This is a genomic window from Mycobacterium sp. NGS48 (assembly GCF_059812585.1).
On the sequence record NZ_JCALCY010000004.1, the window covers coordinates 1 to 459,107 of the forward strand.

Consider the following 459,107-nt stretch of genomic DNA (forward strand, 5'->3'; position numbering starts at 1 on the left):
GCACGCGGATGAAACCGCACCGTCGACGGGCTACAGCCCGAACTGTGCCTTGATGTTCCGGGTCTGGAAGTGCTCGACGATGATGCCCAGCAGCGGGATGGTGCCCGACAGCAGCACCCCGATCGTCTTGGCGATCGGCCAACGGACCTTAACTGCGAGGTTGGCAGTGAAGATCAGATACGTGAAGTACACCCAGCCGTGCACCACACCGATCCAGGTCGGCGGGTTCTCCACCTTGACGACGTAGCGCACCACGATCTCGTAACACAGCGCGATGAGCCAAACGCCAGTCGTCCACGCCATGATGCGATAGCCCAGCAGCGCGGTGCGGATCTTCGCTATCGGGAAAATCTGCTGCGCTTCGGGGGTTTCGGACGTGCTCATGCGGTGGTCCTTCGTTGTCTGTGCGTCTCGTTCTTCGCCAATTCGGCCAGGTAGGCGTTGTACTCCCGCAGTGCGGGGTCGTCGGGCGGCCGCGATTCGGGCTGGGGTCGCTCCGGCAACAGGCCGTCAGGTATCTCCGTCACAGCGTTGTCTTTCGACGGCTCGGGCGGGATCTCTTCGTAGCGGACGAACTTGCGGTAGGCGTAGACACAGAACCCGGCGAAGAGCGGCCATTGCAAGGCGTAGCCGAGGTTCTGGAAAGTGCCAGACGTCGACTGGAATCTGGTCCACTGCCACCAGCCCAGAGCCAGGCAACCGCAGGCAGCGATGATGACGAGCGCGACGAGCGCCCATCTCCGACGGCGTGTAGTGGACACCCCTTGACCGTACCGCTCACGCCTTGGGCCCGACGAACTCGTCGAGGCACGCTGTTGCCGATTTGCGATAGATGGCGACCTGGTACTTGCCCGGCCGGGTCCACGGAATTCCGAGGTCGTCGAGTGCCGCGCAGAACAGGTCCCGCATATCGTCGGATCGGTTCGAGAAGTGGTAGCGGACGCTCTTCACGCCACGATCGTTGGCGACGACACGACACCCGTCGCTATCGATCAGGCCACGAACGAATTCTTCCGTGGCCTGCTTGACGAGCAGTTCCTGCGATGGCTCCAGTCGAATCGGCCTCAAGTGCTTCCTGCCGGGGCCGTGCTGAGGAAACAGACACGGCCAGTGTTTCGAGTAGAGCGATACGACAACCCATCGCTTCGGGTGCTGCGGCTCGACCGATGCGTGCTGCCTTGGAAACAGCGTGTCGATAGCCACGCGGCAGCGGTCGACGATTCCTGGGTATTTGGCGTCGAGGGTGATCCGGAGACGCCATGCTCGGGGGTGTCGGGAAATGCACCCGTCACCGAGGTAGAGGCCGAGCAGGCAGCAGTATGCAGCCACCGGCAGGGAAGCGAAGTCATGCGCACAACAACCCGATTCACACGATTGTCTCGATAGCCTTTGTGGTCGACACCGCCAGTCGCGCACTGTAGGCCGGGGGATACCTGTCCGTCGCGCGATCGCACAATCGTTCATTCCGGTTGCAACAAGTTGTTGCACCGCTTCGAATTCCTCCGCGGATCGCATCCCTCGATCCCTGCCGCCGCTGTGATGAACCCAAGTTATGAGGAACCACCGACAAATTCGTCGGCGAGCGCAGCGGTACGATCGGCAAGCTGCGGGCGTGGCGGAACGGAATACGCACCGGCTTTAGGTGCCGGCGCTCGAAAGAGCATGAGGGTTCGAATCCCTCCGCCCGCACCAGTCTTTGCGCAACTCAGAGGGTGTTTTTACGTTCGCGTAAGCGCTCGGTAAGCTCATTTTGAGCACACTTTTCTGGCGAATATTTCGCCTGCAGGCTGGCAGCCACCACATCAAGATCAGTGTCAAATAAGTCGGCATAGACCCGCAGCGTCACACTCGGGTCTTTGTGCCCGAGCATCCGCGCCAGCGCCAGCATGTTCACACCAGCGCTCACCGCCAGCGATGCACAGGGTGCCGGAGATCGTGCGGAGTGACGCTCTGCACCCCAGCCGTGGTGACCGCACGCGGAAAACCACCCGTTGGACGAGCTCGGTCGCGGCAGATACCCACCGCTGCGACCACCGAACATCGGTCGCAGCCTTGCCTTTGCACTGCATCGATAGCCATTCAAAACGAACTCAGGCACCGACACCGAGCGGGCCTCACGTCCTTTGGTGGGTCCGAACGGCAAACCCTCAGCGATTAGGGCCGCCTCGCTGCGTGAGCCAGATGGTTAACGCGACAGAGGCGACCACGGCGGCGATGAGCAGGATGGTCTGGGTTGTCATCGCACTAATCTATCGGTGAGCGAGAGCAAGCTGTCATATGCGGCGGAAGGGCTGGGGCTTAGTTGGAAGACCGATTGACTAAGCGGGTCAGATTCGCGTCAACGCATTGCGTTGGTTTAGCGGCATCGACGGTAATGCCCCCGGTCTGTTTGGCGGCACGCCTGACAAAGATCAGCCAGCAGCGCAAGCTCAGCATCGATGGTTTCCAGTTGCATCGATAGTTCGGCGCACGCCTATTCAGTTGATCTCTCTTACAAGTGCCTATCTCATGCCCCGCACACAGACTGGTGCGCTGAAGCTTTGTCACAGAACGGAACCGGATCGCCCAACTGATGCCCCTCGTTCATCGCACCGACGTGGTCGCCGTTGATCGAGACGGTGAGCACTCGCCCTGGTGCGGTGTGGTCAACTGGGCTGCCAAGGTAGCTGTAATCGCTTGCCTTCATCACATCGACTTCGACAGGTACGCCTACAGGGACCACACGGGTATCCGAGCTGTCCTTGACGTAGCCGAAGAACTTCCCGCTGCTGTCAGGCGTACCGTCTGGGCCGCTGTCGTAGGAAGTCAAGCCGATGTGGATGGTGGCATCGGGCATCGAGGCCATACTGCACGTAGGGCACGCTGGAAAGTCGGGGATGTCCATCTCGATAGTCCCGTCGGCGGAGACGCTCAGCTCCCGCTCATGTCCTTCCCCCTTGCCCGCCAGGGTGGCGAAGGGGGTAGCCGAAGCCACAGACGGTGCCGGAGGAGCTGCCGTCACAATCGGTGGTGCTGGCGCTGCTGCCACAGTCGAAGACGCCGGCGGCGGCGGTGGGATCGGTTGCGGCTCAGCTGTATCCGAACGGTGCCGACCGAAAAGCGTTGATACCAGCAGGACCAACGCAGCCGTTATGGCGACGACAAGGACGGCAAGAGCGGCCCACACGAGTCGACCGTGCCGGTTGGTCGACACCTCATCGGTATCGTCATCGACTGACCAGGCCAGCTCTGGTTCGTCGCCTGGCGGCGACGGCACTTGGGTTGTCTCGGCATCTGCGCCGTGCTCGGACGCGGCGGTGTCATCCGTGCTCATGCAGGTGACGCTAGGACCGCTGACAGGCCGGTGCAAGCTGACGCACTAACGCCCGCTGCGGATGGCTTATCGCTCGGGGGACGTTGCCATCGACGCATATTGCGGTCGGGTTCTGGCACGGCGCTGAGCCCTTGTTGGGATACGGCACGCATTCAGCGGATGGGGCTCAACGACGCTCTGGGATCCGCAGCGGCTCGGTGCGCAGCAGATGGACGGTCTGCCACGGCAGCGAATGTGTCTGCCGCACAGGTAGCGGCACTACCGGCGGCACCGAGACAGCCGCGAGCGCCTGGTGCTCGTAGTCAGCGCGAGCGGCCAACGCCGCGCGGCGCCGATGTTCACGGTCAACGACGTACGCCACAGCGGCCAAGGCGAGCAGTGGCACGAACAGCCATGGATAGGCGGCGATCGAACCGAGCCCAATGATGGTTATCGGCACCGCGAACACAACAGCGGCCGCTGAGTGACGGTCGGGCCAACTGCCGTGTGAGCAACGAGTTTCGAGTCCGCATCGCAGACAACTGTGTCTAGTCATGGTTCCTCTCCTGATGCAGCAGATGTTACGAGCAGCTACCGACATCACGGGTTGACCTTTAGTAAGGAGACCCTTAGTTTGTGGGGGTAACTTACCAAGCTGAGGTGGTGTGCCAGGTGCGAACCGTTGCGTCGCGTGTTGGAGGGCGACCGCCGCTCATCGCGATCGACGACGTCGTGCGGGCGGGCCGCGAGCTGGGGATGCAACGGCTAAGCGTCAATGCGGTCGCGGCGCGCCTCGGGGTGTCGGCAACCGCGCTGTATCGGCATGTCGACGGGCGATGGGAGCTCGAGCGTCTGGTCGGTGAAAGCGTGCTCGCCGAGCTCGAGTTGCGCGACGATCTGAGCGCCGCCATCGAACAACACCTGCTGTCCTTCGGGATGCAATTGCTGGACTTCACCGCCGAACACCCAGGGCTGGCGTCCTATCTGCAGGTCCTGTTCCCACGCGGCGACGCCGGTACGCGGTTGTTGGCCAACGAGATGGAGGCGTTGAGCCGACGAGGCTACGCCGCCGACGCGGCGATGGTGCTGAGCAGCGCCGTGGCCACGCTGGCGATCAGCCTTGCTGCTCGAGAAGAGAGCAACGCCAACGCAACCGGCGGGAACCAGGCCAGTGGATTCGAGTTGGAGCGCGACGCCGTTGCCCACCGGTTGGCCGGTGATGCGCAGCTTGGTCCGGCCCACGTCTCGTTGCCGGAGCTGTCGAGTACAGAGTTCGTGCGGCTTTTGCTGGCCGCTTCGATCCGGGGTCTGATCGCGTCGATTCCACCGGGGCGTCCGATCGCCGAAGTCGTGGCGGAATCCGCCGCGGGAAAGGACCGCTGATGGCACGCGGGTTCCAGGGTGTAGTCTTGCGGAGCTTCGGCGCGCACGATCACATGGCAACGGTGCTCGAAACCGTCCGGATTGCACCACATTTCGTACGGGTACGCATGGCCTCACCCACTTTGTTCGATGAGGTGATGGCTGAACCCGCAGCGTGGCTGCGGTTTTGGTTTCCCGATCCGGACGGGTCCAACACTGAGTTCCAACGCGCCTACACCATCTCCGAGGCCGACCCCGACGCTGGCCGTTTCGCGGTCGACGTCGTGCTGCATGACCCCGCCGGTCCGGCGTCGACTTGGGCACGCACCGTCGAACCGGGCGCCACGATCGCGGTGATGTCGCTGATGGGCTCGTCGCGGTTCGACATACCCGGCGAGCAGCCGGCAGGCTATCTGTTGATCGGCGACGCTGCATCAATTCCTGGGATCAACGGAATCATCGGAACTGTCCCAGAGGATATTCCGATCGAACTGTACCTCGAGCAACACGACGACAACGACACGCTGATCCCGCTCGCGCAGCATCCTCGGCTGCGCGTGCACTGGGCCGCACGACGTAACGAGCAATCGCTGGCCGCGCTATTCGAGAGCCGAGACTGGTCGAACTGGTATGCCTGGACGACACCGGAGGCCACGACACTCAAGCATGTCCGCAAACGACTGCGTGACGAATTCGGTTTCCCCAAGTCCGAGATACACGCTCAGGCCTACTGGAGCGCGGGGCGGGAGATGGGCGCCCGCCGCGGCGACGAGCCGCCGACGTCGGCGGAAAGCCAGCCGGAAGGCATTGCAGTACAGCAGGTGCCGACAAAACCGGTACCCGATGCCGCCGCCACGGGATCACGTGGCAGCTGGCGCGCCCAGGCGGCCGGCCGGATGCTTGCGCCGTTGCGCCCGGCGCTGATTCTCTCCGGTGTACTGCAGGCAGTGCTAACGCTGCTGCAGCTCGCGCCCTTCGTGCTGCTGGTCGAATTGGCACGGCTTTTGGTGTCGGGCGCCGAGGCGTCCCGGTTGTGGACGCTCGGCATCGCGGCTGTCACGTTGCTCGGGGTGAGTACCATTCTGGGCGCCGCGCTGACGTTATGGCTGCACGTTGTCGACGCACGATTCACCAGCGACTTGCGCTCGCGACTGCTGAGCAAGCTGTCCCGGCTGCCGCTGGGCTGGTTCACAGCACGAGGGTCGGGCTCAATCAAACAACTGGTGCAAGACGATACCCTGTCGCTGCATTACCTGGTGACGCATGCTATTCCGGACGCGGTCGCCGCAGTCATCGCGCCGGTCGCCGTGCTGGTCTACCTATTCGTGGTCGACTGGCGGATAGCCCTCGTCTTATTTGGGCCTGTTCTGGTCTACATGGTGCTGACCTCAGTGATCACGGTTCAGTCCGGTCCGCGCATCGTTCAATCCCAGCGATGGGCCGAGAAGATGAGCGGCGAAGCCGCTGCGTACCTCGAGGGTCAGCCGGTGATTCGGGTCTTCGGCGGTGCCGCCGCCTCGAATTTCCGCGGCCGGTTGGAGGAGTACATCGAATTCCTGGTCACCTGGCAGCGTCCCCTCGTCGGCAAGAAAACCTTGATGGATCTGGCCACCCGCCCGTCGACATTCCTGTGGCTGATCGCGGTGACCGGCACCCCGCTGGTCGTCGCGGGCAAGATGGATCCGGTAAACCTGTTGCCGTTCTTGTTGTTGGGAACCACATTCGGTGCCCGACTGCTCGGGATCGCATATGGGATCGGCGGCATCGGCGCCGGGCTCTCGGCCGCTCGCCGGCTCCAGATCGCCCTGGACGAGCCCGACCTCAGCGTGCTAGATCAAGCGCGCGACGCCTCGGACGGTGAGTCGGCCGGGACGGTGGTGATCGACCGGGTCAGCTTCGGCTACCGGCCAGGCGTTCCGGTCCTCAAGGACGTATCGCTGACGTTGCGGCCCGGCACGGTTACCGCTCTTGTCGGCCCATCTGGGTCTGGGAAGTCGACGCTGGCCGCCCTGGTGGCCAGGTTCCACGATATCGATCGCGGTGCGATCTACATTGGTGGGCAGGATATTCGGTCATTGAGCGCCGACGAGCTCTACACCCGAGTCGGGTTTGTATTGCAGGAAACTCAGCTCGTGCATGGCACCGTCGCCGAGAACATCGCGCTGGCCGTTCCCGACGCCACCGCCCCACAGGTGGAGGCCGCGGCTCGTGAGGCGCAAATTCACGAGCGGATCCTGCAATTGCCGGACGGCTACGACACCGTGCTCGGCGCGGGCTGCGAGCTGTCGGGGGGCGAACGGCAGCGGCTCAGCATTGCCCGCGCGATACTCGCGGATACTCCTATCCTGATCCTCGACGAGGCTACGGCATTCGCCGACCCGGAATCGGAATACCTTGTCCAGCAAGCGCTCAACCGGCTGACCCGGGAACGCACCGTTCTAGTGATCGCCCATCGACTACACACCGTCACCGCAGCCGACCAGATCGTCGTGCTCGACCAGGGCCGGGTCGCTGAACGCGGCACCCATGACGAGTTGCTCGCCACGGACGGCCGCTACCGCCGACTTTGGGATAGCGGTCGCCGCGACCCGATCGCTGACACAGCCGTTCAGGAGGTAGCGCGATGATCCGCACGTGGATACGCCTCGTTCCGGAAGATCGGCGTGCCAACGTGATCACCTACACGGTGCTGGCGCTGGTCTCCGTCGCGGTACGGGCAGCGGGAACGGTGTTGTTGGTCCCGCTGGTGGGCGCATTATTCAGCGACGCCCCGCAACGCGCGCTGGTGTGGCTGGGCTGGCTCAGCGCCGCGACGGTGGCCGGATGGTTGGTTGACACCGCGACCGCGCGGATCGGTTTCGATCTGGGTTTCGCGGTGCTTGATCACACCCAGCATGATGTGGCGGAGCGGCTTCCAGATGTCCGGCTGGATTGGTTCACCGCCGAGAACACCGCGACGGCGCGCCAGGCGATCGCCGCAACCGGTCCGGAACTCGTCGGTCTGGTTGTCAATCTGCTGACGCCACTGGTCACCGCGATCCTGCTGCCCGCCGTTATCGCCGTTGCCCTGCTGCCGATTTCGTGGCAGCTGGCGGTGGCCGCCCTGGGCGGCGTGCCGTTGCTGCTGGGCGCATTGGGTGCCTCAGCACGCCTCGCCCGTCGCGCCGATACCGCCGCCGGCGAGGCCAACACCGCGCTGACCGAGCGAATCATCGAGTTCGCCCGAACCCAGCAGGCACTGCGAGCCGCGCGACGCGTCGAGCCGGCGCGAAGCCTGGTCGGCGACGCGCTGGCTGCCCAGCACGGAACGGCAATGCGGTTGCTGCTGATGCAGATTCCAGGGCAGCTGCTGTTCAGTCTGGCCAGCCAATTGGCGCTGCTCCTGCTGGCGAGCGCGACCACGGCGCTCACGGTGACCGGCACGCTGTCCGTGCCCGAGTCCATCGCCCTGATCGTCGTGATCGCGCGCTACCTGGAGCCGTTCACCACCATCAGCGAGTTGGCGCCAGCCCTTGAGAGCACCCGCTTTACTCTCGACCGCATCCGTGCGGTGCTCACCGCACCGGTCATGGGTGCCGGAACCGAAACGCTGTCCGGCAGGGCGGCGCCGCGCATCGAGTTCGACAACGTCACCTTCGGCTACGGCAGTGGCGGGGGAGCGGTGATCGACGGGGTCAGCTTTGTACTCGAGCCGGGGACCACGACCGCGATTGTCGGGCCCTCCGGATCGGGCAAGAGCACGATCTTGGCGCTGATCGCCGGCTTGCACGAGCCGGTACGAGGTCGGGTCCTCATCGACGGCGTCGACGCCCTGACGCTGGATGCCGAAGCGCGGCGCGCGACAACCAGTGTGGTGTTTCAGCATCCGTATCTGTTCCACGGCACGATCCGCGAAAACGTCCTTGCCGGAAACCCTGTTGCCCCCGACGAAGCGTATGCGCGGGCGGTAGAGCTGGCGCGCGTCGACGAGCTCAACGGCAGGTTGCCCGATGGCGCTGAAACGGTCGTGGGGGAGGCCGGTTCGGCGCTGTCCGGCGGCGAGCGCCAGCGGGTCAGCATCGCACGGGCTCTGCTGAAATCCGCCCCTGTCCTGCTGGTCGACGAGGCGACCAGTGCTCTGGACACCGAGAACGAGGCAGCGGTGGTCGACGCCCTCACCGTCGATCCGCTTGCGCGCACCGGGGTGATCGTGGCCCACCGGTTGGCGAGCGTTTGTCATGCCGACCGGGTGCTGTTTCTGGAAAACGGTCGAGTGGTGGAGGATGGCAGCATCGACGAATTGCGTTCCGCGGACGGACGTTTCAGTGAGTTTTGGCAACAGCAGCACGATGCTGCCGAGTGGCGGGTCACAGCCGGTTAGTCAACAGCTCACTTCGATCTTGAAGTCAGCGGTTGCCGGCGTATCGGGATTGTCGGGGTCGGTGCCTTGAGCGGTGCCGGTGATGGTGTACGTATCACGGGAGAAAACGGCCTTCGCCTTGCCGATGCCGGCGTCGGCGACCCCGGTAAAGCCCTCGAAGTTATCGATGTGGACGGACTCGGGCGTGGGATTTTTCTGACCCAAATCGATGACCGCCTGTACGCGGGCGGGCGCAGCGCCGATGTCAGCGGTCAACAACCATTGCACCTGGCTACAGGAGACAGCATGCGAGGTACGGGTATGGCCGTTGATCGTCACCCGAGCGGTCTTCTGGTGCACCGATTCGGAATGGGGCGTGCATCCCGCAGCGCCCGCCGCCAGTACTGAAGCTGCCAGCACGGTGGCGACGAAACAGATTCTCACCGGCCACCTTCCTTCCCCCATCCGCGACAAATCGCTGCGGTCGAAAATTGAAGCTTACTGCGACGGGCTCCTCTCAAGGTTCGAAACGAAATCCCGCGTCCCCGCAGCGCACTTTCGATGGGAACAAACATTAGGTTATAGTCTGCGTGGTTTACGGGCTCCGTGGACCAAACCTGGAGGAGTGGATGCTTGACGCAGCATCGGTCCGAGAAGCGGCATTGATGTTCACGCTGAGATTCGATATGCGGGCACCGGATATCGGGGCATCGACGAGCGACCTCTATGCCACGGCAATCGAGATGTGTTCGTGGGCGGAAACCCGCGGGGCGATCGCGGCAGTCCTGTCCGAGCATCATGGCGCCGACGACGGCCATCTGCCCGCTCCGCTGATCCTCGCATCGGCGATTGCCGCCCGCACTACGCGGCTGGTCATAATGCTTGCGGCAGTAGTCATTCCATTCTGGGATCCGGTCCGGCTGGCCGAAGAAATGTGCGTGTTGGACATCATCAGCAACGGACGCGTCTCCTACGCCTTCGGTATCGGCCACCGTAGCCAGGAATACGAGCACTTCGGCGTCGACATGCGGGAGCGCGGACGGCTGGCCGACGAGCGGCTCGCGCTGCTGCTGGAACTACTTCGCGGCGGCGCCGTCACCCGCGGAGGTCGGCGCATTCACGTCACGCCGCCGTGCGCGACAAGCGGCGGCCCGCTCATCATGATCGCCGGTGGCAGCCGGGCGGCGGCCCAGCGGGCGGCCAGGCACGGGTTGGGTTTTATCGCGCAGACAAACCCGCCGGGCCTCAAAGAGTTCTACGAGTCGGCGTGCCGCGCTCATGGGAACGAACCAGGGTTGTCGCAGTTTCCCGACGGCAGCGTGCCCACAACGGTGTTCGTCGCAGACGACCCCGAGCGGGCATGGAACGAGCTCGGCCCCCATCTGTTGCACGATGCGATGACCGCAGCAGCCTACCGGCACGGCGACGTAACGGTGGCCAGCATTTCGCGCGCGACAAACGTCGCTCAATTGCGTGAAGCACCGGGCCCGTATCGCGTTTTCACCTCGGACGAGGCGACCGACTACGTCCGCGGCGGTCGGAGTTTGCCGCTACTGCCGCTATGCGCCGGGCTGCCGCCAGACCTCGCCTGGCCCTACCTCGAGCGCGCCGTCGCAGCCGCCGCGGACGCGCACGCGAATACCGATACTGACTGAGGAGAATCATGGCCGCGAAACCAATTCGAGTCGTCGTGTGGGCGACGGGCGGCGTCGGTACGATCGCCATCGATGCCATTCGACGACGCTCCGACCTCGAACTCGTTGGCGTCTGGGTACATTCGCCCGACAAGGACGGCCGCGATGCGGGTCAGCTCGCCGGTGGCGCTCCCATCGGCTTGGCGGCAACCCATGACGCCGATGCGCTTATCGCGCTGCGCCCGGACTGTGTCGTATACACCGCCAACGGCCCACAGCGCGACGCCGGAGCGGTCCCCGACTACCTGAGATTGCTCGAGGCCGGAATCAACGTAGTCTCCACGACATCCACCAGCCTGGTCTACCCGCCCGCCTACTTCCACGGCGAGTGGCGGCATCAGCTCGCGTCGGCCGCCAAATCGGGAAGTGTCTCGTTCTACGCGTCGGGCATCTTTCCCGGGTTCGGTTCGGATCAACTCGCGCTGGTGCTCTCGACCCAATCGAAAACGATTCGCCAATTGAGGGTCACCGAGGTTGCGCTCAACGACCATTACCCGGTGGCCAGCGTCATGATGGACGGGATGGGATTTGGCCGTCCGCTCGACTTCGAGCCGATGCTGAGCACTCCGGGATTCATCGAGATGGCTTGGAACGCACCGATTCACCTAATAGCAGAGGGCTTGGGGGTCGAAGTGCGAGAGATCCGTGGCACACTCGACCGTCGGCTGACCGACCGCGACATCGAGGTCGCGTTCGGGACGATTGCAGCCGGAACTTGCGGCGCGGTGAGCACCCGTGCCGCTGGTGTCGTCGATGGCCGCGAAGCGATCGTGGTCGAGCACATCATCCGGATGGCCCGCGACGTGGCCCCGGATTGGCTGCACTCCGACTGCGACGCCACCTACCGCGTCGACATCGAGGGCGACCCCGACATCCACTGCTCGATGACGCTCGGCGAGGCTGAGGGACACGGCGCCGGTCGAGGCGCGATGGCGGCCACCGCAATGCGGGTCGTCAATGCCATCCCCTATGTCGTGGATGCGCCGGCAGGGCTGCTGAGTTCGCTTGATCTGCCGATCACCCTGCCGCGCCACGCGCTCTAGGCGAGCGTCACCCGGCCCATGATCAAGTCCATGATGGGCTTGCCCGGCGGAAATGCACCGGTCAGCGACGACATCACGTGTCCGTTGTCGACGAGCAGAGTTATGCCGCTGATACCGCAGGCTGCGTCGCTATTGAGAAAAGCCATCGCGTTGGCCATTTGATCTGGCGTGTGGACTTGGCAACCGGTTTCGTCTCGGTAATCCTGGGCGAACGTCAGCCACAGATCGGCGTTGGCGCGGGCCAGCGGCGTATCCGTCGGGCCCGGACAGATCGCGTTGATGCGCACACCCTTCTTCAACAGCGAGTAGGCCTGCGTCGCCACGTAGGCATTGATGGCTTTTTTGCTGAAGCCGTAGTGGATGATGCCTTCGGCTTCGTGCGCCGAGACCCACGCATCGGCAGTCTCGTAATCGGGAGTTGCCAAGAACTCCTGGAGGAGGGGCAAGTCGTTCTCCCATCCCATACCGGCTACCGAAGAGATGAAACAGATCGCCGAGCCCCGGCGTAACCGGTCACCGTCTAGCAGCCGTTGGATCAGATGACGATGCCCAATAAAGTTGACCCGCATCAGTTTTGGCCCGTCAGCAATACCCGCGGCTGAAAAGATGGCATCGACCGGTCCGCTCATCTCGTCGAGTGCGCGGTCAATCGAGGCCCGGTCGGTCAGGTCGACTGTTACTGTTTGTGCCGCCTGGTAAGTCACCGGCACACAGTCCATGACTACTACTTCGGCGCCAAGCGCCGCCGCGGTCTTAGCTGTCGCAGCGCCCATGCCAGTGGCGCCGCCGACGACCAGTACCCGCTTGCCGTCGTATCGGAACTGCTCGATACCGGACATTGTTCTCCTTCCGGGGGAACTGCAACCTGCAAGCACTCTACGGAGAACATATATTTGGTTCAATAGTTGAGCGCGCCTACGCCGGCCGCCGGATGACGCTAGTTACTGGCGTCGCGGTGGGCAACACCGCGCACCACTGTGTCACGGGCGTTGATCAACGCCGCGCCCGTCCCTTTAGCGCGCACGATGTTTTCCGGCATCCACAGGACATCCATCACGCACCGCGCCAGCATCTCGATGGAGGGCGTGTCGATGCGGATGTCTCCTGACCGCATCCCCTCGGAAAGCAGTGATTTCAGTTGCCGCATCCGCATGGTGAACAACAACCCGGGATTGGGCGTATCGGGTGGGGACTGCCGCATCCATGCCAGCTGAATCTTCCACTCGTCGGGAAACTGGTCCAACGCGTTGATATTGATCCAGGTCAGGGCATCCAGCTTCTCCGTGGGCGTGGCGTCCGACCGGAGAACGGCGGCAAAACCGCCGCCGGCTTTCTTGCCAAACGACTCCATGATCGACCCGAGGAGTTCATCCTTCGAGCCGATCAGTCGATAGACCGTGCCGGTCCCCAGGCCTGCTGCCGATGCGATATCCCGGATAGTGGTGACCTCGTATCCCTTGCGGCCGAACTCGGCTCGAGCCACCGCACGGACATGCGCCGCCTTGTCGTTGATCCCAGAATCAGGGTCGTCGGCCCACGTTTTGATCGCGGCCTCGGCAGCGACGAAGGCGCCGGAACGATCCAATTCTTCGTCACTGCGCGGTTGATCGGCCAGCCCGTCCAACATGATCCGGCACAACAGTGCAGCAGCCTGATCGGCTGCGGCGGTATGCCGGATGACATCGAGGCCGACGTGCATCATGGACTGACAGATCCGGTCCGCCAACGTAGATAGATCGATATCCGCCCGGATGTAACCGCTCCACCTGCCTGCACGCAGTGTCTGCAGCATCGCCTGTTGGACCGCGTCGGGCGGATGTTGGAGCAATTCGACCAGCTCCGCATTCGCGCTCGGCGCCTCGTAGAACGACATCTGCAGTGCGGCACGATGCGCCACGGCGCACCGCGCGATGGCCGATCCCAGGTCGATGATCGCCGCAGCGGCCGGCCGCGAGCTGTCGTCCAATTTTTCGTGGCCAATCTCGCCGATGCGTTCCAGATCGGCGTAATACCGCCGGACAAGCTCGACGAGAATCGCTTCCTTGGATTCGAAATGGTGGTACAAGCTTCCCGGGAGAATGCCGGCAGCATCGGCAATCTCTTGCAGCGAGGTGCGCAGGCCGGAGGAGGCGATCAACGATTCCGCGGTCTGCAGGATCTCGGTTCGGCGCGTCCCGTCCTCGTAGGCGCCACCGGTGGTCTGGCTGGAAGCTCCCGGCTGGGTCTGGCGCAGCTTTGGTGTCATGGGCGAGCCCACCATGACACCTCCACGGGTCTCAGCTCCTATCCCGGGTCTGCCCCGGCAGTCCACAGTGGTTGCCCCAACGCCGGTCGGGCCAAGCCGAGCGACCGAATGTTTGGTAAAACGCTACCAGAAGGTAGCCCCGTCACCGGGCAGTGTGAAACTGCTGAATGCGGCGGTAGTCCGGCCGACGAAGAACTCCGTCCGGGTGGCGACGAGCGGCCTGATCGGAGTCGGCCGCCACTAGCTTGTTGCAGCGCAACAAGACCTAGGTGATTCCGGCCCGTAGCCCGCCACGACGATTGACGATGAACAGGCGGCACGTTAGGGTCTGAACAAATTTTAGGTCGCACGGTAAGCGGGTGGTGAGGTGTCCTACGAGAGCGCCGCGGAACCGATCAAAATCGGCTATCCGGTGGCCCGCCAACTCGACGCCGACGGCGTCAACTCACATCTTTTCGACCGTTTCGGAGAGGAATAACCGATGACCGCAGAAAAAACAACGCCGACCACGGGAACGCCGCCCCCCGCACAGCGACAGGGATCGCCGTGGATCTGGGTATGGGTGACCGCCGCGGTCGGCGTGCTCGTCTTCTTCCTCGCCAATGCCCGCACCGGCCTGACGTCCGACCGGGTCCGCAACCCGGAGGTCACCGCGTCGCCGCCGCCGCGGCCGGTGCCGGTTTTGTTCGGGTTCGAGCATTGGCTCGGCATCCTGGAGGCCTTCACGATCGTCGTGATGGTCCTCATCACGGTCACCTATGTGGTGGTGTGGCGCCGGCACCCGTATCACCCGGTGTTGTTGATGGGAATCGTCACGACGTTGATCGTCTGGCAGGACCCGATCATGAACTGGGCGCCGTTCGCGGTCTACAACCCGGAGTTACATCACCTGCCCGAGGACTGGCCCCTGGTATCGCTCTCGCCAACAGTCGAGCCGTTTGTGGTCCTGGGCTACATCATGTTCTATCTCGCTCCGTATTTCCCGGGCATCTGGTTGCTGCGCCGGATCCAGGCGCGCCGGCCTGCCGACTCCTTCGTGTGGCGCCACCCGCTGATCAGCCTGTCGATCTGCATCCTTCCGTTCGGCATGCTCCTGGACGCGGCACTGGAGATCACGCTGGTTCAAACCGGGATGTACATCTATTCCCAGGTCCCGATCGGGTCGATCTTCGTCGGCCAGACGCACCAGTTCCCGTTCATCTTCGAGATATTGGCGGTCAACTTCGTGATGGTGCCGGCCGGGGTGCTGCTGTACCGCGACGACACCGGCCGCACGGTGGCCGAGAAGCTGGCGCAACGGGCGAAGATCTTCGCCAGCCGTCCTACCCTCGGCATGTTCGCGGTGATGCTGGTTCTGATCAACCTCGGCTACTTCTGCTATGGCGGGACGTTCGCCTTGGTCAAAATGACCCACCTGTCACGCACGGTCGCCTGCGCGTGGCCGTACCCGGAAGCCAAAATCTATGATCCCCAGGGCTTTTACGAGAAGGAGGGCCAGCCTGGCCCGTATTCGGTGGGGATCTGGTCGACCTGGCTGAGCGGTCAGCCGAACGGGCGGCCGGAGGTCCAACCACCGGCCGACGACGGACGGTGCGGGCCGGGCAATGGGTGAGCCGCGCGGCGTCGTCATCACCGGTGCGTCACGCGGACTCGGGTTTGCCTCCGCGGTCCATCTGTATCGGCGGGGATGGCGCGTCGTGGCCGCAATGCGTAACCCCGAGCCGGGATTGTTGCGGCTACGTGAAGCCACCGGTGCGCGCGACGACGACTCGCGGATGATCGGGATCCCACTGGACCTGACCGACTCCGCATCGGTCGCTGCCGCCGCCAAGATGATCCAAGGAGCCGTTGGCGCGCCCTACGCGGTGGTGCACAATGCCGGGATCTCTGCCGCCGGGATGGCTGAGGAAACGCCGAGTACCCTGTGGGAGCGGATGTTTCAGACCACCATTTTTGGGCCGGTAGCTTTGACGAACGCGCTGCTACCGGCAATGCGTGCCGCCGGCCGAGGGCGAATCGTCATGGTTTCGAGCCAGGGCGGGGTGCGAGGCATGCCGTCGACGGCCGCATATTCCGCAGCCAAGGGGGCCCTGGAGCGGTGGGGCGAGTCCCTTTCCGGTGAGATCGCGCCATTCGGCCTGGGGGTGACAATCCTGGTCACCGGGACCTACGACACTGAGATCATCACCGACGCAGGCACGACGGATTGCCGTGACCTCGAGGGGCCCTATGCGCGTCAACACGCCACCATCGACCGGCGGGGCCGATTGGCGATGAAGCTCGCCGCGCGACCGCCGGAGCGCTTCGCGGCAGGGCTGGCCAAAGCTCTCGAAGCGCGTGCGCCGTTCGTCCGGCGCTCAGTGGGGCCCGATGCACGGATGCTGTTGCTCGCCAACCGGCTACTACCTGCCGCTGGACTTCATCACATGACCCGTTTGATGATGGGACAACCCCGGTTCGGCGCCCTGACAACCCAGGAGACGGAGAAAAATGGCTGAGACCCCCACGATTCGTTTCGAATCGAAGATGATGATTGACGGCAAGCTGGTCGAGGGTAGCGCGGGCACGTTCGCCAATATCAACCCCGCGACCGAAGAGGTCATCGGCGAGGTTGCCGACGCGTCGAAGGAAGATATGCACCGGGCGATCGACGCCGCCCGGCGGGCGTTCGATGAAACCGATTGGTCCACCGACCACAAGTTGCGGCAGCGTTGCCTGTTGCAGCTTCACGACGCGATCGACGCCGAGCGGGAAGAGCTGCGCGAGGAGCTCATTCTCGAGGTCGGTTCGCCGCGGGCAATAACCTTCGGTCCGCAGCTGGACGCCCCGCTGGAAGACGGGCTGCGCTATCCCGCGAAGTTGATCGACGAATACCCGTGGGAAACCGACCTCGGCGACAAGACGATCAGCCTCACCGGCACGTTGACGTCGCGCAAAGTATGGCGGGAGCCGGTAGGCGTGGTCGGCGCAATTGTGCCGTGGAACTTCCCCTTCGAGGTCACGATCAACAAGCTTGGCCAGGCGCTGGCTACCGGCAACACCGTGGTGCTCAAGCCGGCGCCGAACACGCCGTTCAACGCGACCCGGTTGGGCCGGCTGATCGCCGAAAAGACCGATATTCCCGCCGGTGTGGTCAACGTCGTCACCGCGTCGGATCACTTTGTGGGCGAGGAGCTCACGCTATCGCCGAAGGTCGACCTGATCTCGTTCACCGGCTCGACGGTGGTCGGCAAGCGGATCATGGAGAAGGGCGCCGCCACGATGAAGCGGCTGTTCCTCGAGCTCGGCGGCAAGTCGGCCACCATCGTCTTGGAGGACGCCGACTTCGGTATGGCATGCGCGATCGGTATTGCGCCGTGTATGCACGCCGGGCAGGGCTGTGCGAACCCGACCCGGATGCTGCTGCCGCGGTCTCGCTACGACGAGGGCGTGGCGATCCTGAAGAGCATCTACGAGAACGTCACGTGCGGCGACCCGCAGGACCCCGGGACCCTGTGCGGTCCGGTGATCTCGGAGGTGCAGCGCGATCGGGTGATGGGTTACATCAAGAAGGGCGTCGAAGAGGGTGCCACCGCACTGGTCGGTGGACCGGATGCGCCCACCGGCTTCGATAGGGGATTCTTTGTTCGGCCAACACTTTTCACTGACGTGGACAACTCGATGACGATCGCGCAGGAGGAGATTTTCGGCCCGGTGCTGGCCGTCATACCGTTCGACGACGAGGAGGACGCGATCCGAATCGCCAATGACAGTGCATACGGATTGGCGGGCAATGTGATGTCGGGCTCGCTGGAGCATTCGCTGGCGGTGGCCCGGCGGATCCGGGCCGGCTTCATGGGCGTCAACGGTGGCGCCCCCTACGGAGCCGATACACCGTTCGGCGGATACAAGTACAGCGGGGTGGGCCGCCAGAACGGTGTGGCCGGATTCGACCAGTACACCGAAGTCAAGTCGGTGGGGTATCCCGCGGGCTGAGGGAGGCCACCAGTGCAGCGGTTTGACGATCTCGATGACGTCGATGCCCTCGGTGATGTGGTGACGGAGTTGCGCTTTGACGACCGCGTGGTCGTCGTGACCGGAGCCGGTCGCGGGATAGGGCGAAGTCACGCGTTACTGCTGGCCGCCAAGGGTGCTCGCGTCGTGGTCGCCGATTACGGCGTCGGGATTGGCGGCGGCGGGGCGTCGCCGGCACCGGCCGAGGACGTCGTTGACGCGATCAACGACCACGGTGGACGCGCGGTGGCATGCCATGCATCGGTGGCCGAGGAGCGCGGCGCACAGCGCATCGTCGATACCGCGATCGACGCATTTGGACGCCTCGATGCGGTCATCAACAACGCGGGCATCCACGACCCCGGCGCCTTCGACGAACTCTCCATCGAGCAACACCGCGCCATGCTCGACGTGCACTATTTTGGCACACTGTTCGTCAGCCGGGCCGCATGGCCGCACTTCGTCGGCGCGGGATACGGCCGCATCGTCAACACCGTCTCCGAGGCCATGCTGGGCGGCATTCCCGAGCTGACCAGTTACGGCGCGGCCAAGGGAGCGGTGTTCGGCCTCACCCGCAATCTGGCCACCGAGGGCCTTGCCCACGGAATCCGAGTCAATGCCGTTGCGCCGCGGGCCTATACCCGGATGTCGGCCTCACACTCCGAGCGGTTGTCGGCCGTTCTGGACATGCCCAAAGAGGTCATGGAGGAAATCAACGCCAGCATGCCTCCAGAAATGTGCGCCCCGGCGGCTGCCTTCTTGGCGCACGAGTCGTGCCCCCTCAACGGCGAGGTCCTGCAGGCGGGCATGGGCTCGGTCGCTCGTATCGCCGTGGTGCACACGCAGGGGCTGACCAAGTCGTGGCTCACGGCCGAAGATATCGCGCACAACCTGGACACCATCATGGATCCCACCAACGCGCGGGTAGCCGACACCACGACGGTCGTGCAGTAGCGAACCAGTTGGACACCGCCGCACGACTTGACCTAATATTTGTTCCAACATAGAGTGCGACTGTGGGGTCACCGCGTGTGCGGTGCCATACGAGTCTGTGGAGGCCACCGTGCGCGACTTCGAAACACTCGATTACTTCTCCGACCCATCGTTGATCCCGGACCCTTACCCATATTTCGACTTTCTTCGCGCGCAGTGCCCGGTGCGGCGGGATTCACAACACGACGTGGTGGCCGTGACCGGACATGCCGATGCCCTCTCGGTGTACAAGGACCCGGCATTCTCGGCATGTGTGTCGGTCGCCGGGCCCTTTTCCGGCCTGCCCTTCGAACCTGAGGGCGACGACATCAGTGCGCTCATCGAGCAACACCGTTCGCAAATCCCGATGAGCGAACACATCGTCACCCAAGACCCACCGCATCACACGCGGACCCGCGGACTGCTCAGCCGTCTGTTAACTCCGAAGCGGCTCAAGGAAAACGAAGACTTCATGTGGCGGCTTGCCGACGAGCAGCTTGACGAATTCGTGTTCCGCGGCAAGTGCGAGTTCCTCGACGACTACGCCAGGCCGTTCTCGGGGCTGGTCATTGCCGATCTACTCGGAGTCCCGGCAGAAGACCACGAAGAATTCCGAGCCGTGTTTTCCGGCCAGTTTTCCGGTGGCATCGAGGACGATTCGGTGACACGTGCCCACAATCCGTTGGAGTGGCTCGACGATAAGTTCTCTGCCCACATCACCGAACGACGGCGCGAGCCACGTGAGGACGTGCTGACGCAGCTGGCCCTCGCGAAATATCCGGACGGCTCAACCCCCGACATCATCGACGTGGTTCGGCTCGCCACGTTCCTGTTTGCGGCCGGACAGGAAACAACGACGAAATTACTCAGCTTCGGGATGAAGACGATCGCTGAACATCCCGAGCTCCAAACGCAGCTGCGGACCGAACGCGATCGCATTCCGGCCTTCATCGAGGAGACACTGCGGATGGAAAGCCCGGTCAAGTCTCACTTCCGCATGGCACGCACCTCGACGACGATCGGTGATGTTCCCATTCCTGCCGGTTGCACCGTGATGTTGCTGCCTGGGGCCAGCAACCGCGACGCGCGGAAGTTCGAGGAACCCGACCGCTTCCGGCTCGACCGCCCCAACGTGCGCGAGCACGTGGCCTTCGGGCGCGGCAACCACTCTTGTCCCGGCGCACCGCTGGCCCGCGCCGAGGGACAGATTTCGCTCAACCGCATCCTCGACCGGATGTCCGATATCACCATCTGCGAGGCGTCGCACGGCCCGTCGGACGCCCGCCGCTACAGCTACGAGCCAACCTGGCAAATGCGGGGACTGACCGAACTGCACCTCGAATTCGATCCGGTCCGGTGAGCGCAGATCACTCGAACAGTTACGAGTTCCTCAGGTGGGACCGTGGCTTCACCCAGCGGTTCGTCAATGCCACGGGAACCATAGCCAAGTATTGGTTTCGCCCAAACGTACGCGGCCTAGAATCGTTGCCGCCCAACGGCGGTGCGCTAGTGGTATCCAACCACTCGGGTGGCATGCTGACACCTGATGTACTGATCTTCGCCTCAGCCTTCTACAACAAGTTGGGTTATGGTCGTCCGCTCTATACGCTCGGTCACGACGGATTGTTCGTCGGACCTCTGGGGGATTGCCTGGCGCGCCTGGGCGTTATTCGTGCCGACAGGCAAACCGCGGTCAGGGCGCTACGGTCGGGTGGGATAGTACTGACTTTCCCCGGCGGCGTATACGACGCTTACCGGCCGACGTTGACTGCGAATGTCATAGACTTCAACGGCCGTACCGGATACCTCAAGACCGCGATCGAAGCCGGGGCGCCGGTCGTACCGGTTGTGTCGATTGGCGGCCAGGAAAGCCAGTTGTTCTTGACCCGTGGAACGTGGCTAGCCAAAAAGTTTGGTCTCACCCGTTTTCGGTCGGATATTTTGCCAGTCACCCTGGGTTTCCCGTTCGGGCTTAGTGCGCTGCTTCCGGTGAATATTCCGTTGCCGACCAAGATAACGGCTCAAATATCCGAGCCGATCGACGTCGCTGCGCTGCAAGCCGAAGGCTCCGCGGTCGACGTGATCGATACCCATGTTCGTTCGGTGATGCAGACTGCACTGGACCAACTGGCTCGCGAACGTCGGCTTCCGGTGCTGGGCTGAAGACAATCGGTTGACGGTGATGCCGAGCCCCGACGAGTGCTAAAGGGCGGTGACTTGCGGCATGGCGGTACAGACCTCGGTTAGCTCGCTCGGAAGCCCGGCCGCACTGCGTATTTCGGAGAAAGCGTGGATCATTGCATCCGTCGCCTCATGAGTATCGGCGAGGGTGTGGTCGTCGGCGATGACCGAGATGTTGAGCTGGTCGACGTAGCTCCACACCGTCACGTTGATACCGCAGCCCGGCGGCAACGGACCAGCAGAATAAATCTCGCTGACCGGAGCCCGGGCGAAGCGGCCGCGTTCGCGCGGTCCCGGCACGTTGGAGATCGGAAAGTTGAAAAGCTTGTTTCGGACATCCCGCCTCGCCAACCATCTGAACGCCGGCGTTGCAGCGGCGGGCGGCAGGTACGTCACCATCCGGCCGAACAAATCCGGACCGAGCAGTTCGTAATTTTCTTTGGCGATGGCGGCGGCAGAGGACGCCAGTCGCAATCGCTCCAGCGGCTCGTCGATATGCACGGGCAGCGATACCGGCATACCACTCAGTTCGTTTCCGGTTATCCGGTCCACTGATTTGTCGGTGCTCGCCAGCACCGAGACGATCAGTGGGTCGTCGGCCCTGCCGTCGTAGCGCAACAATAGTTCCCGCAGTGCTCCGGCTGCCATCGCCAGGACAATGGCATTGATAGTGATTCCCAGGTGTTTGCTGGTCTCCCTCACCTGGGCGAGCGAGAGTGTCCCGGTGGCGAAAGTGCGCGCGGGCGACACCACATGATTGACGAAGGTGGGCGGCGCCTGTAGCGGTTTGGCCAGGTCCTTTTGCTCGCCTCGTTCTCGTGAACGACGGCGCACTCGCCGAAAGCCGGAAAACGCGTCCTTGATCAGTGCCGGCAGTTCGGCTGCTTGCTGTACATGGTCGCGGGCAGCCGCCCGCAGAAGCTCCAGCTTTGACGGCGGCAGACAGACATCGTATCTATTGCGCTTGTCCTCAACGGGCCCTTCCAGATCCATCGTTTGGGCGAGCAAATTCGCCGATGCCACCCCGTCCGCCAAGGCATGATGAATCTTTCCGATCAGAGCGATTCGGTGATCGGCCATGCCCTCCGCGAAGTGGAACTCCCACAACGGACGGCGGCGGTCCAGCGGAGCGCTGGCGATCTCACCGACGACGCGGTCGAGTTCGCGGCGACCGCCCGGGCTGGGCACTGCCACCCGTCGCAGGTGATAGTCGATGTCGACGTCACAATTTTCCAGCCACATCGGATGATGTAGCCGCCCCGGAATGTCAACCAGCTTGTAGCGCAACGGTTCCAGGCGATGCAATCGGCTGCGCAGCGTCTCACGGACTAGCTCGAAGCTGAACTTGCCGCCGTAGTCCGCGGTATTCACAACGGCGACCTTCAAGGTATGCGTGTGTAGGTTCGGCGTTTCGCTGTAAAGGAGCATTGCGTCCATGCCGTTGAGCCGCTTCACACCCATACCCCGCTTGTTCGGTACCCGCCCGCTTTCGCACCATTATGGCAACGTGGAGCGGATGCCAGACAAAGTTTTGGTTCTTTGGTAGGTGGGCGATCGGCGCAACGATGTGCCTCGGATGCAGGTCCGGCAGCGTGGTCGCATCCGATGCCGTATGGCTTACAGTTGGCAGGTCAGTCGGACGGGATCGTCCGGTTACCGCCGTCGTTGGGAGGCACATTGCCAGAGTTTGCGGCTGAACGCGCACCGATGCCGCGTTACCCGGCCGACGTCACCCGCGAATGGCTCTCGGGAGTCCTCAGCGATCGCGGCTCGGCCGTCGCAGTGTCCACGGTCGAGGTCACGGCGATCGGCACCGGGCAAACCGGGGCGACATACCGGGTGGCCGCCGGCTACACGGCCAATCCGGACGGTTTGCCGGCCACCTTTGTGATCAAACTGCCCGCCCAGGACGACACCGTGCGTGATCGGGTGACGATCGGCTACCGCAGCGAATGCGCGTTCTACGCCGGGGTGGCTGACCGGGTCGAGGTGCCGGTACCGCAGTGCTTCTACTGCGCGATCACCGAGGACGCGATGGAGTATGCGCTGCTGCTCGCCGACCAGGCGCCGGCGGTACAGGGTGACCAAATCGCCGGCTGTGAGGAGCAGGAAGCACGGCTTGCCGTCAGAGCGTTGGCCGGTCTGCACGGCCCCAGCTGGTGTGATCCGGTCTGGCTGGATTTCCCCGGCATTGCGTTCGCCCGGCCCGACGAAGCCTCGGCCAACGGCCTGGGCGAAGTCGCGCGGATGAGCGCTGAGATCACGCTGGACAAGCTCGGCGACCGGATGAGCATGGCCGACCGGGAAACCTTCATAACCACCATGGGTTTGGTGACGCCCTGGCTGCTCGCTGAACAACACCGCTTCTCCCTGCTGCACGGCGACTACCGACTCGACAACATGCTGTTCAACTACGACGCCGAAACCATCACGGTGGTCGATTGGCAGACACTGGGCGTCGGCCTCCCGGCGCGAGATCTGGCCTACTTCACCGCCACCAGCCTCAAGCCCGAACTACGTTCGGCGATCGAAACAGACCTTGTTGACGCATACCATCGAACGCTCACCGGTCACGGCGTCACCGGTTATGACCGCGAAACATGCTGGCGCGACTACCGACTCGGCATGCCGCAAGCCCTGCTGATCTCCGCATTGGGCTTCGCGTTCGCCACGGCCACCGACCGCGGCGACGAGATGGTACTGACCATGCTGAGCCGCGGCTGCCAGGCGATCCGCGATCTCGGCACGCTGGACCTGATCGGCGGCTAGGACCTTTACCGTCCTTCAGCGCGAGCGTGCACAGAATGCCGGCGTTGCCGGCGTGTCGGCGTACAAACACGCACGTTCGCCGAAGGGGTGGTGGGGGTCAGTACTGCGTAGAGCCCTGGTCGACGGCGATCTGAGCTGCCGTCACGTTGCGTGACTCATCGCTGGCCAGCCAGCACACCGCGTCGGCAATGTCTTCCGGCTCGGCCACCCAACTCGGCAGGAACGGGGTCAACATATTGGTCAGCTGTGGATTGGTTTCGGCGGTACTGGCGATCGCGGCGACCATGTCGCCGCTGCCCATCGGGGTGTTCACCGGTCCCGGATGTACGCTGTTGACCCGGATCGAATGCTTGCCCAGCTCGGCGGCGAACGCGCGGGCCATCCCGGTCACGGCATGCTTGCTGGCCGTGTAGTGCACCATGAACGGCTGTATCTTCATCCCGGCCGCGGAACTGATCAAGATGATCGACCCACCGCGGCCACCGTCAATAATCGATTGCGCGCCCGCCATCACTGTGTTCCAGGTGCCGGTGACGTTGACGTCCATGACATCCCGAAACGATTCGGGGGTGATGTCGTTCCAGGCCTGCGGGGCCGAAATACCGGCGTTGGCGACGATGATATCCAGTCGTCCCAACGTCATCACGCCGTCGCGGACTGCCTCGCGCAGTCCGTCGAAGTCACGAATGTCGATGCTGGAGGCAATGATTCGCCGGTCAACGGCTTCCACCAGGCGCACCGTTTCGGCGAGATCTTCCGGAGTGGCCGAATCGTAGGGCACACACGACGGCAGCTTGCCCGCGACATCGACGGCGATGATGTCGGCGCCCTCGCGGGCCATCCGGACGGCGTGCGCGCGACCTTGGCCCCGCGCCGCTCCGGTAATGAAGGCCACCTTGCCCGTCAGCCGACGGCTCATGTTCGTTGTCCTTTCGATGCCGCCCTGACCAGATTCGACCCAACGATCAGCCGTTGAATCTCGCTGGTCCCCTCATAGAGTCGCAGCAGCCGAACGTCGCGGTAGATCCGTTCCACCGGAACTTCGCGCATGTAGCCACTGCCGCCGTGGACTTGCACCGCTAAATCCGCAACCTTGCCGGCCATTTCGGTGCAGAACAGCTTTGCCGCCGACGGTGCGATCCGGCGGTCCTGGTCGGTGATCCACAGCCGGGCAGCCTCACGGACCATCGCGCGCCCGGCCATCACCCCGGTCTGCTGGTCGGCCAGCATCGCTTGCACCAGTTGAAAATTGCCGATCGGGGTGCCGCCCTGGGTGGCGGTGGCCGCATAGGTCACCGATTCATCCAGTGCCCGCTGCGCGGCTCCCACCGCCAGCGCGGCGATGTGGATCCGGCCGCGCGCCAATGAGGTCATGGCCGCCCGGTAGCCGACATCCTCACTACCGCCGACCAGCGCGTCGCTGGGTACCCGGACGTCGGTGAAGCGGACGTCGGACGTCCACGCCCCTTCCTGGCCCATCTTCGCGTCCTTGGCGCCGACCTCGACGCCCGCGGCATCCGCGGGAACCAAGAACACTGCGATTCCCGGACCCGCGTCGTCCGCGGCCCGGGTGCGGGCGAACACCACGAACAGATCGGCCACTGGTGCATTGGTGATGAAGCGTTTCTCGCCGGAGATCACCCAATCATCGTCCTCGCGAACGGCTTTGGTGCGCAGTCCGGCCGGGTTGGACCCGGCGCCGGCCTCGGTCAGCGCGAACGAGGCGACGACGTCGCCGGAGGCCATCGCGGCCAGCCAGCGCGACTTCTGCTCGTCGGTGCCAAAGCCGACCAAGACCTGGCCGGCGATGCCGTTGTTGGTGCCGAACATCGAGCGCAGCGCCAGCGAGGTATAGCCCAACTCCATCGCCAGTTCGACGTCCTGGGCGAGGTCCAAACCGAGTCCACCCCACTCCTGCGGGATGGCATATCCGAACAGCCCCATCTTCTTGGTCTGCTCGCGCAGGTCGTCGGGCACCCGGTCCGTAGTCAGGATGTCCTGCTCGCGCGGGATGACGGCGGTGCGGACGAATTGGCGAGTCTGCGCAAGGATCTGCTGAAAATCGTCGTCGTCGACGGCGGCAGCGGCCATGAAGTCCGCACTCCCTTCTGGGCGACGGCAGACGCCCAAACCATGGCGATCATATATGAAATATGATGTGCGAAGATGTCAGGGTCGAGCACGCAGAGGATGGTGATCAGGTGTCATTGCTGACCGGTCAAACCGCGATCGTTACCGGTGGTGCCCAGGGACTGGGATTCGCGATCGCCGAGCGGTTCGCCGCCGAGGGTGCGCGCATCGTGCTTGGCGACGTGAACCTCGAGGCAACGCAGGCGGCGGCCCAGCAGCTCGGCGGCGATGATGTCGCGCTCGCGGTGCGCTGCGATGTCACGCTCGCAGCCGACGTCGACACGCTGCTCGCCGCCGCCGTCGACCGGTTCGGCGGCTTGGACATCATGGTCAACAACGCCGGGATCACCCGCGATGCGACGATGCGCAAGATGGCCGAGGAACAGTTCGACCAAGTCATCGCAGTGCATCTGAAGGGAACCTGGAACGGCGTCCGGAAGGCCGCGGCGATCATGCGAGAGAACAAGCGCGGCGCGATCGTGAATATGTCGTCGCTGTCGGGCAAGGTCGGGATGGTCGGGCAGACGAACTACTCGGCGGCCAAGGCCGGAATCGTGGGAATGACCAAGGCCGCCGCCAAGGAACTCGCCCACCTCGGTGTGCGGGTAAACGCGATTGCGCCCGGTTTGATCCGCTCTGCGATGACCGAAGCGATGCCGCAACGTATTTGGGATGCAAAGGTATCTGAAGTCCCGATGGGCCGCGCCGGTGAGCCGGCCGAAGTCGCCAACGTCGCGCTGTTTTTGGCATCCGACCTGTCGTCGTACATGACAGGCACCGTGCTGGACGTAACCGGCGGGCGATTCATGTGACCACGCCGAGAGAAGCGGTGATTTGTGACCCCGTCCGGACACCGATCGGCCGCTACGGCGGCATGTTCACATCGCTGACCGCCGTCGACCTCGGTGTCGCCGCGCTGACAGGGCTGCTGGAGCGAACCGGTATCCCAGTCGAAGCCGTCAACGACGTCATCCTTGGGCACTGCTATCCCAGTAGCGAGGCACCGGCGATCGGGCGGGTGGTGGCACTCGACGCCGGGCTGCCGGTGACGGTGCCGGGCATGCAGGTCGACCGCCGCTGCGGCTCAGGGCTGCAAGCGGTCATCCAGGCATGCCTGCAAGTCGCCAGCGGTGACAACGATCTCGTAATCGCCGGTGGCGCAGAGAGCATGAGCAATGTGGTGTTCTACTCCACCGACATGCGCTGGGGCGGCGCCCGCGGCGGTGTGCGGGTGCATGACGGGCTCGCTCGCGGGCGGACGACCGCCGGCGGCCGTCACCACCCAGTGCCCGGCGGCATGTTGGAGACCGCCGAGAACTTGCGCCGGCAATACAGCATTTCCCGCGCCGAGCAAGACGAACTCGCGGTGACCTCACACCGGCGAGCGTTGGCCGCGCAGAAGGACGGCATCCTGGCCGAGGAAATCATCCCGGTCGCGGTGCGCACGCGCCAGGGTGAGGAACTCATCGACACCGACGAACATCCGCGTGCCGACACGTCGGTCACGTCGCTGAGCAAGCTCAAACCGGTTCTGCTGGCAGATGATCCGGACGCGACGGTGACCGCCGGGAACTCCAGCGGACAAAACGACGCGGCGTCGATGTGCGTGGTGACCACTCCACAGAAGGCTGCCGAGCTGGGGCTCACGCCGCTGGTCCGGCTGGTGTCGTGGGGGGCTGCGGCCGTGGCGCCCAACGTCATGGGTATCGGTCCGGTGCCCGCCACCGAGGTTGCACTGGCCAAAGCGGGGCTGCAATTCAGCGACATCGAGCTCATCGAGCTCAACGAGGCGTTCGCGGCCCAAGCGCTCGCGGTGATGCAGGAGTGGGGATTCACCGCATCGGATCGGGAGCGCACCAACGTGCACGGATCGGGGATCTCGCTCGGCCACCCGGTCGGCGCGACCGGCGGCAGGATGCTGGCCACGCTGGCGCGCGAACTGCAACGACGTCAGGCGCGCTACGGCCTGGAAACCATGTGCATCGGTGGCGGCCAGGGACTGGCCGCGGTGTTCGAACGGGTTTCGTCGTGAATATGCCGCTAGACGATGTCACCGTCGTCGAGGTGTCGAGCTTCGTCGCCGCTCCGTTGTGCGGTATGACACTGAATCAACTGGGCGCACAAGTGATTCGAGTCGACCCAATTGGCGGCGCTTCCGACGTCAACCGCTGGCCGTTGGCAGCCAGTGGCACCTCGATCTACTGGACCGGACTGAACAGAGGCAAGCGGTCCGTCACTATCGATTTGCGCTCATCCGACGGACAGGAGTTGATCCAGCGGCTGATCGTCGAAGGGGACGGCGTCGTGGTGACCAACGCCGCGGGCCTGTCGTGGCTGTCCTACGAGCGGTTGGCGGCGCTGCGCTCCGACATCATCCACGTCCAGTTACTCGGCCGCGGCGACGGTTCTACTGCCGTGGATTACACGGTCAACGCGGCGACGGGCTACCCCCTTGTCACCGGCCCGGCTGAACACGGCGGTCCGATCAACCATGTGCTGCCGGCCTGGGATGTGTGCTGCGGGTTGTACGCCGCACTGGCAGTGACTGCCGCGTTGCGCCGTCGCGACCATTCCGGTGAGGGCGCCAAAGTCACTCTCGCACTGGAAGATGTCGCACTTGCGACCGCCGGCAACCTGGGCTTGTTGACCGAGCCGCAAGTCAACGGCACCCAACGTCCACGAGTGGGCAATGCCATCTACGGTCAGTACGGTCAGGACTTCACCAGCCGCGACGGCGCCGCATTCATGGTTGTCACGTTGACCAAGCGGCACTTCCGCGACCTGGTCGAGGTCACCGGCACCGGCGCCGCGATGTCTGCGCTTGCCGAGGCCCTCGGTGCCGACTTCAGCACCGAGGGCGACCGCTACCGCTACCGAGACGTGCTGAGCGGCTTGTTCGCAACCTGGTTCAGCGAGCACACCGCCGACGAGATCACCGCAGCATTGTCGGCCACCACGGTCTTGTTCGAGCGCTACCGGAGCTTCGCACAGGTTGCCGAAGACCAACGGGTGACGGACAACCCGCTGTTTTCCCGGCTGCGGCAAGACGGGCTGGGTGACTATCTTGCACCGGGCATGCCGATGGCCGTCGACGGCACCCACCCGGCGAGCGGGCCGGCCCCCGCACTCGGCGTCGATACCGTAGACGTTCTCACCAGCCGATTGGGCTTGAACACCGCCGAAGTCGAGCGGCTGGCCACCGCGAAAACGATCGCCTGCTAATCAGAGGAGAGTTGCATGACCAGACTTGCCCAGACGGTTGGCCTTAACGACTTTCAGACCGAGATCATCGCCACCGTCCGGCAGTTCGTCGAGAAGGAAGTCATTCCCAACGCGCCTGAGTTCGAACGAACGGACACCTACCCGCAGGCCATCGTCGACCAGATGCGTGACATGGGCCTGTTCGGCATGATGATCCCCGCCGAGTACGGCGGACTGGGGGAGTCACTGCTGACTTATGCGCTGTGCGTGGAGGAGTTGGCGCGCGGTTGGATGAGCATCTCCGGTGTGCTCAACACCCACTTCATCGTCGCCTACATGTTGCGCCAACACGGCACCGAAGCTCAGAAGCAACGACTGCTGCCGAGAATGTCAACGGGCGAAGTCCGGGGTGCGTTCTCAATGTCCGAGCCGGAGTTGGGCTCTGACGTCGCGGCGATCCGCACCCGCGCGGCACGCAATCCCGACGGCACCTACACCATCGACGGCCAGAAGATGTGGCTCACCAACGGCGGCAGTTCCACTTTGGTGGCGGCGTTGGTGCGCACCGATGAGGGAGCAGAGTCGCCGCACCGCAACCTGACGGCCTTCCTCATCGAGAAGCCGGTCGGGTTCGGCGAGGTCGCACCGGGACTGGTGATACCGGGCAAGATCGACAAGTTGGGCTACAAAGGCATTGACACCACCGAGCTGATCTTCGACGGGTACGTGGCCGGTGCCGACGACGTACTGGGTGGCGTACCGGGGCAGGGCTTCTATCAGATGATGGACGGCATCGAGGTCGGGCGCGTCAATGTCTCGGCGCGGGCCTGCGGGGTCGCTGTGCGGGCCTTCGAACTCGCAGTGCGCTACGCCCAGCAGCGACACACATTCGGCAAGCCGATCGCAGAGCACCAGGCCATTGCATTCCAAATCGCCGAAATGGCAACCAAGGTCGAAGCTGCCCATCTGATGATGGTCAACGCCGCGCGACTCAAAGACTCCGGTGAGCGTAACGATGTTGCGGCTGGCATGGCGAAGTACCTTGCCAGCGAATACTGCTCGGAGGTCACCCAACAGAGCTTCCGCATCCACGGCGGTTACGGCTACTCCAAGGAATACGAAATCGAGCGACTGATGCGCGATGCGCCGTTTTTGCTCATCGGCGAGGGAACCAGCGAGATCCAGAAGCAGATCATCAGCAGGCGGCTGCTTGCCGACTATCGGATTTGACCGTGAACGCCCCGGATTTCGCTGTACGGCCGCAGCTGTCGGAAGACGTTGCGCGCTATGTGCGTAAGCGAATCTTCGACGGCACCTACTCTGCGGGAGAGTACGTGCGGCTGGATCAGCTGGCCGCGGAATTGGGCATCAGCGTGACTCCTGTTCGTGAGGCATTGTTCGAACTGCGCGCCGAAGGGCTGTTGGCCCAGCAGCCGCGCCGCGGCTTCGTGGTCTTGCCGGTGACGGGACGAGATCTCGCCGACGTCGCCAATGTTCAGGCACATGTCGGCGGCGAGCTTGCCGCGCGGGCCGCGCTCAATATCGACGACGACCAACTGCGCGAGCTCAAGGAAATCCAGGCCCAGCTGGAAGTTGCCTATGCCGGCGGCGATGACGAGCTGACCGTGCGGCTCAATCACGACTTTCACCGTGCGATCAACGTTGCCGCCGACTCGCCGAAACTTGCCCAATTGATGTCGCAAATCACCCGCTACGCACCGGAATCGGTGTTCCCTGCCATCGCCGGCTGGCCCGATCAGTCGATCAAAGACCATCGCCGGGTGTTGGCCGCGCTCGAAACACACGACGATGGCGCTGCCCGGAAAGCCATGTCGGAGCACCTGGCCGCCGGCGCGGCTCCGTTGATCGACCATCTCATCGAGCACGGTGTCGTCGACGGCACGAACGGCCCGAACCACCCTGCTCGCTGATAGGGGATAAACTCCCCGCGATGTGGTACCAAATCTTTGTGCCGCGAACTATTGTTTTAACCGGATCCATCTCATAGGTTCGGTGATGATTCGCGCGTGGCGCCGGCCACGCGTCAACGATCAGCGGAGGACGAATGCCCGGAAAGTTAGTAGGCAAGGTCGCTTTCATTACCGGCGCGGCGCGCGGCCAGGGACGTGCCCACGCCCTTGCCATGGCCAAAGAGGGTGCTGACATCATCGCCGTCGACATCTGTCGTCAGATCGAGTCGAATCCCTATCCGCTGGCGACCCCCGACGACCTCGCTGAAACGGAGCGGTCGGTCAAGGAACTCGGACGCCGGGTCATTGCCAGGATCGGGGACGTGCGGGAACGCCATGAGTTGCGCGACGCGGTTGAGGCCGGGCTTGCCGACCTGGGCCGAATCGACATCGTCGTCGCCAACGCCGGCATCCTGCCGATGGCGATGGGCAAGCCCGATCCGATGCAGTTTGTCGACGCATCCGACGTCGACTTACTCGGCGTGATGAACACCGTCGCCGTCACTATTCCGCATCTGGCCGATGGCTCGTCGATCATCGTCACGGGTTCGACCGCGGGCATGATCCGCGGCACCACGGACAACCCGAACATGGGACCTGGCGGTGCGGGCTACGGGTGGAGTAAGCGCATCGTGATGGAGTACGTCGAGGAGATGAGTCTGCATCTGGCCCCCCGGATGATCCGGGTCAATGCGATTCATCCGACTAACTGCAACACGCACCTATTGCAGAACGACGGCATGTACAGCATGTTCCGGCCCGACCTCACCGCCGAGGGCAAGCAGGCCACCCGTGCGGACGCCGAACCACTGTTCACTATCTTTCAGGCCATGCCCATCCCGTACGTCGAACCAGAGGACATGGCCAATCTTGGGGTCTTCCTCGCCAGCAACGAAAGTCGCTACATCACCGGGCAACAGATCCGTGTCGACGCCGGCTCGCTGCTGAAGTGGCCCAACGGACCTGGGGGATAGTCCAGGGCATTACTTTTTCGTGGTGAGCCGTTGCCGAAGCACGGCCACGCCAGGCCCCTCGAGTTGGGGTAGGACGACGTCGCGGCCGGTTGCCGCCAACAGCAATGCCACCGCGGGACCGCAGATCTTTGCGCCGTCGCCCCAGGTGCGGTCGATATCTGTGGCGTGCAGGCGAATTCCCCGTAGCCGCCGTCGGGGGATGAATCCCAACTGCCGAGGCCCGGTCACGAAATCCAGTGCGAGCGCCACCCGCTGACGGTTTGGGTCGAACTCCACGCCCAGCGGGATTCGGATGTCCCCGCCGTGAACCAGCACATCGGTCAGTCCGGATACGGGACCGGTGACCGGCGGACTGAGCTGATGGTCGGCTCGTTCGCGCAGGGTCGCCGCGAGCTCGGCGGCCGGTGCGGCGGCACGACGCCAGGCCAGCTCGTCAATCGCCCGGTGCAACCCGCCGCGGCGAAGGGCGGTGTACTGAAACGTCCAAAAGCTGTCGGCCAACACACTGACCAGATGCGCCGCCACCGTCTTGACGTTCCAGCCCGCGCACAGGCTCGGTGTCGAGAGCGCAGCATCGTCCAGGCAGTCGACCAAGTCAGCGAGTCGACGCCGCTCGTCGGCGACGGCCGCAAAGACGAAGTTTCGATCCATGTCGCGACGCTCCCATGCCCGATGACTTACGCCGGTCCCAAACCGGCGCCGCGGCCTTCCCATCCATTGATCGCGACGACCTCGGCAAGTGGTCGCCTTGGGGCCGGCCTCACGTTGCTGCGGGCCCCAAGGCGAGCGACGGGTAGCAAACATCCCTGCACGTAGGACTCGGGGACGCCCAACAAGTCGCGCACCGCGTCCTCACGGTTCAGATGCAATGTGGTGATGCATGTTCCGTAACCATACGTGTGCAACGCAAGCTGAAAGTTCCACACGGCCGGAAAAATCGACCCGTAAAGTGTTGCCTGATAGAATGATTCGTCGCCGGCGGTCCGCGGCATACTGGGCTCGTAGCAGGGGATGACCAACGCCGGAACCTCCGACAGGTGTTCGACCAGCCACTCGGTGGAGGTCATCAGCCGGCCTTCCGGGGTGCGCGGCGGCATGAAGCCGGCGACGAACTGCCCACCCACCTTGCTCAGATATGCATCGCGGTAGAGGGCGGCAATCTTTTGCCGCAATGCCGGATCGGTGACAATCAGCCACCGCCACGACTGCTGGTTCGAACCGTTGGGCGCCTGCAGGCGCATTCGCAGGCACCCCCAGATCTCGTCGATGTCGACGGTTGCATGCAGATCGAGTGACCTACGGGCGGACCTGGTGCAGGTGAGCACCTCGTTGACGTTCATGAGCGCCGCTCTGGTTCGGGAAAGGCGACGTCCGCGTTATCGGGCATGGCGCTGATGCCCCGTTTGTCGCACACGTCGAGCACCTCGTCGACGATCGAGGCGGGCACGACGAACGTCTCGGTGGATGACATCTGGTCGAGGTGCGCCTCGATATCCTCCGCAGTCGGTGCGCTGTCGGCGTCGGCCAACCACCCGTCGCTGAGCCCGACGAATACCCGTGCGTAGCGTCCGGCGCAGGCGGAGTAGTTGCGATGGGTGAACGTGCAGGCCTTGCTGGCCAGGAAGGTCACCAGCGGCACCACGAGCTCGGGACGAATCGCGCGCATGAAGCCGGACTCGCGGTGGAACTTCTCGTCGCCGACGGTCTCGGTGACCATGCGCGAGAAGCCGGTCGGCATAACGGAATTAGCAAGGACGCCATGGGCCTCCCCTTCGATCGCGATCACATTCGTCAAACCGACCAGCCCGGCCTTGGCCGCGGCGTAATGGGCTTCCATGGGCTGGCCGAAGATCCCCGCCGATGAGGAGATGAACACGAACCTTCCGCCACCGTTGGCTTTCATCACGCGATAGGCGGGTTGCGAAAGGTAGAAGCCGCCATCGAGATGTACGCGCAGCATCCGGTTCCAGTCGTCGAGCGAGAGATCTTCGAATGGCACGCTTCCGAAGATCCCTGCGTTGCTGACCACGGCGTCGAGTCTGCCGAACGTTTCGACGGCAGCATCGACGATCGCCTTTGCGCCCTCGGCCGCATCGACCGAATCGTAGGAGGCGACCGCGTTTCCGCCGGCCTGCGTGATCTCACGGACCACCGCATCGGCCACGCTGGCATCGGCGCCGTCGCCCCGCATGCTTCCGCCGAGGTCGTTGACCACCACCGCCGCACCGCGACGCGCCAGGTCGAGTGCGTACAACCGACCGAGGCCACGGCCGGCGCCGGTGACCACAGCCACTTGCTCGGTGAAATCAATCATTGTGCGATTTCTTCTGTTTCGTTGGCTCGCGGACGTCCAATTGACTCCAGTCCGGTGCGACTTTACGGTGGAACAGATATTTGGTCAACTAGACCGAAGCGCGGAGGTGGCTGCGTGGGCGACGACGCTGAGAGCGACCGTCTGCAGGTACTGGGCATCCTGGGCTCGGCACTTGCGGGCCGGCCGGTCGCGGTGGCGCCGCTCAAGTCAGGTGAGCCCGCGTGGACCGACGGTCAAACCATTTTCATCGACCCCACTGCCACCATCCGCACGAAGGTGGAGTCGGTGGCCGTGCACGCATCATTGATCGCGGCCGGCAGTCTCGACCCCGAGATCGTGCGTTCGCTGTCTCGGCCTCGCTTGGCGTCGCGCTACCTGGCCATCGAAGGGCATCGCGCCCTGGCGGCCAACGCCGATCTGCTCCCGAGTCCGTTGGTCGCGCTGGTCGACCCTGACCGCGCATGCCACAGTGATTCGGCAACCACGTCATTGGCCATTGCATCGGGCCGGACCGCACTCGATGAGACGCCGGCAAGCTTCGGCGTCATCCGGCCCAAGAAGGTGTTGTCCGCGGTCAAACGGGCCGGCAATCAGGTCGACCACGACAGCCCGGAACACGTACCTCGGCGCGACAACACAGCACAGGAACTCGAGGAGCTCGACGACGGCGAGGTCATGAACGCCGACGATCCCGAATTCTTCACCAGTCCCGTCGGCGGAGGCGGCTTCATCGGCAAATGGTTGAAGAAGTTGCTGTCTTCGGCGCGTCGTTCTGGCGGCAGTGGTGGCGGGCCGCCGGGCGCCGACACTCCGACCCACCGCACCAACTCGGCCAACCGCGGCGCCTACGCCGTAGCGTCAACCGCGTCCGTGCCTGCCGAGGACGTCGCCGATGTGGCGTCCGACGGCGTGAAATACCCGGAATGGGACGTCAATCGCAAGAGTTATCGACCCGACTGGTGCACGGTGCACGAGACCCCGCCGCGCGTGAAGGCGTCTGCTGCTGCGGCCGTCGAGGAAACCATCGGGCTGCGACGGCCCCTCGCGCGCCTGGGGATGGGCCTTCATCGCCGCCACCGCCAATCACAGGGCGACGACATCGACATCGACGCCGCCGTGGAGGCACGGGTGGAGATCCTGGCCGGTTCGGTGCCCGATGAGGCGGTCTACCTGGATAGCCTGCGTCGACGGCGGGACCTGTCGGTCCTGCTCCTGCTCGACGTGTCGGGCTCGACGGCCGAAGCCGGCACTATCGGCCGAACCGTGCACCAGCAGCAGCGCACTGCGGCTGCCAATCTCACTGTCGCACTGCATGATCTGGGTGACCGGGTGTCACTGTATGCCTACTATTCGCAGGGCCGTGGCGCGGTGCACATGGTCCCGTTGAAGCGATTCAACGACCATCTCGACACCCGGGTCTTCAGGAGGTTGAACAGCCTGGAGCCGGGCGCCTACTCGCGCCTGGGCGCCGCGATCCGGCACGGGTCGGCAGTGCTGGAGGCCCGCGGCGGAACCTCTCGACGGTTGTTGGTGGTGCTCTCCGACGGACTGGCCTATGACCACGGCTATGAGCGGGCCTACGGCGCCGCCGACGCCCGCCGCGCGTTGACGGAGGCTCGCCGCCGTGGGACCGGGTGTGTGTGCTTGACCGTCGGCGCAAGCACGGACGTGGCGTCGCTGCGCACCGTTTTCGGCAGCGCCGCACATGCCAGCATCGGCCGGCCTGACCAGCTCACCGGCGTGATCGGGCCGCTGTTTCGCTCGGCTTTGCACTCCGCGGAGGTTCGCCGGCGTGTGTCATGACCCGCCCCGCCCACGGCTTGAAACAAACATCTGTTCCAGGCTAGGCTCGAACGCAGCGCAACGCAGCGGGCGATGGAAGGGAAGCCATGAGTTGTCCACCGGCCAGGCGAGGACCGTTGACCGCGAGGGGTTTTGACAATGGTTAACGAGTCCGGGCTCACGGCCTACAACGGCACGGTGGCGCAGGGCGAAGCGCCGCGTCCGTACTACAAGCCGGTAGGCAACGAGGAAGCCGTCTTCAAGGCCGCGTATCGACAAGGCCTGTCGATAGTTCTGAAAGGTCCGACCGGCTGCGGCAAGACCCGGTTCGTCGAAGCGATGGCCCACGACCTCGGCCGTCCGCTGATTACCGTCGCCTGCCACGACGACCTCACCACCGCGGACCTCGTCGGTAGATACCTTTTGCGCGGTGACGAGACGGTGTGGGTTGACGGGCCACTGACCCGCGCTGTGCGCGAAGGCGCGATCTGCTACCTCGACGAGGTGGTGGAAGCGCGTCAGGACACGACCGTCGTACTACATCCGTTGGCCGATTACCGACGCCAGCTCCCCATCGAACGCCTGGGCGTGACGCTGGATGCCGCACCAGGTTTCGGCCTGGTGGTGTCGTACAACCCCGGCTACCAGAGTGTGTTGAAGGATCTTAAAGACTCCACCCGCCAACGCATGACCGCCATCGAGTTCGGCTTCCCCAGCCCCGAAGTCGAGGAGGCGATCGTCGCCCATGAAGCCGGCGTGAACGGCGTCACAGCCGCCGAACTGGTTCGCCTGGGGCAGGCAATCCGGCGGCTGGAGACCGGCGGGCTGCGCGAGGTCGCGTCGACCCGGGTTCTCATTGCGGCGGGCCGGCTGATCACTGAGGGCTTGACCATGGTGGAGGCGGCTAACGCGGCGATCGCAGGTCCGCTGACCGATGAGGCGTCGGTAAGTCGCGCGCTCAATGAAATGATCGAGCTATATCTGGGTGCTTCGGCCCGAACAGGTGATTGACGGGTACACCCAGCCGTCGCTAATGTCTGAACAAATATTAGGTCGTCAGAATAACTGCGTTCAATCCGTCCCGTGGAGGCCGCATGTCCTACGAAAGCAGTGCTGAGCCGATCAAGGTCGGATATCTGATGGACTTCACGCTCCCTCCCGGCTTCCCGGAGGAACTGTTGGCCTCGTTCACACAGTGCTTCGACCTCGTCTTCGAGGAGGCGGTTGAACAGGGCTTGATGGACCGACCGGTGCAGATGATCTACCGCGAAGTGGAGGGCTTGCCCAAGGGATCGGTGAAGGCGGTGATCGACGCGTACGGGGACCTCGTAGACGAAGGCTGCCTGGTGGTGTTCGGTCCGAACATCACCGACAACTGTGTGCCCGTGCGCGAGGCCATCGAAGAGCGGTTCAAGGTGCCGGCGATCAGTGTCACCGGAACCGACGACTGGCTTGGCGAGTGGACGTTCTCCTTCCCGCAGGGATCGATGACCGACGAACCGATCTTCCTTGTTGATCTGGTCGCCAAGCGAGGGTTAACCGAAATCGGTGTGCTGGTCGAGCAGAGCCTGATCGGCGAGTCATATTTGAAGAATCTACGAAGTGCGTGTGCTCGCAAGGGTATTCGCATTGTGGCGGAGGTGACCATTGCGCAGACGGCGCAGGATATCAACGACGCCGTGCTGAGCCTGCACGAGGCCAAAGCTCAGGCAATTGTGCACCTCGGATTCGGTTTCGGGATTGTCTTCATCAACCCCGCGCTCGAGGCGGTCGGCTGGGACCCGCCGCGGTTCACCACCACCGCGTTCCAAAACGCCTGGGTCAACCCGATCATGTGGAATGCGTTCATGGGCTGGATCGGAGTCGACCAGTACGACGAGAACAACCGAATCGGCCAAGCCTGGCTGGACCGGTACGCCAAGAAGTACAACGGCAGTCGCCCCGAGTACTGCGTATCGGTAGTCAACCACGACGTCGCGGCAACCTTGGTCCGGGCGTTCACAGATGCGCACCCGCTGAGTCCGCGCGGAGTCAAGGAAGCGCTGGAACGGGTGAAGATGATGCCCGCAGCCTCAGGCGCACCGGGTACGCGAGTTTCGTTCGGCAAGTGGACCCGTCGAGCCTGGATGGGCGCCGGCTACTTGGTGGCGCGCACCCTTGAGCCCGACGGCGTCAACTCGCAGCTGGTCGATCGCTTCGGCGCGGAAGATTGATGCGATGACCACAGAAGAGTCCACGTCCTCCGTCGCCGAAAAGAAGCTGCCAACTCAGCGCGGCAGCGACAAACCCAACTGGGGCCGTTGGCTTTCCGGCTTCGCGCTGGCGGCGTTCGTGTTGTTCTTCGTCGCCGTCTGCCGCACCAGCCTCGATCCGCGCGTCGCCAACCCGAATGTGCAAGGTCGGCCACGCCCAGTGAAGTTCATCTTCGCCTTGGACTACATCGCTTTCCTACAGATCTCCACGGTTGTGATGTTGGTCGTGCTGGTCGTCGTCTTTATCGTCGGCTGGCGCCGCAATCCCGGCAGCCCGGCCATGCTGATGTTCCTGTGCACCACGTTGATCGTGTGGCAGGACCCGATCATGAACTGGGCGCCGTTCGCGGTCTACAACCCCGACCTCATCCACTGGCCGGAATCGTGGCCGCTGGTGTCGCTTTCGCCGACCGTCGAGCCATTCCTCGTGTTCGGTTACGTGACCTTTTATTTCGGGCCCTATTTCCCGGGGATCTGGATTCTGCGCAAACTGCAGGCAAAATACGGGCCTGCAGCTTTCGTGTCACGACACCCGCTGATCAGCCTTGGACTGTTGGTTCTGGTGATTGGCTTCATCTTCGACGCGTGGCTGGAGATACAGCTGGTGCACACCGGCATGTACATCTACTCGCAGGTGATTCCGTGGGGATCGGTGTTCACCGGCACGACCTTCCAGTTCCCGCTGATCTGGGAGTCGTTTGCGGTCACTTTCGTGATGGTCCCGGCAGCGATCCTGTGTTATCGCGACGACACCGGAAAGTCGGTGGCCGAGAAGCTTGCCGCGAGAGTAAAGGTTCTGCCCACTCGGCCGGTCCTCGGCACATTCCTGGTGATGCTCGCCATCATCAACGTGGCCTACTTCGCCTACGGCGCATGGTTCGCCGTCATCAAGGCCAGTGGAGCAGCGGCCTCCGTTGCCTGCCCATGGCCGTATCCAGAGGCCAAAGTGTATGACCCGCAAGGCTATTACGAGAAGAATGGCGCGACGGAGCCATACTCGGTCGGCATCTGGTCGACATGGATGAGCGGGCAACCGAACGGCAGGCCAGAAGTCCAGCCACCACCGCCCGGCGAAGGAGCCTGCGCGACCCCGACCTCTTAGGAGCAGCAATGGAACAGCTTTTCGACGACCTCGACGACTTCGGCGCCTTCGATGCCGCGGTCTCCGGTGACGTACGCGATCCCTATACGGAGCTTGCGCGGCTGCGCCGCGAGGAGCCGGTTCAGCGCCTGGACACCTCCGGGATGCCGCATGAGGAATCCAAGCCAGTCTTCATCGTGTACCGGTACGAGGAAGCCCAACAGCTGCTGCGCGACAACGAAACGTTCTCGTCGTCAGGCGTCATCGCCGCTTTCGGGCCGGTCCTCGGCGAACGGGTGATGCTCGGCATGGACGAGCCCGTGCACGGCCGGCTGCGCTCGTTGGTATCGAAGGCGTTCTCCCAAAAGGCAATGGCCCGTTGGGAAGATGAGCTCATCGGACGCGTCGCCAATAGTCTGATCGATAAGTTCGCGGACAGCGGCAAGGCCGATCTGGTCAAGGAATTCACCTTCGACTATCCGAGTCAGATCATTGCGGGCCTGTTGGGCCTACCCGAAGAGGATTACCCGCAGTTTCAGCGATGGTCGATTTCGCTGCTGAGCTGGATCCTGAATCCAGAACGGGGCCTTGCCGCGTCAGCGGCGCTGTGCGACTACTTCGCCCCGATCCTTGCCGCCCGCCGCGCCGAGCCGACGGATGATCTGATCAGCGGCCTCGCCCAGGCCGAAATCGACGGACAGAAGCTCGAAGACGAGGAAATCTACTCGTTCTGTCGGCTGCTGCTGCCCGCCGGCGTCGAGACGACGTACCGGGCCCTGGGAAACCTGCTACTTGCGTTGTTGTCCGATCCTGCCCAGCTGGACGCGATCCGCGCCGATCGGTCCCTGCTGCCGCAGACCATCGAAGAGGGCGTGCGGTGGGAGCCCCCATTATTGACGATCACGCGGGTCGCCACCCGCGACACCGAACTTGGCGGAGTGCCCATCCCGGCCGGCTCGTCGGTCATGCCGATGCTGGGGGCGGCCAACCGTCAGGAAGACCGCTATCCCGAGCCCGATCAATTCGACATCTCCCGCCAGGCAAAAAGCCACCTGGGTTGGGGTCACGGTGTACACGTCTGTCTTGGCATGCATTTGGCCCGCATGGAGATGCGGACGGCGATCAATCTGCTGCTCGACCGGCTGCCCAACCTGCGTCTGGACCCCGACGGCGACGATCCGCATATCCGCGGACAGGTATTCCGCTCACCGACATCGCTGCCGGTCCTCTTCGATGTCATGTAGGCCTCGGCGCACTACCGACGGTGTGACTTGTGGTAGCCGAGGGGGCTTGGGCTGCCAGCATCTCCCGCAGCCGACCGACATCGGCTTTGCCAGTAGGCCCGCGCGGTATGTCGTCGTCAGATTCGACCAGCAGCCACGCCGTCGGCACTTTGAATGAGCTGAGCAGGCTGCGCGCGGAGCCCTGCAATTGTTCGGCAGTCGTTGGCGAGTCGCACACCACCGCGGCGCCCACCAGATCGCCGGCAACGCCAACCACGTTGGTGACAAAGGCATTAGCGACACCGTCGATGGTCCGCAGCGCCGCCTCCACCTCGCTGGGGTAAACGGTGGCGCCGCTGACCTTGAACATGTCGTCGAATCTGCCGTGATAGAACAGGAAACCGTCTCCGTCGAGGCGGCCGAGGTCGCCGGTGGGGTAGAAGCCGTCGACGGTGAACACCTCCTCTCGGCTGCGCCGGCAGATGCCCCGCAGCGTGTGGGGCCCCCGGATCTCAATCATGCCGACGGTTCCCGACGCGACAGGTTCACCGGTATCCGGATCGGTGATCCGTACCTCCATCCCAGGGAATGGCCTACCGCAGCTGCCCCAAGCGGATTCGGGCATATCGGTGTCAGCGGGATAGCCGCAATACGGGCCGAAAGCCTCGGTCATGCCGAACAGGTTGGCACGCGCCCCCGGCTCGCTGCGCTGCTCGGGCGGGAGTAGTGCCTCCAGGCTGCCCGGGCGCAGAGCTGACAGGTCGGCGGTGCCGGCGTGGCGCGCCAGCGCTTCAGCCTGATCAGGCCAGCCGCGAAACAACGTGACTTGCTCACGCGCCAACAGCCGCAGCGTGGTCTCCGGGTGGGGGATTTCTTCGGTCACCAAGGTCGCACCGGCCAGCAACACCGACAGCACACCACTGCCGAATCCACCAACCCAGAAGAACGGCATTGGCAGATATAACCGGGTGTTCGAGTCGATGCAGCGACTGGCGAGGCCGGCCTGCACAGCGCCCAGCGCACTGCCGTGCGAGTGCACCACCCCTTTCGGCGGCCCGCTGCTGCCGGAGGTGAACATGATGACCATCGGGTCGCTGGGTGCGACTGTCTCGGCCAACGCGTCGACGATGCGTCCGGCGGACCCGGCGGCGTGAGGCAGTAGATCGGTACGCCAAACCTGGCACAGTGCCGGAAGTTTGGCGTCCGACAAGCCATCAAGGTACCGATGCCCACGAAATTCCTCGACGCTGATCAGGAACTGCACCGACGCGACCCGCAGCTGGGCCGTCAATTCCGGCGGCTTCAACAGCGTGCTCAGCGGAACCAGCACGACGCCGATCCGTGTCAGTGCAATGGCGATCCGCACCCAACCGACACTGTTGGGCATGATCAACCCGACGCGGCTCCCTTTCCCCACACCGGCTTCGATGAACGCCGCCGCCAACTCGCGTGTGGTGGCATCGAGTTCGTGATAGGTGAGCCGGTAGTTGGAGTCGATCACCATCGGCTTGGCACCGTGTTGCGCGGCGTGCACGCGCACCACGTGGTCGATGGTGGTGTCAGACATCGAACATCGTCTTCAGTTGCTGCATGTCGACCTTGCCGCTGGACAGCAGCGGGACGTCGGCGTGCTGCAGGACGGCAAACCTAGTCGGAATCTTGTACGCAGAGAGTTCAGCCTTCAGTCGCCGCCGGACCGCGGTTTCGTCGAACTGCGCGCCGGTCTCCAGCGCGACCACCGCGGCCACCGCCTGCCCGCGCTCGAGATCGGGGATGCCGAAAACATGGGCCACCGCACCCCCGGTGACTTTGGTGATGGCCTTCTCCACCTCCGCGGGTGAGACGTTGGCGCCGGCGGTCTTGATCGTCGAATCGCGGCGCCGCACGAAGTACACGAACCCGTCACGGTCGGCGGCAACCAGATCACCGGTGTGAAACCAGCCATCGACGCCGAACGATTCTTCGCGGCTGCGCTTGTAGTACCGCTGCATCAGATAGCCGCCGCGGATACACAGTTCACCGAGTTCGCCGTCTTCGACTAGGGCGCCGCTGGCGGGATCGACGATCCTGATTTCGAAGCCGGGGGCCGCTTTGCCGAACGAACCACGACGATGTTCGGGCTGGTCGGTTTCGTCGTCGCTGATCAATACGACGCTGCCGGCTTCGGTCAGGCCGAGCATGTTGTGGCGCAATTCTGGATCGGCCGGTCGCGCATCCGCCGCCATGATCGGATACAAATTGCCGCGCCGCATCGATGTCAGGTTCCGGCGACTGAAGCTCGGGTGCTGCGCCAGGCCGGAGACTGCGGCGGCGAAACCGTTGGTGACGGTCGGTTGTTGGGCCTCCAGCAAATCCAGCGTCGCGGCGGGCTCAGAAGCGTTGGAGCACAGCAGCGTCGATCCGGCGACCAGGCTGGCAAGCAACGCGAATGCGAATCCGCCGATCCAGAAGAACGGGGAATTGCAGAACAGCGTGTCGCTGGCCGTCAAGCCCCGGATGACGTTGAGGTTCCGCTGATGGTGCAGTAGTGCGGCATGGGTGTGCACCACGCCCTTAGGTGTGCTCGTCGTGCCCGATGTGTAGATGATGGCCAGCGGATCCGACCCGTCGACATCATCTTCGAGCGCGCTCAATAGCGGCTCGTCAACGGTCTCGGCGAGCCGGTGGACGCGGTCGACGTCGATGATCACCTGACGCAACACTGGGGCGTGGATGCTGAATAGGCGTTCGCCGGAATCGATGTCGGCATCCGACACCACGTCGGCAAGGCGCTGCGTGTAGTCGTGGGAGCGGTAGGACGCGGCGGCGAGCAGGATCTCGACGTCGCTGTCGACCAGTTGTTGGCGCAGTTCGCCGGCGGTGGCGAGGGTGGAGAACGGGACAACCACGGCGCCGAGCCGCGCTGCGGCCAGCATCCCGACGAGGAATGCCGGACCATTGGGATAGAGCAGGCCGACATGGGTGCCTTTGCCGGCACCAAGCGCGACCAGCCCGCGAGCCAGCAGTGCCGAGCACCGCTCGGCCTCGCCGTAGCTGATCCGTTCGTCGTCGCAAATCAACAGTGGGTGGTCTGCCCAGGATGCCGCCTGGGAACGTATGACTGTCGCGACCGTAGCCGAGTCACCCGCCATGGTCACCCTGCGTAGCAGGCACGGCTTCGCCGAAGAAGTGACGGATCGCGCCCAGATCCGGCTTACCCGACGGGGTCCTCGGAATTTCACGGACAATGGCGATCTCAGCAGGAACCTCGTAGCGCGCCAGCCGGTTCCGAAGATAGTCCGCGAGCGTATCGGCGTCCGCGGTACACGCTTGCCGCAGTTCGACCATCGCGACGGGTGTTTCGCCGAGGCGCTCGTCGCGCCGCCCGACCACCGCAGCTCCCGCAACGCAGGGGTGGCTCTCCAAAGCGATGCGGACGTCGTCCGGCATGACCTTGAAGCCGCCGCGGATGATGGCCTGATCGACGCGGCCGACGATCCATAAGAACCCGTCGGCATCGATGCGGGCCAAATCCGTGGTGCGCATCCACTCGGCTGATGGCCCACGCTGTCCCGGTTTGACCTCGAGCAGCCCAACCTGGTCCGGGCCGAGTGGTGCGCCGTCGCCGTCGACCACCCGCAATTGCGCACCCAGGCTGGCGCGCCCCACGCTGCCGCGTTTGTCAACCCAGTACTGCTGATGGTCGGCCAATGTCCAGCCCGCAACGCCGCCCCCGAATTCGGTTGCCGCATAAGATGTCAGCACGGGAATTCCGTACTTGGCGGTGAACGCCTCGGCGTCGTCGGCCGACAGCGGCGCAGTGCCGGACGTGACTGCGCGGATACTCTGCAGGTCCTCGCGCGTCAGGTCGGAATGCAGGACCATACGCAACGCTGCGGGCACCAGCGACACCGCCCGCGGCTTGTGCTTGCGCACCGCGTCTGCCCAGCGGTCGAGCTCGAATCGCTCCAGCAGCACGAAAGGCCGCGCCTCGGCGACACACTGCAGTATGCGGAAGACTCCGCCGATGTGGACCAGCGGCGAGTTGACGATCGCGACGCCGTGCCGCAAGCCCGTCGGCGACGGGGACCGGTCGAACTCCGGGCCCATCACGCTGTGCGCCAGCATGTCGTAGGTCAGATCAACTCGCTTGGGCGGCCCGGTTGTTCCGCTGGTCAACATGCGCACCGCAACGCCGGGCCGTAGATCAGCGTCGTCACCACGGTCAGCTACCGTCGGCATCGTCGGCGCGCTCACGAGATCGAAAAGCGAGACCATCGATGTGCCAGGCGCCAAAACAGGCAAGTCGTCGGATTCGCCGACGATCAGTGGAAGCCGCAGTTGGTCGATGTCGGCGACCGTGCGCTCATCGCCACGGGAAGGGTTGATGACCACGACGGTGCCGCCGCCCAGCAGGACGCCCAACAGCGCCGCGACGTGGGAGGGCTTGTTGCGCAGCAGGAGTCCGACCTGTCGGCTCCCGGCGAGGGAACGGACTTTGCCGGTGATGTCAGCGAGCTGGCCCCACGACATCCAGCGGCCCTCATGTTCCAGAGCCGGTGCATCGGGCCGCAGAGCCAGGACGTCGGCAATGCGCTGACTAAGCGGGTGAGGCGTCACCGAATTCTCGGCTCCACGGTTGTTCGCTCCGCGTGCGCCGCCAACTGTGCTGTCCCGATCGGGTTGCCCAGTCGCGTGTAGATGAGATTTTGCTCCATGGCCGCGCGGTATGGTTTGTCCAGCGATTCCCAGATCGCTTTGACAGTGCCCTGAGTCGCCGACGGTGGTTTGGCCGCGATCGTCGCGGCGATCTCGTGTGCCCGCCCCCACAGCCGGTCACGTGACACCACCTCAGACACCAAGCCGATCCGCAGCGCGGTGTCGGCGCTGACGCGTTCGTCGTTGCCCAACAGCGCGATTCGCAGCGTCTCACTCAGACCGATGCGACGCATCAGGCCGATGGGCTCCAGCGCGCTCACCAAACCTGCGGAGACGTGGGAGTCGAAAAACGTCGCGTCGTCCGAGCAGATGACCACATCGGATTCGTTGACGAAGTAGAACGCGCCCGCGGTGCACATCCCCTGCACGGCGCATACCACGGGCTTCCACAGCTTCTGCCACTTCGGGCTGAGCGCTTCGCCGGGGTCCTCGTGATTCCAGATGTTGTCTGGCTGCCCGTACGGCGATTTGATGTCGAGGCCGGCGCTGAACGCACGTTCACCGGCTGCGCGGAGCACCACCGCGTTGACCGAGTCGTCCGCCTTGACGATCCGCCAGGCCTGGGCCATCTCTTGACACATGGTGCGGTTGAACGCGTTGAGTTGGCCGGGGCGGTTCAACGTGATGGTGGCAAGCCGGTCGAGGGGATCCACCTCGAGCAGGATGGTGTCAAAGCTCATCGGCACTGCCATTCCGGAGACCGCTTTTCGACGAACGCCTTAGGGCCCTCCAGGGAATCCGCGGTATGCAGGTTGCGCTCCCGGAATGATTCGGCCAGCATCTCGGCTTCGTGCAGCGGCAGATCCAGACCCTTGAGGATCGCCAATCGGGTACCCCGGACGGCCAACGGCGCGTTGGAGTTCACGGTGTCGGCAATCTCGTGGGCGCGCTCCAACAGGCGGTCGTGCTCGACGACCTCGCTGATCATTCCGAGGTCGTAGGCGCGTTGCGCGCTCATCCGCTCGTGCTTGCCCATCAACGCCATCCGCAGCGCGATCGAGCGCGGCAGTACCCGGGCCACCCGCACCACCTCGCGGCCGGCCACCAGCCCGATGCTGACGTGCGGATCGAAGAACGTCGCTTTGTCCGATGCGATCACGATGTCACAAGTGGTGACCCAATCGAGCCCGGCTCCACAGCACAGACCGTTGATAGCGGCGAGCACCGGTTTGGCCATCGTGCGAAACGGCGGCGTGCCCTCCTGCGGCGCTTCCCACTGGTCGTAGGTGGACAGGTACGGCCGTTCGTTGACCACCTTGCCATCACCGGGGATCGCCTTGACGTCGGCACCGGTGCAGAACGCCCGGCCCCTTCCGGTCACTATGAGCAGCCAGATGTTGTCGTCGTTTTCGGCTTCCTGGTATGCGGCCCGCAACTCGGTGATCATGTGCGGACTCAGTGCATTGAGAGCGTCCGGGCGATTCAAGGTGATCGTGGCCTTGGGCCCGTCGACCTCATATTTGATGGTGTCGTACGGCATGCTGTTCCCTTCGCGTCGGCGCGCCGTCACCGGCCGTGAAATTTCGGCGGGCGGCGTTCCCGAAACGCCGCCAAGCCTTCTTTGAAATCTGTAGTCCGGCATGCCAGTTCGAGACCCTGGAGTTCCTGTGTCATACCTTGGCTCAACGTCACATGCTGGCCATAGTGAATGGCCTGCTTGGCCAGCCCGATCGCCACGGTGGGGCCGGAGGCCAGCCGGCTGAGCAGTTCTCCGGCGGCGTCATCGAGGTCTGAGGCGCTGACGGCACGATGGATCAAGCCCCAGTCCGCCGCGTCGGTCCCACTGATCTTTTCGCCCAGCAGCAGCATTTGTTTGGCCCGCGTCAACCCAACCAGCCTGGGCAGCAACCACGTGGAACCCGAGTCCGGACTGAAGCCCCGCGCCACAAACGGCTCCCAGAACACGGCGTCGGAGGCGGCCACCGTGAAATCGGAGGCCAGCGCCAGATTGCACCCGAGGCCGACGGCCCAGCCGCGCACAGCACAGACCACCGGCAGCTGGACAGTGTGGATCAGCTCGATCACGCGGTGCGCGGCGTGGGGGATACGGCGGACGAGGTGTCCGGCACGCGGACGGGGTTGACCGGCGTCGTTGGTGGCGACCCAGTCCGCGCCGGCGCAGAAGTCGTCGCCGGCGCCGCGAATGTAGATCGCGCGCAGCGAGTCGTCGGTGGCGGCCTCGGTCAACGCGGCGACGAACGCCTCAATCATGGACTGGCTCAACGAGTTGCGCCGCGGCGGCCGGTTCAGCGTCAGCCGCAGGACACCGCCGTCTCGGTCTGCGGTCAGCGAGCCCGCGTCGGGCTCGGGGTCGAGCTGTTGACTCACCGTTGAATCCGCCCTTCCCCGCCGCTACGGTTACCCCTACAGTAGGCAATACAATTGCTACTCTGTATAACTTAGCAAGGAAAGCCTGTCGGCGGAACAGCCGCTTCACCGGAAGAGGACGCGATGGCGCAGGACAGCGGCCCCGAGGGTGCCGGGTTCGGCGAACAGCCGCTGGCCCAGACTGTCGCTGCTGCGGGCGCTATCCGCCGCCTTGGCTCATTGCTGCTGTCGTTGGAGAACTCCCACCCGACGGTCGACGTCCTGATTGCGCAATGCGCCGAATGGGAACGTGAGCTCTCGGCAGTCGCTTCGCCGGATAGCGCACCGCGGATCGGGGACGACGACGACACCCGCCGGGTGTATCTCGATCACGCCACCGACATCGGCGCGTTCAACCCGTGCTTCCCCGAGTACTGCTTCGATCGGCTCGAGCCCGAGACAGCGTCGGGTCGGGTCACCTTTCCACTGGTGTACGAGGGCCCACCGGGGTTGGTGCATGGCGGTTTTCTCGGTGTCTTCTTCGACTGCGTGATCCAGCACCAGAACTGTGTTACGGGCTTGTCGGGCAAGACGCGATCACTCAACGTGACGTTTCGCCGGCCGACACCGATCCTCACCGAACTGCGCTTCGAGATCACTAGGTCCCAGATTGATCGGGGCCTGACGTCGACGGCCCGGCTGCTGCTGGACGACGAGGTGCTGTGCATCGGCGAGGCGAACACGCTGGCAACGACCCCGGACAAGTTGACCGGGCACCGATTCGGCAAGCGGCAAGCTGAGCAGGCCTGACGTGGTGGTGCAGCGGATTCGCCAACCACGCATCGCGGAAATCGTGGCGTCGCGGCTGCGCGACGACATCCTGTCCGGGCGTCTTAAGGAAGGCGACGTCTTGCCGTCGCAGGAGAGCCTGTTCGGTGAGTTCGGCGTGAGCCCGCCGGCGTTGCGTGAGGCGATCCACATTCTCGAGACCGACGGGCTGATCTCGGTGCGTCGCGGCAATGTCGGCGGAGCCCTCGTTCATGCGCCGACGGCCGAACGGACCGCGCACATGATCAGCATGGTTCTTCAGGCGCGGGCCGCCACGCCGTCCGACGTCAGTGAGGCGCTGATGCATCTCGAGCCGATCTGCGCCGGGATGTGCGCCGCCCGCGAAGATCGAATGACGGAAGTAGTGCCTTACCTACAGGCCGAAGTCGACAGCCAGACAACGCAGTTCGATGACGTCGGCCAGTACGTGCCGAATGCCCGGCGGTTCCATGAAACGTTGGTCTCTCGATGCGGCAACCAATCGATGATTCTGCTGATCGGCTCGTTGGAGCTGGTCTGGTCGGCGCACGAGTCATCGGTGTGGAGCGACGATGGCGACCCGGCGCCGATGGTGGGTAAAACTCGGCGTGCCGCACTGCGCGATCATCAGCGCCTGCTCGACGCCATCCGCGACGGCAACGTCGCACGTGCGGTCCGGCTCGCACAAGATCACCTGGCGGCGGCGCGGCACAACACACTTGCCTTCGGCAGCGACAAAACCATTGAGGCGAAGCGTATGTCGAGGTCCGGCGACAACGGGTGGCCATCACGCAGGAAGGAGTCCGACCGATGACAGACTCGGACGATCGGGTCCTCTTCGACATCGATCCGGAAAAGCGAATCGCGACCATCACGTTGAACAACCCCGCGCAACGCAACTCCTACGACGCCGCCATGCGTGCGGCCGTGGCCCGATATCTGGACCGGGTCGCCGACGACGACGATCTCACGGTGGTGCTGCTGCGTGGCGCAGACGGAGTCTTCAGCACCGGCGCGGATATGAACAATGCCTACGGCTGGTACGGCGAGCAAGGATCCAAGAGTCGGCCCAGTCAGCGTCGTCGTCTCACCGTGGACCGCAGATCATTCGGCTTCTACCACAACCTGATGGGCTTTCCGAAGGTCACGGTCGGAGAGATCAGCGGTTATGCACTCGGCGGCGGGTTCGAGATGGCTCTGATGACCGACATTTCGGTCATCGCGCGCAACACTAAGATCGGCATGCCGGCCACCCGCTTTTTGGGCCCGGCGCTCGGTAGCCTGCACATGTTCTTTCATCGGTTGGGCCCGGTGCTGGCCCGCCGGCTGTTGCTGACCGGCGACATCATCGAAGCCGGGGCCGTTGAGCATCTCGGAATCTTCACCGATACTTGCGATCCCGGCATGGTCACCGCGCGGGCCCGGTACTGGGCGGAGAAGGCGGCGAAAATGCCGGCCGACGGTGTCGTCATCGCCAAGGAAGCGTTTCGGCTCGTCGAACAGAGCCAGGCCTACCAAGGTGAGGAAGTCGCGAGCTACCTGTTCCACGCATTCGGGACGAACCTCCAGTTCGCGCCCGGCGAATTCAACTTCGTCAAAACCCGCGCCCAGCACGGGACGAAGGAGGCGTTCCGGCTCCGCGACGAACATTTCGACGTACCGGAACCCGAAGCGCCGTAGAGCGTTCCGCGCTAGCGAGCGGCCTTCGCCCGCCCTCGGGTCTTTGCCGACTTGGTTGCCTTCTGCTGGCGAGGCGTCGACTTAGCGCCCTGCTCCATCAACCGGCCGGCATGATCCAGGATGCAGTCCAGGCCGTACTCAAAATTGCTGTCGTCGGGTGTCCCGATGTGATGGCCCTTGGCCGTCATTTGAGCAAGCAACGGCGTCGTTTCGGCGTCGATGATCATCGAATCCTCGATCGTGCGCGCTCCGTTTTCGGTCGTCGCATTCTTCTCGTGCAGTCGATGCAGCACCACCGATCCCCGGACATGAACCGACACCGCCGAGTAGGTGTCGAAGGCGTCCTCCGGCGATAAGCCGGCCTCCACCAGACCCGCGATCGCCTTCTCGATCTGCTGAACACCCATTCGCGCCGCTTTCGGACTGAGCGCCGATCTGATCAGGATCAAGTCGCACAGTATCGGGTTGCCCATGAACGCTTCCCGCATCGAAAGCGCGTGATTACGCAATGACTCGCGCCAGTCGCTGGCTTGAACGTACGGCGTGGCGAACACGTACTTGCGCAAGGCGCGGTCGGTCATCGCGTTGAGCAGATCGTCTTTCTTACGGAAGTACCAGTAGATGCTGGTGACTCCCACGCCGAGGTGCTTGCCGAGCAACGGCATGCTCAGGTTGTCGATCGACACCTCCTCAGCGAGCTCAAACGCGCCGCTGATGATGTCATCGGGATTGATGGACCCGCGTTCACGTCGCTGACGCTTCACGGCGGTCGCTTGCTTTGCCACTACGGGCACCTCCATCAAGTTCGCTGCTGCGCATGCTGTCCCGGTCTGCGCGGCCGTCAGGATCGAATTTACCGGCAGTTTGCTCACCGAACTGCATCGTTGCAGCCGCGCCGCCGTTACGATCTACTACTGTAATACCTATCGTAGGGGTTTTGATACGCGATGGATCTGGGGCTGCGCAACGGACTTCACCTGACAGAGGAGTGAATCGTGGCAACGGCTGGCGCGGCACGCGTATGGGCGCGCGGTGCATTGCGCGGAATCGGCGACTCGCTCTACACACCGTTTTGCGGCACCGACGGCGACGATATCGACTGGACTGCGTATCGGACATTGGTCCGGTATTGCGTGGACGATCTCGGGCATCCGCTGTTGTGGTGCACCAGCGGTATCGCCGAGTTCTGGTCGCTGACGCTCGACGAGCGTAAGCGGTTGCTGGAGGTGGCGATCGAAGAAGCCAGGGCCGTCAACCCGGACGTCGTTGTACAGGCCTGCACCGCAGCCATGTCGGCCAAGGATTGTCTGGACCTGACGCTGCACGCCCAGCTCGCCGGCGCCGACATCGCCTACATCCAGACCCCGATGATGGAGGCACACGGCGGCGAAGGAGTACTGCGGTTCTTCACGTACATGGGTGAGCGCACCGACATTGCGCTGGGCATGTTCAATTCGCCGTCCTCGGGCTATGTGTTGAGTCCGGCCGAGAGCGCGCGCATTTACCACGAAGTCCCCGCGGTATGCGCGACGAAGGAGGGAGCCTTTCGGCCCGCCGCCAGCCGACTGCTGCACGAGCTGGCGCCCGGTCTGGTGCTGTGGGAATGCGACAAAACGGTGTACCGGGCCGGCTGGCTGCGCGACGGGATCGTCTGCCCGGCGCAATTGGGCACCGCCGGCTACTTGTTCGAGACGCCGCAGCGGCGGTTGCTGTCCGAGTATTGGGAGTTGATCGTCAACGACAAGCTGGTGGAGGCGATGGACTACGGGCGTGATTCGGGTCTGGACCAGTTCGACATCGACATGGGTTCCTGGTTTACCTGCTATCCGGGCCGATCCGATTACTTCACCCATTGGGGCGGTGCGTTCAAGTACGCCGCGTCGCTGCTCGGGCTTCCGGTGGGCAGCTATCCGCATTCGCGTCCGCCGCAAGCCCAGTTGCCGCCCGAGGGCAAGACCCAGATCGAAAGCGCTTACCGCCGACTGGGACTCATTCAGGCATAAGCCGACTCAGCCCTGGTCGGCGATGAGGCCTTCGAGAAGTTCGACGATGTGCTGCTGGCCGGCGGCCGCCGCGTCAAGCTTGCCGCGAATCCCGATGAATCCGTTGTCGACCTGGTTGAATCGCTCGTCGACTTGGCCGAACCGGGTGTCGATGTGGCCGAACCGGGTGTCGATCTGGCCGAACCGCGTGTCGACATACTCGCGCAGGTCGGTGAGGTCTTCCCGTACAGCGTTGAAGCTGGCAGTGGTGGCTCGCCGGAAGTCGCGCAGTTCGTCGCGGAACTCTGTGACATCGCGGTTGGCTGCGCCTGCGAGGACTCGTGCAGCGGCGGCATCTTGTTCGCTTGCCCCGACCCGCGTCGCGAGCTGGTGCACCTGCGACTCCAACTTGCTCACACGGGCTTCCAGATTGTCGGGCGACATGTTGGTGAGCTTACCGAGTTTGACCGGCGCTGCTAGTCACTCGGACGCCGGTTCACCCGGAACTTCCGGTGCTGACCCAAAACTAATCTCTGACCAGCAACGGTCGGCTTATCGGGGTCCGCCGCAACTTGCGAGATCCCGATATCGAAAGGTATACAGTATGAGTAATAGCTTCATCAGACAGCCGCGAGCGGCCACTTAGAACACGCCGTCGGTGATTTCGTGTGTCATAGCTGGACACTGGGCGACAGGAGCGTCAAATGAGTACGGCCGACGACGTGGCCACCGGCGCCGACGCGGTGCTGTACGAGGCGACCCCGAGTGGCGTCGCGGTCGTGACGTTGAATCGCCCGAAACGGCTCAACGCCTGGGGGCCCGACATCTCGTCGTGCTTCTACGCATGCATGGACCGCGCCGAAGCCGATCCCGCGGTGCGGGTGATCGTGCTGACGGGCAACGGCAAGGGATTTTGTGCCGGTGCGGATCTGGGCGGTACCGGGTCCATCGACGAAAAGCTGGGCGAGCGCGACGTCGACATCACCCAGTTGGTCGGCGAACGCTCCCCGCACTTCCTCACCGCCCTGCGCAAGCCCGTCATCGCTGCGGTCAACGGCGCGTGCGTGGGGATCGGCCTGACCCATGCCCTGATGTGTGACATCCGGTTCGCGGCTGCCGGCGCCAAGTTCGCTACGGCGTTCACCCGCCGCGGACTGATCGGCGAATACGGCATCACCTGGATCCTGCCGCGGCTCGCGGGCTGGGGCGTGACAATGGATCTGCTGCTGAGCGGACGGACGTTTTACGCTGAAGAGGCCCACGAACTCGGATTGGTCAAGGAAGTGGTCGCACCCGAACAGTTGATGGCACGCGTCATGGAGTACGCCGAAGACATCGCGCGCAACTGTTCGCCGGCGTCGTTGGCGGTGATCAAGCAGCAGGCCTACGGCGACGCGCTGCGCGACGTGGCCGACGTCAGTGCGCGCGCGGAAACGCTGATGCACGAGTCGCTGCTACGGCCCGACGTCATCGAAGGCATCACCAGTTTTCTGGAGAAGCGGCCGCCGAAATTCCCGCCGCTGGCGACCTGAGCTGAGAGGATCATCATGACTGCGTTGAGCTACCAGGCCATTGACGTCGACAACCACTACTACGAGCCGCTCGACTCGTTCACCCGCCACCTGGACAAGGAGTTCAGGCGCCGGGGTGTGCAAATGGTCAGCGACGGTAAGCGCACCTGGGCGTTGATGGGTGAGCGCATCAACCAGTTTATTCCCAACGTCACGTTCGACCCGATCATCGTGCCCGGCTGTCTGGACCTGTTGTTCCGCGGCGAGATTCCGGAGGGTGTGGACCCGGCGTCGCTGATGAAGGTCGAGCGGTTGGCCGAGCACCCGGAGTACCAGAAGCGCGACGCGCGTATCGCGGTGATGGACACCCAGGGCATCGAAACGGTCTTCATGCTGCCCACTTTCGCGTGCGGTGTCGAAGAAGCGCTCAAACACGACATCGAAGCGACGATGGCCTCGGTCCACGCGTTCAACCTGTGGCTCGACGAGGACTGGGGATTCGACCGGCCCGATCACCGCATCGTCTCGGCCCCGATCATCTCGCTGGCCGATCCGGGCAAGGCCGTCGAGGAAGTCGAGTTCGTGCTGGCGCGCGGCGCCAAGATGGTGCTGGTGCGGCCGGCGCCGGTGCCCGGAGTGGTCAGGCCGCGATCGCTGGGTGATCGCAGCCACGATCCGGTGTGGGCCCGGTTGGCGGAGGCCGGCGTGCCGGTGGGCTTTCACCTGAGCGACAGCGGCTATCTGGCGATCGCCGCGCTGTGGGGCGGCAAGGCGACGTTCGAGGGGTTCGGCGCCAAGGATCCGCTGGACCAGGTGCTGCTCGACGACCGCGCAATCCACGACACCATGGCCTCGATGATCGTGCACGGGGTGTTCACCCGGCACCCGCAGCTGAAGGCGGTCAGCATCGAGAACGGCTCGTACTTCGTCTACCGACTGATCAAGCGGCTCAAGAAGGCCGCCAACAACCAGCCGCGGTATTTCCCTGAGGACCCGGTGGAGCAGTTGCGCAACAACGTGTGGATTGCTCCTTACTACGAGGACGATGTGCCGCTGTTGGCCGACACCATCGGGGTGGACAAGATCCTGTTCGGCAGCGACTGGCCGCACGGGGAAGGCCTGGAATCACCGCTGTCGTTCACCGACGAATTGGCCGGCTTCAGCGACGGTGATATCCGAAAGATCATGCGGGACAACGCCTTGGATCTGCTCGGAATAAAGGTCGGGTCGGCAGCTTAGCCGATCACGCGCATGAGTGAATGGACCATAGGCGCGGTTCTCGACGCCATCGCCGACGTCATTGGCGACCGGACGATGACAGTATGTGGAGGCCGCCGCAGCACTTTCGCCGAGTCGGCGGACCGCACTCGTCGGCTCGCGAACTTCCTTGCCGGTCGAGGCCTTGGCGCCCACCGGGAACGGGCCAGCCTGCGAAACTGGGAATGTGGGCAAGACCGGGTTGCGCTGGTCATGCACAACGACCTCTACACCGACATGGTGATCGGGTGCCTGAAGGCCCGCACCGTTCCGGTGAACGTCAACTACAACTACACGCCGCGCGAGGTCCAAGAGCTGCTGGAATACCTGCGGCCCAGCGCGGTCATCTACCACCGCTCACTCGGCGCCAAGCTCGCCGCAGTGCTGCCACCGGACGGCGCAAAGGTGCTGGTGTCGGTCGACGACGGCAGCCTGGCGCCGCAACTGCCCGGTGCGGTCTCACTGGATGATGCACTGGCACAAGGCGACACCGATCAGAACGTGACGGCGTCGCCGGATGATCTGCTGATGATCTGCACCGGCGGCACCACCGGCCGCCCCAAGGGCGTGCTCTGGCGACAGTCCGACATTTACGTGTCGTCGATGGTGGGCGCCGATCACGACTCCGTCCAGGAGATCCACGACAAAGTGCGCGGCCCGGCCGGGGCGCCATGGTTCGCCGTCTCACCGCTGATGCACGCGGCCGGGATGTGGACGGCCTTCTCGGCGATCATGGCCGGCACCACTGTGGTGCTCTACGACACCGGCAAGAAACTCGACCCGCGATCGGTCTGGCAGACCGCCGAACGCGAGAAGGTCGGTCTGATGACCATGGTCGGCGACGCCTATGCCGCGCCGTTGGTCGACGAGCTACGGCGCGGCTGTTACGACTTGTCGTCGCTGTATGCGATCGGAACCGGCGGCGCGGCAACCAATCCGCAATACCAACGAGCGTTGCTGGAATTGCTGCCCCACATCACGCTCATCAACGGATACGGCTCGTCGGAAACCGGGAACATGGGGTTCGGGCACAGTCGGCGCGACACCCGAACCGACACCTTCGTCCTGCGCGAGGGTGGGCTGGTGCTGTCCGACGACTACAGCCACTTCGTTGCGGCCGGTGAGCCCGGGGTGGGATGGGTGGCCCGGGAGGGGCGAATTCCGTTGGGCTACTTTGATGATCCCGACGCCACCCAGCAGACGTTCCCCGAGGTCGACGGTAGGCGGGTGGTGATATCGGGTGATCGTGCCGCCCTGGAGCCCGACGGCACGTTGCGGTTGTTCGGCCGCGACTCGCTGGTGGTCAACACCGGCGGCGAGAAAGTCTTCGTCGAGGAGATCGAAGAAGTGCTGCGTGCGCACCCCGCGATCGCCGACGCGCTGGTGGTGGGTCGCCCCAGCGACCGCTGGGGCGAAGAACTCGTCGCCCTGGTGCAACTCCGGGCCAGCGCCGAGGCGGTCCATGAGACGCTGCACAGCCATTGCACGTCGCAGCTGGCGCGGTTCAAAGCGCCCAAGGAGTTTATCTTCGTCGAGCGCGTCCAGCGGCTGGGCAACGGAAAGGCCGATTACCGTTGGGCGAAAAGTCGGGCGACTGAGCCGGCTGTAGAAAGGGCTGGGTTGCCGACATGAAAGCGATCGATTGCCTTGTCAACGTTCACTTCGGGGAGACCGAGAAGCAGCCGACGTGGATGCTCAAGGTCCGCGACGACTACTTCAAGGGCCCGGAGTCGATGTTCGCGCCGGTCGAGCTGTCGGAGTTGCTCGATGAAATGGACGAGCAGGGCGTGGCCAAAGCCATCCTGATGGACAACCTGGCCAAGCCATCGACTACCGCGCGCAAGTTCGTCGAGGACAAGCCGGATCGGTTCGCGTTGGCGATCGGCGGCGTCAACCTGCTGCGGCCGATTCCGTCGTTGCGTGAGCTCAGTGCCATCGTCACCGACCTGCCGGTCGCATATACTGCTGTGGGACCCAGCTTTTGGGGCGATGGGCAGTATCCGCCCAGCGATGCCGTCTACTATCCGCTGTACACGAAATGCGCTGAGCTGGAGCTACCGCTGTGCATCAACACCGGCATCCCGGGGCCGCCGATTCCCGGGGAGGTGCAGAACCCGATGCATCTCGACCGGGTGTGCGTACGCTTCCCCGAGCTCAAGCTGTGCATGATTCACGGCGCTGATCCGTGGTGGGACATCGCGATCCGGTTGCTGATCAAATACGCGAATCTGCGGCTGATGACGTCGGCGTGGTCGCCGAAGCGGCTGCCTGAGAGCCTGTTGCACTACATGCGCACTCGCGGACAGGGCAAGGTGATCTTCGGCTCGGACTGGCCGGTGCTCAAGATGCGCCGGGTCGTCCCCGAAGCTCTCGCGTTGGATCTGCCGCGCGACGTGCTCGAAAACTACCTCTACAACAACGCACACGAGTTTTTCTTCAGTGGCCAGGAGGAGCGCTGACATGGACCGCTACGAACTGCGCAGGTTCGACTACAGCCTGACCGAGGATCATCAGGCCTTGCAGGCCGCCTATAAGGACTTTTTCGCCACACACTGCTCGATCGAAACGGTGCGCGCCGCCGAGGAAACCGGATTCGACAAGAGCCTGTGGGAGCGACTGTGCGCCACGGGTGCAACGACTATGGCGCTACCGGAAGCCGTCGGCGGCGACGGGGCGACACTGGTCGATCTGACGTTGGTGGCCGAGGAGATCGGCCGCTCGCTGGCGCCGGTGCCGTGGATCGATCAAGTCTGCGCGGCCCGGCTGCTGGCCCGATTGGATGCGGCCGAACCCGATGTCGTCAACGGCAGGCAACTAGCGGCGTTGGTCCCACAACACGACAGCCGTTCCGGAGTGCGGCTCATCCCGACCGGGTCGATCGCCGACCAGATCATCGTGCGGGAGGGGCAAGACGTCGTACGGCTGACGTTCGCCACCCGCCCGACAAAGGTGGACAACATCGGGAGGCTGCCGATGGCGTGGGTCGACCCGGGTGCCGCCGATAGCCGCACCGTGCTTGCCAGCGGACGGGCCGGGTTGGCCGAATACCAGCGGGCCCTTGATGAGTGGCGGCTTTTGACGGCTGCCGCGCTGGTCGGTCTGGTCGAGGCGACGATGAACATCGCAGCAGAATTCGCCAAGACCCGCTATACGCTCGGTGTGCCGATCTCGACTCTGCAGGGCATCTCACATCCGCTGGCCAACATCGCCATCACCGTGCAGGCCGGCCGCAATCTGGCACGGCGCGCAGCATGGTTCTTGGACAACGAGCCCGACGAGCGTCCCGAGTTGGCACCGTCGGTGTTGGTGTTCATGGCCGAGGAGGCGGCGAAGGCCGCGACGATGGCGGTGCACATTCAAGGCGGCCTCGGGGTTTCTGCGGAGGCGGCGGCGAGCGCCTATCTGGTGCGTGCCCGGGGGTGGGCGCTAGCCGGCGGGGACCCCGGCGCCAGCGCCACCTACGTCGGTGAGCTCGTCGCCGCACGCGAAAGCCGTTCCGGGAAGGACTTATAAGTGGACTTCTCTCGAGTCGCGCTGACCGACGATGACCAGGCCTTCCTCGACGAGGCCCGCGATTTCCTGCGCACCCATGTGACCGAAGACGTCAAACGCCGCGACCGTGAAACTGGTGACAACTTCGACGAAGGTGTGCACCTGGCTCTCGGCGCCGCCGGCTACCTCGAACGCGAATGGAAGCCGCATGCCGAGGGCGGTTTCAGCAGGGTGCAGCGCCGGATCTGGGAGCTGGAGAAGCGACGTGCCCACGTGCCGTGGGTGACCTGGGGCACCACGTCCATGGTGGCTCGTTCGGTGGCGACGTTCGCGTCTGCGGAACTGCGCGACGAGGTGTTGCCCGGGGTGTTCAGCGGGCATGTCCGGCTATGCCTGGGCTACACCGAACCTGAAGGTGGTTCCGACGTGGCCACCTGCAAGACCCGCGCGGTGCGCGATGGCGATGCCTGGATCATTAACGGCTCCAAGATGTTCACCACCGGTGCGCACAACTGCCAGTACGTGTTCCTCATCACCAACACCGATCCCGAAGCGCCGAAACACAAAAGCCTGACGATGTTTCTGGTGCCGCTGAATTCGCCGGGCATCGAAATCCAGGGCATCCGCACCGTCGACGGCGACCGCACCAACATCGTCTACTACAGCGATGTGCGCGTCGACGACAAGTACCGGCTCGGCGATGTCAATGGCGGGTGGACGGTGCTGCGGGAACCACTGAACGTCGAGCACGGCGCGGTGGCGGCGGCGCCCGACGGATTGCAGGACGTGTCGATCATGATGCACCAGGCCGGTTTCATGGCCGATGCGCTCGACAAGGCTGCGGGCAAGGTCGGCCAACAGGATCCCAACGGGCGCCGTCTGATCGAAGATCGTTCGGTGGCATACCGGTTGGGCCGTAGCGCCGCGCGCATGGAGGCGGCGCTGAGCGCGCCGAGCATCTTCGGGCGTGTGGCACTCGCACAGACCATGCGCGACATCTCGCCTGACCTGATGGACATCCTGGGTACGGCAGCGTCGCTGCCGATCGGTACTGACCGGGCCGCCGACGACGGCGCTGCCGAATACGTGTACCGGTTCGCGCCGCTGGTGGGTATCTACGGCGGCACGCTGGAGGTATTCCGCAACATGATCGCCCAGCACGTCCTGGGTCTGGGCCGGCCAACCTACGGAACGTCGTAGCCCCCTCCCTGGCGCGAGCGTGCGTGTCCCCGGTCGACACGCCGAGCTAATTGCCGGGTTTACGCACGGTCACCGCGGAACGTGGTCACGCGATCGCGCCGGACTCCTTGAGTTCGGCGATGCGCTCCCAATCCATCCCGAGCTCCATCAGCACAATCTCGGTGTGCTCCGACGCTTGCGGGGCCCGCGTCGTCACCAGCGGCTCATGGTTGAACTGCACCGGCCCGCGAACGACTTTGAACGGTTTTCCACCGCTGGCCAACTCGATGTCGGCGAACATGTCGTTGGCGATCGCCTGCTCGTCGGCGGCAAGATCAATGAGGCTTTGGAATGGTGCCCATTGGCCTTTCATTGTTTTCAAGTGCTGTCGCCAGTAGTCAAAAGTCTTGCCGGCAATGGCGTTCGCTATGAGTTCGGTAGCCGCATCGGCGTTTTGTATCAATGGAAGCACATCGGCGAAGCGGGGATCATCAGCCGCCTCCGGGATGCCCAGGTGTTCGAAAGTGTCGCGGATCAAGCCGGTTGGACTGATGATGCACAGGTTGATCGTGCCGCCGTCAGACGTCAAGTAGTTGCCCATGAAGGGATTCACCGACGGTGCGGCAGATCCCGGCATGGGGCTGCGCATCACCTCTCCGGTTTCCATACCCTGCGTCACACTCGCGCCGGCGGCCCACCACGCGGTGCTCAGCAACGACACGTCCAATTCCAGGGCTTCGCCGGTCCGCTCACGATGCAGCAACGCGGCTGAGATACCGCCGGCAATGAACATGCCGCCGATGGAATCGCCAAAGGCCGGAATACCCTGTCCCAGTGCGCCGCCCAGTTCCTCCGGCGTCAGTGCGTATCCCACCCCGCTACGTGTCCAGAATGCCGTCCCGTCATAGCCGCCGATGTCACGCTCGGGCCCCTTGTCGCCGTATGCCGAACCGCGGGCGTACACAATGTTGGGGTTCGCCGCGCGAATGTGCGCCACATCGAACTTGTGCTTCTCCCGCTGCGCGGGCATGTAGTTCGTCAGGAAAACGTCGGAGATCGTTGCCAGTTCATAGAGCACTTCCTGGCCGCCCGGTGTCGAGATGTCGATTCCGACGCTGCGCTTGCCCCGATTGGGATGTTCCATCAATGGATGCCGGTCCGGGTCGATTTGGATACCACCCATATTCAGGAAGCCGCGCTGGGTGTCGCCGCGCACCGGGTGCTCGACCTTGATGACGTCGGCGCCCCAGTCGGCGAGGACGGCGCCGGCCGCCGGCACGAACGTGAACTGCGCAACTTCCAGGACCCGGAATCCCTCCATGACCTTGACCATTTTCGGCACGTTACTTGGCATCGAAGGTCACCGGAAGAGCGGTCGGCGAACGGAACGGCTGGCCGTGGATGTGCGGATCGTCGTCGACGACGAGCGTGATGTCGGCCGCCCGGTTCAGCAGGCACTCCAATGCAACTCGCGTTTCCATCCGTGCCAGGTGCAGACCCAGGCAGGTATGTTCACCGGCGGCGAAAGAGATGTGCGGCATGTGTGGGCGAAAAATGTCGAACTCTTCGGGGCGCTCCCAGCGGTGTTCGTCCCGGTTCGCCGAACCGATGCACACGTCGACGACCGATCGCGCGGGTATTCTGACCCCTTCCAGTTCGGTGTCTTCGCTGGTAAACCGCTGCACGGTGGTCAGCGGTGTTTCGAAGCGAAGTCCCTCCTCGATCGCCTTCGGGATCAACTCCTGGTCCGCCTGCACCGCGGCGAACTGCTCTGGGTGGGTGAGCAACAGGAACAGCAGATTTCCCGAGGAGCGATACGTGGTTTCCAGCCCAGCCGGCAGCAGCAACCTCAGAAACGAGTAGATGGCTTCGTCGCTGAGCTTTTCGCCGTCGATCTCCGCGGTGACCAAGTCGCCGATGATGTCTTCGGTCGGCTTGGCTTTGCGTTGTTCGATCTGCTCGAGGAAGTAATCCTTCAACGCCGTCGATGCCTCAAAAGCGCGTTCGTAGTTGACCGTATAGCTGATCAATTCCACCGCGTGTCGGTGAAACATCGGCAGGTCTGCCTCCGGCAGGCCCAGAAGCTTGGCGATGACTCGGGTGGGAAACTCGAACGTGAACTGCCGGACGAGGTCGGCTTCGCCGGCGTCGACGAATTCATCGATGAGCGCATCGCAGATCGGCCGCACAACCGTCGGCTCCCAGCGTGCGAGGTTCTTGGACTTGAACGCCGCCGAAACCAGATTCCGGTGGTCGCGGTGCTTCTTGCCCTCCATCGCCAGGATGGTCGGACCCATGAATAAGCCAATGGTCGTGTCGTACATTGCCGAACTGAACACCTGGCCGTTGCGGAATGCCTTGTTCACCGCATCGAAGGACATCGCTGCGAAGGACCGCTTTGGCCGTAGCGAATCGGGAGTCCTCGAGTAATCCATCACCGTCCCGGCGAACACCCCGGCCTCTTGGCGCTGCTGGTGGAAGTACGGGTATGGGTCACGGAGATAACCGGCAGGCTTGTCGACGGCGACCGCCTCGTGAAGTTGACTTTCCACAGCTGCTCTCCGGCTCGGCCAAACGCACGTACTGTAAATATTACAGTAGACTACGTCAGAGCGGGCGGCTGTCGTAAGCTCTGAAGCCATGAGCTCAGTCGACGAACAGATCGGCAACTCCGTAGCGCAGCCTCCGCCCGCCCTTCAGGCGATCCTGGAACGCCAACGGCGAGCGTTCCTGGCCGAAGGACCACCCAGCGCCGCCGTGCGGCGTAACCGGATCGATCGGCTGATGGCGTTGCTGCTGGACAACAGCGACGCGTTCATCGACGCGATGGCCGCCGATTATGGCACCCGGTCCAAGGCAGCATCGTTGTTCACCGAAATCGTCGGCATCATCTCGGTCGTCGAGCACACCAGAAGCCATGTGGCGCAATGGATGCGCCCGGCCAAACTGATCCGGGCCGCACGGATATCCGGATTACGGGCGGAGGTGCAGCCCACCCCACTGGGTGTTGTCGGCATCATCGGACCATGGAACTTCCCGGTCAACCTGGTGGTGCTGCCGGCTTCGGCGGCGTTCGCAGCCGGTAACCGGGTGATGATCAAGATGTCGGAGATCACCGCGCGCACCGCGGAGTTGATGAAGGCCACCGCACCGAGTTACTTCGACGCGGCCGAACTCGACGTGGTGACCGGCGGCCCAGACGTTGCGGCCGCATTCTCCGCGTTGCCGTTCGACCACCTGTTCTTCACCGGTTCGCCGTCAGTGGGCGCGCTGGTGCAGCAAGCGGCCGCGCAGAACCTGGTGCCGGTGACGCTGGAACTCGGCGGCAAGAATCCGGTGGTCGTCGCACCGGGCGCCGATGTCCGGCGCTCGGCGGCCCGCATCGCGCGGGGCCGGATGGTCAACGGCGGACAGGTCTGCGTCTGCCCTGATTACGTGTTGGTGCCCGACGACCGGATTGCGGCATTCGTCGATACCGCGCGCGAGACGCTGCGCGGCATGTTCCCGAGCATCGTCACCAATGACGACTACTGCTCGAGCGTCAACCAAGCCAATTTCGACAGGGTTGTGGGACTCATCGAGGATGCGCGAGCCCACGGGGCGCATGTGGAAACGATTGCGCCCGAGGGTGAGTCATTACCCGACCGCCCGGCGCGCAAGATCGGACCCACCATCGTGCGCGGCATCGACGATCGCATGAAGATCGCGCACGAGGAGATTTTCGGACCGGTGTTGGCGGTCCAAGGATATTCGCGACTCGACGGTGCCATTGACTACATCAACCAACGGCCGGCGCCGCTGGTCGCCTACTGGTACGGTGCCGACGACGATGATTTCCGAACCTTCGTCCGCAACACCCGCAGCGGCGGGGTTGCGCGCAACGACTTTGCCGCGCAGATGATTCCGTCAGCGGCACCGTTCGGGGGAGTCGGCCGCAGCGGGATGGGTGCTTACCACGGCAAAGCCGGTTTCGACACGTTCAGTCACTACCGCACCGTGGTGGGCAACGATCTGCCGTTCAGCATCACCGGAACCGCGGCCCCGCCGTTCGGCATGCCGTTGCGGCTCGGCGCCAATGCGGCGATGCGGATCGCGCGGATGCGCACGCACCGCCGGCTCAAGCGCCGTGACGCACGGAAGCTCATTAACGCCAGGGTCGTTGGCCTGAGCTAGCCGGCCACCGCCTGCTCGCGCGCCCACCGGTAGTCGGCCTTACCCGACGGACTGCGCTCAATCACCGGCCGGAAGACGATCGCTTTGGGAAGCTTGTAGCGGGCCAACGAGTTTGCGGCATGGGCGATCAATTCCTCGGCGTCGGCATCGCCGCCCTCGGCGAGCGCGACCACCGCGACGACTTCCTGGCCCCACCGCTCGCTCGGCCGCCCGGCGACCACAACATCGGCCACCGCGGGATGTGACGCGACCGCTGTCTCGACCTCCTCGACGAAGATCTTCTCGCCGCCCGAGTTGATGCACACCGAGTCGCGGCCCAGTAGCTCGACGATGCCGTCGGCGCGGTGGCGGGCGCGGTCGCCCGGCACCGCATAGCGCACGCCGTCGATGACCGGGAACGTCTTGGCGGTCTTGGCGGCGTCGCCCTTATAGCCGAGTGGGACAAAACCACGCTGCGCGAGCCAGCCCATGTTGTCGTCACCCGGTTGCAGGAGCGAGCCGAAATCTTCGGCCATCACGTAGGTATCCGGGCCGGGGTTGAACGTGCCGGTCGATACCGCCCCGCTCATCGACAGGTGGCTCATCTGCGCACCGGTCTCCGAGGATCCGACGCCGTCGATGACCATGGCGTTGGGCAGGGCCTCGATCAAGCGTTGCTTGACATACGGGGTTAGCAGTGCACCGCCATTGGCCACCACCGCCAACGACGACACGTCGGCGATCCCCTTTTCGATTGCGGCCAGCAGCGGTCGTGCCATCGCGTCCCCGACCACCGTTACCACTGAGACCTTCTCCCGCTCGATGGTTCGGACGACGTCGTTGGCGTCCAGATGGTCAACCACAGTAGGGAAGACCAACGTCTGTCCGGTAGTGATTGCGGTCATCACGCTCCACTGGGCGGCGCCGTGGATCAGCGGCGGCAGGATCAGCAGTTTGGTGCCCGGGCCCTCGCCCAGTCGCCCGACAATCTCGTCGATGGAACCGACCGTCTCGCCGGTCACCAGATTTCGACCGCCGAAGGATGTCATGAAGATGTCATGCTGGCGCCATAAAACGCCTTTGGGCATCCCGGTGGTGCCGCCGGTGTAGAGCACGTACAGATCGTCGGGCGAAGGCTGCGCCGGCGACGGCGTCGATGAACCGGATCCGACGATCGTTTCGTAATCGACTGCGCCGTAGACCAGGTCGTTGCCCGAATCGTCGGCGATCTGGATGAGCACACGCAGCTGAGGAAGATCCGGCAGCACCTCGGCGACCCGCGGCGCAAACGCGGCGTGGTAAATCAACGCAGTCGCGCCGGAGTCCGCGAGCAGGTACTGCAGTTCGCTCTTGACGTAGCGGAAGTTGACGTTGAATGGGGCGACCCGCGCTTGGAACGCGCCCAGTAAGCCTTCGACGAATTCGTTTCCGTTGTAGGCGTACAGCCCGACGAGGTCCTGTCCCACCTCGTGGCCGGCGAGCGCGGATCGCTCGGTGTGGCATCCCAGTCCGCGGGAGTGCATGAATGACGCCAGCCGGTGGGATCGCTCGAGAATTTGCGCGTACGTGAAACGACGATCGCCCTGGATGACCAGTTCGCGGTCGCCGATCGTTGCCGTGACGGCGGCTGCGACCGCCGGCACCGTGAATTGCGCTGCAGTGTCGGACATCGTGCCTCTTACGGTTGGTGGGGAAGCAGGCGGACCATCAGGCCGGTGAGCAGGGCACCGTCGGCGCTTGTCATCGTAGCGGTTCGGGGAATCCGGCGCGGGTTTCGGGGACGGTGTCGGTCATCGGCTGTTCCACGCGCCGAGCAGGTCGTCGGTCGTGGTGATCGTCGCCAGCAACGAGAGCGTGTTGTCGATGACCGCGTCGCCGTACTCGGCCGGTACGCCCGCGACCGCATCACGCGGCACGACGACGCGGTAGGCCGCGTTGACCGCGTCCATCACGATGTTGGGAATGGCGATGTTGAGCGAGACGCCCACCACGACGACGGTGGACACACCAAGGTTGCGCAGGGTCGCATCGAGGTCGGTACCGCCCATCGGCCCGACACCGTGCCAGCGGCTGAGCACCAGATCGGTTGGCTCAGGACCTAACTCTTGTAGCAGGGTGGCGCCGGGGGAGCCTGGAGCGATTTCCACTCCGCCGCGGCCGATCGCGAAGATCTTGGCGTTGTGGTTGGCGCCGAGCCCATCGGGTCGGCGCTGCACCAGACAGTGCACCACGCGCACACCGGCGGCCCGTGCCGCCGGCAGCAGCCGCACGATGTTGGGCAAGGCGACGCGGCGTGCTTCGTCGGCAAGTGCGGCCAGTCCGGCGTCGGGTCCGATGACCGCGCCCTGACACTCCTGAGTGACGATCGCGGTGTGTGCCGCGTCTACGAGCTCGGCGAGGGCTGTCATGCCGGCACGTCGTAGAACTGCGTCGCCCACTTCCGGAGCGCCATATATCCTTTCGCGTCGACCTTGGACAGCGGCGGATGTTCCACGTACTTCTGGTAGCGCCAGATTTGCAGATCGTCGAAGACGGTGGACAGGAACTGCTTTTCGATGACGTCGCGCAGCTTGCCGGATGGCACGTCGGCAGTGTCACCGGGGGTGCGTGGCCACCAGATGGAGTAAAACAGGTCGGAGCATTCATCGTCGACCGGCGTGCAGGTGAAGATCAGCCGATGGTTTTGCGCACCCGCAAAGACGCTGATCGCCCCGCCAAGACCGAACAAGTGACTGTGAAACCGCAACGCCAGGTCGTCGGGGTTGTCGCTGCTGGCATCCGGCCAGCCCGCGACGAATTGCCATTCGTGGTCCACGATTTTCCAGTCCAGCACCTTGGGAGTCACCGTGGCATGGTGCACATACTCGAAATGCGCACTGTCGGGAGCGTTCTCGGCCACGATCTGCGGATGCACCGGTTCGTATTCGGCACGCCGGGAAAACTCGGGATACGCCCGGTAGTAGGCCGCCGGATCAATCTCGAATTGCGGAAACTTGCGGAAGATATCCGGCATCTCCCACTGCGGCTCCTTGCCGTCCGGCTGGTGCCACATGAACACACAGTCGTACTGCTCCATGACCGGATAAACCCGCAACCGCAATCCCCGGTTCGGCCGGTCGGGTTGATAGGGGATGTATTTATTACAACCGTCGGGTCCCCAGCGCCAACCGTGGAACGGGCACTCCACACAGTCGCCGACTACCTTGCCGCCGTGCCCGATGTGAGCGCCGAGGTGCTTGCAGTGCGCTTCGAGTACATGCAGTTCGCCGGACTCGTCTCGGTAGACGACCAGGTCCTCACCGAAGTAGCGCAGCGGTCGAACTTCGCCGACCGGGAACTCCGGCGACCATCCGATCATGAACCAGCCGGTGACTTTCCAGGTGAACGGGACTTTCACGCCGGGCGCCCTCCTGCTTTCGTCCACTGATACTAAAGACGTTACAGTATAGCTTTCAGGCAAGGAGGTGGTGCCCGGGTGGCAGACGAACTCGAGGCGATCCGACAGTTGAAAGCACGCTACTGCCGATTCCTCGACACCAAGGACCTCGACTCGTGGCGCAGTGTGTTCGCGACCGACGTGGTGGTCACGTTGGATATGGCGGTGTCCACCGGCGGTGCCGACCCGATGACGGCCCCGCCGATCGAGGGTGTCGACAACTTCGCTCCCACGGTCATGGGTGGCCTCGAGGGCGTGGCGACCATGCATCACTGCCATACCCCGGAGATCACGCTCACCTCGGCCACCACGGCCACCGGCATCTGGGCGATGGAAGACCTTCTCGTCTTCGGCGACGGCCGCGAGTTGCACGGCGCCGGTCACTACCACGAGACGTACGAGAAAACGGACGGCGCGTGGCGAATCAAGACCCTGCACCTAACCCGAACGATGTTGAAGGTGATCGGGGGCTGACCTAGCCGGCCGGCGCGATGACCGCATCACCAAAGGCCCTGCTGAACGCGAATCACCTCTGGCGGCAGGAACTCGTCGGGTGAGGTGAGCAGCTCACTGGGCTGCCAACTGCTGCGGGTTGAGTGGTCGGTGGTTGTCGGTGGCGTGCTGTAGGAACAGACGTATGGATCTGGCGGTGTGGGCAGAGTGCAACGGTGTTGCGCGGGTGGCCGCGTACCGCTGGTTTCGCGCGCGGCTGTTGGCGGTACCTGCCCGCAAGGTGGGGCGACGGATGTGGGCCACCGCCCGGCAGATCCCGGTCGACAGAGTCGTCAGCGAGGTCGGGTCGGCGATAACCGGGCACCGCGGTAAGTTCCTTGTTCTGCTGCGTGGCCCGGTGGTGGGGCGGATCGTGGTCGAGCATCGGGATCGGTTCTTCCGGTTCGGCTCTGAGTGTGTGCAGGCCGCCCCCGTTGCGCAGGGCCGCGAATTGGTGGTGGTGGATTCGGCCGAGGTTGATGACGCCCTGATGCGGGATATGACTGAGATCTTGACCTCGGTCTGTGTGCGCTTGTACGGCCAACGTGGCGGGCAGAACCGAGCCAAACGCGCGATCACCGCCGCTGCCGACGATTGCGAGGCGGCGTGATGGCGCAGTTCGAGGTGCCTGAGGGCTGGTGTGTGCAGGCGTTCCGGTTCACTTTGGATCCGAGCGAGGATCAAGCCCGCTCGCTGGCACGGCATTTCGGGGCTCGGCGCAAGGCGTACAACTGGGCTGTCGCCACCTTGAAGGGCGATATCGCCGCGTGGCATGCGACGGGTGTTGCGACGGCGAAGCCATCGCTTCAGGTGTTGCGGAAGCGGTGGAACACCGTCAAAAGCGACGTTTGTGTGAACGCCGAGACAGGCGGTTTGGTGGTCGGAGTGTTCGAAAGAAGCCTATGCCGATGGAATCCGGGGTGCGGTGGACGCGTACTGGAACTGGCAGCGCGCCCGTGCCGGCACGCGTGCCGGCAAGCGGGTCGGGTTTCCGCGGTTCAAACGCAAAGGTCGTGATCCTGACCGGGTGTGTTTCACCACCGGGGCGATGCGCGTCGAACCTGACCGCCGCCACCTCACACTGCCGGTCATCGGCACCGTCCGCACGCACGAGAACACCCGCCGTATCGAACGACTCATCCGTGCCGGGCGGGCGCGGGTCTTGGCGATTTCGGTGCGCCGCAACGGTACACGCCTCGATGCCAGCGTGCGGGTGCTGGTCCAGCGCCCGCAGCAACCCAGCGTCGCGCTACCCGGTTCGCGGGTAGGCGTCGATGTCGGGGTACGTCGTCTGGCGACGGCACGGTGATCGAACGGGTCACCAACCCACGACCGCTGCACACCGCGTTGTGTGGGTTGCGGCATGTGAGCCGGGCACGGTCACGCTGCACCAAGGGTTCGCGGCGCTACCGTGAACGCACCACCCAGATATCCCGGCTGCACCGCCGGGTCAACGATGTCCGCACTCACCATCTGCATGTCCTGACGACACGGTTGGCCAAAACCCACGGCCGCATCGTTGTCGAAGGGCTGGACGCAGCAGGGATGTTGCGGCAAAAGGGCCTCTCGGGTGCCCGCGCTCGTCGGCGCGGACTCTCGGATGCAGCCCTGGCCACACCGCGCCGGCACCTGTCGTACAAGACAGGCTGGTACGGCTCGCAGCTAGTGGTCGCTGACCGCTGGTTTGCGTCGTCGAAAACCTGCCACCTTTGTGGGCATGTGCAGGACATCGGATGGAACGAACACTGGCAATGTGATCGTTGCTCAGCGTCGCATCAACGTGATGACAACACATCCATCAACCTCGCACGCTACGAGGAACCGATTAGCGTCGTCGGCCCAGTCGGGGCCGCCGTCAAGCGTGGAGCCGACCCTAAGACCCGGCCTGGCCGGGCAGGTGGCCGTGAAGCGCGGAAGGGAACCAGCCACCCAGCTGGCGAACAACCCCGAGACGGGGTGCGAGTCGCGTGACCACTAAAGATCACTCACTCGCAACGGAGTTGGCACACAGTTCGGGCGAGATACTGTAATTGTTACAGTACAGGCTGGGAGATGTGTCCGGTCGTGGGCGTGGGAGCAGCGATGGAAAGCCATACCGGAATCGGACGGCGTGCACTGGTCATGGGCGCGAGCGGCTTTGTGGGTTCGCATGTCACCCGCCAACTCGTCGAGCGGGGCGATGAGGTGCGGGTGCTGCTCCGGAAAACCAGCTCGACACGAGGAATCGACGACCTCGACGTCGAATTGCACTACGGCGACCTCATCGACGAGCAGACCGTGCGCCGGGCGATGGACAACCGCGACGTCGTCTACTACTGCGTCGTGGATGCCCGGGCATGGTTGCATGATCCCGCTCCGCTGTTCGCGACCAACGTCGAGGGCCTGCGGCACGTGCTCGACGTCGCGGCCGAGGCCAATCTGCACCGCTTCGTGTTCCTGAGCACGATCGGGACCGTTGCGGTTGGCTCCGGCGACAGGCCGGCCAGCGAGGAAACACCGTTTAATTGGCACGGCCAGGGCGGTCCGTATATCGAGTCTCGGCTACAGGCCGAGCAGCTGGTCATGCGATACGCCGAAGAACGCGGACTCCCGGCTGTGGCGATGTGCGTCTCCAATACGTATGGCCCCCGTGACTGGCAGCCAACCCCGCATGGCTCTCTGGTCGCGGCGGCCGCCCTGGGAAAGATGCCGGTCTACGTGAAGGATGTGGCAGCAGAAGTGGTCGGCATCGAAGATGCCGCTGCGGCAATGCTGTTGGCGGGGGAGCACGGCCGCATCGGCGAACGCTACATCATCTCCGAAAGCTTCATGACCACACGCGAAGTCCTGGAAACCGCCGCCCATGCCGTCGAGGTCGCCCCGCCGCGCTTCGGTGTTCCGCTACAACTGGTGACGATGTTGGGACATGCGGTCAGCCTGCTGCGTCTTGGCTTCCCGGTGAACGCCACCACCGTGCGATTGATGCGGCTGACGTCGCCACTTGATCACAGCAAGGCCGTCCGGGAGTTGGGCTGGAATCCCAATCCGACATCGGACTCGATACGACGTGCGGCGCATTTCTATGTCGAACGGGCACAGCGCAGACCGGAGGCGGTCAAGCCATGACGGCTGCGAACTCCTATGACGCGCTAGTCATCGGCGCCGGCTTCTCCGGCTTGTATGCGCTGCATAGGCTCCGCGAGCTCGGAATCCGGACCCGGGTGCTCGAAGCAGCTGAAAATGTCGGTGGCACCTGGCTTTTCAACCGATATCCGGGTGCGCGTTGCGACATCGAAAGCATCGAATACTCCTACAGCTTCTCCGACGAAATTCAGCAGGAATGGACCTGGACCGAGACGATGCCGGCCCAGCCCGAGGTAGAGGCCTACCTGAACTTCGTCGCCGATCGACTCGACCTTCGCAGCGATATCCAGTTCGGCACCAGGGTCGTCGCGATGGCGTTCGACGAGGATGCTGCCGAATGGGTCGTGCGGACAGAGGCCGGCCAAGCCTTCACCGCGCCATTCGTGGTCGCGGCTACCGGCATCCTGTCGATACCGCTCGAACCCGACATTGCCGGGATGGACAGTTTCACGGGCACGTCGCTGTTCACCAGCCGCTGGCCCCGCGACGGCTGCGATCTCACCGGCAAACGGGTCGGCGTCATTGGCACCGGTTCGACCGGTGTGCAGCTTATCCCGGTGGCGGCCCGGGAAGCAGCGCAACTGTGCGTGTTCCAGCGTTCCCCGGCCTACACCCTGCCGTGGCAGGTACGACCATTCGAATCCGGCGAGCTCGACGAACTGAAGGCCCGCTACAGCGAAATCCGCGCCGCGCAACGCGAACACCCGGTCGGCGCGGCGCGACTGAGCGCGTTCTCGGTGCTACTCGACATGCTCGGCAGTCCACCGTTGAAGACCGCCCCGCGCGACGAGCAACTGCGCGCCATCGACGAACATGGTGTGATGGGCGCACTGAACTGGGGCGACGTTTTCTTCGACATCGATGCCAACCGGATGGCTGCCCGGTTGTACGGAGAAGCGGTGGCCCGGATCGTCAAGGACCCGCGGACCGCCGCCGCGTTGGTGCCCAGTCATCCCTTTGCGTGTAAGCGCCCGATCATCGACCAGGGCTACTACGAGACGTTCAACCGGGACAACGTCACCCTTATCGACCTGCGTGCAAACCCGATCCGCGAGGTGACGCCCACCGGTATCCGCACCAATGATGGTTTGTATGAGCTCGATGTGATCATCTACGCCACCGGATTCGACGCGATGACCGGTGCGCTCAACCGCATCGATGTGCGTGGTCGCGACGGGTCGTCGCTGCGCGACTTCTGGGCCGGCCAGGGGCCGCTGTCGTATCTGGGGTTGGCCGTCGCCGGCTTTCCCAACCTGTTCACGGTCCAGGGTCCCGGCAGCCCGAGCGCAGCAACCAACTTCGTCGCCGCCCTCGAACAGCACGTGGAGTGGATCGGCGACTGCATTGCCTATCTGCGCGCCAACGGGATCCGCACGATCGAAGCGCTTGCTGCCGCGCAACAGGAGTGGATTGACCACGCTACCGCGCTCGTCGCGCCGACGGTACTTGTCCACCCCAGCTGCAACTCCTGGTACAACGGCGGCAATGTCCCCGGAAAGAAACGGATGTATATGGGCTACACCGGTGGAATCCCCGAATACCGGCGTCGCTGCGACGAGATCGCTGCCGGCGGATACACCGGATTCAAGCTGGCGTAGATGGCGAACCGCGCACTGGATGCTGGCCGAGAACTCGCCATGGTGCTGCCGCGGACGGTGTCCGGGCTCACCGAATCGACCGGCTGGACCGCATCGCCACGCGGTGTGCGCCAGTTCGGCGAGGTCATGATGGACGAGCTGGTTCTCACCGGCTTCTCGCTGTTCAGCGGAGATCTCACCGGGGGAGTTCGGCCATTGAACGAGTGCACCGCCGCGGCCCAGGAGCTGTCCGCCCTGGGCGTCGACAGCGCGCACGCCGACCCGCAACCGTTGCACGTCAAGGCGATCCGCCGCCGTCGCCTTGGCATGCTCGCCTACGAGCGAGTGACCTTCGAGCACGACCCATTGCTGCCTACCACGCTGACGGCCGCGGGGCTGGGTGGGCCCGCGACCGCGGTGGTGCACGTGTGCCGGTATCGCGACAAGCCCCGGCCGTGGCTGGTGTGGGTTCACGGCGCCGGTCAGGGCCGCGCGGAGGACCTGTTGGTATCCCGGGCCAGACGATTGCAACACGCGCTGGGTTTCAACGTTGCGGTGCCGGTGCAGCCGGGACACGGCAGCCGTCGCCGCCAGTGGCCGCCGTATCCGAACATGGATCCGCTGACCAATGTCGCGGGCATGATGCGCGCCGTATCGGAGGTTCGCGCCGTCGTGCAATGGGTCCAGCCGCAGTCGACCGCCGTTGTGGTGTCCGGAATTTCGATGGGCAGCGCGGTCGCGGCCCTGGTAGCGCATTTCGAGAAGCAGGTCGACGCCGTCGCTCTGTACACACCGATCCTCGGACTCAATGCGATGATCGCCCGCCACCTGACGCGTTGGGATGCCTCGCGCGGCCCGGTTCGAGAGCTGCTGGGGTCACCGCTAGTGACGGCGCTGACCTCGGTGATCGATCCGCTCTCGGTCGAGCCCGCGCCGCCGCCGCATCGCCGGCTGATCGTCGGCGCATGGCATGATCGAATGGCCATGCGCGGGCCCGCCGTGGCGTTACAGGAAAGCTGGGGCGGCCAGTTCTACTGGTACGACGGCAGTCACGTCGGCCACATCTTTTCCCGGCGCGTGCAGGCGGTATCGGAGCGCTTTCTGCGGGAGGTGGTCGGTTGAGCCGTACTGCCCGTGAGGTGGTGGAGTTGTACAACCTGGCGTTGTGGAATGAGCGCAACGTCGAGTTGGCCGACGAACTGATTGCCGAGACCATGGTTCGCCATGAGGTCGGGGAGGCGCGCACGCTGACCCGCGCAGAGGCGCGCAAACGGGTTGAGGACATCTGGGAGATGTTCGACTCGCTGCGTTTCGATCTGAATGTCGTGATCGCCGGCGACGACGGCGAGCACGTCGCGATCGTGTACGACTCGACGATGACCAATACTGATGGCGCCGAAGTCAATATCGCCAGCATCGAGGTTTTCCGCGTCGTCGACGGCCAGATCACCGAGGTGTGGAATTGCGGCTACAAGCAAGGGGTGTGGAATTGAGCAGTCGAGTGCTCGGCGAACTTGGCTACTATCTGCTGGCCGGGGCCGGCGGTGAGGGGCCGGCCACCTTGATGGACGAAGCCCGTCGCGGCGAAGAATTCGGCTTCGGGACCGCTTTCATCTCCGAGCGCTGGAACGTCAAAGAGGCGTCGTCGCTCGTCGGCGCCGCCTGCGCCGTCACGTCACGTATGCAGATCGCCACCGCCGCAACCAATCACAACACCCGGCATCCGTTGATTACCGCATCGTGGGCCACCACCATGCACCGGCTTTCCGGCGGGCGGTTCACGTTGGGCATCGGCCGCGGCGTGGCCGCGATGTACGCGGCGTTCGGCATCCCGGCCGTAACCACCGCTGCGATGGAGGACTGGGCCCAGGTCATGCGCCGGCTGTGGCGCGGTGAGGTGGTCTTCAACCACGACGGCCCGATGGGCAAGTACCAAGTGTTGTTCCTCGACCCCGATTTCAACGAGGACATCCGGCTGGCGCTGGTGGCTTTCGGGCCACAGTCCCTCGCCCTGGGCGGCCGTGTCTTCGACGATGTCATTCTGCACACTTATTTCACGCCGGAGACTGTGCAGCGCTGCGTCAGAACCGTCAAGGATGCGGCGGAGAAAGCCGACCGCGACCCCGACAGTGTGCGGGTGTGGTCGTGCTTCGCCACCGTCGGCGATCACCTTCCCGAACAGCTGCGCCTGAAGAAGACCGTCGCACGGCTGGCTACCTACCTTCAGGGCTACGGGGACCTTCTGGTGCAGACCAATAACTGGGACCCCGCAGTGCTGCAGCGCTTTCGGGAGGATCCGGTGGTGACGTCGATCGCCGGCGGCATCGACCACAAGGCCACCCCCGAGCAGATCGAGCACATCGCGGGCTTGATCCCCGAGGAGTGGCTGGAACCGTCGGCCACCGGATCAGCCGGCCAATGCGTGCAGCGCATCCGCAAGGAGTTCGACTACGGCGCCGACGCGGTGATCATGCACGGCGCCACGCCCGACGAGTTGAAGCCGATCGTCGCCGAGTATCGAGACGTGCAACCATAGGCGGTATGTCGAAGTACTTGACGGGCAAGGTCATTATCGTCACCGGAGCCGCGAGCGGCTTCGGAAGGCTGATCTCGGAGAAATGTGCTGCCGGCGGCGCAAAGGTGGTCGGCGTGGATGTCAACGCCGAGAGCCTGAACGAGGTCCTCGACGGAATCCGCGCCGCCGGCTTCGAAGGCAGCGCCCATGTCGCCGATGTCACCGACATGGGCCAGGTCAAAGCGGCGGCCCAACACGCCGTCGACACCTACGGTGCCATCGACGTCATCGTGAACAACGCAGGCGTGATGCCGCTGGCATTCTTCGCCGATCACGAACGCGCGTGGGAGAAATGGCACAAAGCGATCGACATCAACATCAAAGGCGTCGTGAACGGAATCGCGGCTGTCTACGACACGATGATCCAACAGGGCCGGGGACATGTCGTCAACATCTCGTCCATTTACGGCAACGCTGGAACTGAGGGCTCCGGGGTCTACAGCGCGACGAAGGCGGCGGTCGATGCGCTCTCGGAGTCGTTACGCGTTGAGGCCCAAGGCAAGATTAAGGTGACCACGGTCAAGCCGACCGGCGTGCTGGGAACCAATCTCGCCAGCTGGGTTGTCAACGAAGCGGCGGTCGTGGGGATCGTCGGACACAAAGCTGCCCACTTCTTGGAGAATGTCGACGATTTGGCGAAGGGGTCCCTTCGACCCGAGCAGATGGACATTGAGTCGATGCAATACTGGTTGATCACGCCCGACGACCTGGCGAACGCTGTGCTGCATGTCATCGACCAACCGTGGGGGATCAACCTCAGCGACGTCACGGTGCGGGCCAGTGGCGAGAATTACGTCTACTGACCCCTAGCGCGAGGGTGCGCAGAACCGGTCATTACACCGGCGTGTCGGCCGGGGACACGCTCGCTCGCGCCAAGAAGGCGCCGTAAATTCGGGTAGGCGGATACTCTAGCGTTGCTCTGAGCCCTCAGCGCATGCTTCGTGACATGCCCACGGATCCGCGGATAATCGTTACCGGCTTCGACGGAGAACTGGATTTGTTCCCGATCATCACCTATCAGACCGATGAGCACTCGTGTAAGGGGGTGTGGTCGCATCCGACGGTTCCGGCGCTGATCTTCGCCGACAACTCACATGACGGGTCACCGGTGACATTCCACCACGGTGCGATCGGCGGTGCGCAGACCCCGGTGCAGCTGATCTTCTGGGGCGACTGGTGGGCCGGCGCGGGTTCTGCCCAACGTGGTCTCATCGAGTCCCGTACGCAGTCGTTGCTGGCGAGTCGCTACTTTGCCGAGCTGTCGCAGTATTACATCGCTGGCGCTCCGGCATGGAGAGGCTCGACCATAGTTAGCACGCCTCGACCGCCGTTGGGTGGAGTAACCTCCCAGGTGGCGATGCAGCGCGTTCTGGAGTTGATTGAGAAATGCATCGACGACGGGATATTCCCCGACCCAGATGACGGCCCGCGCTTCGCATTCATTGTGCTTATGCCACAAGGGTTCAGCGTGACGGGAGGCACGGTCTTAGGTGCGCACTCAACGGACTACACCTTCGATTTCCCGTTCGATACAGATCGGTACTGGGCGGGGTGGGTTCGGTTCTTCGACCCGGCTACCGAGGATGTCGAACTCACCATGTCGACGCTGGGGCACGAATTGGTGGAGCTGCTGACCGACCCTGAGGGCGACGGCTGGCGGCGTGAGCCGTTGGACTCGAACTGCGAGATCGCCGATTGGAGCAATTCGGCCGTCGCCGGCGGCGCTGTGCGGCAACGGGCGTGGGTCAACGATGTCCGCGTTCAGTCGTACTGGTCGATCAGGCATGGCGCCACCGTCATCCCGATCGACAATGATTACGCCGCGCAACTCGAGGCGAAAGTTTCGGAGACGAGCCGCCGGGAGGTGTCGCGCGGAACGATAGTGCCCGACCCCGCGATTCGCCGCGCGTGCAGCAAGTTCCCGGCGTGTTGCATCAATGATGACGACTACGGGTTCGTCGTGTATTCGGTGTCGGAGACCGCGCGGATACGATTGAACACCGTTCGCTATCGCACGCCTAAGGCAAGTTGGCGCATCGAGAATATCGCGGTATCCGGTTCGGGCACCGTGCAACTCGATATTCCGGTCGACGGGTACAACGGACAGAATCCGGTGTCGTCGGTGCAACGAGTGGCGATCGGCTACACGGCGTCGGATACGGTGCTGGATCTGACCGTCGCCGATCCCGGTGGAAACTTTGACCTGTCGGTTAGTTGCAGCGTCGTCGACGCGTCGATTGCGGGGAATGTGGCAACGAACGTGATCGCGTCTCCCAGCGTCGTGGTTGGATTCGTCGGCGCCGAACTGGTGGCCGATCCGGCCTACATCGACGCAGTTGGGCAATGCCATCACGCCATGCTGAAAAAGTACATGGATGATTACAGTCCGATGGGTCGACCGGGCCCGGGCGATCCGATCAAGTTCGACCCGACGGTACTCAACATCGGATTACCCGCATATGCGAGGCTGGCGGGACATCAGCAACTGCAGGAAACGGGCAAGCTGATCCGCGCTGCGGCCTATGTGCTCGACCCCGGTGATGCGCACGCTTTTGTCGGTTACCTGCTGCGGTCCCAGTCCGCTCTTGTTCGCACGCTGCAGACCCGTGGCCTTGCGGACCTGACGACGACGCTGCTGTCGGGAATTTCGGACGTCACCCTGATAGGCGCGAGGGTGCGCAAACCCGGAGATTAGTTCGGCGTGTCGACCGGGGACACGCACGCTCGCGCAAGGGTGGTCACGGCAGTATCGCCGTCCGCGTCACTGGTTTTGGGGCGGCTTGGCGGCTGTGAAGACCGCGTTGCAGCGTGGCCAACAGCGCGTCGCGGGTTTCGCGCGGATCGATGAGCTCATCGAAACCCATGTGCTCAGCCGACCGATACGACGCCTGCAGCTCGGCGTTGCGCAGTTTGACCGAAAGGTCCTCTCCGGCATGCGATGCGCGGCTGAGCGCCGCCGCGCTCATCGCACCCATCGTCGCGCCTGGATACGCGAACGTCGCGGCCTGTGAATCAAAGCCCAGCAGCGACATCACCATCGACCCGAACCCATAGGCTTTGCGCAACGTGACATGCAGCTTGATCGTCGTGGCCGCGGTCTGCGCGGCGAACATCCGCCCGCCGGCGCGCAGCACGCCCTGACGCTCCGACCGGCTGCCCGGCAGCATCCCCGGGTTGTCGGCCAGAAACACGATCGGCAGGTGAAATGAGTCGGCCACCATGATGAAATGCGCTGCCTTGTCGGCGGCATCGGCGTCGATCGAACCGGCCAGCACCTGCGGCTGGTTGGCCACCACCGCCACCGGGTGACCACCCAGGTTTGCAAGCGCGCAGATGATCGCCCGCCCGAACTGCGGCTGCACCTCGAACCAGTCGGGGCGGTCGAAGATGACATCGAGCACCGCGCGCATGTCGTAGACCCGCCGGTTGTCGCGCGAGACGATCTCGAGTAGCTCCGGCGTCGGCCGCGGCTCGGCGGTCTCATCGGGCGACAGCGATGGGGGATAGGACCAGGCGCTCGACGGAAAGTAGGACAGGTAGCGCCGGACGTCGTCGAGCGTGGCCTCGTCGTCCTCGGCGACGTTGTGAATCACGCCGCTGGGCAACGCGACATCCGGGCCGCCCAGGTCCTCCTTGGAAATGTCTTCGCCCGTCGACTCTTTGACGACGGGCGGCCCGGCGGTGAAGATCGCGCCCTGTCGGCTCATGATACGAAAGTCGCACACTGGCGCCACCAACGCGCCGTGTCCGGCCGACGGGCCGAGCACCGCGGCGACGGTAGGCACCCGCCCCGAGCACTGCGCCTGCGCAAGCAGGTCGGTCGGGGTGCGGCCGTAATGCCCTCCGGTGGGCCGGAAGCCGGCGCCCTCAAGCAGCATGACCAACGGAATTTTGTCGCGCAGCGCCAATTCGGCGATCCGGTACCGCTTGGAATTCCCGCCGGGCCCGATACTGCCGGCCAACGTGGTGAAGTCCTCGGCGCCGACCATCACCGGCGAACCGTTGACCAATCCGGATCCCACCACAATCGCGTCGGCGGCTGCGTCACCGCCGACAAGCGTGCCCAGTTCGCGAAACGTGCCCGGGTCCAGCAGCCGCTCCACCCGGGCGCGCGCGTCGAGTTTGCCCTTGCCGCGGTGCTTGGCGAGCCGCTCCGGCCCGCCCATGCCCCACGCATGCTCACGGCGGCGACCGAGATCGTCGAGCGTCTCCTCCCAATCCGGGGGCTTGGTCATCCGCATGTCCTCACTCGTCGACGGGTCGCTTAGAGCCTAACCTCCGTTGACCGTACTGAAGTGCTTACTGTAGCGTCGGCGAGATGGGTGTCGGGCTGGCGCCGCGATGAAGGTTGACGGCGGCCTCTTCAGCGACCTCGCTCGGGTGCCGGAGTTGGCGGGCACACTGGAAAAACGGGGCTACGACGGCTGCTGGACCGGTGAGATCAACCATGATCCTTTTCTGCCGCTGCTGCTGGCCGCCGAACACACTTCGCACTTGGAGTTGGGCACCAGTATTGCGGTGGCGTTCGCGCGCAACCCGATGACCGTCGCCAACCTCGGCTGGGACTTGCAGACCTACTCGCAGGGCCGGTTCATCCTCGGGCTGGGCACCCAGATCAAGCCGCACATCGAAAAGCGATTCAGCATGCCGTGGAGTCATCCGGTGCGCCGGATGCGTGAATTCGTGCTGGCGCTGCACGCGATCTGGTCGGCGTGGAAGGACGGCACCAGGCTGCAGTTCGAAGGTGAGTTCTATACGCACAAGCTGATGACGCCGATGTTCACCCCGGAGCCGCAGCCATATCCGGCACCGAAGGTCTTCATCGCCGCGGTGGGCGAAGCGATGACCGAGATGTCCGGCGAAGTCGCCGACGGATTACTGGTTCACGCGTTCACCACCAGGCGCTACCTGCACGAGGTGACGATTCCGGCGCTCGAGCGCGGCATGCGACGGTCCGGCCGTGAACGCAGCGGATTTCAGGTGGCGTGCCCGGTATTCACGGTGACCGGCAGTGACGATGCCGACTGGGCCGGCGCCGCGGCCCGAGTCCGCAAACAGATTGCCTTCTATGGATCGACGCCGGCTTATCGCAAGGTTCTCGAGCTGCATGGGTGGGGAGAGCTGGCAACGGAGCTGCATCGCCTTTCGCTGCAAGGCGAATGGGATGCGATGAGCGCGTTGATCGACGACGAGATACTCGAGGCGTTCGCGGTTGTTGCGCCGGTCGAAAAGTTGGCCGCCGCGCTTGCGAGCCGCTGCGACGGCGTGATCGAGCGGGTGATGCCGTCGCTTCCAGCCAGCCTTTCGGAGGCCACAACCACCGCTGTACTGCAAGAGTTGCGTCAGTAAGGAGTCGCCATGACCACACCGACGATGGACGAGGCCGCCAAGCTGCTGGCCGATCCGCTGGCCTATACCGACGAGCCGAAATTGCATGCGGCGCTGGCCCATCTTCGCGCCAACGCTCCGGTGGCGCGGGTCGACGTGCCGAACTATCGCCCGTTCTGGGCTATCACCAAACACGTCGACATCATGGATATCGAGCGGGAAAACGAGGTGTTCACCAACTCTCCGCGCCCCGTACTGGTGACTTCGGGGGCCGACGAGATGCAAGCCGCTGTCGGAGTGCGCACACTGATCCACCTCGACGACCCCGAGCATCGTGACATGCGGGCAATCGGCGCCGATTGGTTTCGGCCAAAGGCCATGCGGGCATTGAAGGTCCGCGTCGATGAACTCGCCAAGTCCTACGTCGACAAGATGGCGGCGATCGGCCCGGAATGCGACTTCGTGCAACAGGTCGCGGTGAACTATCCGCTGTATGTCATCATGTCGCTCCTGGGTCTGCCCGAATCCGACTTTCCGCTGATGCTCAAGCTGACTCAAGAACTGTTCGGCAGCGACGACGACGAGTACAAGCGCGGCGCCACAGTGGAGGACCAATCCACCGCACTGCTGGAAATGTTTCAGTACTTCACCGCGCTGACCGCAGCACGGCGCGCAAGCCCCACCGAGGACCTGGCTTCAGCCATCGCCAACGCCCGTATCGACGGTGAGCCGTTGTCGGATATCGACACCGTTTCGTACTACGCGATCGTGGCCGCGGCCGGCCACGACACCACCAGCGCAACGATTTCCGGTGGTCTGCACGCTTTGATCGACAATCCCGACCAACAGCACCGGCTGCGCAGCGACCTCGGCCTGATGCCGTTCGCCACCGAGGAAATGATCCGCTGGGTCACTCCGGTCAAGGCGTTCATGCGCACCGCCGCCGAGGACACCGCCGTGCGGGGGGTGCCGATCTCCGCGGGGGAGTCGGTACTGCTGTCATATGTCTCCGCTAACCGAGACGAGGATGTCTTTGACGATCCATTCGACTTCGATGTCGGTCGCGACCCGAACAAGCATGTGTCCTTTGGGTACGGCGTCCACTTTTGTCTGGGTGCCGCGCTGGCCCGCATGGAGGTCAACAGCTTCTTCACCGAGCTGCTGCCGCGATTAAAATCCATTGATTTGACCGCAGACCCGCAATACGTCGCCACGACCTTCGTCGGTGGCCCCAAGCACCTCCCGGTGCGGTATTCGTTCCGGTAATCGACCGTTACGGCACTACGCCCCGAAATCGATGACGCCCCGGATGATTTCACCGTTGAGCAGGTCCGCGTACGCCTCGTTGATGTCGTCGAGCCGGTAGCGCCTGGTGATCATCTCGTCAAGCTGTAGCTGGCCGGTCTGATAGAGCCGGGCCAGCCGGAAAACGTCGGCCTTCGGGTTACATGATCCGAAAACCGTGCCCGCCAACGTTTTGTTCATCAGGATGAAGTCTTGCAGGTCGAGATTGACCGAGCGGGTCAGCTGCGAGGTCATGCCGGTGAGCACGCAGGTGCCGCCCTTGCGGGTGAGTTGTAGTGCGTCGCGCACATCGTCGGGCGTGATCAGTGAGGGCGAAACCACCACCGCGTCGGCCATCACCCCATAGGTCAGCGCCCGCACCAGATCCAGCGCCTCGGCGGCGGAAGCCGCCGTGTGGGTTGCGCCGAACTGCAGCGCCGATTTTTGTTTGAACTCAACCGGGTCGACGGCGATGATGTGCGCGGCGCCGTTGATGCGGGCACCCTGGACTGCGCCGGTGCCGATGCCCCCGACACCGATGACGACGACCGTGTCACCGCCCCGCATTCCGCCGCGGTTGGCGACCGATCCGTATCCGGTCGGGATAGCGCAGGCCAGCAGCGCAGCAGCCGCCAGCGGTATCTGCGGCTCGATCTTGACCAGCGAATCAGCCGCCACCACAGTGTGTTCGGCAAAAGCACCGATCTTGGAAATGTGGCCCAACGGCTTGCCGTCGAGTGTGTGGTGACGAAACGTCCCGTCGGTGGGCATACCGGGAGTCAACGTGCCGATGCCGGTGTCGCAGAGGTACTCCATCCCCGTTGCGCACCAGCGGCATTGACCGCAAACCGCGACAAACGAGGTCACCACATGATCACCCGGTGCCAATTCGGTGACGCCTGCACCGACTTCGACCACCCTGCCGGACCCTTCGTGACCGCCGATAGTGGGGAACATCGTCGGCAGCCCTAGTGACCGAAGTACCTCGTTGGGTGCGGACATGTCGCCTTTGAGGATGTGGTCGTCGGAGTGGCACAGCCCGGCGGCGGCCATCTCGACGAGAACCTCGCCGTCGCGAGGGGTGTCGAGCTCGAATTCCTCGACAGACCAGGGTCCGCCCACGTCATGCAGGATCGCCGCCCGGCTCTTCATGACGCCGCGGTGAACGTGACCGGAAGCTTGTTGGGGGAACGGAAGGTGAGCCCCACGATCTTGGCCTCGTCGTCGGGTTCCAGCGTCAGGTTTCCCACCCGGTCGAAGAGGCTGTTGAGCATGACCCGGGTCTCCAGCCGGGCCAAATGCATTCCCAGGCACATGTGAATACCACCGGCGAAGGACAGATTCGCTTGGCGCGGTCGGAGGATGTCGAACGTGTTGGGATCGGTCCAGCGGTTTTGGTCGCGGTTGGCCGAGCCCATGCACAGGTCGACCTGTGCGCCCGAGGGGATTGTCCGCCCGCCCATTTCGACGGATTCGATGGTAGTTCGGGGAACCGTGGTCAGCGGTGTCTCATACCGCAGGCCTTCTTCGAACGCGGCTGGGATCAGCGACCGGTCCTGGTAGACCATCGCCAGTTGGTCGGGATGAGTCAGCAGCAGGTAGAGCAAATTGCCCGAAGAACGGTAAGTGGTTTCCAGACCGGCCGGCAGCAGCAGCCGCAGAAACGAGATGATGGCCTCGTCGGTCAGCTTCTCGCCGTCGATCTCGGCGGCAACAAGATCGCCGATGATGTCGTCGGTGATCTTGCGGCGGCGTTGCTCGACCTGCGCGAGGAAGTAGTCGTGCAATTCGATCGAAGCTCTCAGTCCCGCTTCGATGTCGACTGGGATCGAGATGAGGTCGAAAGACAATCGCCGGAACACGTCAAGGTCCTCGCGGGGCAGCCCAAGCAGCGTCGCGGCGACCCGGGTGGGGAACTCGAACGTCAGGGCCTTGACCAGATCGGCTGTGCCGTCGTTCTTGATCTCGTCGACCAACTGATCGCAGACCGGCCCGATGACCGACGGTTCCCAGCGTTCCAGCGCGGTGGCGCGGAAAGCTTTGGCTACCAGGTTGCGATGGTCGTGATGTTCTTTGCCGCCCATCGCCAAGATGGTGTGTCCGATCACCAGCCCGATGGTCTGGTCGTAGGCGTGCGAGCTGAAGATCTGGTCGTCGCGGAAGGCCCGGAATACGTCGTCGTAGCCGAACAGCACCCACTCGTCGTCGGGCACCAGCTCTGGCGGCAATTGTGACTGGTCGCTGAGCGTGCCGTGCCAGACCGACTCGGTGCGCCGCATGTATTCAAAGAACGGGTATGGGCTGGTTTCCCCGGTGATATCGAGCGTGACAGGTTGGCCGTGCGGGTCGGTGCTGATCGACACCAGCATCCCTCCTGAGCAACCGGTAGGGCCTGCCCCGGACCAGCCGTCCCGGGCGAACTTCGCTATCATAATATAAATAGCAACGAAGCCCAACGGCGAAGCTCGCCCATCCGAGAGCCGACGAGTCGGCCGGCTATACCGGCTCGAATTTCGTGATCAGCCACGTGCCGTCGGCTTTGGTCAACGACACCAGCACGCTGCTGGCCCACATCGCCGGATCGGGCCGGTCTTTGCTCACGGTGGTCAGGTCGATGAAGACCAGCACGGCCGCCGAGTCCGGGTGCAGTTCGGACACCGCGGCGCCCATGACCTGAGCGGTCGTCGTCACATCCTTTCCCTTGACCGCCGGCACGACGACTTCGCGGACTCGCGCCTCGTAGTCGTTCAGGAAATCCCCGCTGAGGTGGGATTTGGCCGCCGTGAGGTCTTGGTCGAGGGTTTTGGACTTGTAGGACAATAACGCAACCATGCCTTCCCCCGCGGCGGTGGCCGCCGCTGTGGCCGAAGCGTCGCCCGTCTGCGTGTCTGGGCGGTATTGGCTGAAATACAGCCAAGCCGCAAGCCCGCTGGAGACCAACAGAAGCAGCACCAGGATGGCGGAAGTGAGTTTGATGTGCACCGCCGCATTCCGCCGGGTAGCCGGCTTGCGTTGCGGTGATGCGAGGGGTGGCGCTACAGCCTTATCGTCGGACTCAGCGTCGACGCGTTCGGTTGTGTCGTCCGCGTTCACAGTACGAACTCAACTTTCGATAGCTTGATCTGATCGCCGTCCCGTGCGACCGACACCCGCAACCGGAACGTGCGCGGCTCGTCTTGGGCACCAGCGGAATTGGTGACGCGTTCAGTGGCGGACATCAGCACGACGGCAGAATCCGTGTCCGCTGACTCGACCGCCGTGGCCACTACCCCTCCTTCGGTAACGACCTTGGACTTCTCAACCACCGACGTGAAATCGGCGGCCCGCTGCTGAAAGTCGTCCAAGAATTCGCCGGTGGAACTATCGATCACCCGCTGGACGTCATGCTTGGCGCTTTTGTAGTCCAGCGACAGCATGTTGACGATGCCTTGTTTGGCCGCGGCGACGAACGCTGCGGATCGCTGCTGTTGCGCCACTACGCCGCGGTGATGCCAGATCAGATACCCGCTGGCGCTAAGCAGAGCGCAAATGGCGACGATCGCCGCAGCGGTGAGCGCCATACCTATCGCCGGTATCCGTCGGCGTCGCAGGACCGGGTCGCTCGACGCGGACGGCTCGGTCGACTCGGGGGATGCGGCGGTGGTGGTCGTTATCTCACTAGCGGTGCTCTCCGCGTCATCGCCGTGTTCGGCCGCTTCCGCTGCCTCGCGGCGCAATCGGATCGCCCGCGCACGGGCCCGTGCTGCCGCAGCCAGCGCTTCGGCTTCAGCGGCTTCGGCTTCGGCTTCCTCGGCCAGCGCAAGGGCATCCGCGTCCGCCTTAGCATCTTTCGGGCGCTCGTCAGCCATGCTGGCCCCAGCTTGTCAAGCTCATTATCGACTGAACTCCGGAATCTCTTACTGTATGGGTCATTGCTACCATCGGATGATCAGGACGCGCCAACCTTCATCCGCAGCGTTCGCAGGAAAGGCCCAGGAGGCTTGGCCAACATCATGACTGCCGTCGACTCTCCCGAAAAGATACTCTTTGCCTCCACCACCCAAGCATTTCTGCAAAAAGAGGTCCCGCTCAGCCGGGTGCGCAAGCTACACGCGGCGGGCATCTCCTTCGATCGGGCATGGTGGCGGCGCGCCGCCGAACTGGGTTGGACGGGCCTGCTGGTTCCCGAGGAATTCGGCGGAGGAACCGTTTCCGACAGCGGCGTTGCGGACCTGGCTATGGTCGCCGAGCAACTCGGAAAGACCGTGGCGCCAGGGCCGTTGTATCCGGTCAGCACCGTGCTCGTCGGACTGGCGGGCTGCGGCGAGCCCGAAACCCATGCTGACGCGATCGAATCGCTGATTTCCGGAGAGACGGTGGCATCCTGGGCCGTCTGCGAACCGGGTCAGGGCTGGACGCCGCACCACCCGTCAGTTACCGCCACGTCGACCGATTCCGGCTTCCGCATTGACGGTGTCAAAGACCGCGTCGAGGCGGGCGCCCAAAGTGACCTGCTGTTGGTGGTGGCGCGCTGCGACGACGGCGTGCGCCAATTCCTGGTGCCGGCGAATGCGGCGGGAGTGCGGATCGAACCGCAACAATCGATCGATCTGGTCAAGCAGTACGCCCGTGTGCATTTCGACGGTGTGGACATCCAACACGACACAGCTGTCGGTAGCGCCGCCGAGACCACCGCGCTGATCGACCGGCAGAGTCAGATTGCCCAAGTGCTGCAGTGCGCCGAAGTGGTCGGCATCCTGCAAACGGTGTTCGACTTCACCGTGCAATGGGCGTTGGATCGCCATACATTTGGGCGACCGCTGGCGTCCTATCAAGCGCTCAAACACCGTTTCGCCGATATGAAAATGTGGTTGGAGGCATGCCGGGCGACGACGGGTGCAGCGGTCTCCGCCATCGCCGCCGGCTCGCCGGAGGCCGGGTTGTCGGCCAGCATCGCCAAGTCCTACGTCGGGGAGATGGCCAGCGAGATCGTGCAGGGCTGCGTCCAGATGCACGGCGGCATCGGCGTCACCTGGGAACACGACCTGCACCTGTACCTGCGGCGAGTTGCGCTGTACCGCTCCATGTTCGGCACTCCGGAGGAACATAACCTGCGGGTGTACGCATGGCAGGAAGCCGGAAAACAAGCACCGCGGTCGGCTTGATGACGCAGGCCGGGGCGACAGCTGCCGTCGAGTCGGTCGAGCAGTTCCGCGCCCGGGCCCGGGCCTGGTTGGCCGACAGCATGCCGCGCATCGATCCGGCGGCGCCGCCGGCCGCCCACCGGGACGCCGAAGACTGCTGGCAACGGGCCCGTGAACTGCAAAAGTTGTTGTACGAGGGCGGGTTCGCCGGCATCTGCTTTCCACCGGAGTACGGCGGACTGGGACTGGATTACGAGTATCAGAAGGCGTTCGACGCGGAGAGCCTCGCCTACGAGATGCCGCTGATCCTCAACACACCGACGTTCACGATCTGCTGTGCGACGCTGCTCGACACCGGCAGCGAGGAACAGAAACGACAGCACATAGCTGCGGCGTTGCGCGGCGACGAAGTGCTGGTGCAACTGCTGTCTGAGCCGAGCGGCGGATCGGATCTGGCCGGCGTGCTCACCCGGGCCGACCGCGACGGCGACCGTTGGGTGATCAACGGTGCAAAGACGTGGAGTACCAGTGCATTTGCCGCCGACTACGGGTTGTGCCTGGCTCGCACCAACTGGGCGGTCCCCAAGCATGATGGGCTGACCATGTTCTTGGTGCCGATCGCCCATCCTGGAATCACGTTGCGGCGCATCACCCAACTCAACGGCTCGACGGAATTCTGCGAGGAGTTCCTCGACAACGTCGATGTCGGTCCCGACGCAGTCGTCGGCGAGGTGGACAACGGCTGGGCGGTCGCGTCGCGTCAGCTTTACCATGAGCGTCGCGCGGTGGGCCAAAGCTCCGAATTCGCCAGTGGCACAGGCAGTGAAGGGGGCCGGTCGACGCCGGTGGACTATGTGGCGCTGGTCGACAACACCGGCCAGACCGACAATGAACGGGTGCGCGAGATGGCCGGACGGGCGTTGGTGCACCGCGCGGTCAGCGATCAGCTATCCGGCCACGTGTACCGCAGCGTGCGGGATGGCACCCTGCCACCGGCCGGCGGCACGCTCATCCGGCTCTTCCACGCCGAGACCGTGACGTTGGACATGGATACCGCGTTGGCGATCGGGGCCTCGGCCGGCGTGGTCGGGAAGCACGGCGAGGGACTGGAGACCGGGTTGCGGTATCTGGCCCGCCAGACCGTGTGCATGGGCGGCGGAACCACTGAGATGGCCCGCAACGTCATCGGCGAGCGGGTGTTGGACTTCCCCCGCGAGTACGCTGCCGACCGCGGCGTGCCGTTCAACCAAGTGCGGCACGGCAAATCCCAGTAGCGCAGAGCTTAGGCGCTGACTGGTTTGGCGACCTTCATCAGCTTCATCAGGTTGCCGCCCATGATCTTTGCGACGTCCTCTTCATCGAAGTCAGTGAGCTCGTCGACGAAGGAGATGGGATCCTTCAGGCCCTCGGGATGCGGCCAGTCGGATCCGAACAGCACCCGGTCGGTGCCCACCATGTTGACGATCTCGGTGAACCGGTCCTCCCAGAACGGGGTGATGTAGACGCAGCGCTTGAACGCCTCGATGGGGTCCTCGATGAACGCGTTCGGCATCTTCTTGTAGACGCCCTTGAGACCCTTGAACAGGTCCGGTACCCAATCGGCGCCGTTTTCGATCGACAGGATCCGCAGTTCCGGGTTGCGCGACAGCGCACCGTGACACACCAGTGCACCCATGGCGTCCAGGATCGGTCGATGGCCCATCGCGAAGCTGCGGAAGGCGGTTGGCTTGAACGGCAGGAACTCGTCGCCGGGCTCCCACACGTTGGCGAATTCGGAGTAACCACTGTCCGAAGCGTGCATCGAGACCGGTAACTCGGCTTTGATGCAGGCCTGCCAGAACGGGTCGAACTCCTCGAGGCCGAACGACCGGCTACCTTTGTAGCCGGGCACGGGTGCCGGGCGGACCAGGACGGTGCGAGCGCCCCGCTCCAGACACCACTCGAGTTCTTCGAGCGCGCGCTCGACGATCGGCAGGGTGATTACCGGAGTGGCGAAGATGCGGTCCTTGTAGTTGAACGACCACTGTTCGTACATCCACTCGTTGAGCGCGTGGATGACGTCGTGGGTCATCTCTGGGTCGTCCTTTATGCGTTCCTCGACCAGGCTGGCCAGAGTCGGGAACATCAAGGCGTAGTCGATGCCGAGTTCGTCCATGACCTCCAGCCGCGCGCCCGGTTCACGAAACGCGGGAATGGCCTTCATCGGCTCGCCCAGAATCTCTCGGTAGCTCTTGCCTTGGGCGCCGTGACGGAAGTAGTCCTCCTGAGCACCCGGCCGGGCCACCACCTCGAAGGTCGGGTTGGGGATGTACTCACTGATATGGCCGCGGACCACGATTTTGGTGCGACCGCGGACCTGCACATAGTCGATGACACGCTTGCGGTTCTCCGGCAGGAACTTGGTCAGCGCCTCCTGCGGCTCGTACATGTGGTTGTCGGCGTCGAATACCGGGAAGGACAGTTCGCGAGACGGCATGGCGACTCCTGATTGTGGTTGTTCCGGAGCAAGCGGTAATGACGTTACCACCCCGATGGGCGGATGCGGAATACTCCCCGGCACTCAGCGCCGGCCGGATTCAGTGTCGTTCCGGGGCGTTGACGATGGCGAAATTCACCGTCGCGGTCGCGGCGAGTTCGTCGTCGTCGCTGCGGTATACGTCCACTTGGGTGACGACGGCGCGCCGGCCGGCCCGCAGGACCCGGGCGACCGCCCGCGCGGAACCGGCGGTAATCGGGCGCAGATAACGGATGAACAGATCAGCGGTGGTCAAGCCTGCTCCCGCCGGCAAATAATGCAGTCCAAGTTGTCCGCCGGCCACGTCGGCGAGCGTGGCAAGCAGTCCGCCTTGAACCGCGCCCGACGTGTTGACCACCTGAGGGCTGACCGGCAACTCCATCGTGTACTCGTCGTCGCGGTCGCTTTCGCGTAGACCGATCTGAGCGAACAATTCGCCCAGCGTCGGTGCGGTCGCCTCACGCTCGTCGTCGGCACCGAGCGCATGGATGCAGAAGTCGTACAACTGTCCCGAGTCGATCGGCGCGCCGGTCAATTCGGTGCCCAGCCAATGCAATCGCTGCGCACCCAATACGGTCTGCATGATGATCGCTGCGGCGGACCCGACGTCGAGCCTGGGACCGAACACGCCTTCGGTGACGCCGCGCTGCACGATGTCGCGAATCAGTTGATGCAAAGGCGAGAGCACCCGGGCGTAGTCGCGCGGCCGGGTTTCGGCGAGGTGCTGGTTGTAGAGGCTCAACGCCCGGTTGAGGCTGTCTTGGGTGCTGGATTCGGGTTGTGCGCTGATCCGGTCGATCACCAACTTCATCGCCGCGGTGCTGTCCAGCCCGGCGGTCTCCGCGCGCCAACCCCGCGCCGTCTGCGCCATGGTTTTGTCGAACAGGGCGAGCAGCAACTCGTCCTTGCTGGAAAAGTGCTGATAGAAGGCCCGCAGCGACGTCTTGGAACGGGCGACCACTTCTTGCACCGTGAAATCGGTGCGGCCGGTCTCGCCGAGGATTTCCACCGCCGTCTTGATGAAGCGTTCACCGCGCGTGACGTCGGCTTCGCCGTCCAGGATGGGCATGGGCGCATCTCCTCTTCCGCCGCGCCTGATCGCACTTCGAGAATGAGATTACCGCAGGTAGTGGCCCGACCGCCCGCATAGCTGATGAGTTAGCCGCGGTGGCGGGCCCTTGGTGAGCAGGTCAGCGGGTATGGCCAGGTCTTCGGTCATCCGTCTGTTGCCGAGAAATGCTGTGCCACAACGGGGTTCGCTGGCCTCATCGGGAATCGGCAAGTATGGTCTGCCGCAAAGTGGCGGCGATCCGTTTGGATTTCGCACGCGGTACGAGGAGGTTCCAGTACGGTGGCCAGCTATGGGGGCTCGTGATGATGCGCAACAGGCGCTACCTCAGTCGATGACGGAATCCGCTGAACAAGCGACGCCAACGACTGTCGAATCCACCACGGCGGTCCAGACCAGTGACGATTCGCCGGCTTGGCGGCCGTCTCGTTGGTTCCTCGCCGCGATTGTCGCAATCGGCGGCATGCAGCTGATGGTGGGCATGGATAACACCATCGCGGTGATCGCGCTTCCTAAGATCCAGGACGACCTGGGCCTCTCGGATGCCGGGCGGAGTTGGGTGATCACCGCCGCCTTGCTGACTTATGGCGGCCTGATGCTGCTGGGCGGCCGCCTCGGCGACACCATCGGGCGTAAGCGCGCCTTCGTCATCGGGGTGGTGGTGTTCACCACGGCCCTGGGCCTGTGCGGCATTGCTTGGAACGAGGGCGTTCTCGTCGTGGGTCGGCTGCTGCAGGGGGTGGGAGGCGCGATCGTCGCACCGACCAGCTTGGCGCTGGTGGCGACCACGTTCCCAAAAGGGCCCGCGCGCAACACCGCGGTAGCGGTGCTAGGCGCAATGGCAGGTATCGGGTCAGTGTTCGGCCTGGTTGTGGGCGGAATGCTCACCGAGGTGTCGTGGCGGCTCGTGTTTTTGGTCAACGTGCCGATCGGGGTGCTGGTGCTCTGTCTGGCCCAGGCCGCGCTGCGAGAAACCCAGAAGGAGCGGATGAAGCTCGACGCCGCCGGCGCCGTGCTGGCCACCTTGATCGGCACAGCGGCGGTTTTCGGCTTCTCGATCGGGCCGGAGAAGGGCTGGATTTCGGCGCCGACCATCGGGTTGGCAGTGGTGGCTTTGGCCGCTTCCGTGGCGTTCGTGGTGGTGGAGCGCAGGGCCGAGAACCCGATCGTGCCGTTCGATTTATTCTTCGACCGCAACCGGCTGGCCACGTTGGCGGCCATGTTTCTTGCTGGCGGGCTGATGTTCACCTTGGTCCTGCTGGTCGCCGTATACGTGCAGGACATGATGGGCTACAGCCCGCTGCGGGCCGGCATCAGCTTCATCCCGTTCACCATCGCGATGGCCCTCGGGGTGGGCGTATCGTCACGCCTGGTGATGTGGTTCTCGCCGCGGGCGGTGGTGATCGCCGGCAGTGTCCTGGTGCTGGTTGCGATGCTGTACGGCTCGACGTTCAATCACGACATGCCGTACTTCCCGAACCTGGTTGTCCCAATCGTCGTCGGTGGCATCGGCATCGGGGCGATCGGCGTCCCGCTGACATTGTCGTTGATCGCCAGCGTCGGCTCAGATCGTATCGGGCCCGCGTCAGCGATCGCTGTGATCCTGCAGACCCTCGGCGGACCGGTGATATTGGCCGTCGTCCAGGTTGCAGTCACATCGCGCACACTGCAGCTGGGCGGCATCGTCGGACCGGTGAAAGCCATGAATCCCGCGCAGCTGCATGCGCTGGACCGCGGCTACACCTACGGTCTGCTGTGGCTGGCCGGGTTGGTCATCGTGGTCGCCGGGGTGGCGCTGCTCATCGGCTACACCGCGCAGCAGGTGGCGCGCGCGCAGGAAGTCAAGAGGGCCGTCGACGCCGGGGAACTGTAAACAACCTTGGACCGAGCCGGGGCCCCATCGCCATATCGCCGCATGTAAGCCGTAATCCAGCAACCGTCAGCAATTATCGCGCGCATCTGTTGCCGACCCATCGACTTGTGATCGCCCGCTGTCCTGATTTTGACTTTTACGACACGACGCCGCAGGTCGGCGCTGTCAGTTTTGACGCCAAAGCTCGGCCACGCGTATCGCGTCGTGGGCAGGCGCACTCGTTAAGAAACCATCCTTCAGCTACTTCAGATGCCGACCGCTTTGGGGGCCTCACTTTCTCGAAACCTCGGACGGCCGCTGTTGGACTCCCGTAAAGTTTGCGGCGGTATGTCAATAGACACCCTGGGGGAACTGGTGAGTATCAATCCGTTTGATGACGACAATGGCAGCTTTTTCGTCTTGGTCAACGACGAGGAGCAACACAGCCTGTGGCCGACCTTCGCCGACGTTCCAGCTGGCTGGCAGGTGGTTTACGGCGAAGCGGACCGCGCGGCATGTTTGGACTACATCGAACAGAACTGGGCCGATATACGACCGAAGAGTTTGCGCGACAGGCTGGCAACGAGCTGACAGCTCTTAAGATTTCAATTGTGGGCTGGGGAGTCTTTGGGGACGATGAATGGAGCTTGATGTCCGGTCACTTCTGCTGACGCACGGACAGGCAATGGAGTGCGGCGCAGGACTTCCGCTGACGCGCGGACAGTTGGACATTTGGCTCGCGCAGGAGACGGGCCAATCCGGCACGGAGTGGCAACTCGGCCTATTCGTGAGAATAGCGGGTGCCGTAGAACGTGATCCGCTCGAGTGGACGATCCGCCGAGTGATACAAGAGGCCGAACCGGTCAGGGCCGCAGTCTTCGAGGTCGATGGGCAAGTTTTTCAAAAAGCAGTCGATTATCCGGATGTCCAGCTGGAATTCTGGGACCTGACCGTCTCCCGCGAGCCGGTGCAGGAAGCCCAGCGGCTAGCAGCATCGATCCAACGCACGCCAATGCCGCTCAGCGGCCCCCTGTTCAAATTCGCGTTATTTCAGACGCGGCTCGATGAGTTCTATTTATTCGGGTGCGGCCACCATATAGTCCTCGATGGCTCGGGCATTGCGTTGGTCGGTCATCGGATTGCGACCGTATATTCTGCAATTGTTTCCGGCTCGCCCATCCCCCCTGCCGTCTTCGGCTCATTGCAGGATTTAGTTGATTCTGAATTTGAATACGAAGCGTCAAACGATTATCTCAAAGATCAGGAGTATTGGAATAGGAATTTGCCGGCCGAGCGGGGACCGTATTATCGGTCCCCGGAGGGCGCGGCTGACGGCGATTCGTATTGGCCGTCTGCGCCGGTTCGATTGGACCCGGTAGTCCTTCGCCGAGTCGAAGAGTTATCTCGCATCTGGAATGTGCCTCGGTCATCGGTCATCACCGCGGCGTGCGCACTGTTGGTGCGGGCGTGGAGTTCCGAGGGTTCGGAGGTGGCGCTCGACTTTCCGGTGACCAGGCGAGTTCATCCGGAGTCAAAAACTCTTCCCGGGATGGTTGCCGGGGTCGTGCCGTTGGTGTTGACGGTGTCGCCTGGAACCACAGTGACCGAATTTTGTGCCCATGTTGACGCCCGAATACGAGAAGCGCTGCAACATCAGCGGTTTCCCGTGCACGCTCTTGAGCGCAAGGCCCGCTCGCGCGGCGCAGCGCAGCCACCCGATCGGGTAAGCGTCAATTTCCTGCCGGCCGCATTCACTCTCGATTTCGGTGGTGTCGCGGCATCGGCATCGTTGACGAACGCCGGTCTCGTGGACGGCTTTGGGCTGATCTTCTCTGGCAGCGGCGACGATCTTTTTCTCAGCACACTGGGTGCTGGGCATCCATTGTCGAATTTCGGTGTCGGCGATTTAGCGAAGCAGTTGGAGTCGGTGTGGGCGACGATGACCGCCGACCCGGGATACCAGTTGTCATCGCTGGATGTGTTGGATGCCGGTGAGCATGCCCGACTGGACGACTGGGGCAACCGGGCGGTATTGACTGCGCCGGCACCTGCCTCGGCGTCGATTCCGGCGCTGTGGGCTGCGCAGGTGGCCCGCACCCCGAAGGCGCTGGCGCTGACCTTCGACGGCCGCTCCATGACTTACCTCGAAGTCGAGGAAGCCGCGAATCGGCTGGCGCATCTGCTGACTGCGCACGGCGCGGGCCCGGGCGAGCATGTGGCGCTGCTGTTTTCCCGATCGGCTGAGGCGATCGTCGCGATCTTGGCGGTGCTCAAGACTGGGGCGGCGTATGTGCCGATGGATTCGACGCTGCCGGCGGCCCGCATTGAGTTCATACTCGCCGATGCCGCGCCGATCGCCGCAATCACCGCGACGGGCCTGCGGCCTCAGTTGGACGGGTGCGATCTGCTGCTCATCGATGCCGATGACGCCCGCATTGGCGCCCAGCCCAGCACGGCTCTCCCGGAACCGAGCCCTGATGACGTCGCCTACCTCATCTACACCTCCGGCACTACCGGTGTTCCCAAGGGTGTCGCCGTCACGCACCACAACGTGACCCAGCTGGTGGAGTCACTGCAGGCCGACCTAAAACCGGTCGGTGACGTGTGGACGCAGTGGCATTCGTTGGCCTTTGACGTTTCGGTGTGGGAGATCTGGGGTGCGCTGCTGCACGGTGGGCGGCTGGTGGTGGTGCCCGACTTGGCAGTGGGTGCGCCGGACGACTTCCACGCCTTACTGGTCGCTGAAAAAGTCGGCGTTCTGAGCCAAACCCCTTCTGCCGTAGGGATGTTGTCGCCGCATGGCTTGGACTCGATGGCGTTGGTGGTGGCTGGCGAGGATTGCCCGGCCGAGGTGGTGGACCGGTGGGCGCCTGGGCGGGTGATGATCAACGCCTATGGCCCGACCGAGGCCACGGTGTATGCAGCGATGACCGCGCCGTTGACGGCCGGGTCGGGTGTGGTGCCGATTGGCTCGCCGGTGAGCGGCGCGGCATTGTTTGTGCTGGACGTGTGGTTGCGCCCGGTGCCGGCCGGTGTGGTCGCCGAGTTGTATGTTGCCGGCGCCGGGGTGGGTTGCGGTTATTGGCGTCGCCCCAGTTTGACGGCATCGCGATTTGTGGCTTGCCCGTTTGGGATTCCGGGGGCGCGGATGTACCGCACCGGGGATCTGGTGTATTGGGACACCGGGGGGCAACTGCAGTACCTCGGGCGCGCCGATGAGCAGGTCAAGATCCGGGGGTATCGCATCGAGCTCGGTGAGGTGCGCGCGGCGCTGGCCGAGTTGGACGGGGTAGAGCAGGCGGTGGTGATCGCCCGGGAGGACCGCCCCGGCGACAAGCGTCTGGTGGGCTATGTCATCGGCACAGCGGATGCCGCGGAGCTGCGGGTCGCACTGGCCGAGCGGCTTCCGTCATACATGGTGCCTTCCGCGGTAGTAGCGCTGGAGGCGCTGCCGTTAACACCGAATGGCAAGCTCGACAAGCGCGCTCTGCCCGCACCGGAGTATGGGGACGTTGATCATTACCGCCCCCCGGCCAACGCGGTTGAGGAAATTCTGGCCGGCATCTTCGCCCGGGTGCTCGATGTGCCGCGCGTCGGTGTGGATGACTCGTTTTTCGACCTGGGCGGGGATTCGCTTCTCGCGATGCGGGTGGTCGCAGCGGTCAACACCGGCCTGAATGCCGCTCTTTCGGCGCGCGCCTTATTTGAGGCCCCCACGGTTGCCCAGTTGGCGCCCCGCATCACTGAGGGGCCGGGCGGGCTGCCGCGGCTGACACCGGTTGAGCGGCCCGAAGTGGTGCCATTGTCGTTTGCTCAGCAGCGGTTGTGGTTCCTCGACCGGTTCGAGGGCGGGGCCGCGACCTACAACATGCCGGCCGCTTTTCGGATCAGCGGGCCAGTGGCCGTCGACGCGCTGCGTGCGGCGCTGGCCGATGTGGTGGGCCGCCATGAGACCCTGCGCACCGTCTTCCCGGCGGTTGACGGGACACCCCGGCAAGTTGTGATTCCCGCCGAACGCGCCGATTTCGGTTGGGACGTTGTCGATGCGACCGGATGGTCGGAAAGCCGACTGGATGAGGCGGTTAGCACCGCGGTACGTTACAGCTTCGACTTGGCGACCGAGATTCCCTTGCGGGCATGGCTTTTCCGTGTCGGCGATGACGAGCACGTACTGGTGGCCGTGGTGCACCATATCGCCGGCGACGGTTGGTCGATTAGCCCTCTGGTGCGTGATCTGAGTACGGCCTATACCAGCCGGTGTGCCGGGCAAGCCCCCGGTTGGACGCCGTTACCTGTCCAGTATGCCGATTACACACTGTGGCAGCGTGCGCAGTTCGGTGATCTGGCCGATAGCGAGAGTCCGATTGCTGCTCAGCTGGCCTACTGGGAGCAGACCCTGGCCGGGCTGCCCGAGCACCTACGATTGCCCACCGACCGGCCCTACCCGCCGATTGCTGACTACCACGGCGCCAGCGTGGTCGTGGACTGGCCCGCCGAGCTACAGCAGCGGGTCGCAGCGGTGGCCCGCCAACACAACACGACTGGCTTCATGGTGATACAGGCCGCTCTGGCGGCGCTGCTGGGCAAGCTCAGCGGGAGCCCTGATGTGGCGGTGGGGTTCCCGGTTGCAGGGCGTCGTGACCCTGCGCTGGACGAGCTGGTGGGGTTCTTCGTCAATACGTTGGTCTTACGTGTCGATCTGGCTGGGGACCCCACCGTCACGCAGCTGCTGGCCCAAGTGCGGGCGCGCAGTTTGGAGGCGTTCGAGCACCAGGATGTGCCGTTCGAGGTCCTGGTTGATCGGCTCAACCCCACCCGAAGCCTGACTCATCACCCATTGGTTCAGGTGGTATTTGCTTGGCAGAACTTCCCTGGGCAAGACACCGACCCCTTGCGCCGGGTGAGTTTTGAGGATCTGCAGGTCGCACCGATGGCGGTGGACACCCAAGCCGCCCGTACGGATTTGGTGTTGTTCCTCGGCGAACGTTGGGGCGAAACCGGTGAACCTGTCGGGATTTACGGGGTGGTGGAATTTCGGACCGACGTTTTCGACGCGGGCAGAATCGAAGCGTTGATTGAGCGGCTGCGGCGGATGTTGGTGGGGATGACCGCCGATCCCGGTCGACGGCTCTCGTCGATAGACCTGCTCGATGCCGATGAGCGCGCCCGGCTGGATGAGTGGGGCAACCGGGCGGTCTTGACCCGGCGCGCTTCACCGCCGGTGTCGATTCCGGCGTTGTTCGCCGCGCAGACGGCGCGCGCCCCGGAGGCAGTTGCGCTGGTTTTCGAGGGCCAGTCGATGACTTATCGCGGGTTGGATGAGGCCTCCAACCGGTTGGCGCACCTGTTGGCGGGCCACGGAGTGGGTCCGGGACAGTCTGTGGCGCTTCTGTTTTCGCGTTCCGCCCAGGCGATCGTGGCGATGTTGGCGGTTTTGAAGACCGGGGCGGCCTATGTGCCAATGGACCCGGCGCATCCCGAAGCCAGGATCACATTCATCATCGAGGACGCCGCGGCGATGGCCGCGGTCACCACAACCGCACTGGCCGAACGGTTGCATGGGTATGACCTGACGGTCATCGACATTGATGACCCCGCGGTCAGCAATCAGCGCAGCACCGCGTTGCCGGCACCGGCGGCCGATGACATCGCTTACGTGATCTACACCTCGGGTACTACCGGCCTGCCCAAGGGGGTGGCGGTCACTCACCACAACGCGACCCAAATGCTGGCGTCGCCGGATCTCGTCGTGCCCCAAGCGGGAGTGCGGCCGCAGTGCCACACCTTGGCCTTCGACACCTCGGTGTGGGAGATCTTCGGTTCCCTGGTGCAGGGTGGACGACTGGTGGTGGTGCCCGAGTCGGTCGCGCGTTCGCCAGAAGACTTGCATGCGTTGCTGGTTAGCGAAGGCGTCAGCATGTTCGCCCAGACGCCGTCTGCGGTGGCGGCGTTGTCGCCAGAGGGGTTGGAGTCGGCGACGTTGTTCGTTGCCGGTGAGCCCTGCCCGGCCGAGGTGGTCAATCGGTGGGCGCCGGGCCGGGTGATGCGCAATGCCTACGGCCCGACCGAGACGACGATGGTGGTGGCGATCAGTGCGCCGTTGCGGCCGGGTCCAGGTGTCGTGCCGATCGGGTCGCCCATACCCGGGGCGGCGTTGTTTGTGCTCGATCAATGGTTGCGTCCGGTGCCCGCTGGTGTGGCGGGTGAATTATATGTGGCCGGCGCAGGGGTGGCCTGTGGGTATGTACGCCGCAGTGTGCTGACGGCGTCGCGGTTTGTGGCGTGCCCGTTCGGGGGCGCGGAGGCGCCCGGAAGACGTATGTATCGCACCGGGGATCTGGTGTGTTGGCGCTCCGACGGGCAGTTGGACTACTTCGGGCGTGCCGACGAACAGGTCAAGATCCGCGGCTACCGCATCGAACTCGGCGAGATCGAGGCCGCGTTGGCGGCGCATCCTCGCGTGGGGCAGGCGGTGGTCGTCGCTCAGACGGACACGCGAACAGCGGGTGGCGGCGAGGAGCCGAGCAACAAACAGTTGGTGGGCTATGTGGTGCTGGATCAGGAGATGATCCTGGTCCGCGAGCCCGGGCGAGAAACGAAGCTCGTTCAGCAGTGGCAGGAACTTTATGGGGGCCTCTATTCGGGGTTGGCGTCGACGACGGACGCCCCGGTTGCGTTGGGAGACGAGTTCGCAGGCTGGGACAGCAGTTATACCGGCAGCCCGATTCCGCTTGAGGAGATGCGGGAATGGCGCGCTGCTGCGGTGGATCGAATTCGTGGGTTGCGTGGGGCGCGGGTGCTCGAGATCGGCGTCGGTTCCGGGCTGTTGCTTGCGCGGTTGGCACCCGAGTGCGTCGAGTATTGGGGCACGGATTTCGCCGCGCCGACAATCCAGACGTTGCAGGCGGCGCTGGCCGGGCAGTCGTGGGGTGATCGGGTGCGGTTGCGGGTGCAGCCGGCCGACGTGGCCGACGGCTTACCGGAAGGGCATTTCGATGTCGTGGTCCTCAACTCGGTAGCCCAGTACTTCCCGAGCGCGGGGTATCTGCTTGATGTGCTGGCAGTAGCGATGCGATTGCTGGCACCGGGCGGGGCGTTGTTCATCGGCGATGTGCGCAACCTGTCGTTGTTGCGAGCGTTTACCACCGGTGTGGTGTGCGCTGATCCGATCGATGGCGAGGACAGTGCCGCTGTCGTGGCCGAGCGGGTGCGCCGGGAAATGCATGCCGAGCAGGAACTGCTATTGGCGCCGGAATTTTTCGCGGCTTTGCCGCAGCGCCTTCCCGACATCGGCGCGGTCGAAGTCCAGCTCAAGCAGATGCAGGCGGTCAACGAACTCAGCGGTTACCGATACGACGTGGTGCTGCGTAAGGCGCCGGTACCGGTGCGTTCCCTTAGAGACCTACCGTCGCAACCGTGGCAACAGTTTGGAAGCTTGGCCGGGCTGGCCGAGTATCTGCAGTCACAGGAGCTGCCGGAATTGCGCGTAACCGGGGTGCCGCACAGCGGGATCTGGTCTGAGGTGGCGCTGGCGCGAGCGCTGGCTCCATCCAGCGGCCGCGTGCCGATCAGCGAATTGCGCGCGGGCCTGTCCGCACCCGATGGGGTATTGCCGCACGAATGTCATGGACTGGGCCAAGAACTCGGATATGCGACGGCGGTGACATGGTCGCCGACTCCTGGCCTGGTGGATCTGATCTTCACCCACCCCGCTGCACCAACCAACGGCTCGGGGCCGACGGCACTGTCGGATCTGTACCTGCCCGCCACGCCGGTCGGTTCACTGGCCGGGTATGTCAACGACCCGGCGGCGATCGAGCGAGTCACCGAACTGCGTCGCTTTGTGGCCGAAAGGTTGCCGGAGTTCATGGTGCCAGCGGCGGTCATGGTGCTGGAGTCGCTGCCGTTGACGGTCAACGGCAAACTTGATCGCCGAGCCTTGCCGGCACCGGAGTTCGTCAGCGGGGTGGCCTATCGGGCGCCGCGTGATCACCGCGAGCGGACGTTAACCGCACTGTTCGGCGAGGTTCTCGGAGTGACGCGGGTCGGCATCGATGAGTCGTTTTTCGACTTGGGCGGTCATTCACTGTCTGCGACACGGCTGCAAGCGCGGGTGCGGGCTGAACTGGGTGTGGAGGTCCCGATCCGAGCGTTGTTCGACACGCCCACCGTGGCCGGGTTGGCCGCATGGATGAGCGCGCATGACGAGGGACGGGCCGGGACAGCCTTGACAGCGCAGCATCGACCTGCGGCGGTTCCGTTGTCGTATGCGCAGCAGCGGTTGTGGTTTTTGGAGCAGTTGCACGGCCCCTCACCGATTTACAACATGGCTACCGCTTATCGAATCACCGGGACGCTGGATGTCGCGGCATTGGGTGCGGCGTTGGTTGATGTGGTGGGCCGCCACGAGAGTCTGCGCACGCTGTTTGCCGCAGTCGATGGGGTACCTCAACAGGTCGTGGTCCCGGTTGAGCGGGCCGAGGTGGGCTGGGACATCGTTGATGTCAGCGGTTGGTCCGGGGACCGGCTGGGTGAGGCCATCGATGCGGCGGTGCGGTACTCGTTTGACCTGTCGGCCGAGATCCCTTTGCGGGCATGGCTTTTCCGGGTTGGCGACGATGAGCATGTGTTGGTGGCGGTGGCCCACCATATTGCTGCCGATGGCTGGTCGGTGAGCCCGTTGGTGCGGGATCTGGGCGTGGCTTATGCCAGCCGGTGTGTCGGGCAGGCTCCGGGCTGGGCGCCGCTGGCGGTGCAGTATGTCGATTACACGTTGTGGCAGCGTGAGGAACTGGGTGATCTGGCTGATAGCGAGAGCCGCATCACCGCACAGTTGACTTACTGGCAGCAGGCGTTGGCGGGGTTGCCCGAGCGGCTGCAGTTGCCCACCGATCGGCCTTACCCGCCGGTGGCTGATTACCGCGGTGCCAGTGTGGCCGTGGATTGGCCGGCGCAGCTGCAGCAGCAGATTGCCCGGATCGCTGGTGAGCACCAGGCGACCAGTTTCATGGTGGTGCAGGCCGCGTTGGCGGTGTTGTTGTCCAAGCTGAGCGCCAGTTGCGATGTGGCGGTGGGGTTCCCGATCGCCGGGCGGCGCGATCCGGCGCTGGACGAGTTGGTCGGGTTTTTCGTCAACACCTTGGTGTTGCGGGTTGATCTAGCCGATGATCCCACCGTCGCCGAACTGCTGGCCCAGGTGCGCACGCGCAGTCTGGCCGCCTACGAGCATCAAGACGTGCCCTTTGAGGTGCTGGTGGAGCGACTCAACCCCACCCGCAGCCTGACCCATCACCCGTTGGTGCAGGTGTTGTTGGCCTGGCAGAACCTTCCCGCGCAGAGCGCCGATCCTGCCAGCTTCGCCTTGGGTGACCTGGAGCTCGCTCCGCTGTCGCCGGACACCCACACCGCCCGCGTGGACCTGACATTTTCGCTCGCCGAAAACTGGGACGAGGCTGGCAGCCCGACCGGGATTAACGGGACCGTGGAATTTCGTACCGACGTATTTGATGCCGCGAGCATCGAGGTGCTCGTCGGGCGACTGCAGCAGGTGCTGGCGGCGATCACTGCCGAGCCGACTCGGCGGCTGTCGTCGATCGGGCTGCTTGATGCGGTTGAGCAGGCCCGGCTTGATGGGTGGGGCAACCGGGCCGTGTTGACTGCACCGGCGCCCGCCGGGAGGTCAATTCCGGAATTGTTCGCCATCCAAGTGGCGCGCGCCCCGGAGGCGGTGGCGCTGGTCTGCGGCGATTGCACCTGGACCTACCAGGAGCTGGATGAGGCCTCTAACCGGTTGGGGCACTTGCTGCTTGGTCTCGGTGCGGGCCCGGGACAGTGTGTGGCGCTGCTGTTTTCGCGGTCGGCTGAGGCGATCGCGGCGATTCTGGCGGTGCTCAAGACGGGGGCGGGGTATCTGCCGATCGATCCGGCGGTGCCCGCGGCGCGGATGCAGTTCATGGTTGCCGATGCCGCGCCGACCGTCGCGATCAGCACAGCCGGGCTGGCCGGCCGGCTGCACGGGTGCGAGTTGGCCGTCATTGATGTCGACGACCCTCGCATCGATACCCAACCCAGCACGGCGTTGCCGGCGCCGGCCGCCGATGACATCGCCCACATCATCTACACCTCGGGCACGACGGGGATACCCAAGGGGGTGGCCGTCACCCACCGCAACGTGACCCGGCTGTTCGATTCACTGGACGCTGGCTTGGAGCTGGCGCCGGGACAGGTGTGGACACAGTGTCATTCGTTGGCTTTCGACTATTCGGTGTGGGAGATGTGGGGGGCGCTGCTGCACGGTGGGCGCCTGGTGGTGGTGCCCGACGACGTGACGCGCGCCCCAGACGAGTTCCACGCCTTGCTGGTTGCTGAAAAGGTCAGTGTGTTAAGCCAAACCCCTTCTGCGGTGGGTGTGCTTTCCCCGGAAAGGCTGGAATCGGCGGCGTTGGTGGTGGCCGCTGAGCCGTGTCCGGTCGAGGTGGTGGAGCGGTGGGCGCCGGGCCGGGCGATGGTCAACGCTTATGGGCCGACGGAGACCACGGTGTACGCGACGATCAGTGCGCCGCTGACACCAGGGTCGGGGGTGGTGCCGATCGGGTCGCCGGTGCCGGGGGCGGCGTTGTTCGTGCTCGATGCCTGGTTGCGTGCGGTGCCGGCTGGGGTGGCCGGTGAGTTGTATGTGGCCGGGTCGGGGGTCGGTGTCGGGTATGTGCGTCGGCCCGGGTTGACGGCCTCGCGGTTTGTCGCTTGCCCGCTCGGCGGGACCGGGTCGCGGATGTATCGCACCGGGGATCTGGTGTGTTGGCGCGCTGATGGACAGTTGGAGTATTTGGGGCGTGCTGATGAGCAGGTTAAGATCCGCGGCTATCGCATCGAATTGGGCGAAGTGCAAGCGGCGCTCAATGCCCTAGATGGGGTGGTGCAGGCGGTGGTGGTTGCCCGCGAGGACCGCCCCGGCGACAAACGCCTGGTGGGCTACATCACCGGCACCGCCGATCCGGTCGAGTCGCGCGCAGCATTGGCTGAGCGGCTGCCGGCCTACATGATCCCCGCAGCGGTAGTGGCCCTGGACACCTGGCCGTTGACCCCCAACGGCAAACTGGACACCCGCGCGCTGCCGGCGCCGGAGTATCACGAGACCGGCTATCGCGTCCCGGCCACCGCCATCGAGGAGATTCTGGCCGGCATCTATGCGCGGGTGCTGGGGTTGGAGCGGGTCGGGCTCGACGACTCATTCTTCGATCTGGGTGGGGACAGCATTTCGGCGATGCGGCTGGTCGCCGCGGCCAATACCGCTCTGGAGGCGGATCTTTCGGTGCGGTCGGTGTTTGAGGCGCCCACGGTGGCCCAGTTGGCCCCCCGGGTCGGTGGAAGTGAGAGTCGGCGTAAGCCATTGGTGGCCGTCGAGCGGCCGGCGAGAGTTCCGTTGTCGCTTGCCCAGAACCGGTTGTGGTTCCTCGACCAATTGCAGGGCCCCTCACCGGTCTACAACATGCCGGTGGCGTTGCGGTTGAGCGGGGCGCTGGATACCGACGCGTTGGCTGCGGCGCTGGCCGATGTGGTGGGCCGGCACGAGAGTCTGCGCACGTTGTTTCCGGTAGTCGACGGGACACCCCAGCAAGTGGTAATGGCGGCCGACGAGGCCGACTTCGGCTGGCGGGTCGTTGACGCCACTAGTTGGTCGGCAGAGCGGCTGGCTGAGGCGATCAGCATGGCGGTGCGGTACTCGTTCGACTTGACTGCTGAGATCCCGTTGCGGGCAACGCTTTTGCACCTCGGTGACGATGAGCATGTGTTGGTGGCGGTGGCCCACCATATCGCTGCCGATGGCTGGTCGGTCACCCCGTTGGTGCGTGATCTGGGCGTGGCTTACGCCAGCCGGTGTGTCGGGCAGGCGCCTGGCTGGGCGGCGCTACCGGTGCAGTATGTCGATTACACGTTGTGGCAGCGCGAGCAGTTGGGGGATCTCGATGATCCCGGTAGTCCGATCGCCGCGCAGCTGGCCTACTGGCAGCAGGCGTTGGGCGGGGTGCCCGATCGCTTGGTGCTGCCGACCGATCGGCCCTACCCGCCGGTGGCTGATCAGCGCGGCGCCAGTGTGGCCGTGGAGTGGCCGGCGCAGCTGCAGCAGCGGATTGCCCGGGTGGCTGGTGAGCACCAGGCGACCAGTTTCATGGTGGTGCAGGCCGCATTGGCGGTGTTGTTGTCGAAGCTGAGCGCCAGTTCAGATGTGGCGGTGGGGATTGCGATCGCCGGACGTGGTGACCCGGCACTGGATGAGTTGGTGGGATTTTTTGTCAACACCTTGGTGTTGCGGGTTGATCTGTCCGGTGATCCCACCGTCGCTGAGCTGTTGGCCCAGGTGCGCGCGCGCAGCCTGGCCGCTTACGAGCATCAAGACGTGCCCTTCGAGGTTCTGGTGGAGCGGCTCAACCCCAGTAGGTCTCGGAAGCATCACCCGCTGATCCAGGTGATGCTGGGTTGGCAGAACCTTCCCGAGCAACGCGAACCTGCAGCAGGGCTGAGGTTGGGTGATGTCCAGGTCAGCCCGCTGACAGTGGACACCCAAACGGCGCGAATGGATTTGGTAATTTCTTTGGCCGAACGTTTCACCGAGGCCGGGGAGCCTGGCGGGATTGGAGGGGCGGTGGAATTTCGCACCGACATTTTCGACGCACCGAGAATTGAGGCGCTAATCGAGCGGTGGCGGCGGGTGCTGGTGGCGTTGACCGCCGACGCGAAGCGGCGGTCATGACCGCCGACACGGGGCCGCGGCTGTCGTCGATCGATCTGCTCGATGAGGACGAGCAGGCCCAGTTAGATGAGTGGGGCAACCGGGCGGTGTTGGCTGCGCCGGCCACTAGGCGGGTGTCGATTCCGGAGTTGTTCGCTGCGCAGGTGGAGCGCACACCCGACGCGAGGGCGGTGGTCTGCGGCGAGAGTTCGTGGACGTATCGCGAACTGGATGTGGCTGCAAACCGGTTGGCGCACTTGCTGGTTGCACATGGTGTGGGTGCGGGACAGTGTGTCGGGTTGTTGTTGTCGCGGTCGACTGAGGCGATCGTGGCGATTTTGGCGGTTGTGAAGACCGGGGCGGCGTATCTGCCGATCGACCCGGCCGCGCCGGCTGCACGGATGCGGTTCATGCTCGCCGATGCCGCGCCGGTCGTGGTGATCACCACCACCGGGCTGGTCGACCGGCTCGACGGGCATGACGTGTTGGTCATCGACGTGAGCGATCCCACTGCGGCCACGCAACCCAGTACCGCATTGCCGGCGCCGGCGCCCGACGATATTGCCTACCTGATCTACACCTCGGGCACCACCGGGGTGCCCAAGGGGGTGGGCATCACCCACTACAACGTGGTCCAGCTGATAGAGGCGCTGGACGCGGAGCTGTCAGGTCAGGTGTGGACGCAGTGCCATTCGTTGGCCTTCGACTTTTCGGTGTGGGAGATCTGGGGTGCGTTGCTGCGCGGTGGGCGGCTGGTGGTGGTGCCCGAAGCGGTAACGGGCTCCCCGGACGATTTCCACGACCTGCTCGTCGCCGAAAAGGTCAGCGTGCTCACGCAAACCCCGTCTGCCGCGGGAATGCTCTCGCCCGACGGTTTGGGATCGGTGACATTGCTGGTCGGCGGTGAGGCGTGTCCGGTGGCGGTGGTGGATCGGTGGGCGCCGGGGCGGGTGATGATCAACGCCTACGGCCCGACGGAGACCACGGTCTATGCGGCGATCAGTGCGCCGCTGGTAGCGGGGTCCGGAGTGGTGCCGATCGGTGCGCCGGTGGCCGGGGCGGCGTTGTTCGTGCTGGACGAATCGTTGCAGGCGGTGCCGGCCGGTGTTGTCGGCGAGTTGTATGTAGCCGGCACCGGTGTGGGGGTTGGGTATTGGCGCCGCGCGGGGCTGACGTCGTCGCGGTTTGTCGCGTGTCCCTTTGCAGGGTCAGGGGCGCCCGGAACACGCATGTATCGCACCGGCGATTTGGTCTGGTGGCGAGCTGACGGACAGCTGGAGTATTTGGGGCGCGCCGATGAGCAGGTGAAGATCCGCGGGTACCGCATTGAGCTCGGTGAGGTTCAGGCGGCGTTAAGCGCGCTGGATGGAGTGGCCCAGGCGGTGGTCGTTGATCGTGAAGACCGCCCTGGTGATAAACGTCTGGTGGGTTATGTCACCGGCGCAGCAGATCCCGCGCAGATCCGCGCGCGGCTGGCTGAGCGGTTACCGGCCTACATGATTCCGGCGGCGGTGGTGGTGCTAGATAGCCTGCCGTTGACCGTAAATGGCAAACTCGACAAGCGAGCTTTGCCGGTACCGCAGTACCAGGATGCCGATGCTTACCGTGCGCCGGCCACCCCTACCGAGGAGATTCTGGCCGGTATTTATGCCCGGGTGCTGGGGCTGGACCGGGTCGGGGTCGACGACTCATTCTTCGACCTGGGTGGGGATTCACTGTCGGCGATGCGCGTGGTTGTTGCCGCAAACGCCGGCTTGGGTGCCAGCCTTGCGGTGCGCACGCTGTTTGAGGCGCCGACGGTGGCCGAGTTGGCGCCGCGTATCGGCGAAGACGGGGATCGCCGTGCGCCGTTGGTGGCCGGCCCGCGACCGGCGAGGGTCCCGTTGTCGTTTGCTCAGAGCCGGTTGTGGTTTTTGGACCGGTTCGAGGGCGGGGCGGCGACCTACAACATGCCGACGGCGTTTCGGATCAATGGGCCCTTGGATGCCGACGCACTGGACGCGGCGCTCGATGATGTGATCGCTCGCCATGAAGCGCTGCGCACGGTATTTCCCGATGTGGACGGTGTGGCGGTGCAGCAGGTGTTGCCGGCTCAGCCGGGGATGTGGCGGCGCGGCGATGCTGCCGTGGTGGCGGTGGCTGAGCAAGATGTCGCCGGCGAGTTGGTGCGGCTGGCCGGGTATCGGTTTGATCTGGCGAGCGAGATCCCCATTCGTGCCCAGATCTATGCGGTAGGTCCCGAGCAGTATGTGGTGGGGATTGTGGTGCACCACATCGCTTTTGACGGCTGGTCACTGGCTCCGATGGTCCGGGATGTGGGACAGGCGTATGGGGCGCGGCGGCGCAGCCGGGCGCCGGGGTGGCCCGATTTGGCAGTGCAATATGCGGATTACACGCTGTGGCAACAGGATTGGCTTGGGGACGAGTCTGATCCCGCCAGCGTGATTGCTTCGCAGTTGGCCTATTGGCGCCAGGAGTTGGCTGACCTGCCTGAGGTGGTGTCGCTGCCGACCGATCGGGTCCGTCCGGCGGTGCCCAGTTACCGCGGTGATGTGGTGGAGGTTCGCATCGACCCGCAAGTGTGGGCGGGGGTCAAGGCGTTGGCGGGGGCGCATAACGCGACTGCGTCGATGGTGTTGCAGGCGGTGTTGGCGGTGGTGTTGCACCGGGCCGGGGCCGGTGAGGATATTGCGTTGGGCACCCCGATCGCCGGGCGGGTCGATGAGGCGCTGGATGATCTGGTCGGGTTTTTCGTCAACACGTGGGTGCTGCGTGTCGGGCTGACTTCCGCGGACCGGTTTTCCGACGTGCTGGAGCGGGTGCGGGATAAGGCGCTGGATGCCTACAGCAATCAGGATGTGCCGTTCGAGCGCCTCGTTGAACAGCTCAATCCGGTGCGCTCCACGGCGCACCACCCGCTGTTTCAGGTGGGCATGGCCTTCCAGAACAATGCGCGCCCCGAAGTGGCGCTCGGCGGAGTCGGCGTCGAACCGCTGGCCGTTTTCACCCACACATCAAAGTTTGACCTTGATATCCAGCTGAGTGAGGCGCCCGGCGAGGATCCGGGCGCGCCGATGGCTGCCGGGGTGGTGTTGTATGCCACGGATTTGTTTGACCGGTCCAGCATTGAGCGGGTGGTCGGCTGGTTTGGCCGGGTGATCGAGGCGGTAGTCGCTGATGCCTCGGTGGTAGTGGGCCAGGTGTCGTTGCTGAATCGCGGCGAACGAGATCTGTTGCTATCGCGGTGGTCTGGGGTGGACGTGGCGGCGCCGGTGGGGGTGGCGCCGCAGATATTGGCGGCGGCGGTGGCCGCCGATGCGCAGGCGGTGGCTGTGGTCGACGGTGCGCGCAGCGTGTCGTATGGCGAGCTTGATGTGTGGTCGTCGCGGTTGGCGCGGGTGCTGATTGAGGCGGGGGTGGGGCCTGAGCGCGCGGTGGGCGTGGCGATGGATCGGTGTGTGGAGTTGGTGGTGGCCTGGTGGGCCATCGTCAAGGCCGGCGGGATTTATGTGCCGGTGGATGCGGCTCATCCGGTGGAGCGCATCGCCGCGGTGTTGGATGCCGCGGGTGCAGTGTGTGTATTGGCGTGCACTGCAGACACGGTGGCCGGGACCGGGAGTCGCCCGGTGTTTCGCATCGACGAGCTGGATGTCTCGGGGCGCAGTGGTGATCCGATTGCCGATGCGGATCGACTCGCGCCGTTGGGGGTTGACAACGGCGCGTATGTGATTTTCACGTCCGGGTCGACGGGGGTGCCCAAGGGGGTGGCGGTCAGCCATGCCGGGCTGCTGGGGGTGGCTGCGGCGCAACGCGAGCTGCTTGGCCTGGGTGACGATGCGCGGGTGTTGATGGTGGCCGCGCCGACCTTTGATGCCTCGGTGTTTGAAATGTTGTGGGCGGCGGGGGCGGGCGCGGCGGTGGTGGTGGCGCCGCCGGGGGTGTATGCCGGGCAGGCGTTGACCGCGCTGTTGGCGGAGCAACACGTCGGTGCGGCGGTGGTGACGCCGACGGTGTTGGCGTCGCTGGATCGGACCCGGCTCGAAAACCTCGGCACGCTGCTGACGATGGGGGAGGCCTGCCCGGGTGAGTTAATGGCCGCTTGGGCACCGGGCCGGGTGATGATCAATGCTTACGGGCCAACCGAGACCACCATCTGGGCGACCGGTAGTGCGCCGTTGGTGGCGGGGCAGCCGATCGACATTGGTGGCCCGATCGCGGGGGTGCGCCCATGGGTGCTTGATGGGCAGTTGGGCCCGGCGCCGGTGGGGGTGGTCGGTGAGTTGTATGTGGGTGGGCCGGCGGTGGCGCGTGGCTATGTGGGCCGGGCGGGGTTGACCGCGGAACGGTTTGTGGCCAACCCCTTTGGCGGTCTCGGGGCGCGGATGTATCGCACCGGGGACCTGGTGCGCTGGACTGCCGGTGGCCGCCTGCAGTATGTGGGTCGCGCTGATGCGCAGGTCAAGTTGCGCGGGCAGCGCATCGAATTGGGCGAGATCGAAAACACCTTGTTGGCCTGCCCGCAGGTCGCTGGCGCTGCTGCCAGCGTGCACCACAGCGCTACCGGCGCGCAGTTGGTCGCCTACGTAACGCTTGAGGACATCGCCAGCGCCGAGGACGACACCCAGACCGTTGAGGGGTGGCAGCACCTCTATGACGAGTTGTACGGCGCTGAGGCCGCGGCGCCGGGATTCGGCATGGATTTTCGGGGCTGGAACAGCAGCTACACCGAAATGCCGATTCCACTGGAGGAGATGGCCGAGTGGCGCGCGGCCACCGTGGAGCGGATCCGTGCGTTGCATCCGGCGCGGGTGCTGGAGATCGGGGTCGGTTCGGGGTTGGTGCTCTCGCAAGTCGCCCCGCAGTGTGAGCACTATGTCGGCACCGACATGTCGGCGGCGGCGATCACGAGCCTGCAGGCCGCGGCGGCCGCTCAGCCCTGGGGTGAGCGTGTCGAATTGCTTTGCCAGGCCGCCGATGTCATCGAAGCGCTGCCCCACAGTTATTTCGACACAGTCATTATCAACTCGGTCATCCAATATTTCCCTAACGCCACCTATCTGCGCCAAGTCATCGACAACGCCTTGCAGTTGTTGGCCCCGGGTGGCGCGTTGTTCATCGGTGATGTGCGCAACCACAGCCTGCAGAGTGCGTTGCAGACCGGGATCGCGCTCGCCCAAGACGCTAAAGCTGATGCCGACGAGATCCGCCAACGAGCCCAGCGCGCGCTGCTCACTGAGACCGAATTGCTGCTGTCCCCGGAATATTTCACCACGTGGGCCGCCGAGAATTCATCGGTGGCCGGGCTTGAGATGCAAGTCAAACGCGGGGTGGCCGACAACGAACTGACCCGGTACCGCTACGACGTCATCATCTACACCACCCCCACACCGGTGCGCTCACTGGCCGATGCACCGGTCTGGGCATGGACCGATGGCCCGAGCCTGGAGGGGTTGGCGGAGCGGTTGCTAGCCGAACGTCCGGGGGTTGTTCGCGTGACGGGAATTCCGCGTGCTGGGCTGATCGGTGAGGTCTGCACCGACCATGCCCTCGAGGCTGGGCTGGCGCTGGACGACGCGCTTGCCGACGCTGCCGCCGCGACCGCCGGTTCTGTTGTGCCCGAAGACTTGTATCGCATTGGGGACAGCACCGGATATCGGGTCGCAGTGAGCTGGGGTAGCCGGCCAGGCATGTTGGATGCGGTTTTCCTGGCCGCCAACGATGCGGGCCCTCGCATCGCGCTGACTGACTTGTATTTGCCGGTGGTCGAGCACCACGTCATTTACGCCAACGATCCGCAGACCAACTCCAAACTGGGTGCGGTGCGACAGCGGCTGGGCGCGTGGTTGCCTGACTACATGGTGCCGGCTCAGATCGTGGTGCTCGAGGAGTTCCCGCTGACTTCCTCGGGCAAGATCGACCGAAAAGCGCTGCCCGCCCCGATCTTTGCAGCCACGACGTTTCGGGCGCCGCAGAGCCCTACCGAGAAGCTGGTGGCCGAGGTGTTCGCCGAGGTGTTGGGGACGGCCCGGGTCGGTCTTGATGACGACTTCTTCGCCCTGGGCGGGGACTCGCTGATCGCCGCGCGGGTCAGTGGGCGGCTGCAACTGGCGTTGGGCCGCCAAGTGCCGGTGCGGTACCTGTTCGACGCGCCCACTGTCGGGGGTCTGGCCGAGTATCTGCATCGTCATCGTGGCGGTCCCGCCCGCCCGCCGCTGCAGCCGATGCCTCGCCCACAACGGATTCCGTTGTCGTATGCCCAAAACCGGTTGTGGTTCTTGGATCAGTTGCAGGGGCCGTCGCCGATTTACAACATGCCCGTGGCATTGCGGATCAGCGGACCGCTGGATGTTGAGGCGTTAGGTACGGCGTTGGGCGATGTGGTGGCCCGCCATGAGAGTCTGCGCACTCTGATTGCCGCAGTCGATGGGGTACCTCAACAGGTCGTGGTCCCGGTTGAGCGGGCCGAGGTGGGTTGGCAGGTCGTTGATGCCGCTGATTGGCCGTCGGAGCGGCTGGGTGAGGCCATTGACGCGGCTGTGCGCTACTCGTTTGTTTTGTCGGCCGAGATCCCTTTGCGGGTACGGCTTTTCCGCCTCGCCGACGACGAGCATGTGTTGGTGGCGGTAGTGCATCATATCGCCGCCGATGGCTGGTCGGTCACCCCTTTGGTGCGGGATCTGGGGGTGGCCTATGGCAGCCGGTGTGTCGGTCAGGCCCCCGACTGGGCGCCGCTACCGGCGCAATATGTCGACTACACGCTGTGGCAGCGTGAACACCTCGGTGACCTGGCCGCCAGCGACAGCCCGATCGCCGCCCAGGTGGCCTACTGGCAGCAGGCGTTGGCCGGGCTGCCCGAGCGCTTGCAGTTGCCCACCGATCGGCCCTACCCGCCGGTGGCGGATTACCGCGGTGCCAGTGTGGCCGTGGATTGGCCAGCACAGGTGCAGCAGCAGGTCGGCCGAGTCGCCGGTGAGTACAACTCCACCAGCTTCATGGTGATCCAGGCCGCGCTAACTGTGCTGTTGTCCAAGCTCAGCGCCAGTTCTGATGTGGCACTAGGCATCGCAATCGCCGGGCGCGGCGACCCCGCGCTCGACGACCTTGTGGGCTTCTTCGTCAACACCCTGGTGCTGCGGGTTGATCTATCCGGTGACCCCACCGTCGCTGAGCTGCTGGCCCAGATACGATCGCGCAGCCTCACCGCCTACGAACACCAAGACGTGCCCTTCGAGATCCTCGTCGAGCGCCTGAACCCCACCCGAAGCCTGAGCCACCATCCGCTGATCCAAGTGCTGCTTGCCTGGCAGAACTCCGACTGGCAGGACAGTAACGCCGCCGGGATGGCCCTGGGTGGCCTCCAGGTGTCTCCGTTGGGGACTGATACCTCCACGGCCCGTATGGATTTGGCGTTTTCGCTGGGTGAACGCTTTACCGATGCGGGTGAGCCTGCTGGGATCGGTGGGACGGTCGAGTTCCGAACCGACGTGTTTGACGCCGACAGCATCCAGACACTGATCGGGCGGCTGCAGCGGGTGTTGCTGGCGATCACCGCTGAGCCGACTCGGCGGTTGTCGTCGGTCGATCTGCTTGATGCGGTTGAGCAGGCCCGGCTTGATGGGTGGGGCAACCGGGCGGTGCTGACTGCGCCGGCACCCACCGAGGCGTCGATTCCGGAGTTGTTTGCGATCCAAGTGGCGCGCGCCCCGGAGGCGGTGGCTCTAGTCTGCGGCGACTGCATCTGGACCTACCATGAACTGGATGAGGCCTCTAACCGCTTGGCGCACTTGCTGATTGGTCTCGGTGTTGGTCCAGGACAATATGTGGCGCTGCTGTTTTCGCGGTCGGCTGAGGCGATCGCGGCGATTCTGGCGGTGCTCAAGACCGGGGCGGGGTATCTGCCGATCGATCCGGCGGTGCCCGCGGCGCGGATGCAGTTCATGGTTGATGATGCCGCGCCGACCGCGGTGATCACCACTGCCGGTCTAAAGTCACGGCTCGACGAGTGCGAGTTGGCCGTCATTGATGTCGACGATCCTCGCATCGATGCCCAATCCAGCACGGCGTTGCCGGCGCCGGCTGCCGATGACATCGCCTACATCATCTACACCTCGGGCACGACGGGCACCCCTAAGGGGGTGGCGGTCACCCACCGCAACGTGAGCCGGCTATTTGACTCACTGGATGTGGGTTGGGAGTTGGCCCCAGAACAGGTGTGGTCGCAGTGTCATTCGTTGGCTTTCGACTATTCGGTGTGGGAGATGTGGGGGGCGCTGCTGCACGGTGGGCGCCTGGTGGTGGTGCCCGACGAGGTGACGCGCTCCCCGAAGGACTTTCAGGACCTGTTGGTTGCTGAAAAAGTCAGCGTATTAAGCCAAACACCCTCGGCGGTGGGTGTGCTTTCCCCGGAAACGTTGGAATTGGCGGCGTTGGTGGTGGCCGCTGAGCCGTGTCCGGTCGAGGTGGTGGAGCGGTGGGCGCCGGGCCGGGTGATGGTTAATGGTTACGGTCCGACGGAGACCACGGTGTACGCGGCGATCAGTGCGCCGCTGACACCAGGGTCGGGGGTGGTGCCGATCGGGTCGCCGAGGCCGGGGGCGGCGTTGTTCGTGCTCGATGCCTGGTTGCGTGCGGTGCCGGCTGGGGTGGCCGGTGAGTTGTATGTGGCCGGGTCGGGGGTCGGTGTCGGGTATGTGCGTCGGCCCGGGTTGACGGCCTCGCGGTTTGTCGCTTGCCCGCTCGGCGGGACCGGGTCGCGGATGTATCGCACCGGGGATCTGGTGTGTTGGCGCGCTGATGGACAGTTGGAGTATTTGGGGCGTGCTGATGAGCAGGTTAAGATCCGCGGCTATCGCATCGAATTGGGCGAAGTGCAAGCGGCGCTCAATGCCCTAGATGGGGTGGCGCAGGCGGTGGTGGTTGCCCGCGAGGACCGCCCCGGCGACAAACGCCTGGTGGGCTACATCACCGGCACCGCCGATCCGGTCGAGTCGCGCGCAGCATTGGCTGAGCGGCTGCCGGCCTACATGATCCCCGCAGCGGTGGTGGCCCTTGACGCGGTGCCGTTGACGGTCAACGGCAAGGTCGATACCCGCGCGCTGCCGGCACCGGAATACATCGCGACGCAGTATCGCGCGCCGGAGACCCCCACTGAAGAAACCCTGGCCGACATCTACGCCCAGATCCTGGGATTGGAGCGGGTTGGGCTCGACGACTCATTCTTCGATCTGGGTGGGGACAGCATTTCGGCGATGCGGTTGATCGCCGCGGCCAATACCGCTCTGGAGGCGGATCTTTCGGTGCGGTCGGTGTTTGAGGCGCCCACGGTGGCCCAGTTGGCCCCCCGGGTCGGTGGAAGTGAGGGTCGGCGTAAGCCGTTGGTGGCCGTCGAGCGGCCGGCAACGGTTCCATTGTCGTTTGCCCAGAACCGGTTGTGGTTCCTCGACCAGTTGCACGGGCCGTCGCCGGTCTACAACCTGGCGGTGGCGTTGCGGTTGAGCGGGGCGCTGGATACCGACGCGTTGGCTGCGGCGCTGGCCGATGTGGTGGGTCGCCAGGAGAGCCTGCGCACTCGGTTTGTCGCGGCCGATGGCGTACCTCAGCAGGTGGTGGTTCCCGTTGAGCGGGCCGACTTCGGTTGGCGGGTCATCGATACCAGCGGCTGGCCGGCAGAGTCGCTCGGTGCGGCCATCGAAGCGACGGTGCGCTACACGTTTGACTTGTCAGCCGAGATCCCCTTGCGGACAACGCTTTACCGCCTCGGCGATGATGAGCATGTGTTGGTGGCGGTGGCCCATCATATCGCCGCTGATGGCTGGTCGATCACCCCGTTGGTGCGTGATCTGGGCGTGGCCTATGCCAGCCGTTGCGTCGGTCAGGCGCCTGGCTGGGCGCCGCTTCCGGTGCAGTATGTCGATTACACGTTGTGGCAGCGCGAACAGCTAGGGGACCTTGAGGATCCCGACAGTCGCATCGCTGCGCAGCTGGCCTACTGGGAGCAGGCGTTGGCGGGGTTGCCCGAGCGGCTGCAGTTGCCCACCGATCGGCCCTACCCGCCGATAGCTGATTACCGCGGTGCCAGTGTGGCCGTGGATTGGCCGGCGCAGCTGCAGCAGCAGATTGCCCGGATCGCTGGTGAGCACCAGGCGACCAGTTTCATGGTGGTGCAGGCCGCGTTGGCGGTGTTGTTGTCCAAGCTGAGCGCCAGTTGCGATGTGGCGGTGGGGTTCCCGATCGCCGGGCGCGGCGACGCGGCACTGGATGGGTTGGTGGGGTATTTCGTCAACACCTTGGTGTTGCGGGTTGAATTAGCCGGTGATCCCACCATCGCCGAACTGCTGGCCCAGATACGATCGCGCAGCCTGGCCGCCTACGAGCATCAAGACGTGCCCTTTGAAGCGTTGGTGGAGCGGCTCAACCCCACCCGAAGCCTGACTCACCACCCGCTGATCCAGGTGTTGTTGGCCTGGCAGAACTTCGCCGGACAAGACACCGGCCCCGCCGCCAACCCAAGCCTGGGCGATGTCCACGTCAGCCCTTTGACGGTGGACACCCAAACGGCGCGCATGGATCTGACATTTTCGCTGGCCGAACATTTCACCGCCGCCGGTGAGCCCGCCGGGATTCGGGGAGCAGTGGAGTTTCGTACCGACGTGTTCGATGCGACGAGCATCGATGCGCTCATCGAACGGCTACTGCGGGTGCTGGTGGCGATCACCGCCGCGCCCATCCGGCGGCTGTCGTCGATCGATCTGCTCGATGAGGGCGAGCACACCCGGCTAGACGAATGGGGCAACCGGGCGGCATTGACCCAGCCGACCACCGCGATTTCAGTACCAGCGTTGTTCTCGGCGCAGGTCGCGCGTGTCCCAGAGGCGACTGCGCTGACGTTTGAAGGCCGCTCCGTCAGTTACCGGGAGCTGGACGATGCCGCCAACCGGTTGGCGCACTTGCTGGTTGGTCATGGTGTGGGCCCCGGCCAGTATGTCGCACTGCTGTTTTCACGGTCGGTCGAGGCGATCACCGCAATACTGGCCGTCCTCAAAACCGGGGCGGCTTATCTGCCGATCGACCCGGTGGTACCGGCAGCGCGAATGCAGTTCATGCTCGCAGATTCTGCGCCGATCGCGGCGATCACCACCGCGGGTCTGCGGTCGCGGCTCGACGGGTGTGACCTGCCGATCATCGATGTCGACGACACCCACATTGACACCCAACCCAGCACAGCACTACCTGCGCCACGCCCCGACGATGTCGCCTACATCATCTACACCTCAGGCACTACCGGTGTCCCCAAAGGGGTGGCCGTTACCCATCGCAATGTGACTCAGCTGCTGGAGTCAGTGAACGCCGACTTGGCATCGGAACAGGTGTGGACGCAATGGCACTCGTTGGCTTTCGACGTTTCAGTCTGGGAAATGTGGGGTGCGTTGCTGCGCGGCGGCCGGCTAGTGATTGTGCCCGAGTCGGTGGCCCGTTCGCCGGAAGAGTTTTATGCGTTGCTGGCTGCCGAACAAGTCAGCATCTTAAGCCAGACCCCCTCTGCGTTTTATGCGCTGCAAACCGCCGACGGGCTGACGCCGGAGCTGAGAGAACAGCTCAAGCTTCGGACCGTGGTCTTCGCCGGCGAAGCGCTGGAGCCACAGCGCCTTGGGATGTGGGTGCACCATCACCCGAAATCCCCCCGCCTCATCAACATGTACGGCACGACCGAGACGACGGTGCATGCTTCGTTCCGGGAGATCGTCGAGTCGGATATCGACAGCCATGCCAGTCCCATCGGAGTGCCGTTGGCGCATCTTGCCTTTTTTGTGCTGGATGGCTGGCTGCGCCCAACTCCGGTTGGAGTGGTCGGTGAGTTGTATGTGGCCGGTTCTGGGGTGGGATATGGATATGTGCGCCGCGGTCCGTTGACGTCGTCGCGCTTTGTGGCCTGCCCCTTCGGCGGGCCGGGCGCGCAGATGTATCGCACCGGAGACCTGGTGTGGTGGGGCGTCGATGGCCAGCTTCGGTATGTCGGGCGTGCTGACCAGCAGGTGAAGATCCGCGGGTATCGAATCGAACTCGGTGAGGTTCAGGCAGCGCTGGCAGGCGTGGACGGCGTGGAGCACGCGGTAGTGATCGCCCGCGAGGATCGCCACGGTGACAAGCGCCTGGTGGGCTATGTCACCGGGACAGCCGATCCCGCCGGGCTGCGTAGCAGGCTGGCCGAACGGCTACCGGCCTATATGGTCCCGGCCGCGGTAGTGGCGCTGGAAGCGCTGCCGCTGACCCCCAACGGCAAACTCGACAAGCGGGCTTTGCCCGCACCGGACTACCAAGATGGCGATCGCTATCGAGCTCCTGCCAACGCCATCGAAGAGATCCTGGCCGGCATCTACGCCCAGGTCCTCGGGCTCGCGCGGGTGGGGGTCGACGACTCATTCTTCGAACTGGGCGGGGATTCGCTGTCCGCCATGCGTCTGATCGCGGCGGTCAATGCCGGCCTGAATGCCGGCCTTGTCGTTCGGACCGTGTTCGAGGCGCCCACGATTGCCCAGTTGGCGCTCCGTGTCGGCGGTGGTACGGGTCGACGTGAGCCGTTAGTCGCTGGCCCGCGGCCCGCGGTGGTCCCATTGTCGTTCGCCCAAAACCGGTTGTGGTTCTTGGAGCAGTTGCAGGGGCCGTCACCGATTTACAACATGCCCGTCGCGTTGCGGATCAGCGGGGCGTTGGATGTCGAGGCCTTGGCTGCGGCGCTGGGTGATGTGGTGGGCCGCCATGAGAGTCTGCGCACACTGTTCGTCGCGGTTGAGGGCCTCCCTCAGCAGATGGTGGTCCCGGTTGAGCGGGCCGAGGTGGGTTGGGACGTCGTTGATGCCAGCGGTTGGTCGGCGGAGCGGCTGGCTGAGGCCGTCGACGCCGCGGTCCGTTATACTTTCGACCTGGCCACCGAGATCCCGTTGCGCGCATGGCTTTTCCGGGTTGCCGATGATGAGTGCGTGTTGGTAGCGGTGGCCCATCACATCGCCGCGGACGGCTGGTCGACCACCCCGTTGGTGCGTGATCTGGGAGTGGCGTACGCCAGCCGATCTGTCGGGCAGGCCCCGGGCTGGGTGCCGCTACCGGTGCAGTATGCCGATTACACGCTGTGGCAGCGCGAACAGCTGGGGGACTTCAACGATCCCGACAGCCCCGTCGCCGCGCAGTTGGCCTACTGGCAAGAGAACTTGGCGGGGCTGCCCGAGCGGCTGCAGTTGCCCACCGATCGGCCCTACCCTCCGGTGGCTGATCAGCGGGGCGCCAGTGTGGCCGTGGATTGGCCGGCGCAGCTGCAGCAGCAGATCGCCCGGGTAGCCGGTGAGCACAACGCGACCAGTTTCATGGTGGTGCAGGCCGCGCTAGCGGTGTTGTTGTCCAAGCTGAGCGCCAGTTCTGATGTGGCGGTTGGCTTCCCGATCGCCGGGCGTGGCGACCCCGCGCTCGATGACCTGGTGGGCTTTTTCGTCAACACATTGGTGTTGCGGGTCGATCTATCCGGTGATCCCACCGTCGGTGAGCTACTTACCCAAATTCGATCGCGCAGCCTGGCCGCCTACGAACACCAAGATGTGCCCTTCGAGGTGCTCGTCGAGCGGCTCAACCCCGTCCGAAGCCTGGCCCATCACCCGTTGGTGCAAGTGTTGTTGGCCTGGCAGAATCTGCCTGCGCAGAACGCCGAGCCGGCCGTCAAGTCGAGTTTTGGCGATCTGCAGGTCGCCCCGCTGTCGGCTGATACCCACACTGCGCGAATGGATCTGGCGATTTCTCTGGCTGAGCGCTGGGATGATACCGGTGAGCCCACCGGGATCCGAGGGGGCGTGGAATTTCGGACCGACGTGTTCGATCCCGCCAGCATCGAGGCGCTGATCGAGCGGTTAGAGCGGGTTTTGGTGGCAATCACCGTCGACCCGGCGCGAGCACTTTCGTCGGTAGATCTGCTTGATCACGACGAGCGTGCCCATTTGGATCGGTGGGGCAACCGGGCGGTGTTGAGCCGGCCGGCGACGCCGGTGTCGATACCGGAATTGTTCGCCGGGCAGGTAGCCCGCGCTGCCGATGCGATGGCGATCAGCTGCGGTGAGGTGTCGTGGACCTATCGTGAACTTGACGAGACCTCAAACCAGTTGGCGCACTTGCTGTCTGGCCAAGGCGTCGGGCCGGGGGAGTGCGTTGCGCTGCTATTGCCGCGGTCGGCTGAGGCCATCGTGGCGATTCTGGCGGTGCTGAAAAGCGGGGCAGCCTATTTGCCGATCGACCCGACAGTGCCGACAGCCAGGATTGGGTTCGTGCTCGACGATGCCGCGCCGATCGTCGCGATCAGCACGGCGGCGCTGCGGTCGCTGCTGGACGGACACAACGTGCTCGTCATCGACGTCGATGACCTTGCTGTTCAGGGCCAACCGAGCACGGCACTGCCGACACCGAAACCCGATGACATCGCCCACATCATCTACACCTCGGGGACCACCGGTGTGCCGAAGGGGGTGGGAATTACCCACCACAACGTGACCCAGTTGTCGGACTCGCTCAATGCCGGCCTGCCGCCCGGACAGGTATGGACGCAGTGTCACTCCTTCGCCTTTGACTTTTCGGTGTGGGAGATCTGGGGTGCGTTGCTGCACGGTGGGCGGCTAGTGGTGGTCCCTGAGTCGGTGGCCGGCTCACCAGATGACTTCCAGGACCTACTGATCGGCGAAGGGGTCAGCGTGTTGACCCAAACCCCGTCGGCGGTGGGGGTGCTCTCGCCGGAGAGGTTGGAGTCAGTGGCCTTGCTGGTTGGCGGTGAGGCTTGTCCTACTGACGTGGTGGATCGGTGGGCGCCGGGCCGCGTGATGATCAACGCCTACGGTCCGACCGAGATCACGGTGTACGCGGCGATGAGTGCGCCATTGAGGCCGGGGTCGGATGTGGTGCCGATCGGCGCGCCGGCGGCGGGGGCGGCGCTGTTTGTGCTCGACGGCTGGTTGCATCAGGTACCTGCCGGTGTGGTCGGCGAGTTGTATGTGGCGGGCTCCGGAGTGGGCTGCGGATATATGGGTCGGTCCGGGTTGACTGCCTCGCGGTTCGTGGCCTGCCCGTTCGAAGGTTTCGGGACGCGGATGTATCGCACCGGGGACCTGGCGCGGTGGGGTGCCGACGGGCAGTTGCAATATTTCGGGCGCGCTGACGAACAGGTCAAGATACGCGGGTATCGCATCGAACTCGGTGAGATCGAGGAGGTGCTGGCGACCCAACCCGGAGTGGAGCAGGCGGTGGTGGTTGCCCGCGAGGACCGCCCCGGTGATATGCGCCTGGTGGGTTATGTCACCGGCACAGCAGACCCCATTGAGTTACGTGCACGATTGGCTGAGCGGCTGCCGGCCTACATGATTCCTGCGGCGATGGTGGCACTGGACACTCTGCCGTTGACCTCCAATGGCAAATTGGACATCCGCGCGCTGCCGGTACCGGAATACACCGCGACGCAGTATCGCGCTCCGGAGACCCCCACCGAAGAAGTCTTGGCCGACATCTACGCCGAGATCCTCGGACTCGAACGAGTCGGGGTTGATGACTCATTCTTCGACCTGGGCGGGAACTCGCTGTCGGCAATGCGCCTGGTGGCGGCGGTTAATGCTGCTCTGGAAGCCGGACTTTCGGTGCGGGCGGTGTTTGAGGCGCCCACGGTTGCCCAGTTGGCCCCGCGGGTGGCCGGGGGTGGGGTTCGGCGTATGCCGTTGGTGGCCGTTGAGCGGCCGGCGAGGGTTCCGTTGTCGTTTGCTCAAAACCGGTTGTGGTTCCTCGACCAGTTGGAGGGGCCTTCGCCGGTCTACAACATGCCGGTGGCGTTGCGGTTGAGCGGGGCGCTGAACGTTGAGGCGTTGGCTGCGGCGCTAGCCGATGTGGTGGGCCGACACGAGAGCTTGCGCACCTTGTATGGGGCGGTCGAGGGGATACCGCAGCAGATGGTGGTGCCGGCCGAGCTCGCCCACTTTGGTTGGGACGTCGTCGATGCCAGCGGTTGGCCGGCAGAGCGGCTGGGTGAGGTGGTCGCGGCAGCAGTGCGATACACCTTCGACCTCGCTACCGAGATCCCTTTGCGGGCAACGCTTTTCCGAATCAGCGATGATGAGCATGTGTGGGTGGCGGTGGCTCACCATATCGCTGCCGACGGCTGGTCGGTGAGCCCGCTGGTGCGTGATCTGGGTGTGGCTTATGCCAGTCGGTGTGCCGGTCAGGCGCCTGGCTGGGCGCCGCTTCCGGTGCAGTATGTCGATTACACGTTGTGGCAGCGCGAGCAGTTGGGGGATCTTGAGGATCCCGACAGCCCGATCGCTGCGCAGTTGGCCTACTGGCAGCAGGCGTTGGCGGGGTTGCCCGAGCGGCTGCAGTTGCCCACCGATCGGCCTTACCCGCCGGTGGCTGATTACCGGGGTGCCAGTGTGGTCGTGGATTGGCCGGCGCAGCTGCAGCAGCAGATTGCCCGGATCGCTGGTGAGCACCAGGCGACCAGTTTCATGGTGGTGCAGGCCGCGTTGGCGGTGTTGTTGTCCAAGCTGAGCGCCAGTTCTGATGTGGCGGTAGGGTTCCCGATCGCCGGGCGCAGTGACCCGGCACTAGATGAATTGGTGGGTTTTTTCGTCAACACCTTGGTTTTGAGGATTGACCTATCCGGTGATCCCACCGCCGTTGAGCTGCTGGCCCAGGTGCGCACGCGCAGTCTGGCCGCTTACGAGCATCAAGACGTGCCCTTTGAGGTGCTGGTGGAGCGGCTCAACCCCACCCGAAGCCTGACTCATCACCCGCTGATCCAGGTGTTGTTGGCCTGGCAGAACCTTCCCGGGCGTGACAATAACGCCGCCGCCCAGCCGGGCTTGGGTGACGTGCAGGTTAGCCCCCTGACAGCGGACACCCAGACCGCCCGCATGGACCTGACATTCTCGTTGGCCGAGCGATGGACCGAGGCCGGTGAACCCGCCGGGATTGGCGGTGTAGTCGAGTTCCGCACCGACGTGTTCGACACCGTCAGCATCCAGACGCTCATCCACCGACTGGAGCGGTTGTTATCAGCGATCACCGTCGAGCCCATGCGGCGGCTGTCGTCGATCGATCTGCTCGATGAGGGTGACCATGCCCGGCTCGATGAGTGGGGCAACCGGGCGGTCCTGGCTGCACCGCCGGTCGCGGCAGTGTCGATTCCGGTGTTGTTCGCCGCACAGGTGGCGCGCACACCCAACGCGATGGCGGTGACATTCGAGGACCGGTCAATGACGTACCGGGAACTCGATGAGGCCGCAAACCGGTTGGCGCGCGTTCTGGTCGCTCACGGGGTGGGGGCAGGCGAGGTTGTGGCGCTGCTGGTTCCCCGGTCGGCTCGGGCGATCGTCGCGATTTTGGCGGTGCTCAAGACGGGGGCGGCTTATCTGCCGATCGAGCCGACGCTGCCGACGGCGCGGATCGAGTTCATGCTCGCCGACGCCGCGCCTATCGCCGCGATCACCACTGTTGACTTGGCCGATCGACTGGACGGCCATGAGCTGTTGATTATCGATGTCGACGATTCCGCGGTGGACAGTCAACCCGGCACCGCGGTGCCGCCGCCGGCGCCCGAGGACATCGCCTACCTCATCTACACCTCGGGTACGACGGGCGTACCCAAAGGGGTTGCCGTCAGCCACCACAACGTCATCCAGTTGTTGGAGTCACTGGGTGCATATCTGCCGACGGCGGGCGTGTGGACGCAGTGCCACACCTATGGGTTCGACTCGTCGGTCTGGGAGATCTGGAGCCCGCTATTACACGGTGGGCGAGTGGTGGTGGTGTCCGACTCCGTGACACGCTCGCCGGAAGCCTTCCACGCCTTGCTAATCGCTGAACGTGTCAGCGTGCTTACCCAGACGCCCTCGGCGGTGGCAATGCTCTCCGCTGAGGGTTTGGATTCGTTGGCGTTGGTGGTGGCGGGTGAGAGCTGCCCGGCTGAAGTGGTGGATCGGTGGGCTCCCGAGCGGGTGATGGTCAACGCCTATGGCCCGACCGAGACGACGATGGTTGTGATGCTGAGTGCGCCGTTGACGGCCGGGTCGGGGGCACCGCCGATCGGCTCGCCGGTGCCCGGCGCGGCGTTGTTTGTGCTGGATGGGTGGTTCCGTCCAGCGCCGGATGGGGTGGTCGGTGAGCTGTATGTGGCCGGTGCCGGGCTGACATATGGGTATGTGGGCCGGACCGGGTTGACGGCGTCGCGGTTTGTGGCGTGCCCATTCGGGGGGTCTGGAACACGGATGTATCGCACCGGGGACTTGGTGTGGTGGGGTGCTGATGGGCAGCTGCGGTATGCGGGCCGCGCCGATGAGCAGGTCAAGATCCGCGGGTATCGCATCGAACTCGGCGAAATCCAGACGGTGTTGGCCGGACTCGACGGGGTGGGCCAGGCGGCGGTAATCGCCCGCGAAGACCGCCCCGGTGACAAGCGGCTGGTGGGTTATGTCACCGGCACAACGGATCCGGCCGAGGTGCGTACGCGACTGGCCGAGCGGCTTCCGGCGTATATGGTCCCGGCCGCGGTAGTGGCAATCGACACCTTGCCGTTGACTCCCAACGGCAAACTCGACACGCGGGCCTTGCCGGCACCGGATTATCAGGACGCCGACGCTTACCGCGGCCCGACCAACCCCACCGAGGAGATTTTAGCCAGCATCTATGCCCGGGTGTTGGGGCTGGAGCGGGTCGGGGTCGACGACTCGTTCTTCGACTTGGGCGGGGATTCACTGTCCGCAATGCGCCTGATCGCGGCGATCAACACCGACCTGGATGCCGGGATTGCGGTGCGCAGCGTGTTCGAGGCGCCCACGGTTGCCCAGTTGGCGCCGCGTATCGCTGCGGGCGGTAGCCGGCGCAAGCCGTTGGTGGCAGGCCCACGGCCGACGAGGGTGCCGTTGTCGTTCGCGCAGAGCCGGTTGTGGTTCCTCAACCGGTTCGAGGGCGGGGTGGCGACCTACAACATGCCGAGTGCTTTACGGATCAGTGGGCCGTTGGATGTGGAGGCGCTAGGGGCGGCGCTCGATGATGTGATCGCGCGCCACGAATCGCTGCGCACCGTGTTTCCCGACGTTGACGGTGTGCCGTTCCAGCAGGTGTTGCCGTCTCAGGCAGACATGTGGTGGCACGCCGACGCGGCGGTGGTGTCGGTGCCCGAGCAGGATGTGGTCGGCGAGTTGGTGGCGTTGGCGGGGTATCGGTTTGATCTGTCGAACGAGATCCCGATGCGCGCGCAGATCTATGCGCTGGGTCCTGAGCAGCATGTGGTGGGGATTGTGGTGCACCACATCGCGTTTGACGGCTGGTCACTGGCGCCGATGGTCAGGGATATCGCCGAGGCGTATCGGGCGCGGCTACAGGGCCGGGCACCGGATTGGGCGCCGTTGGCGGTGCAGTATGCCGATTACACACTGTGGCAACAGGACTGGCTTGGTTCGGAGTCTGATCCCGACAGTGTGATCGCTGCGCAGTTGGCCTACTGGCGACAAGAGTTGGCGGATCTGCCCGAGGTGGTATCGCTGCCGACGGATCGGCCCCGCCCGCCGGTGCCCAGTTACCGCGGTGACGAAATCGAGGTGCGCATCGACCCGCCGGCGTGGGCGGGGGTCAAGGCGCTGGCGGCAGCGCATAATGCGACGGCTTCGATGGTGTTGCAGGCGGTGTTGGCGGTGGTGTTGCACCGGGCCGGGGCCGGTGAAGACGTGGCAATGGGCACGCCGATCGCCGGACGGTTGGATCAGGCGCTCGATGATCTGGTCGGGTTCTTCGTCAACACCTGGGTGCTGCGGGTGGGGGTCACCTCTTCGCAGCGGTTCAGCGAGGTGCTCGAGCAGGTGCGCCTTAAGGCGCTGGATGCCTACAGCAACCAGGATGTGCCGTTCGAGCGGCTGGTCGAGCAACTCAACCCGGTGCGCTCCACCGCGCATAATCCATTGTTTCAAGTGCTCATGGCCTTCCAGAACAATGTGCGCCCAGACGCGGTGGCGCTCGACGGGGTCAGCGCCGAGATGCTGGGGGCGGGGGCCACCACCCGCACCGCAAAGTTCGATCTGGATTTCGAGTTGGGTGAGGTGCCCAGCGAGGATTCGGGCGCGCCGATGGCCATCGGGGTGGTGTCGTATGCCACCGATTTGTTTGACCGGGCCACCGTCGAGCGGGTGGTCAGCTGGTTTGGCCGGGTGATCGAGGCGGTGGTGGCCGACGCCGCGGTGGTGGTGGGCGAGATTTCGTTCCTGGATCACGGTGAGCGTGATTTGGTGCTCTCGGGGTGGTCAGGTGTTGGGGTGCGGGCGCCGGTGGGGACGGCGGCGCAGTTGTTGGCTGCGGCGGTGGCCGCCGACCCGGATGCGGTGGCGGTGCTCGATGGTAGCCGGGCGGTGTCGTATGGCGAGCTTGATGCGTGGTCGACGCGGTTGGCGCGGGTACTGATCGAGGCGGGGGTGGGTCCAGAGCGCGCGGTGGGCGTGGCGATGGATCGGTGTGTGGAGTTGGTGGTGGCCTGGTGGGCGGTGGTCAAGGCCGGTGGGGTGTATGTGCCGCTGGATCGGTCCCATCCGGTCGAGCGGATCGCCGCGGTGTTGGACGCGGTGGCGGCGGTGTGTGTGTTGAGTTGCGGCGCCGACACGGTGGCCGGGGCCGGGGCGCGCCCGGTGCTGCGCATCGACGGCCTGGATGTGTCGGGGCGTTGCGCGGATCCGATCACCGACGCTGATCGGCTGGCGCCGCTGGGGGCGGACAACACTGCCTATGTGGTCTTCACCTCGGGGTCTACCGGGGTGCCCAAAGGGGTGGCGGTCAGCCACGCCGGTCTGCTGGCGGTGGCCGCGCAACACGCAGCGTTCGGGTTGGGCGCCGGTGCACGGACGTTGATGGTGGCCGCGCCGACCTTTGATGTGTCGATCGGCGAGCTGTTGTTGGCAATCGGCGCGGGGGCGGCGTTGGTGGTGGTGCCGCCCCAGGCGTACGCCGGGGAGGCGTTGACCGCGTTACTGCAGAACCAGCAGGTCAGCGCGGCCGTATTGACCCCGACGGTGCTGGCGACGCTGGATCGGACCCGGCTAGACGGGATGGACACGCTGATCGTCACAGGGGAAGCCTGCGCCGGAGAGTTGGTGGCCGCCTGGGCGCCGGGTCGGCGGATGTTCAATGGCTACGGTCCTTCCGAGACCACGATCTGGGTTACCTGTGCGCCGCTGGTGGCAGGGCAGCCGGTCATGATCGGTGCCCCCATCTCGGGAGTGTGCGCGCTGGTGCTCGACGCGCGGCTGCACCCGGCGCCGATCGGAGTGGTCGGCGAGCTGTATCTAGGAGGGCCGGCGCTGGCGCACGGCTATGTGGGCCGGCCGGAGTTGACCGCGGACCGGTTCGTGGCCAACCCCACCGGAGGTGCTGGGGCGCGGATGTATCGCACCGGGGATCTGGTGCGCTGGCGTGCTGATGGGCAGCTGGAGTATTTGGGCCGCGCCGATGCGCAGGTCAAGCTGCGCGGGCAACGTATCGAGTTGGGTGAAATCGAGAATACCTTGCTGGCGTGCCCACAAGTCATCCAGGCCGCCGCCGCCATGCACCGGAGCGCCACTGGCTCACATCTGGTTGCCTACATCACTCTGGCGCAGACCGCTACCACCGACCATGACGCCGAAGCGGTCGGACAATGGCAACACCTCTATGACGAGTTGTATGGCGCCGAGGTGGAGGCGCCGGGATTCGGCATGGATTTCCGGGGCTGGAACAGCAGCTACACCGGCGATCCGATTCCGCTCGAGGAGATGGTCGAGTGGCGAGCGACCACGGTTGATCGGATCCTGTGCCTGCAACCGGCACGGGTGTTGGAGATCGGCGCGGGTTCGGGGCTGGTGTTGTCTCAGGTCGCCCCACACTGCGAGCACTATGTCGGCACCGATATGTCGGCGCCGGCGATCGAGGGCTTGCAGGCAGCGGTGGCCGCACAGTCGTGGGGTGAGCGGGTGGAATTGCTGTGCCGTCCCGCGCACGTCGTCGACGCGCTGCCGCAGGGTTATTTCGACACCATCATTTTGAACTCGGTTATCCAGTACTTTCCCAACGCCGCATATCTGGTCGACGTCATTGATAACGCCATCGAGCTGTTGGCTCCGGGCGGGACGTTGTTCCTCGGTGATGTGCGTAACCACGCTTTGCATGGCGCGTTGCAGACCGGGGTGGCGTTGGCACGCACTGACAATGACGATGCCGACGGGATTCGCCAACGCGCCCAGCGCGCTATGCTCGGTGAGACCGAATTGCTGCTAGCCCCGGAGTTTTTCACCACCTGGGCCGGCCAGCATGCTTCGGTGGCCGGAGTTGACCTCGAAGTCAAACGCGGGGTGGCCGACAACGAGCTGACCTGGCATCGCTACGACGTCGTCATCCACACAGCTCCCACGCCGGTGCGTTCCCTGGCCGGCGCAGTTACCTGGGCATGGAATGATTGCGTCGGGTTGGGCGGATTGCAGGACCGGTTGGCATCCCAACAACCGGACGCGGTTCGCGTCACCGGTATTCCGCGCGCCGGGCTGATCGGCGAGGCCTGCATCGAAGCCGGTTTGGCCGCCGGGGTGTCGCTGGCCGACGCGCTCACCGAGGCCGCGACGACCGCCGATGGCGTTGTGCCCGAAGCGTTGTACCGCCTCGGTGAGACCACCGGATACCGCGTGGCCGTCACTTGGGGCACACGCCCGGGCATGCTGGATGCGGTTTTCATCACGCTCACCGACGCTGAGCAGCACATCGCACTGACCGACCTCTACGTGCCGGTAGCCGAGGCCCAGCAGCGCGCCACCTACGCCAACGATCCGCAGACCGATACCAAGATCGGCGAGGTGCGTCAGCAATTGGGTGCGTGGTTGCCCGACTACATGGTGCCATCGCAGATTGTGGTGCTCGACGAGTTCCCGTTGACCTCCTCAGGCAAGATCGACCGTAAAGCGCTGCGGGCGCCGGTGTTTGCAGCCGCTGTCTTTAGGGCGCCGCAGACCCAGACCGAAAAGATCATCGCCGAGGTCTTCGCCGAGGTGTTAGGCACGGCCCGCGTCGGACTCGACGACGATTTCTTCGCCCTGGGTGGAGATTCGCTCAGGGCTACCCGAGTCAGCTCGCGGCTGCAACTAGCACTTGGCCGGGAAGTGCCGGTGCGGTATGTGTTTGACGCTTCGACCGTCGCCGAGCTGGCCGAGTATCTGCACCACTATCGTGGCGGCCCCGCCCGCCCGCCTCTGCAAGCGGTGGAGCGCCCACCCCGAATCCCGTTGTCTTATGCGCAAAGCCGGTTGTGGTTCCTCGACCAATTGCAGGGGCCCACACCGATCTACAACATGCCCGTAGCGTTACGGCTGCGTGGGCCGCTGGATGCCGAAGCATTGGGTGCGGCGCTGGCCGATGTGCTTGTCCGACACGAGAGCCTGCGCTCGCTTTTCCCAGCGGTCGACGGTATACCCCAGCAGGTGGTGGTGCCCGCGGAGCAAGCCGACTTCGGGTGGGACATCGTCGATGCCACCGGTTGGCCGCCGGACCGGCTGGGCCAGACTATCGCCGCGGCCGTCGGCCACACCTTCGACCTGGCGAGCGAGATCCCATTGCGGGCAACCCTTTTCCGGGTCGGCGAGGACGAGCATGTGCTGGTGGCGGTGGCGCACCACATCGCCGCCGACGGCTGGTCGGTCGCCCCGCTGGTACGTGATCTGGGCGTAGCCTACGCCAGCCGAAGTGCGGGGCAAGCCCCCGGATGGGCGCCGTTAACGGCGCAATACGTCGACTACACACTGTGGCAACGTGATCACCTCGGTGAGCTCGACGATCCCGACAGCCCCATCGCCGCGCAGCTGGCCTACTGGCAGCAAGCGCTGGCCGGTGTGCCCGAGCGTCTGCAATTGCCCACCGATCGGCCCTACCCACCGGTGGCGGATTACCGGGGCGCCAGTGTGGCGATCGATTGGCCGGCCGAGCTGCAGCAGCAGGTTGCCCGAGTGGCCGACCAGTACCACGCGTCCAGTTTTATGGTGATCCAGGCCGCCCTGATGGCGCTGCTCGCTAAGCTCTGCGCCAGCAGTGATGTGGCCGTCGGCATCGCGATCGCCGGACGTGGCGACCCCGCACTCGACGAACTCGTGGGTTTTTTCGTCAACACCTTGGTACTAAGGGTCGATCTGGCCGGTGATCCCACCGTCGGCGAGCTGCTGGCCCAGGTGCGAGCCCGCAGTCTGGCCGCCTACGAGCACCAAGACGTGCCCTTCGAGGTGCTCGTCGAGCGGCTAAACCCCACCCGAAGCCTGACCCATCAGCCGCTGGTTCAGGTGATGATGGCGTGGCAGAACCTGGCCGGCCATGCCAACAACCTCGGCGCCGAGCAGACCTTGGGGGATCTGCAGGTCGCCCCGCTGTCGGCGGAAACCCACACTGCCCGCATGGATCTGACGTTTTCGTTGGGGGAGCGGTGGAGCGAAGCTGGTGAGCCCGCCGGGATCGGCGGGATGGTCGAATTTCGTACCGACGTGTTCGACGCGGCCAGCATCCAAGCGCTCATCGAGCGCTGGCAGCGGATGTTGGTGGCCATCACCGCAGACCCGACCCGGCCGTTGTCATCGGTCGATCTGCTCGATGCTGGTGAGCACCTCCGCTTGGATGGATGGGGTAATCGAGCGGTGTTGAGCGCGCCTCCGGTGTCTGGGGTGTCGATTCCGGTGTTGTTTGGTGCGCAGGTGGCTCGTGCGCCGGAGGCGGTAGCGCTCAGCTTTGCGGACCGTTCGATGACGTATCGGCAGCTCGATGAGGCGTCTAATCAGTTGGCGCATTTGTTGGCTGGCCATGGTGCGAGTCCGGGCCAGCATGTGGCGCTGCTGTTTTCGCGGTCGGCCGAGGCGGTCGTGGCGATTTTGGCGGTGCTTAAAACCGGAGCGGCATATTTGCCGATCGATCCGATGCATCCTGACGCGCGCATCGAGTTCTTGCTCAACGACGCTGCGCCCGTCGCGGCGCTCACCACTAGTGGGTTGGCCGAACGGCTCGAGGGCCGCGGGCTGCTGGTCATCGATATCAACGACACGCGCATCGGCACCCAACCCAGTACGGGCGTACCGGCGCCGGCGGCCGACGACATCGCCTACATCCTCTACACCTCGGGCACCACCGGTGCGCCCAAAGGAGTGGCTGTCCCCCACAGCAATGTCACCCAACTGCTGGAGTCGCTGGACACCGATCTGGAGCTGTCGGGGCAGGTGTGGACGCAGAGTCATTCCTTGGCCTTCGACTACTCGGTGTGGGAGATCTGGGGTGCGCTGTTGTACGGTGGGCGGCTGGTCGTGGTGCCCGAAGAGGTGTCCCGCTCGCCAGAAGACTTGCATGCGTTGCTGATTCGTGAACAGGTCAGCGTATTAAGCCAGACACCATCTGCGTTTTATGCATTGCAGATTGTCGATGCGCAATCGCCAGAGCTGGCAGATCAGCTCAAGCTTGAGACGGTGGTGTTTGGCGGTGAAGCGCTCGACCCGCAACGTCTTGGCATGTGGCTGGGCCAGCACCCGGGATCCCCGCGGCTGATCAACATGTATGGCATTACCGAGACGACGGTGCATGCCTCGTTTAGGCCGATTGTTGACGCCGACGTCGAGCGCAGTGTCAGTCCCATTGGGAGGCCGTTGGCCCATCTTGGCTTTTTCGTGCTGGACAGTTGGTTACAGCCAGTGCCGGTCGGGGTGGTTGGTGAGTTGTATGTGGCCGGTGGCGGGCTGGCGTGTGGGTATGTGGGCCGGGCGGGCTTGACATCGTCGCGGTTTGCGGCATCTCCGTTTGGCGGGCCCGGAACACGGATGTATCGCACCGGAGATTTGGTGCGTTGGCGTGCCGATGGGCAACTGGACTATGTGGGGCGTGCTGACGAGCAGGTCAAGATCCGCGGGTACCGCATCGAACTTGGTGAAGTCCAGGCGGCGCTGGCCGGGCTGGACGGGGTGGGTCAGGCGGTGGTGATCGCCCGCGAGGACCGTCCCGGTGATAAGCGGTTGGTGGGTTATGTCGCCGGCACAGCTGATCCGGTCATGGTGCGCAGCGCGCTGGCCGAGCGGCTGCCGGCGTATATGGTTCCCGCCGCGGTGGTGGCCTTGGAGGAGCTGCCGCTGACCCCCAACGGCAAACTCGACATTCGCGCGCTACCGGCACCGGAATACCAAGACCGCGGCCGTTATCGCGCCCCCGCCACCCCCACCGAGGAGATCCTGGCCGGCATTTACGCGGAGGTACTCGGCCTCGAGCGCGTCGGCGTCGACGACTCATTCTTCGACTTGGGGGGGGATTCACTTTCGGCGATGCGGGTGATCGCCGCCATCAAGTCACGCCTCGACGCCCACGTCGCAGTGCGCACCTTGTTCCACGCTCCGTCCGTGACAAGTCTGAGCCAGCATTTGGCTAGCCACGCTGACGACGCGGAGATAGTTCCTGTTGAGGTCCTCAAGGAGGGCACCGGTGTTCCGCTGTTCTGCATTCACCCCGGGGGCGGGGTGAGTTGGCCATATCAGACGCTGGGTAACTACGTGGACTGTGCCCTCATCGGAATTCAACGAATCCTGCAACCCGAAGAAGCTGAACCCCGCTCAATTCGCGATATGGCGAGAAACTATGCCGACAGAATCCAGACGGCTTACCCCAACGGACCCTACAACGTTCTCGGCTGGTCTTTTGGAGGTGTCGTCGCTCACGAACTTGCAATCGAGCTTCAGCGACGCGGATGCGCAATCAGCAACATTATTCTTCTCGACGCTCAGCCCTGTGTCGACATCAGCGACACCCAGAAGAACCAAACCATCGACGAAGCGCAGATACTGGAAGAAGCCTTGCGGTTCAACGGCATAGACATCCCAGAACAGGATGGTCCGCTTACCTACGAACGGATAGAAGAACTGCTTCGCGAGCTGGGAGTCGTAGAATTCCCTCGTTACAAAAAACTTCTGGATTTCCTTATTCAAAACATGAACAGCAGCATGGCGCTGCAACGAGCTCACGAGCCGGGCGTTTTCGACGGCGATATAACTATATTTTCTGCTCAGTGGGATGAGGGCGACCGCAGTCTGTCTCTGCGGCAAAGTTGGCGCCCTTACGTCACTGGCGACATCACGACGTATCCGGTCGACTGCTCTCATGAAGTCATGTTGACTGCCGAATCGCTGAGCCTGTATGGCCAACAACTCAAATTTTCATTGGAAACGTGAGTGAAAGGCTGGAATCGCGATGATATTTGTGCTGGCATGCTACGGAACCCGTGGCGATGTCGAGCCCGGTGTCGCTGTTGGCCGTGAGCTGCTGCGCCGAGGGCACGAAGTACGCATGGCGGTCCCGCCCGACCTGGTTGGCTTCGCCGAAGCGGCGGGGCTTCCGGCGGTCGGCTATGCGCTGGACACGCAGACGTGGATGGACGTGCACCGCGACTTGTGGACGCGTCTCTTCCGCCGCTTCTGGAGGATCCAGGAGCTGAACAGATTGCGGCGCGAACTTTGGGAACTGGTTAGCCAGTGCTGGGGAGAGGCGAGCACGACACTGACGTCGCTGGCCGACGGTGCCGACCTACTAGTCACCGGCCAGAGTTTGGAGGAGCCCGCGGCGAACGTCGCGGAGTATCACGGCATTCCGTTAACGTCGCTGCATTACGCCCCGTCGAGGGCCCACGGGCAGCTCACTCCAATGCTGCCGTCATTGGGACGCTCGGTAATGGCTTTGAACCTGCGGCTGTTTTGGCGCATGACGAAGAAGGTCGAGGACGCCCAGCGCAACGAATTGGGCCTCCCGAAGACACGGAGATCCACATCGCAGCGGATCGCCGAGCGCGGGTCGCTGGAAATCCAAGCCTACGACGAGGTTTGCTTTCCCGGGTTGGCGGCCGAATGGGCGAAATGGAACGGGCAACGGCCGCATGTCGGTGCGTTGACAATGGAGTTGCCGACGGATGGCGACGACGAGGTCGCGTCGTGGATTGCGGCGGGAACGCCGCCGATTTACTTCGGGTTTGGCAGCGTACCGGTCGAATCCGCCGCAGACACGGTCGCCATGATCGGCGCGGCCTGTGCGCAACTAGGCGAGCGGGCCTTGGTTTGCTCTGGCGGGTCTGACGTTGGCGACATCCCCCATTCCGAACACGTCAAAATTGTGGGGGCGATGAACCATGCAGCCGCCTTCCCGGCATGCCGCGCGGTCGTGCACCACGGCGGCGCGGGCACCACGGCCGCGGGCCTGCGCGCTGGAGTCCCCACGTTGATCCTCTGGACGGCGGCCGATCAGCCGCAATGGGGAATGCAGATCAAACGACTGAAGCTGGGCACCGCCCGGCGCTTTTCGAGCACTACCCCGCAAACGCTGGCCGAGGACCTGCGCACCATCCTCGCCCCGCAATACGCGGCCCGCGCCCGTGAGTTCGCCACCCGGATGACGAAGCCCGCCGAAAGCGTTGCAGCCGCCGCTGATCTTATGGAAAACGGCGCCCGCCTCAGGAGCGTTGGCTGATGGGCGAAAGCAGGCCGTCGAGACGGCCACGCTCGGATTGGGAGCCTGCTCGATGAACTCCGAAACATACGGCGTCGATGAGAGTCTAAACTCATCGCCCACAGCACTGGCATACGGGATTGGGGACAGTCTTGACGGTGACCGATAGCGACGTGCGATCTCTGTACCTCGACTTGATTCGACGCAACCTCACCAGATACGGGATGCTCGAGCAAATGCCTGGGGGCTGGCCACTGTGGGGACGCTTCCTGTTCAAAACGGGCAACTTCATTCAACCCATGACCATGGGTATAAGCCCGTTCGGTCAGCGCAAGCGCGACTTGGGCCTAGACTGTCCGGCCGAAGCCGAGACGATGATTGGAATGCAGAGACTCACCAGCCTGCAGCACTGCGTTGAGACGGTACTGGCTGACGAGATACCGGGCGACCTGGTCGAATGTGGGGTATGGCGCGGCGGTGCCAGCATTTTGATGCGGGCGGTCCTGGCAGCCTATGGGGATAAGTCGCGATGCGTGTGGTTGGCCGATTCCTTCGAGGGCATGCCGTCCCCGAATCCCGCCAAGTACAAAGCAGATAAGCGGATGAAGTTCGACCGCATGAAGTTCGTACTGGCAGTGCCGGAAACGGAAGTCAGGGCGAATTTCCAGCGCTACAGGCTGTTAGATGACCAGGTCCGCTTTCTTCCTGGTTGGTTCAAAGACACGCTGCACGACGCTCCGATCGATCGCATCGCGGTATTGCGGCTTGATGGCGACCTCTACGAATCCACGATACAAGCGCTCGACGCGCTTTACCCGCGACTGTCGCCCGGTGGTTTCTGCATCATCGATGACTACGTGCTTAAACCGTGTCGGGAAGCTGTCACCGACTACCGCGCGAATCATGGGGTATCCGCAGAGATCATTGACATAGACGGGTGTGGTGCGCTGTGGCGCAAGTAGTTAAGAGATTGGGAGGGCGTAGCGGGCCGGCCTAGGATGTTGCCGAGTCTTGCGGTGGGCAGCGTCGTCACCGGAAGTCAGGAAGTTCTCGAGGAAGATCTCGATTCTCTGCCGTTGTCAAGCCTCTCTGCGATCTAATGGTGTGTGGCTGTCAAAACCGCGAAGAACCAACTCAGCTCGGACACGGCCCAGGGTCGGGTTGAGGATGGAAACGCTATGCCGTTGGGCCACCGGCGATCACCCGGTTTGTCACCGTACCCGGGTATTCGAACTGGGGACACCGAGATAGCCGTTTCGACAGTGCTCTTCTGCGCGTGTGGGACGGGCAATTTCGGTCCGCCGTCGGCGCGTACCGATTTCACGCGTATTGGTCTCTGGAGGGGTGGGCCGGGGAGATGTTCGAGGCGCTGATCCTGCCGCTGTGGCGGCGGTACATGCGATTTCTACAGACCGATAAGGAACACGTCGGTGTCGCCGAGCGTTGGGCGCGAGCGCTGTTGGTGATAGTGCCGTACCTCGCAGTGGCTGTGCCGCTGTGGGTCCGGACCGCTTTTCGGGGACCGCTGACCGTCGACAGCACCAGCGCGGATGGCGTCCATTTTCGATGCCGGGTCCCAGATTTAATCCCGACGTATATCTACCTGTTCGGCACGTGGGAACCTGATCTCTCGGCGTTTCTGCGCCGCCGGCTGCATCCGGGTGACACGTTCGTCGACGTCGGTGCCAATATCGGGTGCATGACCGCACTGGCCGGCAAAATGGTCGGACCGCGCGGCACCGTGGTGGCGATCGAACCGTTACCCGCAGTGATCTCCGAACTGGAGGAGATCGTGGCGAGGAACGACCTGACGAATGTCCGCTTGGTCGCCGCTGCGGCGTCAGATCGCGATCACGAACTCCCGCTTTATGTGGGACCAAGCTACAACATCGGCCTGACCTCGACGGTGGCCCGGCGCGGCCTCCACGAGCAGGGCCGCGCCCGGGCGGCGCCGCTCGGCTCGCTGTTAACCAGCGAGGAGCTTGCGACCGCACGCGTGATCAAGATCGATGTGGAGGGCGCCGAGGACCGCGTGCTCGCCGGCACGCTGGCATCTGTCGATGCCCTTGACGCCGACGTGGAATTGGTGGTTGAACTGTCACCAACATGCTGGGGCGATCCGCAGCTGCGGCCGATTGACGTGCTGCGACCTTTCCTTGAGCGCGGTTTCCATGTCTATCTGCTGCCAAACGATTACGCGCCGTGGCGCTATCTGTGGCCTAGGGATGTCGGCGCTCCGCAGCGGCTCCGCGACCTCGCCACACTGGAGCGGCGCGTATCGCGGCTCGACATCGTGCTGTCACGTCGCGACGCCGATGCGCTGTGACGGCCGTCGATCGCATAAGCCGACGCGTTTGATGTCACACGGCTTCGGCGGGCGCCAGCTTTTCGCAAAGCAGTTCTGCTAAACCGCGAATCGTGCCGATAGTGGTGAGATCCGTCGGATTGAGTCGGATTCCGGTCTCCGTCTCGATACGGGTACGCAACTCGAGCGCGCTGAGCGAGTCAAGCCCGTACTCGGCGAGCGACCGGTCGGGATCGACGCTGCGGCGCAGGATCAGGGCAATTTGATCGGAGATCAGACGCCGTAGCCGGGTTGGCCATTCATCCGCAGACAGTTCGTTGAGTTCGGCACGCAGTTTGCTGGTGGCCGTAGAGCTTTGCCCTACTGAACGGAACGCTTCGGCGAATGGGGTGGATTGGGCGAAGGCGCTCAACCATGGGGCTCCGGTCAACGGCGTATAGCCGGTGTAGGCGCGGTCATGGCGCAGCAGCGCTTCCAATGCGTACGCGCCCTCGTCGGGAGCGATAGCAATGTCGGCTCCCTCCGCCAGGGCGGTGGCGCGCCCGATCTGCGCCCAAGGGCCCCAGGCGATCGCAGTGGCCGGCAGGCCCTGGGCCCGCCGCCATCGGGTGAAGGCGTCCAGCCAGGTGTTGGCCGCGGCGTATGCACCCTGACCGGGTGAGCCCACCAGCGCGGCGGCCGATGAGAACGAACAGAACCAGTCCAACGGTTGGTCGGCGGTCGCGGTGTGCAAGTTCCATGCACCGTAAACCTTTGGCGCCCAGTCACGCTCGACGAGGTCATCAGTGATGTTGGGTAGTGTGGCGTCCTCGATCACGGCTGCCAGATGCAGCACGCCACGGACCGGAAGCCCGGTGGCAGTCGCGGTGGCGACCAATTGCTGCGCGATACCGGGTTCGGCGATATCGGCGCATTCGACCACGACGTCTGCACCAATCGCGCGGATGCATTCGATGGTCTCCAGCACTTCCAGCGTTGGCTGCGAGCGAGCGCACAACACGATACGTCCGCAGCCGGCTGCTGCCATCTTCTCGGCCAAGAACAATCCAAGGCCGCCCAGGCCGCCCGTGATGATGTAAGCGCTGTCGCGGCGGAAGACCTGGGCGTGTGCCGGCGGCACCACAACCCGGCCAGACCCGCTGCGCGGAATGTCGAGCACCAGTTTGCCCGTGTGCTGCGCACCGCTCATCAGCCGAATGGCGGTGGCGGCGTCCGCCAGTGGGTAGTGCGTGCTCTCCGGCATCGGCAAGACACCGTCGGCAGTGAGCTGGTACACCTTTGTCAACAGCTCTCGCATCCGGTCTGGATGGCTATACGACAGCAAACCCAGGTCGAGACCGTAAAACGCGAGGTTGCGCCGGAAGGGGAAAAGCCCTAAACGGCTGTCGCCATAGATGTCTCGCTTGCCGATCTCGACGAATCGTCCGCCCAGCGCAAGTATTTCGATGCCTGCGCGCTGTGCGGCGCCGATCGCCGAGTTCAGCACGATATCGACGCCGTAGCCCTCGGTGTCGCGGCGGATTCCCTCGGCGAAGTCTAGGCTCCGGGAATCGTAGACATGCTCAATACCCATGTCGCGCAGCAATTGCCGTCGCTGCTCGCTACCGGCGGTGGCGAAGATCTCGGCTCCCGCGGCACGGGCGATGGCGATGGCCGCCTGCCCCACCCCCCCGGTTGCCGAATGGATCAAGACCTTGTCGCCGCTTCTGATGTGGGCCAGATCATGTAGGCCGTACCAAGCGGTGGCGTGGGCAGTAGTCACTGAGGCCGCGGACGCATCGGACAGACCGGTCGGCAGGGTAACGGCCAGACGCGAATCACACGTGAGGAAGGTTCCCCAGCAGCCGTTGGCGCTTAGGCCTCCGACATGATCGCCTACTTTATGGTCCGTCACCTCTGGCCCGACCGCGGTCACCACGCCGGCGAAGTCAGTACCGAGTTGCGGCAGCCGCCCTTCGAAGGCAGGGTACCGGCCGAACGCCACGAGTACGTCGGCGAAGTTGATGCTCGAGGCGCTGATCGCGACTTCGATCTCTCCTGGGTTGGGCGGGATACGTTCACAGGCAACGAGTTCCATCGACTCCAAGTCACCCGGTGTACGGATCTGTAGACGGTTGGCGTCGCGCTCATGGTTGGCGACGATGGTTCGCCGCTCTTCGGGGAGCAGCGGGGTGAGAGACAACCGCGCGACGTACCATTGGCCGTTGCGCCAGGCGGTCTCGTCTTCTTCGGACCCGCTGAGCAGTTGCTGCGCCAGTTCCTCGGCGCTGGTGTCGGTATCGACATCGATCTGGGTTGCGCGCAAGTGCGGGTGCTCGGTGCCCATTACCCGCATGAATCCCCGTAGCCCGGCCTGCTCCAGATTGGGTACGTCACGGGCAACCACCGACTGGGCGCTGCGTGTCACGACGTACAGGCGGGGCGGCTGGCCAGGGACCTCAGGCAATTCGCGGGTGATACGCGCTAGATGCTGCACATACTCGCGGCCCCGCAGCGGAGAGTCACGGGCATCGTCGCTGTTTGTCGGTCCGGTGAGGACCACCGCACCGCTGAATCCTCCGGTACGCAACTGGCTGCGCAGCTCATCGCGGTTCGAGGTGTGGTCGGCCTGCAGCGGCCAGCACATGGTGGAGCACTGTGCGCCATAACTTTTCATGACATCGCTCAAGGTGGCGGCTGCCACGTCCGCGGTGGAGCCGGTGCTGATCAGCAGCCAGGACGCGACATCGTCGTGTTCGGCCTCCGGCGATTCTCGTTGCTGCCATTCGATCGTCAGCAGTCGCTCGGTCAGCACACGCTCTTTGTAGGTGCTGTCCGAGACGCCCGTACCCAATTGCAGCCCATGCACGGCGAGCAACACGGCGCCGTGCTCGTCGAGCACGTCGATGTCGGCCTCGATGCCGGACGTGTCGGCTTTGGTCACCCGGGTGTAGCAGTAGTAAGCGTTGCGAGCAGCGCGGTAGGCACGTAGCCGCCGGACGCCCAACGGCAACGCCGCCACGTCCCCGCCAATAGCCTCGACGTCCGGGTGAGCAGCCACGGACTGGAAGCAGGCGTCCAGCAGCGCTGGATGCACGCCGTAAGCGTCTTGCTGCGAGCGGATTTGGCGGGGCAGCGCGACCTCGGCCACCACGGCGCCGTCTCCCGCCTCACCGGAGTGCACGGCAGTAAGGCCGGTGAAGGCCGGACCATATTGAAGACCACGCTCGTCGAGCCGCTTGCGCACCTCGGCGCCTTCTTGGCGATGCGGGAGGGCGGCCAGCAACACGGATGGGTCATGCGCAGGTGACTGGTCATCTGTTGCGGTGTGGAGCAATGCGGCGGCATGGCGCGTTTGTTCACCGCCCCGATTTGTTTCCACCGTGAAGTCGAGGGTGCCTGGTGATGACAATGACGCCGATGCACCGACGGTGGTCTGCTCATCCAGCAGCAGCACCTGCTCGAAGCGGATATCACGAACCTCAGCCCGCTCGCCCAGCACAACGTGGGCGGCCGCCAATGCCATCTCGCAGTAGGCCGCCCCGGGAAGAACAGCCACATTGCGGATTTGGTGATCGCCCAGCCACGGCTGCGCGGCGGTGCCGATTTCGGCCTGCCACACATGGCGTTCCGGTTCCTCCTGCAAACGCACATGCGGACCTAACAGCGGATGTACCGACACGGTGCAGCCACCGTGTACTGGTGATTCCTGAGTCTCGCGGCTCAACAGCAATTGACGGTGCGTCCATGTCGGCAGCGGCACGTCCACGAGTCGCCCGCTCGGGTAGAGCACCGAGAAGTCGACCTCGGCGCCGGTACTGTGCAAATCCGCGAAGAAGTCGCGCAGCCCGTTCGGCAGCGGTTGTTCACGGCGCATGCTAGCCAGCGCGGCCAGCGGCACGTCGAGACCTCGGGCCGTCTGTTCCAGAGCGCTGGTGAGCAGTGGGTGCGGTGCCAACTCTGCGAATACCCGGTAGCCGTCTTCCAACGCGGCCCGCACCGCTGCGGAGAACCGCACCATCTTTCGCATATTGTCCGCCCAATAACCGGCAGTACACACCGGTCGCTCGCGCGGGTCATACAAAGTTGTCGAGTAGAAGGGAACTTGCGGCGTCATTGGTGTGAGTTCGGCGAGCACCTCGGTGAGCTCACCGATGATGGGGTCGACCTGGGGTGAATGGAAGGCGACGTCGGCGGGTACCTCGCGGGCCATCACGCCACGCTGTTCCCAGGCGGCCACCAGGTCGCGAACCGGCTGCGCTGCACCGGAAATCACCGTGGACTCCGGTGAAGCCACTACTGCCAAAACAACATCGTTGATACCGCGGACCGTGAGTTCCGAAAGTACCTGCTGGGCAGGAAGTTGCACCGATGCCGTGGCACCGTTGCCCGCGATGCGAGACATCAAGCGAGACCGGCGGCAGACCACGCGAAGCCCGTCTTCAAGCGAGAGCGCTCCCGCGACGACGGCGGCCGCCGCCTCGCCCAGCGAGTGCCCGATGACCGCGCCGGGGCGTGCCCCGTATGCCTTCATGGTGGCCGCGAGTGCAACCTGAGTGGCGAACAGCGTTGGCTGGATCCGGTCTTGACCGGTGACGATCTGTGGCGCCGACATCGCGTCGGTCACCGAGAACCCGCACTCGTCGGCGATCAGCGGCTCGATCTGGGCGACAGTTGCGGCGAACACCGGTTCGGTCGCCAACAACTCAGCGCCCATCCGAGGCCATTGTGAACCCTGCCCGGAGAACACCCATACCGGGCCTCGATCGTCCTGACCGACCGCGGCCCGATACGGAGTATCGCCGTCGGCAACTTCCCGCAACACTTCGATGAGTTGCGGTCGGCTGCTGGCGATGACGGCAGTACGCACCGGGCGGTGCGCGCGCCGACGCGCCAGGGTGTAGGCCAGATCTGGCAACGCCACATCGTCACGCGCGTCTGCCCAGTCGGCCAACCGGCCGGCGGTCCGGCGCAGTTCGTCGGCCGAGGTGGACGACAGCGGAAACAGCAGGGACGCCGTCGTGGCCTCTGCTGCCTTCCCGTTGTGTTGCGCATGGGTATCGGAAGCTGCGGGAGCTTGCTCCACAATGGCGTGGGCGTTGGTTCCGGAGAACCCGTACGCCGAGACAGCCGCCCGCCGGGGTGTGTGACCGTTAGTGGGCCACGGTGTATTCTCCTGCGGAACAAAGAGACTGGTTTTGATCTCGGCGAGCGCATCGGGTAGCCGGGTGAAATGCAGATTCTGTGGAATCACGCCATGCTGCAGGGCCAGCGCAGCCTTCATCAAGCCCAATGTCCCAGAGGTCGATTGGTTGTGCCCGAAATTGGTCTTTGCGGCCGCCAGCCCGCAGGGCCCGTCGAGGCCGTAGACCTCGGCCAGGCCGGCATATTCAATCGGGTCCCCGGTAGGCGTTCCGGTACCGTGTGTCTCCACCATGCCGACGGTGCTCGCGTCCACACCGGCTTCAGCCAGTGCGGCCCGGTAGGCGGCGACCTGCGCGGGCCGCGATGGTGTGGTGATGGTGACGGTGCGGCCGTCGTTGTTCAGTGCCGTACCGCGCACCACCGCCAAGACTCGGTCACCATCGCGCAGCGCATCCGGTAAGCGCTTGAACAGCATCACCACGCAACCCTCGCCAGGCACGAACCCGTCCGCGGCCACGTCGAATGCATGACAGCGTCCGGTCGGAGACAGCATGCCTCCGGCCGAACCCGAGGCAAACTTCCGCGGGTCCAACGCCACGGCGACGCCGCCGGCCAGCGCAAGGTCGCATTCACCTTCGCGCAGGCTGCGACATGCCATATGCACAGTGACCAGCCCGGACGAACATGCGGCATCCACCGTTACCGCTGGGCCGCGCAAGTCCATCGCGTAGGCGATCCGGCCGGACGCCATGCTGAAGTTGTTCCCAAGGAAGCCGTAGGGCCCCTCCAAGGAATGGGCGTCGGCCGCCAGGAGTTGGTAGTCGCCGTGCGTTAAGCCCACGTACACGCCGGTACGAGATCCGGCGAGGCTCGTCGGGCTGATTCCAGCGTGTTCCGCTGCCTCCCAAGAGGTTTCGAGTAGCAGTCGCTGCTGCGGATCGATCGCGATCGCCTCTGAATCGTTGATGCCGAAGAACTCGGAGTCGAAGCCGGCAATGTCATCGAGGAACGCGCCCCATCTGGACACCGAACGACCTGGCACCCCCGGTTCGGGGTCGTAATACTCGTCGGCGTCCCAGCGGTCCGGCGGAATGTCGGTGACCAGGTCATCGCCGCGCAGCAAAGCTTCCCATAACTGATTCGGCGATTCGATGCCGCCCGGAAGCCGACATGCCATACCGATGACGGCGACGGGAGTAGCAGGTGTGGTGCCCATTGCCGGCGGCTCATCGGCCGACGGTGAACGATGGCCACGATCATCGGTCGCGCCGAATGAATCCATTCCACCTCCCCAGCAAACGCGTGGTGCCCCAGGCCGCCGCTTGACTCAAGGCGCGGGACCCCTCAAATTACCAAGGAAAGCACCTTTGTTTAGGACGAGATGCCGTGCCCGTGTCCTGACGTTCGTGCACGTCAGCGACCTGGGCGGCCGGTTAGAGGCTAGTGTGTGCCGGAAATGCGCAGAGGCGCGTTAGCAGAAACCGTTACCGAAACGTGACCTCTGACGAGCTAACGCGATAATGCGCGCGGACGCGACCTGGTACCGCGTTCCGACGGCGCTACGGCATGCGCGCCGGACTTCGCTATTTCGGGCGTGCCGCCCGGAGGGCACGGTAACCTCTTGTGGGTGGTGGGGGCTTCTGTCTTGACTTTGCTCTGCGAGCGTGCCAGCTTGCAGCCCGATGACGCGGCGTTCACATATGTTGATTACGAACAGGACTGGGCTGGGATTCCGCAGACGCTGACTTGGGCGCGACTGTATCGCAGGTCGCAGAATGTCGCAGACGTGCTGCGATGCTCTGGCTCGATAGGCGACCGCGCTGTGATTATGGCGCCGCAGGGTCTTGACTACATCGTTGCGTTTTTCGGCGCGCTGCAGGCGGGACGGGTCGCCGTTCCGCTTTCGGTTCCGTTAGGCGGCGTCAGCGACGAGCGCGTCAGCTCGGTGCTGCGTGACGCATCGCCGTCAGTCGTTCTCACAACGTCTGCTGCCGCAGGCACGGTAGCCGAGCACATCAAGTCGCAGTCGGACGCATCCGGGCCATCGGTCGTCGAGGTCGACTTGCTAGATCTCGATGCCGCGACCAGATCCGGTGGTAGCGGGGAGAATCATCCGGATACGGCCTATCTGCAGTACACGTCGGGGTCGACGCGGCAGCCGGCCGGGGTCATGATGTCGCATAGAAACGTGGTGGCCAATTTCGGCCAACTCATGTCCAGCTACTTCGCGGATTACGGAGGGCTGCCGCCAGCGGACGGCAGGCTCGTGTCGTGGCTGCCCTTCTACCACGACATGGGTCTATTTATGGGAGTCTGCGCACCGATTCTGGCGGGAGTCCACGCTGTGCTCACCAGCCCGGTGGCGTTTCTGCAGCGGCCGGCCCGGTGGATGCATTTGATGGCAAGCGATTGCCCGTCATTTTCGGCGGGACCGAACTTCGCGTTCGAATTAGCGGTGCGAAAAACATCGGACGAAGACATGGCCGGGCATGACCTCGGGAATGTGCTGGGCATCCTCAATGGAGCCGAACGGGTACACCCGGCCACGCTGCGGCGCTTCACCCAACGGTTCGCCCGCTTCAATCTCAGCGAGGCGGCGATCCGACCGTCATATGGACTGGCGGAAGCGACAGTGTATGTGGCGAACCGCGCAAGTGCCGAACCGCCGACCATCGTGCGCTTCGAATCCGAGAAGCTGACCGCCAGCAAGGCGGAGCGCTGCGAAAGTCGCGGTAGCACAGCGCTGATCAGCTACGGGAGGCCGCAGTCTCCGGTGGTCCGCATCGTCGACCCCGAGACGCGAATCGAGTGCCCGGCTGGAGCGGTCGGAGAGATCTGGGTCCACGGTGACAATGTCGCGGCGGGCTATTGGCAGAAACCGCGCGAGACCGAAGAGACCTTCGCTGGACGGCTTGTCGCTCCTTCGGCCGGTACACCGGAAGGTCCTTGGCTGCGAACCGGCGACCTGGGTTTTTTCTCTGACGATGAGCTGTTCATCATCGGCCGCATCAAGGATCTATTGATCATCTACGGGCGCAACCATTCGCCCGACGACATCGAAGCAACGGTCCAGGAGATCAGTGGGGGCAGGTGCGCGGCGATAGCTGTTCCGGACACAGGCACGGAGAAGCTTGTCGTGATCATTGAAGTCAAAAAGCGGGCCGAGACTGGCGAGGAAGCGCTGGACAAGATCGCCCACATCAAACGTGAAGTCACTTCGGCGATTTCGAACTCGCACGGCGTCAGTGTGTCCGATCTGGTTGTGGTGTCGCCAGGGGCGTTACCGATCACCACAAGCGGCAAGGTCAGGCGAGCGACGTGTGTCGAGCAGTACCGGAACGGAGAGTTCACCCGCATCGACACGTAGTCCCGCGATCACCCGCCCCGAGCTTCGATCATTGCCGACCGGTTGACCTTGGTTGCCGCGGTGCGGGGGATCTGGTCGACGAATTCGACCGTCTTGGGCACTTTGTACGCCGCCAGCCGACTTTTGGCGTAGGTGATCACCTGCTGTTCGGTTAGTGGCGCCCCGAGTTGCACGACGGCGTGTACTCGCCGGCCCCACTGCGGGTCAGCGAGCCCGATGACCACGACGTCGGCGATCGCGTCATGTTCGGCCAGCGCCGATTCGACTTCCGCCGGAAAGACATTGGCACCACCGGTGATGATCATGTCGGCCCGGCGGTCGGCGACGTAGAGATAGCCGTCGGCGTCCAGGTGACCGATATCCCCGGCTGAACGAAACCCGTCCGGCGTCGACGGCAGCGCCGGCGCCCCGCCCAGGTAGCGATAGCCCGCGCTCATCGGCGCGCGCAGATAGATGTCGCCGCGTTCGTCCGGCCCCAATGGATTGCCCTGTGGGTCCAGAATGCGAATCTCGGTGTCACGGAAGCCACGACCGACGCTGCCGGGATGGGTCAGCCACTCGTCGCCGCGCAACGCGGTCAGCCCGAGGTTCTCGGTCATCCCGTAGGCCATCACGACCTGTTCGGGGGACAGCAGCTCGAACCAGGTCAGCAGCAACGCGGGCGGCATGACCGCGGCACCCTGCAGGATCCACACCACACTGGACAAGTCGCGACGGCGGATGTCCGGCAGCGCGGCTATGCGGGCCAGCATCGTCGGCGTGGCAGTGAAATTGGTAATCCGATATTGTTCGATTGCGTCGACAACTATGGGCGCGTCGAACTTTTCGAGAATCACCAATCGGTCTGCGCCCAGCATGTTGTTCAGCGGGGCGAAGCCGTTGGTGTGATACATCGGCCCAGGGACCAGAATTGTTTGCGGCGTATCCACCGACGTCCAGGCCGCCAGAAACGGGGTAGACAACAGCGGTGTCCAGGTTGCCGGCGCCAGGTTGAGGATCACCTTCGGCAAGCCGGTCGACCCGCTACTGCAGATCCCGTTGACCGTTGGCGAGACCACGATCGGCAGCGGCGCGTCGGATTGACCGGCGGCTGACGCGGCCAGCTGTGCCCGGTTGTGCTCGTCGAGCAGAACGGCGGGCTTGATCACGTCGAGTACCCGGGATCGCTCCCAATCAGGCAGGTCCCATCGCATCGGAACGGGAACGGCGCCGATTTTCCAGCATCCCAATGCCGCCAGAACCAGGTGCTCGGAATTGGGGATCCCCAGTGCGACAAGCGAACCGGCCTCGGCACCGGACGCGGTAAGTGCCCGCCCCCATTGGTTGGCGCGTGTGTCCAGTTCGGCGAAGCTCAGCGAGCGCGCAGCACCGTCGGGCGCCAGTGTGATCAAGGCCTGTCCATCGCCGAGTTGCTCGGCGAGTTGCTGGAGCCGCATCCCGAACGGGATACCGTCGTCGGCGCCGCTCATGCCGGCTGCACCACCGAAAACAGGGTCTCCAGATGACCGCTGCGCACATCCGGCATCAACCGGAGCGCGAGCATCTCGCTGCTCGCCGGCAACCGAATCAGCGGTTGAGTGTGGCGATCGAGCACGCTGACATCGGACTCGTCGCAGAACCCCAACGCGCCGAGCAGCTGGTGCGCGGTCCGGAACACCTGCCGGGCGGTGTCAGCAGCCTTGACCCGCAGAACCAGCGCGTCGGACGCACAGAATTGCGTCGATGCCGAGTCAAGTCGCCAGATGGTGTACTTGGCGAGTTCGTCAAGCCCGCGCGCTGCGACCGACGCGTCGGCGATAGTGAAACGGACGGCCTGAAAGTCGGCCAGCGGCTTGCCGAATTGGCTCCGGGCACGAACATGTTCTGCCGCGATCGCCAGCACCTGTTGCACGGCGCCCAGTATTCGCCACGATCCCAGCACCAGATGCAGGACGACGTCGAGGGCGGGCAAGGGGCCGTCGGATCCGGTTACGGTGGCCGGCACCAGAAACGGCCCGAGCTTGGCGTCGGTTCGCGACGACAGCTGCGGACGGTAGCGTCTGCCGTCGAGGTCGCCGGCGATCCACTCGCCGGGCAGATCTCCGTGATCGATCCGCGGCGCGGCCGGATTGACCAGGGCCAGTCGTGCGCCGTCGACGGCCAGCAGCTCCTCGACGAGCGGGTAGGGCAGTGCTGCGGCGCCGGCGGCCCGGCACAGCACCGCGGCCGCCAGCAGGTCGTCCGGCTCTGAACGCACGTCGAGGTCGAACGCACCGACGTCGGTCAATGCGCGTCGGGCTTCCTCGCGGATGGTGTCGTCGGTTTCGGCGCGCAACGCCGCCTGCGGGCCGCCGAGTCGGGCGAAGCGTTTGGCCGCGACCGTGGCGAATTCTTGAATGTCTTCCGGCAGAGCGGTGTTCACCGATGTTCTCCCAAGACCTCTCGTGCCACGAGCATGCGTTGTACCTCGATGGTTCCGGACGCCACGGTTGCGGCCTGAGCGTAGCGCCAATGGTCTTCGGCCGCCCCGTGCAGCCGGGCCGCAGCACCGCTGTCCAGAGCTGACGGCCCTAAGACGTCGAACAACAATTCGGCCACCTGCTGATCGCACGTGGTGGTGGCGATGCGCGCGGCGCTGGCAGCGGCGCCCGCCGACGGATCGTCCTGCAGCGATACCGCCCGGTAGGCCAGCAGCCGGGCCACCCGCAAGTCGATGAGCGCTCGCACCCAGCGGGCGCGGATGGATTCGGGCAACCGGTCCCAGTCGTCGCCGAGTTCGGCCTGGAGCCGGTCGAGTAGCGATTCGCAACGGGCATACCGGGCGATCCCGACCCGCTCGAATGCCAGCGCCTCGCGCATTACCCGCCAGCCGGCACCGACTTCGCCCAGGACCTCGCCGGGAAACACCCGCACATCGTCGAGGAAAACCTCGTTGAGGTGGTGCGGCCCCAGCATCGACCGGATCGGGCGCACCGTGATGCCCGGCCGGTCCATCGGTAGGAGGAACAGCGTCAGGCGTTGGGGCTTCGGTGCATCGGGGTCGGTGCAGGCCGCCAGTACGCACCACGACGCCATCTGCGCGTAGGACGTCCAGACCTTCTGGCCGGTGATGCGCCAGCCGTCGCCGTCGGGGACGGCGCGGGTGCGCAGCGACGCAAGGTCCGTTCCGGCTTCCGGTTCGGAAAAGCCCTGGCACCAGATGACTTCCCCGGCAGCGATCGCGGACAAATGACGGGCCTTCTGCTCGGGCGTCCCGTAACGCATCACTGCGGGGCCGACCCAGTTGATACCCATGTACTGCGCACCACGGGGTTCGTGGTGCGCCCACATCTCCTCGCGCAGCACGGTCTGCTGCCAGGTCGAACCGCCGCCGCCGCCATGTTCTTTCGGCCAGGCCAATGCCAGCAGCCCGCTGGAAGCCAGAAGTTTGCAAAACGACTCGGTAGTCGCCAGGTCGCGGGGATCGTCGGTGCAGGCTCCCAGGAAGCCGTTGGGGATATGCGCGGAAATCAATTCCCGCAGGCGCTGTCTGAGGTCGGCGGCGCCCACGCCAAGGTCGTAATCCATCCTCATCCCTTCGGCAGCCCGAGCAGCCGCTCGGCGATGATGTTGCGCTGGACCTCGGATGTTCCCCCGTAAATGGTGGCGGCCAGGGCGTCTTGTCGTTCGAACAGCAGGTCCGGATCGCCGATCGACTCCGGTCCGCCTGCCGCTGCGCTCAATTCCCAAACACGTTGCAACGTCACCGATCCGAGCAGTTTGAGAATGCCGGCTTCCGGGGACGCCCGGTTGGCCAGTTCATTCTGGAGCGCCCGGTATCCGGTGGCGCGCAGCGCCTCGGCGTCGGCGAGCAATGAGCCGAGTTCGCTGAAGATGTCGTCGCCTTCGGCGCCCCGGATGGACGCCAGACCGCGGTGGATCTCGACCCAGTTCATGATCCAGATCATTTGTCGCTCGTGCTGCAGCGACGCCAATGCGACCTGCCAGCCGCCGTTGCACGGGCCCAACAGATCGGCCACCGGCACTTCGACGTCGTCGAGGAAGACCTCACAGAACGTCTCGTCAGAGATCGACGCCATGCGGATGGGCTCGATTCGTACGCCGGGCGAGTGCAGATCCAAAATCAGGCAGGAGATCCCACGGTGTTTGGGTGCTGCCGGGTCGGTGCGCGCGTACAGCGTGCACCACCGCGACAGGTGCGCCTGGGTGGTCCAGATCTTGTGACCGTTGACCCGGAACACGTCGCCGACACGTTCGGCGCGAGTGCGCAGCCCGGCGAAGTCGGATCCGGCTTCCGGCTCGGACATGCCCAGCGCCCACCACTCGTCGCCGCGCAACAGCGGTACCAGCAGCCGGTCGATCTGCTCGGGTGTGCCGAACTGGCGGATCGCCGGTGCGGCGACGTTGGGGCCGGCGATGTTGGGCAGCTTGGGTGCAGAGCGCATTGCTGCCTCGAGCCGGATTTCCATCGCATCGCGCAGCCCCAGCGAGCGTCCGCCGTGTTCGCGCGGCCAGGTCGGCTGCAGCCAGCCGGCCTCGAACGCGGCCCGCTGATAGTCGCGGCGCAGCGTCAAGTCCCAGCGGTATTCGCGATAGCGCTCGGTATAGTCGTCCGGCAGGAAATCGGTTAGCCAGCAGGCGAATTCCGTGACAACATCGCTCGGCGTCGTCATGCGGCGTCTCCGGCGAAATGGCGGCCGACGGCGTGGTAGAGCGCACGGGAGTCGCCCAGCGCGGCGGCACCCTGCCACGCGTGCCGCAGATACAAATGAATGTCGTGCTCCCAGGTCTGCGCGATCGCGCCGTGCACCTGAACCGCCGTCCGCGAGCAGTTGACAGCAGCGTCACCGGCGGCCGCTTTGGCCAGCGCCGCGGCGGTCCAGCCGGCGGCCGGCGTGACGTCGGGATCGTCGAGGCGGGCGGCCGCGGCATAGGTGAGGCTGCGTGCGCGCTCCAGGCTGACGTAGTTGTCGGCCAGCGCATGCTTGACACCCTGAAAGGCACCGATCGGCTTGCCGAATTGCCGCCGGGCCTTGGCATGCTCGACGGATCGGGCCAGCACGGCGCTGGCCACGCCGACCAAGTCGGCGGCGGCAGCCAGCAGCGGCAGCGCCAGCGCAGATTCGACGTTTACCGGTGCGACGGCCACCGGTGTCGTGTCGATCTCGACGTCGGCGACCGGTTGGGCGGCGTTGACGCAATCGAGCGGTTTCGCCGTGACGCCAACGCCGGTGCGCGCGACCGCGGCGACGACTCCGTCTGCTGAGGTGGCCAAAGTGACCACCAGTTCCGCGCGGGGCAGGTCGGCGACGGCGACCGCCCGTCCCTGCAACCGGCCCTGCTGCAGTGTCATCGGCACACCGGGCAGCCGCTTCCCGGGCTCGTGAACGGCCAGCGCGGCGACGACGCCGCCGCTGATGTCACGCAGCACGTCGTCGATTGCCGAGCCGGCGGCACGCAACACCCCCGCGGCGAATCCGACGCTGGACAGCAACGGAATCGGCGCGATAGCGGCCCCGCACTCTTCCAGCACCACCGCCAAGTCGAGACTGCCGTAGTCGCCTGCATCCGATGCAGCCAGTTCCGTCCAACCCAGGTCGACGACGGTTTTCCACAAAGTGCGCCAGCGTTCCGGGTCGGTCATTGCCTGGCGGACGACGGCGGTGGGGCACTCGGTCTGCAGGACGTCATGCACGGTGTCGCGCAGCGCTAGCTGCCCGGGATTCAGCCCGACGTCCATGATGCCTAACATAGCAAAGATAGCAAACTAGCTGAATACCGTTGCTCGTACGACGGGCAACGGAACGTCGTATGGTGGTCAGCCATGGTCGAGTGGTTTTTGTTCCTGCCGCAACTGCGGTTGCCGATTGCCGACATTGTGGATCGCGCCCGCCGCGCCGAGGCCAGCGGGTTCGACGGCATCGCATTCATCGACCACCTCGAGGCGCCCGGGTTGCCCAACGAAAGCATTTGGGAGGCAATGACTGTCGCAACGTGGGTAGCTGCCGCAACCGAGCGGCTGCGGATCGGTCACCTCGTGCTCTGTGACGCCTTTCGGCATCCGGCGGTACTGGCCAAGCAAGCCGTCACGCTCTCAGCCGCCTCGAACGGGCGATTTGAGCTTGGCCTCGGCTCAGGGTCTTGGCCCGCCGAGTTCGCCAGGTTCGATGTCGGCCAGCAAGATCCGGTCGCCCGAGTCGAGCAACTCGGGCGCCACCTCGAGTTGATCACGCAGTACTGGGGACGTGGCGATGACGCCGACCGTAGCCAGCAGCCACGGCCTGAACATCCCATCCCGTTGGTTCTCGGCGGCACGGGACGACGTACGATGAAACTCGTTCGCCAATACGCGGATTGGTGGAACGTGCCCGCCAGCCACATTGATCGGTTGCCGCAGCTGGCGCCCGACGCGTCACCGGCACGGGTGTCGGCACAGCAGATGGTGGGTTTCGTGCGCGACGGCACCGACGCGGCCGCGGTGCGCGAGGTGAGCACTCGGCGGTTCGGCTACCTGGGCCCGGGCCTGGTCTGCGGCGACGCCGGTGAGCTGATCGGGCATTTCGCCGGCCTCGCCGCCCTGGGCGTCGAGCGCTTCTACGTGTGGTTCGCCGACTTCGCCGCTCCCGAATCGCTGCACGAATTCGGCGAATCGGTGATCAGCGCCCTTCCTGCGCGGCGCGCCGGCGAGCCTCGGTAGGCACCACCGGATCGCGGGCGAACGGACCTCGACGTACGGCGTTCAGCCGTATCTCCGGTACATCCACCGACGGGTCCACGGTGTCGAGCCAGGCGACAGTTTCGGCGACGTCGGCGACCTGGATGGCGTACATCTCGAACGGAACATCCTGCAGCATCTCGGTTTCCACCGGCCCCGGCGTCACGATATGAACACAGACGCCGTCCCGGTCGACTTCGAGTGCCAGCGCCCGGGCGAACGCGTTCATCCCGGCTTTGGATGCCGAGTAGGCGGTACGGGCCATCATCGGCTCGTGTGCGGCGGACGAGGAAATGAACACCAGTCGCGAGCCGGCTCGCATCCGCGGCAGGACGGCGGCGGTCACCACGAAACAGGAGTCCAGGTTCGCTGACATGATCGCCCGCCACTGCTCGAATGTCTGCTTGCGCGCGTAGGTGCCACCGAGCGTTCCGGCCGCGTGCACGACCAGATCGATCCGCCCCAGGGGAGCTATCGCTTGCTCGAACCCAACCGGATCGGCGGCGTCGGCAGCGATGTAGCGTGCTCCGATCTCGTCGGCTGCGGCCCGTAACGGGGCTTCGCGGCGCGCAGTGAGCACCACGTCGTAGCCGTCCTCGGAAAGCTTGCGAGCGCAGGCTTTGCCGATTCCGCCGCTACCGCCGGTGACCAGTGCGGTGCGCATGGGCGCCTCAGAGATGGCGACTCTCCCGCGGCCGGGACAGAGCCTGCGGCGACAACGCATAGATCCGGTGGTCGTCGCGACCGGTCAGCACATAGGTCTGGGTGTCAACGACATGCCGGGCGGCGATACGACGGGCCCGGTCGACATCGCCCGTTTCGATCGAATCGGTCAATTTGATATGCGTGTTGAGCACCGCGCGGCGTTTGGTCAGCGACGGATAAGTGCCCATGGCAGTACTTTCCTCGGCCCACTGTTGTTCGTGGCTGGTCCACAACGTCTCGAGGCTGCCGACCACCGCGAGCATGGTGTGGTTCCCGCAGCCGCGAACGAGAAGGTTGTGAAACTGGCGGCCGATTTCGGTGAATTGGCCGCCGTCGTCGAGGTGGGCGGCCATCGCGTCGTTGACCTTTTTGAGTTCGGGCACCACGGTGTCGGCGCGGTCGGGCCGTTGGGCGGCCAGTGCCGCGCAGACCGGTTCGAGCTCACGTAGCGCCGCGCCCAGGTCGGCGAGACCGACGTTCTCGCTTTGCAGCAAGAGCCCGAGCATGTAGGCGGCACTGGTTTTCGCCGGTGCATGCACGACGGCGCCGCCCCGGTTGCCGCGGCGCACCGACACCAACCCCTCGGTCTCCAGAATGCGCAGCGCCTCACGCAGCGAGACCAAGCTGACGTTGAACTGCTCGACGAGCACTTCCTGGCGCGGCAGCAGGTCACCGTCGGCCAATTCACCGTCGATGATCTGGCGTCGCAACTCGTCGGCGACGATCTCGGCGATCCTCGGCGCCGACAACCGGCGTCGGGCCTCAGGGCCAATTCCGAGTGCTGTCATACGATTCCAGCAGCGAATGATCCGACGAAGCGCACGGCCGCCACCCCGCGAACTCCATTGGGTGCAATCTTAGCAGTAATGGCACAATAGCCAGGTGGACGAGAGGCCGGACCGTCGTCCGACACCGTTGGCCGACCTGCGCGTTGTCGAAATCAGTGATCGGATTGCCGGCAGTTATTGCGGGAAGCTGTTGATCGACGCCGGCGCGGATGTCCGCAAAATCGAGGCGCCGCAGGGAGATCCGATCCGGCGGTTCAGTGCCAGCCATTCGCCGTTGCCGGACGGGACCGACGCACCGCTGTTCGGCTACCTCAACGCAGGCAAGCGCAGTCTGACGCTGCCGCCTGGCGACAGCCGAATTCATGCTGAACTCGCCGGCGCCGACATTGTGGTACTGGCGATTGCCCGGTCGAAGGCGTACGAGTTAGGCGTCGATCCGCAGAATTTGCTGGCCGAGTGTCCGCACGCCGTGCTGGTCACCATCACCGACTTCGGATGGAGCGGCCCCTACGCTGAGCGCGCCGCCAGCGAATTCACCCTGCAGGCGTGGGCCGGCTCGCCCGGCTTCCGGGGTGACCCAGCCGGGCCGCCGATCGCGATCGGCGGCGACGTGGGGGAGTACATGGGCGGGGTGTTCGCCGCGTTCGGCGCGCTGGCGGTGCGCCGCCGGGTCGAGCGCGGCGGAGCCGGTGAGCACCTTGACCTTTCGATGCTCGAAGCGATGACGCTGATGCAGAGCGGTGAATGGCTGCACTCGCAGTTGCTGCAGGTGCCACCGGTCAAGCGTACCGTCGAGGTCCCGTCGATCGAACCGGCCAAAGACGGCTACGTGGGAATCACCATGGTCACCGGCCAGCAGTGGCTCGATTTCGCTGCGATGGTGGACAGCCCGGAGTTGACCGAGATCCCGCAACTGCGGTTCCAGATCGGTCGGTGGGAATACCGTGATCTGATCCGCGAACGGATCCGTCCGTGGTTTGCCGAACGCAGCGTCGACGAGATCGTCGAACTCGGGCAGCTGTTCCGGCTGCCGATCGCCGAATTGGGCAATGGCTCGACCATCCGCGACCTGGCCTACGTGACCGCCCGTGAAGTGTTCGTACGCAATCCGGCCGGGTTTCACCAGCCGCGCCCGCCTTGGTTGATGTCGCGGTGCCAGCCGGCACCGGTGCGCGGCATACCTGGACTCGGCGAAGCGAACGACCAACCACCTTGGCCCAAGCGCGAACCCGGTGCGCGGCAGGCGGATCACCGGTTGCCACTCGACGGTGTCCGGGTGGTTGACCTGACCGCGTTCTGGGCCGGGCCCGCCGCGACGCATCTGCTAGCCGCATTCGGCGCCGACGTCATCAAGGTGGAGTCGATCCAGCGGCCGGACGGCATCCGGTACTCGGGCGGGATGCGCACCGACGTCGAGGACTGGTGGGAATACGGCTGGGTGTTTCACGCGATGAACACCAACAAGCGCTCGGTGACCCTCGATCTCGAATCGGACGAGGGCCGTCGCCTGTTCACGACGCTGGTGGCGGGCGCCGACGTCGTGATCGAGAACTTCTCCCCCCGGGTGATGGACCACTTCGGGCTCACCGCCGAGGCACTGCTGGCCGTCAACCCGAAGCTGGTCGTTGCCCGGATGCCGGCGTTCGGCCTTGACGGACCGTGGCGCGACCGGGTCGGTTTCGCGCCCACCATGGAGCAGATCGGCGGCTTGGCGTGGGTGACCGGACTGCCCGACGGCCCGCCGGTCCCGCCGCGCGGCGCCTGCGATCCGCTGGCCGGTATCCACGCCGCCTTCGCCGTGCTGGCGGCTCTGGCATTCGCCGAAGGTACCGGGGCCGGCCAACTCGTAGAGCTGCCGATGGTGGAAACGGTGTTGAACACCACCGCGATTCAGCCGATGGAAGCCGAGGTCTTCGGCGTGACGCTGAGCCGCCAGGGCAACCGCGGTCATAGCTGGGCCATCCAAAACCTCTACCGTTGCCTCGGGGACGACGACTGGATTGCGGTCACCGTGAGCACTGATGAGCAGTGGCGGGCGCTGGTCGAGCTGATGGGTCGACCGGCCTGGTCCGACGAGCCGAGCCTGGCCACTGTCGGCGACCGCAGGGAGCGGTGCGACGACATCGATCGCCGGCTGGCCGACTGGTTCGCCGACCAGGAGTTACGCTCCGCGGTCGAACAATTGGCGGGGGCGGGCATTCCTGCCGCACCGGTCGTGTCGCCATCGTTGGTGACCGAGAACCCGCAATTGATCGAGCGGGGATTCTTCGAGGCGCTAGATCACCGGCGCACCGGCACCGGCTGGTATCCGCGTCCGCCGTTCGCCCCGCTTACCGGGGAACGCCGCTGGCTGTTGAGCGCTCCGCCGACCCTCGGCGAGCACAACGAAGAAATATTGCGCGACCGGTGTGGACTCACCGACGCTGACCTCGCCCGTCTGAGGTCGGCCGGAGTGATCGGGACCAGGCCCAAAGGATTATGACGCGGGCGAGTTGAACGTTGGTTTGGCCGTCAACATCACCGGGATGCGAAGCGTTTTGCCGCCGGCGACCGGGACCCGGATGCCGAAGTACACGACGTGCACATCGAGGTTCAGTTCCAGCCGCATCTCTCGCAAGGGCTGGGTCTGGATTCCCAGGTTCAGTTCCCGCAAGCGCGCCAGTCCACGCCCGGTGGACTCGCTCGGAACCCCCGGATTGGGATCCGTCGGTTTGCCCTTCTTCGCGGTCGGCGTTGTCATGCCGCAACTCTACTCTTTAGGAAAGCTACAGATCGATGCAACCCGCTCTGAGCAGCGGTTATGCACCTGCCCTGCCGCTCATTGTGGGTTCTGCCAATATCCTCGATGATGGTGAAGTGAGCGACGGACCCCAGATTAGGAGCAACTCGATGCGAGTAACCGTCGACGAGTCGTTGTGTGAGGCCAACGGCTTCTGCGAATCTTTGGCGCCTGACGTATTCGAGATCGGCGACGCGGAGGTCGTGCAGATCGCCGACGGCCCGGTGCCGGAGCACTTGGAGATCGACGTCCGTGCCGCCGTCGACCAGTGCCCCAAGGCGGCGCTGCGGATCGTCGACTAACGCACCCTCAGCGAGATCGCCATCTCGTCGTAGATCGACATGTTGGTGGCCAGGCTGGGGTAGGCGACCGTGGCCGGCCCCAACTCGATGTTGTCGCAACGCAACAGCAGTTCGTCGAATACCGCGCGCAACTCGGCGCGCGCCAGCATCGCACCCAGGCAATGGTGCGGGCCGCCGCCGCCGAACGCCACGTGCGGATTGGGTTGGCGGCCGATGTCGAAGCGGAACGGCTCGTCGAAAATCTCCTCGTCGCGATTGGCCGAGCGCAGCATCGCCACGATGCGCTCGCCTGCGGGGATGTGCTGGCCGTCCATGTCGATGTCCACTTTGGTGGTGCGAGTCCAGTACGCCACCGGTGTCGCCCAGCGCAGCACTTCCTCGACGGCGCTCGGCCGCACCGCCTCGTCGTCGCGGTAACGCTGGATCTGCTCGTGGTTGGCGACAAATGCCTGCAGTCCGGCGGCCAACGCGTTCTTGGTGGTGTCGCTGCCGGCGAAAGCCAGCACGAAGAAGAAGATCTCGAGTTCGTTGGCGGGCAACCGGAATTGCTCCCCGTCCTCGCCGGTGATCACCGCTGACGCCAGCGTGCTCCAGATATCGTCGGCGGGATTGCGCCGCTTTTCGTCGGTGAGTTCGAGCGCGTAGCCGAAAATGGTGGCGTAGAGGTCGAGCTCTTCTTGCTGCGACAGTCGCGTGTTGGGCGAGCGGGCGGTCAGAATGCGGTCGAAGGCGTCGAAGATGCGGGGCCGGTCCGCCTCGGGCATGCCGATGATGTCGCCGATCACGGTCATCGGCAGCGCATCGGCGACGTCGGCGATCCAATCACCGCCGCCGCGGCTCAGCAGGTTGTCGATCATCCGCGCGGCCCGGGCCCGGATACCGTCCTCGAGTTTGGCGATCGCGCGCGGCGTGAACGCGCTCGAAATGAGCTTGCGGCGCTTGTTGAGTTCCGGCGGATCCATGTTGATGATCGTCGGATACGACGAGAACGTGTCGAGGGGCTGGATGAGCGGGCCGTCCTTGGCCGTGAACGAGTCGGCGTCGCGATGGATGCGCACGGCGTGGCGATGCTTGGTGGTCATCCAGAACTCGCGCTGGACACCCATCTTGGCGGCGCCGGGCGTGAGATTGTGCCGAAAAAGCGGGCGGCTGCGTCGCAGATCGGTGAACAGCGCGTCCGGAAAGCCGTTATGCCACAACGCGAAATCTGACAGGTCCAGCTCGGTCGTCGTCATGGATCTGAGTCACCCATCTCAGTGCGTCGCGGCCGCCGACACAGCGAGCGCCAAGGCCGCAATCTTTGCTATTTAAAGCATAATAGGGCTCACCGGGCCGCCTGGCCAGCCCGCCGCACCTATTAGTGGGTTGATTTGCTCAACTTTACTGATGCGTGTCCCGCGCATCCCATACGCGCTGGAGCGCTCTTAGTTGTCTATTTCCTCGGTCGTCGGTGCATGAGCAGATACACATGCAGCGACACTATTTTCGCGCGCATTCCCTTCGGTCTGCAGCGGCAGACTGCGGAACCCATTGACAGTTGTGGGCTGTGGGTGTGATAGTTCACTGGTCTCAAGTGAAAACATCGTTTTCGTAGAAGGGCTCCAAGATGTCCGGGGTTGGGCTGCGCGGATGACGGGCGGGCCGCAGAAGCTGTCGTGGTTGCCGTTTTCCATCGCTGAGGCGTCCTATGCAGCTGGCAGCGGCAACGACGACCTCGACGTGGCGCGCGCCTGGGAGCATCTCCTCGATCGGTTGAAAGCAGCGTCACAACTTGTGAAGGGCAGCCCGTTCGCCCGGAACCAGCTCGATCTGGCGTCGGGAATGCGACACCTATTGGTCCTGCTGGCAATGGGGATCGACGAGGCGTTGCGATTCGATCCAGATCCGGTCCTTGGTGTTTCACGGACATCTACCGACGACGTTCTGACGTGGGGCATGGACTGCCCGGACGCCATTTACACCCGCGCGATGCTGCGTGGCGGGGAGACGTACCGCTTATTCGGTAACCGCGGCACGGCCCGTTATGTCGGACTGCAGACCATGAACGGGATCGTCGCAACCACGAACGTCTTGGTCGATGAGCTCGAGGGAGGTCCAGGCGGCGACTTCGAAGTCATCATCTCAGCGGACAAGCACGACGGTAACTGGATGCAGATCGACGGTGACAGCCCCACTTTGGTTGTCCGCCACTTCTTCTATGACTGGAACACCGAGGTGCCGTCGTCGCTGCGGATCGAACGGGTGGGCGCAACCGCACAGAGCAATGCTTCACCGATCAATCATGATGTGGTGGTCTCGCGGCAATTGGTGGCACTGGGCGAGTTCGTGCATGACAACCTGAAGTTTTTCCATGACTGGGGTAGCACACCGACCGCCAACGGGTTTCTGGCACCGATGAACCTTTCTGCGGTCGGCGGGGCGGCGGAGAACCGGCCTGTCATCGGCCGCTGGGAGCTGGCGCCGGATGAGGCGCTGATTCTCGAGGTGGAACCGCCCACGGGCGTCTACTGGAGCTACTCGCTGGGCAATCCCTGGTGGGAGACAATCCATTACGGCCGGCACCAATCCAGCCTCAATGCTCACCAAGCAGTTATCGACTCCGACGGGCTTCTCCGGGTGGTCGTGTGTTCGCGCGACCCTGGGGTTGCGAATTGGCTCGATACCGCCGGGTACAGCAACGGCGCGATGATCTTGCGATGCGTGCGCACCGACACAGCGCCGACGCCGGCCACACGGGTGGTGAAGTTCGACGACCTCGAGTCAGCGCTGCCTGCGGGCACCACAATGGTCACGGCTGAGGAGCGCGCGGCAATCGTCACAGCGCGCCGCCGCGCCGTACATGACAGGTTCGCATGGTGAGCTTTTCGGTTGATGAACTCGAGGATGGCGCTCGTGCTGCAACGGGTCTGGACGACTTCGGTTCGCCCTACTACCGCGAAGGCTTGGATCGCACTGTCGAGGCGTTGAACAACGAGGCCGGTCTCAACGCGCTCGGGCAGGTAATCCAGCACGCGACCATCAGTAATGCCCTCATACAACGTCTAAAGATTGAAGACGTCTACAAGCAGCATCCGGAGATTGACAACGAGGTCGTCGAAGGACCGGTCTTCATCATCGGCTTGCCGCGAACGGGTACAACGGCTTTGAGCCAGCTAGTAGGCGCCGATCCGCAATTTCGTTCACTGCGGATGTGGGAGTCGCAGGCCCCCACACCGCCTCCTGAGGCGACCACCCAGCACAGCGACGCCCGCATTGCAGCGGCCGAGGCTGGGCTCACCATGCTCTATGAGATGTTTCCGCTCATGAAAACTCTGTACAACTCGGAAGCGACTGCGGCGACCGAATGTCAGGACCTCATGGGAATGAGTTTTCGCACGGTGCATTTCGACGGTGTTGTCCGCGTACCGAGATACCTTGAGTGGGTGTTGACGTGTGACATGTGCGAGACCTACACCTATCACCGGCGAGTCCTCAAAGTCCTGCAATGGCACTGTCCGCCCCGCCTGTGGCACCTCAAGACGCCCGTGCACATGTTCTCACTCGACGCGCTCGTCGCGGCATACCCGAACGCCAAATTCATGTGGAGTCATCGCGATCCGGCTAAAGTGTTGGCCTCGGTGTGCAGTCTCATTCGGTACGTCCGCAGCTGGAGTAGTGACCGCGACGACGCTGAGGAACTCGGCGCCGAGCAACTCGAGTGCTGGGCAGAAGGGGTCCGGCGCGCGATGGACTTCCGCAGGCGGTCCGGCGACGACCGCTTTGCCGACGTGTCATTCGCTGAACTGCAGACCGACCCGGTCAACACGCTGAAAAACAGCTACCAGCGGCTCGGTCTGACCTTCACCGACGCTACCCGCCGGTCAGTGCAGCAATGGGCTGCTGAACACGCGCCGGGATCCCGCGGAGCACATGAATACCAGCTTTCTGATTATGGTCTCACGCCCGAGTGCGTTCGGGAGCGCTTCACCGAGTACCTCGCGACCTACGATGCCACCGCCTGATCCGATAGCCTCCGCGGCCGCTGGACCTACCCCAAAACGACGACAGCGGACCCGGAACCCGAACCCGGGCGACCGCATCGCGCTGGTATCCGCCGCTTCGAAAATCATTCGGGAACAAGGAGCCCGCGAACTGACCGTCGCGGAGGTGCTGAGCCGCGCGAAGCTGGGAACCCGCGCCTTTTACCGGCACTTCGACTCGAAAGACCAATTGGTTCAAGTCGTCTTCCTGGAGATGGCTCGTGTCGAACGGCTCCGACTACGCCGCAAGATGCGATCTGCATCGAATCCGGTTGATGCGGTGGCAGCATGGATCGACGGGCGGCTCGATCTTGCTTTTGACGACGATGTCCGGTCCGACCTTCGCACCCTGTCTCTGGAGGCCCAAACGCAGATGTTTGCCGCGCCTGAGGCGGTGAGCCCGGCATACCGGGAGATGCTGGCGCCACTCATCGAGCAACTCGAGCTCGGCAAGCAGCAGGGGATATTTACCGACATCGATCCGGTGACCGATGCGGAGTTGTTGCAGGGCGCCATCTGGGCCTGCCTCGAACGGCAATGGGCTACCGGAAATTGCCATCGCGGCAAAATCCGGAAAGTGGCCCAGCGCTTCTGCTTGAGCGGCCTGGGTGCCCCGCCTGCACTGATCGCGGCGGTTATCGGCCAGAACTGACTCAACCACGGAAAACATCGACTCGAGGAGACTTCATGGATCTGGGTTTGGCCGGCTCGAAAGCTGTTGTCACAGGCGGCAGTAAGGGCATGGGACTGGCCATTGCCGAGACGCTCGCCTCAGAAGGTGCGAGCGTAGCGGTCATGGCAAGAGGGAAAGCGGCGCTAGACGCCGCGGTCGAATCCCTGCAGGAAGCGGGAGCGCCCGACGCCGTCGGAATCAGTGTCGACATGTCCGACGCCGATTCGATCGCCGCCGCATTCGGGGTCGTCGCCCAGCGTTGGGGCGAATTGAACAGTTTGGTCCACACGATCGGCCCGGCGGATGGGTACTTCGAGCAGATGGACGATTCAGATTGGGACGCGGCTTTCGCCCTCGGCACCATGTCGGGCGTTAGATCGGTCCGCGCCGCACTGCCAATGCTGCGCGCCGCCGACTGGGCGCGCATCGTGACATTGTCCGCGCATTCGATCCAACGGCAAAACCCGCGCCTCGTCGCCTATACCGCGTCGAAAGCAGCTTTGAGCAGCGTGACCAAAAACCTGTCGAAAAGCCTGGCCAAGGATGGAATCTTAGTGAACTGCGTGTGCCCGGGGACCATTGTGACTGCGAGCTTCACCGAGGTTCTCAAAGACGTCCTGGCGGCCGACGGACTCGACGCCGCAAATCCGACCGACGTGATGAAGTGGATCGACGACAACTTCCATCAGCCATGTGACCTTGGTCGGGCCGGGCTACCCGAGGAAATCGCCTCCATCACCACCTATCTGGCTTCCCAACGCAACGGATACGTGACGGGCGCGACGGTCAACGTCGATGGGGGCTCAGACTTTGTCTGACGTGCGCTCTGGAGGTCGCTGAGGTGTTGACTAGAATACCTAAAATAGCAAAAATAGTTCACTAGCAAGGCCCATGGATGTGGGCGTTTGTCGTGCGTACGCTCGATGTGAAGCCGCCGGGCGGCCGCGGGGTGGTCTAAGGGCCACCAATTTATCGCCAGGTTGTGTGAGAGCGGAGAGGCAGTGACGCACACGGTTTCGGACGCAGACCCATCTGAACGCGAATTCGGGCCAACCGGTATTGCGCTGTCGAAGTACCGCTTCCCGACCGGGTGGTTCATCGTCGGCTTCGCCTCCGACCTCGCCGCAGGAGACGTCAAGCGGGCGCACTACTTCGGCGAGGAGTTGGTGCTGTTTCGCACCGAATCCGGCGACGTGCATGTGCTGGACGCCTATTGCCAGCACCTGGGCGCGAACATGAGTGTCGGCGGCACCGTGGAGGGCGAGAACATCGTCTGCCCCTGGCACGGTTGGCACTGGCGCGGTGACGGAACTAATGCGCTGATCCCCTACAGCAAGATCGGCTGCAAGCAAAACGTCCGCATTCGCACCTACCCGAGTGTCGAGTGGTACGGCTTCATCCTGGTCTGGCACGAGCGGCATGGCCGGTTGCCGTACTGGCAGCCGCCGGTGCTGGCCGAATTGGAGACCGACGAGTACTACCCTCTGCACCCGCATAGCCGGATGCTCAACCGGGTCAAGGTGCACGCACAGATGATCATCGAGAACGCTGCCGACCCCTACCACGTGCAGTACGTGCACAAGGCCGCCAACCCGGCCAACACTGCCTCGTTCGAGGTGTCCGGCTACCATCTGCACGCCACCGTCAACGCTCACTTCGGCGGCGGCCGTGCCCAGACCTGGCTGACCCCTAACGGCCCGGTCGACGCCAAAATCATTTACGACAACTACTCGCTGGGCCTGGGGGTCGTACGGTTTCCCAGCGAGCTGGTCGCCACCATCCAAGTCACCGGGCAGACGCCGGTCGACGAGGACTACACCGACTACTTCTACACACAGGCATCGGTGCGCGACCCCGGCGACACCGGTGATGCGCCCAGCGGTCGTGCGGCGAGATTCCTTGCGCTGCAACAAGAAGTCATCAAGCAGGACTTCTTCACCTGGGAGAACATGAAGTATCTGGAAAAGCCCAATCTCGCACCCGAAGAAGCGCATGACTATGCCGCGCTGCGTCGTTGGGCACACCGCTTCTATCCGGGCGAACAGCGCGCGCCTGACGACTTCGGGTACACCTCCGACGGTCAGCCCGACCCGGCGGCCGCGGACGCCTGATGCCCGCCGGGCCCGCTGAGTTCGGTGTGGCGGAATTCAGCGTGCCAGCGGTGCTCGATCGTCGCGCCCAGCAGTACCCCGACCGGGTGATGATATCGATCGCCGGCAACCCGGTGACCTTCGAGCAGATGCGGCAGCGGTCCTGCGCGGCAGCGAACCTCCTGCACGACATGGGTATTGGCCCCGAGGATTGCGTCGCACTGTTCACCGCGACCTGCCCGGAATGGATCTACTTCTGGCTGGGCGCCGCACGGATCGGCGCGGTGACCGCCGCAGTGAACGCCGCCAACAAAGGCGAGTTCCTGCTGCACGCACTTCGGCTGTCACAGGCGCAGGCGATCATCACCGATGCCGAAAGACGTGCGTGCGTCGACGAGGTCGCCGACCGGCTGCCGAAGCTGAAAGGAATTCTGGTCCGGGGCGAGACGCTTGATGCCGCGCTGAATCGAACCGGACAACCGACCGATCGCCCGGGCGGATCCGGACAGGTCGGGTCACTGTTTTTCACCTCGGGCACCACTGGCCCATCGAAAGCCGTTGCCACCAGCTGGCACTACTTGTTCACTGCGGCGTCGACGGTTGCATCCGCGTGGAAGTTCAGTGCGGGCGAGGTGTTGTGGAGCGCCATGCCGCTGTTTCATCTCAGCGCGGCCCCGATGGTGCTGGCGCCCATGCTGGTCGGCGGCACCACTGTGCTGGCGTCGGCTTTTCACCCGGCGACGGTATGGGACGAGGTCCGAGCATGCGGTGCCATCGGCTTCGCGGGTGCCGGAGCGATGGTGTCGATGCTGTGGAATCAACCGCCAGATCCGCGTGACGCGCAGTTGCCGTTGCGGTTCATTTCTGCGGCGCCGATCGACGCCGGAATTTATCGCGATATCGAAAAGCGCTACGGTTGCCGTGTTGTCACGATGTACGGCATGACCGAGGCCTTCCCGATCGCGGTCAAAGCTGTCGACGACGACGGGGTGCCCGGTACGTCGGGCCGGCCGAACCCGAGCTTCGACGTCGCGATCCTGAACGCGAACGGCGATCCGCTGCCGCCCGGCGAGGTGGGCGAAATCGCGTGCCGAGGCCGTTTTCCGTACGTGATGAGCGAGGGGTATGTCGACTCTGATGGAACGGTCCAGCCGTACCCTGAGTGGTTCCGCACCGGAGACCTCGGCATGCTGGATGGCGATCAGAACCTGACCTACCTGGACCGGCTGAAGGATTCGCTGCGTCGGCGCGGCGAGAACATCTCGTCGGTCGAAATCGAAACCACGGTCATGGCCCACCCGGCGGTCGCCGAGGCCGCCGCGGTCGGGGTGCCCAGCGACCTGGGCGAGGACGACATCCTGCTGATCGTGAGACTGGATCCACAGTCGTCGTTGGATTACACCGATCTACTGGACTTCTGCTCGGCGCGGATGCCGTACTTCTGCATACCGCGCTACGTCGAGATCGTCGACGACATCCCCAAGACCACCATCGGGCGGGTACGCAAAGACGTACTGCGCGCCCGAGGACTGCGGCCCGGGGTCTGGGACCGCGAAAGCCACGGATACATCGTCAGCCGATGACATTGGAGAAACCACGATGACCATGACTTACCAGCAACAGTATGTACTAGACGGCGTTGCGGGTCGCGCCGCGATACTGGATCTCACCGCACGCCACAACCGGTGTTATTCCGACGGCGACCGCCATGGCTGGATTGCGACGTTCCGGCATTCCGGGGCAAGCTTCACCCGCGGCGGTGAACAGTTCAACGATCTGGGCGCTGGTTTCGACGGCGGTGGCGGGCAGCGACTGATCTGCGTCGACCACGAGATCAATGTCGATGGCGTCCAGGCCACCCAGCGCTGCGTCGCGCTGCTGTTCGCGGTGGGCGACGATGGTGTCAGCACGCTGCAGGCCACTGGAACCTATCGCGACCGACTGGTGTACGAGCGCGGTGGCTGGTACTTCGCTTCCCGTGAGCTGCAATGGGATTCGACGCCCGCCCACGTGTGATGATCCCCCAACTCGCCTTTGGCAGCTACCAGGACGCGCTGCGAATGGTGGGCACGTCAGCCGAGCCACGCACGGCAGACACCGTGATCAGTGCCGCGCGAATCCAGTTGTTCGCCTCGATGGTCCGCGACGGCAATCGGTCGTACTGGGATAGCGACTTCGCCGGCGAGACCTGGGGAGGGCTGTTGGCGCCGCCGGGTCTGCTGATGGGATGGTTGACCCCCCCGCCGTGGGAACCCGTCGACGGACCGCGAGTGTCAGCGATTGCGCTACGGGTGCCGCTGCCGGGCACCACGTTCATCAACGCCGCCAACGAAGCTGAGTTTCTGCTGCCGATCGTCGAGGGGGATCGATTGACCGTCGTCGAGCAGGTGGTATCGGTGTCGCCGGAAAAGCGGACCAGGCTCGGCGTCGGCCATTTCGTCGAGACGCTCGATACTTTCAGCCGCCAGGACGGTGCGGTGGTGGCCCGCAACCGAAACACCTTGTTTCGCTTCACCCCTGATCGGGCGCGATGAGTGTGCAATGGCAGCAACTCAGCGTCCCGCTCGAGCTGCCGGAGGTGGTCGACGAGATCGACTACCAGCGTGTGGTGATGAACGCCGGTGCGACCTGGGATTATTTTCCCGGCCACTTCGACCCTGGCTACGCTAAAAGCCACGGTCACCCAACAATTTTCGTCAACACCATGCACCTCGCCGGCTTTGCCGACCGGATCGCCACCGATTGGGCCGGGCCGCACAGCCGGGTGGTGCGCCGAAAGATGACGCTGGCCGGTTCCATCTACGCGGGGGACAGCATGGTCGGGCGCGGACGCGTCGTCGCCAAGCGCTGCGACACCACCGTAGACCCGCCCCGCCATTTGGTGGATCTGCAGATTGAGGTGCGCAACCAACGCGGTGAGTTGTGCTGTCCTGTCGAACTCACGTTGCAGTTGCCGGGATAACCGAGATGGTCCAGGGCGTAGGAAAACTGCATATAGCGGTATGTCGTAGATTTGGCGAGGCGGTTCGCGCTGCGGACGGAAATTGGGACCGTCGCTCCCCGTGTGTTGCCTGGGATGCCAGAGGAGTGCTCGAGCACGTCATCGGTTTTCACGACGTGCTACTGCTACGGCCACTGGGCCTGAAGCCGGAGCGGCCGCGGAACGACCCGCAGGTTCGGTGGGGCGCTGACCTACGACCACCTAGAGCAGGCGTTTGCTGCCGGCCTGTTCCAACGCGTCGTTGACGTACCCGCGGTGGGCAGCAACCAGGCGACGCGGTTGGATGCACGCGCGCTGGTGCCGAACCTGACCCGTGATGTTTTGGTGCACACCTGGGACCTCGCTCGTGCCGTAGGAGCCGATGACCGGCTCGACCTTCGCTGGTGCGAGCGCTTCTACGCGGAACTGCCGGATGATCCCGAGGCTTTGACCGCATCAGGGATGTTCAATGCACCAGTTGATGTCAACGATCAGGCCGATGCGCAGTCGAGACTTCTTGCTCGGCTCGGCCGTGACCCCGCGTGGCAACCGATGGACTAAGACGCGGACAGCGGCGGCATGGCCCCTTTGCTGACCACCGTCTGCAGCTCCACATACTCGGCCAGTCCCTCGGGTCCGAACTCGCGTCCGATGCCCGATTGCTTGAAACCGCCAAACGGAGCGCCGATGTCGAGCGTGTACATGTTGATGCCATAGGTGCCGGTGCGCACACCTGCGGCGATCTCCAGGCCGTGGGCCACGTCGGCGGTCCACACCGATCCGGCCAGTCCGTAGTCGCTGTCGTTGGCGATACGCAGCGCGTCGTTCTCGTCGCGGTAGGTCAGCACCGTCAGCACCGGACCGAAGATCTCTTCCCGCGCGATGCGCATGTCGTTGGTGGCGTCGGCGAACAGCGTTGGCTGCACATACCAGCCGCGATCGCTTGGGCTGTCCTTGCCGCCGAGCACCGTGCGGGCGCCCTCTTCGATCCCCGAGCGGATGTAGTCTTGCACGCGCTGTTGTTGGCGTTGGGCCACCAGCGGTCCGACATCGGTCGCCTCGTCGGCCGGATCGCCGACCTGCAGACCCGACATCATTTCGGCCAGCGCGTCGACGACGTCGTCGCGGCGCCGCTCGCTCACCAGGATGCGGGTCTGCGCCACGCAGGCCTGCCCGTTGTTCATCAGGCCGGCGGTTTTCAGGCCGGCGACCGTCTTGCCGATGTCGGCGTCGTCGAGAATGATCGCCGCGGACTTGCCGCCCAGCTCCAGGCTGACGCGTTTGAGTTGCTCGCCGCAGATGGCGGCAATGCGACGGCCGACGGCACTGGACCCGGTGAACGCGATCTTGTCCACGCCGGGATGGCGAACCAGCGCCTCGCCGATGTCACGGCCGCCGGTGATCACCGACACCACCCCCTCGGGCAGCTCGACCTGCTCGAGCATCTCGGCCAACCACAGTGCGTCCAACGGGGTTTCCGGTGCCGGTTTGACGACGACGGTGCAGCCCGCGATCAGGGCGGGGATCAGTTTGGGCATGATCAAGAACTGCGGCACATTCCACGGCACGATCGCGCCCACCACCCCGACCGGCGCCCGACGCAGGTGTACTTCGCCGAGCACACCTTGGCGGCGCTCGGCCCAGGGAAAGTCGCGCGCGGCCGCCAGCGCGAGGTGCATCATCGACGCCGCCCCGGCCGCCTGGCCCAACCGGCTAAAGCTGCGCGGCGAACCCATCTCGGCGGTGATCAGATCGGCCATTTCGTCGATGTGGCCGGCATAGATCGCGGCGAGTTGCTCGACTTTGGCCATCCGCTCGCCCGGGTCCAGCCGCGGCCAGGGCCCATGGTCGAAGGCCTGCCTCGCCGAGGTGACCGCCGCGTCGACATCCTCTGGGCCGGCGCACGGAGCCTGGCCGACCGGTTCTTCGGAATGCGGCGAGATGACCGTCAGCCGCTCTCCGGTCGCGGGTTTGCGCCACCGCCCACCGATGAAAAGCTCGTCATACGAACGGTGTTCCGTCATCGGGCACCACCTCGGGGAGGTCAAATCTGCTATTGCTGCTAACATAGCAAAAAAACGACTCCCGCAGCGGGTCGCCGCAAGAACCGAGTGAGGCAGCCGTGAAATCCGACTGGCGTGGCTACCCATTCCAGTTGGTGCCCGACGACAGCATGCTGGAATTCCCCGCCGCCGAAGGGCAGCATACTGATCACGAGTCGGATACCTGGTTCATCGCCGGAGAATTGACCGGGGCAACTGGACGATCATTTGCGTTTCTGACCATCTTCAACAAGAACCGCCCCGGTGGGACAGTGGTCGCCGACTTCTATACCTTGGCGCTATTCGACTGTGACGCAGGCACATACGGCACCTATACCGACTACGACATGCCGCCGGCCAGCGTGAACACGGATGCGCCCCCCAAGTTATCGGCCGCCGCCGGGTATCTCGACATCCAATACCGAAGCAGCGCCGGCACCGCAGAGTGGACGAGCCGCCGCGACGACGACGGCAAACTGCTGCCCTACACCTATCGACTGAATTTGGTCGGCACCGACCAAGCGGGTCAGCCGATGGCGCTGGACTTGACCGTCACACCCACCCGACCGCCGGTGCCGCTGGGCGCGTCAGCATACAACGGCCGCATCGCGTGTTTCGGCCAGCACGACACCTATTCGTATTTCCAGACCCGGATGGCAATGACCGGAAGCCTGCGCTGGGGCGACACCCGCGAACAGGTCAGTGGCAGCGCCGGTCACGTCGATCGACAGTGGTTTCCCCGCTACGCGGGCGGCGGCGGAACCGGCGGAGATCCACGCGCCCGCTCACACGAATGGCGCACGATCAACCTGGACAACGGTGTGGATTTGAGCATCTGGCGACAGTTCGACCGCACCAACAACAATGCCCTGCAACCGTTCTCGGGCGTGACTGTCAGCTCTCCACAAGATCAGCCGCAGTGCGCCGAGGATGTCGAGGTCGTCGTCGAGAGTTATGTGCGCTGGCCGGATTCAGTTCGCCCACTGATACCGCCGCTGGCCGCCGACCGGTTCATGCCTGATCGCCACCGTCTCAGCTGCGCCACGCTGCAACTGGATCTGGTGGGCGAGCCGCTGGTGGCCGCTCCGGCGCATGCCCTGCCGATCGAATACATGGAAGGGCCATACCGTTATCACGGCACCTTCCACGGAGAGTCGGTGACCGGCTTCGGCTTCTACGAGCGCTCGCTGGCGCTCTACCGAGACTGGGAACTGGCCGACGTACACGCCTAGAACGAGGCGAGCGCCCCCGCCCAGCTGAGGTGACGATGTTGCAGGCCGGGCTCGTTGCGGCCGAACAACAACTGATCGCGCACACCGGACTCGAGGTTGGCTTGCAAGCCTTCCACAAGCCGGTAATCCTCGTCCCGCACCGTGGCGTGCGCGTAGTCGAAAACAGCTTGCGCGCCCGCGGCGACGGATTCGTCGGCGAGGTCCAGCGGTGTCGAGTTCTGGTGGACAGTAATCGATCTGCCCGGCTTGTCACCCGGGTAGATGCGAAACAGCTCGCCGTTGGCGACCGTCACCGACAACACGATGTTGGGAAACAGCGCATAGATCACCACCATGTTCTGGAACGGGTCCCACTGGTCTTCGGGAACGTTCTCCAGATCGAGGATCGAGTTGAGCGGAAAAATCAACCGGTGGTGCGGGCCGAACGCATCGAACACCGTGCAGTTGCTGCGTGCGATGGTGGCGAACGTCTGTCGGTGCACGGTGGCGAAATGGTAGTTCTCCGAGAAGGTGTCGACGGCCAGCTTCCAGTTGATCGGGGAGTCGAGCATCTTCTCGCCCAACGGAGACCACCGTCCGATGCCCCACGAGTCGAGTTCCTCGGCCAGCGAACCCAGATGTCCGGCGACATCCAGCGTCGCGCCGGGTTCGAGTGACACCCACAGGAATCCGGCGAACTCGGTGGCCGCCAACTCCGTGAGCCCGTCCGACTTCACATCCACGGTAGGAAAGCCTTCGCGACCGGGCACCGCCACCAGCCGCCCGGCGTTGTCGTAGGTCCATGCGTGGTAGGGACAGGTGAACCGGTTCGCGCTGCCGCAGCCACTCGCCACCTGCGACTGCCGATGTAGGCAAACATTGTTGAACGCCTTGACCGTTCCATCGGAGATCCGCGTCAGCAGGATCGAGCGCCCCATCACGGTCTTGGTGCAGTAGGAGCCCGGAGACGGCAACTCGGAGACATAACCGACCAGCTGCGGGCTGGCCAGCAGCATCGCCACATCGCGCTCGTGACGGTCGCTCGAGGTGTAGTCGAGCGCGTCGACGGTATGTACGGCCGGTGCAAGGTCGGTGGTCTTGTCCCGCGCCACCTTCACCGCGCGTCGGGTCAGGTCGATGAGCTGGTCGCGGTCCATGCTCTTAGTACACACCTTGCGACAGTCCGCCCACCTACTTGAGCTGTAGTCCCGGCTCGTGTGATGGCAGTGGCGTGGGCGTAGCGGTGGAAGCAGGGGCGGGTGTCACCGATGACGGGGGCTGTTGCTCGCCGGGGATGAGCCATGTCATGAAGATGACGGTTGCGGTCACCGCCAGCGTGACGATGACCAAGGTGAGGACGACTGTTCTTCGGACTGGGTGACGTCGACGCAGCTGCCGCCGCTGCCAGGGGGCCGGCATCTCCTGCGTTGGGCGCCAAGAGTCAAGCCAAACCGTATCGCCCGGACGCGATAGATGTCGGGTCGCCCGCGCAGGGACGGCCCCGGCGGCAGGCTGTCGTGCAGTGACAGGGGTGGGTGCGGCGCGCGCCTGTTTGGTGGCCGCAGCAGTGTGCGCTTCTGTGGGAGCAGATGAAGCGACATAGACGGGATAGAGCGCGTTGGCGAAGTCCTGACAACGCGAAAATCTGACGGCAGGGTTCTTGGCGAGCGCGCGGAAAAGGGCGGCGTCGAAGCTGGCCAGCTCCGGCCTGATCTCGCCCAACCGCGGCGGTGGCTCGTTGAGGTGCTTCCCGATCACCACGGCCGGGTTGCTGCTTTGGAACGGTGGCGACCCGGTCAACAGGTGAAACGCTGTCGCGGCCAACGCATATTGGTCGGCCCGCCCATCCACCGGATGGCCCATCAGCTGCTCGGGTGCCGCGTAGCTGACAGTGCCGACAGTGGTGTCCGTCTGCGTCAAACCGCTGATGTCGTCGAGGCGCCGTGCGACACCGAAATCCGCTAGCAGTATTCGTCGTTTCCCGAATTTGGGCCGGCTCAGCAGAATGTTGCCGGGTTTGACGTCCCGGTGGCACAGCCCGTGACTGTGGGCATAGTCGAGAGCCTCGCCGATCGCGTACATGATCTCGACCACCTCGCGAGGCGGCATCCCGGTCGGATAGCTGTCGCGCAACAGTCGAGCGGTATCGGCGCCGTCGACATAGTCCATCGAAATCCATAACCGGCCGTCGGACTCACCCCGGTCATGCAGGCCGACAATGTGCGGGTGCCACAAAGTCGCCACCATGTCGGACTCTCGGTTGAACCGCTCGCGGAACTCGGGGTCAGCCGATACGTCTGGCGCCAGAATCTTGAGTGCTTCCCGGCGCGGCAACCTCGGGTGCTCGGCCAAATAGACCTCACCCATTCCGCCGGTGCCAATCAGCCGGATGATCCGGAATCCAGCAGCCGTTGCGCCATTCGTTAACGCCACGGGCAGATTTTCATCAGTAGGCGTGCTCTCCGTCCGCTGCCTGCAGGTCGGGGACAGCACCATGCGCTGGTATCGGCCGTTGGTGCACGCCTCGTGACTTCGACCCCCAGGAACAGTTCCGAAGCCGTCCAGAAAAGGTTCCTAAGCGCGCGCCGCCCCCGCAACCGCTGTTGTATACCCGTCGCGGGCCGGTTAAACCCACGCCTGTGGCACCCGGGCTGACCAGCCGACACCTAGTTACAGATGTGACTCGTGGCGTCAGTGTGGTAAATGATGCATTTGTCGTACTCTGTGACTCGTGTCAATATCTCGGCGCGACGTGCTCAAACACGCGGCCGCGACGCCGGCTCTGCTCGGTTTGGGAGCCGCCGGCTCCGCACTGTGCGCTGCGTTGGCTTCTGCGAGTCCGCTGGGCATCCTGCTCGACTATGCGGCCGGGGTCATCCCGGCCAGCGACATCAAGGCCGCGGGTGCGGCCGGGTCCATCCGCTACGTCTCGGATCGCCGGCCCGGAGGCGCCTGGATGCTGGGCAAGCCGATTCAGCTGCCCGAGGCACGTGACCTCTATCAGGGCGGTCTCAAGATCGTGTCGTGCTACCAGTACGGCAAGCAGGACACCGCCGACTGGCTGGGTGGCCAAAACGCCGGCGTCGCTCATGCCAAGCGTGGATGGCAGTTGCACACCGCCGCGGGGGGGCCGGTGGGCGCTCCGATCTACGCCTCAATCGACGATGACCCGTCCTATGAGCAGTACAAACAGCAGGTCGCACCGTATCTGCGCGGCTGGGAATCCGTGCTCGGCCACCAGCGCACCGGCGTCTACGCCAACTCCAAAACGATCGACTGGGCGCTGCAGGACGGCCTGGGCTCGTATTTCTGGCAGCACAACTGGGGCTCGCCGAAAGGTTTCACCCATCCGGCCGCCAGCCTGCACCAGGTCGAGATCGACAAGCGCAGCGTCGGTGGCGTCGGGGTGGACATCAACAACATCGTCAAGCCGCAATTCGGGCAGTGGAACTGAGCCTGGTCGCCGGCGTCGCGACATTGTGGGCAAAGCTGACTCGCGGGTAAGTTCCAGCAAACTTCCGGCGCGCTTTCGACTTCTGTCGATCGCCGGGCGGCGAGACAACAGACGCAGTCACACGCCAACGCCGCAGGTCAGATTTTGCGCATAACGATTCAATAACAATACTGCCGTGATCTGCGCTGTTGTGCCTACTCAACCGTAACCACCTGCACGCAGCAGGTTTGGTCCGGACGCTTCCGGGCGCGGTTCGACGGCGTGTTACCCACGTAACCATTACCCGCGCGTAGAACTCGCTAGTAACCGATCGGCACAGGAAAACACACCGGTTCTTATGACACTCTTATTGCAGCCGACGCTCGATTTCGGCGCCCCGGCGATGGGCGAGTCAGTCGAGTAGGGCCGGGGATCCGACGGGGACTCAACGACACCCAGGGCAGCGCCGCTCTGACACCGCAGCGATACGAGCATTACAGGGAGATTGGCAACGTGACGATCCACGAGCATGACCGGGTGTCCGCCGACCGCGACAAGATGACCGCGCAGGCCACGCAGGGCGCCCATGCTCTCGTCGATCGTTTGACCGCCGGCGAGCCCTTTGCCGTCGCGTTCGGCGGCCAGGGCAGCGCCTGGCTGGAGAGCCTCGAAGAGCTGGTGTCCTCGGCTGGTATCGAGTCGGAGTTGACGACGCTGGTCGGCGAAGCGCACCTGCTACTCGAACCAGTCGCCGATGAGCTGGTGGTGGTGCGTCCGATCGGCTTCGAACCGCTGCGTTGGGTCCGCGAGCTGGCCGCCGAAGATCCGATTCCTTCCGCCAAACATCTGACCTCGGCGGCAGTCTCGCTGCCCGGCGTGCTGCTCAGCCAGATTGCCGCGGTACGCACGCTGGCGCGCCAAGGCCTGGACCTGTCCGGCAACCCGCCGGTGGCGCTGGCCGGCCACTCGCAAGGCGTGCTGGCGGTTGAGGCGTTGAAGACCGCGGGTGCACGTGATATCGAAGTGCTGGCTCTGGCGCAGTTGATCGGTGCGGCCGGCACGTTGGTGGCTCGCCGGCGTGGTATCTCGGCGTTGGGGGACCGCTCGCCGATGGTGTCGGTGTCCAACGCCGACCCCGAGCGCATCCAGCAGTTGCTCGAAGAGTTCACCCGAGACGTCCGGACCGTGCTGCCACCGGTGCTGTCCATCCGCAACGGCCGGCGCGCCGTCGTCATCACCGGAACGCCCGAGCAGCTGTCACGATTCGAGCTGTACTGCAAGCAGATCTCGGAGAAAGAGGAAGCCGACCGCAAGAACAAGATTCGCGGCGGCGACGTCTTCGCGCCCGTCTTCGAGCCGGTGCAGGTCGAGGTGGGTTTCCACACGCCGCGGCTGGCTGATGGCATCGACATCGTCGCCGACTGGGCCGAAAAGGTAGGCCTGAATGTCGACTTGGCCCGCGCCATGGCCGAGTCCGTGTTGGTGAAGCCGGTCGACTGGGTGGAGGAGGTCGCCTCGATCCACGACGCCGGGGCTCGCTGGATTCTCGACTTGGGGCCCGGCGACATCTTGACCCGCTTGACCGCACCGGTCATCCGCGGTCTGGGTATCGGGATTGTGCCCGCGGCCACCCGCGGGGGACAGCGCAACCTGTTCACCGTCGGCGCCGTCCCCGAGGTGGCGAAGGCCTGGTCGAGCTACGCGCCTTCGGTGGTCAGCCTGCCCGACGGGCGGGTCAAGCTCTCAACAAAGTTCACCCGGCTGACCGGCCGCTCGCCGATCCTGCTGGCGGGCATGACACCGACCACCGTCGACGCCAAGATCGTCGCTGCTGCCGCCAACGCTGGGCACTGGGCCGAGCTGGCCGGCGGTGGCCAGGTCACCGAACCGATCTTCGACGACCGCATCGAGGAGCTCACCGGCCTCTTAGAGCCGGGCCGCACGTTCCAGTTCAACGCGCTGTTCCTCGACCCGTATCTGTGGAAGCTGCAGGTCGGCGGAAAGCGGTTGGTACAGAAGGCTCGTCAGTCCGGCGCGCCGATCGACGGACTGGTCGTCAGCGCCGGCATTCCCGAACTGGAAGAAGCCGTCGAACTGATCGACGAGCTCAACGACATCGGGATTACTCACGTGGTTTTCAAGCCGGGCACCGTCGAGCAGATCCGCTCCGTGATCCGCATCGCCACCGAGGTGTCGACCAAGCCGGTGATCATGCACATCGAGGGCGGCCGCGCCGGCGGTCACCACTCCTGGGAAGACCTCGACGACCTGCTGCTGACCACATACTCCGAACTGCGATCGCGGCCCAACATCACCGTCTGTGTGGGCGGCGGCATCGGCACCCCCGAGCGGGCAGCCGAATACCTGACCGGACACTGGGCCGAGTCCTACGGCTTCCCGCTGATGCCGGTCGACGGCATCCTGGTCGGTACTGCTGCGATGGCGACCAAGGAGTCGACCACTTCGCCGTCGGTCAAGCGGATGCTGGTTGAAACGCAGGGCACCGACCAGTGGATCAGCGCCGGAAAAGCACAGGGCGGCATGGCTTCCAGCCGTAGCCAGCTCGGCGCGGACATTCACGAGATCGACAACACCGCCTCGCGGTGCGGCCGACTGCTCGACGAGGTCGCCGGAGACGCCGAAGCGGTGGCCGCCCGCCGCCACGAGCTCATCGCCGCGATGGCCAACACCGCCAAGCCGTACTTCGGTGACGTCGCCGAGATGACGTATCTGCAGTGGCTGCAGCGCTATGTCGAATTGGCGATCGGCGAGGGCGATTCGACTGCCGACACCGCCTCGCCGGGCAGTCCGTGGCTGGCCGACACTTGGCGTGACCGTTTTCAACAGATTCTGCAGCGAGCCGAGGCCCGCCTCCACACGCAGGACTACGGCCCAATCGAGACTTTGTTCAACGACGAGCGGCTCCTGGAAAACCCCAACGAGGCCATCGCCGTTCTTCTTTCGAGTTACCCCGATGCCGAGACCGTCCAGCTGCACCCGGCCGACGTGTCGTTCTTCGTCACGTTGTGCAAGACGCTGGGCAAGCCGGTCAACTTCGTACCGGTGATCGACAAGGACGTACGGCGCTGGTGGCGCAGCGATTCGCTGTGGCAGGCGCACGATGCCCGCTACGACGCCGACCAGGTCTGCATCATCCCGGGCACCGCCGCAGTGGCCGGCATCACCCGTTTCGACGAGCCGGTCGGCGAGTTGCTGGACCGCTTCGAGCAGGCCGCCATCGACGAGCTGCTCTCGGCCAACGGGCAACCGGAGTCCGTGACCGCGCGCCGCCAGGGCCGCGCCGATGTGAGTGGGCCGCTGGCTGTTGTCCTCGACGCCCCCGACGTGCTGTGGGCAGGCCGCGCTGCCACCAACCCCGTACACCGCATCGCCGATCCGGGCGAGTGGCAGGTGCACGAAAACCGCACTGCCACGCATTCATCCACCGGAGCGCGGCTGCACACCGACGGTGATCAGGTTGTGCTGAGCGTGCCGTTATCGGGCACCTGGATCGACATCCGGTTCACCTTGCCGGCCGCTACCGTCGACGGCGGCACCCCGGTGGTCGACACCGACGATGCGGCGAGCGCGATGCGGTCGGTGCTGGCCATCGCCGCGGGGGCCGACGGGCCGGACGCACTGCCGCCGGTGCACGACGGGACGGCCACCGTCACCGTGGGCTGGGACCCCGAGCGAGTGGCCGACCACACCGGCGTCACCGCCACCTTCGGCGAGCCGCTGGCGCCCGGGTTGACCACCGTGCCCGACGCACTGGTCGGCAGTTGCTGGCCCGCGGTGTTTTCCACCATCGGCTCGGCCGTCACCGACACCGGGGTGCCGGTGGTGGAGGGTCTGCTGAGTTTGGTGCATTTGGATCATGCCGCGCATTTGGTCGGGCAGCTGCCCACCGTTCCGGCCGAATTAACCGTTACTGCAACGGCTTCAGCGGCCACCGACACCGAGGTCGGTCGGGTGGTTCCGGTCTCCGTGACTGTCGCGAGTTCAGACGGCACGGTGCTGGCGAAACTCGAGGAGCGGTTCGCGATCCGCGGCCGCACCGGAGCGGTCGAGCTGACCGACCCGCAGCGGGCCGGTGGCGCGGTTTCCGACAACGCCACCGACACCCCGCGGCGCCGTCGCCGCGACGTCACGCTGAGTTCACCGGTCGACATGCGGCCATTCGCGGTGGTCTCCGGCGATCACAACCCAATCCACACCGACCGGGCCGCCGCGCTGCTGGCCGGCCTGGAATCGCCGATCGTGCATGGCATATGGCTCTCGGCCGCGGCGCAGCACGCGGTGACCGCTACCGACGGCCAAGCCCGGCCACCGGCCCGGCTGATCGGCTGGACCGCGCGCTTCCTGGGCATGGTGCGCCCGGGTGACGAGGTGGACTTCCGGGTCGACCGGGTCGGGATCGACCAGGGTGCAGAGGTTTTGGAGGTCGCCGCGCGGATCGGTTCGGATCTGGTGATGTCGGCGACGGCCCGGCTGGCCTCGCCCAAGACCGTCTATGCGTTCCCCGGCCAGGGTATTCAGCACAAGGGCATGGGCATGGACGTCCGGGCCCGATCCAAAGCCGCCCGCAAGGTGTGGGACGAGGCCGACAGGTTCACCCGTGACACCCTGGGCTTCTCGGTGCTGCACCTGGTCCGCGACAATCCGACCAGCATCATCGCCAACGCCGTGCACTATCAACACCCCGACGGCGTGCTGTTCCTGACCCAGTTCACTCAGGTGGCGATGGCGACGGTGGCGGCCGCACAGGTTGCCGAGATGCGCGAGCAGGGCGCATTTGTCGAAGACGCCATCGCGTGCGGCCACTCGGTCGGGGAGTACACCGCGCTGGCCTGCGTCAGTGGCGTGTTCGAACTCGACGCGCTGCTGGAGGCCGTGTTCCACCGCGGCTCGAAGATGCACGACATCGTGCCGCGTGACGAGTTGGGCCGCTCCAACTACCGGCTGGCCGCCATCCGCCCGTCGCAGATCGATCTGCCCGACGCCGACGTGCCAGGATTCGTCGCCGAGATCGCGGAACGCACAGGCGAATTTCTGGAGATCGTCAACTTCAACCTGCGCGGCTCGCAGTACGCGATCGCCGGCACCGTGCGTGGCCTCGAAGCGCTGGAAGCCGAAGTGGAGCGGCGCCGCGAGATCACCGGCGGTAAGCGCTCGTTCATTCTGGTGCCGGGTATCGACGTGCCGTTCCACTCGCGTGTGTTGCGAGTTGGTGTGAGCGAATTCCGCCGCTCGTTGGAGCGGCTACTGCCGCGTGATAAGGATCCCGACCTGATCGTCGGGCGTTACATTCCCAACCTGGTGCCGCGGCCGTTTACCCTGGACCGCGATTTCATCCAGGAGATCCGGGATCTGGTGCCCGCCGAACCGCTAGACGAGATCCTCGCCGACTACGACGCCTGGCGGTCCGAGCGGCCCAGCGAGATGATGCGCACGATCTTCATCGAGTTGCTGGCCTGGCAGTTCGCCAGCCCGGTGCGCTGGATCGAGACGCAGGACCTGCTGTTCACCGAAGAGGCGGCCGGCGGTTTGGGCGTGGAGCGGTTCGTCGAAATCGGGGTGAAGTCCTCACCGACCGTCGCCGGATTGGCCACCAATACCCTCAAGCTGCCCGAATATGCCCACAGCACAGTGGAAGTGCTCAATGCCGAGCGCGACGCTCCGGTGCTGTTCGCCACCGACACCGACCCCGAGCCGGAAGAAGCGGACGAGGCGGTTGCGGATTCCGACGTGGCCGCACCGGCGACCGCAGAGGCGACGCCCGTTCCCGCCGCGCCGGCGTCCGCGACGTCAAGTGGCCCGCGGCCCGACGACATCTCGTTCGACGCCGCGGACGCCACACTGACGCTGATCGCGCTGTCAGCCAAGATGCGCATGGATCAGATCGAAGCACTCGACTCCATCGAGTCGATCACCGACGGCGCGTCCTCACGACGTAACCAGCTGCTGGTCGACCTGGGTTCGGAGCTGAACCTGGGCGCTATCGACGGCGCCGCCGACGCCGACCTGGCCGGGCTGCGATCACAGGTTACGAAGCTGGCCCGCACCTACAAGCCTTACGGCCCAGTGCTTTCCGACGCGATCAACGACCAGCTGCGCTCGGCGTTCGGCCCGTCGGGTAAGCGGCCGGCTGCGATCGGCGAGCGGGTGAAGAAGACCTGGGAACTCGGCGACGGCTGGGTCAAGCACGTCACAGTGGAAGTCGCGCTGGGCACCCGCGAGGGGACCAGTGTCCGTGGCGGCGCGCTGGGCAACCTGCATGAGGGCGCGTTGGCTGACGCCGCGTCGGTCGACAAGGTCATCGATGCCGCGGTCGCTGCGGTGGCTGCACGGCAAGGAGTTGCGGTGGCGCTGCCATCCTCCGGAGCCGGCGGTGGCGCGACAGTCGACGCGGCTGCGCTGAGCGAATTCACCGACCAGATCACTGGCCGCGACGGCGTGCTGGCGTCGGCGGCCCGTCTCGTGCTCGGTCAGTTGGGCCTCGACGACCCGGTCAGCGCGCCCGCGGCCGCTACCGACGCCGAACTCATCGATCTGGTCACCGCCGAACTGGGTTCCGACTGGCCGCGGTTGGTGGCGCCGGTATTCGACGCCAAGAAAGCCGTCGTCTTCGACGACCGCTGGGCCAGCGCACGTGAGGATTTGGTCAAGCTGTGGCTGGCCGACGAGGACGAAATCGATGGCGACTGGGCCCGGCTTTCCGAGCGGTTCGAGGGTGCCGGGCATGTCGTGGCGACGCAGGCGACCTGGTGGCAGGGCAAGTCGCTGGCCGCCGGACGTCAGCTGCACGCCACGCTGTACGGGCGGATCGCCGGCGGCGCGGAGAATCCCGATAAGGGTCGCTACAGCGACGAGGTCGCCGTGGTCACTGGCGCCTCGAAGGGCTCGATCGCCGCATCGGTGGCCGGACGGTTGCTCGGCGGCGGCGCTACTGTCATCGCGACCACCTCGCGGCTGGACGACAAACGGCTGGCTTTCTATCGCCAGCTGTATCGCGACCACGCCCGCTACGGCGCTGCCCTGTGGGTGGTGGCCGCCAACATGGCGTCCTACTCCGATATCGACGCACTGGTCGACTGGATCGGCGCCGAGCAAACCGAGAGCCTTGGGCCGCAGTCGATTCACATCAAGGACGCGCAAACTCCGACGCTGCTGTTCCCGTTCGCGGCACCCCGCGTCGCGGGCGACCTGTCCGAGGCCGGGTCGCGCGCCGAGATGGAGATGAAGGTGCTGCTGTGGGCCGTGCAGCGGCTCATCGGTGGCCTGTCGGGCATCGGCGCCGACCGGGACATCGCCTCACGGCTGCACGTGGTGCTGCCCGGCTCGCCGAACCGCGGCATGTTCGGTGGCGACGGCGCGTACGGCGAAGCGAAGTCCGCGCTGGACGCCGTGGTGACCCGCTGGCACGCCGAATCGTCGTGGGCGCAGCGAGTCAGCTTGGCGCATGCGCTGATCGGCTGGACCCGCGGCACCGGTTTGATGGGCCACAACGACGCCATCGTCAGCGCCGTCGAAGAGGCCGGCGTGACAACGTATTCCACCGATGAGATGGCCGGCATGCTGCTGGGGCTCTGCGACATCGAGGCCAAGGCCGCCGCCGCCCAGTCGCCGATGAAAGTGGACCTGACCGGCGGGCTGGGCGATGTCGAACTGGACATGGCCGAACTGGCCGCCAAAGCGCGCGAAGAGACGGTTACCGACGCCACGGCCGACGACACCACGCCCGAGGGCGCCATCGCCGCGCTGCCATCACCACCCCGCGGCTACCGCCCCGCGCCGCCCCCGGAATGGGACGATCTCGACGTCGACCCGGCCGACCTGGTGGTGGTCGTCGGTGGCGCCGAGCTCGGCCCGTACGGTTCATCGCGGACCCGGTTCGAGATGGAGGTCGAGAACGAACTGTCGGCGGCCGGAGTCCTGGAATTGGCCTGGACCACCGGACTGATCCGGTGGGAAGACGACCCGCAACCGGGTTGGTATGACACCGAATCCGGTGATCTCGTCGACGAAGCCGAACTCGTCGAGCGCTACCACGACACCGTGGTGGAACGCGTCGGGATCCGCGAGTTCGTTGACGACGGCGCGATCGACCCTGACCACGCCTCACCGCTGTTGGTGAGTGTGTTCTTGGACAAGGACTTCGCGTTCGTCGTGTCCAGCGAGGCCGACGCCCGCGCGTTCGTCCAGTTCGATCCCGAACACACCGTCATCCGGCCGGTGCCCGACTCCACCGACTGGCAGGTCATCCGCAAGGCGGGCACCGAAATTCGGGTGCCACGCAAGACCAAGTTGTCCCGGACGGTTGGAGCGCAGATCCCGACCGGCTTCGACCCGACGGTGTGGGGCATCAGCCCCGACATGGCGACGTCGATCGACCGGGTGGCGTTGTGGAACATCGTCGCCACGGTCGACGCGTTTCTGTCTGCCGGGTTCAGCCCGGCCGAGCTGATGCGTTACGTGCATCCGACGCTGGTGGCCAGCACTCAGGGCACCGGGATGGGCGGCATGACGTCCATGCAGACGATGTACCACGGTAATCTGTTGGGCCGCAATAAGCCGAATGACATTCTGCAGGAGGTATTGCCGAATGTCGTTGCAGCCCATGTGATCCAGTCGTACGTCGGCAGCTACGGCTCGATGATTCACCCCGTCGGCGCGTGCGCGACCGCGGCGGTGTCGGTTGAGGAGGGTGTCGACAAGATCCGGCTGGGCAAAGCCGAATTGGTCGTCGCCGGCGGGTTCGACGATCTGACGCTGGAAGCAATCATGGGGTTCGGCGACATGGCTGCCACCGCCGACACCGGCATGATGCGCGGCCGGGGCATCAGCGACGCGAAGTTCTCCCGGCCGAACGACCGGCGCCGGCTGGGCTTCGTGGAAGCCCAGGGCGGCGGCACCATCCTGCTGGCGCGTGGCGATCTCGCGGTCAAGATGGGGCTGCCCGTGCTGGCCGTGGTCGGTTACGCGCAATCCTTCGGCGACGGGGTGCACACCTCGATTCCGGCACCAGGGCTCGGTGCGCTGGGCGCCGGACGTGGCGGCAAGGATTCGCTGCTGGCCCGTTCGTTGGCCAAACTGGGCGTCGGCGCCGATGACATCGCGGTGATCTCCAAACACGACACCTCGACACTGGCCAACGACCCCAACGAAACGGAACTGCACGAGCGGCTTGCTGATTCGCTCGGACGTTCCGACGGGGCACCGCTGTTTGTCGTGTCGCAGAAGAGCCTGACCGGACACGCCAAGGGCGGCGCGGCGGTTTTCCAGATGATGGGGCTGTGCCAGATCCTGCGCGATGGGGTCATTCCGCCCAACCGCAGCCTCGATTGCGTCGACGACGAGTTGGCCGGGGCCGCGCACTTCGTGTGGGTGCGAGACACCTTGCGGCTCGGCGAAAAGCTCCCGCTCAAGGCCGGGCTGGTGACCAGCCTCGGATTCGGGCACGTGTCGGGTGTGATTGCGCTGGTGCACCCGCAGGCGTTCCTGGCGACGTTGAGCCCCGAACAGCGGGCGGAGTATCAGCAGCGCGCTGATACTCGGGTATTGGCCGGCCAGCGCCGACTGGCCTCGGCAATCGCCGGTGGCCCGCCGATGTATGAGCGGCCCGCCGACCGTCGCTTCGACCACGCGGTGTCTGAGAAGCGGCAGGAGGCCGCGATGCTGCTCGACGCGGCGGCCCGCCTGGGCGATGACGACATCTACATCCGATAGCCTCGGCGCCTATGAGCATCGTCGGAGTGGGGATCGACGTGGTGTCCATTCCGGAGTTCGCCGACCAGGTCGACCAGCCGGGGACGGTGTTCGCCGAGACCTTCACACCGGGTGAGCGGCGCGACGCCTCCGACAAGAGCTCCTCGGCGGCGCGGCACTTAGCCGCACGCTGGGCCGCCAAAGAGGCGGTGATCAAGGCGTGGTCGGGCTCGCGGTTTTCCCAGCGGCCGGTGCTGCCGGAAGGTATCCACCGCGACATCGAGGTGGTCACCGACATGTGGGGGCGACCGCGAGTGCGGCTGACCGGTGCCATCGCCAAACATTTGGCCGAGGTGACGATCCACGTGTCGCTGACCCACGAAGGCGACACCGCCGCCGCGGTCGCGATCCTCGAGACCTGACCCTTCCGGCGCTCCTCGCGCGAGCGTGCGTGTCCCCGGCCGGCACGCCGAGCGGAATTCCGGGTTCGCGCACGCTCGCCCCGGAAGGCGACCCACTAACCTCGGCACCATGAGCGAACTGGTCGAACAGGTCCGCGCCGTCCTGCCGTCGGTGCGCCGTGACCTGGAGAACCTGATGCGCATCGAATCGGTGTGGGCCGACCCGGCGCGGCGCGGCGAGGTCCACCGCAGCGCGCAAGCTGTCGCGGACTTGCTGTCGCAGGCCGGTATTGGCGATGTGCAGATCGTCAGCGCCGACGGTGCGCCGGCGGTCATCGCCCGGCATCCGGCGCCGCCGGGAGCGCCCACCGTGCTGCTGTACGCGCACCACGACGTCCAGCCTGAGGGTGATCCCGCCCAGTGGGTATCGCCGCCGTTCGAGCCGACCGAACGCGACGGCCGACTTTACGGGCGCGGCAGCGCCGACGACAAAGCAGGCATCGCAACACATTTGGCGGCATTTCGGGCGCACGGCGGCAACCCGCCGGTGGGCGTGACGGTGTTGGTCGAAGGTGAGGAAGAGTCGGGGTCCCCGTCGCTGGGGCGGCTGCTGGCCGACCATCGCGACGTATTGGCCGCCGATGTGATCGTGATCGCCGACTCGGACAACTGGAGCACCGACGTCCCGTCGTTGACGGTGTCGCTGCGCGGGCTGGCCGACTGCGTGGTCGAAGTCGCTACCCTCGACCACGGGCTGCACTCTGGGCTGTGGGGCGGTGTGGTTCCCGACGCGCTGAGCGTGCTGGTGCGGCTGTTGGCCAGCCTGCATGATGACGACGGAAACGTGGCCGTGGCAGGACTGCACGAAAGTACCGCAACCGCAATCGATTATCCCGCCGGGCGGGTCCGCGCCGAAACCGGGTTGCTGGATGGTGTGACCGAAATCGGATCCGGTTCGGTGCCACAACGGCTGTGGGCTAAACCGGCGATCACGGTAATCGGCATCGACACCACAACCGTTGCGGCGTCGTCGAATACCCTGATTCCGCGCGCTCGGGCCAAAGTCAGCATGCGGGTCGCCCCCGGCGGTGACGCCGCCGCGCATCTCGATGCGTTGCGCACTCACCTGGAACAGCATGCGCCGTGGGGCGCCCAGGTGACCGTCGCCCCCGGCGATGTCGGCCAGCCTTATGTCGTCGATGTGGACGGGCCGGTCTATGACGCCGCCCGCGCGGCATTCCGCCAGGCCTGGGGCACCGAACCGGTCGAGATGGGAATGGGCGGCTCGATCCCGTTCATCGCCGAGTTCGCCGCCGCCTTCCCGAAGACGACGATCCTGGTCACCGGCGTCGAAGACCCGGCCACACAGGCGCACAGCGTCAACGAAAGCCTGCACCTCGGGGTGCTGGAGCGGGCCGCGACCACCGAAGCGCTGCTACTGGCCGCACTGGGCGATCTACAGCGATAGGTCGCGCCGCAGCTTGGCTACGTGGCCGGTGGCCTTGACGTTGTACTGCGCGACGGCGATCTTGCCCTTCTCGTCGACGACGAACGTCGAGCGGATGACACCTTGGACGGTCTTGCCGTACATCTTCTTCTCGCCGTAGGCGCCCCAGGCGCTCAAGGCCTCGCGGTCGGGATCGGACAACAACGGAAACGTCAAACCCTCGGCGTCGCGGAACTTGGCCAGCTTGGCTGGCTTGTCGGGGGAGATGCCGACGACGTCGAGTCCCGCGCTGTTGAGCTCCCGCAGGTTGTCGCGGAAGTCGCAGGCCTGTTTGGTGCAGCCGGGGGTCGACGCCGCCGGATAGAAGTAGACGACGACGCGACGGCCCTTGTAATCGGCCAGCGACACAGTGTTGCCATCGGCGTCAGGGAGGCTGAAGGCGGGTGCTTGGTCACCGGGCTGCAGGCGTGCGGTGTCGGTCAACGCGGGTCCCTTTCTTCTCACCGGTGCATCGACGTCGGCGCCGGCTGCTCTAGGGTAGTTCGCAAGCACCCGGGCCAGGCCGGTGGTGCGGGCGGACAGGGAGGACAGCGTGGCGGACCGGGATCCCGACACCATCAAGCAGGAGATCGACCAGGCCCGCGACCAACTGGCCTCAACCGTCGATTCCTTGGCCGAGCGGGCCAATCCCCGCCGCGTCGCCGACGACGTCAAAGCCGGAGTGGTCGCCTTCGTCAAGAAGCCCGCGGTCGCGGTTTCGCTGGCCGGGATCGGGGCACTGGCCGTCGTGCTGGTGGTCCGCAGAATCCGCGATCGCTGACCGGAGCAGAAGCCGCAGCGCTACCGGACGGTCCGCCATATCGCCCGTAGTTGTTAAGCCGACCGCCTCGGCGGAAATTCAGCACGGGTGTGGATGGCATCGAGATAGGCCCGCGCCCGTCCTGGAATCGTTGCCACCACTGCGATGGTGCGACCGCCTCGACCGTATGCCGCGACGAATTCCCATGCGTCGGGATCGCCTTCAACAATCTCGAATGCGTCGTAATCGGTTGTCACGCCCAGCATCTGAAGCTTGACGTCATACTGATCCGACCAGAAATAGGGCACCTCATCGTAGGTCTCGGCGCCGTCGGGTCCTGCCAACAGCGTGCGAGCCGCCGCTGCGCCCTGACGTCGCGCGTCGTCCCAGTGTTCCGTACGCAGGTAGCGGTCATATAGCGGATGCCACCATCGCGCTACGTCACCTGCAGCGACGACGTCTTTGGCATCTTCGACGGCGCCTGTGGCATCGCAGACCACCCCGTCGTCCACCCGCAATCCCGAGCCGCTGAGCCAGTCGGTGGCGGGAGCCACGCCCAGGCCGATGATGACCAGATCGGCCGGGACCTGCGATCCATCGGTGAGCCGAACCGCCTCCACTCTGCCGTCACCGACGATTGCGTCGACGCCGACGCCGACCCGCAGGTCCACGCCCTGTCGGCGGTGCAGTTGGGCCCAGCGAGCTGCCATCTCGTTGCCCAGCGCGGCCAGCAACGGGCCGGCGGCTTTTTCGACGAGCACCACGTCCAGCCCTAACGATCGGCAACTCGCGGCGACCTCGGCACCGATAAATCCGCCTCCGACCACGACTACCCGGGTACGTGAATCCAAGCGTTCCCGAATCGCCAGGCAGTCCTCGACCGTGCGCAGCATCAACACCCCATCAGGAACCGGACCGCCCGGCCATTGGCGCGGGAGCGCGCCGCTGGCGACCACCAGTCCGTCGAATTCCAACGACAAGTCTTGGTTCTCGTCGCGCAAGTGGACGGTGCGGGCGGACATGTCCAACTTGATCGCCGACGCGCCTCTCAACACGCGGGCTTCCAGTTCGAATTGAGGCGCAAGGTCGACGCCCGCCCTATGCACCTTTCCGGTGAGTAGCTTCTTCGAGAGCGGCGGCCGATGGTAGGGAGCGTGGCGCTCGGCACCCACGATTGTCAGGGCGCCGTCGTAGCCATCCTGTCGGAGGGTCTCCGCCGCTCGCGTCCCCGCCACGCCGGAGCCGACAACAACAACCTGCCGCAGCTGGCGATCGGGCATCGGGTCAGTCCTTCACTGTGATCGCTTGGGTGGGGCAGGACACCTCGGCACCAATCAACTGTTGGCGCAACTCCGCGCGCGGTTCCTCTTGGAGGAGATGGAGACCGTCTTCTTGTACGTCGAACACCTCGTGGCAGATGCTCATGCAAACGCCGTTGCCATCGCAGGTGTCGAGATCCACCGAAACCTTCATCGAACCGTGGTCCTTTCCGCCGACTCTTCGGAACCGGTGATGCCCCGCGAGCTGTCGGGTCCCTCTAACTTTCCTTGCGAGCGAGCTCGCTCGCGCGCGGCTTTCGCCGTCGGCGAGTAGTTCAGGTAGTCGACCGCCATCTGGGTGGACGCCTCGTCGTTTGGATGATGGCTGGGCCGCATATACCGCACGGGCGTCGTTACGAGGAGCTTCCATGGCCCCGGCAACCGGTATTCGCGGGCAGCCCAGAGCCAGTCCCGCCAACGCCACTTGCGATCAATGGTCGGGTCCTGCGCCATCAGGTAACGAGCTCCCGCAATCCACCAGCCGATGAATAGCGGCGCGGTGAACAACATCGAGAACGCCCTGATCCAATAGTTCCCGCAGACGTGCTGGTAGACATCGAATACCAGCGAGCGATGCTCCACCTCTTCAGCGCCATGCCAGCGCAGCAAGTCGAGCATCATGGGGTCGGTACGCGCATAGTCCAGACCCCGGTTCGTTAGCACCCACTGGCCCAGCATCGCCGTGAAATGTTCCAGCGCCGCGACGTCGGCCAGGCGCCGGTACAGCCACCATCGCTTCAGCACCGGCGGGAAGAACTTGGGCGGATCACCTAACATCACCGACAACGTCCTGCCCAGCCGATCGGTATACGGCTTGGTTTCGATGCCTTGTTCAGCTAAATGGTCCAGCACGACTTGGTGCGCCCAGGCATGCCAGGACTCCTGCTGGATGAACGGTTTGATGGCCGCCTCCAACTCCGGATCGTCCACCAGCGACGATGCCTCCAAGACCGCCTTGATGAAATGCCGCTCGCCCTCGGGGAGCAACAGATGCAAGACGTTCATCATGTGCGTCGAGAACGGGTCGTCGGGCACCCAATGCAGCGGCGTCTCCGACCAGTCGAAACGGACCATCCGGCGATACTTCGGGTGTCCCTCGTGGTGAAGTTCGACCTCTGGCATCAGAAGCTCCTCCCGCCGGGCCGATGGCAACCCCGGCCCCTTCGTTCTTTGAAGGCACGGTCGAGCTGAGGGAAATGCGCTGAGGCGGATCTCCGAATTGCACCGTCCGCGTTCGGCACGGTGCTGCTGGACCGTTCCACCCGCCGTCTACCCACCCGGGCGGGCGGTTATGCGTACCGGTTGATGCCGGATTCCTGGGAGCTCTCTATTGAGACGGATGACTTGCGACGGATAGCTGTTGATATCGCGATCGACACGGAAGAAGTGCGCCGTCAGGGTTTCGAACCCCGGACCCGCTGATTAAGAGTCAGCTGCTCTACCAACTGAGCTAACGGCGCTTGGATCGTTCTAGACACGCCACAATAACAACTTGCCGCCGTCGGGTGAAATCGCCGACAGTAGGCACTGCGGTCGCGCATGCAGCACTTAGACTACTGGGCAGTAGTACTGGGTCGGTGGGTTACAAGGGGACAAAGCCAGATGTCAGATGATTCGATGACGCGCGCGCGTCGCCGTCGGCGCTGGGTGGCAGCGCTGATGGTGCCGCTGGCGGTGTTCGGCGTCGCTGCCTGCAGCAGCGGCGGCAACACGCCGCCGGCGAATGTCATCTTCGACAAGGGCACGCCTTTTGGTGACCTGCTGGTTCCCAAGCTGACCGCCTCGGTGACCGACGGCGCCGTCGGCGTCGCGGTGGATAACCCGGTGACGGTGAGCGCTGACGACGGCGTGCTGGCTTCGGTGACCATGGTCAACGAGAACGGCAGGTCGATCGGCGGTCAACTGAGCCTGGACGGCGTGCACTGGAAAACCACCGAGCCGCTTGGCTACAACCGGCGCTACACGATCACGGCCAAAGCGCGCGGTCTGGGCGGTGTGACGACACGACAACTGAGTTTCCAGACCCATTCACCGAAGAACCTGACGATGCCCTACGCCGTCCCGCGTGACGGCGAGGTGGTCGGCGTCGGCCAGACGGTGCACATCCGATTCGACGAGAACATCGCCAACCGGGCCGCCGCCGAGAAGGCCATCGCGGTGACGACGGACCCGCCCGTGCAGGGCGCGTTCTACTGGCTGAACAACCGCGAAGTGCGTTGGCGGCCAAAGGAATACTGGAAATCCGGCACCGCAGTCGACGTGGCGGTCAACACCTACGGCGTCGACTTGGGCGACGGCGTGTTCGGCGAGGACAGCATGAGCACGCACTTCACCATCGGCGACGAGGTCATCGCGACCGCCGATGACACCACCAAGATGCTGACCGTGCGGGTCAACGGCGATGTCGTCAAAACGATGCCGATCTCGATGGGCAAAGACAGCACGCCAACGGCGAACGGTGTCTACATCATCGGCGAGCGGTTCGCGCACATGATCATGGACTCATCGACCTACGGCGTTCCAGTCAACTCGCCCAACGGCTATCGCACCGAGGTGGACTTCGCCACCCAGATGTCCTACAGCGGCGTCTACGTCCATTCCGCGCCATGGTCGGTGGGCGCGCAGGGCCACAGCAACACCAGCCACGGCTGCCTCAACGTCAGTCCCAGCAACGCCCGCTGGTTCTACGACCACACCAAGCGCGGCGACATCGTCGAAGTCCTGCACACCGTCGGCCCGACGCTTCCGGGCACCGAAGGACTGGGCGACTGGAACATTCCCTGGGACGAGTGGCACGCCGGGAACGCCAAGACCTGATGGCCGCATGCCCAGTCAGTTACGGTACGGCGGTATCCGGCTCGCCCCCCGTCTGCAATTCGAGATAGGCGGATAGCTCCTCGCGCAACTCGGATGTGATGATCCCGAGCTGCCGCCGTGACGCTCCGGCCCCGGCACGCGCATCGCGCTCGGCAGTCAGCGACTGACCCCACAGACTCGCGCACGCGGTGATCATCGAATCGCGGTCGAGCCCAAGTGCGGCGGCGGTCTGTCCGTCGGCCCGCGCATAGCCGGCAGCCGTGACGACTTCCGCGTCGCTGCGTCCAGCGAGAGCGAAGCGCGGGGGAGTGACCGGGGCGTCGGCGAACAGGCTGGCCGGTGGCACCCCGGCCAAGGCCTGCCGCACGCCATCGCCGTCGATCATCACGCCCTCGGCCAGCGTGATCGGAGTCTCGGCAACGACCAGATCGGCCAGTGTGACGCGGGAGTCGGGCTGCGCGAGTCGGTCGAGCGCTGCGCAAATAATGAGGTAGAGCGCCAAAGACCCGGTTACCTCGCCTCGCTCAAAAGCCGCGACGCGCAAGTAACTCCAGGGAAAGCCCAGCGCCGTGACTTCCCTGGCCAGCTGGTCATGCGTCGCGCCCAGGACCTCGGAGCGGATGCGACGCACGTTTGCGCCGACGACGGCCACCAACGGCCGTGCGGCGTCTGCGGGATCGGTTGCGGCGGTGGTCACGTTTCGAAACGTATCCAATCTGCGAGTCGTTCTAGACAGCCTGCGTGATTTCAGCTACCTTAGTACTGGATACGACGACGTATCGAAATTAAGAGACATCCTGATTGTTTTCATGGGGTGCCTCAGCGCCAATGTTCGACGAACTTTCGCCGAGCAGGGGGATTGGACGACACCACACGCAGCATCAAACGGAAGGCGAATGGATGATGATTCCGACCAAGCAACCGCACACAACCCCACTCGGTCTGAACGTGATGGCCCTATTGCTCGTGTTGGCGGCCCTGGTGGTGGCATTCGGTTGCTGGTTCGACGACGAAATCCATCGTCACACCGAAGGCAACGGCGCGGCGTACCACGGTCTGCTCGGTGTCGGGGCACCTGGCCACGCGTTGGGAACAGTCGTCGCCCTCCCATAGGTGTGAAGCAACCCAACGCAGGCAACCGCGCGACAGTTTCGGGGTGGCTGACGGGACTCGAACCCGCGACACCCAGGATCACAACCTGGTGCTCTACCAGCTGAACTACAGCCACCATCGCCGCCAGCCCAGCTGGCAGCGACGTCGATACTAGCGGCTCGGGTGCTCGACGGCCGAATCGATTTCCTCTGGCGCCTCCGTCGCGGCCCCCAACTCGGCGGCCACCGCCGCGATGTCGCTGGTAGCGGGGCCTGGTGGCGCGACGAATGCGGTTCGCCGGTAGAACTGCAGTTCGCGGATGGATTCATGGATGTCGGCCAGCGCGCGGTGCGCCAGCCCCTTAGCGGGCTGCCCGAAGTAGATACGGGGATACCAGCGTCGGCACAGCTCTTTGATCGAGCTGACGTCGATCATCCGGTAGTGCAGAAACGAGTCCAGGGCGGGCATGTCGCGCGCGATGAACCCGCGGTCGGTGGCGATCGAGTTGCCCGCCAGCGGCGCCGTCTTGGCTTGTTTGACGTGCTGGCGGACGTAGTCGAGCACCATCGTCTCGGCCGTGGCCAGGTCAACCGTGGAGGCGCGCACCTCGTCGATCAGCCCCGAGCGGGCGTGCATGTCGGCGACGACGTCGATCATCGACGACAACGCCGCGTCGTCGGTATGGATCACCACGTCGACGCCCTCGCCGAGAATATTGAGGTCAGCATCGGTCACCAGGACAGCGATCTCGATCAACTTGTCCGACGCCAGGTTCAGCCCGGTCATCTCGCAGTCGATCCACACCAGTTGGTCCCGCGCCGCATTCACCACGCACACGTTAGCCGTCGCCGCTGCCCGGCACCGCCAGGTGCCACTAATGTCGGGGTTTGCCCGCATTACTGGGGACTACTGAGGAGGCATGCCGCACCATGAGCTCTGAAACAACCCCCGCCCAGCAGATCGCGGCCGGGTATGCCGTCGATGGCCAGGCTCTGGAGTTGGGCACCGTCGTCGTCGACGGCACCGCCGATCCGACCGCGCAGATCCGTATCCCGCTGGCCACGATCAACCGCCATGGGCTGGTGGCCGGCGCCACCGGCACCGGGAAGACGAAAACCCTGCAGCTGATCGCCGAGCAGCTCTCGGCGGCCGGCGTCCCCGTACTGATGGCCGACGTCAAGGGCGACCTGTCCGGCCTGGCGCGCCGGCGAGGGCAACGACAAGACGGCCGCGCGCGCCAAGGACACCGGCGACGACTGGGCGGCAACCGGCTTCCCGGTGGAGTTCCTGTCGCTGGGCACCAACGGCATTGGCGTGCCGGTACGGGCCACCATCTCCAGCTTCGGTCCGATCCTGCTGTCGAAGGTGTTGGGGCTCAACGCTACTCAGGAGTCAACCCTCGGCCTGATCTTCCATTGGGCAGACCAGCGCGGTCTTCAGCTGCTGGACCTGAAGGACCTGCGCTCGGTCATCACCCACCTGACCAGTGATGAAGGCAAGCCGGAGCTGAAAGCCCTCGGCGGCGTGTCCTCGACGACGGCCGGTGTCATCCTGCGGGCCCTGGTCAACCTGGAAGCCGAAGGCGCCGACACCTTTTTCGGCGAGCCCGAGCTCAAGCCCGACGATCTGGTGCGCCTCGACGGCCAGGGTCGCGGCGTCATCTCGCTGCTCGAACTCGGCGACCAGGCGGTACGCCCGGTGATGTTCTCCACCTTCCTGATGTGGGTGCTGGCCGACCTGTTCACCTTCCTGCCCGAGGTTGGCGACGCCGACAAACCGAGGCTGGTCTTCTTCTTCGACGAGGCCCACCTGCTGTTCACCGATGCCTCCAAGGCGTTCCTCGAGCAGGTCGAGCAGACCGTCAAACTAATCCGCTCCAAGGGCGTGGGGGTGTTCTTCTGCACCCAGTTGCCGACCGACATCCCCAACGACGTGCTCTCCCAGCTGGGTGCCCGCGTCCAGCATGCCCTGCGTGCGTTCACCCCCGACGACCAGAAAGCGCTCACCAAGACCGTAAAGACCTATCCGAAAACCGATGTCTACGACCTGGAGTCGGCATTGACGTCGCTGGGCATCGGCGAGGCTATCGTCACCGTGCTCTCGGAGCGCGGCGCGCCCACACCGGTGTCGTGGACCCGGATGCGGGTGCCACGTTCGCTGATGGCCGCGATCGGCACCGACGCCATCAAGCAGGCGGCCAAGTCCAGCCCGCTGCAGGCCGAATACGGCGAGACCATTGACCGGGAGTCGGCCTACGAAAAACTCACCGCCGAAAAGTCAGCGCCGCAGGATGATTCGCCACCGGCCAAGACCAAGGGCAAGCGCACGCCGACGCCCGAGCCGCAGCCGGAGCGGCTCGGCTGGTGGAAGCGCTTCACCCGTTGGGTGAAAAACATCTTCGCCAGTCCGGCCGCCAAGAGCTTCGCGCGTTCAGCCGGCACCGCTATGGGCCGCGAAATCACTCGCGGCATGATGGGTACCGGCAAGCGGCGGCGTTAGTCGTCGCGAAACAGAACGCAGGGCTGTGATCGTCGCCCCAGCACGACCCTGGCTTCTGTTTCGCGACGACAGCGCTGAAGCTCACTCGCCCAGCTTTTTGTAGAAGCTGCCGACGATCGGCGAGACGATTGCCCGCGGAGCGTATTGGCTGGCCACCGACATGGCCTTCGACGTCACACCGGGAACGATGCGCATCTTGTTGCGCGCCAGGGCATCCAGCGACACTCGGGCGGTGTGCTCGGTGGAAATCCACAAGAAGTCCGGCACCAGCTTTTCGACGAGTGACTGCTCGGCCGGATCCGGAAGATCGGTGCGTACCGGCCCTGGCGCCAGCACTGTGACGTGTACGCCGGAGCGGCGCAGCTCACCGCGCAGTGACTCGCTGAACGTGTTCACGAACGCTTTGCTGGCTGCGTAGGTGGCGTTGTAGGGGATCGGCGAATTGCCCGCTGCCGAACCGGAAATCAGGATGCCGCCAGCCCGCCGCTCGACCATTCCCGGCAGCACCGCCAACGCAAGGTCATGTACCCCAAGCACATTGAGCTGCACCTGCGCCTTTTCAGCGGCCGGATCGAGACCCGAGACCGCTCCGAAGGTGGCGGTGCCCGCGTTGGCGCACAGGATCGAGATATTCCGAGTGGCCAGTTCGTCGCACAGCTTGGCCCGGTCGGCGGGGTCGGCCAGATCGGCGGCACGCACCTCGACGGCGACCCCGTACTGGTCGACCAAGCGCGCGGCAAGCCCGATGAGCACATCCTCACGTCGCGCGGTGATGATCAAACTGTGGCCGCGCGCGGCCAGTTCGGTGGCCAACGCTTCGCCGATATTCTGCGAGGCCCCGGTGACAACGGCACGAGCATCGGGGCTGGGAGCGGGTACGGGCATGCGGCCAATCGTAGGAGCCGATCGCGAGCGCGGCGAAGCCGGGCGCGGCGGGTCGGCGACCGTAAGCAGAGAGCCGATCGCGAGCGCGGCGAAGCCGGGCGCGGCGGGTCGGCGACCGTAATTAAAGTGCGTTGCATGAGCAACCCGGTTGCGGGTTCGCGCCCCGCCGGGCGATCCACAGTGTTCGCGTGGGCGTTGTGGGACTGCGGTACCACCGGTCTGAGCGCGATCGTGGTGACGTTCGTGTTCTCCGTCTATCTGACCGGCACCGTCGGCGTCGGCATCGGCGGCGGTACCACGCCGGCGAGTTGGCTGGGTCGTTCGCTGGCGCTGGCCGGGCTGACCATCGCGCTGCTGGCGCCCGTCGTCGGCGTCTGGGTGGAAGCCCCGCGCCGCCGGCGCATTGCGTTGACCGCCCTGACCGGTCTGGCGGTGGTGCTCACCGCCGCGATGAGCCTGATCCGCGACCAACCCGGTTACCTGTGGGCCGGATTGGCCTTGCTGGCAGCCACCGCGGCCTGCGGCGACCTGGCCAGCGTTCCCTACAACGCCATGCTGCGGCAGCTTTCCACCCCGCAGACATTCGGGCGGATCTCGGGTCTGGGCTGGGCTTCGGGCTATGCCGGCAGCGTGGTGTTGTTGCTGGTGGTGTACCTGGCTTTCATCTCCGGTACCGGCAAGACCCGCGGATTGCTGCACCTGCCCACCGCCGACGGCATGAACGTTCGCGCCGCGATGCTGCTGGCCGCCGCCTGGCTGGCGATCCTGGCCCTGCCGTTGCTGTTCACCGCGCACCGGTTGCCGGCAACCAACGCGGCCGACACGGGGGCGCCGGGCGGTTATCGCAAACTGTGGGCGGACCTGAGGGCCGAGTGGCGCCGCGATCACAACCTGGTGTATTTCCTGGTTGCCAGCGCGATCTTCCGGGACGGGTTGGCCGGGGTCTTCACGTTCGGTGCGGTGCTCGGCGTCAACGCCTACGGAATCTCGGCGGCCGATGTGCTGATCTTCGGGGTGGCCGCCAGCGTGGTGGCTGCGCTGGGTGCGGTGGCCGGCGGGCTGGTCGACGATCGGATCGGATCCAAGCCGGTGATCGTGGGCTCACTGGCGGCGATCATCGCGACGGGACTCACCTTGTTGACGTTGTCGGGTCCTCGAGCGTTCTGGGTTTGCGGATTGCTGCTGTGCGTGTTCATCGGGCCGGCTCAGTCGTCGGCGCGCACCCTGCTGCTCAGGATGTCGACACACGGCAAGGAAGGCGTGGCCTTCGGCCTGTACACGATGACTGGGCGGGCGGTGTCGTTTTTGGCGCCGTGGCTGTTCTCTGTCTTCGTCGACGTGTTCGGCGCCGTCCGTGCCGGCATGGGCGGACTGTGTCTGGTGTTGGGTACCGGACTGGTGGCCATGCTCGTGGTGCGCGCACCGCGCCGTGATGTCGCCGCCATGCCAAAAAGCGCCGGCCGGCGTCGCAGTCTCGCGCGCCGGTCGGTTTCTAACCCGGAGCGATCGGCTACTCAACTGCGGTCGTGACAGACGTGCAGAAGGAGATGGCAGGTGGCATCGGCGTCACATCAGCGAGGCGGCGTGACCATCATCGGAGCGGGGTTCAGCGGCATCTGCATGGCGATCAAGTTGCGCCGCGCCGGCATCCCCTTCACCATCCTGGAGAAGGGGGACCGGGTTGGCGGGGTGTGGCGGGACAACACCTATCCGGGCGCCGCCTGTGATGTGCCGTCACACTTGTACTCGTACTCGTTTGAGCCGAGCCATGACTGGTCGCGCAAGTACGGCACCCAACCGGAGATCCAGAGCTACGTTGACCAGTGCGCGGCGAAGTACGGCATCACTGAACACATCAGATTCGGCCATGAGGTGCAGGCGGCAAACTTCGACGAGAGCGCGGGCACCTGGACGGTAGCGCTGCGCGGCGGCGGCGAGATCACGTCAACGTATCTCGTGGCGGCCACTGGTCAACTGAGCCTGCCAGCTGATCCGACGTTCGCCGGCTTAGAATCGTTTTCGGGCAAGGCTTTTCACTCTGCACGGTGGGATCACGACTACGACCTGCGAGGCAAGACGGTTGCGGCCATCGGCACGGGCGCTTCGGCAATCCAGTTCGTACCGCAGATCGCGCCGTTGGTCGAGCGGATGTATGTCCTTCAGCGCTCGGCGCCATATGTGCTGCCCAAACCGGACCGACGCTACAGGCCGCTCGAGAAGTATCTCTATCGGCACTTCCCGGCGACGTTGGTCGCGAGCCGCGCCCGCCAGTACGCCTACCACGAGGCGCGAGTGATACCGCTGACCAAAGGCATCGGGGTCAAGGCCTTCGAGCGGGTTTGGGAACGCTATCTGCGCGCTCAGGTCGCGGACGAGGAGCTGCGCGCCAAGTTGCGTCCCGACTACCCAATTGGCTGCAAAAGGGTTCTGATTTCCAACGATTGGTACGCGACGATGAACCGGCCCAACGTCGAGTTGATCACCGCGGGATTGGACGAAGTTCGGCCGACACAGATCGTGGCCGCCGACGGCAGCGAACGCGCCGTCGACACGATCATCTTCGGGACCGGATTTGTCACCAACGAGTTTCTGGCCCCGATGACCGTCACCGGATGTGGCGGCCGAGAGTTGCACGACGTGTGGCAAGAGCATGGCGGCGCGGAGGCATTCAAAGGTATTGCGGTGCCCGGATTCCCGAACATGTTCATCCTGTACGGGCCCAATACCAACCTGGGCCACAATTCGATCATCTACATGTTGGAAAGCCAGACGGACTATGTGCTGGAAGCCCTGCGATACGCCGCAAGTCATGCAGCGAAGTGGCTCGACGTGCGGCCCGAGGCCCATGAGGAATACAACTCAGCGGTGCAGCAACTGCTGAAAAAAACTGTGTGGCAAGCGGGTTGTGACAGTTGGTATGTCACTGAGGCCGGCAAGAACACTAACAACTGGCCTAGCTTCACCTTCGACTACCGGCGCAAGACCCGATTCTTCGATCCGGTTCACTACGTCACGGATGCGTCGCACCGTACCCCACCAGCTTCAACAGGAGCGCGAAATCCATGACCACCCTTCGCAACCCGGGACCACACACCCATCGAAGACCATTCGATTATGACGTGGTGGTCATCGGCTCGGGATTCGGCGGGTCGGTGGCGGCGCTGCGACTGACCGAGAAGGGTTATTCGGTCGGCGTCGTCGAAGCTGGCCGCCGGTTCGAGGACGCGGAGTTTCCCGAGACCAGTTGGCAGCTGCGCAAGTTCTTGTGGGCGCCGAAGCTGGGCTGCACCGGCATGCAGCGCATCCATGTGCTACCTGACGTGATCGTGTTGGCCGGTGCCGGGGTGGGGGGCGGCTCGTTGGTTTACGCCAATACGCTGTATCAGCCCAAATCGGACGCGTTCTACAACGATCAGCAATGGGCGCACATCACCGATTGGAAATCCGAACTGGAGCCGTTCTACGACCAGGCGAAGCGGATGCTCGGCGTGGTGACGAACCCCACCATGACACCGTCGGATCGCGTGATGCAACGCGTCGCCGATCAAATGGGCGTCGCCGACACGTTCGGCATGACGCGGGTGGGTGTGTTCTTCGGGCCCGACAACCGCAAAGCTCCTGGCGTGGAGTTCGCCGACCCGTTCTTCGGTGGGATGGGTCCGCGCCGGAAGGGCTGCATCGAAGTGGGCGAATGCATGACGGGCTGTCGGCACAATGCCAAGAACACGCTGATGAAGAACTACCTCTACCTGGCCGAGCGCGCCGGAGCACACATCCACGCCCTCACCACGGTCACCGCGGTGCGGCCATTAGAGGGCAGCGGCTACGCCGTGGACACCGTGCGTACCGGCACGTGGCGTCCCAAGAAGACTGCCCGCACCCTCACCGCACAGCAGGTCATCTTCGCTGCCGGAACCTGGGGCACACAGAGCTTGCTGCATCGGATGAAGGCAGACGGTGTTCTGCCGAGGCTTTCGGATCAGCTCGGGGTGCTGACCCGCACCAACTCCGAAGCGATATGCGCAGCCAGTGTGAAACTGCGCCGCCGCAAGGGCGCGGCGTTTCACCAGGGTGTCGCGATTACGTCATCCATTCACCCCGACGACAAGACGCACATCGAACCATGCCGTTACGGCAAGGGCTCCAACACGATGGGGTTGCTGGCCACGGTGATGACAGACGGCGGCGGGAAGGTCCCGCGGTGGCTGAAATGGATCGGCCAGATGATCCGTCATCCGGCGCAGGCGGCCTCGGTGTACGTCGGCCTGACCGACTGGTCGCAGCGCACCATAGCCGCGCTGGTGATGCAGACCGAGGACAACTCGCTGACGCTTTTTCCGAAGCGGACCCGGTTGGGTGGTTTCAAACTGTCGTCCCGGCAGGGCCACGGCGTGCCGAATCCGACCTGGCTTCCTGCGGCCAACGAGGCGGTGCGCCGGATGGCCCGGGAGATCGACGGGTTGCCATACAGCAGTGTCGGCGAAATCATCGACGTGCCGATGACCGCGCACTTTCTCGGCGGCTGCGCGATCGGCGACTCGCCCGACACGGGCGTGATCGATCCGTATCACCGGGTCTACGGCTACCCCGGCCTGCATGTGTTCGACGGCGCGGCGATCTCGGCGAATATCGGCGTGAACCCGTCGCTGACCATCACTGCCCAGGCCGAACGGGCAAGCGCGTTCTGGCCCAACAAATGTGCGGCGGATTCTCGGCCGCCGCTCGGTGCCGGATACGAAATGATCGCGCCCGTGCCGCCGCTGAACCCGGTGGTGCCTGCGGGTGCTCCCGCCGAGCTTCGGCTGCCGAGCGCTCCACGGTGACACCGCTGGCGATCGCCGCCTAATCCGGTGCGTCGCAGACGGTCACGCCCACACCGGTCTTCTCGCGCACCTGCACACCAGCCACCGTGAGCGTGCAGGTGACGTTGTGGCCGATATTGACAATCGCGACGCTGGCTTTCTGGTCGCCGGACTTCGGCAGGCTGACTTCCTTGCTCCACGGCAGTGGCACGTTGAACTCGGTTTGGCGCACGCCGCCGTTGTCCACATAACTGATGCTGATCGCCCGGCCGTCGCCGTTGACGTTGTAGACGACGGTGTCGGTACCTGCCGCGCCGGTCGTCTCACTTGGTTCAGCAGATTGACTAGGCGCGGCGGCACTGCTGCTCGGCGATCTCGACGTGGTCGAGGAGGGGGCCTTCGAGCCGGACATGGTGGGCAGCGGCGCGACGGTGGTCTGGTTCTTGGCCGAGCCGTTGGCGATCACCAACGCGATCACCATAGCGATGACCAACAACACCGCTGCGGCGGCGGCAATCCATAACCAGCGCGGCGCTTTCGGACGTTGCGGCGGCTGGTCCTGTGGCGGCTGACCCTGCGACCACTGGTCTTGCATCCAGTACTGGGGCAGCTTCTCGGTGGGATTGGTTTCGGTAGGTCCGGGGCGATGCGGAGGCCCGTAGGACGATTGACCGCCGTACGCGGGATCGCTGTACGGCGGATAAGGCTGACGCAGCCGCTCGGTTGGTTCGGCCTCCTGCCGTGACCCGCGGAAGTGCCCGGGGCGACGTGGATCGTTCATGCCCACCTCATGGTGGCAGGGTACCTGCAGAACGATGCAGGCTATTGACGCACCTCAGCGGCCGGCATCACTGCCTCTCGCCACCGGCAGACAGCGCGGCGACCGTCATCGACCGCATCACCGCGCGTGAGCGCGCGGCCCGGGTGTCGCGTTTCATGCTGTGCGGTGTCGAGTTCAACAGGCCGAACACCGCGTGAGCCATCAGCCGTGCGTCGGCTTCGGGCAGGCCGGGCGCCAGCTCGCGCAGCACGCCCACCCAGACCTCGACATACTGCCGTTGCGCGCTGCGCACCTGCCGCTCGGCGGTGGCCGGCAGATGTGCCAGGTCGCGGTCCTGAATGCGGATCAGATCCGGCTCGCCCAGCGCAAAGTCGAGATGAAAATCGATGAGGCCGTCCAGCGCCTCGTCGGCGTCATTGCTAGCGGACCGCACTGCCCGCGCCCCGGCGAGCAACCGGGTACTAATCCCCACCAGCAGTTCGACCAGCAGCGACTCCTTGTTGGGGAAGTGCCGGTAGATGGCCGGACCGCTGACACCGGCCGCCGCGCCGATGTCCTCCAGCCGCACCGCCAGGAACCCGCGTTCGGCAAACAGCCGCTCGGCCGCCGACAACAGTTGCGCACGCCGGTCGGACTTCAACTGGCTGCGACGATTGGGGACCTCGGGGTCGGCCGGGGCAGACGCTGCCATAACGGCCTCCTGGACAGTTCGGTTAATCGCCACTAACATAACACGAGTTAGTCGTCATTAACCGAAATCGGCGGAAGATACATGACCTCTGCGGCGGCCAATCGCGAGGCGCACCGTGCGCTGGTGGCACAGTTGCACGACAAACTCGCCGCCGCAGCCCTGGGTGGCTCGGAACGTGCTCGCGCACGCCATGTCGACCGGGGCAAACTGCTGCCGCGCGATCGCGTCGACGGCCTGCTCGACCCCGGCAGCCCGTTGCTGGAAGTCGCGCCGCTGGCCGCCGATGGCATGTACGACGACGAGTGCCCCGGCGCGGGCATCATCACCGGCATTGGTCGAATCTCCGGCCGCGAGTGCATGATCGTGGCCAACGACGCCACCGTCAAAGGCGGCACGTACTACCCGATCACCGTCAAAAAGCACCTGCGGGCACAAGAAATCGCCGGGCAGAATCAGTTGCCCTGCGTCTATCTCGTCGACTCCGGCGGCGCATTCCTACCGCGTCAGGACGAGGTGTTTCCCGACCGGGAGCATTTCGGCCGGATCTTCTACAACCAGGCCAAGCTCAGTGCCGATGGCATCCCACAGATCGCCGCTGTGCTCGGATCCTGCACGGCCGGTGGAGCTTACGTGCCGGCGATGAGCGACGAGGCCGTCATCGTGCGTAACCAGGGCACCATCTTCCTGGGCGGGCCGCCGCTGGTGAAGGCCGCCACCGGAGAGGTGGTCACCGCAGAAGAGCTCGGCGGCGGTGACCTGCACTCCAAGACCTCCGGTGTCACCGATCATCTCGCGCACGACGACCGTGATGCGTTGCGCATCGTCCGGCGCATCGTCTCCACGCTGCGCCCGCGGCAACCGCGGGCCTGGGACGTCGTGCCGACGGTGGAACCGGTCGCAGATCAGTCCGAGCTCTACGATGTGGTGCCCGTCGACCCGCGGATTCCCTACGACGTGCACGACGTCATCACCCGCGTCGTCGACGGCGGCGAATTCAGCGAGTTCAAGGCGGAGTACGGAAACACCTTGATCACCGGATTCGCCCGCCTCCACGGCCATCCTGTGGGCATCATTGCCAACAACGGTGTGCTGTTCTCCGAATCCGCGTTGAAGGGTGCACATTTCATCGAGTTGTGCGACAAGCGGATGGTGCCGCTGCTGTTCCTGCAGAACATCTCCGGGTTCATGGTGGGCCGTGACTACGAGGCGGGCGGTATCGCCAAAAACGGCGCGAAGATGGTGACCGCGGTGGCATGCGCTCGGGTGCCCAAGCTGACCGTGGTGATCGGCGGTTCCTACGGTGCGGGCAACTATTCGATGTGCGGTCGCGCGTATTCACCGCGCTTCCTGTGGATGTGGCCGAACGCCCGGATCTCGGTGATGGGCGGCGAGCAGGCCGCCTCGGTGCTGGCGACGGTGCGTGGCGAGATGACGGCCGAAGAGGAGGACACCTTCAAGGCCCCCATCCGCGCGCAGTACGAACACCAGGGCAACCCGTACTATTCGACGGCCCGGCTGTGGGACGACGGCGTGATCGACCCCGCCGATACCAGAACCGTTGTGGGCTTGGCTCTTTCGGTGGTGGCGAACGCGCCCGTGGAGCCGGTCTCCTACGGCGTATTCCGGATGTGAGTGTGATGGACTTCAATACTGTTTTGGTCGCCAACCGCGGTGAGATCGCCGTCCGGGTGATTCGTACGTTGAAGACCATGGGCATCCGTGCGGTGGCCGTTTACAGCGACGCCGACGCCGCCGCCCGTCACGTCGCCGAAGCGGACCTGGCCGTTGCGATCGGACCGGCACCCGCCCGGGACAGCTACCTCAACATCGCCGCCGTCGTCGACGCAGCACAGCGCACCGGAGCACAAGCGGTGCATCCCGGGTATGGGTTCCTCTCCGAGAACGCCGCTTTCGCAGCCGCACTGACCGCGGCAGGAGTGACCTTCATCGGCCCGCCGGTGGCGGCCATCCAGACCATGGGCGACAAGATCGCCGCCAAGGCCACCGTGGCGGCGTTCGGCGTCCCGGTGGTTCCCGGTATCGCCCGGCCGGGCCTGACCGACGCCGAGCTGATCGCCGCCGCCGACGACATCGGCTACCCCGTGTTGGTCAAGCCGTCGGCCGGCGGGGGAGGCAAAGGCATGCGGCTGGTCGAACGTCCCGAGGACCTGCCCGCCGCTCTGGCGAGCGCGCGCCGCGAGTCGGCCGCCGCGTTCGGCGACGACACGCTCTTTCTGGAGCGATTCGTATTGCGGCCCCGGCATATCGAAGTCCAGGTCGTGGCCGACAGCTACGGAAACGTGGTGCACCTGGGCGAGCGGGAGTGCAGCCTGCAGCGACGGCATCAGAAGGTCATCGAGGAAGCGCCGTCGCCGCTGCTGGACGCCGAGACCCGGGCCCGCATCGGCGCCGCGGCCTGCGACACCGCGCGCAGCGTGGACTACACCGGCGCCGGCACGGTGGAGTTCATCGTCTCGGCTGACCGGCCCGACGAGTTCTTCTTCATGGAGATGAACACCCGGCTGCAGGTCGAGCATCCGGTCACCGAGATGGTGACGGGTTGGGATCTGGTCGAGTGGCAGGTCCGCATCGCCGCGGGGGAAAAGCTGACCGCAGGACAGCCGGATATCGCCATGCACGGGCACGCCATCGAAGCCCGGGTTTACGCCGAGGATCCCGCCCACGGCTTTTTGCCCACCGGCGGTGACGTGCTGGAGCTGGTCGAACCCAACGGTTCTGGCGTGCGGGTGGACTCGGGCTTGCGCACCGGAACGGTCGTCGGCAGCGACTACGATCCGATGCTGGCCAAAGTCATCGCCCATGGCGCAGACCGGCCGGCTGCGTTGCGCGCACTCGACCGGGCGCTATCGGAGACGGCGGTGCTCGGTGTGGTCACCAATGTCGAGTTCGCCCGGTTTTTGCTGGCCGACCCCGACGTCGCCGCCGGCCGGCTCGACACCGGACTGCTGGACCGGCGGGCCGGGGATTTCACCGCGGCGCCGCCCACCGACGACCAGTTTTTCGCCGCGGCGGCCTACCGGTGGTTGCGGCTCTGGCCGGCGCCGGGCGCCGACCTGTGGGCGGTGCCGTCCGGCTGGCGCGTCGGGGCGGCCGCGCCGGTGACCATCCGGCTGCGCGCCGGTGACCGCACCGACCACGTTCACCTCACCGGAAGCCCCGCTGACGCCACGGCGCGCATCGAAGACAGCGAAAACCACTCGCTGCGCGCAGAATTCACAGGAGACCGGTTGGCGATCACCCTGGATGGGGTGCGCACCGAGTACACCGTCGCCGAAGCAGACCACCAGATTTGGTTGGCCGGCAGCGGCGCTACCGTGGTGCTCGAGGAAGTCCGCGAAGCACCGGTACGACCCGACGATGCAATCAGCGGCGACGCCGAATTGACCAGCCCGATGCCTGGCTCCATGGTCGCGGTGGGCGTCGAGGACGGCGCCGAAGTCACGGCGGGGACCGTTGTCGTCACCGTCGAGGCGATGAAGATGGAGCATGCACTGTCGGCCCCCGTCGACGGCGTCGTGCAGCTTCTGGTCGGGGTCGGCGACCAGGTGAAGGTGGGCCAGCCGTTGGCCCGAATCACGGTGGGTACCAAAGCAATGACAAAGGATGACCAATGACTGAGTTCTTAGCGACCGGGATGCTTCCCGACGAATATCAACAGCTGGCCAAGACCGTGCGCGATTTCGCGCAGAGCGTCGTCGCGCCGGTCGCGGCCCACCATGACGCCGAGCATTCATTTCCCTATGAGGTCGTCTCCGGGATGGCCGACATGGGTCTGTTCGGCCTGCCGTTTCCCGAGGAGTGGGGCGGAATGGGCGGCGACTACTTCGCGCTGTGCCTGGCCCTGGAGGAACTGGGCAAGGTCGACCAGAGCGTGGCGATCACCCTCGAGGCCGGTGTGTCACTGGGCGCCATGCCGATCTACCGGTTCGGTAGCGACGAGCAGAAGCGGGAGTGGTTGCCGCAGTTGGCCAGTGGGCGTGCATTGGGCGCGTTCGGCCTGACCGAACCCGGTGGCGGCACCGATGCCGGCGCCACCAAGACCACCGCACGCCTCGACAACGGTGACTGGGTGATCAACGGGTCCAAACAATTCATCACCAACTCGGGCACCGACATCACCACACTGGTCACGGTCACCGCGGTCACCGGTGAACGGGATGGCCGAAAAGAGATTTCGTCGATCCTGGTACCGCGGCCCACCAAGGGGTTCACCGTCGAACCGGCCTACGACAAGGTCGGTTGGAAGGCTTCCGACACCCACCCGCTGACCTTCGAGGACGTGCGGGTGCCCGAGGAAAACCTGCTCGGCGAACGCGGTCGCGGGTATGCGAACTTCCTGCGCATTCTCGACGAGGGCCGGATTGCGATTGCTGCCCTGTCCACCGGCGCTGCCCAGGGCTGTGTGGACGAGAGCGTCAAATACGCGCGGGAGCGTGAGGCGTTCGGCCAGCCGATCAGCCGCTATCAGGCCATCGAGTTCACCATCGCGCGGATGGAGGCGCGCGCCCACACCGCCCGCACCGCCTACTACGACGCCGCCGCGCTGATGCTGGCCGGCAAACCGTTCAAGAAGCAAGCCGCGATCGCCAAGTTGGTGGCCAGCGAGGCGGCCATGGACAACGCCCGCGACGCAACCCAGATTCACGGCGGCTATGGATTCATCAACGAATTCCCGGTGGCCCGTCACTACCGGGACAGCAAGATCCTGGAGATCGGCGAGGGCACCAGCGAAGTGCAATTGATGCTGATCGCCCGAGAGGTGGGCCTGTGAGTTCGCATGAGCGCGAAGTCGTCCAGCGCGGACTGTGGTTCGAGGAGTTCGAGACCGGCGTGCGCTATCTGCACCGCCCCGGCCGGACGATCACCGAAGCCGACAATGTGCTGTTCACGACGTTGACGATGAACACCCAAGCGCTGCACTTGGACGCGGCGTTCTCCGACGCGCTGCCGCCGTTCAATCAGCGGCTGGTCAACTCGATGTTCACGCTGTCGACGCTGGTCGGATTATCGGTCGCACAGCTGACCCAGGGCACGATCGTCGGCAACCTGGGATTCTCCGAAATTGCGTTCCCCAAACCGCTGTTCCACGGTGACACGTTGTATGCCGAAACCGTGATCACCGAGAAACGGGAATCCAAGAGTCGGCCAGGGGAGGGCATCGTGACTTTCGCGCACACCGGGCGCAACCAGCATGATGATGTCGTCGCCACCGCGTCCCGCAAGACTATGGTGCGAATGCGGCCGGCCGAGGCCGCCGGCTGATGGGCCTGCAGAACCCTGGGCCGGCGTGGCTATTCTGCCCGGCCGACCGCCCGGAGCGGTTCAAAAAAGCTGCGGCGGCAGCCGATGTCGTGATCCTTGACCTCGAGGACGGGGTAGCTGCCGCGGACAGGCCGGCCGCTCGCCAAGCACTCGTCGACGTGCCACTCGACCCCGCGCGCACCGTGGTGCGGGTCAATCCATTCGGAACCTCCGACCAACAACACGATCTGGAAGCGTTGGCACGTACCCGCTACGACACCGTGATGTTGCCCAAATGCGAAGCACCCGAACAGGTCGCTACGCTGGCGCCGCGCGACGTCATCGTGCTGGTCGAATCACCACTGGGCGCCCTCAGGGTCACCGAGAACGTCCGCGCCGACAATGCTGTCGCGGTGATGTGGGGCGCCGAAGATCTGTTCGCCGTGCTCGGCGGTACCAATAACCGCTACGCGGACGGTAGTTACCGCGAAGTGGCGCGTCACGTCCGTTCGCAGTCGCTGCTGGCGGCCAAGGCATACGGCCGCCTCGCGCTCGACTCGGTCTATCTCGACATCAAAGACCTTGACGGGCTGCGCGGCGAAGTCGACGACGCCGTCGCGGTCGGCTTCGACGCCAAGGTTGCTATCCATCCCAGCCAGGTCTCGGTGATCCGCGCCGGCTACGCGCCCTCGGCCGATCAGGTGCAGTGGGCGCGTCGCGTGCTGGCCGCCGCCGGCGATAACCGCGGTGTCTTTGCATTCGACGGCCTCATGGTGGACGCGCCGGTGTTGCGGCGAGCGGAGCGGATCGTGAAGCTGGCGGCCGACTCTGGAAGCTCACGGGTATAGCGGGCTTGTAGGGACTTTGCTAGTGCCCGTCGTGCCACAACTGGTCGGTGAGCTCGTGAAACGTTGTTAGCGCGATATTTTCGTCCTGACGCACCAGCGCCGGCTTGCTCATACGGGCCCGCACGTTGAATCCGTCGCAATGTGCCATTTCGACAAGTTCATCGGCATATGCACCCATGATGTCGACTACCGTCCCGCCGCTGGGCAGGGTTCGAAAGATTTTCTCGAATCGCAGCTCTCGCATCGCGTCGTGGGGGGAATAGCCAAGCATGGTGGCAAACGCCGGATTCGCGTACAGAACCGTGCCGTGTGAGTCGACCGCAAGCGTCGGAATCGGCAGCCTGTCAAGGACCACCAGAGCCGGCATCTCGCGCAGCACGTCAGCAGGCGATTGGCCGGAATTTCTGGAGCGACGGCGCTCTGGGCCGCGATAGTGACTGGAGTCTGCCGATGAAGCACCGTCGCCACACATCGAGCCTCCCAGGCCACACAGATTTCGGCTCTGCATTTCGGGCCGACCCCATGGTCAGCCCGTAGTCGGGACCACCCCTCGTACGGTCCGACATTCCGACGCGGAACTCTCCCCGTCAGGCGCGGGCGGTCCGACCTGCAGGACTGAATGGTGATCAACGTTATAACACGGAGGCCAGTTGGGAACAAGAGCTCTTATCAAGAAGTTTGTTGGCCTGGCATTGGCAGCGGCGAGCCGGACAAGTCGAAACGCGTCGGGATAGCTAAAATGCGGCACCATGAGAATTTTGCGTACACCCGCGCAGCCCGGATCGCCCCGGCTAGCGTCGGCAACGCCGCAGGGTGGGCGCACGATCCGCGGTCTAGACGCAGAACAACGACGCGCCAAGCGTCGCGAGCAAATCTTGGCGGCAGCGTTCGAACTGTTGGCCCGCGACGGCTACGCCAAAACGTCCATAGAGCAAATTTGCCAGACCGCCTACGTCGGCAACAAAGCGTTCTACGAACTGTTCGACAGCAAAGAAGACTGCTATTTGGCGCTGCTTCGTCAGTTAGCCGAACGGGTCGAACAACAGGTATCGCAGGCCTTAAAGGAGTCGGCCGACGACGAAGACGAAGAAGAAACGGTACGTCGCCTCGTGTCCGCCTTCGCCCACGCGTTGGTCGACGACCCACGCATCGCGGTGGTGAGCTTCGGTGAATCTGCAGGTATTTCACCGCGAGTCGAGGCCCAACGGCGAGAGAACCGCCGTTGGGGAGCGTCATTCGTCGAGGCGTTTTGGCGCCGTACGCAGTCAACCGGCGGCGACACGCACAGAGACGATATCGACTATCACGCCCTGGCGGTCGCCACCATCGGCGGACTGTTCGAGACCGTAACCGACTGGCTTCACGAAGCGGATCCTCCACGATCACGGAATATCGAAAACCTCATCTCCGATCTGACCACATTCATGTCGGTCGTCGAGGCCGGGATCACCACACCGGGCCGTGCCGATTGAGTCAAGGCGCTTCGAAGGATCCCCTCGCGCCGTCGTCAGTCAGAGTCGGCTTGCAGCACCGCCATCGCCCGTGCCTCCACGCGGACAGTGCCCCCGGCGGTGATCGGTTTCTGCTCTTCACCATTCGCGGCCAACTTGGCAGTATCGACTACCGGTATCCAGGCCTGGCCGAATTCCATTGGCGGCAGCGTGAACTCAATCGGTTCGTGGTGTGCGTTGAAGCACAGGAAAAATGAGTCATCGGTCACCCGCTGACCGCGGCTGTCAAGGTCGGGCAGACCCAGGCCGTTCAGGTAGACCGCGATGGACTTACCGAATCCGGACTCCCAGTCCTCGTCGCTCATTTCCGATCCGTCGGGTTGCAGCCAGGAGATGTCGGGCAGTCCTTCGGCACCGCGACGCCGTACCGGCAGCCCGTTGAAGAACCGGCGGCGGCGAAACACCGGGTGAGCGGTGCGCAGCGCGGAAACATGACGCGTGAAGTCGACCAGCTCGGTGTCCGCCTTATCCCAATGAACCCAGGTGAGCTCATTGTCCTGACAGAATCCGTTGTTGTTGCCGTTCTGAGTACGGCCGAGCTCGTCACCGTGAGAAATCATCGGGACGCCTTGCGACAACAGCGTTGTCGCAAGAAAGTTACGCTGCTGCCGAGCACGTAGCGCGTTGACCTCGGGATCGTCGGTCGCGCCTTCCACACCACAGTTCCAGGACTTGTTGTTGCTCTCGCCGTCGTTGTTGTCTTCTTTGTTGGCCTCGTTGTGTTTCTCGTTGTAGGAGACCAGGTCCCGAAGCGTAAACCCGTCGTGCGCGGTGACGAAATTGATCGAGGCCACTGGGCGCCGGGCAGTGTGTTCGTAGAGATCCGCCGAGCCGGTCAGCCGGGAAGCGAACTCGTCGAGGGTCGCCGGCTCGCCGCGCCAGTAATCGCGAACGGTGTCGCGGAACTTGCCGTTCCACTCAGTCCATTGCGGCGGGAAGTTTCCGACCTGGTAGCCGCCCGGCCCGACGTCCCACGGCTCGGCGATCAACTTGACCTGACTGACTGTCGGATCCTGTTGGACCAGTTCGAAAAACGCCGACAGCCGGTCGACGTCGTAGAATTCGCGGGCCAGCGTCGAGGCCAGGTCGAATCGGAAACCGTCGACATGCATCTCGGTGACCCAGTACCGCAACGAGTCCATGATCAGTTGCAGCGTGTGGGGATGACCCACGTTGAGGCTGTTGCCGGTTCCGGTGTAGTCCATGTAATACTGCCGGTCGTCGTCGACCAACTGGTAGTAGCCGGCGTTGTCGATCCCGCGCATCGACAACGTCGGACCCAAATGGTTGCCCTCGGCGGTGTGGTTGTAGACGACGTCGAGGATCACCTCGATGCCGGCTTCATGCAGGGTGCGGACCATCGCTTTGAACTCCTGCACCTGCCCGCCGGGGGTGGTGCTGGAGGTGTATTTGAAATCAGGTGCGAAAAACCCAATCGTGTTGTAGCCCCAGTAGTTTGACAGGCCCTTGTCGACCAGCGTCGAGTCGTTCGCGAAGTGGTGTACCGGCATCAGCTCGATAGCGGTAATCCCCAGACTCTGCAGGTGCTCGATGATCGCCGGGTGCGCGATGCCGGCATAGGTGCCGCGCATCCGCTCGGGAATGTCGGGATGCAGTTGGGTCAGGCCCTTGACGTGCGTCTCGTAGATGACCGTGTCGGCGTACTCGTGGCCTGGCGGTCGATCGGCGCCCCAGTCGAAGAACGGGTTGATCACCACCGCCTTCGGCATGTGCGGTGCGGAGTCGTCGTCATTGCGGCTGTCGGGATCGCCGAAGTTGTAACTGAACAGCGACTGGTCCCACTCGAAGTTGCCGTCGATCGCCTTGGCGTACGGATCGATCAGCAACTTGTTCGGATTGCAGCGGTGCCCGGCGGCCGGGTCATACGGCCCGTGCACCCGATAGCCGTAGTGCTGACCCGGTTCGACTTGGGGCAGGAAGCCGTGCCAGACGAATCCGTCCACTTCGAGCAAAGCCACTTTGGACTCAACGCCGTCGGCGTCAAACAGGCAGAGCTCCACCTTCTCGGCGACCTCGCTGAACACCGCGAAATTGGTGCCCGACCCGTCGTACGTCGCGCCCAGCGGATACGCCTTACCGGGCCACTGCTCCCATGCGCTGGCCGCCTGCTGGCCAACTGAGTCGACAGTTTCGGTCATGACGCCCCCTCCCGGACGCTTCCGAGATAGCCAGGGAGAGACACCGTCAAACATCCAGGCGGCAGACCGGCCCGGCCATCGCCACTGGTGCTACCCGCGTCGCGCGGCGGCCAACCTTGCGGCGAATTCCGGCGACCGAATGGATTTGGCCTGCGGGCCGAGCTCAGTGCGCTTGGCCGACTCGTGCTGCTCGTCGTCAACCGAACCGGGATTGGCGGTGGCGCGCATCGTGACCTTGGTCTCCACCACGACCACGCGCGGGGCGGACGCAGGCCCGGCGGCCAACTCCAGCGCGGCGGCCACCGGATCATCGGCAATGCTCAGCGCCAACCCATGGCGCACAGCGGATTCCGCGTCGAAACGCATACCGAACAGCAAGGCAGCGCGGGCGACCTGCGGACCGACCGCCCGTTGCAGCATCCAGGTCGCACCGCCGCCGGGGTGCAGTCCCAGCTTCTGGAAGCGGGCGTCGAACACCGCGGCAGGCCCCGCGATGCGCACGTCGGCGGCCAGCGCCAGGTTCAGTCCTGCGCCGACAGCCGCGCCGTTGACCGCGGCGATCGTAGGCAACGTGCATTTGCCGACGGCCATGAAGCCGTCGTAGATCTGCAACAGTCCTTCCTCGGCCGCCTCACCGAGGGCGGTCAGATCAGCTCCGGCGCAAAACGCCTTGCCGGCGCCGGTGACGACGACGGCGTGCACGTCCGGATCGGCCTCGGCCCGCTCGACGGCGGTCCGCAGCTGCGCGGACATCGCGGCGGAGACGGCGTTGCGCCGGTCGGGGTCGTTGACGGTAATCAGCGCGACGCGATTGGCGACGGTGTAACGCACGAGATCGGGCACAGGGCACCTCCGTGGGTTGGATCTGGGCGTCTCAAATGCCCCAGCTGTCACATCAGTGTCAGGTCGGTGCCCCCGGCAGGACTCGAACCTGCGACCACAAGATTAGAAGTCATGCGCTCTGTCCAGCTGAGCTACGGGGGCCGGAAAAGTTTTATGCCCAGGTCAGTGTATCCAACGACGCGAAACGCTCAGCCCGGACACGCAACGCCGCGCGAAATCCCCTGGGCGGGAACGACGATTCGCTAGTGTGTGAGCCGCGACACACGTACGCTACCGATGGCCTCAAGCAGCCGGGGCGGCGACGCGTGTGGCCGATTGCGAGGAGCGGCGGTGTTATGAGCATGGCCATGACGGTGACGACTCGGTGCTCGCGGGCGGGTGCCGAAGCGATGCGACAGGGACGGGAATTGGCGGCCGTCCCGATCGACGCCTATCGCACCGGAGCGCTGCTGCTGCGCGGGTCCCCATCGCTGCTGGGCTGGTTCGCGGGCTGGTTATCGGCGGAATTTCCGCCGCACGTGGTGACCGGGCATGCGCTCTCGGGGGTGACCCCACTCTCGGTAGGCCGGGTTGCGACGACCTGGGCGGCCCAGCGGGCCGACCACATCCTGGGCGCGGCGCTCGAGGAGTCTTTCGGACCGAACGTCCGCGATCTGGTGTCCCACCCCGTCACCGACCGGCCCGAATGTGCCCGCCGTGGCGTGCTGCACGTCGCCGGGCATCGCCGCCGCTACGCGGCCAAGACGTCGAATATCGCCTACGGTCCGGGCGGCCGCCACAATCTGCTGGACATCTGGCGCCATCCCGACCTGGCGGAAGGATGTCAGGCCCCGGTCCTGATCCAAGTCCCAGGTGGCGGGTGGGCCATCAACGGCAAACGGGGCCAGGCCTATCCGCTGATGGGCCGACTGGTTGAACTCGGCTGGATCTGTGTGTCGATCGATTACAGCAGGAGTCCGGGCAAGGTGTGGCCGGCACACATCGTCGACGTCAAGCGGGCAATAGCCTGGGTCCGTGACAACATCGCCGTCTACGGCGGTGACCCGAACTTCATCGCGGTCACCGGCGGTTCCGCGGGCGCCCACCTGGCATCGTTGGCGGCGCTCACCGCTAACGACGTGCGGCTGCAACCCGGATTCGAAGAGATTGACACGACGGTTCAGGCGGCTGCACCGTACTACGGCGTCTACGACTTCACCGACACCGCGAAAATGCACGAGCTGATGCTGCCGTTCCTGGAGCGCTTCGTTATGCAAAAGCGCTATTCCGACGACCCGGGGCTGTTCGAATCTGCGTCGCCGATTTCACACGCGCACAATGGCGCTCCGCCGTTTTTCGTCTTGCACGGCGAGAACGATTCATTGATTCCCCGGGCGCAGGCCCAGACCTTTGCGACCGCGCTACGCGACGCGGGCGCCCGCACCGTGTGCCACGCCGAGCTGCCCAACGCTCACCACGCCTTCGATACGGTGGGAACCGTCCGGTCACAGCTGGTGGCCGACGCCGTCGCCGATTTTTTCGGTGTCGTCTATGGACGCTATCTGCGCTCCCGCAGACGTGTTTTGCGCAAACGTGTTACATCGGCGACCCCAATTGCCCGACGCGCGACCGGCTGAATTACCAATTCAACCGCCCGCCAGGCTATTTCGTTGTAATTCCATCGGTGTTCATTCCAGTGAGCCGATCCGCACATTCGGCTACCGCCGCCGCGTCAACCGGACTAGCGTTGTGTGAGCGTGTGAAACGGAGGGCGGAGTGGCGAAGTCAGGGCTGACGCGTCGAGCTGGGGGTGGCCAGGATGGCTGAGTCGGTCGACGCGGCCGGATTGCCTACCGCGCTGGGAGCGGTCGATTATCTGCTGCACCGCGGAGAAGCCAACCCACGGACGCGCTCGGGGATCATGGCGCTGGAAATTTTGGACACCACCCCGGACTGGGAGCGTTTTCGGACCCGGTTCGACAATGCATCCCGGCGCGTGTTGCGGCTTCGGCAGAAAGTCGTCGTGCCGACGCTGCCGACGGCTGCACCGCGCTGGGTGGTCGATCCCGACTTCAACCTGGACTTCCATGTGCGACGGATGCGCGTCGCGGCGCCAGGCACCCTACGCGAAGTGGTCGACCTCGCCGAGGTGATGCTGCAGTCGCCGATGGACATCGCGCGGCCGCTGTGGACCGCCACCCTGATCGAGGGCCTTGCCGACGGACGGGCGGCCACCCTGTTGCACCTGTCGCACGCCGTCACCGACGGTGTCGGCAGCGTGGAGATGTTCGCCCACATCTACGACCTCGAGCGGGATCCGCCGGCCGTACCCGCGCCGCCACAACCCATTCCGCAAGATCTGTCCGCCAACGACCTGATGCGCGAAGGCATCAACCAGCTGCCCGGAACGGTGGTCGACGGCGTGCGCGGCGCGTTGTGGGGAGCGGCGTCGGCGGTCGGCCGGACGGTGCTGCGCCCGGCATCAGCGCTGGCCGGAGCGCTGAGCTACGCCCGCTCGGGAGTCCGGGTGATGAGCCGGGCCGCCGAACCGTCGCCGCTGCTGCGCCGCCGCAGCCTGGCCACCCGCACCGAGGCACTCGATATCCCGCTGTCGGATCTGCACCGGGCCGCCAAGAGCGGCGGCGGATCGATCAACGACGCCTATCTGGCCGGCCTGTGCGGGGCGCTGGGGCGCTACCACGAAGCCCTCGGCGTGCCGATTGCCACTATGCCGATGGCGGTACCGGTGAATTTGCGTGCCGAAGCCGATCCCGCCGGCGGCAACCGGTTCACCGGGGTCAACCTGGCGGCACCGGTGGGGACGGCCGATCCGGTGGCTCGGATGCGCAAGATCCGCGCGCAGATGACGCAGCGCCGCGAAGAGCCGGCCATGGACATCATCGGGTCCATCGCACCGGTGCTCAGTGTGTTGCCGGCGCCGTTGCTGGAGTCGATGACCGGTTCGGTGGTCAGCGCCGACGTGCAGGCCAGCAACTTGCCCGTCTATCCCGGTGACACCTACATCGCCGGCGCAAAAGTACTGCGCCAGTACGGCATCGGTCCCTTACCCGGAGTGGCGATAATGGTCGTGCTGATATCGCGGGGCGGGATGTGCACGATCACCGCGCGCTACGACCGGGCCGCCATCCGGCATGAGGAATTGTTCGCCCGCTGCCTGTTGGAGGGTTTTGACGAGATCCTCGCGCTGGCCGGCGAGCCTGCGCCGCATGCGGTGCCCGCCTCCTTCGCCGCCGCGTCCGTCGAATCGAGCCGATCGGCATCGGGCTCATGACGGCCGCTGAGGACCGCTCGGGGCGAAAGACGCCCCGTGATCTACGGCTGCCCGGCTCGGTGGCCGAGATCATGGCCAGCCCGCCCGGCCCCAAGATCGGCGCGTTCTTCGACTTGGACGGAACCTTGGTCGCGGGATTCACCGGCGTGATCTTGACCCAGGAGCGTTTCCGGCGTCGCGAGATGGGCGTGGGTGAGCTGATCGGCATGATCCAGGCCGGCCTGAACCACCAGCTCGGCCGCATCGAGTTCGAGGAACTCATCCTCAAGGCCTCCTCGGCGCTGCACGGACGCCCGATGAGCGATATGGAAGAAATCGGCGAGCGATTGTTTGCCCAGAAAATCGAGAGCCGGATCTATCCGGAAATGCGGGAATTGGTGCGCGCGCATCAAGCTCGCGGCCACACCGTGGTGCTCAGCTCGTCGGCGCTGACCTTGCAGGTCGAGCCGGTGGCCCGGTTCCTCGGCATTCCCAACACGTTGACGAACAAGTTCGAGACCGACGAGAACGGGGTGCTCACCGGCGGTGTGGTGAAACCGATTCTGTGGGGACCGGGCAAAGCCACGGCCGTGCAGGGGTTTGCCGCCGAGCACGACATCGACTTGACGGACAGCTACTTCTACGCCGACGGCGACGAGGATGTCGCGTTGATGTATTTGGTCGGCAACCCGCGCCCGACCAATCCGGAAGGCAAGATGGCCGCCGTCGCCCGTCGGCGCGGCTGGCCCATTCTGCGGTTCACCAGCCGCGGCGGAGGCGGGATCACGGGGCCGCTGCGCGCAGTGGTCGGCATCGGCTCGATGGTCCCGGTCGCCGCCGGTGCGGTCGGGATCGGCCTGCTGACCCGTAGCCGGCGCCGCGGCGTGAACTTCTTCACCTCAACCTGGTCGCAGCTGTTGCTGGCCGCCAGCGGCGTACATCTCAACGTCGTCGGCGGCGAGAACCTGACCGCGCAGCGGCCGGCGGTGTTCCTCTTCAATCACCGCAACCAGGCCGATCCGGTCATCACCGCGGCGCTGGTGCGCGACAACTGGGTCGGCGTCGGCAAGAAGGAACTGGCCAGCGACCCGGTCATGGGCACGCTCGGCAAGCTGCTGGACACCGTGTTCATCGACCGCGACGATCCGAACGCCGCGGTGGAGATGCTGCACGAGGCCGAAGAGCGCGCCAAAAACGGGCTTTCGATCGTGATTGCGCCCGAGGGCACCCGGCTGGACACCACGACCGTCGGGCCATTTAAAAAAGGCGCCTTCCGCATGGCGATGGCGGTGGGGATTCCCATCGTCCCGATCGTGATCCGCAACGCCGAGGTCGTCGCCGCCCGAAACTCCAGCACGATGAATCCCGGCACGGTCGATGTCGCTGTCTTCCCGCCGATTTCGGTCAGCAACTGGACGCTGGACGCGCTGCCGGACCGGATCGCCGAAGTTCGCCAACTGTATCTGGACGCGCTGGCGGACTGGCCCGTCGACGAGCTCCCGGAAGCCGCGCTATACAGCCGGGTAACCAAGGCCGCACCGCGCAAGCGCGCGACAAAGACCCGCAAAGCGCCCGCCAAGAAGGCGGCGAAGGCCGAGCCTCAACCACGTGCACCACGGCCGAAAGGACGATCGTGACGTCGGTTGCCGCCGATCCCAGCGCATTCACCACGACCGGCGACACGCTGGTATTGGCGTCGGTGTCCTCACCGGTCGAAGCGGATCTGCTTGAGCGCTGGCTGGATGGACAGCGCGCCCGCTACCCGGAGACCAAGATCGTGGTGCTGCGGCTGCCCCCACGCAACGCGCAACCCGCCGACTTCGCGCAGCTCGTCGAGCAACTCGAGGTTGACGAGGACCGTTCGATCGTGCCGGTGCGGGTGTTCTGGATGCCGCGTGCCGACGCGTCGGCATTGAGTCGCGTGTCGGCGCTGCTGCCGGGACGCGATCCGTATCACCCCAACGAGCGTCAGCAGCGGCAGATCGTGCGCTCCGCGCCTTCTCGTGCCCGCGTGGTGGCCGGCGAATCGGCGAAGGTCTCCGAGCTGCGCCAGCAGTGGCGGGACATCACGGTGGGCGACAATCCGCGGGAATTCGCGCACTTCGTCACCCGTCGCGCGCTGTTGGCGATGGAACGCGCCGAATACCGAATTCTGGGACCGCAATACAAATCCCCGCGACTGGTCCGGCCAGAGATATTGGCATCCGCGCGTTTTCGCGCCGGGCTGGAGAAGATCCCAGGGGCCACGGTCGAGAAAGCCGGCGAGATGCTCGATGAGCTCGCCACCGGGTGGAGCCGGGTATCGGTCGACATGGTGTCCGTCCTGGGCCGAATGCTCAGCCGGGGATTCGAGCCGGAAATCGACTACGACGAGTACCAGGTAGCGGCGATGCGCACCGCGCTGGAAACGCATCCGGCAGTACTGCTGTTCTCGCACCGGTCCTACATCGACGGTGCGGTGATGCCGGTGGCGATGCAGGAAAACCGGCTTCCCCCAGTGCATGTCTTCGCCGGTATCAATCTGGCATTCGGGGTGATGGGCCCCTTGCTGCGCCGCTCCGGCGTCATCTTCATCCGGCGCAACATCGGCAATGACCCGCTCTACAAATACGTGCTCAAAGAGTACGTCGGCTACGTCGTCGAGAAGCGATTCAACCTGAGCTGGTCAATCGAGGGCACCCGCTCGCGCACCGGCAAGATGCTGCCGCCCAAACTTGGACTGATGAGTTATGTGGCCGACGCGTATCTGGACGGCCGCAGCGACGACATTCTGCTGCAAGGTGTTTCGATCAGCTTCGACCAATTGCATGAAACCGCCGAATACGCCGCCTACGCGCGCGGTGGCGAAAAACGGCCAGAGGGTTTCAGCTGGCTGTACAACTTCATCAAAGCCCAGGGCGAACGCAACTACGGCAAAATCTATGTCCGCTTTCCCGAGGCCGTCTCGATGCGCCAACACCTTGGGCCGCCGGGTGGCTCGGTCGCGCAAGATGAAGCCGCCAGACGCCTTGCCCTGCAGAAGATGTCGTTCGAGGTTGCGTGGCGGATCCTGCGGGCAACACCGGTGAACGCCACCGGGCTGGTATCTGCGCTGCTGCTGACCACCCACGGCGTGGCGTTGACGCTTGGCCAGCTGCACCACACCCTGCAGGATTCGCTGGACTACCTCGAGCGCAAACAAACCCCGGTGTCTACCAGTGCGCTGCGGCTACGCACACCGGAGGGTGTCCGCGCGGCGGTGGATGCGCTGTCCAATGGGCATCCGGTCACCCGTGTGGACGGTGGTCGAGAACCGGTGTGGCGCATCGCGCCCGAAGACGAGCACGCCGCAGCGTTTTACCGCAACTCGGTGATCCACGCCTTTCTGGAGACCGCGATCGTCGAGCTGGCGCTGGCCCATGCCGGGCACGCCGACGGCGATCGGGTGGAGGCGTTCTGGAAACAGACCATGCGGCTGAGAGACCTGCTGAAATTCGACTTTTACTTCGCCGATTCAGCGGCGTTCCGGGACAACATCGCTGAAGAGATGGCGTGGCATCAGGATTGGGAAGCGCACGTCGCGGCGGGCGGTGACCGGATCGACGCGATGCTCTTCGAGAAGCGGCCGTTGATGTCGGACGCTATGCTCCGGGTCTTTTTCGAGGCGTACGAGATCGTCTCCGACGTTCTGCGCGACGCCCCGGCCGATATCGGTGAGAAAGAATTGACCCAGTTGGCGCTCGGCGTCGGCCGCCAATACGTCGCGCAGGGCCGGGTCAGCGGCAGCGAACCGGTGTCGACGCTGTTGTTCGCCACCGCCCGCCAGGTGGTCGCCGATCAGCACCTGTTGGAGCCTGCCGCGGACCTGGCTGAGCGGCGCAACGCCTTCAGGCGCGAGTTGCGGGAGATTCTGCACGATTTCGACCACGTGGCGCAGATCGCGCGCCACCAGTTCGTCGCCCGTGAAGTCGAGGCCCGGCGGCACGCGGCAAGCTAGCTCTGGGCAGCCGGATGCCAGGCGAATTTTCTCGGCCATCCGCTTCTACCCTGTATCCATGACGGATGCGGCGATTGCCAGCCGGCGGCGCGCTGCGGTGTGGCCGCTGCTGGCCGGCGTCGCTGCACTGGCCGGCTGCACGGCCGCCGGTATTGCGGCGTTGTCGCTGGCCGATGCGCTGATCGCGACCGGACTGCCCAATCCGGGCCCGGGGACCACGCTGGGATTACCGTTCGTACGCGCCGCCGGGGAGATCGCCGCGGTGCTGGCGGTCGGGTCGTTTCTGTTCGCGGCGTTTCTGGTGCCACCGCAAGACAGCGGGGTGCTCGACGCAGACGGCTATCGCGCGCTACGGCTGGGCACCGTAGCGTCCGGCGGGTGGGCGGTGTGTGCGGCGCTGCTGGTCCCACTGACTATTTCCGACGTCTCCGGTCAGCCGCTGTCCGCCCACCTCAACCCGGTGACACTCTGGTCGCTGGCCAGCCTGATCAACACGGCGGACGCCTGGCGGTGGACCGCATTGATCGCCGCCGCAGTGATGATGGCCAGTTTGACGGTGCTGCGCTGGTCGTGGACGCCCGTGCTGCTGGCCGGGTCCTTGGTGACGCTGGTGCCCCTCGGCCTGACCGGCCACTCGTCGGCGGGCGGGTCGCATGACCTGGCCACCAACAGCCTGCTCATCCACCTCGTCGCCGCCGGTCTGTGGGCCGGGGGCCTGCTGGTGCTGTTGGCCCATGCCACGCGCGGCGGGGGACACGCCGCCCTGGTGGCGCGGCGGTTCTCTGCCCTGGCCCTGTGGTGTTTCGCCGCGATAGCCCTCAGCGGCGTCGTCAACGCCCTGGTACGAATTGTTCCCTCGGATCTGCTGACCACCGACTACGGGCGGCTGGTGATCGCCAAGTTCGTCGCCTTGTGCCTGCTCGGTGTCATCGGCTACCGGCAGCGCCGCACCGGAGTCGCTGCGCTGCAGAAAGATCCGAACGCGCGACGCGTTCTGATCCGGCTGGCGCTGATCGAGGCCGCGGTGTTCGGCGTGACCTTCGGGATCGCCGTCGGGCTGGGCCGCACACCGCCGCCACCGCCGCCGATCATCAGACCCTCGATTCCCGAGGTGGCGATCGGATACGACTTCGCCGGACCGCCCACCGTCGTCCGGGTGTTGTTCGACTGGCGCTTCGACCTGATCTTCGGCACCGCGGCAATCGTGGCCGCGGCGCTGTATGTGGCCGGCGTGCGTCGACTACACCGCCGCGGCGACAGCTGGCCGCGGGGCCGGACGCTGACCTGGCTGCTGGGCTGCGGGTTGCTGCTGTTCGTGACGTCCTCGGGAGTGGGCCGATACATGCCGGCCATGTTCAGCATGCACATGGCCGCCCACATGCTGCTGTCGATGCTGATTCCGATTCTGTTGGCGTTGGGCGCTCCGGTCAGTCTCGCCCTGCGGGCGCTGCCGGCTGCCGGACGTGGTGAGCCGCCCGGCATGCGGGAATGGCTGTTGGCCGCGCTGCACAGCCGCTTGTCGCGGGTCTTCACCAACCCGGTGGTCGCCACCGTGTTGTTCGTTGCCGGGTTCTACGGGCTGTACTTCGGCGGCATCTTCGACGCCGCAGCCGGCAGCCATGTCGGCCACGTCTTGATGAACGTGCACTTCCTCCTCAGCGGCTACATCTTCTACTGGGTGGTGATCGGCATCGACCCCACACCGCGGCCGATCCCGCCGCTGGCCAAAGTGGCGGTCGTGTTTGCGTCGTTGCCGCTGCACGCCTTCTTCGGGGTAGTCCTCATGGGCACCCGCGACATCCTCGGCGAAAGCTTCTACCGCTCGCTGCAGCTGAGTTGGCATACCGATCTACTCGGCGACCAGCGACTCGGTGGTGGAATCGCTTGGGCAGCAGGCGAAATGCCGCTGGTGATCGTAATGATCGCGTTGCTGGTGCAGTGGAGCCGCAGCGATCAGCGCACCGCCAAGCGGCTCGACCGCGCCGCCGAACGAGACGACGACGCCGAGTTGGCCGCCTATAACGCGATGCTGGCCGAACTGGCCCGCCGCGACACATCCGGCCAGCGCTAGCCGGCTACTCCCGCAGCCCTGCCTCGACAATGGCGTGCGCCTCCTGCTCGGTCTCGACCGACGGTCCGGAACCGGGTAGGCGCTGACCGGCCACCTCCGGGGTAAACCACACCGCGACCACGCCCACCACGCCCGCGGCCATCAGGATATAGGCCGGCACCATCACTCTGCCGGTGCCAGATACCAGTGCCTCGGCGATCAGCGGGGTGGTGCCGCCGAACGCCGATACCGAGATGTTGAACCCGATGGCCACCGCGAAGTTACGCACATTGGTGGGAAAGAGCGCCGGCAGCGTCGACGGCGTGACGCTGCTGAAGCACAGCAGCATCATCCCGATGAGCATCACCCCGATAAGCCGTTCCGCGTAGCCTGTGCCATGGCGGATCAGCAGGAATGCCGGGATCGAGGCCACGATGAGCAGGCCACACCCGGTCCACAAGATCGGTTTGCGACCGATGCGGTCGGACAACTTCGCGACGGACACCACCGCCACCAGCATCATGACCAGCACCGCCACGATCATCAACAGCCCACTGCTGCCGCTGATGCGGCCGACTTGCTTGAAGTACGTGGGCAAATACCCGGTGAGCATGTAGTTGGTGACATTCTCCGCCAGCACCAGCCCCATCACGATCAGCAGCGACCTCCGGTGCCGCACGACCGTCTGCTCGAATTGGTGCCAGCCGCCCTTCCCGGTCTCGCTCTCGGCCTCGCTCATCTGCTCGTAGGCCGGCGACTCCTCGATCCGCAACCGCATGAACAGCGCGACGAGGGCCAACGGGACGCCCAGCAGATATGGGATGCGCCAGCCCCAACTCGCCATATCGGCGATGGACAGCTGCGTCTGTAGGCCCGTCACCACGGCCGCGCCCACCACATATCCGCTCAGCGTGCCCAGCGGCAGAAACCCGGCCAGCGTGCCGCGGCTGCGGTCCGGGGCGTGTTCGCTCACGTAGGTCATCGCGCCGACATACTCGCCGCCGGTGGAGAAGCCCTGCAGGATTCGGGTGACGATGAGCAGGACCGGCGCCCAAATGCCGATGTTCTCGTAGCCGGGAAGCAAACCGGTCACCGTGGTGCCTACCGCCATCAGCGTGACCGTCATGACCAGGACCTTTTTGCGGCCAATCCGGTCACCGAGCGAACCGAAGACAACCCCACCGAACGGCCGCACTGCGAACGCCGCGGCCAGGGTGCCGAAGGTGGCGATCAGACCGACTGCGCTGGAGCTGTCGGTGGGGTAGAACACCCGCGCGATCGTGGTGGCCAGGAAGCCGTAGATGCCGAAGTCGTACCACTCCATGAAATTGCCGATCGCGGTGCCGGCAATCGATCGACGCATGGCTGCCGGATCAGAAACCCGGATCTCGTCGCGTGCCCACTTCCGGTGGTGAGTGTGTTCGTCGCTGTCTCGTCGGCTTGTGGTAGCCACCGCAAGACGGTATATCACACGCCCGGCTCACCCAATTCCTCGACAGTCCAGGTGAATACCGCACCGACCAACGCGGCCTGCGGTGGCGGGAGCGGTGCCCCCTACGATGTCTGGCATGTCCAGGCTTCTAGCCGTACCGGCCGTTGCAAGCGTCCTAGTTGTCCTTGTCGCCGGCTGCGCTCCCGCGTCCACGCCGCCGCAGCCGCCGTCGTCAACGTCGTCGCCGCCGTCGCCGTCGTCAGCGTCATCGTCGACTTCGCCGTCGAAGCAGGCCGACGAGCCGCTGCCGGACCCCGCGGCATTGCTCAAGGAGTCCAGCACGACCACCAAGGACCTGAAGAGCGTGCACGTGGTGCAATCGGTGGCCGGCAAAATTGCGGAGATGCCGGTCAAGAGGTTGGAGGGCGACCTGTCCAGGGAGCCCGCCCCCGCGGCCAAGGGCAACGCCAAGATCACGATCATGGCCGCGGAAGTTGACATCGCATTTGTCGAACTCGACAGCCGCCTGTATGTGGCGCTGCCCGGGGAGGGCTTCAAAGATTACGGGCCTACGTCCAACGTCTACGACGTTGCCGCAATGCTGAACCCGGACACTGGGCTGGCCAACATGATGTCCGACTTCATCGATCCCAAAGTCGAAGGCCGTGAGACCGTCGGAGGCCAGCAGACTATTCGGGTTTCCGGCAAGGTCACCGCGGACGCGGTGAACAAGATCGTGCCGCTGGACACCACCAAGCGGATGTCGACCACTGTCTGGATCCAGGAAAGCGGAGACCACCAGCTCGTCCAGGCCATGTTCGGGCCGAGCAAGGACGACTACGTCGAGATGTTTTTCTCGAATTGGAACGTACCGGTCACCGTCGACAGGCCTGCGCTGGCGTGATCGCCGACTAGCGGTTGGCGTTTTCGTCGCCGCGTCGCTGCTTGCGATGTCTTATCCCCAGACGGCGGTTTCTCCACAGCTGCCACCAATTGCTGCGCTTGATCCGGCCGGAGTGTCGCGCCGCCGGCGCTCAATGTGAGCAGCACCGGCGGGATCACACCGAAGCGACCGCCGCAATCAGGAAGGGATGAGCAATGTTCGAAACGCCGCTGACCGTAGTCGGAAATATCGTCAATGACTTACAACGCCGCCAGGTCGGTGACCAAGAGGTGATCAAGTTCCGTGTTGCGAGCAACTCGCGCCGACGTGGCGCGGATGGCACCTGGGAGCCTGGGAACTCGCTATTCGTCACCGTCAATTGCTGGGGCTGGCTGGTCACCGGCGTAGGCGCGTCGCTGCGCAAGGGCTCGGCAGTGATCGTCGCGGGCCACGTGCACACCAGCGAATACGAGGACAAAGAGGGCATCCGCCGGTCGTCGCTGGAAATGCGCGCCACCGCCGTCGGCCCCGATCTGTCCCGCTGCCTCGCGCGGGTGGAGAAGACGGTCGCCGCAGAAAGCGACGCGTCATCGCAGCCCGAGGCCAATTCCGATGAGGAGGCCCACGGTGCAGATGCCCAATCCGACGCGGAGATCGGGCTGCCGCTGTCGGCCTAAACGGCCCCGCGGCACCGTTGCCTAGGATGGGCCACGAGCACTTCCGGAAGACCAGAGAGGTAACACTGCTGCATGGCTGAGTTCATCTACACGATGAAAAAGGTCCGCAAGGCGCACGGCGACAAAGTCATCCTTGACGACGTCACACTGAGCTTTCTGCCCGGTGCCAAGATCGGCGTCGTGGGCCCCAACGGGGCCGGCAAGTCGAGCGTCTTGCGGATCATGGCCGGCCTGGACAAGCCCAACAATGGGGATGCTTTCCTGGCCACCGGCGCCACCGTCGGCATCCTGCAACAGGAGCCGCCGCTGAACGAGGAGAAGACCGTTCGCGGCAATGTCGAAGAAGGTCTCGGCGAACTGAAAGTCAAGCTCGACCGGTTCAACGAGGTCGCCGAACTGATGGCCACCGACTACACCGACGAGCTGATGGAGGAGATGGGCCGGCTGCAAGAAGAGCTCGACCACGCCGGCGCCTGGGACATCGACTCCCAGCTCGAGCAGGCCATGGACGCGCTGCGCTGCCCGCCGCCCGACGAGTCGGTCACCCACCTGTCCGGCGGCGAGCGGCGTCGGGTCGCATTGTGCAAGCTGCTGCTGTCCAAACCCGACCTGCTGCTGCTCGACGAGCCGACCAACCACCTCGACGCGGAAAGCGTGCAGTGGCTCGAGCAGCACCTGGCCAGCTACCCGGGGGCGATCCTGGCGGTCACCCACGACCGGTACTTCCTCGACAACGTCGCCGAATGGATCCTCGAACTCGACCGGGGCCGCGCCTACCCGTATGAGGGCAACTACTCCACCTATTTGGAGAAGAAGGCCGAGCGGCTGGCAGTGCAGGGCCGCAAGGACGCCAAGCTGCAAAAGCGCCTGCAAGACGAGCTGGCCTGGGTGCGTTCCGGCGCCAAGGCACGGCAAGCCAAGAGCAAGGCGCGATTGCAGCGCTACGAGGAGATGGCCGCCGAGGCGGAAAAGACCCGCAAGCTCGACTTCGAGGAGATCCAGATCCCGCCCGGCCCGCGGCTGGGCAACGTGGTGGTCGAGGTCGAACACCTGGACAAGGGCTTCGAAGGCCGCCCGCTGATCAAAGATCTGTCGTTCACGCTGCCCCGCAACGGCATCGTCGGCGTCATCGGACCCAACGGGGTCGGCAAGACCACGCTGTTCAAAACCATCGTCGGTCTCGAACCACCCGACAGCGGCACCGTCAAGGTCGGCGAGACCGTCAAGATCAGCTACGTCGATCAGACCCGCGCCGGAATCGACCCCAAAAAGAATGTGTGGGAGGTCGTCTCCGATGGCCTCGACCACATCCAGGTCGGGCAGAGCGAGATCCCGTCGCGTGCCTACGTCTCCGCCTTCGGTTTCAAGGGACCCGACCAGCAGAAGCCGGCCGGGGTGCTGTCCGGTGGCGAACGCAACCGACTTAACCTGGCGCTGACGCTCAAAGAAGGCGGCAACCTGATCCTGCTCGACGAGCCCACCAACGACCTCGACGTCGAGACGTTGAGCTCGCTGGAGAACGCGTTGGAGAAATTTCCCGGCTGCGCCGTGGTCATCTCACACGATCGCTGGTTTCTGGACCGCACCTGTACGCACATCCTGGCGTGGGAAGGCGACGCCGACAACGAGGCCAAGTGGTTCTGGTTCGAAGGCAACTTCGGTGCGTACGAAGAAAACAAGGTCGAACGGCTCGGCGCCGAGGCCGCGCGTCCGCACAGAGTGACCCACCGCAGGCTCACTCGCGACTAATGTCGGCGGCAGCAGCGCTGGTAGGCGTGCTGAGTCAGGAGCCGTCGGCATGACGATCGACCCAGGGGGAAGACCGGAACATCCGGGCCCCGGCAATCGGGGCTATCCGCACCCTGGGTCTCCGGGACGTCCTGCACCGTCGTCGGAGCACGACTTCCGTCTGCCGGCCGGCTGGACCGAATTCGCCGGGGCTGACGACGTTCCGTATTGGATTCCGAAGGCTTACACCGCTACTTACCGCGGCCCGCACGGCGACGCGCCCGACTCCGACGGGCAGTTCGCTGATACCGCCGTCATCAACCGCGCCGCTGCCGGGGCCGTGACGCCGGCGATGCTGAGCGCCCATTTCCGCCTGGCGCAGCACCGCCGCCCCGGCGAGACCCGGGTGGCGGTCTATCCGGCCGACGACCGCGCGGGCATCGGCCCCGCGATGCAAGTGGTCACCGAGTACGGCGCCATGCTGATGGACTCCGTCGCGGTCCTGCTGCACCGGCTCGGGGTGGCTTATGTCGGCATCATGAATCCGGTATTCGCGGTGCGCCGCAACCCCTCCGGTGATCTGGTGAGCGTCGGACCGAACACTGCCGGGGCTGCGCCGGGCGATGGCCGCCAGATCAATGAGATGTGGATCCACGTGCAGCTCTCGCCGTCGGCACACCGCAAAGCCCTCGCCGAGGCCGAAAGACTGCTGCCCAACGTGATGGCCGATGTCCGTCAGGTCGCCGCCGATTCCACAGCGATGACCGCGACCCTCAACGGACTGGCCGACAATGTCGAAACCGACCGGGACGGACGCTTTTCGGGCCCGGACCGACGTGATGTCGCCGCCCTGTTGCGCTGGCTGGCGGACGGACACTTCATCCTGCTGGGCTACCAACGCGGCCCGGTGCTCGACGGGCAGGTGTCGGTCGACGAATCAGCGCGACTGGGCGTGCTGCGGCTGCGCAAGGCGTCGCGGACCCGGTTGACCGAAGACAACAAGCTGCTGGTGCTCGCCCAGGCGACGGTTCCCAGTTATGTGCGTTTCGGCGCCTATCCCTACATCGTCGTCATCCGGGAAAACGGCGGCAATCGGGTCGTCGAGCATCGGTTCGTCGGACTCTTCACCGTCGCCGCTATGAACGCCAACGTCTTGGAGATCCCGATGATCGCCGGTCGGGTGCAGGAGGCACTCGCGTTGTCCGAACGCGACCCCAGCCATCCGGGGCAGCTGCTGCTCGACATCATCCAGACAGTGCCACGTTCGGAGCTGTTCGCGCTCAGCGCCCAACGGTTGCTGACGATGGCAACGGCCGTCGTCGATCTCGGGTCGCGGCGACGGGCACTGCTGTTCCTGCGCGCCGATCGACTCGGACAACTCGTGTCTTGTCTGGTCTATCTGCCGCGCGACCGCTACACCACCGCTGTCCGATTGGAAATGCAGGACATCCTGGTCCGCGAATTCGGTGGCACGAGCCTGGAATACACCGCCCGGGTCAGCGAGGCGCCTTGGGCGCTAGTGCATTTCGTCGTCCGGCTGCCGGAAGCATCTGCGTCGTCGGACGTCGACACCTCCGAGGCCAACCGCGTACGTATCCAGGGCCTGCTGACAGAGGCCACTCGCACCTGGGGCGACCGGTTGCTCGGTGCTGTGCAAAGCGGCTCCATCGCGCAGCGCGAGGCCGAGCACTACGCGGCGGCTTTCCCGGAGGCATACAAACAGGCCATCGCGCCCGCCGACGCCATCAAGGACATCGCCGTCATCGAATCGTTGAGCGACGATTCAGTCAAACTGGTGTTCTCCGACCATGATGACGGCGACGGGATCGCGCTGCTGACGTGGTATTTGGGTGGTAGGACAGCGTCCCTGAGCCGACTGCTGCCGATGCTGCAATCGATGGGCGTAGTGGTGCTCGAAGAGCGACCGTTCACCGTTGCCCGTCCCGACGGATTGAAGGTGTGGATCTATCAATTCAAGATCTCGCCGCATCCCACCATCTCGCTGGCGTCCGAAGGGCCCGAGCGCGAAGCCGCCGCACAGCGATTCGCCGACGCGGTGACCGCCATCTGGCAGGGACGCGTCGAGATCGACCGATTCAACGAGCTGGTCCTGCGCGCCGACCTCACCTGGCCGCAAGTCGTGGTGCTACGCAGCTACGCAAAGTATCTGCGGCAGGCCGGTTTCCCCTACAGCCAGCCACATATCGAATCGGTGCTCACCGAAAACCCGTACACCGCAAGGGCGCTGGTCGCACTGTTTGAGGCGTTGTTCGATCCGGACCCGTCCAGTTCGCCGAAGAGCCGGGATGCCCAATCCGCGGCCGCGACCGTCGCCGCGAACATCGACGCGCTGCAGAGCCTCGACACCGACCGCGTTCTGCGTGCGTTCGCCTCGCTGATTCAAGCGACGCTGCGGACTAACTACTTCGTGACGCGGGAGGACTCGGCTCGAAGCCGAAACGTGCTCGCGCTCAAGCTCGACGCTCAACTGATCGACGAGTTGCCGCTGCCGCGACCGAAGTTCGAGATTTTCGTCTACTCGCCGCGCGTCGAGGGCGTGCACCTTCGATTCGGCTACGTGGCGCGCGGCGGTCTGCGCTGGTCGGACCGCCGAGACGACTTCCGAACCGAAATCCTGGGCCTGGTCAAGGCGCAGGCAGTGAAAAACGCCGTCATCGTCCCCGTCGGCGCCAAGGGCGGATTCGTCGTCAAGCGGCCGCCGCTGCCCACCGGTGACCCCGCCGCGCACCGGGACGCCAGCCGCGAGGAGGGCGTGGCCTGCTACAAACTTTTCATCTCGGGGCTGCTGGAGATCACCGACAACGTCGACCACACCACCGGTGAGGTCAGCGCCCCGCCCGAGGTGGTGCGTCGCGACGGCGACGACGCCTATCTGGTGGTGGCCGCCGACAAAGGCACCGCCGCGTTCTCCGACATCGCCAACGACCTCGCCAAGTCATACGGGTTCTGGCTGGGCGACGCATTCGCCTCCGGCGGGTCGGTGGGATACGACCATAAGGCTATGGGCATCACCGCCCGCGGCGCCTGGGAGGCGGTCAAGCGCCATTTCCGGGAGATGGGCGTCGACACTCAAAGCGAAGACTTCACCGTGGTGGGGATCGGCGATATGAGCGGCGACGTGTTCGGCAACGGCATGCTGTTGTCCAAACACATTCGATTGGTCGCCGCCTTCGACCACCGGCACATCTTCCTCGACCCCGATCCAGATGCCGCGGCTTCCTGGGAGGAACGCCGGCGGCTGTTCGAGCAGCCCCGCTCCAGCTGGGACGACTACGACACATCGGTGATCAGCGAGGGCGGCGGGGTCCACAGCCGCGAACACAAAACCATCCCGATCAGCGATCAGGTCCGCGCCGCGCTGACAATCGAGGACGACGTAAGCGAGATGTCGCCGCCCAATCTGGTGCGCGCGATCCTCAAAGCACCGGTGGACCTGCTCTACAACGGCGGTATCGGCACCTACATCAAGGCCGAAGCCGAGTCCGACTCCGACGTCGGCGACCGGGCCAACGATTTGGTACGAGTCAACGCGAACCAGTTGCGCGCCAAGGTCGTTGCCGAGGGCGGAAACCTCGGCGTCACCTCCCTCGGCCGGGTCGAGTTCGACCTGTGCGGCGGCCGGATCAACACCGACGCGATGGACAACTCAGCCGGTGTGGACTGCTCCGACCACGAGGTCAACATCAAGATTCTGGTCGACGCGGCGGTCACCGCTGGCAAGGTCAAGCCCGAGAAACGTACCGAGCTACTGGAGTCGATGACCGACGAAGTCGCCGACTTGGTGCTCGCGGACAATATCGACCAGAACGACCTGATGGGAACCAGCCGGGCCAACGCCGCCAGTCTGCTGCCGGTCCATGCCGACCAGATCAAATACCTTGTGGCAGAACGCGGCCTGAACCGCGAACTCGAGGCCCTGCCGACGGAGAAGGAGATCCACCGGCGGGCCGAGGCCGGCCTCGGGCTCACCTCACCGGAACTGGCCACCCTGATGGCACATGTCAAGCTCGTGCTCAAAGACGAGTTGCTGACCACCGATCTACCCGATCAGGAAGTGTTCGCTTCCCGGTTGCCGCAGTACTTTCCGGCGGTGCTGCGGGAGCGGCTGGGTGCCGAGATCCGCTCGCATCAACTGCGCCGCGAGATCGTCACCACCATGCTGATCAACGATTTGATCGACACCAGCGGCATCACCTACGCCTACCGCATCACCGAAGATGTTGGCGTGAGCCCAGTCGACGCGGTCCGCACTTATGCGGCGACCGATGCGATTTTCGGGGTGGGGGAGTTGTGGCGCCAGATCCGCGCGGCCGGCTTGTCCGTCTCACTGTCGGACCGCATGACACTGGACACCCGCCGGCTGATCGACCGGGCCGGACGCTGGCTGCTCAACTACCGGCCACAGCCGCTGGCAGTCGGCGCCGAGATCAACCGGTTCGCCAAGAACGTACGGGCGTTGGCGCCCCGGATCTCGGAGTGGTTGCGCGGTGACGACAAAGCCATCGTCGAGAAGGTAGCCGCCGAATTCATTTCGCAGGACGTCCCGGACGAGCTGGCATACAGCGTCGCCACCGGTTTGTACCGTTACAGCCTGCTCGACATCATCGACATCGCGGACATCGACGACCGGGATGCCGCGGAGGTCGCCGACACCTACTTCGCGCTGATGGACCGCCTCGGTACCGACGGGCTACTGACCGCGGTCTCGGAGCTGCCCCGGATAGACCGTTGGCATTCGTTGGCGCGCTTGGCTATTCGCGATGATATCTACGCCTCGCTGCGCGCACTGTGTTTCGACGTGCTGGCTGTCGGCGAGCCCGACGAGAGCGCCGAAGAGAAGATCGGCGAATGGGAACACACCAGCGCGTCGCGAGTCGAGCGGGCACGTCGTACGCTCACCGAGATTTATGAAAGCGGTGACAAGGACTTGGCTACGCTGTCGGTGGCCGCACGTCAGATTCGGCGCATGACGCGCACTAGCGGACGGGGATCATCGGGGTGACCAATGGTTTTGTCGCACCTGTGCCGGTGCGATGGTCAGACATCGACATGTACCAGCACATCAACCACGCCACGATGGTCACCATTCTCGAAGAGGCCCGCGTGCCGTTTCTGCGTGAGCCTTTCGGTGCCGATATCACCACCATCGGTCTGCTGATCGCCGACGTGCGGGTCACCTACAAAGATCAGCTCCGACTGGCGGATTCGCCGCTGCAGGTGACCATGTGGGTGAAACGGCTGAGAGCGGTGGACTTCACGGTCGGCTATGAGGTGCGCTCGGTCAACGCCGGTCCGGCCGCCAAGCCCGCGGTGGTGGCCGAAACACAGCTCGCCGCAGTCCACATCGACGAGCAGCGGCTGGTGCGGCTCACGTCGCACCATCGGGAGTATCTGCAGCGGTGGCAGCGGTAGCCGAGCGCGGAGTGTGGTTGGGCCCAACGTCGATGGCCGCCCACCGCGGAGATCTGGCCGCGTTCGTCGCGCGGGCACTACGCCTCGACGAAGCCGCGGTCATCCGACTGCGCGCACGGCCGAGTGAAGTGCTCACGGCATGGGTCGCCACCGGTTTCGACGTGTTGGCCGGCAGGGCAGTGACCGGCAGCATGCGCCCAGACGACTTGACCGTCGGGGCAGACGAATTGGCCCGTGGCCTGTCCGCGATGGACGGCTATGGTTACGTCGAGCCGGGCTTCCCGGTCGATTCGGCGTGGCGCGGCGCTTTGCCGCCGGAGTCGGGGTTCGCCCATCTCGACGACGTACCAGTGCGCCCGATGCTGGATTTGGTGCAGCGCGGCGCGCAACTGGCCAAGGAGCATGGCAGCCGGCATGGCCCGCCGGTATCGCTGCTTGAGCACGAGGTGCTTCGGGTCAGCTCGGCCGACGCCAGCGTGGGTGTACCGATGCGCTGCATATTCGCCTTGACCGCAATGGGTTTCCTGCCGCCGAAGTCGAACGCCGATGAGATCGTGCGGGTCCGGATCTCGCCGACCTGGTTGCGGATCGACGCACGGTACGGTTCAGTGTATCGGCGGCGCGCGTACGCGACGCTGGCGATGCGCTGACTCCGCGGGCCGCGGCGCGCTACACCAGCCAAGCCGCGGCGTGCGACGGCAACTCACCGTCTCTGACGGGTGCGCTCGCGAACAGAACGTCACCCTCGGGTAGCCGTAGCGGCCGCATGCCGGCGTTGAGCACGCACACCAACTCGCCGCGGGTGAACATCAATGCGCCGCGCGGCGCGGTCAGCCAGTCGATCCGGGTGCCTTTGAATTCCGCTCGGCGGCTGCGGAGTTCGAGCGCGCGCCGGAAGAACGTCAGCGTCGAGCCGGTATCGGCAAGTTGCTTCTCGGCGGTCAGTGCCGCCCAGTCCGGTGGAATTGGCAGCCACGTGTCGGCAGCGGTCGAGAACCCGAATGGCGGTGTGTCACCGTCCCACGGCATCGGAACGCGGCACCCGTCGCGGCCACGCTCGGTATGCCCCGAGCGTTCCCACGTCGGGTCCTGCAGCACCTCATCGGGCAACTCCGCGTTCGGTAGTCCGAGTTCTTCCCCGTTGTAGATGAACACTGCGCCGGGCAGGGCGAGCATCACCATCGCCATCGCCCGCGCCCGGGCCAGCCCGACCGCGCCGCCGCCGTAGCGGGTGACTTCCCGTTCGACGTCGTGGTTGGACAGTGTCCATGTCGGGGTGGCATTTTCGATCGCCGCCGCGGCCAGCGAATTCTCGATCGCGTCGCGGATGTCGGTGGCGTCGAAATGCGCCTGGACCAGCCGGAAATTGAAGCCCAGGTGCAGTTCGTCGGGGCGCAAATACTCTGCCCAGCGGGCGTTGTCGTGGACCCACACCTCCCCGATGGTCACCGCGCCCGGATAGTCGTCGATGACCCTGCGGATGTCGCGATGAATCGCATGCACTCCCACGTGGTTGAACCGGGGGTCGTCGTCCTTGTTGCGCAACATCCGGCTGCGGTCGACGGCCGCCATGTCCGGCAGACCCGGCGGCTTGGCCATCCCGTGCGCGACGTCGATGCGGAAGCCGTCCACCCCGCGCTCCAACCAGAACCGCAGCGTCTTCTCGAAATCGTCGAAGATCTCCGGGTTGTCCCAATTCAAGTCTGGCTGCTCGGCGTCGAACAGATGCAGATACCACTGGCCCGGATTGCCGTCCGGCTCGTTGACCCGGGTCCATGCCGGACCGCCGAACACCGACTCCCAGTTGTTCGGCGGCTCCAGCCCACTGGGACCGCGGCCGTCGCGGAAGATGTAGCGCTCGCGCGCGTCGGTGCCGGGGCCGGCGGCCAGCGCGGCTTGGAACCACGGGTGCGCCGAGCTGGTGTGGTTGGGCACCAGATCCATGGTGATCTTGATGTTGCGGTCGTGGGCCGCCGCGATCAGCCGCTCGAGGGCGGCCAGACCGCCGAACAACGGGTCGACGTCACGCGGATCGGCGACGTCATAGCCGTGATCGGCCATCGGCGAGACGGTGACCGGATTGATCCAGATCGCGTCGATGCCCAGCTGGGCGAGGTAGTCCAGTCGGATGGTCACCCCGTCGAGGTCGCCGACGCCGTCGCCGTCGCTGTCGGCGAACGACCGCGGATAGACCTGGTAAAACACCGCATCGCGCCACCACGGCGCACTATGACGACCCATCAGAACGCGGAGTTGACCAGTGAGTGCGCCGCCATCTGCAGGTAGTCCAGCAGCTCTTGGCGATGCTGGTCGTCCAGGGTCTGCGAGTCGATGGATGCGATTGCGGTGTGCATACACCGCAACCAGGCGTCGCGTTCGATCGGCGTGATCCGGAACGGGACATGCCGCATCCGCAGCCGCGGGTGGCCTCGCCGTTCCGAGTAGGTCCGCGGACCGCCCCAGTACTGCTCCAGGAACATCCGCAACCGCTCCTCGGCCCCGTCCAAATCATCCTCGGGATAAAGCGGGCGCAGAATTTCGTCCTCGGCGACCAGCTCGTAGAAACGCGCGACGATGGCGTGGAAGGTCTCGGCGCCGCCGACGGCGTCATAGAACGACGGTTGTTGTAGCGGTTCCATCTCCTCCATTGTGGGGCATGCGCCGGTGGGCCACCGGCCGCGGTAGCGCGGGCACTGGTTGTTCACCGGATCGACCAGCGCAGACACGCCAATTCGGCGTGCGATCGATCGCGAATCATGGTGGACTGTTCGGCGGAGGACGTATGGCGCAGCATAAGAGACGCCGCGGCCACCGCAGTTCCGGTGTCGCGGCAGGGCTAACCGGCCCCGCAGCCGGGTCATGCCTGCACAGCGTCGACGGCCCTCCGCCCCCCGCGCGTGACGCTGGATCCATCTGGAATCGCCGGCGGGTGCTACTGCTGAACTCCACCTACGAGCCGCTGACCGCACTGCCGATGCGACGGGCGATCATCATGTTGATCTGCGGCAAGGCCGACGTCGTGCACGACGATCCGGCCGGCCCGGTGATCCACTCGGCGACCCGGTCGATTGCGGTGCCGTCGGTGATCCGGCTGCGATCCTATGTGCGGGTGCCTTATCGGGCCCGGGTCCCGATGACCCGCGCGGCGCTGATGCACCGCGACCGCTTCTGCTGCGCCTACTGCGGGTCGAAGGCCGACACCGTCGACCACGTGGTGCCCCGCAGCCGCGGCGGAGACCATTCCTGGGAGAACTGCGTGGCGTGTTGCTCGACGTGCAACCACCGCAAGGGGGATCGGCTGCTGGCCGAGCTGGGCTGGTCGCTGCGGTTGGCGCCGGCATCGCCGAAGGGGCAGCACTGGCGGTTGCTGTCGACGGTCAAAGAACTCGACCCGGCCTGGGCGCGGTACCTGGGTGAGGGAGCCGCGTAGCCCTCAGGCGAATTGAGCGGCGATGAACCCGGCCAGCAGGACCCCGAAGCCGCCGATTTCACCGATGATGAGCAGCGCCATCGAGATGTGCATTCCCGGACCCGGGTGCTCGAACTGATTCGTGGTGTCTTGCAGGGCGCCGTGCACGATGTAGCTGACGATGGCGGCGACAAAGAAGAAGACCAGCACCATTGCGGCGGTCAGATTCAGCCAGCTCGGCCAGGCGCTGAGCTCGACGAACGCGGCAGTCAGCAACGTGGCGAACGAGTAGAGCAGAGCCGCACGGTGTGCGATGTCCACATATGGGTGAGCGAGATGTTCGGGCCTGGTGGCCATCTGGCGGTACTTCCATACGCCCAGGCCCAAGGCCAGCAGGAAGATCAGACCGGCCGCTAGCAGCGTCACAACCGTGTCGGTGCCCAACACCTTGCTCGTGCACTCCAAGATCAAGTCTCCTTTGTCGTGTGCGATGAAACAGCTGCCTCACTTGGCTGCGACGTGACGTCGATACCAACGCTGCCCATGCCAGCGCTGGTAATGCCAGGTGGCAGCCGACAACCAGCCGCGTTGATGCAGCCAAAAGCCGGCCGGTGGTTCCAGGGTGGCGCTCTCGCGGCCGAGGGTGATTTCGCCGAGAACGACCCCTTCTCCTTCGTCGGCGCGACGTTCGGCGACGACGGTGCCGCTTGCTGTGGCGATCAGCGTTGAGCCCTCGAAATAACCTCGGTATTGCACGGGCAGCCATGGCATCGGACAGGTCAGCGAGCCGGCGTGGGCGGCATGGACGACCGGCGCACCCACATACCGCGAAAACGACGCCGCCGCCCGACGGGCTGTGGCGGAGTTGTCCTTCTCGAGTCGGGCGAACATCGAGCGGGGTGTCCAAGCGGGAACCGACCACCACCCCGAGCCCGTCATGACCAGATCTACCCGGCCGCGTAGGCGTCGAACGGTTTGAGTGCGCATCAACTCCCAGCACACCGCCGCCCCGACCGTGCGCTCCCGAGTGTTCAGGACGCCGTCGTCGTCGCCGCCCACGTAGAACGCGTTCTCCCACATGGTGGGCAGGTCCTTATTGTGACGTCCCACGACACCGCCGGCATCAGCGAGCAGGTAGGCGTTGCGAACCTGGCCGTCAGGGTCGCGGCACAAAAACGAACCTCCGACTAACGCCCCATGGCGAGCGGCGAGCGTGGTCAATAGTTCGGTGGCCGCACCGTCTGGCGGCAGAGCGGCTGTGGCAAGCGACTTTTCGAACCCAATTCCGGTCGTGAAGAATTCCGGAAGCGCGATGACGGTGGCGCCTGCTTGGCCCGCTTCGTCGGCAAGCCGTTCGCAGGCGGCCAAATTGGCCGAGATATCGCCGAGTACCGCCTCTAACTGCACGGCAGCTGCAAGGACCATGCACCAGACGCTAACACAACGTCAACCATAAGACACCAGGTGTCCTATCGTTGAGCGTGTAAACTCCTCCTGTCGGTAGCCCGCTCGCGATAACGGAGGTGCGATGAGTGCTCTGCTGCGCTCAGTGCGTCTGCAGCGCGGGATGACGCTTGAGCAACTCGCCGACGCGACCGGGTTGACCAAGAGTTACCTTTCGAAGATCGAACGTCAGCGTTCGACCCCGTCGATCGCGGTGGCATTAGAGGTGGCCCGCGCGCTTGAAGTCGATGTAGCGCAGCTGTTCTCCAAGAATTCAGCGGATACGACGCTGTCGATCGACCGCGCCAAGGGGCGCTCGGTGGACCGGTACCATGCGGTGGCGGCCGCCATGCTGGGAAAAGCCATGTCTCCCTTTATTGTTCATCCCACCCGTGAGTTCGGCGAGCATCCGCACCCAGTCCACGCTGGACAAGAGTTGGTGTTCATTCATTCCGGGACCGTCGAAATGCGTTGCGGAGATCAGACCGTCACCTTGGAAGCGGGCGACTGCGCATATTTCGACTCGTCACTTCCTCATCAGCTGCGCCGGATCGGACGTGTTCGTAGCGAGGCCATCGTCGTCACATGCACCGACCACAGTCGCAATAGGTAACGAGCGAGGCCCTTTCACTGCCAAGCAGCGGTGGGATACGGTTTGCCTCGTGAGCCTGATGGAGATCCACCTCTATTTCCTCGGAATCCCGTTGTTGCTGGTGATCGTGCTGGTGACGCTGATCTGGTCGCACAAGGGCGCCCACCCGGCGACCTACACGTTGTCCGAGCCATGGGTCCACCCGCCGATCTTGTGGGCCGCCACCGACGAGGCTGTCGGTGATGGTCACCATGGTCATGGCTCTGAATTGACCGTGGGAGGTGGCGCCAGTGGCAAGTGGTGAGATTGCGACCATCGAACCCGCCGGGTTGCCCAGCGGCTCGGTGATCACCGCCAGTGGACGGATCTCCGGGGTCACCGAGCCCGGCGATGTGTCCGTGCACTACCCGTTCCGGATCAAAGACCTCGCCACGCTCGATGACGCGCTGACCTATGGGTCGCGAGCCTCCGATGCGCGGTTCGCGGTGTATCTCGGCGATCTTGGCGACGACACCGCCGCCCGGGCCCGCGAAATCCTCGCCGACGTGCCCACGCCCGACAATGCCGTGCTGGTGGCGGTCTCGCCTGACCAGCGCGCGATCGAGGTCGTTTACGGGTCGCAACTGCGCGGCCGGGGAGCCGAATCGGCCGCACCGCTGGGCGTTGCTGCGGCTGCGGCGGCGTTCCAGGACGGCAATCTGCTCGATGGGCTGATCAGTGCGGTCCGGGTACTGAGTTCCGGTATCTCTCCGGCTTAGTTCCGTCCGGCTCGGTCGGACACGGTGCGAAATTACCGGTCTGACCCTCGTCTGCACGCCCTTAGACTTATGCGCAGCGTAGGTAGGCGTAATCGCTGAGACGAGGGGCACGTGACCCAAGAGAATCTGTTCATGGAGACCGACGGTTTGCGGAGGTTTGCTCAGACCCATTCAGACGTCGTGTCGGGCGTGTCGGGGTTGCTCGGTTCGACCACGCAGGCGACCGATGTTGAGTTGACACATGGACCGATCGCCTCCGCGGTGCATGCGGCTTTGGGCGGTGCGCTCGACGCGCGACAGGGCTCGATTCAAGGGGCAGTCAACGTCGGGAGGCACCTTTCCGAGTCTCTGCAGGCGGCAGCGCACGCCTATGACCAAGCCGACGAGGGCTCGGCGGCCAGGCTGGGGGCGGCCGGGGAGGCGACCGGCGGTCCGGACGGCCCAGGGCAGGGCGCGCCTGCTGGAGGCAAGGGTTCTGGAGCCGGCGGCGCCAGTCAGATGCTGGGGCAGCTGGGTCAGATGGGAGGCCAGCTGGCTCAGGCGTTGGCGGGCATGTTCCAAGGCGGGCCCCAGGCACTCGGGCAGCTGGCTCAACCGCTGCTGCAAGGGGTCCAGCAAGCCGTTCAGCAGACCGGCCAACTGGCGCAGCAACACGGTGAGCATGCCGCAGACGATGTCGAAATGGTGTCTGATAACCGTGATGAAGCAGCGCCCGGCGAAAACACTCCGGCCGGTGCGGCGCCGACCGAACACGTGACGTTGGCGAGTGAGACCTCGCCGAAAACTGGTACCACGCCGCGTTAGTTCGGAGTCTGAGTCTCAGGAAGAGATGCCCGAGTGGGAGCGCTTGACGCCTTCATGTCCACCTGGTCTAACGCGCGTGCGACGTTAGGCGATGGAACACCGCAAGACGGCGCCGAGTTCGATCGCAGCACTCAATTGCGGCAGGCGCAAAGCGGCGTGAAATCGGCGGCGCCAGGAGCACATTGGACCGGCACCGCGGCCGATGCGTACGGGGAAGCGAACAGCAAACAAGGCCGCGCCTTGGGGCAGATGGCGGTGTTGGATCAGCGACTCGGTGCTGAGGTCGATCGATCTGCCGCAGTGGTGCACGCGGGCCGGCAGAACCTGGACGCGGTCAAGCAGTGGATGCTCGATGCGGCAGCGTCGGTGCCGCCGGGTGCGGATCGTGAGCAGATGTTGACGCCGATCGCGCGCAAGGGAATTGCTGATGTCGCCGACGTGGTCAAGCAGTCCAATAGCGAACTCAATGTGATCGGCGGGCGGATTCGCGCCATCGGCAACGAATACCGGGCGCTGGGCGGCCCGATGGGCAGCCCGAAGAAGAGTCCGCCAACCACCACTTCTCCAACGCCTGACCCTCCTCAGTGCAAACCCGAAGATCAAGCAAAGATCATTGCAAGAGCCGCTGAGTTGAAGGCGAAAAACGCCGAACTAACCGCGGCAGCAAAAGCATGGAACGAAAAATATGAACCTGGGCACAAATTTGATATGCGCGATCCAGTGCAGGCGGCGGAGTACGAAAGAGGCCAGAAGCTCTCCCAGGACAGGGCCCAGCTCATACGAGACTATGGAAATCTCATCAAAGACGCTACGACGTGCGGAGCTAAAGAGGACGAGGAGACCGGCGATATCATCTGGCCAGATGGGACGAGGACCACTTTGTACCCGCCCCATTAAGTCTTTATGTTCTCCCATTCGCGACGTACGTTCGCCATGAACCTACCGGCAACCAATAGTCAGGAGGTTCCATTGCGGCCACGTCATGACTTGCCGCCTAGCGGCGGCTCGAACTGCGAATGTTCGATGAGCAACGCGGCTGTTAAAGAGAAGCTTCAGTACGAGGCCCTGAAAGAGGAATGCGGATGATTCTGCGTAAAAGAACGGTGTATGCGGCAGTGATACCGGTTATCGTCGCTGTCCTCACGCTGGGCGTGGCCGGATGCGGGTCGGACGCAACGGAAAAGTCTACGACTACAACAGCATCGAGCGCCCAGGCGACACAATCATTCAACCGATTTCCGCCTCCCATCAACGAGGCGACCTTAGTGCCGAGCCCGGTGGCCCGCTTGCGGCCAGGAGTCCCGATCATGTTTGGCGACGCAGACGCAGCGACGGTGTGGTGCACGGCAGGCTTCTATATCGACTACCCCGACCCGGACCATCCCGGGCAACGGCTCCCGGCTTTTATTACCGCTGCGCAGTGCGCTCAAGGCAAGAGTCACGCCCCAGTCTCCGTGATGCATGCCGAGGCGGACGGACAGGCCCCGAAATTTACGAGGATTGGCGAGATAACGTACGTCACGCCCGGTGATGAACGTCCAGCAATCGCCGGCGAGTCATGGACGATCCCGACGTCTCCACTGGCCGTGTTCAGCTCTGGGCAATCCGATTGGGTGATGCCGGTAGATGTCATGGTCAACGACAAGATGCCGACAAGTGAGATAGTGCAGACAGCGGAGGCGGTGGAACAGCGCAAGGCTCCCGCAATGTGGACCAACAGCCACGGCGTCGTCGTCACCGGACACGTGCTCAACCCATCGTCCACGCCCGCGTTGAAGGACATCCCCGCCAGTATCGAACGTGTCGTCATCGCTGCCGACGACACGACCAAACCAACCGACCAGTGGGAGCGCGGCTCTCCTGTCACGGTGGACATAGACGGCGTTACCCACAACCTTGGCATCATTATCGACACCGATGAGGCGAGGCACTGGGTCGTGGTCGACCTCATCGGCCCGTTCCTCGCTCACCAAGATGCGCATCTTGTCACGACGGGTTGACGCCAACAATCGGGTAACTGGTCACCACCTCGATGACAGCGAGCTGGCTCAACCCGAACAGGTTAAGTCGGGCATGACTTCGAATTGGTTGCGGCGATGCACCTTGTGGGTATTGACCGCCGCGATCCTGGTGGCCAGCGGCGGCGCGGCGACCGTTTGGATTACACACGACGGTGCTACTCCGTTGGAAAGGGACTGCGCGGCTGTCGAAAACCTTGGCCGCCAGTCGCACGAGTTGACGACGTGGATGAACACCGGCCTCGACGACGGCACGTCAGACGACCCGGGTGAGATCGTCGATAGGGAATCGACGCTCGGTGACAAGCTGCGCGCCGCAGCGGGTTCGGTGGCGACACCGGAGATGAAGAAGCCGCTGGCCACGTGGGCGGACGCCATGGGACTCAACGCACAACTGCAGCGCGAGGCCAACAAGATGTCCGCAGAAGGGTATCCGCCCCGGGAGTGGATAGCCAACGTCCACAAATACAACACGATGACGGACGAGGCGCTCGACGCGCTTAACCATCAATGCCCGCGGCTCAAGCAGGTGGTGCGCGGCTCCTGATTGCTATCAGCACCTGACCGCAAATTTCCGACAAAGGCCTGGGGTGCGGGCTTTTAGACTTACGAGGAGACTGGTCGCGGGACAAGGGAGATTGGGTGGGAGCGCTTGCCATCTTTATGTCGACCTGGTCTGACGCCCGCTCCACGTTAGGAAACGGTGCTCCACAAGAGGGCGCAGCATTCGACTGCGGCACTCAATTACGTTGGGCGCAAAGTGGTGTGGAGTCAGCGGAACCGGCGATGCGGTGGACTGGTACGGCGGCCGACGCGTACGTCGAAGCCAATAGCACGCAGGGGCGCGTGCTGGGCCAACTGGCCGTACTGGATCAGCGGCTAGGTGCCGAGGTCGATCGCTCGGCTACCGTGGTAGCTGCCGGGCGACAGAACCTGGATGGTGTTAGGCAGTGGGTGCTCGACGCGGCGGCGTCGCTCCCGCAGGGCGTCGATTACGAGCTGGCGCTGATGCCAATCACCCGCAGGGGAATTCGCGACGTGGCCGAGGTGATCAGGCAGATCGACAGCAACCTCTGCCTGATTGGCGCACGTATTCGCACCATCGGGCGCGAGTACCAGGCACTGGGTGTGAAGGACGGTACGGCGACGGGCGACGATTCGCTGTCGACGCCGGTACCGCCGGATCCAAAACAGTTCCATGACTTTTGGGTGAAGCTGAGCCCGGAACAGCAAGACCGGCTCTACCGCCGAGACCACAGCATCGGCAACCATCCCGGAATGCCGTTCGTCGACAAAGACAAATACAACCGACAGCACCTCGATGAGCTGACCAGGACCACACAAGCCGACATCAGCCGGATGCAATACCGTGTCGACGAGCTGGCGCGCCGAATGTACATGGGTGATCACAGCGGCGTCGCTATCGACGAATTCGCTGCTTTGGCACCTCAACTCCTGGAGGCACGGCGACGCGTTGACGGGTATCACGCCGTGCAAACCGCGTTGGGCTCGGACGGGCTCACACGCTATCTGGGGCTAATCGACGATCAGGGCCACGCCGCGGTCTCGATCGGAGAACCCGACCACGCCAAGCGCAATGCCACCTTCGTGCCCGGTACCGGTGAAGATCTGCCCCGGCTGCGATACAGCGACGAGAGGTCGCTTGCGATGTACAACGCCGCCTTGCGCGCCGACCCTGGTTTGCAACCCGGAGATGTGGCGGTCACGACATGGATGGGTTACGACCGGCCGACGGATGTGACGCACGCAGCCTCTGCAGATCCCGCAGTCGCGGGTGCGGGAGCGTTGGATGCGTTTGAGAGCGGGATGCGGGCGTCGCATGCCGGGCCGCCGTCGATCGACACGGTGATCGGGCACAGCTATGGCTCGACTCTGGTCGGTGCGGCGGCCTCGGGCGGGCATCACCTCGACGTGGACAACGTGATCGCGGTGGGAAGCTCCGGTGTACTGGTCGACCGTGCCGCCAATTTCAACCTGGCTCCCGACGCCCAGGTGTACGCCACACGAGCAGTCAACGACATCATCGAACTGGGCCGCGCTGCCACCGAGTGGACGCTGGGGGGTGACCCGACAGCGCCGGAGTTCGGCGCCACCGTGCTGGACGCCGATCCCGGACCCGCCGGAGGCCGCGGGATTCCCGGTGTTGCCGCCCACAGCAGTTACTGGTCTCCCGGCAAGAAGGCGTTGTACAACTTCGGTGCCGTCATCGCCGGCGTCCCGCCGCCCTATCTTGCCCAATGACCGAAGCGGCTTTCGAATGGTTCGCACCGCCGAATGATCCAGCACCCTGATACAGCGGATTACCGCACGTGAATTTGTGACGAAAGCGCAGTGCGCAGTCTCTTAGACTTATTCTCCGGCCCCAATCTCAGAAAGGTCGCCCGGTGGGTGCGCTTGATGCGTTTATGACGACGTGGTCGAACGCTCGCTCGACATTGGGGCACGGCACCCCGCAAGAGGGCGCGCAGTTCGACGGCAGTAATCAGTTGCGCGAGATGCAAACGCGTGTGCAGTCGGCGGCACCGGGGGAGCGGTGGACTGGTACGGCAGCTGATTCGTATGCCGCGGCTAACAGCAAGCAAAGTCAGGTGCTGGTGACGATGGCCGATTTGGATCAACGGCTCGGCGCCGAGGTCGACCGGTCGGCCGCAGTGGTGGCTGCCGGTCGGCGCAACCTCGACGAGATCAAGCAGTGGGTGCAGGATGCGGCGTCGGCGGTGCCGCAGGGTGCGGACCGTGAGCAGACGCTAGTGCCTATCGCCCGCAAGGGGATTGGCGATGTCGCAGATGTCATCAAGCAGAGCAGCGGTGACCTCAACGTGATTGGCGAGCGTATCCGGACCATCGGCGACGAATACCGATCGCTCGGCGGCGAGAAGGACGGCAAGGAGCCCGGCGAGCCGGGTCCTGGCGACTCTGACCCTGTGAACAAATACGAGCAGGCGTTGCGAGACGCCGGCCTGCTCACCGGTCCGAGCCCGGGCGGCTATTACAAGAAATGGCTGGAAAACGCCGAGCGTAACGGTGTACCGCCGGAGGAAATTGTCAAGATCGCCCGAGAGCAACACATCACCCCGGACAACTTCAAGGTGCTGGAGGGGATGGAGGAGGTCAAGGACAAAGACGGCAAGTCGTTCTTCCTGATCCCCAACGACATGAGCCCGCGGGACATGCAACAGGCCGCGCTGATGACCTACATTCTCAACGCGGGCACCGGCTACGGCAAGCAGCCGCCGGGCGTGCAGAACGACTTTCCTGAGACGCCGTATTCCGCCGCCGAGGTTCAGCGGATCGCCGACCGCCAGAAAGCGAACAGTTGGAGCTACGACGAAGCCTGGGCGGTCAACCGTACGGGCGGGAGTCTGGTCACGACCCCCAATGGGATGCTGATGGGTCTGGGCGGCTGGCCGGCGGACCACCTCAGCTTGCAGGGGGGCAACACGCATGGTGACGTTTTCCTGGTCAACATCGATCACTCGACCGACCCCGCCGAGCAGCTTCGCAAGATCGTTCATTCCGGTGACAGCTGGCAAATGGACAGCCACGGCAAGCCTTACGAGACCGACCTAGACCTGGATCGCGTGCTGCACCACGAGGAGCGACACTCTCAACAGTGGGCCCGCTTGGGTCCGGTGCGTATGAGCGCGGAATACCTTGCGGCAGCGGCACGAGAGAAGTTCTTCGGTACGCCGAATAAGTTCGAAGTCGACGCCGGCTTACATGACGGGGGCTACGCGTGATGCGGAGCGTCGGTGTGCTGTTGGTAGTGGCGGCGCTGTTGACCGGATGTGATCCTCTGGGAAAGGCGTCCTTAGACCCGGCTTTCGGTGCCCGCGTCACTGACGGTCGACTTCAGATTTGGACGGGTTCACGCTGCGTCGGCATCACTCGTATTGCTCTCGACTTCGAGCCCACCCGGGCCGAACTGGCGTTGACTTCGCGCAGTCAGGACGGGGTGGAGGTCGAGCGTCTCACGCTGGGCGGGCCCTATCCAGCCGGCATGAGTGTCTCCCAACCACTCCCTGACGGATTCGATTGGCGCAACGAGAAGTCGATGCACCTTTCGCCGTACGGCGGTTCCGGCCATTGGGGGACGAGTACCGACCTCGCCGAGGTCATCAAGGGATCAGACCAGCACCCGCCCGACACCTATTGGTTCCAAGACGTCGGCTGGCTCAACCCCGCAGATGTCGCCGCCAAGGATGGCAAAACATTCCTCAGCCCGTGCACGCCCGACCCGGCTAGGAAGCACTAACCTCGCCTGCATCGAACCGACGAGCCCGCGATGCGCGCTTGACGCCTGCCTGTCCCTCAATCACCAAGCGTCGCAATGCCGGTGGCACATCGGGATTCGCGAGGAACTTGTCGGCTGCAGCAATCCCGTCGTCGCTGATATCCCACGACGGATACAAGCCGACGACCACCGTCTGTGCGACCTCACTGGACCGGCGCTCCCACACCTTGGCTATGGTCGCGAAATACCGTGTCGTGAACGGCTGGAGCAACTCTGCCTGGCCCGGTGCGACGATGCCCGCGATGATGGAGCGGCCGGTGATGTTGGGCAGCGTGTCGTCCTCGGTAACTTCGGTCCACGCCTCTTCTTTGACCGGCGACTGCGGCCTCGCAGCGGAGGCCTGCGCACCGTGTCGCTTGCCGGCGGCCGTGGGGTCGCGCTGCATTTCGGCGTCGATGACATCAGCGTCGATGGCACCGGATCTGGCCAGGGCGGTGACAACCCGCCAGCGCAGATCGGTATCCACGGCCAGTCCGGCCAACCCAACCTCGGCGGGATCGCCGGCGAGCAAGGCCGATAGCACCTCGATATGACGATCGGACAGCACTGATGAACACAACGCATTGACATATGCCAGTTGATGATCCGAACCGGCTTCAGCACCGCGGCTCAACTCCAGTAGCCGATCGGCGAACGCCGGCCATCCTTCTGAGCGTGCCCAATCCGGCTCGGCATAGGCACCTAACGCGGTCTGAGCCTGCAGCAATAGTCGCTGTGCCACACCAACTTCGGTTTCGGCGACAACACCACGGCAGACCAGGGCCACGAAGTCGCGGGCCCTCAGTTCGGCCTCGCGGGTCATCTCCCAGGCGGCCGACCACACCAAGGTGCGCGGCAGGGGCTCGGCGATATCGGCGATGCGCTGCAATGCGGCGTCCAACGACGAGGCATCCAGCCGCAGCGAGCAGTAGGTCAGGTCGTCGTCATTGACCAGAATCAACTGCCCACGTGAAACGCCGACCAGCGCAGGGACGTCCGTACTCGGGCCGTCGACGTCCAACTCTTCGCGATGCACCCGGACCAACCGGCCCGATCCGTCGTCGTCGTAAATACCGACTGCGAGCCGATGCACCCGCGTCTCACCGGCACCCGGCGCGGCACCGCTCTGGGTTACGGCGAAGCGGGTGAACCGACCGTCGGCGTCGACGTCGAAATCGGCGCGCAGCGTGTTGAGCCCAGTGGTCTTGAGCCACTGACGTCCCCAGTCGGACAAGTCACGTCCCGACGACTTCTCCAGCGCGCCAAGTAGATCCGCAAACGTGGCGTTGTCGAACGCGTGCTCACGGAAGTAGTCGCGCAGACCGGCCAGGAAATGCTCGAGCCCGACGTACGCCACGAGCTGCTTGAGCACAGACGCGCCTTTGGCGTACGTGATGCCATCGAAGTTGACCTCGACCGCGGCCAGGTCGGGAATGTCAGCGGCCACCGGGTGCGTCGAGGGCAGCTGATCTTGTCGGTAGGCCCACGACTTCTCGGCATTGGCGAACGTGGTCCACGCCTCGCTGAATTCGGTTGCCTCGCTTTGGCACAGCACCGAAGCGAAGGTGGCGAACGACTCGTTAAGCCACAGGTCGTCCCACCATCGCATGGTGACCAGATCGCCGAACCACATGTGCGCCATCTCGTGCAGCACCGTTTCGGCGCGCCGCTCATAGGAAGCGCGGGTGACCTTGCTGCGAAAGACGTAGTCCTCCAAGAATGTCACGGCGCCCGCGTTCTCCATCGCGCCGGCGTTGAACTCCGGCACGAACAACTGGTCGTATTTGTCGAATGCATATGGGGTGCCGAAGTGCTTGTGGTAGAAGCCGAATCCCTGCTTGGTCTGGGTGAAGAGCCGCTCGGCGTCCATGAATTCGGCCAGCGTCGCCCGGCAGAAGATACCCAATGGAATCTCGCCGTGTTCGTCGACGTAGGTGTCGTCCCATCGGGCGTATGGTCCGGCGATCAGAGCCACCAGGTAAGTACTCATGCGCGGGGTGGTGACGAACGTGTGCACACCGTTGTCGACGGAAACGGTGGCACCGTTGGACACCACTTGCCAATGGCTGGGTGCGGTGACCGTGATATCGAAGGTGGCTTTGAGATCGGGCTGATCAAAGCAGGCGAACATCCGCTTGGCGTCCGCGGTTTCGAACTGGGAGTACAGATACACCTCGTCGTCGACCGGGTCGACGAAGCGGTGCAGACCTTCACCGGTATTGGAATACCGGCACGAGGCGTCCACCACGACGACGTTGTGCTCGGCCAGCCCCTTCAGCGCGATGCCGGTCGATTCGTCATAACCGGACACGTCGAGGTCGCGGCCGTTGAGGGTGGCGCTGTGAATCGTGTCGGCGGCGATGTCGATGACGGTGTCGGCGCCGGCGAGCGCGCCGAACTCCACGGTTGTCGTCGATCGGAAGGTGTGTTCGCCGGGCGCGCCGTTGCCATCGGTCAAGTCCAGGCTGATTCGGTACCGGTCGACGGTGATGAGGGCGGCGCGTTCGACGGCTTGGTCGCGGGTGAGATTGGGAAGAACCACGTGTCCCAACTTAGCCGGGCGGCACCACCTGAAAACCCTCCAGTATCGTCGCGGAGCCGACCATGCTGCATATCCTTACCCAAAGCCGGTATCGGGGAACACGCGTCGCGTTGCCTCGGTTGTGCTGGGCGGCTACCGCATCATCAATGAGAGGACTTTCCATGCCCGAGAAGTCAGTCGCCGATTTCTGGTTCGACCCGCTGTGCCCGTGGGCATGGATCACCTCGCGCTGGATCCTGGAAGTCGAGAAGGTCCGCGACATCGAGGTCAACTTCCATGTGATGAGCCTGGCCGTCCTCAACGAGGGCCGCGAGGACCTGCCGGAGAAGTATCGGGAGGGCATGGCGAAAGCCTGGGGCCCGGTCCGGGTGGCGATCGCCGCCGAGCAGGCCCACGGTGCCGACGTGCTCGGGTCGCTGTATACCGCGATGGGCACCCGCATCCACAACGAGGACAACAAAGAACTCGACGACGTGATCAAGCAGTCACTGGCCGAGGTGGGCTTGCCGGCCGAGTTGGCCGACGCCGCCACCAGCGACGCCAACGACGAGACGCTGCGCAAGAGCCACCACGCGGGCATGGACCCCGTCGGCGAGGACGTCGGAACCCCGACCATCCATGTCAACGGCGTGGCGTTCTTCGGTCCCGTGCTGTCGAAGATTCCGCGCGGTGAGGAGGCCGGCAAGCTGTGGGACGCCTCGGTGACTTTCGCGTCCTACCCGCACTTCTGGGAGCTCAAGCGAACCCGCACCGAACGACCCGAATTCGACTGACACAATGACCGGCATGCGCGTCTACCTGGGTGCCGACCATGCCGGCTACGAACTCAAGCTGCAGATCACCGAGCACCTGAAGAAGTCCGGACACGAGCCGATCGACTGCGGCGCGTTCAGCTACGACGCCGAGGACGACTACCCGGCGTTTTGCATCGCCGCGGCCGTGGCCACGGTCGCCGACCCCGGCAGCCTGGGCATCGTGTTGGGCGGATCGGGCAACGGTGAGCAGATCGCGGCCAACAAGGTCCCCGGAGCGCGGTGCGCGCTGGCATGGAGCGTCGAGACCGCGACGCTGGCCCGCGAACACAACAACGCGCAGCTGATCGGTATCGGCGGCCGCATGCACACCGTCCCGGAGGCGCTGGCCATCGTCGACGCGTTCGTGAACACACCGTGGTCGGAAGCCGAACGCCACCAACGCCGTATCGACATCCTCGCCGAATACGAACGCACCCATCAGGCGCCGCCGGTGCCCGGCGCCCCAACCGGGTAACCGTTTATGCCCGAGGGCCACACGCTGCACCGGCTGGCGCGGCTGCACCAGCGCCGGTTTGCCGGCGGCCCAGTGGCGGTCTCCAGTCCGCAGGGCCGGTTCGCCGCGTCGGCCGCCGCGGTCGACGGCCGGGTCCTGCGCCGCACCACTGTGTGGGGCAAGCATCTGTTCCACCATTACGCCGAAGGCCCGACGGTGCATGTGCACCTCGGTTTGTACGGCACGTTCACCGAATGGGAGCGCCCGCCCGATGAGGCGATGCCCGCACCGGTCGGTCAGGTGCGGATGCGAATGGTTGGCGCTGAATACGGCACCGATTTGCGCGGCCCGACGGTATGCGAACTGCTCGACGACGCACAGGTCGCCGAGGTGGTGGCGCGGCTCGGGCCCGACCCACTGCGCCGCGACGCCGATCCGGCCTGGCCATGGTCGCGGATCACCAAGTCGCGCAGGCCAATCGGGGCGCTGCTGATGGACCAGACAGTCATCGCCGGCGTCGGCAACGTCTATCGCAGCGAGTTGTTGTTCCGCCACGGCATCGATCCCTATCGGCCCGGCCACAAGGTCAGCGAAATTGAATTCAGCACGGCGTGGACGGATCTGGTGGCGCTGATGAAGGTGGGTCTGCGGCGCGGCAAGATCATCGTGGTGCGTCCCGAACACGACCACGGTGCACCGTCATACGGTCCCGGAAAGCCCCGCACCTACGTCTATCGCCGCGCCGGCGACCCGTGCCGGGTATGTGCGACGACGGTTCGCACCGCCGAACTGGAGGGCCGCAACGTCTTCTGGTGCCCCGAATGTCAGACGTGAATCATCGGCTCAGTTTTTCGTGATGCCCAGCGCCGCGTAGATCTCGTCGGACAGTGCGACGCTGCGCGGGTCGGCATTGGCCTTGGTCGCGTCGTACCGATTCATCACGTAGCCATAGCCGATGCGGTGCTCCAGGTCGACAAATCCGAACGAACCGCCCAGGCCGCCATGGCCGAAGATCCGCGGATTGGGTCCGTTGACGCAGCGCTGGTTGAGCATGTACCCCAATCCCCAACCGTGGTCCGCGACGCGCGGGCCCAACACCAGATCGGTGTCGAAGCCGCCCTGCGACGTCCGGATCACCTCCATGTAGCTGCGACTGAGCAGTTTCTCCTGCGCCAACGCGTTGTAGACAGTCGCCAGCCCGAGCGCCGACACGTGACCTCCGATATCGGGAAGGTCGAGTTGGCGCCACAGCGTGCGGTCGTTGGACCCGAGTTCGTCGTTGGGGATGAACCCCCACGAGACCGCCAGTCCCGCTTTCGGGTGGTCATCCAGCGTGACCGGGCAGTCGGGAGCATTGGCCAGCAACTCGTCAGGATGCGGTTTGCCGATCAGGTCCGCGCAGCGTTCCAGGTCGGCCGAAGGCAAACCGATGTGGACGTCAGCGCCCAGCGGTTCGGCGATCTCGCTGCGCAGGTATTGACCCAGCGTGCGGCCGGTCACCCGGCGGACCACCTCGCCGAGGATGAACCCGAAAGTAGACAGGTGATAGCCCTGCGCGGTGCCCGGCTCCCACCAGGGCTCCGCGACGGCCAGCCGCTCGCAGACAAGATCCCAGTCGAGGACGTCCTCGCAGCGCAGTGGACTGCGCGGCCCGATTACCCCGGATCGGTGGCCCAACACCATGGCGACGGTGATGTCCTGTTTGCCGGCTTGCCCGAACTCGGGCCAGTAGCGGGCCACCGGGGCATGCAGGTCGAGCTCGCCGCGTTCGACGAGCTGGTGCACGCAGGTACTCGTCAGGCCCTTGGTAGCGGAGAGCACGGCTGCCAGCGTGTCCTGGCCCCATGGCCGCGAACCGGACTCGTCCGCCGAGCCGCCCCAAAGATCGACGACGAGCTCGCCGTCCACGTAGACCGCGACCGCCGCGCCGACCTCGTTACGCAGCGCAAAGTTGCGCTCGAACGCATCGCGGACGCGTTCGAAGCGCGACGTGCACACGCCGTGGATGTCGATGTCGGCCATCGTCCCTAGGTGCTGGATGTCGGTCTCCTCAGCCTCGCCACGCTCGGCCTCGACGGCCTTCCCTGTCCCGGGAACCACCAGCTCGAGCGGGCGACGGGAATCGAACCCGCGTAGCTAGTTTGGAAGACTAGGGCTCTACCATTGAGCTACGCCCGCACGTATCAGTCGAGCGCGACTGTACGTCGCGGCAGACGTCAAATCCAAATGATGCCGTCCCGTGTCGTGCTCGTGAGGTGGCTGCCGGGGATGGCCGGGTCGGGCCGTAAGATCGCGAGGTCAGCGCGGGGTGTAGCGCAGCTTGGTAGCGCATCCGCTTTGGGAGCGGAAGGCCGCAGGTTCAAATCCTGTCACCCCGACCAGCCGCCCGGACGAACGCAAGACCAGCAGAACCGACACCAAGGAGTACACCCGTGAAGAGCACCGTCGAGCAGTTGAGCCCCACCCGGGTTCGCATCAATGTCGAGGTGCCGTTTACCGAGCTCGAACCCGACTTCAACCGTGCCTACAAGGAGCTCGCTAAGCAGGTGCGGCTGCCGGGGTTTCGCCCCGGCAAGGCGCCGGCCAAGCTGCTCGAGGCGCGCGTCGGGCGCGAGGCGATGCTCGACCAGGTGGTCAGCGAGGCGCTGCCTGGCCGCTACAGCCAAGCGGTGACGGAATCCGACGTGCGGCCGCTGGGCCAACCCGAGATCGACGTAACGCAGAAGGAGTACGGCCAGGAGCTGGTCTTCACCGCCGAAGTCGACGTTCGACCCGAGATCACCCTGCCCGACCTGAGTGCGCTGAAAGTCAGCGTCGACCCGATCGAAGTCAGCGACGACGACGTCGACGCAGAGCTGCAGTCGCTGCGGGCCCGGTTCGGCACGCTGACCGGTGTCGACCGGCCCGCCGCCGACGGAGATTTTGTGTCGATCGATCTGTCCGCCACCATCGACGGCGAAGATGTGCCCGAAGCGGCGACACAGGGGTTATCCCACGAAGTCGGTTCCGGTCAGCTGGTCGACGGCCTCGACGAGGCGCTGGTGGGACTGTCCGCCGGTGAATCCAAAGTTTTCACCACCACCATGGCCGCCGGTCCACACGCCGGCAAGCAAGCCGAAGTCACCGTCACCGTCGGGGCGGTCAAGGAACGCGAACTGCCCGAGCCCGATGACGAATTCGCGCAATTGGCAAGCGAATTCGACACCATCGACGAACTGCGTGCCAACCTGACCGATCAGGTTCGCCGGACCAAGCGCGTCGAACAAGCCGAAGCGATCCGCAACACCACGCTGGACACTTTGCTCGAGCAGGTCGACATCCCACTGCCCGAAGCGGTGGTGCAGGCCCAGATCGACGACACCCTGCACAACGCCATCCACGGTTTCGAGCACGACGAAGCCAAGTTTGCCGAAGCCCTGGCTGAGCAAGGGTCATCACGCGAGGAGTTCGATGCCGACACCCGCTCGGCCGCCGAAAAGGCAATCAAGACCCAGCTGCTGATGGATGCGCTGGCTGAGGATCTCGAGGTCCAGGTCAGCCAAGAGGATCTCACCGAACGGCTGGTGCTGACGTCGCAGCAATACGGCATCGAGCCGCAGCAGTTGTTGGCCTACATGCAACAGAACAACCAGCTGCCCGCCATGTTCGCTGACGTGCGCCGCGGACGGACCATTGCCGCGGTGGTCGAGGCGGCCACCGTCACCGACACCGACGGCAATGTCATCGATACCAGCGAGTTCTTCGGTGGGCGTGCGGACGGCGAGGCCGACGAGGACGCCGACACCGACGAGGACGCTGAGGAAGCGGTCGCCGCGTCGGAGGAGCCTTCGGACGAGCCGAAGTGACGCTCTGAGCGAACGTCGGTACGTGAGGGAGTGCGCGACGACGCCGGTTGGTTAGTGTCGGTGCATATGAAACACGAGAAAGCAGGTACTCCACTGTGAGCGGTGACATGCGTTCGAACACGCAGGGTCTGAACCTCGTCGACTCCGTCTATGAGCGGTTGCTCTCCGAGCGCATCATCTTCCTGGGGTCGGAGGTCAACGACGACGTTGCCAACCGGCTCTGCGCGCAGATTCTGCTGCTCGCCGCCGAGGACCCGACCAAAGACATTTCGCTCTACATCAATTCGCCGGGCGGCTCGATCAGCGCCGGCATGGCGATCTACGACACGATGGTGCTGGCGCCGTGCGACGTTGCCACCTACGCGATGGGCATGGCGGCCTCGATGGGCCAGTTCCTGCTGGCGGCCGGCACCAAGGGCAAGCGTTACTCCTTGCCGCATGCCCGCATACTGATGCACCAGCCGCTGGGCGGTGTGACCGGTAGCGCCGCCGACATCGCGATTCAGGCCGAGCAGTTCACGGTGATCAAGAAGGAGATGTTCCGGCTCAACGCCGAATTCACCGGCCAGCCGCTCGAAAAGATCATCGCCGACTCCGACCGCGACCGCTGGTTCACCTCCCAAGAAGCCCTGGAGTACGGCTTCGTCGACCACATCATCACCAACGCCCCCGTCAACGGAGCCGCATCATGAACCCCGACATCCAGCCGCAGGCCCGTTACATCCTGCCGTCCTTCGTCGAGCACTCCAGCTGGGGTGTCAAAGAATCCAACCCGTACAACAAGCTGTTCGAGGAGCGCATCATCTTCCTCGGTGTCCAGGTCGACGACGCGTCGGCCAACGACATCATGGCGCAGCTGCTGGTACTGGAGTCGCTGGATCCCGACCGCGACATCACGATGTACATCAACTCCCCGGGCGGCGGGTTCACGTCGCTGATGGCGATTTACGACACGATGCAATACGTGCGCGCCGACATTCAGACCGTCTGCCTGGGCCAAGCGGCCTCGGCGGCGGCGGTGCTGCTGGCCGCCGGGACACCCGGCAAGCGGATGGCGCTGCCCAACGCGCGAGTGCTGATTCATCAGCCGTCGCTGCAAGGCGTGATCCAGGGGCAGTTCTCCGACCTGGAGATCCAGGCCGCCGAGATCGAGCGGATGCGCACGCTGATGGAAACCACGCTGGCCCGCCACACGGGCAAGGACGCCGCGACGGTTCGCAAGGACACCGACCGCGACAAGATCCTGACCGCCGAAGACGCCAAGGACTACGGGATCATCGACACCGTGCTGGAGTACCGGAAGCTTTCAGCCAATCCCGCATAATTCCCTGCGCCGAGCGTGTACTCAGGGCGCAAGGACAGTTGCCACCTCGGCGATGTCGGCGGGCCGGGCGCGGCAACATCCGCCGACCACCTGCGCGCCGGCGGCGACCCACTCCACGGCCAGCTGCGGTGCGAATCGTCGCGGGCCCACCCAGGCGCGGCGCTGGCTGTCCCAACGCTCGCCGCTGTTGGGATACACGATTACCGGTTTGCCGGTCTCCCGGGCCAACGCGATCGCGGGCAGCACGTCCCCGGGTGCGCAGCAGTTGACGCCGACCGCGACGATCTCCGGAACCCCGGCCGCCACCGCGAACGCGTCGGCCAGGGACTGCCCGGCGCGGGTGTCGGCGCCGTCAACGGTGTAGCTGAGCCAGGCCGGTACCCCCAGCTGTCGCACCACGTTGAGCAGGGCTTCGGCTTCGTCGACATCGGGGATGGTTTCCAGGGCGAGCACGTCGGCGCCGGCCTCGGCCAGCACTTCCAGCCGCGGCCGGTGCCAGGACTCCAACTGCGCCACGCTGAGCCCGTAGCCGCCGCGGTATTCCGACCCGTCGGCCAGCGCGGCGCCGTAGGGCCCGACCGAGGCGGCGACCCATCGCGCGCCAGCGTCGCCCACCTCGTCGCGCGCCGACACCGCGAGCTCGACGCTGCGCCGCAACAATCGCACGGTGTCATCCCGGCTGATGCCGCGGGCGGCGAAGCCCTGGAACGACGCCTGATAGCTGGCGGTGGTCGCAATCATCGCCCCGGCGCGGAAGAACGCGAGATGCACGGCCCTGATCTGGTCGGGGGCGTCTACCAGTAGCCTTGCCGACCACAGCGGGTCGGACAGGTCGTGGCCGCGCGCTTCCAACTCGGTGGCCAGGCCGCCGTCGCCGATCAAGACGGTATCGTCGGGCACGGCGATTCCCACGGGCCCACACTAAGACTGAGTCTCTCGGTCACGTAACGGCCGCGACACGCCAGAGACACGGAGGCGCGTTCCGGCGCGCGACAGGCGCCCGCACGGGATATGTTCAGGCGGGACAAGCACGAATATCACTGACGCGATTCGGCCTTAACGGTCGCGTCGCGCCGGAACAAGCGGGTAGCGTCGAGAAATACACGCGGCAATATCCACGGATCGACGGTGAACAGGAAGTAGGTTCCCAGCACCATGGCGCGCATCGGAGACGGCGGTGACCTGCTGAAGTGCTCCTTCTGCGGGAAGAGCCAAAAGCAGGTCAAGAAGCTCATTGCCGGGCCCGGCGTCTACATCTGCGATGAGTGCATCGATCTGTGTAACGAGATCATCGAAGAGGAACTCGCCGACGCCGACGACGTCAAACTCGACGAGTTGCCCAAGCCGGTGGAGATCCGGGACTTCCTGGAGGGTTATGTCATCGGCCAGGACACCGCCAAGCGCACACTGGCCGTCGCCGTCTACAACCATTACAAGCGCATCCAGGCCGGTGAGAAGGGCCGCGATTCCCGGGCCGGCGAACCGGTCGAGTTGACCAAGTCCAACATCTTGATGTTGGGACCGACGGGCTGTGGCAAGACGTACCTGGCCCAGACGCTGGCCAAGATGCTCAACGTGCCGTTCGCCATCGCCGACGCCACCGCGCTGACCGAAGCCGGTTATGTCGGTGAGGATGTCGAGAACATTCTGCTCAAGCTGATTCAGGCTGCCGACTACGACGTCAAACGCGCCGAGACCGGCATCATCTACATCGACGAGGTCGACAAGATCGCGCGAAAGAGCGAGAACCCGTCGATCACTCGCGACGTCTCCGGTGAGGGCGTGCAGCAGGCGCTGCTGAAGATCCTGGAGGGCACCCAGGCGTCGGTGCCGCCGCAGGGCGGCCGCAAACATCCGCACCAGGAGTTCATCCAGATCGACACCACCAACGTGTTGTTCATCGTGGCCGGTGCGTTCGCCGGGTTGGAGAAGATCGTCTCCGACCGCGTCGGCAAACGCGGGCTGGGTTTCGGGGCGGAGGTCCGCTCCAAGGCCGAGATCGACACCACCGATCACTTCGCCGAAGTCATGCCCGAAGACCTGATCAAATATGGGCTGATTCCCGAGTTCATCGGCCGGTTGCCGGTGGTGGCCTCGGTGACCAATCTCGACATGGACTCGTTGGTGAAGATCCTCTCCCAGCCCAAGAACGCCTTGGTCAAGCAGTACACCCGGCTGTTCGACATGGACGGCGTGGAATTGGAATTCACCACCGATGCGCTGGAAGCCATCGCCGAGCAGGCGATTCACCGCGGCACCGGTGCCCGCGGGCTGCGCGCGATCATGGAGGAAGTCCTGCTGCCGGTGATGTATGACATCCCCAGCCGCGACGACGTCGCCAAGGTCGTGGTGACCAAGGAGACCGTGCAGGACAACGTGCTGCCGACCATCGTGCCGCGCAAGCCGTCGCGCAGCGAACGCCGCGACAAAAGCGCCTAACCTAGCGCCCGCATGCGGGTGCTAGCTAATGTTACTCACGCGTAGATCGTGTTCTTAGATTTCGCGTGCCAGCAAAAGTGACGAACACCACAGTTGACCCTGCGATTGTGCCGTCGCCGTGCGTCTGACCTTGATATTCGCTCAACTAGCGGTACTGCGGGTGCGCGCGTCGGCGTCGATCAAACCCTAAGAGCAGTGCAATAATCGGTACTAGCAGTGACATAAAAATGGCCGGGGGTCCGCTCCGGCGGCGCCCACCGGTAGCCGCGACGCAGAGTGCCCGTGCGGTAGACAGTGACGGAAGGCGGGGACGTGGGTCCGAACGAGGACGGAGCCAGGTCAGAATCTCATTCAGCAGGCACGGTGGCACCCGAGCGGCAGAAGCTGGAGAAGGTCGTCATCCGTTTCGCCGGCGACTCCGGTGATGGCATGCAGCTGACCGGCGACCGGTTCACCTCCGAGGCGGCGCTTTTCGGTAACGACCTGGCGACCCAGCCCAACTACCCCGCCGAGATTCGGGCACCTCAGGGCACGCTGCCTGGTGTCTCTTCTTTCCAGATTCAGATCGCCGACTACGACATCCTGACCGCGGGTGACCGGCCCGACGTGTTGGTCGCAATGAACCCGGCAGCGCTGAAGGCCAATATCGCCGACCTGCCGCGCGGTGGTGTGGTGATCGCCAACTCCGACGAGTTCACCAAACGCAACCTGGCCAAAGTCGGCTACCAGGACAACCCGCTGGAAAACGGTGAGCTGTCCGACTACGTGGTGCAGCCGGTCGCGATGACCTCACTGACGCTGGGTGCGGTCGAGGCCATCGGGGCGTCCAAGAAGGACGGCCAGCGCGCCAAGAATATGTTCGCGCTGGGGCTGCTCTCGTGGATGTATGGGCGGCCGATCGAGACCAGCGAGCGATTCATCCGGGAGAAGTTCGCCCGCAAACCCGACATCGCCGATGCCAACGTGCTCGCGCTCAAGGCGGGCTGGAACTACGGGGAGACCACCGAGGCGTTCGGCACCACCTACGACGTCTCACCGGCCAAGCTGCCGGCAGGGGAATACCGCCAAATCTCGGGCAACACCGCGCTGGCCTACGGCATCGTCGCGGCGGGGCAGCTCGCCGGCATCACAGTGGTCCTCGGCAGCTACCCGATCACCCCGGCGTCGGACATCCTGCACGAACTGTCCAAGCACAAGAACTTCAATGTCATCACCTTCCAGGCCGAAGACGAGATCGCCGGTATCGGCGCCGCATTGGGCGCCTCGTACGGCGGCGCGCTGGGGGTCACCAGCACCTCGGGACCGGGGCTGTCCCTGAAATCCGAGGCGATCGGTCTCGGCGTGATGACCGAGTTGCCGTTGTTGATCATCGACGTGCAGCGCGGCGGCCCGTCGACGGGCCTGCCCACCAAGACCGAGCAGGCCGACCTGCTGCAAGCCCTTTACGGACGCAACGGCGAGTCTCCGGTCGCCGTACTGGCGCCGCGGTCACCCTCCGACTGCTTCGAGGCGGCTGTCGAGGCGGTGCGCATCGCGGTGTCCTACCACACCCCGGTGATCCTGTTGTCCGATGGCGCGATCGCCAACGGCTCGGAGCCCTGGCGAATCCCCGACATCGATGCCATCGACCCGATCGAGCACACCTTCGCCAAGGCTGATGAGCCGTTCCAGCCCTATGCTCGCGACCCGGAAACCCTGGCCCGCCAATTCGCAGTTCCCGGCACACCGGGCCTGGAGCACCGCATCGGCGGACTGGAAGCGGCCAACGGATCGGGCAACATCTCCTACGAGCCGGCCAACCATGACCTGATGGTCCGGTTGCGCCGGGCCAAGATCGACGGGATCCGGGTTCCCGACTTGGAGGTCGACGATCCCACCGGTGACGCCGAGCTGCTGCTGATCGGCTGGGGCAGTTCGTATGGCCCGATCGGTGAAGCGTGCCGACGTGCGCGTCGCCGGGGCGTCAAGGTTGCGCATGCCCATCTGCGCCACCTCAGCCCGTTTCCGGCCAATCTGGGCGAGGTGCTGCGCCGCTACCCGAAAGTGGTGGCGCCGGAGATGAACCTGGGCCAGCTGGCGCTGCTGCTGCGCGGCAAGTATCTCGTCGACGTGCAGTCGGTGACCAAGGTTGCGGGTATGGCGTTTCTGGCCGACGAGGTCGAGGGGATCATCGATGCTGCCCTGGACGGCACCCTGGGCGAAAAAGAAAGTGACAAAGCCACATTCGCACGGTTGGCGGCGGCTACCGTGGGAAATGGCGTAGGAGCTGACGTATGACTGACCTGATCGGCAATTTGGCGGGCGCAGACCTCGGTGTGACGGAGGCATTGTCCAAGACCAGCGGAGTGCCCACCACCGACCAACCGCAGAAAGCCAAGGACTTCACCAGCGACCAGGAGGTCCGTTGGTGTCCGGGTTGCGGTGACTACGTCATCCTCAACACCATCCGCAACTTCCTGCCCGAGCTCGGGCTGCGACGAGAGAACATCGTCTTCGTCAGCGGTATCGGCTGCTCCAGCCGGTTCCCCTACTACCTGGAAACCTACGGCCTGCACTCCATCCACGGCCGCGCCCCGTCCATCGCGACCGGTCTGGCACTGGCCCGCGACGACCTGTCGGTGTGGGTGGTCACCGGTGACGGCGACGCGTTGTCAATCGGCGGCAACCACTTGATCCACGCGCTGCGCCGGAACGTCAACCTGACCATCCTGCTGTTCAACAACCGGATCTACGGGCTGACCAAGGGCCAGTATTCGCCGACCTCCGAGGAAGGCAAGGTCACCAAGTCCACGCCGATGGGCTCGCTGGACCACCCGTTCAACCCGGTGTCGCTGGCGCTCGGCGCCGAGGCTAGTTTCGTGGGCCGCGCGCTGGACTCGGACCGCAAGGGGCTGTCGGAGGTGTTGCGCGCCGCCGCGGCGCACCGTGGATCCGCGCTGGTCGAGATTTTGCAGGACTGCCCGATCTTCAACGACGGCTCCTTCGACCTGCTGCGCAAAGAAGGCGCTGAGGAGCGGGTCATCAACGTCCGCCACGGCGAGCCGGTCGTCTTCGGCACAAATGGCGAATACTGCGTGGTGCGTTCTGGATTCGGCCTCGAAGTGGCGAAGACCGCCGATGTCAGTGTCAGCGAGATCGTCGTGCACGACGCACACGCGGCCGACTCCGCCTACGCCTTCGCGCTGTCGCGGCTGTCCGACCAAAACCTCGAGCACACGGTGATGGGCATCTTCCGCCAGGTCAACCGGCCTACCTACGACGGCGCCGCCCGCGCGCAGATGACGGCCGCTGCCGAAGCCAGGCCGGCGGACCGCGCCGCCCTGCAGTCGCTGTTGCGCGGCCGCGACACCTGGACCGTCGCCTGACGTGACGGCCATGGCGGCCTCGCTGGCTGGGGTAGTGCTGGCGGGGGGAGCGTCCCGTCGCATGGGCCGCGACAAGGCCACGCTTCCCGTGCCGCAGGCTGTCGGCGGCAGCGGAAAGCCCACCACGATGGTCGAGCACCTGGTTGGCATCGTCAGCCAGCGATGCCAACCGGTTTTCGTCGTCGCAGCACCCGGACAACCGTTGCCGCAGCTATCCGCAGAGGTGGTGCGCGACGAGGTTCGTGGACTGGGCCCGCTGCTCGCGACCGGGCGGGGCCTGCACGCCGCTCTTGAGGCCGGCGCGAAACGCGCATTCGTGTGTGCCGTCGACATGCCCTTTCTGACTGTCGATCTGATCGACACCCTGGCCGGTGGCGCCGAAGAAGTAGACGCCGAGGTGGTGTTGCCCTGGGACGGTCGCGACCACTATCTGGCCGCCGTTTACCGCACCGACCTGGCCGAGCGGGTCGACGTGTTGGTGGCCGCCGGCGAGCGCAGGATGCGCGCTTTGGTCGACGGCGCCGACACCCAGCGGATCGTGCTGCCGCCTTCGCGGTCGTTGACCAACGTCAACTCCGCGGACGATCTGCGCACGCTTTCAGCCTCCGCGCCCTAACCGCGACGAGCGAGGTCGTCGCGAATTGACGATCGATAAACGCGGTGAAATTTATCAATTTCCAAGCGGACGATTGTGATAAGTGTCAGCTTCATAAAAGTCATTAATTCCTCGTTTATCCGCTGCGGTCGTCGAATTTCTTGTTTCTATTTTGACACGGGCTTGATCATCGGCGCGCTGCGGTTAGCCGAATTTCGAACTCCGTTGGGGCAGAACGGATTACGCTAGCAAGGTCGATGTTGACCACGCCGCTCACGTGGCGACGTTATAAGTTAGGCAATAATTTTCCGACCTGAGCTGCGGCATGATGCGGCTGAGTATGGGAAGGCGGACAGCGTCCCACCTACTTGATAATGGTTGTGAAAGCGTTGGCAGTCAACGTGTTTGACGAGCCATGACGACACCATGGACTCGCTGCGGCGGTAGATGCGCAGTACCGTGGCGACATCGATCGTACTGAAATACACTGTCGCGCTTGTATTTCGACACAAAGTCCGCAAATAGCGCGATATCCTCAACCCTCGTGATGTGATCTCTCTGGTCCATCCCGCGGAATCGAAATCCGGTCTAGCACCTGAATAATCACTCCTGTAACACGCCGTGGTGCGTTGGCTCTGCCGATCACCCGTCCAGACGTGGGTGAAGGACGTGGTGCAGTTCACAATATTGCCGTGATTTGGCTCACGACAACGCAGTTATCGCCCGCTGCCGACGTATACGCAAAAGCCTTACGTGACCAGGGAAGACAATTATCTGAGTCGCTGTGATTTGGCCGTTATCGAACCGAGATAGCCGGCGTGTCGAAGATGACGAATTCAATCTCGTCTCGTACGGTCCGTGTCGGCCCTGAAGACATGGGCAACACAAAATCGAATCCACGGACCCGCGTGTGAGCGGGGCTGCGGACGACACTGTCGCCCCGCAGCCGCCGGGCCATTAGGCCCGCCGGGCAGATCGTGCCCCCGCTGTCGTGCCTGAACGAGACGGCACGTTCCGAAGCTGCAATCCCGCCTGTACAGGCATCCGGCCCACATCTGTGGGCTTGCTTTGGCGCGCGCACCGCGAAAGGAACGATATTGAACTACGTCCGCAAGACGCTGACTCTGGCGGCGCTCACCGGAGTGCTTGCCACCGCGCCGATTGCCACCGCCTACGCGGATGACGTCGACCTCAACGCACCGGTCGGCCCCGTGAACGTGGAGGACGTGGCGTTTGACGACGCGCCGGCCGCGCCGGCTCCGCCGGAAGACTTGCCGCCGGCACCGGAGGACCTGCCACCGGCACCGGAATTTATGCCGCCGCCTCCTTGGGCGCCACCCGCTCCGGAGCCTGAGCCGGCTCCTGAGGAGGCTCCCGCTCCTGTGCAGGCGTACAGCGTGAACTGGGATGCGATCGCGGCATGTGAGTCCGGTGGCAACTGGGCGATCAGCACCGGCAACGGCTACTCGGGTGGCCTGCAGTTCACCCCGAGCACGTGGCGGGCCAACGGTGGTTCCGGATCGGCCGCCGGCGCCAGCCGTGAGGAGCAGATCCGGGTGGCCGAGAACGTCCTGCATTCGCAGGGCATTGGCGCCTGGCCGGTCTGCGGCCGACGCGGCTGACCTGAAGCTGTAAAAGACGGTGCCGGGCCCACGGGCCCGGCACCGTTGTCTATGCGGGTGCGGGTACCGCGAACGCCGAGCGGGCTGCAACGGACGCCAGGTGACGGGTCAGCGCCGCCTCCGGGACCAGCACGCTGGCCCGGGCTGCGGCCGCGCTCAGGAACGCCGGACGCAGGTTGACGACATTGCCGATGAATGCCGACTCACGAACCAAAGACATGACCCGCCGCCTGCGGAAGTCCACGAACCGGGCAAACGCGATTGGCAAGTCGGCGCCTCGATCGACAAAAGCGGCCAGGATCGCGGCGTCTTCCAATCCTTGGCAGCCACCCTGGCCCAGGTGCGGCCGCATGGGATGGGCCGCATCGCCGACCAGCACCATGGGGCCCCGCGCCCAGTGCCGGGCCGGGGTGCGGTCGTAAAGGTCGTTGCGCAATACATCGGTTGGCGGCGTGGCCGCCAGCATGCTTCCGACGGGCTTGGGCCAGCCGGCGAGCTTTGCTTGTAGGTAAGCCAGCTCTCCGCCGGACGCCCGCTGCCCCTCGGGCGCGCGTTCGGTGGCAAACCAATATGTTTGATCCGACCCCATCGGGACGTGGCCGGTTTCGATGCCGGGGCCGAGTGTCTCCCCGGCCAGCTCCGGATCCATGGCGTAGCCGGCGACTCCTCGCCATGCGGTGTAGCCGACATAACGGTGGCTCAGCGCACCGTTGAGGTGGCGGGCCACCACTGAGTAGGTCCCGTCGGCGCCGATCACTGCGTCGGCCGCGCGGACCGTGCCGTCCGACAACTCGACCCGCACGCCGTCGGCGCCCGCAACGAGCCCGGTGGCGGCCAACCCGTATTCCACACTGCCTGGCGCCAGCGCTCCGGCAAGGATGTCGCGCAGCGCCGAACGGTGCACCACTACCAAGGGCTCACCGAGCGCCCTGACGATCCGTTCGGGGGTCGGGTGGCGCAGCCACGAGCCGTCGCGCCAGCGCATGGCACCCGCAGTGATCCGGCCGCCGGCCTCGCGGACGGCGTCGCCGAGGCCGATGTGGTCCAGCGCGGCCAGCGCGTTGGGCCAAATGCTGATTCCGGCCCCTGTCGAGGTGTCGGTGCGCTCTTCAATCACGGTGACGTCGCGACCGCATCGCTGCAGCGCCACCGCAGTTGCCAGTCCCGCGATGCCCGCGCCGACCACAACGATCTGCTGCGCCATGGGCCGAACCTAACCCGGCGACGATGTGGGCCGCGGGGCGGGCCGAGCACGTGCCAACGGACAGCAGTGAGCTGCCCCAAATCCCCGGAGTAGCGTCGGCGCCGTGACGGGAACACAGCGCGAATTCGACATTGTGGTGTACGGGGCGACCGGCTTTGTGGGGAAGCTCACCGCTGAATACCTCGCCCGCGCCGGCGGCGACGCGCGTATCGCGCTGGCCGGCCGGTCCGCCGAAAAATTGGCCCGGGCGCGCGACAGCCTGGGCGCCGCGGCGCAGTCCTGGCCGCTGGTGGAGGCCGACGCGTCGGCGCCGTCGACGCTGGATGCGATGGCTGCCCGCACGCAAGTGGTGATCACCACGGTGGGCCCCTATACCCGCTACGGGTTGCCGCTGGTGGCCGCCTGCGCCGCGGCCGGCACCGACTACGCCGACCTGACCGGTGAGGCGATGTTCGTGCGCGACAGCATCGACCAATACCACAAGCAGGCCGCCGACACTGGTGCGCGCATCGTGCACGCGTGCGGATTCGACTCCATCCCTTCAGATCTGACCGCTTACGCGCTGTACCGCAAGGTCAGCGAGGACGGCACCGGCGAGTTGGGCGACACCAGCTTTGTACTGCGCCGCTTCGCCGGCGGGGTCTCCGGCGGCACCGCCGCGTCGATGCTGGAAGTGTTCGACACCTCCTCCAGCGACCCCGAGGCCCGTCGACAGCTCAACGACCCCTACACGTTGAGCACCGATCGTGCGGCCGAGCCAGAGTTGGGTCCTCAACCAGATCTGCGCTGGCGCCGCGGCCGCGACATCGCACCCGAGCTGGCCGGTGTCTGGACCGCGGGCTTCGCGATGGCGCCGTACAACACCCGAATTGTGCGCCGCAGCAATGCATTACTGGACTGGGCGTACGGCAGTAAGTTCCGCTACAGCGAAACGATGAGCATGGGTTCGTCGATTGCGGCCCCGGTAGCCTCAGCGCTGTTCACCGGTGTCAGCATCGGGACGTTCGGCTTGGCCAGCCGCTACTTCCGGTTGCTGCCGCGCCGACTGGTGCAGCGACTGGTGCCCAAAGCGGGCACCGGTCCCAGCGAGACAGCCCGTGAAAACGGCCACTACTGCGCCGAGACCTACACGACCACCACGACCGGCGCGCGATATCGGGCCACGATCGCCCAGCAGGGCGATCCCGGATATAAGGCGACGTCGGTGCTGCTCGGCGAGTGCGGCTTGGCGCTCGCATTGGACCGTGACAAGCTTTCCGATCTGCATGGCGTCCTCACGCCGGCGGCCGCCATGGGGGATGCCTTGCTGGCGCGGTTCCCGGCCGCGGGTGTGTCGCTGGACACCGTGCGGTTGGCCTGATCGGCCCGTCGAATCGCTGTCCAGCAACGTCCGCTCGGTTTAGTGTCATCACGACTTACCCGATCCCAGCAACGTTAGGTGGACGGACATGGCCGGCCTTGACGATCTTTTCGCCCAGATCCCCACCCGGGATATTGCCGCCCAACTCGACGTCGACGAGTCTGACGTCACCAGCGCGGTTCACCTGCTGGTGCCGGTACTGGTCGGCGGATTGCACCAAAGCGCTCAAGATCCCGACCATGCGTCCGCAATAGAGTCTGCGGCCAGCGACCACGCCGCCCGGGGACTGTTGGATACCGGGATCAGCGTGGACCAGGTGGACCAAGCCGATGGCCAGAAGGCGATCGCCAAAATTTTCGGCGGCAACGACCCGGACCGCGTGGCATCGGCCCTATCGGGCGCCGGCACCGGAGACAACGAGTTGTTCGGCAAGCTGCTGCCGATCCTGGCGCCGATCGTGCTGGCCTACATCGGTAAACAAATGACCGGCGGCAAGACGGCGCCCGCGGGGCAGGAGGACGCCGGCGGGGGGCTCAACGAGGTGCTGGGCAGCATCCTGAGCGGAATGTCGGGCAGCAACAAATCCCTGAGCAGCGTCTTGGGCAACGTTTTGGGCAGCAAAGCGGGCGAGATCCTCGGCGGATTGTTCGGCGGCAAGAAGTAACGCACCGCACAAGGGCGGCGGTCGGCGTGGGAGCGGCGCCTTCCTAGAATTGAGCGGTGACCGCCAGCCCTACACCCCCCATCAACACCCGGGGCGAAGCCCTGCCCAAGTCGTGGGAGCCGGGCGCGGTCGAGGACGCGATCTACCAGCATTGGGTGGACGCCGGATACTTCACCGCAGACGCGACCAGCGCCAAACCCGGTTATTCGATCGTGCTGCCGCCGCCCAACGTCACCGGCGAGCTGCACATGGGCCATGCGCTCGACCACACCCTGATGGATGTCCTGACCCGCCGCAAGCGGATGCAGGGCTATGAGGTGCTGTGGCTGCCGGGCATGGACCACGCCGGCATCGCCACCCAGATCGTGGTGGAAAAGCAGCTCGCCGTCGACGGCAAGACCAAAGAGGACTTCGGCCGCGAGCTGTTCGTCGACAAAGTGTGGGACTGGAAGCATGACTCCGGTGGCACGATCGGCGCCCAGATGCGCCGGCTCGGTGACGGCGTGGACTGGAGCCGCGACCGGTTCACCATGGACGACGGCCTGTCGCGGGCGGTGCGGACCATGTTCAAACGGCTCTACGATGCCGGGTTGATCTATCAGGCCGAGCGGCTGGTCAACTGGTCGCCGGAGTTGGAAACCGCGATCAGCGACCTCGAAGTCCGATACGACGACGTCGAAGGCGAACTGGTGTCGTTTCGCTACGGGGCGCTGGACGGGCCGCACATCGTGGTCGCCACCACCCGGGTCGAGACGATGCTGGGCGACACCGCCATCGCGGTGCATCCCGACGACGAGCGCTACCGGGACCTGGTTGGTGCCACGCTGCCGCACCCATTCGTTGACCGGCAGCTCGTCGTCGTCGCCGACAAGCACGTCGACCCCGAATTCGGCACCGGCGCAGTCAAAGTCACACCGGCGCACGATCCGAACGACTTTGAGATCGGTGTGCGACACCAACTGCCGATGCTCACGATCATGGACAGCAAGGGCCGGATCGCGGACACCGGAACACAATTCGACGGGATGGACCGGTTCGACGCTCGGGTTGCCGTGCGTGAGGCGCTGGCGGAGCAGGGCAGGATCGTGGCTGAGAAGCGCCCCTACCTGCACAGCGTCGGGCATTCCGAACGCACCGGCGAACCGATCGAACCCCGACTCTCCCTGCAGTGGTGGGTCAGGGTGGAATCACTGGCCAAAGCCGCCGGCGACGCAGTGCGCAACGGCGACACCGTGATTCACCCGGCCAGCCTGGAGCCTCGCTGGTTCGGCTGGGTCGACGACATGCACGACTGGTGTATTTCGCGACAACTGTGGTGGGGCCACCGCATCCCGATCTGGCACGGACCCAGCGGCGAACAGGTGTGCGTCGGCCCCGACGAGACGCCGCCCGACGGCTGGCAGCAGGACCATGACGTCCTGGACACCTGGTTCTCCTCGGCGCTGTGGCCGTTTTCCACCATGGGTTGGCCAGACCGCACGCCAGAGTTGGAAAAATTCTACCCCACAAGCGTTTTGGTAACCGGATACGACATCCTGTTCTTCTGGGTGGCCCGGATGATGATGTTCGGCACGTTCGTCGGCGCCGACGACGCCATCACCCTGCAGGGACGTCGCGGACCGCAGGTGCCGTTCACGGACGTGTTTTTGCACGGCCTGATCCGCGACGAGTTCGGTCGCAAGATGAGCAAGTCGAAGGGCAATGGCATCGATCCGCTGGACTGGGTGGACAAGTTCGGCGCCGACGCGCTGCGGTTCACCCTGGCCCGCGGCGCCAGCCCCGGCGGGGATTTGTCCCTCGGCGAAGACCACGTGCGGGCGTCGCGCAATTTCGGCACCAAGCTGTTCAACGCCACTCGCTTTGCACTGCTCAACGGCGCGGCGCTGGCGCCGCTGCCCGAGTCCGACAACCTGACCGACGCCGATCGCTGGATTCTGGGCCGGCTGGAAGAGGTGCGGGCCGAAGTCGATTCAGCGTTCGACCGATACGAATTCAGCCGGGCCTGCGAGTCGCTCTACCACTTCACCTGGGACGAATTCTGCGACTGGTACGTCGAACTGGCCAAGACGCAGTTGTCCGCCGGGCTGGAGCACACCAACGCGGTGCTGGCCGTCGTGCTGGACACGCTGCTGCGGCTGCTGCATCCGGTGATCCCGTTCATCACCGAGACGCTGTGGCAAGCGCTGACCAGTCGAGAATCGCTGGTGATCGCCGACTGGCCGCAATCGTCCGGGATCACACTCGATCCGATTGCCGCGCAACAGATTACCGATATGCAGAAATTGGTGACCGAGGTCCGCCGGTTTCGCAGCGATCAAGGTTTGGCCGACCGGCAGAAGGTGCCCGCCCGGTTGTCGGGAATCGGCGGCCTGGACGGTCAAGTGCCCGCGGTGACGTCGCTGGCGTGGTTGACCGAGCCCGGTACCGATTTCAGCCCATCGGCCTCCGTCGAGGTCCGGCTCAGCAGTTCCACCGTGGTGGTCGAGCTCGACACCTCGGGCACCATCGACGTCGAGGCCGAACGTCGGCGCCTGGAAAAGGACCTGGCCGCCGCTCACAAAGAATTGGCCGGCACCAGCGCCAAGCTCGACAACGCCGCCTTCCTGGCCAAGGCGCCCGCGGCCGTCGTCGACAAGATCCGCGACCGCCGGCGAGTGGCCCGCGAAGAAGTCGATCGAATCACCAGCCGCCTGGCCGCGATGTGAGCGCACCACCCACACCCGACGAGATCGCGTCGCTGCTGCAGGTCGAACACCTGCTCGACCAGCGCTGGCCGGAAACCAAAATCGAGCCCAGCTTGACGCGGATCAGTGCGCTGATGGACCTGCTCGGATCGCCCCAACTCAGCTATCCGTCGATCCATATCGCGGGCACCAACGGCAAGACCTCGGTGGCGAGGATGGTCGATGCGCTGCTGACCGCGCTGCACCGGCGCACCGGCCGCACCACCAGCCCGCATCTGCAGTCGGCGATCGAGCGCATCGCCATCGACGGCACGCCGATCAGCCCGGCGCAGTACGTGGCGACCTACCGTGAGATCGAGCCGTTTGTGCAGATGATCGATCAGCAGTCGCAGTCCGGGGGCGGCCCGGCAATGAGCAAATTCGAAGTCCTCACCGCCATGGCGTTCGCTGCGTTCGCCGATGCGCCGGTCGATGTCGGCGTGATCGAGGTCGGGCTGGGCGGCCGCTGGGACGCCACCAACGTGATCAACGCACCGGTGGCCGTCATCACCCCGATCAGCATCGACCACGTCGAATATCTCGGGGAGGACATCGCCGGGATCGCCGGCGAGAAGGCGGGCATCATCACCAAAACTGAAGCCGGCGCGCGGGACACCGTCGCGGTCATCGCCCGGCAGGTCCCCGAAGCCATGGAGGTGCTGTTGGCGCAAACGGTGCGCGCCGACGCCGCCGTGGCCCGCGAGGACTCGGAATTCGCGGTGCTGAGCCGCCAGGTGGCCGTCGGCGGGCAGCTACTCGAGCTGCAGGGCCTGGGTGGGGTGTACTCCGACCTCCACCTGCCGCTACACGGCGAGCACCAGGCCCACAACGCGGTGGTGGCATTGGCCGCGGTCGAGGCGTTCTTCGGTGCCGGCAAGGACCGTCAGCTCGACGTCGACGCGGTGCGGGCCGGATTCGCCGCCGTCACCAGTCCGGGCCGGTTGGAACGCATGCGCAGCGCGCCGACCGTGTTCATCGACGCCGCGCACAATCCCGCCGGGGCGGCCGCGCTGGCCCAAACTTTGGCCGACGAGTTCGACTTCCAGTTCCTGGTCGGGGTGGTCAGCGTGCTGGCCGACAAGGACGTCGACGGCATCCTGGCCGCGCTGGAGCCGGTCCTGCATCGAATCGTGGTGACTCACAACGGATCCCCGCGAGCACTGGACGTCGAAACGCTGACGTTGGCCGCGCAGCAGCGCTTCGGCCCCGACCGCGTCGACACTGGCGAGAACCTGTCCGACGCTATCGAGATCGCGACTGCGCTGGTGGACGAGGCGGGCGCCGACAACGATGCGTTCTCCGGAACCGGAATCGTCGTCACCGGGTCGGTGGTCACCGCCGGCGCAGCCCGCACGTTGTTCGGTCGTGATCCAGCGTGACCGCACCCGACCCGTGGAAGAGCTTTCGCGGCGTGATGGCCGGCACGCTGATCCTGGAGGCGATCGTGGTGCTGCTGGCGCTGCCAGTCGTCGGCGCGGTCGGCGGCGGCCTCACCCCGTTCGCATTGGGATATCTGATCGGTCTGGCGGTGCTCTTGGTGCTGTTGGCAGGGCTGCAGGGACGGCCGTGGGCCATCTGGGTGAACCTGGCCGCGCAGCTGGTGCTCATCGCCGGCTTCCTGGTGTACCCCGGTATCGGGTTCATCGGGCTGGTATTCGGCGGCGTGTGGGCGCTGATCGCGTATTTCCGCGCCGAGGTTTTGCGCCGCCAGCAACGCGGCATGTTGCCCGGCCAGCGCCAACCGCCGGATTGAGCAGCCGGTACGCTTGTCCGCCGTGACCCGCGCCAGCGACGATGCAGTGCGCACCCATGACGAGGAGCGGCGCTTATGACTGAGCGGACTTTGCTGTTGATCAAGCCCGACGGGGTGCAGCGGCGGCTGGTGGGCGAGATCCTGGGCCGAATCGAGCGCAAAGGTCTGACGATCGCGGCGCTGGAACTGCGCGACGTCGGCGCGGCCCTGGCCCGCGACCACTATGCGGAGCATGAGGGCAAACCGTTTTTCGAATCCCTGCTGGAATTCATCACGTCGGGCGGGGTGGTCGCGGCCATCGTGGAGGGGCCGCGAGCCGTCGCGGCGGTGCGGCAACTCGCCGGCGGCACCGATCCGGTGGAGAAGGCCGCGCCTGGCACCATCCGCGGCGATTTCGGGCTGGAAACCCAGTTCAACCTGGTGCACGGCTCGGATTCGGTGGAGTCGGCCGAACGCGAGATCGCGCTCTGGTTCGCCGAGCGCTAGCCCGGCTCGACGCCGAGACTGCGCTGAGGGCGTCGGTCTCCGCAGATTTGCACCCTGGACGCGGCTCGACGCGCTGGCCGCAGGCTCGGCAGCCGCCGGGTGGGTCGTTAGTCGGCGCACTTGGTCCGTCTCGAGCCGACCGTATGGGATACTGGAGGACGGGTGAACGTCGCCGGACCGGCGTCCGAAGCCCGAATGAAGACTTAGACAAGCGCGACCACCGCGATCCGTGGTGCGGCGCCGAGTGTCCAGCCATCATTCAGACCGGCGCCGGGTGGGTTCCATACGAGCCGCTCGGGGCGAGACCATCACAAGCCCGGGAGAAGTGACCCGGGTACATAGCGAAGCCCTCGCGTGGCCGCGTCTGCCCGACGCGCCCGGGGGCTTGAGGAGATTACGTGATAGACGATGCCCCATCCTCAGACCTTCCAGAAGACGCGTCCCGGCACGAGGAGTTACCCGACCGGCTGAGGGTCCATTCGCTGGCCCGGGCGCTGGGTACCACCAGCAGGCGAGTGCTCGACGCGCTCACCGAACTCGACGGGCGGATCCGCAGCGCGCATTCCAGCGTGGATCGCGTCGACGCGGTCCGGGTGCGCGACCTGCTGGCCGCTGCACACCCGGTGGAGGCAGTGGCGGCCAAGACCGCCGAATCAGACGAACCCGAATCCCGGCTCATGCTCGAGACGACGGCCGAGCGTCCCGAATACATGCCGCTGTTCGTCGCGCCGCAGCCGATCGACAAGGCCGCCGGCGACGACTCCGGTGACGAGGACGACGCCGAAGACGACGACGAAGACAGTGACGACGAACAGACCGATCGTCCGGCCAACCGGCGACGCCGTCGTGGCCGGCGCGGTCGTGGCCGCGGTCGCGGCGAGCAAGGACCGGACAACCGCGGCCAGTCCGACGACGCCGATGCCGAACAGGATTCGGCTGCTACCGACGGTGGCGAGTCGGACGACGCTGACGACGGCGACGACGAGAACGGCTCGACGGAAGCCGGCAGCCGGCGCCGCCGGCGCCGTCGTCGTCGCAAGACCGGTTCGTCAGACGACGCCGACGACAGCCCCTCGCCGGACGATCCACCCAACACCGTGGTGCACGAGCGCGCCCCGCGCGCCAACAAAAGCAGCGACGACAGCGGCACCTCCGAAATCCAGGGCATCAACGGGTCGACTCGGTTGGAGGCCAAACGGCAGCGTCGCCGCGACGGCCGCGACGCCGGCCGCCGCCGGCCCCCCGTGCTCAGCGAGGCCGAGTTCCTGGCCCGTCGCGAGGCCGTCGAACGGGTGATGGTGGTGCGCGACAAGGTCCGCACCGAACCGCCGCACCCCGGCGCCCGCTACACCCAAATCGCCGTGCTCGAGGACGGCATCGTCGTCGAACATTTCGTCACCAGTGCGGCCTCGGCTTCGCTGGTGGGCAATATCTATCTGGGCATCGTGCAAAACGTGCTGCCGTCGATGGAGGCGGCGTTCGTCGACATCGGTCGCGGCCGCAACGGCGTGCTCTACGCCGGTGAGGTGAACTGGGAAGCCGCCGGCCTGGGCGGGGCCAACCGCAAGATCGAGCAGGCCCTCAAACCCGGCGACTACGTCGTGGTGCAGGTCAGCAAGGATCCGGTCGGGCACAAGGGTGCGCGGTTGACCACCCAGGTGTCGCTGCCGGGGCGTTACCTGGTGTACGTGCCGGGCGCGTCGTCGACCGGGATCAGCCGCAAGCTGCCCGACACCGAACGTCAGCGGCTCAAGGAGATCCTGCGGGAGGTGGTGCCGCCCGACGCCGGCGTGATCATCCGCACCGCCTCCGAAGGCGTCAAAGAAGACGACATCCGCGCGGACGTCAACCGTCTGCAGGAACGCTGGACGCAGATCGAAGCCACCGCCACCGAGACCAAGGAGAAAGCCGCCGGCGCCGCCGTCGCGCTCTACGAAGAGCCCGACGTGCTGGTCAAGGTCATCCGCGACCTGTTCAACGAAGACTTCGCCGAACTGATCGTCTCCGGTGACGAAGCCTGGGAAACCATCAACGACTACGTGAATTCCGTTGCACCCGAACTAGTTTCGAAGCTGAACAAATATGAGAGCGCCGCCGGCCCGGACGGCGGGACCGGACCCGACGTGTTCGCCGTGCACCGCATCGACGAGCAACTGGCCAAGGCGATGGACCGCAAGGTCTGGCTGCCCTCGGGCGGCACGCTGGTGATCGACCGCACCGAGGCCATGACCGTCGTCGACGTCAACACCGGCAAGTTCACCGGTTCGGGTGGCAACCTCGAGCAGACGGTCACCAAGAACAACCTGGAAGCCGCCGAGGAGATCGTCCGCCAGCTGCGGCTGCGCGATATCGGCGGGATTGTCGTCATCGACTTCATCGACATGGTTCTGGAGTCCAACCGCGACCTGGTGCTGCGCCGGCTGACCGAAGCGCTGGCCCGGGACCGCACCCGCCACCAGGTGTCCGAGGTGACGTCGCTGGGTCTGGTGCAGCTCACCCGCAAGCGGCTGGGCACCGGGCTGGTCGAGGCGTTCTCGACCACCTGCCCGCACTGCACTGGCCGCGGCATCACGCTGCACGCCGATCCCGTCGACTCCAGCTCGGGGACCGGGCGCAAATCGGAGGGCGGCCGACGCGGACGGCGCTCCAAGAAGAACAAGACCGAGGACGCCGCGGTGGCCAAGGTGCCCGCACACGCGCCCGGCGAGCACCCGATGTTCAAGGCGATGGCCGCGGCCAACGGCCGCCACGACGAGGACGCCGACGACTCCGAGCTCACCGATGAAGCAGCCGGCGAAGGCCGAGAAGACGCCGACGAGCCGGTCGAAGAGCAGGTCGCCAGCGAGGTCGCCGAGGAAGATTTGGACGACGGCGACTTCGAGGACACCGACGAGGACACCGACGAAGACGACGACGATGACGACGAAGTCGAACTCGACGACGACGAAGACATCGAAGACGAGGACCTCGACGACGACGGAGACGACGACGAAGCAGAAGAGGATCTCGACCTCGACGAGGACCTCGATGTCGGCGCCGACCAGGAGTCCAGCGAACCGGATGCCTCCGGCACCAGCGCGCCGGCTGCCGAGCGACCCCGCCGGCGGCGGGCCGCGGCACGGCCGGCCGGCCCACCGACGCACGAGGACTAGCGCGGCGATCGCAAGCGGGGCGTAGCCGCGCGCTGCGGGTCGCCGCAGTTGAACCCGCCCGGTTTGACCCCTTAGTCGCTGGTCAAGTACCCTGGACCAGTTGTCGCCAGGCCTGACAGGCCGGCGCTCCCCGACCACTGCGCATCTTTGGATAGCGCGCGCCTGAAGAAGAAGAGGTAGACGTAACGATGGCGACCTACGCAATCGTCAAGACCGGCGGTAAGCAGTACAAGGTCGCGGTCGGAGACGTCGTCAAGGTCGAAAAGCTCGACTCCGAGCCCGGCGCGAACGTGTCGCTGCCGGTCGCCCTGGTCGTCGACGGAGCCACGGTCACCACTGACGCCAGCGCCCTGGCCAAGGTCGCCGTGACCGGGGAGGTCCTCGAGCACACCAAGGGACCCAAGATCCGTATCCACAAGTTCAAGAACAAGACCGGCTACCACAAGCGTCAGGGTCATCGTCAGCAGCTGACGGTCCTGAAGGTCACCGGCATCAAGTAGCAGGAGACCACACCATGGCACACAAGAAGGGCGCTTCAAGCTCACGCAACGGTCGCGATTCCGCCGCCCAGCGGCTCGGCGTCAAGCGGTTCGGTGGTCAGGTCGTCAAGGCCGGTGAGATCCTGGTTCGCCAGCGCGGCACGCATTTCCACCCCGGCGTCAACGTCGGCCGCGGCGGCGACGACACGCTGTTCGCCAAGGCGGCCGGTGCCGTCGAGTTCGGCGTCAAGCGCGGCCGCAAGATGGTCAACATCGTCCCGGAGGCCTAAAGCTTCGCGAGCGTAACGGTGCGGCGGCCTCGCGAGTATTTTTCCGCCCTGACGTTACATTCGGAGGAGTGGTAAGCGATGGCTCGGTTTGTCGATCGCGTCGTCATCCACGTGCGGGCAGGCTCTGGCGGTAACGGCTGCGCCTCCGTACATCGCGAGAAATTCAAGCCGCTCGGCGGTCCCGACGGCGGCAACGGCGGCCGGGGCGGCAGCGTCGTGCTTGTTGTCGACCCGCAAGTGCACACCTTGCTGGACTTCCACTTCCGCCCGCATGTCGTTGCGCCTTCGGGCAGGCAGGGCATGGGGGGCCACCGCGACGGTGCGGCCGGCGCGGATCTGGAAGTCAAGGTTCCCGACGGCACCGTCGTGCTCGACGAGCGTGGCCAGTTGCTGGCCGATTTAGTCGGCGCCGGCAGCCGCTTTGAGGCCGCTGCCGGTGGACGTGGCGGGCTGGGCAATGCGGCGCTGGCGTCACGGGCCCGCAAGGCGCCGGGATTTGCGCTACTCGGTGAGAAGGGGCAGGTCCACGACCTCACGCTGGAGCTCAAGACCGTTGCCGACGTCGGCCTGATCGGGTTTCCGTCAGCCGGCAAATCGTCTCTGGTGTCGACGATTTCGGCGGCCAAGCCCAAGATCGCCGACTATCCGTTCACCACCCTGGTGCCCAATCTCGGGGTGGTCTCGGCGGGGGAGCGCACGTTCACTGTCGCCGACGTACCCGGACTGATCCCGGGCGCCTCGCAGGGCCGCGGTTTGGGGCTGGACTTTCTGCGGCACATCGAGCGGTGCGCGGTGCTGGTACACGTCGTCGACTGCGCCACCGCCGAGCCGGGCCGCGACCCGATCTCTGACATCGACGCGCTGGAAGCCGAGCTGACCGCGTATACGCCGACGTTACAAGGGGATTCGACACTTGGCGACCTTGCCGAACGGCCTCGGGCGGTCGTCCTCAACAAGATCGACGTGCCGGAGGCCCGCGAACTGGCCGAGTTCGTCCACGATGACATCGCCGAACGCGGCTGGCCCGTCTTCACGGTGTCGACCGTGGCCCGGGAGGGTCTGCAGCCGTTGATATTCGCACTGTCTGAGATGGTTGCGGAGTATCAGGCCGCGCAGCCGGTGTTGGCGCCGCGACGCCCGGTGATCCGCCCGATCCCGGTCGACGAAGCCGGCTTCACCGTGGCGTCCGACGGTGAGGGCGGGTTTGTGGTGCGTGGCGCGCGGCCCGAACGCTGGATTACCCAGACCAACTTCGACAACGACGAGGCGGTCGGCTATCTGGGTGACCGGTTGGCGCGGCTGGGCGTCGAGGACGAGCTGCTGCGGTTGGGCGCGCAACCGGGTTGCGCAGTCACGATCGGCGAGATGACCTTCGACTGGGAGCCCCAAACCCCCGCCGGGGTCGACGTCGCACTGTCCGGCCGCGGTACCGACGCACGCCTGGAGCACACCGAGCGCGTCGGCGCCGCCGAACGCAAAGCGGCCCGCCGCCGACGTCGCGAGCACGACTCATGACCGCGCGCGAGGCCGTCCGCGGCGCGCGCCGCGTCGTGGTCAAAATCGGCACTACCGCGTTGACCACCTCGACAGGGGTGTTCGACGCCGGACGACTGGCCGGCCTCGCCGAGGCTATCGAGGCGCGCATGAAAGCGGGCTCCGACGTGGTCATCGTCTCCTCCGGAGCTATTGCCGCAGGCATCGAACCGCTTGGATTACACCGCCGGCCAACAGATTTGGCGACCAAGCAGGCAGCGGCCAGCGTGGGGCAGGTGGCGCTGGTGAACTCGTGGAGCGCGGCGTTCGCTCGCTATCAGCGCGCAGTCGGGCAGGTCCTGCTGACCGCGCACGACATTTCGATGCGGGTGCAGCACACCAACGCTCAGCGCACTTTGGATCGGCTGCGGGCGCTACATGCCGTGGCCATCGTCAACGAGAACGACACGGTGGCCACCAACGAGATTCGGTTCGGTGACAACGACCGGCTTTCGGCACTGGTGGCCCATCTGGTCGGTGCCGACGCGCTGGTGCTGCTCTCCGACATCGACGGGCTCTACGACTCCGATCCGCGGAAAGGTTCGGCGTCCTTCATCACCGAAGTCTGCGGGCCCGCCGATCTCGATGGCGTGGTGGCCGGCCAGAGCAGCCATTTGGGCACCGGTGGTATGGCATCGAAGGTGTCCTCGGCGCTGCTGGCCGCCGATGCGGGCGTGCCGGTGCTGTTGGCCGCCGCCGCCGACGCCGCGACCGCGCTGGGAGACGCCTCGGTGGGCACCGTGTTCGCCGCGCGGTCGCAGCGGATGTCGGCGCGCCGGTTCTGGGTGCGCTACGCCGCCGACTCGGCCGGTTCGCTGACTCTGGACGAGGGCGCGGTGCGCGCGGTCGTGGAGCAGCGCCGTTCGCTGCTGCCCGCGGGTATCACCGCGCTGTCGGGCCGGTTTCACGGTGGCGACGTCATCGAACTGCGCGGCCCGGATTCGGTCATGGTGGCCCGCGGCGTCGTCGCCTACGACGCAGCGGAACTGAGCACGATGATCGGCCGGTCGACCTCCGAGTTGCCCGCCGAATTGCGCCGGCCGGCCGTACACGCCGACGATCTGGTTGCCGTGTAGCGCTACGGAATTGGCTCCAGATACAGCGCGCTCCATACGATTTCGGTCAATGCGGTGGCCAAATCGGCATCGTTGGTGGACGGGGTGCCCGGAAGATTCTGCTGGCAGCTCCGCTCGACCATCCAGGTCAGCGCACTGGCTGTGGTGGCCGCCGGCAGCGCGCGGCGGATAGACCCGGCGGCCTGGCCATCCTCGATGACCCGGGTCACTCGCGCCGAAATACCGGTCAGCTGATCGCGGTACGCCGCGTTCACCAACGGGTCGTAGGCCGCCATCTCATTGAGCGCCACCAACAGTGGTTGATGACGGCGATAGCTGGCGATGATGGCCGTCATCGCGGCCCGGACGTCGCCGGGATCGTGGCGCCACGCCACGCTCCACCAGCGTTCGGCGGCGTCGGCAAGGTCACCGAACACCTGCCCGGCGAGCCGGCGCACGAGATCGCCCTTGTCCTCGAAGTAGATGTAGAAGCTGGCCCGCGAGATCCCGGCCTCGCCGGACAACCGGTCCACGGACAGTTCGGTGAAGCTGGCACCATCGCGCATCAGCCGCTCGGTGGCGTCCAGCAGCCGGCGCTCGATGTGCTGGCGCCGTTCCTGCCGCTTGGCCTGCGGTTTTCGAGTCACTGACGGCATGGGCTGAAGTGTAACCGACATCTTGACTAGACAACATGTCTAAATTATGTTGCTGTGATGACCGCAACACCCGCACCCATCCGCAGCTACGACCCGATCGACTTGTCCTCGCGGGCATTCTGGGCCACCACCGCCGCCGACCGGGAGCGCTCTTTCGCCGTGCTGCGGGCCGAACGGCCGGTGAGCTGGCATCCGCCGGTCGAAGACGCGATGCTCAATGACCCCGACGACCCCGGTTATTGGGCGATCACCCGGCACGCCGACATCGTCACGGTGAGCCGCACCAACGAGGTGTTCTTGTCCGGCAAGGGCGTGATGTTCGAGAACTTTCCCGAAGAGTTGCTTGAAAGCACGCAGTCCTTCCTGGCCATGGACCCGCCCCGGCACACCAAGCTGCGCAAGCTGGCCAGTGCCGCGTTCACCCCGCGGCAGGTCAGGCGCATCGAGGACTCGATCAAAGCCGCCGCCAAGACCATCGTCGAGGAATTGCGGGCCGCCGGCAGTGGCGCCGACTTCGTCGAGCACTGCGCCAAGGAACTGCCGCTGCGCACGCTGTCGGACATGATGGGCATCCCGGATGCCGAGCGCGAGCAGGTCGCGCATCACGCCGATGCCCTGGTGTCGATCAACGATCCGGTCTATCTCGACGGCCGCAACCCGATGCAGGTCATGTTCGAAGGCGTGACGTATCTGCATCAAGTCGCCGGCAGGCTGGCCGCCGAGCGACGCGAACACCCCGGCGACGACCTGTTCAGCAGCCTGGTGAACGCCGAGGTCGACGGTGACCGGCTGACCGACGCCGACGTGGCCGCGTTCTTCGTGTTGCTCGCCGTGGCCGGCAACGACACCACCCGGCAGACCACCAGCCATGCCCTCAAGGCACTCACCGACTTCCCGGAGCAGCGAGCGTGGCTGCTGGAGGACTTCGACAACCGCATCGGCATGGCTGTCGAGGAATTCATCCGCTACGCCACGCCGGTGATGACCTTCCGGCGTACGGCGGCAACCGATTACGAGTTGGGCGGCCAGACCATCCGGGCCGGCGAGAAGGTGGCGATGTTCTATGCCTCCGGCAACTGGGACGACACCGTGTTCGACCATCCCGAGCGCTTCGACTTGAGCCGAGACCCCAACCCGCACGTCGGTTTTGGCGGCGGCGGGCAACACTACTGCCTGGGTACCCATGTGGCCCGAGCGCAATTGCGCGCCATCTTCGGCGAATTGCTCCGACAGCTGCCGGATTTCGCGGCCGGAACGCCGGACTATCTGGCGGGCAACTTCATCCACGGCATCCGTCGCATGCCCTGCACGTTCTGATGCGTTAAAGCACAGTGCTCGGCATCAGCTCGGCGGCCAGCAGTGTCAACAACTCCGAGCAGCCGCCGTCGACTTTGACCGCGGCCAGATCGTCGCCGCGGGTGGCTCCTCGGTTGACGATGGCGATCGGGACCCCGCGCGCGGCGGCGTGCCGCACGAAGCGGTAGCCGGAGAAAACCGTCAGCGACGATCCGGCCACCAACAGCGCGTCGGCGCCGTCGAGTAGTGAATACGCCTGGGAAACGCGGTCTTTCGGTACATTTTCGCCGAAGTAGACGATGTCGGGCTTGAGCATGCCCCCGCAACAGCAATCGATGTAGCGAAAGGAATCGGTGTCGACGACGACGGCGTCCGCGTCGGGAGCCACCGCCAATCCACCGACTGACTCGGTCCGCTCGACAAAGCCCGGGTTGAGTGCCTCCAGCGTGTCGGCCAGCGCCGCCCGGCTCAGGGTTTGCCCGCAGCTCAGGCACACCACCTGGGCATAGCTGCCGTGCAGATTGATCACGACCGCGCTACCGGCCTTGGTGTGCAGCAAGTCGACATTTTGGGTGATCACCCCGGTTACCACGCCGGCCCGCTCCAGCGCGGCCAGCGCCCGATGCCCCGCGTTGGGCAGGGTGGTGTCCATGTGCCGCCAACCGACGTGGTTGCGGGCCCAATAGCGCTGCCGAAACTTCGGGTCGCCGACGAACTGGCGGATCGTCATCGGATTGCTGGGCGGGGAATCTGGCCCGCGGTAGTCGGGGATACCCGAATCGGTGGACAGCCCTGCGCCCGTCAACACCGCCACACGGCGACCGGCCAGCACCGCGACCAGCTCGGGGGTTTCCACCCGTCCGACACTACGTCCGATCAGCCCAGGCAGTCCGCGGCCGAAGTCAACTCGGCATCCATATTCGATTCCATCATCTTCAGCGCCGCCGCACCCAACTCGGCGTCGATGTGCGCCACGGTGTCGGTGGGTAACACGACTGGGATGTGGCGCACGAACGCGTCCAGCGCGCTGTAGAGGATGCATTGCTCGGCGACCTGCCCGGTAAGGATCAACCTCTTGGTGCCCAGCCGGCTGAGCAGATACTCCAGCGGAGAGGCGTAGAAGACGCTGTGCCGGACTTTGGTCACCATGCGGCAGCCCGGGCGCGGCAGGATCGGTTCCACCAGATCCCGGCGGGCCCCGTTGAGCGCCGAGTCGACGATGTCGGAGAACTCCGCGGTGAAATCACCGTAGTTGTCGTTGACATAGACAAGGTCGACGTCGTCGCGCTCGCGCACCCGCCGAATCAGGTCGGCCAGCGGCTCGATGATTTTTTCCACATTCGGGGTCAGCAGTTCGGCGTCGGGATGCTCATAGCTGTTCAGCATGTCGACGACGAGCACGGCGGTGTCGCTCATGAGGTCTTGATACCCCGTGGACAACCATTGACACCGGTCGGGGGAAACGTCTCGGCCTTTTAGGATCAGCCAGATCGAAACTCGTGGCGACCTTTGCCCAGGTTGCTCGCCGGCCGGCAACCTGCAATTCACCTCGGCGACACGTACATCTACCACGCAGGTTGTTCACAGGCCACCGTCAGCCGAACCACGCACACAGTTTGCTGGCGAGGCGAGTTCGTGCGTCGGCTTCGGTGGCTGCTGCCAGTCGGCGGGTCATCACCTCACGTATGGTCCGGTTGACTGCAGTTGTCGCGTGCTTGCCTCTCCGAACCGTGCGGTTGAGCGGATTGGTTGCCGCAGAAGGAAACTCGACCGCCTTAGCTGGATGGAGCTTGGTAGTCGCGAAGCCCTGACATCCGGAGGGATTGTCGCTCGCATCGCGAACGCGGACGCAGACGCGTGCCGCAATTTCGCGGCGCTCGCGCAAGTTTTTGTGCCGAACTGTTTGCAACCGGCGCCATCGGGTCTCACGACATGGCTGAGAAGGGGAATGCTGATGCTGGATTTCGGGGCGCTGCCTCCCGAGGTCAACTCGACCAGGATGTACGCCGGTGCAGGCTCGGGCCCGATGATGGCCGCCGCTTCGGCGTGGGATGCCCTCGCCGTCCAGTTGGAATCGGTTTCGCGCGGTTACGAGGCGACGATCTCGGGATTGCTCGGCGACGGCTGGTCGGGAACTGCATCGAACGCGATGGCCGATGCGGCCGCGCCGTATGTGGCCTGGATGACGACAGCGGGGGCGAAGGCGGAGGAGGCGGCCAGTCGGGCCCGGGCGGCGGCGGCCGCCTACGAGACCGCGTTCGCCGCAACGGTGCCGCCGGCGCTCGTCACCGCAAACCGCACGCAGTTGACGAACCTGGTCGCAACCAACATCTTCGGGCAAAACACCACACAGATCGCGGCCACCGAGGCCTCCTATGCCGAGATGTGGGCGCAGGATGCCGGCGCGATGTACGGCTATGCCGCGTCCTCGTCGACGGCGGCGATGCTGACGCCGTTCAGCGAGCCGCCGCAGACCACAAACCTCGCGGGCCAATCGAACCAGGCAACTGCGGTAGCGCACGCGATGGCCAACTCGACCGCCACCCGGTCTCAGGCCACCTTGTCGCAATTCATGTCGGCGGTTCCGCAGCAGCTGCAAGGCCTCGGATCCGGAGCTTCGGGAGTGTCGACCAGCGCTTCGGCGCTGGCGGCAGCATCGCCGATCCTCAACGGATTCAGTGCCTTCAACACGCTCACCGGTCCGTTAAGCCTCGGGGCGGGCCTGAGTCGCACATTCACGTCGGCGGGAAGCTTCGCGACTGGGGCTCTCCGTGCGCAGATCCAAGCGGCCGGCGACCTGCCCGTCGCGGCGACTCAGGGCGTCACCGTCGGGGCCAAGTCGTTGGCCTCAGACGCCGTTCGCAGCGCGGTGCTTGCCAATATGGGTCGCGCGGCGCCAATCGGCGGGTTGTCGGTCCCGCAGAGCTGGGCTTCGGCGACACCGGTGGCCAGTGCCGTCGAAGAGCCACTGTGGATGTCGGAAATGGATCTCGGAAGTGTCGCGTCGTTGGAGGAGACCGCGGCGACGGGGACGGCCGCCGGGGCTCCGGTTGCCGGCGTAGGCCCGATGGCGGGCATGTTGGCGCGTCACTCGGTCAGCAGTGTCTTGAAAGTCGCGCCGCGCCGCTTCAAGATGCCCCGTCCATCCATCGGCGGATAAGTGGTGGACTTCGGGGCGCTGCCGCCCGAGGTCAACTCGGCCAGAATGTATGCCGGTCCCGGGGCTGGGCCGATGATGGCGAATGCGTCGGCCTGGGACGCACTGGCCGCGCAGCTGGACTCCTATGCCGCCGGCTACTCCTCAGCGATCTCGGAGCTGACCGGCCAGAGTTGGTCGGGCGGTACCTCGGATGCGATGGCCGGGGCAGCCGCACCGTTTGTGGCCTGGCTGACGACGACGGCGGCACAGGCTGAGCAGGCAGCCGGGCAGGCTCGCGCGGCGGCGGCCGCCTATGAAATCGCATTCGCCGCCACGGTTCCCCCGATGGTGGTCGCGGCGAACCGCACTCAGCTGGCGACGCTGGTCGCCACGAATTTCTTCGGGCAGAACACGCCGGCGATTGCGGCCACCGAGGCTGCCTACGCCGAAATGTGGGCGCAGGATGCCGCCGCCATGTACGGCTATGCCGCCGCATCGTTGGCAGCGAGTGTGCTGACCCCGTTCAGCGAGCCGCCGCAGACCACGAACCCCGCCGGGCAGTCCGCCCAAGCCGCCGCGGTCGTTCACGCCGTCGGCACCGCAACCGCCGAGCAGGCGCAGACGACGCTGCCCCAGCTGCAAAGCCTGGCATCCGGCGCGTCCGTGAACGCGTCCGCGGGCGTGGCGTCAAGCCCGATCGTGACAGCCTTCAGCACGTTCAATACCCTCGCCGGGCCAATAACTCCGCTCTGGCAGGTCACCTACTCGGTGTTTTCCGCGGGAAACTATGGGGTAGGGCTTCGTTTGCTCGAACTGCAAGCGGCCAAGGCTGCCGGCAAAGGTGCTGCTCCCGCCGTCACGGCCGCGGCCACGGCACCGGCGACTGGAGCAGTCCGCGGTGAGGTGCTCGCCGGCATGAACACCGCCGATCGAGTGGGCAAATTGTCGGTTCCGCAGGGCTGGGCCACGGCAACTCCGGCGGCCGTCGCTGAGCCGCTGGGCGCGACGGGCACGGCATTTCGGGCGCTACCGGCGTGGGCGGCAAACCCGCCGATGGGCACGTCGGGCGGGACACTGCCGCCGGGTGTTCTTGGGCCGATGGCCAACACCGCCGAGCGTCGCACCGGCAACGCCGTGTTCCGGATGAGAGACCGACGCTACAAAATTCCTCGTCCTGCCGTCGGCGGCTAGTCCCGCGCCCCGCTGATGCGGCGCCGAGGCTGGCCAGGGGACAATATGAAGGCAATGGACTTCTACAACATTTACCGCCAGGGGTTCTTCCGCGTTGCCGCGTGCACCCATCACACGGCGATCGCCGACCCGGCGGCCAACGCGGACTCGGTACTGCGGATCGCCCGTGAGTGCCACGACGACGGTGTCGGGCTGGCCGTCTTCCCGGAGTTGGCGCTGTCGGGCTACTCCATCGAGGACATCCTGCTGCAAGACGTCCTGCTCGATGCGGTCGAGATCGCCGTGCTCGACATCGTGGTGGCCTCCTCCGACCTGTCGCCGGTCCTGGTCGTCGGTGCGCCGCTGCGCAACCGGCACCGGATCTACAACACCGCTGTTGTCATCCATCGCGGGGTCGTGCTCGGTGTGGTGCCCAAGTCGTACCTGCCCACCTATCGGGAGTTCTACGAGCAGCGGCAGATCGCAGCCGGAGACGCCGAGCGCGGCACCGTCTGGATCGGCGACATGCAGGCCCCGTTCGGCCCCGACTTGTTGTTCGCGGCATCTGATGTGCCCGACTTCGTGCTGCACGTCGAAATCTGTGAGGACATGTTCGTGCCGGTTCCGCCGAGCGCCGAGGCTGCCCTGGCGGGCGCGACGGTGCTGGCCAACCTGTCCGGCAGCCCGATCACGATCGGTCGCGCCGAGGACCGCTGCCTGCTGGCCCGCTCGGCATCGTCGCGGTGTCTGGCCGCGTACGTGTATGCCGCTGCCGGAGAAGGGGAGTCGACGACCGACCTGGCCTGGGACGGCCAGACCATGATCTGGGAGAACGGAGTGCTGCTCGCTGAATCTGAGCGGTTCCCCAAAGGTGAACGTCGGTCGGTCGCCGACCTCGACATCGAGCTGCTGCGCTCCGAGCGGCTGCGGATGGGCACGTTCGACGACAACCGGCGCCACCATCGCGATTCGGCCGAGTCGTTCCGGCGCGTCGAGTTCCGGCTGGATCCACCAATTGGCGATCTCGGACTGCGACGTGCGGTCGAGCGGTTTCCGTTCGTGCCGTCCGATCCCAACCGGTTGGAGCAGGATTGCTATGAGGCCTACAACATCCAGGTCGCCGGGCTTGAGCAACGCCTGCGGGCGCTGGACTATCCGAAGATCGTCATCGGCATCTCCGGCGGGCTGGACTCGACGCATGCGCTGATCGTCGCCGCACGAGCGATGGATCGGGAAAACCGGCCGCGCAGCGACATTCTGGCCTTCACGCTGCCGGGCTTTGCCACCGGGGATCGCACCAAGGGCAACGCGGTCAGGTTGTCGCGGGCCCTGGGCGTCACATTCGAAGAGATCGACATCAGCGACACCGCCCAACTCATGCTCACCAACATGGATCATCCGTTCGCGCACGGGGAAAAGGTCTACGACGTCACGTTCGAGAACGTTCAGGCCGGCCTGCGCACCGACTACCTGTTTCGGCTGGCCAATCAGCGCGGCGGCATCGTGCTGGGCACCGGTGACCTGTCGGAGCTGGCGCTGGGCTGGTCGACTTATGGTGTCGGTGACCAGATGTCGCACTACAACGTCAACGGCGGCGTGCCGAAAACGTTGATCCAGCACCTGATTCGCTGGGTAATTTCGTCCGACCAGTTCGACGAAGAGGTATGTGAGACCCTGCAGTCGGTGCTCGACACCGAAATCACGCCGGAATTAGTGCCTTCGGGCGAGGACGAGGAAATTCAGAGCAGCGAAGCGAAGGTCGGACCGTATGCGTTGCAGGACTTTTCGCTGTTCCACATCCTTCGCTTCGGGTTCCGCCCGTCGAAGATCGCCTTCCTTGCATCGCATGCTTGGAGTGATCCCGACTGCGGCAGCTGGCCGCCGGGTTTCCCGGAGAACAAGCGGCCCTCTTACTCACTGAGCGAGATCCGGCACTGGCTGCAGGTTTTCGTGGAACGGTTCTACTCGTTCAGCCAGTTCAAGCGCTCGGCTCTGCCCAACGGGCCCAAGGTTTCCCATGGCGGTTCGCTGTCACCGCGTGGGGACTGGCGAGCGCCGTCGGACATGTCCGCGCGGGCCTGGCTCGAGGAGATCGAGCGCGAGATACCGGAGGACTAGGGCCGCTCGTGTGTCGAGTGTGAAACCTTGGTGTTGAGTGTGAACGTAGGGCGCAGATCAGGCCAAAGTCCCACCCTGGATACACACTCAACGCCAAGGATTCACAGTCGAGGTTGTCTCACAGTCTGCCGTCTACCCGCAGTTCGGGGTGCACCCAGTTCGGTGACCGCCGCTCGCGGAATGCCACAAAGCCCTCGACGGCCTCGGGCCCTTCGATGCTGGTCTCCATACCGATTCGGTCGTAGAGCCCGAGGTAGTTGTCTAGGCTGGCCTTGACGACCCGCCGCGCGGCGGGCGCCGTACGACACGCTTGTCCGAGCACTTCGCGCGCGGCGTCCATCAACTCGTCGTGCGGAACCATCCGCGCGACCATGCCCCACTCGACGGCCTCCGCCGCGGACAAGGTGCGCCCGGTCAGCATCAGGTCGCGAGTACGGATTGGTCCGACGACGCGCGCCAGCATTTGGCTGTAATACGTGTCGGCGATGCCGCGGTAGAGCTCCGGGACGCGGAACGTCGCGCGGTCGCTGACCACCGCGACGTCGCTGCACATCGCGATCTGCAGCCCGCCGCCTTGACACAGCCCGTTGACCGCCGACACCACCGGCTTGGCGGACTTGCGCAGCGTGTCGAACGGCGTGATATCCAGCGACAGCGCTGAGCCCCACTGCATCCAGTTGTCGTCGCCGCCACCGCCGAGATCACCGCCTGGGGCGAACACGTCGCCGGTGCCGGTGATCAGCAGGCCCGCCAGGTCGGCGTCGGCGTTGACGTGGGTGATCGCATAACGGATGCCGAAGTACATCGCCGGCGTCATCGCGTTGCGCGCCTCGGGGCGGTCGAGCGTGACGACTCCGAACGGGCCCTCGCGGGTGAACTTCAGAAACTTCGTTCCCAGCCAGTCGCCGTCGGGCGGGCGTGGTGGTGACATGGATTACCCTCCTTCGATGTTTGCGACGACGTCATCGATAGCTTCGCCCAGCGGTGCGCAGTCGCCGGCACCGGGCACCAGCGTCGCGAGCGCCCCGGCCGCACACGCCCGCCGCAACGCATAGTCGCGGCCAGTGGCCCAAGCTGCGGCCAGTACGCCGGCGAACACATCACCGGCCCCGGCGGTGTCGACGACCTCCACCGCAGGCGCCGCAACCGTGATGTCGTCGCCGTCTCCGCGGTAGCTGGCGCCGGAGGCGCCCCGGGTGACCACCCGATGCGTCACCGGCCACACCCACCGCTCGTCTTCGGACTCGTTGACGATCAACACGTCGGTGAGCTCGGCCAGCTCACTCAGATCGGTGGCGGGCGGTGACGCGTTGACCATGACGATCGCGCCGACTGCGCGTGCTTCTCGGGCGGCTGCAATCGCGGTGGCGACCGGAATTTCCAGCTGCACCAACACCACGTCGCAGTCGTCGACAACAGCCCGGAAGCCGTCCGGGTCCAGCGTCAGGCGCCCGTTGGCGCCTGGCGCGACGACGATCGCGTTCTCGCCGGCGCCGTCCACCATCACCACCGCGGATCCACTGGGACCCGCCACCGCGAGCAGTCCGCCGGTGTCCACGCCGTTGTCGGCGAGATGCGCGCGCAATTGCGCGGCCGCCGCGTCTTCGCCCACCGCGCCGACGAACCGCACCCGGGCACCGGCGCGCGCCGCCCCTACCGCCTGATTGGCGCCCTTGCCACCGGGCGTCGACCGGGCTGACGTTGCCAACACGGTTTCGCCCGGTCGCGGCAGTGAATCGACGTCGAACACGGTGTCCAGATTCACGCTGCCGACCACGCACACTCGGGTTGTCATTCGGCCGACGTTATGGAGTCGCACGCGGATGCACAACGAGGTGCACGCCGTCGCGTTAGTCTGCTGCGTGACCCGTCTCTCTTAGCTGCACGAGCGGAAGGAAGCCGATTGACATCGCGGCAGCCGGCAGAACCGGACGGGGAACATGCCCCGACCATGAAGGGGCGACGTCGCCTGCGGCTGCTGTCCCGGGTAAGCATCCAGTCCAAGCTGATGGTGATGCTGTTGGTATCGGGTATCGCGTCGGTGGGAATCATCGCGATCATCGAATACGGAGCCGGCCGTAGCGCGTTACGCGAAGCGGCGTCGGACCGGCTGATCGAGTTGCGCGCGTCGCAGAAGCGGGCGATCGAGACGCTGTTCGCCGACCTGACGAACTCGCTGGTCATCTACAGCCGCGACTTCACTGCGGTCGACGCGGTGCAGGCGTTTGCCACGGGATTCGATCAGCTTGACAACGCGCCGATCGATCCCGGGCAGCAGCAGGCGCTCGCCAACTACTACAACCAGGAACTCATCACGCCGATCAAGCAGACGACTGGCGATGAACTCGATCTCGACGCGCTGTTACCGAAGTCGAACGCGCAGAAGTATCTTCAGGCCCACTACACGGCCCCGTTCACGTCGAACGCTGACTCGAGGATAGTCGACGACGCCGGCGACGGCAGCGCTTGGTCGGCCGCCAATGCCCGATTCAACGGCTTCTTCCGGGAAATCGTCGCCCGCTTTGAATATCGGGATGCCCTGCTGTTGGACACCCGGGGCAATGTCGTCTACACCGTCAACAAAGGGCCCGACCTGGGCACCAATATCCTGGCCGGGCCCTACCGTGAATCCAACTTGCGTGACGCATACAAAAAAGTGCTGGGCGCCAACGCTATTGACTTCGTCTGGATCACCGACTTCCAGCCGTATCAGCCGCAACGCGGCGCACCCACCGCGTGGTTGGTCTCACCGATCGGCACCGACGGCCGGGTGGACGGGGTGATGGCGCTGCCCTTACCGACCTCGAAAATCAACAAGATCATGACCGCCAACAAGCGCTGGGCGGCGGCCGGTGTCGGCAAGACCACCGAGACCTATCTGGCTGGCCTCGACAATTTGATGCGATCCGATTCCCGGCTTTTTTTAGAAGACCCAAAGCAATACGAACACGACGCGATCGCCGCTGGCACCCCGCCTGATGTGGTGAACCAAGCGATCCGGTTAGGCGGCACCACGCTGGTGCAACCGGTGCTGACCGCGGGCCTTCGCGAGGCTCAACGCGGGCAGACCGGCGTCATGGCCGGCACCGGCTACCTTGGCGAGAGGGAGTTGCAGGCTTACGCGCCGCTGAACGTGCCGGACTCGGACCTGCACTGGTCGATCTTGGCTACCAGAGACAATTCCGAGGCATTCGCCAAGATTGAATCGTTCACCAAAACACTCGTGTTGGCCACCACCACAATCATTTTCGCGATCTGCGTGGCAGCGATCCTGCTGGCCCAGATGTTCGTCAGGCCGATCCGCCGGCTGGAGTCCGGCGCACAACGGATCAGCGCCGGGGACTACGGCGGCGCAATCCCCATTACGTCTCGAGACGAAATCGGAGACCTGACCGCGGCTTTCAACGACATGAGCCGCAACCTGCAAACCAAGGAAGAGTTGCTCAACGAGCAACGCAAAGAGAACGACCGCCTGTTGCGGTCGTTGATGCCGGAGCCGGTCGTGCAGCGCTACCGCGAAGGCGAGCAGACCATTGCCGAGGAGCATTCCGACGTCAGCGTGATCTTCGCCGACATCATCGGACTCGATGAAATGTCCGGCCACCTGTCCGGCACCGAGCTGGTGGGAGTTGTCGACGACCTGGTTCGGCAACTCGACTCGGCTGCGGAAACCTTTGGCGTCGAACGTATCCGCACCCTGCACAACGGGTACCTGGCCAGCTGTGGGGTGAACACCCCGCGACTGGACAATGTGAACCGAAGTGTCGACTTCGCGCTGGAAATGCAGCGCATCATTGATCGGTTCAACAGCCAAACCGGTAGCGAGCTTGCCCTTCGGGCCGGCATCAACACCGGCAAGGTGGTAAGCGGGCTGGTGGGCCGGTCGACGGTCGTCTACGACATGTGGGGCGCGGCGGTGAACTTGGCCTACCAGATGCACAGCGGCTCACCGCAGCCCGGTATCTACGTCACGGCGCACGTCCACGACGTGATGGGCGACGTGCACCAGTTCACGCCGGCCGGCACCATCTCGGTCGGCGGATCCGAGCAACCCATCTGGCGACTGTCGGAGCGGCAATGAGCGTCTTCGAGTTGCCGTGGTTCTACTGGGCGGTCGGCGTCGCGATCGGACTGCCGGTCGGACTCATCGTGCTCACCGAATGGCATCACGTACTCGTGCGCCGGCAAAGCTATCTCGCCAGACCGGTCAACCTGCTGCGCAACTATCTACTTCCATTGGGCGCGCTGTTGGTGCTGCTGGTCGGGGCTGCGCAGGTGCCTGGGCAGTACACCTCGGTGCGCAGCCTCGCGACGGTATTCGGCTTTCTCGTGCTCGTGCTGCTGCTTTCTGGCCTGGACGCGACCGTGTTCCAGTCCGCGCCGCAGGGATCGTGGCGAAAGCGCGTGCCGACGATCTTCCTCGACGTCGCCCGCCTGCTGCTGATCGGTGTGGGGCTGGCACTGATCTCCTCCTATGTCTGGGGTGTGCGGATCGGCGGGCTGTTCACTGCGCTGGGGGTGACGTCGGTCGTCATCGGCCTGATGTTGCAGAACTCGGTGGGCCAGATCGTCTCCGGCTTGTTCATGTTGTTCGAGCAGCCGTTCCGGATCGGTGACTGGCTGGACACGCCGACCGCCCGGGGCCGCATCGTCGAAGTGAACTGGCGAGCCGTCCACATCGAAACCGGCCGCGGCACGCAGATCATGCCCAACTCGGTGTTGGCCGGCACATCGTTTACCAACCTGAGCCGGCCGCCCGGCGAGCACACCCTGACCATCACGACCACGTTTTCGTCGGCCGACCCGCCCGATCGGGTGTGCGCCCTGTTGTCCCGCACCGCGACCGCGCTGCCGCAACTCAAAACCGATGCCGTGCCCGCCTCGGTGGCGCGCGGCGGCGGCGAATACGGAACGACGGTCGGTCTCACCTCGCCCGTCGACGACGGCGCCGCGCAGGCCACCTTTCTCCGCTGGATCTGGTATGCGGCCCGACGCGAGGGCTTGCACTTGGACGACGCCGACGACGACTTCTCCAGCACCGAACGCGTCGAGAAGGCGCTGCGATTGGTGGTGGCCCCAGCCCTGCGGTTGAGCGTCACCGACCAGCAGGCACTGGTGTCGCACGCCAAGATCGTCCGCTACGGCGCCGACGAGATCGTCGAGTATGCCGGCCAAGTCCCGGTCGGCATGACGTTCCTGGTCGCCGGCAGGCTCCGGATGACCGCGATGACCGAAGGCGGTTCAGTGCTTCCGGTCGGCACTCTGGACGAGGGATCTTTTCTGGGCTTGACCGCGCTGACCCGTCAACCCAATCTTGCCGACGTGTACGCGCTGGGCGAGGTGACCGCGCTGGAGATCGGTCGAGAACACATCGAGGAGCTGGTCATGCGCAAACCGCTGCTGTTGCAGGACTTCGGCCGCATCATCGACGAGCGGCGCGGCAAGGTCCAGCAGCTGACTAGGTAGCCGTGTCGTCGCGCCGCCGAACGCCCGATACCCTGGGGGAATGAGTCTGCAAGCACCGTCGCGCGCTGACTTACGTCAACAGGTGCACGACGCCGCGCGCCGCGCCCGGGTTGCGGCCCGCACCCTCGCCTCGTTGCCGACTGTCGTCAAAGACCACGCGCTGCTCGCCGCGGCCGATGCGATCGTGGCCCATGTCGACCAGGTGCTGGGGGCCAACGCCGATGACCTGAACGCCGCGCGTGCCGCCGGCACGCCGACTGCGCTCCTCGATCGGCTGGCGCTGAACCCGCAGCGCATCGACGGAATCGCCGAGGGTCTGCGCCAGGTCGCCGGTCTGCCCGATCCGGTCGGCGAGGTGTTGCGCGGCTACACCTTGCCCAACGGGTTGATGCTGCGCCAGCAGCGGGTTCCGCTCGGCGTGGTCGGCATGGTGTACGAGGGCCGCCCCAACGTCACCGTCGACGCCTTCGGTTTAGCGCTCAAATCCGGCAACGCCGCACTGCTGCGCGGTAGCTCGTCGGCGGCGAACTCCAACCAGGCGCTGGTCTCGGTGTTACGGGCCGCCCTGGTCCACGAAGACCTGCCCGCCGATGCGGTCCAGCTGCTCGACAGTTCCGACCGCTCGACCGTCACCCACCTGATCCAGGCCCGCGGCCTGGTCGACGTGGTGATCCCGCGCGGCGGAGCGGGCTTGATCGACGCGGTGGTCCGTGACGCGCAAGTCCCCACCATCGAGACCGGCGTCGGCAACTGTCACGTCTACGTCGACGGCGGCGCCGACCTCGACGTCGCCGAACAGGTGCTGCTGAACTCCAAGACGCGGCGGCCCAGCGTGTGCAACGCCGCCGAGACGCTGCTGGTCGACACCGCCATTGCCGGGCAGGCGCTGCCCCGGCTGGTGGGGGCGTTGCAAGACGCCGGAGTGACCGTGCACCTGGACGCCGACGAGGACGACTTGCGCCGCGAGTACCTGGCCATGGACATCGCGGTGGCGGTGGTCGACGGGGTTGACGCCGCGATCGATCACATCAATGAATACGGCACCGGACATACCGAGGCGATCGTGACCACCAATATGGCTGCCGCCCAGCGCTTTACCGAAGGAATCGATGCGGCTGCGGTGATGGTGAACGCGTCGACGGCGTTCACCGACGGTGAGCAGTTCGGTTTCGGCGCCGAGATCGGCATCTCCACCCAGAAGCTGCACGCTCGCGGCCCGATGGGGCTGCCGGAGTTGACCTCGACCAAGTGGATCGTCTGGGGAGACGGCCACACCCGTGTCCCCTAGGAGAAACCCCAGTGACTGTTCCCGCGCGGCCCATCCCGCTGTTCGCCGATATCGATGACGTCGGCCGGCGGCTGGCCGAGACCGGCTATCTGCCCGACACTGCCACCGCGACCGCCGTCTTCCTGGCCGACCGGCTCGGCAAACCGTTGCTGGTCGAAGGACCCGCCGGGGTCGGCAAAACTGAGTTGGCCCGCGCCGTCGCGCAGGCCACCGGGTCCGGGCTGGTGCGTTTGCAGTGCTACGAGGGGGTGGACGAGGCCCGCGCGCTTTACGAGTGGAACCACGCCAAGCAGATCCTGCGGATTCAGGCCGGCTCCGATGACTGGGACCAGACCAAGACCGACGTGTTCAGCGAGGAGTTTTTGCTGACCCGTCCGCTGCTGACCGCGATCAGGCGCACCGAGCCGACGGTTCTGCTGGTCGACGAAACCGACAAGGCTGACATCGAAATCGAGGGCCTGCTGCTGGAGGTGTTGAGCGACTTCGCGGTCACCGTCCCGGAGCTGGGGACAATCACCGCCGAGCGGGCGCCGTTCGTGGTGTTGACTTCCAACGCCACCAGGGAGCTGTCCGAGGCGCTCAAGCGTCGCTGCCTGTTTTTGCACATCGACTTCCCGAGCCCGGAGTTGGAGCGGCGCATCCTGCTGTCCCGGGTTCCCGAACTGCCCGGGCACCTTGCCGACGAGTTGGTGCGGATCATCGGTGTGCTGCGCGGCATGCAGCTGAAAAAGCTGCCGTCGGTGGCCGAGACGATCGATTGGGGGCGCACGCTTTTGGCGTTGGGTCTGGACACCATCGACGACGCCACCATCGCGGCCACGCTGGGCGTTGTGCTCAAGCACCAGTCCGACCAGCACCGCGCGTCGGGCGAGTTGCGGCTCAACTGATGGCCCGCCGCGTTCGCCCCAGTCGGCCGCTGGCCCCGCACGGGCTGCCCGGCCATCTGGTGGAGTTCGTGGAAGCGCTTCGGGGGCAGGGTATTTCGGTCGGACCATCGGAGACGGTGGACGCCGGTCGGGTGATGACGGCGTTGGGACTGGGTGACCGGGAGGTGTTGCGCGAGGGAATCGCCTGTGCGGTGCTGCGCCGCCCCGACCATCGGGAAACGTACGACGCCATGTTCGATTTGTGGTGGCCGTCGGCGCTGGGCGCGCGGGCGGTGGTGGCCGAAGATGCGTCTGACGACGGCGATCCGGACATCCAACTGCTTGCCGAAGACGTCGAAGCGATGCGGCAGATGCTACTGGATCTGTTGGGCGAGAACACCGATCTCGCCGACATGGACGAGCGGCTGGTGGCGATGATCGCCCAAATCGTCGAAGCCTACGGCAAATACAGCTCCAGTCGCGGTCCGTCCTACTCGTCGTATCAGGCGCTCAAGGCGATGGCGTTGGACCAGTTGGAGGGCCGGTTGCTGGCCGGCTTGCTGGCGCCCTACGGCGACGAGCCCACCCCATCGCAAGAGCAGATCGCCAAAGCACTTGCCGCGCAGAGGATCACCCAACTGCGCAAGATGGTCGACGCGGAGACTAAACGCCGCACGGCCGAGCAGCTGGGCCGCGACCACGTCCAGATGTACGGCATCCCGCAGCTGTCCGAGAACGTCGAGTTCCTGCGGGCCTCGGGTGACCAGTTGCGCCAGATGCGCCGGGTGGTGGCGCCGCTGGCGCGGACGCTGGCCACCCGGCTGGCGGCCCGTCGACGCCGCGCCCGCGCGGGGTCGATCGACCTGCGCAAGACGCTGCGCAAGTCGATGTCGACCGGCGGCGTGCCGATCGACGTGGTGCTGCGTAAACCGCGGCCGGCCCGGCCCGAATTGGTGGTGCTCTGCGATGTTTCCGGTTCGGTCGCCGGGTTCAGCCATTTCACGCTGTTGCTGGTAAATGCTCTGCGCCAACAGTTTTCCCGGGTCCGGGTCTTCGCGTTCATCGACACCACTGACGAGGTGACGCACCTGTTCGGTCCCGACGCCGATTTGGCGGTGGCGATTCAGCGGATCACCCGCGAGGCCGGCGTCTACACCCGCGACGGGCACTCGGACTACGGCAATGCGTTCGTGTCGTTCACCGAGCAGTTCCACAACGTGCTCTCGCCGCGCAGTTCGCTGCTGGTGCTCGGCGACGGCCGCACGAATTACCGCGATCCGGCCACCGACGTGCTGGCGCACATGGTGACCGCCAGCCGCCACGCACACTGGCTCAACCCCGAGCCCAAGCATCTGTGGGGCAGCGGCGATTCGGCGGTGCCGCGATACGAAGAGGTCATCACCATGCACGAATGCCGCTCGGCCAAACAGCTGGCTGCGGTGATCGACCAGTTGCTACCGGTGTGACACCTTTGCCGCGAGCGCACGCTCGCGCGAGGGTGGGGCTCCAGTAAGCTGGCAAACCGTGCAAAAGCGCCGCCGCAGGCTGGGAGTCATGGGTGGGACATTCGATCCCATCCACAACGGCCACCTGGTCGCGGCCAGCGAAGTTGCCTACCTGTTCGATCTCGACGAAGTGGTGTTCGTGCCGACGGGCCAGCCCTGGCAGAAGAGTCGACAGGTGAGCGCCGGCGAAGACCGCTACCTGATGACAGTCATCGCCACCGCGGCCAATCCCCGCTTCTCGGTGAGCCGCGTCGACATCGACCGCGGCGGGCTGACCTATACCAAGGACACGTTGCGGGATTTGCACACGCTCAATCCCGACTCCGACCTGTTTTTCATCACCGGGGCCGATGCGCTCGCGTCGATCCTGTCCTGGCAGGACTTGGAGGAACTGTTCGCGATAGCGCGGTTCGTCGGAGTCAGCCGACCCGGTTACGAGCTGGCCGGCGAACATCTCACCGACGTCCTTGACGGGCTGCCGGACGACGCGCTGAGCCTGGTCGAAATCCCGGCACTGGCGATCTCGTCCACCGACTGCCGCCGGCGCGCGCAGGAGTCCCGGCCGCTCTGGTATCTGATGCCCGACGGCGTCGTGCAGTACATCTCCAAACGCGAGCTCTACCGCAAACCCCAGGACCAGTCATGACTGCCGGCCAAGAAGCCATCGACATGGCCACGGTGGCCGCCGGCGCGGCCGCCTCGAAGCTCGCCGACGACGTCGTCGTCATCGACGTCTCCGGCCAGCTGGTCATTACCGACTGCTTCGTGATCGCCTCGGCGTCCAACGAGCGACAGGTCAACGCCATCGTCGACGAGGTCGAGGAGAAGATGCGACGGGCGGGCTACAAGCCGGCGCGTCGCGAGGGCACCCGCGAAGGCCGCTGGACCTTACTGGACTACATCGACATTGTCGTGCACATCCAGCACCAGGACGAGCGTGACTTCTATTCACTGGACCGGCTGTGGCGGGACTGCCCGTTGATCACCGTGGACTTGGAGAGCACGCCGTGAGCGTGCGCCGGCTGGTCATGCTGCGGCACGGGCAAACCGAGTTCAACGCCGACACCCGGATGCAGGGCCAGCTGGACACCGAACTGAGTGAACTCGGCTGCGCTCAGGCTCTCGCCGCGGCCGAGGCGTTGGGCAAACGCCAGCCGCTGCTGATCGTGTCGTCGGATCTGCGGCGCGCCTACGACACCGCGACGGCATTGGGGGAGCAGACCGGTCTGCCACTGCGCGCCGACAATCGATTACGGGAAACCCATCTCGGCGACTGGCAGGGCATGACCCACGCCGAGATCGACGAGATCGCGCCAGGAGCCAGATTGGCGTGGCGCGGAGACGCTTCCTGGGCGCCGCACGGCGGGGAAAGCAGAGTCGACGTCGCCGCGCGCAGTATGCCGCTGGTGGCCGAATTGGTAACCGGTGAACCGGAATGGGGCGTCGACGAGCGTCCGGTGGTACTGGTCACCCACGGCGGTTTGATCGCCGCTCTGACGGCAGCATTGCTGGGGCTGCCGATTGCCAACTGGCCGGCGTTGGGTGGGATGGGCAACGCCAGCTGGACGCAACTGTCTGGCCACTCGAGCGAAGACGGCATCAGCTGGCGCCTTGACGTGTGGAACGCTTCGGCACAGGTCGCGGGCGATGTCCTCTGAGCCCGGTCCGGTATTGCTGATCTTCGCCGATTCGCTGGCCTATTACGGACCGACCGGCGGTCTACCGGCCGACGACCCCCGTATTTGGCCCAATATCGTTGCGGCACAAATCGGGTGGGACATCGAGCTGATCGGCCGCATCGGCTGGACCTGCCGAGACGTCTGGTGGGCGGCCACCCAGGATCCGCGGTCCTGGGCGGCGCTGCCCCGCGCGGGCGCAGTCATCTTCGCCACCGGCGGGATGGATTCGCTGCCGTCGCCGCTGCCGACCGCGCTGCGCGAGCTCATCCGCTATGTGCGCCCGCCGTGGCTGCGACGTTGGGTCCGCGACGGCTACGGCTGGCTGCAGCCGCGGCTATCCCCGATATCACGAGCCGCGCTGCCGCCGCGCCTCAGCGCCGACTACCTCGAACTGACTCGCAGCGCAATTGATTTCAATCGACCCGGCATCCCGATCGTGGCGTCGCTGCCGTCGGTGCACATCGCAGAGACGTACGGCAAGGCCCACCACGGCCGGGCAGGCACCGTCGCCGCGATCACCGAATGGGCCCAGCAGCACCACATTCCGCTGGTCGACTTGAAGGCTGCTGTGGCCGAACACATCATGACCGGGCACGGCAACCCCGACGGCATCCACTGGAATTTCGAAGCTCACCAGGCGGTCGCCGAACTGATGCTCAAAGCGCTGGCCGAGGCTGGCATCTCAGGCGAGAAGCCGCGCTAAGCCGATGGCGGTCGTAGTGGTTACCGACTCGTCGGCGCGGCTTCCCGACGACGTCCGCGAAAAGTGGGCGATCCGCCAAGTGCCGCTGCACATTCTGTTCGACAATGCCGATTTGCGCGACGGCGTCGACGAGGTGCCCGACGACATTCACCTCCACGGCGGGGCAACCACGGCCGCAGCCACCCCCGCCGAATTGTCCGAGGCATACCAGCAGGCACTTGCCGATAGTGGTGGCGACGGCGTAGTGGCAGTACACCTTTCGGCGGCGCTGTCTGGAACCGTCGGCGCCGCCGAAGCCACCGCAGCAGGCCTGGGCGACGTTGTAAGGGTCGTCGATTCGAAGTCCACCGCGATGAACACCGGTTTCGTCGCATTGGCCGCGGCCCGAAGCGCCGCCGACGGCGCCGACCTGGACACCGTTGCGCAGGCCGCTGCTGCGGCGGTGCACCGCAATCACGGATTCATCGTCGTGCACCGATTGGACAACCTGCGCCGTAGCGGGCGCATCGGCGGTGCTGCCGCCTGGTTGGGAACCGCACTGTCTCTCAAGCCGCTGTTGCGCATTGACGACGGCAAACTGGTTCTGGCCCAACGGGTTCGCACCGCCAGCAAAGCGGTGGCGACCATGATCGACCGAGTCTGCGCGGTAGTCGGGGAGCACTCCGCAGCCATCGCCGTGCACCATGTCGCCAACCCCGACGGCGCCGCCGAGGTGGCCGCGGCACTAGCCGAGCGGCTGCCGTCCTGTGAACCGGCGATCGTGACCGATCTCGGACCGGTCCTGGCGCTGCACGTCGGCGCCGGCGCGCTGGCAGTGTGCGTCGAGGTCAGCGAATAGGGTTCGCGAGCGTAACGTCACGGCGACTTTCGTTGCCGATTTTCGCAATGGCGTTACGCTGACGGGCCTTGTATCGGCACAGCCAGCGGCGCGGTATCGTCGCTGAGCCGGTCCGGGGGAGGCCGCCGTCGCGCATTGTCGCCGCGGGGATGGACGATCTGGGGCCACCAGAACCAGCGTCCGAGCAAGACGGCGACCGACGGCATGAATAGCGCGCGCACCACCAGCGTGTCCATCAACAGGCCGAGGCAGACGGTGGAACCGAACTGGCCGAGCACCCGCAACTCGCTGCCCAGCATGGCCGCCATCGTGAATGCGAACACCAGGCCCGCGGCGGTCACCGTGCCGCCGCTTCCGCCCATCGCCCGGATATACCCGGTCTTGAGCCCGGCGTGGATCTCCTCTTTGAACCGGGAGACCAGCAGCAGGTTGTAGTCGGATCCGACGGCCAACAGGATGATGATGGACAGCACCATCACGATCCAGTGGATATGGATGCCGAAGAGGTCCTGCCAAATGAGCACGGACAGTCCGAAGGCCGCCGCGATCGAGCTTCCCGCGGTGCCCACGATCACCAGCGCGGCCACCAGGCTTCGAGTGATCAGCAGCATGATCATGAAAATCAGCGTGAGCGCCGACACCACCGCGATCATCAGGTCGTATCTGGCGCCGTCGTGCATGTCCTTGAACGTCGCGGCGGTACCGCCGAGGTAGACCTTGGCATCCGACAGCGAGGACTGCTTGAGCGCTTCTTGCGCCGCAGTGCGTACCGGGGCAACCCGTTCGATTCCCTCCGGGCTCATCGGATCACCCTGGTGGGTGATGAAGAAGCGGGCGGATTTGCCGTCCGGCGACAGGAACTGCCGGAGCCCGACCTGGAAGTCCGGGTTGTCGAACGCTTCTGGGGGCAGGTAGAAGAGGTCGTCGTTCCTGGAGTCGTCGAAGCTCTGTCCCATGACGATCCCGGTGTCGCTCAACGCCTCCAGCTGGTTGATCATCGCGGTGAAGGTGCTGTGCAGTGTCAGCGTCAGCGAGCGGGTGGTTTTCAGCGATTCGATCTGCGGCGGCAGCACCGTGAGCAACTCTTGCGTCACGGCATCGAGGTCGTCGAAGTCGTCGGCGAGCGTGTGGAACTTTTGATCGAGCTCGTCGATGCCGTCCAGCGAGTCCCATATTGACTTCAACGAGAAGCAGATGGGGATGTCGTAGCAGTGCTTCTCCCAGTAGAAGTAACTGCGGATCGGCCGCCACATGTCCTCGAAATTCGCGAAGTTGTCCCGCAATTCATCGGTAATCTCGGTCAGTTCATGGGTGTCGATGTTCGTGCGGTGCGTCGCCGCGCTCAGCCGTGTCTGGATGTCAAGGGTCTTCTGCAGATAGTCGATGGTGATTCCGAGTTGGTCCGATATCTTCAGCACGTCGGCCAGGCGATCTTTGAGGTAGTCCATGTTCTGCATGAGGGTCTGGCCCTGCACACTGTTCTGAAATGCGATGGAGCTGTGCTGAATCGGAATCCCCAACGGCCTGGTGATGTCTTGGATCATCGCGATGCCCACGGTGCGGATGACGTTTCTGGCTACCTTGTCCAACACCAGCATGTCGGCCGTATTGCGCATATCGTGGTCGGCCTCGACCATCAACATGTCGGGGTTCATCCGGGCCTGCGAGAAGTGCCGGTCTGCGGCCGCGTACCCGAGGTTGGCCGGGGCTGATGTCGGCAGATAGTGGCGGTCGTTGTAACTCGTCGAGTATCCGGGCAAGGCGACCATGCCGATGAGCACGACCACGCCACTTGCGGCCAAAACCGCGCCGGGCCAACGCACGACCGCGGTGCCGACCTTCCGCCACAGCTTGCTCTTGGCGGGCCGCTTGGATTCGAAAAGACCGAATCGGCTGCCGACAAAAACAACAGCCGGTCCCAGCGTCAGACCAGCCGCCACCACGACCAGCATTCCGATCGCCACTGGCGGCCCCATCGTGGAGAACCAGGGCAGTCGGGCCAGGCTGAGGCAGTACGTCGCACCGGCGATGGTCAGACCCGACCCCAACACAACCGGGGCCACTGAACGAAACGTCGTGTAGTAGGCGGTTTCTCGGTCCTCGCCGGCCCGGTGTGCTTCTTGATAGCGGCCGATCAGGAAGATTCCGTAATCCGTTGCGGCCGCGATCGCCAGCATGGTGAGGATATTCGCGGCGAACGTGGTCAGCCCGAATGCGTTGGCGTTGCCCAGCACCGCGACGGTTCCCCTGGCCGCGCTCAACGCGACAAAGGTCATGAACAGCTGGACCAGGGTGGTGACGAACGAGCGGTAAACCAGCAACAACATGAGCGCGATCGCGCCCAGGGTGAACAGCGTGATCTTCGCCAGGCTTTTGTTCCCGATGATGTGCATGTCGTCACTCAGCGCCGCCGGACCGGTGACGTAACCCTTCACCCCCGGGGGTGCGGGTGTTTTGTCCACCACCTCACGGATGGCGCTGACGGAGTCATTGGCCTCTGTGGTGCCCTGGTTGCCGGCGATGTTGATCATCACGTAGGCGCTCTTGGCGTCGGCGGCCTGCACGCCCGCCGCAGTCAGGCGGTCGCTCCAGAAGTCCTGGATGTGCTGGACATGCTCGGGGTCCTGCGACAGTTGGCGAATGATGTCTTCGTAGTAGCGGTGCGCCGCATCGCCGAGCTTGTCCTGGCCTTCCAGGACGACCATGATCGTGCTGTTGGAATCGAATTCCTTGAAGTTGTGGCCCAGCCGCATCATCGAGACCATCGACGGCGCGTCCATCGGTGCCATCGGGGCCGAGTGTTCCTCGCCCACCACTTCCAGTTGCGGGACCGCGACGTTGACGATGACGGTCAGCGCCACCCACCCCAGGATGATCGGCACCGCGAACAGGCGGATGAAGTGCGGGATGACCGGCCGACGGGGGCGCGTGCCAGTTGTCTGGGTCATGCGGACTTCACCAGGCAGAAGGTCTGGGCCTTGACGCCGTGGACCGTTTTCTCCTCCCGGACCACACCGTCAACGGTGATCCGGCAGCTGATTCGATCGCCGTCGCCCTGTGCCACGATGTTGGCGCTGACCGAGGGCAGCGTCGTGGTGACCGTGTATGACCACGGCACCGGCACGCCGTTGATTTGGTGGGTGTTCGCCTCGGCGTCCCAGTAGTTGATGTTGGCGGTGGTCCCGGCGGGGCCGAAGACCTCGTACTTGACGTCCTTCGGATTGAACTGCACGATCTCGATCCCCCCGCCCGCGCCCGCGTTGAGGTCTTCAGAGCCGAAGATGCGGTGCAGCCGTAACACGATGAGTCCCGAGACGGTGAGTACGACCACCAGGACCAGGGGTATCCACGCGCGTTTGGCCATGTTAGCGATTGGAATCGCTCTCACCGCGTCTCCTCCCGCTCACCGATCAGCGACCGTTCGCACGAGTTCTGTCGCCACAGCGCGGCTCGGCGGCAGGCTGTCCGACAGCGCGCGTGGTGCGATCCACATGTTCTCAGATGCGCTCGTCTCCGTCGGCTTTGACCTCCGACACCGCCGAACCTTCGCACGGCTAAGAATCGTAGAGGATACGGTACGACCGCGTTCCGTTACCCTCGCCGGTCCGCGGCTGGGGTGCCCCGGCGTCGCGCGTGCGATCGCTGCTACACCGCAACGCGACCGGTGACGGGCGGCAGGTCGGCCAGTGTCACGATCCCCGGCTTGGCCGCCACCACAGCAGGGACGGCGTTGGTGACCGGCATCGCGGTGTAGATCATGCCCAGACCCATGAATCCCGGTTCCGTCCAATCCCTCGGCGGCAGACAATGAATCACGGTGCGCATATTGGGCAGGCCGAAAACTTGAATGACATGCCCGTGCTCCAGTGGTTTCGGCGGTGTGACGTGCGCTCCCATGACCCAGTTGAATCCGACGCTGACGACGTTCTTGTTGCCGACCCAGCCGCGGTGATACCCATAGACGCTGCCGACCGTTCCGGCCGGAATCTTCATGAAGCCCAAATCGGTGTCCGCGGTGGCGGCGGTGAATTTGACGTCGAACGTCATCTTGTCCAGCGTCGCCCCGATCGCCTCGGCCATCATCGCGGCCGCCTCGGCGAACACTTCGCTTTCCCGGCGCACGCTTTCGGCCAGGCCCGGGGTGTCCGGGTCTTGGGAGAAGCCCATGGCGGTCTGGGTGCCCGCCGATTCGTAGGTCGAGCAGTCGACCGATTCGGTGATGCGGATCTCGTCGACGCGCTCGCAGGACGCGCTGAGCACCATGCCCACCATGTTCGTCATACCCGGGTGTGCGCCGCTGCCGAAGATCGTCGACCCACCCCGCTCACAGGCGTCGACGATGCGTCGCCGGTCCTGCGGGTTTTGCTTGCCGCCGGTGATCCAGGCTGCGCTGGAGCAGACGTTTATTCCAGCCTCGAGCAGGCGCACCAGGTCGTCGATGTTGGGCCACAACGGGTTATAGCAACAAGCATCGGGTTTCAGCGCCAGCAGCGCGTCGACGTCATCGGTGGCCGCGATCCCGGTCGGCTGCGGCCAGCCGGACAGTTCGGCGGCGTCGACACCGACCTTGTCCGGGCCGTGCGCATACACGCCGACCAACTCCATGTCGGGTCGGCCGATGATGGCGTGCAGCGATCGTCGTCCGATGTTGCCGGTGGTCCACTGGATCACGCGCAGCGGGGCTGTCATCTGACTCCTCGGTGTTGGCAGTGCCAACGACGATATCCGGGTGCGATACGCCGGGGTTTGTGGCACCGTCGAACTTCGTGAACGACGCCGCACCTCCCGGTCTGACCCTGCGCAGCGCCACCGATGACGACTGGCCGGCGATGGCGTTGTTGGCCGCCGCTGGTTTCGGCGAATTCGGCGACCCCGGCTCATTGACCCTCTGGCAGACCTTGCTGGCGCGCGACGGCATCGTCCTGATCTGTGACGACGTGCTGGAGCAGGCCGTCGTCGGCATGTCGCTCTATCTCGACCTGCAGTTGACCGTGCCGGGCGGGGCGGTGCTTCCCACTGCCGGGGTCAGCCTGGTCGTGGTTGCGCCGACACACCGCCGACGGGGGTTGTTGCGCGCGATGTACTCCGAATTGCATCAACGCATCGCCGATTCGGCCTATCCGATCGCGGCGCTGACGGCCAGCGAGGGCGGCATCTATGGACGGTTCGGCTACGGCCCGGCCACGATCAAACACGAGTTCTCGATCAACCGCAGCCTTGTCGGCTTCCACGCTGACGCCCCGGACCCGAGTGGCGTTCGGCTGGTCAGGCCGGCTGAGCATCGCGACGAGTTTGCCGCAATCTACGAGCGTTGGCGGCTACAGACACCTGGCGGGCTGGCGCGCCCGCAACCACTCTGGGATGAGCTGCTGGCCGACCGAAAGGGCGCCCGCCGCGGCGGAACCCCGTGGTTTGGGCTGCTGCACGCCGACGGATATGTCCTCTACCGGGTGCACGACGACAATCAGCGAGTGGCTCGGGTAGCTGAGCTGAGGGCCGCGACCAACGACGCCCATGCCGCCTTGTGGCGAGCACTGCTCGGCCTGGACCTGATGAAGTCCGTCGCCACCGCAACCCACCCGGACGACCCGTTGCCCTACCTGCTGACCGACACCCGCCTCGCCCACACCACCGGACGCCAGGACGACTTATGGCTGCGGCTCATGGACATTCCGACCGCGCTGGAAGCCCGTAGCTACCAGGCCGAACTTTCCGCGGTGGTTGAGGTCGTCGACGGATTCCGCTGCGACGGCGGACGATTCGCGTTGGATATCCGCAACGGCCGGGCGCGCTGTACGGCCAGCGACGCGCCGGCCGACATCGAGATGGATCTCGACGTGCTGGGCAGCCTGTACCTGGGTGTGCATCGCGCGCCGGTGCTGGCGGCGGCTAATCGGCTGCGCACCAAGGACTCCGAGCTGATCCGTCGCCTCGACGCTGCCTTTGTCAGCGATGTCCCCGCCCAGTTGGGATTTGGCTTCTGAGTGGCGCTGTTGTCAGTCGGCGATGTTGAACGCGGCGACGACTTTGGTCGGGCGCACCCGCACCAGCAGTTCGCCGGCAACGGCGTTGCGGCGGCCGAACTCGATCGCACGGTGCGTTCCCATGTAACGTCCGCCGATCCGGGTGGCGATGTCGAGTAGCTCTGCGGCGTCCTCGGTGACGCTGGCAACCCCTTGCACCTGGACGAACGAATAGGGCGGATGCGGGTCGTCCACGCAGACCACCACACGTGAATCACGCTGCAGAGCACGACCTTTGGCAGTATTGTGGCCCGTGTTGAACACCAGCTCGCCGTCGTCGACGATGAACCACACCGGGGCCACCAACGGTCGACCATCGGATGCCGCGAATCCCAGCATCCCGGTGCGGGTGCCTGCCGAAAGGAATTCGGTGACTTCCGAGGAGAATTCGGTCATACCTACAGGGTGACGATGTCGTAGTCGCCGACGTGGTCGATGAGGACGTGCAACTGGTCCTGTGACGAGCCCAGCGTGCGCTCGATCGCCGTGAGCCGGGCCGCATAGTGGCCGACCGGATATTCGGCGGTCATGCCGATACCGCCGTGCAACTGGATCGCTTCTTCGGCGATATGCCGCCCTGACCGACCGATCTGCAATTTCGCCCGTGCCCCGATCAACGGGTCGAGTGTGCCGCCAGCAATCGACATCGCGGCATAGAAGTTCATGCTGCGAGCCAGTTCCAGTGAGACGTACATGTCCGCGGCGCGCTGGGTCAGCGTCTGGAAAGTGTTCAGGGTGACGCCGAACTGCTTGCGCGTCTTGAGGTAGTCGGTGGTCAGCCGAAGCGCTTCCTCCATGGCGCCGACCGCCTCGGCGCACAACGCCGACTGGATGCGCACGATTGCGTTCTGGATGGCCGCTGATGCGTCGACCGCATCGCCGAGCGGCTCGCCGGCAGCCTGGTCCAGGTCGATCTGAGCACCGCGCGCACCGTCGAACGTCTGGTACGGCCGTCGGGCGACGGGCCCGTTGCCGTCCAGGTCGGAGACCAGGAACAAACCGGTCCCACCGTCCGGCAAGGCGGCGCTGACAATCAGGGTGTCGGCGCAGTCGCCGGCGAGAACCGGGTTCTTCTGCCCGCTCAGTAGCCATGAATCACCCTGTTGCACAGCGGTTGTCGCAGACCCCGTCCTGGGCTCGAGGTGAGCGAAGGCCAGCAGCCTTTCACCGGACGCGACGTCGTCCAGCACCTGCTTTTGAGCTTCGGTGCCCAGCTCGGCGATGATCGCGCCGGGCCCCAGTGCGGCGTGCACGACGGGTTCGGGAGCCAGCCGGCGCCCGATTTCGGTGAGCACCACCATGATCTCGATCTGGCCCGCCTCGGCTGGATCGAATCCCAGCCCGAGGATCCCGGTGTCGGCCAACTGGCTCCACACTTCGCGGCTCCAGCCCAAATCGGTGCCGACAACCTTCAGGCGGCTCTCCGGGTCGTAGGCTCGGGACAGCAAGTCGCGGGTGGTGTCGCGGAGCAGTGTCTGCTCGTCGCTTAATTGAAAGTCCATGACAACCTCACAATCCCAGGATGGTGGACGCGATGATGGTGCGCTGCACCTCGTTGCTGCCGCCGTAGATCGACGTCTTGCGGTAGTTCAGGTAGCGTGGTGCACTCCCTTGCGCCCAGCCGGGTGAGGCAATGCCGTCACCGGCTTTGAACGGCAACGCATCGGGCCCGGCCACCTCCATCAGAAGTTCGGTCGCGGTCTGCTGCAACTGGCTGCCGCGCAGTTTCAGCACCGACGATGCCGGGTTGGGCTTACCGCCCGACGAGCCCGACGCCACTCGCATCTGGGTGAGCTCCAGTGTCAGCACCTCGTTTTCGGCTTCGGCGAGACGGGCCGCGAATAGCGGATCGTCGAGCAGGCCGGTCTCGGTAGCGCGCTGCTTGGCCTCCGCGAGGCGAACTTTGGTCCGGCCCACCTGCGCGATACCGGTCCGCTCGTTGCCCAACAGAAACTTCGCGTAGGTCCAGCCCTGGTTTTCTTCTCCCACCAGCTGATCGGCGGGGACCCGGACATCCTCGAAGAACACCTCGTTGACTTCGTGGCCGCCGTCGATCAGCTTGATCGGCCGCATCGTGATGCCCGGGGTGTCCAGGTCGATCAGCAGAAACGAAATCCCCGCCTGCTTTTTCGGTGCCTGCGGATCGGTGCGCACCAGGCAGAAGATCCAATCCGCGTACTGCCCGAGCGTCGTCCATGTCTTCTGACCGTTGACGACATAGCTGTCACCGTCGCGCACTGCAGTGGTGCGCAGCGACGCCAAGTCCGAGCCGGCTTCGGGCTCGGAAAACCCTTGACACCACCAAATGTCCAGGGCCGCCGTCGGCGGCAGGAAGCGCTGCTTGGTCTCCTGGGAGCCGAACTCGGCGATCACCGGCCCGACCATCTTTGCGTTGAAGTTCAGCGGCTCGGGCACCGAGGCCAGCTGCATCTCGTCCAGCCAGATCTGGTGCTGGGCCGGTGTCCAGTCCTTGCCGCCCCATTCCACCGGCCAGCCGGGCACTGCCAGACCGTGATCGTTGAGGATCTTGTGGCTGGTCGCGAGGTCATCGCGGCTGGGTGGTAACCCCAGGCGGCTCCGCTCCCGGATGTCCGCGGGGATCTGCGTGGTGTAGAAGGTGCGAAGCTCGTCGCGGAATGCGGCTTCGTCCGCTGTGAGCGCCAATTGCACGGGTGTCTCCATCTGTTGGGAACTCTATCCAGCACGTTAGCGGGTTGTCTCGTAGCCCTCCGCCGCGCCCGCTTCCGCCGCGTCCGGCTCTCAGAGTGACTCTGTGAGTGCCTGCAATGTTTGGGCCGACGTGTACCGCGGCGTCCAGCCGAGCTGGGTTTTGGCCTTGTCGGTGGCCATCACCACCGATGTGCGGGCGATGTGCAGCCATTCCGCGGCCGAGGGAACGAACGGCAGTCGAGCGATCACCGTCGACGCGGCCGTCGCCGCAGCGGCGGGCACCCGCACCGGTCGGCCGCCGAGCGCCTCGGCCACCTCGGAGACCGACAGCACCCCGTCGCCGGCGATGTTGTAGGCGCCGGGCGGAGCCGAACTGGTGGCGGCCAGCACAATGGCGGTGGCGACGTCGTCGTGGTGGACCAGCTGTAGCGGGTTGCCCGGGTCGGGGACCGGGGGTTTGAGCAGGGGCACCCGCCGGATCGCAGCGCCGGCATACGGAATGCGGTTCCACGGCATCGCGTCGACCAACGCGTGCGCCTGTGGGCCGGCGACGATGCAGGGCCGCAGCACGTAGACCTCCAGCGGTGTCCCCGCGGTGATCTCGTCGAGCGCGGCTTCGCAGGCTGCCTTCTGCTGGGAGTAATAGTGCTCGGGTGAGCCCCGCGCTGGTACATCTTCGGTCAGCGGGACCGGGTTCTCGCCGTGATAGCCGTAGGCGGCTACCGACGAGCTGTACACCAGACGGCGCGGCCTCTCGGCGGCGGCTCCGGCCGCGCAGGCTTCGAAGACATTCCGGGTGCCTTCGAGGTTCACCCGTTCACTTTCCTGGCGGGACCCCATGATGATGAACGCCAAGTGCACCACCACGTCAGCCTCGGCGACCAAGGCATCCACCGCGTTGCGGTCCAAGATGTCACCTTGCAGATAGATCGTCTTGGCCCAACCCCGCGACGACGGTTCGAAGGGCCGGCGCGCCATGCCGATGATGCGGTCGACGGCGGGGTCGCGCTCCAGCGCCGTCACCGCCGAGGTGCCGATTTCGCCGGTAGGTCCGGTAACCGCGACAGTGAGTCCCACGTCAGCCCCGATGACGGCCAGATCGCTTGCGCCACCAAATAATTCCGACGACGCTGACACCCGCGACTGAAGCCACGATGGCAAGCGGCGGCTTGACTGCGGCCTTCTTGCTGTCCAGCTTGGTCGTCAGCGCGCCGACGGCTTCGCCGAGCTCAGCTTGCGTCATGGGCGCCGCTCATTCACGCGCCGGATGTTCAAACCCATAGTCGCCCGGCTACCCGCATGCTCGATCGTCAAACCTGCCGGCGACGGTTGTACACAGTTTCGGCTTACTCCACAGAAGGCCTTCGGCAGCGGTGCGACGGCGCCGCGGCGACGGTCGGCGCACCTACCGTCGGCGCATGCGAACAGAACCGCCTGCCGAGCGGCTGCACCGGCGACTCGGCGCCCAGCCCGACACGGAGGCTGACGCGACCGACGACGGCGACGACCCCAATTCCTTGCTGCCGCGCTGGCTTCCGGACAGCACGGCACACAACGCCGGTTTGCTGGCCCGGGTCCGCGCGGATCCCGGTCGTGCCGGCGCTGTAGCCCTGGCGGTGGTGGCCGCGATCGCGGTACTGGTCACCGTGTTCACCTTGGTGCGCGACCAGCCGGCACCGGTGGTGTCGGCCAAGTTGCCACCGGTGGAGATGGTGTCGAGTCGCAGCCCGAGCGCCACCGCCTCGGCCGGACCGGCCCAACCGGTGATCGTCAGCGTGGTCGGTCTGGTGCACACGCCCGGGCTGGTCACATTGGCGCCCGGCGCACGGATCGCTGACGCGCTGAAGGCGGCGGGCGGCGCGATGGACGGCGCGGACACCATCGGGTTGAACATGGCGCGACAGGTCGGCGACGGCGAGCAGATCGTGGTCGGTATCGCCCCGCCCCGCGGCCAGCCGACCGCGTTGGGCAGCTCGGTCAATCCCGGTTCGGCGCCGGCGACGCCCGCCGCCCCTGGCAAACCATCCGGGGCGACAACGGCCAAGTCCGGCGAGGTGATCGATCTGAACACCGCGACGGTCCAGCAACTGGACACCCTGCCGGGCATCGGGCCGGTGACCGCCGCCGCGATCGTGGCGTGGCGTGAAGCCAACGGCAAATTCAGCAGCGTCGACCAACTCGCCGAAGTCGACGGTATCGGGCCGGCGCGGCTGGACAAGTTGCGCGCGCTGGTCCGTGTCTAGCGCCCGTGCAGCATCCGTTGGTGGCCGATGTGCCGGCCGCGCGGCTCGACGTGCGTTTGGTGCCCGCTGCACTGGCCGGGTGGGTTGTCAACGCCGCCGGGATCGTCTGGCCGATCGGCAATGTCGTTGCCGCACTGTGCCTAGTGGGTGCTGCCTCGGGAGCACTGCTGGCGCGCAAGCCACACCTGCGGACCCTGGGCATCGGCCTGGCCGCGATTGGGGTCGTGGGCGCGGGGTTCGGCTTCGCAATCGCATTACGCGCGGCGGCAGCCGCTCACCACCCGATTACCGCGGCGTTCGGGACGGCCGCGAAAGTGATGGTCACACCCAGCGAAAGCGCATTGCCGCTGGGTCGCGGCCGGCTGATGTTCCGCGCGAAGCTGCAGCGCCTCGGGAATGACGAGATATCCGGCCGGGTAGTCGTTTTCGCGCCGGAACACGCGTTTGGGGACGTGATGGTGGGCCAGCCGGCGCAGTTCCGGGCGCGGATCACCCGTCCCACCCGGCATGACCTGACGGTGGCGGTGCTCAACGCGATCGGCGAGCCGACCATGGGGCGTGCCGTGCCGGTGTACCGGGCTGCGCATGCCGTGCGCGCCCAGTTTGCGGGCACAGCGCGTCGAGTGCTGCCGACCGACCAAGCGGCGATGTTGCCTGCCCTGGTCCTCGGCGACACCTCGCAGGTGGCTCCTGCGACGAGCCGGGAGTTCCGAGTGGCGGGACTGACGCATCTCATGGCGGTATCCGGGGCGAATGTGACGATCGTGTGCGGCGCGGTGCTGTTTTCGGCACGGCTGATCGGGCCGCGCTTAGCGGTGGCGCTCGCCGCTTGTGCGCTGCTGGTGTTCGTCGTCGTGGTGCAACCCACGGCCAGCGTGTTGCGCGCCGCCGTGATGGGCGCCATCGCGCTGGTGGGAGTGTTGTCGACGCGGCGGCGCCAGGCGATTCCGGCACTGTCGGCCACCGTGCTGGTGTTGATGGTCGCCGCCCCTCAGTTGGCGGTCGACGTTGGTTTCGCGCTGTCGGTGCTAGCCACGGCGGCGCTGGTGGTCATTGCGCCGGTCTGGTCGCGGCGGCTGGTGTCGGCCGGCTGGCCTAAACCGCTGACCGACGCGATCTGTGTGGCGGGTGCGGCGCAGCTGGTGACTGCGCCGCTGATCGCCGGGATCTCCGGCCAGGTCAGCCTGGTATCCGCGGCCGCCAATCTCGCGGTGGCGGCGCTGATCGCGCCGATCACCGTGATGGGCAGCGCCGCAGCCGCGCTGTGCCTGTTCTGGCCGGCAGGCGCACAGTTGCTGATCCGGTTCACCGGTCCAGAGCTGTGGTGGGTGCTGCACATCGCACGCTGGGCGGCCGCGGTACCGGCCGCCAGCGTGGGGGTCCCGTCCGGGGTCCGGGGTGTCGTGCTCGTCGGCGCCGTCGCGGTGCTGACGGTGGTGCTGTGGCGCTGGCGGTGGTTTCGGGTGGCGGCTGCGGTCGCCGCTGCGGGCTTACTGGCTTGGTCGTTGTCGGGCTTGGTGCCGACGGGGTCGCTGTCGGCAGGACGTGACACGATCGAGTGGTGAGCCAGGCGTTGCACCTCGTACTGGGTGACGAGGAATTACTGGTCGAGCGTGCCGTCGGCGAAGTGCTGCGCGCCGCGCGGCAGCGGGCCGGCACCGACGACGTGCCAGTGAGCCGGCTGCGGGCCGGCGAAGTCGACACGTACGAACTCGCCGAGTTGCTGAGCCCGTCGTTGTTCGCCGACGAGCGGGTGGTGGTCCTCGAAGCCGCCGGTGAGGCCGGCAAAGACGCCGCTGAATTGATTGCCGCCGCTGCAGGCGACGTCCCGTCCGGCACGGTGCTCGTCGTCGTGCACTCAGGTGGCGGGCGGGCGAAAGCCTTGGCCAATCAGTTGCAGTCGTTGGGCGCGGAGGTGCACGCGTGTGCGCGAATCATAAAAACCGGCGAGCGTGCCGATTTCGTCCGCAACGAATTTCGCTCGCTGCTTGCCAGAGTCGACCAGGACACGATTACCGCGTTACTCGATGCCGTCGGCTCTGATGTGCGTGAACTCGCCTCGGCCTGTTCGCAATTGGTGGCCGATACCGGAGGTCGCGTCGACGCCGCCGCGGTGCGCCGCTATCACAGCGGCAAAGCTGAGGTAAAAGGATTCGACATCGCCGACAAGGCGGTGATCGGCGATGTCGAAGGTGCCGTGGAGGCCCTGCGGTGGGCGATGATGCGTGGGGAGCCGCATGTGGTGCTGGCCGATGCGTTGGCCGAGGCCGTGCACAGCATTGGGCGGGTGGGTTCCCAGTCCGGTGATCCTTACCGGCTGGCGGGCGAACTTGGGATGCCGCCCTGGCGAGTGCAGAAGGCGCAGAAACAGGCCCGGCGTTGGTCACGCGACATGGTGGCGACGGCGATGAGGCTCGTTGCCACGCTCAACGCCGATGTCAAGGGGGCGGCCGCCGACGCAGATTACGCGCTGGAAGCCGCGGTGCGGACGGTCGCCGAGCTAGCCGCCGGTGACGATGCGGGCCGGTCGGTTCGAGGTGGGGGATCCAGCCGGTTACGAGGACAAGCCGGATAGTTGTGCAGCGCTAACGCCCCGGCGCGGCAGCTCAGAGCTTGTTGAACGCGCGGGCCAGCGCCGACTTCTTGTTGGCCGCCTGGTTCTTGTGGATGACGCCCTTGCTGGCCGCCTTGTCCAGCTTGCGGTTGGTCGACACCAGCAGGTCGGCAGCTTTGTCCTTCTCGCCGGCCTCGCTGGCCTCGCGAAACGCGCGGACAGCCGTGCGCAGCGACGACTTCACCGATTTGTTGCGCAGGCGGCGGCGCTCATTGGTGCGGTTTCGCTTCTGCTGCGACTTGATGTTGGCCACGCGTTAGTTCCTTCGTCGATCTCGATGGGGGTTCAGGCTCCAGGTGCCGGGCAGCTGGGCAGCGAATGACCAGGTTATCAGCCGGTGGGCCGCTCTCCCAAAGCCGAGTCCAGCATTTCGTGACCAAAGCTACCGCCACGATGCGCCGGCCGGAAGCGCACCCACGTCGACCTGACCACTACCGCGGGCTGAATCAGCAACGCTGACCTGCGGAAACACTGCGGCACTCCGGTGCCGCACTGGGTGAACCGCTCCGGCGGTGGCCGCCCTTCAGCTACCCGGTCCGACGTCGACGCGATGCAGGTCGTCGCCGAGCTCGATCCGGCCGTCGAACTCCGTTGCGGCCAGTGCCCGCCATTGGTCTTCCTGCCCCGGCCCGATGGCCGGCACATAGTGCGTCAGCACCAGGGTGGAGACCCCGGCGCGCTTGGCGGTGGCGGCGGCCTGCTCGACCGACGAATGGTAGTCGCAGATGTCCTTGATCCGCTGCCGCGGCAATTGCATGATGATGTCTTCGCGAATCACAGTGTGCACCAATGCATTAGCCCCAGAGCTTAGCTGGTCGAGGCTTTCGCAGGGCACTGTATCCCCGGCCAGCACGACCGACGCGCCGTCGGATTCGATCCGAAACCCAATGGTGGGCGCCACCGGCCGGTGATCGGTGGGGGCCACCCGGATCGTGACACCGTCGTGGTCCCACACCGGGCCCTCAGTGTGCTCGTGTACCTCGACCGGTGGCGGCGCGGTCAGATCGGCGTGGTGGGCGATCCGGTACCCAATGTCGCGGCCGAACGCTTTCAGGGTGGCCTCGACGACTTCTGCGGTGCCCGGCGGCCCGATGATCGGCAGCGGCGCTGGTTCGGAGTCGAAGGTGCTGACCCAGCGAGTGATCAGGACGTCGCCCAGATCGGCGATGTGGTCGCTGTGCAGGTGGGTCAGCAGCAACGCCGATAGTGCGTTGGCGCCCACGCCGATAGCCGCTGCCCGCTGCAGCACTCCGCGCCCGCAGTCTGTCAAAAACAGCTGTCCGCCGGCTCGCACCAAGGTGGCGGGCCCGGCTCGGTTGGGGTCGGGGATGGGGCTTCCGGTACCAAGCAGCGTGATCTCGATCATGACGTCAGGTATGTCACACATTCCGGGCGTTTACCTCGTAATCGAGGATTAGCCTGTGCCGCTTGCTACTTCGGTTGTCATCGTGCGCTCGACACATTGCCTTGGTTGCCGGCCAGATTCCACCTTCGCGGCGGCGGCCAGGTCGTACCGCGCGACCGGCGTTGCTCCGCGCGAGCGTGTTCGTGTGCGGTCGGCGCTAACGAGTTTCGCCGGTCGCTTTCGCGCCGACGCAGATGTCCGTAGCCTGGTGTGAACCGGATCACAACGCGGGAGGCCTCGATGCGGATTGCAGACGTGTTGCGGAACAAAGGCGCGGCGGTGGTAACCGTCGACTCGGACGCGGCGGTGACTGAACTGCTCGCGGGACTGGCCAGGCACAACATCGGCGCGATGGTGGTGATCGGGCCCGACGGTGTCGCCGGCATCGTTTCGGAGCGCGACGTCGTACGCCAGCTGCACAGCCAAGGGGCGTCGGTACTTTCCCAGCCGGTCTCGAAAATCATGACAGCCGTCGTCGCCACCTGCGGTAAAGCAGACACCGTGGACAGCATCAGCATGCTGATGACCGAAAACCGGGTGCGGCACGTGCCGGTGCTGGACAACGGAGAGCTGGTCGGGATCGTCAGTATCGGTGACGTCGTGAAGACGCGGATGGAAGAGCTCGAGGCCGAGCAGGCCCAGCTGCAGTCGTACATCACCCAGGGCTGACAAGCTCGGCGTGCGTCAGCTCCACGAATAGTCGGTCCGCAACCGGGCGGCCACCGTATCGAAGGTGTCGCGCTGCAAAATGGCGCCCTCGCGACGGATTCCTTCCTCGGGTACGTCGAGCACCCGATCCAACCGGACCCAGCTCTCCCGGCCCTCGTCGTCCCAGCTCCCGCTGCCGATACCGACCCAATCGGGATCAGCAGCGTGCCGTTGCTGGCTGGACATCATCAGCCCGAGCAAGGTGCGATGGTCGCGGCCCACCACCAGCACCGGGCGGTCCTTGCCTCGGCTGGGATCGTCCTCGTAAACCACCCAGGTCCACACGATTTCGCCGGGATCGGCCCGCCCGTCCAAATCGGGCGCATAGACCAGCTTGCGGGCCCGATGCGCGGTCGGGGCGCTGTTATTGGTCACCGGGCGGCCGACGGTGATCTCAGCCGGTGGCGATGACGCGCCGCCGGCGAAGACCTCCATGCCGATCCTGAGGCCCTGCTGAATACCGCGCTGCATCGTCGGCGAATTTTGCAGGTGGCGGATGAACCTCGGTGCCTCGTTGAACACCAGGTTCTCCGCGAAGCGCTGCAACGTCTTCCACTGTGGCTTGCGTGGGGACGCCATGTTCGCAGCATAGGCGAGAGCGACCCGGACTGACCGCCTACTTGGACCCGTGGGCCTCGTGAGCAGGCCCACGTGAGTACCCGCCACGGCTACAACATTCAGCAGGTTTGCGCGACGAAATTGGACGTGGGTACAACAAACGTCTCAGGCTGCCGCCACCTCCGGGCGATGAGATTCCGGACGAGTTTTCTCACGAATCTTCGATATTCCTCTCAGCTTGCTATTAGGCTCATGCGCGGTTGGTAACCAAACCTTTGTGCACTGAGGGTTGGCCTCATCTGTCGAGGTGAGGCAGTGAAGTGGGTTGCTCGACCTCCGCGCAGGGGGCGCGGGAGGGAGGGGGTCGAGCAACGCATGTCCGGCGGTTTGCATCGCCCGTAACCCGCCGGACGGGGGTCTCCGGCCCCGGCCGCGTTCGCGTGACCGGGGCCGGAGTTATTTCCGGCCTCGGCAACTCGTCGCGTCGGCGCGCTTGGCTCTCGGCGCTCGGCGTGATTGTGTCTCGGCCTGGTTGCCTCGATACCCTGGATGGACGCCCACGTATGAGTCCACCAGGAGATTCCCATCAGCAGTTTCGCCGACCAAACGTTCACCGCGCCGGCGCAGATTCGGAACTTCTGCATCATCGCCCACATCGACCACGGCAAATCCACGCTGGCCGACCGGATGCTGCAGCTCACCGGCGTCGTCGATGAACGGTCGATGCGCGCGCAATACCTGGACCGGATGGATATCGAGCGCGAGCGCGGCATCACCATCAAGGCGCAGAACGTGCGGCTGCCCTGGCGGGTCGGCGACACCGACCATGTCCTGCATCTGATCGACACCCCGGGCCACGTCGACTTCACCTACGAGGTGTCCCGGGCGCTGGCCGCTTGCGAGGGGGCGGTGTTGCTGGTCGATGCCGCCCAGGGCATCGAGGCGCAGACGCTGGCCAACTTGTATCTGGCGCTGGACCGCGACCTGGTGATCATTCCGGTGCTCAACAAGATCGACCTGCCCGCCGCTGACCCCGACCGCTACGCAGCCGAGATCGCCCACATCATCGGCTGCGAACCCGACGACGTGCTCCGCGTTTCCGGCAAGACCGGTGAGGGGGTGGCGGAGCTGCTCGACGCCGTCGTCAAGCAGGTCCCCCCACCCACGGGTGATGCCGAAGCGCCCACTCGGGCAATGATTTTCGATTCCGTCTACGACATCTACCGCGGGGTGGTGACCTATGTGCGGGTGGTCGACGGCAAGATCGCCCCGCGCGAGAAGATCGCGGTGATGTCCACTGGCGCCACCCACGAACTGCTGGAAGTCGGCATCGTCTCACCCGAGCCGAAAGCCACCGCCGGCCTCGGCGTCGGGGAGGTCGGCTATCTGATCACCGGTGTCAAAGACGTGCGCCAATCCAAGGTCGGCGACACCGTGACAACCGCGCGCCACGGCGCCGCCGAGGCGCTGACCGGCTACCGCGAACCCAAGCCGATGGTGTACTCCGGCCTGTATCCCGTCGACGGCTCCGAGTATCCCGATCTGCGTGACGCGCTGGATCGATTGCAGCTGAACGACGCCGCGTTGACCTATGAACCCGAAACGTCGGTGGCGCTGGGTTTCGGGTTCCGGTGCGGGTTTTTGGGCCTGCTGCACATGGAGATCACCCGCGAGCGGCTGGAACGCGAATTCGACCTCGATCTGATCTCGACCTCACCCAACGTGGTCTACCAGGTGGTCGTGGAAGGTGGAGCCGACGAGCGCATGGTGGTGACCAACCCGTCGGATTGGCCGTCGGGCAAGATCCGTACCGTCTACGAGCCTGTCGTCAAAACCACGATCATCGCGCCGAGTGAGTTCATCGGCACGATCATGGAACTGTGCCAGTCCCGCCGCGGCGAGCTCGGCGGCATGGACTATCTGTCACCAGAACGGGTGGAGTTGCGCTACACGATGCCGTTGGGCGAGATCATCTTCGACTTCTTCGACTCGTTGAAGTCGCGCACTCGCGGTTACGCCAGCCTCGATTACGAGGAAGCCGGCGAGCAGGAGGCCGATCTGGTCAAAGTCGACATCCTGTTGCAGGGTGAGGCCGTCGACGCGTTCAGCGCGATCGTGCACAAGGACGCCGCGGCTGCCTACGGCAACAAGATGACCACCAAACTGAAGGAACTCATCCCACGTCAGCAGTTCGAGGTGCCGGTGCAGGCCGCAATTGGATCGAAAATCATTGCGCGGGAGAACATTCGCGCGATCCGCAAGGACGTCCTGTCGAAGTGCTACGGCGGTGATATCACCCGTAAGCGCAAACTGCTGGAAAAGCAGAAGGAAGGTAAGAAGCGGATGAAGACCATCGGCCGGGTCGACGTCCCGCAGGAAGCTTTCGTTGCGGCGCTGTCGACAGACGCGGCGGGGGACAAGGCCAAGAAATAGTGCCCCACTTACCGGCGAGCGTGCGTGTCCCCGGCCATTTTCGCGGCGTGTCGACCGGGACTGCGCACGCTCACACCACGTGGAGCCCGCGTCGGCAGAAAGGTATGCGCAGTCGGTGCATTGTGGCTCTGCTAATGGCGGGGCTACTGGCCACCGGCTGTACGCGCCTCGCCGACGGTGCCGTTCGTCCGGCGGCAGGGCTGACGCCGCAGCCCTTGCTCGGACAAGCCGTGAAGAGCGTTCTCCTCGACAACGGCGAACTGGCGAAGGTGCTCGGCCAGCCCTTCAAAACCGATCCCAATTCCGCGCCGCACTTCGGCGGGCTCGATGAGTTATTCGAGGGTAACGCCTCGCCCCGCGAGTGCGCAGCGGTCGGAATAGAGCTACCGAGAAGTGCCTTCGCGGGATTCGATGTGCGGGCAGTCGCCAATGAGACGTGGTGGAATGCGGCATCTTATGACGACAAACCGCGGGTGATCAGCGTCTACGAAAATGTGGTCGCCTTGCCGACGGCCGCGGCCGCCGACGCGCTCTTCGACACGTTCACCAAGCAGTGGCAGCACTGCGCCGGCGCAACGGTGGACATGGGCGACGACTATTTCACGTACGCGATCTCCGATGTCAGCGTTGCCAATTCCGTTGTTGCCGCTGATGTTCAGGTCCACGGTTCCACAACAGTCCCGAATGCGCATGCCGTCGGGTTGCGGGTGAATTGCTTGGTCGAGACTGAGGTTGCGTTCTTTGGTGCCGGGTCCAAGCGCACATCACCGGACCGGAAGACCACCACCGTCGAAATTGCACGACGGATGATGGACAACATCAGTGACTTGAGTTGAGCTCAGGCAACAGGCCCTGACGATGTTCCGTTCACCCCGAACCGCTGCGGGTGAGCGTGCGTGTTCCCGGAACCCGGCCCGGCGTGTCGACCGGGGACACGCACGCTCGCGGCAAAACGCGGCCTACATCGGGGCGTTGGCGGGCTGGAATCCTCCGGTGGAGTCGGCTTCTTCCTCGGCGCGAATCACGTGCACCACGGCGTTTATCAACGCCAGGTGCGTGAACGCCTGCGGGAAGTTACCCAGATGCCTACCGGTGCGCGGCTCGATCTCCTCCGCGTAGAGGTGCAGCGGGCTGGCGTAGGACAGCAGCCGTTCGCACAGGTGCTTGGCGCGGCTGACCTCGCCGATCTCGACAAGCGCCGACACCAGCCAGAACGAGCAGATGGTGAAGGTGCCTTCCTCGCCGGTCAGGCCGTCGTCGGTCTCCTCCACGCGGTAGCGCAACACCAGACCTTGTTCGGTGAGGTTATCGGCGATGGCCAGCACGGTCGAACGCACCCGCGGGTCATCAGGCGGCAGGAACCGGGTCAGCACCACCTGCAGCAGTGACGCGTCCAGCGCGTCGGTGTTGTAGTGCTGGGTGAACACGCCGCTGGAGTTCACCCCGTGTTCGAGGATGTCGGCCTTGATCTCCTCGGCAACGGCCCGCCACTGCTGCGCGTAGCTCTTCTCGCCCTGCCGCTCAGCCAGCTTGGCGCCGCGGTCCAGCGCCACCCAGCACATGACCTTTGACGAGGTGAAGTGCTGCGGTTCGCCACGGACCTCCCAGATGCCGCGGTCGGGCTGACGCCAGTGTCTCGAAGCTTCTTCGACTTGCTTTTTCAGCACCGGCCAGAGCGTCTCGGGAACCTGCTCGCGGGATCTGGCGTGCAGATAGAACGAGTCGAGGATGGCACCCCAAATGTCGTGCTGCGCTTGGTTGTAGGCGCCGTTGCCGATTCGGACCGGGCGCGCATGGTCGTAGCCGGACAGATGGTGCAACTCTTCTTCGACCAGGCTGCGTTCGCCGCCGACGCCGTACATCACTTGCAGCGGATGGCCTTCACCGTTGTTGGCGCCGGACACGTCGGCGATGAACGAGAAGAAGTCGTCGGCTTCGCGATCCAGACCCAAGGTGTAGAGGCCCCACAATGCGAATGTGGAGTCGCGGATCCAGGCGTAACGGTAGTCCCAGTTACGTTCGCCCTGAGGTGTTTCCGGCAGTGAGGTGGTGCTGGCAGCGAGTAGCGCGCCGGTAGGCGAATATGTCAAACCTTTCAGAGTCAGCGCGCTGCGCTGTAGATAGGCCCGCCACGGGTGGTCCGGGAAGTTGCCGATGTTGATCCACTGTCGCCATGACTCGGTGGTCTGCCACATCTTTTCGGCAGCCTCTTTATAGCTTTGCGGCGCAGGGTGCTTGGACCAACTCAACGCGACGAACACGTCGTCGCCCTCTTTCAACCGGGTGCGTGCCCGTGCCTCGCGGCCCTCCAGCCCGATCCGCAGGTTGGTGGTCAGCCGCAGCGTCGGGTACGCGTCGGGGTTGTGTTTGGCCCGAGCGATGGCTTCGCCGTAGGCATTGGCCGAGTATTCCCACGTCGCTCCGACACGGTGGTAGTCGAACGCCGGCTCGCAGCTCATCATCAGCTCGACGGTGCCGGACACGCAGCGCACCGTGCGTAGCAGAATGTGCTCGGCGTCCCAGTCCATCGGGGTACGACGATGCGTGCGCGACCGCCGTTCGATGTCATGCCACGGACCCATCACCAGCGCGTCGCGCACAATCAGCCAGCCGGTATGGGTCTGCCAGGTGGTCTCCATGATCAGGCTGCCGGGCAAATAGCGCCGAGCCGACGGCACCGAGACCCCATACGGCCCCAACCGGAAGTGGCCGGCGCTACGATCCAGGATCGCGCCGAACACGCTCGGAGAGTCCGGCCGCGGCACGCACAACCACTCGACCGAACCGGCCGGCGAGATCAGGCACGTCGTCTCGCAGTCGGAAAGAAACGCGTAATCGGCGATCGGCGGGAACGGGTTCCGCAACGACCCGGTCGGCGTGAAGGGCACCGGGGACGTGACGGTGAACGGGGGGACCTCCTCGGAAGCTTCTTCGGCCGCATCGGCGTGCAAAACCATGCCGCCATCATCATCTGTGGACCCGTCCGGCGTCTACTCGGGGCCGCCCAGAATCGGGCCCGATCGCAGGCTGCCGGCCGGGCCGCTGATCCTGGCACGTTGGATTCGTGAGAAGCGCCGCATAGGGTAAGCCCGGTGAACGGGTTCCTCAGCTGGTGGGACGGCGTCGAGTTGTGGTTGTCGGGGCTCGGGTTCGTCCTGCAGACCGTCTTGGTGATGCCGGTTGTGCTGATCTTGGCCTACCTCGTCGCCCTGGCGCTGGACACCATGCTGGGCGGGGGGATCGGGCTGATGCGCCGCGTCCGGCAGCGCGACGAGGGGCCCCGATGACCGGTATGCCCCGATCGCAGGTGACGTTGGTGTTGGTTCTGCTGGTGGTGCTGGTCATCGTCATGTGGTGGCTGGCGCACTGAGAGTTGCCTGCCAACCATGCCGGTGCAGCGGATTCTGTTAGGCTTCGCGGCATGCTCGCAGCGTCCGGCAACCGAGAGTGCTATGTCTTGGCACTCATTGCCGTGGGTGATTCCGCTGTGGCCGATGTGCACTGTCGTCGCTGAACCAATACGCGCGCGGTCTGGCGTCGGTGTCGGTGCAACTGACGAGTGCTGGTCACTGAACGACCCGAGGCCTTTCCGTCGCGGTGATTTGATTCCCGCAGCCCGAAAGGTCACCGATGCCTAACCACATCAGGGGATGGCGTGTCGTCGCCCTCGCGATGGCCGCGGCCGTCGCGACCGCCTGCCACGGTGGTGCCAGCGACGTGGTCGGCGGCGGCGGCCCGCGCAATGCGCGCGTCAGCATCACACTGGTCGCCTACTCTGCTCCAGAACCTGGCTGGAGCAAGGTGATTCCCGCGTTCAACGCCTCCGAGGACGGCAAGGGCGTTCAGGTGGTCAGCTCATATGGGGCCTCCGCGGATCAGTCACGCGGCGTCGTCGACGGCAAACCGGCCGATGTCGTGAATTTCTCGGTCGAACCCGACATCACCCGCCTTGTCAAGGCAGGCAAGGTTTCCAAGGACTGGGACAAGGACGCCACGAAGGGCATCCCGTTCGGCTCGGTGGTGACGCTGGTGGTGCGCCAGGGCAATCCGAAAAACATCAAAGACTGGGACGACTTGGTGAAGCCAGGTGTGGAGGTCATCACCCCCAGTCCGCTCAGTTCGGGCTCGGCGAAATGGAATCTGCTGGCCCCGTACGCCGTCAAGAGTGGCGGAGGACGAGATCCCCAAGCCGGAGTGGATTTTGTCAACAAGCTGGTGAGCCAGCACGTCAAACTGCGTCCCGGGTCCGGGCGTGAGGCCACCGATGTCTTCGTCCAGGGCAGCGGCGATGTGCTGATCAGCTATGAGAACGAGGCCATCGCCACCGAGCGGCAAGGCAAGCCGATCACCCACGTCAACCCGCCGCAGACCTTCAAGATCGACAACCCGCTGGCGGTCGTGACCACCACCGCGCATCTGGACACCGCGACCGCGTTCAAGAACTTTCAGTACTCCGCGCAAGCCCAGAAGTTATGGGCGGATGCGGGTTTCCGGCCGGTGGACCCAGCCGTCGCCGCCGATTTCCGTGACCAGTTCCCGGTACCGACGAAGCTGTGGACGATTACTGACCTAGGCGGCTGGGACACCGTGGACCCGCAGTTGTTCGACAAGAACTCCGGCAGCATCACCCGGATCTACATGCGGGCCACCGGATGACGGCCACGATCGCACCCCACCTGACTCAGGCGCGCCGCGGCAACACCCCGCTGCGAGTCGGTGTGGCGACGGTGTGGTTGTCGGTGATCGTGTTGCTGCCCTTGGCCGCGATCGCCTGGCAAGCAGTCGACGGCGGCTGGCGCGCATTTTGGCTAGCGGTCACCTCGAATGCCGCGCTGGAGTCGTTTCGGGTAACGCTGACGATTTCGGCCGGGGTCACGGTGCTTAATCTGGTGTTCGGCCTGATGATCGCCTGGGTGCTGGTGCGCGACGATTTCCCCGGTAAGCGCCTCGTCGACACGATTATCGACCTGCCGTTCGCGTTGCCCACCATCGTTGCCAGCCTGGTGATGCTGGCCCTCTACGGGCCCAACAGTCCCGTTGGGCTGCATCTGCAGCACACCGGGTGGGGTGTGGGGGTGGCGCTGGCGTTCGTCACGTTGCCGTTCGTGGTGCGCGCCGTCCAACCGGTGCTGCTCGAGATTGACCGCGAGGCCGAGGAGGCGGCCGCGTCGCTGGGAGCCAACAGTGCGACGATCTTCACCTCCGTGGTGCTGCCGTCGCTGACGCCGTCGTTGCTAACCGGTGCCGGCCTGGCGTTTTCGCGTGCCATCGGTGAGTTCGGTTCGGTGGTTTTGATCGGCGGTGCGGTGCCCGGGAAAACCGAAGTCTCCTCGCAGTGGATCCGTACCTTGATCGAGAACGACGACCGCACCGGCGCGGCCGCGATATCCATTGTGTTGTTGAGCATCTCATTCGTCGTGTTGCTCCTCTTGCGCACTGTCGGTTCACGCGCCGCCAAACGCGAGGAGTTGTCGGCATGACGACCTCACCGCGCGTTCGCTGCCTCATCCGTTGCATCGCGCTGGGCTACGTCGCCGTACTGCTGGTCGTTCCGGTTGCGGTGATCCTGTGGCGAACCTTCTCGCCCGGCATCGGCCAGTTCTACGCTTATATCAGCACGCCCGCGGCGATCTCGGCACTGCAGTTGTCGTTGCTGATTGTGGCGATCGTGGTGCCGCTGAATGTCGTCTTCGGTATTCCTACAGCATTGATGTTGGCGCGCAACCGGTTTCGTGGTAAAGGTCTGCTGCAAGCCATCATCGATCTGCCGTTTGCCGTTTCGCCCGTCATCGTGGGTGTGGCGCTGATCGTGCTGTGGGGCTCGGCCGGCGCACTGGGCTTCGTCGAGAGAGATTTCGGGCTCAAGATCATCTTCGGTCTGCCCGGCATCGTGCTGGCGAGCGTCTTCGTCACGCTGCCATTCGTGGTCCGCGAAGTCGAGCCGGTGCTGCACGAGTTGGGGACCGACCAGGAGGAGGCCGCCGCAACGCTGGGTTCGACCTGGTGGCAGACCTTTTGGCGGATTACGCTGCCGTCGATCCGGTGGGGCCTCACCTACGGCATCGTGTTGACCATCGCCCGTACTCTCGGCGAATACGGCGCGGTGCTCATGGTGTCGTCGAACCTGCCGGGGAAATCGCAGACGTTGACGCTGTTGGTTTCCGACCGCTACAACCGGGGCGCTGAGTACGGTGCCTATGCATTGTCGACATTGCTGATGGGGGTGTCCGTGGTGGTGTTGATCGTTCAGGTCTTGCTCGACATCCGACGTTCCGGCAAGGAGGCCGCATGACTGCCAACTCAGGGGCGCGCACCGGCGACGATGCAGAGCAAAAGAGCGGTGCGGGGGCACGTCCCGCTTGCGGGGGAGAGGAGCGGCGCTTATGACGGACGCGATCATCGTGCGGGGCGCCAACAAACGCCACGGCGACTTCGTCGCACTCGACGACGTGGACTTCACGGTGCCCGCCGGCTCGCTGACGGCGCTGTTGGGCCCCAGCGGGTCGGGCAAGTCGTCGTTGTTGCGCGCCATTGCCGGACTCGACCTGCCTGACACCGGAACCGTGACGATCAACGGCCGCGACGTGACCCGGGTGCCACCGCAGCGGCGTGGCATCGGATTTGTGTTCCAGCATTACGCCGCATTCAAGCATTTGACCGTTCGCGACAACGTGGCATTCGGGTTGCGGATTCGCCGGCGACCGAAGTCGGAGATCAAGAAAAAAGTCGACAACTTGCTTGAGGTGGTGGGGCTCAGCGGTTTTCAGAACCGCTACCCAAACCAGCTCTCCGGTGGTCAACGGCAGCGCATGGCGCTGGCCCGCGCGCTGGCCGTCGACCCGCACGTGCTACTGCTCGATGAGCCGTTCGGTGCACTGGACGCCAAGGTCCGCGAAGATCTGCGGGCGTGGCTGCGGCGATTGCACGACGAAGTGCACGTCACCACGGTGCTGGTCACGCACGACCAGGCCGAGGCGCTCGATGTGGCCGATCGGATCGCGGTGCTCAACAAGGGTCGTATCGAGCAGGTCGGATCCCCGGCTGACGTCTACGACAGCCCAGCGAACGCCTTCGTGATGTCGTTCCTCGGGGCGGTGTCCTCGTTGAACGGCACCTTGGTGCGCCCGCACGACATCCGGGTCGGCCGCAATCCCGACATGAAGATTGCCGCCAGCGACGACGCCGCCAAATCCGCCGGCGTCATCCGCGCCACCATCGACCGCGTGGTGATGCTGGGCTTCGAGGTCCGGGTGGAGTTGACCAACGCCGCCACGGGCGGGCCGTTCACCGCGCAGATCACCCGGGGCGATGCTGAGGCGCTGGGCTTGAAAGAAGGCGACACCGTCTACGCGGCCGCCACCCGGGTGCCCGATCTCCCCTTGCCGCGAGCGTGCGCGTCCCCGGTCGACACGCCGACCTAATTCGCGGTTCTGCGCACGCTCGCGCCAGAGATGGTCAGGCCGCAGCCTGCTCGGTCAGCGCCGCATCGAAGCGGTCCAGCACCGTCCGAGCCACCAGCGAATGCGCGCCCAGTGGGGCCGCCATGGCAATACTGCGATCGTGTGCAAAGTCAGCCACTCGATCGGTCAGCAGTCCCGGCGCCAGGAACCACGGCGCGATCACCAGCCGCCGCGCGCCCGCGACCCGCAACCGGTCTGCCGCCTCGGCCAGCGAACCGGCCGCGGTCGCAAACGCCGTCGTCGCACCGGCCCAGCGGGTACCGGCCGCCAACCTGACGGCCACCGTCGCGGTGCGCGCATTCGCCGCGGCATCGCTTGAACCAATCGCCACCACCAGCACACCGAGATCGCGGTCGAGCCCGGAAACGCCCAGTTCGCGCTGTCTTTCGCGCAGCACGGCAACCAGCCGCTCGTCCTCACCGAGCACCTCCGCCTGCCGCACCCCGGGGTGCCCGGCGATCTGTCGAGGAATGTCGATGCGGGCATGGTAGGCGTCGGCGAGCAAAAACGGCGTCACCACCGAACCCGGCGTGACCACGTTGGCCAGCATCGGAGAGTTCTGCTCGCAGAAGGCAACCCGCACATCCAGACCCGGGCGCATGCGTCGTAGTCGACTGGCGACGGCCTGCGCATTGGCCGCCGACCGTGGATCCGCACTGCCGTGCGCGGCGAGCACGAGCGGCGATCGCAAACTCGGCGGAGCCGAGTGCGGCGGGTCGGCGCCAAATGAACCCGGGGTCACGAGGCGTGCAATCCGCATTCGACCTTGCTCTTCCCTTGCCAGCGTCCGCTGCGCGGGTCGGCGCCCTCGACCGGCTTGGCCGTGCACGGGGCGCAGCCGATCGACGGATAGCCTTCGTAGACAAGCGGATTGACCAGCACATCGTATTCGGCGATGTAGTCGTCCATGTCCTGATCCGACCACGCGGCCAGCGGGTTGATCTTCACCAGCTTGAAAGCCTCGTCGAAACTGATCAGCGGGGCGTTGGCCCGGGTGGGCGCCTCGACCCGGCGCAGCCCGGTGACCCAGGCGGAGTAGCCGCGCAGCGCTTTGGACAGCGGCTCCACCTTGCGCAGCCGGCAGCATTCGTTGGGCTCGCGAGCGAACAGATCCTTCCCCAACAGCGCGTCCTGCTCGGCCACCGTGTGCTCAGGCGTGACATTGAGCACCCGGATGTCGTAGACCGCCTCGACCGCGTCGCGGGTGCCGATGGTTTCGACGAAGTGATAGCCGGTGTCAAGGAACAGCACCGGAACTCCGGGCCGCACCTTGGCCGCCAGATCCACCAGTACCGCGTCTTGCATGTTGGACGCCACAACGTAATTACAGGTCGCTGCACCCCGCGGTCCGTTGACGCCGCCGAAGTTCTCGTCGGTCCAGCGCAGCAGGTCGGAGGCGTTGGCGCCGGCCAGTTCCGCCGCGCCGCGGTCGGCAAGCTCCCGAAGCTCCGCCTCCGTCGCAGCGCTCATCGCAGATCCGCCTCGTCGGCGCGGGCCGCCCAGGTGGCGAACCGCTCGCCGTCGTCGCGTTGTTTGACGAAGTTGCGCACCACTCGATCGATGTAATCGCTGAGCTCGCTGCTGGTGACTTTGTGCTGGCGCAGCTTGCGGCCGAAACCGCTGTCCAGCCCGAGGCTGCCGCCGAGATGGACCTGGAAACCTTCGACTGAGCCACCGTGGCCGTCGTCGACCATCTGGCCCTTGAACCCGATATCCGCGACCTGGATGCGCGCACACGAGTTCGGGCAACCGTTGATGTTGATCGTGATCGGCACGTCGAGCCGCGCGTTGATGTCCTCCAGCTGGCGCTCCAGCTCGGGCACCAGCACCTGGGAGCGACCACGGGTTTCGGCGAACGACAACTTACAAAACTCGATCCCGCTGCACGCCATCAGGTTTCGCCGCCAGTGCGACGGCTGCGACTGAAGGCCCAATGCGTCCAGCTCGGCAACCATCTCGTCGAGCCGCTCGTCGGGCACGTCGAGGATGATCAGCTTCTGATAGGGCGTGAACCGCGCCCGGTCAGATCCGACGCGCTCCATCAGGTCGGCCACCGCGGTCAAGATGGTCCCGGAGACCCGTCCGGCGATCGGGGCCACCCCGACGGCGTTGCGGCCGTTCTTCAGTCGCTGTACGCCGACGTGGTCGATCGGGTGCTTGGCCGGTTCGGGGGACGGGCCGTCGATCAGCCTGCGGCCCAGGTATTCCTGTTCGAGGACCTCACGGAACTTGTCTATGCCCCAATCTTTGATGAGGAACTTCAGCCGGGCCTTGGAGCGCAGCCGCCGGTAACCGTAATCGCGGAACAGGCACGTGACGGCCTCCCACACGTCGGGCACCTCGTCCAGCGGCACCCAGACACCGACCCGCTTGGCCAGCATCGGGTTGGTGGACAATCCGCCGCCGACCCACAAATCCAGACCCGGACCGTGCTCAGGATGGTTGACGCCGATGAACGAGATGTCGTTGATCTCATGCGCGACGTCTTGCAGGCCCGAGACCGCGGTCTTGTACTTGCGCGGCAGATTCGCGTATTCCGGCTTGCCGATGTAGCGCCGCACGATTTCGTCCAGGGCCGGGGAGGCGTCGAGCACCTCGTCGAGCGATTCCCCGGCCAGCGGGGAACCGAGCATGCCGCGCGGGCAGTCACCGCACGCTTCGGTGGTCTGCAGGCCGACGGCGTCGAGTCGTCGCCAGATCTCGGGAACGTTCTCGATCTCGATCCAGTGGCATTGCAGGTTCTGCCGGTCGGAGATGTCGGCGGTATCCCTGGCGAATTCAGTCGAGATTTGGCCCAGCGTGCGCATCGCGGCGGCCGACAGCGCCTTGCCGTCGCAGCGCACCCGCATCATGAAGTAGCTGGCCTCGAGCAGGTCGGCGTTCTCGTCGCCGGTCCAGGTGCCGTCGTAGCCCTGTTCGCGCTGGGTGTAGAGGCCCAGCCAACGGAACCGGCCACGCAGATCGGTCTTGTCGATGCTGTCGAAACCACGCTTGGCGTAGACGTTTTCGATACGGTCCCGCACGTTGAGGGGCGCGTCGTCGAACTTGAGCTGCTCGTTGGGGTTGAGCGGGTCACGCTCGCCGAGCGCCCATTGGCCTTCGGTGCGACCTTTGGCGGGGCGGGGGGTCGTCATTCGGCGATCTCCTTCGCGGAGGGGCCGGCTGGGAACACGCGCATCACCGGTTGGCTGTCCGGCGGCGCAGATCCGCGGCCAGCTGCAAGGACAGGGTGGGCGGGTCTACGACATCAAGGCAGACAGCGACAGCTGCAGACACGCTTGAGATCGATGTGCCGACGCGCCACCAGGGCAATACGGAACTGGTTGCGGGGGGCGGCGGTCACCTGGCCATTGTGCCATGGATGGCGAAAAGCCGCCCGACCGGCTCGAAATTGCGATCACCGTGAATAAAAGCCCGAGGACCGGTGTGTCGGTCCCTCAGATGCAGGCACCGCTGGGCCAAACTATCTGGGCGCACGCCATCCGGCGCGGGCAGGTAGGCGGTTGAGATGACTGACACGGAACCTTCGCAACCCGGCGTTCGTGACGAAGACCACAACGCCGCGCCGGCGCCGCCGCGCGCGTATCGCCGCTGGCTTGCCGTCGCAGCGTTGGTGGTCGTCCTGGCCGGAGCGGGCGGCTATGTGGGGTGGCTCCAATACGAGCGACACCAGACGGAGATAGCCACCCAGCAGGCAGTCGCCGCCGCAGTGAAATATGCCGTCGCGCTGACAAATTTCGACAGCCAGGCGATGGACCGCAACATCGCGACGCTACGCGACGGCGCAACCGGCGAGTTCAAGCAACGCTACGACAAATCCAACGGAACACTGCGCATGGTGTTGCTCGACCACCAGGCAGCAACGCAAGGTCGGGTCGTCGAATCGGTGGTCAAGTCGGCCAGCACCGACCAGGTCGAGGTTCTGCTGTTTGTTGAGCAACTGGTGACCAACACCGATGAGCCCGACTCGGAGACCGACTACAGCCTCGTCAACGTGACCATGGACAAAGTCGACGGCCAGTGGCTGGCCAGCAAGGTGCAGTTGCGATGAAACGTGGGTGCGCGCTGGCGGCGGTTGCGATCGTGGCGGCGTCGATTAATCCGATCAGCAACATTGCGTCCGCCGAGGTCAACTGGGACGCGCTTGCGCAGTGTGAATCCGGTGGTAACTGGGCGGCCGACACCGGTAACGGCTTCTACGGCGGCCTGCAGATCAGCAAGGCGACCTGGGAGGACAACGGCGGCCTCGGTTCACCGCAACACGCCTCACGTGCCCAGCAGATCCAGGTGGGGCAGCGGATTATGGCGACCCAGGGGCCGAAAGCCTGGCCATCATGCGCTTCTCCTGGTGGTGCTAGTCGTAAGGCAGCACCAGTGGGCTCGCTGAATCACTTGTTGACCTACATGTTCGATCAACTCAACGGGTCCTGATTCGAAACAGTTCGCGCTCGGCTCGCCATGGGATGATGGGGTGCCGTGACAACATCTCTGCCCGACGTGCAGCTGACTCCGGGCGCACCGTTCGGCGTGTACGTTCACGTGCCGTTCTGCCTGACCCGCTGCGGGTACTGCGACTTCAACACCTACACCCCGGCCGAGTTGGGCGGGGTCAACCCCGACGCCTGGCTGCAGGTGCTGGCTTCGGAGCTCGATTTGGCGGTCGCCAAGCTCGGCGCGCCATCGGTCGACACCGTGTTCGTCGGGGGCGGGACGCCGTCGCTGCTGGGCAGTGCGCGACTGTGCGCAGTCCTCGAGATGGTCCGCGAGCGCTTCCCGCTGGCGCCGGATGCCGAGGTCACCACCGAGGCCAACCCGGAGTCGACGACGCCGGAGATGTTCGCGGCGCTGCGCGCAACCGGCTACACCCGGGTGTCGCTGGGCATGCAATCGGTGGCGCCGCGGGTGCTGGCCACTCTCGACCGGGTGCACTCCCCGGGGCGGGCGGCGGCCGCGGCCGGCGAGGCGTTGGCCGCCGGTTTCGAGCACGTCAGCCTCGACCTGATCTATGGCACCCCCGGGGAATTCGACGACGACGTGCAACGCTCAGTCGATGCAGTGCTGCAGACTGGCGCCGACCACGTGTCGGCGTACGCACTGACCGTCGAGGAGGGCACCGCATTGGCGCGCCGGGTGCGGCGTGGCGAGCTGGCCGCTCCCGACGACGATGTGCTGGCGCATCGTTACGAACTGGTGGATGCGACGCTGGGCGCTGCCGGCTTCGACTGGTACGAGGTATCCAACTGGAGCCGGCCCGGCGGGCAGTGCCGCCATAACCTCGGATACTGGAACGGCGCCCAGTGGTGGGGCGCCGGGCCCGGAGCGCACAGCTTCGTCGGCGCGACGCGATGGTGGAATGTCAAGCACCCCAACACCTATGCGCAGCGGCTCGCCGATGCGTCGCTGCCGGTGGCCGGTTTCGAGGCACTGCAAGTCGACGCATTGCACACCGAGGACGTGATGCTGCGCATCCGGCTGCGGGAAGGCCTGCCACTCGACCTACTCGAAGCGCCCGAGCGCGAACGTGCCGCGGTCGCCGTCGCCGACGGTTTGCTGTCCCATGAGGGCGACCGGGTGGTGCTCACCGATCGCGGCCGACTGCTGGCCGACGGCGTGGTGCGCATGCTGTTGGGTTAGGCCGACACGCTCTTCATCCCGGCGCCCTTGACGCGGTGAGTCACCGATCCCCATGCCGAGGGCGAGAAATGGGTGGTGACTTCCTCGAAACCGTCAACCCGAGTAACAGTGAGGACGCCCGTGTCGTGGTTGACCGATAGCTTGTCGCCGTCGTTGGCGTGGACTTCGTCACCGTCGCGAAGCCGGATTGTGAACACGGTGGTTGCCCCTCTCGAATCTGTTCGGTTGTGGTCGGCTGCGGATCTGGTCACCGGTCGGGCCGAACGTGATGCTACGAATGACCCGCAGCGAGCCGCGATCCTTTGCGGGACTACGGATTGAACGTTGTGGAAACGTTCGACGATCAGCCAAGCACGGGAACTGTCCGACGACCCGAAGCGTGCGGCGCCCACGGGCGTCGTCGGTGGTCGATTCGACGGTTCAGGCCGTGATCACGGCCGGTGCGGGGCAGTCGACGGCAGTTAAAGTCAGGACTACTTAAATGGCCGACCGCGCACTTTGGCCCGGAGCCTCCCACCTGTTCTGAGGTTAGGCTACTCTTACTAACCGTGACCGAAGTCCAGACTAGCTCCGTAGACGCCGAGTCACTGTCATGTCGGTTACCCGCCGACATCGCCCCCGCCGACCTGGCAGCCGAGCTGGCTGCCGCGTTGCCCGAGTGCGACGGCGAGGAATATCTGCTCTACGAGCACGACGGCCAATGGGTGCTGGGCGCCGGGGTGCTGGCGATGGTCGAGCTGGACTGCAATGAGTTGCGCGTCACCCGGGACGGCGTCACGCAGCGGCAGTCCTGGTCGGGGCCGCCCGGACCGGTCCTCGGCGAGGCGATTGACCGACTGCTGCTGGAAACCGACGAGCTGTTCGGGTGGGTCGCCTTCGAATTCGGCGCCTATCGTTTTGGGTTGCAGGACCGGCTGGCCCCGAATACGCCGTTGGCGCGGGTGTTTTGGCCACGCAGCCGAATCGTGATCACCGACGAAACGGTTCGGCTGGTCGACGCCGGGCCACGCCACCGCGATGCGGTCGACCGGTTGTTGCGTGATGGTCTGGATGCCACGCCGTCCGCGTCTGCTCTCGACGTGGCGACCGATAACACCGGCTACCGCGGTCGAGTGACTACGGCGATCGACGAAATCAACAGCGGCGGCTATCACAAAGTGATCGTGTCGCGGTGTGTCGACGTGCCGTTCCGGCTCGACTTCCCAGCGACGTATCGACTGGGCCGTCGGCACAACACGCCTGCGCGGTCATTCTTGTTGCGACTGGGCGGTTTTCGTGCGGTGGGCTACAGCCCCGAACTGGTCGCGGCGGTCCGCCACGACGGGGTCGTGATCACCGAGCCGCTGGCCGGTACCCGGGCGCTGGGGCGGGGAGAGGCGCGGGATCGCCAAGCCCGCGACGATCTCGAATCGAACTCCAAAGAGATCGTCGAGCACGCTATATCGGTGCGCAGCTCGCTGCTGGAGATCACCGAGATCGCCGAAGCTGGCAGCGCCGTAGTCACTGATTTCATGACAGTGCGCGAGCGTGGCAGCGTGCAGCACCTGGGCTCGACGGTCAGCGGGCGGCTGTGCACGGCGAAAAACCGGATGGACGCCCTGGAGACGTTGTTCCCCGCGGTCACCGCGTCCGGCATTCCCAAGGCGGCCAGTGTCGATGCCATCCTGCGCCTCGACGAAAGCCCGCGCACCCTGTATTCCGGTGCGGTGGTGAAGTTTTCCAGTGACGGTGGGTTGGACGCTGCGCTGACGTTGCGGGCGGTCTATGAACACGAAGGACGAACGTGGCTGCGCGCCGGAGCCGGCGTCATCGGCGCATCGGACCCCGAGCGCGAATTCGAGGAGACCTGCGAGAAGCTGACGACGCTGGCGCCTTATCTGGTCGCGAGGTCTTAACCCTTTTGCGCCCCCTTTGCGCGAACGTGCGTGTCCCCGGCCGACACGCCGTAGCTGAGCCCGTTTTTGCGCACGCTCGCGGCGATGGGGTCAGGCGTTCTCCATGTAGTCGGCAAGTATCTTGCTGACCAACGATTCGATTGTCGATTCGATCGACGACGCCAGCGTGGCGGTGACCGAGGCGACGGCCTGGGTGCGGAACCGGACCAACATGGTGATCAGCTCGGCGATTTCGGTGTCGGCGGGCAGCGCCTCGCCCGGTTTGAGCCGGTGGGCGACGTGCTCGGCACCGGTGCGTACCAGCATTTCGCTGATCTGGTCGATCAGCGGAACGATCTGCTCGTGCAGGTCGATCATTGTGGCCAAGCTGACGCCGTAGCTGCGGATCTCGTTGAACGCGTCGATCAGTTTGGGCCGGGTGATCGTCGCCCGTGGGCCGTCGACGCGGATCACCCCCAGGCCTACCAGCCGCTCGAAGGCAGGCGGGTCGTCGATGCGTCGCCGCGCCTCGGCGAACGGCATCGTCTCGGACTTTTCGGTGGTCCAGGTGCCCACGATCGCGGTCTCCAGACCCAGCACGTCGCCGAGGTTCTTGCCTTCCTCCCACGCGCTGAGCATTTCCCGCACGTGCGCAATGTTGTATCCGCGGTCGAGCATCGAAGTGATCAACCGCAGCCGAGTCATGTGGGTGTCGTTGAACAGCGCGATGCGCCCGACGCGCAACGGCGGCGGCAACAGGCCACGATCGCGGTAGACCCGAATATTGCGGGTGGTGGTGCCGGCCAGCCGCGCCAGGTCGTCGATGCGGTATTCCCCGGACACACTGTGGGGCTGACGTGCCGCCGCGTCGAATAGCTGTGCCACGGCAGTTTCGATGACCTCGCGTGACTGACGACGAACGCGTTGCGGTGCGCGTCGTAGGTTGGCCAGCACTCCGGCGATGGTGCCGGTCTCTGGTCGTGCCGCTCGGTTGGGAGCCATCGGCCGTCAGGCCGCGTGGTAGTCGGCGAGCCGGAAATCACGCATCTGTCGAAGATACTGGGTCGCGAACCCGGGGTACATCGACGCGTTGAAGCCGTCCTTGGTGAGATACCAGCTGCTGCAACCCGACATCCAGGTCGTCTTGGTCAGACGCTGCTGGATGCGTTCGTTGTAGCGGCGCTGCACGTCTGCGCGTACGTCGAGGGAACGCAGATCGTTGTCGAGGATCGTGGTGATGCCGCGCACCGCATAATCCAGCTGGCCTTCGATATACACCAACAGCGAGTTATGGCCGGGCCCGGAGTTGGGTCCGGTCATGAAGAACAAATTCGGATACCCGTGTGCGCTGGCGCTTTTGAAGGCCTGCGCGCCATTGGCCCACTCTTGGGCCAGCGACCGGCCACCCAGCCCGGTGACCGGGAACGGCGGGCCGGTCAGGTGCACGTCGTAGCCGGTGGCGAACACGATGCAGTCCAGCTGATGTTCGATGCCGTCACTGGTGCGGATGCCCGCAGGGCTCAGCGTGGCGATCGGCCAGTCGATAAGCTTGCAGTTGTTGCGCTGCAGGGCGGGGTAGTAGTCGCTGGAGACCAGCATGCGTTTGCAGCCCGGCGCAAAACTGGGTGTCAGCTGCCGGCGCAGCCACGGGTCTTTGACGGCCATCCGAAGATGGGCGCGCCCCAGCTGCGCCACCAGTGAGGTCAGCGGCGTGTTCCACACCAGCGCGGTGGCGCTGGCCTCATGACCCCAGAACAGTGCTTGGCGCGCAAGCTCTTGGGCGGCGGGGACTTTCGCGAATACGGTTTGGACCGCCGCCGGAGTGGGGACGTCGAGGCGGGGGAGTACCCAGCCGGGCGTGCGCTGGAACACCTTGACGAACTCGGCCTGCTTGACCAGTTCCGGAATGATTTGGATGGCGCTGGCCCCCGTACCGACGACTGCGACACGCTTGCCCGCGAAGTCGTAATCGTGGTCCCAGCGGGCGCTGTGGATCTTGTGGCCCTGATAGGAGTCGATGCCGCGGAGGTCGGGAAAGCTCGAGTCCGGCAGCGGTCCGGACGCCAACACCACCGTGCGGGCCCGAAACCGCTTGCCATTTGCGGTGGTTGCGGTCCAGACACCGGCGTCGTCGTCGAACGACAACCCGTTGACTTCCCGGCCGAATTCGATACGGCGACGGATGTCGAACCGGGTGGCCATGTCCTCGATGTGGCGACGGATCTCCTCGGCGGGAGAGTATGTGCGCGACCAGCTCGGGTTTCTGACGAATGAGAACGAGTACAGCAGCGATGGAATGTCGCAGCTGGCGCCGGGATAGCTGGTGTCCCGCCAGGTTCCGCCCACCTGGTCGCTGCGCTCGAGGATCACGAAATCGTCGACGCCGGCCTGGGCCAGTTTGATCGCTGCGCCCAGCCCGGTGAATCCGGCGCCCACAATCAGTGCGGCGTGGGTGTGATTGCGCGTCATCGGTTATGCCGCCGGCTTGTAGGTGACTTCTCTAACCCAGCTCGGTACCGACGGCAGCAGGGGCCGCGGATACCGGTCGGAAAGCCACACCATCGAGTTGGCCAGCAGATGGTAGGGGTGGCGTGGATTCGTGACGACGCCGGCGTAGCGCCGCAGGAACCGATACGTCGGTACCCGCCCGGTGTGTGCACCGCGGTCGCCGAGCTCTTTGAACCGTTTGACGGCCCTATAAAGCCGTTCGGGCTCCATACCCATAGCGGTGATCTCGTTGCGGATTCTATTGATCAGCGGCGCGCCCATGACCGCGCCGATGATGAGGCCCGGAGTGGCATTGCGACCGACGAAGTCGATCAGCAAACGTCGGACCTTTGCGTGCCCGATCATGTCGAGAACTTCGAAATCGACGACTAGATGGCGTGATTCGTCGTTGTTGATCTTCTCGAATACCTGGTGACAAACCGGGTCGTGCACCTCATCGAGAAGGAACTTCAACAGGGCGCCGTCCAGGGCGACTTCCAGCATCGGGATGACGGTGCCGAGCAGAGACAGCGGCATGTCGTCGGCCCAGCGGTCCAACCAGTCGATCGCCAGCCGGATGTTCACGTTCGGTTCGGGAACCTCATCGTCCTCGAGCATGCCCCAGCGCTTCATCAGTGCCAGTTCGGCGTTGGCGTGGCGTTGCTCTTCGGCGTGGAAGTAGCGGTAGATCTCAGCGATGGTGGGGTTGGGCGCCTTCTTGGCCAACGCGGCAAAGCCGCGGGCACCGATGTTTTCGATCCAGCACAGGTCGGCCATGAAGGCTTTCAGCTTGGGCCGGAACTCGTCGCTGATGGTTTCGGCGCCGGGCGCGTCCCAGTCGATGTCAGCCAGTGCCCATTGCCGGTCCTTGATCTTGGCCAACATCATTTCCATGTCGATGGTCATCTGCGCCGCTCCTTCGCGATCTTCAGTGCAGCCCGCCGCGCGACACCAGCCCGACCGTTCGGGTGTAGGTCGTCGGGGCGAGACGTTTGACGTTCCAGCCGATCTTGGCGTCCAGCTGCGGCATGCAGTACAGCTCGCCGCGATCGTGGGCATCCAGACAACTGCGTGCGACTTTGGTCGCCGACAATCCGGTCCAGCGCATCAGCTTGGCCGCCAGTTCGGTCGACTGGGCGCTGATGCGGCCGGATTCGACGATGTTGGTCTTGACGAAGGTGGGACACAGCGCCGTGACTTTCACGCCCGCACCGGACAATTCGGCAGCCAGGGTCTCCGACAGCGACAAGACGCCCGCCTTGCTCACGTTGTAGGCGGCCATACCGGGGGCGGCGCCGAACGCTGCAGCCGAGGCGACGTTGATGATGCCCCGCGGCTTCTTGGCAGGCTCGGCCGCCCGCAGGATCGGCGCGAACACGTGACAGCCGTGGATGGGGCCCCACAGGTTGATGCCCAGGGTCCAGTGCCAATCGTCCAGAGAGACTTCGCCGATGGGTGCCCCACCGGCGCCGACGCCGGCGTTGTTGATCACCAGCGTGGGCGCGGCGCCGAACCAGGACTCTGACCGTGCTGCGAGGTCGGCGACGTCGTCGATCTGAGAGACATCGCAGCAGATCGCGGTGGCGTGGCCGCCAGCTGCGGTAATCGCTTCAGCAGTTTGGGCGGCGGCGGCTTCGTTGATGTCGCTGCACACCACCGCGCCGCCCCGACGGGCGAGTTCGACGGCGAACGCCGCGCCGATTCCGCTGCCGGCGCCGGTGACCACTGCAGACGCGTCGTGGCTCGTCTTGTTAGAGGACAGTCCGGGCAGGCGGGGGATGCCGATCACATCACTGAGTCAACAGCCAATGGTGACATTAGTCAATGGCAACGTTGGGCCGGGTTGGTTCGTCGCGAGGGTGCGTAGAAACGGGTTTCTAGTCGGCGTGTCGGCCGGGGACACGCACGCTCGCGCGGATGGCGTTCTTGTCGATTTTGCCGATGGGCGTCACCGGCAGCGACGTCATCGCCACCAACGTGTCGAGCCGGGTATGGGTGGCCACGCCGCGTCCGTCGAGGTAGCGATTCAGCTCGGCCAGCGTCACCGGCTGATCGCCGAAGATGACCGCCGCGCAGATCTTTTCGCCGAGGTATTCATCGGGTAGCGGCACCGCGGCCGCCGCCCGGATCGCCGGATGGGTCAGCAGGTGCTCCTCCAGGTCCGCAGCGGCGACGGTCTCGCCGGCGCGATGGATGACATCTTTGACCCGACCGGTCACCTCGAGATAGCCGTCGGCCGAGCGGCGGACCCGGTCGCCGGTGCGGAAAAACCCGTCGGGCGTGAACGACCGCTGGTTGGCGGCGTCGGCGCGAAAGTAGCCATTCAGCGTGTAGGGCCCGCGCACCAGCAGCTCACCCTCGGCCCCGTCGGCGACGTCGGCATCCGCCTCATCGACTACCCGCACCTCGTCGTCATCGCACAGCGGCCGGCCCTGGGTGTGGTCCACCACCTCCACCGGGTCGTCGAGGCGGGTGTAGTTGACCAAGCCTTCGGCCATCCCGAACACCTGCTGCAGGCCGGGCGTCAAGGTGGTGCGGATCCGGCGGGCATCCTCCGCGGCGAGCTTGGATCCGCCGACCTGCAGCAGCCGCAACGAGTCCGGCGTGACCGGCTCCCAGTCGCAGGCTTGGGCCCACAGCCTTGCCAGCGCCGGTACCAGCGCGGTGACCGTGACGCCGTGGCGCGCGATGGTGGCAAAAGCCGCTTCCGGGCTGGGATCGGCGGTGAACACGGTGGTGGCGCCGACGGTCATCGCGCCCAGCAGACCGGGGCAGGCCAGCGGGAAGTTGTGCGCCGCCGGCAATGCGACCAGGTATACATCGTCACCGGTCAGCCGGCACAGCTGGGCGCTCGCCGTCGCGTTGTAGCGGTAGTCGTCGTGGGTGCGTGGAATCAGTTTGGGCAGTCCGGTGGTGCCCCCCGACGCCAGCAACAACGCCGGAAGGGTGGTCTCGGTGACCGTTGCGGGCGGCCCGCCCGACGGTGCATCGGCAAGCAACGCGGCAAACGAGCTGAACGGTCCCGGATCCCCGTCGACGACGACATGACGAAGCTGTGGATGTGCGGCGACCAGTTGCTCGGCCAATGGCCGGTAGTCGAAGCCACTCGCCGTCTCGGCGATGACCAAACCGACTGCCTCACTCACCTCGGCGAAGTGATTGAGCTCGGCCAATCGATGCCCCGGCAGGCACATCACCGGGATCGCCCCGGCACGCAGCAGACCGAACAGCGCGATGGCGAACTGACCCGAGTTGGGCAAATCAAGCAGCACTCGGTCAGCCGGCGCGATGCCGCGCCCGGCAAACGCGGCGGCGGCGCGGTCGACGAGTTCATCGAGCTCGGCATAAGTATGGCTGCTGACCGCGTCGATGACGCCAACGCGGTCTGGCCATGCCGTCGCGGCCTGCCGCAGAATCGCATCGAGGCGCTGCCCGGTCCACAAGCCGGCGGCGCGATAACGGGCCGCCCGATCCGGCGGGAACGGAATAAATCCGTCTAACGCGGATTCGGGCGGGCCGGCAGAGGCGACCGGCACTCGGCAACTCCTTCGGACAGGTGTGTGCTGGGCATCGAACATCGTGTAGCGTACCGAAAGTTAGGACAGCCTGGGCTAATCAATCGGAGGGTAGTCGTGGGTGATGCTCTCGGTCTCGGTGGGCGTTTTGCCGTAGCCGGTGGCCGTGTCATCCCCGACCTCCGTACGGCCGGCCGAACATGAGTAAGACACTCGCGATCGTCGGGGCCGGCGCCAAGGCGGTGGCGCTGGCGGCCAAGGCGGCGGTGCTTCGCCAGATGGGCGTCGACACCGTCGACATCATCGCCATCGAACGCTCCGGGGTCGCGGCCAACTGGCGGGCCGGGGGCGGCTGGACCGACGGCCGGCAGCGGCTGGGCACCAGCCCGGAAAAGGACGTCGGTTTCCCGTACCGCTCGGAGCTGCTGCCCGGCCGCAACGCCGAACTCGATGAACGGCTGATGCGGTGGAGTTGGCAGGCGTATCTGGTTGCGACGGACCAATTCGTCGGCTGGGTCGATCGGGGCCGGCCGGCGCCAACCCATAACACCTGGGCGCAGTATCTGCGCTGGGTCGCCGACGTGGCGGGGCTGAACGTCGTTCGCGGCGAATTGGTCAAGATCTCGATCGACGGTCTGCAGTGGGCGCTACACACCCGCGACTCCCGGCTGTCCGCTGATGCGCTGATGATCACCGGACCGGGTCAATCGGAGCGCTCCATGCTCTCCGGTGATCCGCGGGTGTTGTCGATCGCGCAGTTCTGGCAGCGCGCCGCATCCCAGGATCGGATCGTCGCCCAGAACGTCGCAGTCATCGGTGGGGGAGAAACCGCTGCATCGATGCTCAACGAGCTGTTCCACCACCGGATTTCAGCGGTCACCGCGATCTCGCCGCAAGCGACGCTGTTCACCCGGGGCGAGGGCTATTTCGAGAACTCGCTGTTTTCCGATCCCACCAAATGGCGCAGCCTCACCCACGCCGAACGGCGCGACTGCATTGCCCGCACCGACCGCGGCGTGTTCTCTGCGCGGGTTCAGGAGTCGCTGCTTGCCGACGAGCGGATCAGACATCTGCGCGGCCGAGTCGCCGACGTCGCCGACCGCGACGGCCGTATCTGGGTCACCATGTACACCGACGGTGGTGGTAACGAGCGGGTCGAGTCATTTCATGGCTTCGACCTGGTGATAGACGGATCCGGGGCGGACCCGTTGTGGTTCTTGTCGCTGCTGAGCCAGACTGCCCGCGACAGCCTGGAGCTGTGGCTGGGCGGACCGCTGACCAGCGAGCGGCTGGAAGAGTCCATCGGTCATGACCTCGCGGTTCAGGGAACGGCTCCGAAGCTGTTCCTGCCCAACCTGTCCGGGCTCAACGAGGGCCCGGGCTTTCCGAACTTGAGCTGCCTGGGACTGCTGTCCGACCGGGTCCTGGGCGCGGACTTCGCCGTCACCGAGCCGTCAATCAAGAGAAGCGCCGCCTACCAATCCGTTTGAGGACGGCCTGGCTTCATTCAGTGTGAATCCATGGCGGGACTTTTGCGCTCAGCCCGCCCTCAGTACACACTCGAATACCTTTGGACTACCCGCCCAGTCGTACCAGGATGTCGGCGATAGACGCCCCGCCGAGCAGATCCGACACCTCTAGCTCGTGATTGAACTCGGTCTTGACGCGACGGTGAAACTCCAGTGCCTGCAATGAATCCAGGCCGATCGCAACCATGGGCGCCGTGGTGTCGATCGCATCGACAGCGTCGACACCGATGGCCCCGGCCAGCAGACTCATCAGCCGTTGCTCGAGATCCGTCTCCTCGCCGCGGGCGGGGGCCGGGACCGCAGCGGTAGGAGAAGTCAACTGGGACAACAACGGACCGTAGCCGTAGGCCGCCAGCACCGGCCGCGCGCGATCCAGATCGAATGCCGCGACGACGGCATTTCCACCACGCCAGGGCATTCCCACCGCCAGCGCATCAGCGGGACGCATCGGCATGACGCCGGTCGCGGCCACCTTCGCCCACCCGGAGGGGTCGAGATCAACGACCGTCCACTGGCCCCACTGCACCGAAACGCAATCCAGGCCCTCGGCCCGTAGCCGCTGTGCCATCGCGTCGAGCATCCGGTTGGCCGCCGCGTAGACGATGTGACCGCGACCGCCGATGGTCGCCGCCACCGAGGAACACAAGACGACACGGCACTGATCAGTGCGCGGGAACGCGTCCAGTATCCGCCAGATGCCGACGACCTTGGCGCGCAACGCATTGTCGACCGTCTCCACGGTGATGTTGCTCAACTCGACATTCGAATACGCCATGGCGGCGTGGATGATCAGATCGGCGGGCGCGTCGCCGTGCTCGGCGGCCAGTTGCCTGACGGCAGCAGGGTCACCCACGTCGCAGCTGGCGGCATCGATCCGCGTCGAGGTGGCCGACCGGATCTTCTGCAGTCGATCCGCCACCGCGGCGGTCTCACCCGATCTGCTCACCAGGGTGATTCGCCGCGCGCCGCGGCACGCGAAGTGTTCGCAGAACTCCAACCCGAGATTTCCGGTGCCACCGACGATGAGCACGTGCTCATACACATCGGCGTCGGAGTCGGCGGCCGAGCTGTCGGCCTCGACGATCCGTTTGGCGTACAGACCACCGGTGCGCAGCGCGAGCTCCGGCTCCTCCTTGGTGTGCAGCGCCGACACGATCGCGGACGCCGATTCCGACGGCGTCGATCCGGCCGGCAGATCGAGGTGCCGGAATCCCACCTTGGGGTATTCGGTGCCGATGCTGCGGAATCCGGCGCTGGCCGCCGCGTGCACCAGATCCGGTGGCGCGTCGTCGTCGACTACCGCCTCGCCGCCCGTCGTCACCAGCCAGCAATCGGAGATTGCGTCGGTGAGCCCCGGCCACCAGGTGCGGTTACCGAAAAACTCCGACACCTCGGTTGCCGCCGCACCGTCATCCAGCTTCGGCGACGGCGGAACAAGGATGACGTACGTATCGAGACCCGTTGCGGGCCCATCGCTTTGGGTCGAGGTGTCGAGCACGTGTGCGTTAGCGCCGATGTCTCCGGCCGCGGCGCATAACGCGGCGGCAAGCTCGGAGCACGCTCCGGTCCGATCGATGATGCCGATTGCTCGTGGTGGCAACAGTGCGCGCTGCGACAATCGAATCCACTTCTCGGCCAGAAGGCGCGGCGCCGGAGTGGCCGCCGGAGTCGCGGCCGGCGTTTGGTTGTCCGGTTTGGACTCGACGCCGTCGTACGGCAACCACAGCAGTTTCTCGTCCATGCGGGTGTTGGGGAAATCGGCGAGCGGCAGCGGGGCCGGACCGGCGGCGTCGGTGCGCAGGCGCTCCCACGGGTACTGCAGGTCATGGACCGCCAACCGCGCGAGGTTGCGGGTGAAATCACTGAGGTCGATGGCCGCCCGGTTGGACGTGCCCACCACCAGGGTCTGGTCGTCCTTCGAGGCAGCGAGATTCTCTTCGATCGCCAACTGCAGCGTCGGATGTGCGGCCAGCTCGACGAAGGTGTCGACGCCCAGCGGTAGCGCAGCCGCGATCGCCTTGTCGAATCGAACGGTGTTGCGAAGATTCCAGAACCAGTACTGGTCGACGGGCAGGTCTTGGGTGATCGGGCCGCCGAGCGTGGCGCCAAGGCACGCGGTGTCCGTGTCGAGGAACGTCGGATTCTGCAGTTGACGGCGCGCGGCCGCACGTACCTTGTCACTCAGCTGATTGATCGCGCTGGTGTGCGCGGGGTAGTGGACGCGAATGACGCGCGCGAATACGTCGCGCTCGGTCAGCGTATCCACGATGCGCTGCACGGTCTCGCGTTCACCCGAGATCCCGGTCATGCCGGGCGAATTGACCACCGACAGCTCGGCCCAACCCGAGCAACGCGCGAGTTCGCCCTCGCAGGTGTCGCGGTCAGCGGCGACAACCGCCATCGCGTAGTCGCCGGAAATGAACTCGTCGGCGGCACGTGCGCGGATCCCGACGACGCAAACGGCGTCTGCCAAACTGATCGCGCCGGACACGTAGGCAGCGGCGATCTCGCCTTGGCTGTGTCCGATCGTGACGGCCGGCTCGATACCGAATGAGCGCCACGTCGCGGCCAGCCCGGCCATCTGGGCGAACAACGCGGGCTGGACGGTGCTTGCGGTGTCGTCGACCGAAAGGTGTTCGTCGAGAAGATAACTCAGCGGCGACTCGGCCAGCTGGGTGCCGAAAGCGTCGGCGCAGCGATCTACTTCGGCTCGATAGGCAGGAATCGACTCGTAGAACACACGGCCCATCCCGGGCCGTTGCCCACCCTGGCCGGGGAAGACGTAGGCGAGCCGGCGAACCGCCGCGGGCGCATCGGTGCGCACCACCGTGGCATGTTCACGGTCATCGATGATCGCCTGCAGGGCGCCGAGCAACTCGTCGCGGCTGGTGACCATCGCCAGCGCACGGTGCGGGCGGGCAGCCCTTGTCCGAAAGAGCATTTCGGTGATCGCTGCCGGTGCCACGTCGGGATGATCAGTGGCATAGGTAAACAACGCGGCGGCCTCGTCGTGCACCAGGCTGCGACTTCCCGCAGACAGCAGAACGGGGACGGTGCCATCGGGAAGCCGGTAGCTAGGAATTGTCACTGTTCTCACTTACGGGCATAGCGATGATTGCGTGCGCATTGGCACCCCCGGCGCCGAATGACGATGCGGCGCCGTAGCGTACACCCTCCGTGGGCTCCCATGGATGCAGTTTGGTGGCCAGTCGCAGACCCACCAGATCCCAGTCCAGTTTCTTCGTCGGGTTGTCCGAGAAGAGCGTGGGCGGGATGTGGCCGTGCCGTCCGGCGAGCAACAGTTTGATCAGCCCGAGGATTCCCGACGCGGCTTGTGCATGGCCGGAATTCGACTTGATCGAGCCGAGCAGCGCCGTGCTTCCCGCGGCACCGTATGTTGTGAACAGGGCCAGCAATTCCACCGGATCGCCGGCGAGGGTCGCGGTGCCGTGACCTTCGATCATGCCCACGTCGGCGGCATCGATTCCGGCTGCGTCGAGTGTCTTTCGGATGAGCTGCTCTTGGGCCCGCACCCGGGGAACGAGGATGGGCTTGCCTTTGCCGTTGTGGTTGGTGCGGATGGCCAGAATGCGCCCGTAGACGGCGTGGCCCAGTTGGCGTGCCCGCGACTCGCGTTCAACAAGAACCATGCCTGCGCCTTCACCCCAGACGGTGCCGCTGGCGTCGTCGGAGTACGCGCGGCAATGACCATCCTCGGAAAGGGCATTAAGCCTGGCGAATTCGAAAAACGCGCCGGGAGAGCCCATTACGCATACCCCACCGGCAAGTGCCCAGTCGCACTCGCCGGTCGCCACCGCGTTGGCGGCCAGCTGCAGCGCGGTCAACGACGACGCGCACGCCGAATCGACGCACATCGACGGCCCGGTCAGCCCAAGGCTGTGCGAGATCCGGCCTGCGGCCCCCAACTGCCCCAGGCTGGCGATGCGATGGCCGCTATGAGCGTCGGCGACAGCTGCACGCGGTCCGTATTCCATGGGCGACATTCCGATGAAACAGCCGCCCTCGTCGCCCGCGAGCGTTGCCGGGTTAATGCCGGAGTTCTCCAGCGCCTTCCAGGCCACCCGTATCGCAACCCGTTGTTGGGGATGCATGACCAGGGCCTCTCGGTGGGTGATGCCGAAGAACGGCGCGTCGAACATCGCGGCACCCTCCAGGAAACCGCCCGCATCGCACACGCTTCCCCAACCGTCCAGCCGGGACACCGAGAGCAGGTCGTCAATCGGCCAGCCGCGGTCCCGCGGAAATGGGCTGATCAACTCCCGCGATTCGGCCATAGCCGACCAGAGCGCGGCGGGGGTGTCGATTCCGCCGGGCGCCTCGACGGCCAGTCCGGAGATGACGATCGGGTCGCTGGTGTTCACGCGGTCTGCTCGCGTTGCCCGGGCGGCGCCAACAACTCCGCGACCGCGCCGAGGTGATCACCGAGATAGAAATGCCCCCCGTCGAACATCGTGACGTTGAGACGCTCGGTGTGCTTACCCCAGCCGTAGAGATCGCCCAGCGTGACGAACGGATCCTGCTCGCCGCCCATTGCCTGGATCGGGGCGGCTACTTTCACGTCGTCGGCGCAGTCGTACGCATCGAATGCCTGGTAGTCAGCCTTGATCACCGGCAGAGCCAATCTCATGACCTCCCGGTTGGCGAACACACTGGTGTCGGTGCCCTCCAGTGCTGCCAGATGGTTGAGGATGTCCTCGTCTTCCTTGGGATGCGACGGCTTGGCCGCGGCGTGACAGGGCGCAACCGCCGCGGAGACGTTGAGTTGGCGCACAGTGGTTCCGGCGGCCTCGGCTAACCGCACGAATTCGAACGCGACCAACGCGCCCATGCTGTGGCCGAACGTGACGATCGGGACGCCGCGGTTGAGCTCCGACCCGGAGAACTCGTCGAACGCACCCTCGGCGATCGCAGGCAGGGAGAGCAATGACGCCTCGCCTGCCCGGTCCTGGCGCCCCGGGTACTGAAAGACGATGACGGTGAACCTCGTGCTGAGGGCTTTCGAGAAGTCGCGGTAGGCCGACGCACCGGATCCCGCATGCGGGAATACCAGCAGCGGCGGGTTCTCGGCCGGATCCGCATGATGGAACTGCCTGATCCAGCCCAGGGTGCGTGGCATGGGCACAACCTCTCGCTCGCCTAGTTCCGCCTGGCGCGGCATGGACACGTCGCGCAAGCATCGAACCGGCCGCGTCGGCGCGGCAACCGCCGGTCCTGCAACTTAGCGAAGGCTAACATAAGCTCACGGTCCGGGACGGGGCCGTTGGCTGGGGCGCAAACGCGCTTATTGCTGCTCGCGGTCGCGGATCATCAGGGCAGCCCGCTTGTTTGGCAGGTCGATGTCCACGGTGCGGCGAAACCCCGCACGTTCGCATATCCGGATCACCCGTGGGTTGTTGACGTCCGGCTCGCCGACGACCCGTTCTGCGCGGGGATCAGCATCCAGCATCCAGGTGGACACGGCCCGCAGCAGATCCACCGCGAGCCCATGACCGCGACTTTGAGCGGGCCCCAACAGCAGGTGAATGCCGGCGTCGTGCTCGTGCGCGTCGTAGTAGCCGGCCAGCGGATCAAGATCGGCGCGGTAGAGCTCCCAGTAGCTGATCGGGACACCGTCGAGTTCGCCCAGGTATGGCGTGGAATGTGCACTGTCGTCCTGCTGGCGCAGATATGAACCGATCCGATCGCGGGGCCAAGGCTTCCGCCAAAACCTGGCCACCTCGGGATCGTTCATCCAGGCATGCATCACGTCGAGGTCGCGGGCCGGGTCAAGCCGGCGCAGCGAAAACTCCCCGGAGAACCCCGGATGGTCCAGGGCAATGCGGCGGTGCTGCAGATCCAGCCTGTTCACCCCCGTACCTTCCCACTGCTGGAACGGATGGATGAACCACCCCGCGTTCCGGCCAGTTAGCATAGCCTATGCTAAGCCCGTGCTGCGGCGATGCCTCCTTTCCGGAGCCGGCCGCCGCCGAGCCACGTTCGACCGAGCGTCACGACGGAAACTGCCCCAGCGGACTGAATGTCAGAAGTGAGACGAGGCATGACAGACACTGCCAAGACCGTCCAGGAACGCCGCAGGGAGCTGTTGCGTACCCGGATCGCCCAAAGCGGCGTTGCGGCGCGCGAAACGGGCGAGCTTCGAAGTCTGCACGCCGGCGAACGCTACCGGCTGTCGACCGGCCAGCGCCGGATGTGGTTTCTGCAGACCATGGATGCCGCTGATTCCACGCTGAACATCTGTGTCGCCTACCAATTGACCGGCGTGCTCGATGAGCCGGGCCTACAAGCCGCCTTGCGTGAAGTCGTTGCACGCCATGCTGTTCTGCGAACCACCTATCGGGTAGACGGCGACGGCGAGCCGTATCAGGAGTTCCGTGATGATGTGGAGATCCCATGGGGCACAAATGATCTTGCCGACGTTCCGGAAACGGATCGGGAAGAGCGCATCGAAGCGCTGACCCGAGCCGAGTTCGGCAGGCCGTTCGATCTCGCGAACGAACTCCCGCTGCGGGTCACTCTGCTACACACCGGCCCGGACGAGGCGGTGCTGCTTCTCGTCGTGCACCACATTTGTTGGGACGACGACTGCTGGGATGTTTTCTTCAACGAATTGAGCGCTGCCTACAACGGTCACCAACTCGGCAGCGCACCGCCACAGTACGTCGCCGTCGAGGTGCTCGAGGACGCAATCGAACCCGGCGAGGATGACGTCGAGTACTGGCGAAACTCGCTGCAGCCGTTGCCGGAACCGCTCGAGCTTCCTGGGCCTGCTGTCGCCGACCCGTCGCGTCGCGCCGAACGTCGAAGCCGGGCGGTGCCGGCCGGCCTGTTCGAGCGGGTCGAAACATTCGCCCGCCAACACTCGACGTCGCCGTTCACGGTGTTGCTGGCGGCATTCGGTGTGCTCGTGCGGCGTTACAGCGGCGCCCCCGACTTTCTGATCGCCGTCCCGGTTACCGACCGCCGCGCAGCCGCACGGCGTGCCATCGGCTATTTCGGAAACACGCTGTTATTGCGGATCGATCCAGGGCCGCAAGGTGATTCGTTCGGCTCATTCGTCGACACGGTCCGCGAGACCTGTCTCGGCGGCTTCGCTCACCAGTCCGTCGGTATCGACCGCGTGGTCAGCGAGGCACACCCAGAGCGGACGGCGGGACGCGACGGGATGGATTATCTGGTCCGACTCGGCTTCAGCATGCGCAAAAGTGCGGGCGGATTCGCGCTCGGCAACGTCGTTGTGCGACAACTCGAACTCGGCGCGGTCACCGCACCGGTCCCGCTCGCCATGACAGTCGTGCTCGAGCCAGAGGGCGTGTTGACCGAGATCGAGTATCAGGCCGACGTGCTGCCCGACGCACTCGTCGATCAGATGCTGACCCATTACCTACGACTGCTGGACAACGCGTTGAACGAGCCGGCGCATCGCGTCACCAGTCTGGACATGCTCGGCCCGGGCGAGCGGGCTGCCGTGCTGGCGCAATCGCACGGCGAGCTCGTCGCCACGCCGGCCACCACGATGGTCGCCATGCTCGAATCGGCTGCCGCTGCAGCGCCCGACGCCGTTGCATTGGTTTCCGACGACGCCGAGCTGAGCTATGCCGAACTGCATCGACGCGCGAATCGCTTGGCGCGCTGGCTGCTTGGCAAGGGGGTCGGCGCAGAAGACATCGTCGGCTTGCGGATGGGCGCATCGATCGAGTTCATCGTCGCGGCGTTGGCCGTCCTCAAAGCCGGTGCGGCATATCTGCCTATTGATCCGGCCTACCCGGGTGACCGTATCGAGTACCTCACCACCGACAGCCGTCCCCGCATGGTTCTCGGGCAGCAACAGCTTCTCGCCGCCGAGACGGCCGCTGCGCAGTTGCCGGACGCCAGGATTACCGACGCAGAGCGCGTTTGCCCGCTGCACCCCGACCATGTGGCTTATGTCATCTACACTTCCGGCTCCACTGGGCAGCCCAAAGGCGTGGCGGTCTCACATCGCGCGATCGCGGAGCACATCGCCGGCTTTATCGCCGAGTGGAGCATGACCGGCGACGACCGGCTCTTGCAGTCGTCGTCGGTGAGCTTCGATGCGTCACTGCCGGAGATCTTCATGACGATGTCGGTTGGCGCCCGGCTGATCGTGCCCCGGCCCGACGCCTTCGGAGACATCGATTACATCGCCGATCTGATTGCCCGCCACTGCATCACGGTCGTGCACATGGTGCCCTCCCTGCTCGGCACCCTCCTGTTGTTGCCGCAGGCCACGCAATGGCGGCAGTTGCGTCACGTCCCAGTCGGAGGTGAAGCCCTGCCGGGGCAGGTGGCCGACACGTTCGCCACCTACTTCGACGCCGAACTGCGCAACCACTATGGCCCGACCGAGGCGGTGGTCTGCTCCACACACAAACTGGTAGACCGGTCCTACGGAACCGGAGTGGTACCGATCGGCGTGCCGAACCGCAATGTCTACACCTACGTACTCGACCGCGAGTTGCAACCGGTGCCCGCCGAAGTGGTCGGCGAACTTTACCTCGGTGGTGTTCAACTCGCCCGCGGCTACCTCGGGCGAGCGGGCCTAACGGCCCAACGGTTCGTCGCCGACCCCTTCAACCCCGGGATGCGGCTGTACCGAACCGGCGACCTGGTCCGCCGCAACATCGCCGGGGAGCTGGAGTTCGTCAGCCGGGCTGACGAACAGGTCAAGGTGCGCGGGTTTCGTATCGAACCCGGCGAGGTCGAATCCGCCATCGCGTCCCACCCGGCGGTACAACAGTGCCTCGTTCTCGTCACCGACACCGAGCTGGGGCCGACGTTGGCCGCATACGTGGTGCCACGAGTCCAGCTCAACCTCGACGAGCTGCGTGCACACGCCGCGAAGCTGCTGCCGGAATACATGCTGCCCAACGCGTTTGCGCTAATCCCGGACATCCCGGTGACCGTGAGCGGAAAGCTGGACAAGCGTGCCTTGCCGCCCCCGACGCCGATTGCGGCGCGCGCCTACCGTGCGCCGGCCACGGCCACCGAGCGTCGCATCTGCTCGATCTTCACCCGACTGTTCGGCTGCGAGCGAGTCAGCGCCGAAGACTCGTTCTTCGAATTGGGTGGCCACTCACTGCTGGCGGCCCGGCTGGTCGCGCAGATCCGCGCGGAATTCGGCGTGGAACTCGTCGTCCGCACCGTCTTCGACACCCCGACGCCGGCCGGACTGGCGGCTCGGCTGGTGGAGCAGTTCCGTGCGGAGTTCGACATCGACCTCGACGCTGCGGATTTCGAGGAGACGCTCGATGATCCGGTGGCATCGCATTCGAGGCGCCCGGAGCTTGTCGCATCGGCGCGCCCGCAGCGGATTCCGCTGTCCTACTCCCAGCTCGCCGCGTGGTTCCAATATCGGATGGACGGCGCGCGTGAGGCTTTCAACATGCCGTTCGCGTTGCGCTTCAGCGGTCCACTCGACACCGCCGCAGTGGCGGCGGCGCTCAATGACGTGGTGGCCCGCCACGATGCGCTGCGCACGAATTTCGCCGAACACGACGGGGTTCCCTACCAGTTCGTGCATCCCACCGTGCAGCTGGAATTACCGGTCCGCGACGTCGGAGCGGAGCAAGTCGACGACGTGATCGCCGAGCTGCGCCGCGACGTTCTGTCACCGGAGACCGGGCCGCTGCTGCGGGCCACCTTGGTGACGGTCGACCCAGATACCCACGTGCTGTTCGTGATCATTCACCACATCGTCAGCGACCACGCATCGCTGGGCGTCATCTACGACGACCTCGTCACTGCCTACGGCGCTCGGCTGGGCGGTCAGCCGCCGCAATGGACACCCTTGCCCATCCAGTTCGTGGACTACGCCCTGTGGCAACGGCAGGCATTCGATGCGCCGAGTGAGTGGGGACAGACCGAGATCGACTATTGGCGCGACACCTTGGCCGGCTTGCCCGACGAGATGGCGATAGTGTCCGACCGGGAACGTCAACCGACCCTTGGAAAGCCGGGGGAGGTACTAACGTTCACCCTTTCGGAAGCGCAGCGTTCGGCTCTTACCCGGCTCGCCGAGCAGAACGGGGCTACCGAGTTCATGGTGTATCAGGCTGCGATCGCGGTGCTGGTGCACAAGCTCGGCGGCGGCACAGACATCGCGCTGGGCAGCCCGGTCGCGTCGCGGGTCGAAGCGGCCACCAGCAACCTGGTCGGTCTCTTCGCCAATATGGTGGTGCTGCGCAACGACCTATCCGACAACCCGAGTCTTCGCGCGATGGTCGCGCGCAGCCGCGACACGGTGCTCGATGCGTTCGCGCATCAGGAAGTTCCCATCGAACGCCTGGTTGAAGCGGTGAAACCGGTGCGCTCCCGATTCCGGAACCCGCTGTACCAGAATGCGGTTCATTTCCGTGGCGAGGATTGGGCATTGACTCCGCGCCACCTGACCGACGCCGGGGACACCACCGTGGTAGCGCTTCCGATGGATTTCGACGTCTCGCTACTCGATCTGGACATCGGCTTGACGGTGACGTCGTACGGGGAGCTCGATGTACGGGTGGTTGCGAACGCTGATCTCTACCAGCCGCAAACCGTTCGGCTCATAGCCGATGCGCTGAAAGCTGCGCTGGAAGCCTTTGCGACGACGCCGGATTGTCCGGTATCCACCGTGGAGTTGCTGCCGGCGGCTGCTCTGGAGAAACTGCTCGCTCCGCCGATCCCTGCCGCCACCGGTCCATCCCAACCGGCCATCGGCGGCTCGGAGGAAACCGAGCGGCTGTTGATCACACTATTGGAGGAGTTGCTCGACATCACCGGCGTCGACCGCGACGACAACTTCTTTGCGCTCGGGGGCGACAGCATCATTTCCATCAAGTGGTCGGCCAAGGCGACGGCGCAGGGACTGGCTCTGACACCGGCAATGGTGTTCGAATACATGACCATCGGCGAGTTGTCCGCCGCCGTCGACGCCGCCACACTCGCCGATCAGCCTGCGGCCCATTGCGAACCAGTGCAGGAGCGGGAATACACGCCGATGAGCACGTCCGGGTTGAGCGCCGATGCGTTGGCCGACTTGACGGCGGCGTGGCAAGAGCAATCGTGACGACCACGCCGCCGCAGGTCGAGGACGTGCTGGCCCTCAGCCCGCTGCAAGAGGGCTTGTTCGCCTTGTACCGACTGGCCGAGGACGGCGTCGACCTGTACAGCATGCAGTTCGTGGTCGACATCGACGGCCCGGTTGACGCAGCATTGCTGCGCCGCAGCGCCGCCGCCATGTTGGTTCGGCACCCGAACCTGCGGGCCGCCTTCTGGGATCGGGGCGTGCCCAAGCCGGTGCAGATCGTGCCGGTCGAGGCGGAATTGCCGTGGTCGGAACGTATCGCGTTGCCAACAGAATTCGAGTCGATCGCGCGATCGGAGCGGCGTCGGCGGTTTGACCTGAGCCGGGGTCCGGCGCTGCGGGTCGTCTTGCTCACGGTGCCGGGTGAGTCACGACGGCGGATGATCTTCACCGCCCACCACATTCTGGTGGACGGTTGGGCGCTGGCGGTGTTCTTCACCGAGATGCTCGCCGTTTACCGGGCCGGCGGATCGCTGGAGGCGCTACCGGCCGCGCGCCCGTATCGCGACTACATCGTCTGGCTGGCCGAGCAGGACAAGGCGGCCGCGTTCACCACCTGGTGTGAGTATCTCGCGGGGATCTCCGGGCCACTCATGGTGGCCGACGGCACCGTCGTCGCGGGTGATGCGGTGCCGGAGAAGGCAACCCTGCTACTGTCCGCAGCCGATACCGCGCGCCTGCGCCACTGGAGCAGCAGTTCCGGCATCACGCTAGGTACCGCGGTCCTGTTCGCCTGGGCCGTCGTTCTCGGCAGAATCGCCGACCGCCGCGACGTCGTGTTCGGCACCATCGTCTCCGGACGCCCGGAGAACTTGCCCGGGGTGGACACCATGGTCGGGCTTTTCATCAACGCCGTGCCGGTGGTACATCAGTTGCGCAACACGACATCAGTGGCCGAGCAATGCATCCGGTTGCAGCGCGAATTGTCGGCAATGCGTGACATCGGCTACTTCAGCCTCTCGGAACTGCAGCGCCAGTGCGGTCAGGGCCCCCTGTTCGACAGCCTATTTCTCTTCGAGAATGCGCCCATCGAGGACGCCATCACAACGGTCACCGAGCCCGACGGCACCCGCTTTACCCCGGTGGAGATGGAAAGCCTGACCCACTATCCGTTGACCGTGGTGTCGCACCTGCACGACGACGCTCTGGTGGTGGTTGTCGAGGCGATTCGTGCTGGGCTCCCGCATCTTCCGGCCGCCGAAATCGCCGAGCGAGTACTTGTCGTGTTGCGCCAACTTCCCGATATCGGCGATGGAGGCCCGGACGTACTGAACGTTCTCACCCCGGCCGAGCGCATCGAATGCGCCGACGTCGCCGCATCGTCGATACCGGCACCGGTCGAAACGGTCTGGGAAGTTTTCCAACGGCAGGTGTCCGCTGCCCCTGACGCGCCGGCCTTGACCGCCGGAAGCGGTGAGCGTTACAGCTATGCCGAACTTCATGCCGAAGCGAGCCGGTTGGCGGGGGAGTTGGCCGCCCACGGCGTCGGACCGGAAACCGTTGTCGCACTTGTGCTGCCGCGCTCACCCCGCTCCATCATCGCAATTCTGGCGGTGCTGGCCGCCGGCGGCGCGTATCTGCCGGTAGACATCACCCTGCCGGCAGCGCGCATCGCGTCGATGCTGCGCCAAGCCGACCCGATACTGGCGATCACCGAACTGGGCTACGCCGAGCGGCTCGAACCCGGGTCGCCCGCGCTGCTTCTCGACGAGGCCGCAGCGGCCGAGCGCATTTCGCGGCTCCCGGCCGTCGCACCGTCGATACGCCGGCACCCCGGGCACGCCGCGTACGTCATCTTCACGTCCGGATCCACCGGGGAACCCAAAGGAGTTGTCGGCACCAACGCCGCGCTCCTCAGCTATTTTACCGACCACCGCGACCGTGTCTACCGGCCGGCCCGCGCCCGGCTGAACCGACCGCTGCGGATCGCGCACGCCTGGTCGTTCAGCTTCGACGCGTCGTGGCAACCGATGGTCGGCCTGCTCGACGGTCACGCGCTTCACCTGTTCGACGCCGAGGAGGTGCGCGACGCTGACCTGCTGGTGCGCGGGATAGCCGCGCACCGGATCGACATGATCGATACGACGCCATCGATGCTTGTTCAACTTCGCGCCGCCGGGCTACTGGACTGCGGCCTTTCGGTCCTGGCACTGGGCGGCGAAGCCATCGACACCGCGTTGTGGGACCAGTTGCGTGCGCTGCCATCGGCCGCGGTCTACAACTGCTATGGCCCCACCGAAACTACGGTTGAAGCGGTGGTGGCAGCGGTCGGTGAATACCGAACACCGGCGATCGGCACCGCCAATGCCGGAACATGCGGCTACGTCTTGGATTCGAGCCTGCGGATGGTCCCCAACGGGGTCGTCGGTGAGCTCTACCTGTCCGGCGCCCAACTAGCGCGCGGCTACGTCGGCAAGGCTGCGATGACGGCGGCTCGGTTCGTGGCGGACCCGTTTCGGCCCGGCCGGCGCATGTACCGCACCGGGGATGTGGTTCGCCGGCTCGCGCATGGCGGCCTCAGCTATCTGGGTCGCGGCGACACCCAAGTCAAGATCCGTGGCTACCGCGTCGAAGTCAGCGAGATCGAGGCGGCGCTGCGTGGCCTGCCCGAGGTGCACGACGCCGCGGTGTCAGTACTGCGTCGTTCCGGCAGCGCCCAGCTCGTGGGATTCGTTGTGTGGCACAACGATACCGAGGGCGACCCCGTTCATCTGCGGACCGCGCTCACCCAGCGTTTGCCCCTGTACATGGTTCCGGCGCGGATCGTCGCAGTACCTCAGTTGCCGGTGAACGCCAACGGCAAGCTGGACGGCCATGCGTTGGATCGGCTGGCCGAAGATGCCCTTGCCCACGTCGCCGAAGACGGTGCAGCGTCGGCGTCCACCGACACCGAACGGCTGCTGTGCGAGGTATTCGAAGAGCAGTTCAACGGCGTGACGCCACACGTCGACGAGGACTTTTTCACTCTCGGGCTGGACAGCATTGTGGCCATTTCGCTGGTGCACAAGGCTCAGCGGCGCGGCCTTATGGCAAGTCCGCGAATGGTGTTCGCCTGCCCCACAATCCGCCAACTCGCAACGGCCATCGATGAGACGGCAAGCTCGGCAGCTCCTGTCGAGGGCGGCGAATACGGTGAGGTGCTGCCGCTGCCGATGGTGTCCTGGCTCTACGAGTACGGTGCCTACCGCCGCTTCACCCATACAGTTTTGCTTCGGTTGCCCGACGATATCGGCGCGTCGTCCATCGAGTCGATGCTGCAGTTGTTGCTCGACGGACACGACACACTGCGATCGTTCGTCGATGAGACCCCCGACGGGCCACGCCTGGTCACCCGTGAGCCAGGCTCGGTCCAGGCGGGCGACGTGCTGACCACCGCGGACTTGTCGGCCACGACCGATGAAGAATTCAGTTCGGCCATCACGCATTACGCCCGCAAGGCCAATGACGAAATCGACCCCCACAGGGGTGCGATGGTGCGGGCGGTATGGCTCTCCGGCGCTCGGGAGCAGGTACTGCTCATCACCGCCCACCACTTAGCGGTAGACGTGGTCTCGTGGCACATCATGCTGGGGGATCTCGTTGAGGCATGGCGGATGACGCAATCGGGTGTGACCCCAAAGACACTGCCAGAGTTCACTTCTTATCGCCGTTGGTCGGAACTGATGTGGGACCGGGCGGCGACGTCGGAGGTGTTGGCTCAGCGCGACTATTGGGCCGCACAGGTGCACGATGTCGATCCCGCGTTGGGGTCGCGGCATCCGGACCCCGTTCGTGACAGCTGGTCCACTTTGCGTGTCACGCCGGTGCTCACACCGGTTGATGTCACCGCGCAGGTGTTGTCCAGACTCGTCAGGGCCGAAGGCATGCGCGAATTCCTGCTGGCCGTAGCCGCTATGACCGTGGCGAGTTGGCGGCGGACACGGCAGCAAGATCCCGGTGCGGGGGCGCTTGTCGCCCTGGAGGGGCATGGTCGGGCAGATGCCGTGCTGGACACTGACACCACCAACACGGTCGGCTGGTTCACCACGGCGTTCCCGGTGCGCATCGGCGCGGGTGCGGCCGCGGTCGACGTCGACCAGGCAGAGCACGATCCCGATGCGGCCGCGGCGTTATTCGAGTCGGTGGCAGCGCAGTTGCAGGCGATCCCGAACGAGGGCCTGGATTACGGTCTGCTCCGTTACGTCGCGCGCATCCCCGAGGTGCAGGCCGAACCCCAGATCCAGTTCGGCTACCTGGGCCGCCTGGACCTCGGTGGTGTCAGCGACCAGCCATGGTCGCTACTCACCCAGCCGTATATCACTGCGCTGCCGATCGACCCCGAACCTGATCTGCCGCTGCGTTTTGCCTTGAACATCAGCACCCTGGTCGGCACTACCGAAAACGGTTCGCAATTGATCACCAACCTGCGCTGGAGCGATGCCCTGTTCGCCATGTCCGACATCGACCTGCTGGCAGAATTTTGGCAGCGCGGCGTGGCGGCCCTCGCGGCGGGCTTGGAAAGAAGGGACCGGCATGGCGCCGCGGCAGAGTTTGCCCAACGGTGAGCGGATCCACCGGGACGACATCAGGGCTACCGTTGCGGCCCAACTCGAGTGCCCGGCCGCAGACATTGCCGACGACGACGACCTGATCCAGCTGGGCCTGAACTCGATCCGGATGATGGCCCTGGCAGGAGGGTGGCGCAAGCGTGGCGCCGACATCACCTTCGCCCAACTCGCCGCCAGCCCGACAGTGGAATCCTGGCACGCTCTGCTCGGTGTGGACGAGACGGAAAGCGCCGCAGAGGCGGTCGTGGTTGGCGCGGTTGTCACCGCAGATGATGAAAATGCCCCATTCCCGCTGGCCGCCATGCAGCACGCGTACTGGATCGGCCGCTCCGATGACCAGCGACTCGGCGGCGTGGCCGCCCACCTCTACGTCGAATTCGACGGCGGGACAGTAGATCCGGTACGCCTGGAACAGGCCGTGTCCGATCTCGTCGCCATCCACCCGATGCTTCACACCCGATTCCTGCCCGACGGGACCCAGCAAACCATGCCCCGGCCCGGTCGGCCGGTGTTCGCCGTGGCGGACCTGCGTGGGCAGCCCCCCGAAGCCACCGCAGCCACGTTGGCGGAGTTGCGCGACGGTAAGACTCACCAGCGCTTGGCCATCGAAGACGGTCAAGTCTTCGACGTCGCATTGACGTTGTACGACGAGAACCGCAGCCGGCTGCATCTGGACGTCGACATGCTCGCCGGTGATGCCATGAGCTATCGCGTACTGGTTTCCGAGCTCGCCGAACTGTACCGGGGCGCAACGCTGACGGCGCCCGGCTACAGCTACCGCCGGTATCGCACCGAGCACACCACAGACAGCGCCGCACGCGACGGTGACCGGCAATGGTGGCAGCAACGGCTACCCGGCATGCCCGGCGCACCGCAACTTCCGACCCTCACCGGTGGCGACGACAAGACGTCACATCGCACTGTGCGCCACGAACACTGGCTGGAACCGGCCGCCAAGCAGCGACTGATGGTCGGTGCCCACCAGCGCGGGGTCACGCCGGCGATGGCGGTGGCCGCCATCTTCGCCGACGCCATCGGCGGCTGGACCGCTCAGAGCAGATTCCTACTGAATGTTCCGCTGTTTCAGCGCCAAGCCGTCCATCCCGACATCGACCGGGTGGTCGGAGACTTCACCTCATCGGTCATGCTCGAGGTCGATGTCTCCGACAATGTCTCGGTAGCGAACCGGGCCCGCGAAATCCAGCGCCGGATGTATGAAAGCGCAAGTCACTGCGCGTATTCGGGACTCGATGTGCTGCGAGATCTGGCCAGACACCGCGACGAGCCGGTGCTTGCCCCAGTCGTCTTCACCAGTGCCCTCGATCTCGGTGAACTGTTCGCCGACAACGTCATCGAGACCTTCGGCGACCCGGTGTGGATTGTGTCGCAGGGTCCTCAGGTGTTACTCGATGCCCAGATCACCGAGCTGCGTGGTGGTTTGCTGGTCAACTGGGACGTCCGCGTGTCGGCTTTTCCGCCGGGCCTGATCGACACCATGTTCGCCAGGTTCACCGATGCCATCGAACGGCTCACCGAGAGTGATGCAGGCTGGGACGCAAAGGCAGTACCGCGGTTGCCCAGTGATCAGGCGCAAGTCCGGGCAGCGGTCAATGCGACTGCCGGCCCGGTGAGCAATCGGTGCCTGCACCAGGGCTTCTTCGAAAACGCCGCGGCCAAACCCGATGCGACCGCCGTGGTATGGGGCGTCGGCGACGATGCGGGCGCATGGAGCTATGCCGAACTCGCCGAACGCTCACTGGCCGTTGCCGGGGCGCTGCATACCTGCGGTGTGGGGCCGGGGGACACCGTCGCTGTTCAGCTTCCCAAAGGGCGTGACCAGATATTGGCGGTGCTCGGGGTACTCGCGACCGGGGCGGCCTATCTGCCGATCGGATTCGATCAGCCAGAGGTACGGCGCGCCAAGATTCTTCAGACCGCTGACGTCGCCGCGGCACTCACCTGCGCGGGCGCCGAGATGGGTGCGTCGATTCCGTGCCTGTCCATCGACGACGCGCGCAACCATCCCGCGCCATTGCCGGCGCCGGTCTTCACCGACGTCGACGAAATCGCCTATGTGATTTTCACCTCCGGCTCGACGGGTTTACCCAAGGGAGTGGATGTCCGCCACAGCGGGGCGATGAACACGATCGACGCCGTCAACGAGTGGTTCGACGTCGGCAGCGTCGATCGGGTACTCGCGCTGTCTGCGCTCGAATTCGACGCGTCGGTCTACGACATCTTCGGCATGTTGTCGGCGGGTGGCTCGCTGGTTGCTGTCGATTCCGAGCAACGGGCCGCAGCCACCACCTGGGTGGAGTTGCTTCGCCACCACCGGGTCTCGATCCTCAACTGCGTACCCAGCATGCTGGACATGATCTTGGAGCTTGGCGGCGACCGACTCGGCGACTCGCTGCGGGCCGTCACCCTCGGCGGTGACTGGGTCGGCGCTGATCTGGCCCGCCGACTCGCCAGGCAGGTGCCGGGCTGCCGGTTCGCCGGCCTCGGCGGCGCGACCGAGACGTCGATCCATCACACGATCTGCGAAGTGACCGGCGAACCACCATCGCACTGCGCGACGGTGCCGTTCGGCATGCCGCTACGCAATGTGCGGTGCCGGGTTGTTTCTCTCACGGGCGACGACTGTCCCGACTGGGTGCCCGGGGAACTGTGGGTGGGCGGCGCGAACGTCGCAGCGGGCTACCGTAACGACCCGCAGCGAACAGCGGAGCGTTTCGTCGAATACGACGGCATCCGATGGTATAGAACCGGCGACATGGCCAGATACTGGCCGGACGGCACCATCGAGTTCCTCGGCCGCGCTGACGATCAGGTGCAGATTCGCGGCTACCGCGTCGAACTCGGCGAGGTGGAGAGCGCGTTGCGGGCGGTGCCCGGCGTGCGTCACGCCGTCGCCGCTGTGATCGGAGCCAACGCGCCCACTTTGGTTGCCGCGGTCGCCGGAGACCCGGTCGACGTTGACGATGTTGCCGCCGCTGTCGCGGATTTGTTGCCGAGTTACATGGTGCCCAAGCGGATCGTGGTCTTGGAACAGATTCCGTTGACACCGAACGGAAAACTGGACCGTCGCGCCGTAAACAAACTGCTCGAGCCGCAAGCCGCGGGCACCCGAGACAGCGCCGCGAGTAACGACGTCGAAGCGGCGCTTGCCATGATCGTCGCTGACGTATTGGGCGCGGATAATGTTGGTGTGCAACAAGATTTCTTCGCGATGGGCGGTGATTCGGTGCTGGCCACCACCGTGATCGCACGGCTGCGCGACTGGCTGGACATCGATCACGCAGTGGTTGCCGACCTGTTCGCCGCACGAACCGCTGCCGGCTTGGCGCAGCGGCTGAATCAGCGTGAAGCTCAACGCGGTACGCCAGATCGCCTCGCGGTGATCGCGCGGGCCTACCTCGAAGTCGCTGCGCTGACCGATGAGCAGGTACTCGCCCAGGAATGACCCGACGGATCAGATCGGCCCGGGAGAGCCGAGGATGATACTGCCGACGCTGCATTCCTGTCGCTCGTCGACCCCGGTAGCCGCGACAAACGCCGCGGTGTCACCGAAGCCCTGGGCACACGCACCAAGGCCCATCGCGGTTGCGGCCAGGTAGATCGTCTGCATCAGCACGCCGACATCCTTGAGAATGGCTGCGTAGCCGATCTGTTCGTAGGTCCACATGATGCGGCCGCACCGCGCGGCCATGACAATGAGCACCTGGGGCTCGGCGCCACCGGTTAGCGTCGCCGAAGCCGGTTTGACAAGCGCAGACACCGCTTTCGAAGCCATGTCCGCCACTGGGCGCAGCACATGGTCAAACGAGTCGTAGTGATACATGCCCGGCGGGAGTCCGGCGACATTCCGCACCACCGGGTACAACTCGAGTTCGTAGATCCCGCCACCGGATGGGTATGGCCGGGACAGGAGTTCCTCACCCGGGCCGACCGGTTGCGTGCGTCGCGTCCGCGCCGTGCGGTAGAGCAACTCGGCGAGTTGGTCGGCGGTGATCGGTCGAGCGTCATCGAATGTCCTCGTCGAAACACGGTCCTCGAGAACGGCTGTCAGCGTCGGGTCGTGAGCTCGTTTGTCCGTCAGGTCGGGAACGAATAGCGCGATCGGTTCGCCGGGATAATCCGGCCTGCGCGCGGCAGGTTGCGGAAATCGGTCCTTGGCCCACTTGGTCGGACCGAAATGCTCCCAGGTGACGGTGCGTTCGCCGAGTGTGCTGCGGCGGTGGAACCACAGATCCGGTGTACTCCAGCTGAGGGGCTCGAAACTGCGGTCTTCCTCACCCGCCGGAAGCAGGAAGCCGCACCAGTGCAGGTCCTCGATGAATCGCGAGACGACGGCAGGCGGTAATCCCGGGTCGGCTGCGGCAGTCCCGGCGAGCAGCCCGAGCAGACGTGAGTCTTGGATCCGCAGATCGCACCATGCGAGCGGGTGCTCGAGGATGAAACCATCCGAATTACGATGCAGTACCGCGAATTTCGAGAGCACGCCAGTACCCGGCGATCGCGGTTCGGATCGCGGCGCAGGTCGCCCGAACGGCAGGATGGAGTACAGCTCGCTCCCGGCGTCGCGCACCGTGATGGTCAGCCAGCCACCGGCAATGAGCTGATCGATCAGTGTGTCGGCGTCGCCGCCGTCTGCCGGCGTCGATATCTCCGAAACCGTTGCCGGACCCAGGTTCAGAGTCTTCAGCGCCCGCAGCTGACTCGGGGACAACCGCGGCAGCTTCTCGCTGCGGGGCGGGTTCAGCAGCACAGCTCCCGCGGGGGTGGTCACGCAGGTGACGCCGGGACGGAACGCATATGTTGTCTGCTCGGGGTACGTGATGGGCGGGCCCTTTCGCTTCTTTCCGGCGGCTCACCGTGCCAAGCCCCTGAGTCTAAGCCAGGCTTGACCCACCCAACATCGCCTGGCCGACCACCGGGGCTGATGCCGTCGGGGTAGGTATCGGTGCGGGTCAGCCGTGTTTCGGGGGCGATGTAACGCAATCGGCCGGAAACGCGACACACCAGTATCAGTGCCTACGCCGACCGAAGGAACAGCTATGACCGTGAAAGCCCTCGCCGCTGGTGCGGCAGCCGTCGCCGCAATCGGAGCCGCTGCAGCCGGCGTGACGTCCGTTGCGTTCAGCACCCCCGGTGGAGCGCAGGTTCAGCCCGTCGTCTTCAGCGCGCCGCTGCCCCAGGACCAGACCGCAAGCCTGCCGACCGCGGGCCAGCTGACCAGCGTCCTGAACAGCCTCGCTGACCCCGGCATTCCGTTCGGGAACAAGTCCGGGCTGGTTGAAGGCGGGATCAGTCCGACAGAGGCTCACATGGCCGACCACGCACTGCAGAAGGCCGCCAAGAAGGGGCAGTTGCCGTTGTCCTTCAACATCTCGAACATCCAACCGGCGGCTGCCGGTGCGGCTACCGCTGACGTGGCAGTCTCGGGCCCGAAGTTCACCGCGCCGGTGACCCAGAGCGTCACATTCGTCAATCAGGGCAGCTGGATGCTGTCGCGCGACTCGGCGATGGCGCTGCTGCAGGCCGCCTCGGGGCACTGATCTCGTCGTTGCCAGCTTGCTGTGAGCGTGCGTGTTTGCACGCCAACACGGCGCGTGATGCCCGTATCATTTGTGCACCCTCGCGGCACGAAAGGACCAGTTATGACCGTGAAAGCCCTTGTCACCGGCGTGGCGGCGGTGGCCGCAATCGGCACCGCGGCCGGCGGCGTGGCCACCTTGGCAAACACACCCGCTTCCGTTCAAGTACAACCGGCCGCCATCGGAGCTCCGCTTCCGCTGGACCCGCCGCCGGGTGCGCCGGAAGATCTGCCGACCGCTGACCAGTTGACCAACCTGTGCAACCAGGTGACCGATGCCGGCGTGTCATACACGACCAAGCAGAACCTGGTGCAGGGCGGCATCAGTCCGGACGAGGGTCACGTGGCCGATCATGACCTGAGAAAGGCCTACCGCAACGGCAACTTTCCGGAGCAGTTCGCTGTGACTAACATCCAGCCGGCCGGCCCCAATGCCGCTACCGCCGACGTGGCCATCTCGGGCCCGAAGTTCGCCGGTCCGGTCACCAAGCAGCTCGCGTTCGTCAACGAGGGCGGCAACTGGATCATGCAGCACGACGCCGCGATCGCGCTGGTGCAGGCGGCCACGGCTACCAATTGACGCACCGGGGGCCCCGGGCGGATCAGGCGGTTAGCGCGCTCATGTCGATCCGCGCAATGCGCGCCCGGTCGGCCAGCACGTCGATCGCGGTGATACGTCCACCGCGCACCACGAATCCCATGATCGCGGCCGGCTGGCCGGTGACGAAGATCACCGCTCCGGCGGCGCCATTGACGGTGGCGGGGCGCGCTTCCCGCTCCGCGGCGGCATAACCCCGCGCCAGGCCGGCCACTGCCGACGCGCCCCGCACCGAGCGGGATTGGCCGGGGCCGAAGTCGCCGCGCAGCACCACGTCCGGGTCGAGCACGACGACCAGCCGGTCGAGATCGCCGGCACGCCCGGCCGCGAAAAATGCGTCGACGACGGCGTTTTGGGCTTTGAGGTCGCCGTCGGGATCTGGCGCCGCGTCGTGGATGCGCCGCCGTGCCCGGCTGGCCAGCTTGCGGGCGGCGTCGGTCGACCGGTCCACAATCGTCGCGATCTGGTCGAATGGCACCGCGAAGACGTCGTGCAAGACGAACGCCAGCCGCTCCGCCGGCGGCAGCGTGTCCAACACCACGAACATGGCCAGCCCGACCGCGTCGGCCAGCAGCGCCTGGTGTTCGGGGTCGAGCTCGCCGGGCGCGTCCACGATGGGTTCCGGTATGCCGGCGGGCAATTCATCATGGGTGCGACGGGCGCGCAAGCCGTTCAGGCAGATCCGTGCCACCACGGTGGTCAGCCAGGCGTCGAGATTCGCGATACTGTCAGCGTCCGCACCGCTCAACCGCAGCCACGTCTCTTGCACCGCGTCCTCGGCGTCATCCACTGAGCCCAGCATCCGGTAGGCGAGCGCGGCCAGTCGCGGACGCGCGGCCTGAAAGTGCGCCGCCGGCGTCGCATCTGCGGTCACGTGCCGGTCTCGGGCAACGCGCACACCCTGCCGTCGGAAAAGCCCGACGATCCGATGCCGAGCGCCAGGTTGAACCTGGCCCGCAAGTTGCCCAGGTTGATGACATGGGTGAGCGCGACGAGTTGAGCGTTGTCGAAATGCGGGCGCAGTCGGTCGAATAGCTCGTCGCTCACCTCGACCGGCGTACGGCTGATGGCGGTGGCGTACTCGAGGATCAGCTTGTCCAGATCGGAGAAGCAGGTGGCGTTGCGATAGTCGGCCATCGCCAGCAGTTCCTCGTCGCTGATCCCCCAGCCGCGGGCGATCTGGGAGCCGAGGTCGATGCAGTATTCGCAGCGTACCGTCGTCGCCGACTTGAGCTCGGCCAGCGCACGGTGGCGGGCGCTGAGGATGTCGAGTTTTGACTCCGCGAGCTCCAATCGGCCAATGGCGTTGAGCAACTTGGGGATATACGCATACATCCGCAGCGGTTCGAGCATGGTGGCGGTTTCCAGGCCGGTCATCTGCTTGAAACGCCTTTTGGTGAAGAAGAAGGCGATTTTCGCACCCAATCCGGCGTCGCGGTCCGAGACTCCGGCGATTCGTGGCATGGCGGTCCTCCTATCGAGCGGTCTCACCTATCTCGACACCGGCGGCCGCCAGAACGTGACCAGGTTGCTACGCGTGCTGGCCGACTGCGTCCATGTCGAGCAGCCGCGCGTGCAACACGGTGCGATTACGCAGCGCCGCGCGTACCGCCCTGTGCAACCCGTCCTCGAGATAGAGGATCCCCCGCCACTTCACCGCATGCGGGAACAGATCGCCGTAGAACGTCGAGTCCTCCGACAGCAGCCGGTCCAACGCCAGCACCGTCGTCGTCGTGACGAGTTCGTCGAGCCGAATCTGCCGCGGAGGTATCCGCGACCAATCCCGATAGGACAGGCCATGCTCGGGATACGGCTTGCCTTCCCGAACTCCTTTGAAGATCATTCCCCGACCGTCCCGGGCGCCCGGACCGAGGTGAGCATGGTTGACAAGGCTAGTCCCGCGACGATCACCGTAAAATAGGCCGGGTCAGAAAGGTGATGGGGATGGGGACTGCCGACGATCGTCGCTTCGAGGTGCTGCGCGCGATCGTCGCCGACTTCGTCGCCACCCAGGAACCGATCGGGTCGAAGTCGCTGGTGGAGCGTCATAACCTCGGTGTCTCGTCGGCCACCGTCCGTAACGACATGGCGGTGCTGGAGGCCGAGGGCTACATCACCCAGCCGCACACCAGTTCCGGGCGGGTGCCCACCGAGAAGGGCTACCGCGAGTTCGTCGACCGGCTGGATGACGTCAAGCCGCTCTCGGTCGCCGAGCGGCGCGCCATTCAGGGTTTTCTGGAGTCCGGTGTGGATCTCGACGACGTGCTGCGCCGCGCGGTGCGCCTGTTGGCCCAGTTGACCCGTCAGGTGGCCGTCGTGCAGTACCCGACGCTGTCGACGTCGACCGTGCGGCACCTGGAAGTGATCGCGCTGACGCCGGCCCGGTTGCTGATGGTGGTCATTACCGACTCGGGCCGGGTGGACCAGCGCGTCGTCGAACTCGGCGACACCATCGACGATCATCAGCTGTCTCAGCTGCGAGAAATGCTCGGCCAGGCGCTGGAAGGCAAGAAGCTCGCGGCGGCATCGATTGCCGTCGCCGAGCTAGTCGGCCACTTGGACGGGCGGGGCGGGCAGTCCAACAGCCTGTCGGACGCCGTGGGGCGGTCGGCCACCGTGCTGCTGGAGTCGCTGGTCGAGCACCGGGAGGAGCGGCTGCTGCTGGGCGGGACCGCCAACCTCACCCGCAATACCGCTGACTTCGGCGGTTCGCTGCGGTCGGTGCTGGAAGCACTGGAAGAGCAGGTCGTCGTGCTGCGGTTGCTGGCCGCTCAGCAGGAAGCCGGCAAGGTGACGGTGCGCATCGGCCACGAGACCGAAGCCGAGCAGATGATGGGCACCTCGGTGGTGTCCACTGCCTACGGCTCGATGGACACCGTCTACGGCGGCATGGGTGTGCTGGGGCCCACCCGAATGGACTATCCGGGAACTATCGCTAGTGTCGCTGCGGTTGCTTTGTACATCGGCGAAGTGCTGGGTGCTCGATAATGCTGTACCCGAATATGTGGATAGCCGCGTAACCGCGGCATAGGAGAGGTCAGGCGTGGCACGCGACTATTACGGTCTGCTCGGCGTGAGCACGAACGCGAGCGATGCGGAGATCAAACGCGCCTATCGCAAGTTGGCGCGCGAGCTGCATCCCGACATCAACCCGGACGACGCCGCTCAGGCGAAATTCAAGGAGATCAGCGTCGCCTACGAGGTGCTGTCGGACCCGGAGAAAAGACGCATCGTCGACATGGGTGGAGACCCGCTGGAAAATGCGGCGTCAGCCAATGGCTTCCCGGGTTTCGGCGGTCTTGGCGACGTCTTCGAGGCATTCTTCGGTGGTGGTGCCGCGTCCCGCGGACCGGTCGGACGAGTCCGGCCCGGATCGGATTCACTGCTGCGGATGCGGCTGGACCTCGCCGAATGCGCGACCGGAGTCACCAAGCAGGTCACCGTCGACACTGCGGTGCTGTGTGACCGCTGTCAGGGGCGCGGCACCAACGGGAATTCGGCGCCGGTGGCCTGCGACACCTGCGGTGGTCGTGGTGAAGTGCAAAGCGTGCAGCGCTCGCTGCTGGGCCAGGTGATGACGTCGCGGCCCTGCCCGACCTGTCGCGGTGTTGGCGAGGTCATCCTCGACCCCTGCTACCAGTGCGGCGGCGACGGCCGAGTGCGGGCCCGGCGGGAGATCAGCGTGAAGATCCCGGCCGGTGTCGGCGACGGCATGCGAGTTCGGCTGGCTGCTCAGGGCGAAGTGGGGCCCGGCGGGGGACCGGCCGGCGACCTGTACGTCGAGGTGCACGAGCACGCGCACGAGATTTTCGTCCGCGACGGCGACGACCTGCATTGCACGATCTCGGTGCCGATGGTCGATGCGGCGTTGGGCACCTCGGTGACCGTGGACGCGATTCTGGACGGGATCACCGAAATCACGATTCCGGCGGGCACCCAGCCCGGTTCGGTGACGACATTGCGCGGTCATGGAATGCCGCATTTGCGTTCCGGAGCGCGCGGCGATCTGCACGTCCACGTCGACGTGGTGGTGCCGGATCGACTCGACCACCGCGACGCCGAGCTGCTGCGCGAACTCAAGACCCGCCGCACGCGGGACGTACCCGAAGTCCGGTCCACGCAGGGGACGGCCACCAGCGGGCTGTTCAGCAGATTGCGCGAGACGTTCACCGGGCGCTGAGCGGCCTGTGGCCGGCCTGTTCTACGTCGATTCGCTGCCGGAGATCGGCGCGCTGACTGTCCTCGGCGGGGACGACGGGTTTCACGCTGCGACCGTTCGCCGTATCCGTCCCGGCGAGGAGCTGCTGCTCGGCGACGGCGCCGGCGCGCTGGCCCGCTGTCAGGTGGAAGAGGCCGACCGCGGCGGGCTTTCCGCGCGCGTATTGGACCGCTGGAGTGTGGCGCCGGGGCAGCCGCCGGTGACGGTGGTGCAGGCGCTGCCGAAGGCCGAGCGCTCGGAGCTGGCGATCGAGCTGGCCACCGAGGCCGGTGCCGATGCGTTCGTGGCCTGGCAGGCTGCCCGCTGTGTGGCGCGCTGGGAAGGCGCTCGGATCGAGAAGGGCCTGCGCCGCTGGCGCGCGGTCGCCCGATCGGCGGCCGGGCAATCCCGCCGCGCTCATATCCCTGCGGTCGACGGCGTGTTGTCCACCGCGGGCTTGGTTGAGCGGGTGCGTGACGCGACAGCGTGCGGTGCAGTGGTTCTGGCGCTGCACGAGTCGGCGACCGAGCGACTGACGGAACTGGCTTTGGCGCATGCAGATTCGCTGATGCTGATCGTTGGCCCCGAGGGCGGCATCGCGCTCGACGAGATCACTGCGCTGACCGACGCCGGTGCAGTGGCTGTCCGGCTGGGTCCCTCGGTCCTGCGCACGTCGACAGCGGCCGCGGTGGCGTTAGGTGCGCTGGGCGTGCTGACGCCGCGGTGGCAATCGGGCTAGCTTGCCCGTGCCTTTCGCGCTTGGTCCATCACCAGGCGCCCGCCCGGGAGGGCGCCGATGACCGTACGCGCCAACCGGTTGCGGACGTGTGCGTGGTCGTCCGGTGGGACATTGCCACGACGCAGGTCATAGGCGCCCAACGCCGCCCACAGTGCAGCGACGACCGCGTCGACTACACCGACGCGGACCCGACGGTGGTCGGCGACCGCCAGCGCGAGCGCGGTCAGCGAGTGCACGCCGTCAACCCAGACGCCGGCCGCCAGGATCTCCGGCGTCGGTTTGGTTCCCGACAACGACGCCTGCACGACTTGGCGTGCGCCCAAAATGCGGGTGATGACAACTGCCCTGCGATCGATCCGCGCGGCGCGTGCCCGGGCCAGCACGGTACGCGGGGCGATCAGCAACGTCAGACCCCATCCGGCGCGCAGGAGCTCGAGATACCGAAAGTTCACGAGCGATAAGCCCTATCCGAGGAATGCGCGGTGGTCATAATCACACTTTAAGCACCTGAAGGGAGCGTCCCTCATGTGTCCGGCCCATGATCTCAGCGCGATCTTCGACGAGCACGTGGCCGACGAGTTCGTCGCCAAGGACGTGGCCGCCACGATGGCCACCATGGTCGCCGAGCCGAACGTCAACCACGTCCCCACGATGATGGGCGGCGTCGGCGGCGCGGCGCTCACCGAGTTCTACACGAACTACTTCATCGGGCACTGGCCTGAGGACACCACAATCAGCCCCGTATGCCGCACCGTCGGCACCGATCGCGTCGTCGACGAGATGATCATGTCGTTTACCCACGACATACCGATGCCGGCCTTCCTGCCGAACGTGGCGCCCACCGGCCGCCCGGTGATGCTGCCAGTGGTGGTCGTGATGGGCATCGAGGACGGCAAGGTCGCCTACGAGCGCATCTACTGGGACCAGGCGTCGCTGCTGGCACAGATCGGTCTGCTCGACGACACCGAGCTGCCGATCACTGGGGCCGTGCAGGCACGAAAGGTGCTCGACCAGGACTTGCCGGCCAATACGCTGCTGTCGAAACCTCACACCGCAGACGAGGGACGGCCCCGGCGGTAGACTGGGACACCGATCGACTGTCAAAACCGCAGAAAGCAGGCATCAGAAGCCACGTGACGCCCCGCGAGACCAACGCTGCTGACTCCCAGTCTTCGCAGGTTCGCAGCAGCATCGACGTTCCGCCCGACCTCGTCGTGGGCCTGCTGGGTTCGGCCGACGAAAACCTGCGTGCACTCGAACGAATCCTGACTGCCGACCTGCATGTGCGCGGCAACGCCGTCACCTTTTCCGGTGAACCTGCCGATGTCGCGCTTGCCGAACGGGTGATCTCGGAATTGGTCGCGATCGTGGGGAGCGGTCAAACGCTGACGCCGGAAGTGGTGCGCCACAGTGTCGCCATGCTGGTCGGCACCGGCAACGAGTCACCAGCCGAAGTCCTCACCCTGGACATCCTGTCGCGCCGCGGCAAGACGATCCGGCCCAAGACGCTCAACCAGAAACGTTACGTCGACGCGATCGACGCCAACACCATCGTCTTCGGCATCGGCCCGGCCGGCACCGGCAAGACGTACCTGGCGATGGCCAAGGCGGTCAGCGCACTACAGACCAAACAGGTCACCCGCATCATCTTGACCCGTCCGGCGGTGGAAGCCGGTGAGCGCCTGGGCTTTTTGCCGGGCACGCTGAGCGAGAAGATCGACCCGTATCTGCGGCCGCTCTACGACGCGCTCCACGACATGATGGATCCCGAACTGATCCCGAAGTTGATGGCATCCGGGGTCATTGAAGTCGCACCACTGGCGTATATGCGCGGACGCAGCCTCAATGACGCGTTCATCATTCTCGACGAGGCCCAGAACACCACCGGTGAACAGATGAAGATGTTCCTGACCCGGTTAGGGTTCGGCTCCAAAGTCGTTGTCACCGGCGACGTCACGCAGATCGACCTGCCAGGCGGCGCGCGATCCGGGCTGCGGGCAGCAGTCGACATCCTTGAGGGCATCGACGACATCCACATGGCCGAGCTCACCAGTGCCGACGTGGTGCGCCATCGACTGGTTTCCGAAATCGTGGATGCCTACGCCAAGCACGAGGAGCCGGGCCTGACGCTGAACCGGGCGGCGCGGCGGGCATCCGGCGGCCGCAGTCGCCGGTGACGTCGTGAGTATCGAGGTAGCCAACGAATCCGGCGTCGACGTGTCCGAGGCCGAATTGATCAGCGTGGCACGGTTTGTCATCGCGAAGATGGACGTCAACCCCGCAGCGGAGCTGTCGATGGTGCTGCTGGACACCGCGGCGATGGCCGATCTGCACATGCGGTGGATGGACCTACCCGGCCCGACCGACGTGATGAGCTTCCCGATGGACGAGCTCGAGCCCGGGGGTCGCCCGGACGCCCCGGAGCCGGGACCGGCCATGCTGGGTGACATCGTGCTGTGCCCGGAATTTGCCGCCGAACAGGCTGCTGGTGCCGGTCATTCGCTGGGCCACGAGCTGGCCTTGCTGACCATCCACGGGGTGTTGCATCTGCTGGGTTACGACCACGGCGAGCCGGACGAGGAAAAGGAAATGTTCGACCTGCAACGCGGTCTGCTCGAGGAATGGGTCGCCGAACAGGTCGAGTCTTATCATCTGGACCGCCAGACCGAACGAGACCGCCGGCTGCTGGACAAGTCAAGGTTTTTCGACGAGCCGTGAACGGATATGTTCCGCTGTTCGGCGCTATTGCGCTGATCTGCCTGGGCGGGCTGTTCGCCGCGATTGACGCCGCGATCAGCACGGTGTCACTAGCCCGCGTCGAGGAGCTGGTGCGTGATGAGCGACCAGGCGCCGTGCGGCTCTCCAAGGTGATGGACAATCGGCCCAGCTACATCAACCTGGTGGTGCTGCTACGAATCACGTGTGAGATCACCGCGACGGCGCTACTGGTGTTCTTCCTGCGCCATAACCTCAGCCGGGATTGGGGGTTATTCGCCGCAGCGGCAATCATGGTGGTGATCAGTTTCATCGTCATCGGTGTGGGTCCGCGCACCCTCGGCCGCCAGAACGCCTATTCCATTTCGTTAGTGGCGGCCTTTCCGCTGCAGGTGCTTTCGTGGCTGCTGATGCCGGTCAGCCGGCTGCTGGTGCTGCTGGGTAACGCGCTGACCCCCGGCCGCGGATTTCGCAACGGCCCGTTCGCATCCGAGATCGAGCTGCGCGAGGTGGTCGATCTGGCCCAGCAGCGCGGCGTGGTCGCCGCCGACGAGCGCCGGATGATCCAGTCGGTCTTCGAACTTGGCGACACACCGGCCCGCGAAGTCATGGTGCCGCGCACCGAGATGATCTGGATCGAGAGTGACAAATCGGCCGGGCAGGCGACATCGCTGGCGGTGCGCAGCGGACATTCCCGGATGCCGGTGATCGGTGAGAACGTCGACGACATCCTCGGCGTGGTATACCTCAAAGACCTTGTCCAGCAGACCTATTACTCGATCAACGGCGGCCGGGACACCACCGTCGCGCAGGTCATGCGGCCCGCGGTGTTCGTGCCGGACTCCAAGCCGTTAGATGCGCTGCTGCGTGAAATGCAGCGCGACCGCAACCACATGGCGCTGCTGGTCGACGAATACGGCGCGATCGCCGGCCTGGTGACGATCGAGGATGTGCTGGAAGAGATCGTCGGCGAAATCGCCGATGAATACGACGACGCCGAGACCGCGCCGATAGAGTCATTGGGTGACAACCGGTTCCGGGTTTCGGCGCGATTGCCGATCGAAGATGTCGGCGAACTCTACGGTGTGGAATTCGACGACGACCTCGACGTCGACACGGTGGGCGGGCTGCTGGCCCTGGAGTTGGGCCGGGTGCCGCTGCCCGGCGCCGAGGTGATATCCCATGGTCTGCGGCTCTACGCGGAGGGCGGCCCAGATCCTCGCGGACGTCTGCGGATCGGCACTGTCTTGTTGAGCCGCATCGATTCCGACGGTCATGGTGTTGAGGAGACCAATGCCTGAATCACTCGGCGACGAGGACGCCAAGTTGGTGGTGCTGGCCCGCTCGGCGATGGCGCGCGCGGAAGCCGACAGCGGCGCGGCGGTGCGGGATCTCGACGGTCGTACCTACGCCGGCGCACCGGTGACACTCTCGGCTCTGCAGTTGACTGCGCTGCAGACCGCGGTCGCCGCGGCGGCGTCCAGTGGTGCGGCCGGGCTGGAGGCCGCGGTATTGGTGGCCGGATCGGCCGACGATGCCGGGATCGCCGCGGTCCGCGAACTGTCGCCGACAGCGGCGATAATCCTGACCGACGGCGCCGGAAACCCGTCGTGATCGGGCCGGCTGACCACCCATGAGCGAATTCCGTTCCGGCTTCGTCTGTTTCGTCGGTCGCCCGAATACCGGAAAGTCGACGCTGACCAATGCCCTGGTCGGCTCCAAAGTCGCAATCACGTCGAACCGACCACAGACCACCCGGCACACCATCCGCGGGATCGTGCACCGGGAGGACTTCCAGATCATCCTGGTCGACACGCCGGGACTGCACCGCCCGCGCACGCTGTTGGGTAAGCGGCTCAACGATTTGGTGCGCGACACCTACAGCCAGGTCGATGCCATCGGGCTTTGCATACCCGCCGACGAGGCAATCGGCCCGGGGGACCGGTGGATCGTGCAACAGATCCGTTCCATTGCACCCAACACCGCACTCGTCGTCGTCGTCACCAAAATCGACACGATCCCCAAGGACAAGCTGGCCGCGCAGTTGGCCGCGGTCGGCGAGCTGGTCGACGAGGCCGAGATCGTTCCGGTCTCGGCAGTCACCGGCGAGCAGATCGACGTGCTGATCGACGTGCTGGCCGCCGCACTGCCACCCGGCCCGGCGTTCTACCCCGACGGTGAGTTGACCGACGAACCCGAGGAAGTGCTGATGGCCGAGTTCATCCGCGAGGCGGCGCTGGAGGGGGTGCGTGATGAACTGCCGCATTCGCTGGCGGTGGTGATTGACGAAGTCAGCCCGCGCGAAGAGCGTGACGACCTGATTGACGTGCATGCGGTGCTGTACGTGGAGCGGGACAGCCAGAAGGGCATCGTGATCGGCAAGGGCGGTGCCCGGCTGCGGGAAGTGGGTACTGCCGCCCGCGGCCAGATCGAGAAGCTGCTGGGCACCAAGGTCTACCTCGATCTGCGCGTCAAGGTTGCCAAAAATTGGCAGCGCGACCCCAAGCAGCTTGGCCGGCTGGGGTTTTGACGCCTGACCCGTCCTCGGGCACTACCCCTCGACCATACCCGATCGCGCAGATGTACACCGGTTCACGGGTCAACCGAATCTACGGCGGCACAAGTGAAATCATGAAAGAGATTATCAGCCGCGCAATGTGAACTACTGCGCCGGCTGTATCCCCGTGCCGGTGTTCCACCACACTTCGGGCTGCTTCGCGGCCCAGCCGCCGACTGCCTCCAATTCAGCTGCCAGTGACACCAACAACGGCTCACTGTTGGCCGGTCCCATCAGCTGAACGCCGATCGGTAGACCCTCGGAGGTGAATCCGGCCGGGATGTTGATCGACGGCCAGCCCAATACGTTCCACGGCCAGGTCACCGGGCACGCCGCGATCATCGCCCGGTCCGTGCCGAGGCCACCCAGACGGTCGAACGCGTGCACAGGAGGCGGCGGCTGCGCGGTCGTCGGCGCTACCACGACGTCCACGATGCGGAAGATCGAGCCGACCCGACGCTGGTCGGCGGCTTCGTGTGCGCGGGCCGCACGCAGTATCGACTGCGAGAGCAGCCGGCCCATCCGCATGTTGGACATGGTGCGCCGGTCCAGGTCGACGCCGTCGCCGAGCCGTTCGGCCCAGTCGAGCAGCCCCGAGGTGGAGCGGGCCAGGAAGTTCCACGACAACCGCAGGCCGTAATCGGGGTTGCCGGCCACCACGCTGTGGCCGAGCAGCCGCAGCTGATCGGCCACCGATTCGACGGCCGCCTTGATCTCCGGGTGCAGCCGGGCCGGAAAACCGGTGTAGGGGAACCGTGTCGACATCGCAATCCGCAGCGGGCCGGGCGCGGTGCCCACGTGGTCGGACACCGTCAGTGATGGCGGTTTGTGCAGGTCGCCGTCGGCACTGCCGGACACGGCGTCCAGTAGCAGCGCGGCATCCTCGACCGTGCGGGCCAGCACGCCGTTGACCGTGATGCCGTTGAACGCCTCCGGCAGCGGCCAGGTCGAGATTCGGCCGCGTTGCGGTTTGATGCCCACCAGATGGGTCCAGGCGGCGGGTATGCGCACACTGCCGGCGCCGTCGGAGCCGATCGCCCCGGCGACCAGTCCTGCGGCCACCGCTGCGGCGCTGCCGCCCGACGACCCGCCCGGCGTGTGCTTGCGCGACCACGGGTTGCGGGTATGCCCGAAGCCGGGTCCGCTGGTGAACGGCCATTGGCCCAGTTCACAAGTGTTGGTCTTGCCGACGATCACCGCGCCGGCCGCCTTGAGCCGTCGTACCATCTCGGCGTCGACGGCGGCCGGCCGGACATCTCCCGAGGTGCCGAACGCGGTGGGCACCCCGGCGATGTCGACGTCGTCCTTGACCGCGATCGGGACACCCAGCAGCGGCGCCTCCGCACCGGCGGCACGGCGCCGATCGGCCTCGGCGGCGTCGGCCAATGCGGACTCGGTGAGAACCACGCGGAAAGCGTTCAGCGTCGATTGGCTGCGATCGATAGCGTGCAGTGCCCGGCGGACCAGGTCGTCGGAGCTCACCTCATTGTTGGCCAGCTGGTAGAGCTGCTCGGTCAGGGTCGGAAAGCGGGGGCCGGAAGTGCTACTCATCGGTATTAGACATTATCGGCGCGTGGACAAGGTGATGTCGCGGCGCGATGACAGACTGGTGTGATGCGGCTGTACCGGGATCGGGCGGTGGTGCTGCGCCAGCACAAGCTCGGCGAAGCCGACCGAATCGTCACCCTGCTCACCCGCGACCACGGATTGGTCCGCGCGGTGGCCAAGGGTGTGCGGCGCACCCGCAGCAAGTTCGGCGCGCGGCTGGAGCCGTTCGCCCACATCGATGTGCAACTGCACCCCGGCCGCAACCTGGACATCGTCACCCAGGTCGTGTCGCTGGACGCGTTCGCCACCGACATCGTCAGCGACTACGGCCGCTACACCTGTGCATGCGCCATGCTGGAAACCGCCGAACGCCTCGCCGGTGAAGAGCGGGCACCGGCCCCGGCACTGCACCGGCTGACCGTCGGTGCGCTGCGGGCGGTGGCCGATGGGCGGCGCCCCCGCGAACTGGTGCTGGATGCCTATCTGCTGCGTGCGATGAGTATCGCCGGATGGGCGCCGGCGCTGACCGAATGCGCCCGCTGTGCCACACCTGGTCCGCATCGGGCGTTTCACATCGCTGCCGGCGGCAGCGTTTGCGGGTACTGCCGCCCAGCCGGTTCCACCACGCCGCCGTTGGGTGTGCTGGAGCTGATGTCCGCGTTGCACGACGGCGACTGGGAGGCCGCGCAGGCGACACCGCAATCCCACCGCAGCCATGTCAGCGGATTGGTGGCCGCGCACCTGCAATGGCATCTCGAGCGGCAACTGCGGACGTTGCCGCTGGTGGAGCGGATGCAGCGGGTGGACCGTGTCGATTCGAGCCTCGCCGGGCGCCGCATCGCGGTGGTCGGGCAGGATGTGGCCCATGGTGCGGAAACAGAAGCCGGCTGATTTTCCGCAGCTATCCCCGGCCCCCGACGACTACCCGACGTTTCCGGATACGTCCACCTGGCCTGTCGTCTTCCCGGAGCTGCCGCCGTCGCCCGACGGTGGGCCGCGTCGCCCGCCGCAGCACACTTCGAAGGCGGCACCGCCGCGGATTCCGGCCGGCCAATTGCCCGATCACGTGGCCATTGTGATGGACGGCAACGGCCGATGGGCCACCCAACGCGGGTTGCCCCGCACCGAAGGCCACAAGATGGGCGAGGCGGTGGTGATCGACGTCGCTTGTGGGGCAATCGAGATCGGCATCAAGTGGCTCAGCCTGTATGCCTTTTCCACTGAGAACTGGAAGCGCTCTGCTGAGGAGGTCCGCTTTCTGATGGGGTTCAACCGCCAGGTGGTGCGACGCCGGCGGGAGAACCTCAGGGATATGGGTGTGCGGATACGGTGGGTGGGATCGCGGCCACGGCTGTGGCGCAGCGTGATCAAGGAATTGGCGATCGCCGAAGAGATGACGTGGGACAACGATGTCATCACCGTGAACTATTGCGTCAACTATGGTGGCAGGACCGAAATCGCGGAAGCCGCAAGGAATATCGCGTGTGAGGCGGCCGCCGGCAAGCTCAACCCGGAGCGGGTCAGCGAGGCGACTATCGCCAGCCACCTGCAGCGGCCCGACATCCCCGACGTGGACCTGTTGCTGCGCACCTCCGGCGAAAAGCGGACCAGCAACTTCATGTTGTGGCAGGCGGCCTACGCCGAGTACATCTTTCAGGACAAGCTGTGGCCCGATTACGACCGCCGCGACCTGTGGGCGGCCTGCGAAGAATATGCCTCCCGCCACCGACGCTTCGGGACCGCCTGATGTCGTCGTTGCAGGAGCGGCTGGCGTCGGTGCTCGGCGCGGTATTGCCCGTCGAAGAGGAAGCCGACGGCGCGCTGACAGTGCGTCACGGCGGGACGTTCGCGTCGTTGCGAGTAGTGACCATCGTCGAGGATCTCGACCTGGTGTCGCTGACCCAGGTGCTGGCGTGGGATCTGGTGCTCAACAAGCAGATTCGCGATCGAGTAGCCGCGCAAGCGGACAGCACCCTGTTGGGCTCGGTGGCATTGGTGGAGAAGGTCAGGGACGTTACCGCCAGGCGCAACTCCGGAAAGACCGCCGACGTGATGTTGCGCTACAACTTTCCGGGCGCCGGTCTGACCGACGACGCGCTCCGTACGTTGATTTTGATGGTGCTGGACAAAGGGGCCGAGATCCGTAGCGCGCTGACTGCTTAGCGTCTGGCCGCCCCTTCCGCGCGAGCCATTCCCGGCGAGTGTGCGTGTCCCCGGTCGACACGCCGAGCCTTTTTCCGGGTTTGCGCACGCTCGCCATCGGGGTGCGCACCTACCTTCGACACTCCGAGCAGGTGCCGAAGATCTCGATGGTGTGGCTGACGTCGGAGAACCCGTGTTCGGCAGCAACCTGCGCGGCCCACTTTTCGACGTCGTGGCCGACCACTTCGACGGTGGACCCGCAGCTGCGGCACACCAGGTGATGGTGATGGTGCTCCGAGCAGCGCCGGTAGACCGTTTCCCCGGTGTCGGTGCGCAGGGTGTCGAGCAATCCGGCAGCCGACATCGACTGCAGCGTCCGGTAGACGGTGGTCAGGCCGATGTTCTCGCCGCGCCGGCGCAGCTCGTCGTGCAGCTCTTGAGCCGACCGGAACTCGTCGAGGGTGTCCAACAGCGTCGAGATCGCCGCCCGCTGCCGGGTGGAGCGCACACTGGCTCGGGTCATGAGCGCCGCTCCTTCTCATCGCTTCGCTCTGCATCGTCGCCGGCGCGGGTCATGAGCGCCGGTCCTCACCGGCATGGGCGACCGCGTCGATGACGATGTGTGCCAGGTGGTGATCGGCCAACCGGTAGAGCACTTCGCGGCCCGAGCGTTCCCCGGTGACCACGCCGGCGGCCTTGAGGATTTTCAGATGCTGGCTCACCAGCGGCTGCGGCACACCCAGCGCGTCGACCAGCTCATGCACGCAACGCTGGGATTCGCGTAACTGCAGGACAATGGCGATGCGTACCGGCGCGGCCAGCGCCCGCAACAGCTCACCGGCGGCGTCGAGGATCTCCCGCGACGGTGGCGCGGGGAACGTCGCCGATCCACTGTGCTCGTGGCTGCCGACCAGCTCGTCGCCGTCGGCGGCCATTGAGGTTGAGGGGGACATGCCATCACCTGCGCTGTTGGGGAGCTAGTGGGAACCGTTATCGGTTGCTTCCACTGTCACATGCGCACTGATGCATGTCAAAGGTGCCCGCGGCCGGTCGCTACGATGACGGTGCTCATCGCCCCCATCGACAACAGGAGTGCAGCACCTCGTGGCGTCCGTCATCGACACCGTCGTGAACCTGGCCAAACGACGCGGCCTGGTCTACCCCGCCGGGGAGATCTACGGCGGCACCAAATCGGCCTGGGACTACGGACCGCTGGGGGTGGAACTCAAGGAGAACATCAAACGGCAGTGGTGGCGCTCGGTGGTCACCGGCCGCGACGACGTCGTCGGCCTGGACTCGTCGATCATCCTGCCGCGCGAGGTGTGGGTTGCTTCCGGACATGTCGACGTGTTCCACGACCCGCTGGTCGAGTCGCTGATCACGCACAAGCGCTACCGCGCCGACCACCTCATCGAGGCCTACGAGGCCAAGCACGGTCATCCGCCGCCGAACGGTCTGGCTGATATCCGCGACCCGGAGACCGGTGAGCCCGGTCGGTGGACCGAGCCACGCGAGTTCAACATGATGCTCAAGACCTACCTCGGGCCGATCGAAACCGAGGAGGGGTTGCACTACCTGAGGCCGGAGACCGCGCAGGGCATCTTCGTCAACTTCGCCAACGTGGTCACCACGGCGCGCCGCAAGCCGCCGTTCGGTATCGGGCAGATCGGCAAGAGCTTTCGCAACGAGATCACCCCTGGCAACTTCATCTTCCGGACCCGCGAGTTCGAGCAGATGGAGATGGAGTTCTTCGTGGAGCCGTCCACGGCGCGCGAGTGGCACCAGTACTGGATCGACGAACGGCTGTCCTGGTACGTCGATTTGGGAATCGACGCGGAGAATCTGCGGCTGTTCGAGCATCCCGCGGACAAGCTGTCGCACTACTCCGACCGCACCGTCGACATCGAGTACAAGTTCGGCTTCCAGGGCAACCCGTGGGGTGAACTGGAAGGCGTGGCCAACCGTACCGACTTCGACTTGTCCACGCATGCAAAACATTCCGGTGTCGATCTGTCCTTCTATGACCAAGCCAGCGATAGCCGATATGTGCCTTATGTGATCGAGCCGGCGGCCGGCTTGACCCGGTCGTTCATGGCCTTTTTGATCGACGCCTACCACGAAGACGAGGCGCCGAATGCCAAGGGCGGCATGGACAAGCGCACGGTGCTGCGGCTGGATCCGCGGCTGGCGCCGGTCAAAGCCGCCGTGTTGCCGCTGTCGCGGCATGCCGACCTCAGCCCCAAGGCGCGTGATCTGGCTGCCGAGTTGCGCAAGTGCTGGAACGTCGATTTCGACGACGCCAGTGCGATCGGGCGACGTTATCGGCGCCAAGACGAGATCGGGACGCCGTTCTGCGTGACAGTGGATTTCGATTCCCTCGAGGATCACGCCGTCACCATTCGGGAGCGCGACGCGATGACTCAGGACCGGGTGGCGCTCGACGGCGTGGCCGATTACCTCGGGGCGCGCCTGCGAGGGTGCTAATTCTTCCGCGAGCGTGCGTGTCGCCGGGCGACACGCCGAGAGTGTCGCCGGGTCCACGCACGCTCGCTATCCACAGGCGTGGCTACCGTCGCTGCCGCGAGGGCTGCACAATCCGCCGATGGTCAACGATCTGGATACCCTCCTGGCCGAGCAGGGCGGCGTCGCGGCCACCGCTCAGCTAATCGGGCGGCTTGGCCGCGCCGGATTCGAAACCCGCGTCGCCCGTGGGGAACTCGTTTCGGTGTGGACGGGCGTCTACGCTCGAACAGAACCCGACATGCTGCTGCGACTGCGCGGCCTGGACCTGCGCGCCGGTGAGTCCGTTGCGGTCTGTCTGGGAACCGCTGCCGCCGCTTATGGCTTCGACACGGAGGACGACCACGACCTGCACGTGCTGAACCCGGTCGGACACCAGCTGCGCCGCTCCGACGGCCTGGTCGTCCACCGCCGCGAGGGCGCACCGCTGAGCATCATCGACGGTAGGCCGGCCACCGAACCGGCTTGGACCGCAGTCGAAGTCGCGCGCAGCCTCCGTCGCCCCCGGGCATTGGCAACGCTGGACGCCGCGCTGCGCAGCGAGACGTGCAGTCGACGCCAGCTACGAGCGGCAGCTGCCCGTCAGGCCGGTCGGCGTGGAATCGTCCATGTGCGGGAGTTGATTCCACTGGCCGCCGCCGAACCGGAATCGCCGATGGAGAGCGAGGCGCGGCTGGCGATGCTCGACGGCGGGCTGCCGGCGCCCACACTTCAGTACGAGATCGTTGACCGCAACTGGCAGACGTGGCGCGTCGACTTCGCCTGGCCCGACCGTCTGGTTGCGGTCGAGTACGACGGGTTCGATTGGCACAGCGGTCCGGACGACCTGCGTCGCGACCGGCAAAAGCGCGCCGCGCTGCGAGAGGTCGGCTGGACGGTGCTGTCGGTTGTGGCCGACGACGTGCGGCGTCGCTCCTGGGACATGGTGCGCCGCATTGACATTGAGTTGACCGCCTCACGTGCTGCGTGAGTGTGCGTAAACCCGGAAACAACCCCGGCGTGTCGACCGGGGACACGCACGCTCGCGCCCAAACGGGATCAGAACCTGCCGCCGCCTCCGAAGAAGCCGCCGTCGGAACCACCGAACGACGTCGGGCCCCAGCCGCCGCCGCCACCCCAACCCCCGCCGAAGCCGCCACGCATCCCGCCGCCGAGCATGTCTCCGATGATGATCCCGCCGAGCATTGCGCCCATCTGATTGCCGCCGCCGTAACGCCCGGCGTAGGCGCGCTGCGCGGACTCGAGATCTGCGTTGGCCAGCGCTTGCGCCTGCGCGGCCAGCGTCGCCGCGCCGTTGGCATACGAGATCGCCTCGCCGACGTTGGTCGCTCGCTGGTCGAGGGCGGCTTGCAGTTGCCGCCTGGCCTCGGCAAGCCGGGTCCGCGCCTCCGGGCCGATGCTGCCACGCCGGGTGTCGATGTAGTCGGACACCGCCCGCACCCGCGACTGCGCGGTGAACAACGCCTGTTCCAGCGTGCGGTTGAGGCGCTCGGCGGTGGCCTGCTCCTCGGCGAGAACAGCCAGCAGCCGGTCCAGATCCGCGTCGGCCTTGGTCAATCGGGTGAACGCCCCGAGCGGATCGGCCGAACCGCCGGCCTGCGCGGCGTCGACGGCTTTGGCAGCCGCATCACGAGCGGTGGCCAGTTCGCGGGCGTGCTGGCCCAGCCCCTTGCCCAGCAAGACGTTGGCCTGCTCGAGCCCCGCCCGGATGTCGGCGATCAGCTCCGGCAGGGTGGCCGCAGCGTGGCGGATGTCGCTGGCCGCACTGTCCACGGCGTCGAGCAGTGCACGGACCTGGCCCAGGGCCGACTCGGCGGCGCGCACGGCATCCACCAGGCCACTGAGCTGCCCGCTGACAGGCCGCGCCGCCAGTTCACGGGCATGGCCGATGTTCTGTTCTGCGAAAGCCAGCCGCTCCTTGGCCGTTTCACAGTTGCCCGACACTGAAGTCAAGGCCGCGGCGTCGAATTCGTCGCGCAGCGCGGTCAGCCGCTGCTCGCACGGCTCCACCCGCGCAGTGAGTTCGACGAACTGCTGGGTCAGTCCGTCCACCCGAGTCGGCGCATTGATCACCAAGTCCCGCAGCTGCTCGAAGGCCTCCCGCTGCGCTTCGAGCTCACGGTCGGCCCGCGCTGCCGAGACGACCACACTGGTGAGCAGCTCGCGCCGCTGTGCCGACGTCTCGGGAATGGCGTCATCGAGCTGCTGTCGTACGTTAAACGCTTGCGCCAGCGTCGCTTTGGCGTTTTCTACCGCACGGCGGAACGGTTCGGTGCGCTGCCGGCCGAACTCGTCGATCGCCAGCTCCAGCTCATTGGTGCTGGTGCGCAACGCGTTGTCGACGTCGACCACCTTCGACCGCGACAGGTCGTCGAGGGCGTGCAGCGGCACCGCGGCCAGCGCCTCCGAATCGGTGGGGTCGACGCGTCGCGCCGCGGCCACCTCGGCCACCCGCCGGCGCCGCTGCCGGTAACGCATGATGAACCACAAAGCCAGCACCCCGGCCGCGATCACACCCAGCGCGATCGCCAGCGGCGCCCAATTCGTTGACCCGGGCCCTCGGTTGAGCCCATTGGCGGCCGCGACTGCCGCACCGCTCCAGTCGCCGCGACGCAGCGCGGGTTCGATCTGGTTGTGCCGCAGGTCATCGACCTGCTTTGAATTGATGCTCTTCACTGTCGAGGGCACCAGGAACGCATAGGAACGGTCGACGGTGGCCACCGCGAGCAACGCGTCCCCGGAACCCAAGTCGCTGGCCCGCCACGTGCTCTGCGCCCAGTCCATGGCGCCTTGTCCGGAGAAGCCGTCGACGTAGACCACCCACAGCCGGATCTTGCGGTCGGTGTAGAGCTTGTCGACCGCCGATTCGACCGCGCCGTGGCCCGACCCGGTCAATGCGCCGACGTCGTCGACGACGTAGTTGGGCAGTCGGAAGGGTGGTTGCGCGGCCGCGCTCGGCGCCAGCAGCAGTGCGGCACTCAAGGTCGCCAAAACCAGGCCGAGCAGACGAACGGTGCGCATGGTCGCCAATGTAATCCGCCGACGGAACGTACTGGCAGACTGAGCGGCGATGACCCAGCAGGATCCCTACGACGAGTACGACCGTGAGCGGTTGGTGCCCGAAGCGCCCAAGACGGCGGGCTTGCCGGGCAGCGAGGGCCAGCACCGCACCGATTTCGCCCGCGACCGCGCCCGGGTGCTGCACAGCGCCGCGCTGCGCCGCCTGGCCGACAAGACCCAGGTCGTCGGGCCCCGGGAAAGCGACACTCCGCGCACCCGGCTGACTCACTCGTTGGAAGTCGCCCAGATCGGGCGGGGCATGGCGATCGGGTTGGGCTGTGATCCTGACCTGGTCGACATGGCCGGATTGGCCCACGACATCGGGCATCCGCCGTACGGCCATAACGGGGAGCAGGCCCTCGATGAGGTCGCCGCAGACTACGGCGGCTTCGAGGGGAACGCCCAGAATTTTCGCATCCTCACCAGTCTGGAGCCCAAAGCCCTTGACCCACAGGGACTTAGCGCCGGACTGAATCTGACCCGCGCGGCGCTGGACGCGGTCACCAAATATCCCTGGACGCGCACCGCGGACCGGCGCAAATTCGGCTTCTATCACGCCGACGCCGACGCTGCCGCCTGGGTGCGTCAGGGGGCGCCACCGGACCGGGCCTGTCTGGAAGCGCAGGTGATGGACTGGGCCGACGACGTCGCGTATTCGGTGCACGACGTCGAAGACGGTGTCGTCTCCGGGCGCATCGACCTACGGGTACTGGCCGACGACGACGAGGCCGCCGCGCTGGCCAAACTGGGGGACACGGAGTTCACCCATGTGCGCGCCGACGACCTGGTCGGCGCCGCCAAACGCCTCTCCGGGCTGCCGGTGGTCGCCGCAGTCGGCAAGTACGACGCCACGCTGGCGGCGTCGGTGGCGCTCAAGCGCCTCACCAGCGAGCTGGTGGGCCGGTTCGCCTCGGCGGCGATCGCGGCCACCCGCGCGGCCGCCGGGTCCGGGCCGTTGGTGCGATACGCCGTCAACCTGCAGGTGCCCGAGTTGGTCCGCGGCGAGGTTGCAGTGCTGAAGATCCTGGCGCTGCAGTTCATCATGTCCGACCCACGGCACCGGGAAATCCAAGCCCGGCAGCGTGAACGCATTCACCGGGTCGCGCAATGGCTGCTGGCCGGCGCCCCGCGGACCCTCGACCCGATCTTCGTCCCGGCCTTCAACACCGCCGCCGACGGCGGCGCCCGGCTGCGCGTCATCGTCGACCAGATCGCCTCCTACACCGAGGGCCGATTGGAACGCATCGAGGCAAGTTAGTCGTCGGCTGGCTCTACACTGTGCCGATGGCCGGCCGTATCTCCGATCGCGATATCGCCGCCATCCGCGAACGAGTCCGCATCGACGAGGTCGTCGGCGACTACGTCCAACTCCGCCGCGCCGGCGCCGATTCGATGAAGGGCCTGTGCCCCTTCCACGACGAGAAGTCGCCGTCGTTCCACGTGCGGCCCAACCACGGCCATTTCCACTGCTTCGGCTGCGGCGAAGGCGGCGACGTGTACGCGTTCATCCAGAAGATCGAGCACGTGAACTTCGTCGAGGCCGTCGAAGTGCTCGCCGACCGGATCGGCTACACGATCACCTACAGCGGCGCAGCCACCAGCGTGCAGCGCGACCGCGGCAGCCGCAGCAGGCTGGTTGCGGCCACTGCCGCTGCCCAGCAGTTCTACGCGGAAGCACTGGAATCCGCCGAGGCCGCGCCGGCTCGCCAATATCTGACCGAGCGCAGTTTCGACGCCGACACGGCCCGTCATTTCGGCTGCGGGTTCGCCCCGTCGGGGTGGGATTCGCTGACAAAGCACTTGCTGCGCAAGGGTTTCGAGTTCAAGGAGCTGGAGGCCGCCGGTCTGTCCAGGGAGGGCAGGCGCGGTCCGATCGACCGGTTCCACCGGCGCCTGCTGTGGCCGATCCGCTCGTCGGCCAATGAGGTGATCGGATTCGGCGCCCGGCGGCTGTTCGACGACGACCCGATGGAAGCCAAGTACGTCAATACTCCCGAGACGCTGCTGTACAAGAAGTCCTCGGTGTTGTTCGGTATCGACCTGGCCAAGCGGGACATCGCCAAGGGTCATCAGGCCGTCGTGGTCGAGGGCTACACCGATGTGATGGCAATGCATCAGGCCGGAGTGACCACGGCGGTCGCCTCCTGCGGCACCGCCTTCGGCGATGAGCACCTGGCGATGCTGCGGCGATTGATGATGGACGACAACTTCTTTCGCGGTGAGCTGATCTACGTGTTCGACGGCGATGAAGCAGGCCGAAACGCTGCCCTCAAGGCGTTCGGCGGCGAACAGCATCTGGCCGGGCAGTCGTTCGTCGCAGTGGCCGCCGATGGCATGGATCCTTGCGATCTGCGGCTGGCGTCCGGTGACGGTGCGCTGCGCGACCTGGTGGCGCGGCGAACACCGTTGTTCGAGTTCGCGATTCGCAGCGCGCTTGCCGAGACCGACCTGGACAGCGCCGAGGGTCGGGTGGCCGCGCTGCGCCGCTGCGTGCCGATGGTCGCCCAGATCAAGGACCCCACGCTGCGCGACGAGTACGCGCGCCAACTTGCCGGCTGGGTCGGTTGGTCGGACGTCGCCCAGGTCGTCGGCCGGGTGCGTGATCAAGCCAAAGGCCGGGGCCGGCCGCAGCGCAGCGCCGTGACGCCCGCCGAGAAGACGTCCGGGCCCGCCGCGTTGCGTCCCGATCCGCGGGATCCGACGCTGTGGCCGCAACGCGAGGCGCTCAAGTCGGCGCTGCAATATCCGGCATTGTCGGGGCCGGTGTTCGACGCGCTGACGGTGGACAGCTTCACCCATCCTGGTTATGCCGCCGTACGCGCCGCGATCGAGGCGGCCGGCGGCACCAACGCCGGCATCAGCGGAGGCCAGTGGCTCGACGCGGTGCGCCAACAGGCTCCGTCGCCGGCAGCGGCAGGACTGATCAGCGAACTGGGCGTCGAGGGAATCCGGGTCGACGACGACGAGAAGTTGCCGCGCTACATCGCCGGGGTGCTGGCCCGGCTGCAGGAAGTCTGGGTGGGCCGGCAGATCGCCGAGGTCAAGTCCAAGCTGCAGCGCATGTCACCGGTTGAGCAAGGCGACGAGTATCACGCGCTGTTCGGTGACCTCGTCGCGATGGAGGCTTATCGGCGCAGCCTGCTCGAGCAGGCCAGTGGCGACGATCTGACTGCCTGACCGGTTACCTCGCGGCGTTCCGCTTTTGCGGCTCGACGACGCTGGTTCCATCCTCGATCTCGGTCAACGTCACCATCCGCGCGTCGGGTGAGACCCGATTGGCGACCTTGCGGCGCCCCGCCTCGATCAGCGATTTGGTGGCAGGACTGCTGGTCATCGCGCGATAGGTGCCGACGATCTGTTCATAGCGGCGGCGGCCCGCCTTCGCGCCCAAGATGTAACCCAGTCCCAGCACGACGACATACCGGATCAATGCGGTCCCCTCCAAACAACGGTGCGTGGTTACATCCTGCCTCACATCGGCAGGCGGCGGCGGGCGGCAGCGGTGACTTGGCGTCGCCGTAGGCCCGTAGGCTAGAGTCATCCCTCGTCGCGCGGTTGTGTCCGCGTGGACCGGGCAGTCCCCTGTAGCTCAATTGGCAGAGCATTCGGCTGTTAACCGAAGGGTTCCTGGTTCGAGTCCAGGCGGGGGAGCCACCTCGGTGATCGCAATCGCCGGATTGGCTCAGCTTCCGACCTGTCGGTCAGTAGACATCGCGTTGGTAGCGCTTTGTCGAGGAAAGATCCCGCACGTAGGCTCTCGCCGTGTCGTGGTCGAGACAACCGTGTTGTGCCACGATCTCGTGCAATGTGCGGTCTACCTCTTTAGCCATCAGATGCCCATCGCCGCAGACGTACACGTGCGCACCGTCCTCTAACCATCGCCATACTTCGGCGCCGCGCTCTCGCATCACGTCTTGCACATAGACTTTCTCGGGCTGGTCCCGGGAGAACGCCAGGTCGAGTCTGGTGAGAAACCCATCGGCGTGCATCGACTCGATCTCGTCGCGGTAGTAGAAATCGGTGGCGGAGTTGCGTTCGCCAAAGAACAGCCAGTTCGGGCCAGGTTGACCGAGCGCACGACGTCGATGTAAAAAGCTGCGGAACGGCGCGACCCCGGTGCCAGGGCCGATCATGATCATCGGTGTATCCGGATCGGTCGGAGGGCGGAAGTGATTGGCCTTCTGAACGAAGATGCCAATGTCGTCGCCGGCGGCATGGTCGGCCAGATACGTCGAGCACACCCCGCCGCGCGGGAGCCCCGCGAAGTCGTAACGAACGGTGCTGACGGTCAGATGCACCTCGTGCGGATTGTCGATCGATGCGGACGAGATCGAATATAGCCGCGGCACAAGCGGTTTGAGCACAGCAAGCCATTCGTCAACCGATGCCGTAACAGGCCATTGCGCAAGTACGTCCGCCGTCTGGCGACCCCACATCCAATCGGCCAGCGCCGCCTTGTTCTCCGGTTTGACCAACGCCGCCAATGCGCTGTCACCGCTGCGTTCGGCAACGAACCGCAGCAGATCACCGCTGATACGCGCGATCTCAAACCGTTCGGTAAGCGCGGTGCGCAATGGCATCGACCCGTGGTCTGGAAGTCCGACCGCTGTCTCCCCGTCGAGGCCTGTGCTGTTCAGCCATTCGTCGACCAGCGCGGGGCTGTTACGCGGCCAGACGCCCAGGGCGTCGCCGGCGTGATAGGTCAGTGTGCCCTCCGGCAGGCCGAACGCGAATTGTCGCACCTCTTTGGTCGAACCCGGGCCGCTGAGCAAAGTGTTACGCACCAGGCAGGTGATGAGCGGTCTCTTGCGGCTGTACAACTGCCGGTCTGGCGCCGCCTTGGGTGCACCATGTAGACCAGTCGGTGCCGGCGCGGCGGCGGGACCTGCGGCAGCACCGCCGACGAGCACGGGTGACTTGGTCAGTGCTTCGCGCACTGCGGCCAGCCATCGGGTGGCGGCGTCTTCGTAGTCGGGCTCGCAGTCAACCCGGTCAAGCATGCGGGTGGCGCCGAGCTCGGACAGCCTATCGTCGAGCTTGCGGCCATGACCGCAGAAGTCGGCGTAGCTGGAGTCGCCGAACGCCAGCACTGCGTAATGGGTGTCGACGAGTCGTGGAGCGTCTTCGGCGGAGAGTTTCTCCCACAGCGCGGCACTGTTGTCCGGTGGTTCGCCGTCGCCGGTGGTGCTGGTGATGACCAACAGTTCCCGCGTCATCGACAGGTCGGCCGCCGGGAACTCATCCATGGCGTGCAAGGCCACGGGTAATCCCGCCGCACCGAGTTGCGTGGCGCACTCGGTGGCGAATTCTTCGGCGTTGCCGGTCTGCGACGCCCACAGCACCGTGATCGTGGGAGGCTGGGCTCCGGTCGGCTTGTCGTCGACGACGGGATCGGCCGGTGCGGCTGCGGGAACCGCTTCGGGTGCCGGGCCGCGCGAGAAAAGCCCGGCGAGCACACCGTCGACCCACATCCTGGTCTTCGGCTCGAACGGTGCGCTGACGGGCAGGATGGGTACACCGGCCGCCTGGCGACCGACGTCCGAGCGCAGCGCAGTCACCAGCCCGGAAAGGTAGCTGCGGCCGAGCGGATCGAAGTCCGGCACGGGTTCGTTTGCCACGCCCAGTAATTCGGCCAGCGCGCCGACCTGTGGCGGGGCGATCGTCGAAGCCTCGATCGTCGGAGTCGCGGTTTGTTGCGCAGCGGGTTCGGTGACGGCGATCTTGGTCAACGTGACTGCGCAGGCCTTGTACTCCGGTTGCTGTGAGGTGGGGTCGACGGCGTCGTTGGTGACGGCGTTGATCGACAGGTATTCGCCGAACGCATCGTTCCAGTGAAACGGGGCAAAGCAGTTGCCGGGCCGCACCCGATCGGTGACCAGGGCGGGCAGCACGGCGCGGCCGCGGCGGGAGGCAATCTCGACGGGATCGTCGCCGACGATCTGGAGTCGCGCGGCGTCGTCGGGGTGAATCTCCACGAACGGCCCTGGATTGAGCTTGTTGAGCTTGACCACCTTGCCGGTCTTGGTCATCGTGTGCCACTGGTGCGGCAGGCGGCCGGTGTTGAGCAGGAACGGGTAGTCGTCATCGGGCATCTCGTCGGGCAGCAGATGCGGTCGGGCGAAGAACACCGCGCGACCGCTGGGCGTTGCAAACGCCAACCGCGGGATACTGCCGTCCGGGCGAACGAGTTGCGTCTGGCTCACCCCGTCATTGAGGTAGCGGATCGAGTTGCGGTCGCGAGCGCTGCCAGCCGAGCACGGCCATTGAACCGGGGTCTCGCGCAGCCAGTTGTAGCTGATTCCGCTTAAGTCGTAGCCGGTCTTCGGGTTGGCGAACTGCTTGATCTCCTCGAAGACGTCCTCGGCGCAGCGGTAGTCGAAGGCGTCGGCGTACCCCATCTCGGCCGCGACCCGAGCGATGATTTGCCAATCCGGCAATGCTTGACCGGGTGGGTCAACGGCCTGCTGGAACAGAGTGACGTTGCGCTCGGAGTTGACCATCACACCGTCAAACTCGGTCCACAGCGCCGCCGGCAGCAACACGTCGGCGTACTCGTTGGTCTCCGTTTCGAGAAAGGCATCCTGGGCGATCACCAGTTCGGCCCGCTCCAGGCCCGCCAGCACCGTCTTGCGATTGGCCACTGTGGCAACGGGGTTAGTGCAGATGACCCAGCACGCCTTGATCTGGCCGTCGGCCATTTGGCTGAACATGTCGATGGTTCCGCCGCCGACGTCGGTGCGCAGCGTGCCGCGCGGGATGCTCCAGGCGTCCTCGACGAAGGCGCGGTCTTCCTCAGAGGTCACCGATCGCTGGCCGGGCAAACCGACTCCCATATAACCCATCTCACGGCCGCCCATCGCATTGGGCTGGCCGGTCAGCGAGAAGGGTCCGCTTCCGCGTTTGCAGAGCGCGCCGGTGGCCAGGTGCATATTGCAAACAGCGTTGGTGTTCCAGGTGCCATGGGTGCTCTGGTTGAGGCCCATTGTCCAGCAGCTCATCCAGTTCGCTGCCTCGCCGATCCACTGCGCGGCGGTGCGGATGTCTGTTTCGGCGATACCGGTGATCTCGCTCACGGTGTCGGGCGGAAACTGCTGCAAGAAGGTCGGCATCACCTCCCAGCCCTCGGTGAATTCGGCGATGAATTCGGAATCGCTGTCGCCATTTTCGACGATCAGGTGCAGCAGACCGTTCAGCAGAGCTAGGTCGGTGCCCGGGTTGATCTGCAGAAACAGATCGGCTTTTTCGGCGGTTGCGGTGCGGCGCGGGTCGACGACGATCAGTTTGGCGCGGGCGGCCTTGACCCGGTCCATCATTCGCAGAAACAGAATGGGATGGCAGTCAGCCATATTAGCGCCGATGACGAAGAAGACGTCGGCCGCATCGAAGTCCTGGTACGAGCCGGGCGGACCGTCGGCGCCCAGGGATTGCTTGTAACCGGAACCGGCGCTGGCCATACACAGTCGAGAGTTCGACTCGATCTGGTTGCTGCCGATGAACCCCTTGGTCAGTTTGTTCGCAAGATACTGCGCTTCGGTGGACATCTGTCCCGACACGTACAGTGCGACGGCGTCTGGGCCGTGTTCGTCGATGATTGCCCGCAACCGCTTGGCGCAGTGGGTGATCGCGGCATCCATATCGGCCGCCTCGATTGGCTCACCGCGCTGCGGTCGCAGGTAGGCCGACTCCATCCGGCCGGGTGCGGCCAGCATCTCCGCGGTAGTCGCGCCCTTCGTGCATAGCCGGCCGAAGTTGGTCGGATGCGTCTTGTGCCCGGCCGATTTCGCCACCCGGCGTCGGCCGGTCTGCGGATCCGTGTCGACCTGCAGAACCATCCCGCATCCGACACCGCAATAGGCGCACAGCGTGTCGACGGCGTCGAACTCGGCAGCCACGCGTACTTCCTCCTCGATGCGCAGGCGACATTGAGCACAAGCATGCGATGCGGTTGTTTCAAGATCAGTAAGCCAAGGTTGCGGCCGCTTTACAGCTTCATCTCCGCGGTCGTACCGCGGTGAGGTGCGCGAAACCGCGGGTTAACCCGGCTGGGAATGATCATCATCGATCACGAAATCCCAAGTCAGGCTAGCGTCGTCGCAGCTTTACCGTCAGGGTCGCTGCAGCGATTTCACCAAATCCGACGCAAATTCCCAGTTTTCGCCAAGGCTCCGTGTGATCGGAAACACATGCCGTGGCCATCGTGTGCTGCGAAGGCGTTACGTATTTGTCGCAGTTGTGCAGTCAGTCGGGCAGGTTCTCCGGGTGCAGCATCTCGGCGTAGCGCAATTCCTCCGGAATGCCGAATCCGCCGACCAATGTCTCGGCGTGCGGCCGCAATTGTCGGCATCGCTCGTTGATCCCGCGGGTGACCGCCTTGGCCCGCTCGGTGGACAGATAGCGGTGCTCGATGTACCAGGCTTTGTCGTCCTCAATGACCGAGAGCGCGTAGAGGTCGCACACCAACTCGAGGATCTCGCGAGCCTGCTCGTCCTCACACGAGTCGATACCCGCGACGAATGCCTCCAGCACCACCCGGTCGATGTGCGCGGTCGCCGCGTGCAGCACGTGGTCCTGCACGGCGTTGAACGCGTCGAACTCCGACATCTCGTTGGACTTGGACTGCAGGCGGCGCGCCACCGATGAGAGTAGGTACTCCTCGCGGTCTTCGAACATGGTGACCTGGGTGCCGCGGTTGAACAGGCTGCCCTCTTCCTCGCTGTCCTGGCGGGCATCGACGATTCTTTGCATAATCGTCTCCGCCGCAGTGCGTTTCATCACTCGGTCACCGACGGCGTTGGCCGCGAAGCGAACCCATTCGACCGGGTTCATACTGCGGATGTCGTCGGCGTAGGCGGTCAGCAGCTCCTTGGCCACCAACTGGGTCAGCACATGGTTGTCACCCTCGAAGGTGGTGAAGACGTCGGTGTCGGCCCGCAGCGCGATCAGGCGGTTCTCGGCCATGTATCCCGCTCCGCCACACGCCTCGCGGGCCTCCTGGATGGCCCGGCTGGCATGCCAGGTGTTGGCCGCCTTGAGTCCGGCCGCGCGCGATTCCAGCTCACGCTGCTCCTCGGCGTCCGGCTCGTCCGCGGTCTGCAGATCGTGGCACCTGGACACCAGCTCGTTCTGCGCGAACTGCAGTGCATACGACTTGGCGATCAGCGGAAACAGCCGGCGCTGATGCACCAGATAATCCATGATCACCACCTCATCGTCTTCATCGGGCGCACTGAACTGCCTGCGCTGCAACGCATACCGGGTGGCAATGTCCAACGCCAGCCGCGCTGCGTTGCCCGCGCTGCCGCCCACGCAAACACGCCCGCGGATCAGCGTGCCGATCATCGTGAAGAATCGGCGTCCCGGGTTCTCGATCGGCGAGGTGTAGGTGCCGTCCGCCGCGACGTCGCCGTACTTGTTCAGCAAGTTGTTCCGCGGAACGCGGACCCCTTCGAACACGATGCGCCCGTTGTCCACACCGGGCAGCCCGCCTTTGTAGTGATTGTCCGACGTCGTCACACCGGGCAGGTCGTTGCCGTCCGCGTCGCGGATCGGCACCAGAAAACAGTGCACGCCGTGATTGACCGGCTTGCCGTCCTCAGTGGTGAACAACTGTGCGAATACTGCTGCGATAGTAGCGGTTTCAGCGGCTCCGCCGATGTAGTCCTTGCGGGCCGTAGGGGTGGCGGATTCAATGACGAACTCTTCGGTGTCCGCGTCGTAGGTCGCGGTCGTCTCCAGCGACTGCACATCGCTGCCATGTCCGGTCTCGGTCATCGCGAAGCAACCCCGCAGCTCGAGGTTGATGATCTTCTTGACGTAGGCCTCGTGGTGGCGTTCGGTGCCCAGATTTTCCACAGCACCGCCGAACAGACCCCACTGCACGCCGGCTTTCACCATCAGCGACAGGTCCGACATCGCGAGCATCTCGATCATCGTGATCGCCGCCCCGACGTTGCCGGTGCCGCCGTGCTCCTTGCGGAAACCATCGTCTGCCGCACCCGCAGCGGCCATGATCGTCATCTGTTCGACCACCTTGGTGCGGGCGATCACGGTGTTGGGCGTGTGGTGCGGGCGGAAGACCTCGCCGGTCAGCCTGTCCCGCATCTGGTTCTTCACATCCCGCCAGCGCCCGTCCAGGGTGTTGCGCAGGTGTTCGGCAGTCGTGGTCATACCTGACCGTAACGCGCCGTCCCCGCATCCGGCAGCCCGGTGGCGGCCGTTTCGCTCACCGCAGTGCCGGGTTCAGCACGGCGCCGCAACCGCCAGTACAGGAACGCGGCACACACCGCGCCGAGGCCGATCAGCATCGCCATGTCGAACACCCACCAACCCACCGAGTGTGTCCACAACTCATCGCTGGCCGCCAGCACGTTGACCGCAGGCAGGTCGACCGTGGACGCCGACGCTGCATAACCCCACCGGGACGGCAGCAGCCAGGAGATCTGTTCCAAACCGAAGCGGCCGGCCAGCGGAAACGCTGCACCGGAAAACAGGAACGAAAGCAGGATCACCAAGACGGCCACCAGCAACAGTTGCTCTCGGTATTTCGCCAGCGACGACAGCGCCAATGCCACGATCGCCGAGACGACGGCGGTGACCGCCAGCGTGAGATAGAGCTCCACCACCGGGCTGCCCAGCAGAACCGCGCCCCTGGCCGGCGCGCCTTTACCGGCGACGGCGACGGTGGTGATGATGCCGGTCTGGACGAGGGCGGCCAAGCTGTAGACCACGAGTTTGGCCGCCAGATAGGCAAGCGTCGACAACCCGCCGGATTGCTCACGCCGGAGGATGCGGCGTTCACCGAACAGGTCGCGGATCGCCAACGCGGTACCCATGAAGACGGCGCCCAGATTCAGCACAACCAAAATTTCGAGAGCTTCGTCGGGACCGTTTCCGTACGGGTCGGCCTGCCCCAGGCCGGCCTGGCCGGACACCACCAGCGTCAGCGCACCGAACAGCACCGGCAGGATCGTCAAGAAGGTGAAGTAGCGCTGATCGCCGACCAGTATCCAGGCCTGCCGACGGACCGCGACCCCGAATTGGCGCCACAGCCCGAGGTGTTCGGGTGGGGCCAGTGATTCGACGCCGATCTGTCGAGGCTGGGCGCTGCGCGGTGAAAGCCGGTGCTGGACTGCGCCAGCCAGCTCGAGGGTCTCATCCCAGTTGGCGCTGCGCAACGCGTCGTCGATTTCGGCGGGCGGCCCCACGAACGCCGGAGTTCCTTGCGGAGCGAGTAGCAACACCTGGTCGCACACGTCGACGTGGTCCGGCGACGCTGTCGACACCACCACGACGCGCCCGCCGTCGGCGAGCCGGCGCAGCAGCGCCATCGTCTGTGGGTCGGATGCCGCCACAGGTTCATCGATGACCAGCAGCGACGGCGCGGTGATCAGTTCGGATGCCAACGAGGCGCGTTGACGCTGCTCGTCCGAAAGCTTGCCGACCTGGATGGTGCGCAACGCGTTCAACTGCAGCTCGGTGATGACCCGGTTGACTGCGTGGCGGCGCTCGTCGGCAGAAGTGCTTGGCGGCAGCCGTAATTCAGCGATGTAACCCAACGCCTGTTCGATGGTGAGTTGCGGATGCACCACGTCGTATGGACCCACCACGCCGATGCGGGTTCGCAGCGACGCGTAGTCGTCGTGCACGTCGTGACCGCCGATGGTGACTTCGCCCAGACTGGGTCGCATCTCGCCGGCGACTAGGTGGACCAGAGCCGATCGGGCCGCCTTCGACGGTCCGATGACCGCGATCAGCGTGCCCGGCTGGGCGGTGAAGGAAACGTCGACAAGTACCGGTTGCCCGTCGACGTTGAGGCCCAACTGTTCTGCCTCCAATGTGCCGAGGGCCGCAGGCTTCTGCGGCGGAGCCTCACTGTGGGTGACTTCGGCGTGGGGCAACGGGCTGGTCGGCATCATCTCGTGTGGCCGGGGTTCGGGCCGCTGTGGGATCAGCCGTTGCATCGCTCCGGTCATCCGCCCGACCAGATCGGGCCCCTCGCTCTGGGTAGTCGGTGGTGGTTCGGGTGGGGCTTCGAACGGTTGCGGTTCCGGATGAGCTTGTGGCGGTGGCGGTGGCGGTGTCGGAGGTTGCGGTGGTTGGTCAGGCGGCGGCGGTTCCGGCGTCGGCTGAGGCGAGCGGAATCGTCGGGTCGGCGCCTCCGACGGCGGCTTTGCTCCGACCGGTCGCTGGTCAGCTGATGGCGTGGACTCAGCTCGCGGCGGCGCGGATTCTGGCTCGGGTGCGGGCGACCGAAATCCCTGAGTAGGCAATTGAGAAGGCGGCGCGGGCGGAACCGGGCGGCGCCCCGGCGGCCCCGGCGGCGCAAACGCCGGCGGTCTCTGCGGCGGGGGTGGGCGTTTGGGCGGGCCGGGCCGCGGTGGCGGTTGGCGGGGAGGCGGCGCCGGGCGGCCGCGCTGCCCGGGTTCGCGACCCATCGCCGCCGGCGGGGGAGGTGAGGGCCGTGGCCCGCGGGGTGGCGGCGGACCCGGCCGGCCCGGCGGCACACCGCTGAGCTGGAACAGCAGCCGCGGTCCATGCCGCGGGTCTCCGATAGTGAGGGCCCGGCCGTCTCGGATGAAGACAGTGGACATGCGCACGCCGTCGACATAGATCCCGTGCTGGCTGCGATCGAGGGCTACCCACTGCTTACCGTCGTGGTGCAGCACCACGTGGGTGGGCGAAGTCGATGCGTCGGCGCCGTCGAGGCGGATATCCGAGCGGGTGTCGCGGCCCACGGTGACGTCGCGGCCAGCGGGGAACGTGTACTTTCTCGATCCGACCCAGACGGTCAACGGGGCACCCAGCGCCTCCGTCCGCATGGTCACCACCTTCCGCGCGCATCAGCCGGGTTCGATCACCGCTTGTCTACCCGCCATGATGCGCCGACAACCTGACGGCCAACCGCCTACCAGCCGTTATCCCTGCGTGCTGGGCCGTCGAGCGGGTGGAGAGTCCTCGAGCAGCCGGCGCAGAACGGTGACGGCCTCAGCCAGGGTTTGGCGATCTGCGAGCCCTAGCCGGTCGAGTTGCGGCTCGATGGCAGCGGCCCGGTCGGCTCGGACGCGGTCGAGCGCGCGCACGCCTTGGGCTGTGATGCGGATGCGGACCGCGCGGGCATCGCCCGGATCGGCGGTCCGGGTCACCAGGCCCGCGTCTTCCAGCCGCCGCACCTGGGTGGTCATCGTCGGCTGAGAGCAGTGGTCAACCGCGGCCAGATCGCAGATCCGCGCTTCGCCTTGCGCTTCGATGGTCGACAGCAGCCGAGCTTGCGCCGCCGGCAATGCCATGTGAATGCGCTGGGTGGCATACCGATTGAGCCGGGCGACCACTGCGAGTAGATCGGCCCCGAGGCCGGGTCCGGACCTGTCGCGGCCGCGGGCAGCAGCAGGCAGGGAAGTCGCCGAGGTCGTCATTCCTCAATAATTCCATAGCTTGGCTATACACACCACTTGTTGGGCATCTTTGCAGTCTCACCGCACGGCGTGCGGAGGTGGGATACGCGTCAACGACTGGCAGAATCAATGAAATGACCGCGACCGGCACAGCGACTCCGCCCGGGCGGGCGCATTCGCTGCGGCCCGGCGAACTCGCGCAGGCATCGGTTATGGCCGCGCTGTGTGCCGCGATCGCCATCATCTCGATCGTGGTTCCGTTCGCGGGCGCACTGGCGCTGGTCGGGACGGTGCCGATGGGACTGTTGGCCTACCGCTACCGGTTACGGGTGCTGATCGGCGCGACCGTCGCCGCCGGGATCATCGCCTTCCTGATCGCAGGGATGGGCGGCTTCATGACCGTCGTCAATAGTGCCTACATCGGCGGGCTGACGGGAATCGTCAAGCGCAGGCACCGCGGAACGCCAACGGTGATCGCCGCATCTCTGGTGGCCGGCGCGGTCTTCGGTGCGGCGATGGCGGCCGCTCTGACCGTGCTCGCGCGGCTGCGGCATTTGATCTTCGACACACTCAAAGCCAACGTCGAAGGCATCGCGACGGTGCTGGCGCGGGGAGGGTTGCAACAATCTGCTGACGACCTCAGGCGGTTCATCGCAGTGGCGCTGCAGTACTGGCCCTGGCTGATAATCGGTACCAGCGTCATCTCCGTCACGATCGTGTCGTTGATCGGGTGGTGGGCGCTGGCGCGGGTGCTGGAGCGGATGCGCGGTATCCCCGATGTCCACAAGCTCGACGCGCTGGCCGAAAGCGGGCCGATCGAACCGGTTCCGGTGCGGCTGGATCAGGTGCGCTACCGCTACCCGCGCGCTAACCAGGACGCGTTGCGTCCGGTCAGCTTGGCCGTCCACGTCGGCGAACACGTGGCGGTCACCGGTGCCAACGGCTCGGGAAAATCCACCTTGATGCTGATCTTGGCCGGCCGGGAACCGACTTCGGGCGCTGTCGTGCGGCCCGGCGCGGTTGGTCTGGGTCAGCCCGGCGGCACCGCGGTTATCCTGCAGCACCCGGAAAGCCAGGTGCTGGGTACGCGGGTCGGCGACGACGTGGTGTGGGGCCTTCCCCCCGGAACCAGCACCGACGTCGATCGGTTACTCAGTGAAGTCGGGCTCGACGGGTTCGCCGAACGCGACACCGGAAACTTGTCCGGCGGTGAGCTGCAACGGTTGGCGATGGCGGCCGCGCTGGCGCGCAAGCCGGCGCTGCTGATCGCCGACGAAGTCACCAGCATGGTCGACCAGGAGGGCCGCGAGGCGCTGTTGCGCATCATGTCCCGTCTGTCCGAACGGCATAGCACCGCGCTGGTTCACATCACGCACTACAACGATGAGGCCCAGTCCGCCGACCGCACAATCAATCTCAGTGATTCGCCGGACAACACCGCGATGGTCGAGACGACGGCGGCGCCGATAGCAACCGTCGCGGTCCACCAGCACGAGGACACGCCGGTGCTCGAGCTCGCGGGTGTGGGCCACGAATACGGCAGCGGCACGCCGTGGCAGAAGACCGCGCTGCGCGACGTCAGCTTCGCGGTCTATCAGGGCGACGGCGTGTTGATCCACGGCGGCAATGGCTCAGGCAAGTCCACCTTGGCCTGGATCATGGCCGGGCTGACGGTGCCAACCGCCGGCAGCTGTCTGCTTGACGGCCGGCCGACCCACGAGCAGGTCGGCGCGGTGGCGTTGTCCTTTCAAGCCGCACGATTGCAGTTGATGCGCAGCCGGGTGAACCTGGAAGTCGCGTCGGCGGCCGGGTTTTCGCCCCATGACAAAGACCGGGTGGCGACGGCACTGGCCGTCGTAGGACTGGACAGCGCACTGGCTGAACGGCGAATCGACCAACTCAGCGGTGGTCAGATGCGCCGCGTGGTCCTTGCCGGGCTGTTGGCCCGGGCGCCACGGGCGTTGATCCTGGACGAGCCGCTGGCCGGCCTGGACGCCGTCAGTCAGCAGGGATTGCTGCGGCTGCTGGAGGATCTGCGCCGTGAGCAAGGTCTGACCGTGGTGGTGATTTCGCACGACTTCACCGGCCTCGAGGAATTGTGCCCGCGCATACTGCATCTGCGGGGCGGCGTGCTCGAGCCGGCGTCGACAGCGGCGGGAGGCGTCGCGTGAGTGCGCCTGCGCCGCCGCGTCGCTCGATCCGGCGACCACCTCGGCCCGTCGTGCTGCTGCGTCCGGTACCGCGCGGGTCAGTTGTCCACGACCTGTGGGCCGGCACCAAACTGGTGGTGGTTTTCGTTATTTCGGTGTTGCTGACCTTCTACCCGGGTTGGGTGGCGATCGGGCTGGTGGCCGCGCTGATATTGGTGGCGGCGCGGATAGCGCACATACCTCGTGGTGCGCTGCCTTCGGTGCCACGCTGGCTATGGATCATGGTCGCAATCGGTGGTCTCACCGCGGCCTTGGCCGGCGGCCATCCGGTGATTCAGGTGGGCACGACGTCCCTCGGGCTGGGCGGGTTGCTGAACTTTCTGCGCATCACCGCCTTATCGATCGTTCTCCTGGGCCTGGGGGGCATGGTCTCGTGGACCACCAACGTCGCCGAGATCGCTCCCGCCGTGGCGACTTTGGGCCGGCCGTTGCGGTGGCTGCGGGTTCCCGTCGACGAATGGGCCGTGGCGTTAGCGCTCGCGTTGCGCGCATTCCCGATGTTGATCGAGGAGTTCCGGGTGCTCTACGCCGCGCGTCGGTTGCGGCCCAGACAGATACCGCACAGCCGTCGAGCCCGGCGCGGTCGCCGCGCATTGGAGTTGATCGACCTGCTCGCGACAGCGATCACGGTGACGTTGCGCCGGGCCGACGAGATGGGCGACGCGATCACCGCCCGCGGCGGAACCGGTCAGATCTCGGCTGCACCCACGCGGCCCAAGCTTTCTGACTGGGTGGCGCTGTCGATCGCCCTGGTGGTATGCGGTGCTGCACTGGCGGCGGAGTTGGTGTTGGGCGCCTAACCTTACCGACGGGCAGCCGTGTTGGCCGCGTTTTGCGCCCGGCGCAGCGTCGTCGCCACGTCGCTTCTACCCAGGAACATTTCGTCGAAGTACGGTTTGAGTGCCTGGAATCCGGCGGCGAAGCCCGTCCCGCCGGGGGCAGGGATGCGGCGACCGCGCAGCACGGCGAAAAACGGTGTGACGTCCACGCCCTTGTCGGCCCAGTAGTCGAAATACACCCGCTGCGACGGCACCACCGCCGGGATGGCTGAGCCACGGCGGCCCAGGTAGTCATTGCTTTGCGTGCTGCCCATCCAGGCCAGGACCTGTTGCACCGCAGCGGGGTGGGGTGTCGCTGAATTGCCCGCGGCGGCAATGCCGTTCGTGACGCTGACTCGCCCCTTCGGGCCGGACGGCAGCATCGCCACGCCCCAACGGAATCTGGCGTGCTCGGCCACGCCGGCCAGGTTGTAGGTGCCGGACTGGAGAAGCGCCATCCTGCCGGCCAGGAACTGATTGCGGGAGAAGTCGGTGTTGTCGTTAGTGTCGGAGGCCGGGGGAGCGACGTGATCGTCGTTGATCAACGTGACCAAATAGCTGAAAGCGGTGACCGCATCGGGGTTGTCGAACGCGAACCGGTCGCCGGACTGAAATACTCCGCCCGCTGAGCCGATGTAGTTCAAGTAGATGCCCTGCGGGTCGTTGGCGGCGTTGTAGCCCCACTGCCTGACCCGCCGCGGGTCGAAACCCGGTGTGGCGGCGGGATGCCCGTCGGCGTCGATGGTGAGCTGTACCAATAGTGCGCGCAGCGTGTCGTCGCGGCCGGGGCTCCACCGCAGCGTCGACAACTGGGCGGGATCGACCCCCGCCGCCGCCAAGAGATCTGCGTTGTAATACACCGCGATTCCGGCGTCGGTGAGCTGCGGCACCCCCCACAGCACGCTGTCGCGGGTGAACTGCTCGACCACCGCAGGTTCCCAGTCCGCGGACTTGTCGATGTGCATCAGCCGTCCGCTGTCGGCGTAGGCGGCGAGATAGGCGTTGGACAGCCAGAAGATGTCGTCGGCGCTGCCACCGGCCACGTCGGTGCGCAGCGTGTCGAAGTAGGTGGAATAGGCCACCACGTTGGTGCGCACCTCGATATCCGGATGCGCGCGGGTGAACGCCGCGAAAGACTCCCGGTAGGCCGTCGCGACCTGTTCATCCCACAAGCGCACGGTCACCACGGTCTTGCCGCCGCGTGGTGTGGCCGAGAGGTCCAGCAGCACCGCCGTCATTGCCAGCAGCGCCGCCACTGCCACCACCGCCGCAGCGACCAGCGTCGAAACGCGGGGCCGCCTCATTGAGATTGCGTCCAGGGTCGTGAGTCGACGAAAATCACAGCCTTGCGCGCAATCTCAACGCAGTTCATTTCAGCCCCGTGATCACGATCGAGCGCACAATGTGTCGCTGGAACACCACGAACAGCATGACCAGCGGAACGATCGCCACCGTGGTGGCCGCCATCACCAGCGTCCACTGGGCGTTGTAGCGGGACTGCAACGCGGCCGTGGCCACCGTCAGCACCCGCCATTTGGCGCCGCTGGTGATCACCAGCGGCCACATGAAGTTGTTCCATTGCGAAACAACGGTGATCAGCATCAAGGTAACCAGCACGGGCCGGCTCGACGGCACTACCACGTGCACGATCACGTCCAGCGTGTTGGCGCCGTCGAGACGGGCGGCGTTGACCAAGTCATCGGGAATCGCCCGGAAGTACTCACGCAGCAAGAAGATGGCATACGGCGAGCCGAACACGAACGGCAACACCAACGCCCAGAACGTGTTGCGCAGTCCGAGCTGCGCCATCATCAGATACAGCGGCACTACGGTCACCGTCGCCGGCACCATCAACGTCGCGACGTAGACCCAGAACAGCACGTCACGCCCGGGAAACCGCAGCCGCGCGAAAGCATAGGCTGCGAGCACCGAAAAGCTCAGCTGCCCTAGCAGAATCACGGCAGTCATCAACGCGGTAACCACAAGGGCGCGGCCAAAACCCGCACCGCCCAGATCCGTGTAATTGGCCAGCGTGAACGGCCGCGGCCAGGCCAGCGGCGTGCCGGTCGCGAACTGCCGAGCCGAGGTGAACGACGTCAGCAAGCCAAGCGCGAACGGCGCCAGGATAACGATCGCACCGACCGCCAGGCCGGCGTAGATTGCGGACGCCCTAGGTGAGGTCATAGCTGATCCGCCGCCGAAAGTACAGGTGCTGAGCGATGGTGACGCCGACCAAGATGACGAATAACACCAGGGCCATCACCGCGGCCCGGCCGATCGCCGCCGACCCGAAGGCCTCGACGTAGATGCGGTGCGCCACCAGATCGCTGCGGCCGGCCGGCCCGCCACCGGTCAGCGCATACACCGTGTCGAAAACCTGGGCCGCGCTGACGATTCCGGTGACCAGCACGAAGAACATGGTGGGCCGCAGCATCGGCAGAGTGATGCGCCAGAACCGCTGCCAGGCGCTCGCCCCGTCGGTCAGGGCCGCCGCGTGGATCTCGGCGGGAATCGCCAGGATGCCCGCTACGAAGAACAGCGCCACATAACCGACGTTTGTCCACACGATCACCGCCGAGACCACCGGCAACGCCAAGCCCGGATCGGTGAGCCATTCGATGCGGTGCCCCAGCACGGTGCTCACCGCGCCGTCGGTGGGGGCCAGGATCCAGCGCCACAGCACCGCGATCGCCAGCGGAGCGCAAATCCACGGCAGCACATACAGGGTGCGAAACAGGCCGCTACCGGGGAGCTCTCGCGCGAGCAACGAGCCTGCGGCCAGACCCAGCACTGTCTGCGCCGGCACCACGATCGCGACGAACACCAGCGTCACCGCCAGGGAATTGCCAAACGTCGAATCGGTCAACACCGAGCGCCAATTGGCCAGTCCGACATACTCGATCGGGCCAAGCAAATCCCAGCGGTGCAGGCTCAGCCACACCACCACCAGCATCGGCAGCAGCAGGAACGCGACCACCCCGAACAGGCTCGGCGCCAGCAGCGCATACCCCAGCGCTGTGGAGCGGCGTCCTTTCGCCAGCCCAGGATCGGCCATGGCTGTATTAAAGCCGGTCGTTACGGTGTAGCGGTGACGCCGAACCGGGGGATCGATGCTGACTTTCTTCACCTGCCCCGCCACGAACTGGCCGACGCCGCGCTGTCCGCGGCGACCGCTGCCGGCGCCAGCCACGCTGACCTGCGGATTCACCGCATCACCACCGAGGTCATTCGGCTGCGCGACGGCGAGTTGGAGACGACGGTCATCAACCGCGAACTCGGATTAGCCGTCCGGGTGATCGTCGACGGCACCTGGGGGTTCGCGTCGCACGCCGAGCTCTCCGTCCCGGTCGCCGTCGACACCGCGCAGCGAGCCGTGTCGGTGGCCACCGCATTGGCCGCGCTGAACGACGAACGCATCGAACTGGCACCCGAGCCGGTCTACACCGACGCCAGTTGGGTTTCGAGCTATCGCATCGACCCGTTCACCGTGCCGACCGCCGACAAGGTCGCCGTGCTGGCGGACTACTCCGGCAGGCTGCTGGCCGCCGACGGGGTGGACCACGTGTCGGCCGGGATGACGGCGGTCAAGGAGCAGACGTTTTACGCCGACACGTTCGGCTCGACGATCACCCAGCAGCGGGTCCGCCTGATGGCCGGCTTGGAGGCGGTCACCGTCGACGCCGCCGCGGGTGGTTTCGACACCATGCGCACGCTGGCGCCGCCGACCGCCCGCGGCTGGGAAGTGGTCGCCGGCGACGACATCTGGAAGTGGAGCGAGGAGCTGGCCGAGCTGCCGTCACTACTGGCCGAGAAGGTCAAGGCACCCGGCGTGACGGCCGGGCCGAGCGACTTGGTGATCGACCCGAGCAACCTGTGGCTGACCATCCACGAATCTATTGGGCATGCCACCGAATACGACCGCGCGATCGGCTACGAAGCCGCCTACGCCGGGACGTCATTCGCCACGCCCGACAAGCTGCACAGCTTGCGTTACGGCTCACCGGTGATGAACGTGACCGCTGATCGCACCGCCGAATTCGGTTTGGCCAGCATCGGTTACGACGACGAAGGGGTGGCCGCGCAAAGCTGGGATGTGGTGCGCGACGGGATCTTCGTCGGATATCAACTCGACCGTGTGTTCGCGCCGCGGCTGGGGCAGCCGCGTTCCAACGGCTGCTCGTATGCCGATTCGCCGCATCACGTGCCGATTCAGCGGATGGCCAACGTGTCGCTGCAGCCGGGCCGTGACGAGCTGTCCACCGCCGACCTGATCGCAAGGGTTGACGACGGCATCTACATCATCGGCGACAAATCCTGGTCGATCGACATGCAGCGCTACAACTTTCAGTTCACCGGACAGCGGTTTTTCCGGATCCGCGACGGCCGGCTGGACGGTCAGCTGCGCGACGTCGCCTACCAGGCGACCACCACCGATTTCTGGAATGCGATGGAGGCCGTCGGCGGGCCGTCTACCTGGCGGTTGGGCGGGGCACTCAACTGCGGCAAAGCCCAGCCCGGGCAGGTGGCCGCCGTCAGCCACGGCTGCCCCTCGGCGTTATTCCGTGGCATCAATGTGCTCAATACTCGGGCGGAGGCCGGCCGATGATCAGCCCGCAGCAGGTCGTGGACATCGCGCTGGCGGCGGCGCGTGCCGACGAGACCATCGTGATTGTCACCGACCGCAGCGAGGCATCGCTGCGCTGGGCCAACAACTCGATGACCACCAACGGCGTATCAACCAGCCGCAGTACCACGGTGATTTCGATTGTGCGGCAAGGTGATAGCGCCCGCGTCGGTTCGCTGCGCTCCGCCGAGGTGGATCCGTCGCTGATCCCGGCTTTGGTCGAAGCGTCGGCGGAGGCGGCCCGCTTGGCGCCGGAGGCTCGCGACGTCGCGCCGTTGCTTCCTGGCACAGGTGTGCCGGCGAACTGGGATGCGCCGGTGCCGGGAACGGGCGCGGAGGTGTTCGGCGATGTCGCGAGTTCGTTGAGCCAGGGCTTTCGCGGCGTGGATCTGTTATACGGCTTTGCGCGCCACGAGTTGCAGACGACGTTGGTGGCGACGTCGACGGGGCTGCGCCGGCGCTACACCCAGCCCACCGGTTCGGTGGAGATCAACGCCAAGCGGGGCGGCGCCAGCGCCTGGGCAGGCATCGGCGCACCGGATTTCGCCGGTGTGTCAACGGATCTGCTGTTGGAACAGCTGTCCTCGCGATTGGATTGGGCCGGGCACACCATCGAGTTGCCCGCGGGCCGCTACGAGACGATCATGCCGCCGTCGACGGTGGCCGACATGATGATCTATCTGGGCTGGACGATGTCCGGTCGCGGCGCACAGGAGGGCCGCACGGCGCTGTCGGTTCCCGGCGGGGGAACCCGGGTGGGGGAGCGGCTCACCGATTTGCCGCTGACGTTGTACTCCGATCCAGCTGCCGCGGGGCTGGGCTGTTCGCCGTTCGTCGCGGCCACCAGCTCGTCGGAGACCGTGTCGGTCTTCGACAACGGGATGGACATCGAGCGGGTGGACTGGGTGCGCGACGGCGTGATCAACGCGCTGGCCTACCCGCGGGCGACGGCCGCCGAGTTCAACGCGCCGTATGCCGTGGCCGCGGACAACCTACTGATGACGGGCGGTCAGGCCCCGCTCGCCGACATGATTGCCGAGACCGAGAGCGGTCTGCTGCTGACCACGCTGTGGTACATCCGCGAAGTCGACCCGACAACACTGCTGCTGACCGGGCTCACCCGCGACGGGGTCTACCTCGTCGCCGACGGAGAGGTCACAGCGGCGGTCAACAACTTCCGGTTCAACGAGAGCCCGCTGGACCTGTTGCGCCGGGCCGCCCAGGTCGGTGCCAGCGAGGTGACGTTGCCGCGGGAGTGGGGTGATTGGGCCACCCGGGCGGCGATGCCGTCGCTGCGGATCCCCGACTTCCACATGTCCTCGGTGAGCCAGGCGCAATAATCCTCAGCTCAAGCGGCCAGTCCGAACCCGCCATGGGGCATGGGCGACGACTGTTCGCTGTTACCGACAACCACAACGTGACAAACTCGGCGCGGTTGCGTCGGAGTTGCGCCGCGGTAGGTGCCACGCGCGCGCCCGATCATGCGTCCCAGGTAGTCGGCGGCGATCCACCACGCGCCGCACAGTGCCAATGCGACACCGAACTGGAACGGCGTGCCGACGGCCAGCTCTACCAGCGCATATGTACCAGACACGATGGCACTGGCCACTGCTCCGACGTGAAGTGCGGTGACGCGTGGATCTCGGGTTTGCGACGGGTTAGCAATCGTCGCCATGGTTTCTCCTGCTCACTCGACAACGTGACTCTGACCTGTCAAATACCCAGCATGTAATTTGCTCAAACTGTGACTTCCACGTTTCGCTGCCGAGACGCCGCAAACCAGGGCCAGGGCTTCAGCGATTCGGGGTCTCGGTAAATTTGGGCTTTATGTCAGCGAGGGGAATGTGATGAGCACAAACGTCGAGCAGTTGGAATTTCAGGCCGAAGCACGCCAGCTGCTGGATTTGATGGTCCATTCGGTCTACTCCAACAAGGATGCGTTCCTGCGGGAGTTGATCTCGAACGCCTCCGATGCGCTGGACAAGCTGCGTTTGGAAGCGTTCCGCAACAAGGACCTCAACGTCGATACCTCCGATCTGCACATCGAGATCGACGCGAACAAACATGCCCGCACCCTGACTGTTCGCGACAACGGCATCGGGATGACGCGCGCGGAGGTCGTGGATCTGATCGGCACGCTGGCCAAATCGGGGACCGCCGAGCTGCGCCAGCAGCTGCGGGAGGCCAAGAACGCCGACGCCTCCGAGGAGCTGATCGGCCAGTTCGGGATCGGGTTCTATTCGGTGTTCATGGTCGCCGACAAGGTCGAGTTGCTGACGCACAAGGCCGGTGAGAGTGAGGCCACCAAGTGGGAGTCGAGCGGCGAGGGCACCTACACCATTGAAGCGGTCGACGACGCGCCGCAGGGAACGTCGGTGACCCTGCACCTCAAGCCGGAAGACGCCGAGGACGAGCTGCACGACTACACCGCCGAATACACGATCAGAAGCCTGGTCAAGAAGTACTCCGACTTCATCGCCTGGCCCATCCGGATGCAGGTCGAGCGGACTACCCCGGCCGCCGAGGAAGGTGGCGACGAGACCGTCACCATCGAAACGCAGACCCTTAACTCGATGAAGGCGCTGTGGGCCCGGCCGAAAGACGAGGTCTCCGAGGATGAGTACAAGGAGTTCTACAAGCACATCGCGCACGCCTGGGATGACCCGCTCGAAGTTATCGCGATGCGGGCCGAGGGCACCTTCGAATACCAAGCCTTGCTCTTCATCCCGTCGCAGGCGCCGTTCGACCTTTTCAACCGCGACGCCAGTGTCGGGATACAGCTGTACGTCAAGCGGGTGTTCATCATGGGCGATTGCGATCAGCTCATGCCGATGTATTTGCGCTTCGTCAAGGGTGTCGTCGACGCACAGGACATGTCGCTCAACGTTTCCCGCGAGATCCTGCAACAGGACCGCCAGATCAACGCGATCCGGCGTCGCCTGACCAAAAAGGTTCTCTCGACGATCAAGGAACTACAGGCTGAGCGACCGGAGGATTACCGCACCTTCTGGACGCAGTTCGGCAGAGTCCTCAAAGAGGGCCTGATGTCGGACTTCGACAACCAGGACGCGCTGCTGCGCATCTGCTCGTTCGCGTCGACGCACAGCGACGAGGAACCCACCACGCTGGTCGAGTACATCGAGCGCATGAAAGATGGCCAGGAGCATATCTTTTACGCCACCGGTGAGAATCGTGAGCAGCTCCTGAAGTCGCCGCATCTCGAGGCATTCAAGGCCAAGGGTTACGAGGTGCTGTTGCTCACCGACCCGGTTGACGAGGTGTGGGTGGGCTCGGTGACCGAGTTCGATGGCAAACCGCTGCAGTCGGTGGCCAAGGGCGAGGTGGACCTTGACTCCGAGGAGGACAAGGAGGCCCACAAGGCCGAGCGCGAGGAGCAGGAAAAGGATTTCGCCGACCTGCTGACGTGGTTGCAGGAGACTCTGGCCGATCATGTCAAGGAGGTGCGGCTCTCCAGCCGGCTGACCGAGTCGCCGGCCTGCCTGATCACCGACGCCTTCGGAATGACACCGGCGCTCGCGCGGATCTATCAGGCTTCCGGACAGGCGGTTCCGGTCGGGAAGCGAATTCTCGAACTGAACCCCGAGCATCCGCTCGTCACTGGCCTGCAGCAGGCCCACAAAGATCGGGCCGACGATCCCTCGGTTGCCGAGACCGCGGAATTGCTCTACGGCACCGCACTTCTCGCTGAAGGCGGTGCACTGGAAGACCCCGCACGATTCGCCGAACTGCTTGCGCATCGGCTGGCCCGCACGGTGTGACGTCAGCCGGTGTCGGCATGCCGGGCAAGGAAGCCCAGCACCGCGTCGGCGAAAACGTCGTTGCGGTCACCGGCGACCATGTGGCCGGCTCCGCGGACGTCGACGAACTCGACTTGCGGGAAGCGCGAGAGGAATTCGTCAGCGCGCTCTTGGCTGACGAGGTCGCTCATCTGGCCGCGCACCAACAGTGTCGGCACGCCGTCGCGCAGGATCGCGGCGACCGCGGTGTGCAGGCGATCGACGTCGGTGACTTCAATGGGGGGACGCGACGCGGTGCCGCTGATGAACTGGGGGTCCCAATGCCAATACCAGCGATCGCCGCGCCGGCGCAGATTAGTGGTCAGGCCTTCCAGGTCAGATGGGCGAGGCCGATGCGGGTTGTATTCGGCGATCGCGTCGGCCACCTCGTCCAGTGAATCGAAGCCCGATTCCATCCGGTCGGCCATGAAGTTGTGTATGCGCGTGGCTCCGGATGGGTCCATGTGCGGCACGATGTCGACCAGAACGATCGCGCTGGCAATGCCGGGTGAGAGTTCGCCGGCGAGAAGCATTGTGGTAAGCCCGCCCAGAGAGGCGCCCACCAACACCGGTCGGGGCGGCAGCTGGCGCAGCACTTCTTGGACGTCGCCGGCGAAGCTGACGACGCGGTAGTCACCGTCGTCCGACCAGTCCGATTCGCCGTGGCCGCGAAGGTCGACGGTGACTGCCTGCCACCCGCGCTCCGCTACTGCGGCAGCCGCGCGGCCCCAGGAGCGGCGGGTCTGCCCGCCGCCATGCAGGAACACCACGGCACGCGCCCGAGGATCGCCCTGGCGATCGGCAACAATGCGCACGCCACCGGGTCCGCGGCTCACGAAGGTTTCAGGTGCCACGGCATCCGGGGTCATCCTCGGATCGTAGGGCGCTGTTCACGTCAAGCCGTATCGGCTACCCGGCTCCAGGGGCAATAATTCTCCAGTGGACGTTCGTGACGAGCTAGCGCGGTTGGTGGCGATTTCCGGCGATCGGATCGGCGCTCTGGTCCGGACCGTGTGTGCTCAGACGCTTGGTCTGCCGGCGCTGCGGGCCGAGGTTGTGGTGGACGGGCCGGAGTCGGAGGCCGAGACCGTGGTCGCTCAGTTCGCCGAGCAATTCAGCGTCGACGTGTCGATGATTGACGCCGAGCAGCGGTCGCGGCTGTGGTCTGCGTTGGGGGACAAGGCGTTTGGCGTCGTGGTGCAGACGTATATCGCCGACTTCGTGCCCCGGGTGCGGGCCGGCTTGGAAGCGCTCGGTGTAGGCCAGGAGTTTCTGGACTGGGTTTCGGAGCCGATCTCGTGGGATCACGCCACCGATCCGTCCCACGCGGTGTTCGACGGCTTTCTGCCCGCAGTGGCGCGGCTGCGGGCGCTGGATGCGCTGACGTCAGAAATGGTCCGGCTGCGCGGGGCCGCACAACACAACTGCCGGCTGTGCAAGTCGCTGCGCGAAACGACGGCACTTGACGCCGGCGGATCGGAACCGCTGTACGACGACATCGAACACGTCGAAGCGTCTGGGCTGCTCACCGACCGCCAGAAGGCCGCCCTGCGGTATGCCGACGCGCTGATCTGGTCGCCGGGACGCATCGACCGCAGCGTTGCCACCGCGGTTCGCCAGCACTTCTCCGACGCCGAGGCCGTCGAGATGACCTTCGATGTGATGCGCAACGCCAGCAATAAGGTGGCCGTATCCTTGGGGGCCGACGCGCCACGAGTCGAGCAGGGCACCGAGCAGTATCTGATAGGCGTTGACGGTCAGACGGTGTTCAGCTGACAGAGCCTGGCCATGGCAACATGGTGCCGACATCGGGGCGGTAGCTCAGTTGGTTAGAGCCGCGGACTCATAATCCGATTACGGAACCACCCGCTGTGCCCGATTTGACCTGCTAGACGCGCTTCCGGGTGCCCCCGCACCTCGTTCACCCCGGCGTTACCCGGCGCTGGGGCGAGCGTGCCGCCGGGGCGAAGACCCAGACCACTACTCTTTGTCCAGCACGCCCCTGTAGCTCAGTTGGTTAGAGCCGCCGACTCATAATCGGTTGGTCGCCGGTTCAAGTCCGGCCGGGGGCACCGAGATGGGCCGGTTCACCGGCGAGGCGAGAGTGCGCGGCGTAGTAGGTAACTGTTTAAATCCTCTGGGATGCTGTTGTCCGTGACAGCGACGGTGCCTCCGTATACGGACATGCTCTGGCCCACGCTCCAGGCCGCTATTGGGTTGGGTGGCTCCGCGTCCATCGCCGAACTCGACGCGGCGGTCACCGACCGCGAGCAATTCTCGGAGGATCAGCAAGCCGTCCTACACGGCGAAGGTCCGCAGACTGAGATCCAGTACCGGCTGGCGTGGGCGCGGACGTACCTCAAAGGGATGGGGCTGCTCACCAACAGCAAGCGCGGAGTGTGGACGGTCACAGAGACCGGCCAGGCCGCGAAGCAGGCGGACATCGCTCCGCTGCATCAGCAGTTCGTCAACTCGTACAACAAGAAGAAGGGCAACAAGAAGAAGGCCGGGGCAAAGCAGGACGTATCCGCCGAACTAGACCAGGTGGAGGCGGAAGCCGAGGCCGACTGGAAGGACGCCCTGTTGGAGACGCTGTTGAAGATGTCTCCGACGGCGTTCGAGCGTCTGGCACAGCGACTGCTGCGGGAGTCGGGCTTCAGCAGTGCGGTGGTCACCGGCAGAACCGGTGACGGCGGCATCGACGGCCTCGGCGTCTACCAAATCTCGTTGCTGAGCTTCCCGGTGTTCTTCCAGTGCAAGCGGTACAAGGGCAGCGTGGGCGCGTCAGCCGTTCGGGACTTCCGTGGAGCAATGGCTGGCCGCGGGGAGAAGGGCCTCTTGATCACCACCGGGACGTTCACCAACGACGCCCGCACGGAGGCCAAGCGCGACGGCGCACCGCCCATCGATCTGATCGACGGTGACCGGTTGTGCGATCTGTTGAAGGAAAACGCCATCGGTGTCACCACCACCGAGCGGGTCGTGGAGGACGTAAAGGTGGAGGCCGACTACTTCGCGTCTCTTGAGCCGAAGAAGTAGCAGTCACAGTAGCCACACGAACCTCATGCGTCCCAACATCTCTTATTCGATCCTCATAAACGGGGAACTGTGGCAACACGCCGACGTTACGACACGCCGATAGCCGCCCCAACCCATACCCAAAGACTTTTAAGTTGAGGCAGTTACGTGTACGGTCTCACACGTGGGTAATTCCAGTGTCTACAAGGCTCTTGAGGATCTCAGGGCTGAGTACGACGCCGTGAGCGGCGAGGTGGTGGAGGTGCAACACCGCCTCGCCGCCATGATGTCTCGACTTGACCGTCTGCGGGATGCGATTCAATCCCTCGAGCGGCTTGAAGAGCCGACCGAAACTGCCCCCAATAAAACTGATTCCAGTGACGAGGGGCCGACCGATGAGGACCATCGTCTGCCACCCGGATCGACCGTTGCAGCCGACCACGCCGAAGCGGAGGGTGAAGCCGAGGCGGCGGATGATGAACGACCTGCTGCAGCCGTCATTCCTGAGTCGTCGCCCATCTCCAAGTACCTCGCTCGCGGCGGTGAGGGGCGGCGGTTGCGTTCGACCCAGATGGTGGCCGACGTTGTCAACGAGGTCGACAAGATGATCTCGCGTGATGAATTGAAAGTTGTTTTCTTCCAGTACTTTCCGCGGGAGGAGATGGAGCGAATTTGGGACCGACCGGACAATGCCTTTGGTAACGCGTTGGCCCGAGCGGTGAAGGAGAAGCTGATTCGGCGGGGCAATAAGGGGGACGTGGAGGTCTACGCGTCCCATGACGTTGCCAAGCGTCTCCGCGAGGAGCGAGAAGCCGCCAAGGCAGATTCGGACGAGGAGGACCAATGATAAGGCTTGGGGCTTAACTCCGTTGAAGCCTGGACGCAGGTGAGTTGAGCCCTACCGGGGCCGAGCAGGATTGCGCCCTGCCCGACCCCGCAGCCCCGTAGGGAGGCACCTGGATACGCGATCCAGAGACCGGTGGTACAGGTCGAAGCTAGCCGGGTGACGACCCGGCTGGCAAGCGCACACCCCGAATTGGGTCGGCATCGTGACCCAAGAGATGGGGCAACCGGTGGCGGGCCGAAAGGACGTCCCACCCGCCACCCGGGCCGGCTGCTCATTGGGCGACGATGTCGCCAAGGTTACCTCGCGCCTCGCTGCGGCGTGCGCGCCGAGGTTGGGGGTTGAGCACCACACCGACGCCGGGGTCAGCGGCAAGGTCGTGGGACCGCAACTGCAGGAAGCGCTGCAGCTATTGGCTTCCGGGCAAGGCGATGGTCTATTGGTTGCCACTACAAGAACCTGTTCCGGCCCGCCCTGGAGGCGGTAGGGCTGCCTGCGAGTCGCCCCGCAACAGCCGACCACCCCGCCGTCCTCGGCATCCGCCTGAACGACCTCCGGCACACCTTCGCCACGCTCCAGCTGAGCGCCGGGAAGCCGTTCATGTTGGTGTCGAAGTAGCTCGGACATAGCACGTACACGCTGACGCTCGACGTGTACGGCGATTGGATCCCGAAGGACGACGATGCAGCCGCCAAGTCGCTGCCGGAGCCGGTCGCCCCAGTGAAGGTTGAGCCGAGGACCAACGTCGTTGAACTATTCGAGAGGGCTGCAACCAAGTTTCTGGTCAATAGCGCTGAGCGCATGTTGAATATCGAAGGCCACCGCAAGTCCGGACGAGGGCTTGCTCAGAGGGCGTGGTTCGCAATCATCGAAAGGTGTTTCGGGAGCTTTGTTCTCGGGATCACAGTCATCTCTCAGCGGTACGTATGCGCTGACTACGGCGAGTGCCCGATAGCCCTTGGACTCGTCGACATACGTAACTACTGGGCCGCCGGAAAAGCCGGGAATGATTGTTCCGTCGAGCAACCAGACTTCTGTCTCTTCCTGATCTTTTCCGCGACCGGCGACGATTGTGGACTTGATGAACGGGACATTCGGGTCGGCATATGTAAGACGAGGACCCAATCCAAGGCTAGGAAAGCCCATGAAATAGGCGTCTTGCGCAAGTGATGGTTCCGACATCTGTGCACGCAACGGCGGTCCAAATTCAGGGTGATCACCCGAGAAGCGGAAGACGGCTACGTCTTTGTGGCTTTGCGGCAGCTGCGGCAACCTTTTTCCAAGTCCGGTCAGCAACTCTCCGTTCTGATCGCGGACCACAATAGAGCCGTCGTTCCACCGGTTAGCGACGTGGCCAGCAGTTACCAGCCACTCGCTGCTCCCTCGTGTTAAGACAAAGGCTGACGCTTGTCCACCGTTCGGCGTCTCGACCAGGAGCGTTCGTCGGTGACAATGCGACAAGGTGATCGCTGTCGAAACACCCATCTCACGATCGTCTCACGCCCCTCGACCCCGGCGAGACCCCGGCGACTGGGGGCAGACCGGGCACGTACCTAACCCGTACCGAAGGCGTACTGAGAACGCCGAAAACTGCTGCTCTGCAGCCGATATGCCCGCTCGCGGGCACCCGTTTGGGCAGGTCGTAGAGGCACTGAAATCGGACTCATAATCCGTTGGTCGCGGGTTCGAGGCCCGTCCGCCCGACTCTGAACAGCCCGACTCTGAACAGCCCGACTTTGAACAGCCCCACCTAGCCCCGCTAACAGCCCCACTAACCAGCCCCATCGTAAATTGCATGGTCAGAGAGATTTGTGCGTTCGTACGAAGCACAATTAAGGCTCTCGCCTTGGCGTAGCCCCGGCGGCTAGGCGGCAGCAGTAGCTAACCTCGCGCAGCGCGGACCGGGTGAGCCGCGCATAACGTTCCGATTGCGTCGGCGGTTATGCGCGCGCCTGCTCAGCGGTTGCGCCTTTCGGAGCGTCGCCATGAGGAAAGGGCCTCCTGGAGGAAGGAGTTGACCGAGCGCCTAGCCTGCGCGGTGTCCGCCAAGGCTTGGTTGGCAGCCTTCGCTACAGCCGGGTCCTGGCGCACGAAGTTCGCGCGGTCGACATGGATCGCGGCCTGGGCTATCAGAAGTGCGGTATTGATGCGGGCCATGACGAGACCTTTCCTCGGGGAGGCCGCTTGGCCTCGCTAGTAGCGAAATTAGTGACTAAATTAGTTAATGTCAACACGCTAAGTGAGGCGCTTTTGCACTATGGTGTCCGTATGGAGTTCTCGCTGGAAGCGCTCGGACTAGTCATCCGCGAGCACCGCGAAGCCAAGGTGCCTACGATGACTCAGGACGACCTGGGCGTCGAGGCTGGCTACGGGGCAGGGGCGGGAGTTTCGGTCTCCCGCATCGAGAGCGGACTCACTCGCCCTGGGTCGGAACGATTCGAGGGCATCGCCCGCGCGCTGGGGCTTAGCCCAAGCGGACTTGAGGCAAAGGCCGCGAAGCGGACGGCCGAGCTAGCGAAGGAGCGCGGCGAATCGCCCGGTGACACAGGGGGGGCGACTGGCAGTGAACGCACCAAGGATCGAGTCAAGCGAATCCAACTAGAAATCGAGCGTCGGACTGCCCTCATCACCGAGCTCGGAGGCGCGTTCAACGCGGCTCATGACCGTGCCCGTGACGACTTCTTCATGAAATTCGTAGAGATTGCTCAAGCGATCACCGGTGCACCCCAGCCAGATCCCGCGGACCTCCAAGATGACGATGCGACCGATGCACAAACGGAAGCGAAGTACCGACTTCGATTTACCTCCTACGGGGTCGCCCATGCGCTTGTGGGCGGAGCGGGGGGCGTTTTCGCGGGGGCCGCCGTTGGAGGCGCCGCGGCCTACGGCACATTCGTGGCTGCAGTGTCCTTCGGCGCTGCATCAACCGGTACTGCGATTGCCGGGCTGACCGGAGCTGCTGCAACTAACGCTGCATTAGCCTTGCTGGGAGGGGGCACGTTGGCGGCCGGGGGTGCCGGGGTCGCGGGAGGCGCGGCACTACTGACCGGGATCGTGGCAGCTCCAGCGCTCCTGCTTGCGGTCGGCGGTGTCGTCTGGATGGTCAGGCGCAACCGCAAGCAACAGCAACAACTCACCTACAACCTCAACGAAGCAGATGCTGAGATTGCCGCAACCCAAAGAGGCTTTGAAGCCCTAATCAGCATCCTTCCTCGCGCGACGGAGACGCTGGATTACATCGCGATGCACGCTGGCCACGCCCTCAAACGGTGGGAAGGCCGGCTGGGACCACGGCCGCGGGATTGGGACTCGATGTCCCCCGACGAGAAGCAGCGCTACCAGGAATTCATCAAGATCGCTGCCAGCCAGTTGTCGGTAGTCACCATCAATGTTCAAGACCTGATGGCCAAACGTGGTGAGGATCGAGAGCAGTTGATTGAGTTCGCCAACGAAGTCCTCAAACAGGCGCAGTCCACCATCGAGTCGCTTGTATGAGCACGTGATCACCCATGTCCTAGGGCCGGGAGCAGGAATAGCTAGCCGTCTCGGCGTTTGACATCCTCTACCCATGACTGCGGACCATCGGCAAAGTCGTGCCGGCGCCCTCGGAGTCGGCGGTCTACCGAGGCGTTGGTGCGGGCGGGCATAATTTGTGCGAGTCTGCGGGATCGGCGTTCGCGCAAGTGGAAACGCCTGGGTGCATGCTGAGCCGATGGAGCCGTAACCCGATTTGGCGCAGGGTCACCGATCGGGTTGCCGAGCTTTTCCGGTGTCAGGTTTCTAACTTGCTGACGCCACAGCCCGTTGGGCCGCCTCGACTAAATAGGAAGCGGCGCGGTTCATCTTCTTGCGCTCGGCGGCGGACAAATCCTGGTGCGTGTAGGCCGCCTTATTCTTCAGGCCGAGCAGGGTGCTCAAATATTTTTCGGATCCCCTGTCGGCCGTTTTCAGCAGAGTAAGGGCATCGCTGTGGGTCGCGCTTGACGAATGTATGCCGAGCCGGACGCAGCAGATGACGTCGGAAGCGGCGATACCGGCGTCCACGAACAGATCACCCGCCGCGTTGGGCTTCTCGTCTTCCAGATGCAGAGCGGCGTCGAAGAACTCGACTGCCTTGGACAGGCGCCCCGCGGTGACCACGGAATTGCACTCACGTGTCCCCGCCATCAGGACCTCCTCGCCGCGGCAGCCTTGCCTATCGGACGTAGCTGCTGGTTGAGCCAAGCCCGTGTCCCGGCGATGGTCAGACCTTGCCTGGCCACGTCGCTCAGCAGCGGCTCACCGGCGGCGGCCGCGGCGCGAAGCTCATCTTCGGTGTACTCGACGACGCGGCCGTCGTTACCGGTCCAGGCGGTGACCAACCGGGCGAGTTCAATTACCTGATGCTCCCACACCTCCGGATCCCCCCGGCAGCCATTGTGTTCGGGGTCGGATGCTCGCACGAGGAACAAATCGATGTCGCTGCGGAGAGTCATCCGGCCCGTCGCCGCTGAGCCGAACACGGCGGCGTACCTGAGCGCCTCGCCCCACCCTTCCAGGTGCTCTTGAAGGCGGTCCAGGAACGTTGCGGTCAGCCGCGACAGCGCCAGGATCGGCTTTGCCGCGAGATGTTCGGTGTTGAGTCGGTAGGTGTTTGTCCTGCCGACCTGATCATGGAGTACCACCCCCTGGGCGGTGAGGCGGGTGAGGACCTTGCGGATGCCTTCCCCTGACGCGGTGGTCAGAATGCGCCGGATCTGGGTGATCGTGAAGGCCACTTCGCTGGTCGCCAAAACGCCGAGCACGTCGCCGTCTAACGTCGGCGTCACCGTGGCGAACGGCCGGTTCAGCTGCATAGCGGCGGCCTCCTCACCTACTAAAGTTGGAGATTTACAACTAAAGTTAGAGTATCACAACTATAGTTGAAATTGCTTTTAGCTTAAGCGCTGGCTGGCGATTGCCGCTGCAGGTCGATAGTGGGTCACCCCCGCTCGCCGCATTTCACAGGAACAACAATGGACGCTAATCTCGCGTTCGCGGCGCAACGCCGCACTTGCTCGGAGGGATTCACCACATGCGCTTCTTCAGCGTGCCCGTGCTCGTCACGGCAATCACCATCTTCGGCTCTTCCGGCATTGCCGCGGCTGCCCCGAAGGACTACTGCGCGGACCTCAAGGGCGGCAATACGGGCAGCACGTGTGAGATCCAGCTCTCCGACCCCGCGTACAGCGTCAACATCAGCATCCCGCTGGACTACCCCGACCAGCAGCCGATCGCCGACTACATCTCGAAGACGCGCGACGGATTCCTCAACGCGGCCAAGTCGGGCGCGCCCCGCGATACACCGTCTGAGCTGACCATCAAGCCGACGGAATACAGCTCGGCGCTCCCCCCGCGCGGCACGCAGACCGTCGTGTTCAAGGTGTACCAAAACGTCGGCGGCGCGCAGCCGCAGACGAAGTACAAGGCGTTCAACTGGGATCGGGGCTATCGCAAGGAGATCACCTGGACGGCGGCACCGGACGACAAGCAAAATACGCCGTTGTGGCGGGTGGACGATCCGCTGAAGACCGTCGCGCCGATCGTCCAAACTGAACTGCAGAAGCAGCTGGCACCACCGGCGCCTGCCGCGCCGCCAGCGCAACCGGGACAGCCGGCAGCGGCCGAGCCGCCGCCACCCCCACCGTTGCCGATCGCACCGGGCGCCCTGTACAACCCGGACAACTACCAGAATTTCGCGGTAGTCAACGACGGGGTGTACTTCTTCTTCGACCAGGGCGCGCTGTTGCCCGACTCAGCCGGGCCGTTGCAGGTGCTTGTGCCGCGATCGGCGATCGATCCGATGATCGCATAAATCGCAACTGACGCGTCTCCGAAGAAATCCGAGGAGTGAGCGCGGCTGCAGCACGGGTACTCGTCTGAGCACCATGACAGAACTGTCCCACCAAAGCACGGACGATATTGACCCTTGCGTGCGCGTTTACGGGACCCGGGTTCACAATCTGCGCGGTGTCGACCTCGCAGCGCCACGTGATGCGCTGGTCGCGTTCACCGGGATCTCCGGGTCCGGCAAATCGTCGTTGGCCTTCGGGACCATCTATGCCGAGGCCCAACGACGCTACTTCGAATCCGTTGCTCCCTACGCACGTCGCCTGCTACTGCCAACCGGTGCGCCAAAGGTTGACGACATCACCGGGCTACCGCCTGCCGTCGCATTGCAGCAGCGCCGGGGTTCGGCGACGTCGCGGTCGACGGTCGGCACCGTCACCACCCTGTCGAACTTGCTGAGGATGCTGTTCTCCCGCGCCGGGACCTACCCCCGGGGGGCCACGGAACGACTGGACTCCGACGCGTTCTCCCCGAACACCGCGGTTGGGGCCTGTTCCGAATGCCACGGGTTGGGACGAATCCATCGGGTGACCGAAGAGACACTGGTACCAGACCCGTCGCTGACCATCCGCGAAGGCGCTGTAGCCGCATGGCCGGGCGCGTGGCAGGGTCAAAACCTCCGCGACATTCTCGTCACGCTGGGATACGACATCGACAAGCCGTGGCGGAAACTTTCTAAGCGTCAACGCAATTGGATTCTGTTCACCGATGAGCAGCCAACAGTCGAAATCGATCCGGGCCAGCACCCCGTACAGGCCGATTATTACTACAACGGCACGTTCTCCAGCGCCGAACGCCACGTCCGCCACACCTTGGCCAACTCCCACAGCGCGATGATGCGCCGCCGCGTCCTGCAATTCGTCGACAGTGCCGAGTGCCCAGTCTGCGACGGTTCCGGGCTGCGGCCGGAGGCGCTGAAGGTGACATTCGCCGGGCGCACCATCGCCGACTACACGGCGATGCCGTTGGCCGACCTCGCTGACACGTTGCGCCCAACGGCTTCTCGAACCGATGCCGCCGCCGCTTACGAGTCCACGCAATCCGGTGAGCTGACCGAAGTTGCGACCATGATCGCCGCCGACCTCGTCGCACGCCTACAAGTACTCATCGATCTCGGCCTCGGCTACCTCACGCTGAGTCGCCGCACCCCGACGGTGTCACCCGGCGAGCTGCAGCGGTTGCGGCTGGCCACTCAACTGCGCGCCGGATTGTTCGGCGTGCTCTATGTGCTCGACGAGCCGTCGGCCGGTCTGCACCCCGCCGACGCCGAACCGCTACTCGAGGTGCTCGATCGCCTTCGGCGCGCGGGCAATTCGTTATTCGTGGTCGAGCACGACATGGACGTGGTACGCCGTGCCGACTGGATCGTTGATGTCGGACCTGGAGCGGGGGAGCTCGGCGGGGACGTGCTCTACAGCGGGCCGGTGCCGGGTCTCGACGACGTCGAAAAGTCCGTCACCCGTAGGTACCTTTTCGACGGAGCCGGGCCGTCGCCTCGTCAACCACGCACGCAGTCGGGGTGGCTGCGGCTGCGCGGAATCTGCTTCCACAACTTGAGAGACCTCGACGTGGACCTGCCACTTGGGGTGTATACGGCGGTCACCGGAGTGTCCGGTTCAGGCAAGTCGACGCTTGTCGTCAAGGTCCTCGGCGATGTCGTGCACAGCCATCTCGGCACGGGACGAACACCCGAACCGGCCGGATCCGACGACGACGAAACCGACAGTGGGATCGTCGATCTCGACCACGACGCCAGCGCCGGTGTGACGACAGAAGGGGCCGAGCAGATCAACAGGCTGGTATCAGTCGACCAGCGCCCGATCGGACGCACGCCGCGCTCGACGCTGGCGACCTACACCGGCTTGTTCGACGCCGTGCGCCGCGAATTCGCCGCGACCCCGAAGGCGCGTCGCCGCGGTTGGACAGCAGGCAGGTTTTCGTTCAACGTGGCCGAGGGTCGCTGCTCCACCTGTCAGGGAGAGGGGTTCGTCTCGGTCGAATTGTTGTTCCTGCCAGGCACATACGCCACATGCCCGGCGTGTCAAGGCGCGCGTTACTCCGACGAGACGCTCGAGGTGCGCTATCGCGACAAGACGATCGCCGACGTGCTCGCGATGACTGTCGATGAGGCCGCGAAGTTTCTTGCCGACGTCGCCAGCGCGGCGCGGAGCCTGTCCACGCTGCAAGAGGTCGGACTGGGATATCTCCGTCTCGGACAGCCCGCGACCGAGCTGTCAGGCGGCGAGGCGCAGCGGATCAAGCTTGCCTCGGAACTGCAGCGACCCCGGCGAGGGCATACCCTTTACGTCCTCGACGAGCCGACCACCGGGCTTCACCCCGCCGATGTGGATCTGCTCGATCGTCAACTGCACCGCCTGGTCGACGCGGGCAATACCGTGGTGGTCGCCGAACACGACATGCGGATGGTCGCGGGTGCGGACTGGGTGATCGATTTGGGACCGGGAGCCGGCAGCGACGGCGGTCGGGTCGTTGCGGCGGGCCCTCCGAAGAAGGTGGCACGTGCGAAACACAGCCGCACGGCGCCGTATCTGGCCAAGCGGTTGACGCCGTCTATCGATCGCGATTAGTTGACCTCGGGGCGCCGTTTGGTCTTGGCTTCCGCCTCATGCCGTAGCTGGATTGCCCGCGCCCACGCCTCGTCCGCCAGAGCTTGCGCTTCGGCGGCTTCTGCCCCCGCCCACACCTCGGCGGCCCGAGCTTCGGCTTCGGCGGCTTCTGCTTGTGCCCGCGCCTGGGCGGCTTGGGCTTCGGCTTCGGCGGCTTCCGCGCGCGCCCGCGCTCGCGCGCGGGCCTCGGCGACAAGGGCTTGAGCTTCGGCGGCTTCCGCTCTCGCCCGGGCCTCGGCGGCCAGCGCTTGGGCTTCGGCGGCTTCTGCCTGCTTTCGTGCGTGGGCGGCGAGAGACTGAGCTTCGGCCGCTTCGGCCTGTGCCCGCGCCTGGGCCGCCAAGGCCTCGGCTTCGGCGGTTTCTGCCTGTGCTCGCGCCTGGGCGGCTAGCGCCTCGGCTTCGGCGGCTTCGGCTCGCGCCTGCGCTCGCGCCCGGGCCTCCTCGGCCAAGGCTTGGGCCTCGGCGGCTTCTGCTTGCGCCCGCGCCTCGGCGGCCAGCGCTTCGGGTTCGGCCGCCAGGGCTTGGGCCTCGGCGGCTTCTGCTTGCGCCCGTGCCTGGGCAGCCAGCGCTTCGGCTTCGGCGGCGAGCGCTTCGGCAGCAGCGGCCAGGGCTTGGGCTTTGGCGGTTTCTGCCCGCGCTTGTGCCTCGGCGGCCACCGCTTCGGCTTGGGCGGCTTGTGCTTGGGCTGTGGCGGCTTCTGCCAACGCCCGGGCCTCGGCGTCCAAATCCGGACGTGGCGGCTTTAACTGCGGGCCTGGCGGCATCGGCTGGACCTGCACCTTCGGTCGGTCAGCGCTCGATTGGCGGTTGCGCTTCTGGGTACCGGCCGCGAGCGGCGCCGTTTGCGCAGCCACTCTCTGCTGGTCCACGAAGTAATAAACCACCACCAACGCCACGCCGGCTAGCAACAGCAGCGGCACGAACAGGGACGGGTGTGTGGCCACCCCGCCCAGGCCGACCATCGCCAGCGGTACCCCGAACACCACCCCGGCCCACTGATACCGATCAGCCTGGCCAATGACCATTCTCGAAGACCGCACGATCGCCTTCCTTCGCGGAGACGTTGGCATACAGAGCGTACTGTGACGGACGTCACGACGGTCAACCAAAACGTGTGTTTTTCAGCACAAAGTCGCGGGGCGCAATCGTCGGGTGCCTGGCTCTGGGCTGTCAGGCGCCGGTTGACCCTCGATCAGCCACTGCTCACGCTCGTGCGACAAGCCGCGACACGATCGGCTCACCCGGTGTCAGACGGGTCGACTGGAACTGCCCTTTGATGCCCTCGACCCAGCGCCGGCAGCGCTCGGTGAGCTTGTAGTGAGCTTGTAGTCCTTGGTCTGCAGGTGTCCTCGGGTGACCAGAACGCCAAGCTCTGCGCCTTTGCAGCGCACGTCGCCGGGCGCCGCGATGCGCATGTAGAAGGCCTCGGACTCGTCAGTCAGCGAAGCCCAGTCATTGGCGCTGCGTGCAAAGGAGACACGTCCATCGTCGTGGAGGCGCCACACACCGGTGCGTGGGGTCGAGGTCAAGAGTTCGACATGCGGCGAGGTCTCCCAGATCATCAGCTGACCCCAGACGTCGTCCCCGCCGTAGCCCCGTTCCCAGCGCGCGTTGATCTCGTCGACGTCGAGTTCGTAGTCCACGTCCATGTACTCGAGCAGGTGGAAGAGGAACAGCGGCATGTCGGCGTAGGCCTCGGTGGTCAAGTTCGTCATCGGGCTTACCCCGCTCAGCCGCGGGTTCACCTCGCCGAGGTACAGCTCGTTGGAGTCGAGGTCGCGCAACAGGTCCACCTCGAAGTAGCCGCGGTATCCCTCGCGATGGAGACGGTTGCCCAGCTTCCGCACCATGTCTCGCGCGGTGTGCGTCTGTTCCGGCGTCAGCGCTCCGCGCCAGACGTCGTTGCCGCACCAGCCGCCCTTGTAGGGGGTCAGCTCCGAGTAACCGACGAGACTCGTCATCGCGGGACCGACCACGGTGCCGTGGCGAGTCACGGCACCCTCGAGGCACACCTCGACATTGCGGATGCGCTTCATCACTTTGAGTTCCTGGCCGACCAGGACAGCAGCGTGACGGTCCCAGTCGCGCTGCCCGCGCAGAAAGAATGTGGTGGTGCCGGCGTCGCCGTACGCGGCTTGGACGACGAGGTTGTCGCCCAACCCCGCAACCTGCGCGAGCGCCAGCAGTTCGTCGTAGGCGCCGGCCCGGCCAATGACGTTGGGCACGCTCGCCACGCCCGCCTTCTGGGCTAGCCGCGTCATGACGATCTTGGAGCCCAGCCGATGGCGCAATTCCGCCGACGGCTGCATGACGTCGAGTCCGACTTCGTGTGCGAGGGCGTGGGTGCCCTCGTCAAGCATCACAAAGCAGGCTTTGCCGCCGGGCCCTCGGTGTGCGATGAAGTCGAGCGTCTCGGGATCACGCAGCAGGTAATTGCAGACGTCCTCCATGGAGTCGAAATCCATGCGGTTGCGCCGCCGGGGTACGAACACGCGGGGATGTTCGCCCTCGAACGAGTCAAAGTACGTGAGGTAGAAGAAGTTTCGTATCCAGCGGTCGATGCCGAGAAGGTTGAACGGGGTTGGCGAAATGAAATACAGCGGGACGGTGTTGGTGTGAAAGAACGCACGGACGTCGGAGATGCCGTGCAGCTGCCGACGCGGCTCATGAACCTCCATTCCGCAAGTGTGCCCCTGCTGATCGCTCAGGGCGCGGGTGTTTCACCGGTAGTTTTTGCTGAAGCCGACTGCGCACGCTCCATTGCGCTGCGAAATGGCGTGCCCGTAATAGGGAGGTGGGTGGCCGCCTCCAGCGTCACGTGCACGGGCACGACCGATGCCGCGGCCGGGCCGGCGACGGCCCTGCGGCGCGGGCCCTCGTATTGATACCCGAAGTCGTATTCCGGCGGGCTCAGCACCTGGGGCGCCTCTGGCCCGCGGTCGAAGGGGCCGGAGGCGGCCCCCGGCAAGTCGATGCTGACGATTTGGCTCCCAAGTTCGCTGCCGGGGCCTAGATCCAACAGCGGCGGCGGCCAGGTGGGGTTCGTTTCCTTGCGGGCGGTGCCGCTGGCGGCGCCCTTGCTGCCGGTGTCGTCGGCGGGTGGAATCGGCACGTTCGGTGGGCGCACGTTCTGGGCCGTGCCACCGCTGTCGGCGGACTCGGCGGTCGGCGCCTGCGGCGATACCGGCGTCGCCCCCGTCATCTGCTCGAGGTACTGCCGCCAGGCCGCGAGATAGCTGAACAATTGCTGCGCGTAGTCGGCCGGTGCGGGTGGCGTCGGTGCGACGGGGGCGGCGGTTGGTGGCGGCATGAACGGCATCGCGGGCGGCATGAACGGCACCGCGGGCGGCATGAACTGTCCGCCCGGTGGCATGAACGGCACCATGGGCATCACGAACGGCGCCGTCGGGAATGGCGGCGCGGCCGTCATGCCCGTCGTCCACTGCTCCAGCAGCTGCCGCCACGACTGCAGATAGGCGAACAGTTGCTGGGTGTAATCGCTTGTCGGCGTGAACATTTTTAACCTCCAGCGAGCGGGGGGACAGGGGACACGGGGGTACCCCATCCGGCCAGTATGTCCAGCGGATGGGGCAGCCCTTGTTGGCAATATTTCGAGTCCAGCGTGCGCAGGGCGCGGGTGTCGGCGGGCTCGCGGTTTTCGATGTCGAAGATGTAGCAATAGTCACCGGCCGGTGTCGGCAGCCGAATTGGGCTCGACAGACCCTGATCGAGGAAGCCGAAGGGAAACTCCCAGCGCAGCGTGGTCTTTTCCCGGCGATCGACACCGCCCGACTCGACCCAGACGTAGTGGTCGAGGATGGCGTTGACGGCATGCCGTCCCGACTCGCACGCGGCCTCCATCGATGTCAGCCGAGTGAATGTCTTGTTCCACGTGCCCGCGAAGACAACCGAATTGTTGTGCACCTGATAGCCGCCATGGCGGGCCTGCCAGACGTTGCGCTGCTGGAGGTCTTCGAGCCACCAGTCCTCGGGCGGCGCACTGCTCCACGACGTTCCGTGCGGGTTCCACGGGTCGCTGCTGGGCCGGTTGGTCCAGTCCCCGACGATCGGAACGAGATACGGCGTCTCGTTCTGAACGGCGCGGCCCTGGCCCTGACCCGGACCGACCGCCATCACCAGGCCGCGGTCGAGCGCGTACCACGCGGGCCACGGCATGACCTCCTCGCCGAGGGCCTCGACGTTGCCCGTCAGCGCGGCAACGATCTGGCGCCACACCTCCGCGGCGATCTCATCGGGCGTGCAGTCGCGGGCCGTCTTGCCCAGATGACGGGACGGGGCATTGAAATTTCCGATGTCGACCGACAGCACCGAGACGTGGCCGTCGCGGTCCAGAATCGGTTGTTTTTCCCACAAACCTTGCTGGTTGATCGACGACAGCGCCCAGTCGGTGTCGGCGTACAGCATGTGTCCGCGCAGCAGTTGGAATTCCGTGTCGAAGTAGTACTGGATGCCGCACAGCGTTTGGAACCGATCCCAGGGCACCCGGCCCAATTCGTCCATGGCGTAGGGATTGCGGCGTTGTCGCGACCGCGTCGACGCGGGCTGCAGCGGTCCGTCGGGTGGGGGAGCGAAGGTGGTGAAACCGTCCAGCCCCGCGGCGGTGCCGCCGGTTCCGCCCGCGCGCAGGCCAGTGGTGATGTATTCGGCCGCCGGGGCGTCGACGGCGACGATCGTGTAGTCCGGCGTCGCGTGCGTACCGTCGGCGAAGGTGATCTGCACGCGCGGCCTGAGGTGGGGTGGCTGAGTCGCGTCGAAGGCGGGCGGGGCGAGACGGGTCGCGGCGTTGCGGACGAAGCGGACGCCGAGCGCGACGAGGTGGCGGTACCAGTGGTCGAACCACGCCTCGGTGGTGGGGCCGTTGAGCACCCCGTCGGCCTTGTTGTCGGTGCGGTCCATGTTCAGGTACAGCTGTAAGTAGGTGCTGAGGTTGGTGCGTGCGTCGCCCCAGCGCGAGTCGAATGCGGCCAGGACCCTTGGCATTTGGCGCAGCAGCGCGTCGCACGGTGGTGTGTAAGAGAATTGGTTGGTTCCGGTCTTGCTGTCGTGTCCGACGAAGAAGTCGTAGGCGGACACGCTTTGCAGTTCCCGCGCCCGGCGCAGCGGACTGGTGACGAGGTAGCGCAGCATCCTGCTCTGGAAGGTTGCGACGTCGCCGGCGGTCATGCCCACCGTCGCGAGTTGGCCGAGGATTCCGAGAAATTCGGCGCCGCTGCGGGGGAGTTCGCGGGGAAAGACGAGCGACGGCTTGCCGTCGACCGTGACGCCCTGGGTGATCACTCGCCGGACGTTGTCATAGATGGTGCGCGAGGTCGGCGTCCAGTCGCCCGCGTGCGTGCGCTCGTAGACCGGGATGCGCTGGAACATATCCCAGATGTGTAGGTAGTACGCGGGAAAGAAGCGGAAGCCGTGTTCGCCGGCGACCGCCCGCCCGGGGGGACGTGGCTGGCCCCGCCGGCCCGGGAACGGACGCAACTCGGCGCGGCTCCCATCTTGCGTTCCCACCGTCGAATATTGCGACGCGGCAAGGCCACCGAGTTTGACGGGAGGGTACATCCCGGCCGGACCGGAACCTAGGCCGTTGCGCTCATCGCGTCGCGGCTCGTACACCGTGACGACGAAGCCGCGCTCCGCCAGTTCGTGGGCGGCGGTGAGTCCGGCGATCCCGGCCCCGAGGACCGCCACCGTGGGGCGCCGTACGCAGGACGCCGGCGTGCACACGCACTCGGTCATGGCGGTCCCGCCCGCAGCTCGGACAGCAGGCTCGGCTGTGAGGGCGCCCGGACCGCGGCGTGGACGTACGCCAGCAACGAGTCGTGCGCACGCTGGACGTCGTCGAGCGCACCCAGCACGTTCACCGTGCCCGCCTCCACCGCCTCGCCAAGCCCCACCCCGGCATCGAGCAAATCGAGGATGGTGGCCCGCGAGGTGACGACCCGCACGCCGGCAGTGCCCGCCGCGCCGTCCGACACCCGAAGCCGGTCGCCGCCGCGCAGCGCAAAGACCTCGCCGTCGACGTTGAGCTCGACCACCATCGGGCCGAGCTCGGCAACCAGCAAGCGGTAACTGTCGGGAACCTCGTTCTCGAGATGCTCAACCGAGCGCCGCAGCAGCGACGAAACTCGTTCAACCATGGAGGAACTCGAATACGCCAGTGCCGACAAAGTCTAGCTTGTCGCCGTTGATCGTTCCGTTCGCCCGCGCGGTCCCAGTGGTTTCGCACAGCACCGTCGACCGGTCGAGACTCACCTCGCTCGGCTGCGCCAGCCGGGCATAGGACTGCGAACGAAACTCCGCCTGCACCCGGTCGCCCGCCCGCGTCGCGGTGATCTCGAACCGCTGTGGCACCCCCGGCACCTCACCGTCCAGCAGCAGGCGCATCGGGGGCGGCAACGTACAGTCCGCCGCGCGGCCGAGCTGGCCGTCCGAATGCGTCGTGACCGCGGCGTGCCGGAAGATGGCGGCGGGTTCGTCGTCGTGCCACACGTAGAGCGACTGGGATAGACAACGCAGCCGGCTCCGGTCGGTTATCTGCACGAACACCATCGACCACGGGTCCCGCGGTCCGCTGGGCAAAATGGTGCCCCACGTCCAGCCGAAATCCTCGCCCCACCAGAACCGACCCCAGTTGTGGTCGTGATAGGCGAGGTCGTTTTCCATGCGGTGCTCACGGCCGCCGATGCGTAGCCACCCGTCGGCCCGCAACCTCGGTACGAAGAGCCAGCTGATCCGCCCATCGCCTGCCGGTTCGTTGCGAACCACAAACGGTCGGCTCGCCGAGGTGAAGTGCAATTCGCCGCGAATACCCTTGTCGGGCAAGTCGATTGTCACGCGGTAGCCGTCGGGCAAGACGGTCATCCGGTTGGCGCCGACGGTCAGGTCCCCCAGATCGGCCGAGACATTCACGGCGCGGTCGTCGAACCGCTCGACGGCCCCGGTCCACTTCTCGTCGTGCGCGATCACAATGACCCGCGGCACCAGCCGGGCCGGGCCGGCGCCGCACGCCTCGTTGGTCAGGTTGAAGTTGATCAGGAGCCGCATGCCCCGCCCGTGGACCACGAAGTGGTGCCATTCTTTGAATGCCGTGGGCCGGGCGGTGGCCAGCACCGGGGCGCGGAGGAAGTCGCTGCGTGCGAGCACGGCGCTCATCGCAGCCACCGCGGAGTCGTCGTGGCTACAGGCAGCGGATTAGATTGTGCGGCAGCGGTAGTGGCGAGTCGCTCGATCACCGCACCGACGCTGGCAAGCCCGAGCAGGGCGTGCACGAAGTCGTCCGGGTCGCGAGAACCCCCGGATCGGCGGTCCCCGTCGGCGGCCAGGGTGTGAATCACGCGGGCCAGCCCGGCCAGGCCAAGCAGGTAGCCGATGAAATCGGCCTGGTCGGCGAGCGCTTCGCGGGGATCGGTCAGTGTCATACGAACCCCCCGGGCCGCAGGCGGTCCAGGATGGCTTCGTCGAGGCCACCGCCGACGACGACGTCGGCCAACAGCTCGGCCCAGGCGTCGGGTCCGGCGTTGGGCGTGGCGGGACCGTCGAGAACGTTGAGGCTCACCATCTCCCAGACGCGTCGGAGGTTCTCCACCGCTTCCGAGGCGACCAGCCCGTCGCGCAGCCGCGCCCCCCGGGGGGTGTTCGCGTAACGACGGCCCTCGGCGACGAGCAGGTCGTGCAGCCCCCGGGCAGCCGCCGGGTTGCCCAAGACCGCACGGCGCGTGCCAAGCAGCAGGTCGAACACGCTCCGCTCCGCGTCGCCGGCCTCGTCCCCAGGGGCCGGGTGCAATCCGGGTATCTGCCGCTCGATGAGGTCGAGAGTGAGCTCGCGGATCCGCTCGAGCTCGGCCAGCATGCCGAGCAGGGCTTCGGGGTTCATCGGGTCCGCCCGTGCACGTAATCCACGAGGTCGGCCAGTACGTCCCGGTGCCGGCTGCGCGGGAGCCAGTCCAAACCTGCGAGGGCTTTGGCCGCCTCCCTGGCATGCCGGGCGGCGACGTCGCGGGCGTGCTGAAGCGATCCGACGCGGTGCATCAGTTCGTAGAGCCAGCGAATGTCGTCGAGGCTCTTCGGTTCCGAGGGGTGGTGGCCCTGCAGTCGAGCCTCGATCTCGGCCCGTCCGGACTGTGACAACTCGGCGCGGGCGGTCAGTCGATCCAGCAACTCGGTCAGGCCCAACTCGCCGTCGGCGCTCGGGCGGCGCCGCGACAGAATCTGCACGGCGCGATCACGCTCCGCCCCCTCGGCACACCGCAAGGCGTGCAACAGCATTAGCGTCCGCTTGCCCTCCCACAGGTCGCCACCGATCTCCTTGCCGTACTCCTCGGGATCCGCGCGCAGGTTCAGCAGGTCGTCGGTGATCTGGAATGCCGCTCCGAGGTGCCGCCCGAGGCATTCCAACGGCGCCAACCGCTCTGGCCCGGCACCGGCCGCGATCGCGCCCGCCTGCAGCGGTGTGATGAACGAGTACCAGCTGGTCTTCAGCTCCACCATCTTCAGGTAGTCGGCGTCGTCGAGCCGCCAGGCGTTGGACCGCACCCACTCGAGCTCGAGCGCCTGACCGTCGACGGTCAGGCGAGTCATCTTGGCGACGGCCCGCAGGATGCGCAGTGCGGGCCCGAGCCCCACCCGCTCGACGTTGTCGAGCAGCGGCTGCAGCGACAGCGACAGCATCGCGTCGCCCACATTGACGGCGATCGGCACGCCGTGGTCGACGTGCAGCGTGGGTTTGCCGCGCCGCCACCACGATTCGTCCTCGATGTCGTCGTGGATGAGAAACGCGTTGTGGTAGAGCTCGAGCGTCGCGGCGGTCGGCAGGATCGCCTCGAGGTGGCCGCCGAGACCGAGGCACGTCGCGATGCTCAGTGCGGGCCGCAGCGCCTTCCCGCCGCGCATCGGGTAGTCGAGGATCAGCTCGTAAAGACCGTTCGACTCGCGCTCACCCGACCCGTACAGCCGGTCGATCTCGCCGTCGCAGGCGTCCTTGCACAGGGCGAGATATTCCTCGAGAGCGCCCGGCGCCACCGGGAGTGAGCGCGCCTGAGGCAAGGTTGATGTCATTACGGATTCAGGACGACGACGTATCCGCTCGGATCCTTGACCCTTAACACGTAGCTGAGGCGGACTCTGAGTTGAATCATGTTGTTGGCTGCGTCGCCGACGACCTCCAGGCTGGGCGGGACGCTGACGGCGAGGTCCAACGCCTCCTCACCCGCGGAGGCCTCCGCCGCGCCTGCGGGCGCGATCCGCTGACGCCGGCCGAGCAGATACGCCAAGGCGGGTTTCTTGGTGGGCACGGGCTTCTCCAGCGCCCCGACGCGTTGTAGCGAGCTGATATTCGCCGGACGCAGCACCACATCGGTGCCGGGGTAGCCGTTGGTCGTGAGTTTGGTGAGTGTCTTGAGGCCGTCCGTGTTCGTGATGAGACACGACGGCGCACGGTACCCACCATTTTCGACGTCCGCCCGGGCCGCGATGAGCGCGTCGAGGATGTCCTGAGTTCCGTTGCCGGCGAGTGTCTCAGTCTTGGCGCCCGTACGAAGCGCCGGAAACACCGCGTCGTCGACCGCCGCTGCGAGTTTGACGGTGTTGGCGATCACGTTCGCGAGCAGGATGTCGGGCTTGGGCGCGATCACGTCGGCCAGCATCACCTGGAAGTCGATAGGTACCGACGTGAGGGTGAGGAATGCGGGCGCGGTCACGTTGTCGTTGGGCACCTGTGTCTGGCTGGGGTCGCCGGTGTCCCAGTGTGGGATCGCCTGCCAGGCAATGCTGGACTGCTCGAACGTCTCTTTGACGGTCTGGTTGGCGAGGGCCAACCGCTCACCGCTCAGGTACATGGCTGTGACCCTCCTGACTGTCGTCCAAATCATGGCAGAAGAAATCGGTAATCGAATAGCACTTTGCCGCAGTTTTTGAAAGTGGAGTAGTGGATTACTTGTTCAGGAGGGCTATTTCCTGACCAGGGGTCATCTCGCCGCGAGCCACCGCGTCGCAGTGCGCCAGGTGCAGCGTTGCTACGGGGTCGTCGGGCAGCAACGCCCGGCATCGTTCGAAGGCGGCGCGCGCCCCGTCGACATCGCCGGCGTCGAACAGCGCGAAAGCGTCGTCGAAAGCGGGCTGCGCCGCACGCTTCGCGGCTCGCAGGGAAGCCGAATCTTCGTTGTATACCTCGTAAATCGTCACTGGGCGGCGCCGGTTGACCACCATGACGCGCTCCATGCGACGGACATCGAACTGTTCCGAACGATCGAGGCGGCTATAGGTGCGGTCGGAAATCAGCAGAGCGGAGCCGTACCGTTTGTTGGTGCTTTCGATGCGGGCGGCCAGGTTCACCGCATCGCCGATGATGGTGAGCACCATGCGGTTAACCCCGCCGACCAGCCCGACGCCCACCGCGCCGGTGTTGATGCCGATGCCCGCCCGCAGTTCCTCGGACCCCAGTGCCGTCCGCTCCCGGTTGTGCGCACGCAGGGAGCGCAGCATGGCCAATCCCGCTCGCACGGCGTCGGGCTCCGAGTCGAAGACAGCGACGATCTCGTCGCCGCGCACGTCTTGAATCATGCCGTTGTAACTGATGATCGGAAGCTCGACTGCCCGCAGAAAGCCCATCGCCAAGTTGCTCGCCTCTGCGACGTCCATGTCCTCAAGCATGGTCGTGTAGCCGCGGATATCGCTGATGAGCACAGTCATCTCGCGTTCGACGCGGTAGCCGGCGCGGACGCGGCGGAGGTCATCGATGTCGAGGATGCGCAGCAGTTCGTTGGGCACGAATTTCGATTGCACGTCCATGAGGGACTGCCGGTGCTCGTCGGCGGCCCGTAGTCGTTCCTCGAGCTGGAAGTTCCACAGGGGCGCGGCGGCCTGTTCGCAGAGGAAGGTGACCGCCTCCTCTTGGGCGGTGCCGAAATTGGTGCCGGACTTATCCTGCTCGGCATAGATCACGCCGATTGTGTTGTCGTGCAGCGTTATTGGAACGGCCAGGATCGCAGGCTTTCGACGGTCGGCGGCGACGACGACGGCGGAACCGCCGTCGATCACGCGGCGCACGGTGTCCTTGTCATAGGCGACCTCGGTCCATGGCCCATCCACGATCGAGATCTCGCCATGATCACTGACGGCCCGGACCGCCGGGTTCTCCGCGTCGCCGGTGATGAACAAGACGCGGCCTGCACCAGTCGTGTCCGCGACGGAGCCCAGGATGATATTGGCCAATCCGTCCCGTGTCCGCGCGCCCGACAACGCGCGCAGAAGCTGATGCGCGCCGACCGGGTCGATCCCAGCCGAATCGGTCTTGAGATCGCGTCGCAGTAGCCAGGAATGTTCCCGCGCGAGCCAATCCGCGCGCACCGCGAAACCCAGATTCAGCCAACGCTGATACGCCGATCGCAGCATGTGTTCGCGCAGCGTTTTTCGCCCGGTCTCGGCGTAGAGGGCGGCGGCCTCCTCGTGGGCGCGCGCGCTGATTGTTGGGAGCCGGTTCTCCTCGGCAACCTCAATCGCTTGGTGAAGGTAGCGGTCTGCGTGGGCGTGTTGGCCGCGTGCTCGCGCCCAGGCTCCTCGGATCAGGGCATACGGTGCCGCGTAGTTTTCCGGCGCACCCGTCGCCCACTTGCGGTGCAACACCAGAGTCTGGTGCACGAAGCGGGCGGTCGAGCGGTCCCGCGGCGCGCATTGGATCATGCTGAGGGCGCCAATCATGTAGACGAGTTGTGATGCCGCAATGCCGGCCAGACCGCCTAGATGCTCGATTGCCTCTGACGTGGCGGCGACGGCACCGGCGTGGTCGCCAGACCAGAAGTGCAGGCCCTGCTTCATGGCCGCGGCTACACCCAGGGCGACCTCGTCGCCCTCATCGCGGGCCGCCGGCAGCACGTTTCGCTCGTCGTAGCCGCTCTCGCCGGCGAGGAGGAAGGGATCGGCGCTTCGGCCCATGAGGTTGAGGCAAAGCTGCTGCATGGCTTGGCAAAGAGCGCTGTGCACGGGCTGGGAACGGATGTGGGGGATAAGGGAGCTGGCGAGGGCGTCGATCTCCGGGAGCGGACGACCCGCCCAAAAAGACTGGGAGAGCAGGGTCGCGACGAGAAGTCCGGCGTTTTCCTGGTCGCCCTGGTCGAGTGCGTCCTCGACGGCGTCGCGTAGCTCGCCTAAGCCGTCTTGAATGGGGTGGCGCCAGTGGTGGATGTAGTCCAGGTACATGAACACCGTCTGCGGTCTCGCCTGGCGGAATTCCGGGCGCTCTGCGAGCAGCATGCCGACCTCGCCGAAGCGCTGACTGCCCGCGTGGTCACCGAGCAGCACGAGCACAATCCCGTAACCGGCGATGACCAGCGGTGAGGACGGCGTATGGCCGTGCGCCAACGTGAGATCGAATTGCTTTCGCACAAGCAAGGGCAAGAGGTTAGGCCGCACGAGAACCGCCATGTTGCACAGCTCGGCAAGAATCCGGTGCAGTGCAATGACGCACTCGTCGTCGCACTGCGGTAGCGCAAGCAGCCGATCGTTGCTCCAGCGGCGCGTCGTCAGCCTCATCCGAACCAGCGCGTTGCCCATCCGCGGCTTGCCGGCACTGGCGGGCACCGGTTCGCCGAGCTCATCGAGCGCACGCAGCCCAATGTCGAGTGCCTCCTGAAGACGATTCTGCGCAACCCGCCCCTTCAGTCGGAGGTAGGCCAGGCGGGCGCGGTCGGCGGGCTCGTGCAGCACCCCCTCCGCCTCGTCGAGCAACACATATAGCGCCGCGACGTCACCGACCAGCAGTGCGGCTTCCGCAGCATCGAGTTGCAACTCGCGGGACAGAGCAAAGTGAGTGGCCCAACGCTGTTCACCGAGCAGGTCCAGGGCGTTGCGGCAGTATGCAAGCGCCAACGGGAACGAGGCCTGCGCCTTCGCTTTTCGCGCCGCGCGCCGCAGCACATCGACGAACTGAACGCGCTCGGCATCGTCCGGGAGCCCACGGCCGCCGATGCCGACATGACGCGCAGCCTCGAACAGCCGATCGTCGCCCCGCTGGACTAACCTTCGACCGATCCGCAGGTGTGTTTCGCGTTGAGCGGCATCGGATAGTCCGTCACGCGCGGCCTCCGCCACGCGGTCGTGGCTGAAGCGGTACCAGGCGTCGCGACTGATCGCGTTGGCGATCCGCCTGCCACCGCTGTCGACGGCTTCGATCAGACGAAGCTCGAGGCACGCCCAGAGCGCTTGGGCCACCACGTCGGGGGGCTCCGCGGCCGCGGCAGTGGCGTCATCGAGGTCGAACTCGCCGCCAATGCAGGCCAGCGAACTCAGCACCGCCCGATCCTTTGGAAGCAGCTGGTCGAGGTAGCGACCGAGGAATTCGGCGGCCGTGGCGGTGACCTCGATCGACGAGAGGACGCGCAGATCCCAACTCGGGCGCCCACCCGCGCCGACAGGGATAAGAGCGCCTTCGCGTTGTGCGCGGTACAACAGCTGACGAACCTGCAGCGGATTCCCGCCGGTCCGATGCTGGAATTCAGCGGCCACGTCGCCTAGCTCCACGCCCCGCCCGGACACCGCGGAGAGCAACTCCTCGACGTCCTCACCGGATAGCGGGCCGAGTTCGATGCTGCGCAGTTCCGCCGAACTGAGACCCGCTGCGCCCGCATCGAATTCACCGGCGCGGTGCGCACCCAGCACCAGCACATTGCGCAGCGATACCGTCAACAGTTCGGACAACAGCAGCAGAGTGTCGCGATCGGCCCACTGCAGGTCGTCGATCGCCAACACGACGGGCCGATAGGACGCGGTGTCGGACAACAACCGGATGACGGCGCGGTGCAGCCGCCGGCGAGCATCTGCCGCGTCGAGGTCCACCGCCACCTGCGGGGTCTCACCGAGCACACGCGCCAGGTCGGGCACGAGCTCACCGAGGATGCCGGCGATCGAGGACATCCCGCCAACGATGTCCGCGCGCCAGCGGTCGCGTTCGGCCGGCCCGGTGGCCTCCATGGCGCGGACCAGCGAGCCGAACGCATCTCCCAACGCCGAATATGGTGCGGGCGCGCCGTCCCGGCACCTTCCGTAAGCAAAAACGCAGTCGCGCCCGGCCACCTCGACGCCGAAGGCCTGTATGAGCGACGACTTGCCTACTCCTGGCACCCCGCTGAGCAGGACGCATCCTCCGCCGGCGAATGCAGCGGCTTCGACTGCGGCCCGGAGTTCACTCAGCTCCTGCTGCCGGCCGACGACACAGCCGTCGAGGTCGAGCACTGGAGCCGTCATGGTGCTGGGCATACCAAGGCGGGCGCCGTCCGCCGGACGGCGCCGGAAGGGGATCGCAAGGTGAAGCGCATCTGCATCCTCGGTGTCCCTCTACCGGACTTGTCGAATTATCGTAATGACCGGTACTCCCGCTGCGGGTAAAACGATGCGGATCCGGCCGGCGCCCCTTACTACAGTTGCACTAATGAGCGATGCCACCGGCGCGACGCGCTACGACGGGTTCGAGTTCGTCGTCGCGGAGCACGGCGTCGAACTCGCGGTGCAACGGTCCGGCCGAGGCCCGACCGTGCTTCTGGTCGGCGGCCTCGGTATGCCGAGCATCACCTGGGAGATTTGCGGGCTTCCCCAGTCCCTGGTCGACGCGGGATTCCAGGTCATCGCCTACAACGCGCGCGGAATGTCACCGTCCTCGGCGCCGGCCGCGCCGTATTCAGTGGCCGACCTGGCCGGCGACGCCGCCGCCATACTCGACCATTTCCAGATCCGGCGAGCCGCGGTCGTCGGCTATTCGATGGGTTGTTATACCGCGCAGATGCTGCTGCGTAGCCGACCCGAGTTGGTGGGTGCGCTGGTCTTGTTTGCCGGACTTCAGCCGTCGCCAATCGGGGCGATGGTGGGGGAGATGGAACTCGGCCTGATCGAGCGCTACGGCGAGGTGCCGCGTGAGGTATTGGTCTTCGAACAATTGCTGACCACCCTCCACTCGCCGATGCTGCAAGATCCGGCGACGGTGCAGGGCTGGCAGCAAGTCTTGTCGGCGGGCTACGACAGTGGGTGGGCCGGACCTGAAGGGTTCAAGGGTCAGCTGACGGCGTCACAGCAGTGGATCACCGCCGGCGAACCGGCTTCGGAACATCTCCGTGCGATTGACGTGCCCACGCTTGTCCTGGCGTTCGAACACGACCTGTTCTTTCCGCCGGCTCTCTGTGAGGCGACGGCTCGCTTGATCCCCGCCGCCGAGTTTGTACAGATCGACGGCGCAGGCCACGGCGGCATCTTCACCGGACCCGGCGACAGCGTCGCCAGGATCATCAAATTCTGCTGCGCGCATCGCGGTACCTGATCACCCCGGCCCGCCATCCCAGTCGTGGTCGTGCAAGAACGCCTCCGGGATGCTCACACGATAGCGGGCAGCCTCGGCAAGAATGTTTCCCATGGCGAGCGGCAGCGCCACACTCGGCCCAGGATCGCGGCGGGTGAAAATGACACCGTCGGTACGTCGGTAGTCACGCAGAAATCCGCGGAAAGTGTTGTCCTTCAACGCCGACTTTCGCCAGCCGTACATCAGCATCCCCGGACCGAGCATCTTGCTCGCGCCGTGCTCGGGCACGATCACCTCTTCGTTGACGCCGAAGAATGCTCTGTCGACTCGTGTTTCGGGATCGAACAGCAGTATTCCGCTGGTTGCCCGCGGATTACATTCGATGGCGAAGAGCTCCCCGCCTGGCACCTCGATGAAATCCAAGCCCATTTGCCCGGTGAAATTGAACGCTTTGACGCATTCGCGTACCCATGCAGCGATGCCGTCGTGCTGGACAGATTCGAACGTCAGGCACGACGTGCCGTCGATCGCGTAGCGCACCGGGTATGTGGCGTGCGCTTTGATCTGACCGTTGTGGCAAACGGAATACGAGCAATAGTTCGTGCCGTCGGCCCACACTTGCGCGATCCACGGATTGCGCGCGTCGAAACTCAGGCCGCGCGGAAGGTGTCCCGGGCACACCTTGTGGATGTTTTGTGAGCCACGCGAATAGACCGGCTTGAGCGCGAAGGGCTGGTCGAAATCCAGCGCCTCGAGTACTTCTTGGCTACCGACCCGCGTGAAGTCGAGTGTGGGGAACCCGAGGTACTTCAGCGCGGCCTGAAACTCGTACTTGTTCTCGAGCTGGGTCTCGAGTTCGAAGTCGGCAAAGAACAGCTTGCAGCCGTCGGGGAAGAGGTCGGGGTATCGCTTGATGGTGTTTGCCAGGATGGCGGTTCCCTCGTGGATCGGGATGATCAGGTCGACCGCCCTTTCGCGGGCGATCCTGGCGACAGCTTGCGTCCACTCGACCGGTTCGAAGGTGGGACGCGGCAAGCGGAATGTTTCGGTAGCGGCAGAGGAAAACCGGGTGATGGGAAACGGCACCGAGTCGGCGGTCAGCACCGTGTGTCCGGCGGCGGCCATCAAGCGGGCCAGATGGAGCGACAGAAACGACCGGCCGAAGGTGATCAGCACGGTTTTTCCACTATCGCCGGACATCGAACCTCCCCTTGGAACAGCCGCGGCACGGTAGCCCCACTCAACCTACTGGCGGGGAGGCGACCTTGTGGCCGCAGGATCAAACCGTCAGACAGAGCTCGCGGCCGGGTTGAGTTCCTCAAAGCGAGCGAGAGCGGCCTCGACGTCTGATTCGTCGAACATCTCGCAACGGTTGACCAGGTCGGCGTCGACGGTCAGGATTGCGGTCTCTCGCCACTCGGCGTCGAAGCCCTCTTGGGAGGTCCCATATGCCGCGTGCGTGAACACGATTCCGAGACCGCTCAGCCGGTGTATCGCCTCGATGTAAATCTTGATGTCTGGCGAGACGTCAAAAGTGGCACGCAGGTATTGAAAGAATTCGCCGGGCGCAAAAGCTATCCCGCGCCGATGGTCGATGTTCACCCAATCCGGCGTTGTCGTGGGTACCTCATGTCGGTTGATCGCCGCGTAGTCCCTAGTCACGACCGACCAGGTGCGCGAGTGGGGGGCCGCTTCGCCGGCGAGGTAGCGACGATCGAGTTCGCCGAAGGCGGCGTCGATGTCGTCGGGGTTGAAGAAGACGTAGCCGGCGATCCGCTCGTCGGCGTCGATCTCGACGATGCCGAGCATCTCGACGCCGAAGTCCCCATCGCGCGGGTCGCGGTTCAAGGAACAGATGCGAGTCAGGGCGAGGCGCTCCCCGCGGGTCGCAATGACGGTCAAGATTACGTTCGCGAGGCCGTCGGCCAAGGCTCGCATGTTTGCTATCACGATATCGCGGCCGCCCCAGAACCCGACGTTCACCACGCGACGGCGATCGTCGACGAAACTGTCGTCGGCCAAGATCTTGGGTATCGCCGCCCAATTGCCGACCGCAGAATAGGCAAACAAGCGGTGATTTGCCCGGCTTGCCGCATTCTCCAAATGCCGTTTCTGTCTTTGCAGTTCGTCAAAGCGGGCGAGCGCGACATCGAGATCCGCCTCGTCGAAGGCTTCGACGCGGCTGTAGAGGTCGCCTTCGAGTACGCTCACGGCGATTGCCCGCCACTCGGCGTCAAAGCCCTCCCGCGACGTCCCTCGCGTAGCCTGGATGACGACCGCTCCCACATCGCTCAACCCATGCACCGACTCGATGTAGACGCCCATGTCCGGCATGAGGTCCCACAGGCCAGGGAGATACGCGGCCAGATCTTCCGCCTCGGTTGTCACGCCCGGTCGATGATCCACGAAAACCGAATTCGGTGTCATGCCGGGAAGTTCGCGTCGATTGGTCTCGTAATAGGACCGCGCAATGACCGACCATGTGTGTGAGTGGGCGGCTGCTTCGCCGGCGAAGTAGCGGTCGTCGAGTTCTTTGATGGCTGCGTCGAAGTCGTCCAGATCGAACAAGAGGCGGGCCACGACCCGGTTGTCGGCGTCGATCTCGGCCAAGCAGAGCGCCTCGTTGCGGAACGACCCGGCCCCTTGATCTTCAACCGGGAGGAGCACATGACAGAGGGTCAGATGCTCACCGCGCGTTGCGATCACGGTCGGTACTACCTGCGTGACGCCGACGTCGGCGATTGCCTGCATATCGGCAATTTCGGCATCCCGACCGTGACGGATTCCGGCATTGACCACCGAACGACGATCGTCGGAGCAAATGTCTTCGGCCACTAGCTTCGCCATGGCGGCCCAGTCGCGGGCCGCGAAGTACGTGAACACAAGCTCAACCACTCGGCTTGCCGCGTTCCTCGGCCACACGGCCTGCGAATGCAGTTCTTCGAAGCGGGCCAGCGCTCCGTCAAGGTCTGCCTCGTCGAAGATTTCACAGCGGTTGAGCAGTTCGCCTTCGACGGTCATAACCAGCGTGCATCGCCATTCGGCGTCAAATCCTTCTCGCGATGTACCTTCCGCCGCTTGGGTAAAGACCACTCCAAGGTCGGTAAGCAGATGGACTGACTCGATGCGCAAGTTGAAGTTCGGCAGGAGTTTCCACTGAGCATTGAGAGACGTGTTAAAGGCGCCAGGCTCCATCGGGAATCGCCGGTGGTCGATGTTCGCGTAATCGTGCGTCGTCCGGGGAAGCTCGCGGCGGCTCATCGCGGCATATGAACTCGAGATTACCGACCAGGTCCGCGCGTGGGCGGCTGCTTCGCCAGCGAGGTAGCGACGATCAAGCTCGACGAAAGCCGCGTCTGCGTCGTCGAGGTCGAACATCATGCACGCGGCGATCTGGTTTTCGGCATTGATCTCGACAATGCCCAGCACATCGGCGTGGAACGCTTCAGACTGCTGGGCTTGTCCGCCGAAGCGGAGACGAGCAAGTACCAGGCGATCTCCGCGGGTCGCAATCACTGTCAACGTCACGTTCTTCGTCCCGACGTCAGCGACAGCGCGCCAGTCCGCGACGATGACTTCTCGGCCGCGTCGTATCCCGACGCCTACGACCGGACGACGGTCGTCCGTGAAACTGCACTCGGTCAGCAACTGGGGCATGGCTTCCCACTCACGTTCCGCAAAGTGGATCAAAAAGCGCTCGGTCGCTTGGCATGCCGCATTCTTCAGAGGCGAGGCCTGGGCGCTCAGTTCATCGAAGCGCGCGAGCGCCGCATCGAGGTCTGCGTCGTCGAATAGCTCACAGCGATTGATCAGTTCGCCGTCGACCCCAAAGAGGTTGATCGTCCGCCACTCGGCCTCGAAGCCGTCCTGTGTGGTCCCTTTCAGCACCTGTGTCAAGACTGCTCCGAACTCGCTCAGCCGGTGCACAGCCTCGATGTGGACACACAGATCCCGTTCGAGGTCGGCCCACGCTGCAGAGATGTATGCGGTCATCTCGCCGGGCGCGAAGGCTGCCCCCGGGCGGTGGTCGACGTTTACCCAGTCCGGCGTGGTTGCTGGGAGTCCCCGCCGGTTAAGGGCGGCGTAAGCCCGTGTCATGACGGACCAAGTCTGCGCGTGGGCGGCAGCTTCACCGGCGAGGTAGCGGACGTCGAGCTCCTCAAAGACGGCGTCAATGTCGTCGAGGTCAAATACGATGCGTGCGTCGTACCGTCCATCGCCGTCGATCTCGACGACGTCGAATACGACTGTTTCGAACCCATCGGGGCCTTGATCACGGTCCCAGGTTCGGATGCGGTTGAGGGCAAGACGCTCGCCACGGGTCGCAACTACCTCCGACGCCAAGTCGATCCCGAACTCGGCCAGTCCCGAGATTTCTGCGATCACTGCGTCTGCGCCCTGCCGGAGGCCGGAATTGACCACCCGACGACGGTCCTCGCTCAATACGTTCTCTGCCAGCATTTCCGTTACTGCTCGCCAGTCGCGAGCCGCGTAGCACATCTTGAATCGCTCGTACAGCAGACTTGCCGCGTTTTCCAACCGCCGCGGCCGCGGTTGCAATTCCTCAAATCGCGCGATCGCGGCATCCAAGTCGGCTTCGTCGAAAACCTCGCAATGGTTGACCAGGTCGCCTTCGAACGTGATCACGCTGATCGCTCGCCACTCGGCGTGGAAGCCGTCTTGGGCGGTCTCATGCGCCATGTGTGTGAAGACCGCTCCGAGGTCGTCCAGTCCATGCACGGTGTCGATGAAGTAGCTTAGATTAGACGTGAAAACCCATGCAGCACTGAGCAATGTAGATATATCCCCGGATGCAATTGACGTCGCCGGCCGATGATCAATGTTCACCCAATCTGGGGTCGTTCGGAAAAGCTCGCGCCGGTTGAGCGCAGCGAAGCCCTGCATGATGAGCGACCACGTCTGCGCGTGGGGCGCCGCTTCGCCGGCGAGGTAGCGGACGTCGAGCTCTTCAATGGCCGAATCGAAGTCGTCGAGGTCGAACACGACCGCCGCCGTGATCCGCTCGCTGACGTCGACCTCGACGATGCTAAGTGCATCGTTTTGGATCGCCTCGGGGTCGCGGCCCGACACGCGAACTCGTGTCAGGGCGAGGCGCCCGCCGCGGGTTGCCAAGGTGCCCACCATCGCCATCGTGAAACCGACACCGACGGTCGCCTGTGCATCTTTGATGTTGGCATCTCGACCATGCAGGGTTCCGGCGTTGACCACCCGCCGGCGATCGTCGACGACGACGTTCTCGGCCGATATTCGAGCCACGGCCTCCCAGTCGTCGTCCGCAACATACGAAAAAATGCTCTCCCACACTCGCGTTGCGGTGTTTTCCAGCCACGGTGTCGGCCGGCTGAGTTGGTCGAACCTCGCGAGCGCGGCATCGAGGTCTGCTTCATCGAAGACCTCTGTGCGGTTGATCATGTCGCCGTCGACCGTGAAAACCGCGATCCCGCGCCACTCAGCCTGCAAGCCCTCCTGCGCAGTCTCCTGCGCCGCATATGTGGCGACTGCTCCCATGTTGCTCAGCCGATGCACTTGCTCGACGTAAATATTGATGTCTTGCTCGACGTCCCACCCGGCTTGGATGTATGCGGTCACGTCACCGGGCCCGAACGCGGTCTCCTGTCGGTGGTCGATGGTCACCCAGTCTGGCGTGGTTGCAGGGAGCTCGTGACGGTTGAGCGCGGCGTAGCTGGCCGCTACGAGCGACCAGGTGTGCGCATGGACGGCAGTCTCACCAGCGAGGTAGCGCGCCTCGAGTTCAGCGAAGGCGGCGTTGACGTCGTCGCCGTCGAACGAGACGTTCGCCACGACTCGCCCATCTGAGTTGATTTCCCCGATGTCGAGTTGCTCGGCGACGAAGGCCTCGGGGCCTTGATCCCGGAATGAAAAGATACTGCGGGTGAGGACGAGCCGCTCCCCGCGCGTCGCAATTGCGGTCACAGTGACGTTCGTGATGCCGAGGTCGGCGACAGCGCGCATGTTTGCAATAGCCGCTTCTCGACCGTGCCGGATTCCGGCGTTCACCACGCTTCGGTGATCGTCGAGGTAATAGTCGCGGGCCAATATCTCGGCCATGGCGTCCCACTCGTGGGCCGCGAAGTGCGCCAGAAAGCGCTCGCTCACTTGGCTTGCCGCATTTTCCAATCGCGGCGCCGATCGACACAGTTCGTCGAAGCGGGCGAGCGCGGTGTCGACGTCCGATTCGTCGAACAGCTCGCAGCGGCTGATCAGTTCACCGTCGAATGTCCCGAGGATGACCTCCCGCCATTCGGCGTCGAAGCCCTCGTGCGAGCTTCCACGGACCACGTGAGTCACGACAGCGCCGATGTTGCTCAACCGATGCACGGTCTCGACGTAGCCCTTGACGTTTGGTGCGAGGCCCCACGTGGCGTGCATGTATTCAGTGAATTCACCGGGCGCGAACGCTCTCGCTTGTCGGTGGTCGATGCTCACGCAGTCGGGTGTCAATCGGAGTTGTTGCCTGTTCGCTGCAGCGTACGTCTGCGCTACGACTGACCAAGAGTGTGAATAGGCGGCCGCCTCGCCGGTCAGGTAGCGGGCGTCGAGTTCGGTGATGGCGGTGTCGAAGTCGTCGACGTCGAATATGACCAGCGCCGCGATCCTCCCATCAGAGTCGAACTCGACGACATGAAGGGCTTCGACTCCCAACTCTTCTGGCTGCCGAGCGTGAACCGAAAATTGATTGAGGGAGAGGTGCTCTCCGCGGGTCGCTATGACGATCGAGGTCATGGTCGTGAACCCGACCTCGACGGACATGCGCAAGTCTTCGATTTCGGCATCCCGGCCGTGCCGAATTCCCGCGTTCACCGTTCGCCTGCGATCGTCGACAATCAGGTCCTCGGCAAGCACATCCGCCATGGCGTCCCAGTCGCGGGCTGCGTAGCACGACGAAAAGCGCTCTGCTGCTCGGCTTAAGGCGTTATCGTTGAGCCGCCGCTCTGGCGGGCCTTCTTCCCGGAACCGGGCGTAGGCGGCGTCGAGTTCCGCGAGCGCGGCGTCCATGTCTTCGACGTCGAACCACACCTGTAGGCAGATTCGCCCATCCTCGTCGATGCCGAGTAGCGAGAGGAATTCGTCGCGCGGCGCTCCAGTACTCACGTCGGCACTGCCTACCACCACTCGAGTCAGCGCCCGGCGCTCGCCTCGCACGGCGATAACGACTTGGTCGAACCGGACCGCGCCCGTCTCAACAGCTCGCCTGCTTTGATGTGCCCAGTCCGCCGGTGGCAGGTCGGTCGTGAAGCCTACGATCTTCCGACGACTCTCGACGAGGCCCTCAGGTGCATACAACTCCTTGAGCGCATCCCAGGCCTCGCTATGAATAGCAGCTATGACGCGTTGGCCCACACGTGCGCATGCATTGTCGAGCTCTACAACGGGCGCTTCGAGTGGCGCAGGGACGGGCTGCGAGATGCGTTCTCCGAGAACTAGCCGTGCCTTCTCAGCAAGTGCCGCAGCTCCTTTCCGCTCATACAGTTCAGCCGCCCGCTCGGCGGCAGCTCGCGAGCCTGCAGCGTCGCCCGCAGCTCCCAAAATCGTTGCCAGCGTTAGGCAGGCGTCCCCGTGATCGGCCAACGCGTCGGTGCGCTCGGCCAGCCCGACAGCAGCCTCCGCGAGCCGTCGAGCCCCGTCATGATCACTGCGACGTGACAGTAACTGCGCTCGAAGCGTGCGCCAGGAGATCGATGCCTTCAGAGCGTGCCCGGCCAGACGCTCACTTTCCGAACACAATTCGTCAGCCTCGGCATCCCGCCCGAGCACGAGGCAGGTACGACCCAGCAGGGCCGCAGTCTCGGCGGTATCGGCGTCCAGTCCCATGCGACGAAATCCGTTGTAGGCCTTGCGCAGGTGCGGTTCGGCCGCGGCAGGATCGTCGACGACCAATTCGACAATTCCGGCAAATTGCTCAACTTCGAGAAGAGCATGACGAAGTCCCAGTTCGGTGACCGTGCGCCGGGCTGAGTCGATCATTCGTCGAGCTGCTTCGGCGCGGCCCCGAAAAGCCTCCAGCACGGCCTGACACCGGGTCGATGTCGCCTCGACCGCAGGCGAGTCGGTCGTGATTCGCAGCAGCCGTACCACGTCCAGACACCGGCCGCCTGCCCGCGGAACCGGGTTGGGGCCCCACAGCGCGGCGAGCGGCGCACCCGCCAGCACCGCGTTCACCCGGCGGTGTTCACGCGCACGCCGGGCCGCGGTAAGCGCTTCGTCCAGGGCGATTTCGCAGTCGCCGACTCTCCCCAGGCGGGCGAGACACCCGGCGCGGACGGTGTGCGCCTGAGCTTCTCCGGCCGCGTCGCCCAACTCGGCCAATTTCTCGGCGGCCGCACCTACCGCGGTCGCTACCTCGTCCAATCGCTCGGGGTGAATCAGCATCGACAGCTGGCCGTCGAAGCACGTCGCCCATGCCGCTAACCGCTCGGAATCGACTGTGGCTTCTTGCAATTGCGCGACAGCACCCGCCGCCGATGCCACATCGCCTGCGGCTAGCAGCGCCTCGCAGCGCGCGATGAGGAGCTCGGCGGTCTGCTCGTCGCGGTCGGGCAGCTCCTCGTCGATCTCTTCCAGAGCGTGCAGCGCGTGATCATAGAGATCGGCGGCGCCCTCGTAGCCGAGCCGGGCCATCGCCTGGTCGGCGGCACGTCGGCAGTAGAGGACGGCCTTGGCCGCGTTTCCCGCCCACGCGCATTCGAAGTAGTGATGGGCCAGTTCACCCAGCAGCTCGTCGTCGGCGCCGGGCTCGTTCTCCAGTGTCGTGGCGATGCGTTGGTGCAGCCGCATGCGACGCACGGACGCCAGCTCAGCAAGCAGCGACTGCCGGACGATGGCGTGGTTGAATCGGTATCGACCGCCGGGCTCTTCGATGACGATGCCGGCCTGGCACGCCTCGTCGAAGGCGTCGACGAGATCCTGCTCGACCACTCGCTCCACGAGGTCCAGCGCGAATCGGCTGCCGACGACCGCGGCTGCGGCAAGGGCCTTGTTCGTTTCGACCGGAAGGCGGGATAGTCTGCGGCTCACGGCTTCACGGACGCCCTGCGGCAAGGTGCTCGGGTCCCACACGCCGCCACTTTCGTCCACATGCCGCAGCGCCTCGATGAGGAAGAACGGGTTGCCGCCAGTGACGGACGCCAATGCCCGGGCGAGTTCTTCGTCGTCGTAGCCGGCCTCGGCGACGTAGGCGCTCACATCGTCCTCGTCGAGACCGCTGAGCTGTAGGCGGTTGGCGGTGCCGTCACGGTGCAGGTCGGCGAGCATCGCAGCCAGGGGATGGGAGCGGTCGAGGTCGGTGCTGCGGTACGTCCCGACGATTTGGACGCGAGCCTGATCACCGAAGCGCAGGAGATGCCGCAATAACAGCAGTGTGGGCTTGGCTGCCCAGTGCAGGTCGTCGAGAATCAGGACGACCGGCGCGCTCGTGGAGACGAGCTGCAACAGGGCGACGACCGCGTCGAAAAGCGCATACCGTTCGGTGTCCGGGTCCGCGCGGGTCGGCGCTGCCAGGTCGGGTATGACATCGGTCAGCCCAGGCGCCAGGGGAAGCAGCGCTTCCACGCCGCGCAGTCCTCGCAGCCGACTGGCGCCGAGGCAGGGCACGAGCGAACGCAGCGCTTCGGCGAACGGTTGGTAGGGCGCGCCGAGATCCTCGTCGCAACGCCCGTACAGCACGACTGCTCCCTGCTGGTAGGCCTGTCGCGACCATTCGCCGGCAAGGCGGGTCTTGCCGACGCCGGGTTCGCCGGCAATCAGCACCGCCCGCGTGCTCCCGGCAAGCGCGGTCTGCCACGCCGACAGAAGTCGTTCGATTTCGTGGCCGCGCCCCACGAACGGCCCAGGTCCGGTCAATATCGCGGGAAGGTCGGGCCGCTCGATGGGAGCTTCGCTGGTCTCTTGGGGTCGCTCGGCCGTCTCCAGCCGGAGCTCGAACACGTGCTCGGGACGCGCCAGGTTGCGCAGCTGGCGCATCCCAAGGTCGGCGAGTACAACGTCGTCGGGCAGTGAGTCGATGACGAGTTCGGCGGTCGCACCGGAGCACAGGATCTGGTCACCATTAGCCAGCGACCGCAGGCGTGCGGCACGGTTGACCGCCCGGCCGAAGTAGTCGCCGTCGCGGAGCTCGGCCTCGCCGGTGTGCAGTGCCACGCGGATACGCATGGGCTCTAGCAATGCCCACGGCTCGCGGGTGATCGCGTCTTGCAGTTCGATGGCGGCGGCGGCTGCCGTCGATGGCCGCTCGAAGACCGAGAACGTCGCATCACCCTCGCCTCGTGTCTTGATCAGCCGTCCGCCGCGGGACGTGACGACCTGCTCGACGAGCTCGTCGTGCCGGGCCAGGGCCGCCGCCATGGCGTCGGCGTCAGTCTCCCAAGCGGCGGTTGAACCCTCGATATCGGTGAGCAGAAACGTGACTGCTCGCATCACCGACTGAAGCTGTTGTGCGACAGGGGTATCCAGCGCCGCGTCCTGGGCGACGATTGCGGCCTCCAGCCGACGAAGTTCGGGCCCTGGGTCGACACCGAGCTCATCGGCCAGCAGCGACCGTGCGCGTTGGTACGCGGCCAGCGCTTCACCCTGTCTGCCGGCGCGGTAGAGCGCGAGCATCAATTGGCCCCAGCGTCTTTCGCGCAGCGGAGCATCGGCCACCGCGGCTTCGAGTTCGCCGACGATCTCGGCAGCCCGGCCCGTCGCGAGCAGCGCATCGGCCCGGTCCTCGACCAGTGCGGCGTGGCTCTCGATCCAGCGCGTCTTCTCGGACAACCCCCGGTGCGAGTCGGGCAGTTCGGGGATTCCGCGCCAAAGGGTCAGCGCCTCCTCGAAGCGGGCCACGGCTTGAGTAATGTCGCCGACGGCCGCAGCGTCGCGGCCCGTTTTGGTGGCCAGTTTGTAACGCGAGGCATCCACCGCGGTCGTGCTGAGGGTCCAGCCCATACCCTCCGTCAAGACGAACCCGTCGCCCAATGTGCGGCGCAGCGAGGAGATGTGGGTTTGCAGGGCCTTGGCGGCGGTGCGCGGGGGATCGTCGCCCCAGAGAAGTTCAATCAGCGTTTCGGCGGGCACGACCGAACCGCCGTGGAGCCCGAGCATCGTGAGGATGGCGCGCGGTTTCGCGCCCGGGATTGGGACGGACGCGCCGCCCTGCCGGACCTGGAGAGGTCCCAAAACCCCCAGTTCCACGGCTTGAAGCGTACTCACGTCCTGATCGTCGGTGGGGCGATTCAACACGCGGTCAAGGCCGAGTAAAGCAGTCGCGCTGGGCCCGGTGGAGCCGTTGGCCGCGAGTGTTAGTCAAATGGGTCTGCGTACCGACGGGGCTCGTTGACCACGCGCTGCTCACGCTTCGCCGTTGGCGGTACGGGCGTTGGAGTATGCCGATACTCGTCGGGGATGTCCGACGGGCGCTTGGGTAGCCCATCTCCCTCGTACATCAACAGTGCGCTGCAAGCGTGGTCAATAACATGCAGTTTGCACGTTATGATGTAAATATGCCTAAGTCGGTGCAGATTCGCGACCTCGATGATGACGTCTACGCCGGGCTGGCTCGACGAGCCGGAGAAGACGGCATCACCGTTCCCGAACTGCTGCGGCGTGAAGCTGCTCGTCTGGCTACTCGACCTTCGATCGCCGAATGGCTGCGTCGCACCGGCCGCCGACCGTCTGACATAGCTACCTCTGAGGTGCTGGCCGACCTTGACACGTGGCGTGGCGAGTGGCTCGATGATCGTCGTTGACGCATCTTGTCTATTCGAAGTCGTCGCGGATACATCGCGCTCAGCGGAAGTCGCCCGCCGGCTGAACGCTGACTCCGACCAGGCCGCTCCCGCGATAATCGACGTCGAGGTACTGGGCGTAATTCGTGCGCAGTATCTCCGTGGTCGGCTGGATGGCACAGCTGCCGGCCAAGCGGTGACGGACTTGCGCGACTGGCCTGGTGAAAGATATGGCCACCAGTGGATGCTGGACCGCGTTTGGCAGTTGCGAGATTCCGTACGCGGATGGGACGCGTTCTATGTGGTGCTCGCTGAGGCGCTGGATGCGACACTGCTCACGCTCGATGCGCGGCTTGCGAGCGCGAACGGACCGCAGTGCCGGATCGAGGTAATCCGGTCATTGAATGAATAATTTCCCTGTGGCGCACCGGAAAACAGAAAGCGGCGCAAGACATTCGAGTCAGCGCGGGTTCGATCCGCGGGCTTACGAACCGGTTGAATCAGTCAATCGTCTTCTTCGGCATACAACAGTGCTTGCGTGACCTGATTGTCCTCGAAACGGAATTCGTGTGCCGGACGCCGCAGCGGCTCGATGGTGGCATCCGGATGCACGATGACGCCGCCACCGGAGGGGATTCCGAGCCCGGTGACCGCGCCCTCCAACAACTGAATCGTGCGCGACAGTCGCGCCCATTCGGCTCGCTCGTCGTGCGTGTCAATGACCAGGGGGACGAGCTTGAAGAACTCGCGCAGCTCAATTGTGGGGGATTTCGGGGTCTCGACGACCCCATAGCGCCCGAGCTGGACCGCGCCGGCTGAAACACCAAACAGGACTGCCCCTTTGGCATACCGATCCAGGATCACATCCTTCATCCCGGTTCTCTCGAACGTGTCCCAGCCGAGGCGAACGTCGCCACCCGCGAGGACGATCAACTGGGCACGCGCCAAGAAGGCGCGGTCATCCGGGCCGAATGACGACATGATCATGCGACGGTCGGTGATTCCGATCGCGTCCACCGCGGCCTCGAAGATGCCGTAGAACTCGGGATTATCTCCATTGGAGGCGCCAATGTACGCGGCGCTGAGTGGAGTATCCCGAGCCAGTCCATCGACGGCGGTTTCGAGGAGCAGACGGTCCTGCGACTCCCAGAACAGCAGCTGACTGTCCGCCAGCAGATAGAGCGGTTGGAGTTGTGGCACAGGCTCAGCTTCTCAGGCTGCGAGTCCGAGGAATACCAGTAGCGCACGGTTGAGCCGAATAATGTCTCCATCTGAGAGTCGACCGACCTGGCTGGTCAGACTGGTGCGGGAGACCGTTGTCACTTTGTCGATCATCATCCGGCTTGGCACGGACAAGCCGGTGGTGTCGGATGGTTGCACGGGAATTCGAAGGAGTGGCGCCTCAACGTCACTCGTGGTGAAAGGGACGACGGTGATAGAGGCCGTTACGTCGAACCGGTCGTCTTGGATGACCACTACGGGACGTGGCTTTCCGCTATAGGCGCCGCGTGCTGCGGCCGTATAGATGTCGCCTCGCCGCATAATTAGGTGTCGTCGTCCCAGTCGGCCGAGACCGCGTCGATGACGGCTTGATCGTCGAGGTCGTGTTCGCTGGCGGCGACAAGAGCTGATTGGCGGTGCGCTTCGCGGGCGAATTCGGGGGCGTTCACATCGGGAACCCAGATTTGGATGGGCCGGAGGCCTTGTTGGCGCAACCGTTCACGATGCCGTCGTACCCGGTCGCGGGCAGGTGACATCCGACAATGTTACATGTAACGGCGTGCTGGCGCATGCCGCCTTCTTCGGGCGTGTCCCGCCAAGGCAAACCCTCAGTCAGGTAGCACAATGTGTGCTACCGTCGGTGTCATGGATGCAATCGGAGTCCGAGAGCTGCGACAGCACGCATCGCGATACCTTGCCCGGGTTGAGGCCGGCGAGGAACTCGGCGTCACCAATAACGGCCGATTGGTGGCGCGACTTGTCCCTGTGCGGGTTGCCGAGCGTTCTCGTGAGGCTCTGATTGAATCAGGCGCTCTGATTCCGGCTCGTCGTCCGCAGAACCTTCTCGACGTCACGGCCGCACCGGCGCTCGTCGGCAAGCGCAATCTGTCAGATGTCCTCGACGAGCTGCGCGAGGAGCAGTGATCTATATGGACACCTCGGCGTTGACCAAGCTGCTCGTCGCCGAGCCTGAGACGTCCGAACTGCAGACATGGCTTACCGTGCAAAGCGGTCAGGGCGAGTACGCGGCGACGAGTTCGATCGGCCGGGTCGAGTTGATGAGAGTCGTTGCCCGATATGGGGAACCGGGCCAAGCCGAGCGTGCACGTTACCTACTCGATGGCCTCGATATCCTCCCGCTCACCGAACCGGTGATCGCCGTGGCAGAAACTATCGGCCCGGCCACTTTGCGCTCGCTCGACGCAATTCATCTCGCGGCTGCAGCCCAGATCAAACGGGAATTAACAGCTTTCGTCACATATGACCACCGCTTGTTGAACGGATGCCGCGACGTTGGGCTCGCGACGGCGTCACCCGGCGCACCCCAGTGAGCAGCCCGATGGGACGTCGGCGTTTCCGCCTTGCCGCCTAACCCCCGTACGTGGGACCCTGCACGCCGTCGCGGTATGTGGTGCATTGCTTCCCGGTGCAACACGTCTCGATGAGAGTGGGGGCAGCGCCCCAATGGGGTTGTACCTCCTGCGACGTATAGTCGCCGCCGGAACCCCTGCAGTTACTTTCGATATCCGTTTGCGCATGGGCAAGCGGTGCGGTGAGCATCACAGCGCCCGCGATTGCAAAAGTGGCCACGGGCATGGCGCTGAATACACGACGTTTCATGTTTCTCCATCACTTCTCGTAGGTCGCGAGGTCATTCGCTCAAGCCGTTAGCCGTGCGGTATTGACCGCGTCCAGTTTAGCGGCTCTGCGCTCGGTCTCGACCCGAACCGTGGAGTCCGTCGCGTTACAGGTTGCTCAGTTTGTTGATTGTTTGGATTTCGCTGTCCCGGAAGGGCCGTGCATCAGGGTGGACCAGGTCGTGAAACCAGACCTTCGGAACCGTCTTGTATGGGTGATCCCAGGAATCCCATGGGAAGTACGTCTGGGTCTTCCCGGCGAACAAACCCCAATTGAGCGCACCTACGTTGCAGCGCTTCGCAATTGGCAAAACGCCCTCGACGGTGCTGCCGAGCGACCGGGCCAGGTACTCGGTGCAGAGGATCGGCCGGCCCAGCGGGGAAAGTTCGGCGATCCTGGCCTCAAAGCCGCTCGGCTTGTCATAGCAGTGGAATGTGACCACGTCGGAGTTGTCCAGCTGAATGTTGACTATTTCGCTGCGGCGCTGCGGATCTCCCCACTCTCCGTCCCACACGCCGCTGGTGAGCGGCTGGCTTGGATCAACCGATCGTGCCCATCCGAACGCCAGGGCGAGCAGATCGGCGACTCGCTCCTGCTTGTCTTTCCGCTCGACCTTGCGATACACCCGCGCGGGGTTGTCGGGCTCATTCCACAGGTCCCAACCCAGCACGCGATCATCGGTACGGAACTGGTTGAGCACTCCGGTGACGTAGTCGCGCAGAGTCCGGCGGTAATCGAGGTCATCGAGGTGTTCAGCGCCCGGGCTTTGCACCCAGCCGGAGTTGTGCACGCCAGGCGTCGGCGCGCGCTGCCGACCCGGTTTGGGGAAGGGATCCCAGCAGGAGTCGAAGAAGACAAAGAGTGGCTTGATGCGTCGACGCGCCGCAATGCCCACAAACTGCGCCAGACGTCGTTGGAAACCTCGGGCGTCCTGGGCCCAGAGCTGATCGTGCAGGAAGACCCGCACCGTGTTGAGCCCGTGCGACTGAGCCCAACCCAGCTCAGTATCGATGCGCCGCGGGTCGAAGGTGTCGGCCTGAAACATCTCGAGCTGGTTGATCGCATTGGAGGTGATGTAGTTGGTGCCGACGCGCCACCCTTGTGCTTGATACCAGCGGTTGGCTCGGTCCGGTGACCAAGGAGTTGTCTCTGCGGCAGCGCGGGGCATCCGGGTCAGCGTCGGGCCTGCCGCCATCAGCAGCGGCAGCTTTAGCACCGTTCGACGCCTCACAAAGTGACCATAGTTGCCCGGCTGACCTGGCCGGCGGTGTTTTCTGCGGCTTGACGTTTGCGCTGACAATGCAGTTCTTAAGCGTGGAAGTACAAGCATAAGCACTTGACAGCGGTGTATCTGTCGCTTCATGCTGTTTATGCATGCATTTTCAAGCATAAGGAGCAAAAGTGGCTGGACCCCGCCGGACGCAACCACGTTCTGAGGCGACTATGCCTGAAATTTCACGCATAGGCCGAGCGTTGGCGGAGCGCCGGATCGCGTTACGACTCACCCAACAGACGCTGGCCGACCTCGCGGGTGTGTCCCGTTCCAGTGTCCAGGCGCTGGAGCGGGGGAGCGGCTCGATCAAGTTCGGCTCGGTCGTCGATATTGCCGACGTCCTAGGGATGCATGTCGACGTCGGCGTAGCGGCCAATCGATGACACCAACACGGCTTGACCTACGCGAGATTGCCGACGCCGACGTTTATATCGGTGACGAGCTCGTTGCTCACTTGGTACGCGGGCAGCACGACACGGTCAGCTTCGACTACGTTACCGATCGCCGCGTTGGCGACGCGAGCGTGCGTGACCGGTCGGTGTCATGGTCACTGCTGCGCACGAGCCGGTACCCCTTTGTCACCACAGGCGGCGCGGTTCCAGCGTTTTTCGCGGGCCTCCTTCCTGAAGGGGTCCGGCTGGGTGTGGCGACCTCATCGACAAAGACCTCGGCGGATGATCACCTCACGCTTCTGTTGGCGATCGGCGCCGACACGGTCGGCAATGTACAGGTGGTGCCCTCCGGTGCTGATCGGGTTCGACCGTTGCCGATGTTCGACCCTGAGCACGACACCAACTTTCATGCCGTGTTCGATAAATTGGTCGGATCGGTTGATGCAGACCCTGTCGGAATCGCAGGAGTCCAGCCCAAGGTGAGTGCTGCGATGATGTCGACGCCGACGCTGACTCGCTCCGGCCCAGCGATCCTCAAGCTCAATCCCACGCAATATCCGTTGTTGGTTGAGAATGAGCACTTTTTTATGCTGATGGCCGCTGCATCTGGATTGCGAGTCGCCGCAACATCTTTGCTGCACGACGCTGACGGGCGCAGTGCGTTGTTGGTGAGACGATTCGACCGCGATGGAACGACGCGCGTCGCTCAGGAAGATGCCTGCCAGGTCGCCGATATCTACCCGGCCTCCAAGTACCGCATCAAGGCCGAAACCGCTATCGGTACTCTTGCCGAAGCATGTGCGCGCGGCGGCGGCTCTAAGCCGGCGGCAGCCCTGGAATTGTTGAAAACCGTTGTATTCTCCTGGGTTATCGGCAATGGCGACCTGCATGGCAAGAATCTGTCGATCTACGATCCCGACGGCGTGTGGCAACCAACACCTGCCTATGACCTGCTGTGCACCCAGCCCTACATGCGGTGGCGTGATCCCATGGCGCTGAGCCTATATGGGCGTGCAAATCGGCTTGCTCGTCCGCATTTCGTTGAAGCTGGCGAACGCCTCGGTGTGCGACCACGCGCCACAACGCGGATGATCGATTCAATCATCGACGTCGCGCAGGATTGGCCTGATCGATGCGGCGACATCGGATTCGACGATCGCCAAACCGAACTCCTTGCACAAATGCTGCACAAGAGAATCGGCAGCCTCAAATAGGCCGCGGCTACTTGCCCCCTAACGACGCGCCTACAAGTCGCCCAGGTCGTCGGGCACGTCCACGGCATACTCGCGGAGCACCTCCAGCGGGACCATGTCCAGAGTGCGTTCGTGGGTAGCGGCGAGCACCACCGGGGCCGCGTAGCCGTCCTGGTGGGCCCGAAGCCAGTTCAGCGCGGTGACACACCACCGGTCACCGGCAAGGAGCCCGGGGAACCGGTACTCGGGTCGCGGTGTCAGCAGGTCATTGCCGATGGAGCGTTGGTGCTTGAGGAACTCGGTGGTCACGACCGCGCAGATGGTGTGGACGCCGATGTCCTCTGGCCCAGTCGAGCAGCAGCCGTCGCGGTAGAAGCCGGTGACAGGGTCGTTGCCGCATGGTTCCAACGGGCCGCCCAGCACGTTGCGATCAGGCATCGACTCTCAGCGCCCGAGCTTTTCGCGGACTGAATCGGTGAGAAAGCGTCTCGCCGATACCGGCCGGAACGAGCGGGCCGCGTCGGTCAGCGCGTCTCGGGAATCCGCCGGAAGTTCGATATCGGCGGCGGCCACGTTGAACTCGAGCTGCTCGACGCTGGACGCACCGGGAATAGCGACGACGCCCGGCAGGCTGATCAGCCAAGCCAGCGCCACCTGCGCCGGCTGGGCGTCAACTTCCGCGGCGACGGCACGCAACGTCTGCAGCAGCGGTTCGACGCGGCGCAGATTCTCGGTGCCGAACAGCCGATTGAGCGCACGAACACCACCCGGCCGGTTGTCGACCCCGTACTTGCCGCCCAGCAGTCCCTGCGCCAGCGGACTATAGGCGATGATGACGCGGTTCTCGCGCTCGGCGAACGGAACCAAATTGTCGAGTGGGCGGGGATATGCGAGCGAGAAGTGCACCTGGTTGCTGATGACAGGTCGGCCGAGCGCAGCATCAGCCTTCTGCCATCGCGCGAGCGAATAGTTGGAGACACCGGCCGCGCCGATGTCGCCGCTGTCGAGCAAGTCACGCATCCCGGGCATGATCACCGAATCCGGCACCACCGGGTTGGGCTGATGGATCTGGTAGAGCGGGATGCGCTTCAACTGCAACCGCCGGGCGCTGGCGCGCTCGCGCTGCTTGACCACCGCCGGGAATGGCGCGACCGGCATGATCTTGCTGGCCACCGCAACCTCGGCGCGCTGGTCGCCGAGCGCTTCGCCGAGGATGCGCTCGCTTTTGCCGAACCCGTAGACCTCGGCGGTGTCGAACAGCGTGACCCCCAGGCCAAGTGCGCGCTGCACGATCTCGTGAGCGGCCCCCGACGCGTACTGGTCGCCGTAACCCCACTCGCGTGAGCCGAACTGCCAGGTGCCCAGCCCGATCCGACTGACCCGGCCGATTCCGTCGACGTCCAGATATTTCATGCGCCCCACGGTACTGGCCTGACCTTCTCCGCCCAACGCAATACCGAGTTCTTCAGACCGGTGGCAGATACGCTGTGCCTGCATCGGGGTCGTTACAAGAAAGGGCGAATATGTCAAGGACAGTGGTGATCGGCGCATCGAGCGGGCTCGGGCGCTGCATTGGTGTCGGCCTCGCGCAGCGCGGCAACCACGTCGCACTGCTCGCCCGGCGTCGTGAGCGTCTTGAGGCTGCCGCGAAGGACGCCGGGTCGGACGCGATCGCCATCGAATGCGATGTCGCCGACGAGGCGTCCTGCCGTTCGGCCATCAGCGATGCTGCCGACGCGCTGGGCGGCATCGACAACCTCATCTACACCCCGGCGGTGGGGCCGCTCGTGCGCATGGTCGATACCGATGCGGAAACCTGGCGGCGCGTCTTCGAGACCAATGTCATCGGCGCGGCGCTGGCGACGGCGGCCGCGGTGCCACACTTGACGGCCTCCGCAGGCAAAGCGGTCTATCTGTCCTCTGACGCAGGCACTTTCGGCCCGCCCTGGCCCGGCCTCGGCGCGTATGGCGTGAGCAAGGCTGCACTCGAACGACTCGTCGACGCCTGGCGAGCCGAACATCCAGACATCGGCTTCACCACGTTGATCGTGGGAGAGTGCGCGGGCGGCGAGGGCGACGCGCAAACGGGAATGAACATCGGCTGGGATCCTGAGCTCGCCATGCAGGCCGTCCCGCTTTGGATGTCGCGCGGTTGCATGCCCGGCAAGTTGATGCCCGTGGAAGACCTCATCGACGTCGTGCACACGATCCTGCGTGCCGACGCGTCGACATCGATGCCGGTCGTGGTTGCCAGAGGCGCGCCCGCCGGGGCCGCAGCGTTTCCGGGCGCCGGTTAGCCGCAACCGCGTAGACTGCCAATCTCATGGCCATTCGGCGCGCGGTTCTCCTCATTGCCGATATCAGCGGGTACACGAACTACATGAATTGGAACCGGCTGCATCTGGTCCACGCGCAGTTCACGGTAGCCACGCTGCTGGAGGCGGTCATCGATGCCGCCAAAGGCCTGAAGCTGGCGAAGCTGGAGGGCGACGCCGCGTTCTTCTGGGCACCAGATGGTGACGCCAAAATGCTGGTGTGCGAGCGGCTGACGCGGATGCGCCAGTCGTTTTTCGCGCGGCGCGACAAGCTCAAACGGGACCACAGCTGCGAGTGTGCGAGCTGCTCGCAGCTGGACAACCTGTCGCTGAAGTTCGTCGCCCATGAGGGCGAGGTCGCAGAGCAAAAGGTGAAGCGCCACGCCGAGCTCGCCGGGCTCGACGTCATCCTGGTACATCGCATGCTGAAAAACCAAGTGCCAGTGGCGGAATACGTACTGATGACCGACGTGGTGGCACAGCGCCTCGACGAGCAGTTCCGCCAACTTTGCCTGCCACTGATTCACGACTTCGAGGGCATTGGACAAACGTCCACCCACTACATTGACCTGGCCGCATCGGGTGCGCCGGTGGCGGTGGCCCAGCGCAGCCCTTCCAGCCGGCTGGGAGCGAAGCTGAAGTTGGAGTTGAGCGCGCTGCCGTTCATGTTGGGCATCAAGGAAGCCTGCGCGGACTTCCGTAATCTGGGCCGCGGCTCTGCGAACATGCCGAAAGTCTGAAGGAGGTCTGATGGCCGAACTACGCATCGAGCGCACGATCGCGGCGCCTCCGGAACGGGTCTTCGACTGGTTGGCCGACCCGGCCAGTTTGACCGCCGCCCCGCCAGTCCTGCGGGCGAAGTGGGAGAAAGGCTCGTCGGGACCTGCCGAGGGGGCGGTACGACGGGTGATCGGGTTGGGAACTTGGTTCCGCGAAGAGATCACCGCCTACGACCGGCCGCGAAGCTACTCATATCTCATCCGCCGCTCCGTCCCACCGTTCGATCACGAGGGCGGCACACTGACGTTCACCCCGGAGGGCGGCGGCACCAAGGTCGTCTGGCTGACCCGCTACAGCCATCCGGCTTACGTGGGCGGCAAGTTGCTGGAGCCGGTCAGCAGTCGGCTGCTGCACTCGAGCTTCTCGGCGATTCTCGCCGGCTGCGCCAAAGCGCTGGAAGCGTAATCGGTCACCGGACACAGTCATGACGACGACAGCGAGCCAGGTCGTGGCGTTGGCCAAAGGGATGCGCGAGCTCGTTCGGGCCGAGGCGGCCGAATCGGAGCGGAACCGCACCCTGACCGCCCCGATCGTCGACGAGATGTGGGCCAGCGGCCTGATGTCGGCTTTCTCTCCTGTCGCGGCCGGTGGTGTCGAACCGTCGTTTGCCGAGATGATCGAGGCGTGGATCGAAATGGCTTGGCAGGACGGCTCGTTCGGCTGGGTCGGCATCGCGAACCTGCCGTCGACATTCGCGGCCGCCGCCTATCTCCCCGACGACGGTTTCGCCGAGGTGTTCACCGCGCACGACAACCGGGTCACGATGGGTGGCCAGTTCTTCCCCAACGGGCAGGGTGTCGCCGTCGACGGCGGGTACCGGTTGACCGGGTCGTGGAATTTCGGCTCCGGCATTGGGCATTCGCAATACATCGCGGCGGGGTTTTTCCCGATGGACAACGGCGAGATGCGCTGGGTCAGCGACGGTATACCCGATATGCAGGTGGCTGTCATTCCGCGCGAACACATCACGTTCAATGACGGCTGGCATGTGCAGGGACTCAAGGGAACTGGATCCTATGACTACAGCGCGCAGGACGTGTTCGTGCCGCGCAGCCGAACCTTTCCGTTGTTTCGCCGTGAGCCGTACCGCGGTTCCTCGCCGGCCACCCGGATGGGGCTGATGTCGGTAACCGCTGCCGGTCACGCGTCGTGGGCCCTCGGGGTGGCCAGGAGCATGCTCGACGACGTCGCCGAATTGGCGGCCACGAAATACCGGATGAGCGATATGGGGGAGTCGTTGGCCAGTCGCCCGACCTTCCAGAAGGGTCTTGCCCACCATGTCGCGGCCTGGCGCGCGGCGCGGCTATTGGTACTTGATGCGTTCAGCACCGCCGAGGCTGCCGTCGCTTCCGGTGAAGACCTGACGCCGGCCCTGCGGGCTGACATGCGGGTGGCCGCCGTTTATGCCACCGATACGGCCCGCAGCTGCGCCGAATGGGCTCATCTGGCCGCCGGAACCACTGCGATCCGTGAGGGCAGTCGTCTCGAACGCGCTTTTCGCGATATGTACACCGGAACTCAGCACGCCTTTATCAGCGAAAAGGTGGCCATCGATGCGGCGCAGATTTGGCTCGGCATCATCGAGGACCAGTTCGGTCTCTGAGCAGCCGTGGTAGACGACCCGGGAAGTGGGTAGACAACCTGACCATGATGGCTTCTAGCGACCATCCCGAGGCGATCACGCTCGGCCTGCACGACGCGGCGCCGTCCCACCTGATGGACACGATGGCCGAGGACGTCGAGCTCGAATTAGGTTGGGGCCGACTCATATTCGGTCAGACCTTTGCCGATTTGGGCAAGCTGACCGAGGCGCTGCGATGGGAAGGGCCGGGGCGGCGCGACATTTGCATCTACCCGCGTGAGCCACACGTGGTGGTCGCCGGATCGCCGAGCGAGTTCTTCATCGATCCCAGCCACACCTATCGACTGCGCTTCAAGGACTCTGACCCCGACGACATGGCTCCGTCGCCGACCGGCCTGACGGTACGCACGTTGACGGAGTCCGGCGACGCCGATGCGATGAATCGGGTTTATGTGCGCTGCGGAATGGTTCCGGCGCCAGTCGACACGATCTGGAACAACCATCGGCACGCTCCGGCGGTGACCTACCTGATGGCGGTGCGTGACGACGACGGCTCGGTAGTCGGAACTGTGACTGGTGTCGACCACGAGTTGTTGTTCTCCGATCCGGAGCAGGGGTCCAGCATGTGGGCCCTGGCGGTGGATCCGGCTGCCGCGCTGCCTGGCGTCGGCGCAGCGCTGGCTCAGGCGATGGCTGAGCACTTCCGCAGCGAAGGCCGCGCCTATCTGGACCTGTCCGTCGCGCACGACAACGCCGCGGCCATCGCCCTCTACGAGAAACTGGGTTTTCGCCGCATCCCGGTGATGGCGATCAAGCGGAAGAACGCGATAAACGAGCCGCTGTTCACTCCATCGCCCGAGACGATCGACGACCTCAACCCGTATGCGCGGATCATCGCCGAGGAGGCGCTGCGCCGCGGAATCCGCGTGGAGATCCTGGACGCGGAGGTCGGCGAGATGCGGCTCACGCACGGTGGGCGCAGCGTGATCACCCGCGAGTCGCTGTCCGAATTCACCTCGGCGGTGGCCATGTGCCGGTGCGACGACAAGCGGTTGACCCGGCGCCTGGTCTCTGAGGCGGGCATCACGGTGCCGCGCGGCCGCGTGGCCACCTTCGACGACGCCGACTACGCCTTCCTGACCGAAGTCCACGAGGTCGTCGTCAAACCCACCCGCGGAGAGCAGGGCAAGGGCATCACGGTCGGCGTCACGGTCGACGACGGTCCCGACGAGCTTGCCGCCGCGTTGACCCGGGCGCGCGAGCAACATCCGGAAGTGCTCATCGAGGAGCGAGTGGCCGGCGACGACCTGCGGTTGGTGGTCATCGACGGCAAAGTTGTGGCCGCCGCGCTGCGACAGCCCGCCGAGGTGATCGGCACGGGCGACCACAACGTGCGGGACTTGATCCAAGCCGAGAGCAGGCGCCGCTCCCAGGCCAGCGACGGCGAGGCCAGCATCCCGCTCGACGAGGTCACCGAGGCGACGGTCGCCGACGCCGGGTGGACGTTGGATGATGTGCTGCCCGAAGGCACTCGGCTACGGGTTCGGCGCACCGCCAACGTGCACCAGGGCGGCACCATCCACGACGTCACCGCAAAGGTGCACCCCGAACTCTGTCGGGTAGCCGTCGCTGCGGCCGAGGCGATCGGAATCCCGGTGACGGGCATCGACCTCGTGATTCCCGACGTCACCGGCGATGACTACGTCTTCATTGAAGCCAACGAGCGGCCAGGGCTGGCCAACCACGAGCCACAGCCGACCGCCGCGGCGTTCGTCGACTTCCTCTTTCCAGGTCAGCCCGCCCCGCCCCAGGCCTGGACCCCGGAAGAGTCGCAACCTGACCGTGACTGACACCGCGGTTCGGCCTACGCCCGGCTCCCCGCAAATGGCGTTAGGCTGGCGACACGCGAGTTCTGACCGGCAACGCAGGAGGACGACCGCGACGCGGTGACCGGGAATGGGGAAGAGCAGATGCGTCATCTGACGGCCGCGTTCGTCGTTGTGGGCGTGTGCCTTCTCACCGCCGGGTGCGGCAGCGGCGACGACCACGGCGGCGCCAAATCGACGACAACTACCACCACATCTCGCATTCCGCGTCCAGTTGTCGAGCGCGAACTGGGGCCATTGCTGCTCGCCCCTGAGCAAATCAACCCCGTAATGGGGGCGACAGAAATGAAGATCACCAGGAAACACGACACGATGTCCGACGACAGCGCAATCATGGAGCCGCGGGAGTGCTTGGCCGTCGACAGCGCGGCGCAGGCCCAGGTCTACGCCGACAGCGGCTTCACGGCGATGCTCGATCAGGCCTTCAACGACGGCGACAACTTCACCCACTACGCCGAGCAGGCGGTGGTGTTGTTCCCGATCGCCAAACAAGCCAACGCCTTCTTCGCCGCCTCCGCCAAGCAGTGGCCGGAATGCCACCAATACCGTCACATCCAGTCCGGCACGAAATGGACTGCCGGGCCGATATCCAACGCCAACGGCGTCCTGAGCCTGATCGCCAGCCAGCAGGATCCCAGAGAGGGCGGCTGGGCCTGCGGGCGGGCGCTGGCGGTACGAAACAACGTGATCGTCGACGTCAACACCTGCAGCGGCGACCCGAAGAACTCGGCGGTCGACATCGCCAACCAGATCGCCGCCAGAGTTCCGAACCAGTAAGGGCGTCGCTCAGTCGGTGTCGGCGGGGTCGAGCAATCGGACTTCCTCGAGGTCCATCGCCGACTGCAACTCGCGCAAGACGATGTCGTCGATCCGGTTTTGATCCCGAAGCTCGGTGACGGCTCGGCGCTTGTGCTCGAGCACGCCCAGGCGCACCCGTCGTATCAGGTCGTTCTGCTCGGCCGTGCCGCTGGTGTCGGGGTCGTCGGCGCTGGCCATGACGAGCGCCGCGCTTTCTTCGTATTCCGCATGCAAACGGTCCAGTAGTTCACTGCCGAGGCCGATCTCATCGGCGACCACCGGCAACGCTTCAATCGCCGCCGCGGCGCTGCGAGATCGGGCCAGTTGCAATTCCTCAGCGTGCGTAGTGTCTTCGGGCATTCGCGCCCAGCGGACCACGAGTGGCAGCGTGCTGCCCTGGACCAGGACGGTCACCAGAATCACCACGGACACCACGAAGATGATCAGGTTGCGGTCCGGGAATGCGGCTCCGCTGTGCGTGGTCAGCGGAACGGCCAACGCCGCGGCAAGCGACACGGCGCCACGGAATCCCGCCCAGCTGGACACCACGCGCTGACGCCACCCGGTCCGACGGGCCTGCTGCACCGCACGCCGGTCGACGGTCCGGATCAACGCAGTGGTGGCTTCGACCCAGACAATTCGGGTGGTGATCACGACGCCGGTGACGGCGAGCGCCAGGAGCACCGCGTGGCCCAGTCCGGCACCGACATTGACGATGCCGTGCAACGCGCCGGGGATCTGAACCCCTACGAACACCCACAGCGAACCGTTGAGCAAAAACGTCGCAATATCCCAAAACGCGAACGACTGCAAGCGCGAGCGGGCCCGGATCACCCGCGGCCCAACATAAGTGAGGACCAAGGCCGCCACCAGGACGGCGACCACACCGCTGCAGTGCATCGTTTCGGCGAGCAGGAACGCCGCGAACGGTGTCAGCACGCTCAGCGCGCCTTCCTCAAGCGGTGCATCGATTTTGCGGCGCAGCAAGGTCACCGCCGCGCCGACCGCCAGCCCGGCGGCGATGCCGCCAAGATATGAGCCGGCAAAACGGCCGACGAGGGCAGCCGGACCGATCGCGGGGCTGCCGGTCGCGACGGCCACGGTCACGGCGAACAACACCAGCGCAGTTCCGTCGTTGATGATGCTTTCGGCGCGCAGCACGGTCAGGGGGCGACGGGGCAGGTGCTTCGCCAGCCCGGCCACGGCCGCGGCATCGGTCGGCGAGAGCACGGCACCGAGCACCGCCGTCGCGTGCGACTCCATCCCGAGCGCTCGCGCCGTCCACGACACCGCCACCGCGGTGGCAATCACCAAGCCGACACTGAACAAGACGATGACACGCAGGTTCGCCCGGATCTCGCGAAAGCTGGTGTTCATGCTCTCCCAGTAGAGGATCGCAGGAAGGAACAACAGCAGCACGATCTCCCCGTCGAGACGGGTGTCGCCGAACCGAGGGATCAGGCCCAGTAGAGCGCCGAGCAGGATGAGCAATACCGGCGGTCCAACGCGATAGCGCTTGCCCAGAACCGTTCCCACCACCACGGTGGCGACAAGCGCAACGACGACGACAAGTCCGAACACCAGGACATCTTCCGGTACGAGCCCACCATCGGGGCGAGCGCCCTGCCGTACTTACTTTTGCTGCAGCGACATCACCTTGTTGCTGTGGCCGGCAACGTAGACAGTGCCATTGCTGTCGACGGCCAAACCCCACGGAAAATCGAGACCGCTGAACGGCAGTTCGACTTGCGCCGTTGAGCCGACGGGAAGTTTCAGGGTCCGGTTGTTTTGGCTGTCGGTGACATAGACGGCGCCGTCGTTGTCCACTGTCACGCCGCCGGGTTCGTTGAGGCCCCGGAAGGGCAGTGTGGATTGACTGCTGGAACCAGCGGGCAACGCCAGGATTTGGTCGTTACCGCCATCGGCGACGTAGATCGTTCCGTTGCTGTTCACCACGACGCCGGTCGGAGCGTTGAGGCCGGTGAACGGAAGCTCGGTCTGCCGGTCCGAACCAGCGGGCAGCGCCACCACCCGGTTCTTCGCGGTGTCGGTCACATAAACGGTCCGGCTGTTATCCACCGTCACGCCGGTCGGATTGACGAGATCGGTGAATGGCAGTTGGGTCTGGGTTGTCGAGCCCGCCGGTAGCACCACGACTCGCTTGTTGCCGGCGTCGGTGACGTAGACCGTTCCGCTGTTGTCCGCGGTGACACCGGTCGGATAGTTGAGTCCGTCGAACGGTAGTACGGCCGGGGTGGTGGAACCCGCCGACAACGCCAGCACCCGATTGTGCAATGTGTCGGCGACGTACACCGTTCCGCCGCTGTCGACCGACACACCTTGCGGCTCCCGCAGGCCGGTGAAGGGTAACGCCGACTGCTGCGCGTCGCCGGCTTTGGAGCCGCCACCGCCCAGCACGACCATGCCCGCGATGAGCACAATGACGCCAAGTACGGCGGCGGTCGAGATGAGCACAGGTTTGCGCCGCCACCACGGCTGCGACGGCGACGGCGTCGCCTCGGGCAGGTGCGCAGGCACGGGCTGCGGCCGCGGCGTCGCGACGGCGTTAGGCAGCCGGTGCTGGATTGTCGCGGGGCTGGCCATGGGCTGCGGGTTCGGGGTGTGTGGTCGGCCGCGTTTGTCGAGACGGGCCTGCCGGCTTCCGCGAGGGGGAGGAGCCGGCTGGGTGCGAGCAGGCGCCGGCGGCGTGGTGACGGCGTCGTAGGCGGCCCGCGCCAACTGCACGGCGGTGCCGTACCGGTCGTCGGGATTTTTGGCCATGCCCGTGCCGATGACCGCATCGAAGCCTCCGGGCAGCCCCGGGTCGGTGATCGAGGGTCGTGGCGGCGGCACTGTCAAGTGGTTGGTGAGTTGTTGCTCCAGGCTGTCACCGGGGAACGGATGCGCCGCGGTCAAGCACTCATACAACACACAAGTCAATGCGTAGATATCCGAACGCGCATCGACGGGGCGGGCGTCGAGTTGCCCGGCGCTGAACCGCTCCGGGGCCATGTAGTGGAAGGTCCCGATCACGTCGCCTGCTGTTGTCAAGCCCAGTTCGCCTGCCGCGCGGGCGATTCCGAAATCGATCAGATAGGCAAAATCGTCGTCGTCGAGCAATATGTTGGACGGCTTGACATCTCGATGCAGCAGCCCGACCTTGTGCGCGGCATGCAATGCCTTGGCGATCTGATCGACGATGTACACCGATCGTTGCGGCGGCAGCGGGCCCCGGCCCAGCAGGGACTGTAGGTCACGGCCTTTGATCAGCTTCATGTCCACGAACAGCCGTCCGTCGATTTCCCCGTGGGTGTGAATCGGAATGACGTGCGGGCTGTCTACCCGTGCGGCCGCATGGGCTTCTCGGCGGAACCGCTGCTGGAACACCTCGTCGCGGGAAAAATCGGCGGGCAGGATTTTGATCGCGACAATCCGGTCCATCACCGTGTCATGGGCACGCCAAACCTCGCCCTGGCCGCCGCGGCCCAGCAACTCGATCAGCCGGTACTTCCCGAACGAAGTCCCCTGCAACGGCCCTCCCACAGCAACTTGTCAGCAATTGGCAGCACCATAGCGTGCCAGCAAGAACAGGCGCACGTTTTTAGGTAGCTAAGCGCCCGGCGCGGTTACCACCGGGTCAGCGTAAAGGGATAGCTGTCAGTTCCGCCCGGCCCGTCGCCGATTGCGGTGAGCACCGCGCTGAGTGCCAACGTCTTCACGAACCACTCCGTTCGTCTCGCACGCAATTCGCCTGAATACTAAGCGTTGATAGCAGCGGACTGCACCGAAGCGTCAAAAGCCGCTGTCCTCGAATACGGCGAGACGCGCGCGGTCAGTGCGAGCACGCGGTGCGGGCGGGCTGGCCGGTGGCGGTCATGTTGGTCACCACGTCGCCATCGACCAGGATCGCGCAGGTGATCGAGCCGGGGCCTTCGGCGCTGAGCACGAACACTTGGGTACTGAACGCGGTGAACTGCGTCGTCCACGGCAATGTCACATTTGCCTGCTGCTGCTGCCCAGTGTCGGTTTGATACGAGATGTATTCGGCCACAGGAGAAGTGCCACTTACTACGTAACGAATTTTCTGCAGCTGCGGTACTGCGTTGGCCACGCCGACAGCACAGGTACCCATGGCTACGGTGAACGCGGCAAAGGTGGCGAACACAGTGCGGCCCGTGAAACGCGTCATCTGGATGCCTCCGGTTCAGGGACGGTTACCGGCCTTATGGTGGCACTCAGGCGCCGGTTATCCAGCGTTTTTGCATCTTTTGCGGACGCCCGACCGTGTGGGCGTCGCT

General features: G+C 65.2%; 348 protein-coding genes, 9 tRNA genes and 12 pseudogenes. 219 read left to right on the plus strand and 150 right to left on the minus strand.

Features of this window, described 5'->3' with window-relative positions; translation table 11 throughout:
* Nucleotides 1-30 precede the first annotated feature (30 nt).
* The 4 genes and pseudogenes from AC5Y42_RS09365 to AC5Y42_RS09380 form a co-directional block, all read right to left on the minus strand.
* Entirely contained in the window at nucleotides 31-384 is a 354-nt protein-coding gene (locus tag AC5Y42_RS09365) for a DUF3817 domain-containing protein (RefSeq protein ID WP_499897614.1), read from the minus strand.
* Nucleotides 381-761: a hypothetical protein gene (locus tag AC5Y42_RS09370; RefSeq protein WP_499897615.1), complete on the minus strand. Its 381-nt coding sequence runs from the start codon at nucleotides 759-761 to the stop codon at nucleotides 381-383. The genes AC5Y42_RS09365 and AC5Y42_RS09370 overlap by 4 nt, the downstream gene beginning before the upstream one ends.
* A 16-nt stretch (nucleotides 762-777) precedes the next feature.
* Nucleotides 778-1,203 carry a hypothetical protein gene (locus tag AC5Y42_RS09375; RefSeq protein ID WP_499898087.1) on the minus strand — a complete coding sequence of 142 codons (426 nt, stop codon included), beginning with the start codon at nucleotides 1,201-1,203 and terminating at the stop codon, nucleotides 778-780.
* Nucleotides 1,204-1,401: 198 nt separating this feature from the next.
* A pseudogene (locus AC5Y42_RS09380) lies at nucleotides 1,402-1,515 on the minus strand (helix-turn-helix domain-containing protein); the annotation flags it as partial.
* A 91-nt stretch (nucleotides 1,516-1,606) separates the two neighbouring features.
* Between AC5Y42_RS09380 and AC5Y42_RS09385 the strand changes: the two are divergent.
* Nucleotides 1,607-1,692: transfer RNA gene (locus AC5Y42_RS09385), tRNA-Leu, on the plus strand.
* A 13-nt stretch (nucleotides 1,693-1,705) separates the two neighbouring features.
* On the opposite strand, the gene AC5Y42_RS09390 is transcribed toward AC5Y42_RS09385, so the two are convergent.
* The 3 genes from AC5Y42_RS09390 to AC5Y42_RS09400 all read right to left on the minus strand — a co-directional run bounded on the left by AC5Y42_RS09390 (nucleotide 1,706) and on the right by AC5Y42_RS09400 (nucleotide 3,752).
* Nucleotides 1,706-1,894: a hypothetical protein gene (locus AC5Y42_RS09390; RefSeq protein ID WP_499897617.1), complete on the minus strand. Its 189-nt coding sequence runs from the start codon at nucleotides 1,892-1,894 to the stop codon at nucleotides 1,706-1,708.
* Between the two features lie 612 nt (nucleotides 1,895-2,506).
* The gene (locus AC5Y42_RS09395; protein WP_499897619.1) at nucleotides 2,507-3,313 is read right to left on the minus strand and encodes a hypothetical protein; all 807 of its coding nucleotides are present in this window, start codon (nucleotides 3,311-3,313) and stop codon (nucleotides 2,507-2,509) included.
* 166 nt (nucleotides 3,314-3,479) lie between these two features.
* The gene (locus AC5Y42_RS09400) at nucleotides 3,480-3,752 is read right to left on the minus strand and encodes a hypothetical protein (protein ID WP_499897621.1); all 273 of its coding nucleotides are present in this window, start codon (nucleotides 3,750-3,752) and stop codon (nucleotides 3,480-3,482) included.
* 176 nt (nucleotides 3,753-3,928) lie between these two features.
* Here AC5Y42_RS09400 and AC5Y42_RS09405 point away from each other — a divergent pair, with 176 nt between their 5' ends.
* Genes AC5Y42_RS09405 through AC5Y42_RS09415 form a run of 3 tightly spaced genes read left to right on the plus strand, consistent with a single transcriptional unit; the run spans nucleotide 3,929 to nucleotide 9,014 of the window.
* Entirely contained in the window at nucleotides 3,929-4,675 is a 747-nt protein-coding gene (locus AC5Y42_RS09405) for a TetR/AcrR family transcriptional regulator (protein WP_499897623.1), read from the plus strand.
* A complete protein-coding gene (locus tag AC5Y42_RS09410; protein ID WP_499897625.1) occupies nucleotides 4,675-7,281 on the plus strand; it encodes an ABC transporter ATP-binding protein/permease in 2,607 nt (868 codons plus the stop codon). Before AC5Y42_RS09405 ends, AC5Y42_RS09410 begins: the two co-directional genes overlap by 1 nt.
* A complete protein-coding gene (locus AC5Y42_RS09415; RefSeq protein WP_499897627.1) occupies nucleotides 7,278-9,014 on the plus strand; it encodes an ABC transporter ATP-binding protein in 1,737 nt (578 codons plus the stop codon). The genes AC5Y42_RS09410 and AC5Y42_RS09415 overlap by 4 nt, the downstream gene beginning before the upstream one ends.
* Here the strand turns inward: AC5Y42_RS09415 and AC5Y42_RS09420 are convergent, their stop codons facing one another.
* Entirely contained in the window at nucleotides 9,015-9,437 is a 423-nt protein-coding gene (locus AC5Y42_RS09420) for a lipoprotein LpqH (RefSeq protein ID WP_499897628.1), read from the minus strand.
* Nucleotides 9,438-9,658: 221 nt separating this feature from the next.
* On the opposite strand from AC5Y42_RS09420, the gene AC5Y42_RS09425 reads away from it, so the two are divergent.
* Both AC5Y42_RS09425 and AC5Y42_RS09430 read left to right on the plus strand, forming a co-directional pair.
* Nucleotides 9,659-10,648: an LLM class flavin-dependent oxidoreductase gene (locus tag AC5Y42_RS09425; RefSeq protein ID WP_499898088.1), complete on the plus strand. Its 990-nt coding sequence runs from the start codon at nucleotides 9,659-9,661 to the stop codon at nucleotides 10,646-10,648.
* A gap of 8 nt (nucleotides 10,649-10,656) precedes the next feature.
* Nucleotides 10,657-11,730: an NAD(P)H-dependent amine dehydrogenase family protein gene (locus AC5Y42_RS09430; RefSeq protein WP_499897629.1), complete on the plus strand. Its 1,074-nt coding sequence runs from the start codon at nucleotides 10,657-10,659 to the stop codon at nucleotides 11,728-11,730.
* Here the strand turns inward: AC5Y42_RS09430 and AC5Y42_RS09435 are convergent.
* Together AC5Y42_RS09435 and AC5Y42_RS09440 are read right to left on the minus strand one after the other, a co-directional pair.
* Nucleotides 11,727-12,569 carry an SDR family oxidoreductase gene (locus AC5Y42_RS09435; RefSeq protein WP_499897630.1) on the minus strand — a complete coding sequence of 281 codons (843 nt, stop codon included), beginning with the start codon at nucleotides 12,567-12,569 and terminating at the stop codon, nucleotides 11,727-11,729. The two genes, AC5Y42_RS09430 and AC5Y42_RS09435, sit on opposite strands and share 4 nt — an antisense overlap.
* 98 nt (nucleotides 12,570-12,667) lie before the next feature.
* The gene (locus tag AC5Y42_RS09440; RefSeq protein WP_499897632.1) at nucleotides 12,668-13,990 is read right to left on the minus strand and encodes a TetR/AcrR family transcriptional regulator; all 1,323 of its coding nucleotides are present in this window, start codon (nucleotides 13,988-13,990) and stop codon (nucleotides 12,668-12,670) included.
* Between the two features lie 466 nt (nucleotides 13,991-14,456).
* Between AC5Y42_RS09440 and AC5Y42_RS09445 the strand changes: the two genes are divergently transcribed.
* The 6 genes from AC5Y42_RS09445 to AC5Y42_RS09470 all read left to right on the plus strand — a co-directional run bounded on the left by AC5Y42_RS09445 (nucleotide 14,457) and on the right by AC5Y42_RS09470 (nucleotide 21,103).
* Complete coding sequence (locus AC5Y42_RS09445; RefSeq protein WP_499897634.1) at nucleotides 14,457-15,587, plus strand: spirocyclase AveC family protein; 1,131 nt, start codon at nucleotides 14,457-14,459, stop codon at nucleotides 15,585-15,587.
* Nucleotides 15,580-16,473 carry an SDR family oxidoreductase gene (locus tag AC5Y42_RS09450; protein WP_499897635.1) on the plus strand — a complete coding sequence of 298 codons (894 nt, stop codon included), beginning with the start codon at nucleotides 15,580-15,582 and terminating at the stop codon, nucleotides 16,471-16,473. Before AC5Y42_RS09445 ends, AC5Y42_RS09450 begins: the two co-directional genes overlap by 8 nt.
* Before the next feature lie 28 nt (nucleotides 16,474-16,501).
* Nucleotides 16,502-17,950: an aldehyde dehydrogenase family protein gene (locus AC5Y42_RS09455; RefSeq protein ID WP_499898090.1), complete on the plus strand. Its 1,449-nt coding sequence runs from the start codon at nucleotides 16,502-16,504 to the stop codon at nucleotides 17,948-17,950.
* Nucleotides 17,951-17,962: 12 nt separating this feature from the next.
* On the plus strand, nucleotides 17,963-18,922 hold the full coding sequence (locus tag AC5Y42_RS09460; RefSeq protein ID WP_499897637.1) for an SDR family NAD(P)-dependent oxidoreductase: 960 nt from the start codon (nucleotides 17,963-17,965) through the stop codon (nucleotides 18,920-18,922).
* 109 nt (nucleotides 18,923-19,031) lie between these two features.
* Complete coding sequence (locus AC5Y42_RS09465) at nucleotides 19,032-20,300, plus strand: cytochrome P450 (RefSeq protein WP_499898091.1); 1,269 nt, start codon at nucleotides 19,032-19,034, stop codon at nucleotides 20,298-20,300.
* Nucleotides 20,297-21,103, plus strand: a complete 807-nt coding sequence (locus AC5Y42_RS09470; protein ID WP_499897638.1) for a lysophospholipid acyltransferase family protein — start codon at nucleotides 20,297-20,299, stop codon at nucleotides 21,101-21,103. Before AC5Y42_RS09465 ends, AC5Y42_RS09470 begins: the two co-directional genes overlap by 4 nt.
* 39 nt (nucleotides 21,104-21,142) lie before the next feature.
* On the opposite strand, the gene AC5Y42_RS09475 is transcribed toward AC5Y42_RS09470, so the two are convergent.
* Nucleotides 21,143-22,576 carry a WS/DGAT/MGAT family O-acyltransferase gene (locus tag AC5Y42_RS09475; RefSeq protein WP_499898093.1) on the minus strand — a complete coding sequence of 478 codons (1,434 nt, stop codon included), beginning with the start codon at nucleotides 22,574-22,576 and terminating at the stop codon, nucleotides 21,143-21,145.
* A gap of 252 nt (nucleotides 22,577-22,828) precedes the next feature.
* Between AC5Y42_RS09475 and AC5Y42_RS09480 the strand changes: the two genes are divergently transcribed.
* On the plus strand, nucleotides 22,829-23,890 hold the full coding sequence (locus tag AC5Y42_RS09480) for a phosphotransferase family protein (RefSeq protein ID WP_499897639.1): 1,062 nt from the start codon (nucleotides 22,829-22,831) through the stop codon (nucleotides 23,888-23,890).
* Between the two features lie 97 nt (nucleotides 23,891-23,987).
* On the opposite strand, the gene AC5Y42_RS09485 is transcribed toward AC5Y42_RS09480, so the two are convergent.
* Both AC5Y42_RS09485 and AC5Y42_RS09490 read right to left on the minus strand, forming a co-directional pair.
* Nucleotides 23,988-24,809: a mycofactocin-coupled SDR family oxidoreductase gene (locus AC5Y42_RS09485; RefSeq protein WP_499897641.1), complete on the minus strand. Its 822-nt coding sequence runs from the start codon at nucleotides 24,807-24,809 to the stop codon at nucleotides 23,988-23,990.
* Nucleotides 24,806-25,981 (minus strand): acyl-CoA dehydrogenase family protein, encoded by a 1,176-nt coding sequence (locus AC5Y42_RS09490; RefSeq protein ID WP_499897642.1) that lies wholly within the window; start codon nucleotides 25,979-25,981, stop codon nucleotides 24,806-24,808. The genes AC5Y42_RS09485 and AC5Y42_RS09490 overlap by 4 nt, the downstream gene beginning before the upstream one ends.
* Nucleotides 25,982-26,046: 65 nt before the next feature.
* Here AC5Y42_RS09490 and fabG point away from each other — a divergent pair, with 65 nt between their 5' ends.
* The 6 genes from fabG to AC5Y42_RS09520 all read left to right on the plus strand — a co-directional run bounded on the left by fabG (nucleotide 26,047) and on the right by AC5Y42_RS09520 (nucleotide 32,165).
* On the plus strand, nucleotides 26,047-26,832 hold the full coding sequence (gene fabG, locus AC5Y42_RS09495; RefSeq protein WP_499898094.1) for a 3-oxoacyl-ACP reductase FabG: 786 nt from the start codon (nucleotides 26,047-26,049) through the stop codon (nucleotides 26,830-26,832).
* The gene (locus AC5Y42_RS09500; protein ID WP_499897643.1) at nucleotides 26,829-28,052 is read left to right on the plus strand and encodes an acetyl-CoA C-acetyltransferase; all 1,224 of its coding nucleotides are present in this window, start codon (nucleotides 26,829-26,831) and stop codon (nucleotides 28,050-28,052) included. Before fabG ends, AC5Y42_RS09500 begins: the two co-directional genes overlap by 4 nt.
* Nucleotides 28,053-28,054: 2 nt before the next feature.
* The gene (locus tag AC5Y42_RS09505; RefSeq protein ID WP_499897644.1) at nucleotides 28,055-29,242 is read left to right on the plus strand and encodes a CoA transferase; all 1,188 of its coding nucleotides are present in this window, start codon (nucleotides 28,055-28,057) and stop codon (nucleotides 29,240-29,242) included.
* A gap of 15 nt (nucleotides 29,243-29,257) precedes the next feature.
* Nucleotides 29,258-30,451, plus strand: coding sequence for an acyl-CoA dehydrogenase family protein (locus tag AC5Y42_RS09510; protein ID WP_499897645.1), 1,194 nt, complete (start codon nucleotides 29,258-29,260; stop codon nucleotides 30,449-30,451).
* Between the two features lie 2 nt (nucleotides 30,452-30,453).
* Nucleotides 30,454-31,152: a GntR family transcriptional regulator gene (locus AC5Y42_RS09515; protein WP_499897646.1), complete on the plus strand. Its 699-nt coding sequence runs from the start codon at nucleotides 30,454-30,456 to the stop codon at nucleotides 31,150-31,152.
* Nucleotides 31,153-31,286: 134 nt separating this feature from the next.
* Nucleotides 31,287-32,165, plus strand: coding sequence for a mycofactocin-coupled SDR family oxidoreductase (locus AC5Y42_RS09520; protein ID WP_499897648.1), 879 nt, complete (start codon nucleotides 31,287-31,289; stop codon nucleotides 32,163-32,165).
* 9 nt (nucleotides 32,166-32,174) lie between these two features.
* Here AC5Y42_RS09520 and AC5Y42_RS09525 read toward each other — a convergent pair whose 3' ends face one another.
* Genes AC5Y42_RS09525 through AC5Y42_RS09535 form a run of 3 tightly spaced genes read right to left on the minus strand, consistent with a single transcriptional unit; the run spans nucleotide 32,175 to nucleotide 34,479 of the window.
* Entirely contained in the window at nucleotides 32,175-32,816 is a 642-nt protein-coding gene (locus AC5Y42_RS09525; protein WP_499897649.1) for a maleylpyruvate isomerase family mycothiol-dependent enzyme, read from the minus strand.
* Between the two features lie 26 nt (nucleotides 32,817-32,842).
* Nucleotides 32,843-33,505: a nitroreductase family protein gene (locus AC5Y42_RS09530; RefSeq protein ID WP_499897651.1), complete on the minus strand. Its 663-nt coding sequence runs from the start codon at nucleotides 33,503-33,505 to the stop codon at nucleotides 32,843-32,845.
* Nucleotides 33,502-34,479, minus strand: coding sequence for an SDR family NAD(P)-dependent oxidoreductase (locus AC5Y42_RS09535; RefSeq protein WP_499897652.1), 978 nt, complete (start codon nucleotides 34,477-34,479; stop codon nucleotides 33,502-33,504). The genes AC5Y42_RS09530 and AC5Y42_RS09535 overlap by 4 nt, the downstream gene beginning before the upstream one ends.
* 114 nt (nucleotides 34,480-34,593) lie before the next feature.
* Between AC5Y42_RS09535 and AC5Y42_RS09540 the strand changes: the two genes are divergently transcribed.
* The 5 genes from AC5Y42_RS09540 to AC5Y42_RS09560 all read left to right on the plus strand — a co-directional run bounded on the left by AC5Y42_RS09540 (nucleotide 34,594) and on the right by AC5Y42_RS09560 (nucleotide 40,838).
* Nucleotides 34,594-36,282, plus strand: a complete 1,689-nt coding sequence (locus tag AC5Y42_RS09540) for a nitric oxide reductase activation protein NorD (protein WP_499897653.1) — start codon at nucleotides 34,594-34,596, stop codon at nucleotides 36,280-36,282.
* 138 nt (nucleotides 36,283-36,420) lie between these two features.
* Nucleotides 36,421-37,272 carry a CbbQ/NirQ/NorQ/GpvN family protein gene (locus tag AC5Y42_RS09545; RefSeq protein ID WP_499897654.1) on the plus strand — a complete coding sequence of 284 codons (852 nt, stop codon included), beginning with the start codon at nucleotides 36,421-36,423 and terminating at the stop codon, nucleotides 37,270-37,272.
* An 83-nt stretch (nucleotides 37,273-37,355) separates the two neighbouring features.
* The gene (locus AC5Y42_RS09550) at nucleotides 37,356-38,474 is read left to right on the plus strand and encodes an ABC transporter substrate-binding protein (protein ID WP_499897656.1); all 1,119 of its coding nucleotides are present in this window, start codon (nucleotides 37,356-37,358) and stop codon (nucleotides 38,472-38,474) included.
* A gap of 4 nt (nucleotides 38,475-38,478) precedes the next feature.
* Nucleotides 38,479-39,615 carry a spirocyclase AveC family protein gene (locus AC5Y42_RS09555; RefSeq protein ID WP_499897658.1) on the plus strand — a complete coding sequence of 379 codons (1,137 nt, stop codon included), beginning with the start codon at nucleotides 38,479-38,481 and terminating at the stop codon, nucleotides 39,613-39,615.
* 8 nt (nucleotides 39,616-39,623) lie between these two features.
* Nucleotides 39,624-40,838, plus strand: coding sequence for a cytochrome P450 (locus tag AC5Y42_RS09560; RefSeq protein WP_499897659.1), 1,215 nt, complete (start codon nucleotides 39,624-39,626; stop codon nucleotides 40,836-40,838).
* Here AC5Y42_RS09560 and AC5Y42_RS09565 read toward each other — a convergent pair.
* Genes AC5Y42_RS09565 through AC5Y42_RS09590 form a run of 6 tightly spaced genes read right to left on the minus strand, consistent with a single transcriptional unit; the run spans nucleotide 40,831 to nucleotide 47,843 of the window.
* Nucleotides 40,831-42,384: a class I adenylate-forming enzyme family protein gene (locus AC5Y42_RS09565; protein ID WP_499897661.1), complete on the minus strand. Its 1,554-nt coding sequence runs from the start codon at nucleotides 42,382-42,384 to the stop codon at nucleotides 40,831-40,833. The genes AC5Y42_RS09560 and AC5Y42_RS09565 overlap by 8 nt on opposite strands.
* Nucleotides 42,377-43,948, minus strand: a complete 1,572-nt coding sequence (locus AC5Y42_RS09570; protein WP_499897662.1) for a class I adenylate-forming enzyme family protein — start codon at nucleotides 43,946-43,948, stop codon at nucleotides 42,377-42,379. The genes AC5Y42_RS09565 and AC5Y42_RS09570 overlap by 8 nt, the downstream gene beginning before the upstream one ends.
* Nucleotides 43,938-45,416 (minus strand): class I adenylate-forming enzyme family protein, encoded by a 1,479-nt coding sequence (locus tag AC5Y42_RS09575; protein ID WP_499897664.1) that lies wholly within the window; start codon nucleotides 45,414-45,416, stop codon nucleotides 43,938-43,940. The genes AC5Y42_RS09570 and AC5Y42_RS09575 overlap by 11 nt, the downstream gene beginning before the upstream one ends.
* Nucleotides 45,413-46,195: an enoyl-CoA hydratase/isomerase family protein gene (locus tag AC5Y42_RS09580; protein WP_499897666.1), complete on the minus strand. Its 783-nt coding sequence runs from the start codon at nucleotides 46,193-46,195 to the stop codon at nucleotides 45,413-45,415. The genes AC5Y42_RS09575 and AC5Y42_RS09580 overlap by 4 nt, the downstream gene beginning before the upstream one ends.
* Nucleotides 46,192-46,995: an enoyl-CoA hydratase/isomerase family protein gene (locus AC5Y42_RS09585; protein ID WP_499897668.1), complete on the minus strand. Its 804-nt coding sequence runs from the start codon at nucleotides 46,993-46,995 to the stop codon at nucleotides 46,192-46,194. Before AC5Y42_RS09585 ends, AC5Y42_RS09580 begins: the two co-directional genes overlap by 4 nt.
* 26 nt (nucleotides 46,996-47,021) lie before the next feature.
* A complete protein-coding gene (locus AC5Y42_RS09590; RefSeq protein ID WP_499897670.1) occupies nucleotides 47,022-47,843 on the minus strand; it encodes an enoyl-CoA hydratase/isomerase family protein in 822 nt (273 codons plus the stop codon).
* A gap of 123 nt (nucleotides 47,844-47,966) precedes the next feature.
* On the opposite strand from AC5Y42_RS09590, the gene AC5Y42_RS09595 reads away from it, so the two are divergent.
* Genes AC5Y42_RS09595 through AC5Y42_RS09605 form a run of 3 tightly spaced genes read left to right on the plus strand, consistent with a single transcriptional unit; the run spans nucleotide 47,967 to nucleotide 50,309 of the window.
* Entirely contained in the window at nucleotides 47,967-48,632 is a 666-nt protein-coding gene (locus tag AC5Y42_RS09595) for a hotdog family protein (protein ID WP_499897672.1), read from the plus strand.
* A gap of 1 nt (nucleotide 48,633) precedes the next feature.
* On the plus strand, nucleotides 48,634-49,443 hold the full coding sequence (locus AC5Y42_RS09600; protein WP_499897675.1) for a FadR/GntR family transcriptional regulator: 810 nt from the start codon (nucleotides 48,634-48,636) through the stop codon (nucleotides 49,441-49,443).
* Nucleotides 49,440-50,309 (plus strand): enoyl-CoA hydratase/isomerase family protein, encoded by an 870-nt coding sequence (locus AC5Y42_RS09605; RefSeq protein ID WP_499897677.1) that lies wholly within the window; start codon nucleotides 49,440-49,442, stop codon nucleotides 50,307-50,309. Before AC5Y42_RS09600 ends, AC5Y42_RS09605 begins: the two co-directional genes overlap by 4 nt.
* A gap of 11 nt (nucleotides 50,310-50,320) precedes the next feature.
* Here AC5Y42_RS09605 and AC5Y42_RS09610 read toward each other — a convergent pair whose 3' ends face one another.
* On the minus strand, nucleotides 50,321-51,109 hold the full coding sequence (locus AC5Y42_RS09610; RefSeq protein WP_499898095.1) for a TetR/AcrR family transcriptional regulator: 789 nt from the start codon (nucleotides 51,107-51,109) through the stop codon (nucleotides 50,321-50,323).
* A gap of 195 nt (nucleotides 51,110-51,304) precedes the next feature.
* Here AC5Y42_RS09610 and AC5Y42_RS09615 point away from each other — a divergent pair, with 195 nt between their 5' ends.
* The gene (locus AC5Y42_RS09615) at nucleotides 51,305-52,312 is read left to right on the plus strand and encodes a dihydrodipicolinate synthase family protein (protein WP_499897679.1); all 1,008 of its coding nucleotides are present in this window, start codon (nucleotides 51,305-51,307) and stop codon (nucleotides 52,310-52,312) included.
* A gap of 6 nt (nucleotides 52,313-52,318) precedes the next feature.
* Here AC5Y42_RS09615 and AC5Y42_RS09620 read toward each other — a convergent pair whose 3' ends face one another.
* Complete coding sequence (locus AC5Y42_RS09620) at nucleotides 52,319-52,735, minus strand: hypothetical protein (protein WP_499897681.1); 417 nt, start codon at nucleotides 52,733-52,735, stop codon at nucleotides 52,319-52,321.
* 260 nt (nucleotides 52,736-52,995) lie between these two features.
* On the opposite strand from AC5Y42_RS09620, the gene AC5Y42_RS09625 reads away from it, so the two are divergent.
* From AC5Y42_RS09625 to AC5Y42_RS09650, 6 genes are read left to right on the plus strand one after another with little or no spacing between them, the layout of a single operon-like run.
* On the plus strand, nucleotides 52,996-53,823 hold the full coding sequence (locus AC5Y42_RS09625) for an enoyl-CoA hydratase (RefSeq protein WP_499897683.1): 828 nt from the start codon (nucleotides 52,996-52,998) through the stop codon (nucleotides 53,821-53,823).
* Nucleotides 53,824-53,838: 15 nt separating this feature from the next.
* A complete protein-coding gene (locus AC5Y42_RS09630) occupies nucleotides 53,839-55,041 on the plus strand; it encodes an amidohydrolase family protein (protein ID WP_499897685.1) in 1,203 nt (400 codons plus the stop codon).
* Nucleotides 55,042-55,053: 12 nt separating this feature from the next.
* The gene (locus AC5Y42_RS09635) at nucleotides 55,054-56,691 is read left to right on the plus strand and encodes an acyl-CoA synthetase (protein ID WP_499897688.1); all 1,638 of its coding nucleotides are present in this window, start codon (nucleotides 55,054-55,056) and stop codon (nucleotides 56,689-56,691) included.
* A complete protein-coding gene (locus tag AC5Y42_RS09640; protein ID WP_499897690.1) occupies nucleotides 56,688-57,518 on the plus strand; it encodes an amidohydrolase family protein in 831 nt (276 codons plus the stop codon). The genes AC5Y42_RS09635 and AC5Y42_RS09640 overlap by 4 nt, the downstream gene beginning before the upstream one ends.
* A gap of 1 nt (nucleotide 57,519) precedes the next feature.
* A complete protein-coding gene (locus AC5Y42_RS09645) occupies nucleotides 57,520-58,572 on the plus strand; it encodes an acyl-CoA dehydrogenase family protein (protein WP_499897692.1) in 1,053 nt (350 codons plus the stop codon).
* Nucleotides 58,573-59,751: an acyl-CoA dehydrogenase family protein gene (locus tag AC5Y42_RS09650; RefSeq protein ID WP_499897694.1), complete on the plus strand. Its 1,179-nt coding sequence runs from the start codon at nucleotides 58,573-58,575 to the stop codon at nucleotides 59,749-59,751. It begins immediately after the preceding gene.
* A gap of 85 nt (nucleotides 59,752-59,836) precedes the next feature.
* On the opposite strand, the gene AC5Y42_RS09655 is transcribed toward AC5Y42_RS09650, so the two are convergent.
* Nucleotides 59,837-61,051, minus strand: a complete 1,215-nt coding sequence (locus tag AC5Y42_RS09655) for a CaiB/BaiF CoA transferase family protein (RefSeq protein WP_499898098.1) — start codon at nucleotides 61,049-61,051, stop codon at nucleotides 59,837-59,839.
* Between the two features lie 22 nt (nucleotides 61,052-61,073).
* Nucleotides 61,074-62,282, minus strand: coding sequence for a cytochrome P450 (locus AC5Y42_RS09660; protein WP_499897696.1), 1,209 nt, complete (start codon nucleotides 62,280-62,282; stop codon nucleotides 61,074-61,076).
* Between the two features lie 151 nt (nucleotides 62,283-62,433).
* On the opposite strand from AC5Y42_RS09660, the gene AC5Y42_RS09665 reads away from it, so the two are divergent.
* A complete protein-coding gene (locus AC5Y42_RS09665; RefSeq protein WP_499898100.1) occupies nucleotides 62,434-63,903 on the plus strand; it encodes a coniferyl aldehyde dehydrogenase in 1,470 nt (489 codons plus the stop codon).
* Here AC5Y42_RS09665 and AC5Y42_RS09670 read toward each other — a convergent pair.
* The 4 genes and pseudogenes from AC5Y42_RS09670 to AC5Y42_RS09685 form a co-directional block, all read right to left on the minus strand.
* Nucleotides 63,900-65,552, minus strand: coding sequence for an acyl-CoA synthetase (locus tag AC5Y42_RS09670; RefSeq protein ID WP_499897698.1), 1,653 nt, complete (start codon nucleotides 65,550-65,552; stop codon nucleotides 63,900-63,902). The two genes, AC5Y42_RS09665 and AC5Y42_RS09670, sit on opposite strands and share 4 nt — an antisense overlap.
* 8 nt (nucleotides 65,553-65,560) lie before the next feature.
* Nucleotides 65,561-65,635, minus strand: a pseudogene (locus AC5Y42_RS09675) (PaaI family thioesterase); the annotation flags it as partial.
* Between the two features lie 37 nt (nucleotides 65,636-65,672).
* On the minus strand, nucleotides 65,673-66,290 hold the full coding sequence (locus AC5Y42_RS09680) for a cysteine hydrolase family protein (RefSeq protein WP_499897700.1): 618 nt from the start codon (nucleotides 66,288-66,290) through the stop codon (nucleotides 65,673-65,675).
* Entirely contained in the window at nucleotides 66,287-67,279 is a 993-nt protein-coding gene (locus AC5Y42_RS09685; protein WP_499897701.1) for a Rieske 2Fe-2S domain-containing protein, read from the minus strand. The genes AC5Y42_RS09680 and AC5Y42_RS09685 overlap by 4 nt, the downstream gene beginning before the upstream one ends.
* Before the next feature lie 78 nt (nucleotides 67,280-67,357).
* On the opposite strand from AC5Y42_RS09685, the gene AC5Y42_RS09690 reads away from it, so the two are divergent.
* The 10 genes and pseudogenes from AC5Y42_RS09690 to AC5Y42_RS09735 all read left to right on the plus strand — a co-directional run bounded on the left by AC5Y42_RS09690 (nucleotide 67,358) and on the right by AC5Y42_RS09735 (nucleotide 77,780).
* Complete coding sequence (locus tag AC5Y42_RS09690) at nucleotides 67,358-67,792, plus strand: nuclear transport factor 2 family protein (RefSeq protein WP_499897702.1); 435 nt, start codon at nucleotides 67,358-67,360, stop codon at nucleotides 67,790-67,792.
* A gap of 163 nt (nucleotides 67,793-67,955) precedes the next feature.
* On the plus strand, nucleotides 67,956-68,420 hold the full coding sequence (locus AC5Y42_RS09695; RefSeq protein ID WP_499897703.1) for an IS607 family transposase: 465 nt from the start codon (nucleotides 67,956-67,958) through the stop codon (nucleotides 68,418-68,420).
* Nucleotides 68,420-69,781 (plus strand): annotated as a pseudogene (tnpB, locus tag AC5Y42_RS09700) (IS607 family element RNA-guided endonuclease TnpB). The gene AC5Y42_RS09695 and the pseudogene tnpB overlap by 1 nt, the downstream one beginning before the upstream one ends.
* A 150-nt stretch (nucleotides 69,782-69,931) precedes the next feature.
* A complete protein-coding gene (locus AC5Y42_RS09705; protein WP_499898101.1) occupies nucleotides 69,932-70,915 on the plus strand; it encodes an NAD-dependent epimerase/dehydratase family protein in 984 nt (327 codons plus the stop codon).
* Complete coding sequence (locus AC5Y42_RS09710; RefSeq protein ID WP_499897705.1) at nucleotides 70,912-72,531, plus strand: flavin-containing monooxygenase; 1,620 nt, start codon at nucleotides 70,912-70,914, stop codon at nucleotides 72,529-72,531. Before AC5Y42_RS09705 ends, AC5Y42_RS09710 begins: the two co-directional genes overlap by 4 nt.
* Nucleotides 72,532-73,632: an alpha/beta hydrolase family protein gene (locus AC5Y42_RS09715; RefSeq protein WP_499897707.1), complete on the plus strand. Its 1,101-nt coding sequence runs from the start codon at nucleotides 72,532-72,534 to the stop codon at nucleotides 73,630-73,632.
* On the plus strand, nucleotides 73,629-74,003 hold the full coding sequence (locus tag AC5Y42_RS09720) for an ester cyclase (protein ID WP_499897708.1): 375 nt from the start codon (nucleotides 73,629-73,631) through the stop codon (nucleotides 74,001-74,003). The genes AC5Y42_RS09715 and AC5Y42_RS09720 overlap by 4 nt, the downstream gene beginning before the upstream one ends.
* Nucleotides 74,000-75,046 (plus strand): TIGR03857 family LLM class F420-dependent oxidoreductase, encoded by a 1,047-nt coding sequence (locus tag AC5Y42_RS09725; protein ID WP_499897709.1) that lies wholly within the window; start codon nucleotides 74,000-74,002, stop codon nucleotides 75,044-75,046. The genes AC5Y42_RS09720 and AC5Y42_RS09725 overlap by 4 nt, the downstream gene beginning before the upstream one ends.
* 5 nt (nucleotides 75,047-75,051) lie before the next feature.
* On the plus strand, nucleotides 75,052-75,888 hold the full coding sequence (locus tag AC5Y42_RS09730) for an SDR family oxidoreductase (protein ID WP_499897711.1): 837 nt from the start codon (nucleotides 75,052-75,054) through the stop codon (nucleotides 75,886-75,888).
* Nucleotides 75,889-76,031: 143 nt separating this feature from the next.
* Nucleotides 76,032-77,780, plus strand: coding sequence for a hypothetical protein (locus AC5Y42_RS09735; protein WP_499897712.1), 1,749 nt, complete (start codon nucleotides 76,032-76,034; stop codon nucleotides 77,778-77,780).
* A gap of 43 nt (nucleotides 77,781-77,823) precedes the next feature.
* Here AC5Y42_RS09735 and AC5Y42_RS09740 read toward each other — a convergent pair whose 3' ends face one another.
* Nucleotides 77,824-79,320 carry an acyl-CoA carboxylase subunit beta gene (locus AC5Y42_RS09740; protein ID WP_499897714.1) on the minus strand — a complete coding sequence of 499 codons (1,497 nt, stop codon included), beginning with the start codon at nucleotides 79,318-79,320 and terminating at the stop codon, nucleotides 77,824-77,826.
* Between the two features lie 106 nt (nucleotides 79,321-79,426).
* Here AC5Y42_RS09740 and AC5Y42_RS09745 point away from each other — a divergent pair, with 106 nt between their 5' ends.
* Together AC5Y42_RS09745 and AC5Y42_RS09750 are read left to right on the plus strand one after the other, a co-directional pair.
* Entirely contained in the window at nucleotides 79,427-80,434 is a 1,008-nt protein-coding gene (locus AC5Y42_RS09745) for an LLM class F420-dependent oxidoreductase (protein WP_499897715.1), read from the plus strand.
* Between the two features lie 24 nt (nucleotides 80,435-80,458).
* Nucleotides 80,459-81,679 (plus strand): cytochrome P450, encoded by a 1,221-nt coding sequence (locus AC5Y42_RS09750; RefSeq protein ID WP_499898102.1) that lies wholly within the window; start codon nucleotides 80,459-80,461, stop codon nucleotides 81,677-81,679.
* Nucleotides 81,680-81,694: 15 nt separating this feature from the next.
* Here AC5Y42_RS09750 and AC5Y42_RS09755 read toward each other — a convergent pair whose 3' ends face one another.
* The 4 genes from AC5Y42_RS09755 to AC5Y42_RS09770 all read right to left on the minus strand — a co-directional run bounded on the left by AC5Y42_RS09755 (nucleotide 81,695) and on the right by AC5Y42_RS09770 (nucleotide 85,545).
* Nucleotides 81,695-82,849: a Zn-dependent alcohol dehydrogenase gene (locus tag AC5Y42_RS09755; RefSeq protein WP_499897716.1), complete on the minus strand. Its 1,155-nt coding sequence runs from the start codon at nucleotides 82,847-82,849 to the stop codon at nucleotides 81,695-81,697.
* A complete protein-coding gene (locus tag AC5Y42_RS09760; RefSeq protein WP_499897718.1) occupies nucleotides 82,846-84,066 on the minus strand; it encodes a cytochrome P450 in 1,221 nt (406 codons plus the stop codon). The genes AC5Y42_RS09755 and AC5Y42_RS09760 overlap by 4 nt, the downstream gene beginning before the upstream one ends.
* A 127-nt stretch (nucleotides 84,067-84,193) precedes the next feature.
* A complete protein-coding gene (locus AC5Y42_RS09765; protein ID WP_499897719.1) occupies nucleotides 84,194-84,790 on the minus strand; it encodes an Rv1363c family protein in 597 nt (198 codons plus the stop codon).
* The gene (locus AC5Y42_RS09770) at nucleotides 84,787-85,545 is read right to left on the minus strand and encodes an Rv1363c family protein (protein WP_499897721.1); all 759 of its coding nucleotides are present in this window, start codon (nucleotides 85,543-85,545) and stop codon (nucleotides 84,787-84,789) included. Before AC5Y42_RS09770 ends, AC5Y42_RS09765 begins: the two co-directional genes overlap by 4 nt.
* 144 nt (nucleotides 85,546-85,689) lie before the next feature.
* Here AC5Y42_RS09770 and AC5Y42_RS09775 point away from each other — a divergent pair, with 144 nt between their 5' ends.
* Both AC5Y42_RS09775 and AC5Y42_RS09780 read left to right on the plus strand, forming a co-directional pair.
* Nucleotides 85,690-86,841 (plus strand): acyl-CoA dehydrogenase family protein, encoded by a 1,152-nt coding sequence (locus AC5Y42_RS09775; protein WP_499897722.1) that lies wholly within the window; start codon nucleotides 85,690-85,692, stop codon nucleotides 86,839-86,841.
* Nucleotides 86,841-88,094 (plus strand): acyl-CoA dehydrogenase family protein, encoded by a 1,254-nt coding sequence (locus AC5Y42_RS09780; RefSeq protein ID WP_499898104.1) that lies wholly within the window; start codon nucleotides 86,841-86,843, stop codon nucleotides 88,092-88,094. The genes AC5Y42_RS09775 and AC5Y42_RS09780 overlap by 1 nt, the downstream gene beginning before the upstream one ends.
* Nucleotides 88,095-88,102: 8 nt before the next feature.
* Here AC5Y42_RS09780 and AC5Y42_RS09785 read toward each other — a convergent pair whose 3' ends face one another.
* Together AC5Y42_RS09785 and AC5Y42_RS09790 are read right to left on the minus strand one after the other, a co-directional pair.
* Nucleotides 88,103-89,296 (minus strand): amidohydrolase family protein, encoded by a 1,194-nt coding sequence (locus tag AC5Y42_RS09785; protein ID WP_499897724.1) that lies wholly within the window; start codon nucleotides 89,294-89,296, stop codon nucleotides 88,103-88,105.
* A gap of 100 nt (nucleotides 89,297-89,396) precedes the next feature.
* Entirely contained in the window at nucleotides 89,397-90,404 is a 1,008-nt protein-coding gene (locus AC5Y42_RS09790) for a hotdog fold thioesterase (protein WP_499897725.1), read from the minus strand.
* Between the two features lie 334 nt (nucleotides 90,405-90,738).
* Here AC5Y42_RS09790 and AC5Y42_RS09795 point away from each other — a divergent pair, with 334 nt between their 5' ends.
* The 7 genes from AC5Y42_RS09795 (at nucleotide 90,739) to AC5Y42_RS09825 (ending at nucleotide 135,824) form a co-directional block, all read left to right on the plus strand.
* Entirely contained in the window at nucleotides 90,739-92,277 is a 1,539-nt protein-coding gene (locus AC5Y42_RS09795) for an MFS transporter (protein ID WP_499898105.1), read from the plus strand.
* Nucleotides 92,278-92,631: 354 nt separating this feature from the next.
* Complete coding sequence (locus AC5Y42_RS09800; protein WP_499898106.1) at nucleotides 92,632-92,847, plus strand: MbtH family protein; 216 nt, start codon at nucleotides 92,632-92,634, stop codon at nucleotides 92,845-92,847.
* Between the two features lie 94 nt (nucleotides 92,848-92,941).
* The gene (locus AC5Y42_RS09805) at nucleotides 92,942-105,007 is read left to right on the plus strand and encodes an amino acid adenylation domain-containing protein (RefSeq protein WP_499898107.1); all 12,066 of its coding nucleotides are present in this window, start codon (nucleotides 92,942-92,944) and stop codon (nucleotides 105,005-105,007) included.
* On the plus strand, nucleotides 105,004-132,234 hold the full coding sequence (locus AC5Y42_RS09810) for a non-ribosomal peptide synthase/polyketide synthase (protein ID WP_499897726.1): 27,231 nt from the start codon (nucleotides 105,004-105,006) through the stop codon (nucleotides 132,232-132,234). Before AC5Y42_RS09805 ends, AC5Y42_RS09810 begins: the two co-directional genes overlap by 4 nt.
* A gap of 19 nt (nucleotides 132,235-132,253) precedes the next feature.
* The gene (locus AC5Y42_RS09815) at nucleotides 132,254-133,519 is read left to right on the plus strand and encodes a glycosyltransferase (RefSeq protein ID WP_499897727.1); all 1,266 of its coding nucleotides are present in this window, start codon (nucleotides 132,254-132,256) and stop codon (nucleotides 133,517-133,519) included.
* Nucleotides 133,520-133,650: 131 nt separating this feature from the next.
* Complete coding sequence (locus tag AC5Y42_RS09820; RefSeq protein ID WP_499897729.1) at nucleotides 133,651-134,460, plus strand: TylF/MycF/NovP-related O-methyltransferase; 810 nt, start codon at nucleotides 133,651-133,653, stop codon at nucleotides 134,458-134,460.
* Nucleotides 134,461-134,894: 434 nt separating this feature from the next.
* Nucleotides 134,895-135,824, plus strand: coding sequence for an FkbM family methyltransferase (locus tag AC5Y42_RS09825; RefSeq protein ID WP_499898108.1), 930 nt, complete (start codon nucleotides 134,895-134,897; stop codon nucleotides 135,822-135,824).
* A 34-nt stretch (nucleotides 135,825-135,858) separates the two neighbouring features.
* On the opposite strand, the gene pks2 is transcribed toward AC5Y42_RS09825, so the two are convergent.
* Nucleotides 135,859-142,143 carry a sulfolipid-1 biosynthesis phthioceranic/hydroxyphthioceranic acid synthase gene (pks2, locus tag AC5Y42_RS09830; RefSeq protein WP_499898110.1) on the minus strand — a complete coding sequence of 2,095 codons (6,285 nt, stop codon included), beginning with the start codon at nucleotides 142,141-142,143 and terminating at the stop codon, nucleotides 135,859-135,861.
* 411 nt (nucleotides 142,144-142,554) lie between these two features.
* Here pks2 and AC5Y42_RS09835 point away from each other — a divergent pair, with 411 nt between their 5' ends.
* Nucleotides 142,555-144,294 carry an AMP-binding protein gene (locus AC5Y42_RS09835; protein WP_499897730.1) on the plus strand — a complete coding sequence of 580 codons (1,740 nt, stop codon included), beginning with the start codon at nucleotides 142,555-142,557 and terminating at the stop codon, nucleotides 144,292-144,294.
* A gap of 8 nt (nucleotides 144,295-144,302) precedes the next feature.
* Here AC5Y42_RS09835 and AC5Y42_RS09840 read toward each other — a convergent pair whose 3' ends face one another.
* Genes AC5Y42_RS09840 through AC5Y42_RS09860 form a run of 5 tightly spaced genes read right to left on the minus strand, consistent with a single transcriptional unit; the run spans nucleotide 144,303 to nucleotide 150,013 of the window.
* The gene (locus tag AC5Y42_RS09840; protein WP_499897731.1) at nucleotides 144,303-145,763 is read right to left on the minus strand and encodes a class I adenylate-forming enzyme family protein; all 1,461 of its coding nucleotides are present in this window, start codon (nucleotides 145,761-145,763) and stop codon (nucleotides 144,303-144,305) included.
* Entirely contained in the window at nucleotides 145,760-146,695 is a 936-nt protein-coding gene (locus AC5Y42_RS09845; RefSeq protein WP_499897732.1) for an acyl-CoA dehydrogenase family protein, read from the minus strand. The genes AC5Y42_RS09840 and AC5Y42_RS09845 overlap by 4 nt, the downstream gene beginning before the upstream one ends.
* Nucleotides 146,692-147,840, minus strand: coding sequence for an acyl-CoA dehydrogenase family protein (locus AC5Y42_RS09850; protein WP_499897734.1), 1,149 nt, complete (start codon nucleotides 147,838-147,840; stop codon nucleotides 146,692-146,694). The genes AC5Y42_RS09845 and AC5Y42_RS09850 overlap by 4 nt, the downstream gene beginning before the upstream one ends.
* A gap of 2 nt (nucleotides 147,841-147,842) precedes the next feature.
* The gene (locus tag AC5Y42_RS09855) at nucleotides 147,843-148,946 is read right to left on the minus strand and encodes an acyl-CoA dehydrogenase family protein (protein ID WP_499897736.1); all 1,104 of its coding nucleotides are present in this window, start codon (nucleotides 148,944-148,946) and stop codon (nucleotides 147,843-147,845) included.
* Complete coding sequence (locus AC5Y42_RS09860) at nucleotides 148,943-150,013, minus strand: acyl-CoA dehydrogenase family protein (protein WP_499897737.1); 1,071 nt, start codon at nucleotides 150,011-150,013, stop codon at nucleotides 148,943-148,945. The genes AC5Y42_RS09855 and AC5Y42_RS09860 overlap by 4 nt, the downstream gene beginning before the upstream one ends.
* Before the next feature lie 84 nt (nucleotides 150,014-150,097).
* Here AC5Y42_RS09860 and AC5Y42_RS09865 point away from each other — a divergent pair, with 84 nt between their 5' ends.
* Nucleotides 150,098-150,970 carry an LLM class flavin-dependent oxidoreductase gene (locus AC5Y42_RS09865; protein ID WP_499897739.1) on the plus strand — a complete coding sequence of 291 codons (873 nt, stop codon included), beginning with the start codon at nucleotides 150,098-150,100 and terminating at the stop codon, nucleotides 150,968-150,970.
* Here AC5Y42_RS09865 and AC5Y42_RS09870 read toward each other — a convergent pair.
* Nucleotides 150,930-151,652, minus strand: a complete 723-nt coding sequence (locus tag AC5Y42_RS09870) for an SDR family oxidoreductase (protein ID WP_499897741.1) — start codon at nucleotides 151,650-151,652, stop codon at nucleotides 150,930-150,932. The two genes, AC5Y42_RS09865 and AC5Y42_RS09870, sit on opposite strands and share 41 nt — an antisense overlap.
* Nucleotides 151,653-151,659: 7 nt before the next feature.
* Nucleotides 151,660-152,481 carry a FadR/GntR family transcriptional regulator gene (locus AC5Y42_RS09875; protein ID WP_499897742.1) on the minus strand — a complete coding sequence of 274 codons (822 nt, stop codon included), beginning with the start codon at nucleotides 152,479-152,481 and terminating at the stop codon, nucleotides 151,660-151,662.
* A 94-nt stretch (nucleotides 152,482-152,575) separates the two neighbouring features.
* Here AC5Y42_RS09875 and AC5Y42_RS09880 point away from each other — a divergent pair, with 94 nt between their 5' ends.
* Nucleotides 152,576-154,963 carry a CaiB/BaiF CoA-transferase family protein gene (locus tag AC5Y42_RS09880; protein WP_499897744.1) on the plus strand — a complete coding sequence of 796 codons (2,388 nt, stop codon included), beginning with the start codon at nucleotides 152,576-152,578 and terminating at the stop codon, nucleotides 154,961-154,963.
* Here AC5Y42_RS09880 and AC5Y42_RS09885 read toward each other — a convergent pair.
* Nucleotides 154,958-155,221, minus strand: a complete 264-nt coding sequence (locus AC5Y42_RS09885) for a hypothetical protein (RefSeq protein ID WP_499897746.1) — start codon at nucleotides 155,219-155,221, stop codon at nucleotides 154,958-154,960. The two genes, AC5Y42_RS09880 and AC5Y42_RS09885, sit on opposite strands and share 6 nt — an antisense overlap.
* A 149-nt stretch (nucleotides 155,222-155,370) precedes the next feature.
* Here AC5Y42_RS09885 and AC5Y42_RS09890 point away from each other — a divergent pair, with 149 nt between their 5' ends.
* Nucleotides 155,371-155,562: a ferredoxin gene (locus AC5Y42_RS09890; RefSeq protein WP_499897747.1), complete on the plus strand. Its 192-nt coding sequence runs from the start codon at nucleotides 155,371-155,373 to the stop codon at nucleotides 155,560-155,562.
* Here AC5Y42_RS09890 and AC5Y42_RS09895 read toward each other — a convergent pair.
* Entirely contained in the window at nucleotides 155,559-156,797 is a 1,239-nt protein-coding gene (locus AC5Y42_RS09895) for a cytochrome P450 (RefSeq protein ID WP_499897749.1), read from the minus strand. The genes AC5Y42_RS09890 and AC5Y42_RS09895 overlap by 4 nt on opposite strands.
* 394 nt (nucleotides 156,798-157,191) lie before the next feature.
* On the opposite strand from AC5Y42_RS09895, the gene AC5Y42_RS09900 reads away from it, so the two are divergent.
* From AC5Y42_RS09900 to AC5Y42_RS09950, 11 genes are all read left to right on the plus strand, one after another.
* The gene (locus AC5Y42_RS09900; protein ID WP_499897751.1) at nucleotides 157,192-158,421 is read left to right on the plus strand and encodes a DUF1214 domain-containing protein; all 1,230 of its coding nucleotides are present in this window, start codon (nucleotides 157,192-157,194) and stop codon (nucleotides 158,419-158,421) included.
* Nucleotides 158,418-159,563 (plus strand): sulfotransferase family protein, encoded by a 1,146-nt coding sequence (locus AC5Y42_RS09905; protein WP_499897753.1) that lies wholly within the window; start codon nucleotides 158,418-158,420, stop codon nucleotides 159,561-159,563. The genes AC5Y42_RS09900 and AC5Y42_RS09905 overlap by 4 nt, the downstream gene beginning before the upstream one ends.
* Nucleotides 159,550-160,233 (plus strand): TetR/AcrR family transcriptional regulator, encoded by a 684-nt coding sequence (locus AC5Y42_RS09910; RefSeq protein WP_499897755.1) that lies wholly within the window; start codon nucleotides 159,550-159,552, stop codon nucleotides 160,231-160,233. The genes AC5Y42_RS09905 and AC5Y42_RS09910 overlap by 14 nt, the downstream gene beginning before the upstream one ends.
* A 35-nt stretch (nucleotides 160,234-160,268) precedes the next feature.
* Nucleotides 160,269-161,072, plus strand: a complete 804-nt coding sequence (locus AC5Y42_RS09915) for an SDR family NAD(P)-dependent oxidoreductase (RefSeq protein ID WP_499897757.1) — start codon at nucleotides 160,269-160,271, stop codon at nucleotides 161,070-161,072.
* 183 nt (nucleotides 161,073-161,255) lie between these two features.
* On the plus strand, nucleotides 161,256-162,365 hold the full coding sequence (locus AC5Y42_RS09920) for an aromatic ring-hydroxylating oxygenase subunit alpha (protein WP_499897759.1): 1,110 nt from the start codon (nucleotides 161,256-161,258) through the stop codon (nucleotides 162,363-162,365).
* Nucleotides 162,365-163,927: an AMP-binding protein gene (locus AC5Y42_RS09925; protein WP_499897761.1), complete on the plus strand. Its 1,563-nt coding sequence runs from the start codon at nucleotides 162,365-162,367 to the stop codon at nucleotides 163,925-163,927. The genes AC5Y42_RS09920 and AC5Y42_RS09925 overlap by 1 nt, the downstream gene beginning before the upstream one ends.
* Nucleotides 163,928-163,943: 16 nt before the next feature.
* A complete protein-coding gene (locus AC5Y42_RS09930) occupies nucleotides 163,944-164,360 on the plus strand; it encodes a nuclear transport factor 2 family protein (protein ID WP_499897763.1) in 417 nt (138 codons plus the stop codon).
* The gene (locus AC5Y42_RS09935; RefSeq protein ID WP_499897764.1) at nucleotides 164,333-164,878 is read left to right on the plus strand and encodes an FAS1-like dehydratase domain-containing protein; all 546 of its coding nucleotides are present in this window, start codon (nucleotides 164,333-164,335) and stop codon (nucleotides 164,876-164,878) included. Before AC5Y42_RS09930 ends, AC5Y42_RS09935 begins: the two co-directional genes overlap by 28 nt.
* On the plus strand, nucleotides 164,875-165,306 hold the full coding sequence (locus tag AC5Y42_RS09940; protein ID WP_499897766.1) for a MaoC/PaaZ C-terminal domain-containing protein: 432 nt from the start codon (nucleotides 164,875-164,877) through the stop codon (nucleotides 165,304-165,306). The genes AC5Y42_RS09935 and AC5Y42_RS09940 overlap by 4 nt, the downstream gene beginning before the upstream one ends.
* A 5-nt stretch (nucleotides 165,307-165,311) precedes the next feature.
* Entirely contained in the window at nucleotides 165,312-165,590 is a 279-nt protein-coding gene (locus tag AC5Y42_RS09945) for a maleylpyruvate isomerase N-terminal domain-containing protein (RefSeq protein ID WP_499897767.1), read from the plus strand.
* A 10-nt stretch (nucleotides 165,591-165,600) separates the two neighbouring features.
* Nucleotides 165,601-165,885: a DinB family protein gene (locus tag AC5Y42_RS09950; protein ID WP_499897769.1), complete on the plus strand. Its 285-nt coding sequence runs from the start codon at nucleotides 165,601-165,603 to the stop codon at nucleotides 165,883-165,885.
* Here the strand turns inward: AC5Y42_RS09950 and AC5Y42_RS09955 are convergent.
* The gene (locus AC5Y42_RS09955) at nucleotides 165,882-167,348 is read right to left on the minus strand and encodes an aldehyde dehydrogenase (RefSeq protein WP_499897771.1); all 1,467 of its coding nucleotides are present in this window, start codon (nucleotides 167,346-167,348) and stop codon (nucleotides 165,882-165,884) included. The two genes, AC5Y42_RS09950 and AC5Y42_RS09955, sit on opposite strands and share 4 nt — an antisense overlap.
* Nucleotides 167,349-167,446: 98 nt before the next feature.
* On the opposite strand from AC5Y42_RS09955, the gene AC5Y42_RS09960 reads away from it, so the two are divergent.
* A complete protein-coding gene (locus tag AC5Y42_RS09960; RefSeq protein ID WP_499897772.1) occupies nucleotides 167,447-168,598 on the plus strand; it encodes a lipocalin-like domain-containing protein in 1,152 nt (383 codons plus the stop codon).
* On the opposite strand, the gene AC5Y42_RS09965 is transcribed toward AC5Y42_RS09960, so the two are convergent.
* Both AC5Y42_RS09965 and AC5Y42_RS09970 read right to left on the minus strand, forming a co-directional pair.
* Nucleotides 168,595-169,734, minus strand: a complete 1,140-nt coding sequence (locus AC5Y42_RS09965) for an aromatic ring-hydroxylating oxygenase subunit alpha (RefSeq protein ID WP_499897774.1) — start codon at nucleotides 169,732-169,734, stop codon at nucleotides 168,595-168,597. The genes AC5Y42_RS09960 and AC5Y42_RS09965 overlap by 4 nt on opposite strands.
* 34 nt (nucleotides 169,735-169,768) lie before the next feature.
* Entirely contained in the window at nucleotides 169,769-171,010 is a 1,242-nt protein-coding gene (locus tag AC5Y42_RS09970; protein WP_499897776.1) for a serine/threonine-protein kinase, read from the minus strand.
* 298 nt (nucleotides 171,011-171,308) lie between these two features.
* Here AC5Y42_RS09970 and AC5Y42_RS09975 point away from each other — a divergent pair, with 298 nt between their 5' ends.
* The 4 genes from AC5Y42_RS09975 (at nucleotide 171,309) to AC5Y42_RS09990 (ending at nucleotide 183,587) form a co-directional block, all read left to right on the plus strand.
* Complete coding sequence (locus AC5Y42_RS09975; protein WP_499897779.1) at nucleotides 171,309-172,031, plus strand: glycoside hydrolase domain-containing protein; 723 nt, start codon at nucleotides 171,309-171,311, stop codon at nucleotides 172,029-172,031.
* Nucleotides 172,032-172,523: 492 nt separating this feature from the next.
* Entirely contained in the window at nucleotides 172,524-181,739 is a 9,216-nt protein-coding gene (locus tag AC5Y42_RS09980) for a fatty acid synthase subunit beta domain-containing protein (RefSeq protein WP_499897782.1), read from the plus strand.
* Between the two features lie 11 nt (nucleotides 181,740-181,750).
* Nucleotides 181,751-182,140: a holo-ACP synthase AcpS gene (gene acpS / locus AC5Y42_RS09985; protein WP_065013130.1), complete on the plus strand. Its 390-nt coding sequence runs from the start codon at nucleotides 181,751-181,753 to the stop codon at nucleotides 182,138-182,140.
* Nucleotides 182,141-182,249: 109 nt separating this feature from the next.
* Nucleotides 182,250-183,587, plus strand: a complete 1,338-nt coding sequence (locus AC5Y42_RS09990; RefSeq protein ID WP_499897784.1) for a dipeptidase — start codon at nucleotides 182,250-182,252, stop codon at nucleotides 183,585-183,587.
* Here AC5Y42_RS09990 and bcp read toward each other — a convergent pair.
* Nucleotides 183,576-184,049, minus strand: a complete 474-nt coding sequence (bcp, locus tag AC5Y42_RS09995) for a thioredoxin-dependent thiol peroxidase (RefSeq protein WP_499897786.1) — start codon at nucleotides 184,047-184,049, stop codon at nucleotides 183,576-183,578. The genes AC5Y42_RS09990 and bcp overlap by 12 nt on opposite strands.
* Nucleotides 184,050-184,158: 109 nt before the next feature.
* Between bcp and AC5Y42_RS10000 the strand changes: the two genes are divergently transcribed.
* Nucleotides 184,159-184,386 carry a DUF3618 domain-containing protein gene (locus AC5Y42_RS10000; RefSeq protein WP_499897787.1) on the plus strand — a complete coding sequence of 76 codons (228 nt, stop codon included), beginning with the start codon at nucleotides 184,159-184,161 and terminating at the stop codon, nucleotides 184,384-184,386.
* A gap of 53 nt (nucleotides 184,387-184,439) precedes the next feature.
* On the opposite strand, the gene AC5Y42_RS10005 is transcribed toward AC5Y42_RS10000, so the two are convergent.
* The 4 genes from AC5Y42_RS10005 to AC5Y42_RS10020 form a co-directional block, all read right to left on the minus strand.
* Nucleotides 184,440-185,645 carry an NAD(P)/FAD-dependent oxidoreductase gene (locus AC5Y42_RS10005; RefSeq protein ID WP_499897788.1) on the minus strand — a complete coding sequence of 402 codons (1,206 nt, stop codon included), beginning with the start codon at nucleotides 185,643-185,645 and terminating at the stop codon, nucleotides 184,440-184,442.
* Nucleotides 185,646-185,649: 4 nt separating this feature from the next.
* Nucleotides 185,650-185,838 carry a ferredoxin gene (locus AC5Y42_RS10010; protein WP_499884435.1) on the minus strand — a complete coding sequence of 63 codons (189 nt, stop codon included), beginning with the start codon at nucleotides 185,836-185,838 and terminating at the stop codon, nucleotides 185,650-185,652.
* Nucleotides 185,835-186,806, minus strand: coding sequence for a metal-dependent hydrolase (locus AC5Y42_RS10015; protein WP_499897790.1), 972 nt, complete (start codon nucleotides 186,804-186,806; stop codon nucleotides 185,835-185,837). Before AC5Y42_RS10015 ends, AC5Y42_RS10010 begins: the two co-directional genes overlap by 4 nt.
* A gap of 265 nt (nucleotides 186,807-187,071) precedes the next feature.
* Nucleotides 187,072-187,144 (minus strand) — tRNA-Lys (locus tag AC5Y42_RS10020).
* A gap of 142 nt (nucleotides 187,145-187,286) precedes the next feature.
* On the opposite strand from AC5Y42_RS10020, the gene AC5Y42_RS10025 reads away from it, so the two are divergent.
* Nucleotides 187,287-188,501, plus strand: a complete 1,215-nt coding sequence (locus AC5Y42_RS10025) for a L,D-transpeptidase (RefSeq protein ID WP_499897792.1) — start codon at nucleotides 187,287-187,289, stop codon at nucleotides 188,499-188,501.
* A gap of 19 nt (nucleotides 188,502-188,520) precedes the next feature.
* Here AC5Y42_RS10025 and AC5Y42_RS10030 read toward each other — a convergent pair whose 3' ends face one another.
* Nucleotides 188,521-189,198, minus strand: a complete 678-nt coding sequence (locus AC5Y42_RS10030) for a hypothetical protein (protein ID WP_499897793.1) — start codon at nucleotides 189,196-189,198, stop codon at nucleotides 188,521-188,523.
* A gap of 203 nt (nucleotides 189,199-189,401) precedes the next feature.
* Here AC5Y42_RS10030 and AC5Y42_RS10035 point away from each other — a divergent pair, with 203 nt between their 5' ends.
* Complete coding sequence (locus AC5Y42_RS10035; protein WP_499897794.1) at nucleotides 189,402-189,614, plus strand: hypothetical protein; 213 nt, start codon at nucleotides 189,402-189,404, stop codon at nucleotides 189,612-189,614.
* Between the two features lie 42 nt (nucleotides 189,615-189,656).
* On the opposite strand, the gene AC5Y42_RS10040 is transcribed toward AC5Y42_RS10035, so the two are convergent.
* Together AC5Y42_RS10040 and orn are read right to left on the minus strand one after the other, a co-directional pair.
* Nucleotides 189,657-189,729: transfer RNA gene (locus AC5Y42_RS10040), tRNA-His, on the minus strand.
* Nucleotides 189,730-189,764: 35 nt separating this feature from the next.
* Nucleotides 189,765-190,421 (minus strand): oligoribonuclease, encoded by a 657-nt coding sequence (gene orn, locus AC5Y42_RS10045; protein ID WP_499897795.1) that lies wholly within the window; start codon nucleotides 190,419-190,421, stop codon nucleotides 189,765-189,767.
* Nucleotides 190,422-190,522: 101 nt separating this feature from the next.
* On the opposite strand from orn, the pseudogene AC5Y42_RS10050 reads away from it, so the two are divergent.
* A pseudogene (locus tag AC5Y42_RS10050) lies at nucleotides 190,523-192,092 on the plus strand (helicase HerA-like domain-containing protein).
* An 81-nt stretch (nucleotides 192,093-192,173) separates the two neighbouring features.
* Here the strand turns inward: AC5Y42_RS10050 and cmrA are convergent.
* A complete protein-coding gene (gene cmrA / locus AC5Y42_RS10055) occupies nucleotides 192,174-192,977 on the minus strand; it encodes a mycolate reductase (protein ID WP_499897797.1) in 804 nt (267 codons plus the stop codon).
* 135 nt (nucleotides 192,978-193,112) lie between these two features.
* On the opposite strand from cmrA, the pseudogene AC5Y42_RS10060 reads away from it, so the two are divergent.
* The 3 genes and pseudogenes from AC5Y42_RS10060 to AC5Y42_RS10070 all read left to right on the plus strand — a co-directional run.
* Nucleotides 193,113-194,405 (plus strand): annotated as a pseudogene (locus AC5Y42_RS10060) (MFS transporter); the annotation flags it as partial.
* 126 nt (nucleotides 194,406-194,531) lie between these two features.
* A complete protein-coding gene (locus AC5Y42_RS10065) occupies nucleotides 194,532-196,043 on the plus strand; it encodes a flavin-containing monooxygenase (protein WP_499897798.1) in 1,512 nt (503 codons plus the stop codon).
* Nucleotides 196,040-197,800, plus strand: a complete 1,761-nt coding sequence (locus AC5Y42_RS10070; protein ID WP_499897799.1) for a GMC oxidoreductase — start codon at nucleotides 196,040-196,042, stop codon at nucleotides 197,798-197,800. Before AC5Y42_RS10065 ends, AC5Y42_RS10070 begins: the two co-directional genes overlap by 4 nt.
* 19 nt (nucleotides 197,801-197,819) lie before the next feature.
* On the opposite strand, the gene AC5Y42_RS10075 is transcribed toward AC5Y42_RS10070, so the two are convergent.
* Together AC5Y42_RS10075 and AC5Y42_RS10080 are read right to left on the minus strand one after the other, a co-directional pair.
* The gene (locus AC5Y42_RS10075; RefSeq protein ID WP_499897801.1) at nucleotides 197,820-198,560 is read right to left on the minus strand and encodes an MmpS family transport accessory protein; all 741 of its coding nucleotides are present in this window, start codon (nucleotides 198,558-198,560) and stop codon (nucleotides 197,820-197,822) included.
* A 67-nt stretch (nucleotides 198,561-198,627) separates the two neighbouring features.
* Entirely contained in the window at nucleotides 198,628-199,251 is a 624-nt protein-coding gene (locus tag AC5Y42_RS10080; protein ID WP_499897803.1) for an SACE_7040 family transcriptional regulator, read from the minus strand.
* 81 nt (nucleotides 199,252-199,332) lie between these two features.
* On the opposite strand from AC5Y42_RS10080, the gene AC5Y42_RS10085 reads away from it, so the two are divergent.
* The 5 genes from AC5Y42_RS10085 to AC5Y42_RS10105 are packed head-to-tail and all read left to right on the plus strand — an operon-like array spanning nucleotide 199,333 to nucleotide 205,361.
* The gene (locus AC5Y42_RS10085) at nucleotides 199,333-200,883 is read left to right on the plus strand and encodes a carboxyl transferase domain-containing protein (protein WP_499897804.1); all 1,551 of its coding nucleotides are present in this window, start codon (nucleotides 199,333-199,335) and stop codon (nucleotides 200,881-200,883) included.
* A gap of 5 nt (nucleotides 200,884-200,888) precedes the next feature.
* Nucleotides 200,889-202,886 carry an acetyl/propionyl/methylcrotonyl-CoA carboxylase subunit alpha gene (locus AC5Y42_RS10090; RefSeq protein WP_499897806.1) on the plus strand — a complete coding sequence of 666 codons (1,998 nt, stop codon included), beginning with the start codon at nucleotides 200,889-200,891 and terminating at the stop codon, nucleotides 202,884-202,886.
* A complete protein-coding gene (locus AC5Y42_RS10095; protein WP_499897808.1) occupies nucleotides 202,883-204,043 on the plus strand; it encodes an acyl-CoA dehydrogenase family protein in 1,161 nt (386 codons plus the stop codon). The genes AC5Y42_RS10090 and AC5Y42_RS10095 overlap by 4 nt, the downstream gene beginning before the upstream one ends.
* Nucleotides 204,040-204,534 carry a MaoC family dehydratase gene (locus AC5Y42_RS10100; protein WP_499897809.1) on the plus strand — a complete coding sequence of 165 codons (495 nt, stop codon included), beginning with the start codon at nucleotides 204,040-204,042 and terminating at the stop codon, nucleotides 204,532-204,534. The genes AC5Y42_RS10095 and AC5Y42_RS10100 overlap by 4 nt, the downstream gene beginning before the upstream one ends.
* Entirely contained in the window at nucleotides 204,534-205,361 is an 828-nt protein-coding gene (locus AC5Y42_RS10105; protein ID WP_499897810.1) for an HpcH/HpaI aldolase/citrate lyase family protein, read from the plus strand. Before AC5Y42_RS10100 ends, AC5Y42_RS10105 begins: the two co-directional genes overlap by 1 nt.
* 19 nt (nucleotides 205,362-205,380) lie before the next feature.
* Here the strand turns inward: AC5Y42_RS10105 and AC5Y42_RS10110 are convergent, their stop codons facing one another.
* Complete coding sequence (locus AC5Y42_RS10110; protein ID WP_499897812.1) at nucleotides 205,381-205,740, minus strand: PAS domain-containing protein; 360 nt, start codon at nucleotides 205,738-205,740, stop codon at nucleotides 205,381-205,383.
* A gap of 517 nt (nucleotides 205,741-206,257) precedes the next feature.
* Here AC5Y42_RS10110 and AC5Y42_RS10115 point away from each other — a divergent pair.
* Nucleotides 206,258-206,833, plus strand: coding sequence for a TetR/AcrR family transcriptional regulator (locus AC5Y42_RS10115; protein WP_499897814.1), 576 nt, complete (start codon nucleotides 206,258-206,260; stop codon nucleotides 206,831-206,833).
* Between the two features lie 35 nt (nucleotides 206,834-206,868).
* Here AC5Y42_RS10115 and glgX read toward each other — a convergent pair whose 3' ends face one another.
* The 3 genes from glgX to AC5Y42_RS10130 form a co-directional block, all read right to left on the minus strand.
* A complete protein-coding gene (gene glgX, locus AC5Y42_RS10120) occupies nucleotides 206,869-209,031 on the minus strand; it encodes a glycogen debranching protein GlgX (RefSeq protein WP_499897815.1) in 2,163 nt (720 codons plus the stop codon).
* A 90-nt stretch (nucleotides 209,032-209,121) separates the two neighbouring features.
* Nucleotides 209,122-209,874 carry an enoyl-CoA hydratase gene (locus tag AC5Y42_RS10125; protein ID WP_499897817.1) on the minus strand — a complete coding sequence of 251 codons (753 nt, stop codon included), beginning with the start codon at nucleotides 209,872-209,874 and terminating at the stop codon, nucleotides 209,122-209,124.
* A gap of 67 nt (nucleotides 209,875-209,941) precedes the next feature.
* Nucleotides 209,942-210,015 (minus strand) — tRNA-Arg (locus AC5Y42_RS10130).
* Between the two features lie 194 nt (nucleotides 210,016-210,209).
* On the opposite strand from AC5Y42_RS10130, the gene lipQ reads away from it, so the two are divergent.
* The 5 genes from lipQ to AC5Y42_RS10155 all read left to right on the plus strand — a co-directional run bounded on the left by lipQ (nucleotide 210,210) and on the right by AC5Y42_RS10155 (nucleotide 219,171).
* Complete coding sequence (lipQ, locus tag AC5Y42_RS10135; RefSeq protein WP_499897818.1) at nucleotides 210,210-211,490, plus strand: esterase LipQ; 1,281 nt, start codon at nucleotides 210,210-210,212, stop codon at nucleotides 211,488-211,490.
* Nucleotides 211,491-211,672: 182 nt separating this feature from the next.
* On the plus strand, nucleotides 211,673-213,145 hold the full coding sequence (locus AC5Y42_RS10140; RefSeq protein WP_499897820.1) for a wax ester/triacylglycerol synthase family O-acyltransferase: 1,473 nt from the start codon (nucleotides 211,673-211,675) through the stop codon (nucleotides 213,143-213,145).
* Entirely contained in the window at nucleotides 213,142-214,761 is a 1,620-nt protein-coding gene (locus AC5Y42_RS10145; protein WP_499897821.1) for an HAD-IB family hydrolase, read from the plus strand. The genes AC5Y42_RS10140 and AC5Y42_RS10145 overlap by 4 nt, the downstream gene beginning before the upstream one ends.
* Nucleotides 214,758-217,100, plus strand: a complete 2,343-nt coding sequence (locus AC5Y42_RS10150; protein WP_499897822.1) for a glycerol-3-phosphate 1-O-acyltransferase — start codon at nucleotides 214,758-214,760, stop codon at nucleotides 217,098-217,100. Before AC5Y42_RS10145 ends, AC5Y42_RS10150 begins: the two co-directional genes overlap by 4 nt.
* Before the next feature lie 58 nt (nucleotides 217,101-217,158).
* A complete protein-coding gene (locus AC5Y42_RS10155; RefSeq protein ID WP_499897826.1) occupies nucleotides 217,159-219,171 on the plus strand; it encodes a bifunctional copper resistance protein CopD/cytochrome c oxidase assembly protein in 2,013 nt (670 codons plus the stop codon).
* 4 nt (nucleotides 219,172-219,175) lie between these two features.
* Here AC5Y42_RS10155 and AC5Y42_RS10160 read toward each other — a convergent pair whose 3' ends face one another.
* Nucleotides 219,176-220,513, minus strand: a complete 1,338-nt coding sequence (locus tag AC5Y42_RS10160; RefSeq protein WP_499898112.1) for an MFS transporter — start codon at nucleotides 220,511-220,513, stop codon at nucleotides 219,176-219,178.
* Between the two features lie 205 nt (nucleotides 220,514-220,718).
* Here AC5Y42_RS10160 and AC5Y42_RS10165 point away from each other — a divergent pair, with 205 nt between their 5' ends.
* From AC5Y42_RS10165 to AC5Y42_RS10190, 6 genes are all read left to right on the plus strand, one after another.
* Nucleotides 220,719-221,486 carry an LppX_LprAFG lipoprotein gene (locus AC5Y42_RS10165; protein ID WP_499897828.1) on the plus strand — a complete coding sequence of 256 codons (768 nt, stop codon included), beginning with the start codon at nucleotides 220,719-220,721 and terminating at the stop codon, nucleotides 221,484-221,486.
* A 194-nt stretch (nucleotides 221,487-221,680) separates the two neighbouring features.
* The gene (gene ssb / locus AC5Y42_RS10170) at nucleotides 221,681-222,142 is read left to right on the plus strand and encodes a single-stranded DNA-binding protein (protein ID WP_499897830.1); all 462 of its coding nucleotides are present in this window, start codon (nucleotides 221,681-221,683) and stop codon (nucleotides 222,140-222,142) included.
* 72 nt (nucleotides 222,143-222,214) lie between these two features.
* Nucleotides 222,215-223,891: an energy-dependent translational throttle protein EttA gene (gene ettA, locus AC5Y42_RS10175; protein ID WP_499897831.1), complete on the plus strand. Its 1,677-nt coding sequence runs from the start codon at nucleotides 222,215-222,217 to the stop codon at nucleotides 223,889-223,891.
* A 49-nt stretch (nucleotides 223,892-223,940) separates the two neighbouring features.
* Nucleotides 223,941-228,893, plus strand: a complete 4,953-nt coding sequence (locus tag AC5Y42_RS10180) for an NAD-glutamate dehydrogenase (protein WP_499897833.1) — start codon at nucleotides 223,941-223,943, stop codon at nucleotides 228,891-228,893.
* Nucleotides 228,890-229,303 carry an acyl-CoA thioesterase gene (locus AC5Y42_RS10185; protein WP_499897834.1) on the plus strand — a complete coding sequence of 138 codons (414 nt, stop codon included), beginning with the start codon at nucleotides 228,890-228,892 and terminating at the stop codon, nucleotides 229,301-229,303. Before AC5Y42_RS10180 ends, AC5Y42_RS10185 begins: the two co-directional genes overlap by 4 nt.
* Nucleotides 229,291-229,953, plus strand: coding sequence for a DUF8010 domain-containing protein (locus AC5Y42_RS10190; protein WP_499897835.1), 663 nt, complete (start codon nucleotides 229,291-229,293; stop codon nucleotides 229,951-229,953). Before AC5Y42_RS10185 ends, AC5Y42_RS10190 begins: the two co-directional genes overlap by 13 nt.
* Before the next feature lie 19 nt (nucleotides 229,954-229,972).
* Here AC5Y42_RS10190 and AC5Y42_RS10195 read toward each other — a convergent pair whose 3' ends face one another.
* Both AC5Y42_RS10195 and AC5Y42_RS10200 read right to left on the minus strand, forming a co-directional pair.
* The gene (locus tag AC5Y42_RS10195; protein WP_499897837.1) at nucleotides 229,973-231,544 is read right to left on the minus strand and encodes a glycoside hydrolase family 13 protein; all 1,572 of its coding nucleotides are present in this window, start codon (nucleotides 231,542-231,544) and stop codon (nucleotides 229,973-229,975) included.
* A complete protein-coding gene (locus AC5Y42_RS10200) occupies nucleotides 231,544-231,942 on the minus strand; it encodes a globin (RefSeq protein WP_499884406.1) in 399 nt (132 codons plus the stop codon). Before AC5Y42_RS10200 ends, AC5Y42_RS10195 begins: the two co-directional genes overlap by 1 nt.
* 143 nt (nucleotides 231,943-232,085) lie before the next feature.
* On the opposite strand from AC5Y42_RS10200, the gene AC5Y42_RS10205 reads away from it, so the two are divergent.
* A complete protein-coding gene (locus AC5Y42_RS10205; protein WP_499897838.1) occupies nucleotides 232,086-232,733 on the plus strand; it encodes an HNH endonuclease in 648 nt (215 codons plus the stop codon).
* A 3-nt stretch (nucleotides 232,734-232,736) separates the two neighbouring features.
* On the opposite strand, the gene AC5Y42_RS10210 is transcribed toward AC5Y42_RS10205, so the two are convergent.
* The gene (locus AC5Y42_RS10210; RefSeq protein ID WP_499898114.1) at nucleotides 232,737-233,156 is read right to left on the minus strand and encodes a hypothetical protein; all 420 of its coding nucleotides are present in this window, start codon (nucleotides 233,154-233,156) and stop codon (nucleotides 232,737-232,739) included.
* A 60-nt stretch (nucleotides 233,157-233,216) separates the two neighbouring features.
* Nucleotides 233,217-234,137: a carbon-nitrogen hydrolase family protein gene (locus AC5Y42_RS10215; protein ID WP_499897840.1), complete on the minus strand. Its 921-nt coding sequence runs from the start codon at nucleotides 234,135-234,137 to the stop codon at nucleotides 233,217-233,219.
* A gap of 103 nt (nucleotides 234,138-234,240) precedes the next feature.
* Between AC5Y42_RS10215 and AC5Y42_RS10220 the strand changes: the two genes are divergently transcribed.
* The 10 genes from AC5Y42_RS10220 to AC5Y42_RS10265 all read left to right on the plus strand — a co-directional run bounded on the left by AC5Y42_RS10220 (nucleotide 234,241) and on the right by AC5Y42_RS10265 (nucleotide 242,603).
* Nucleotides 234,241-234,768, plus strand: coding sequence for a helix-turn-helix domain-containing protein (locus AC5Y42_RS10220; RefSeq protein ID WP_499897842.1), 528 nt, complete (start codon nucleotides 234,241-234,243; stop codon nucleotides 234,766-234,768).
* A gap of 58 nt (nucleotides 234,769-234,826) precedes the next feature.
* The gene (ctaJ, locus tag AC5Y42_RS10225) at nucleotides 234,827-235,051 is read left to right on the plus strand and encodes an aa3-type cytochrome oxidase subunit CtaJ (RefSeq protein ID WP_499898117.1); all 225 of its coding nucleotides are present in this window, start codon (nucleotides 234,827-234,829) and stop codon (nucleotides 235,049-235,051) included.
* Nucleotides 235,038-235,505, plus strand: a complete 468-nt coding sequence (locus AC5Y42_RS10230; protein ID WP_499897843.1) for a DUF5130 family protein — start codon at nucleotides 235,038-235,040, stop codon at nucleotides 235,503-235,505. The genes ctaJ and AC5Y42_RS10230 overlap by 14 nt, the downstream gene beginning before the upstream one ends.
* Nucleotides 235,506-235,616: 111 nt before the next feature.
* Nucleotides 235,617-236,309 carry a type VII secretion target gene (locus AC5Y42_RS10235; RefSeq protein WP_499897844.1) on the plus strand — a complete coding sequence of 231 codons (693 nt, stop codon included), beginning with the start codon at nucleotides 235,617-235,619 and terminating at the stop codon, nucleotides 236,307-236,309.
* A 54-nt stretch (nucleotides 236,310-236,363) separates the two neighbouring features.
* Entirely contained in the window at nucleotides 236,364-237,206 is an 843-nt protein-coding gene (locus tag AC5Y42_RS10240) for an EspA/EspE family type VII secretion system effector (protein WP_499897846.1), read from the plus strand.
* A gap of 185 nt (nucleotides 237,207-237,391) precedes the next feature.
* A complete protein-coding gene (locus AC5Y42_RS10245; RefSeq protein ID WP_499897847.1) occupies nucleotides 237,392-238,309 on the plus strand; it encodes a hypothetical protein in 918 nt (305 codons plus the stop codon).
* A gap of 73 nt (nucleotides 238,310-238,382) precedes the next feature.
* Complete coding sequence (locus AC5Y42_RS10250; protein WP_499897848.1) at nucleotides 238,383-238,874, plus strand: hypothetical protein; 492 nt, start codon at nucleotides 238,383-238,385, stop codon at nucleotides 238,872-238,874.
* Between the two features lie 116 nt (nucleotides 238,875-238,990).
* Entirely contained in the window at nucleotides 238,991-240,589 is a 1,599-nt protein-coding gene (locus AC5Y42_RS10255; RefSeq protein ID WP_499898119.1) for an alpha/beta hydrolase, read from the plus strand.
* A 164-nt stretch (nucleotides 240,590-240,753) separates the two neighbouring features.
* A complete protein-coding gene (locus tag AC5Y42_RS10260; RefSeq protein WP_499898121.1) occupies nucleotides 240,754-242,088 on the plus strand; it encodes an EspA/EspE family type VII secretion system effector in 1,335 nt (444 codons plus the stop codon).
* Nucleotides 242,085-242,603, plus strand: coding sequence for a hypothetical protein (locus AC5Y42_RS10265; RefSeq protein WP_499897850.1), 519 nt, complete (start codon nucleotides 242,085-242,087; stop codon nucleotides 242,601-242,603). The genes AC5Y42_RS10260 and AC5Y42_RS10265 overlap by 4 nt, the downstream gene beginning before the upstream one ends.
* On the opposite strand, the gene pepN is transcribed toward AC5Y42_RS10265, so the two are convergent.
* A complete protein-coding gene (pepN, locus tag AC5Y42_RS10270) occupies nucleotides 242,590-245,163 on the minus strand; it encodes an aminopeptidase N (RefSeq protein WP_499897851.1) in 2,574 nt (857 codons plus the stop codon). The two genes, AC5Y42_RS10265 and pepN, sit on opposite strands and share 14 nt — an antisense overlap.
* A gap of 161 nt (nucleotides 245,164-245,324) precedes the next feature.
* On the opposite strand from pepN, the gene AC5Y42_RS10275 reads away from it, so the two are divergent.
* The 3 genes from AC5Y42_RS10275 to AC5Y42_RS10285 are packed head-to-tail and all read left to right on the plus strand — an operon-like array spanning nucleotide 245,325 to nucleotide 247,245.
* Complete coding sequence (locus tag AC5Y42_RS10275) at nucleotides 245,325-245,936, plus strand: Rv2466c family mycothiol-dependent reductase (protein WP_499897853.1); 612 nt, start codon at nucleotides 245,325-245,327, stop codon at nucleotides 245,934-245,936.
* 13 nt (nucleotides 245,937-245,949) lie between these two features.
* Nucleotides 245,950-246,432, plus strand: coding sequence for a ribose-5-phosphate isomerase (locus tag AC5Y42_RS10280; RefSeq protein ID WP_499897854.1), 483 nt, complete (start codon nucleotides 245,950-245,952; stop codon nucleotides 246,430-246,432).
* Between the two features lie 6 nt (nucleotides 246,433-246,438).
* Nucleotides 246,439-247,245, plus strand: a complete 807-nt coding sequence (locus AC5Y42_RS10285) for an Fpg/Nei family DNA glycosylase (protein WP_499897855.1) — start codon at nucleotides 246,439-246,441, stop codon at nucleotides 247,243-247,245.
* 9 nt (nucleotides 247,246-247,254) lie between these two features.
* Here AC5Y42_RS10285 and AC5Y42_RS10290 read toward each other — a convergent pair whose 3' ends face one another.
* The gene (locus tag AC5Y42_RS10290) at nucleotides 247,255-248,433 is read right to left on the minus strand and encodes a serine hydrolase domain-containing protein (RefSeq protein WP_499898122.1); all 1,179 of its coding nucleotides are present in this window, start codon (nucleotides 248,431-248,433) and stop codon (nucleotides 247,255-247,257) included.
* 85 nt (nucleotides 248,434-248,518) lie between these two features.
* A tRNA-Gly gene (locus AC5Y42_RS10295) sits at nucleotides 248,519-248,589 on the minus strand.
* A 126-nt stretch (nucleotides 248,590-248,715) separates the two neighbouring features.
* On the opposite strand from AC5Y42_RS10295, the gene AC5Y42_RS10300 reads away from it, so the two are divergent.
* The 4 genes from AC5Y42_RS10300 to clpP2 all read left to right on the plus strand — a co-directional run bounded on the left by AC5Y42_RS10300 (nucleotide 248,716) and on the right by clpP2 (nucleotide 251,580).
* A tRNA-Pro gene (locus AC5Y42_RS10300) sits at nucleotides 248,716-248,792 on the plus strand.
* A gap of 51 nt (nucleotides 248,793-248,843) precedes the next feature.
* Complete coding sequence (tig, locus tag AC5Y42_RS10305) at nucleotides 248,844-250,256, plus strand: trigger factor (protein ID WP_499897857.1); 1,413 nt, start codon at nucleotides 248,844-248,846, stop codon at nucleotides 250,254-250,256.
* 107 nt (nucleotides 250,257-250,363) lie between these two features.
* On the plus strand, nucleotides 250,364-250,948 hold the full coding sequence (locus AC5Y42_RS10310) for an ATP-dependent Clp protease proteolytic subunit (RefSeq protein WP_499897858.1): 585 nt from the start codon (nucleotides 250,364-250,366) through the stop codon (nucleotides 250,946-250,948).
* Nucleotides 250,945-251,580 (plus strand): ATP-dependent CLP protease proteolytic subunit ClpP2, encoded by a 636-nt coding sequence (gene clpP2 / locus AC5Y42_RS10315; RefSeq protein WP_499897860.1) that lies wholly within the window; start codon nucleotides 250,945-250,947, stop codon nucleotides 251,578-251,580. The genes AC5Y42_RS10310 and clpP2 overlap by 4 nt, the downstream gene beginning before the upstream one ends.
* A 21-nt stretch (nucleotides 251,581-251,601) precedes the next feature.
* On the opposite strand, the gene mmuM is transcribed toward clpP2, so the two are convergent.
* Nucleotides 251,602-252,486: a homocysteine S-methyltransferase gene (mmuM, locus tag AC5Y42_RS10320; protein ID WP_499898123.1), complete on the minus strand. Its 885-nt coding sequence runs from the start codon at nucleotides 252,484-252,486 to the stop codon at nucleotides 251,602-251,604.
* Nucleotides 252,487-252,735: 249 nt separating this feature from the next.
* Here mmuM and clpX point away from each other — a divergent pair, with 249 nt between their 5' ends.
* The 5 genes from clpX (at nucleotide 252,736) to AC5Y42_RS10345 (ending at nucleotide 259,601) form a co-directional block, all read left to right on the plus strand.
* Nucleotides 252,736-254,019 carry an ATP-dependent Clp protease ATP-binding subunit ClpX gene (gene clpX / locus AC5Y42_RS10325; RefSeq protein ID WP_499897861.1) on the plus strand — a complete coding sequence of 428 codons (1,284 nt, stop codon included), beginning with the start codon at nucleotides 252,736-252,738 and terminating at the stop codon, nucleotides 254,017-254,019.
* A gap of 312 nt (nucleotides 254,020-254,331) precedes the next feature.
* Nucleotides 254,332-256,296: a 2-oxoacid:acceptor oxidoreductase subunit alpha gene (locus AC5Y42_RS10330; protein WP_499897863.1), complete on the plus strand. Its 1,965-nt coding sequence runs from the start codon at nucleotides 254,332-254,334 to the stop codon at nucleotides 256,294-256,296.
* Nucleotides 256,293-257,384 (plus strand): 2-oxoacid:ferredoxin oxidoreductase subunit beta, encoded by a 1,092-nt coding sequence (locus tag AC5Y42_RS10335; RefSeq protein WP_499897864.1) that lies wholly within the window; start codon nucleotides 256,293-256,295, stop codon nucleotides 257,382-257,384. The genes AC5Y42_RS10330 and AC5Y42_RS10335 overlap by 4 nt, the downstream gene beginning before the upstream one ends.
* Before the next feature lie 10 nt (nucleotides 257,385-257,394).
* Entirely contained in the window at nucleotides 257,395-258,000 is a 606-nt protein-coding gene (mobA, locus tag AC5Y42_RS10340; protein ID WP_499897866.1) for a molybdenum cofactor guanylyltransferase, read from the plus strand.
* 1,076 nt (nucleotides 258,001-259,076) lie between these two features.
* Nucleotides 259,077-259,601, plus strand: a complete 525-nt coding sequence (locus tag AC5Y42_RS10345) for a transglycosylase family protein (protein ID WP_499897867.1) — start codon at nucleotides 259,077-259,079, stop codon at nucleotides 259,599-259,601.
* Between the two features lie 49 nt (nucleotides 259,602-259,650).
* Here the strand turns inward: AC5Y42_RS10345 and AC5Y42_RS10350 are convergent, their stop codons facing one another.
* On the minus strand, nucleotides 259,651-260,805 hold the full coding sequence (locus tag AC5Y42_RS10350; protein WP_499897868.1) for an FAD-dependent oxidoreductase: 1,155 nt from the start codon (nucleotides 260,803-260,805) through the stop codon (nucleotides 259,651-259,653).
* A 103-nt stretch (nucleotides 260,806-260,908) separates the two neighbouring features.
* Between AC5Y42_RS10350 and AC5Y42_RS10355 the strand changes: the two genes are divergently transcribed.
* The 11 genes from AC5Y42_RS10355 (at nucleotide 260,909) to proB (ending at nucleotide 274,321) form a co-directional block, all read left to right on the plus strand.
* Nucleotides 260,909-262,165, plus strand: a complete 1,257-nt coding sequence (locus tag AC5Y42_RS10355; RefSeq protein WP_499897869.1) for a saccharopine dehydrogenase family protein — start codon at nucleotides 260,909-260,911, stop codon at nucleotides 262,163-262,165.
* Between the two features lie 88 nt (nucleotides 262,166-262,253).
* Entirely contained in the window at nucleotides 262,254-262,829 is a 576-nt protein-coding gene (locus tag AC5Y42_RS10360; protein WP_499897871.1) for a DUF937 domain-containing protein, read from the plus strand.
* A gap of 56 nt (nucleotides 262,830-262,885) precedes the next feature.
* Nucleotides 262,886-265,534: a valine--tRNA ligase gene (locus AC5Y42_RS10365; protein WP_499897872.1), complete on the plus strand. Its 2,649-nt coding sequence runs from the start codon at nucleotides 262,886-262,888 to the stop codon at nucleotides 265,532-265,534.
* Nucleotides 265,531-266,931: a bifunctional tetrahydrofolate synthase/dihydrofolate synthase gene (gene folC / locus AC5Y42_RS10370; RefSeq protein ID WP_499897873.1), complete on the plus strand. Its 1,401-nt coding sequence runs from the start codon at nucleotides 265,531-265,533 to the stop codon at nucleotides 266,929-266,931. Before AC5Y42_RS10365 ends, folC begins: the two co-directional genes overlap by 4 nt.
* 35 nt (nucleotides 266,932-266,966) lie before the next feature.
* Nucleotides 266,967-267,305 carry a DUF4233 domain-containing protein gene (locus AC5Y42_RS10375; protein ID WP_499898125.1) on the plus strand — a complete coding sequence of 113 codons (339 nt, stop codon included), beginning with the start codon at nucleotides 266,967-266,969 and terminating at the stop codon, nucleotides 267,303-267,305.
* Between the two features lie 75 nt (nucleotides 267,306-267,380).
* Entirely contained in the window at nucleotides 267,381-267,791 is a 411-nt protein-coding gene (ndk, locus tag AC5Y42_RS10380; protein ID WP_499897874.1) for a nucleoside-diphosphate kinase, read from the plus strand.
* A 398-nt stretch (nucleotides 267,792-268,189) separates the two neighbouring features.
* Complete coding sequence (gene rne / locus AC5Y42_RS10385; RefSeq protein ID WP_499897875.1) at nucleotides 268,190-270,943, plus strand: ribonuclease E; 2,754 nt, start codon at nucleotides 268,190-268,192, stop codon at nucleotides 270,941-270,943.
* Between the two features lie 188 nt (nucleotides 270,944-271,131).
* On the plus strand, nucleotides 271,132-271,443 hold the full coding sequence (rplU, locus tag AC5Y42_RS10390; RefSeq protein WP_499897876.1) for a 50S ribosomal protein L21: 312 nt from the start codon (nucleotides 271,132-271,134) through the stop codon (nucleotides 271,441-271,443).
* A 14-nt stretch (nucleotides 271,444-271,457) separates the two neighbouring features.
* A complete protein-coding gene (gene rpmA / locus AC5Y42_RS10395; RefSeq protein ID WP_065016721.1) occupies nucleotides 271,458-271,712 on the plus strand; it encodes a 50S ribosomal protein L27 in 255 nt (84 codons plus the stop codon).
* A 78-nt stretch (nucleotides 271,713-271,790) separates the two neighbouring features.
* On the plus strand, nucleotides 271,791-273,227 hold the full coding sequence (gene obgE / locus AC5Y42_RS10400; RefSeq protein ID WP_499897877.1) for a GTPase ObgE: 1,437 nt from the start codon (nucleotides 271,791-271,793) through the stop codon (nucleotides 273,225-273,227).
* Nucleotides 273,224-274,321: a glutamate 5-kinase gene (proB, locus tag AC5Y42_RS10405; protein ID WP_499897878.1), complete on the plus strand. Its 1,098-nt coding sequence runs from the start codon at nucleotides 273,224-273,226 to the stop codon at nucleotides 274,319-274,321. The genes obgE and proB overlap by 4 nt, the downstream gene beginning before the upstream one ends.
* 2 nt (nucleotides 274,322-274,323) lie before the next feature.
* On the opposite strand, the gene AC5Y42_RS10410 is transcribed toward proB, so the two are convergent.
* A complete protein-coding gene (locus AC5Y42_RS10410; RefSeq protein WP_499897879.1) occupies nucleotides 274,324-274,956 on the minus strand; it encodes a TetR/AcrR family transcriptional regulator in 633 nt (210 codons plus the stop codon).
* Nucleotides 274,957-275,013: 57 nt separating this feature from the next.
* Here AC5Y42_RS10410 and AC5Y42_RS10415 point away from each other — a divergent pair, with 57 nt between their 5' ends.
* Entirely contained in the window at nucleotides 275,014-276,273 is a 1,260-nt protein-coding gene (locus tag AC5Y42_RS10415) for a cytochrome P450 (protein ID WP_499897880.1), read from the plus strand.
* A gap of 4 nt (nucleotides 276,274-276,277) precedes the next feature.
* Here the strand turns inward: AC5Y42_RS10415 and AC5Y42_RS10420 are convergent, their stop codons facing one another.
* Both AC5Y42_RS10420 and AC5Y42_RS10425 read right to left on the minus strand, forming a co-directional pair.
* Nucleotides 276,278-277,108 carry a Sir2 family NAD-dependent protein deacetylase gene (locus AC5Y42_RS10420; RefSeq protein WP_499897881.1) on the minus strand — a complete coding sequence of 277 codons (831 nt, stop codon included), beginning with the start codon at nucleotides 277,106-277,108 and terminating at the stop codon, nucleotides 276,278-276,280.
* 20 nt (nucleotides 277,109-277,128) lie between these two features.
* Nucleotides 277,129-277,668, minus strand: coding sequence for a cysteine hydrolase family protein (locus AC5Y42_RS10425; protein ID WP_499897882.1), 540 nt, complete (start codon nucleotides 277,666-277,668; stop codon nucleotides 277,129-277,131).
* Between the two features lie 538 nt (nucleotides 277,669-278,206).
* Between AC5Y42_RS10425 and AC5Y42_RS10430 the strand changes: the two genes are divergently transcribed.
* The 3 genes from AC5Y42_RS10430 to AC5Y42_RS10440 are packed head-to-tail and all read left to right on the plus strand — an operon-like array spanning nucleotide 278,207 to nucleotide 282,679.
* Nucleotides 278,207-279,412: a PPE family protein, SVP subgroup gene (locus AC5Y42_RS10430; RefSeq protein WP_499897884.1), complete on the plus strand. Its 1,206-nt coding sequence runs from the start codon at nucleotides 278,207-278,209 to the stop codon at nucleotides 279,410-279,412.
* Nucleotides 279,413-279,415: 3 nt separating this feature from the next.
* Nucleotides 279,416-280,582 carry a PPE family protein gene (locus AC5Y42_RS10435; protein ID WP_499897885.1) on the plus strand — a complete coding sequence of 389 codons (1,167 nt, stop codon included), beginning with the start codon at nucleotides 279,416-279,418 and terminating at the stop codon, nucleotides 280,580-280,582.
* A gap of 54 nt (nucleotides 280,583-280,636) precedes the next feature.
* Nucleotides 280,637-282,679 (plus strand): NAD(+) synthase, encoded by a 2,043-nt coding sequence (locus tag AC5Y42_RS10440; protein ID WP_499897887.1) that lies wholly within the window; start codon nucleotides 280,637-280,639, stop codon nucleotides 282,677-282,679.
* A 118-nt stretch (nucleotides 282,680-282,797) separates the two neighbouring features.
* Here AC5Y42_RS10440 and AC5Y42_RS10445 read toward each other — a convergent pair whose 3' ends face one another.
* Nucleotides 282,798-283,610: an enoyl-CoA hydratase/isomerase family protein gene (locus AC5Y42_RS10445; RefSeq protein ID WP_499897889.1), complete on the minus strand. Its 813-nt coding sequence runs from the start codon at nucleotides 283,608-283,610 to the stop codon at nucleotides 282,798-282,800.
* 3 nt (nucleotides 283,611-283,613) lie between these two features.
* Nucleotides 283,614-284,474, minus strand: coding sequence for a ribokinase (locus AC5Y42_RS10450; protein WP_499897891.1), 861 nt, complete (start codon nucleotides 284,472-284,474; stop codon nucleotides 283,614-283,616).
* Nucleotides 284,475-284,582: 108 nt separating this feature from the next.
* Here AC5Y42_RS10450 and AC5Y42_RS10455 point away from each other — a divergent pair, with 108 nt between their 5' ends.
* From AC5Y42_RS10455 to AC5Y42_RS10500, 10 genes are read left to right on the plus strand one after another with little or no spacing between them, the layout of a single operon-like run.
* Nucleotides 284,583-286,760 carry an adenylate/guanylate cyclase domain-containing protein gene (locus AC5Y42_RS10455; protein ID WP_499897892.1) on the plus strand — a complete coding sequence of 726 codons (2,178 nt, stop codon included), beginning with the start codon at nucleotides 284,583-284,585 and terminating at the stop codon, nucleotides 286,758-286,760.
* On the plus strand, nucleotides 286,757-288,145 hold the full coding sequence (locus AC5Y42_RS10460; protein ID WP_499897893.1) for a mechanosensitive ion channel domain-containing protein: 1,389 nt from the start codon (nucleotides 286,757-286,759) through the stop codon (nucleotides 288,143-288,145). Before AC5Y42_RS10455 ends, AC5Y42_RS10460 begins: the two co-directional genes overlap by 4 nt.
* A 40-nt stretch (nucleotides 288,146-288,185) precedes the next feature.
* A complete protein-coding gene (locus tag AC5Y42_RS10465) occupies nucleotides 288,186-289,433 on the plus strand; it encodes a glutamate-5-semialdehyde dehydrogenase (RefSeq protein ID WP_499897895.1) in 1,248 nt (415 codons plus the stop codon).
* An 11-nt stretch (nucleotides 289,434-289,444) separates the two neighbouring features.
* A complete protein-coding gene (locus tag AC5Y42_RS10470) occupies nucleotides 289,445-290,320 on the plus strand; it encodes an AAA family ATPase (RefSeq protein ID WP_499897896.1) in 876 nt (291 codons plus the stop codon).
* A complete protein-coding gene (locus AC5Y42_RS10475) occupies nucleotides 290,317-291,765 on the plus strand; it encodes a vWA domain-containing protein (RefSeq protein WP_499898126.1) in 1,449 nt (482 codons plus the stop codon). Before AC5Y42_RS10470 ends, AC5Y42_RS10475 begins: the two co-directional genes overlap by 4 nt.
* A gap of 58 nt (nucleotides 291,766-291,823) precedes the next feature.
* Nucleotides 291,824-292,450, plus strand: coding sequence for a nicotinate-nucleotide adenylyltransferase (nadD, locus tag AC5Y42_RS10480; protein WP_499897897.1), 627 nt, complete (start codon nucleotides 291,824-291,826; stop codon nucleotides 292,448-292,450).
* Complete coding sequence (rsfS, locus tag AC5Y42_RS10485) at nucleotides 292,447-292,815, plus strand: ribosome silencing factor (protein ID WP_499897899.1); 369 nt, start codon at nucleotides 292,447-292,449, stop codon at nucleotides 292,813-292,815. Before nadD ends, rsfS begins: the two co-directional genes overlap by 4 nt.
* A complete protein-coding gene (gpgP, locus tag AC5Y42_RS10490) occupies nucleotides 292,812-293,462 on the plus strand; it encodes a glucosyl-3-phosphoglycerate phosphatase (RefSeq protein ID WP_499897900.1) in 651 nt (216 codons plus the stop codon). The genes rsfS and gpgP overlap by 4 nt, the downstream gene beginning before the upstream one ends.
* Nucleotides 293,452-294,186 carry a diglucosylglycerate octanoyltransferase gene (gene octT / locus AC5Y42_RS10495; protein WP_499897901.1) on the plus strand — a complete coding sequence of 245 codons (735 nt, stop codon included), beginning with the start codon at nucleotides 293,452-293,454 and terminating at the stop codon, nucleotides 294,184-294,186. The genes gpgP and octT overlap by 11 nt, the downstream gene beginning before the upstream one ends.
* A 4-nt stretch (nucleotides 294,187-294,190) precedes the next feature.
* Nucleotides 294,191-295,024: a DegV family protein gene (locus tag AC5Y42_RS10500; RefSeq protein WP_499897902.1), complete on the plus strand. Its 834-nt coding sequence runs from the start codon at nucleotides 294,191-294,193 to the stop codon at nucleotides 295,022-295,024.
* A gap of 53 nt (nucleotides 295,025-295,077) precedes the next feature.
* Here AC5Y42_RS10500 and AC5Y42_RS10505 read toward each other — a convergent pair whose 3' ends face one another.
* From AC5Y42_RS10505 to AC5Y42_RS10515, 3 genes are all read right to left on the minus strand, one after another.
* The gene (locus AC5Y42_RS10505) at nucleotides 295,078-297,972 is read right to left on the minus strand and encodes an MMPL/RND family transporter (RefSeq protein WP_499897904.1); all 2,895 of its coding nucleotides are present in this window, start codon (nucleotides 297,970-297,972) and stop codon (nucleotides 295,078-295,080) included.
* The gene (locus AC5Y42_RS10510; protein WP_499897906.1) at nucleotides 297,969-298,388 is read right to left on the minus strand and encodes an MmpS family transport accessory protein; all 420 of its coding nucleotides are present in this window, start codon (nucleotides 298,386-298,388) and stop codon (nucleotides 297,969-297,971) included. Before AC5Y42_RS10510 ends, AC5Y42_RS10505 begins: the two co-directional genes overlap by 4 nt.
* 281 nt (nucleotides 298,389-298,669) lie before the next feature.
* Nucleotides 298,670-299,713, minus strand: a complete 1,044-nt coding sequence (locus tag AC5Y42_RS10515; protein WP_499897907.1) for an NAD(P)H-dependent amine dehydrogenase family protein — start codon at nucleotides 299,711-299,713, stop codon at nucleotides 298,670-298,672.
* Between the two features lie 77 nt (nucleotides 299,714-299,790).
* On the opposite strand from AC5Y42_RS10515, the gene AC5Y42_RS10520 reads away from it, so the two are divergent.
* Complete coding sequence (locus AC5Y42_RS10520; protein WP_499897908.1) at nucleotides 299,791-301,008, plus strand: enhanced intracellular survival protein Eis; 1,218 nt, start codon at nucleotides 299,791-299,793, stop codon at nucleotides 301,006-301,008.
* Between the two features lie 12 nt (nucleotides 301,009-301,020).
* Here AC5Y42_RS10520 and AC5Y42_RS10525 read toward each other — a convergent pair whose 3' ends face one another.
* From AC5Y42_RS10525 to AC5Y42_RS10545, 5 genes are all read right to left on the minus strand, one after another.
* On the minus strand, nucleotides 301,021-301,443 hold the full coding sequence (locus tag AC5Y42_RS10525; RefSeq protein WP_499897910.1) for a PPOX class F420-dependent oxidoreductase: 423 nt from the start codon (nucleotides 301,441-301,443) through the stop codon (nucleotides 301,021-301,023).
* 2 nt (nucleotides 301,444-301,445) lie between these two features.
* On the minus strand, nucleotides 301,446-302,549 hold the full coding sequence (locus tag AC5Y42_RS10530) for an acyl-CoA dehydrogenase family protein (RefSeq protein WP_499897911.1): 1,104 nt from the start codon (nucleotides 302,547-302,549) through the stop codon (nucleotides 301,446-301,448).
* 7 nt (nucleotides 302,550-302,556) lie between these two features.
* Nucleotides 302,557-303,717 carry an acyl-CoA dehydrogenase family protein gene (locus AC5Y42_RS10535; protein WP_499898128.1) on the minus strand — a complete coding sequence of 387 codons (1,161 nt, stop codon included), beginning with the start codon at nucleotides 303,715-303,717 and terminating at the stop codon, nucleotides 302,557-302,559.
* Between the two features lie 90 nt (nucleotides 303,718-303,807).
* Entirely contained in the window at nucleotides 303,808-304,794 is a 987-nt protein-coding gene (locus AC5Y42_RS10540) for an NAD-dependent epimerase/dehydratase family protein (protein ID WP_499897913.1), read from the minus strand.
* A gap of 1 nt (nucleotide 304,795) precedes the next feature.
* Nucleotides 304,796-304,960 carry a hypothetical protein gene (locus tag AC5Y42_RS10545; protein ID WP_499897915.1) on the minus strand — a complete coding sequence of 55 codons (165 nt, stop codon included), beginning with the start codon at nucleotides 304,958-304,960 and terminating at the stop codon, nucleotides 304,796-304,798.
* A gap of 175 nt (nucleotides 304,961-305,135) precedes the next feature.
* Here AC5Y42_RS10545 and AC5Y42_RS10550 point away from each other — a divergent pair, with 175 nt between their 5' ends.
* The 3 genes from AC5Y42_RS10550 to holA are packed head-to-tail and all read left to right on the plus strand — an operon-like array spanning nucleotide 305,136 to nucleotide 308,535.
* Complete coding sequence (locus AC5Y42_RS10550; protein WP_499897916.1) at nucleotides 305,136-305,960, plus strand: ComEA family DNA-binding protein; 825 nt, start codon at nucleotides 305,136-305,138, stop codon at nucleotides 305,958-305,960.
* Nucleotides 305,961-306,010: 50 nt separating this feature from the next.
* Entirely contained in the window at nucleotides 306,011-307,525 is a 1,515-nt protein-coding gene (locus AC5Y42_RS10555) for a ComEC/Rec2 family competence protein (RefSeq protein ID WP_499898129.1), read from the plus strand.
* A gap of 8 nt (nucleotides 307,526-307,533) precedes the next feature.
* Complete coding sequence (holA, locus tag AC5Y42_RS10560) at nucleotides 307,534-308,535, plus strand: DNA polymerase III subunit delta (RefSeq protein ID WP_499898130.1); 1,002 nt, start codon at nucleotides 307,534-307,536, stop codon at nucleotides 308,533-308,535.
* A gap of 31 nt (nucleotides 308,536-308,566) precedes the next feature.
* Here holA and rpsT read toward each other — a convergent pair whose 3' ends face one another.
* Nucleotides 308,567-308,827 (minus strand): 30S ribosomal protein S20, encoded by a 261-nt coding sequence (rpsT, locus tag AC5Y42_RS10565; RefSeq protein WP_499897918.1) that lies wholly within the window; start codon nucleotides 308,825-308,827, stop codon nucleotides 308,567-308,569.
* Between the two features lie 270 nt (nucleotides 308,828-309,097).
* The gene (locus tag AC5Y42_RS10570) at nucleotides 309,098-309,940 is read right to left on the minus strand and encodes a ribonuclease Z (RefSeq protein WP_499898131.1); all 843 of its coding nucleotides are present in this window, start codon (nucleotides 309,938-309,940) and stop codon (nucleotides 309,098-309,100) included.
* Between the two features lie 279 nt (nucleotides 309,941-310,219).
* Here AC5Y42_RS10570 and AC5Y42_RS10575 point away from each other — a divergent pair, with 279 nt between their 5' ends.
* Nucleotides 310,220-310,648 carry a CBS domain-containing protein gene (locus AC5Y42_RS10575; protein ID WP_499897920.1) on the plus strand — a complete coding sequence of 143 codons (429 nt, stop codon included), beginning with the start codon at nucleotides 310,220-310,222 and terminating at the stop codon, nucleotides 310,646-310,648.
* Between the two features lie 15 nt (nucleotides 310,649-310,663).
* On the opposite strand, the gene AC5Y42_RS10580 is transcribed toward AC5Y42_RS10575, so the two are convergent.
* A complete protein-coding gene (locus AC5Y42_RS10580; protein WP_499897921.1) occupies nucleotides 310,664-311,266 on the minus strand; it encodes a type II toxin-antitoxin system PemK/MazF family toxin in 603 nt (200 codons plus the stop codon).
* A 558-nt stretch (nucleotides 311,267-311,824) separates the two neighbouring features.
* Between AC5Y42_RS10580 and lepA the strand changes: the two genes are divergently transcribed.
* Nucleotides 311,825-313,678, plus strand: a complete 1,854-nt coding sequence (gene lepA, locus AC5Y42_RS10585; protein ID WP_499898133.1) for a translation elongation factor 4 — start codon at nucleotides 311,825-311,827, stop codon at nucleotides 313,676-313,678.
* A gap of 122 nt (nucleotides 313,679-313,800) precedes the next feature.
* Nucleotides 313,801-314,514, plus strand: a complete 714-nt coding sequence (locus AC5Y42_RS10590; protein WP_499897923.1) for a sensor domain-containing protein — start codon at nucleotides 313,801-313,803, stop codon at nucleotides 314,512-314,514.
* Between the two features lie 123 nt (nucleotides 314,515-314,637).
* Here AC5Y42_RS10590 and AC5Y42_RS10595 read toward each other — a convergent pair whose 3' ends face one another.
* Nucleotides 314,638-316,635 (minus strand): glycoside hydrolase family 15 protein, encoded by a 1,998-nt coding sequence (locus AC5Y42_RS10595; protein ID WP_499897925.1) that lies wholly within the window; start codon nucleotides 316,633-316,635, stop codon nucleotides 314,638-314,640.
* A 135-nt stretch (nucleotides 316,636-316,770) separates the two neighbouring features.
* On the opposite strand from AC5Y42_RS10595, the gene AC5Y42_RS10600 reads away from it, so the two are divergent.
* The 6 genes from AC5Y42_RS10600 to AC5Y42_RS10625 all read left to right on the plus strand — a co-directional run bounded on the left by AC5Y42_RS10600 (nucleotide 316,771) and on the right by AC5Y42_RS10625 (nucleotide 321,099).
* On the plus strand, nucleotides 316,771-316,965 hold the full coding sequence (locus tag AC5Y42_RS10600) for a hypothetical protein (protein WP_499897927.1): 195 nt from the start codon (nucleotides 316,771-316,773) through the stop codon (nucleotides 316,963-316,965).
* Between the two features lie 134 nt (nucleotides 316,966-317,099).
* Entirely contained in the window at nucleotides 317,100-317,192 is a 93-nt protein-coding gene (locus AC5Y42_RS10605) for an Ms4533A family Cys-rich leader peptide (RefSeq protein ID WP_499897928.1), read from the plus strand.
* Between the two features lie 158 nt (nucleotides 317,193-317,350).
* The gene (locus AC5Y42_RS10610) at nucleotides 317,351-318,334 is read left to right on the plus strand and encodes a sulfate ABC transporter substrate-binding protein (RefSeq protein WP_499898134.1); all 984 of its coding nucleotides are present in this window, start codon (nucleotides 317,351-317,353) and stop codon (nucleotides 318,332-318,334) included.
* On the plus strand, nucleotides 318,331-319,158 hold the full coding sequence (cysT, locus tag AC5Y42_RS10615; protein WP_499897929.1) for a sulfate ABC transporter permease subunit CysT: 828 nt from the start codon (nucleotides 318,331-318,333) through the stop codon (nucleotides 319,156-319,158). Before AC5Y42_RS10610 ends, cysT begins: the two co-directional genes overlap by 4 nt.
* Nucleotides 319,155-319,970: a sulfate ABC transporter permease subunit CysW gene (cysW, locus tag AC5Y42_RS10620; RefSeq protein ID WP_499897930.1), complete on the plus strand. Its 816-nt coding sequence runs from the start codon at nucleotides 319,155-319,157 to the stop codon at nucleotides 319,968-319,970. The genes cysT and cysW overlap by 4 nt, the downstream gene beginning before the upstream one ends.
* Before the next feature lie 91 nt (nucleotides 319,971-320,061).
* Nucleotides 320,062-321,099, plus strand: a complete 1,038-nt coding sequence (locus AC5Y42_RS10625; RefSeq protein ID WP_499897931.1) for a sulfate/molybdate ABC transporter ATP-binding protein — start codon at nucleotides 320,062-320,064, stop codon at nucleotides 321,097-321,099.
* Between the two features lie 34 nt (nucleotides 321,100-321,133).
* Here AC5Y42_RS10625 and AC5Y42_RS10630 read toward each other — a convergent pair whose 3' ends face one another.
* From AC5Y42_RS10630 to AC5Y42_RS10645, 4 genes are all read right to left on the minus strand, one after another.
* Nucleotides 321,134-321,829, minus strand: a complete 696-nt coding sequence (locus AC5Y42_RS10630) for a sirohydrochlorin chelatase (RefSeq protein ID WP_499898136.1) — start codon at nucleotides 321,827-321,829, stop codon at nucleotides 321,134-321,136.
* Nucleotides 321,830-321,876: 47 nt separating this feature from the next.
* Complete coding sequence (locus AC5Y42_RS10635; RefSeq protein ID WP_499897932.1) at nucleotides 321,877-322,608, minus strand: phosphoadenylyl-sulfate reductase; 732 nt, start codon at nucleotides 322,606-322,608, stop codon at nucleotides 321,877-321,879.
* Entirely contained in the window at nucleotides 322,605-324,272 is a 1,668-nt protein-coding gene (locus AC5Y42_RS10640) for a nitrite/sulfite reductase (RefSeq protein WP_499897933.1), read from the minus strand. The genes AC5Y42_RS10635 and AC5Y42_RS10640 overlap by 4 nt, the downstream gene beginning before the upstream one ends.
* Before the next feature lie 113 nt (nucleotides 324,273-324,385).
* The gene (locus AC5Y42_RS10645) at nucleotides 324,386-324,481 is read right to left on the minus strand and encodes an Ms4527A family Cys-rich leader peptide (protein ID WP_499897934.1); all 96 of its coding nucleotides are present in this window, start codon (nucleotides 324,479-324,481) and stop codon (nucleotides 324,386-324,388) included.
* 165 nt (nucleotides 324,482-324,646) lie between these two features.
* Between AC5Y42_RS10645 and AC5Y42_RS10650 the strand changes: the two genes are divergently transcribed.
* Genes AC5Y42_RS10650 through hemW form a run of 3 tightly spaced genes read left to right on the plus strand, consistent with a single transcriptional unit; the run spans nucleotide 324,647 to nucleotide 326,772 of the window.
* Entirely contained in the window at nucleotides 324,647-325,189 is a 543-nt protein-coding gene (locus AC5Y42_RS10650) for an Rv1363c family protein (protein WP_499897935.1), read from the plus strand.
* On the plus strand, nucleotides 325,186-325,569 hold the full coding sequence (locus AC5Y42_RS10655) for a transglycosylase family protein (protein ID WP_499897937.1): 384 nt from the start codon (nucleotides 325,186-325,188) through the stop codon (nucleotides 325,567-325,569). The genes AC5Y42_RS10650 and AC5Y42_RS10655 overlap by 4 nt, the downstream gene beginning before the upstream one ends.
* Nucleotides 325,570-325,614: 45 nt before the next feature.
* Nucleotides 325,615-326,772, plus strand: a complete 1,158-nt coding sequence (gene hemW / locus AC5Y42_RS10660; protein ID WP_499897939.1) for a radical SAM family heme chaperone HemW — start codon at nucleotides 325,615-325,617, stop codon at nucleotides 326,770-326,772.
* On the opposite strand, the gene AC5Y42_RS10665 is transcribed toward hemW, so the two are convergent.
* Nucleotides 326,769-326,969, minus strand: coding sequence for a hypothetical protein (locus tag AC5Y42_RS10665; protein ID WP_499897941.1), 201 nt, complete (start codon nucleotides 326,967-326,969; stop codon nucleotides 326,769-326,771). The two genes, hemW and AC5Y42_RS10665, sit on opposite strands and share 4 nt — an antisense overlap.
* A gap of 351 nt (nucleotides 326,970-327,320) precedes the next feature.
* Between AC5Y42_RS10665 and AC5Y42_RS10670 the strand changes: the two genes are divergently transcribed.
* Entirely contained in the window at nucleotides 327,321-328,667 is a 1,347-nt protein-coding gene (locus tag AC5Y42_RS10670) for a salicylate synthase (protein ID WP_499897943.1), read from the plus strand.
* Between the two features lie 90 nt (nucleotides 328,668-328,757).
* On the opposite strand, the gene AC5Y42_RS10675 is transcribed toward AC5Y42_RS10670, so the two are convergent.
* The 5 genes from AC5Y42_RS10675 to AC5Y42_RS10695 all read right to left on the minus strand — a co-directional run bounded on the left by AC5Y42_RS10675 (nucleotide 328,758) and on the right by AC5Y42_RS10695 (nucleotide 334,669).
* Nucleotides 328,758-329,648 (minus strand): MerR family transcriptional regulator, encoded by an 891-nt coding sequence (locus AC5Y42_RS10675; protein WP_499897945.1) that lies wholly within the window; start codon nucleotides 329,646-329,648, stop codon nucleotides 328,758-328,760.
* A gap of 6 nt (nucleotides 329,649-329,654) precedes the next feature.
* Nucleotides 329,655-331,115: a flavin-containing monooxygenase gene (locus AC5Y42_RS10680; RefSeq protein WP_499897947.1), complete on the minus strand. Its 1,461-nt coding sequence runs from the start codon at nucleotides 331,113-331,115 to the stop codon at nucleotides 329,655-329,657.
* 3 nt (nucleotides 331,116-331,118) lie between these two features.
* Nucleotides 331,119-332,039: a ferritin-like domain-containing protein gene (locus tag AC5Y42_RS10685; protein ID WP_499897948.1), complete on the minus strand. Its 921-nt coding sequence runs from the start codon at nucleotides 332,037-332,039 to the stop codon at nucleotides 331,119-331,121.
* A gap of 22 nt (nucleotides 332,040-332,061) precedes the next feature.
* Entirely contained in the window at nucleotides 332,062-332,913 is an 852-nt protein-coding gene (locus AC5Y42_RS10690) for an SDR family NAD(P)-dependent oxidoreductase (protein WP_499898138.1), read from the minus strand.
* Between the two features lie 97 nt (nucleotides 332,914-333,010).
* Nucleotides 333,011-334,669, minus strand: a complete 1,659-nt coding sequence (locus AC5Y42_RS10695; RefSeq protein ID WP_499897950.1) for a (2,3-dihydroxybenzoyl)adenylate synthase — start codon at nucleotides 334,667-334,669, stop codon at nucleotides 333,011-333,013.
* A 179-nt stretch (nucleotides 334,670-334,848) separates the two neighbouring features.
* Here AC5Y42_RS10695 and mbtG point away from each other — a divergent pair, with 179 nt between their 5' ends.
* Entirely contained in the window at nucleotides 334,849-336,138 is a 1,290-nt protein-coding gene (mbtG, locus tag AC5Y42_RS10700) for an NADPH-dependent L-lysine N(6)-monooxygenase MbtG (protein ID WP_499897954.1), read from the plus strand.
* A gap of 85 nt (nucleotides 336,139-336,223) precedes the next feature.
* On the opposite strand, the gene nbtC is transcribed toward mbtG, so the two are convergent.
* The 4 genes from nbtC to AC5Y42_RS10720 form a co-directional block, all read right to left on the minus strand.
* Complete coding sequence (gene nbtC, locus AC5Y42_RS10705) at nucleotides 336,224-339,265, minus strand: nocobactin polyketide synthase NbtC (protein WP_499897955.1); 3,042 nt, start codon at nucleotides 339,263-339,265, stop codon at nucleotides 336,224-336,226.
* The gene (locus AC5Y42_RS10710) at nucleotides 339,252-340,559 is read right to left on the minus strand and encodes a beta-ketoacyl [acyl carrier protein] synthase domain-containing protein (RefSeq protein ID WP_499897956.1); all 1,308 of its coding nucleotides are present in this window, start codon (nucleotides 340,557-340,559) and stop codon (nucleotides 339,252-339,254) included. The genes nbtC and AC5Y42_RS10710 overlap by 14 nt, the downstream gene beginning before the upstream one ends.
* Nucleotides 340,556-341,314, minus strand: coding sequence for a thioesterase II family protein (locus AC5Y42_RS10715; RefSeq protein ID WP_499897958.1), 759 nt, complete (start codon nucleotides 341,312-341,314; stop codon nucleotides 340,556-340,558). Before AC5Y42_RS10715 ends, AC5Y42_RS10710 begins: the two co-directional genes overlap by 4 nt.
* Before the next feature lie 165 nt (nucleotides 341,315-341,479).
* Complete coding sequence (locus AC5Y42_RS10720) at nucleotides 341,480-342,046, minus strand: GNAT family N-acetyltransferase (protein WP_499897959.1); 567 nt, start codon at nucleotides 342,044-342,046, stop codon at nucleotides 341,480-341,482.
* 189 nt (nucleotides 342,047-342,235) lie between these two features.
* On the opposite strand from AC5Y42_RS10720, the gene AC5Y42_RS10725 reads away from it, so the two are divergent.
* Genes AC5Y42_RS10725 through AC5Y42_RS10735 form a run of 3 tightly spaced genes read left to right on the plus strand, consistent with a single transcriptional unit; the run spans nucleotide 342,236 to nucleotide 355,288 of the window.
* Nucleotides 342,236-347,260: an amino acid adenylation domain-containing protein gene (locus AC5Y42_RS10725; RefSeq protein WP_499897961.1), complete on the plus strand. Its 5,025-nt coding sequence runs from the start codon at nucleotides 342,236-342,238 to the stop codon at nucleotides 347,258-347,260.
* Nucleotides 347,257-351,822, plus strand: coding sequence for an amino acid adenylation domain-containing protein (locus AC5Y42_RS10730; protein ID WP_499897962.1), 4,566 nt, complete (start codon nucleotides 347,257-347,259; stop codon nucleotides 351,820-351,822). The genes AC5Y42_RS10725 and AC5Y42_RS10730 overlap by 4 nt, the downstream gene beginning before the upstream one ends.
* Nucleotides 351,791-355,288 carry a non-ribosomal peptide synthetase gene (locus tag AC5Y42_RS10735; protein WP_499897963.1) on the plus strand — a complete coding sequence of 1,166 codons (3,498 nt, stop codon included), beginning with the start codon at nucleotides 351,791-351,793 and terminating at the stop codon, nucleotides 355,286-355,288. The genes AC5Y42_RS10730 and AC5Y42_RS10735 overlap by 32 nt, the downstream gene beginning before the upstream one ends.
* Nucleotides 355,289-355,297: 9 nt before the next feature.
* On the opposite strand, the gene AC5Y42_RS10740 is transcribed toward AC5Y42_RS10735, so the two are convergent.
* On the minus strand, nucleotides 355,298-356,665 hold the full coding sequence (locus AC5Y42_RS10740) for a SagB family peptide dehydrogenase (RefSeq protein WP_499898139.1): 1,368 nt from the start codon (nucleotides 356,663-356,665) through the stop codon (nucleotides 355,298-355,300).
* Nucleotides 356,666-356,882: 217 nt separating this feature from the next.
* On the opposite strand from AC5Y42_RS10740, the gene AC5Y42_RS10745 reads away from it, so the two are divergent.
* The gene (locus AC5Y42_RS10745) at nucleotides 356,883-357,383 is read left to right on the plus strand and encodes an MTB12 family secreted protein (protein ID WP_499897965.1); all 501 of its coding nucleotides are present in this window, start codon (nucleotides 356,883-356,885) and stop codon (nucleotides 357,381-357,383) included.
* Between the two features lie 102 nt (nucleotides 357,384-357,485).
* The gene (locus AC5Y42_RS10750) at nucleotides 357,486-358,001 is read left to right on the plus strand and encodes an MTB12 family secreted protein (RefSeq protein WP_499897966.1); all 516 of its coding nucleotides are present in this window, start codon (nucleotides 357,486-357,488) and stop codon (nucleotides 357,999-358,001) included.
* A 22-nt stretch (nucleotides 358,002-358,023) separates the two neighbouring features.
* Here AC5Y42_RS10750 and AC5Y42_RS10755 read toward each other — a convergent pair whose 3' ends face one another.
* The 3 genes from AC5Y42_RS10755 to AC5Y42_RS10765 form a co-directional block, all read right to left on the minus strand.
* Complete coding sequence (locus AC5Y42_RS10755) at nucleotides 358,024-358,893, minus strand: sigma-70 family RNA polymerase sigma factor (RefSeq protein WP_499897968.1); 870 nt, start codon at nucleotides 358,891-358,893, stop codon at nucleotides 358,024-358,026.
* Nucleotides 358,890-359,483 carry a carboxymuconolactone decarboxylase family protein gene (locus AC5Y42_RS10760; RefSeq protein WP_499897970.1) on the minus strand — a complete coding sequence of 198 codons (594 nt, stop codon included), beginning with the start codon at nucleotides 359,481-359,483 and terminating at the stop codon, nucleotides 358,890-358,892. The genes AC5Y42_RS10755 and AC5Y42_RS10760 overlap by 4 nt, the downstream gene beginning before the upstream one ends.
* A 67-nt stretch (nucleotides 359,484-359,550) precedes the next feature.
* Entirely contained in the window at nucleotides 359,551-359,862 is a 312-nt protein-coding gene (locus AC5Y42_RS10765) for a type II toxin-antitoxin system VapB family antitoxin (RefSeq protein WP_499897971.1), read from the minus strand.
* Between the two features lie 101 nt (nucleotides 359,863-359,963).
* On the opposite strand from AC5Y42_RS10765, the gene hrcA reads away from it, so the two are divergent.
* Genes hrcA through AC5Y42_RS10780 form a run of 3 tightly spaced genes read left to right on the plus strand, consistent with a single transcriptional unit; the run spans nucleotide 359,964 to nucleotide 362,956 of the window.
* The gene (gene hrcA, locus AC5Y42_RS10770; RefSeq protein ID WP_499897972.1) at nucleotides 359,964-361,007 is read left to right on the plus strand and encodes a heat-inducible transcriptional repressor HrcA; all 1,044 of its coding nucleotides are present in this window, start codon (nucleotides 359,964-359,966) and stop codon (nucleotides 361,005-361,007) included.
* 55 nt (nucleotides 361,008-361,062) lie between these two features.
* Nucleotides 361,063-362,199 (plus strand): molecular chaperone DnaJ, encoded by a 1,137-nt coding sequence (gene dnaJ / locus AC5Y42_RS10775; protein WP_499897973.1) that lies wholly within the window; start codon nucleotides 361,063-361,065, stop codon nucleotides 362,197-362,199.
* A gap of 7 nt (nucleotides 362,200-362,206) precedes the next feature.
* Complete coding sequence (locus AC5Y42_RS10780) at nucleotides 362,207-362,956, plus strand: 16S rRNA (uracil(1498)-N(3))-methyltransferase (protein WP_499897975.1); 750 nt, start codon at nucleotides 362,207-362,209, stop codon at nucleotides 362,954-362,956.
* Here the strand turns inward: AC5Y42_RS10780 and AC5Y42_RS10785 are convergent.
* Nucleotides 362,953-363,408, minus strand: coding sequence for a hypothetical protein (locus AC5Y42_RS10785; RefSeq protein WP_499897977.1), 456 nt, complete (start codon nucleotides 363,406-363,408; stop codon nucleotides 362,953-362,955). The genes AC5Y42_RS10780 and AC5Y42_RS10785 overlap by 4 nt on opposite strands.
* A gap of 73 nt (nucleotides 363,409-363,481) precedes the next feature.
* Between AC5Y42_RS10785 and AC5Y42_RS10790 the strand changes: the two genes are divergently transcribed.
* The 7 genes and pseudogenes from AC5Y42_RS10790 to AC5Y42_RS10820 form a co-directional block, all read left to right on the plus strand.
* Nucleotides 363,482-364,036 (plus strand): nuclear transport factor 2 family protein, encoded by a 555-nt coding sequence (locus AC5Y42_RS10790; RefSeq protein ID WP_499897978.1) that lies wholly within the window; start codon nucleotides 363,482-363,484, stop codon nucleotides 364,034-364,036.
* Between the two features lie 53 nt (nucleotides 364,037-364,089).
* Nucleotides 364,090-365,133, plus strand: coding sequence for a PhoH family protein (locus AC5Y42_RS10795; protein ID WP_499897979.1), 1,044 nt, complete (start codon nucleotides 364,090-364,092; stop codon nucleotides 365,131-365,133).
* A 4-nt stretch (nucleotides 365,134-365,137) separates the two neighbouring features.
* Nucleotides 365,138-365,674 (plus strand): rRNA maturation RNase YbeY, encoded by a 537-nt coding sequence (ybeY, locus tag AC5Y42_RS10800; RefSeq protein ID WP_499897981.1) that lies wholly within the window; start codon nucleotides 365,138-365,140, stop codon nucleotides 365,672-365,674.
* Nucleotides 365,671-366,972, plus strand: coding sequence for a hemolysin family protein (locus tag AC5Y42_RS10805; RefSeq protein WP_499897982.1), 1,302 nt, complete (start codon nucleotides 365,671-365,673; stop codon nucleotides 366,970-366,972). The genes ybeY and AC5Y42_RS10805 overlap by 4 nt, the downstream gene beginning before the upstream one ends.
* Nucleotides 366,950-367,285: a cytidine deaminase-like protein gene (locus AC5Y42_RS10810; protein ID WP_499898141.1), complete on the plus strand. Its 336-nt coding sequence runs from the start codon at nucleotides 366,950-366,952 to the stop codon at nucleotides 367,283-367,285. The genes AC5Y42_RS10805 and AC5Y42_RS10810 overlap by 23 nt, the downstream gene beginning before the upstream one ends.
* 19 nt (nucleotides 367,286-367,304) lie before the next feature.
* On the plus strand, nucleotides 367,305-368,201 hold the full coding sequence (gene era, locus AC5Y42_RS10815) for a GTPase Era (RefSeq protein WP_499897983.1): 897 nt from the start codon (nucleotides 367,305-367,307) through the stop codon (nucleotides 368,199-368,201).
* Between the two features lie 29 nt (nucleotides 368,202-368,230).
* Nucleotides 368,231-368,332 (plus strand): annotated as a pseudogene (locus AC5Y42_RS10820) (acyl-CoA dehydrogenase family protein); the annotation flags it as partial.
* Between the two features lies 1 nt (nucleotide 368,333).
* Here AC5Y42_RS10820 and AC5Y42_RS10825 read toward each other — a convergent pair.
* Nucleotides 368,334-369,779, minus strand: coding sequence for an amidase (locus AC5Y42_RS10825; protein WP_499897984.1), 1,446 nt, complete (start codon nucleotides 369,777-369,779; stop codon nucleotides 368,334-368,336).
* A gap of 63 nt (nucleotides 369,780-369,842) precedes the next feature.
* Between AC5Y42_RS10825 and recO the strand changes: the two genes are divergently transcribed.
* The 3 genes from recO to AC5Y42_RS10840 are packed head-to-tail and all read left to right on the plus strand — an operon-like array spanning nucleotide 369,843 to nucleotide 371,939.
* On the plus strand, nucleotides 369,843-370,667 hold the full coding sequence (gene recO / locus AC5Y42_RS10830) for a DNA repair protein RecO (RefSeq protein ID WP_499897986.1): 825 nt from the start codon (nucleotides 369,843-369,845) through the stop codon (nucleotides 370,665-370,667).
* Nucleotides 370,633-371,523, plus strand: coding sequence for a decaprenyl diphosphate synthase (locus AC5Y42_RS10835; RefSeq protein ID WP_499897987.1), 891 nt, complete (start codon nucleotides 370,633-370,635; stop codon nucleotides 371,521-371,523). The genes recO and AC5Y42_RS10835 overlap by 35 nt, the downstream gene beginning before the upstream one ends.
* The gene (locus AC5Y42_RS10840; RefSeq protein WP_499897989.1) at nucleotides 371,523-371,939 is read left to right on the plus strand and encodes a hypothetical protein; all 417 of its coding nucleotides are present in this window, start codon (nucleotides 371,523-371,525) and stop codon (nucleotides 371,937-371,939) included. The genes AC5Y42_RS10835 and AC5Y42_RS10840 overlap by 1 nt, the downstream gene beginning before the upstream one ends.
* 109 nt (nucleotides 371,940-372,048) lie before the next feature.
* Here AC5Y42_RS10840 and AC5Y42_RS10845 read toward each other — a convergent pair whose 3' ends face one another.
* Together AC5Y42_RS10845 and AC5Y42_RS10850 are read right to left on the minus strand one after the other, a co-directional pair.
* Nucleotides 372,049-372,441, minus strand: a complete 393-nt coding sequence (locus tag AC5Y42_RS10845; protein WP_499897990.1) for a Fur family transcriptional regulator — start codon at nucleotides 372,439-372,441, stop codon at nucleotides 372,049-372,051.
* A 49-nt stretch (nucleotides 372,442-372,490) separates the two neighbouring features.
* Entirely contained in the window at nucleotides 372,491-372,871 is a 381-nt protein-coding gene (locus tag AC5Y42_RS10850) for an ArsR/SmtB family transcription factor (RefSeq protein ID WP_499897992.1), read from the minus strand.
* A gap of 139 nt (nucleotides 372,872-373,010) precedes the next feature.
* On the opposite strand from AC5Y42_RS10850, the gene AC5Y42_RS10855 reads away from it, so the two are divergent.
* Together AC5Y42_RS10855 and AC5Y42_RS10860 are read left to right on the plus strand one after the other, a co-directional pair.
* Nucleotides 373,011-374,402 (plus strand): glycine--tRNA ligase, encoded by a 1,392-nt coding sequence (locus AC5Y42_RS10855; RefSeq protein WP_499897994.1) that lies wholly within the window; start codon nucleotides 373,011-373,013, stop codon nucleotides 374,400-374,402.
* A 118-nt stretch (nucleotides 374,403-374,520) separates the two neighbouring features.
* On the plus strand, nucleotides 374,521-375,408 hold the full coding sequence (locus tag AC5Y42_RS10860; protein ID WP_499897995.1) for a type IV toxin-antitoxin system AbiEi family antitoxin: 888 nt from the start codon (nucleotides 374,521-374,523) through the stop codon (nucleotides 375,406-375,408).
* Between the two features lie 68 nt (nucleotides 375,409-375,476).
* On the opposite strand, the gene AC5Y42_RS10865 is transcribed toward AC5Y42_RS10860, so the two are convergent.
* The gene (locus AC5Y42_RS10865) at nucleotides 375,477-377,459 is read right to left on the minus strand and encodes a TPM domain-containing protein (RefSeq protein ID WP_499897997.1); all 1,983 of its coding nucleotides are present in this window, start codon (nucleotides 377,457-377,459) and stop codon (nucleotides 375,477-375,479) included.
* 49 nt (nucleotides 377,460-377,508) lie between these two features.
* Here AC5Y42_RS10865 and AC5Y42_RS10870 point away from each other — a divergent pair, with 49 nt between their 5' ends.
* On the plus strand, nucleotides 377,509-378,756 hold the full coding sequence (locus AC5Y42_RS10870; RefSeq protein WP_499897998.1) for a deoxyguanosinetriphosphate triphosphohydrolase: 1,248 nt from the start codon (nucleotides 377,509-377,511) through the stop codon (nucleotides 378,754-378,756).
* A 26-nt stretch (nucleotides 378,757-378,782) separates the two neighbouring features.
* A complete protein-coding gene (gene dnaG / locus AC5Y42_RS10875; RefSeq protein WP_499898000.1) occupies nucleotides 378,783-380,675 on the plus strand; it encodes a DNA primase in 1,893 nt (630 codons plus the stop codon).
* 4 nt (nucleotides 380,676-380,679) lie between these two features.
* Here dnaG and AC5Y42_RS10880 read toward each other — a convergent pair whose 3' ends face one another.
* Nucleotides 380,680-380,928 (minus strand): hypothetical protein, encoded by a 249-nt coding sequence (locus tag AC5Y42_RS10880; RefSeq protein WP_499898142.1) that lies wholly within the window; start codon nucleotides 380,926-380,928, stop codon nucleotides 380,680-380,682.
* Between the two features lie 148 nt (nucleotides 380,929-381,076).
* Between AC5Y42_RS10880 and AC5Y42_RS10885 the strand changes: the two genes are divergently transcribed.
* A tRNA-Asn gene (locus AC5Y42_RS10885) sits at nucleotides 381,077-381,152 on the plus strand.
* A 47-nt stretch (nucleotides 381,153-381,199) separates the two neighbouring features.
* Here AC5Y42_RS10885 and AC5Y42_RS10890 read toward each other — a convergent pair.
* From AC5Y42_RS10890 to AC5Y42_RS10905, 4 genes are all read right to left on the minus strand, one after another.
* Entirely contained in the window at nucleotides 381,200-385,330 is a 4,131-nt protein-coding gene (locus AC5Y42_RS10890) for a bifunctional nitrate reductase/sulfite reductase flavoprotein subunit alpha (RefSeq protein ID WP_499898143.1), read from the minus strand.
* A gap of 406 nt (nucleotides 385,331-385,736) precedes the next feature.
* Entirely contained in the window at nucleotides 385,737-387,665 is a 1,929-nt protein-coding gene (locus AC5Y42_RS10895) for an acyl-CoA dehydrogenase family protein (RefSeq protein ID WP_499898002.1), read from the minus strand.
* On the minus strand, nucleotides 387,662-390,316 hold the full coding sequence (locus AC5Y42_RS10900) for an ATP-binding cassette domain-containing protein (RefSeq protein ID WP_499898004.1): 2,655 nt from the start codon (nucleotides 390,314-390,316) through the stop codon (nucleotides 387,662-387,664). Before AC5Y42_RS10900 ends, AC5Y42_RS10895 begins: the two co-directional genes overlap by 4 nt.
* A 96-nt stretch (nucleotides 390,317-390,412) precedes the next feature.
* Nucleotides 390,413-390,910, minus strand: coding sequence for a MarR family winged helix-turn-helix transcriptional regulator (locus AC5Y42_RS10905; protein ID WP_499898006.1), 498 nt, complete (start codon nucleotides 390,908-390,910; stop codon nucleotides 390,413-390,415).
* A gap of 191 nt (nucleotides 390,911-391,101) precedes the next feature.
* Between AC5Y42_RS10905 and AC5Y42_RS10910 the strand changes: the two are divergent.
* The 4 genes and pseudogenes from AC5Y42_RS10910 to AC5Y42_RS10925 form a co-directional block, all read left to right on the plus strand.
* A pseudogene (locus AC5Y42_RS10910) lies at nucleotides 391,102-391,596 on the plus strand (DUF2232 domain-containing protein); the annotation flags it as partial.
* Nucleotides 391,597-391,800: 204 nt separating this feature from the next.
* Nucleotides 391,801-392,280, plus strand: a pseudogene (locus tag AC5Y42_RS10915) (ATP-binding cassette domain-containing protein); the annotation flags it as partial.
* Between the two features lie 237 nt (nucleotides 392,281-392,517).
* Nucleotides 392,518-393,060, plus strand: a pseudogene (locus AC5Y42_RS10920) (ABC transporter ATP-binding protein); the annotation flags it as partial.
* On the plus strand, nucleotides 393,057-393,899 hold the full coding sequence (locus AC5Y42_RS10925) for a CbiQ family ECF transporter T component (protein ID WP_499898007.1): 843 nt from the start codon (nucleotides 393,057-393,059) through the stop codon (nucleotides 393,897-393,899). The pseudogene AC5Y42_RS10920 and the gene AC5Y42_RS10925, both read left to right, overlap by 4 nt.
* Nucleotides 393,900-393,901: 2 nt before the next feature.
* On the opposite strand, the gene AC5Y42_RS10930 is transcribed toward AC5Y42_RS10925, so the two are convergent.
* From AC5Y42_RS10930 to AC5Y42_RS10940, 3 genes are all read right to left on the minus strand, one after another.
* Complete coding sequence (locus tag AC5Y42_RS10930) at nucleotides 393,902-395,221, minus strand: ABC transporter substrate-binding protein (protein WP_499898009.1); 1,320 nt, start codon at nucleotides 395,219-395,221, stop codon at nucleotides 393,902-393,904.
* Between the two features lie 64 nt (nucleotides 395,222-395,285).
* Nucleotides 395,286-396,101, minus strand: a complete 816-nt coding sequence (locus tag AC5Y42_RS10935; protein ID WP_499898011.1) for a carbohydrate ABC transporter permease — start codon at nucleotides 396,099-396,101, stop codon at nucleotides 395,286-395,288.
* Nucleotides 396,088-396,972, minus strand: a complete 885-nt coding sequence (locus tag AC5Y42_RS10940; protein WP_499898013.1) for a carbohydrate ABC transporter permease — start codon at nucleotides 396,970-396,972, stop codon at nucleotides 396,088-396,090. The genes AC5Y42_RS10935 and AC5Y42_RS10940 overlap by 14 nt, the downstream gene beginning before the upstream one ends.
* 33 nt (nucleotides 396,973-397,005) lie before the next feature.
* Here AC5Y42_RS10940 and AC5Y42_RS10945 point away from each other — a divergent pair, with 33 nt between their 5' ends.
* Both AC5Y42_RS10945 and AC5Y42_RS10950 read left to right on the plus strand, forming a co-directional pair.
* The gene (locus tag AC5Y42_RS10945) at nucleotides 397,006-398,523 is read left to right on the plus strand and encodes a TldD/PmbA family protein (protein ID WP_499898014.1); all 1,518 of its coding nucleotides are present in this window, start codon (nucleotides 397,006-397,008) and stop codon (nucleotides 398,521-398,523) included.
* Entirely contained in the window at nucleotides 398,520-399,881 is a 1,362-nt protein-coding gene (locus AC5Y42_RS10950; protein ID WP_499898015.1) for a metallopeptidase TldD-related protein, read from the plus strand. The genes AC5Y42_RS10945 and AC5Y42_RS10950 overlap by 4 nt, the downstream gene beginning before the upstream one ends.
* 8 nt (nucleotides 399,882-399,889) lie before the next feature.
* Here AC5Y42_RS10950 and AC5Y42_RS10955 read toward each other — a convergent pair whose 3' ends face one another.
* Nucleotides 399,890-400,216 carry a hypothetical protein gene (locus tag AC5Y42_RS10955; RefSeq protein WP_499898017.1) on the minus strand — a complete coding sequence of 109 codons (327 nt, stop codon included), beginning with the start codon at nucleotides 400,214-400,216 and terminating at the stop codon, nucleotides 399,890-399,892.
* A gap of 172 nt (nucleotides 400,217-400,388) precedes the next feature.
* Here AC5Y42_RS10955 and htpG point away from each other — a divergent pair, with 172 nt between their 5' ends.
* Nucleotides 400,389-402,320, plus strand: a complete 1,932-nt coding sequence (gene htpG, locus AC5Y42_RS10960; protein ID WP_499898019.1) for a molecular chaperone HtpG — start codon at nucleotides 400,389-400,391, stop codon at nucleotides 402,318-402,320.
* A 2-nt stretch (nucleotides 402,321-402,322) separates the two neighbouring features.
* Here htpG and AC5Y42_RS10965 read toward each other — a convergent pair whose 3' ends face one another.
* Nucleotides 402,323-403,207, minus strand: coding sequence for an alpha/beta fold hydrolase (locus tag AC5Y42_RS10965; RefSeq protein ID WP_499898021.1), 885 nt, complete (start codon nucleotides 403,205-403,207; stop codon nucleotides 402,323-402,325).
* A gap of 70 nt (nucleotides 403,208-403,277) precedes the next feature.
* Between AC5Y42_RS10965 and AC5Y42_RS10970 the strand changes: the two genes are divergently transcribed.
* From AC5Y42_RS10970 to AC5Y42_RS10990, 5 genes are all read left to right on the plus strand, one after another.
* A complete protein-coding gene (locus AC5Y42_RS10970; RefSeq protein ID WP_499898022.1) occupies nucleotides 403,278-404,114 on the plus strand; it encodes a carboxymuconolactone decarboxylase family protein in 837 nt (278 codons plus the stop codon).
* 222 nt (nucleotides 404,115-404,336) lie between these two features.
* A tRNA-Ile gene (locus AC5Y42_RS10975) sits at nucleotides 404,337-404,410 on the plus strand.
* A gap of 70 nt (nucleotides 404,411-404,480) precedes the next feature.
* Nucleotides 404,481-405,377 (plus strand): restriction endonuclease, encoded by an 897-nt coding sequence (locus AC5Y42_RS10980; protein ID WP_499898024.1) that lies wholly within the window; start codon nucleotides 404,481-404,483, stop codon nucleotides 405,375-405,377.
* Between the two features lie 163 nt (nucleotides 405,378-405,540).
* Entirely contained in the window at nucleotides 405,541-406,203 is a 663-nt protein-coding gene (locus AC5Y42_RS10985; RefSeq protein ID WP_499898025.1) for a hypothetical protein, read from the plus strand.
* A 202-nt stretch (nucleotides 406,204-406,405) separates the two neighbouring features.
* A complete protein-coding gene (locus AC5Y42_RS10990; protein WP_499898027.1) occupies nucleotides 406,406-406,687 on the plus strand; it encodes a hypothetical protein in 282 nt (93 codons plus the stop codon).
* Between the two features lie 266 nt (nucleotides 406,688-406,953).
* On the opposite strand, the gene AC5Y42_RS10995 is transcribed toward AC5Y42_RS10990, so the two are convergent.
* A complete protein-coding gene (locus AC5Y42_RS10995; protein ID WP_499898028.1) occupies nucleotides 406,954-407,685 on the minus strand; it encodes a S1 family peptidase in 732 nt (243 codons plus the stop codon).
* A gap of 148 nt (nucleotides 407,686-407,833) precedes the next feature.
* On the opposite strand from AC5Y42_RS10995, the gene AC5Y42_RS11000 reads away from it, so the two are divergent.
* Nucleotides 407,834-407,903, plus strand: a tRNA-OTHER gene (locus tag AC5Y42_RS11000).
* A gap of 253 nt (nucleotides 407,904-408,156) precedes the next feature.
* Here AC5Y42_RS11000 and AC5Y42_RS11005 read toward each other — a convergent pair.
* Nucleotides 408,157-408,357, minus strand: coding sequence for a hypothetical protein (locus AC5Y42_RS11005; protein WP_499898029.1), 201 nt, complete (start codon nucleotides 408,355-408,357; stop codon nucleotides 408,157-408,159).
* Between the two features lie 111 nt (nucleotides 408,358-408,468).
* Between AC5Y42_RS11005 and AC5Y42_RS11010 the strand changes: the two genes are divergently transcribed.
* Together AC5Y42_RS11010 and AC5Y42_RS11015 are read left to right on the plus strand one after the other, a co-directional pair.
* Entirely contained in the window at nucleotides 408,469-409,695 is a 1,227-nt protein-coding gene (locus tag AC5Y42_RS11010) for a helix-turn-helix domain-containing protein (protein WP_499898031.1), read from the plus strand.
* Nucleotides 409,696-409,787: 92 nt separating this feature from the next.
* Nucleotides 409,788-409,918 (plus strand): annotated as a pseudogene (locus AC5Y42_RS11015) (IS481 family transposase); the annotation flags it as partial.
* 62 nt (nucleotides 409,919-409,980) lie between these two features.
* Here the strand turns inward: AC5Y42_RS11015 and AC5Y42_RS11020 are convergent.
* Entirely contained in the window at nucleotides 409,981-410,367 is a 387-nt protein-coding gene (locus AC5Y42_RS11020) for a hypothetical protein (RefSeq protein ID WP_499898033.1), read from the minus strand.
* Complete coding sequence (locus AC5Y42_RS11025) at nucleotides 410,367-411,035, minus strand: nucleotidyltransferase domain-containing protein (RefSeq protein WP_499898035.1); 669 nt, start codon at nucleotides 411,033-411,035, stop codon at nucleotides 410,367-410,369. Before AC5Y42_RS11025 ends, AC5Y42_RS11020 begins: the two co-directional genes overlap by 1 nt.
* Before the next feature lie 218 nt (nucleotides 411,036-411,253).
* Here AC5Y42_RS11025 and AC5Y42_RS11030 point away from each other — a divergent pair, with 218 nt between their 5' ends.
* Together AC5Y42_RS11030 and AC5Y42_RS11035 are read left to right on the plus strand one after the other, a co-directional pair.
* Complete coding sequence (locus tag AC5Y42_RS11030; RefSeq protein WP_499898037.1) at nucleotides 411,254-412,033, plus strand: RsiV family protein; 780 nt, start codon at nucleotides 411,254-411,256, stop codon at nucleotides 412,031-412,033.
* A 73-nt stretch (nucleotides 412,034-412,106) separates the two neighbouring features.
* Entirely contained in the window at nucleotides 412,107-414,656 is a 2,550-nt protein-coding gene (locus AC5Y42_RS11035) for an excinuclease ABC subunit UvrA (protein WP_499898039.1), read from the plus strand.
* On the opposite strand, the gene AC5Y42_RS11040 is transcribed toward AC5Y42_RS11035, so the two are convergent.
* The 10 genes and pseudogenes from AC5Y42_RS11040 to AC5Y42_RS11085 form a co-directional block, all read right to left on the minus strand.
* Nucleotides 414,653-415,735 (minus strand): hypothetical protein, encoded by a 1,083-nt coding sequence (locus AC5Y42_RS11040; RefSeq protein ID WP_499898040.1) that lies wholly within the window; start codon nucleotides 415,733-415,735, stop codon nucleotides 414,653-414,655. The genes AC5Y42_RS11035 and AC5Y42_RS11040 overlap by 4 nt on opposite strands.
* Nucleotides 415,736-415,898: 163 nt before the next feature.
* Nucleotides 415,899-417,373, minus strand: a pseudogene (locus AC5Y42_RS11045) (biotin carboxylase).
* Between the two features lie 26 nt (nucleotides 417,374-417,399).
* Nucleotides 417,400-420,446: pseudogene (locus tag AC5Y42_RS11050) on the minus strand (FAD-dependent oxidoreductase).
* Complete coding sequence (locus AC5Y42_RS11055) at nucleotides 420,443-420,847, minus strand: SCP-2 sterol transfer family protein (RefSeq protein ID WP_499898042.1); 405 nt, start codon at nucleotides 420,845-420,847, stop codon at nucleotides 420,443-420,445. Before AC5Y42_RS11055 ends, AC5Y42_RS11050 begins: the two are co-directional and overlap by 4 nt.
* Nucleotides 420,840-421,862: a hypothetical protein gene (locus tag AC5Y42_RS11060; protein WP_499898045.1), complete on the minus strand. Its 1,023-nt coding sequence runs from the start codon at nucleotides 421,860-421,862 to the stop codon at nucleotides 420,840-420,842. Before AC5Y42_RS11060 ends, AC5Y42_RS11055 begins: the two co-directional genes overlap by 8 nt.
* Nucleotides 421,859-422,128: a hypothetical protein gene (locus AC5Y42_RS11065; protein WP_499898047.1), complete on the minus strand. Its 270-nt coding sequence runs from the start codon at nucleotides 422,126-422,128 to the stop codon at nucleotides 421,859-421,861. Before AC5Y42_RS11065 ends, AC5Y42_RS11060 begins: the two co-directional genes overlap by 4 nt.
* Complete coding sequence (locus tag AC5Y42_RS11070; protein ID WP_499898049.1) at nucleotides 422,125-422,583, minus strand: hypothetical protein; 459 nt, start codon at nucleotides 422,581-422,583, stop codon at nucleotides 422,125-422,127. The genes AC5Y42_RS11065 and AC5Y42_RS11070 overlap by 4 nt, the downstream gene beginning before the upstream one ends.
* Nucleotides 422,580-423,764 (minus strand): polyprenyl synthetase family protein, encoded by a 1,185-nt coding sequence (locus AC5Y42_RS11075; RefSeq protein ID WP_499898051.1) that lies wholly within the window; start codon nucleotides 423,762-423,764, stop codon nucleotides 422,580-422,582. Before AC5Y42_RS11075 ends, AC5Y42_RS11070 begins: the two co-directional genes overlap by 4 nt.
* Nucleotides 423,764-424,543: a hypothetical protein gene (locus AC5Y42_RS11080; RefSeq protein ID WP_499898053.1), complete on the minus strand. Its 780-nt coding sequence runs from the start codon at nucleotides 424,541-424,543 to the stop codon at nucleotides 423,764-423,766. Before AC5Y42_RS11080 ends, AC5Y42_RS11075 begins: the two co-directional genes overlap by 1 nt.
* Before the next feature lie 94 nt (nucleotides 424,544-424,637).
* On the minus strand, nucleotides 424,638-428,933 hold the full coding sequence (locus AC5Y42_RS11085; RefSeq protein ID WP_499898145.1) for an AAA family ATPase: 4,296 nt from the start codon (nucleotides 428,931-428,933) through the stop codon (nucleotides 424,638-424,640).
* A gap of 196 nt (nucleotides 428,934-429,129) precedes the next feature.
* Here AC5Y42_RS11085 and AC5Y42_RS11090 point away from each other — a divergent pair, with 196 nt between their 5' ends.
* Entirely contained in the window at nucleotides 429,130-430,008 is an 879-nt protein-coding gene (locus AC5Y42_RS11090) for an alpha/beta fold hydrolase (RefSeq protein ID WP_499898054.1), read from the plus strand.
* On the opposite strand, the gene AC5Y42_RS11095 is transcribed toward AC5Y42_RS11090, so the two are convergent.
* Nucleotides 430,009-431,187: an ATP-grasp domain-containing protein gene (locus AC5Y42_RS11095; RefSeq protein WP_499898055.1), complete on the minus strand. Its 1,179-nt coding sequence runs from the start codon at nucleotides 431,185-431,187 to the stop codon at nucleotides 430,009-430,011. It abuts the gene before it with no gap.
* Between the two features lie 87 nt (nucleotides 431,188-431,274).
* On the minus strand, nucleotides 431,275-441,198 hold the full coding sequence (locus AC5Y42_RS11100) for an ATP-binding protein (RefSeq protein WP_499898146.1): 9,924 nt from the start codon (nucleotides 441,196-441,198) through the stop codon (nucleotides 431,275-431,277).
* Nucleotides 441,199-441,506: 308 nt separating this feature from the next.
* Between AC5Y42_RS11100 and AC5Y42_RS11105 the strand changes: the two genes are divergently transcribed.
* Nucleotides 441,507-441,752 (plus strand): hypothetical protein, encoded by a 246-nt coding sequence (locus tag AC5Y42_RS11105; protein WP_499898057.1) that lies wholly within the window; start codon nucleotides 441,507-441,509, stop codon nucleotides 441,750-441,752.
* Nucleotides 441,739-442,143: a type II toxin-antitoxin system VapC family toxin gene (locus tag AC5Y42_RS11110; protein WP_499898058.1), complete on the plus strand. Its 405-nt coding sequence runs from the start codon at nucleotides 441,739-441,741 to the stop codon at nucleotides 442,141-442,143. The genes AC5Y42_RS11105 and AC5Y42_RS11110 overlap by 14 nt, the downstream gene beginning before the upstream one ends.
* 92 nt (nucleotides 442,144-442,235) lie before the next feature.
* Here AC5Y42_RS11110 and AC5Y42_RS11115 read toward each other — a convergent pair whose 3' ends face one another.
* Genes AC5Y42_RS11115 through AC5Y42_RS11125 form a run of 3 tightly spaced genes read right to left on the minus strand, consistent with a single transcriptional unit; the run spans nucleotide 442,236 to nucleotide 443,488 of the window.
* The gene (locus AC5Y42_RS11115) at nucleotides 442,236-442,931 is read right to left on the minus strand and encodes a Type 1 glutamine amidotransferase-like domain-containing protein (protein ID WP_499898060.1); all 696 of its coding nucleotides are present in this window, start codon (nucleotides 442,929-442,931) and stop codon (nucleotides 442,236-442,238) included.
* Nucleotides 442,932-442,943: 12 nt separating this feature from the next.
* Nucleotides 442,944-443,273 carry a type II toxin-antitoxin system PemK/MazF family toxin gene (locus AC5Y42_RS11120; protein WP_499898062.1) on the minus strand — a complete coding sequence of 110 codons (330 nt, stop codon included), beginning with the start codon at nucleotides 443,271-443,273 and terminating at the stop codon, nucleotides 442,944-442,946.
* Nucleotides 443,274-443,275: 2 nt separating this feature from the next.
* A complete protein-coding gene (locus AC5Y42_RS11125) occupies nucleotides 443,276-443,488 on the minus strand; it encodes an antitoxin MazE family protein (protein ID WP_499898063.1) in 213 nt (70 codons plus the stop codon).
* A gap of 109 nt (nucleotides 443,489-443,597) precedes the next feature.
* Between AC5Y42_RS11125 and AC5Y42_RS11130 the strand changes: the two genes are divergently transcribed.
* Together AC5Y42_RS11130 and AC5Y42_RS11135 are read left to right on the plus strand one after the other, a co-directional pair.
* Nucleotides 443,598-443,876, plus strand: a complete 279-nt coding sequence (locus tag AC5Y42_RS11130) for a type II toxin-antitoxin system Phd/YefM family antitoxin (protein ID WP_499898064.1) — start codon at nucleotides 443,598-443,600, stop codon at nucleotides 443,874-443,876.
* The gene (locus AC5Y42_RS11135) at nucleotides 443,873-444,283 is read left to right on the plus strand and encodes a type II toxin-antitoxin system VapC family toxin (RefSeq protein ID WP_499898066.1); all 411 of its coding nucleotides are present in this window, start codon (nucleotides 443,873-443,875) and stop codon (nucleotides 444,281-444,283) included. The genes AC5Y42_RS11130 and AC5Y42_RS11135 overlap by 4 nt, the downstream gene beginning before the upstream one ends.
* A 413-nt stretch (nucleotides 444,284-444,696) precedes the next feature.
* Here AC5Y42_RS11135 and AC5Y42_RS11140 read toward each other — a convergent pair whose 3' ends face one another.
* On the minus strand, nucleotides 444,697-445,821 hold the full coding sequence (locus AC5Y42_RS11140) for a glycoside hydrolase 5 family protein (RefSeq protein WP_499898068.1): 1,125 nt from the start codon (nucleotides 445,819-445,821) through the stop codon (nucleotides 444,697-444,699).
* A gap of 212 nt (nucleotides 445,822-446,033) precedes the next feature.
* Here AC5Y42_RS11140 and AC5Y42_RS11145 point away from each other — a divergent pair, with 212 nt between their 5' ends.
* Together AC5Y42_RS11145 and AC5Y42_RS11150 are read left to right on the plus strand one after the other, a co-directional pair.
* The gene (locus tag AC5Y42_RS11145) at nucleotides 446,034-446,246 is read left to right on the plus strand and encodes a helix-turn-helix transcriptional regulator (protein ID WP_499898070.1); all 213 of its coding nucleotides are present in this window, start codon (nucleotides 446,034-446,036) and stop codon (nucleotides 446,244-446,246) included.
* Complete coding sequence (locus AC5Y42_RS11150; protein WP_499898071.1) at nucleotides 446,243-447,469, plus strand: type II toxin-antitoxin system HipA family toxin; 1,227 nt, start codon at nucleotides 446,243-446,245, stop codon at nucleotides 447,467-447,469. The genes AC5Y42_RS11145 and AC5Y42_RS11150 overlap by 4 nt, the downstream gene beginning before the upstream one ends.
* 30 nt (nucleotides 447,470-447,499) lie before the next feature.
* Here AC5Y42_RS11150 and AC5Y42_RS11155 read toward each other — a convergent pair whose 3' ends face one another.
* Together AC5Y42_RS11155 and AC5Y42_RS11160 are read right to left on the minus strand one after the other, a co-directional pair.
* On the minus strand, nucleotides 447,500-447,886 hold the full coding sequence (locus AC5Y42_RS11155; protein WP_499898072.1) for a DUF2237 family protein: 387 nt from the start codon (nucleotides 447,884-447,886) through the stop codon (nucleotides 447,500-447,502).
* A 6-nt stretch (nucleotides 447,887-447,892) separates the two neighbouring features.
* Nucleotides 447,893-448,861: an aldo/keto reductase gene (locus tag AC5Y42_RS11160; RefSeq protein WP_499898074.1), complete on the minus strand. Its 969-nt coding sequence runs from the start codon at nucleotides 448,859-448,861 to the stop codon at nucleotides 447,893-447,895.
* A 122-nt stretch (nucleotides 448,862-448,983) separates the two neighbouring features.
* Here AC5Y42_RS11160 and AC5Y42_RS11165 point away from each other — a divergent pair, with 122 nt between their 5' ends.
* The 6 genes from AC5Y42_RS11165 (at nucleotide 448,984) to AC5Y42_RS11190 (ending at nucleotide 454,788) form a co-directional block, all read left to right on the plus strand.
* Nucleotides 448,984-449,745, plus strand: coding sequence for an SDR family oxidoreductase (locus tag AC5Y42_RS11165; protein WP_499898075.1), 762 nt, complete (start codon nucleotides 448,984-448,986; stop codon nucleotides 449,743-449,745).
* Nucleotides 449,746-449,771: 26 nt separating this feature from the next.
* Nucleotides 449,772-450,503, plus strand: a complete 732-nt coding sequence (locus AC5Y42_RS11170; protein WP_499898077.1) for a DUF2652 domain-containing protein — start codon at nucleotides 449,772-449,774, stop codon at nucleotides 450,501-450,503.
* Nucleotides 450,504-450,513: 10 nt separating this feature from the next.
* Entirely contained in the window at nucleotides 450,514-450,948 is a 435-nt protein-coding gene (locus tag AC5Y42_RS11175) for an SRPBCC family protein (RefSeq protein WP_499898078.1), read from the plus strand.
* 19 nt (nucleotides 450,949-450,967) lie between these two features.
* Nucleotides 450,968-452,146, plus strand: a complete 1,179-nt coding sequence (locus AC5Y42_RS11180; RefSeq protein WP_499898080.1) for an acyl-CoA dehydrogenase family protein — start codon at nucleotides 450,968-450,970, stop codon at nucleotides 452,144-452,146.
* 44 nt (nucleotides 452,147-452,190) lie between these two features.
* Nucleotides 452,191-453,975 carry an N-acetylglutaminylglutamine synthetase gene (gene ngg / locus AC5Y42_RS11185; RefSeq protein WP_499898081.1) on the plus strand — a complete coding sequence of 595 codons (1,785 nt, stop codon included), beginning with the start codon at nucleotides 452,191-452,193 and terminating at the stop codon, nucleotides 453,973-453,975.
* Between the two features lie 120 nt (nucleotides 453,976-454,095).
* Entirely contained in the window at nucleotides 454,096-454,788 is a 693-nt protein-coding gene (locus AC5Y42_RS11190; protein ID WP_499898083.1) for a sensor domain-containing protein, read from the plus strand.
* A gap of 9 nt (nucleotides 454,789-454,797) precedes the next feature.
* Here AC5Y42_RS11190 and AC5Y42_RS11195 read toward each other — a convergent pair whose 3' ends face one another.
* The 3 genes from AC5Y42_RS11195 to AC5Y42_RS11205 form a co-directional block, all read right to left on the minus strand.
* Nucleotides 454,798-456,390, minus strand: a complete 1,593-nt coding sequence (locus AC5Y42_RS11195; protein WP_499898084.1) for a Na+/H+ antiporter — start codon at nucleotides 456,388-456,390, stop codon at nucleotides 454,798-454,800.
* Between the two features lie 51 nt (nucleotides 456,391-456,441).
* Complete coding sequence (locus AC5Y42_RS11200) at nucleotides 456,442-458,340, minus strand: serine/threonine-protein kinase PknD (protein WP_499898085.1); 1,899 nt, start codon at nucleotides 458,338-458,340, stop codon at nucleotides 456,442-456,444.
* Between the two features lie 301 nt (nucleotides 458,341-458,641).
* Nucleotides 458,642-458,941, minus strand: a complete 300-nt coding sequence (locus AC5Y42_RS11205; protein ID WP_499898147.1) for an MmpS family transport accessory protein — start codon at nucleotides 458,939-458,941, stop codon at nucleotides 458,642-458,644.
* Nucleotides 458,942-459,107: the final 166 nt, after the last annotated feature.

Coding starts and splice junctions, on each gene's coding strand:
- AC5Y42_RS09365 (WP_499897614.1), bottom strand. CDS start 384: ATGAGCACGTCCGAAACCCCCGAAGCGCAGCAGATTTTCCCGATAGCG.
- AC5Y42_RS09395 (WP_499897619.1), bottom strand. CDS start 3,313: ATGAGCACGGATGACACCGCCGCGTCCGAGCACGGCGCAGATGCCGAG.
- AC5Y42_RS09410 (WP_499897625.1), top strand. CDS start 4,675: ATGGCACGCGGGTTCCAGGGTGTAGTCTTGCGGAGCTTCGGCGCGCAC.
- AC5Y42_RS09415 (WP_499897627.1), top strand. CDS start 7,278: ATGATCCGCACGTGGATACGCCTCGTTCCGGAAGATCGGCGTGCCAAC.
- AC5Y42_RS09425 (WP_499898088.1), top strand. CDS start 9,659: ATGTTCACGCTGAGATTCGATATGCGGGCACCGGATATCGGGGCATCG.
- AC5Y42_RS09430 (WP_499897629.1), top strand. CDS start 10,657: ATGGCCGCGAAACCAATTCGAGTCGTCGTGTGGGCGACGGGCGGCGTC.
- AC5Y42_RS09435 (WP_499897630.1), bottom strand. CDS start 12,569: ATGTCCGGTATCGAGCAGTTCCGATACGACGGCAAGCGGGTACTGGTC.
- AC5Y42_RS09440 (WP_499897632.1), bottom strand. CDS start 13,990: ATGGTGGGCTCGCCCATGACACCAAAGCTGCGCCAGACCCAGCCGGGA.
- AC5Y42_RS09445 (WP_499897634.1), top strand. CDS start 14,457: ATGACCGCAGAAAAAACAACGCCGACCACGGGAACGCCGCCCCCCGCA.
- AC5Y42_RS09450 (WP_499897635.1), top strand. CDS start 15,580: ATGGGTGAGCCGCGCGGCGTCGTCATCACCGGTGCGTCACGCGGACTC.
- AC5Y42_RS09455 (WP_499898090.1), top strand. CDS start 16,502: ATGATGATTGACGGCAAGCTGGTCGAGGGTAGCGCGGGCACGTTCGCC.
- AC5Y42_RS09480 (WP_499897639.1), top strand. CDS start 22,829: ATGCCGCGTTACCCGGCCGACGTCACCCGCGAATGGCTCTCGGGAGTC.
- AC5Y42_RS09485 (WP_499897641.1), bottom strand. CDS start 24,809: ATGAGCCGTCGGCTGACGGGCAAGGTGGCCTTCATTACCGGAGCGGCG.
- AC5Y42_RS09490 (WP_499897642.1), bottom strand. CDS start 25,981: ATGGCCGCTGCCGCCGTCGACGACGACGATTTTCAGCAGATCCTTGCG.
- fabG (WP_499898094.1), top strand. CDS start 26,047: ATGTGCGAAGATGTCAGGGTCGAGCACGCAGAGGATGGTGATCAGGTG.
- AC5Y42_RS09505 (WP_499897644.1), top strand. CDS start 28,055: ATGCCGCTAGACGATGTCACCGTCGTCGAGGTGTCGAGCTTCGTCGCC.
- AC5Y42_RS09510 (WP_499897645.1), top strand. CDS start 29,258: ATGACCAGACTTGCCCAGACGGTTGGCCTTAACGACTTTCAGACCGAG.
- AC5Y42_RS09520 (WP_499897648.1), top strand. CDS start 31,287: ATGCCCGGAAAGTTAGTAGGCAAGGTCGCTTTCATTACCGGCGCGGCG.
- AC5Y42_RS09525 (WP_499897649.1), bottom strand. CDS start 32,816: ATGGATCGAAACTTCGTCTTTGCGGCCGTCGCCGACGAGCGGCGTCGA.
- AC5Y42_RS09530 (WP_499897651.1), bottom strand. CDS start 33,505: ATGAACGTCAACGAGGTGCTCACCTGCACCAGGTCCGCCCGTAGGTCA.
- AC5Y42_RS09535 (WP_499897652.1), bottom strand. CDS start 34,479: ATGATTGATTTCACCGAGCAAGTGGCTGTGGTCACCGGCGCCGGCCGT.
- AC5Y42_RS09545 (WP_499897654.1), top strand. CDS start 36,421: ATGGTTAACGAGTCCGGGCTCACGGCCTACAACGGCACGGTGGCGCAG.
- AC5Y42_RS09550 (WP_499897656.1), top strand. CDS start 37,356: ATGTCCTACGAAAGCAGTGCTGAGCCGATCAAGGTCGGATATCTGATG.
- AC5Y42_RS09555 (WP_499897658.1), top strand. CDS start 38,479: ATGACCACAGAAGAGTCCACGTCCTCCGTCGCCGAAAAGAAGCTGCCA.
- AC5Y42_RS09560 (WP_499897659.1), top strand. CDS start 39,624: ATGGAACAGCTTTTCGACGACCTCGACGACTTCGGCGCCTTCGATGCC.
- AC5Y42_RS09565 (WP_499897661.1), bottom strand. CDS start 42,384: ATGTCTGACACCACCATCGACCACGTGGTGCGCGTGCACGCCGCGCAA.
- AC5Y42_RS09570 (WP_499897662.1), bottom strand. CDS start 43,948: ATGGCGGGTGACTCGGCTACGGTCGCGACAGTCATACGTTCCCAGGCG.
- AC5Y42_RS09580 (WP_499897666.1), bottom strand. CDS start 46,195: ATGAGCTTTGACACCATCCTGCTCGAGGTGGATCCCCTCGACCGGCTT.
- AC5Y42_RS09585 (WP_499897668.1), bottom strand. CDS start 46,995: ATGCCGTACGACACCATCAAATATGAGGTCGACGGGCCCAAGGCCACG.
- AC5Y42_RS09595 (WP_499897672.1), top strand. CDS start 47,967: ATGGCGCAGGACAGCGGCCCCGAGGGTGCCGGGTTCGGCGAACAGCCG.
- AC5Y42_RS09605 (WP_499897677.1), top strand. CDS start 49,440: ATGACAGACTCGGACGATCGGGTCCTCTTCGACATCGATCCGGAAAAG.
- AC5Y42_RS09610 (WP_499898095.1), bottom strand. CDS start 51,109: ATGGAGGTGCCCGTAGTGGCAAAGCAAGCGACCGCCGTGAAGCGTCAG.
- AC5Y42_RS09620 (WP_499897681.1), bottom strand. CDS start 52,735: ATGTCGCCCGACAATCTGGAAGCCCGTGTGAGCAAGTTGGAGTCGCAG.
- AC5Y42_RS09625 (WP_499897683.1), top strand. CDS start 52,996: ATGAGTACGGCCGACGACGTGGCCACCGGCGCCGACGCGGTGCTGTAC.
- AC5Y42_RS09630 (WP_499897685.1), top strand. CDS start 53,839: ATGACTGCGTTGAGCTACCAGGCCATTGACGTCGACAACCACTACTAC.
- AC5Y42_RS09635 (WP_499897688.1), top strand. CDS start 55,054: ATGAGTGAATGGACCATAGGCGCGGTTCTCGACGCCATCGCCGACGTC.
- AC5Y42_RS09640 (WP_499897690.1), top strand. CDS start 56,688: ATGAAAGCGATCGATTGCCTTGTCAACGTTCACTTCGGGGAGACCGAG.
- AC5Y42_RS09645 (WP_499897692.1), top strand. CDS start 57,520: ATGGACCGCTACGAACTGCGCAGGTTCGACTACAGCCTGACCGAGGAT.
- AC5Y42_RS09655 (WP_499898098.1), bottom strand. CDS start 61,051: ATGGAGGGATTCCGGGTCCTGGAAGTTGCGCAGTTCACGTTCGTGCCG.
- AC5Y42_RS09670 (WP_499897698.1), bottom strand. CDS start 65,552: ATGTCCGACACTGCAGCGCAATTCACGGTGCCGGCGGTCGCAGCCGCC.
- AC5Y42_RS09680 (WP_499897700.1), bottom strand. CDS start 66,290: ATGACAGCCCTCGCCGAGCTCGTAGACGCGGCACACACCGCGATCGTC.
- AC5Y42_RS09695 (WP_499897703.1), top strand. CDS start 67,956: ATGGATCTGGCGGTGTGGGCAGAGTGCAACGGTGTTGCGCGGGTGGCC.
- AC5Y42_RS09705 (WP_499898101.1), top strand. CDS start 69,932: ATGGGCGCGAGCGGCTTTGTGGGTTCGCATGTCACCCGCCAACTCGTC.
- AC5Y42_RS09710 (WP_499897705.1), top strand. CDS start 70,912: ATGACGGCTGCGAACTCCTATGACGCGCTAGTCATCGGCGCCGGCTTC.
- AC5Y42_RS09715 (WP_499897707.1), top strand. CDS start 72,532: ATGGCGAACCGCGCACTGGATGCTGGCCGAGAACTCGCCATGGTGCTG.
- AC5Y42_RS09730 (WP_499897711.1), top strand. CDS start 75,052: ATGTCGAAGTACTTGACGGGCAAGGTCATTATCGTCACCGGAGCCGCG.
- AC5Y42_RS09735 (WP_499897712.1), top strand. CDS start 76,032: ATGCCCACGGATCCGCGGATAATCGTTACCGGCTTCGACGGAGAACTG.
- AC5Y42_RS09740 (WP_499897714.1), bottom strand. CDS start 79,320: ATGACCAAGCCCCCGGATTGGGAGGAGACGCTCGACGATCTCGGTCGC.
- AC5Y42_RS09745 (WP_499897715.1), top strand. CDS start 79,427: ATGAAGGTTGACGGCGGCCTCTTCAGCGACCTCGCTCGGGTGCCGGAG.
- AC5Y42_RS09750 (WP_499898102.1), top strand. CDS start 80,459: ATGGACGAGGCCGCCAAGCTGCTGGCCGATCCGCTGGCCTATACCGAC.
- AC5Y42_RS09755 (WP_499897716.1), bottom strand. CDS start 82,849: ATGAAGAGCCGGGCGGCGATCCTGCATGACGTGGGCGGACCCTGGTCT.
- AC5Y42_RS09760 (WP_499897718.1), bottom strand. CDS start 84,066: ATGCTGGTGTCGATCAGCACCGACCCGCACGGCCAACCTGTCACGCTC.
- AC5Y42_RS09770 (WP_499897721.1), bottom strand. CDS start 85,545: ATGGCTGACGAGCGCCCGAAAGATGCTAAGGCGGACGCGGATGCCCTT.
- AC5Y42_RS09775 (WP_499897722.1), top strand. CDS start 85,690: ATGACTGCCGTCGACTCTCCCGAAAAGATACTCTTTGCCTCCACCACC.
- AC5Y42_RS09780 (WP_499898104.1), top strand. CDS start 86,841: ATGACGCAGGCCGGGGCGACAGCTGCCGTCGAGTCGGTCGAGCAGTTC.
- AC5Y42_RS09785 (WP_499897724.1), bottom strand. CDS start 89,296: ATGCCGTCTCGCGAACTGTCCTTCCCGGTATTCGACGCCGACAACCAC.
- AC5Y42_RS09790 (WP_499897725.1), bottom strand. CDS start 90,404: ATGCCCATCCTGGACGGCGAAGCCGACGTCACGCGCGGTGAACGCTTC.
- AC5Y42_RS09795 (WP_499898105.1), top strand. CDS start 90,739: ATGACGGAATCCGCTGAACAAGCGACGCCAACGACTGTCGAATCCACC.
- AC5Y42_RS09805 (WP_499898107.1), top strand. CDS start 92,942: ATGGAGTGCGGCGCAGGACTTCCGCTGACGCGCGGACAGTTGGACATT.
- AC5Y42_RS09810 (WP_499897726.1), top strand. CDS start 105,004: ATGACCGCCGACACGGGGCCGCGGCTGTCGTCGATCGATCTGCTCGAT.
- AC5Y42_RS09815 (WP_499897727.1), top strand. CDS start 132,254: ATGATATTTGTGCTGGCATGCTACGGAACCCGTGGCGATGTCGAGCCC.
- AC5Y42_RS09825 (WP_499898108.1), top strand. CDS start 134,895: ATGCGATTTCTACAGACCGATAAGGAACACGTCGGTGTCGCCGAGCGT.
- pks2 (WP_499898110.1), bottom strand. CDS start 142,143: ATGGGCACCACACCTGCTACTCCCGTCGCCGTCATCGGTATGGCATGT.
- AC5Y42_RS09840 (WP_499897731.1), bottom strand. CDS start 145,763: ATGAGCGGCGCCGACGACGGTATCCCGTTCGGGATGCGGCTCCAGCAA.
- AC5Y42_RS09850 (WP_499897734.1), bottom strand. CDS start 147,840: ATGGATTACGACCTTGGCGTGGGCGCCGCCGACCTCAGACAGCGCCTG.
- AC5Y42_RS09855 (WP_499897736.1), bottom strand. CDS start 148,946: ATGACGACGCCGAGCGATGTTGTCACGGAATTCGCCTGCTGGCTAACC.
- AC5Y42_RS09860 (WP_499897737.1), bottom strand. CDS start 150,013: ATGGACGTCGGGCTGAATCCCGGGCAGCTAGCGCTGCGCGACACCGTG.
- AC5Y42_RS09865 (WP_499897739.1), top strand. CDS start 150,098: ATGGTCGAGTGGTTTTTGTTCCTGCCGCAACTGCGGTTGCCGATTGCC.
- AC5Y42_RS09870 (WP_499897741.1), bottom strand. CDS start 151,652: ATGCGCACCGCACTGGTCACCGGCGGTAGCGGCGGAATCGGCAAAGCC.
- AC5Y42_RS09875 (WP_499897742.1), bottom strand. CDS start 152,481: ATGACAGCACTCGGAATTGGCCCTGAGGCCCGACGCCGGTTGTCGGCG.
- AC5Y42_RS09885 (WP_499897746.1), bottom strand. CDS start 155,221: ATGACAACGCCGACCGCGAAGAAGGGCAAACCGACGGATCCCAATCCG.
- AC5Y42_RS09890 (WP_499897747.1), top strand. CDS start 155,371: ATGCGAGTAACCGTCGACGAGTCGTTGTGTGAGGCCAACGGCTTCTGC.
- AC5Y42_RS09895 (WP_499897749.1), bottom strand. CDS start 156,797: ATGACGACGACCGAGCTGGACCTGTCAGATTTCGCGTTGTGGCATAAC.
- AC5Y42_RS09900 (WP_499897751.1), top strand. CDS start 157,192: ATGACGGGCGGGCCGCAGAAGCTGTCGTGGTTGCCGTTTTCCATCGCT.
- AC5Y42_RS09910 (WP_499897755.1), top strand. CDS start 159,550: ATGCCACCGCCTGATCCGATAGCCTCCGCGGCCGCTGGACCTACCCCA.
- AC5Y42_RS09915 (WP_499897757.1), top strand. CDS start 160,269: ATGGATCTGGGTTTGGCCGGCTCGAAAGCTGTTGTCACAGGCGGCAGT.
- AC5Y42_RS09925 (WP_499897761.1), top strand. CDS start 162,365: ATGCCCGCCGGGCCCGCTGAGTTCGGTGTGGCGGAATTCAGCGTGCCA.
- AC5Y42_RS09930 (WP_499897763.1), top strand. CDS start 163,944: ATGACCATGACTTACCAGCAACAGTATGTACTAGACGGCGTTGCGGGT.
- AC5Y42_RS09935 (WP_499897764.1), top strand. CDS start 164,333: ATGGGATTCGACGCCCGCCCACGTGTGATGATCCCCCAACTCGCCTTT.
- AC5Y42_RS09940 (WP_499897766.1), top strand. CDS start 164,875: ATGAGTGTGCAATGGCAGCAACTCAGCGTCCCGCTCGAGCTGCCGGAG.
- AC5Y42_RS09945 (WP_499897767.1), top strand. CDS start 165,312: ATGGTCCAGGGCGTAGGAAAACTGCATATAGCGGTATGTCGTAGATTT.
- AC5Y42_RS09955 (WP_499897771.1), bottom strand. CDS start 167,348: ATGACGGAACACCGTTCGTATGACGAGCTTTTCATCGGTGGGCGGTGG.
- AC5Y42_RS09965 (WP_499897774.1), bottom strand. CDS start 169,734: ATGGACCGCGACCAGCTCATCGACCTGACCCGACGCGCGGTGAAGGTG.
- acpS (WP_065013130.1), top strand. CDS start 181,751: ATGAGCATCGTCGGAGTGGGGATCGACGTGGTGTCCATTCCGGAGTTC.
- AC5Y42_RS09990 (WP_499897784.1), top strand. CDS start 182,250: ATGAGCGAACTGGTCGAACAGGTCCGCGCCGTCCTGCCGTCGGTGCGC.
- AC5Y42_RS10005 (WP_499897788.1), bottom strand. CDS start 185,645: ATGCCCGATCGCCAGCTGCGGCAGGTTGTTGTTGTCGGCTCCGGCGTG.
- AC5Y42_RS10010 (WP_499884435.1), bottom strand. CDS start 185,838: ATGAAGGTTTCGGTGGATCTCGACACCTGCGATGGCAACGGCGTTTGC.
- AC5Y42_RS10015 (WP_499897790.1), bottom strand. CDS start 186,806: ATGCCAGAGGTCGAACTTCACCACGAGGGACACCCGAAGTATCGCCGG.
- AC5Y42_RS10025 (WP_499897792.1), top strand. CDS start 187,287: ATGTCAGATGATTCGATGACGCGCGCGCGTCGCCGTCGGCGCTGGGTG.
- AC5Y42_RS10035 (WP_499897794.1), top strand. CDS start 189,402: ATGATGATTCCGACCAAGCAACCGCACACAACCCCACTCGGTCTGAAC.
- cmrA (WP_499897797.1), bottom strand. CDS start 192,977: ATGCCCGTACCCGCTCCCAGCCCCGATGCTCGTGCCGTTGTCACCGGG.
- AC5Y42_RS10070 (WP_499897799.1), top strand. CDS start 196,040: ATGACCACCCTTCGCAACCCGGGACCACACACCCATCGAAGACCATTC.
- AC5Y42_RS10075 (WP_499897801.1), bottom strand. CDS start 198,560: ATGAACGATCCACGTCGCCCCGGGCACTTCCGCGGGTCACGGCAGGAG.
- AC5Y42_RS10080 (WP_499897803.1), bottom strand. CDS start 199,251: ATGGCAGCGTCTGCCCCGGCCGACCCCGAGGTCCCCAATCGTCGCAGC.
- AC5Y42_RS10085 (WP_499897804.1), top strand. CDS start 199,333: ATGACCTCTGCGGCGGCCAATCGCGAGGCGCACCGTGCGCTGGTGGCA.
- AC5Y42_RS10090 (WP_499897806.1), top strand. CDS start 200,889: ATGGACTTCAATACTGTTTTGGTCGCCAACCGCGGTGAGATCGCCGTC.
- AC5Y42_RS10095 (WP_499897808.1), top strand. CDS start 202,883: ATGACTGAGTTCTTAGCGACCGGGATGCTTCCCGACGAATATCAACAG.
- AC5Y42_RS10105 (WP_499897810.1), top strand. CDS start 204,534: ATGGGCCTGCAGAACCCTGGGCCGGCGTGGCTATTCTGCCCGGCCGAC.
- glgX (WP_499897815.1), bottom strand. CDS start 209,031: ATGACCGAAACTGTCGACTCAGTTGGCCAGCAGGCGGCCAGCGCATGG.
- lipQ (WP_499897818.1), top strand. CDS start 210,210: ATGAGCATGGCCATGACGGTGACGACTCGGTGCTCGCGGGCGGGTGCC.
- AC5Y42_RS10140 (WP_499897820.1), top strand. CDS start 211,673: ATGGCTGAGTCGGTCGACGCGGCCGGATTGCCTACCGCGCTGGGAGCG.
- AC5Y42_RS10145 (WP_499897821.1), top strand. CDS start 213,142: ATGACGGCCGCTGAGGACCGCTCGGGGCGAAAGACGCCCCGTGATCTA.
- AC5Y42_RS10155 (WP_499897826.1), top strand. CDS start 217,159: ATGACGGATGCGGCGATTGCCAGCCGGCGGCGCGCTGCGGTGTGGCCG.
- AC5Y42_RS10160 (WP_499898112.1), bottom strand. CDS start 220,513: ATGCGTCGATCGATTGCCGGCACCGCGATCGGCAATTTCATGGAGTGG.
- AC5Y42_RS10165 (WP_499897828.1), top strand. CDS start 220,719: ATGTCCAGGCTTCTAGCCGTACCGGCCGTTGCAAGCGTCCTAGTTGTC.
- ssb (WP_499897830.1), top strand. CDS start 221,681: ATGTTCGAAACGCCGCTGACCGTAGTCGGAAATATCGTCAATGACTTA.
- ettA (WP_499897831.1), top strand. CDS start 222,215: ATGGCTGAGTTCATCTACACGATGAAAAAGGTCCGCAAGGCGCACGGC.
- AC5Y42_RS10180 (WP_499897833.1), top strand. CDS start 223,941: ATGACGATCGACCCAGGGGGAAGACCGGAACATCCGGGCCCCGGCAAT.
- AC5Y42_RS10195 (WP_499897837.1), bottom strand. CDS start 231,544: ATGGGTCGTCATAGTGCGCCGTGGTGGCGCGATGCGGTGTTTTACCAG.
- AC5Y42_RS10200 (WP_499884406.1), bottom strand. CDS start 231,942: ATGGAACCGCTACAACAACCGTCGTTCTATGACGCCGTCGGCGGCGCC.
- AC5Y42_RS10205 (WP_499897838.1), top strand. CDS start 232,086: ATGGCGCAGCATAAGAGACGCCGCGGCCACCGCAGTTCCGGTGTCGCG.
- AC5Y42_RS10215 (WP_499897840.1), bottom strand. CDS start 234,137: ATGGTCCTTGCAGCTGCCGTGCAGTTAGAGGCGGTACTCGGCGATATC.
- AC5Y42_RS10220 (WP_499897842.1), top strand. CDS start 234,241: ATGAGTGCTCTGCTGCGCTCAGTGCGTCTGCAGCGCGGGATGACGCTT.
- ctaJ (WP_499898117.1), top strand. CDS start 234,827: ATGGAGATCCACCTCTATTTCCTCGGAATCCCGTTGTTGCTGGTGATC.
- AC5Y42_RS10240 (WP_499897846.1), top strand. CDS start 236,364: ATGTCCACCTGGTCTAACGCGCGTGCGACGTTAGGCGATGGAACACCG.
- AC5Y42_RS10245 (WP_499897847.1), top strand. CDS start 237,392: ATGATTCTGCGTAAAAGAACGGTGTATGCGGCAGTGATACCGGTTATC.
- AC5Y42_RS10250 (WP_499897848.1), top strand. CDS start 238,383: ATGACTTCGAATTGGTTGCGGCGATGCACCTTGTGGGTATTGACCGCC.
- AC5Y42_RS10255 (WP_499898119.1), top strand. CDS start 238,991: ATGTCGACCTGGTCTGACGCCCGCTCCACGTTAGGAAACGGTGCTCCA.
- AC5Y42_RS10260 (WP_499898121.1), top strand. CDS start 240,754: ATGACGACGTGGTCGAACGCTCGCTCGACATTGGGGCACGGCACCCCG.
- AC5Y42_RS10275 (WP_499897853.1), top strand. CDS start 245,325: ATGCCCGAGAAGTCAGTCGCCGATTTCTGGTTCGACCCGCTGTGCCCG.
- AC5Y42_RS10280 (WP_499897854.1), top strand. CDS start 245,950: ATGCGCGTCTACCTGGGTGCCGACCATGCCGGCTACGAACTCAAGCTG.
- AC5Y42_RS10285 (WP_499897855.1), top strand. CDS start 246,439: ATGCCCGAGGGCCACACGCTGCACCGGCTGGCGCGGCTGCACCAGCGC.
- AC5Y42_RS10290 (WP_499898122.1), bottom strand. CDS start 248,433: ATGGCCGACATCGACATCCACGGCGTGTGCACGTCGCGCTTCGAACGC.
- AC5Y42_RS10310 (WP_499897858.1), top strand. CDS start 250,364: ATGCGTTCGAACACGCAGGGTCTGAACCTCGTCGACTCCGTCTATGAG.
- clpP2 (WP_499897860.1), top strand. CDS start 250,945: ATGAACCCCGACATCCAGCCGCAGGCCCGTTACATCCTGCCGTCCTTC.
- clpX (WP_499897861.1), top strand. CDS start 252,736: ATGGCGCGCATCGGAGACGGCGGTGACCTGCTGAAGTGCTCCTTCTGC.
- AC5Y42_RS10335 (WP_499897864.1), top strand. CDS start 256,293: ATGACTGACCTGATCGGCAATTTGGCGGGCGCAGACCTCGGTGTGACG.
- mobA (WP_499897866.1), top strand. CDS start 257,395: ATGGCGGCCTCGCTGGCTGGGGTAGTGCTGGCGGGGGGAGCGTCCCGT.
- AC5Y42_RS10350 (WP_499897868.1), bottom strand. CDS start 260,805: ATGGCGCAGCAGATCGTTGTGGTCGGCGCGGGCATCGCGGGACTGGCA.
- AC5Y42_RS10360 (WP_499897871.1), top strand. CDS start 262,254: ATGGCCGGCCTTGACGATCTTTTCGCCCAGATCCCCACCCGGGATATT.
- AC5Y42_RS10375 (WP_499898125.1), top strand. CDS start 266,967: ATGGCCGGCACGCTGATCCTGGAGGCGATCGTGGTGCTGCTGGCGCTG.
- ndk (WP_499897874.1), top strand. CDS start 267,381: ATGACTGAGCGGACTTTGCTGTTGATCAAGCCCGACGGGGTGCAGCGG.
- rplU (WP_499897876.1), top strand. CDS start 271,132: ATGGCGACCTACGCAATCGTCAAGACCGGCGGTAAGCAGTACAAGGTC.
- rpmA (WP_065016721.1), top strand. CDS start 271,458: ATGGCACACAAGAAGGGCGCTTCAAGCTCACGCAACGGTCGCGATTCC.
- obgE (WP_499897877.1), top strand. CDS start 271,791: ATGGCTCGGTTTGTCGATCGCGTCGTCATCCACGTGCGGGCAGGCTCT.
- proB (WP_499897878.1), top strand. CDS start 273,224: ATGACCGCGCGCGAGGCCGTCCGCGGCGCGCGCCGCGTCGTGGTCAAA.
- AC5Y42_RS10410 (WP_499897879.1), bottom strand. CDS start 274,956: ATGCCGTCAGTGACTCGAAAACCGCAGGCCAAGCGGCAGGAACGGCGC.
- AC5Y42_RS10415 (WP_499897880.1), top strand. CDS start 275,014: ATGACCGCAACACCCGCACCCATCCGCAGCTACGACCCGATCGACTTG.
- AC5Y42_RS10425 (WP_499897882.1), bottom strand. CDS start 277,668: ATGAGCGACACCGCCGTGCTCGTCGTCGACATGCTGAACAGCTATGAG.
- AC5Y42_RS10430 (WP_499897884.1), top strand. CDS start 278,207: ATGCTGGATTTCGGGGCGCTGCCTCCCGAGGTCAACTCGACCAGGATG.
- AC5Y42_RS10440 (WP_499897887.1), top strand. CDS start 280,637: ATGGACTTCTACAACATTTACCGCCAGGGGTTCTTCCGCGTTGCCGCG.
- AC5Y42_RS10445 (WP_499897889.1), bottom strand. CDS start 283,610: ATGTCACCACCACGCCCGCCCGACGGCGACTGGCTGGGAACGAAGTTT.
- AC5Y42_RS10450 (WP_499897891.1), bottom strand. CDS start 284,474: ATGACAACCCGAGTGTGCGTGGTCGGCAGCGTGAATCTGGACACCGTG.
- AC5Y42_RS10460 (WP_499897893.1), top strand. CDS start 286,757: ATGAGCGTCTTCGAGTTGCCGTGGTTCTACTGGGCGGTCGGCGTCGCG.
- AC5Y42_RS10465 (WP_499897895.1), top strand. CDS start 288,186: ATGAGTCTGCAAGCACCGTCGCGCGCTGACTTACGTCAACAGGTGCAC.
- rsfS (WP_499897899.1), top strand. CDS start 292,447: ATGACTGCCGGCCAAGAAGCCATCGACATGGCCACGGTGGCCGCCGGC.
- octT (WP_499897901.1), top strand. CDS start 293,452: ATGTCCTCTGAGCCCGGTCCGGTATTGCTGATCTTCGCCGATTCGCTG.
- AC5Y42_RS10500 (WP_499897902.1), top strand. CDS start 294,191: ATGGCGGTCGTAGTGGTTACCGACTCGTCGGCGCGGCTTCCCGACGAC.
- AC5Y42_RS10505 (WP_499897904.1), bottom strand. CDS start 297,972: ATGACCCAGACAACTGGCACGCGCCCCCGTCGGCCGGTCATCCCGCAC.
- AC5Y42_RS10510 (WP_499897906.1), bottom strand. CDS start 298,388: ATGGCCAAACGCGCGTGGATACCCCTGGTCCTGGTGGTCGTACTCACC.
- AC5Y42_RS10515 (WP_499897907.1), bottom strand. CDS start 299,713: ATGACAGCCCCGCTGCGCGTGATCCAGTGGACCACCGGCAACATCGGA.
- AC5Y42_RS10525 (WP_499897910.1), bottom strand. CDS start 301,443: ATGACCGAATTCTCCTCGGAAGTCACCGAATTCCTTTCGGCAGGCACC.
- AC5Y42_RS10530 (WP_499897911.1), bottom strand. CDS start 302,549: ATGGACTTTCAATTAAGCGACGAGCAGACACTGCTCCGCGACACCACC.
- AC5Y42_RS10545 (WP_499897915.1), bottom strand. CDS start 304,960: ATGACGCAAGCTGAGCTCGGCGAAGCCGTCGGCGCGCTGACGACCAAG.
- AC5Y42_RS10550 (WP_499897916.1), top strand. CDS start 305,136: ATGCGAACAGAACCGCCTGCCGAGCGGCTGCACCGGCGACTCGGCGCC.
- AC5Y42_RS10570 (WP_499898131.1), bottom strand. CDS start 309,940: ATGATCGAGATCACGCTGCTTGGTACCGGAAGCCCCATCCCCGACCCC.
- AC5Y42_RS10575 (WP_499897920.1), top strand. CDS start 310,220: ATGCGGATTGCAGACGTGTTGCGGAACAAAGGCGCGGCGGTGGTAACC.
- AC5Y42_RS10580 (WP_499897921.1), bottom strand. CDS start 311,266: ATGGCGTCCCCACGCAAGCCACAGTGGAAGACGTTGCAGCGCTTCGCG.
- AC5Y42_RS10595 (WP_499897925.1), bottom strand. CDS start 316,635: ATGGTTTTGCACGCCGATGCGGCCGAAGAAGCTTCCGAGGAGGTCCCC.
- AC5Y42_RS10605 (WP_499897928.1), top strand. CDS start 317,100: ATGCTCGCAGCGTCCGGCAACCGAGAGTGCTATGTCTTGGCACTCATT.
- AC5Y42_RS10610 (WP_499898134.1), top strand. CDS start 317,351: ATGGCCGCGGCCGTCGCGACCGCCTGCCACGGTGGTGCCAGCGACGTG.
- cysT (WP_499897929.1), top strand. CDS start 318,331: ATGACGGCCACGATCGCACCCCACCTGACTCAGGCGCGCCGCGGCAAC.
- cysW (WP_499897930.1), top strand. CDS start 319,155: ATGACGACCTCACCGCGCGTTCGCTGCCTCATCCGTTGCATCGCGCTG.
- AC5Y42_RS10625 (WP_499897931.1), top strand. CDS start 320,062: ATGACGGACGCGATCATCGTGCGGGGCGCCAACAAACGCCACGGCGAC.
- AC5Y42_RS10635 (WP_499897932.1), bottom strand. CDS start 322,608: ATGAGCGCTGCGACGGAGGCGGAGCTTCGGGAGCTTGCCGACCGCGGC.
- AC5Y42_RS10640 (WP_499897933.1), bottom strand. CDS start 324,272: ATGACGACCCCCCGCCCCGCCAAAGGTCGCACCGAAGGCCAATGGGCG.
- AC5Y42_RS10650 (WP_499897935.1), top strand. CDS start 324,647: ATGACTGACACGGAACCTTCGCAACCCGGCGTTCGTGACGAAGACCAC.
- AC5Y42_RS10655 (WP_499897937.1), top strand. CDS start 325,186: ATGAAACGTGGGTGCGCGCTGGCGGCGGTTGCGATCGTGGCGGCGTCG.
- AC5Y42_RS10675 (WP_499897945.1), bottom strand. CDS start 329,648: ATGGCTCCCAACCGAGCGGCACGACCAGAGACCGGCACCATCGCCGGA.
- AC5Y42_RS10680 (WP_499897947.1), bottom strand. CDS start 331,115: ATGACGCGCAATCACACCCACGCCGCACTGATTGTGGGCGCCGGATTC.
- AC5Y42_RS10685 (WP_499897948.1), bottom strand. CDS start 332,039: ATGACCATCGACATGGAAATGATGTTGGCCAAGATCAAGGACCGGCAA.
- mbtG (WP_499897954.1), top strand. CDS start 334,849: ATGAGTAAGACACTCGCGATCGTCGGGGCCGGCGCCAAGGCGGTGGCG.
- AC5Y42_RS10715 (WP_499897958.1), bottom strand. CDS start 341,314: ATGCCACGCACCCTGGGCTGGATCAGGCAGTTCCATCATGCGGATCCG.
- AC5Y42_RS10725 (WP_499897961.1), top strand. CDS start 342,236: ATGACAGACACTGCCAAGACCGTCCAGGAACGCCGCAGGGAGCTGTTG.
- AC5Y42_RS10735 (WP_499897963.1), top strand. CDS start 351,791: ATGGCGCCGCGGCAGAGTTTGCCCAACGGTGAGCGGATCCACCGGGAC.
- AC5Y42_RS10745 (WP_499897965.1), top strand. CDS start 356,883: ATGACCGTGAAAGCCCTCGCCGCTGGTGCGGCAGCCGTCGCCGCAATC.
- AC5Y42_RS10750 (WP_499897966.1), top strand. CDS start 357,486: ATGACCGTGAAAGCCCTTGTCACCGGCGTGGCGGCGGTGGCCGCAATC.
- AC5Y42_RS10760 (WP_499897970.1), bottom strand. CDS start 359,483: ATGCCACGAATCGCCGGAGTCTCGGACCGCGACGCCGGATTGGGTGCG.
- AC5Y42_RS10765 (WP_499897971.1), bottom strand. CDS start 359,862: ATGATCTTCAAAGGAGTTCGGGAAGGCAAGCCGTATCCCGAGCATGGC.
- hrcA (WP_499897972.1), top strand. CDS start 359,964: ATGGGGACTGCCGACGATCGTCGCTTCGAGGTGCTGCGCGCGATCGTC.
- AC5Y42_RS10790 (WP_499897978.1), top strand. CDS start 363,482: ATGTGTCCGGCCCATGATCTCAGCGCGATCTTCGACGAGCACGTGGCC.
- era (WP_499897983.1), top strand. CDS start 367,305: ATGAGCGAATTCCGTTCCGGCTTCGTCTGTTTCGTCGGTCGCCCGAAT.
- AC5Y42_RS10825 (WP_499897984.1), bottom strand. CDS start 369,779: ATGAGTAGCACTTCCGGCCCCCGCTTTCCGACCCTGACCGAGCAGCTC.
- recO (WP_499897986.1), top strand. CDS start 369,843: ATGCGGCTGTACCGGGATCGGGCGGTGGTGCTGCGCCAGCACAAGCTC.
- AC5Y42_RS10835 (WP_499897987.1), top strand. CDS start 370,633: ATGTGGCCCATGGTGCGGAAACAGAAGCCGGCTGATTTTCCGCAGCTA.
- AC5Y42_RS10840 (WP_499897989.1), top strand. CDS start 371,523: ATGTCGTCGTTGCAGGAGCGGCTGGCGTCGGTGCTCGGCGCGGTATTG.
- AC5Y42_RS10845 (WP_499897990.1), bottom strand. CDS start 372,441: ATGACCCGAGCCAGTGTGCGCTCCACCCGGCAGCGGGCGGCGATCTCG.
- AC5Y42_RS10850 (WP_499897992.1), bottom strand. CDS start 372,871: ATGTCCCCCTCAACCTCAATGGCCGCCGACGGCGACGAGCTGGTCGGC.
- AC5Y42_RS10860 (WP_499897995.1), top strand. CDS start 374,521: ATGGTCAACGATCTGGATACCCTCCTGGCCGAGCAGGGCGGCGTCGCG.
- AC5Y42_RS10865 (WP_499897997.1), bottom strand. CDS start 377,459: ATGCGCACCGTTCGTCTGCTCGGCCTGGTTTTGGCGACCTTGAGTGCC.
- AC5Y42_RS10870 (WP_499897998.1), top strand. CDS start 377,509: ATGACCCAGCAGGATCCCTACGACGAGTACGACCGTGAGCGGTTGGTG.
- dnaG (WP_499898000.1), top strand. CDS start 378,783: ATGGCCGGCCGTATCTCCGATCGCGATATCGCCGCCATCCGCGAACGA.
- AC5Y42_RS10890 (WP_499898143.1), bottom strand. CDS start 385,330: ATGGTTCTGCAGGTCGACACGGATCCGCAGACCGGCCGACGCCGGGTG.
- AC5Y42_RS10895 (WP_499898002.1), bottom strand. CDS start 387,665: ATGACCACGACTGCCGAACACCTGCGCAACACCCTGGACGGGCGCTGG.
- AC5Y42_RS10900 (WP_499898004.1), bottom strand. CDS start 390,316: ATGCGGACGGAGGCGCTGGGTGCCCCGTTGACCGTCTGGGTCGGATCG.
- AC5Y42_RS10905 (WP_499898006.1), bottom strand. CDS start 390,910: ATGACGACCTCGGCGACTTCCCTGCCTGCTGCTGCCCGCGGCCGCGAC.
- AC5Y42_RS10930 (WP_499898009.1), bottom strand. CDS start 395,221: ATGAGGCGGCCCCGCGTTTCGACGCTGGTCGCTGCGGCGGTGGTGGCA.
- AC5Y42_RS10935 (WP_499898011.1), bottom strand. CDS start 396,101: ATGACCTCACCTAGGGCGTCCGCAATCTACGCCGGCCTGGCGGTCGGT.
- AC5Y42_RS10940 (WP_499898013.1), bottom strand. CDS start 396,972: ATGGCCGATCCTGGGCTGGCGAAAGGACGCCGCTCCACAGCGCTGGGG.
- AC5Y42_RS10950 (WP_499898015.1), top strand. CDS start 398,520: ATGATCAGCCCGCAGCAGGTCGTGGACATCGCGCTGGCGGCGGCGCGT.
- AC5Y42_RS10955 (WP_499898017.1), bottom strand. CDS start 400,216: ATGGCGACGATTGCTAACCCGTCGCAAACCCGAGATCCACGCGTCACC.
- htpG (WP_499898019.1), top strand. CDS start 400,389: ATGAGCACAAACGTCGAGCAGTTGGAATTTCAGGCCGAAGCACGCCAG.
- AC5Y42_RS10965 (WP_499898021.1), bottom strand. CDS start 403,207: ATGACCCCGGATGCCGTGGCACCTGAAACCTTCGTGAGCCGCGGACCC.
- AC5Y42_RS10980 (WP_499898024.1), top strand. CDS start 404,481: ATGCTGTTGTCCGTGACAGCGACGGTGCCTCCGTATACGGACATGCTC.
- AC5Y42_RS10995 (WP_499898028.1), bottom strand. CDS start 407,685: ATGGGTGTTTCGACAGCGATCACCTTGTCGCATTGTCACCGACGAACG.
- AC5Y42_RS11005 (WP_499898029.1), bottom strand. CDS start 408,357: ATGGCCCGCATCAATACCGCACTTCTGATAGCCCAGGCCGCGATCCAT.
- AC5Y42_RS11010 (WP_499898031.1), top strand. CDS start 408,469: ATGGAGTTCTCGCTGGAAGCGCTCGGACTAGTCATCCGCGAGCACCGC.
- AC5Y42_RS11020 (WP_499898033.1), bottom strand. CDS start 410,367: ATGGCGGGGACACGTGAGTGCAATTCCGTGGTCACCGCGGGGCGCCTG.
- AC5Y42_RS11025 (WP_499898035.1), bottom strand. CDS start 411,035: ATGCAGCTGAACCGGCCGTTCGCCACGGTGACGCCGACGTTAGACGGC.
- AC5Y42_RS11030 (WP_499898037.1), top strand. CDS start 411,254: ATGCGCTTCTTCAGCGTGCCCGTGCTCGTCACGGCAATCACCATCTTC.
- AC5Y42_RS11035 (WP_499898039.1), top strand. CDS start 412,107: ATGACAGAACTGTCCCACCAAAGCACGGACGATATTGACCCTTGCGTG.
- AC5Y42_RS11055 (WP_499898042.1), bottom strand. CDS start 420,847: ATGGTTGAACGAGTTTCGTCGCTGCTGCGGCGCTCGGTTGAGCATCTC.
- AC5Y42_RS11060 (WP_499898045.1), bottom strand. CDS start 421,862: ATGAGCGCCGTGCTCGCACGCAGCGACTTCCTCCGCGCCCCGGTGCTG.
- AC5Y42_RS11065 (WP_499898047.1), bottom strand. CDS start 422,128: ATGACACTGACCGATCCCCGCGAAGCGCTCGCCGACCAGGCCGATTTC.
- AC5Y42_RS11070 (WP_499898049.1), bottom strand. CDS start 422,583: ATGAACCCCGAAGCCCTGCTCGGCATGCTGGCCGAGCTCGAGCGGATC.
- AC5Y42_RS11075 (WP_499898051.1), bottom strand. CDS start 423,764: ATGACATCAACCTTGCCTCAGGCGCGCTCACTCCCGGTGGCGCCGGGC.
- AC5Y42_RS11080 (WP_499898053.1), bottom strand. CDS start 424,543: ATGTACCTGAGCGGTGAGCGGTTGGCCCTCGCCAACCAGACCGTCAAA.
- AC5Y42_RS11090 (WP_499898054.1), top strand. CDS start 429,130: ATGAGCGATGCCACCGGCGCGACGCGCTACGACGGGTTCGAGTTCGTC.
- AC5Y42_RS11095 (WP_499898055.1), bottom strand. CDS start 431,187: ATGTCCGGCGATAGTGGAAAAACCGTGCTGATCACCTTCGGCCGGTCG.
- AC5Y42_RS11105 (WP_499898057.1), top strand. CDS start 441,507: ATGCCTAAGTCGGTGCAGATTCGCGACCTCGATGATGACGTCTACGCC.
- AC5Y42_RS11110 (WP_499898058.1), top strand. CDS start 441,739: ATGATCGTCGTTGACGCATCTTGTCTATTCGAAGTCGTCGCGGATACA.
- AC5Y42_RS11120 (WP_499898062.1), bottom strand. CDS start 443,273: ATGCGGCGAGGCGACATCTATACGGCCGCAGCACGCGGCGCCTATAGC.
- AC5Y42_RS11125 (WP_499898063.1), bottom strand. CDS start 443,488: ATGTCACCTGCCCGCGACCGGGTACGACGGCATCGTGAACGGTTGCGC.
- AC5Y42_RS11130 (WP_499898064.1), top strand. CDS start 443,598: ATGGATGCAATCGGAGTCCGAGAGCTGCGACAGCACGCATCGCGATAC.
- AC5Y42_RS11145 (WP_499898070.1), top strand. CDS start 446,034: ATGCCTGAAATTTCACGCATAGGCCGAGCGTTGGCGGAGCGCCGGATC.
- AC5Y42_RS11150 (WP_499898071.1), top strand. CDS start 446,243: ATGACACCAACACGGCTTGACCTACGCGAGATTGCCGACGCCGACGTT.
- AC5Y42_RS11155 (WP_499898072.1), bottom strand. CDS start 447,886: ATGCCTGATCGCAACGTGCTGGGCGGCCCGTTGGAACCATGCGGCAAC.
- AC5Y42_RS11160 (WP_499898074.1), bottom strand. CDS start 448,861: ATGAAATATCTGGACGTCGACGGAATCGGCCGGGTCAGTCGGATCGGG.
- AC5Y42_RS11170 (WP_499898077.1), top strand. CDS start 449,772: ATGGCCATTCGGCGCGCGGTTCTCCTCATTGCCGATATCAGCGGGTAC.
- AC5Y42_RS11175 (WP_499898078.1), top strand. CDS start 450,514: ATGGCCGAACTACGCATCGAGCGCACGATCGCGGCGCCTCCGGAACGG.
- AC5Y42_RS11180 (WP_499898080.1), top strand. CDS start 450,968: ATGACGACGACAGCGAGCCAGGTCGTGGCGTTGGCCAAAGGGATGCGC.
- ngg (WP_499898081.1), top strand. CDS start 452,191: ATGATGGCTTCTAGCGACCATCCCGAGGCGATCACGCTCGGCCTGCAC.
- AC5Y42_RS11190 (WP_499898083.1), top strand. CDS start 454,096: ATGCGTCATCTGACGGCCGCGTTCGTCGTTGTGGGCGTGTGCCTTCTC.
- AC5Y42_RS11205 (WP_499898147.1), bottom strand. CDS start 458,941: ATGGGTACCTGTGCTGTCGGCGTGGCCAACGCAGTACCGCAGCTGCAG.